We start from the raw sequence: 453341 nt of genomic DNA, 5'->3' as shown, positions 1-453341 counted from the left end.
CGCTCTTCCCCGCAAGGTGATCAAGCTTGGCCTCAAACCACTGCTTCAAGGCTGTAGCCAGAGGCCGGGCATGCGCTTGTCGGCCGGCGCAGCGCTCGGAAGCAGAGCGGCCGCGCAGTGCCTTCTCGACCGCGTAGAGCTGGGCAATGCGCGCGAGCGCCTCGCGGGCAACCGGAGCTGGCGCCGGCGCAGCCTCCCGCTCGATCTTCACAAACTGGCGCCGCAGATGCGACCAGCAGAAGGCGAGCGTCCCGGACAGGGCGTCCGCACGCGTCTCTCGGGTCATGGTCTTGTAAGCCTGATAGCCGTCGCAGTGGATGATGCCGCGATAGCCCTCAAGCAGCCGCAAGCCATGAACGGCGCCGCGGCCCCTTGCATAGGCATAGACCACCCCAGGCGGATCAGGTCCGGCCCAAGGCCTGTCATCGCGTGACAGCGCCCAGAAGTAGCCGGTTTTTGTCCTGCCGCGCCCCGGATCCAGCACCGGCGCCGGGGTCTCATCGACACAGAGCTTCGAGGAGGCCAGCAGAAGCTGGCGCAGACGATGCCACAAGGGCTTCAATTCCTGGGCGGCGTAGCCGACCCAGAAGGCGAGCGTGGAACGGTCCAGCGCTATTCCGTGGGTCTCCAGCATCTGCGCCTGGCGATAAAGCGGCAAATGCCAATGATACTTCGCGTCGATCACATGCGCGACCAGCCGCTCGGTGGGCAATCCTCCCCTGATCAGTCGCTCGGGAGCAGCATGCTGGAGGATGACACCGTGACAGGCGCGGCAGGCCAGTTTGGGCCGGCGGGTGACGATCACGCGATACTGCGCCGGTACGACGTCCAACCTCTGGCTCTCATCGTGACCGATCTCAAAGAGATCGCCTTTGCAGGACGGACAGCAGGTTGCAGCGGGCATCAGGGTCTCGATGATGCGCGGCAAATGCTCCGGCAGCTGACCACGGTTGGCTTTGCGCTCGGCCGTCCTCTTCTCGCAGGTTCTGGGATTGGCGCGATCCTCGGCTGCTTCGAGGGCCGCGACGGCCTCTTCGATGTCCTCCAGAACAAGCTGCAGCTGATCAGCGTCCAGCTTTTCCGAGGACCGACCGAACTGCGCATCTTTTGCAAGCTTGAGCAACCGCTCGAGCCTGGCGCAGCGATCCAGCAGAGCCGCGGCAAAGACACGCAACTCAGCTGGATCACTCGGCAGCTCATCAGGCAAATCACTCATTGGCCCGAGTCTGCCATGCTTCGCGCCCCGATGCAGCGAGATTTGTATCTTTACGCAAGCGCTTTCGGCTGCGGGATCCGAGGCGCGTGCATCCGCGTCCAATCCATGCCGGCCAGAAGCGCCGACAACTGCGCGGCATTCATCCGCATCACGCCGGCCACGATGGGAGGCCATTTGAAGCCGTTGCTATCGAGCCGCTTCCAATACATCACAAGGCCGCTGCCATCCCAGACGACAATCTTCACCCGATCGGCGCGCTTCGCGCGGAACACCACCGCCACGCCCTTCATCGGATCATGGCCCAGCGTCTCCTTCGCCAAAAGCGCCAAGCCCTCCGCACCTTTTCTGAAGTCCACAGGTTGCGTCGCCACGTAAATCGTAAGGTTCGCAGGCGGCGTCAGCATGAACGTGTCCGTCGAAGCGCCAAGAACACATCACTCAACACAGCAAGGCCAGGCGCCCCCGCACCTCCACTCGTGCCCCCTGGAGCTCAACCGTCACAACGGCTGCTTCCGGCGACCCGGTGGGCTCTGCGGCCGCCGGTAGCGCCGATTCCGACACCACCGGCACGAACGACAGCGTCTCCGCCGAAGCTGGCAGCACCAACTGGCCCAAACGCGCCCGGCGCCGCCAGTCATGCACCTGCTGGGGCCGGCAGCCATGGCGACTGGCGACGTCTGTGACAACCGCCCCCGGCTCGAGGCTTCCCGCGGCAATCTGTGCCTTCAAATCATCCGGCCAGCGCTTTCGACCTGCGCCAGCGAACACTTCAATACGCGGTGACAACGGTCGTCTTATGTCGTCAGAATGGTCGTCCATTGTGAGCACCCTTCCAGAAGATGACTCTTCTAACGGTGCTCTCAAGACTCCGCACAAACAATCCAAAGGGCCTCGGCGCTACGCTTACGATGATCCCCTCGAACCTCGACTTGCTGCATACGTAGATCGGATTTTGAAAGGGGCCAAACCGGAGCAGCTTCCGGTACAAGAGCCTGTCAAGTTCAAACTGGTGATCAATCTAAAAACGGCCAAGGCACTCGGTCTGGAGGTGCCACCCTCGTTGCTCGCTCGCGCTGATGAGGTGATTGAGTGAGGCCATAGCGACCAGTTTACGCAGTTGCTGCGGCGCACGAGTCAGCAATTGGCCCTTCGCGACCGTTTGCCCGGCGCAGGGACATGTCCGAAGTGTGGGGCAGACCGGAAGTCATTGGCCGAGGCTCAAATCGCCGCTTCTGCGACCACTGGTGATGTCTCCATTTCCCCCGCTGTCGAAGCTTGCGGGGTCCTAGACCTCGCATCGGCTCGGCGCTGCCCAGATCGCGCGCTCCTTTCAAAGCATTCCAATCGAAATAAAGAGCCCAACCTCGGCCAGGAAAGTGGCGCTCATGATGGCGACCGTAAAGAACACGTCGCTCGCCGATAGAGGGTTCATGAATGTCTCGCACCTTGTCCCGGCCGAAATCAATGAGCCGGTCATGCAGCTTGCGTCTGAAGACCGCCGGGACCGAGACAAGGTCGCCGTTGGGGTTCTTTCGGGAGCCGCCGCTATGACGGCGCGATCCGGATGCCCGGCTCGTCGACCCAGGCTTCCCGCGCAAACCACGCGTGATCGGTGCGGCAGATGGGACACCGGGTGCGCGAGAAAAACACCGCGCGGCGTCCAAAGCTCTCGCGATCAGTCTGGATACCGGTGGGAATTGCGTGTCCGGTTTGCGGACATTTGACCATAACCATTCCCATGTTGCCCTCCCTTGCGATTTGTCTTTGTTGTAGTTTGCAGAAAAGCACCGGCCGGTTGGAATGCGCCTGTTGTCGGTGCGGGCTTGGGGGGCATCGCGCACCTTGTTGATCGAGCATGGGGCCGTGGGGGGCGTGCTCGCTCAGCTCGGCGTGCTCCAACCGGCCGGGTCCCTCCTCAAACGAAGCTGGATGTGAAATTGAGCGCGCTTTTTTAGCCGCCGCCTTGGTGGAGAACCCTGGTGAAGTGCTTCCTGATCGGCTCACCCGTTTCCGTCGCGAGCTTCTGGGCAAGCGCCCACAATTCCTTGTTCTGGTCGGAGGCGGTGTCGAACGCCTTGCGCGCTTGCGCCGCCGATAAGGTATAGACATCGGTCGCTGACTTGCTGCCGAACAGATGGACGAAGAAATCGAGCGCAGAAGCGACATTGGCGTTTGAGATTTCGAACACCTTGAGCCCGTAGTCGGTCGTGCATCTCGCATTGCTCGAATAGGTCTCGCGCAGCGCCTCCGTCATCTCTTCCGATGCGGCCTTGATCTTCTCGCAACCTTCCCGTGCGCGGGCGAGGCCTCGCTCGGTAAGCTCGCGCCCCACGCCAGGGAAGGTGACCTTCGAGAAATCCAACCATGGCATCCCGAAAACATTCGTTCCGTTCGGCGTCAATTTCATTTCGCTTTCACTCACGCAACATTCCCTTTCTCAAGCGAAAGCATTCCTCGCAACGCTCGCTTGCGTCACGAGAACTCACGCTCTGTGTTCGATCAGATTTTGGATGAGCCTTGATTTAGCCCCGACCCGACTTTGGGTTAATAGAAACGGGAATGTCGGTTCGGTTTGCGACTCTCACCCAAACTTTTTTCGAGATTGTCAATACAAACCAAGGTATATGTGAGCAGTGCTGTGCATAACAGGGATATTCCAAGGGTGAAGTTCCTTCCTCAGCGCAAGCATTTGCGCAACGTGCCGTTGAGGGCAGTCCGGACTTCGCATCAGCGATCCTTGGACCGCTGCAGACGCGGTCGTCGATGTCAGCTTCTGGGCCCCGAGCCGAACAATGGCCTAAGCTGTTGTCACGTCGGCTGTCAGGGGTAGACCGGTCATCGGTCCACGCTCACCCTCAGTGTAGGGCGTTAAACGGACGTCCTTACGATTTGAGGGAAAGCAGTTTTGCGATCAGCGCGGCGGTCAGCAAGGTGGCGTGACCGTCGGGCGCGATGGCGTACACAAGCGCGCGACGGGTATGAGCCGCCGGGTTTTGCTCGATCTCGCGGGCGGCTTGCATCGCCGCGAGAACGGTGGCCGCCGCTCGACGCGGTATTGACCGCGCCCGAGGAACAGCGATGCGGTGAAGTGATCCGCGTGGCGGATCGTCGATCGCGCGGGTCTCGATCGCGTCGAATGTCATCGGCCGATCTCCAGCGAAAGCGTCAGTGCTCGCTTGGCAGCAGGATGACATCGCCCTCGACCCAAATGGTGATTTGATCGAGAGGGAAATCGGTAAAGTCGATGTCCTCGGAATAGAGGACCGCGCCATTGTCGTTGCCGTCATCGCAGACGAGGCGCGCGGTGCGGTCAGCCATCAGTGCAATCGCCAGACCTGAAATTCCTCGGCCCGAATTTTCGGTTCGAGTTGAAGGCAGGCGATCTTGTCGAGGAGCCAATACGCGCCGCCCGTTTCGGCGAGATACTGCACGCCGTCAGTGTAGAGTATGCGCCCGTAGAGCCCGTGGCGATACCATTCGCCGGTACCGGTGAAGTGAGCCAAATCGGTCGGGGTTAGCTTCGTCATTTTCCCAAACGCCCTTCTTTGTCCGCCCCCGGCGGCGCCGGCCCGGATTGGGCCAAAGCCCCGGGGAAAGGCCCAGAACTAGGCCACTGGTCGGTGGTTGGAAGATCCTTTTGGCTCAGTCCCAGAGGGAAATAATGTCATCAAAGGGGTACAGGGCAGGCCGCAGTGCCCGTAGGGGCGCCACTGGTGGGCGAGAATTCGGCTGGGGGATCGAGCAGGGCGAGTGCCCAAAACGCGCCCCCCGGGCCGGATACGGGCGCCGCCGGGCGCGGCCAACTGATCACATCGGCCCTTGCCGGGCGGCTCCTCATGGTCAGCCCGGAGCGCATCCGGCAGTTGTCAAAGGAGGGGTGGATTGAGAAGCAAGGCCGCGACCAGTTTTTCCTAGTCGATGTCGTGCAAGGCTATCCACTCACGCTCCTGTACGCCCTCGTCTGCTTTCGCCACGGGCCGCAAAGCAGCCCCGCCCCGGTTTAGCGCCTGCATGACGCCGATCCGCGCAAACATCACCGGCCCGTCGCGCTCGACGACCAGGAGCAACGCCTCAATCGCGGCATGCCATTCCGCCGCGTCGCGCTCGGTATGTGGTAGCGCCGCGATGCATTCGCCGGCATTGCGCAGGGTCGTCAGCTCGCGGCCCGGCAGGACGATCGGATCATCGAATGGGCGGGCGGCTGCCGGCCAGCCGGTCCCCAGCCTGTGCTTTCATGCTTTGCCCCTCCACCAACGAGTACGGCGGCGATCATCGCACGCCCAGCATAGCCGCCGCAGCTCTTTGGAATTTCCCGCTGCCGGCAACGCGCTACGATAAGCTCACCGGAACGAATACGGGCAACCCGAGTTTGATTGCCGCTATGGTCAAGCCCTCGCCCGGAATGCGCAGAGTGTTGAGGCAGGCGCACCTATACGGCCGCCTGGTCGCGCACAACGGCAATTTGTATTTCCCCGGCGGCACCCGCCGCTTATGTGGCGAGGAGACCGCAATCGCGATGGTCAAGGCAGGCTGGCTCAGGCATCACGGCGAGGACTATGAGGTCACGCCCGACGGCGTCAGAGCTGATGCGCGGCGCGAAGAACAATAGCTCCGGATCCCGCAGCGCCATTGCCATGAATCGCTCTCTGTCGGATTGCCAGAGCGCAGGCCGTGCTGCCGACGTGGACAATCGCCGTCATAGATCAGCCAGCTTTCCTGGCGGGCGTTGCGGTCCCGGCGGCGAGTTAGATGGGCATGGCGCGGATCAAAGCGCCGGTCGATGCCGTAGGCAAATTGTCAATGGATGGGGGATGAGATCGGCGCCGAGCTACTGCGCGTTGGGGTGTGGATAGGTCCGCTTTCGCGGGTAGACCGGGCCTGCCTCATGCGAGTTTGGACCGCCGCTTTTTTGACCCGAAAGAGACATTGGGTGCCAATTTTGATAGGCTAATCCGGTTCTTGCTAAAGACGAGGGGCGCCCGATGCGGACCCCGATGTCGTCAGTTGCAGAGTGGTTGGCAACGCTCGGGTTTTCCGAGTACGCGGACCGTTTTGCCGAAAACGACGTCGACATCTCCGTCCTGCACCTTTTGACCGATCAGGATCTAAAGGAGCTTGGCGTGTCGCTTGGCCACCGGCGCAAGATGCTGGCAGCGATTGCCGAGTCCTTCGGGGGCGCGCTACCGGCGGCAAGCACCAACTCTCTCCATGCGAACGATCAGCCGTTGCCGCGCGCTCCCCCGGAGCGGCCGCCGGAGCGACGCCTGCTGAGCGTCCTGTTCTGCGACCTGGTTGGTTCCACGGAGCTGTCTCGTCGGCTCGATCCCGAGGATCTGCGCGAGGTGCTTCGCAGCTATCAGGATCGGGTCGCCGGCGCGGTCACCCGTTATGGCGGCTACGTCGCCCGGTTCATGGGCGACGGCGTCATGGCGTATTTCGGATGGCCATGCGCCTATGAGGATCACGCCGAACGCGCGGTCCGAGCCGGGTTCGAGGCCCTGGGCGCCGTGCAACTGCTGAAGCCCAACGATGTCGAGCTCGAGGCCCGCGTCGGCGTAGCCACGGGGCTCGTCGTTGTCGGGGACCTCGTTGGAGGCTCGGTCCGCGAGGAAGGTGCGGTGGCGGGTGAGACGCCCAATCTCGCAGCCAGGCTCCAGGCGAGCGCGCGGCCGAGTCAACTCGTCATCGCGGAGGCGACCAGGCGATTGATCGCCGACGCCTTCGTCGTCGAGGACCTCGGTGAGAAGCACCTCAAGGGATTCGGGACAGGCACCCGCGTGTATCTCGTCAAGTCCGAGCGAGAGGTTGAAAGCCGATTCCACGCGGCACATGCCGGAGAGCTGTCGCCATTCGTAGGTCGCGTGCACGAGGTCGCGCTGCTCGTTGAAAGGTGGGAGCTTGCGCGCGCAGGAGAAGGACAGGCAATCCTGCTCTCGGGGGATGCCGGTATCGGCAAATCCCGGCTGGTGCAGGCCTTTACAGAAAAGCTGGGCGCGACGCCGCATGTCGTCCTGCGTTTTCAATGCTCACCCTATCATACCCACAGTACCCTGTTTCCGATTGTTCAGAATCTCGGCCGCGCCGCCGACTTTCGGCCAAGCGATAGCAACGACCAACGGCTCGACAAGCTCGAGCATATGCTCGCCGACGTGGGCGCCGACATTCGGACGGTGGCTCCGGTTTATGCAGAGCTTCTGTCCCTCGATTGCCATGATCGGTACGGCAAGATCGACCTGACGCCACAGCAAAGGAAGAGCCTCACACTGCAGACGCTGGTCGACCGGTTCCTGCAGCGCGCCGCGCGCTCTCCAGTGCTGATTATTGTCGAGGACGCTCACTGGATCGATCCCACTACCACCGAGCTGCTCGATGTGCTGATGGCGCCAATCAACCGAGCACCGATCATGTTGCTCGTGACACACCGGCCGAGCTGGACTTCTGAATGGCCCGGCCTTTACGACCATGTGCTGCAGCTTTCCCTCGGGCCGCTGGCAAAGCCTCAGATCGCCGACATGGTGCGGCACATCGCCGGCACCACTGCCAGCCCGCGCATGATCGACGAGATCGTCGGCCGGACCGATGGCATTCCCCTGTTCATCGAGGAGCTGGCCCGCTCTCTGGTCGAGCGCGAGGCCGGCGCGGGCGAATTTGAGGTGGGGCTTCCGGCGACGCTGCAGGGCTCCTTGATGGCACGCCTCGATCGCTGCCAGCCGACCGCGAAAGAGACCGCCCAAATCGCCTCTGTCATCGGGCGCGAGTTCAGCCGAGAGCTGCTTGCTCATGTGTGCGATTTTCCGATCGCCGATCTCGATGCGGCCGTCGCCGAACTGATGGCGGCGCATCTGGTTCTGAGAGGGGGTCCTTCCGAGGATGCCTTGGCGTTCAGGCATGCCCTCATTCAGGACACGGCATACCAGTCCCTGCTGACGAGCAGAAGACAGCGGTATCATGCGGCAATTGCCCGTGCCCTTGCCGAGTACCGCCGTGAGACAGCGGACACCCAGCCGGAGCTGGTTGCGCGGCACTTTTCCGAGGCCGGACTACCACAGTTGGCCCTGCCGTTCTGGCGGCGTGCCGGCGAGCGCGCGCTGGCGCGCTCGGCGAACTACGAGGCCATCGATCATTACGGGAAAGCCCTGGCCATCGCCGAGAGACTGCCCGATTCGGAAGGGCGCGAGGACGCCGTGCTCGAGACAAGAATCGCATTGGGTCGGGCGCAGTCGGCGGCCGGCCATCTGCAACAGGCTTCCGTCACATTCGAGCGCGCCGCCGGCGAGGCACGAGCCCGTGGAAACAGCGATGCGCTCGCCAACTGCGCCATCGGTTTTGGCCACGCCCGGTTCTACTATCACGACGCCCTTGAACCTTCCATCGCGCTGCTGCTCGAAGCCTTATCGGCGATCGAAGGAGGAAACAGTCGGCAGCGCTGCCAGATATTGAGTGCGCTCGGTAGAGCGTTCTTGATGAAGGGTGATTTCGAGCGTGCTGACGTGTTCAATTCCGAGGCGATCGAAATGGCGCGCCGCCTCGAGGACGACCGCTCTCTCTGTGAAGTTCTGTTTACTCCATTTCTGGTGCCGGCAGCCCTCTCGGGGACACAATCTGCGGACCTGCGCAACCGCCTCAGCGAGGCGCTCGCCATTGCCGATCGGCTGAATGACGCCGACCTCCGCACCCGAATCCTTTCTGTGCACATCTATTATTCGGCCGAATTTGGCGACTACCAGGGGATGATCGCGGCTTTGGACCAGTTTCAGTCATCAATTGAGGGCCGTCAGATGCTGCACCAGGAATGGGTTGCGCAGCTAGGGCGAGCCATGCAGGCTCTTTTGATCGGCGACTTTGCGGCCGCCGAGAACCTCGCCGAGAACGCGCATGCGATGGGTCGCAGGACGCATGGGGAGAGTGTCGAAGGCGTCTACGGCATGCAGATGTTCACGGTCCGGCGTGAGCAGGGACGCCTGGCGGAGATTGCCCCTGTCATCAAACAGTTGATCAATGACGAACCAGAAGGCAATACCTGGAAGCCCGGATTCGCGCTCGTCGCGACGGAGCTGGGCTTCAAGCCGCAGGCACAAAAGATGCTGGACGAGTTGCGGCAGACCGATTTCGCCTTCCCAATGGATGCGAAGCGGAGCACGACGCTTTCCTATCTTGCCGATGTTTGCGCGGCGCTCGAGGACGAGCGCTGCGCGCGTGCCTTGTACGATCTGCTCGAGCCCTACCGCCACATGACCGTCACGGCCGGTATCGTGACCGTCTGCTACGGATCGGCCGGCCGCTTCCTCGGAGCTCTCGCCGACGTGCTCGGCGACTGGAATCGCTCCGAAGAGCACTTCGAGGAGGCGCTACGGATGGACCGGCACATGCATGCATGGCCTTGGTTGGCGCACGCGCAGAACCGATACGCGCACATGCTGCGCCGCCGCGGCCGCCATGGCGACATCGCACATGCCGATGCGCTGTTGAACGAATCTCTGGCGATGGCAAGTCGCCTGAACATGACCGCTCTGCTTACGAGGCTGCGCGGTCAACTGCACTGACGTGCCGAGTGGTAAACGGGAGAGGTCCATGCCGCGCTTCATTATCGAGCGAAACTTCGCAGAAAAACTGGAGTTCACGAAGGAAGGAGTCGACAGAGTCGATCTCATCAACGATGAAGAAGGAGTGAAGTGGATCTTCTCCTTTCTGAGTGCCGACAAGCGCAAGACCTACTGTCTTTATGAGGCCGAAAACGCCGACGCCATTCGCAATGCGGCAAGGCGCGCCAATATTCCGGCCGACGTGATCATCGAGGTCGACCAGGTGACGCCGGAGATGTTTGCGTGAGAGGTCTCATGGCGCCGGGTGGCCTTCTGGCCCCGACCGACGAAACGCGGCGCCATTCCTGGAACTATTGGCGCGAACGGCGTGCGACCCTCAGCACCATTTCCAATGGGAAGCGGGGTGTCGTCCCACACGTTGAGCCATCGGAGCAAGAATCGATCTGAGCCTCAGCGCATTGAAGAATTCGGCGCGTTAAATTGCCTATGAATCGGTCCAGTCCATCCTCGGTAAGTTGAGCTATCTCGAGCAACCGATGTCCAATTAGGACTAGGGCAGTATCATCCCACCGCTCCCAAGCACGAAAGCCGGAATGGTTCTCTCGCGTTTGATAACTTGCACCGACGCGCGAGATAATAATCCAAAGAGGTTGATCACTAGACCTTAGTCGTGTGTAGGCGAACGAGTTCCGTCTTGCGGGCGTGGTGCTGTGCTCGACGGGTTTCGCCGAGGCTCGGGGCGGCGGTCATTCCAGCGGCGCCATCTCGTATGACATTGGCAATTATACCTCCAGCCAACGGCGGTAGCTATATCGGTGGATCGGCTTCGTCGCACAAGGCGGCCGGCTCCACTCAGCGAGCGGGGCGGAGAGCCGATGAACACAGGACAACGCTGGCAGGCGGATGCCGCGGTCGATATCAATCGGCAGCTCGGAGCCGATAATAGCATGAAGCCCGCGGGACGTTTAAACCCGTTGACCCCGCCTCGCATTCGGGCACCCGCCAGATCCGAAGGGCGGCGAAGTCTCCTACATCTCTGTCATAGACGTAGCCTCGCTAGACTGCTCGGTGGAACTTTTGCCGATTCAGGTGATTAACGAGTGCTTTGCACATCCTGGAACTTCGCCGGTCATCGCACGGTAGGGACAGCGGCCGTAAGGCTGAGATGTCCGGCCATCGCGTCGGAGCGAAATAATGAACATCCAAGGACGGCCCGCCCCGCGCCTCGAGCCGATCGATTCCCCTACCCCCACTACCGAATTGCACAGCTCCAGCGATGACCGCCTCGCCGCGACGTACGAGCATGTCGGGGCAGGCATCGTAGAAATCGACCGCAACGGCCGCATGTTGCGTGTTAATCAGCAGCTTTGCCGGCTGACGGGTTATACGTCGTCCGAACTTCTCGGCCGCACAATTTTCGATGAGACCTTCCCGGAAGACCTCGCGGAAGATCGCGACCTTTTTCGCCAACAGCTCGCCGGCGCGTTCGAGCATTACAACATCGAAAAGCGCATCTACCGCAAAGGTGGCGGCCATTTCTGGGCATCAGTGACGTCATCGAGCGTGCGCGATGCGCAAGGTCGATTTCTCTACGCGGTTCGCGTGCAGCACGACATCACGGACCGCAAGCGTGCCGAACAGGCGCTGGCGCATCGCATGCAGGAGCAGGCGGCGTTGTTTGCGTTTTCCGAGCGGCTTCAGCATTGCTCGTCAGATCAGCAGATTCATGCGGCGGCGCTCGATGCCATTACGCGCGCCCTCGCCTGTGACCGCGCGTCGATCTTGCAGCTCGACCAGGCCGGCGTAATGCGTTTCGTGGCCTGGCGCGGCTTATCAGACGACTATCGCAAGTCCGTTGAAGGGCATTCTCCTTGGGCACCGGATGAAGCCGATCCGCGGCCTGTTTGCGTGGAAGATGTGCGGGCTGCCGATCTTTCTGACGAGCTCAAGCGCACTGTGCTTGGCGAAGGTATTCAAGCCACGGCCTTTATCCCGATCGTGCAGGACGGGCGCCTGGCGGGCAAATTCATGGCTTACTATTGCGCCGTGCATGCATTCGATGAGGCTGAGATCGAGGTGGCGCTGACGCTTGCGCGGCTTCTCGGGTTCAGCCTCGCGCGCCTCAGTGGTGAAGACGCGCGCAAGGCCGCCGAGCGCGGCGCCCAGCAGCTCGCCGCGATCGTGGAATCCTCTGATGATGCCATTGTCAGCAAGGATCTCGATGGCGTCATTCAGACGTGGAACGGGGGCGCCGAGCGGCTCTTCGGCTATAGCCGCGAGGAAGCTGTTGGGCAGCCGATCACGATGTTGATCCCTGCCGATCGCCAAGACGAAGAGCCGCACATCTTGGCCCGGATCAAGGCTGGCGAACGCATTCACCATTATGAGACGATCCGTCAGCGCAAAGATGGGACCACCTTTGATATCTCGCTCACGATATCGCCGATCAGAGATCGCTGGGGACGCATCATAGGCGCGTCCAAGATCGCCCGGGATATCACCACGCGGAAACAGGCGGAGGCGCGGCTCAGGGAAAGCGAACGGCGGCTACAGGAACTCCTGGCGGCGATCCCCGCGGCGATCTACACGACGGATGCCCAGGGCAAGATCACTTACTTCAACCAGACCGCGGTCGAATTTGCCGGACGAACGCCGCTTCTGGGAAGCGACGAATGGTGCGTGACCTGGAAGCTCTTTTATCCTGACGGCACGCCTCTGCCGCACCACCAGTGTCCGATGGCGGTGGCGCTGCGCGAAGGACGGGCCGTACGGGGTGTGGAGGCGGTGGCCGAGCGCCCCGACGGAACGCGTGTGCCGTTCATTCCCTTTCCAACGCCGTTGCGCGATGCCTTCGGGAACATCACCGGCGCCATCAATATGCTGGTCGATCTCAGCGAGCGTAAGCAAGCTGAAACGCAGCAGCGTTTGCTGCTGAACGAGTTGAACCATCGTACCAAGAACAACATGCAGATGCTGCAGGCGCTTCTGCTGGGCGCGGCGAGGAGTGCACGAAGCGAGGAAGCGCGCCGCGTGCTCGAAGAAGCCAGCGGCCGGATCGCGGCCATGGCGGCCGCGCAGCGGGTGCTGTACGGGACTCCCGATGCGAGCCAATTTTCGGCGGATCAGTTTTTGGGCGCGGTCGTCGAGACCATTCAGCAGACCTTGCCGCCCGGCATTCGTATCGCCAGTGCACCGGCAACTGGCGTCCTCTCCAACGATAGTGCGATGCCGCTCGCCTTGATTGCCAACGAGCTTTTGACCAATGCGGCCAAGCACGGCGTGGACGCATCGGGGCGCGGGACCATTCGCGTCAGGTTGACGGAGCAGGACGGAGCATTCGAACTGTCGGTCGAGGACGAAGGACCGGGGTTTGATCTCGAGGCCGTCCGGCATAATTCCTCGGGCCTGCGGCTCGTGCTTGGTCTGGCGCGCCAGCTTCAGGGACGTTTCGAGGTAACCCGAAATCCGTCCTGCGCCCGCCTCCACTTCGCTCCAGGTCGAGGCGCTTAATGACGGAGTCCGGCTTCCCGCAAACGCCTTTTGAGGCATCCGGGTCAGACCGTCCGCGCGATCCGATCAATGACCGGAACGAGAGTCACGAAATCGAGCGGACCGGGCAGCCGCGCGGCGTGCTGGTGGTAGAGGACGACTTCTTGATCGCGATGCAGGCGGAGGCGGCGCTGCTTGATGCGGGTCTAGAGGTTGTCGGTCTTGCGGCGACCGCCGAGGAAGCCTTGGCGATGGCCACGCAGCAACGGCCCGCCCTTGTCGTCATGGACATAAGGCTTGCCGGCACGCGGGACGGTATCGAGGCCGCGGGCGATCTGTTTCGCGCGTTTGGTCTGCGCTGCGTCTTTGCGACGGCCCACGACGATCAGCAGACCCGCAACAGGGCCGCGCCCTATGCGCCGCTCGGCTGGCTTGCCAAGCCCTACACGATGGCGTCTTTGGTGGGGCTTGTGCGCGAGGTGCTTTCGACACAGGACTAGCAACGGCCAAGCGATCCCTGGAGGACCGGAGCCAGGAGTTTCCTGAGCGCGTGGCTCTCAAAAAGGCTTCTGAAAACGTGCGACAGCCGCCAAGCTCGATCTCAATGATGCCAGCCCTGCGATGCTCAGGCGTTGAAGATGCCTGTTGCGAGGGGTTCATCGCTACCGGAGTCGGCGCCGAGGCGATCTCGACCGGAACAAGCGCCCGCATGATCTCACCGCTCAGCTGACCCTGGCGTGCCTGCCGGCGCCAAACCGTGAACAAATTGGGATGAACATCATGTCGGCACGCAACCCAATAACACTTGCCGCAGGCGCCAATCTTCCCGATCCAATGTCACGGTTGCCAGACAAGCCCACGGCCGATGTCGTTACGTTCGAGTGCATGGAGCACGTGATCTTGAGGTCGCGCAGGTAAGTTTGGGAGAGACCATCATGACCGCAAAGGAGGTACGATTCTCGACAGAGGCCCGAGACAAAATGCTGCGTGGCGTCGACATTCTGGCCAATGCCGTCAAGGTGACGCTAGGCCCGAAGGGTCGCAACGTTGTGCTTGAAAAGAGCTTCGGTGCGCCTCGCATTACCAAGGACGGCGTAACAGTTGCGAAGAAATAGAGCTCGAGGACAAGTTCGAGAACATGGGAGCACAGATGGTCCGCGAGGTTGCCTCAAGGACCTCCGACCAGGCCGGCGATGGCACAACCACTGCTACCGTTCTGGCACATGCAATTGTCCGTGAAGGCGCCAAGGCGGTCGCAGCGGGCATGAATCCCATGGACCTTAAGTGTGGTATTGATCTCGCGGTCGACGCGGTCGTCGATGAACTAAAAAAGAATACGAAGAAGCTTACGTCAAACGACGAAATCGCGCAGGTCGCGACGATTTCCGCCAATGGTGACAAGCAAATTCGGACGCTTCCTGGCCGATGCAATGAAGAAAGTCGGCAACGAGGGGGTGATCACGGTGGAGGAAGCCAAGTCACTCGAGACCGAGCTGGAGGTCGTCGAAGGCATGCAATTCGACCGCGGCTACATCTCGCCCTATTTTGCCACCAACACGGAAAAGATGCGGGCCGAGCTGGACGATCCATACATCTTCATCCATGAAAAGAAGCTCTCAGCGTTGCAGCCGATGCTGCCCTTGCTGGAAGCCATCGTGCAGAGCAGCAAGCCCCTGCTTATCATCGCCGAAGAAGTAGAAGGTGAGGCGCTTGCGACGCTTGTCGTGAACAGGCTGCGGGCTGGATTGAAGGTCGCCGCTGTCAAGGCGCCCGGGTTCGGCGACCGGCGGAAAGCCATGTTGCAGGATATTGCGATCATTACTGGCGGCAACTTCATTTCCGAGGAACTCGGCACGAAACTCGAGAAGGTCACGCTCAATATGCTGGGACGCGCCAAGAAGGTCACGATCGACAAGGACAATACGACCATCGTCAGCGGTACCGGCAAGAAATCGGAGATCGAGGCGCGCATTAAGCAGATCAGAACCGAAATCGAAGAAACCACCTCCGACTATGATCGTGAAAAGCTGCAGGAACGGCTGGCAAAGCTTGCCTGCGGCGTCGCCGTGATCCGGGTGGGGGGCGCGACCGAAATCGAGGTCAAGGAGCGGAAAGACCGCGTCGACGACGCAATGCATGCAACGCGCGCCGCCGTTGAAGAAGGTATTCTTCCGGGCGGCGGAGTGGCGCTGCTGCGGGCCACGATGGCCTTGGCGAAGCTCAAGCCCGCAAACGACGATCAGCGCCACGGCCTGGAGACCGTGAAGCGAGCGCTCACCTGGCCCGCGCGGCAGATCGCGGAGAATGCGGGCGAAGGTGGTCGGAAAGGTGCTTGAGAGCAAGGACTACGCCTGGGGCTTCGATGCCCAGACAGCAGAATACGGTAATCTGTTCGCGAAAGGCATCATCGACCCGGCCAAGGTCGTAAGGTCCGCGCTACAGGACGCAGCTTCAATTGCCGGGCTTTTGATCACGACAGAGGCCATGGTCGCCGAAATGCCCAAGAAGAAGGATGGAGCCGGCCAACCCGTCCCCGCCGGTCCTGGCGCAATGGACTTCTAAGGGCACGGGCAACGTGCGGTTAGAGGGGCCTATTTCTGGGCCCTTTTCCGCCGCGCGCAAGAAGCCATTGCTACAGAAGCGGCCGCCGCCGCTTGGGTAGTACCTTGATCCGCCCGAGCATGGCCATCATCATGGCCATCATAATGACGCAAGCTTCACCTCCCCGGCGACTTCCGGTCCCAGCGCGCTATACCGGCTTTGCTAGCAGTGAACAATGCTGAGAGGTTGGTTAGGTCGGGCGCTCTACATGCTGATTGCGTCTGTGCCGCCTGCCTTGGCTCCGCCGATGTTTTCTGTGATTGGTGTCGATCGCGATCTTTTTTGGCAGTGACGGAGTTGTCAGCGCCTTCTCAAAGTGAGTAACGAATGCCTCGCGTTGACAGTTCGCTTGCCCACTTCACAAGTTTGTTGCGTCGACCACGACAGTAATGTCGGGCACTTGCTGATTTGTTAGTTGAAAGATCGTCGCCGTGTGCTAACAGGCGCCCGGCATATTGTCATTCAGGAGCTGAGTAAATTGAAAGCACCGAAGAAGAAGCGAGTGCGTCGCGAGTGGACCCCTGTTGAGTTGCGTGCTCTCAAGCAACACTCGAAGAACCGAACGCCAGTTGTGAAGATCTCGAAGGAGATGAAGCGCACGATCGGCGCACTACGTCAAAAAGCCCTCGCGTTGGGCATCGGTCTGGGACACCAACGCTGACGCGGTCGGAGCCCCGCAGCGACTTGCTGCGTGGCCCGATCATATATTGGACGGTGTCTACTTCGTGGGCTCGCTCGGCTCTCGCAATGATTGCGGCGAGCCGCTTACCTGGCTCAGCTGAGGCGACTCGGGTTAGAACAGGCGGCCGCCCTCAATGCGATCCATCGAGCTCAGATCGTCGTAGGGCTGCGGCACATTCGTTGGATAACACGAGTAGATAAACGATAGCCCGGCTCACGCCAGGGACTCCCAGCAGGCTGGCCTGCACTTCGAAGCTGCGCTGGATAGCACTTTCCGCCCTGTGTGCGTCAAGTTCAGCAAAATTGATCATGGGGTCCGGCCGAGCCATCCCTCGGAGCCGCCGTCGCTCGCTTGCCCAAAAGCGTAGCGCTGGCGAGCGACGGCGGCGGAGAGGGGTGGCGTGCATCCCCTTGGTGGGCCTGAGCATCGTCAGGCCGCCTGGCGTAACGCCTCCTTCTTGTGCTCCTTCAACAGATCCATGTTGAGATAGCGATGATCCTCGAGCCAGGCCTCATGGCGCTCAAGGGACTGCATTTAACCGCTAATGTTCTTGGCTGGATTTGCGAGTTCGTCATTTCCATCCCGCAGAGCGCCACTGTGGTTTTCCGGTGCACCATTTGCTGAGTTGTTCGCGCTAGTCAATTCTACCATAAAGACTTCGCTGCAAAGGGCGAATGCCACGCCTGACCACCCCAGCTGGAAACAATGAGGCTCGGGAAACTCGGGATATCTTCCGGGCCTCGCTGTCTGCGCACGAGATTTCAATGACAGAGCATCCAGCCAGGCGTGAGCGTCCTCAGATGTTTCGCCGGCACCTCGGTTGAAAAGATCGCCTCCGCTGAGGCTTGCATCGCGATGCGAGATGGATCGACTTGCCGATGCGTTCTTGGCTGCGACCGATCTTCCGGCGGCCTCCTGCATGCTTCCGACCTGCCAGTGGCCTTCGCCGTCTGTTCGGCCAACGCGTTGACCTTGCCCCACGGGCTTAATCCAGCTTGAAGTTCGCTCTGGCCCACAACAAGGACCAGAGCATGAAGCGCAGCCGCTTTTCGGAAGAGCAGATCATCGGGATTTTGAAGGAGCACGAAGCTGGCGTTTCGGTCGCCGATCTGTGCCGCAAGCATGGCGTCAGTGACGCCAGCATCTACAAATGGAAGGCAAAATTCGGCGGGATGGAGGTGTCGGAGGCCAAGCGGCTGAAGACCCTGGAGGACGAGAACACACGACTGAAGCGGCTCTTGGCCGACGCCATGCTGGACAATGCGGCCTTGAAAGATCTCCTGGGAAAGAAATGGTGATGCCCGCTGCCAAGCGGAAAGCTGTCGCCCATCTCGTGGACGTCTACGGAATGAGCGAACGGCGGGCGTGTAAAGCCATCGGCTGCTGCCGCATGACGATAAGATACAAGGCGACCCGCGCAGATGATGCCGGCCTTCGCCAGCGCATGAGGGCGATCGCCCAGGAACGTCGCCGTTTCGGTTACCGCCGCCTGCACGTGCTGCTCAAGCGGGAGGGTTATCTGGTCAACCATAAGAAGCTCTTCCGGCTCTACCGGGAAGAGAGGCTCGCGGTACGCCGCCGTGGTGGCCGCAAGCGGGCAATTGGGACCAGGGCACCGATGATGGCGCCGATAGCCCCCAACGATCGTTGGTCGCTCGACTTCGTGTCGGATCAGCTCACCGACGGCCGTCGCTTCCGCATTCTGACCGTGGTCGACGATTGCACCCGCGAGTGTCTGGCGCTGGTGGCCGATACCTCGCTCTCGGGCGCCCGGGTGGCGCGGGAACTGGACCGCCTGATCACCGAGCGCGGCAAGCCCAAGACGGTGGTTAGCGACAACGGCACCGAACTCACCAGCAACGCCATTCTGACGTGGGCCGATCAGAGCCGCGTCGCTTGGCACTACATCGCGCCAGGCAAGCCCATGCAGAACGCCTTCATCGAGAGCTTCAACGGCCGGCTGCGGGATGAATTGTTGAACGAGACGTTGTTCACCTCGCTGGCCCAGGCCCGCGTCGCGCTCGGATGCTGGCGCGCGGATTACAACGACACACGACCACACTCACGGCTCGGATGGAGGACGCCGTCCGAGTTCGCCATCACCTGCAACCCGCGACGGGATCTGGCGCTGCGCTATGCTGAGGGCTCCGCGCCAGCTCCCGTCGCTACCACCGCCCAAATGGACAAATCCAACGACCGGGGCGAACTCAGGAATGGATAAAACTTGGGGGCAAGGTCAGCGTTGACCTCGCTCGCCACGGCGTCGAGCCAGCTTGACGCTTCTGCAGGCGTGCTTAAGTCCACCGGCCGCAGCTCGGCCTGCTGCGCCACATTCTGGGTAGCTCGGCGATCGACCGACAACCGATCGTCTGCTACTTCTTCGGCTAAGCAGGCGATGAAGAGGGTTTTCGCAAAACCCTCCGTTCTGCGGTGTATAATGCTGTACTAACTGCGAAAGCCGCAAGAAATTGCACCCGTTCACGGCCGCGAGCGCTAGAATTGCGTGCTGTCCTTGCTTAGCTAGCGAAGATGAAGCGTGTACCCGTGTAGGAGCGCAGGAGCTTGTTCGGCATCTCGGCCTTTGCCATTTCGTAGAACGGCTCACCAGTGCAGTGCAGTGGAATGACGTAGTCGATGTCGATCCCCTTCAGTGCTGTGATCGTGTCGCGCACATAGTCCTCCTTGTAGGGCGCGAGGTGGAACCCGCCGATCACGGCGTGAACCTTGCTGATACCCGAAGCCGCCTGGGCTTGCTTGATCGCATTGATGACCCCGCGATGGCTACAAGACGTCAACACGATCAACCCGCGGCCCTTTAGATTGAAGGCCGTGGCGATCTCGTGCCGGAACTGGTCCGGGACGACAGCCTTCGTCCGTTCATCCTCCGGAAGCTTATCGGCATAGCATCCAATGCCGTGGTGCACGCCGATCTTCATGGCGCTGGGGGACAGCAGCTTCTCAAAGCTCGTTTGGCCGATGTGCCCCGTGGTGAAGCCGTGATCCGCCACCAGTGCCGGTTCTTCCACATAAGTGACCGCAACATTCGCGTCTTCCAGTGCCTTGCGATCCAAGGCTCCGAAGTCGCCGCGCACCGGCGGAGCCGTCCATTCGCGGGAGCAGAATGCGTCCTCGCCGCCGACGTAAATCGGCAGCTTAGCTTTGAGCTTGCCGCTGTTTTGTTTCAGGAAGCCGGCGAGACCGCCAAAATGATCGTAGTGACCGTGGCTCAACACAAGGGCATCAAGCGCGGCCGGGTCGATGCCTACGAGATTGGCGTTGTTGACCAGCGCGTCCGGTGTGAAGCCGAAATCGACTAGGACATGTCGTGTTTCGGCGCCGCGCCGCGATTCGACGTGCATCGACAGTCCAAATTCACTGATCAACGTTTTGCCCGGCGGCTTGCCATCGCCGATGCCCCAGCCGAAGTGCTCAATCTCAACATCGGAAACCTTGCGGCTCGGGGCGACAGCGAATTGGTAGCTGTCGACGACCACCCGCACTGCCACACGATCGATCTCCGGAACCCTACCGGCGACCGCTTCTGCGCGTACAGGCTTTCCGCTGCCGAGTAGCGTCGCCACCACGGCGCTGAACAAGGCAGCACCGCCGCCGCAGACTACATCTCGTCGATGCATTGCGTTGCACTCGCAAATAAACATGATCCAATCCTCCCTTTAGGTGGCCTCTGCTGCCGCAAAGCATCAGGCGAAAACGCCCTCCAGGGCGGAGGCGTTGGAGTGCCGAACACACCAGCGTCTGGCAGCCCGCACACCGAGGATCGGACACATCATATCCCGCGCGGGGATAAGGTGGCGACTCACAATGGTCCGGTTCGAGTCAGAATCACGGTCTGCGCCGCGTGCAAGCCGCTTCCGATTTACACTGAGCAGCCGACGCTGGGGCAGGGTTCGAGCTAGGCAGCATCGGGCCGCAAGCGGCCGTCCCATCAACTGCACCATCCGCCCGTGAACCATGGCCCGCGCGAGAGTGGCGGATGTCTCTCGTTGCGGGCCGCAGTTGCGTCGCTGGTAGCGGCGTCACATATCGCCCCGAGCTACTCTCCATGGTTGGCGCCAATTCCGACGGGGGCAGACGAACGGGCTACTTCAAATAACCTACATAGTAGATTCCAATCACGTTTTTCGAAGAATCCAGTATCGGTTTGTACCCTGTGATGTAGGGTTTGCCGAGAATGTCTACTTCCCCATAGAAAGCTTCGCCTCTCCTGATGGCCTCAATGGCTTTGCCTTTCGGATCCAGGACTGTTCCAATCGCTCGCGAGCCATCATTCTTCACATTAGTGGCGACGCGGATGTACTCGTCACCACTCTTCACGAAGATGGTGGCCGTCCCCCGAGCCTGCTTTACGACGTCATCAACGACCTCGAAATTGTTGTTCATCTTGGTTGAACCAAAATAGATGGCAGGCGCCGGCTTGCCGCCGACAGCCTCTGTCCCTTCGATCTTAGGCGGACCTAGTTTAGTCGCCGTCGATTCCAGGAGCTCCATCGCGGACTTGACCTTCGCATCCTGAGCCTGACCAACGTCCGGCAAAAACATAGTGGCCCCGATGAGGCACGCGATTGCCCAGATGCCGTTTGCAATTTGCTTGAGGTTCATGACCCTTCCTCCAAATAAAAAACGCCTGCAGGCGACCAACGGTCGTCTCCGAGCCTTCGGCGACGGCGCGGAAGATCATGCTGCGGCGGTTTTGGGTTTACCGACATTCGACCTCGCACTGATAGGCGTGCCGGGGTACCGCGTCTCGACCAAGTCCGGCATACTCGCAGACTAGGTCCTTGGATCAATCGAATGTACGCCTCTAGAATTTCGTCAAAGAGGCACGCGGGCCATATCCCGCGCGTAGGGCAGCTTACTGCTGAAACACAGCGCGGCCCACACCCCAATTTGGACAGCATTTCTGCCTGTAAGGAGATCGTTCAGCGAGCCGGCCTTGGGCCGTCGCATCTATGCCTATGTCGCAGTTGGGTCATTCGCGTCGATTTGGCCGCGTCGCCCACCACGTCCGGTCTGGCCTCGGCTGCTGACGTGCCGGGCGCCATCGCGGTCTTCGCCTTCGGGCCGACAACGGAAATCGCGCCTTATTCGATCACCTCGTCGGCACGGGCGAGCAGCGATGGGGGGATTTGGATGCGTAAGGAGCGCGCGGTTGCCGAGTTGAGAACCAAATTGAACTCCGTAGGCTGCTGAATGGGCAGATCATCCGGCCGAGCACCTTTTAAAATACGTGCGGCGTAAGTGCCGATTTTTTGAAAAGTTCCGACAAGGCTGGGCCCGTAGCTCATCAAGCCACCAGCCGCCGGAAATTCGCGGAATTCGTAGGAGGCCGGAAGCGAATGACGATTGGCCAATGCGACAATTTGCGCACGCAGGTTAAAAAACATCGCATCGTTGCTGACGAGCACCGCCCCGACTTGGGCACTGACTAGCTGCCTGAATGCTGGTTCGAGGGCATCCGGGTTGCGCGCCTTTGCGACTTTCAAGGGCCGCCCGGTCGAACGGGCAATATCGTCGATTTCCTGCAGCAGGTCTTGATTGTCGGGGTTTACCAAAAATCCGACGGTAGCGTTTTGCTGGAGCAGCTCCTGAATCAGTTCAAGACGCTTAAGGACAAGCGTCGCTGTCATCATAGATATGCCCGTGGCGTTGCCTCCGGGATGAGCGAAGCTCTTTGCCAGCCCGAGCTTCACCGGGTCTGACGCGATTACGAATACGATCGGAATGGTTGAAGTTGCCCTCCTCGCGGCGAGCGCAGCCACATTGCCCCCTCCGATGATCAAGGCCGGATTGAGGTGCAAGAGCTCTTGTGCGAGCTCCGGAAGCCTATCGTGGTTTCCTCGTGCCCACCTACGTTCTATCGTGACGTTTCTTCCGACCATGTAACCACTCTCCGCGAGACCTCTTTCGAACGCTGCGTCATAAGGGCTCGCCGTGTCAGGTGACCCCACGGACAGCACACCAATTATAGGTACCGCTGATTGTTGCGCGCTCGCCGCAAGCGGCCACAGAGGTGCCGCACCGACAAGAAGCGTGATGAACTCGCGCCGTCTCATGTCCGCTCCCAAGCTCTCAGGCGGCATCGTAGCGGTCCAGGCGGGCACAATGATAGAGGCTTGAAACCGCCATGACAGCCATTGCCGCACCGCACAACCAAATGTCGTAGTTCGGTCAAAATGCGAAGAACTCAACTTGAGCAAATCTAGTCCGCCATGCGCCGGCGATGGTCAGCGCGAGATGACGATGATGCGCTGGGGCATGCCGCCACCGCCACGCGTCGGTGGGCCTCCGGTCACTAACGTGCGCAATACCGCCTCGCCGCACTGGCGCGCCTGGCTCAAGCCGGAGAACCGCTGTCTGGTGCCGGCGAACAGTTTTTCGGAATACGCGCCAGAGCCGGACCCTGCGACCGGAAAGAAGGACGTTATCTGGTTCGCTCTGGCCGACGAGCGGCCCCTGTTCGCCTTCGCGGGCATCTGGACGACCTTCAACGGCGACCGTGGCACGAAGTCGAAGCCGATCCCCGGGCCGCATGTGGTCTACGGCTTCCTGACGACGGCACCAAACGCAGTGGTCGAGCCGATCCATCCCAAGGCCATGCCGGCCATCCTCACCACCGATGAAGAATGGGACGTCTGGATGCGCGCGCCGTGGGACGAGGCGAAGGCGCTGCAGCGGCCCTTGCCCGATGAAGCCCTGAAGATAGTGGCCCGTGGCGAGTCGAAGGAAGATCAGGCGGCGGCATGAAGCACGTTGAGGCCCGCCCCTATGCGGATCCTGAAGCCGCAGCGCGGAAGCTTGTCCAGCTCGCGTCCAACATCGAGCCGGTCCAGGACGGCCGCATTCATATCGAGAAGATCAACGCGCCATTCCTCTACACCCTGAAAGGCAGCGGATCTGAGTTCGGCGCTGGCATCAAATACGCTGTCCAGCAAGGCTGGCTCGAGCTGCACGAGAGCGGGACTTATGTGCGATTGCCGAGCCAAGGCCGACCGCGCTGAGTAGACCAGCGCGCCCCGTGCCGGCCCCGAGGTGCGCACCGACTTACATCCGCTCGCCAGGACATGGTTTTGCCGATGACGGCGAAGCTATGCCACGAGCCAGACGATCCCAGCCTCTCAGCTACGGGTGGTAAGCCGCGGCGGCTTCTGGGACATCATCCAGAGCTCGATGGCTGCCAGGATCGCGACCGCCGCGCCGATGATCACATGCACCGTCATTGCGGTGGTTCCCTGGAAGCCCAATACCCAGGGCGATACCAACGCCCACAAGCCGACGATTAGGTTCAGCCACTCCTCCCACGCTGCGAATGCCGCCAGCGCCGCGATCGCAAGGATCGCGATGGCGATACCGGTGATAACGGCGTTTTGAGAGACCGTCCCGGCATCGAAACTGAATATCCAGGGCGAAACGAACAGTACCGCGCCGAGGATCAGGTTCGCAACGTCACAAAAGTTGGCGTTTGTCCAATTCTCTTGCCAATTCTGCATGACACCCCCTCCATTGGAGGTTTTCTATGCCAAATCAACCGTATGATCGCCGAGCCGGTTTCCATCGCGGCCCGCGGCATAATGGCAACCGGAGCGGCGGACCTGCCGCGCCTGGACGCGGCCGTCCGCGATCGCCCATACCACGGCGGCCGGCAAAAGTACGGGATCAAGTTCAAGAACCGCAGCCACCCCGCGGTGGCGCGACACTTGACGCGCTGTCCTGCTCTGGAGCGGAAAACTCGAACCAGGAGGAACGAACGGGGCGCGCACGAGTCGTTAGGCTGGCGAGACCAAATCGATCAGCCGTAGTCCTCCCCGTGTGCAACGACCATGCGTTACGTGGCATATGCACTCGATCTGTGGGGTGTCGCTCATGCGACCTATGAGCTGGAGTGCGGCTGCGACGATGATGCTAACCGTCGAGCTGTGAAATTCCTCGAAGCGCACCCGGTGATCGAAGTATGGAGCGGCCCTCGTCGGGTCGCAAGGTTTACCGCCGATACCACAGGCGGGGCGCCGGCTAGGGCGGAAGCCACCCAGCGCCGAAGAACCGGGTAGAGCTTTGCTCCCTATCTGATGTCCTCCCAAGCAGCGGCCGGTCCGGCCTTCTCGCCCTAAAATTCCTATCCATCTTGAAAGTAGATCAAGCCTCTCTAAGTCTTGCGCCGGAGGGGGCTCCTCCGACCACTTTTGGAAAGGATTGCTTGTAACCGTCGAGGACGACGATGATGACACTCGAAGAAAAGCTCGCCCGCTTGCGCACCCACCGCAATAACATTCACCGCTACCACCGGCTGCTCAAGACCCGCCTTTCCGATCTGGAGCGCGAGTACATCGAAAGCCGTCTCTCCGAGGAACGAGCGGCGCTGGTAAGCCTCGCGCGCACGACGTTCCCCATTCCTTTCAAAATGCCGCCACCAGAGCAGCAGCCGCAGACCTTCAAGCCTGAGGTGGCTTGAGCTTGCCGCTGCGCATCAGGAGCTCGCGCCCGTGCGACAGCGGCCCATTAACGGCGTCGAGCCGGAAAGAACCGAGGATGACATTACGCGTGAGCTGCTCGGCCCGCGGGGCGTTCCGGGCGCTCCCGACCCCGCCCGCATGGTCCCGCAGCTCGAGAAGAACACGCCAACGCACCTAAGGTGGAGAACCCCGAGCTCCGACGGTGAGCCGGGCAACCGGAACCTTGTTGATCCGGTCAAGGGCGGAGAGGCGGAACGGGCAGTGACCAACCACCATTGTTCCGAATTGCGGGGCGCCGTCGATGGCGGTGCAAAGATGCAGAACGCTCAGAAGTACATCAACATTGCCGCTCTAGTCGCGCTCGCTGGTTGGCTTGGTCTCTGTTTCAAGATGGGCTGGTACTGATGGGACGGCTTACGCCCGGCGTAGACCACATCGGCCCCAGCCTGGAGGTTTTTCCGGATCGAAAAACGAGCTGGGACCGAGAGGTCTGCCACCGTCTGGATCGGCAAACGCTGTTTCATCCCGCAAAACCATCCCTTGTGCATTCAAACTTAAATCGGACGCAAAACGAAGGCCCCAGTCCGGGGACAAACCTGGGGCCTAGTCGGACTCCACGCCAGCAAAGACGGATCATAGAACCCGCTGCGGGAGCGCTAGTTCCTAAAAGCCGAACGCCACGCCCTTCATCGAACGCGGCTCGACCTTCTTCCGGCTGCTGCCCGGACGTCATCAAAATGAAGAGGCAGTTAGCCTTGGACTCTCCTCCCGTGCGTGCTGGCCGTGGCTCCTTAGAGAGCTGAGGCCTTTTCGTGGGCAGGTGAGGAACTCGCATACGGGCGCGGTCAGATTCTGCGCTTTCCCATTGAACCTTTACTCGGGCCGCCGGACGAACCCTCAATCGGGGGAAGCCAGAGCTAGAGGTTTCCCATGCGCACGATCTTAATCGCGGCTGTTACCTTCTTCGCTGCTGCAACGACTTTGCTGTGGTCCTACCCGCAGTCGACCAAGCTTCATGTCGCCACCAAAGCCATTGGTCACTGCAAGAACTATCACAGCTTGGCCGGGGTAAAAGCGTCCGATCTACTGCCCAACTAAGCAAGTCGGAGCGGGAACAAGGCTCCCGCTTAGCGGAATCGCTACGGCCGTCTCCGCGATTTGCCGGTTCGACCCTGCTAAACCGCGGCCGTTTAGATTCGTTTTTTCCGGAGTCTGCGCCTATTTCGTCTTCATGCGTATGGCGTACGAACTCTGCCTGGCCACCGCCGGCAAGTCCCGGCCCCGCAAGAAAAGTTGGGGCATCGCCGCTTTCTCCCGACGCGATTTACATACGTGAATGAACTTCAAAACTGAATGCGCTCCCTGCTAGCTGGAGGGCAATTCGGGAGCATGCTTTATTGACTGACGAAGTTCCATCGCAGAGCCGGTTTTTCGTTCGAATAGGAGGCAAAGGTTGGATGGTCTACGACCGAGAACGCAAGGGCCCAGCACTGCTCGGGACAGGCTGGGCGGCCAATTTGACCCAAGAACGAGCTGAACAAGTGCTACGTTTGCTTACTTCTTCTCCTGCGGAGAAGCCGCCCTCTGCGAAATGACAGTGGCCCGCCACTGTGACCCGGACGGCCTTAAAAAAGGGCGACCCCAGCTGGGCAGCAGCTGAGGCCGTGGGGGACTGCTCCGGCTTCAGGGGGCTCTTGGGGACACCGGAGCAGAGAGCCAATTCGCCAAATTGCCACTTGTTCCCGACTCGTAAAATCAGCGGGAAATCTTATCTTCGGCCCATGCGTATGGCGTACGAGCCTTGCTTGGCTACCGCCGCTAAGCAAGTCCCCTCGAGGCCCGATTGGATCCACGAAGTAAAGCACGACGGCTACCGGATGCTAGTCATCCGGGAGAACGAGCGCGTGCGTCTACTCTCGCGCAACGGCACCGACTGGACCAAGCGCTATCCCTGGATCGCCGAGGCGGCGCTCAAGAACCGGCAGAAGCGCTTTGTGATCGATGGCGAGGCCGTGATCCTTGGGGTGGACGGCATCAGCGACTTCAACGCGTTGCACAGCCGGCAATACGACCATGAGGTGCAGCTCTACGCCTTCGATATTCTGGCGATGGACGGCGACGACTTGCGCGATCTGCCTCTGCACCTCCGCAAGACAAACCTAGAGAGGCTATTGGCACGGCGGCCAGACGGCATCACCGTGGCGCCCTTCGAGCGGGGCGAGATCGGTCCCGACCTCTTCCGAGCGGCTTGCCGCATGGGTCTCGAAGGGCTTGTATCCAAACATCGCGATCGGCCTTACCGCGGCGGCCGGCAAAAATTCTGGATCAAGGTCAAGAATCGTAGCCATCCCGCGACGGAACGGGAGCTGTGATGGCTTACAAAAGAGGCGCACGGGAAGGTGCCATGAAACTCCCTCGCGGAAAATTCATGGGCAAGCGCGTCGGCAAGCCGCCCGCAGACGAAGCCGAGCACTTCCTGAAATGACCGTGACCTTGCCCCCAACTTTTATCCAATCCTGAGTTCGCTCCGGTCGTTGGATTTGCCCGGTTGGGCGGTGGGAGCGACGGGAGCTGGCGCGGAGCCTTCGGCATAGCGCAGCGCCAGATCCCGGCGCGGGTGACAGGTGAAGGCGAACTCGGAGGGCGTTTTCCATCCGAGCTGCGAGTGGGGTCGGGCATCGTTGTAATCGGCCCGCCAGCATCCGAGTGCGACGCGAGCCTGGGCCAGTGACGTGAACAGCGTCTCGTTCAGCAATTCATCCCGCAGCCGGCCGTTGAAGCTCTCGATGAAGGCATTCTGCATTGGCTTGCCCGGCGCAATGTAGTGCCAGGCGACGCGGCTCTGATCCGCCCATGTCAGGATGGCGTTGCTGGTCAGCTCGCTGCCGTTGTCGCTGACCACCATTTTCGGCTTGCCGCGCTCGATCATCAGCCGGTCCAGTTCCCGCGCCACGCGGATGCCGGAGAGCGAGGTATCGGCCACCAGCGCCAGGCACTCGCGGGTGCAGTCATCGACCACGGTGAGGACGCGGAAGCGGCGGCCGCAGGTCAGCTGATCCGACACGAAGTCGAGCGACCAGCGCTCGTTCGGCGCCATCGGCACCGTCATCGGCGCCCTGGTCCCGATGGCGCGCTTGCGGCCGCCACGGCGGCGCACTGCAAGCTTCTCTTCCCGGTACAGCCGGAACAGCTTCTTGTGGTTGACCCTATAGCCCTCCCGCTTGAGCAGGACATGCACGCGCCGATAGCCGAAGCGGCGGCGCTCGTGCGCGATCGCCTTCATGCGCTGGCGAAGGCCGCCATCGTCCGTCCGGATCGTCTTGTATCTCACAGTCATGCGGCAGCTGCCGATGGTTTTACACGCCCGCCGTTCGCTCATCCCGTGGGCATCCATGAGATGGGCGACAGCTTTCCGCCTCCTCGCGGGCGTCACCATTTCTTTCCCAGCAAGTCCTTCAGCGCGACATTGTCGAGCATGGCATCCGCCAGCAGCCGCTTCAGCCGCGTGTTCTCATCCTCCAGCGCCTTCAGCCGCTTAGCCTCCGACACCTCCATACCGCCGAACTTCGCCCTCCATTTGTAGATGCTGGCGTCGCTGACGCCATGCTTGCGGCACAGGTCGGCAACCGAAACGCCGGCCTCGTGCTCCTTCAAAATCCCGATGATCTGCTCTTCCGAAAAGCGGCTGCGCTTCATGCTCTGGTCCTTGTCGTGGGCCAGAACGAACTTCAAACTGGATTAAGCCCGTGGGGCAAGGTCAACCGACCTGCGGCGGCTGGATCGATCTGCGCGATCTTGCCGCTATCTTGGACCATGAGGGCCCACTGCGTCACTCCGTTGCAGATCGCCCGCAATAGGACAGAGAGGTCCACCAATGGATTAGAGCGGCCAGCGGCCCTGGGAGCCGGCGGGTTATCAATGCCTTTGCTCAGGTTTGCTTGCCGCGCATGCAGTTGATGACAAACTCTCGCTTTGCGCGACCTTGCCCCTTCATTATCCCGCCCGCGCTCGAGAACCCACGTTCGGCAGCAAGCTGCCTGCAGCTATCTAAACTTCGGACAAAGCCTTTACGCGACATGCCCTGCTGAGCCTGCACAGCGCCGGCGGCCAGAGCCAACGTAAGGGAAGCAAAAAAGATAAGCCTAATCATTCCCAATCTCCCACATCTAACAAGGAGAGGAATGGCATGAGCCCCCGAGCGGGATGTCTCGCGCCCTTGTCAATAACTTGCGAAGCGCTTAGCACCGCTGTCAACTAGCGTGATGCCCAGGATTACCGAGCACTGATAGACTGTAGCACGAAGGCCCGCCAGTCTGGACCAGCGGGCCCTCCTCCAAATTTCACTTTTTCAGGCAAAGACCAACCGTCGGTGAAGTGCCACACTTAGCGCCATCTGCGCTCCCACCACCGGGACAAAACACCGAGACAAGGGTTTCGCTGTTGTCGCAATTGACGGCGCCATCAGCTTGCACTGCGCGTATATTGACCGTCCCTGGATCGCCCTTGTCTCCCTTCTCACCTTGCCTGAGAGGGCTGCAATAGAGAAAGCCCGCCAGCGTGAGCCCGCGGGCCAAGTGCTCCTACATCGGAGCCTCGTCCCAGATGCTCCTGGTTGCGGTGTCCGCGATCGTGAGCGAGCCATCGGCATAGATTGGCGCGTCGATCGACCTTAATCCAAACTTGCCGACCCCTTGCTGGTTGGCCTCCCGGTAGCAGGCCCTGATAAACTCTCGGACCCTTCCTTGTACTTCGTCACGCTGAAGCGTGTTGAAGCCGGCGATAATCGGCAAGCTCGTCGATGCGATGAAGCGAGATCGGAATTTCGATGCGCATTCCGACGAAGTCGGCCGTAGATTCCAAGCGAAGCCGGCCGCCTGTACCGATTGAAGCCGGCCATGGATTCCGATGATCCCGGCCGCCTGCCGAGGCGGGCTCTCGCGACGACGTCGTCATCAGGTCAGTTGGCGGGCTCGTCGTCAAGCGTCTGACGCTTGGCGGCGGCCTTGCGTAGGCTCTCGCCCTTGAGGGTAAGCCTGTGGGCGTTGTGCACGAGGCGATCGACGATGGCGTCGGCAATGGTTGGGTTGCCGATGAGCTCGTGCCAATGCTCGACCGGGAGCTGGCTTGTCACCACGGTCGAGCCGCGGCCATGGCGATCCTCCATCATCTCCAAGAGGTCGCGTTGCTGCTCGGCAGTCATCGGGGCAAGTCCCCAGTCGTCGAGGACCAGAAGCTCGACGCGGGCCAGGGTCCTGAGGAGGCGAGCATGGCGGCCGTCGCCCCGCGCGAGGGTGAGCGCCTCGAACAGCCGCGGCAGCCGTTGATAGAGCACGGAGCGGTTGTCCCGACAGGCCTTGTGGCCCAAGGCGCAAGCGATCCAGCTCTTGCCGACGCCGGTTGGGCCGATGATGAGCAGGTTCTGATGCCGGTCGATCCATTCGCCGGCGACGAGCTTTTGGAACAGCGGCTTGTCGAGCCCGCGCGGCGCCTTCATGTCGATATCCTCGACGACGGCGTTCTGCCGGAGGCTGGCGAACCGCAACCGAGCGATCAGCCGCTTGTTCTCGCGCTCGGTCGCCTCACGGTCGACCAGCAGTGCGAGGCGCTCCTCGAAGGCCAGCGTGGCGGTGTCGGGCTGTCGCTGCTGTTCGTCGAGGGCCTTCGCCATGCCGTTAAGCCCGAGTGCGACGAGGCGGTTGTGGGTGGGATGTGTCAACATCGTCTCTCCTTTCTTCAGTGGTAGTAATCGGTGCCGCGGATATTGCCGTGGCGGATCGGTGGGTCGTCCGGCGGCCTCTCGTTTGCGTAAGCGCGATCGAGCCCGTGCTGCAGGATCGACTTGATCGAGCCGTAGGAGGTCGCGCCGATGTCGTTACCGCGCCGGCAGGCGGCCTCGATGCGGGCCGAGCCGTAGCTGCGCGCGAGCCGCAGAATGCCGAGACAAGCCCGGAAGCCCTGCTCGGGGTGTGGCTTGGCTTTCATGATCGCCTCGAGGAGAGCGATCGTGGCGGGGCCGATCTTGGCGGCTTCTCGTTTGATCCGTGCTGGCGTCCATTCGGCATAGCGCCGGTGCGCGCTCGGCATGTGCTCCGGGATCGTGGTGTGGCGATGGGGTACGCAAGAGCGGGCGTGACTGGCGACCCGGACGCCCTTGTGCAGGATCTCGATCGTCCGGTCGGTGATGCGCGCCTCAAGCTCCTCGCGGATCAGGCGTGAGGGCACCGAGTAGTAGTGACCGGCGATCTCGACGTGATAGTCGGGCGCGACGCGGCACTTCTTCCATTCGGCGTACTGATACGGCGGCGGTAAGGCTTTGAGCGCCGTCTTGTCGATCTGTGCGAACAACTCGTTGCGGCTCACGCCGAGCTTGCGCATGATCTTGGCGTTGAGGTCGGCAACCGCCTCGCGGATGGCCGCGTTGAGCTCGTCAAGCGAGAAGAAGCGCCGGTTGCGCAGCCGCGCCAGCACGAACCGCTGGACAATTTGCACCGCCACTTCCACCTTCGCTTTGTCGCGCGGCTTCCTCGGACGCGCGGGCAGGATCGCAGTGCCGTAATGCTCGGCCAGTTCCTGGTAGGTGCGATTGATGCCCGGTTCATAGCGGCAGGTGGCGGTGACGCCGGCCTTCAGATTGTCGCAGACGATCGCCTTCGGCACGCCGCCGATCATGCGCAGGGCATTGACATGTAACCCGATCCAGTCGGCCAGCCCTTCCGACCAGCGCGCCTCGGCAAAGGTGTAGTTGGATGCTCCCAGCACTGCGACGAAGACATGGGCCAGCCGCTGCACGCCGGTCGCGGCATCGAACACCTGCACGGTGTCGCCCGCGAAGTCGACGAACAGCTTCTCTCCGGGCCCGTGCACCTGCCGCATGCTCGGCGAGATCGTCTCGCTCCATTTCCGGTAGAGATCGCAGAACCGGCTGTAGCCATAGCCGTCGGCGTGCTCGGCGCGATATTCCTCCCACAGCAGGAGCAGCGTCACACCGCGCCGCTTCAGCTCCCGGTGCACCGCCGTCCAGTCAGGCAACGGCCGCGCCGGTTTCTCCTCGAACGTCGGCGGCGTGAACAGCCGGCGCTCGAGCTCGCCGTCGTCCATCCCTTCCGGCACCGGCCAGGTGATGCCGATCACGGCAGCCCGCCGCAGATACTCGCCAACCGTCGATCGGCTGATGCCGACGGTGACGGCGATCTGCCGTTCGCTCACGCCAAGGGCGTGCCGCAGTCTCAAGACTTCTCGAACCTTCCGCATCGGCGCTCTCTCGGCGGGCATCAGACCTCCCCTTGCTTGGCCGCAAAGGGGGGGGTCCGCGATTCGATCGCCGTCTTCGAGAGCGTCAGGCCGGTCTCAACAGGGTGGCCGGCTTCGATCGGAATGGGTGGCCGACTTCCGTCGGAATCGGTGGCCGGATTGCATCGGAATCAGTGGCCGGCTTGCATCGGATTACGCAATTTCGATGCGATCAGGCGAATCTGTCCCGACACGCTGGCCTTCTACCGCACAGTGAGGAAGGTGCCGGAATTTAGAGCTGTTCACCACGAATGGGCGTCAGGCGGACGCGCTCGCGCAGTGAAGGCGTACAAGAGAACGAGGACGCAGAAGCGCTACAATGAGGTGATGGCGGCACTGCCGAGCAGGATGCCGCTAGACGCCAAGATCGAAATCGTCAGCATGATCTACGAGGCTCACGCCCTGCGTCGCTATAGGGAAAGCCGTTCGGGATTACGAAAGCCGCGTCCCGCATCAAAGAGTTCATCGCGGATTACTATCGCGATAATCCGGTTATGGCGTATGGTGACATCAAGACACCCTGGTCGCTCGACGCTCCGATTGGTCACGACACGGGCACCCGTCTGGTTGAGACCGTCTCGGAAGGACTGTGGTGAACGCTGATCGGTTCGGTAGCAAGTAAGGCCCGCCGGACCACATCTGGCGGGCCGCCTCTTGTGTGCAGGTTAGCGCTGATGCCCTAAACCAACTCCAAGGCTTCGCGCCTTTTGCCTCAACGAGCCCTCGGATCGCTTCATCAGCTTCGAGAGCTTGGCTACCGGCGTGCGAGCCTTGGAATGTGCCTTCAATAGCTTGACGTCTTCCTTCGTATACTCTTTGCGCTTGCTGTTGGTCTTTTTTGCCACTTGATGTTCTCCAACGTGATCGCGCGCCGGGTTAAAGTGCTCATGCGAATCCGTCAAGGGAGGATGACGTTGATAGGACATTCAGGTTGCAATTGATGGTTTGTGCCATGGGCAGCACTGACGGGCTTGGTCATATTTCGTGATTGAACCGCTTAACTCTGCAATCGACCAACACTTTATTGCTTCCAAAATTATAGGAGGCGTACATGTCATCTCCAGAAGAAGACGATCGGCGCGAGTTTCTAGAGGCTTGCGGTAGGTTTGCCTCTGTAACACCTCCGGCCATTACAGCGTTGCTGTCGACCTCACTTAGTAGCAGCGCAATTGCCAGCTCCGACGGCCGGCGCCGTGTATCCCTCATCACTACCGCTCAGAACCGAAGGCCGCGAGAAGCTGCCTCGGAAGCGGCGCAAGAATCCCGAGTCACCGCGCCCGCTCAGGTCACTCCACAGACCTAGCGAAGCCCCTGGTGAGGCGCCTGCAAGCTGCTGGGCGCCGACGCTGCCGACTTGCTCCAAGAGGGCGTCGGCATCGCCGCGATGCTTTGCGACCAGTTCCTCAAGTCCCATTCGGCAGGCGGCTCGGAACAGACCCGGGCCAATCTCGCCACGCTCGAATGGCGCCACGGTGATCCGGTCCGGCTGGCGTGCCAATAGCTGCTCTAGGTCGGTCTTGCGCGTGTGGAGAGGCGGCGAGCGCAGGTCGTCGCGGTCCATCGCGACAATGTCGAAGGCGTAGAGCTGGACTTCGTGCTCGTGCTTGCGGGAGTGCAGCGCACTGAAATCGGATATGCCATCTACTCCGAGGATCACGGCCTCTCCGTCAATAACGAAATGAGTCTGGCGGTTCTTCAGTGCGGCCTCGACGATCCACGGATAGCGCTTCGTCCAGTCGGTGCCGTTGCGCGAGAGGAGGCGCACGCGTTCATTCTCCCTGATGACTAGCATCCGGTAGCCGTCGTGCTTCACTTCATGAATCCAATCCGGTCCTGATGGGACCTGCTTGCCGGCGGTCGCCAGGCAGAGCTCATAAGGCTATACGCATGGACGGAAGATAGGAGCCCGACACGGATTTTACGAATCTGCTGAAGTTCCTGCGGGGAACAGTGCTGAGACGTACAGACATCGCGATGAGCGACGAGTAGCCTCGTTGTCGCTTGGCCCTTCCCTAGACCGAGGACCAAGCTTCCTCCAGCGGCCCCGGCCTCACCCTCAACCGCCCCCCCCGGCCGGGGCCGTCTTTGGGGTTGCTGAAATTAGGATGAACGGCACCGGAATGTAAGACCGAGGATCGCAGATCTTCACCCTTGAGCAACGCATGCACGACGTGCAGACGATTTTTGAGAAAGTCGATTCAGAGCGCGCAGTTCTGTTTGGCGCATCCGAGGGCGGCCCGTGTCTGCAATCCGCGTCCGACCCTCATCTTACATCGTATTGGAGACCGCTGGCTCGAGATCGAGCACGCGCGCTCCTTGCTTTGGCAACAACTACGTTGCCTTACAGGAGGTGTATCATGAAGACCGCACTCCTTATTGCAGCTATATTAGCCGTTGGTGTCGTATCAGCTGATGCTGGTCATAAACAGCGTCATGGTTCATCATTCCATAAAATGCACCGTGTTGGATCAAGCATGGCGGCTGTTGGCGTTCCAGCAGGCGCTAGTCTCGGCGAACAGCCTGCTTCGGCACTTTATAGGCGGAATCTGCGCGACTCAGGCTACGATGCTAAGAAGAACTTTGATAAAGCTGGTCATATGTGCGTGTCCTGTGATTTTTACGGCAATTGACCAAGCTGGTGCTGTGGCGACTGAGAACGGGATAACAACAGGAGCAGCCGGGCAAGACGAACCGGGCCGGGTGCAAATAGAAGCCTCGCATTTTTTGAATACGAGCTTCGCCAAAAAATAGCCCCCGAAGAATGGCGAACGCGCAGCCGACATCGAGGAACGATCGTGTCCGCACTCCGTTCGACTATCGATCTTGCGTTGCTATCCGTTCGCAAGACCTGTTCTAAGACTTAGCCCCCGCTCGTCCCCCGCGAGCCGGGGCGTTCCTTTTTGCGTCGGATTCACAAATTTGAATCCCAGCAGGATGATTTTTTGGGATGAAGGTGCGTTTGCCGACCAACGGTAGACCTCTCGGTCCCAGCTCGTTTTTCGATCCGGAAAAACCTCCAGGCTGGGGCCGATGTGGTCTTGCAACAAGATTAGCGGCATTTGAGCACAGAGGCCGCCGGTTCACGCTGGCATGCTTGCGTGCTAGCGCTTAGAGCGCCGCGTCGATCGTGCGGAACGTCGCGGCATCGGCCGCAGGGGCTGTTCCAGAGCGGCTCCTGCGGCCGTCGCAATTGGTCACTGGCCACGGTGACGGGCCTTTGGCACCTGCTGCTCCCAATCTCAATTAACTCCCGCCTCCCCACAAGGTCGGCGGGATTTTTCTTGAGGTGGGAAATTTACGGGTGGTTTGGCAGCGCAACGGACAGGGGCGGCTTCCCCCTCGCGAAATCGGGTCGAAGATCGGAGCCCCGCCTTCCGCATGCCCCACAAACAAACCGCGGCTCAAGATCCGACAGCCGCACGTCGTCTGGCCAGCAATCAGCATTCAGTGCCAAGCTGTGGCTGCACCGATAATCCGCGCAATAGACCAGGACGCTACCTACGGGACCTGGATGCACCGCTACGGCGGGCTGGACACCTATGGGCTCACTCGCACCGTGAGCGTCATCCAGGGACCACGCACTGAGGGCTGATCTGGTCGGCTAAGAATATCTCGCGGAATGGTTTGTCGCGAGGTCACAATGTCCAAGGATAGTCGTAAGGATAGCGATAAGGATAGGCATACGTCTATCCTTGAAGACGGCGCCGACACGCTGCAGCGCATCGAGATCATCACGGGGACGGGCCGGCGTCGGCGCTGGTCGACCGACGCGAAGGCGGCGATTGTTGCGGAGAGTTTTGCGCCGGGGGCGAGCGTGTCCGCGGTGGCGCGGCGGCACGATATCAGTCCAAGCCTGTTGTTTCTCTGGCGTCGCCAGGCAACGCAGGCGCAAGTCGCGGGGCGCGGGGACAGAGGCATGCTACCTGGCTTTGTGCCGGCCGCGATCATCGGCTGCGGGAGCAAATTGCCGAGTGGGGAGCAGGCGGCGATCGAGATCGAGGTCGGCGCGGTTCGGATCCGTGTCAGGGGGACAATCGACCGGCGGGCACTGTGCGAGGTGCTGGCGGCAGTCGGGGCGATTGGTCGATGATCGGGCTTCGATCTGGGTTGTCGATCTGGATTGCGACGCAGCCGGTCGATTTCCGCCGCGGCATGGACTCGTTGGCGATGCTGGTGAGCGAGGCCTTTGGAGCCGATCCGTTCGACGGCGGACTTTATGTCTTCCGCTCCAAGCGCCGAGATCGCGTGAAGATCCTGACCTGGGATGGGAGCGGCCTTGTCCTTTACTACAAAAGAATCGAGGGACAGTTCACCTGGCCGCCGATCAAGGGAGGCGTCATGCCGCTATCTCATGCTCAGCTCTCGGTGCTGCTCGATGGCTCGGACTGGAAGCGTCTGCCGATGCGAGTTGTGGATCAGCCAGCACGAGCTGGTTGATCCTTATTAGAAGTCGTTCGTCACTCATGCGGAGTTGTTGTAGAAACACTCTGCATGAGTGATTTGCCTTTCGATCCAGCATTGCTCCGTCAAACCGTGATAGTGCTATCGTCACGGCTTGCGGCGTTGTCGGCGGAATGCAGCTCGCTTTCGGCCGAGCGTGATGCGGCAATCGCCCAACGCGACGCTGCGATCCAGGAGAACGACAAGCTCCTGATGATCCTGTCCCAGTACAAGCGCACGATCTTCGGTCCCCGCTCCGAGACACTGGATCTCGGACAGCTGTCTCTCTTCACCATCACGGCACAGGCGGTTCGTGCCGCCGCCAACGACGACGTGACCGGAGGCAGGCTGCCCGACGGAGCGGAGGACCGTGGAAAGCGACCGGCGCGACGCAACCGTGGGAAGCTTCCGGAGCATTTGCCGCGCATCGATGTCGTGATCGATATGGAGAGCCAGATCTGCCCCTGCTGCGGCGAGCAGCTGCACAAGATCGGGGAGACCGTCAAGGAAGCCTTCGACGTCATTCCGATGCAGTACCGGGTCAAGCGCATTGTGCGCCCGCGGTACGGCTGCCGGGGATGCCGCCAGGGTGTCCTGCAGGCACCCGCGCCGGCCCAGGCGATCGACGGTGGGATGGTGACGGAAGCGTTGCTGGCCCACATCGCGGTGATGAAATACGGGTACCAGCTGCCGCTGTATCGCCAGGAACAGATGTTTGCCGCCCAAGGCATCACGCTCGACCGGCAAACGCTGGCCTCGTGGATGGGCCGCGCCGCCTGGTGGCTGAAGCCGCTTCACACGTTGTTGCGCGACACAGTGATGTCCTACCCGCGGCTGTTTGCCGACGAGACGCCGCTGCCGGTTCTCGATCCCGGCCGTGGCCGGACTAAAGTCTGCCAGTTCTGGGCGATCGCCACCGATGACCGTCCGTGGGGTGGCCCGGCGCCGCCGGCGGTGGTCTACATGTTTGCCGAGGATCGCAAGGCGATCCGCGCCAAGCAGCTGTTCGGGGACTACCACGGCATCCTGCAGGTCGACGGCTATGCCGCCTACAAGGGCCTGATCAAGAACGGCGGCCATCTGGTGCAGCTCGCGTTCTGCTTTGCGCATGCGCGGCGGAAGTTCTGGGACGTTCACGTCGCGACGAAGTCGCCGATTGCCGCGGAAGCGCTGCAACGGATCGCGATGTTCTACGCCATTGAGGATCGCATCCGCGGTCTGCCAGCGGCGCATCGGGCTGCGGTGCGGCAAACCGACACCAAGCCGCTGATCGAGGACTTCAAACCCTGGCTCGAAGCGCGACTGCTGGAAGTCTCGAAGAAGTCCGGTCTGGGCAAAGCCATCCGCTACACCCTCAACCATTGGGACGGCCTGACGCGCTTCATCGATGACGGACGCATCGAAATAGACAGCAATACGGTCGAGCGCAGCATCAAGCCGATAGGCCTGGGAAAGAAGAACTACTTGTTCGCCGGCAATGAAGGCGGCGGCGAGACATGGGCCATTCTCGCCTCGCTCATCAACTCGGCAAAGCTGCAAGACATCGACCCGCGGCACTATCTGACCGATGTTCTCGAGCGCATCGTCTCTGGACGCACCAAGATCAATCAGCTGAACACGCTGCTGCCGTGGAATTGGAAGGCCGAACGCGACGGTTCGGAGGCAAAGCTCGCCGCTTGATCAGTTCGACGGCAAGGCGTCAGGAACTTCCTGCGCATCGCTGGCGTCGTCGTAGATCTCTTCGCGGATCACGCGCAGCGTCACCTCGTGCAGATACACTTGCAGCGCACCATCCAGCTCGGTGAACTCCGGCAGCAGGACTCGATCGACGAAGCCTCGTGATGCACGGACCATCACCGTGTTGCGTCGCTGCCGGTGATAACGAAACGGCCGCAGCCCATATCGGCGGCAAAGCGCCAGAAAAAGATGCCGAGACCATTGGTCGGGAAGTGAGAATTGCTGTTCGATCGCTGGATCGTGGCGAGCGAGTTCCTCGACCCTAGCTCGCACCCGCTGCAGCGCGGCTTCCGCCGCAAGGCGCTCACCAGCAGTTCCGGCACCTGCGAACAAGGCCTCGATCTTCCGAAGCTTCTCGCGCAGCTGCGACTCGCTGGTCATTCTGATCTCGTTACCCGCTCCGAACCAGGGTCACCCCATCACCGCGCGCCGGCGGCGTCAATCATCCCGACCGCGCTATCCAAAGCATTCCGCGCAAGTCAAGCCCGGGCACCGGTGATACTATCGTGACGCTCACCTCGCACCGGGCGATGGAAGGACCCGGACTCGGCAGACCGCTATAAGCACACTATGGCCAGCGCTGAGGCCCGGCGAGCGGACTTATTGCCGGTACCAACGCCTCGGTCCCGTGCACTGAAGCGGCTTTAGCTCAGTTCGGGTTTCTACGCGCCTGACCTGCTCAACTGATTTGGTTAAAAACGCAATTCCCCGTGCAGGGGAAAATTTGCCTGTGTGCGCCTTGATGTGCCTCGCCGGTTAGCGTGCCATGGAGGCGTATAGCGATGGGACAAACGACCCGAATATTGAAGCGGGCAAACGTCCTGCCCGATCTCCTGAAAATGCTTCAGGAGCTTGAGGAACTAAGAGAGAAGGTCCGGCTCGCCGAGGCCAGTCGGGTGATACATTAGGGCGTCCGCCGCTTCCGGAAACTGCGGCCCTTTGTCTGGGAGCAAGGCATCGCAAAATCGTTTCTGACGACTACTGAGGTGCTTTCACTGCTAAATGCCAACGAATTTTTTCGACTCACTCGGCAGCCGATCCCAACTTCCGACGAAGAAGTTGCCGCTCAACTAGCTCACGAGAAGCTCATTGCCAGAGACGTCGGCGGACGATGGAATATCCTCAATTTAGGGGCAATACTCTTCGCTGACGATGTGCAGTCGTTTCCTGGTATCGTTGGCAAGGTCGTGAGAGTGATCAAATATGCTGGCTTTTCGCGATCTGAGGCTGCCGTTGAGACGGTAGGAAACAGAGGATATGCGATCGGCTTCGACCGTCTTGTCGAGTTCGTGCATAGGAGGCTTCCCACGCAGGAAGTCATTCGTAGAGCGTTGCGCGGACAGCGCCCTCTTTATCCGGAAATTGCAATCCGTGAGTTGATAGCCAATGCGCTTCTTCATCAAAACATGACAATACCGGGCACTGGTCCGTTGATCGAAATCTTTACTGATCGGGTGGAAATCACAAATCCAGTTCAGCCGCTCCTTGCGACAGAAAGGTTCATCGACCTATCCCCGAGGTCCAGGAATGAAAGCTTGGCTTGGCTCATGCTGCTGATTCCGGGCGAAATCGACCACCATTCCGAAATGAAATCGCCCCCATTCCGATTTGAAATCGCCCGCCGTTCCGAGATGAAATCGCCCACTATTCCGGGATGAAATCGCCCGGGGCGAAGCGGCCTCTTCTGGCTCTGATAGGTCCCCTCCTTTCGGCTTTTGGAAGGAGTGGATCGGATGCCGATGGGGAGGCTTGCGATGCGCCATGTGCGCGAGGTGATGAGACTGAAGGCGGCGGGGCTTTCGATCCGGGAGATCGGGCGGCGGGTCGGGGCCGTGCCCTCGACGGTGCGGCTGACGATCCGGCGGTTCGAAGCGGCAGGGCTGAGCTGGCCGCTTGCAGACGAGGTCGCGGATACGGTTCTGGAGGAGCGGCTGTTTGCAGGCGCCGGAGCCAAACCAGGCCAGAGGCGACGCGCGGAGCCGGACTGGGCGGCCATTCACCGCGAGCTCAAGCGCAAGCATGTGACGCTGTCGATCCTCTGGGAGGAATACATCGCCAGCGAGCCGCATGGCTACCGCTATAGCCGCTTCTGTGAGCTCTTCAGGGCCTGGGAAAGCCGCCTGTCGGTGACGATGCGCCAATCCCATGCCGCCGGCGACAAGCTGTTCGTGGACTATGCGGGCGACGGCGTGCCGGTGGTCGACCGACTGACCGGCGAGATCCGCAACGCGCAGATCTTTGTCGCAGTGCTGGGCGCCTCGGGCTTCACCTACGCGCAGGCGACCTGGACGCAAGGACTGGCCGACTGGATCAGCGGTCATGTCGGCGCGTTCGAGGCGATCGGCGGCGTGCCGGCGCTGGTCGTACCCGACAATACCAAGACCGCCGTGATCAAGGCGTGCTTCTACGATCCGCAGATCAACCGCAGCTACGCCGAGATGGCGGCGCATTACGGCACGGCCATTCTGCCGGCGCGACCGCGTCGTCCGCGCGACAAGGCCAAGGTCGAGCAGGCGGTGCTGGTGATCGAACGCTGGCTGATCGGTGGCTTGCGCTACCGCATCTTCCACAGCCTTGCCGAGCTCAATGCAGCGATCCGCGCGATGTTGCACAGGCTCAATGACGAGCGCCCGATCCGCCGGCTCGGCGTGACGCGCCGGCAATTGTTCGACGAGATCGATCGGCCGGCGCTGAAGGCCTTGCCGGCGGCCTCTTACGTCTTCGCTGAGTGGCGCGTCCGCCGCGTCAGCCTCGACTATCACGTCGACGTCGCAGACCACTACTACAGCGTTCCGCATCGCTTCGTCCGCGCCGAGGTCGAGGTGCTGCTTACCGCACGCACGGTGGAGATCTTCCACAAGGGCGAGCGCATTGCCGCGCATCAGCGCATGAGCGGCAATCACAAGCACACCACCGTGCCCGAGCACATGGCCTCCAGTCATCGGCGTTACGCCGGCTGGACCATCGAGCGCATCCGTGGCGATGCCGCGGCAATCGGGCCTGCGACGTTGGCACTGTGCAATCTTATTCGGCCGCATCCCGAGCAGGGCTTCCGCGCCTGTCTTGGCATCATCAGGCTCGCCCGATCCTATGGTCGCGAACGGCTCGAAGCCGCCTCCGCGCGTGCGATCGACATCAGCGCGCGCACCTACGGCTCGGTCAAATCGATTCTCGCCAACAACCTCGATCGTCGTCCCGCACACAGGCCCGCAGACGGGACTGCGATCGTCCACGCCAACATCCGCGGGCCGCGCTACTACAATTAGGAGAACAGACGTGCTGACCCATCCGACACTCGATCAGCTCCACGCGCTTGGCCTGCATGGCATGGCCAAGGCCTTCATTGATATCCAAGCCTCGGGCGAAGCCAATGGCCTCGGTCATGCCGAATGGCTGGCGCTGCTGCTGGATCGTGAATCCTCTCTGCGCCGCGACAAGCGCCTCTCCGCTCGCTTGCGCTACGCCAAGCTGCGCCAGCAGGCCTGCATCGAGGATATCGATTATCGCACCCCGCGTGGCCTCGATCGCGCACTGTTCGCCCAGCTTGCCGAATGCAGCTGGATCGACGCCCACGCCAATCTCCTGATCTGCGGCCCCGCCGGCGTCGGCAAGAGCTGGCTTGCGTCCGCGCTCGGCAATAAGGCCTGTCGCGACAATCGCTCCGTGCTCTATCAGCGCGTGCCGCGACTGTTCTCCGAGCTTGCTCTGGCGCGCGGCGATGGCCGCCATCAACGCATGCTGCGCGCGCTCGGCCGCGTCGATCTGCTCATCCTCGATGATTGGGGCCTCGAGCCGCTCGATGCCGCCGCGCGCCACGATCTCTTGGAGATCCTCGAGATCGCTACGGCTGTCGATCCACCATCGTCACCAGCCAACTCCCCGTGGACCAGTGGCACGCCCTCATCGGTGACCCCACCTATGCCGATGCCGTGCTCGATCGCCTCGTCCACAACGCCCATAGGCTCGATCTCGCTGGCGAAAGCCTGCGCCGGACCAGGGCCCAGCACGTCCGCAAGGCCTGAGCATGGGGCCTGTGGACATGACGCTTTGCTTGGACAACGCCTCCGGCGTTGACCACATGCCCACAGCAGCAACAGCAGACGAAGCTCTTCTTCCGATCGGTTCGGGATTGACCAGGCCCCGCAACCGGTGTCAGGAAAACAGCGCCAGAACGCCTGCGCCTCGGGGCGAGATCAAATCGGAACGGTGGGCGAGATCAGATCGGAATCCTGGGCGATTTGAAATCGGAATGCCTGGGCGAAATCATCGGAATCCGCAGCTCATGCGAAAGATAGGTGTCTGCGAGGAGCGCGGCAGCGGCATCGACAAAGTGATTGAGTCCGTTGAAGAAGCTACTCTTCCGCCTCCGGAATTTCGGGCCGACGGTGAAAGTACCAAGGCCATCATCTTTGGTCCAAAAAGTTTTGGAGAGCTTACGCCCGAAGAGCGCGTGAGAGGATGCTACCAGCATGCCGTCCTGAAATACGTCAACACTCACGCTGGGATGACAAACGGCTCGCTTAGGGTCCGCTTCGGTGTGCCTGAGCGCAATGCCTCCCAGATATCGAGGGTCATCAAACAAGCTGCGCAGATGGGCTTGATCAAAGCGTCGGACAATTGGACCGCTAGGGCTGGTCACTATCTACCTTTCTGGGCGTAACTTTCTTGATCGGCAATTTACCCTTTGTTAACCATCAGAATTTTTCTAATCTTCTCGATGCCTTACTAGGAAGTTTCAAGATGGGTTTTCTTGACTGGGTTTTGATTCGCTGGCGCCCCGGGTTCCTGTGTCAAGATATAGTAGTCGAGCAGCGGACGTGATTGACAGAAATCTGTGATGAGCTCAGACCAGCCAGAAGCGCCGTCCTTCCGTAATTGACAGGAGGCGCGCGTTGCGGCTTCGCAGCAATCCCGAGCCGAGCCGAGTCGAGGCGGCGCATGAGAGTGGCAGTCGCTGGTCCCCGAGCTTTCTTTGCGCCCACGACGCCCCCTCCCGGATTTTCGAGCACCTGCTGGCTGCCGGAGAATGCTCGCAAACGGTCCGACACTATCTGTTGCGGTAGAGGCAGGCCAACCGAGGTGTCGGCGGGACCGCAGCCAGCTATGTGAACCGGGGAAAAGAAGGGTAGATCGAGCCCAACATAAAATTCGTGAAGGAGATCAATGATAGGTCTGGCCTTCACACGGGAGAGGTCCAAGGTTCGATCCCTTGTGCGCCCACCATCCATTGTCCTGCCCACTCCAGTATCGAACGATCCCGGGCAGCTGACGTCGCCGTCAGCGGTCTGCCGAGAGCGTTCCATCAAAAATCGCAAAACAACCCCATGCACAGTAGACGGCACCAGCCGGATCAATGAGTTACGCCTTTTCCGAATCGTAGTTTGACTCGTCGGGCAAAACAGGAGCAGGATGGCACGATCCAGGGAGAGGCATGCGGATCTAATGAGCCATCAGGACAGGCAGATCCGCATGCTCGATGATATGGCTGGTCGCCCCGCCGAATATCATTTGCCGTAGCCGGGTGCGGGTGAAGGCTCCCTTGATCAAGAGATCGCAACCGTGTGCTCTGGCGGCATCGAGGACCGCCTCACCAGTTTCTCGCCCCTCTAGTTCAACGCTGAGCAAGCTGACGGCAATGTCATTGTATTGGAGTTGTCGAGCAACCTGATCGGCAGATGGTCCTGGTACCGCTTGGCCGCCAATGACGGTTAGCACCGATACCCTTTCGGCCGTGCGAAGCAACGGCATGGCAAATGCGTTTGCCCGAGCTTGCTCGGTACTACCATTCCAGTGGATCATGATGTTTGTCGCGATGCTTCTTGGTGCATTCGATGGCGTCAGCAGGACGGGCCTGCCGCTCTCAAACAGCGCGGATTCAATCGCGCGACGGTGAGGGCCCGCAGCATCAACGTCGGACCGTGCCATCGCGATCAGATCGAAAGCGCGCCCATAACTTCCGACAAAGTCTTCGCCCTCAGGCGCGGTCTCCAGCCAGCCGAAGCATGGTCCACGCGATCCCGCAGTGGCTCGAGGAATATCGCGCTTCAACATGAATGCTTCGAAAAAGTTGCGCATGTCGTTCAATTCGGCTTCGGTCTTAACTTGATACGAATCCAAAAGGATGCCGGTGGCCAATTCCGCGGCTACATATTGAGGGATGCCGAACCGGAGCGGAAAGCCTTCGATATAGGCGCCGGAACGTTGCGCGAGGCCTACGACGACATCGAGCGTGGATGTCATCATCGGAATATTTCGAAGCGGGACCAAGAGCGTCTTCATTTTGAACCCCCGGTGTTTGCGGTGAACATTGACGCAGGATACCTAATTTCACTTGGGACAGCGCCTGGGAGATTTCACCTTGCGAGCCGTTCCGGTCCGTCATCGAGCACGAGAGTGGTTGCAGTCAGGCCGCTTGCTCAAGCCTTGTATCGATCTCCTGGCGCAGCGCCGCGAAATCAATGGGTTTGGTCAACAGGTCGGCTGCGCCGTTCTCCAGCGCTTTGCGCTTGGTCTCGGCGTCACCGTAGGCTGTGATCATGATGACCGGAACATCGGGGCGGGCCGAGCGCACGATAGGTAGCATCTCCAGCCCGCTCATTCCGGGCATGTTGATGTCAGACAGGATCAGAATCAGGGCGGCATCTTCTATCTCGACCGCGCGCTGCAATGCCGCGGGTGCCGACGATGCAAACTCCATGAGAAAACGACCGGCGCGCAGATCGCGCCGAAACTGCTGGCGGAATAGCGCCTCGACATCGGGCTCGTCGTCGACCACCATTATATAGACGCTCAACTTCTGCCTCCGGTCTGCAATGGTGCCGCCAGCGTACGCGGCAGAGTAATGATGAACTCCGTATAATCGCCAGGCCTGGTATCGACCTCGATGCTGCCGCCGTGCTGCTTCACAACGATGTCGTGGCAGATTGAAAGACCAAGCCCGGTTCCTTCACCCGCGGGCTTGGTTGTGAAGAACGGATTGAATATCTTCTCTCTCACGTCGGCCGGGATGCCGGCGCCATTGTCGCGAATGCGGATTTCGACGGCGCTGCCGAGGTTTGTGGTGGTCGCGCGCAGCCTTGGCTCGAAGCCGCCACCGGCGGCGTCCTTTTGTTTGCTAGCCGCGTAGAATCCATTTGAAATGAGGTTAAGGAACACCCGCGTGATTTCCTGCGGATACAGGTCGAGCGTCCCCGCACTGGGATCGAGATTCCTTTCAAGCTTGATGTTGAAACCTGCCTTTTCAGCGCGCGCGCCGTGATAGGCAAGGTTGAGACTTTCCTCAACGATGGCGTTGATATCGGCCGAACGGCGCTCGCCAGAACCCTCGCGCGAGTGCAGAAGCATATTCTTGACGATGGAATCAGCGCGCTTTCCGTGCTGCACAATCCTTTCCAGGTTGGCTTGTAGCATGCGTATCAGCGCGTCGATGTCCTGCCTTGCCGCCTCGCCGAGGGCGGCCGAGCGCAGCCCGTCGCCGAGTTCGTCAATCAGTTCGGAGGAAAGCGCAGCAAAATTATTGACGAAATTGAGCGGGTTCTTGATTTCATGTGCAATGCCGGCCGTGAGTTGCCCGAGCGAGGCAAGCTTCTCGGTCTGGATCAACCGATCCTGCGCGTTTCGCAATTCCTCGAGCGATTGCGACAACTCCATCGTGCGCTCGCGCAGTTCGTTCAGCAGGCGTGCATTCTCGATCGCGATCACACCCTGGTGCGCGAAATTGGACACGAGCTCGATCTGCTTGTCCGTGAAGGGCTTAACTTCCTGACGGAAGATCGTGATGGTGCCGATCAGCTCGTCTTCCCTGAGCATGGGCACGATGACGAGGGTCCTCGCGCCAGCAAGGTCGGCAAGCGCGCGAACGTTCGGGTTGCCTTCGACGTAGGGCGGCTGAGTTCTGATGTCGTCGATATGAACCGTCTGATGAGTTTTCTCGACGGTGCCGAGCCCGCTCGCGGGATGTGGGCGAATGCTCTGGTGCAGCCGAGTTTCAACGTAAGCTGGCGGCGCGTTGTGCAATGCGACCGTACGAAAGCCGCCTTCCTCGTAGAGATTCATGGTGCCGAAGCCGGCGCCGCAGATCCGTGTCGCATTCTCCAGCATCTTGTGGAAGACCGGAGTCAATGCGCCTGTTGAAGCGCTTATGATTTCCAGCACCTCCGACGTTGCGGTCTGCCGCTCCAGCGATTCGTTCAATTGCTCGAACAGGCGCGCGTTGCCGATGGCGATAACAGCCTGATCTGCAAAAGTCTGGAGCAGGTTGATCTGCTTCTCGCCGAATGGACGAACCTCCGTGCGACGTAGCACGATCGCACCCATGGCCTCGCCTTCGCGCAACAGCGGCACACTCAAAACGGTCCGAACGTTGGAGCGAAGCGCATATTCGCGTCCTGTCGGGAATTCCTCCCCTTCGGGCCCAAGCAGGTCATGCACATGAACGGTGCGGCGGTTGATAATGGCCCGGCCGCTGGGCGATTGCACACTGATCGATCGTCGGCTCCACACCACGGGAATTTGTCCATGGTGCGCCTGGACAACGATGTCGTCGCCGTCCCTCAGAACGACTAGCGCATCATATGCCTCGCAAAGCCCGCATGCGCTTTCCACAATCGCCTTGAGCGCCGGACCGACTTCAGTCGGCGAGGAAGCGATAACCCTCAGGATATTGGCGCTGCCGGTCTGGTACGTCAGCGCCTCGGACAGATCTCGCGTCCTGCTTTGCAATTGTTCGAAGAGCCGTACATTCTCGATGGCGATCACGGCCTGATCCGCGAAGGTCTGCACGATCTCAATCTGCCGCTGGGTGAACGGGCCCGGCTCTGGGCGCGCCAAACTGAGCACCCCGATCGCGACGCCCTCGCGGACGAGAGGTACATTAAGGGTCGCGCGATAGCCGCCGATCCTCGCGAGGTCATGCCGCGTGAAGTCGGGGTCGCTCATGAGATCGGCGACATGATCGATTTGACCAGTGAGCGCTGCCCGGCCGCTCGGCGTGTCGCGGCTCGGCGCAAGCGGCTGGCTCTTGCGTAGGGCGACCCACTCCGGCGGGTTGTTATGGGCAGCCTCGAGGTGCAGCAGCCCATCGCGCATGAGATAGATCGCGGCTCTTGGATCGCCGCAGAGCCGTGCTGCGGAGCTAACAAGCGTGTCGAGAACATTGGGCAAGTCGAATGCCGAACGGCTGATCACCTTGAGCACGTCGGCCGTTGCGGTCTGCTGGCGCAGAGACTCGCTGAGATCCTCGGTGCGTTGGCGCAACTCCTTGAGCAACCGCGCATTCTCGATGGCGATCACGGCCTGATCGGCAAATGTGGCTGCAAGCTCGATCTGCTTTTGCGTGAAAGGCTGCACGCGCTTGCGAGCAATCACGATCGCGCCGATCGGCTCATTCTCGCGCAGGAGGGGAACACCGAGTGCCGTGCGCTGGCCAGCCATGGTGATGGACTCGTGCAGGTCGTATTCGGGATCTGCAGCGACGTCGAGGATTTGCACGGGACGACGCTCAACTACGGCTCGACCTGTGACCGTACTCCTGCCGGGGACAACCGGGTGAGCCTGCAGAAACTCGATGTACTCCTCGGAAAACCCTACTGCTGCTCCGGCCTGATATTCATCACCTTCGCGGCGCATGATGAATGCCATCTCCGCTTCGCACAGCCGTGCCGCCGAATCGACCAGCGTGCTGAGTACGGTTTGCAGATCGAAGGTCGAGCGGCTGATCACCTTCAGCACATCGGCAGTCGCGGTTTGTTGCTGGAGCGATTCGGCGAGATCGCGCGTCTTCGCTTGGACCTCATCGAACAGCCGGACATTCTCAATCGCGATCACGGCCTGATCGGCGAAAGTGGAGACCAAGTCGATCTGCTTGTCCGTGAACGAGTTCACGGTCTTGCGGCCCAGGAACAGCACGCCGATCGTTTCTCCGGATCGAAGCAAAGGTACGCCCAGGAGGGTGCGGTAACCGCCGGCCCTCTGCTGCTCGGGATAGGCGTATTCGGGATCGACCAGCACATCCTGGATCTGCACAGCCTTGCCGCACAGCAAGACGCGCCCAACGACGCTGCCGCGTCCAGCATTGAGTCGAATGCCCGGCGAGACCTTGGCCCACTCGGGCGAGAAATTGTACCGAGTTGCATGATAGTAGGCGCCGTCGGTATCCTGCCGGACGATTGCCGCCATATCGGCACCACACAGCCACGCCGCCGATTCCGTCAGCGTGTCGAGAACCGTTTGCAGATCAAATGCGGAGCGGCTGATGACCTTCAACACGTCGGCGGTCGCCGTCTGCTGCTGCAGCGACTCCCGCAAGTCGTCAGTACGCGCCTGCACCTCATCGAACAGCCGAACATTCTCTATGGCAATGACTGCCTGGTCGGCGAAGGTCTGCAGAAGTTGCACATGATGCGGAGCAAAGGTACCCGGCTCGGCTCGCGTTACGCTGATCATGCCGATCACCTCGCCGCCGGTCGCGAGCGGAACGAACAACATGCTGCGAAAGCCACGGGCGCGGGCGATGAATTTGATGTCGCTTGTCAGCGCTTCGGTATCGGGGGTCGGCACCACCTTACCGGTCTGAGTCCTTGCAAAACTCTCGAAATCGGCAATCGGCCGCGGAAACATCTTCTTCAATGCTTCATCGGCGACGGAATTCGTCGGCGTGAACGCCGCCAAGTGGGCGGTGCCGTCGATGAAGCGGAATACGGTCGTCGAAAAGCCGCCGAGCAAGGCATTGGCGCGCCTCGCGATTGCATCGAATACCGGTTTCACCTCCGATGGCGAGCTGGCAATGATCTTGAGAATGTCCGCGGTGGCGGTCTCGCGATCTTGTGCGGCGCGCAATTCGGCCAGAAGCCGCGCGTTCTCCTGCTGCAAGTCCGCCACAACGTCCTGAGGAAGCGCGACCATGATGAAAATCCACGTCACCAGCCGGTTCGCGGCCGACGTCAAATCCAATCAAGAAAGCGTCGGGAATTATTCCACCATAACGTGCTTCCGACCAGACGTATCGTTAGTTGATTTTCAGTCGACTACGCGTCAATTCGCCTCCGCGATCTGATGAAGCGGCGAGTTCCGCGAATTGCCGCTGCGGGCCGACTTGTTTCGTGCCGCATAGCGGCAGGCCTTGAGGAGATTGCGGGACCGAAATGCTGCGCCAAGTGCAAGGGCGCTCGCAAAATGCCATCTGTGCTGGAGTCCTACCTGCCGCGGTAGCGGAGCGCCTCCACAAGCAGCGAGAAGGCCGGTGAAGGCTGCCGACGGCTGGGATAATAGAGATGGTAGCCCGAGAACGGCGGGCACCAATCCGCGAGCACGCGGACCAGACGGCCCTGGGACAGGTACGGCTGCACATGTCCCTCCGTCAGATAGGCGAGGCCCAAACCCTTCAGCGCACCATCCAGCAGAAGGCCCGCACTGTTGAACACGAGCTGGCCATCCACCCGCACATTGAGCTCCCGGCCGTTCTTCTCGAAGTCCCAGGCATAAAGGCTGCCGCCGTGCGTCGGCAGGCGAAGATTGAGGCAATTGTGGTGCGTCAGGTCCTGAGGCGTCTTCGGTCCGCCTGCGGTCGGCGAAGTATGAGGGTGAGCCGACCACGGCCATCCGGAGGTCGGGGCTGACGCGCACCGCGATCATGTCCTTGGCGACGAGCTCGCCCGGACGAATACCGGCATCAACCTGCTGCGCCACGATGTTGGTGAGCCCGTAGTCGATGATCACCTCGACATGGATGTCCGGGTATTTGGGCAGGATTTTCCGGAACGCCGGCAGCAGGATCTCGGCGGCGGCAAACTCCGTCGCCGTCAGGCGGATGGTTCCGGCAGGCTTCTCGCGCAATTCGCTGAGCGCGGCGAGATAAGCATCCATCTCGGTGAATTTGGGGCCCACGCTGAGGAACAGCCGTTCTCCGGCTTGAGTCGGTGTGACGCTCCGCGTCGTCCGGTTCAACAATCTCACGCCGAGCCGCTCCTCAAGATTCCGGATGATCTGACTGAGCGCGGATTGCGTCATGCCGAGCTTCGCCGCGGCGCGCGTGAAGCTGCGCTCTCTCGCCACTGCGAGGAAGGCGAGGAGATCGCTGGCATCCTCTCTATTCATTCATAAGCCTGACTAATGACCGCATTCGAAATCTATCACCTAATCATGGATCGGCGAAGATCCTAGGTTCGGAGCAATCACCAGGAGCTCTGAACAGCATGCCGGTTACAGCCATGCAGCCCGCCGCATCGCTTCGCGCCACGGCGACATTGCTGCCGATCATGGCGGTGGTGTTCGTTGCCTTCCTGGTCATCGGCGTCGCGATGCCAGTCCTTCCCCTTTACGTCCACGATGGATTGGGCCTGGGTACCTTCGTGGTCGGCCTGGTCGCCGGCAGCCAGTTCGCCGCTTCGCTGGTCTCGCGGCCGTGGGCCGGCCACTTCTCGGATCGACGCGGAGCGGAGCGCGGCGTGATCGTCGGCCTGCTCGCTGCCGCGGCGTCCGGACTGCTCTATCTGGCTTCTCTCGGCTTTGCCCACACCCCGCTGGCGTCAGTCGCCATACTGCTGCTCGGACGGGGCCTGCTCGGCGCGGCCGAGAGTTTCATCATCACCGCTGCCGTGAGCTGGGGACTGGCGCTCGCCGATGCCGGCAGCACCGGCAAGGTGATCGCCTGGGTCGGCTCGGCAATGTTTGCGGCCTTCGCGATCGGCGCGCCCGCGGGATCCGTGCTCTACGCCGCCTACGGCTTTGCGGCGATCGCAACCACCACTGCGGTCGCGCCGCTGCTGACGCTCCTGCTCGTCGTCCGGCTTCCCGCGGTCCCTCCCCTCCACCAGCAGACCCGCACCTCGTTCGCCGAGGTGTTCGGTGCCGTCTGGGTCCCGGGCTTGGGCTCGGCACTCGGCAGCGTCGGCTTCGGTGCGGTCACCACGTTCGTCGCGTTGTTGTTCGCGCACCGCGGCTGGGCCAATGGGTGGCTGGCCTATTCCGCTTACGCCGTCGCCTTCATCCTGGCTCGGGTGTTCTTCAGTCATGTGGCCGATCTGCTCGGCGGAGCAAAGGTGGCGCTAGTAGTCTGCGCGGGAATCAAGGCGGCCGGCCAGGCGCTGATCTGGCTTGCCGTCCGGCCCGAGATGGCGCTCGCCGGCGCCGCGCTCACCGGCTTCGGCTTCTCTCTTGTCTATCCCGCGTTCGGCATCGAGGCCGTGCGTAGCATTCCCATGCAGAGCCGCGGCCTCGCCATGGGCGCCTACACGGCGTTCCTGGATCGCGCAAGGGCTCGCGAGCCCGGCACTCGGATTGATCGCGACCAGCGCGCGACTGAACGTCGTCTTTCTCGTCAGCGCCGTGACCGTGCTCTCTGCCGCATTGGTCGCGCTGTGGCTGATGGCGCACCCGACAAGCTTGGAGGGAAATCCGTCATGAGGATGCTCGCAGCGACTTTGCTTTCATTCTCTCTGTTCGCCGGCGCGGCCGCCGCCGGTCATGCGCCGATCGCAGGAGGAAATCCAATGCCAAAGCCGGAAGCTGTCCGCGCCGTTGCTCCCGCCCTCGAAGCCTATGCGCAAAAATTCGTCCTCGGCGATCTCTGGAAGCGACCGGGGCTTTCGCGCCGGGATCGCAGCATCATCACCGTCGCCGCGCTGATCGCGCGCGATCAAACCGTCGAGCTGCCCTCCCATATGGCACTCGCGCTCGATAACGGCGTGAAGCCGTCGGAGATATCGGAGATCATCACGCATCTGGCCTTCTACACCGGCTGGGCGAATGCGATGGATGCGATCCCTGCGGCGAGGGAGGTGTTCAAGAGCCGCAACATCGGAGCGGATCAACTCCCGCCGGCCTCGGGGCCGCAGCTGCCGCTCGATGAGGCCGCGGAGAGACAGCGGGCGACTCGCGTCGGAGAGCAGTTCGGACAAATTACGCCGAGCCTGGTCCAGTACACGACTGACGTGCTGTTCCGGGATCTCTGGCTCAGGCCGGCTCTGGCGCCGCGCGACCGCAGCCTGGTCACCGTGAGCGCGCTCATCGCGACCGGCCAGGTCGCGCAGATCACCTATCACCTGAACCGCGCGATGGACAATGGGTTGACGCGGGAGGAAGCCGGCGAAGTGCTCGGTCATCTCGCCTTCTACGCGGGCTGGCCCAACGCATTCGCCGCGGCTCCAGTGGTAAAGGACGTCGTCGAAAAGCGGCCGCGCTGACCTGGAGAGATGCCGTGATCACACGACGGGGCGTCCTCATCGCCGGCAGCGCGGCCGCCACTCTCGGAATTCAGCGGGTGCAGGCGCTCGCGTCTGAAGCAAAGGAGACTCAAATGGAGATCGACATCAAGAGAAACGGATCTCGGCCCTCGCAGAAGGGCTCCCAAGATTGGTTCACCGGAAGCGTCCGCATCGACCCACTGTTTCAGGCGCAGGATCCGGCGCGCACCGGTGCCGGCCAAGTCACGTTCGAACCCGGTGCCCGGACCGCCTGGCACACGCATCCACTCGGGCAGACGCTGATCATCACGGCAGGACTCGCTGGGTTCAGCGCGAGGGTGGCCCAGTGGAGGAAGTCCGTCCCGGCGACGTCGTCTGGTTCCCGCCCGGACTGAAGCACTGGCATGGCGCTTCGCCGACGACGGCGATGACCCACATCGCGATCCAGGAGTCCTCCAGCGGCAAGAACGTGGATTGGCTGGAGAAGGTGAGCGATGAACACTACCGCAGGTGATACGCAGATTAGGTGAGAAGACCATGAACACGAAGCAGTTTTTCATCATTGGTGCATCGATGCTGGCGTCAGCTGTGGCGGGATCTGCTTTCGGTCAGGAAAAGCAGGACCAGTACATCCAAATCGCGGAGATCGAAATCGATCCCCTGCAAATCGACGCTTACAAGGCGGCGGTCAAGGAGCACATCGAAACCGCTGTGCGGGTCGAGCCTGGCGTTCTGGTGCTGTATGCCGTGTCCGACAAGAACGATCCCAGCCAGGTGAGAGTTTTCGAAATTTATCGCGACATCGATACTTATAAGCTGCACCTCGAATCCGAGCATTTCAAGCGATACAAGACGACGACCGAAACAATGGTGAAGTCACTGAAGCTGATCCGCACCGATTCCATCGCCCTTGGTGCGAAGGGGAAATGAGCATTCGATAGAGGAACCGGTCATGAAGAGGGCGCAGTACTCTGCGCATGAGACGTTAGGAGGAGCAGCGCATGGCGATCGTATTCATCACGGGCAGCACCGACGGTCTCGGCCGGGCGGCCGCGCAATCACTCCTCGATCAAGGTCACCGCGTGGTGTTGCACGCGCGTTCGGCAGATCGTGCCGTAGCGCTCGGCGAGCTCACGTCGCGTGCCGCGGGGTTGGCGGTCGGCGATCTCAGAAGTGCCTCCGAGACGAGGAGCATCGCGGATCAGGTCAACGCGATCGGCCGCATGGATGCGGTCATCCACAATGCCGGCGTCTACACGCGGCCGAGCCGTGGCGCGACGCCGGAAGGCCATGCCGAGACCCTGGCCATCAATACGTTGGCGCCGTACATGCTGACGGCCTTGATCGAGCGGCCGGGCCGATTGGTTTATCTCAGCAGCGGACTGCACCGGGACGGAGAGGGTTCGCTCGGCGATCTCGACTGGACGAAGCGGACTTGGGATGCGGCCAAGGCCTATGCCGAGAGCAAGCTGCACGTCGTCGCGCTCGCTTTCGCGCTGGCACGACGCTGGCCCAAGGTCCTGAGCAACGCCGTCGATCCCGGATGGGTCCGCACGAAGATGGGCGGCGCGGGCGCTCCGGTCGATACCGACACCGGACAACGGACGCAAACCTGGCTGGCGGTGAGCGAGGATTCCGCTGCCTTGGTCAGCGGACGCTACTGGCATCATCTCGAGCAGCAGCAGCCGGCCAGCGAGGCGGCCGATCCGAAATTTCAGGATCAGCTCATCGGCCAATTGAGCGAACTGACGGGCGTCGAGCTGCCGGAGGTGTAAAGCGCGATGATTCGTCGCAATGACGGAGCAAGCTTCAGGCGGCTGCCTTCGGCCGCCACGCCGCGTAGAGACCGACCAGGGTCCCGATGGCGGCCAGTGCGGCTGCCAGCAGCACCTGCAATTCGCCATCGTCGGTGGGGCCGACGGACGACACGAGCCTGGTCACGATGACGAACAGGATGCCGACGGCGGCCGCCGCACCCACGCAGAGATAAGCGAGCTCTCGCGTCAGATTGCGGCCGAGAAGTCCGAGCGCCGTGAAATACATCGCACAGGCATTGGGATGAACGAACAAGCCAATACGCGCATAAGGGCCGTAGGCGTCAAACAAGGACTCGCATCGGCTCAGTGCCGCTTTCGAGGCCACCCGCTGCAGGAACGGCCTGAAGAAACGCGCCTGTCCGTAGCTGAGAACAGCGCCCAGGATGATGGCGAGCCACGCCACGATGAAGACGGAGCCATCAGCGACCTTCGGGCTGAGCGCCACGGACATCAGGATCAGGGCCGTTCCGGGAAAATAGCCGAAATACGGGAAGACCGCCTCCAGCAGCACGCAGACGAACATGAACGCCGGAAACCATGCCGACCCAGTCGCGCCATGGACGATCGCGTTCAAATCGAACAGGCTCGTCCTATACAGAACCAGATACATGCACATGGCCAGTCCGGCCAGCGCGTAGAACGGCAACGCTCCCGACAGAAACCGTCTCATCCAACCATCGAGCTTTGTTTGGCGGAGACGACGGCCTCGCGCTTTTCCGGACTATGCTTTAGGCGAATGAGATTGCTCCTGTCGATAGCGCCCTTTGTCACGCAATCCCGGCCTGACCTTGCGCGCTCCTACGCAATCGACAGGATCTCGATCTCCTGCGCGCCTGAGCCCGCGACGTCTCCGACCGCCTTTCCCATCAGGGACCGCGCAACCGGCGAGACGAACGAGATCGAGCCAGCCTTGGGATCAGCCTCGTCCTCACCGACGATACGGTAGGTCTGCACGCGACCATCGGGGCGGCTGAAGGTCACGGTGCTGCCGAAGGCGACGACGTCGGTCGAGGTCGGATCGGGCATGACCTGCGCGGTGCGTAAGCGTTCGGTGAGATAGCGGGCGTCGCGCAGAGGCACCGCCGATTGGCGACGCTTCTCGTTGACGTCCTCGATGGCTTGCGCGGCTTCATAGGCCTCGCGCGCTTCGGCGAGCTGCGTCTGCAACGCCTTGAAGCCTGCCTCCGTGACGAGGTTTGGATGCGGTGAGATCGGGCGATCCGGCAACAGCGTCTCGGACGCGGTTTCGGCACTCTCTTCCTTGGTGAAGGCGACGCTCAATTGAATATCCTGTCGAGCTGGTTGGATCGCGACGCCGTGTGCCGCCGCTGCCCGAGACTATATCTCAAGTTCGACGAAACGGCGGAGCTTGAAGACGAGGTCCGGAATCGCCTGGCGGAACCTGGTTGCGTTCTGGAAACTGGTCGAAAACGGCGCGAAGGTGAGCATGGCGTTCCAATTCCGATAGCCGTAGACCGTGACCGAGACGCCAGAGCTCGGGAAATCTTCCAGCTTGCGCAATTCGCCGAGCACGAGATCGGCGATCGCCTCCGCCGGCAGCAGGCGCTTGCCATCCCGCGTCGTCGCGATTTGCGCAGGCGGCTCGACCGGTTTCGTGGCAGCCGGCGCAGCATCGGGCGCGTTCTCGGCTTTGGCCGCTGCCGGATCGGAGCTGGACGTCGGCTCCGCTGCATCCGCCGGCACGATCGGCGGAACCTCGGCGATCGGCGACAGTGCAACACTGTCTGTGCGCTTGTTGCCTCCCAGGATGCTGCTGATCATGGCCACAAGGCCAGCATCCTTCACCTCGTCACTCATCGCTTCCCCCGGCTTCGCCCTACTTTAGCACTGCTCTCGCAGACCGCCACCGCGGATGTGGGGCCGGAAGCCGCCCGACCAAGACCGTCGTACCGCAATGCGATCCGCTACTGCTTATCGAACGGAATGTATTGCTGATACCGCTTGGGCACTGAGCTGCGGTAGCGCGCAGGCACGGTGCCGGTGTCGATGGAATGATCGATCTCCTGCTGCCGGGTCATCTTCTTCTTCGCCGGCTTCTTCGACGCGCTCTTCTTAGCGTCGGTCGGCTGGCTGGATGAGTCGGTCGCGCTTGGCGCTGTCGTCGTCGCGGCCGGCGCAGTGGTTGTCGCCGCAGGCGCGGTGGTCGCGCCGGTGGCCGGAGCGCCCTGTGCCAGGGCAAGCGGCATTTGCGTCATGATCACCAGCGCTGCCGTCGCGGCCAGCAAATATGACTTCTGCATCAGAACCTCCAAGATTGTCTGATCCGAATGAGGCTAGCGTAGGCCTCCGGTATCGACGCGTGCAAGTCTGTCAACAATAGGTCCGATCCCACACCAGAACTGTGGTGGAGATCACATTGCGAACCATGGCCTGCGTCATGATGTGCCTCACCTCGAACGCACCGCGCCATGCCGACACCAACACTGCATGACCGTGCGTCGGACAGGCCACGGGGAACGGCAAGGCATGGCCGTTCCACCCCACGCTCGAAAGGAGACTGAAATGCGTCGCACCATCCTCACGCTTGCATCGTTCGCAACCTTGATCGCCGCGTCATTGTCGGCGGCGCCGGCCCAGGCCGCAAGCGACAGATACTGCCTGCAAGGCCGCAGCTGGGGCTATCCCGGCAACTGCCAGTTCGCCAGCTACCAGCAATGTGCCGCCACCGCCTCCGGCACCTCGGCCTATTGCGGCATCAACCCGCGCTACGCGTACTCGCAGCCGTATTATTACTAACGACGTCGCGGCGTGCGTGACCACGCACGCCGCGCTCCTCTAGGCGCGGCCGCCGAGTCCGGTCTCCTCCAACCGCGTGGTGAACCAGCGCGACAGCGCCTCATCGACGAGACCAGAGACATAAACTTCCGACATCGTCACATGGTGCTTGTCCAGCACCAGCAGCAGGCCGATCCAATAGGGAAACCAGACATGCACGTCGGTCAGCGCCCGCAGCTTGTGCTGATCGTGATCCAGCGGCGTGTGATTGCTCGCCTTGCGGATCTCCACCGCGAGCAGATTGTTCGGGATCTCGCGCTGATGCACGACGACATCGGGGTAGATCGACTTGCCGAGATGGTCGTCGGTCGAGATGATGGTGCCGTGCGGCAGATGCAGCGTGCGCTCGCCGAGCCGGTCGTAGTTGCAATCGACTGACCAGCCCGAAAACTGCTCTTCAAGATGTACGGCGAAACGATGCGTGAGCGCCCGCTCGCCGACATCCTTTTCGAACAGGAAGCCCTCGTGGGCGTAGAAGTCCCGGAGCGCCGCGATCACCTTGTTCAGCTCGGTCTGCATCGTGCCTCCGGGCTCACGGCGCTCTATCTGTTGACGTCCTACATCTGAACTTCGATCAGCCGCGGTCCGGGCTCGGCGACGGCTTCAGCCAGCGCCTTGTTGAACTCGTCGGCATTGGTGACGGCGCGGCCGGGCACGCCCATGCCCTTGGCCAACGCCACGAAATCGAGCGTCGGCCGGTCGAGCCGGAGCATGTCGTTGGCGCGCTGGCCGGGTTCGCCCGCGCCGACATTGTCGAACTCGCCGCGCAGGATCTGGTAGATGCGGTTGGCGAACACGATGGTGACGATGTCGAGGTTCTCGCGCGCCTGGGTCCACAGCGACTGGATGGTGTACATCGCACTGCCGTCGCCGACCATGGTGATGACCTTGCGGTCCGGGCAGGCGATCGCCGCGCCGATCGACAGCGGCGTCGAGAAGCCGATCGAGCCGCCCATGTTCTGGAGCCAGTCGTGCGGCGCGGCAGCGGCGGTCGGCGGGAAGAAGCCGCGGCCGGTGGTCAGGGATTCGTCGACCATGATCGCGTTCTCGGGGATCGCACAGGCAATGGCCTGCGCGATCGAGGCGAAGGTGAGCGCGCCGGTCGGCTTGACCAGCTCCTGCAAAGCCTGCGGCTTGACGTCCTTAGCGCTGGCCTTCACGGCGCCGGCAAGCGCTTCCAGCGCCGCGACCGAGTTCTCGCCCCAGGAGGTCATGCGATGCACTTCGCAGCCCTGCGGCTTGAGCATGCTCGGCTTGTTCGGATAGGCGAAGAATGCCACGGGATCGTCGGACTCGACCAGCACGATGTGACGGAACTTGGCCAGCATCGGCAGCGCCTGGTCGATGACATAGTGGATGCGGTCGATCGAGAAACGGCCGCGGCCGCGCGCCATCTTGGGACGGAAGGTCGGGCCCATCACCGTGCAGCCGGTCTTGCCGGCGATGCGCTCGGCCAGCGCCAGACCCTGCGCGCTCAGCGCGCTGCCGGTCATCAAGAGCAGCGTACCCTCGCCGTCGCCATGTAGGATTCTTGCAGCTTGCTCGACTGCCTGCGGCGAATAGCTCGCGCGCTGCTGCTCAGCCGGCACCTCGGCGATGCCGTCGGCCTCGTTCCAGGCAGTGTCCGCGGGCAAGATCAAAGTCGCGATCTGCGGCGGCGCGCTTTTGGCGGCGGCAATCGCTGCGGCGCCGTCGGCGGCGACCGATTTGGCATCCGGCGCGGTGCGGACCCAGGACGACATTGGCCGGGCCAGGCCCTCGATGTCGGAGGTCAGCGGCGCGTTGTAGCCGATGTGGTAGACCGCGTGCTGACCGACGATGTTGACGATGCCGGAATTCGCCTTCTTGGCGTTGTGCAGATTGGCAAGGCCATTGGCGAGGCCGGGGCCGAGATGCAGCAGGGTCGAAGCCGGCGTGCCCTTCATGCGGAAATAGCCGTCGGCGGCGCCCGTCACCACGCCTTCGAACAGGCCGAGCACGCAGCGCATGCCGGGCACACGGTCGAGCGCTCCGACAAAATGCATCTCGGAGGTGCCCGGGTTGGTGAAGCAGACGTCCACCCCGCCCTTGACCATCGTCCGCACCAGGCTTTCCGCACCGTTCATTCTTTTTGCTCCCGCAACCGGCGTTTTCGAGTGATCCTCCGACCAATCATTGTTCGCGCCATCCGTCAAAGCAATAGGGGACATCGCGGCCCTGCCCCGCGCGAGGATGAGCTGGTTTGGCTAACGCTTTCCAGCAAATTGGTGCGGTTGCCGATTTGGTAACGCCATTCGTTAAGCATGGCGCCCCTCACGGGGCCGTGGCTTGCGAAACCCTCGCGAATATGGCCTGTGGCCTTTGTTGAAGAGATTTTTTTCGGGGGAGACAATGATCCGGTTTTTTGCCGCGCCGATTGCCGCCATCGCACTCTTGACCGCCGCGACCGGCGGCGTGCTCGCCGAGGAGTTCGACTCCCGCGACATCATGGGCGGCGGCCCGAACTTCTTCCGCGGCGGCGCGAGCCCGATTCCCCGCTCCACCGTCATGTATAACGGCAACTATGCCCCCGGCACGATCGTGGTGAACACCGCCGAACGCCGGCTGTATCTGGTGCTCCAGAACGGTCAGGCGCTGCGCTACGGCATCGGCGTCGGCCGCGACGGCTTCCGCTGGGGCGGGGTGCACAAGATCACCGCCAAGAAGGAATGGCCGGACTGGACGCCGCCATCGCAGATGCTGGCCCGCCGGCCCGACCTGCCGCGCCACATGAAGGGCGGCATCGAGAATCCGCTCGGCGCCCGCGCCATGTATCTCGGCTCGACGCTCTATCGCATCCACGGCTCCAACGAGCCGGAGACGATCGGCCAGGCCGTGTCCTCGGGCTGCTTCCGCATGACCAATGACGACGTCACCGACCTCTATAGCCGCGTCTCGGTCGGTACCACGGTGGTGGTGCTGAATAACTAACCGGGCAGCCATAGCCGGAACCCGCAGGGCGCGTGAATTTGCGGTCTTGTGCGCGCGGCGCGAATGCGGCAGCGTCGCAGGACGATGAGCGCATTTGTCCCGCCCTCGCCTGCCTTTCGCATCACTCTGCTTGCGCTCGCAGTGCTCACATGTCTGCCTGACATCGCACCCATGGCTGCCGCGGGCGAACTGCCCGCGATCTCCTCGCGTCAGCGCGCCGAGAAGAAGAGTTTTACCGACGGCGAGATCATCGAAGGCTTCATGAAGACGGCATTCGGCGCCGAATATCACCTTGCCGGCCGCGTCGACCGCATCCGCAAGTTCGACGGGCCGGTGCGCGTCTACGCCGAGAGCGACCGCGCCGATCGCAAGATGCAGCTCGCAAAAGTCGTGGCCGACATCGGCAAGCGCGTGCAGCATCTCGATATCGCCATGATCGACACCAATGAAGCGGCGAATGTGCGAGTGAAGCTGGTGCGCGACCGCGATCTCTTCCGCACCATCTCGAGCTTCTACGGCGTGGAGAAGGCGCGCGAGATCCGCTCTTCGCTCGACCCGCAATGCCTGTCCGGATTCCGCAAGAACGACAATTTCGAGATCGAGCACTCCGACGTCATCCTCACCGTCGACAACGGCGATTTCGTCTTCCTCGACTGCGCCTATGAGGAGCTCCTTCAATCGCTCGGGCCCATCAACGACACCGCGAGCGTGCCGTGGACCATGTTCAACGACAACGTCTCGATGGGTTATTTCGACGTCTACGACCAGTACATCCTCAATCTGCTCTACGATCCCCGCATCAAGGCCGGCATGACCGTGGCCGAGGTCAAGGCAGTGCTGCCCGCCGTGCTCGCGGATGTGCGGGCATGGGTGAAGCGGGTGAATGATTTGAGGGAGTGAAGACGCTTCTTACCCTCCCTTGGAGGGTTAGGGTCGGCTCGCAGCGCGATAGCGGTGCGAGACGGGGTGGGGTGACAGTCTCTCCACAGAAGCAGTGCCCTTGTGGAGAGATCACCCCACCCCGCTCGCGCTGTGCGCGATCGACCCTCCCCCTCCAGGGCAGGGGGAGAGCAGCTCCGCCCTACTGCACGAGATCGGCAACCGTGCTCGCGGCCTTGAGACCGGTGCCGGTGAGAACCGCGACCGTGGTCTCGTTTGCCTTGATCGCACCAGCGGCTGCGAGTTTGTCCAGCGCTGCCGCCGCGCTGGCGCTGGTCGGCTCGGCAAACAAGCCCTGCCGTGCGAGGCGCCGCAGGGCGGCGACGATCTCATCCTCGGTGAGTGCGACGGTGCCGCCGCCGCTCTGGCGAAGTGCGCCGATGATCTCGCGCAGGCGCAGGGGATTCTTGATGGCGGTGCCTTCGGCGATGGTCTTGCTGACCTCGCGCGCGACGGGGGTATCGACACCGGCCTTGAAGCTTGCATCGATCGGCGAGCAATTGAGGGGCTGCGCCGCGAACAGGCGCGGCAGCTTCGATATCTGCCCGGCTTTCAGAAGCTCGCGGAAGCCGAAGGCGCAACCCAAGAGACTGCTGCCGGCGCCGACGGGGACGATGACGTTATCGGGGGCGCGGAAGCCGAGATCTTCCCAGATCTCGTAGGCGAGCGACTTGGTGCCTTCGAGGAAGAACGGCTGCCAGTTGTGGCTGGCATAAAACGTCTGGCTCGACTGGCGGATGGCCTCTGCTTCCGACTCATCGCGCGGCCCTTCGACGAGTTGCACCGTCGCGCCGTAGGCGCGGACCTGCGCGATCTTGGCCGGCGACGTGGACGCGGGGGCGAGGATCTTCACGCGCATGCCGCCGGCGGCACCCAATCCCGCCATCGACGAGCCGCCGTTGCCGGACGAATCTTCAAGGATGGCTGAGATGCCGATCTGGCGCAGGAAGGACAGCATCACCGCCGAGCCGCGATCCTTGAAGCTGCCGGTCGGGTTGAACCATTCGAGCTTGAACAATGGACGCAGATCGTCCCAGTCCTGCTGAACCAGCGGCGTGCAGCCTTCGCCAAGCGAGATCGGATTCTTGATCTCGACCGGCAGCGCTGCCCGGTAACGCCACAGCGAGCGCATGCGGTGATCGATGTCCTCGCGCGAGATGCCGGCACCCGGCGTCACCAGCAGCGGCGTGCGCTCGTCCGAGCACCAGCGCGGCTGGTCGAGCGGATAGAGCTGTCCGTTGCGGGGGTCGATATAGCTGGCGGCAGGCATTGGCGTCTCCAATACAAGGACGAACTGCGATTAGGCCAACGACACGTTTAGTCCGGGATTCGACGCTGGCCGAGCGAAACCATGCAGGCCCCTTGAAAAGACGAAATATAGAAATATTTCAAACCTTTAAGGCGATTGCGCCGGCAGATCGGCGAGGCCGGCCAGCGCAATCGCCCGGCGCCGATGGCGAACTCTTCAGGCCGTTGCTGACGGGAATTTGGTCGCAAACGGCCCTGCCCGCCCGGCACGATTAACTTGTCTGTCGTCGCCGGCCGCTACAATATGTTGGATTGAGCTTGCGTCGCCTGTGGTCCGCACCGGCAACGCCAGCGAGCCAGGCCCGTCCGAGCGGCGGGCCGTTGGCTTTTTGGGAGCCTGGACATGAGCCGTGCCAACCGTACCGACCACATCCGCCTGACCTCCCATCCGGAGCCGGGCAGGAAGGCCGCCTTTCCGATCCATTGGGGTGCCGCGGACGCGCGCGCCCGCGGGCCAATCATCGGCACAGTGTCCCGCGCCGGGGATCGCAACGTGATCGGCAGCCATGGCGGGTCCTACGCGATGTACCGCGCGCTCGCTGTCTCCGCCGGCGCGCTCGATCCCATCAGGCGCCCTGACCTCACCAACACTTTTCCGGCCGCGACCATCGGGCCGTTCGAGCAATGGCGCGATCCCACCAAGATCGTTGCGCTCGATCCCTGGGGGCATCTCGTTGCCGAAAACTTCCGCCAGGAGATCGCCGAAGGTGTCGACATTCGCCCCAGCATCGCGGTGACGCGGGCGCGGCTGGACCTGCCGGAGATCCGCGAGGCGCTGGCGGCGAAGAGGCTGCGCGCCGACGGCGAGGTGGTGCATGCCAATGGCAGCGTCTCCGTGGTGAAGATCGCAATCGATCCGGTCTGGTACCTGCCGGGCCTCGCGGCGCGCTTCGGCACCGGCGAGACCGAGCTGCGGCGCACGCTGTTCGAACAGACCGCCGGCATGTTCCCCGAGCTCGTCACGCGTCCGGACATGAAGGTGTTTTTGCCGCCGATCGGCGGCACCACCGTCTACATGTTCGGCGATGTGACAAAACTGCCGGACCATCGCACCAAGATCACCTGCCGCGTGCATGACGAGTGCAACGGCTCCGACGTGTTCGGCTCCGACATCTGCACCTGCCGGCCGTATTTGATCCACGGCATCGAGGAATCCGCGCGCGGCGCGCAGGAGGGCGGGCTCGGGCTCGTCGTCTATAACCGGAAAGAGGGCCGCGCGCTCGGCGAGGTCACCAAGTTCCTGGTCTACAATGCGCGCAAGCGCCAGGAGGATGGCGATGCCGCCGCGGCCTATTTCGAGCGGACCGAATGCGTCGCCGGCGTGCAGGATGCGCGCTTCCAGCAGCTGATGCCGGATACGATCCACTGGCTCGGCCTGAAGCGCATCGACCGCTTCCTGTCGATGAGCGATATGAAATATGACGCGCTGACCTCGCAGGGCATCGACATCGTCGAGCGTGTGCCGATCCCGCCGGAGCTGATTCCGGCCGACGCCTATGTCGAGATCGCCGCGAAGAAGGCCGCCGGCTACTATTCGACCGACATCGCGCCGGAGAAGGACGTCAACGACGTGGTCGGACGTTCGCTGGAAAAATACTGATCGCGTGATGGCGGACGCTTTGGAATTGCAGGCACGCTCGCTGCTCACCGCAAACGCGGTGCGCGCGCGTGCCGGGCAGATGCTCAAGATCGGCCTCGCCGGCGGGCTCCAGCATTTCACGATCGACCTCGACCGCATGGATGGCGTCGCGGACGCCGTGCTCGCGGTGACGCGAAAAGCCTATCCGACGCTGGACATTCCGTTCCATGCGCGCTGGCGGCACTTTGTGCTCGGCGGCGTCGACCGCTGGGCGCAGCTTGCCAGCGCAGCATCATGGCCGGATCGCGCGGTGCGGGCGCGCTCCGAGTTCGACCTTGCGATCGTCAGCGTGCTGCTCGATGCCGGCGCCGGCGCTGCGTGGCGATACCGCGATGGCGTGACCGGCGAAGCCATCGGCCGATCCGAGGGGCTGGCGATCGCGAGCCTCGATATGTTCGCGGACGGACTCTTTTCCCGCGATGCGCGGACGCCGTTCAGGGCCGACGCGGAGATGCTCGCGAAACTGCCCCTCACCTCACTCACATCCGCTTTCCAAGTGACCGATGCCAATCCGTTGCTCGGCCTGGAGGGACGCACCGATCTGCTGCGTCGTCTGGGCAAGCTGGTGGCAGAGCGCGCGGACATTTTCGGCTCGCACGACACGCCGCGACCGGGCGGCCTGTTCGATCACATCGCGGCGCAAGCGGTCGGCGGTGCCGTCGCTGCGCCCGCCATTCTGTCGGCTGTGCTGAACCAGCTCGGTCCGATCTGGCCGTCGCGGCTCGCGCTTGCGGGCATTCCGCTCGGCGATTGCTGGCGGCATCCCGTCATCAAAGCGGATGATGCGACCGCGGGCCTCGTGCCGCTGCACAAGCTGTCACAATGGCTGAGCTATTCGCTGATCGAGCCGCTCCAGCGCGCCGGATTTGCAGTCACCGACATCGACGGGCTGACCGGCCTTGCCGAATACCGCAATGGCGGCCTATTCGTCGATCATGAAGTGCTGCGCCTGCGCGATGCCGCGGATGCCGAGCGTGCGCATACGGTGGATTCATTGCTCGTCGTGGAATGGCGCGCGCTGACGGTTGCGCTGCTGGATCGTCTTGCCGAACTGGTTCGCGCCAAGCTCGGTCGCACGCCTGAGACGTTGCCGCTCGCCAGTATTTTAGAAGGCGGCACCTGGGCCGCGGGCCGCACGATCGCATTTGCCCGACGTCCAGACGGCTCGCCGCCACTCAAGGTGATCAGCGACGGCACGGTTTTCTGACCCTCTCCCTCTGTGGGGAGAGGGTGGCTTCGCGAAAGCGAAGCCGGGTGAGGGGTATGTCTCCGCGGGCACATCTCTCATTTGGAGTTCGCGGAAAGATACCCCTCATCCGGCGCATGCGCGCCACCTTCTCCTACAAGGGGAGAAGGAAGAAAGGCATCTCAATCATGGAAGGCGTCACGATCGTCGATCATCCGCTGGTGCAGCACAAGCTGACGCTGGTGCGCGACAAATCCATCTCGACCAAGTCGTTTCGAGAGCTGATCAAGGAGATTGGCATGCTCTTGTGCTACGAGGTGACGCGCGACCTGCCGCTCACGGACACCGTGATCGAGACGCCGCTGTCGACGATGCACTCGGCCAAGATCGCCGGCAAGAAGCTGGTGTTCGTGCCGATGCTGCGCGCCGGCACGACCTTCGTCGATGGTATGATGGACTTGGTGCCGACCGCGCGCGTCGCGCATATCGGACTCTACCGCGAGCCGCACAGTTTTGCCGCGGTCGAATATTTCTTCAAATCGCCGTCGGATCTTGGCGAGCGTCTCGCCATCGTGGTGACGCCGGTGGTGGCCACCGCCAACACGGCCGTCGCGGCCATCGACCGGCTGAAGGAGCGCGGCGCCAGGGACATCCGCCTGGCCTGCCTGATCGCAGCTCCCGAGGGACTTGAGCGGCTGCGTGGATTGCATCCGGACGTGCCGATCTGGACTGCGGCAGTGGATGAAGGGCTCGACGAGAACGGGTTCATCCTGCCGGGCCTCGGCGACGCCGGCGACCGCGCCTACGGGACGCGATAACTGCCCCGCTCAGGTCGGTGGCCTCGGCGGCTCACACCTTCCCGCTGCCGCAAATGGCCTTCAGCGCCTGCCACTCCTTGTCGGTCAGCAGCGGCGGGCCGCTGGCGGGACGATCCTCTTTGGTCATGCGCGCGAGGCGGTCCTCGGTGAGCGGATGGCTGGCGAGGATCGTCGTGAGAGTGGAGCCGCCTTCCTTGCCGGTGATACGGAACATCAATTCGGCCGCGGGCTTCGGCGAGCGGCCGAGCGCATGCATGATCTCGATCGCAAACGTATCCGCGGCGGTCTCGGCCTCACGCGAGTAGGAGGCCTCGACCAGGCTGCGCGACGCGAAGATCACGGTCGACGAACCGGTGACGTCGCCGAACAAAAGGCCGATCAGAAATGAGGTGCCGCCGTTGTAGATCAGGCCGCGCATATTGTCGTAATGCTTGAGATGGCCGAGCTCGTGCGCGAGGATGCCGGCGAGCTCGTCCGGGCTCTCGGCCTTGTCGAGCAGCCCCTTCAGCACGAACACCTTGCCTCCCGGCAACGCGAACGCGTTCGGCACCGCGGTCGGCAGCACGCCCGCCGTCATGGAATCGTCGAGGCCGGCCGCATCGCGCAGGCGGTTGACGAGCTTGGTGAAGGCGGCCTTGCCCGCAGGGTCTTCGCACACGCCGCGACCGAAGATGGTTTTCATCTGCACTTCGGCAGCATCGCCGATGCGCCGTTCGACCGGCTTCGGCACCAGCGGCGCGAGACGGTCGGCGGCGAGCGGCACGCCAAACAGCACGACGCAGACGATGGAGACGGCGGCGGCGACCGACCAGCCGACGATCTTTGCGATGCCGCGGCGCGTGGTCTGCTGCTCGTCGAGGCGCATGCAGCGGGCGGTCAGATCGGCTGCAAGCGCGGCATCGCGGATCTCGAGCCGCGCCAGTGGCGGCGCGGATGCCGAGGCCAGCCGCAAAACGCCAGGCGGGCTATCGGCGCGGCGAATGTCGGCATAGGCCCAGCGCACGGGCGCCGCGCTGTCCTCCACGATCTCGAGCGCATCACTGAACGTCAGTATCACCTGACGTCTGCGACTCGAGACGCCGTCGAAGAAGATCGTCGGCTTGGCGGGCTGTGCCGGGACCTCACTCACCAACTCACTCACGGCTCAAAATCCTGCGACATCCAATCCATCAGCAAAGCCTTCGCCGAGCGCGCCGGCAAGCTCGCCGCGACCACGCACATCCGCCGCAGCGGCGATATTATGCACCTCGACGGTTTCCAACACCTTGGCCCAGAGATCACGCTGGAGATAGACGCGCATGACGATGTTGATCGCGAGCGCCAGGGCGAAATAGCCGATCACCATCATCACCACCATCGGGATGCTCTTCGCGGCATTGTCGGAGCCGAACACCTGATCGGCCGGGACGCCGCTCAGCTGGACGACCAGCAAGGCGCCGCCGCCCACATAGGCCGAGAAGGCGATCGTAAGCAGCGTCCACCAGCCGATCACCTTCCAGTACAAACCATAGAAGGCGTCATGAGGCAGCTTCGAGGACAGGCTGACGCCGCCGATGCGGATGCCGTCGAGCCACCAGCGCCATTCGCGCGCCTTGAACTCGGCATAGAAGAACGGCGCGAGCGGGAAGATGATCAGCGCAATCGGGCTGAGCAGCCACAGCCACCAGCCGCGCTTGAAGAAGGTCCAGCCGTCGCCTTCGAAATCGCCGGTGAGATCGCCGTAATGGGTGTGCCGCATCTTGTAGCGTTCGAGCGCGGCTTCGCGCCACGGCAGTGCCAGGCCGAGCGTCAGGAACGCGAGCAAGCCCCACAGCAGGGCCCGGAACGCGTAAGCCCAACCTGAGCCGTCCATCCAGAAGCGGACGCCGCGCCAGACCGTGCGGGTCAGGCGATAGCGCCGCGCGCGAAAAATCGCGAACTGGCCGAAGGCGTAAAGCGCGATGAACAGCGGCGTCGAAGCGAAGCCCTGCCAGCGCTCGAACTCGATGCCAATAAGGAAATACGCAAGATAGATCGGCACCAGAATCGCGAGCGCGATCAGGAAGCCGACCAGGAGCTCCTTGGCCCGTCCGGTGTATTCGGCGGCATCGCCGTCGATCGCGGTGTGCGTCCAAAGATGACGGCGAATGTCGGTGACGAGCCAGAACCGGTAGAAGCCGAAGGTGACGAGCTCGAGCATGGCACCCTTGGTGACCAATTTGCGGAACTCGGAGCGGTTGCCGGAGAAATCGACCCGCGTGGTCGGCAGCGGCGGGGGTAAGGGTTCGGAGCCAACGGGGGCCCATTGCATGTCGTTCACAGCGGCAACCTCGGGATGCGGTCTTGATCCGGCCAAACTATAGATCAGAGGTTAGTCGATCCCCAAGATGGGCGGGTTCGATTTACCTCGATTCCAGTGGGCTTCTTGCACGATTCCGCCGCCACGGGCGTGAGAGGGATCACGTTGCAAATCTGTCGTCCCGTAGCCCCGAAGGAGCGCAGCGTAAGCCGGGACATCGGTAGTGGCGGCCCGAATTCTGGATTGCGGTTCGGGCTACGCGCCTCTCGCGAAGGTTGGATGTGGCAAAACACTCCCTTGCCCCGGCGCAGACAACCGGCTGTAATTGCAAATCAAATACCGCAGCGCAGAATTCAACGACGCGCGGTTCAGCCCAGGGAGAGCGGTCATGCATGGGACCATCGAGAGCGCAGCCAAGCTCGACGCCTTGCGCGCACGCGCCGCGTCACTGCCGCTGGAGCAGTTCGATCCGGGTGACCCTGAATTGTTCAGGACAGATACGTTCTGGCCCTATTTCGATCGCCTGCGCCGGGAAGACCCGGTGCATTACTGCAAGGACTCGATGTTCGGCCCGTACTGGTCGGTGACGCGCTACAACGACATTATGGAGATCGAGACCAACCATTCAGTGTTCTCCTCGGCTTCCGCGCTCGGCGGCATCACCATCCGCGACATCGATCCGGATCTGCGCCGCGAGAGTTTTATCTCGATGGACCCGCCGCGCCATGCCGCGCAGCGCAAGACCGTGGCGCCGATGTTCACGCCGACGCATCTGGACAACCTCGCCATCAACATCCGCAAGCGCTCGGCTGAGTGCCTGGACAATCTTCCGCGCGGCGAGGTGTTCGACTGGGTCGACCGCGTCTCGATCGAGCTCACCACGCAGATGCTCGCGGTGCTGTTCGACTTCCCCTGGGAAGACCGCCGCAAGCTGACGCGCTGGTCCGACGTTGCCACCACCATTCCTGGCCGTGACGGCCTCGTCGCGACCGAAGACGAGCGGATGGCGGAGCTTGCGGAATGCGCGGCCTATTTCTCCCGGCTCTGGAAGGAGCGCATCGAACAGCCGCCGAAGAGCGACCTGCTCTCGATGATGGCGCATGGCGCCGCGACGCGCGACATGGACGCGAAGAACTTCCTCGGCAATCTCATCCTCTTGATCGTCGGCGGCAACGACACCACGCGCAACACCATGTCGGGCTCGCTTCTCGCGCTGAGCCAGCATCCGGAACAATACCGCAAGCTGCGCGACAATCCTGATCTGCTCGACAGCTTCGTGCCCGAGGTGATCCGCTGGCAGACGCCGCTGGCGCATATGCGGCGCACCGCGCTCTCCGACTTCGAGTTCCGCGGCAAGCAGATCAAGAAGGGTGACAAGGTCGTGATGTGGTACGTCTCGGGCAACCGCGACGAAGCGGCGATCGAAAAGCCCTACGATTTCATCATCGACCGTGCCCGGCCGCGCACGCATCTCTCCTTCGGCTTCGGCATCCACCGCTGCGTGGGCCTCAGGCTTGCTGAACTGCAGCTCAAGATTATTTGGGAGGAGATCCTGAAGCGCTTCGACCATATTGATGTGGTCGGCGAGCCCAAGCGGGTCTATTCGAGTTTCGTGAAGGGGCTCGAGGCGTTGCCGGTGAAGATTGCGGCGTAAGTTAACTCCCTCTCCCCGTTCTTACGGGGAGAGGGTCGGGGTGAGGGGCTCTCTCCGCGAGCACGCTGAGAGACGGACTCGCGGAGAGTCCCCCTCACCCGGATTGCATCTTCGATGCAATCCGGCCTCTCCCCGCAAGCGGGGAGAGGCGAACAAAGATCAACTGGAGCCACGACGATGAACATCCAAGCGCCGGTTAAAGTGGACAAGGCCGAACGCCTGCGCAGGGCGCGCGAGGAGGCCTATGCAACGCCGCTGTCGCAATTCCACCCCGGTGCGCCCAGGCTGTTCCAGGACGACACGCTGTGGCCGTGGTTCGAGCGGCTACGCAAGGAAGAGCCGGTGCATTACTGCACCAACGCGCCGATCGAGCCGTACTGGTCGGTGGTGAAATACAACGACATCATGCATGTCGACACCAATCACGGCATCTTCTCCTCGGACTCGACGCTCGGCGGCATCTCGATCCGCGATGTGCCGGAAGGCTACGACTATCCGAGCTTCATCGCGATGGACCAGCCCCGGCATTCGGCGCAGCGCAAGACGGTGTCGCCGATGTTCACCCCTCAGCATCTGGACGAGCTGGCAAAGCTGATCCGCCAGCGCTCGCAGACCGTGCTGGACAATCTGCCGCGCAACGAGACCTTCAATTTCGTCGAGCGCGTCTCGATCGAGCTGACGACGCAGATGCTGGCGACGCTGTTCGACTTCCCCTGGGAGGAGCGGCGCAAGCTGACGCGCTGGTCCGACGTCTCCACTGCGCTGCCCAAAAGCGGCATCGTCGCTTCCGCCGAGGAGCGCCGCCGCGAGATGGACGAGTGCTATGCTTACATGTCGAAGCTCTGGAACGAGCGCGTCAACTCCGAGCCGCGCAACGATCTGCTGTCGCTGATGGCACACAACCCGGCGACGCGCCACATGGATCCCGACAATCTCATGGGCAACATCATCCTGCTCATCGTCGGTGGCAATGACACTACGCGCAACACCATGACCGGCTCGGTGCTGGCGCTGAACGAGAACCCCGAGCAGTATGACAAGCTTCGCGCCAATCCGGCGCTGATCGATTCCATGGTGCCGGAGGTGATCCGCTGGCAGACGCCGCTTGCGCATATGCGGCGCACCGCGCTTTCCGACACTGAGATCTGCGGCAAGCAGATCAGGAAGGGCGACCGCGTCGTGATGTGGTACGTCTCCGGCAACCGCGACGAGGAGATGTTCGAGAAGCCGAACGAGTTCATCATCGATCGCCCGCGCCCCCGCACCCACCTCTCCTTCGGCTTCGGCATCCACCGCTGCGTCGGCATGCGCCTCGCCGAGCTGCAGCTGCGCATCGTCTGGGAAGAGATGCTGAAGCGGTTCGAGCGCATCGAGGTGGTCGGCGAGCCCAAGCGGATCTATTCCAGCTTCATCAAGGGATATGAGTCGCTGCCGGTAAGGATTCCGAGCTGAGCTCCATCCTCCGTGATTGCGAGCAGCCCTTGCGACGAAGCAATCCAGACTGTCACCGCCGATGGATTTCTGGATTGCTTCGCTACGCTCGCAATGACGAGCCGACTTCCGGTTATCACATTGGCCGTAGCAAGCGCGGCGGTACCTCAGCTATAAAATTTCGGCATGACAGCTCGCGCCAGATGCGAAGGCAAGTCGACCCCTGACTGTTCTACGACATCAGCGCATTAACTCAATTTGATGTCCCACACGCCTTCCTTGCGGCAGGCGGCGACCTCCTCGCGCAACAACGCGGTAATCGCCAACGAGGCCGTCGAGGCCGGGCGGTCGATCGGAGAAGCGAAAATGAGCTCGCGCGTCATCGGCTTGGAGACGGGCGCGGTTTCCAGCCGCCCCTCCGCAACCTCGCCGTGGACAGACGACGGCGGCAGCAGCGCGAAGCCGAGGCCCTCCTCGACGAGGCTCGTCAGCACGCGGAAGGAATCCGCCTCGAGCTGGACGTTGAGCTTGATCTTGCGCTGGGCGGCGGCGTGCTCAATCAGGGCGCGGAGACCATGGGAATGACTGGGCAGCACCAGGCGCTGCCGCAAGAGCCAGCCGACGTCGACGCTCTTCCTGCGCACAAGGCCGCAGCCGCGCGGGCCGACCGCGACGATGTTGTCGCGGCCGAGACTCTGCACGTTGAGATGCAGATCGGCCGAGCGGCCGTAGAGGATGGCGAGATCCATCTCGCCGCGATGCAGCCATTCGACGAGATGGCCGCTGTAGCTCTCGACGATGCGCAGCGAGATGCCGGGAAACTTTTCAACGCAGCGCCGCGCAAAGCGCGCCGACAGCACGCAGCTCACGGTCGGAACCAGGCCGAGCACGACTTGGCCGGAGGGCGGTCCCTTGGACGACTGGATATCGTCGCGGATCTGGTCGATCTGCCGCACGATGCCGGAGGTGCGCGCCAGCAGCAGCCGTCCGGCCTCGGTCAGCACCATGCCGCGGCCGTTGCGGGTGAACAATTCGGTGCGCAGCTCGTGTTCCAGGAGCTTGATCTGCCTAGAGAGTGCCGGCTGCGCCACGCGCAAGGTGTCGGACGCCTTGGACAGGCTGCCGAGCTCCGCCACGCAACTGAAGGTCCTGAGCTGCCGGAAATCCATGCTTGCCAATCCTGGAAGGCTACTCCATACGCTATAACAAATGAGCATAGGGGGCGGGCGTTGTTTTCACAACGCCAGGGGGTTGGCCGGCGTTATCCTAACTGCCGCCAAGAATTGGAAACGCCATGAGTCAAGATCACCACACCGAAGATTACGCCGACATCCGCGAAGCCGTCGCAAAGCTGTGCGCGCAGTTTCCCGGCGAATATTGGCGCAAGCTCGATCGCGAGATGGCCTATCCCAAGGCGTTCGTCGATGCGCTGACCGAGGCCGGCTATCTCTCGGTGCTGATCCCCGAGGAGTACGGCGGCGCGGGCCTGAAGCTGTCGGCTGCGGCCGCGATCCTGGAAGAAATCCAGCGCGCCGGCTGCAACGGCGGCGGCTGCCATGCCCAGATGTACACGATGGGCACGGTGCTGCGGCACGGCAGTGCCGAGCAGAAGGCAAAGTACCTGCCGAAGATCGCGAGCGGCGAATTGCGGCTGCAGGCCTTCGGCGTCACCGAGCCGACCAGCGGCACCGACACCTCCTCGCTCAAGACCTTTGCGCGCAAGGAGGGCAATGACAGCTATATCGTCAACGGCCAGAAGATCTGGACCAGCCGTGCCGAGCATTCCGACCTGATGATCCTGCTGGCGCGCACCACGCCGAAGGAGCAGGTCAAGAAGCGAACGGACGGCCTGTCGGTGTTCATCGTCGACATGCGCGAGGCCAAGAACAATGGCCTGGAGATCCGCCCGATCCGCACCATGATGAACCACGCCACCACAGAGGTGTTCTTCACAGACATGAAGGTGCCGGCGGAGAACCTGATCGGCGAGGAAGGCAAGGGCTTTCGCTACATCCTCTCCGGCATGAACGCGGAGCGCATCCTGATCGCGGCCGAATGCGTCGGCGATGCCAAATGGTTCATCGCGAAGGCTACGAACTATGCGAAGGAGCGGGCGGTGTTCGGTCGGCCGATCGGCCAGAACCAGGGCATCCAGTTCCCGATCGCCAAGGCCTACGCCTCGATGCGCGCGGCCGAATTGATGGTGAAGGAAGCGACGCGCAAATACGAGGCCGGGCTCGACTGCGGCGCGGAGGCCAACATGGCCAAGATGCTGGCGGCGGATGCGTCCTGGGAAGCGGCGAACGGCTGCATCCAGACCCATGGCGGCTTCGGCTTCGCCGAGGAATATGACGTCGAGCGCAAGTTCCGCGAGACGCGGCTCTACCAGGTTGCGCCGATCTCGACCAATCTCGTGCTGTCCTACGTCGCCGAGCATGTGCTCGGCATGCCCCGCTCGTACTGAGGTTGGGCCATGGGAGCACTTGACGGGATCAGGGTGATTGCGGTCGAGCAGGCCGTGGCGGCGCCGTTCTGCTCCTCGCGCCTGGCCGATGCCGGCGCGGAGGTGATCAAGATCGAGCGGCCCGAAGGCGATTTCGCCCGCGGCTATGATACGGCGGCCAAGGGGCAGAGCAGCTACTTTGTGTGGCTCAACCGGGGTAAGCAATCCGCCGTGGTCGATCTCGCCACGAAAGAAGGCTGCGCCGAGCTGGAGCAGCTGATCGCGAGCGCCGACGTGCTGATCCAGAACCTCAAGCCGGGCTCGATGGACAAGCTCGGCTTCTCGCGCGAGCGGCTTTTGAAAGACTATCCGAAGCTGATCTCGTGCACGATCACCGGCTATGGCGACGAGGGCCCCTACGCGCATCGCAAGGCCTATGATTTGCTGATCCAGGCCGAGAGCGGCCTAGCTTCCATCACCGGCAATCCCGATGGCGCCTCGCGCGTCGGCATGTCGATCGTCGACGTTGCGACCGGCGCCACCGCGCATGCGGCGATCCTGGAAGCGCTGATCGCCCGCGGGCGCACCGGCAAGGGCGCCGACATCCGCATCTCCATGTTCGACGTGATGGCGGACTGGTGCACCGTGCCGCTGCTCAACTCCGAGGCCGGCAATCCGCCCAAGCGCATGGGGCTGCGCCATCCCTCGATCGCCCCTTACGGCGTGTTCACCTCCAAGGACGGCAAGGACATTTTGATCTCGATCCAGAGCGAGCGCGAGTGGAAGACGCTGTGCGCGAAGGTGCTGGACCAGCCAGATCTGCCCGCCGATCCCCGCGTCGCCAACATGGTCGAGCGCGTGCGCAACCGCGATTTCACCGACAAGACCGTTGCCGACAGCTTCGGCAAGATGACGCGCGACGAGCTGCTCAAGCGGCTGTCCGACGCCGACATCGCCTTTGCCGAGGTCAACACCATGGCCGACCTCACCAACCATCCGCATCTGCGCCGCATCGAGGTCGACACGCCGAACGGCCGCGTCAGCTATCCCGCGCCGGCGCCGATCATCGTCGGCGAGACACGCAGCTATGGCGCCGTGCCCGCCATCGGCGAGAACCCAAAGTCGAAGAAGTAAGAAGAGCGAGGCGTCATGACCGAAAAGCTCGACATCGATCATTTGCGGCAATGGATCGGCCGCAGCCAGGAGGCCACCGACATCGTCACCGCGCAGCTCGTGAAGGGTCTGCGCGCGACATTGTTCCAGGAGGTCGGCGAGCCCAGGACCGGAGACGCCGCGCCGTTCACGGTACATTGGTGCCTGGCGCAGCCGGTGTTTCCAATGTCGATGCTTGGTCCCGACGGTCACCCGACCCGCGGCGGCTTCCTGCCGCCGGTACCGCTGCCGCGCCGGATGTGGGCCGGCGGCGAGATCGAATTCCTGCAGCCGCTTTGCGTCGGCGATGAATTGACGCGGACCTCGCGCATTGCCGACGTGCAGGTGAAGACGGGGTCGACCGGCACGCTGTGCTTCGTCTCGGTCGAGCACAGCATCTCTAGTCCACGCGGCATCGCCATCCGCGAGCGGCAGGACATCGTCTATCGCGAGATGACGAGCAGTGCGCCCGCGACCGCCAAGGCCCCGCCTCCGCCGCCGGAGGCTCAGCATCGCGAGACCCATGTCTCCGATCCCGTGCTGCTGTTCCGCTACTCCGCGCTGACCTTCAACGGCCACCGCATCCATTACGACCGCGACTACGTCACCAAGGTGGAGGGTTATCCGGGCCTGATCTTCCACGGCCCGCTACAGGCCGCGCTCATCATCGAGATGGCGGCGAAGCTGCGCGGCGGCAAGGCGCCGAAGAAATTCACTTACCGCGGCGTGCAGCCACTGTTCGAGGGGACCGAGTTCTCGGTCAACGCCAATGTCAGCGGCGAGAGCATGGAGCTGTGGACCGCGAATGCGGAGGGACAGCCGACGATGAGGGGCACGGCGGTGTGGTAGCTCGGTCATTCCGGGGCGGCTCGAAGAGCCGAACCCAGAATCTCGAGATTCCGGGTTCGCTTCGCGCCCCGGAACGACGACCCAACAACAAGCATCAGGGGACGGAAACCATGGCCAAGAACGGGAAGACCGGCAGCAAGTCCGTCACTGTGAAGCAGGCGACGCTCGACCTGCTGCGATCCTTCGGCATCGACAGGGTGTTCGGCAATCCCGGTTCGACCGAGCTGCCCTTCCTCAGCGACTGGCCCGACGACATCGACTACGTGCTGGCGCTGCAGGAGGCCTCCGCGGTCGGCATGGCCGATGGCTATGCCCAGGCGACACGCAATGCTGGCTTCGTCAATCTGCATTCGGCGGCCGGCGTCGGCAACGCGCTCGGCAACATCTACACCGCGCACCGCAACCAGACGCCGCTGGTGATCACCGCGGGCCAGCAGGCCCGCTCGATTCTGCCGCTGCAGGCGTTCCTATACGCCGAGCGCGCGTCGGAGTTCCCGCGGCCTTACGTGAAGTACAGCGTCGAGCCGGCGCGGGCCGAGGACGTGCCAGCCGCGATCGCGCGCGCCTACCACACCGCGATGCAGCCGCCGTGCGGGCCGACCTTCGTCTCGATCCCGATCGACGACTGGGCGCATGCCACAGCGCCGGTCGAGGCGCGCAAGGTCAGCCGCGAGATCGGAGCCGAGCCTGACGCCATGAAGGCGCTGGTCGCGGCGCTCGGCTCGGCAAAACACCCCGCTCTCGTCGTCGGCCCCGGGGTCGATCGCGCTAGTGCGGTCGATCTGATGGTGCGCGTCGCCGAGAAGGCGAAGGCCAGTGTCTGGGTCAGCCCATTCTCCGCGCGCTGCTCGTTCCCGGAGCGGCATCCGCAATTTGCGGGCTTCCTGCACGCATCGCCAGCGCAGCTGTCCGATGCGCTGCGCGAGCACGACCTCGTCGTCGTGATCGGCGCTCCGGTGTTCACCTTCCATGTCGAGGGCCATGCCGCGATCTTCGATGGCGGCGCGACCATTTTCCAGATCACCGACGATCCGGATGCCGCGGCGGTGACGCCGGTCGGCACCAGCATCATCGCGACGATGAAGCCGGCACTTTCGATGCTGCTCGACCTGCTGCCGGAGAGCAAACGCGCGGCGCCAAAAGGCCGCACGCTGCCGCTGGCACCGCAGGCCGCCGATCCGCTGCCGGTGGAATTCCTGCTGCATTCGCTGTCGCAGGCGATGCCGGATGAGGCATCACTCGTCGAGGAAGTACCCTCGCACCGGCCGGCGATGCAAAAATTCCTGCCGATGCGCGGCCAGGACAGTTTCTACACCATGTCGAGCGGCGGTCTCGGCTATAGCCTGCCCGCCGCCGTCGGCATGGCGCTGGGCAAGCCGAAGCAACGCACCGTCTGCCTGATCGGCGACGGCTCGGCAATGTATTCCATCCAGGCGCTGTGGACCGCCGCGCAACGAAAACTGCCGCTCACCGTCGTCGTCATCAACAATTCCGGCTATGGCGCGATGCGCTCGTTCAGCCAGGTGATGCAGGTGCGCAACGTGCCAGGGCTTGAGCTGCCGGGAATCGATTTCGTGCGGCTTGCCGAAGGCATGGGCTGCGATGCGGTGCGGGTGACGAAAGCGGCGGAGCTCGGCGAGGCGCTCAGGCGCGGAATGGCGCATGCAGGCACCTGCCTCGTCGAGGTCGTCGTGGATTCAGCGGTGCCGGTGCTGTACGGGCAGAAGCATTGACACTGTCGTAGCCCGGATGGAGCGAAGCGAAATCCGGGACTCCTGCCGCAAGCGAGTCGGTCCCTGATTACGCTGCGCTCCATCCGGGCTACGAAAACTACGATGCTAGAAATCCCCCGTCCGCCGCGAGTACATGCCCGACGACATAGGACGACGCATCCGATGACAGCCACACCACGGCCTCGGCCACCTCCTCCGGACTCCCCATCCGCCGCAGCGGCAGGCCGGCACTCACCGTCGCGACATCGCCGACGCCGGCGCGCAGCATCATGTCGGTGACGACGCGACCGGGGGCGATGGCGTTGATGCGGATGCCGCGTGGGGCGTTCTCCATAGCCGCCGAGCGCGTCAGCGAGATCGCGGCGGCCTTGGAGGCCGAATAGAGCGAAAAGCCGGGATTGGGATTGCGCACGCCGCTGACGGAGGCATTGACGACGATACTGCCGCGCCCCTGCGCCAGCATCGCCGGCAATTGATGGCGCAGGCAGAGAAACAGCGCGCGGACATTGGTGTCGAACACGCTGTCGTAGATCTCCGTGCCCTGCTCCTCCAGCGGTGCGCGGCGCTCCTGGAAGCCGGCATTGTTGAAGGCAACGTCGAGCCGGCCGCAACGCTCGATGGCTGTGCCGACGAGACGCGCGACCTCATCGTCTTTCGTAATGTCGGTCTTGAGCGCGATTGCCTCCGTGCCGAGCTCGCGGCACGCGGCTGCAGTGGCCTCGATCTCGGCCTCGCGCCGGCCGGCGACGAAAATCGCTTCGGCTCCCTCAGCCGCCATCTTTAGCGCCGTGGCGCGGCCGATGCCGCTGCCGCCGCCCGTGACCAGGCAAACCTTGCCCCTCATCTGCGTCCCGGTTGGCAAGGTTCCGCTCATCGTCCACTCCAAAACGCTTGCGCGCGGCGTTGCGCCCATATAGTTGTATGATACAACTATATGGGCAGTCAAGCCATGGCCGAGCTTTCGCTGATCGACGACATCCGCGCCGCCTCGCGCCTGATGGTGCGCGAGCTCGGTTTCATGGACGCGACGGTGGCGGCATCGGACTATCCGCCCTCGACGGTCCACACCATCCTGGAGATCGGCATCCGCGGCCCGATGACTTCGGGCGAACTCGGCGACTTCCTGCGCCTGGAGAAATCCAGCGTCAGCCGCCTGGTGCGCAAGCTGATCGATTGCGGCGAGCTGCGCGAGACGCCGGACGAGCAGGATGCGCGCAGCAGGCTGCTATCGCTGACGGCGAAGGGCCGCCGCACGCTGGAGGCGCTGCACGCATTCGGCCGTCAGCAGGTGCGCGGCGCGCTGGCAGCGCTGACGGAAGCGGAGCAGCGCAAGGTGCGTGAGGGCATGATGCTCTATGCGCGGGCGCTGCGGGCGAGCCGGGTTGAGGATGGGGTGGAGCCGGCGGCGTAGCTACACTCTCGGTGTCATCGCTGGGATGCCGTCATTCCGGGGCGATGCGAAGCATCGAACTACGGTGCGCAATTGCGCACCTGAGAATCTCGGTCATCCCGGCTTCGGTCCTACGGACCGCCCCGGGATGACCCAAAGGTCACTTCCCGAACTCCTCCCGCATCTTCGCCTGGATCTTGGCCATGCCGCCGATCCAGCGGTCGTAGTTCTCGGTCTTCTTGCGCATGTAGCCGAGCACCTGCGGGTGCGGCAGGATCAGGAACGTTTCCTGTTCGAGGCCGGCGAGCACGTCTTTCGCCACTTGCTCGGGCGTGAGATCGCCGTCCCCGGATTGCGGGCCCTTGGGGATCGAACGCAGCATGTTGGTGTCGACGCCCTGCGGGCAGAGGATCGAGACCTTGATGTTGTGCGCCTTGTGCGAGATCGCGAGATTCTCGGCAAAGCCGACCGCGGCGTGCTTGGTCGTCGAGTAAGCCGGGCTGCCGACCTGCGACAGCAGGCCCGCGGCCGAGATGGTGTTGAGGAAATAGCCGCCGCCGCGGGCCCTCATGCGGGGGACGAGATGCCGCGCCGCATAGACATGCGCCATGACGTGGATTGCCCAGCTGCGCTGCCAGGGTTCATCCGAGGCGCCCCCGGCATTTTCCGACATCGGATCGAAGCCGCCGCCGATGCCGGCGTTGGAGCAGAACAGCTCGATCGGGCCGAACTGTCGCTCGGTCTCCTCGATGACGTGGGCGATGTCCTTTTCCTGCGCGACGTCGCATTTGAAGGCGGCGCCATCGACCATGGCCGCGACCGCCCTCGCATTGGCGGCGTCCATGTCTGCGACGACGACCTTGGCCGCGCCCGCATTGTGAAAGGCCTCGCACAGCGCCTTGCCGATGCCATTTGCGCCGCCCGTGACGACCACGACCTTGCCGGTCACCTGCATGCGACGTCTCCTCTTGTCTTGTACCGCTTTATACCGCGCCGCTTATTCCGCGTCGCGGGTCCTGCTCAGCTCAACACGAGGTCGAGCACCGCGGTATAATGGCATGCCGCGCCGGCCAAGACAAAGCCGTGCCAGATCGCATTCTGGAAGCGCAGCCGCCGCCAGGCGTGGAAGATCACGCCAAAGCTGTAGAGCAGGCCGCCCGCAAAGATGAAGCCGAGCGCCAGCGCAGGGAGAGCCCTGACCACGGCGTCGTAGAGCATGATGCCGCTCCAGCCCATCGCGAGGTAGATGCCGACCGAGACGCGGTCGAACCGGCCGGGATAGAGCAGCTTCAGCACGATGCCTGATATCGCCACGCACCAGACGCCGGCGAGCAGCACCAGCGCGAACACGCTGTCCTTGAGCTCCAGGATGAACGGCGTGTAGGTCGCGGCGATCAGCAGGTAGATCGCGGAATGGTCGAACCGCCGCAGCAGCCATTTGGCCGGCGACACCGGCCAGAGATTATAGGTCGCCGACAGCACCAGCATCGTGAGCAGGCCAGCGACATAGATCGAGACACCGACGATGTCGGTGACATCGGCATAGACCGCCGCCAGCACCACCAGCACGGTCGCGGCGATGATGCCGGAGAGCACGCCGATCGCATGGATGATGCCGTCGGCGATCAGCTCGGCGCGGTCGTAGTTCCAGCCGATCGCGTCGGCTGCGGCGTGGACAGAATTGGACGCGAACTGTTTCATTTGGAAGACGGTCATGGCAATCCGCAAAGCGTGGCAATGCCTTGTTGTATGGGTCTTTCGGGATCGGCGCGTCGTTCAAACGGCTGATTTGCCGACAAAGGCGGTGGAAGTATGAAAGCTTGATTTTCCTCAGGCAATTGCCACTTTTGTGACTAATCCATTTTGCGTATCCCTCGCCCGAGATCCCCTCACGTTCATATGGCATTCAGTTTCCAGGATATGGTCGAGGAGGCGCGGCTGTCGGCGCGGGCGCTGATCGACTATGGCGAGCACTTCTTCAATCCGACGGTGCGGCTTGGCGTCACCGGCCTGTCGCGCGCCGGTAAGACCGTATTCATTACCGCACTGATCCACGGGCTGACGCGCGGCGGTCGGTTTCCGGTGTTCGAGGCCTATGCCTCCGGCCGGATCGCGCGGGCGCATCTGGCGCCGCAGCCGGACGACGCCGTGCCGCGCTTTGCCTATGAGAACCATCTGCGCGCGCTGGTCGAGGAACGGCGCTGGCCGAATTCGACCGTCGACATCAGCGAGCTCAGGCTCGTCATCGACTACCAGCGTCCGAACGGCGCCGATCGCACGCTGACGCTCGACATCGTCGACTATCCCGGCGAATGGCTGCTCGACCTGCCGCTGCTGCAGAAGAGCTACGAGCAATGGTCGGCGGAAAGCCTGGCGCTGTCGCGCGAGGCGCCGCGCGCGCATCTCGCGACCGCGTGGCACACCCATCTCGCAACGCTCAAGCCCCAAGCGCGCGAGGACGAGCAGGCGACGCTGACGGCCGCAAGGCTCTTCACCGACTATCTGCGCGCCTGCCGCGACGAGCGGTTTGCGATGAGCCTGTTGCCGCCCGGCCGCTTCCTGATGCCCGGCAATCTCGCCGATACGCCGGCGCTGACCTTTGCGCCGCTCGATGTGCCCGCCGGCGAACAGGCGCCTGAGGGATCGCTGTGGGCGATGATGGTGCGGCGCTTCGAAGCCTACAAGGACGTCGTGGTGCGGCCGTTCTTCCGCGATCATTTCGCGCGGCTCGATCGTCAGATCGTGCTGGCCGATGCGCTCGCCGCGTTCAACTCCGGCCCCGAGGCGCTGCACGATCTCGAAGTCGCGCTCGCCGGTATTCTCGATTGCTTCAACATCGGCCGCAGCACGTTGCTCTCCAGCCTGTTCCGGCCGCGCATCGACCGCATCCTGTTCGCAGCGACCAAGGCTGATCATCTGCATCATTCGAGCCACGACCGTCTCGAGGCCGTGCTGCGCCGCGCCGTGACCCGCGCGGTCGCGCGCGCGGAAAACACCGGCGCGGCGATCGACGTGGTGGCGCTCGCCGCCGTGCGTGCCACGCGCGAGGCGCAGGTGGCGCGTGGACGCGACAAATTGCCGTCGGTCCTGGGAACGCCGACCGCGGGCGAAAGCGCCGGCGGCGAATTTTTCGATGGCAACACGGAGGTTGCGACCTTTCCGGGCGATCTGCCGCTGGATCCGGAGCCGCTGTTCAACGGCACCGATGCGTTCCGCGGGTTGTCCACGCAAGCCGCCGAGAAGAGTGACTTCCGTTTCCTGCGTTTCCGGCCGCCCAAGCTAGAGCGCGAAGGCACGGAGGAGCCGACGCTGCCACATATTCGCCTCGACCGTGCCTTGCAGTTCCTGATCGGAGACAAGCTCGCATGAACGACCGTTCCCAGCAGCGGCGGCCGGCGACGTTCCGGCTCGACGATCCCGGCGTCGTCGTCACCGAAGCGGATGAGACCAGCCGGCTCGGTCGCGCCACCATCCAGATCACGCCGGAACCAGATCCGATGGCGCTGCCGGTGCCGATTGAAGCTGCGCCGCCGGCGCGGCGCGGCTTTCCCTGGGGCACGCTGTTCTGGTCCGGCCTCGCAGGGCTGACGCTGCTCGGCACCGGGCTTGGCGTGGTCCGTCTGATCGAGGATCTGTTTGCGCGCAGCGAAAGCCTCGGCTTCATCGGCCTCGCCTTCGCCTTCGTCACTGCGCTGGCGCTCGCCGTCGTGATCGGGCGCGAGGCGTTCGGCCTGGCGCGCCTCACCACCATCGAGAAGCTGCATCAACGCGCCGCCGCGGTGCTTGCCAATGACGATCGCAAGGAGAGCCGGGTCATCGTGCAGGACCTGCTCAAGATCGCGCACCAGAACCCGCAGCTCGCGCGTGCCCGCGCCACGCTGGAAAGCCATGCCGGCGAGATCATCGACGGCGCCGACATGATCCGCCTCGCCGAGCGGGAGTTGATGTCATCGCTGGATGCCGAGGCGCGCCGGCTGGTGTCGTCAGCGGCGCAAAAGGTCTCGATCGTCACCGCGGTCTCGCCCCGCGCCGCGATCGACGTGCTGTTCGTGTTCGTCGCCGCACTGCGCCTGATCCGCCAGCTCGCCTATCTCTATGGCGGCCGTCCTGGCGCACTCGGCATGATCCGCCTGCTCCGCCAGGTTATCGCCCATCTCGCCATCACCGGCGGCATGGCCGCGAGCGACAGCCTGGTGCAGCAGATGCTCGGCCACGGCATCGCGGCAAAGCTGTCGCAGCGGCTCGGCGAAGGCGTGCTGAACGGGCTGCTGACGGCGCGGCTTGGTCTCGCAGCAATCGATGTGACGAGGCCGTTGCCGTTCGCCGCGCTGCCGCAGCCGAAGCTGTCGGATCTGGCGACGGATCTGTTGCGGAAGAAGGATGAGGAGGAGGAGTAGCGTGCTCTTTCTTACCCGCCCCTGGGAGGGGGAGGGTCAGCTCACATTGAGCGCAGCGAAATGTGAGACAGGGTGAGGTGACGGTCTCTCCACCTCACACAGTGCCCGCGTGGAGAGATCACCCCACCCCGCTCGCGCTTCGCACGATCGACCCTCCCCCTCCAGGGGAGGGTAGGAAAAATCGCGCGAATCTCGCGCTGAATTTCCCTGCCAGCACGCGCCACTGAAACAGTGGCGAGTCCTTTGGCGGTGACAGCTCCGGGGTCCAACCGGTGAGCTTTTCGAGCACATAGGTGTCCGTCACAACGCCGCGCCAGCGGCGTTCTATCTCGCCAAGCTGCTCGCGTTTCGCCGGGATATGCTCCCACAGCGACGAACGGTTGTCCGGCTCGCGCCCGACATAGATCCCCGCATGTCCCCTGATCTTGTCCATGCCGGGATCGCGGAAATCCTGGAAGCGGCCGCGCTCGTTGAGCTCGATCACGGGCACGCGGCCCCGGAACAACCAGCGCATCATGGCGTAGGTGCGATAGTCGGTGGTGGCGATCCAGGTCGCGCCGGTCTTGTCGAGGGCGGCCTGCGCGCGCGCGGCGACCTGCTCGTAGCCAGCCTCGGCGCCGATCGGATCGATCTTGCCGAGCAAATTCCAGGGCGCGGCGACGTAGTAGAGAAACACGACAACGACGAAAGCGATGCCCGAGACGATCGCCGTTTTGACCCAGAACAGTGACGATTTGAGCATTCGGGCCGACCATCCCTCTTTCGTCATCGTGGCGAGGTTCACCGCGGCGGCCGCAAAGCCCACCGGCCACATGAACATCGGCCAGGTGTCGCCGACGCGAAGCGTCGTCGACTTCGCGAGGAAATAGAGAAACGGCACCAGCACCGCGGTGGACAAGAGAATCGCGACCGGCTCGCGCGTGCGATAGCCGCGCCACGCCGTCAGCACTAGGCCCGTCAGCACCACCGGCAGCATGACGAAGCCGACCAGGCCGAATTGCAGGCCGATGTAATCGCCGATCGTGCGCAGCGAGATGCCGTAATTGGCGGTGGCGCGCACGCCCTGGAAACGGAACGAGGCCCAGTCGTGCTGCGCGTTCCAGATCAGCACCGGCGAGAACACCGCGATCGCGACCAGCACGGCGAGGTAAGGGTATGGGCTGCGCAACCAACGCCAGCGCCAATCCGGTACCAGCAGGAAGGGGGCCGCTGCGGGTGCAAACATGATCGCGGTGAATTTCGACAGCATCGAGAGGCCTGCGAACAGGCCGGCCGCGAGCCACCAGCGGCCATCGCCACTCTGCGCCAGCCGCACCAGCGACCACACCATCGCCACCGCGAACGGGATCATGGCGACATCAGGCGCGACCTTGGCCATCAGCAGGCCGTAATAGAGCGCAGCCTCCGGCATCAGCACGGCGATCACGACCAAACGTGCGTCATGCGTGAGGCGGCGGACGGTGTCGGCGAGCAGCAGCTGCGTTACCAGCATCGCGACGATGCCGCCGAAGCGCACCCCAAGCGTGGTGTCGCCGAAGATCGCGGTTCCGAAACGGATCAGCCAGGCGATGCCGGGAGGATGATCGAGAAAGCTGAGCGCGGCCTCCTTTGACCAGGTCCAGTAATAGGCTTCATCCGTGCGCAGCTCGATCGCGGAGGCATAGACGATGCGGAGCACGGTCATCGCGGCGATGATCACTGCGGCCATGACCAGAGGTCGGCGCGCGGCGCCGCGGAGGGGCATGGTGATGTCAGGGGCTGTCGTCACGGCCGCGCTTTTCGCCAACCTGGGAGGGGGAGTCAATGCGGGGAGCCCATTCTCGCTGTCGTCCCGGATCGGCGCGCGCCTGAGGGCGCGCTTGTCCGGGACGACGGCGAGGGCTTGCCGCGTATGTGACCAGGCAAGCTGTCCACATCCGGAATTAAACGCTACGCTGGCTGTTCTCTTTGATGAACTGATACAACCGAATCATGGCCACCGCTCCCGTACATATGCCCGAACTCGTGCGCGCGACCAGCGTGCGGCAGGTGCGGCTCATCTGCGGCATCATCCTGTTCTGTTATGTGATCAGCCATTTCCTCAACCACGCGCTCGGCAACATCTCGGTCGATGCCATGGAGGTCGGGGTCTACTACCACACCCTGTTCTGGCAGTTCCTGCCGGTCGCGATCGTGTTCTACACGGCGGCGCTGACCCATATGGGGCTCGGCATTTACGCGCTGTATCAGCGCCGGCAGTTCCGCTGGCGGACGATCGAACCGCTGCAGCTCGTGCTGGGACTGAGCATTCCGGCTCTCGTGATGGCCCATGTGATCGGCGTGCGGCTCGGCCAGACGCTGTACGGACACCAGAAGCTCTATCCGCAGGAGCTCTACTTGTTCTTCGTCGCGGCGCCGGGCCGGCTCTGGCAGATGACGATCCTGCTTCTCATCGCCTGGGTGCACGGCTGCATCGGCATCTATTTCTGGCTTCGCCTGAAGCCGTTCTTCACGCGCGCGGCGCCCTATCTGCTCGCAGCCGCCGTGCTGATCCCGACGTTGTCGTTGCTCGGCATCTACCAGGGCGGCCGCAGCGTCGAGCTCGAGGCCGACGACGGAGAATGGCGTACGCACAATCTCACCCGCCGCCAGGTCGGGACGGTCGCGGAGGCCGACACGCTCGACCGCATCGCCGGCAGCCTCACCGCCGGATATTTCGGTTTGCTGGGACTGGCGCTGGCGGCGCGCGGCGTGCGCGCCTGGCGTGAGCGGCGCGGCGGCATGATTGCCCTGTCCTACGGCAACGGCAAGACGGTGCGCGTGCCAAAGGGCCTGTCCGTGCTGGAAGCGAGCCTGCGTCACAACGTGCCGCATGCCAGCGTCTGCGGCGGCCGCGCCCGCTGCTCGACCTGCCGCATTCGCGTCATCGGCGACCATGGCGCCCTGCCCCAGCCATCGCAGCGCGAGGCCTTCGTACTGGCCCGTGTCGGCACCGCCGATCCGTCGATCCGACTTGCGTGCCAGCTGCGTCCGGACTCCGACCTCTCCTTCTTCCAGCTCTTCACGCCCCACACGCATGCGGCGGACGGACAGGCCTCGACGCCCGCGCGCATCGGCCAGGAGCGCTATCTCGTCAGCCTGTTCGTGGACATGCGCGGCTCGACGCAGCTTGCCGAGAAGCGGCTGCCGTTTGACACGGTCTTCATCGTCAACCGCTTCCTCGGCGCGGTCTCGCAGGCGGTGATCGAGAACGGCGGGCAACCGAACCAGTTCGTCGGCGACGGCATGCTGGCGCTGTTCGGGCTGTCGGCGGATCCGCAAACCGCGTGCCGGCAGGCGCTGAAGGCCGCCAGCAGCATCGCGATGCATATCGACGAGCTCAACGCGCTCCTGAGCCACGATCTGCGCCAGCCGATCCGCTTCGGCATCGGCATCCATGGCGGCGAGGTCATCATCGGCGACATCGGCTATCGCGATCACATCGTCTTCACCGCGCTCGGCGATGCCGTCAACGTCGCCGCCCGCCTGCAGGACATGACGAAGACGCTGGCCTGCGAGGCCATCGTCTCGGAGGAGGTCCGCCGCACCGCGGACCTTGCCGAGGACGCCCTGCCGCAGCAGGAGGTCGCAATCCGCGGCCGCGACGAGCCGATGGCCGTGCGCGTGGTGGCGGATGTGAGGGAACTAACGGCGTTGGTCGATCGAAGCGACCGCGTTGCAGCGTGAGGCGCGAGCCAAGCGAGAGGTGCGCTCCCTCCCCCGCTTGCGGGGCAGGGTTGGGGAGAGGGTGTCTCCGCAACGGGACAATCCCCAAGAGGAGAAAGCCCTCACCCGGCGCGCGGCACGATGCTTCGCATCGCCCGGACGCGCCGACCTCTCCCGCAAACGGGAGAGGTGGAGCACACCGTCGCTGCCGTTACGGCTCGCTCCCTCTCTCCTCGCACCGCGTAACACCGGCCTGCTGCAACGCAGCGGCATGGACTTGCTGCGAAAGCACGAATTGACATCATCCCAATCGTCGCGACAGATGAGCGGGGGTCTCGCGGTGGTGACCGCTGGTCCAACAAAAGCTCCGGGAGGAGACCAGAATGTTCGATCGACGCGACCTGCTCAAGGGAGCGGGGTTTGCCGCACTTGCGGCCACACTGAATTCCAACAAAGCGCTGGCACTCGACACCGTCACCCTGCCCTTCGCCAATGGCGAACGGCCGCTGGTGAAATATCCGCAGAAGCGGCCGATGATCGGCCTGACCAGCCGGCCGCCGCAGCTGGAAACGCCGTTTGCGGTGTTCAACGAGGGCCCGATCACGCCGAACAACGCGTTCTTCGTGCGCTATCACCTCTCCGACCTGCCCTACAATCTCGACCCCGACAAGTTCACGCTCGAGGTCAAGGGCAAGGTCGACAAGCCGCTGAAATTGTCGCTGAAAGACATCAGGAAGATGAAGGCGACCGAGATCGTCGCCGTCAACCAGTGCTCGGGCAACAGCCGCGGCTTCTTCGAGCCGCGCGTCGCCGGCGGCCAGCTCGCCAACGGCGCGATGGGCTGCGCGCGCTGGCGCGGCGTGCCGCTGAAGGCGGTGCTGGAGATGGCAGGCGTGCAGACCGGCGCCAAGCAGGTGACGTTCAACGGCATGGACGGGCCGGTCAACGACAAGACGCCGGATTTCATCAAGGCGCTCGACATCGATCACGCCAGCGACGGCGAGGTGATGCTGGCCTACGGCATGAACGGCGAGGACCTGCCGTTCCTCAACGGCTTCCCGCTGCGCCTGATCGTGCCGGGCTATTACGGCACGTATTGGGTCAAGCACCTCAACGAGATCACCGTCATCGACAATGTCTATGACGGCTTCTGGATGAAGTCGGCCTATCGCATCCCTGACACGCCCAACAACGCGGTCGAGCCGGGCACCGCGCCGAAGGCGACGATCCCGATCAACCGCTTCACCATTCGCTCCTTCATCACCAGCGTCCCCGATGGTGCCAAGCTGAAGGCCGGCGCGACCACCCTGCGCGGCATCGCCTTCGACGGCGGCAAGGGCATCAAGGAGGTCCAGGTCTCCACCGACGGCGGCAAGACCTGGGTAAGCGCCAAGCTCGGCAAGGATCTCGGCAAATACGCCTTCCGCGAATGGAAGCTGCCGGTGAAGCTCGCATCCAGCAGCCACGAGCTCAAGGTCCGCGCCACCGGCAACGGCGGCGAGACCCAGCCGGACACGCCGCGCTGGAACCCGGCGGGTTATTTGCGCAACGTCATCGAAACCGTCCGCGTGACGGTGGCCTGAAGGAGACTGACCATGCAGCGCAACGTTCTCCTCGCCATCACGCTCGCCCTCGCCGCCGCGGCGGGCTCGGCACTTGCCGCACCGGTCAATTACAAGACCCCCGACGAGGTCGCGGCCTACAAGCCCGGGCCCAATCTCGAGGTCGTGCAGAGCAATTGCAGCGCCTGCCACTCGTCAGACTACATCGCCACGCAGCCGCCAATGAAGGACAAGAAGGGCTTCTGGCAGGCCGAGGTGACCAAGATGATCAAGGTCTATGGCGCACCGATCGACGACGCCGATGTCGGCAAGATCGTCGATTATCTGGCTGCGACGTATTGACAGATGGTGGGACGCGTCTGGGCCATTTGACCGCGAAACGGGCAAAACCGGCAAAAACGCCGCGAAGTTGAGCGGAATTGGGCAGAATGCCGATGTGGTTTGAGCTACCAAGCCTGCCACATTCCGCGTATCCTGCTAGGACCGAACCGGCTGGTTGGCGGGGACTGGCGGTTCGAGATTTCGGAGGAAGACCCGCGGAGAAGTCGTGATGGCTAAAGGTACGGTCAAGTGGTTCAACCCGACGAAGGGTTATGGATTTATCCAGCCTGCGTCGGGTGGCAAGGATGTGTTCGTGCATATCTCGGCAGTGCAGAAGGCCGGTCTGTCCACCCTGAACGAGGGACAGACGGTGGAATACGAAGAGATCGCGAACCGAGGCAAGACCTCCGCGGAAAACCTCAAAGTATAAGCCCGCGGCAGCCTTTGCTGCCTCCCGGATCTGACCGGGAGCGGGCCAAGAACATTTAAGAAGACGGCCAGTGCATTCGACGACAGGCGTTGCGATTGCACAAGGATAGCTGTTTTTCCCGGGAAGACCGCTTATCAAACTACAGCAATGACAATCGCGACAGCACTTCGCTAACCCACCGGCAATGGTGCGTCGCGCTTGATCTCCTCCATCACCGCATAGGTCCGCGTCTCGCGCACGCCCGGCATCGACAGCAGGGTCTCGCCGAGAAAGCGTCGATAGGCGGTCATGTCTGCCAGCCGCGCCTTCACAAGATAATCGAAGCCACCGGCAACCATGTGACACTCCAGCACCTCGGGCGCGAGCTTCACCGCGCGCGCAAAGCGCTCGAAATTGTCGGGTGTGGTCTTGTCGAGCAGCACCTCGACGAACACGAGCAAGCCGAGGCCGAGCCGGTGCGGATTGAGCCGCGCGCCATAACCCTCGACGAAACCCTCGCGCTGCAAGCGCTTCAGCCGCTCGCCGATCGAGGTCGGCGACAGCCCGATGCGCTCGGCGAGCTCGACATTGGCGATGCGCCCATCCTCCTGCAAAATCGAGAGGATTTTCCGGTCGATGCGATCAAGTTCCATATCTTACGAGGCCAAACGGCTGATGATCTTCATTTTCTAAGGCAAATCTGTTAAATTGTCTATCGAGCTACGGTCATGCAGGCTTTATCCTGAATTTCAGCCACAGGACACGCCATGCCGAACATCCCGCCGCCCTTCACTGCGCCCTACGCCCCTGACGACGCCGACATTGCTGCGCGCTTGTTGCCGTTCTCGCCTCTCAGCCCGCCGCAGGAGGCGCGGATCGACCGCACCGCGACGCGGCTGATCGAGGCGATCCGCAAGCGCGACGACCGACTGGGCGGGGTGGAGGACATGCTGCGGGAGTACGCGCTCTCGACCAAGGAAGGGCTCGCGCTGATGGTGCTGGCGGAAGCGCTGCTGCGCGTGCCTGATGCCCGCACCGCCGACCAGTTCATCGAGGACAAGCTCGGCGAGGGTGACTTCATCCACCACGAGATCAAGTCCACCGCGTTCCTAGTCAACGCCTCGGCCTGGGCGCTCGGCCTGTCGGCGCGGGTGATCCAGCCCGGCGAGACGCCCGACGGCACCATCGGCCGGCTGGTGAAGCGGCTGGGCGCGCCGGCGGTGCGCACCGCGACGCGCCAGGCGATGCGGCTGATGGGCAATCACTTCGTGCTGGGCGAGACCATCGAGCAGGCGCTGGAGCGGGCCCGGCCGCGCTCGGGCCAGAAGCCGCGCTACTCCTTCGACATGCTCGGCGAAGGCGCGCGCACGGCCGCCGACGCCAAGCGTTATTTCGACGCCTATGCCAGCGCCATTGAGACGATTGGTAAGGCCGCGGGCCCCCACCCCCTACCCGATCGACCGGGCATCTCGGTCAAGCTTTCGGCGCTGCATCCGCGCTTCGAAGCGACCAGCCGCGCGCGCGTAATGGCCGAGCTGGTGCCGCAACTGCTGGATCTCGCGCAGCGCGCCAAGACCTACGACCTGAACTTCACCGTCGACGCCGAGGAAGCCGACCGGCTGGAGCTGTCGCTCGACGTGATCGCGGCAACGCTCGCTGATGCGTCACTAGCCGGCTGGAACGGATTTGGACTTGCGATCCAGGCCTATCAGAAGCGCGCGAGCGCAGTGATCGACTATGTCGATGCGCTCGCCCGCGCGCATGACCGCAAGCTGATGGTGCGGCTGGTCAAGGGCGCCTATTGGGACACCGAGATCAAGCGCGCGCAGGAGCGCGGCCTCGACGGCTACCCCGTGTTCACGCGCAAGGCGATGACGGATCTGAACTTCGTCGCCTGTGCCTCGAAACTCTTGAGCCTGCGGCCGCGCATCTTCCCGCAATTCGCTACCCACAACGCGCTGACGGTCGCGACCGTGCTGGAGCTTGCCGCTGATAGCGGCGGCTTTGAATTCCAGCGCCTGCACGGCATGGGCGAAGCGCTCTACGAGCAGCTCGCCAAGGATCATCCTGATATCGCCTACCGCACCTATGCACCGGTGGGCAGCCATCGCGACCTGCTCGCCTATCTGGTGCGACGGCTGCTCGAGAACGGCGCCAACTCGTCGTTCGTGGCGCAGGCGGCCGATTATCGCGTGCCGGTTTCGGCGCTGCTGCAGCGCCCGGCGGATGCCGTTGGCCGACCGCAACAGGCGGCTCATCCCAAGATTCCATTGCCTGCAGATCTATTCGCGCCGGAGCGGCGCAATTCGCGCGGCGTCGAATTCGGTGAGCGCGCCGCACTCGACCAGCTACTGGCCGACGTCAGCGCCGAGGCGGCCGATCTCGAGCCCATCACCGACGCGACGCCGGAGCAGGCCAACGCGGCGGTAAGGGCTGCGCGCGCCGGCTTTGTCGCCTGGAGCCGGACGCCGGCAGCCACACGCGCGGCGGCGCTGGAGCAGGCCGCGCATCTGCTGGAAAGCCGGAGCGCCCGTTTCATCGCGCTGCTGCAACGCGAAGGCGGCAAGACGCTCGACGACGCCCTGTCCGAGCTGCGCGAGGCCGCCGATTTCTGCCGCTATTACGCCGCGCAGGGCCGCAAGCTGTTCGGCGTTGATGCCGCCATGCCGGGCCCGACCGGCGAGAGCAATGCGCTCGCGCTGCGCGGCCGCGGCGTCTTCGTCGCGATCTCGCCGTGGAATTTTCCGCTCGCGATCTTCCTGGGGCAGGTGACCGCGGCGTTGATCGCCGGCAACAGCGTGGTCGCAAAACCCGCCGAGCAGACGCCGCGCATCGCGCGCGAGGCCGTCGCACTGCTGCACGAGGCCGGCATCCCCAACAGCGCGCTGCACCTCGTCACCGGCGACGGCCGCATCGGCGCCGTGCTGACCGCGCATCCTGATGTCGCGGGCATCGTCTTCACCGGCTCGACCGAGGTTGCCCGTCAGATCAACCGGACGCTCGCAGCCAAGGACGGGCCGATTGTGCCGCTGATCGCGGAGACCGGCGGCATCAACGCCATGATCGCGGATGCGACCGCGCTGCCCGAGCAGGTCGCCGACGATGTCGTGACCTCCGCGTTCCGTTCCGCCGGCCAGCGCTGCTCGGCGCTGCGGCTGCTGTTCGTGCAGGAGGATGTCGCCGACCGCATGATCGAGATGATCGCGGGCGCGGCGCGCGAGTTGAAAATCGGCGATCCCGCGGAGGTCGCGACCCATGTCGGGCCGGTGATCGATCTCGAAGCCAAGCAGCGCCTAGATGCCCATATCGCGCGGATGAAAAGCGATGCGCGGCTGCACTTTGCAGGCCACGCGCCTGAGGGCTGCTTTGTCGCCCCGCATATTTTTGAGCTCAAGGACGCCGGCCAGCTCACCGAGGAGGTGTTCGGCCCGATCCTCCACGTGGTGCGCTATCGCGCCGAGAACCTCGCGCGCGTCCTGCAAGCGATCGCGCGCACCGGCTACGGCCTCACCCTCGGCGTCCATTCCCGCATCGACGACACCATCGAGGCCATCATCGACCGCGTCCAGGTCGGCAACATCTACGTCAACCGCAACATGATCGGCGCCGTGGTCGGCGTGCAGCCATTCGGTGGCAACGGGCTGTCCGGAACCGGCCCCAAGGCCGGCGGCCCACACTATCTCGCGCGCTTTGCGACCGAGCAGACCGTGACAATCAACACGGCTGCAGCAGGTGGCAATGCGGCACTGCTTGCGGGGGAGGAGTAGGGCGAAACTGGTTCGAACTCGCCGTGGGCTGCGTCCCGCTTGCGAGGGGGAGAGCCGACCAACTGCGTCGCACATTACAGACAGGTGTCATCCTTGTCGGCGCGTCCGGAACTGCCGCAAGGCGTGCGCTTCGACAGCTGCTGGATCTTCAGCCTGGACTGGGCCTGGGCCGCGATATCGAACACGTTCGCCGGCGCCATCTGGACTGCGCTGCGATAATCCTCCGCGGCTTTGACCAGATCGCCCCTCATCTCGTAGACGCCGGCCCGCGCGACATAGCGCTCGATCATCGGCTTCTGGGCGATCGCCTTGCCGAGATCGTCCAGCGCCTTGTCGTATTGCTTCATCGAGGTGAAGGCGATGCCGCGCAGGCTGAGCGCATCCGGATCGTTCGGCCGCGCCTCCAGCACCAGATTGAGGTCGCTCATGGCGCTGGTGACGTCTTTCTTGCCGAGATAGGCGCGCGCACGCAGCGTTCGCACGAATCCGTCGGAGGCGGGCGTCTTGCCAACGAGCTGATCGAGCGCCACGATCGCGCGGTCATATTGTCCTGACAGCAGCATCGCCAGTCCCTGGCCAAGCTCGGCGACCTGATTGTTGGGATTGCGATCGAGCGCATTCTTGATGTCGACCAGGCCTTCCGCGCTGTTGCCCTTCAGCAGCAGCACGAGCCCGCGCGAGGCCCGCGTCGCGTCGTTGACGGGATTGAGCACCAGCGACCGGTCGAAATCGACGAGGGCCTTGTCGTTCTGGTTCAGCCCCATATAGGCCTGACCGCGCTCGGAATACGCCATGTAATCCTTGTCGTTGAGCGCGATGGCGCGGTCGTAGTCGGCAATGGCGTCCTGGAATTTTCCGGTCAGGCGGTTGGCCATGCCGCGGCAGACATAGGCCCCCGCATTGTTCGGGTTGGCGCGGATGGCCTGGTTGGCGTCGATCATGCCCTGGTCGAACTGCTTCATGCCGATCGAGGCGATGGAGCGGGAAGCCAGTAATTGCGAGTCGTTCGGCCGCATCCTGAGCAGCGCATCGAGGTCGCTCCGCGCCTCCGCGAACCGTGCTGTGGACAGCAGTGAAGCAGAGCGCAGCTTGAGTGCGGTCTCGTTCCGCGGATTGCCCGACAGAATCGTGTTCAGCCGCGGGATCGCTTCGGCATACTTCTTCTGTGCCACCAATTGCTGCGCCTCGGCCAGGCCCGCAGGCGGCGTCGGCAACGTTCCCTGCGGTATGATCGCCATGGGCACCATGGTCGGCGGGATCGCAGGTGCCGAAGCTGGTGGTGGCGGCGTTGCAACGGCCTGCTTGGGGACGGCAGGCGAAACGATGGGCACGGCAGGCGCGGTGGTCGCGGCGCTCTGCACTTTCGCAAGCTCGGCCTGCATCGCAACCGCAGCCTGCCGCTGCTGCTGGGCCATCTGGTCGTTCGGTGCGATCGACAGCACCTTGTCGAAATCCGCGATCGCCCGCGCATAATCGCCCTTGGAACTGAAGCTCTGCCCTCGCGCGAAATAGGCGCCGCGATCGGGTTGCGGCGACTGCGCGATCACGCGCGAAAAATCCTCGATGGCGTGGTCGAGGTCGCCTTTGCGGCGATAGATCTGACCGCGCCAGAAAAAGGCGCCGGGCAGGCTCGCATTCAGCGAGATCGCCGTGTTGACGTCGCTCATGGCCGGATCGAGCTGTGAGGTCTCGACGGAGGCGCGCGCGCGCCCGACATAGGCCATGGCATAATCCTGCTTCAGGCCGATCGCTTTGGTGAAATCTGCGGCCGCATCGTTCCATTGCTTCCGATCGAGCTTCAGCCCGCCCCGCGCCGCATAGGCGTTCGGACTGTTGGAATCGAGCTCGATCGCCTGGTTCATGTCGGCCAGCGCACCCTCGAAATTTCCCTTGCGCTGCCGCGCATAGCCGCGCGCCACCAAGGCCGGGACGGACTTGTCGTCGAGCTGCACGGCAGCTTCAGCATCCGCGAGGCCCGCGTCGAGATTGGACCGGCTCGTGAACAGGTGCGACCTGCTCACATAGGCGCGCAGCCGTTCAGCGGGGGGACGCGACGGATCGTTGATGATGGCTGTGCAAGCGGGCTCGACTCTCGCAGGTAGCGGCCCATTACAGTCTTCGAGGTCGCCTGCTTCGGCCAACCCGGACACCCCGCACAGGATGAGGGAGGCGGTTACCATCAGGCGGACGAACGGGACCGACATGGCTGATCCTTCGAGACGAAAACACGCCGACTCCGGGACGAGCGGGCAGGCCAAGAAGCTGTACAACCGGGACGAGCAGATTGCTATAACCGTCTGGCATGCCGCCCCGCGAAAGCGCTGGGTGGAAGCCGTTGCATCCCGCCAAAACATCGGTCAAATGGTTGTTCCGTCGGGGATTGTGAAATTCCAGTCGACGGAAACAACAAGAGCGAGGGAGCAGCGCCGCGATGGAAAAAGGCATCTTTGCAGGGCTCAAGGTTCTGGACTGCGCGAGCTTCATCGCAGCGCCCGCGGCCGCGACCGTGCTGTCGGATTTCGGCGCAGACGTGATCAAGATCGAGCCGCCCGGCACTGGGGATCCCTACCGCAATCTGCCCAACCTGCCGGGCTATCCCTCAGGCGAGCACAATTTCGCCTGGCTCTTGGAGGCGCGCAACAAGAAGAGCATCGCGCTTGACCTCGCAAAACCCGAGGCGCAGGCGGTGCTCTACAAGCTGGTGGCGGAGGCCGACGTCTTCATCACCAACATGCCGCCGCCGGTACGCGCCAAGCTCGGCATCACCTACGACCATCTCGCCCATCTCAACGATCGGCTGATCTACGCCTCCTTCACCGGCTACGGCGAGAAGGGCGAGGAAGCCAATAAGCCCGGCTTCGACAGCAACGCCTATTGGGCGCGCTCCGGCCTGATGGACCTCGTCCGCGCCGACACAGACACCACGCCGGCGCGCTCGGTCGCCGGCATGGGCGACCATCCCTGCGCCATGGCGTTCTATGGCGCCATCGTCACTGCGCTCTATCAGCGCGAGAAGACAGGCAAGGGCTCGCACGTCGCCTCCAACCTGATGGCGAACGGGGTGTGGGCGGCAAGCGTGCTGGCCCAGGCAAAGCTCTGCGGCTCCAAATTCGGCGAGCGACGACCGCGCGAGCGCGCGCTCAATGCGGTCGCCAATCACTATCAATGCAAGGACGGCCGCTGGCTGATCCTGTCGCTGCTGAACGAGGAGAAGCAGTTTCCGACGCTAGCCAAGTGCCTCGGGCGCGAAGACCTGATCGCCGATCCTCGCTTCGTCACCAAGGCCGACCGACACGCCCGCTCGGTCGAGCTGATCAAGATTCTGGACGAGACCTTCGCCACCAGGGATCTCGCCGAATGGCGAAAGATCCTCGACGGCAATGGCCTCGTGTTCGGCGTCGTCGCCATTTTGGACGACATCCCGAACGACAAGCAGATGCTCGATAACGAGGTGCTGGTGCCGTTCGAGAACGACACCATGCTGACGATCAATAGCCCGATCTGGATCGACGGCGCCAAGAAGGTGCAGCCGCGCAAGCCGCCCGCCGTCGGCGAGCACAGTGACGAGATTTTGCGTGGCGCGGGATACGACGAGGCGGCGATCAAGCAGCTGCGGAGTTCGGGGGCGGTGGGATAGGCGCGCTGCTGCAGCCGTCATTGCGAGCCAACGGGTCCGCGCAAAGCGCGGCCCGATGACAGGCTCCGCGAAGCAATCCAGAATCCCGCCGCGGATGCATTGCTGGATTGCTTCGCTGCGCTCGCAATGACGGCATGGGACCATTCGCGGTATAACAATCGGCAAAACATCAATGCCGCGAGGTTCCCATGCCCAGCTACCGGCTGCACTACTTCCCTGAATCCGGCAACAGCTACAAGCTGGCGCTGATGCTGACGCTTTGTGGCGAGGCGTTCGACCCGGTGTGGACTGATTTTGCCGGCGGCGTCACGCGCACGGCGGAGTGGCGCAAGCGCGTGAACGAGATGGGCGAGATTCCCGTGCTCGAAATCGACGGCGTGAAGATGACGCAGACCGCGCCCCTCCTGCTCAAGCTGGCCGATCAGTACGGGCGTTTCAACGCCGAGACGGAGGAAGAAAAATTCGAGTTGCTGCGCTGGCTGTTCTGGGACAACCACAAGCTCACCGGCTACATGGCGACCTACCGCTTCATGCGCGCCTTCACCGAGAAAAACGATCCGCAGGTGCTGAAGCATTTTCGCCGGCGGCTCGAGGATTTCCTCGGCATCCTCGACGGGCACCTCCAGCACAATGAATTCGCGATCGGTGCGAAGCCGACGGTCGCCGATATCTCGATGATGGCCTATCTGCACTATCCGAGCGACGAGCACGGCTTTGATTTCGCGCAGAGCCATCCGGCCATTCATGCCTGGCTCGGCCGCATGGCCGCGCTGCCGGGCTGGAAGTCGGCATATGAGCTATTGCCGGGCAAACGGATGACGAATTACGCGAAGTGAAGGCTTTTTCTTTCCCCTCTCCCCGCTTGCGGGGAGAGGGTCAGGGTGAGGGGGAGTCTCCACAAGGGCGGTGAGAGTTGGACTCGCGGAGAGCCCCCTCACCCGCCACGCTTCGCGTGTCGGCCTCTCCCGCACGCGGGGAGAGGCGAAGAAGCTACCGCAGCGACAGCCAGCCGAGCGTGAACAGAATGCCGCCGATGATGACGGCCACCGCGACTGCCCAGGTGCTGACGCGGATGCTGCCGGTGATCTGCTTGGCTTCTTCATTCCGCGCAATCTCGCGATTGCGTTCCTTGTTGGCTTCGCTGGTACTCGTCATGAGTCATCCAAATCGCTTACGGTTCTATCTTGCGCGTGATCTTTTCGGAAAACCGCTACACACTTTTCCGGATCACGCGCTAACGCGTCTTGATGAAGCACATGCCGATGCGGCGCGAGGCCGCGGCAGCCTGACAGGTGAGACCGTTAGCACAGCTCCATGACGTAAAACTCCCATCCCGCGTTCCCGATCCCGCATCCTGCAGGGAACAATGGGCGCCCCAGCCGTCCTGATATTCGGTGCCGGCGAGTTCGTGGCTCCCGCGGGTCTGCGGCCGGCTGGCAAATCCGCGTGAGAAATCAGGCTGTTTGCCCGCGGCGAACGCGGTCAGGATGTCGCGGCGGCGGAGCTGGTCGCCGAAGAAATGCGGCGAGGCCGGCACGATGGTGGAATTCGACGGCTTGTCCGCAAGCCAGTCGACGCCCGGAAAATGGAATCCGCCGATGCCACGGGTCTGATGGCAGCCGGCGCAGGTGACGTCGTTGAGGCGGCGCTGGAAGCCGGCGACCGAGCGGACGTTCTGCATGTCGATGCCCCGTGCCGCTGCCTGCTTCAGCGCACCGACCACGTCGTTATCTGTGAAAACTGGATCGCCGTTGCCCTCCCCTTGCATCATGCCGAACTCCGGCTGCAATACCGAGGCATCGAGGCCGGAGGGGGTCGGCACCACCGCGGCCTTGGCCAGGAATTTCTCCGGGATCAGCACGGTGCCGCGATCGAACTCGTGAAGATGGTCTGGCGCGAGCAGCCAGGCCTTTAGGTCGCGCCGCAGCGCGTCGTCAGCAAGAATCCGGTCGCGGTCGATCTGGTTCTCCAGTGTCGATTCCTCGAACGTCTTTGTGGCAACGGTGTACTTGAATACCTTGAGCAGATAGTCGGAACGGAAATCGTGCAGCGCCGATTTCGGCGCGACCGAGACCTGGATGTTGGTTTCGATGCGGTCGAGCATGGCGTCGTCTCGACTGCCGATCAGCTCTTGCCAGTCGCCGTTCTGGAGCCAGCGTCGCGCGACCTCGGCGCAGGTGACCGGCTTGCCGTGCACATCGGTCTGGCGCGCATCGCGTGCCTTCATTACCAGATTGAGCGTCATCGGCAGGCGCGTTGCGGTCTTGCCGCCGTCCGGCCTGCTGTCGAAACGCGTAAGACGATAGATCAGCCGGATCTCGCCGCAGGACTCTTCCGAGACATAGGCGCGATCCATGCGATTGACGATGCCGGCCAGCACGAAACGCGTGTCGCGCGATTTCAGATTGGCGAGGTCGAACAATTGCGCGTCAAAACCCTCGCCGACTCCGATGGTCTCGCCCGGATATGTCGCCTTGTACCGCGCGATGTAGCGCTCGAACTCCGCATCGATCGCCGGCAGAATCTCCTTCAGCTGCGGCAGCGACACAAACATCAACTCGGTCGTGAGCGGGACGTCCGCGTTCCGCTCCGGCGATAGCAGACGCGAGATCGTCAGCGTATTGTTCTGGTCGAGCTTGCGCAGGAGATCGGGATCAGTGATCGCGATGCCGCGCGTCAACGCAGTGTTCTCCGCTGCGAATAGCGAAACGACACCGCCCAGCAATGCGGCGGCAGCAACGAGAATTCGCAGCGCGCGGCTCATGCCTCAGGTAACACCGCGCAGGGACGCCTATTCAAGCAAAAAAGGCGCCTCACATGGTGGTGAAGCGCCTCTTCAAAAGTCGGATATCGAACGCTCAGCGTGCGACGATCAGGCCCCTGCTGGTGACGACCACCCAGCGGCCGTCCTGGCGGCGGATCGCGTCAACGCGGCCGACGCCGGGGATGGGATCGCCGGGATAGACCTCATAGAGGCCGTCGCGGCCCTCGATCAGCGCACCGCCATTGCCGGCGTTGCGCAGCCTCCAGCCTTCGATCGTCGGCAGACGTCCGACCTCGGTCTTGGGCGCGGCGGGCGCCGGGGCCGGGGCAGCCGCAGCGGTCGCGAGTTGGGTCGGCGCGATCGAGCCGGTGGTCTCCTTGGCGGGCGCGGCTGCCGCCTGCGCGGGCGCGGCGGGCGGTGTCGCGCGGAGCTTGTCGACGGTCTCGGACAGCTTAGCGATCCTGGCCAGCGGCTCGGCCTGTGCCTTCTCGAGCTTGTCGAGGCGGTCGTTGGCCCGGTTGAATTGGCTGACGCCGATCTTCGAGCTCTGCTCGACATTGGCCTTGAGTGCGACGAGGTCGGCATCGATCCGCGCGACGGACGCATTCAGCGCGCTGGTGTCGGCGACCTGTACCGGCGCCTGGGCCGGGGACGCGAAATGCATCATGCCGGCGGTCGCGAGCGCGCCACTGATCGCGCCGACGCCGGCGGCAATCGCCACCACGGCGGCCATGGCCGAGAGGCGACGCTTGCTGCCGGTTTCGCGCGGCTCGTCCGCCTTCACATGCGGGGCGAACTCATCGCGCTCCCAGGCGCGGTCGGCAGGGGGCATGACGATGAGCTTGCCGAGCTTCGGCTCGGGATTGACCTCGGTGTTGGTGTCAGTCTTGGCGTCGGTCTTGGCGTCGATCTTGGCTTCGAACTTCGGCACCTCGATCCGCGGCGGCGCCACCTTTGGGGCTTCCGCCTTGACCGGATCGGGCTTGGGCGGCGCCTCGTGGTCGGGGGCGATCGAGGGGGCATCGATACCGGCGGCAGCCTCGACGGCCTGCGGCGCTGCGGCGTCAACAGCACCGGAATCCTGGGCAGCCTGCTCGGGCATTGGTTCGCTCACGGCTCAAATACTCCAGTCTGGATTGACCTTTTGGTAACTTTCATTGCTTGCGAAATCCTTACCTGCGGACCCGCTTACCGAAATTTTAGGAAGTTATCCGGGGCCGAATTGGGCCGGGAAAGTGGAACCGGTGTGGCGGGCGTCAAACAGTTTGTAATCGGGGCAAGATGAACGGTGGCGGAATGCGTGAAACACGACGCAACCTTCGACTCGTCATGCTGAGGTGCGAGCGACGCGGTGCGTAGCACCGCGCCGGGAGCCTCGAAGCATGAACGGCCGCGCTGCTCCAGCCGGGCTGTCGCCCTTCGAGGCCCGAAGAGGCAAGCACCTCAGGATGACGGTGAGGGAGTTGGATGCACAGCACATCCACACGTCATTGCGAGCGAAGCGAAGCAATCCAGAATCCCTCCGCGGCATCTACCTCGTCCACATCACAGTCCGTCACATCACCACCGGTGCGTCCGGCAGCTCGTTCGGATGCGCGCCACCCGGCGGGAAATAGCGCGCCAGCTCGCGCGACACCGCCTCGATGCCGTCGATCACGCCGCGCTCGAACCGGCCCGATCTGAACTCGGCCTCCATCGCGCGGCAGATGCTCTCCCAGCCCGCCGCGCCAACCTTCGCATCGATACCGCGATCAGCGATGATCTCGACATCGCGGTCGGCGAGCAGGAGATAGATCAGGACACCGTTGTTGTGCGCGGTGTCCCAGATGCGCAAGTGCGAGAACACGTCGAGCGCGCGCTCGCGCGCCGGCTGGTCGCGGAACAGCGGCCGGCCGTCGAGTGCGCCTTCGACGACGAAGCGGACCTGGCCGGAATGGGTGGCTTCGCCGCGCTTGATCGCCTGCTCGATGCGATCGAGCACCGCTTGCGGAAAAATCTGCTTCGCCCGCCAATGATGCTGCACGAGATGTCGGGCAATGCGCTTGATGCTCATGACCGCTACCAGCTCCCTGAGGCTCCGCCGCCGCCAAAACTGCCGCCACCGCCGCTGAAGCTGCCGCTGTCACTTGATGATCCGCTGCTCCAGCCGCCGGACGAGGACCCGCTCGACCAGGAGCCGCCGCGCGAGCGGCCTGTGCCCGGCGTTATCGCCGAAAACAGATCGGCGACAAATCCGATGATGAAGCCGAGCACTCCGACGGCCGCGGCGAGCGCAGCGGAGCCGAGGATGAGCCAGGTCACCGCCGCGATGATGCCCCCGGTCACCAATGATCCGAGCAGCCGTCCCAGGATCGCGCGGAAGAACCCGCCGACGCCGATGGAGGCGAACAATGCCACGGCAAACACCGGTGCGAGGTCGTCCAAATTGTGGGCGAAGTTGACGCTGCGCGAGGGTGACGGCAGCGGTTCGCCATCGATCACCCGCATCATGCGGTCGACGCCTGCACCGATGCCCGCGGCGAAGTCGCCGCTCCTGAACTTGGGCGTGATATCCTCGTCGATGATGCGCCGCGACGTCACGTCGGTCAGCACGCCTTCGAGGCCATAGCCGACCTCAATGCGCAAGTGCCGGTCGTTCTTGGCGACGACGAGGATCGCGCCGTCGTCGACCTTCTTACGCCCGATCTTCCAGGCCTCCGCAACGCGGATCGAGAATTGCTCGATCGTCTCCGGCTGCGTGGTCGGCACGATCAGGACGGCGATCTGACTGCCCTTGCGGTTCTCGAAGTCGCGCAGCTTTTGCGACAGCGCGGCGATGTCGGCGCTGGAGAGCGTGCCTGTCTGATCGACCACGCGGCCGGTGAGCTGGGGAACCGCGACGTCGGCGGAGGCGGGGAAGGCAAACGTGAGGACCAGCGCGACAGCGAGGACGATCTGCGAGGAGACGGCCCAGCAAGCCCGCCACAACCTCGCTATCATCGCCCGGCTCGACCGGGCGATCCAGTATTCCAGGGACGCCAGCGGACTACGGAGGAGCCGCGGCGTACTGGATTCCCCGCTTTCGCGGGGAATGACAGTGGTGGGTGGGACGCGCATCGCGACTGAACGCGCTTACTTCGACGGCGCCGGATTGAAATCCACCTTCGGCGCGGTCGAGATTGCCTTCTCGTTCTCGACCGAGAAATTCGGCTTCTCCTTGTAGCCGAACGCCATCGCGGTGAGGTTGGTCGGGAAGGAGCGGATGGTGACGTTGTACTCCTGCACCGCCTTGATGTAGCGGTTGCGCGCCACCGTGATGCGGTTCTCGGTGCCCTCCAACTGGGACATCAGGTCTTTGAACAAGGCATCGGACTTCAGCTGCGGATAGTTCTCGGTGACGACCAGGAGCCGCGACAGCGCGCTGGAGAGTTCGCCCTGGGCGGCCTGGAATTTCTGGAACGCGGCCGGATCGTTCAGCACCTCCGGCGTTGCCTGGATGCTACCGACCTTGGCGCGGGCATTGGTGACGCCGAGCAGCACGTCCTTCTCCTGCTGCGCAAAACCCTTCACCGAGTTGACGAGATTGGGCACGAGATCGGCGCGGCGCTGATACTGGTTCACGACCTCGGACCAGTTGGCCTTGATCTGCTCATCCTCGCTCTGGATCGCGTTGTAGCCGCAATTGGTCAGGCTCAGCGAGGCCAGCGCCGCCAGCACGGTCAGGATCTTGCGCATCAAATTTCTCCCGATGGAATCTGGGGCAAACTATCAGATTGAGCGCCCGAGAAAAGCAGCCGGCTGACGCAAACCTCTTGCCTATCGCAGGCCGGCATAGTCAACTCCAGCAAAACAAAAGCGGAAACGCCAGGAGGAACGCGATGTCCTCGTTCGAGACCATTCTCGTGGAGCGGCCAGAGCCGGAGATCGTCCGTGTCGTGATGAACCGACCCGAGGCACGCAACGCACAGAACCTGCAGATGACCTACGAGCTCAACGCCGCCTTCGATGCAGCGGTGCAGGACGACACGGTCAAGGTCATCGTCCTCGCCGGCAATGGGCCGCACTTCTCGTCCGGCCATGACCTGCGCCCCGGAGACAAGAATACCGCAGGCGTCGATTTCCCGCCGATCGGACATTGGGGCGGTTTCGCCGAACCCAACGCCCATGGCCGCTTCGCGCGCGAGCAGGAAATCTATCTCCAGATCACGCGGCGCTGGCGCAATCTGGCAAAACCGACGATTGCCGAGGTGCACGGCAAGTGCATCGCCGGCGGCTTGATGCTGGCCTGGGCCTGCGACCTCATCGTCGCCAGCGACGATGCGCAGTTCTGCGATCCCGTCGTCACCATGGGCGTTTGCGGCGTCGAGTGGTTCGTGCATCCCTGGGAGCTTGGCCCGCGCAAGGCCAAGGAGTTCCTGTTCACCGCCGACAGCTGGAGCGCGCAAGAGGCGCATCAGCTCGGCATGGTCAACCAGGTCGTGCCGCGCGCGGAGCTGTCGTCGCGCGTGCTGGAGCTGGCGCGCCGGATCGCGACGAAGCCGCCCTTTGCGCTGAAACTGACCAAGGAGGCGGTCAACCGCTCGGTCGACGTCATGGGCCAGCCCGCCGCGATCGACCAGGCCTTTGCGCTGCATCAGCTTTGCCACGCCCATAATCTCCAGGAGTTCGGCATGATCATCGATCCCTCCGGCCTGCATCCCTCCGTGCGCAAGCCGCCGGCGGCCGCGGAGTAGACGCGATGGACCTCAATCTCAGTGACGAGCAGAAATTGCTGCGCGAGAGCGTGGAGCGGTTCGTGGCCGAAAGTTACGACGCCCATCATCGCCGCAGAATCGCGAATGATCCGCTCGGCTTCAGCCCTGCCGTTTGGAAGCAGTTCGCCGAGCTCGGCTGGCTGGCGTTGCCGCTGCCTGAGGAGTTCGGCGGGCTCGGCGGCGGCGCGGTCGAGATCGGTATTTTGATGGAAGCCTTTGGCCGCGGGCTGGTGTCCGAGCCCTATGTCGCAACCGTGGTGCTCGGGGCCGCGCTGATCGCCAAATGCGGTACCACCGAGCAAAAGCAGGCGAGCCTGCCCAAAGTGGCGGACGGATCACTGAAGCTCGCCTTTGCGCATTCCGAGCGCGCGGCCCGGTTCGATCTTGCCAAGGTCACGACCAGTGCCGACAAGACGGCGCAAGGCTGGCGCCTCGCCGGCAGCAAGATCGCCGTGCTCGACGGACATGCCGCCGACGAGATCATCGTCTCCGCGCATATCCACGATCATCGGGGGCCGTCGGGGCGGATCGGCCTGTTCCTCGTGCAGGCGACGACGCCGGGCCTCGTCATCAGCGACTATCCGCGTCTTGGCGGCGGGCGTGCCTGCAACATCGAGCTGTGCGACGCGCATCTGCCGGAAGACGCCCTGCTCGGCGACGGCAGCGATGCGCTGCCGGCGATCGAATGGGTGGTCGATCGCGCCATGGCCGCGCTGGGTGCGGAAGCCGTCGGCATCATGCAGACGCTGCTCGACACCACGCTGGAATACACCAAGATCCGAAAACAATTCGGCCGGCCGCTCTCCGCCAACCAGGTGATCCGCCACCGCCTCGCCGACATGGCCATGCAGGTCGACGAGGCCCGCTCGATGGCGCTGCGGGCCGCGTTGAAGGTGGATGCTGCGCCGATCGAGCGTGCCCGGGCTGCGTCGGGCGCGAAAGCCAAGATCGGCAAATGCGCGCGCTTCGTCGGCGAGCAGTCGATCCAGCTTCACGGCGGCATGGGCGTCACCGAGGAGCTCGAGGTCGGCGCCTATTTCAAGCGGCTGGTCGCCTTCGACACGCTGTTCGGCGGTAGTGCGCATCACTATAGCCGCCACGCCCAGCTGAGCCGCAGGACCGTCTCGGCCTGAGACACAAGGAGCGCATCATGGACCTCTCGTTCAATGCCGAGGAGCGTGCCTTCCAGGACGAGGTGCGCGGCTTCATTGCAGAGAATCTCACCGAGGAGATGAAGCGCGCGACCGCCCTGACGCCGTCGGTATTCTCCGATCCCGACATCGGCATGGCCTGGCAGCGCGCGCTGCACAGGCAGGGCTGGGGCGCGCCGGGCTGGCCGGTCGAATATGGCGGTCCCGACTGGACGCCGGCGCAGCGCTGGATCTTCGAGACCGAATGCGCGCGGGCCGGCGTGCCTAACGTCAACGTGATGGGCGTGAAGATGGTCGGGCCCGTCATCATCGGCTTCGGCTCGCCGGAGCAGAAAAATCTCTATCTGCCGCGGATTCTCTCCGGCGAGGACTATTGGTGCCAGGGCTATTCCGAGCCGGGCTCCGGCTCCGATCTCTCCTCGCTGAAGACGCGCGCGGTGCGCGACGGCGACGACTACATCATCAACGGCACCAAGATCTGGACTACGCATGCTCATCACGCCAACCGCATGTTCGCGCTGGTGCGCACCAGCGACGGGCCGCGGCAGCAGGACGGCATCAGCTTCATCCTGATCGACATGAAAACGCCGGGCATCACGACGCGCCCCATCCTCACCATCGGCGGCGACCACGAGGTCAACCAGGTGTTCTTCGACGACGTCCGCGTGCCCGTCGCCAATCGCGTCGGCGAGGAAGGCAAGGGCTGGACCTACGGCAAATATCTGCTCGAGTTCGAGCGCGGCTCCGGCATCGCCTCCGCCAAGCTGCGCGAGGGCCTGAAGGCGATCGCGGATCTCGCCGAGTCCGACCTCACGGGGCGCGCAATCGACAGTCCCGACATCGCGACGCGAATCTCCGAGGTGGAGGTGGACATCGACGCGCTGGAGATGACTGAGCTGCGCGTGCTCTCGGCGCTCCAGACCGGGCAAAATCCGGGCGCGGTGTCGTCGATCTTGAAGCTGCGCAACAGCGAGATCCGGCAGGCGGTGACCAGGCTGGGCGCCGACGTGATCGGCCACGATGCGCTCGCAGTCGAGCCGATGCGCCCGCTCTACAAGCTCAACCACGAGCCGGCGACACCCGAGGAAATGCTGACGGTAATGCCGGAATATCTCAACGGCCGCGCCTACACGATCTTCGGCGGCACCTCGGAGATCCAGCGCGACATCATCGCGAAGATGATGCTGGGAATTTGAAGGCTACGGCTGTCTCCTCCGTCATTGCGAGGAGCCCTTGCGACGAAGCAATCCAGAGTCCTTCCGCGGGGGTAGTCTGGATTGCTTCGCTGCGCTCGCAATGACGGTACCCTCGAGGGGTTAACCCGCCGCCTTCGCGTCCCGGATCGCCTGCCAGATCTTCTGCGGCGTCAGGGGCGTGTTCAGCTGGGTGATGCCGAGCTCTTCGAGCGCGTCCATCACGCCGTTGGTGACGCAAGGAGGGCCACCGATGGCGCCGGATTCGCCGCAGCCTTTTGCGCCGAGCGGATTGGTGCGGCAGGGCGCGGAATCATCCAGCGTCACCACGATCGGCGGCACGTCGTCGGCGCGTGGGATGCAGTAATCCTGGTAGCTCGCGGTGAGGAGCTGGCCGTCGGCGTCGTAGGACACGCCTTCATACAGCGCCTGGCCGATACCTTGCGCGACGCCGCCATGGATCTGGCCGGTGACCAGCATCGGGTTCACGGCGACGCCGACGTCGTCGACCGTGGTGTAGCGCACGACCTTGGAAACGCCGGTCTCTGGGTCGATCTCGACCTCGCAGATATGCGTGCCGTTCGGCCAGCTCGGACCATCCACCTCGCCTTCGGAATCGACGCTGAGCTTGGCGCCGCTCTCCTTCTCGGCGAGATCGAACAGGCTGATGCGGCGGTCGGTGCCGACTACGGTGAGCATGCCGCCCTGATATTCGATGTCCTCGACCGAAGTCTCCAGCACGTTCGCCGCCTTCTCGCGCGCCTTCTGGATCAAATCGTTTGAGGAGACCGCAACCGCAGTGCCGCCGACGAACAGCGAGCGCGAGCCGACGCTGCCAAAGCCCATCGCAAGATCGGTGTCGCCCTGCACGACGTCGATCTTGTCCATGGGGATACCGAGCGTATCGGAGATCATCTGGGTGTAGGTGGTCTGCAGCCCCTGCCCCATCGCCATGGTGCCGGAATGCAGCACGACGCGGCCTTGAGAGGTCGCCTGCAGCGTGACCTTCTCGGTATGGGCGCGGCCGCCGGTCCACTCGATGTAGGAGGTGAGTCCGCGGCCGTAGAGCAGGCCCTTCTTCTTCGCCGCCTTCTTGCGCGCGGCAAAGCCATCCCAGTCGGCCAGCTTGGCGGCGCGGTCGAGCATGTGAGCGAAGGCGCCGGAATCGTAAATCTGGCCCGCGGCGTTGGTGTAGGGCAGCTGTGCCGGCTTGATGTAATTGGCTTTGCGGATCGCGCGCGGATCGATGCCGATCTTTCGCGCGGCGGCATCGAACAGGCGCTCGACGATGAAGACTGCTTCGGGCCGCCCCGCGCCGCGATATGCACCGACCGGCGCGGTGTGGGTCATCACCGTCTTCACTTCGAAATGAACCAGCGGCAGATCGTAGACGCCGGTCTGCACGAAGGGCCCGAGCACCAGCGGGATGATGTTGGCCGCGCCTGAAGAATAGGCGCCGGTGCAACCGATCGACTTGACGCGATAGGCAAGCACCTTGCCCTTCTCGTCGAGCGCGAAAGAGGCCGTCGAGGTGAGATCACGGCCGTGGGTGCCGCCGACGAACTCGTCGGTGCGGTCGCCGCGCCAGCGGATCTTCCTGTTCAGCTTGGTCGCGGCATAGGCGACGATGCCGTCCTCGGGATAGAGGTTGGTCTTCTGGCCGAAGCCGCCGCCGATATCGCCGACCAGCACGCGCACGCTATCCTTCGGACGCTTGAGTACGGCTTCTGCAAGAACGTCGCGGGTCGAGGCCGGCGTCTGCGACTGCACATGGAGCAGGAGACGGCCGGACTTCTTGTCGATCTCGGCGATGGTCGAGCGCGGCTCCATCGCGGAAGGCACCAGGCGCTGGCTGACTATGTCGAGCTCGACGGTGTGCGCCGCCTTGGCGAAGGCCTCGTCGACCTTGGCGGCATCGCCATAGCTCATGGCGCCGACAATGTTGTCGGGCGCCTCCGGCCACACCACGGGCGCGCCGGGCTTCACCGCCTCGACCGGATCGACCACCGCAGGCTGCACATCGTATTCGACCATGATCGCCTCGGCGGCGCTCTGCGCCTCCACGCGCGATGAAGCCACCACTGCGGCCACGGCTTCGCCTGTATAGCGCACGACCTCGTGGGCGAGCAGCCGGCGCGGCGGCACCGTCATCGGCTTGCCGTCGGGACGCTTGAAGATATTCAGCGTTGGGATGCTGCCGATGTCGTCCTTGACGAGGTCCGCGCCGGTGTAGATCGCGGCAACGCCGGGCATCGCGGCCGCGGCGCTGGTGTCGATCGAGACGATCTTCGCGTGGGCGTGCGGCGAGCGCAGCACGTGCAACCACAGCGCGCCGTCTTGCGGCTTGTCGTCGATGAATTGCCCCTTCCCGGTCAGCAGCCTGAGGTCTTCCAAACGCTTGACGGGTTGCCCCGCTCCGAAACGCAAATTGCCGGGAAGAATGTTCATTCCGTTATGTCCTCGAAATCCGGAAAACGACGGCGGCGGTTTTAACGGATTTTACGGTCGAGACAACCGAGCCCCGGCACATCTGCAATGCGCGCCAGAGCCCTTGCTGGCGCGGATTGGCCGGCTAGGACCTGTCGATATCGATGATGCTTACATTCACATCACGGGTGTCCGAGCCGCGCTTGACCGAGAGCCGAACGGTCTTTCCAGCCCCGGCCTGCTCAAGCGCATCGGTCAGATCGGAGAGGCGCCGCACCGGCTTGCCTTCGGCCGCGGTGATGATGTCTCCGACCGCTCCAGTGGAAAAGTTGACACCGCGAATTCCTGCCCGCTCGGCAGGACTGCCGGGGGCGGTCCGGACCACGATCACCCCTTCGACGCCAAGCCGCGTCGACACATCCTCGCTGGCGGCCACGATGCCGATACCAGGTGTCGGCACCCGGCCGTTGCGGATGAGCTCGGGCACGATCCGGTTCACGACATCGACCGGCACCGCGAAGCCGATGCCGGCGTTCGAACCCGACGGTGATATGATCGCCGTCGTGACACCGATCAGCCGGCCGGCGGAGTCCAGCAGCGGCCCGCCCGAATTGCCTGGATTGATCGCGGCATCCGTCTGGATGACATTGGCAATCTCGCGGCCGCCATGGGTCGGAAGCCGGCGCTTGAGCGCGCTGATGATGCCGCTGGTCATCGATTGATCCAGCCCAAAGGGATTGCCGATCGCAAAGGCGGATTGCCCGACCTTCAGGTCACCCGAACTGCCGAGCGCCACCGGCGGAGGGAGTTCGCGTACACTGCGGATTCGCAGCACCGCAAGATCGTAATTGGGAGCCGTGCCGACGAGGTCCACCTGGGCCACCTCTCCCGACGCAAACCGCACGGCGATCTCCCCGCCATTGGCCACGACATGATTGTTGGTCACGAGGTGACCCTCGCGGTCCCAAACGAATCCCGTGCCGGAAGCGGCGCCCTGGCCTTCCTCACCCATGAGAGGATTGGCCGCCGATTTCGCCGCCACCTGGACGACCGAGGGAGACACGCGCTCGAAGATGTCGATGGTGGCCTTTTCGGCCTCGGACAGCGGCCCGCGCTGCTCGATGGCTCTCGCGGCGGGCGTGGTCCACGGCACATGCTGGATCTTCGCAGCAGTGACCACGACGAGCAGAGCGGCCAAAACTGCCGCGGCAATTCCGTAGCGACGGTTCATGGGTGATCACCACGGTGTGTGCTGAAGACGATGCTCGGAATGCACATAGATAAGCTGACGGACCTCGCTCACGCAGCAACGTCCCAGGCGGCTGGAAGTTTCCCGGTCAGGCAGATAGGGAACGGCTTGGCTTTTGGCAGGGTGTCCGATGACATATTGCCGCGTGACAATCGGCTATGCCAACTTCCTCAGTGCGGCTTCGACGATCCTGCGCTGCTCGACTGTCAGCGCGGCCTGCGGCGGGACGGGGTCGCCGATATCGTAGCCCTGGATCGAAAGGCCGGCCTTGATGCAGGCGGCGAGGTTGAAGCGGGCGAAGGCTTCGTTGATGCGCCACAGCCTGCGCTGGAGCACCATCGCCTCGTCCCAGCGGCCGGCCTTGCAGAGATCGTAGAGCGCGACGCTCTGGCGCGGGATGATGCAGGCCGGGCCCGCCATCCAGCCGCGGCCGCCGATCAGCATGACCGCCGCGGGGATATGGGCGGAGGCCGAGAACACGCGCAAGGAGTCCCCGCAGCGGTTCATGATCGAGAGCAGCCGACCGGTATTGGCCGAGGCGTCCTTGATGTAGCCGATGCGCGGATGTTCGGCGAGGCGCGCAATGACGTCGAGGGTGAGATCGGAGCGCTGGAATTGCGGATTGGTGTAGATGACGACGGGAATGTCCACGGCATCGGCGATGGCGCGGAAGTAGGACTCCACCTGGACATCCGAGAGTGGGAAATAAGCCTCCAGGATCGCCAGGATGCCGCCGGCGCCGAGTGCCTGATAGGCTCTCGCCTGCGCCACCGCATCCGCCGTCGAAGTGGAGGCGACGCCGGCCACGACCGGCACGCGGCCCCTCGCCGCCTCGATCGTGGTCCGTACGACGGAGGTGCGTTGCGCTGCATTGAGATAGGCGAATTCGCCGGTCGAGCCCAGCGGCGTCAGCCCGTGGACGCCCGCGCCGATCAGATCATCGCAGAGCCTTGCGAGCACGTTGGTCCGGACCGTGCCGTCGGCATCGACGGGTGAGACGAGATAGGGAAAGACACCGTGGAATTCGGGCATGTCGGGGCCTTCCGGAATGCTGCTGGCACTCCACGGGTATTAGCAATGCCCGCCCCGGCGATCAAACCTTGAGCAAGCGTACCCGCGTGCCCCAGGGATCGATCGCCTCCACGCCGTTGCTTAACGCCGTGACGTTCACACCGCCCTTGCGCAGACGCTCCTCCTGGGCTGCGAGAATGCCCTGCTTCTCCGTCACCAGCGAGAACCAGGCAAGGCCGGTCGTGGAATCGTCGCGCTGACCGGCACCCTGGCTCTGCCAGACATTCATGCCGAGGTGATGGTGGTAGCGGCCCGATGACAGGAACGCCGCGCCGTTGCGCTTGCGGGTCGGGTCAAGACCGACCGTGCCGTGATAGAAGCTCTCGGCCTGCGCGAGATCGCCGACGCGTAGATGCATGTGGCCGACACGTAGTCCGTCCGGCGCCTTGGCGTAATCAGGGACGCGCGTGTTGGTCAGCGACAACAGGTCAGGGATGTTGAGCTCGTCGGTCGCCATCTTCACGCTGCCCTCGCTCCATTGCCATTGCGAGGGATCGCGGTCGGCATAGACCTCGATGCCGTTGCCTTCGGGGTCGTCGAGATAAACGGATTCAGAGACGAGGTGATCGGCGAAGCCCGACAGCGGCACACGGTGCGCGGCGACTGCTACCAGCCAGCGCGCCAGATCCTTCCGGGTCGGCATCAGGAAGGCGGTGTGATAGAGGCCGGCGGCGGTGCGCGGCTCGATCGCTGCATCGGGGCGGGCTTCCAGCACAAGCAGCGTGATGCCGGCCGTGCCGAGCCTTGCTGCGCTCGCCGAGCGCTCCATCACCGTGAGCCCGATCACGTCGCGGTAGTAATCCGCAACCTTATCGAGATTCTTGACCCGGAGCGTCACCATGCCGACCCGCATCGGTGTGCGGCTGGCAAAGGTCGGGCCGCCGCCCTGCGGGGTGCCCTCGGCACGCGCCGCAGCTGCGGCCGCCATCGCAAGCGAGGTGGCGCCGGCCAGTTGAAGCAGGGTGCGGCGGGTGAGATCGATGGTCATCAGTCAGGGCTCGCTGAAATCCTTGAGGCCATAGGGCGCGATTTCGGGATTGCTACACGTTCCCGTGAAGCGTTCCCAATCACATGTTCGTCGGCCGTGGTCCTACGGAGGTCTGTCCTGTCCCCTGTTCTGGTCCTGGCCACCCGGCCAGTTTCGCAATCGCGCGCGGCATCCCAGATTGAGGGAAACTTATAGGAGCCTGCCATGACTGAGCCTAATCCCCTGTCCTCACTATCATCCGCGCTCGCGGACGTGGTGGCGCGCACCGCACCCTCGGTCGTCTCCGTGCATTCGCATCGCTCCCGCGCAACCGGCTTCGTCTGGAAGAGCGGCCTGATCATCACCGCCGACGAGGCGCTGGCCGACGAGGGCGAGGTCGAGATCGGCCTCGCTGACGGCAGCCGGGTCGCAGCCACCATTGCTGGCCGCGACCATACGACCGACATCGCGCTGCTGCGCACCGAGGCCGCGATCGCGCCGGTCAAACTCGCCACCACGGTCCCGCCGCTCGGTGCATTGTCGATCGTGGTCGCCACCAACCGCGAGACACCGAGTGCGGCGCTCGGGATGGTGTCGGCGTCCGGAAAGAGCTGGCGCTCCTTGCGCGGCGGCGACATCGATGCGCGGATCGAGCTCGACATCCGCCTGCGCGACAGCCAACAGGGCGGCCTCGCGCTCGATGCATCGGGCGAAGCCTTCGGCATGGCCGTGCTCGGCCCGCGGCGCGTGCTGGTGATTCCAGCGGCGACGATCGAGCGCGTCGCGCCGCAGCTCGAGGCGCGCGGCCGCATCGCGCGGGGATATCTCGGTCTCGGGCTGCAGCCGGTGCGACTCGAAGATGGCGTCGGGGCGATGGTGATGAATGTCGACAAGACCGGCCCCTCGGCCGCGGCTGGCATCCGCCAGGGCGACGTGATCGTGGCAGTCAACGACCAGAAGCTCTCCGGCGTGCGCGCGCTGTCGCGGATACTCGGACCTTCGAGCGTCGGCGCGGTGGTCGATGTCGCTGCCCGCCGCGGCGGCGAGCCGATCAGCTTCAAGGTCACGGTTGGCGAGAGGCCGGAGACGTGAGCGAGGATAACGCGCCCGAGATCGTGCTGTCGCTGGAGATCGACGATCCCGTTCTCGCCGATCGCCTAGCGAAGCTGCTGGGCAACGTCACAGGGCTACGCCTCGCCGCGCCCGGCGAAGCGGCCGCAGCGACGGTTGTCGCCCGCGATCCGCGCATCATGCCCGAAGACATTGCGCTGACGCAGCGCGAGCTTGACGTGCTGGCGCTGATGGCCGAGGGCGCCTCCAACAAGATGATCGCGCGGCAGCTCGGCATCTCCGTACACACCGTGAAATTCCATGTCGGCTCGTTGCTCGACAAGCTGGATGCCACCGGACGCACCGATGCGGTCGCGCATGCGGCACGGCGCGGCGTGATCGAGCTTTGACATCACCACCGGCCTCATGGCGCTGATGTCGCCGGGAAGCTGAGCTCGACCTTCAAGCCCGGCGCATTGTCTTGCAGCGCAATCTCTGCGCCATGAAGGCGCGCGACCGCGGCGACGAGGCTGAGGCCGAGACCATTGCCCGGCGTGTAGCGGCTCTGCTCGAGCCGGTAGAAGCGCTTGAAGACATGATCGCGCTGCTCGGCGGGAATGCCAGGACCGTCGTCGGCAATCGTGATCACCGCACCGCGATCGGCTCTGCGGCAGCTCACGGTCACCTGCCCACCCTTGCGACCGTGCTTGATCGCGTTGTCGACGAGATTGGCGATGGCGTCGAACAGCAGGTCGCGGTCGCCGGTGATCGCGACCTCGCGGTCGCCACCGAGGTTGAGGCGCGTGGCAACCTGCTCGGCGGCGGCATCATAGAGCTCGACGACCTCGCCGGCGATCTCGGCGAGATCAAGCGTGCGGAAGGCCCCGGTGCGGGCGCGGGTCTCGATCTCGGAAATCCGCGTGATCGAGGCGAACATTCCGAGTACGGCATCGAGATCGGCGATGGTGTCGCCGATCAGCGCGGCATCCGCCTCGCTGTTGCGCGGGGCGTGATAGGCCTTCTCGAGCCGGCCGCGCATGCGCGTCAAGGGCGTGCGCAGATCGTGCGCGACATTGTCGCTGACCTGCTTGACCTCGCCCATCAGCGTCTCGATGCGGTCGAGCATCTGGTTGAGGTTTTCGGCGACGCGATCCCACTCGTCATTGCTGCCGCGCAGGGGGATACGCTGGTCGAGACCGGAGAGCATGATGGCGCGGCTGGTGGCGTTGATCTGTTCGATCCGTCCGACCGTCCGTCGCGTCACCAGCACGGCTGCGAGCCCGGCGAGCACCAGCAGCAGCGCGGCGACGGCGGCCATCGCGAGCTCGATCATGCCGGTGAAACCGTCATGATCGCCGACCGTGCCGAGCCGGCGCTCCACATAGGCGAGCGTGCCGAAATAGACATAGGCCATGATCGCCGCCACGATCAGCCCGAACGCCGCGATCGCGATCAGCGCCAGGCGGAAGGTCGAGGAGCGGAGGGTCTTAGCCAGGAGCACGGAGGCAATACCCGATGCCGCGGATGGTATGGATCAGCGGATAAGCCTGGGCGTCGTCGACCTTGCGGCGGACCCGGCCGACATAGACGTCGATGATGTTGGTGGAGGGATCGAAATGCAGGTCCCAGACATGCTGCAGCAGCATCGCGCGGGAGACGACGCGGCCCTCGTTGCGGACGAGATATTCGAGCAGCTGGAACTCGCGTGGCAGCAGCGGAATCTTGCGGCCGCGGCGGCTCGCGCTACGCGCGATCAGGTCGATGGCGAGATCGCCGACGCGCAGCAGCGTTTCCTTGGCGATGGTCTCGCTGCGGCGGCCGAGCGCCTCCAGCCGCGCCAGCAATTCGGTGAAGGAAAACGGCTTGACGAGATAATCGTCGCCGCCGGCGCGCAGGCCGCGCACGCGGTCGTCGACTTCGCCGAGTGCGGAGATGATCAGAAAGGGTGAGGCGACGCCGTCATCGCGCAGCTGCCGCATCACGCTGATGCCGTCGATATCGGGCAGCATGCGGTCGATGGTGATCACGGCATAGTCGCGCGCTGAGCCATGGCTGAGCGCTTCGCGGCCCGTCGCGGCAAGATCGACGTCATAGCCCGAGGTCGTCAATTCCTCGACGAGCTGGCCTGCGGTTTCCGGATCGTCCTCGACGACCAGGATGCGGCGGTGACCTCCGGTCATGCAAGACTCCGCGCGACGATCGCCACCAGACTATCCCGTTCCGGGGCTGAGCGGAACTGCCGGTGGCGATCGCGACAATGGTGCGGTCCGGCGATGCTAGTACCAATCGTACCCGCACACATTGACCCATTGCCATCCGTAGGGCGTCCAGCTCCTGCGCCAGCAGCCGTCATAGTAACTGGCATAGATGACAGGCGCGCCGAAGAAGGCGAAGCGGTGGAAGCGATGATGCCGGGAGAAGAAGGCATGCCGGCCAATGAAGGGCCTGCCGTGGAATGCCGTGCCGGCAAACCGCGGGCCGAAGGCGGCGCGGGTCGCGAACGGCGCACCGGCAAAGCGCGGCCCGATCGCGGCGCGGGTCGCGAACGGCGCACCGGCAAAGCGCGGCCCGATCGCCGCGCGAGCGGCCATCGGGGAACCGGCGAAGCGGGCGCCACCGAAATGAGCGCCGCCCATGCCGCCCGCTCGCATGCCCCCACCCATGCCACCCACTCTCATGCCGCCGCCCATTCCGCCGACGTGCATGCCGCCACCACCGAAATGCCCGCCGCCGAAGCCGCCATGACCGCCACCGCCAAAACCACTGCGCGCGAGAGCGGGCGCCGCAGCCGCCAGCGTCGCAGCAACTATCGCTGCGGCGAGTCCTGTGAGAAGCCTGTTCTTCATCGGAAGATCCTCCTTGCAGTGCAGCGCTAGTGCCGCTGCACGAGGAGGATCAGGAGAAGCGAATGGGCTGTCCCCATCAACTTACAAATGCGCCAGTTTCTGACGCGGGTGTTAGGGAGGGCGGGCTGTTTCACTCCCTCTCCCCGTTCTTACGGCGAGAGGCTAAGACTCACACCCGCTTGCCACCGCTCTTCTCCGCGGCGCGGCGCAGCGCTTCGGCGAGAGCGCCGCCGCCGGAGGATTCCTGCTTGCGCGGCGCCGACGAGGTCATGCGGCTCGCGTTGCGCGAGCCGTTGTCGCGCTGCATGCCGGGGGCGTCCTTCTTGGCGCCGACCTCGTCGTCGAGGCGCAGCGTCAGCGAGATGCGCTTGCGGGCGACCTCGAAGTCCAGCACCTTCACCTTGACGATGTCGCCGGGCTTCACCACCTCGCGCGGATCCTTGATGTAGTTCTTGGACATCGCCGAGATGTGCACGAGGCCATCCTGGTGCACGCCGATATCGACGAAGGCACCGAAGGCGGCGACGTTGGTCACGGTGCCCTCGAGGATCATGCCCTTCTTGAGATCCTTGATCTCCTCGACGCCCTCCTTGAACACCGCGGCCTTGAACGCAGGGCGCGGGTCGCGGCCCGGCTTTTCAAGCTCGCGCAGAATGTCGGTGACGGTCGGCAGACCGAACGTCTCGTCGACGAAATCCTTCGGCTTCAAGGTGCGCACGATCTCGCTGCTGCCGATCAGCGCCTTGATGTCGCTCTTGGTGGCCGCGAGGATCCGGCGCACCACGGGATAGGCTTCCGGATGCACGCCCGAGGCATCGAGCGGGTCCTCGCCGCCGAGGATGCGCAAGAAGCCCGCGCACTGCTCGAACGCCTTCGGCCCGAGTCGCGGCACGTCCTTCAGCGCCTTGCGTGACTTGAACGGGCCGTTGGCGTCGCGGTGCGCCACGATGCTCTGCGCAAGGCCTGCCCCGACGCCCGACACGCGCGCGAGCAGCGGCGCCGAGGCGGTGTTGACGTCGACGCCGACCGCGTTCACGCAGTCTTCGACCACCGCATCGAGCGATTTTGCGAGCTTGGCCTGGCCGAGGTCGTGCTGATACTGGCCGACGCCGATCGCCTTGGGCTCGATCTTGACGAGCTCGGCAAGCGGATCCTGCAGCCGGCGCGCGATCGACACCGCGCCGCGCAGCGTGACATCGAGGCCGGGCAACTCCTCCGACGCAAAGGCCGAGGCCGAATAGACCGAAGCGCCCGCTTCGGACACCACGATCTTGGTCATCTTCAATTCGGGCAGGCCTTTGACGAGGTCGGCCGCGAGCTTGTCGGTCTCGCGCGAGGCGGTGCCGTTGCCGATCGCGATCAGCTCGACGCGATGCTTCAGCGCGAGCCGGCCCAGTGTCGCCAGCGACTCGTTCCACTGCCGCTGCGGCTCGTGCGGATAGATCGCGGTGGTATCGACCACCTTGCCGGTGGCGTCGACCACTGCGACCTTGACGCCGGTGCGGTAGCCGGGATCGAGACCCATGGTGACGCGGGTGCCGGCGGGCGCCGCCAGCAGCAGGTCGCGCAGGTTCGAGGCGAACACGCGGACGGCTTCGGTCTCCGCGGAATTCCACAGCCGCATGCGCAGGTCGATGTTGAGATGGACCTGGATCTTGGTGCGCCAGGCCCAGCGCACGGTGTCGATCAGCCAGCGGTCGCCGGGGCGCTTGAGATCGGCGATGCCGAAGCGCTTCATGATCTTGAGTTCATAGGCACTCGGCACGCCCGGCGGCGGCGCTTCGGCCTCGGCTTGAATTTGCAAGTCGAGAATCTCTTCCTTCTCGCCGCGGAACATGGCGAGGATGCGGTGCGACGGCAGCTTGGTCAGCGGCTCGGAGAAATCGAAATAGTCGGCGAACTTCTCGCCTTCGGTCTTCTTGCCGTCGCGCACCTTGGAAACCATGCGCGCATTGGTCCACATCTCCTCGCGGAGTGCGCCGATGAGGTCGGCGTCCTCATCGAAGCGCTCGACCAGAATGGCCCGGGCGCCGTCGAGCGCGGCGGCGGCATCGGCAACGCCCTTCTCCGCGTTGATGAAGCCTTCGGCCACGACCTTGGGATCGTTGCCGGGCTCGGCGATGAGCTGATTGGCGAGCGGCTCGAGGCCGGCCTCCTTGGCGATCTCCGCCTTGGTGCGGCGCTTCGGCTTGAACGGCAGATAAATGTCTTCGAGGCGTGCCTTGCTGTCTGCAGCCATGATCGTGGCTTCAAGGGCTGCGTCGAGGTTGCCCTGCTCGCGAACCGATTCGAGGATGGCCTTGCGGCGGTCTTCGAGCTCACGCAGATAAACCAGGCGCTCCTCCAGGGTGCGCAATTGCGCGTCATCGAGCGCACCGGTCGCTTCCTTGCGGTAGCGGGCGATGAAGGGAACCGTGGCGCCGCCGTCGAGCAGCGTCACCGCCGCCTCGACCTGCTCGGCGCGAACCCCAAGCTCCTGCGCAATTTTCTGGTTGATGTTGGCCACGCGAGATTCCCTCTGTCAAAGCACGCGACGCAGGGCGAACCACCGGCCGCGGGACGCCGCTTATGGACCAACCAAGGTTGATTCATCAAGGTGCGGCGGAGGGCCGTCGACAGAGGATTTTTTGCTGGATCGATGCGATCTCGCCACATTCGTTTGGGTGGGATCGCTCTGCTTGCGTGTCCCGCATGCACTGCAACGCCTCTAGCGTTGCAGTGCTGAGCCGGGACCCAGAAGGCGGCGCCGTATGCCGCGAGATGGGGCCGCCGGCTCCGCAGCGCATCGCCCGACGGGCGCCGCGCTGCGGCCGGGGCACGAGAGCGCCGTTTCCGGCTTGACAGCTGCCGCGGTTCAACGGCTGTTCTAGTTTGCCGGACTCCTGAACTCCACACGAGGACCATCATGCCTACAACATCGGTTGGCGTCACGAGGATCGCCACCAGCGGCCCCGGCGACGTCTCTGGCCTCATGAGCCTGATCAGCTCCGGCACGATCGATCCCAAGTCGATCCTCGCGATCCTCGGCAAGACCGAGGGCAATGGCGGCGTCAACGATTTTACCCGGGAGTATGCCGTCGCCGCGCTGTGCGCGGCGCTGGCGCCAAAGCTCGGCCTGTCCGCGCAGGAAGTCGAACAGCGCATCGCCTTCGTGATGTCCGGCGGCACCGAAGGCGTCCTCAGCCCACACATCACGGTGTTCACGCGCCGGACGGTCGAAGCCCGTCCGGTCGGTCGCCCCGGCAAGCGGCTGAGCATCGGCATGGCGCACACGCGGGACTTCCTCCCTGAGGAGCTCGGCCGCTCGGCGCAGATCACGGAAACGGCGACGGCCGTGAAGGCCGCGATGGCGGACGCCGGCATCAGCGATCCCGCCGACGTCCATTTCGTGCAGATCAAATGCCCGCTGCTCACCAGTGATCGCATCGCGGCGGCAGCGGCGCGCGGCAGCAAGACAGCGACGACCAGCGCCTACGCCTCGATGGCCTATTCGCGCGGTGCTTCCGCGCTCGGCGTCGCGGTCGCGCTCGGCGAGATCGCCTCCGACATCAGCGACGAGGACGTGCTGCGACGTTACGATCTGTTCTCGAACGTCGCGTCGACCTCGTCAGGCATCGAGCTGATGCAGAACGTCGTCATCGTGCTCGGCAACTCCGCATCGTCAGCGAGCGAGTTCGAGATTGGGCATGCGGTGATGAACGACGCGATCGACGCCGCTGCAGTGCTGGCGGCACTGAACAGCGTCGGGCTTGGCACTACGCCGCAGTCGGGCCGCGAGCTCGTCAACATCTTCGCCAAGGCGGAGGCCTCGCCAGATGGCAGCGTGCGTGGCTGTCGCCACACCATGCTCGAGGATACGGACATCAGCTCGACACGCCACGCCCGCGCAGCGGTCGGCGGCCTGATTGCTGGCCTTGCCGGCACCGGGGCGGTCTACGTGTCCGGCGGTGCCGAGCACCAGGGCCCGCCGGGCGGCGGCCCGGTTGCAGCGATCGCGCGACTGTCGGATTGATACGACCGGTATTTCCGGGTGCTGCGACCTGTCCGCCCCACGCAACCCTGCCCTTCGCGCCGGCTCGGTTGATTCGGACGGTTCCTTGCGAAAGGAAGGAGGCCGCTACCAAGAGGATTTTGACGTCATGACTTTGCCGATGAGCTGGAGTGAATGGGCGCAGCACGATGGCGTCGCGCTGGCGGGGCGCGTCCGCAAGGGCGAGCTGACGGCGAAGGAACTGGCACGGCAGGCCGCGGCCGGCGTCGCCAAGGTCAATCCGGCGCTGTCGGGCGTGGTCGAGCTGTTCGAGGACGTGATCGCCGATCCCGCCAAGGACGGCGCCAATCTCACAGGTCCCTTCGCCGGCCTGCCCTTCCTCATGAAGGACCTCGGGCCGACCATGAAGGGCCGGCTCCAGGAAATGGGCTCGCTGTTGATGCGCAGCAATCGCGCCGCGGCCGACACGTTCCTCACCGGCAAATTCCGTCAGGCGGGGCTCAATCTGATCGGGCGCACCACGACGCCGGAATTCGGCGTATGCAGCTCGGCCGACAATCCCGCCGTCTACGTTACGCGCAATCCCTGGAATACCGACTACACCACCTGCGGCTCGTCAGCCGGCAGCGCCGCGATGGTCGCGGCCGGCGTGGTGCCGATCGCCCATGCGACCGACGGCGGCGGCTCAATTCGCATTCCCGCCGGCGTCAACGGCAATATCGGGCTGAAGGTCTCGCGCGGCGTGTTCTCGCTCGCACCGCACATGTCCGACCTCACCGGTCTCGTCTCGATCCAGGGCTGCCAGTCGCGTTCCGTGCGCGACACCGCCGCCTTCGTCGATCACGCGAGGGGACCGGCGCCCGGCGAGTTCATGCCGTTCTGGACCACGGCGCAGCCTTATTGCGAGATGATCAAGCGCGATCCGGCAAAGCTTCGCATCGCGCTGTCGCATACATGGGGCGACTACACCGCGACGCCCGAGATCGCCGCCGAGTTGGAGAAGGCCGGCCGCTTCCTCGAAGGCCTCGGCCATCACGTCGACTACGCGCTGCCCGAGCTCGATTTCCGTGCCGCGTTCGCGGCGCAGACCACCTGCTACATCTCGAACTTCGCGGTGGTGATCTCCAACATGCTCGCCGCGCGCGGGCTGGAAAAACCGCCGGAAGATCTGATCGAACCCATGAACATCCGGATCTGGGAAGCCGGGCGCCATACGAGCTTCGCCGAGCGGGCGAAGATGCAGGGCGTGTTCAATACGACCTCGCGCGGCTTCGGCGCGTTCTTCGAGCAGTGGGACGTGATCCTGACGCCGATCACGGCGCTGCCGACGCCAAAGGTCGGCACCAGGGAATACCTCACCATCTCCGACAATCCCGACGTGCTCGACTGGTTCGGCAATCTCTGGCGCTTCTTCGCCTTCACACCGCTCGCCAATCTCTGCGGCATGCCGGCGATCTCGATGCCGATGGCGGCCCAGGATCACGGCCTGCCGCTCGGCATCCAGGCGATCGCCAAGCAGGCCAATGACGGCCTGCTGCTCCAGCTCGCCGCCCAGATCGAGCGCGCACTCGACGGCAAGTGGAACGGCGGCAACACCGCGAAGGTGCACGTGACGAAGGCGTAAGCTAGCCTTTGTCATTGGCCGCATGTCGCACAATGGCCTTGTCGACGCGAAAGCGCGACACGCCCTGCTCGGCGAGCATGCGCGCGGCGGGGCTTCGCGTCTCCGGAAAGAGAGCGACGAGCGCATTGATGCCTGTCACGGCGGGATTGCCGATCTCCTGGGCGTGAAGCGCGGCGCGCTGGTCGACGCGCTCGAACGCAGGCGTGGGCACGGCGCTTCCGGCCTCGGTCAAGATGTGCTTGAGCTCGTTGTCGAGATACTCCAGGACGCTTTGTTTCAGCTTGCCAAGATCGACGCCGCAGGTGCGCATCACGGCGGAGGCGTCCGCATCGTCGATCAGGGCGAGCAGCAGATGCTCCAGCGTCGCGTATTGATGGCGACGCCGATCAGCGTGATCGAGCGCCTGCCGTTTCGTGGCCGCGTAATTTACCGAAACCGGGCGCTGCGGCAGGTCGAGCAACGCTTCGATCCGCTCGAGGCGCTTCATGGGATCGAGCGCTGCCAGGAGCTCGTATTTGTCCCTGATGGGCAACTTCATCCGCGTCGCGACGGTATCGGCGATCTGTCCGGGATCTCGCGTTTGATCGAAGAACAGCCAGATGTCCGGTACCAGCATTCCGTGCGCCGCGGTGTAATCCTGGAAGCGCTGATAGATCCTTCGGATCAGATGCCGCGCATCACGGGCGACGGCCTCGCTGACGTCGGAGACCTCAGCCCGATAGCCACTCGCTTCAGCGACAAAGCCGCGCAACGCGACGCGCCGAAGCCCCCGCGTCAGCACCCTGAACGTGCCATCGCCGAGCAGTTCGAGTTCGAGCAGCTGGGCGAGGATGCCGATCTCGTAGACATCGGAAAATCGGGGATCATCGACGGCCGCCTCGCGCTGGATCGCCAGCACGACCTCGCGCCCGCCTTCAAATGCCTGATTCAGGGCCTTAACGGTGCCGTCGCGGCCTACGAACATCGGGTAAATCGCATTCGGAAATGGAACGAGATCGCGCAGCGGAACGGCCGGGTAAAGCGCCGTTGCTGCGTTGAGCCGTGTCGTCGGTCCAGCCGTGTCACGCCGGTCGGCGTGAAGCAGTGCCGACAACGTATTCCAGTCGGCAACCCCCAGCATCTTCGATACCAGTTCGAGGCTCTCGCTGTGACTGATGGTGACGGCCTTGGTGGTCAGGGATTCGCGCAGGGTCTGCGCCATAGCCTTGGCATCGCGAAAATCGCGCATCGGTTCGTCCTCTGCATGAGCGATCCAGGTGTGTCAGGTGGTTGCGTTGCTGACCTGGTCGCTCGGGCAAAGGGAGGCCGATCAGGGCTCGATACGTTCACCATTCCACGGAGGGCGCAACCGGCAGGTCGTATCAACCTGCACGAAAAGTGACGTAAAGCCGGATGGCTGTCAATCTCAGTTCTTCACTGCCGGAATGTCTTCCGTTGCCGGCTGCTGCTGGCCCTGCTTGTACATCGCCAGCGCCTTGTCGAGCGCTTCGCGCAGCGCCAGCGCTGCGGCCACGCTGCAACGTAAGTGCGCGGTCTGGACCACGTCGACCCTCACGGCGGCGCCGACCGGCATCAGCAGGTTTGCGGCGAGCTCGATCTGGATCGCGCCGTTGTGGTGGCCGAAGCAGGAGGCACCGTCGAAATAGATGATCGGCGCCCGTTCGGCGCTGGAGGTCGAAATGGTGACGGGCCCCTGGGCGGTCGAGGGCGTTTCGGGATCGGCCATGGGCACTCCTTACGGCTAGGCGAACGAACGAAGCCCCACCATCGTCGCTTCGGACCGCCCTGTCGAGGCCAAACCGCCCGGGGCCGACCAGCAACGCCCATTCGGGGTTTTGCGCGGCGCCCGGCGCTGGTCTAGAACATCGTCATGCCCACTCCGCCCGCCACTCTCCCCTTTGTGGAACTCGCCGAAGCCATCCAGGGCCGCCGCTCCGATTACGGCCATATCAGCGGGCTTCAGCTCGATCGCTTCGCGCCGGCCGAGGCCTGGTCCAGCCTGCCCTACCGTCCCGTCTTCGTCGGCGACACCGAGACCGGCGTGCTGCATGGCGGTGTCGTCACCGCGATGCTGGACGAGAGCTGCGGCATGGCGGTGCAACTCGCGCTCGACGGCACGCGGGCGATTGCAACCCTCGACTTGCGTATCGACTACCAGAAGCCGGCAACGCCCGGTCTCGACATCAGGGCGCATTCGGTGTGCTACCGCACCACGCGCTCGATTGCCTTCGTTCGCTCCACCGCCTATCAGGAATCCGAGGACGATCCGGTCGCCACCGCGACCGCCTGCTTCATGATCGGCGCCAACCGCACCAACATGCTTGCCGACCGCCGGATGGATGCGCGCACCATCCCGACGCTCGAGGCGCCGGAAGATCCGGACGGCCCCTTTGCGCGCAGCCCGTTCGCGCGCGCTCTCGGCATTCGCGTCAACGACGACGGCACGCTGACGATGCCGTTCTCGCCGAAGATCATCGGCAATCCGATCCTGCCCGCGATCCACGGTGGCATGACCGGGGCCTTCCTCGAGACCACCGCGATCGTCGGTGTGGCGCGCGAGCTTGGCGCTGCCGCCCCGCCCAAGCCGATCGGCCTCACCGTTAACTATTTGCGCTCCGGCCGCGCGCTCGACACGTTTGCCGACGTCTCGATCGTGAAGCAGGGCCGGCGCATCGTCGCCTTCGAGGCACGCGCCTGGCAGGACGATGCGAACAAGCCGATCGCCACCGCTTTCGGTCATTTCATGCTGCGCCCGACGCCGGGAAGGGACGAGGAATAAGCGTATTTTGACTTGACGACCGCGGTTCCGGCCACAACGATAGCGCGTCCCCGCGAGAGGTATTGGATTGCGGCATCCACTCGACATCGTCGCCATGTTCGCCGCGCTCTGGCTGCTGGCATCGATGGTGCTCGACGCGCTGACGCCGAAGGAGCTGACGGCGGTGATGATCGCGGTTGCGATCGGTCCCGCCATCATCATCACCGCCGTGTTCTACTATTTGCGCTGCCCGCGAACGGACTTTGCGGTCATGTTTGCAGCGCTGTGGCTGATCTCTGACATCGCCATCGCCTTCATCTCGCCGAAGGAGCTGCCGCACTTCCTGATCGCGCTCGGCTTTGTGCCGGCGCTGCTGATCGGCATCGTGCTGCATTGGCAACGGTTCCAGCGCCGCCACGCGCGGCTGCCCCTGCCGTCGGCGAAGCGGGGCTGAGGAAGACGCTGCCGTCTTCACCTCTCCCCGACGGGGAGAGGTCGGATTGCGCAGCAATCCGGGTGAGGGGCCGCGGAAATCAGTGAGACTATGACCCCTCACCCGGATCGCATTCTCAATGCGATCCGACCTCTCCCTTCGGGAGAGGTGTATCGAGTTCTCGGCTCTTGCCGTACCAACCTCGGCACGCCTTAGCGCGGCAGCAAGTTCGTCTTCGCAAGGTCGAGCACCTCGTCGCCACGTCCGTTCATCACCGCACGCAACACCCAGAGGCTAAAACCCTTGACCTGCTCGGCCGTGATGGTCGGCGGCATCGACAGCTCCTGCTTGGCGGTGACGACGTCGAGCAGCGCCGGCCCATCGTGCGCCAACATCTCCTTCATCGCGCCGGGGAGCTCGCCGGGATCCTCGATGCGTTTCGCGAAGACACCCATCGCGCGCGCCATCGCGGCGAAGTCAGGGTTCTCCAGATCGACATTGGTATCGACGAAGCCTGCCGCCTTCATCTCCAGCGCAACGAAGCCGAGCACGCCGTTGTTGAAGACGACCACCTTCACCGGCAGCTTCATCTGCGTCAGCGTGATGAGATCGCCCATCAGCATGGTGAAGCCGCCGTCGCCCGAGAGCGAGATGACCTGGCGGCCGGGCTGTGCGGCCTGCGCGCCGATCGCCTGCGGCATGGCGTTGGCCATCGAGCCGTGCACGAAGGAGCCGATCAGCCGGCGCCGGCCGTTCATGTCGAGATAGCGCGCGGCCCACACCGTCGGCGTCCCGACATCGGCGGTGAACACGGCATCCTCAGATGCGTGGTCGCTGATGACTTTTGCGAGATATTGCGGATGGATCGGCTTGCTTCCGGGCATGCCCCGGGCGAGCGAGTCCAGACCTTCGCGCGCCCTCCTGTAGTGCGCGATGGCATCGTCAAGATGCCTGCGCTGCGTTTTGGTCTTGAGCAGCGGCAGCAGCGCCTCGATGGTGAGCTTGACGTCGCCGGCGAGGCCAAGTTCGATCTTGCAGCGCCTGCCGAGATTTTCCGGGCGGATGTCGATCTGCGCGATCTGGCAGTCGGTCGGGAAGAACTGCTTGTAGGGAAAATCGGTGCCGAGCATCACCAGCGCGTCGCAAGCGTGCATGGCGGCATAGCCAGAGGAGAAGCCGATGAAGCCGGTCATGCCGACATCGTAAGGATTGTCGTACTCGACATGTTCCTTGCCGCCGAGCGCATGCACGATCGGGCTCTTGAGTGCTTCGGCGAGCTGCATCAACGGCGCATGCGCGCCGGCGCAGCCGCGGCCGCAGAACAGGGTGACGCGCTCGGCGCGGTTCAGGAGGTCCGCAAGCGCCTTCAGCTCATCGGGCTGCGGCTCGACCTTCGGCGCAGCCAGCGTAAGCCCGCGCGTCGTCGACAGCGCGCGCCTCGGCGGGCTGCGGAATGCGACATCGCCGGGCATGGCGACGACGGCGACACCGCGCAGGCCGACCGCTGCGCGGATGGCGTTCTCCAGCACGTAAGGCAGCTGGCTCGGGTCCGAGACCAGCTCGCAATAATGGCTGCATTCGCGGAACAGGTTTTGCGGATGCGTCTCCTGGAAATAGCCGCCGCCGATCTCCGCGGTGGGGATCTGCGCCGCAATCGCCAGCACCGGAACGCGGCTGCGATGCGCATCGAACAGCCCGTTGATCAGATGCAGATTGCCCGGGCCGCAGGAGCCCGCACACACTGCAAGGCTCCCCGTCATCTCTGCTTCGCCGGCCGCGGCGAAGGCCGCAACCTCTTCGTGGCGAACATGGATCCATTCGATCGTGCCGCGGCGGCGCAGCGCCTCAGTCAGCGCATTCAGACTGTCGCCGACGATGCCGTAGATGCGTTTGACGCCGGCCTGCTCGAGCGTTGCCACGAACAGATCGGCCACGTTGTTGATCGCCATGTCGGTCTCCTGCTTCAGCCATTCGCATGTGCACGATGCGCGAGCATCGCGGCACCGCGAAGGACAATAAGCTATGACACGATCAAGGCTTGTCTGTTCCGGCTCACTTTTTCGCAATCGCCCGATCGTAGGCCGCGACTGTCACCTTTGCGCGAGCTGCGACATCGGCTGCACTCATGCCGGGCTTGTAGAGGCTGGAGCCGAGGCCGAATGCGGTCACACCACCGTTGATGTACTCCGCAAAGTTCTGATCGGAGACGCCGCCGACAGCGGCGATCATCACGCCTGATGGCAGCACGGCGCGGATCGCGGCAATGCCGGAGGCGCCGAGCACGCTCGCCGGAAAAAACTTTAAGCTCGACGCGCCGCATCGCGCGGCGAGCAGCGCTTCGGACGGCGAGAACACGCCGGGCATCGTGATCATGCCGTGCTGATGCGCGCGCGCCAGCACCTCGGTGTCGACATTGGGCGAAACCATCAGTCTGCCGCCGACGTCGTTGAGACGATCGACATCTGCCGTGGTCAGCACCGTGCCGGCGCCGATCAAAACGCCTGATGGCGCCTGCTTCACCGCCATTGCGATCGAGCGGAATGGATCCGGCGAGTTCAGGGGAATTTCGATCGCAGTCATGCCGGCCTCGATCAGCACGCCAAGGATCGCCTCGGTCTCCTCGGGCTTGACGCCGCGCAAGATCGCGACCAGCGGCCGCTTCATCGGCGGAAAGAGAACGCTCATCTCAAGAATCCTTCTACTTCGTCCAGATCGCGGCAGCCGCCATCGACAGACCGCGGCGGACGGCTTCATCCGCATCGACCGACCTTTGGGTCACCGACAGCGCCTCGAAAGCCAGCCGATACAGCATCGCAAGCCGCCCCGAGGCAATCAGCTCGACACCCGCTGGCGGCACGGCGCCGGAGAGCCCTGCCGCCAGCTCGACGCCGATCAACGTACCCGACAGCGTCTCGCGCGCCGCGGCCGGCGTGCCGCCGAACAGAAGCTGGCGCGACCGCGCGGTGAACAGAAGGTTGGCAGCGAAGGCTGGGGCGTCGAACGCGGCCTTCACGGCCGCTTTGAAGCTTGCGACATCGTCGGCGTCATCGGCGCCGGCGACCGCGAGCGACAGGATGGTCTCGCGCGAGACGACACTGAAAAGCTCGCCGGTCATGAACGTCGAAAAGTGCTCGACAATGCCATCCTTCACGCGGACCCATTTCGAATGCGTGCCGGGCATGCAGACCAGCGCCTCGCCGGCGGCATCGAGGCCGAGCGCGCCGAGCAATTGCGTCTCCTCGCCGCGCATGACGTCCGGCGCCTTGGCATCGCGCTGTGCGATGCCCGGCAGGATGCGGATGTCGCGCGCCTCGCCCGGCACGCACACGGCCTGTTTCAGAACGGCAGAGAGCGGCGCCGGCGTGTCGACATAGCCGGCCTCGACCCAGCCGGTGCGGGCACCGGCCATGCCGCAGACGAGCACCGGCAGATGATCCGGCGCTTGGAGCGCCGCAAGATGCGCTTGCAGCACCGCGGGAAAACCAGCCTTGGACGCGGCCAACATGCCCTCGCCGCTGCGGCGCTCGGTCAGCACTTGACCGGCGCGATCGATCAGCCAGAGGCGGAAGCTGCTGGTGCCCCAGTCCACTGCAACATAGGCTGGTTCGGTCATCTCAACGCGTATCCTTGTCTCACCGCCAAGACGCCGTCTCGCGACAATGAGACAGCGCCTTGCAAATCCGTCCCGGGATATCGGCTATTGCCGCCGTAAACCAGCCTTTTCTCGCGGGTCCGCGGCGCCGCCCATGCTGGCACACCGCTTGCTGAAGCATCTCCACTCACGTCCGTGAACCGCGCAACAAGACGCGTCAACATCAGATGAGGAAACCCATGGAGATCGGCTATTTCACGATGCCCTCGCATCCGCCGGAGTGCGGCCTGAAGGAAGGTAACGACTGGGACCTGCAAGTCATGCGCTGGCTCGACGAGCTCGGCTATCAGGAGGCCTGGGTCGGTGAGCACCACACAGCGCCCTGGGAACCCAATCCCACGCCGGACCTCTTGATCGCGCAGGCGCTGATGCAGACCAAACGCTTGCGCATCGGGCCGGGTGGCTTCCTCTTGCCCTATCACCACCCGGCCGAGCTCGCCAACCGGGTCGCGATGCTCGACCATCTCTCCGAGGGCCGGCTCAATTTCGGCGTCGCGGCTTCGGGGCTGCCGAGCGACTGGGCGATGTTCAACGTCGACGGCATGAGCGGACAGAACCGCGACATGACGCGCGAGGCGCTGGAGATCATCCTGAAGCTCTGGACCGAACCTGCACCCTTCACGCACAAGGGCAAGTACTGGACGGTGACCAAGCCGGACACGATGTTCGACTTCCTCAAGCCCCACATCAAGCCGCTGCAGGCACCGCATCCGCCGATTGGCGTCGCCGGGCTGTCGAAGAACTCGGACACGCTGAAGCTTGCCGGGGAGCGCGGCTTCATCCCGATGAGCCTCAATCTCAACCCGGCCTATGTCGGCAGCCACTGGGACTCGGTCGAGATCGGCGCCGCCAAGACCGGGCGCAAACCGAACCGGCAAGACTGGCGGCTGGTGCGCGAGGTGTTCGTTGCCGACACCGATGAAGAAGCCTGGAAGCTCTCGACCGGCGACATGATGGGCCGGATGATGAGCGAGTACTTCCTGCCATTGCTCGGCCATTTCGGCTTCAAGGACTATCTGAAGCACGCACCCGACGTGCCCGACAGCGACGTCACCGTCGAATATTGCGCCAAGCGGAACTGGATCGTCGGCTCGCCCGCGACGGTCGCCGAGAAGATCGAGAAGATCTACGACGAGGTCGGCGGCTTCGGCGTGCTGCTGGTGTTCGGCTTCGACTACAAGCACAAGGCCGAAGCCTGGCATCACTCGCTGTCACTGCTGAAGAACGAGGTGATGCCGCGTCTTGCGCATCTCGGCTCCGCGAAGAAGGCGGCTTGACCCGATGCGGGTGCGGCGCGATCGTTCCGCACCCGCATTCATTTGGGAGATTTCCGCGTGTCCGTGGACGCAAAGGATTTCAAGCAGGCGATGCGCCAGTGTGCCGGCGCCGTGGCGCTGGTCACAGTCGGCGCGGAGCACGGCAAGCGCACGGGGCTCACAGTCACCTCGGCCTGCTCGCTGTCGGACAATCCGCCCTCGCTGATCGTCTGCGTCAACCGCAATGCCAGTGCGCACGCGCGCATCCGCGAGGAAGGCGCCTTCGCAATCAATTTCCTGCACGAGGATCACGCGATGCTGGCGCTGACTTTCAGCGGCCAGAAGGGCATCAACGGCGACGATCGCTTTGCCTTCGGACAATGGACACGCGGCGCCACCGGCGCGCCGGTGCTGACGGACGCGATCGCGGCATTCGACTGCGTGCTGGCGCAGGAGTTCGAGACCAAGACACATTCGATCTTCGTCGGCGAGGTCCGCGGCGTGTCGCATTCGGATGCGGCCAAGCCACTGGTCTATCTGCGGAGCAGTTTTCATACGCCCCACGAAATCCGCGAGACAGTTACAGTCGGCGACCTCGATTCGCGGCATCTGAGCTGGTCGGATTTTTCGTAAGGAAGCGCGCTGCGTCCGCAGACGAGATACGTCCCCTCGCTCCGCTTGCGGGGAGAGGCGAAACCCGCCTCGCCGCTCGATTTTCTCTGAAAGTCAGCCTATTGCTCCGTCTCGATCTTCAGCTGCTTGATCTTGCGATACAGCGTCGCACGGCTCAGCTTCAGTGCACGCGCCGCCTCCGTCACGCGGCCGCCATGCTGGCGCAGGGCTTCCACGATCGTCGCGCGCTCGGCTGCCGCGAGATCCGGCTCCGCCCTCCCGCCAAACGGCGGCAGATCGAGATCGGCATCGGTAATCACACCGTTCTCCGCCGTACAGCCGGCGAGCCGTAGCACGTGGCGGAGCTGGCGCATGTTTCCGGGGAACGGATAGGCCGCGAGCTGCGACCAGGCCTCGTCCGACAGGCGGCAATTCGGCGCCTCCTCGCGCGCGATCTGGCGGATGATGTCGCCGCGGTCGGCACGCTCGCGCAAGGCCGGCAGGTGCACCTCGAGGCCGCGCAGGCGGAAATAGAGGTCGGCGCGGAACGCGCCCTCTTCCGCCATGCGGCCGAGATCGCGATGGGTGGCGCTGATCAGGCGGATGTCAACGGCGACAGGCTTGAGCGCGCCTAGCGGCCAGACCTCACGGTTTTCCAACACGCGCAACAGGCGCGTCTGGAGCGCAATCGGCATGTCGCCGATCTCGTCGAGGAACAGCGTACCGCCATCGGCCTGCACGATCAGGCCCTTCGAGCCCTCGCGCCGCGCGCCGGTGAAGGCCCCGGCCTCGTAGCCGAACAGTTCTGCGTCGATCAGACTCTCGGGCATCGCCGCGCAATTCAGCGCGACATAATTGTTGCGCGCGCGATTGCTGGCCGCGTGGATGGCGCGCGCGAACACGTCCTTGCCGACGCCGGTCTCGCCATGCAGCAGCACCGGCAGATTGTGATCACCGATGCTCATGAGCCGCTTCACGCTTCGGATCAGACCGGGATCGCGCCCGGCGAGTCGATGCAGGGCATCGAACCGGCCACCAGGCGCATCGCGGCGCATCGCATGCGGTCTTGCACGCCGCGGCGGGGCAACATGCCCCTGCCCCAACGGACCGCCATCGGCCCGGCGCAGCTCGACCAACTCATCAGTACCACGCGCGGCATGATGATCGAATTTGATGTAGCGCGACAGATCGATGCCGGATGCGATCAGGCCATCGGTGAGGCCCAGCAGCGCGCGCGCCGAACGGCAGGCCCCGACGATGCGGCGGTCGTCGTCATAGGCGATGAGGCCACTGCCGCCGTCGCCGGGCACGGTGGCGATCCAGGCGTTGCGGAAATGGCCGCGGAAGATCGCGCCCTCTATCCGCCGCGTCGCCTCCATCGTCACCGCAAGCGCGAGCTGATGCGCGGCGCGTTCGAGATCCTCGCGGCAGGAGGTGATGTTGATCGCACCGGCGAGGCGTCCAGCCTGGTCGAACAGCGGCGCCACGGCACAGGAGAACATGTGCCACTGCGCGCGAAAATGCTCGTCGCGATGCACCAGGATCGGCTTCGCCTCCGCTAGCGCGGTGCCCAGTCCGTTTGTGCCCTCGAAGGTCTCGGCGAAATTGGAGCCGGTATAGATCTTCCAGTCCAGAAACATCTTTGCGTCGGCTTCGCCCGGCAGGCGGCTGAACAGCATGGTCGCGTTCGCATCCGCGAGATTGACGCAATAGCCGGCGTCACGCAGCACGCGGGCGAGATCCTCGAGCTCGGGCGTGGCGAGCCTGATCGTCTCCTCCATTGGTTCGGCGGCATGCCGGATTTCGGATTCGGTCAGCGTCTGCGGCGGGCCCTGGCGAGCGGGATCGAGCTTGTGATTGACGAGGCACCGCCGCCAGGAATTGGCGATCCGCGAAGAGGCGTCGACGTCGGCCACGTGGTTGGCAACGGACAAGACACGGGCGACATGGTTCGAGGCCGAAAGGCTGGCCATCGCGGACGTCTCCACCCTGTATTATTGTGCAAAGTCTGGCACCACAGGCGGGGATGTCAATCCGGAACCGGCTTCGTGGTCATTCCGGGGCGGCTCGAAGAGCCGAGCTCTGGTGCGCAATTGCGCACCTGAGAATCTCGAGATTCCGGGTTCGCGCTCACGCGCGCCCCGGACTGACGACGCATTGATTTTGCTGCACTGCCCTCACCACGTATCGATGCACGGCCGCTTCTTTGCCGTCCTCGCCGGCGGCTTCGGCACTGACCTAAGGCCCGCCATGATCCAGCGCCGCGTTTCGGCGGGATCGATGACGTTGTCGATCTCGAACACCGAGGCGATCGAGACCGCCTTGCCGTTGGCGTAAAGCTCGGCGACCTTATTGCGGTAATAAGTCTCGCGCTGCTCGGGATCGGCGATCGCCTCCATCTCCTTGCGGAAGCCGAGGCGGACATAGCCCTCCAGGCCCATGCCGCCGAACTCGCCGGTCGGCCAGGCCGCGGTGAAGAAGGAGGCGTGGAAGCCACCGCCGATCATCGACTGCGCGCCGAGACCGTAGCCCTTGCGCAGCACGATGCCGAACAGCGGCACGGTGAGGCTCGCGCCGGTGACGAACATGCGCGAGACGTGGCGCACGATCGCGGTCTTCTCCGCTTCGGGGCCAACCATGAAGCCGGGCGTGTCACAGAGCGAGACGATGGGAAGATCGAACGCGTCGCAGAGCTGGAGGAAGCGCGCAGCCTTGTCGCCGGCATCGGCATCGATAGCGCCGCCGAGATGGCGCGGATTGTTGGCGATTAGGCCGAACGGCTTGCCCTCGATGCGGATCAGCGCGGTGATCATGCCGACGCCGTAATCGCGGCGCAGCTCCAGCACGGAATTCTTGTCGGCGACGAGATCGATCACGCTGCGGATATCGTAGACGCGCAGGCGGTTCTCAGGGATCGCGCGGCGCAAGAGGCGCTGGTCGGCGGCTTCCCACTCTGTCACCGCGCCCTGGAAATAGGACAGATATTTCTGCGCGACGCGCGTCGCCTCTTCCTCGTCCTCGACCAATATGTCGATGACGCCGTTCGGCGACTGGAACGAGACCGGACCCACCTCGGCCGGGTGATAGACGCCGAGCCCGCCGCCCTCGATCATGGCGGGACCACCCATGCCGATCGAGGCGTTCTTGGTCGCGATGATGACGTCGCAGCAGCCGAGCATCGCAGCATTGCCCGCAAAGCAATAGCCGGAAACGACGCCGACGACAGGCACCAGGCCGGAGAGCCTTGCGAACTGCACGAAGGACGGGCCGTCGAGGCCGGTCATGCCGAGCCGGTCCGTATCGCCGGGCCTGCCGCCGCCGCCTTCCGCATAGAACACCAGCGGCACGCGCCAGTCTTCAGCGAGCGTCAGCATGCGGTCGATCTTCTTGTGATTCATGTGGCCCTGCGTGCCCGCGAGCACGGTGTAGTCATAGGCCACGACGATGCAGCGGCCGCCCTCGGGGCCGAACTTCTCGGCATTCACCGTGGCGACGCCCATGACCAGACCGTCGGCGGGCGTGTTCTTGATGAGGTCGTCGAGCTTGCGCCGGCGGCGCTGTGCCGCGATCGCAAGGCTGCCGTACTCCATGAACGAGCCTTCGTCGACGAGCTGCGCGACGTTCTCTCGCGCGGTGCGCTGGTTGGTGTTGCGGCGGCGCTCGACGGAGGCTGGGCGGTTCTCGTCGAGCGTATTGGCCTGGCGCGCGATCAGCTCGGCGAGGTCGGAGCGGATGTGATCGAGATCAATATCGGCTTCCGCCGCTGCGCTATCAGCTGCGACGTCGAGCGGCTCGAGATATAGGATCGGCTCGCCGTGCATCAGCGTGACGCCGTCGCCGACCATGAGCTTCATGACGCGCCCGCCCTGCTCGGCCATGACGAGATGCTCCATCTTCATGGACTCGATCACGGCAAGCTGCTGGCCAGGACGCACGATCTCACCCTCCTTCACCTGAATGGTGACGATGGTCCCTTGCAGCGGCGCCGCAACCATCACCGCGCCTTCGGGTACGACTTGCGCGACGTGCGCCTCAGCGGCGTGCATGCCGCTTCGATCGGTCGCAGCGAAGTAAAGCGGCTTGGCTGCGCCATCGGCAGCTTCGACGAGTTTTGCGATGTTGCGATCGATGAAATCGGTCGCGATGCGGTTGGTCCTGAAATCGGGATGCGCGAGCACCGCCTGGAGGAAGGCGATGTTGGTGATGACGCCGTCGATCCGGAACTCGCGCAAGGCGCGCGACGCCTTGGCGACCACGTCATGCCAGGCCTCGCCCGGCGTGTGCACGATCACCTTTGCTAGCAGCGAATCGAAGGCTGCGCTGGTCTTGTAGCCGGCATAGCCAAAACTATCGACGCGGACGCCTGGGCCCGACGGCGGCTCGAACACGGCAAGCACGCCGCCGGTCGGATGGGTCGCGCCGGTCTCGTCCAGCGTCTCCATGTTGACGCGAAGTTGCATGGCATAGCCGCGCGGCTTCGGGATCGAACCCTGCGCAAGACCCAGCGAGGCCAGCGTGATGCCTGCAGCGACCGCGAGCTGAGCGCGGACAAGGTCGAGCCCGAGCACCTCTTCCGTCACGGTATGCTCGACCTGGAGCCGCGGGTTAGCCTCGATGAAGGCAAAGCTGTCCTCAGCGGTGCCGTCGACCAGGAATTCGAATGTGCCGAGATTGTCGTAGGACGCGGCTGCCGCGAGCTGCTTCGCCGCCTCGATGATACGGCCGCGCAGGGGATCGCTCAGCGAGGGGCTCGGCGCCACTTCGATCAGCTTCTGGTGCCGCCGCTGGATGGTGCATTCGCGCTCCCAGAGATGGGAGATCGCGCCATGGCGGTCGCCAATGATCTGCACCTCGATATGGCGCGCCTGCCGGATCAGCCGCTCGGCATAGACGCCGTCGAAGCCGAAGGCCGCCTTCGCCTCCGACTGGCAGCGCGCGTAGGCTTCCGCGAGATCGGACGCGTTCTCCACCACGCGCATGCCGCGGCCGCCACCGCCGGCCATCGCCTTGATCACGATCGCCGCCTTGCCGCCGAGCGAGATGAAGAACGCGGTGATCTCCTCGAGGCTCGATGGGCCGTTGGTGCCGGCGATGATCGGCACGCCGCAACGTTTCGCCAGCTGACGTGCCGCAACCTTGTCGCCGAACAGCTCCAGCGCCGCGGCTTTCGGCCCGACGAAAACGATGCCCGTATCGCTGCAAGCCTTGGCGAACGCCGCGTTCTCGCTGAGGAAGCCGTAGCCGGGATGCACGGCATCGCAGCCGGCCGCCTTCGCCGCCCTCACCACCGCAGCGACATCGAGATAGGCCCGGGCGCCGCGGCCGGGGATTTCGATCGCTTCGTCGGCGACACGCACATGCAGCGACAGCGCATCGTCCGCGGGATGGATCGCGACCGTCGCGATGCCGGCGTCGGCCGCCGTACGCGCGATGCGAATGGCGATCTCGCCGCGATTGGCGATCAGGAGCTTCTTGAACAGCATACGGCGGTCTCCATGCCCGCGATGGCAGGCGCGGGTCGGCAGGTGCGATAATCCTGCTTCTTCACTTTAATCGCAGCCGTCAAGGGCGGGAAAGCCGGTCGCGATGACCGCTCCCGCAGGCCGGAATTTCGACCCGGCCGCACGCGCCGTGACGAGGCCGATTATCCGCGTCACGGCAGACAGGATCGACGACGATCAGGCCGCGCGCACACCCGCAACGAAGGCACTAACCTCGTTCTCGAGCGATTGCAGCTTCTGCGTCAGCCGGCCGCTCGATTGCAGCACGAGGCCGGCGGCCTGGCCGGTCTCCGCCGTGGCATCGGTGACCCCGGAGATGTTCTGCGAGATCTGGTCCGTGCCGGACGCTGCTTCCTGCACGCTGTGGGCGATCGCCTGGGTCGCCGCGCCCTGCTCCTCGACCGCGGCGGCGATCGACGAGGAGATCTCGTTGACCTCCATGATGGTGGCGCGGATGCTCTCGATGTTGCCGACGACCTGGTTGGTCTCGGCCTGGATCGCGGTGATCTGCGCGCCGATCTCGTCGGTCGCTTTCGCGGTCTGACTCGCCAGCGACTTCACCTCGCTCGCGACCACCGCAAAGCCCTTGCCGGCTTCGCCCGCGCGCGCCACCTCGATGGTGGCGTTGAGCGCGAGCAGGTTGGTCTGTGAGGCGATCTGGTTGATGAGGTCGATGACCTCGCCAATCTTGTGCGCGGCAGCGGCCAGCCCCTGCACCGTGTCGTTGGTGCGCTGGCCGTCGGCGGCGGCCTTGTCGGCGACGGTCGCGGCCTGTGCAACGCGCTGGCTGATTTCGGTGATCGAGGCCGACAGCTCGCCGGCGGCGGAGGCCACCGTCTGCACGTTGCTGGAGGCCTGCTGATAGGCGGTGGCGACGAAGCTCGCGCGGTCGCTCGCCTTGTTCGCGGTCTCCGACATGCCCTGCGCGGCCTGCTGCATCGCGCGCGCCTCGTTGAAGACGTCGCGCACCACGGCCTGGACGCTCGCCTCGAACTTGCCGGCGAGATCGGTCATTGCCTTGCGCTTCTCGCCGTCGGCCTTCTGCTTCAGCTCCTGCTGCTCGACATGCATCCGGCCGACTTCCGAGGCATTGTCCTTGAACACGGCGAGCGCCTTGGCGAGTCCGCCGACCTCGTCGCGGCGATCGGTGTAGGGCACGTCGAAGGCGCTGTCGCCGGCGGCAAGGCGCTCGGTCAGCGCGGTGATCCTGGCCAGCGGGCGGGTGACGCTGCGGCCGATCAGGAAGGAGGCTCCGAGCACCACGACCAGCACGGCGAGACAGATGTAGGCAAAGGTCATCGCGTTCTGGCGGAAGACGGCGTCGACGTCGTCGAGATAGATGCCGGTGCCGATGATCCAGCCCCAGGGCGCAAAGCCCTTCACATAGGAGATCTTCCCGACCGGCTGGTCAAAGCCGGGCTTCGGCCAGAGATAGCCGTAGAAGCCCGCGCCCTGCTTGTTGACGACGTCGACGAAGCCCATGAACAGCGCGTTGCCGGCGGGGTCCTTCATCCCGGAGAGATCCTTGCCGTCGAGCTCGGGCTTGATCGAATGCATGACCATCTTGGGGGTCATGTCGTTGATCCAGAAATACTCGACCTTGTCGTAGCGCAGGCTCTTGATTTCAGCCATCGCGCCGGCTTGGGCCTGCTCGCGCGAGAGTTTTCCTTCGCTCTCGAGCTTCTGGTAATGCGCCAGGATGCCATAGCCGACATCGACCATGTGCTGCGTCTTGGCCTGGCGATCGGCGACCATCTGCGCGCGCAGGGTCGAAAGCGCAACCGGCGCCAGCGCAATCATGCCGAGAAGGCTGATGCCGACAATCAGGACCAGCTTGAAACTGATGCGGGAGAAAATCATCGGTGCTCACAAGAATTGGAAGGGCTGTCATGCCAATTTATCCCAGGTCCCTTAGCAAAGCTTTAAGCATTCGGGTTCCCGTAATCCCAACAATTCCGCGAAGAGCGATGCCGGCATGCTGCGTACGGCGTCGAGGCAAGCGAGACTGACTGCATCAGAGATACGAACTCTTCCAATCTAGAACACCTCGACATCGCCTCTCCGAGCGTTGACTTGGAGCGGTCTCTGGCAGAACGATCGGCGCAGATCATCCGCGCCAACTCTGGCGTGAGCGCAGCCAAAGGCCAGAGGCTCAATGCATCAATCGGCACATAGGGGGCAACTCGACCTCCCTGCGCTGAGCGCAGCGGAGCGGCTCTTCATCTGGGGATTCAGGGCGAAGGCTCGCAGCGGAAGCGCCGTCCCGACCGCGGCCGATATCAAGCAGGTGTACGACCATTTTCGCGTCGGCGATGCCGTGCCGTCGCTGGAGTCGATCATCGAGATCTTTGCGTGCACCGCGCATACGGCGATCGAAGTGCACTGCCCCACCTGCCCGCGCATGTCCGACAGCGAGCACGGACTCTTGCGGGCGATTGCCGCTGCCCAGCAGGACCGCATCGATGTCGCGCGCGAGCAGTTCGAGCGCTGGCTGCCACCGGTCGGCGCCGATTGGGCGCTCGCGCCGGTCCAGGGGCTTGCAACGATCTTCCGCATGGCCGGTCTCATCCTGCCTGACCGGCACCTGCGGTCTTTCGACCATGACCGGATGATGGCGATGAAGAGCTGGCTGGTCGGAAGCCCCACGCTGCATTGACGAGAACATTCATGATGCAGGATGCATGCGGTTCTGTGGCCGTCGCGGACGCCGGTCAGTCGCAGCTCTGTCCGCTCCAGGCCGCGCTTGCGGCGCCACGAAGCGTCGAGAGCTACGATCATTTCTGCCGCGTCGCGCTGTCGCTGTTCCGGTTCATCGGAGCGGCCTACGCGACCGGCGCTTCCGATTGTTGGGAGGCGGCCTATCGCTTTGCCGAGGAGGCGCCCGGCATCGCCGACAGTCCGCTGCTGGTCGCCCGCGCCGCGGCGCTCGTCAGGATCCTGCGCGGCGGCCGGCCATGCGAGCTGTGCTTCATGCCGCCGTCCTGCCGGCGCCTCTCCAAGGACGAGGCGGACTTGATGCGCCTGCTGGCGGTCGCACGCCGCAAGCAGCCGGGTGAGCTCGAGTCCATCGTTTGCCAGTTCGTCGGCTCCGACAAGGAGGACGCGGCGGCGCGGGCCGTCAACGCGCTTGCGTTCTGCTGACGCTTTGACAGGCTCTGGTCGTAAATCCCCTCTTGAGAATTGATCGCCGGAAGGCTCTGATGGGGTGCGGAGGAGAAATCCGTACTGCTACCCTGGGACCTGAACGGCATGACGATGTCGGTCGAGCAATTGTGGAGCCTGCCGGAGACCGCGCTGGTCGGCGCCTATACGGAAGCGCGGCGCCGCTATACCGAGAAGAAGTTCGAGCGCGACACCCTGCGGGCGCGACTGGAATGGATGCGCGCAAAGCTGTTCGTCAACACGTCCGGCGGGGTAACCGAGCGCAGGATGCGGTTGACGTGTCGGAGGAACTGGCGCGCAAGGGCCAGGAGGTGCGCGAGATGACGCGCGACCTCGACATGCTGAAGATCGACGTCGACGTGATCAATACCATGATCCGACTGCGCGGCGCCCACGGTACTCCCCCGATCCATGCGGACGAGACGGCCGAAAGCCCGGCCGAGCCGGAGGTTGAATGAGATGGTGGCGTTCCGCGGCAGCTGCCTGTGTGGAGAGGTCGCCTTCGAGGTCGATGGTCCGTTCGAACGTTTCCTCAACTGTCATTGCTCGCGCTGCCGCAAGGCGACCGGGACGGCGCATTCCTGCGAGGTCATCGTGAAGGCGCAGGCGCTGCGATGGCTGCACGGTGAAGCATCGGTCGCGCGGTTCGATCTGCCCAACGCGCGAAGCTTTGCCACCGCGTTCTGCAAAATCTGCGGCAGCCCGATGCCGCATTTGACCAGCAGCGGGCGCGAGGCGATCATCCATGCCGGCGCGTTCGACCAGAAGCTGGATGCGACACCCGATCGGCACGTGCAGTGGTCATCGCGCGCGGAATGGTATGTCCATGGGGACGGATTATCCGTGGAGGATTGAGACGCGACGCGGGCTTCACACCGCAGCAACGCACGCCTCCATGATCCCATCGAGCTCCGCCTTCGAGAGAACGCCGAGTTCGGCGATGAAGACGATGCGCGATCGCGGCGCGCCCGGCGCCGGCGCATCGCCGGACGCCAGCGTCGCGCGGCCCGCTGCGAACTGAAACACCATCATGCGGCCGGGTTGCTCGATGGTCTCGAACAGGCCCTTGGCGCGCGCCAGCTTTGGCGCCAGCCGGTTGATGGCTTGCTGCAAGTGGGGCAGCGAGACCGGCTTGTCCGAGGTCCAGCTCAGCGTCTCGAAGCGCTCCTCTGCCGGCCGCCGCGGGCCCACCTCGCGCGCCACGGACGCACGATCGACGTCCGCGGGAAACAGCAGCGCGGCCGGAATGTCGCCGTGGTTCGCATCAATCACCACGGCGGGAACACGCAGCGCGCGGATGGCCGCGCGCATCCGTGCCCCCGCGCCCGCGTCCGCCAGATCCAGCTTGCTCAACGCGACGATATCGGCGACGCGCAACTGCGACCGCAGCAGCGCGTCATCCAGGGCCGTTTCCAGCGCCGTCGCATCCATCACGCAGAGCACCGTCTCCAGCGGCGCCTCGCGCAGGATCACCGGGTCCATCAGATTGCGCACGATGTCAGCGGGATCGGCGACGCCGCTGGTCTCGATGACGATATAGTCGGGCTTGGGATCTCGCCGCAGCAGCGTCGACAGCGTGCGGAGCAGATCGCCTTCGAGCGAGCAGCAGATGCAGCCATTGGCAAGGCTGACCACGCCATCGCCCGCGCCCGCGATCAGCTCCGCATCGATGTTGATCGCGCCGAAATCGTTGACCACGGCGGCGATGCGCCGCCCCTCCGCATGCGCCAGCAGATGGTTGACGACCGTGGTCTTGCCCGCCCCCAAAAAGCCCGTCACCAGGAGAATGGGGATCGGCACGGGTCAGCCCTCGACGACAGGGCGGCGCACGGGCTTACCCGGCCGCGCTGCCACATCAAGCACGCCGTCGCTGATCAGCACCTGACCGCTGACGACGAGATGGCGCACGCCTTCGGAGGGACGGTTCATCGCGGTGAAGGTCGCGCGATCGCTGAGCTTCTCGTAGTCGAACACAACGATGTCGGCATCCGCGTCTTTCGCAAGCCGGCCCTTCGCCCGCATCGCGGGCGTGCTCTGCGCGAGGATCTCCGCCGGGATCAGCGCGCATTTGCGCACGCCCTCCAGCAGCGACGCGGTCTTGCGCTCGCGCACCCATTCGCGGATGAATTTCGTGAAACAGCCGGCCGAGCGCGGATGCGAGGTGGCATCGTCCGGCAGCGGCCAGGCATCGCCGGTATAGGTGGTGCCGTCAGAGAGCGTCCACGGCATCGCGTCGGAGGCAATGGCGCCGCCGGGATAGAGCACCGACATGTCGAGCAGGTCGCGGTGATGCGCATTGTTCTCGGTGTCGAGGATGTGCCAGAGCACCAGCGAGGAAGGCTCTTCAGCCTGCGCCTTGAGCAGCTCCTCGCGGTCGTGGAATCGGTAGCCGTCGGTCACGCGCTGGACGGAATCGTAGCCGGTGCCGTTGCGCTCGACGAACTGGGGATCACTGAAGAAGGCGGCGGCCAGAACGGTCGAGCCGGTGCCGTACGGATAGGCTTCGACCGTGATCGGCAGACCCTGCGCCTGCGCCTTCTCGATCAGCACGCGGCAGCGCTCGACGTCGGTCTTGCTCGACGAATTGAAATGGCAGATGTGCATGTGCGCGCCGGTGGCGCCGGCATAGCCGATCAGGCGGATGTAGGCCTCCGCCGCGCTTTCGGGGTCGATGCGCGACATGAACGCGACGTGGGTGAAAGTCGGCACGTCCTTGGCCGCAGCCAGCTGGCACACGGCCGTCAGCTCCTGCACGCCGGCACCGGGCGCATAGGCGTTCAAAATGCCGATGCCGATGCCGCCCTCGTTCAGGCCGCGGGTGAGGCGATCGAGGATGCCTGATACCTCCGCATCGGTTGCGACATTGTCCATCCAGCGGCGGTCGCGCATGGCGTTGCCGAACGCCTCCAGCGAGCTCTCCGCATTGGAGCCCGTCATCGCGCCGATGCGGGCAAAGGCCCAATTGGTCGCAGCACCGTAGTTCAGCACACGGCCCTTCCGCGCCTGGCGCTCATACCAGGATGCGACGGGCAGCACGCCGGCCTCGAGATCGAGCGTCGTCGTGACGCCGTCGAAGGCCTGCATGCGGTCGGCCGGGATCGACTGGCCATGCGCATGCAGATCGATGAAGCCGGGCGCCACCACGAGGCCGGTCGCGTCGATCACCCGCTCGGCGCCGCCGAGCGAGGAGCCGACGGCGGCGATCTTGCCGTCCACGACGGCCACATCGCCGACGGCGTCCATCCCGCTCGCGGGATCCACCACCCGGCCGCCAGAGATCACCAAACCACTCATATCGTCACTCCTCCGCCTTGAAATCGCATCAAGGCAGATTCCGGGGGCAACGACCACCTCCACGAAGGCCGATGCATCATGCTTACATGGAAGATCGTTTAGCGGACCAAGCGCAGACACGCGCTCCCGTCCTCGCGGCATGATTTGCCCGAGCTGTGCTCCCTCTTCACGCCCTCCCGAAGAAAGGGCGCAGGGAAGACCGCATAGGCGTTAAGTTTATTCTTGAGTGTTGGAATCACACGTGATTCCAAGGCGGGATGGCAGACGAATCGCTTCTGAACGAGGACTGGACGAGAGTGGTTGCGCAGCTCGGCGGGGCTGCGCAGCTTGAAATAAGTGCGCGCCAGACGAAGGCTTTCGTGCGGCGGCGCCAAATTCCAGATGCGGTGTCGTTACTTCGGCTGATGCTGGCCTATTGTCTGGGTGAAAGAGGGTTGAGATCGACAGCCGCGTGGGCCGCTGCTGTTGGCCTTGCCGACCTCAGCAGCGTGGCGTTGTTCTATCGCCTGCGTCAATGTGGCGATTGGTTTGCAGTGCTGGTGGAGGGCTTGCTCGCTGCGGCAGCCCCGAAGGCGAGCCGAGGCCGCCTGATCCGCATTATCGATGCGACGACAGTGCCTCAGGCAGGACCGGCTGCGCGCAGGAACAGTGAGCTTTGGCGCGTTCATAGTGCATTCGATCTGCCATATGAGCGCTTTGGTCACTTCGAGCTGACAGATCAGCAAGAGGGCGAAACGTTTGACCGGATACCGGTGGTCAAGAACGAGATCCGCATTGCTGACCGCGCTTATCTGCAACCTGACCGCATCGCCGCTGTCCGCGACGCCGGGGCAGACGTTTTGATCCGAGCGGGCTGGAAGAACGCACGTTGGCTTGATGCCAAAGGCCTTCCGTTCGATCTGATGGCCCAATTGCGTGCGGCGAAGGCGCACGGACTGATCGATCGGAGGATTTGGATCAAACGCAAGGACGGTGCGCCTCTGGCTATGCGTCTGGTCGCAGTCAAGAAGCCCGCCGGTGCAGTCGCGGCTTCGCGTCGTAAAGCCCGGCGCGACGCACAAGACGAAAACCGCGTCATCTCCAAAGAAACTCTGGAAGCCGCGGATTGGGTCATTCTGGTCACGTCGCTCGCACGGGACGAGTTCTCCACCAAGGATGTACTCGCGCTCTATCGACTACGATGGCGCATCGAACTTGGCTTCAAGCGACTGAAGAGTCTGATTGGTCTCAAGACGCCACCTGGAACCGATCCGCGCTCCGCCAAGCCCTACTTGCTGGCACACCTCTTGATCATCCTGCTGCTCGAGCCGCTTGCCCGCGACTTCGAGGACTCTCCCCGCTGGATGCAGGCCGCCTGACGGCACCTGGCGCTTGGCGTGTTTTGCAACAACTCGTTGCATCCTTGCTACAAGCGATCATTCCACAACCAACCATCCGTTGCTTCCGCCGCAGAAAGCGAGCGCTTGGGCGGCACCTGCGCGAGCCTCCTCGAAAACGTCCGTATCAATCGATGCTCGCGCTACCTTAACGCCTATGGGGAAGGCCGGGTGCCGGCTGGCACCCACGGTCCGCTGCGCGAAAGCACACGCAGAAAACTGCACAGCGGCATACAGGTGAAGCCCAACACACGGCCTTCCCTGCGCAGTGGTTTGACGGCTTATGCCTGCTCTCCCCGGAGCCGAGTTCGTTCTGGCCTCCGTCACTTCAGCGAAATGCACGGCACCCGCGCCGGTTGACGCGAGTGACGCCTTCGCCAAGGCTTGACCGTAGCAACGACGGCCAGGACCACACGGTTTCGCCGTACGCAGGCTGCCCCCGCTTCGCCAAGAGGCTTGGCAGGGCTTCGGCGCCGTTCGTCTTCGCAGGGAGCGCCATGCTCACGAGGTTCGTCTCGCCCTGCACGCGCAAGCCTGCCTTTAACGCCGTCCGCGTCCACCGCAACTCCCAGCCCGCGTTCGTGACGACGTACGACCGCCCCTTAGGTGGGCTGGGATGGCCAACACATACGACAAATCCGAATTTCGGTAAAGCGGAATATTTTCGTTGGAAGGGGTTGACAGCGGATCGGGCGAGTGGTGCGGTCCATTCGAGCGAGATCATCGCCTGACCTGGCGCTCGCCAGGGGGCCATATCTAGGGAACCGCGAAGCTATCACGCCGTCTTCTTGCCTCCATTGTCATTCAGGGAGCTAGGCGGGGCGGCATTACGGTGGGCAAAGTTCCCAAAGGTTCCGTGTGATCGTCCGACGTCCTCTGCAACAAGCCTGCCGTCATCCTGTTTCGCGCCGCGCCCTCCTCGGCGGACTTCTATCGGCAGGAAGTGCCCTCGTCCTCGGCGGATGCGCCGGCTTGGGTGCGACCGGCGCGCGTTTCGACGCGTCGTCCCTCTCCGTTGACCCTACGTTGTTTGTCGTCACCACGCGCAAGCCCGTGAACGGCGGCCGCACCAAACCCTGGTTTGGGCCGGAGCGTGCGACGAGCATGACGGTCGCGCGGGCCAGGCTGGTGGCGCCGGACGAGAGCCGCCTTTCCCTCGCCTCGGTTGGACTTGGCGATTGGCGCCTTGATCGGATCGAGCCGATATCGGCCGACGCAGGCGATCTCGCGGCGCAGGCCGGCGCAGGCGACGTGCTGATCTATGTCCACGGCTTCAAGCAGACATTCGAGACGGCCGTTCTGGATGCTGCCCATCTCTCGGATGGGATCAGGTTCCGAGGCCAGACCATGGCGTTTTCCTGGCCTTCCAGGGCAGGACTGTTCGATTACGCCTATGACCGCGACAGCGCGATGTGGTCTCGCGACGCTTTCGAACGCGTGCTCTCGGCGCTGGTATCGAGTCCAGCCGGCGGCCGCGTGCACATCGTTGCGCATAGCATGGGAACCATGCTGACGCTCGAAAGCCTGCGTCAACTCTATGCCCGTTACGGCGACACGGTCACGAGCAAGATCGGCGCCGTGGTATTTGCCTCACCCGATATCGACATGGACGTGTTCTCGTCGTCGATCCAGCGCATCGGTCCGCTAACGGGCAAGATCACCGTGATCGCCTCGACCAACGATCGCGCACTCGCGCTCTCAGGGCAAATCGCAGGTGGAATGACAAGGGTCGGCGCCGCCGAAAAGGCCGTCATCGCGCGACTCGGTGTGCGCGTGGTCGACGCTTCCCAGGAAGGCTGGGGCATCATCAATCACGACCTATTTCTGTCGAATGCCGAAGTGCAGCGGGTGATCCGCCGCGCGATCGAAGGCACGACGGCGTGAGAGAACGATCGCGACGCCAGTCTAAGCGATCAAACGCTGCACCAACGCGGTCTCGCTGGAATACGTCAGCAGCGCCTCGTGAGTCGCCCGGGTCACCCCGACATAGGTCAGCCTTACACATTCCTCGACGGTCTCGCCGTGGCGGCCGAGCAAGCCCAAGCCGGCAATGGCGACGCAGGGAAACTCCAGGCCCTTCGCGGTGTGCATGCTCAGGAAGCGCACGGCGACGCGCTTGACCGAAACCCTGTTGCGATTGTCCTTGGCCATATCGATCGGCACGTCGTGCCTGGCGAGGATCTGCGCGACCCGCCCGCCGATCCAGTGCTCGGGGTAGAGACACGCCATCTGCGACCACTCGTACCCGGCTTTCTTCCGGTCGAGAAACCACTCGGCGACGCAGTGAGCTTCTGCGTCGATGCTCACGCAGCGCCGCACCGCGGGCTCCAGTCCCTGCCGACCCGCATCTTCCGGCAAGAGGATGGCGTGCTCATCGTCGGCCGTGACGCCGGGAGCACCAATGACGTCTGCAGCGAAGCGTCGCGCGAAGGCAACGATTTGCGCCGTGTTGCGATAGTTGACTTTCAACACGGTCGTTCTGCCCGACGCTTCGATTCCAAGCTGCTTCCACACCGGGCGCTCACGCCCCTTATAGATGGCCTGAATATCGTCGTAGACGACCATCAGCGCTTTCGTGCGCGGGTTCACCATCTTAGCCGCAAGCGCGAGCCATTGCGGCTCGAAGTCGTGTGCCTCGTCGATCAGGACAGCGTCGTACTGCTCCATTGGGATATGGCCTTGATCGACGGCCTTCACGACCTCTGATACGCTCGCAGCCAGTCGCTCTGCGTAGTTCGGATAGTCTCGCTCGGAGGGGGCGGGAATCCCATAAGTCCGCAGCATCCGGTAACACCAGGAATGAAAGGTGAGAACCTGAACGCGGTCCTCCACGCCCCTGCTCTGCATGGCATCCTCGAGTCGCCCGGCGATGCCATTGGCGTAACACAGGATGAGCACCGGCTTTGCCGCCGCACGTGCCAGATACTCGGCGCGAAAGGCCAGGATCAGCGTCTTGCCCGATCCGGCGACGCCGCGAATGATTCGATGCCCCTCGCCCAAACTGCGCGCGAACTGCTCCTGATGCAGGTCCATGACCGCAAGCGTCCGGTCCGAAGGATCGACCCGAGGTGCGTCCTCCAGAGGCAGGGCGATCTGTCGTATGCGGATTTCCGGAAAGAGAAGCGCCCGCAGGCGGTCGAACTGCGGCATGGACAGCGGCTCTCCGAGACGCGGATGAACCATGCGCCACAATCTGGACCGGAATTCCTCGGGATCAGCGCCCTCCGTCATTTCGTCCTTGAACAGACAGAGATGCTCGGCGAACACCTCCTTGAGATTGGTCTGGTCGAACTGCTTGCGCGTGATGTTGGTGAACACGGCCCCGAAGCCGAACGGAACAATGGCCCGGCCCGCGAAGCGATGACCGGGCGGAAACAACAATTGCCCATCGCGCTCCAGTGTGCGCACGACCTCGAACGTATACTTGCGAGCCTGCTCGAGCGGATTGCTCTCCCGCACGACACCACGACTCGTCAGCAGCTCGACCTTCGTCTTGTCCGCCGAAACGATCGTCTCCAGGCGCCAGTCTTTCACCTCGAGCACGAGCAAGCCGTTCGCGGGATGAACGACAATGAAATCCGGATGCCGGTTGAGAGGGCCGACAGGCAGGTTGTGCCAAACGACAGCGTTCTCTTCGAGGAAGTCCTTGAGCCGCTCCGCCAGCCGAAGCTCGCCACGGCTGTCGAAGCGCGCGAAGCCGAGGCTCGGGATCAGGATTGCCATGTTGCGACTGCGAGGGCCATTGCGACCACCTTGTGAGACTACGCGTGTAGCAGGGCGGTCTCTCCAGGCTCACATGGTTGCCTAGAGTGTGCAGGTTTTCAATGGCTTAGGATTTGCTGGCGCTCCCTAGGGGAATCGAACCCCTGTTTCAGCCTTGAGAGGGCCGCGTCCTAACCGCTAGACGAAGGGAGCGTGAGGGGTACGACATAGCCGCGAATTTTGTCGGCGGCAAGGTGAGATTCACCGGTTTCTCCGCCGTCGTCCTAGCGAAGTCAGGACCATTTCCCCGAACGCGATGGTTAAGCTCAACTGGGGCTCCCGGTCGAATTCACCAACTGAGCCCTGTGGTTATGGGTCCCGGATCTGCGCTTCGCTTGTCCGGGACGACAGCGGAGTAGGCCTCGCGACCGCGGCCTCCCTCACGGCTCATTGACGAATTTCAGCTTTCCGGCCGGCTTCAACGTGTGGGCATCGAAGGTGCGGATCTCGATGATTCCGCCGAAGTCCAGCGTGACCACGAGGCGGTCGCCGGCGACCCCGGTCGAGACGATCTTTGCGCCCTTGGGCAGGGTGGCGGTGACGTCGCCGACGGGCTCAGTCGCCCTTCCCTCGGACTTGAAAAGGCGGTAGCCCACCGCGATCAGCACGGCGCAGATCGCCAGCGCCGTGGTCAACCCCGCGATCAGCATCATCCGCCGCACCCGCGCGAACAACGCGGCCTGCTCGGGGGTCGGTTCGGGAACAGCGGTATCAGACGTCGTCATGGAAAGCTCTGGGTCAGCGCAAAGGTTGGAAGTGATCGTCGCCGGCGACGAGGGCTCGGCGCGGCTCGACCGCGTGCTGGCGGCGCGCCTGCCGGAGCTGTCGCGATCGAGGCTGAAAGCCCTGATCCTGGCGGGCGCAGTGCACCTGAAGGCCTCCGCGGTCCGCGACCCCGCTTATCACGTCGCATCCGGCGATACGATCATAATCGACGTGCCGGAGGCGGCGCCTGCGGAGCCCAAGGGGGAGGATATCGCCCTCGATATCGTGTTCGAGGACGACGACATCGTCGTCCTCAACAAGCCCAAGGGGCTGGTGGTGCACCCCGCGGCCGGCCATGAGACCGGCACCTTGGTGAACGCGCTGATCGCCCATTGCGGCACCTCGCTGTCGGGCATCGGCGGGGTGCGCCGGCCCGGCATCGTGCACCGGCTCGACAAGGACACGACGGGGCTGATGGTGGTCGCCAAGAACGACCTCGCCCATGCCTCACTGACCGCCCAATTCGCCGACCACGGCCGCACCGGCGCGATGCGGCGGGGTTACATGGCCTTCGCCTGGGGCGTGCCTAACCGGCACCGCGGCACCGTCGATGCGCCGATCGACCGCCATCCGCATGCGCGCGAGAAGATGGCGGTGCGCCAAAGCGGTCGCGAGGCGGTGACGCATTGGGAGATTCTGGAAAGCTTCAATGGACGCGACGGCAAGGGCGTCGCCGCCCTGCTCGCCTGCGAGCTCGAGACCGGCCGCACTCATCAGATCCGCGTCCACCTCGCCCATATCGGCCACCCGCTGATGGGCGATGCCGTCTATGGTCCGCATTTCAAGACCAAGGCCAACCAGCTCGGCCCTGAATCGCAAGCCGCGTTGGCGGCGCTTGGGCGACAGGCCTTACATGCGTACCTGCTGGTATTGGAGCACCCGAGGACAGGAGAACTTCTGCACTGGGAGGCGCCTCTGCCGGAGGATTTGCTTCTCCTCGAACGCGCCCTCAAAGCGGCGCTATGACGCAGGCCGCTTAAGAAAGTCGTTACATTACAAAAAGTTATAGCTGCCACACGGGGACGTGACGTCAGCAATCCTTCCCTTTTTGACACCCGATGGGGTATATTGCGCCTGCGTTGAAATGATCAACGCGGAACATCGCAGCTACGGCCGGCTTTAACACAGCGGTCGTCTGCCTGGCCCGCCGCTATCGGGGGCCTGAACCTTTGGAGGGCGCACTATGGCCCGTACCGCTGCTTTGCCGGTCCTCAATGGAGAATCCGGCCTTTCTCGCTACCTCGCCGAGATCCGCAAATTCCCGATGCTGGAACCCCAGCAGGAATACATGCTCGCCAAGCGTTGGCGCGAGCATGACGATCGCGACGCGGCACATCAACTCGTCACTAGCCACCTCCGCCTCGTGGCCAAGATCGCCATGGGCTATCGCGGCTACGGCCTGCCGATCTCCGAGGTCGTCTCGGAAGGCAATGTCGGCCTGATGCAGGCGGTGAAGCGTTTCGAACCCGAGAAGGGGTTCCGTCTCGCCACCTACGCCATGTGGTGGATCAAGGCGTCGATTCAAGAGTACATCCTGCGTTCCTGGTCGCTCGTGAAGATGGGCACCACCGCGAACCAGAAGAAGCTGTTCTTCAACCTGCGCAAGGCGAAGAGCAAGATCAACGCGCTGGACGAAGGCGATCTCCGCCCCGATCAGGTGCAGATGATCGCCAAGCGCCTCGGCGTCACCGATCAGGACGTGATCGACATGAACCGCCGCCTCGGTGGCGACGCGTCGCTCAACGCGCCGATCCGCGACGACGGCGAAGCCGGCGAATGGCAGGACTGGCTGGTCGACAACACGCCCAACCAGGAAGCCATGATGGCGGAGCACGAGGAGTATGATCACCGCCGTGACGCGCTGAACGGCGCCATGGGCGTGCTCAACCCGCGCGAACGCCGCATCTTCGAGGCCCGCCGCCTCGCCGATGAGCCGATGACGCTGGAAGACCTCGCCGCCGAGTTCGGCGTGTCGCGCGAACGCGTCCGCCAGATCGAGGTGCGTGCCTTCGAGAAGGTGCAGTCCGCGGTCAAGGGCACGATCGCAAGGCAGGAACAAGCTGCACTGGAAGCCGCGCATTAAGCGGGACGGTTCAGCGAAGAGATTGGCGGATCGAAAGAGACGAAAAGCCGGCGGCAACGCCGGCTTTTTTGTCATGGATGGGGCATTGCCCTGCGAGTTGCCCAGATGCATCCAACCAGGTCGAGGATGCTTGTCGCAGGCCGCCGGGTCGTGTATGTCCTCCGGCCCCCGGCGCGATCCAGCGCCGCGCGCTTTCAGAGGGAGGCGGCATGAAGTTGAAATCGAGACGTTCCGACCGCCGCCCACAGGTCGTCGGCGATCGGTCTTGGCCGTGTAAAAACGGCTTCAAAGGGCATCGGTCCGGAAGCTAGGAACCGCGCCTGGTCTCAGGCCGCGATCGCAGTGATCAGTGGCTTGGTCCCGACGATGTTCATGGCCCGTGTCAGATTATAGGCCAAGACCGAGAGTGCCATCTCGGCCGCGACTTTTGGGAGCGTTTTGGTGAGGAAGTGTGTCGCTCCCATGCGGGCCTTCATCGTGCCGAACGGATGCTCGACCGTCTCCCGACGCTGACGCATGGCTTCTGGGTTTGCGTCAAGGCGCTGCTGCACAGCCTCGAGCAGATGCTCGTGCTCCCATCGTGTAATTCGCCGCTCTGGCCCTGTCGTGCACTGCGATTTGAGCGCACAATTTTGACAGGCAGTGGTCCAGTAGCGCCGCAGCATCTTGCCGTCTTCTTCGTTTGTGTAGCGATACGGCAATCGCTCCCCAGCCGGACAGCGATAGACGTCCTCCTCTGGCAAATAGGCAAAGTCTTGCTTACCGAAGCGCCCCTCCGATTTGGCACCCGACGTCAGCGGCTTGGGCAGAGTTACCGTGATGCCGGCCTCGTGGCACGCGAGGATCTCCGGGCTGTTGAAGTAGCGGCGATCGGCCACGGCTTCGAGCGTCTCGGTCTCGAGAACAGCCTTCGCCTGCTTGGCCATATTGGCGAGTTGTGCCCGATCTGAGCCGCTGTTCGTCACCTCGTGCGCCACGATTAGATGGTGCTCGGTGTCGACGGCGACCTGCACGTTGTAGCCGACGGTGCCGGAGCCCCGGCCGCTTGTCGCCATCGAGCGGCTGTCGGGATCGGTCAACGAGATTTGCTGGTCGGGTGACGCAAGCATCTGCTTCTCGTAGACGGCAAGCTTGCCCATTTCTTCCTTCAGCTTCGTCAGCTTCTCGGTCAGCCTCGTCACCTTCGCCGCCAGCGCCTCGCTCGGCTCCTGCCGGTCGGCCGTGTCAAGTTGGCTCAGATAGCGCGCGACGCTCTCCTCCAGCTGGGCGCGCCGCCGTTCCACCTTCGCCCGTGTGAAGTTTTTGTCCCGGTTGTTCACCGCTTTGAACTTGCTGCCATCGATGGCGACGCTCGACGTCGCGAGGAGACCCATTTCACGGCAGAGTTCGACGAAGCGTGCGCATACCTTGCGGAGCGCCAGGCCATTGTCTTTGCGGAAGTCCGCGATCGTCTTGTGATCAGGTGCGAGCCGGCCCAGCAGCCACATGGCCTCGACATTGCGTCCGGCCTCTCGTTCGAGCCGCCGGCTCGACTGCACTCGGTTCAGATAGCCGTAGATGTAAAGCTTCAGGAGAACCGAGGGATGGTATGACGGCCGACCGGTCGCCGCCGGCTCCACCCCTCGAAGCTTAGCTCGGCCAAATCGAGCGCATCGACAAACACGTCGATCACGCGAACAGGGTTGCCCTCGTCAATGAAATCATCGAGGCACTCGGGCAATAGCGACGATTGCCCACGATCCGCCTCCGCAACGAAGCGCTTCATTCCAGCCCCCGCAAATCGTGCGGGAATCATATCGCGCGAATCACATCAAGCGCAGCGTTTTCACACAGCCAGGGTCATGAGCTGAACGCCGCTTCGCGGCTGTTCTTCCGTTCATTCAATTTGGTTACGAGGGGCGTGACCCAAAAGCGCGTCGCCGTGCATCATGTATTTGCGGTTCGTTACACCGCTCGTCCACCCGCACAGCCGCGTGGAGAGCGGCTTCTTTCGTGCGTCCTGGTATCTCGACCGAACCAACTGCCCCGACTGGATTCGAAACGAGCTAGCAGACCAGTTCGCCTGGTTTGCGCAGCATCTACCGATGCCGGGCCGCATCGCGCGGCATTTCAAGCGGCGCGATTCGATCTGGGGCATTTGTTGGTTCGATCCTCGGGCCCGTGAAGCGGTCAGTCGCGCGCGCTACTGCGCCTGGCTGCTCGAGGAAGGTGGCCTGCCGGTGCGTGCGATCACGGCTTCGCACCAGCGTGAAGTGATCTGGCGCGATGCGCATCAGATCGTCACGAAGCCTTCGGCTGACCTTCCCAAGGCATTCCCCTGAACGGGAAGGCCGGCTGAACTCCGCCATCCTCGACGGCCGTTCGGCAACGGCGGTTTCGGCCGCCGATTGCCGGACGCGCCCGGTGGCGGTACTCCGAAGCCCCTACTCCCCCCACTCCCTTGCCATCGTCGCGAGCGTGCAGCCTTCGCAATAGCGCGCGTCCTTGTAGTCGATCCAGTTGTGCGCATAGACGCGACCAGCCGGGATGTCGTAGCGCGCGCGCAGCACGCTGACGAGGATCTTCCACGCCGCGACCTGTGCCTCGGTCGGGCCCGTCGTCACGTCGGGATAGTTGCCGGCGAACTCGACGCCGATCGAGTTGTCGCGCACCACCTGGCGATAGGTCGGCCTGTTGTCGATGTATTTGTTGTCGTTGCGGTTGGCGCCGTCGCCGTGGGTTGGCACCAGGTTTTCGGCAACCGCCCAATAGACCGTGCCATCGGTCTCGACCCAGACTGTGACGCCGCGCCGCGTCGGGTTCTTCGCCTGCGCTTGTGCGCCGCCGCGCGCCGAGCCCGCAGGGCCCTCGGTCTGGTGCACGATGATGTTGCGCCAGGCTCTTGCGTTGCGGACGTCGCCCCACGGCGCCAGCCAGATGATCTTCAAGCCGGGGATGTCGGGCGTGCCGGAGGTGCGCGCGAGCCTGGCGAGCTCGGCGTCCGTGGCGGCGGCTGGGGCGATCAGAACGAGAGCGGCCAAAACGGCCCCGGTCAGGCGAGACAGCATCATGTAAGGTCCAATGCGACCCGAACCTAACAAGCTTTACGCAAATTTCCTCAACGTCTCGACCGTCTCGGGCGAAAGCGGCGGGGCGGGATCATAGACCGCAAAATCGTTCTTGCCGTTCTTCTTGGCGGCATAGAGGGCATGGTCGGCATTGGCCATCAGGCGGTCCGGGAATTCCCCGATGCCGCGATCCCACTGAGCAACCCCGATCGAGATCGCGATCGGAATGTCGCTGCCGGTGCAACTGACGGCATCCTGACGGCAGACCTCGAGCACGCGGCGGGCGATCGCGGCAGCCTCGCGCAGGGACGCGGACGGCAGCACGATGCAGAACTCGTCGCCGCCGGTGCGGGCGAGCATGTCGCCTGGCCGGAGGCGCGTCTGCGCCATCAGGGTGAAGTGCTTGAGGCAGGCATCGCCGGTGGCATGGCCATGGGTGTCATTGATGGTCTTGAAACCGTCGAGATCGATCAGCAGCAGCGAGAGCGGCTCGCCGCTCCGTGCCGAACGGGCGCATTCCTCGGTCAGGCGCTGCAGCAGATGCCGCCGGTTGGCAACTCCGGTGAGATCGTCGAGCAGCGCAAGGTCGGCAACCTCGTTGCGCAGCCGCTCGATCGCCATCAGCAGACAGGCGAAATTCCAGGCCATGGCCAGGAACACCAGCAGCAGGATCATCAACGCCTGCAAGCCGTTGAAGTTGATCGCGGTGATGGCGCCGCCATAGCCGAGCAGCGCCGCACCGGAGCGGACGACGTGAATGGACAGGAGCAGCAACCCCACGATCGCAGCGAGGCGCGCGCCGGGATTTTCCCGCCCGTTCTGCTTGCCGAGAAGCAGCGGCAGCGTCAGCAGGATCGGAGTCGATTGTGCCAGCGAGTAGATCACGACCCGCATCGGCACGTTGTCGGTGACGACCAGGAAGAACGCGAGGCCGGCGCTGGCGAGCAGCGAACTGGCGACCGCGACCGACCAGGACACCGGCCGGTGATAGAACCGGACCACGCCCATGCAGGCGAGCCACGATGAAAAGATCATCAAGCCGCCGCCGCCGACTAGCGGAAGGCGCGGATCCATAACGTCGCGCAGCATCGAGATCGCGGCGCCCGCTGCAGCCAGCACCGCCGCCGCCGTCCAGTACCGCGCCGCCTCGAATTTGGGATAAGCGCGCGCCACATAGGCCCAGATCAGGCCCAGCGCCAGGAAGTTGATGATGATGACGGTCCAGAGTGTCGGCACGCTCAGCATGGCGACTGCGGGACGCGCATGGTCCCGCCCTCTTCGTTTGGCAACTGTCCGTACATACCCGCCCCCGTGTTCTTGCGGGCAATCATGCGCGCGGCGCGCTTAATGGAGTCTCACCGCAATCGCGTAAACTTGGCCGTTGGTTTTGGATTGATGAAAGCCGCGAACGGATTCCGGCATCGTTAAGCAAGGCTTGATGCGAAAGAGCGCGCCGTGCCGCGGGCGCGCGAAGCGGATTCGCGCAGCAAAATCACCCGAAAATGCATCTGAGCTGTGGATAACGCAATGACGGAGAGATGACGGCGCGGGGCAGCCGGCTCCGAATCTGCTGAGTTTGTCGTCGAGGATGTTGCGAGGCTGGCCCTCCGCCGAGCATCCCTCGTGTCGCGTTCCACCATTAAACCCTTGAGAGGATACTATGGCTAAGAAAGCGAAGAAGGCGGCGAAGAAGAAGGCGAAAAAGGCCAAGAAGGCGAAGAAGAAGTAACGAGGCTTCTGTTTCTTTGCCCGGGTGGACTCGCTCCGCCCGGGCGTCGGGTAGCATCATCGGGTTTGACGATGGCGGGCAGCGGGCCCGCTTTTTTATTTGATGAGTGATCGAGACGTGGATGGTCCGAGAGCGTCATGGCCGGGCTTGTCCCGGCCATCCACGCCTTACGGCGCAGTACGAAGAACGTGGATGCCCGGGACAAGCCCGGGCATGACGACTTTCGAGAGTTGAACAAGAAGCTATCTTTCCGCGAACGCCAGCTTGGCGCCGAGCGCGGCGAAGCCGGCGGCAAAGCTGCGGCGCAGCCAGGCCATGACGCGGGGGCGGGAGATGACGCGCTCGCGCACCGCGGCGGCGGAGAAGCCGTAGAGGACGAACACCGCAAAGGTCATCGCCATGAAGGCGCCGCTCAATTCCAGCATGCGCGCCAGCACATGGGCCTCGTCGGCCGCGATGAACTGCGGCAGGAAGGCGAGGAAGAAGATCGACAGCTTTGGATTGAGGATGTTGATCAGGAAGCCGGTGATGATGACGCGTCCGCTCGATCGCTCGCGGATCTCACCCTCGACCGTCAGTGCGCCTCGCTCGCGCAGTGCCTGCCAGGACATGTAGAGCAGATAGGCGACCCCGCACCATTTCAGCGCGGCGAAGGCAAGTGCGCTGGTGTGGAGCACGGCGGCAAGGCCGAGCATCGCCGCCACCATATGCGGCACGATCCCGAGCGTGCAGCCGAAGGCGGCAGCTATGCTGGCCCGCGAGCCGCGGGTCAGCGCCGCGGCCAGCGTGTAAAGCACGCCGGTGCCGGGCGAAGCGACGACGATCAGCGAAGTGAGCAGGAAGGACAAGGTCATTGGCTGACCTTATCACCACGGCTCGCGGCGAGAAAGCGAGCTCTCTGGCCAGCCGTCAGGACAGCTGAGCGATCTCGGCCTCGCGCAGCACGTCGAGCGGCGCCCAGGGCTTGGCCCAGAACTTGGCGCCGTCAGGCAAGGGCTGCTTCAACGGGCGGCCGGAGGTGACGACGACGTCGAGCTTCGGATTGCGGTGCTTGGCGAGGTGCGCGAGCTCGACGCCGTTCATGCGGCCGGCAAGCTGGATGTCGGTCAGCATCAGACAGAGCGAGCCGGCGCTCGTATCGAGCACACGCTCCGCTGCCTCGGCGCTCTCGCACTGGATGACCTGGTAGCCGCTCTCTTCCAGGAGAACGCAAAGCATCTCCCGCTGCATGGCGTCGTCTTCAACAATCAGCGCTGTCGCGCGAAATGGCTTTGCTTGTCCCATCGGCAGCTCCCAGTGCATGCCTCCATAACGCATGTTAAAAACCCGAAGCCGGGCTGGGTTCGCTTTCATTTCAAAAAAAGTAACTCATAGTTCCAAAAAGGGTACTTCAGAGTTTCCGCGCGGGAACGTACTAGGCGCCGTTGCGACGGTGCATGGAGAAGATCGGCAAAAGAGTAAGCGAACGTCGCCTGCTCCCACCCTCCCCTGGAGAGGGAAGTCACTGCCCCATCAAGCGATCCGCGAAATACCCGATCGTCTTGCGATAGACCACCGCCCTGTTCCACTCGCGCATAGCTTCGAAATTCGGCGTGCCTTCGCCATAGGGCTGCCCCATCTTGAAGCCGCTCATGTGCAAGAGGTTCGCGGTCGAGGCGAGCACGTCGGGGACGCTGTGGCGAAGGTCGACATGGCCGTCGCCGTCGAAATCGACGCCGTATTTGATGTAGGACGACGGCAGGAACTGGGTCTGGCCGATCTCGCCGGCATAGGCGCCGATGAGGTCGCGCAGCGGCAGGTCGCCGCGCTGCACGATCTTGAGCGCCGCGAGCAGCTCGCCCTGGAACAGATCGGTGCGGCGGCAATCATGCGCGAGCGTCGCCAGCGTGCGGATCACCGGCAGCTTGCCGGTGTCGCCCTTGCCGAAATCGCTCTCCAGCCCCCAGATCGCGACCAGGATGTAGCGGGGCACGCCGAACTGCTGCTCGATGCGCGACAGCAGCGCGGCATGGCGCTGCAGCAGCGCCCGCCCGCCATTGATGCGGCCGGGACCGACGCGGGTCGAGACATACTGCTCGAAGCTCTTGTTGAAGGTGTGGCGCTGGCGCCGGTCGAAGGCGAGCACGGCGCCATCAGGCGCCACGCCGCCGAGCGCTGCGCTCGTCACGCTCGCGGAGACGCCGGCCGCCTGCGCCTCCGCGGCCATACCGGCAATGAAGCTGTTGAAGTCGCCGCCGCAGCGGGCGGCCTGCGCCGACCCGCCGGCCAGAGACACGACCAACGCGGCGGCGAGAAGCAGTCTCAGCATGTGGCGCAATCCCCCAAAATCCCAGCGCGAAGCAGTACGCGATCATGCCCGGGAACGCTGGGAGCGTCAAAACGCAAGGGCTTGAAGCGCAAGACTTGATCCGCATCAAACTGCCTCACGCCGCGCTTTCTAGATTGGGACAAAACAAACAGGAGAACCCGACAGGAAGTGGCCCAGCGCACGCGCGCATTGACCTGCTTTTGCGCTTGCGATCGCCACCGGCTGGAACACGTGCAGGCCAACGCACTTTCCTACAGAGCGCGTCGCTCTGGCTGCATCGCATGAGCAAAAGAAGATGAACAAAATGATTTGGTAACCAAAACAATCGTTTCCATGCGGGGCTGCATCACACGTCAGAACCAACGCATATCCGATGCGCTCGCTGCGACATCGATGGCACCACGATTTGCCTTGCCATCGCGGGGCGCAGTCTATAACCTTCTATTTTAGGTTGTCTCCCCACCAGCCCCGGGCGACGCTGAAGACCAAGATAAACGGCGGGCTTCGGCCCGCCGTTTATTGAGCGCCGTGCGAGCTGCGCACCTCGAAATCGGACTCACTTGGTCTGTTTCGCGATCCAGGATGGAAACGCGCGAGGCCCGTTCGGTCACTCCGGCGGCAATTTCTTCTCCAGCTCTTCGAAACCCGTTTTGAATCCCGGAAGCCCGCTCTCGACGGGTAGCAGCCCGCGCAAAGTGTCGATGAAGGTCTTGCGCTGCCAATTGACCGTGTCCAGATCCGCAAATCCATCCTTGGCAATCTTGAGAAAGGCAGCGGCATCGCCTTGATACAGCCTGATCTCCGCGAGATCGAAGTAGCACCAGGGTCGATCGAACGGCGGCTGCTGTTTCAGCTGCGCCTCCCGGACTCGGGCGGCACGCGCCAGCGCAAGCTCGTCCGACTCGGACAGGGCAAGGCGGCCGTTGACTTGCGCACGCAGCTTCAGCGCGTTGAGCAGCGGATAGGGATGTCCGCCCGAGACCTTCATCGCCTCCTCATAGGCCGCAAGTGCAGGCACACGGCGCCCTGCGCGTCTGAGGACGCCGCCGAGGGAGGCGAGAGCGTCAAATCCCTTCGGGTTGAGTCTGATCGCCTCGCGAATGGATGTTTCGCCGGGCGCGGGATCGGAATCGAGGGGCGGCTGTTTGGCGATTTGCGCGACCTTGTTCTCGGCGACTCCCTTCTCGCGCCAGGCTTCACTATAGGTCGGCGACGCGGCGGCCGCAGCGGTGAATTGTTCGAGCGCTTCGTCCCATATGTCGTTGTCTCGGCATAACAGGCCGAGCTTCATCCGCGGCAACGGATTATTGGGATCGGCCGCAACCACTTGGCGATAGATCTCCATCGCGCCGGTGACGTTGTAGGCGCGGATCTCGTTCTCGGCCTGTGTCAACAAGTCATTGACCGGCGGAGACTGCCGCTGCTCGTCGAGGGCCTGCCGTACCGGACTGTCGATCCGGTTGCGCTTGAGCGACTCTGTCAACACCTGCGTGATCAGCGCCCGCGATTTCTGCGCCTCCGTAGCAGGCGCATATTCGTAGGGAAAAGCCTTGATCGACGCGATATCAAAGGGCGGGGCGGAGTTGCCCTGGCGGAAGATCGCCGTGCCGGCCTCACGCGCGCGGTGCCGAACGCCGAGCTCGTAGGCCACGTTGAAGTTGAGGCCACTGATGTCGGCCAACGCGAAGCGCGAGTACTCCAAGTACTCGAACATGTCCTGCGTGATCAATGCCGTGAAGAAGTCCTGATCGGTGCGCCGCGGCTCGAGCTTGCCGCCCTCAGGCAGGTCGACCGCGGCGATGGCGGGGAGAAAGATGTCACTGTAGATCACATCGAAATCGACATCCTTGTCGCCGACTTTCTTCAAACCGAACGGCATGATGACGAAACAGATTTTGGAATAATCCATGGCCGTATTGGGCATATCACGCGCTCCCAAAATGCAGCGGAGCAATTGAAAGCTTCATGTTCTTCCAAGGTCAACCTCAGGTCAAGTGTGCGCTTCAAGGAAAACGCGGAGGAGCCCACCTATGCCAGGCTCAAAGTCATTTGACTGCGGCGTCCTGATCGACGACAAGCCGCCATGGCCAAAAAACCCGGAACCAATCCGAAAGGCGAATTCGCCTTCTTCAACGTCGTCTATGAAGACGGCTCCCAGCGCTCCAACCGCCGCGTGCCCGCCGAGCTCCTCGGCGGCCTCGACGGCGACGAACCCGCCCGCAGCTTCATCATGGAGCAGGACCGCGAGATCGCGGAAAAGAGCGGCAGGCCGGCGCTGGCGATCAAGCGGATCGAAAGGGTGGGGGCGAAGAAGAAATAGGCCTTCATCTCTTCAGGTCATTGCGAGCGCAGCGAAGATTCCATGGGGAGTGGATAGCGACCGGGTCTGAGGCCAGACTGAGGTTGCTGAAGCACTCAACCTGGAGACAACGATGTTGCTCGATCATCTTTCCGACGGACTGGCCGCTATCCGGACGCAGATTGGCGCAATTTTTGTGTCATTGGAACTGAGCCGTTCGACATGGCTGGTTACATCGCTGTCGCCCGGCAAGGGCGAGAAGATGTCCAAACACAGCGTGAAGGCCGGCGCTATTGCGGAGCTTTTGAAGCTCTTTGCAGCGCTGAAGAAGGCCCAGGCGCGAACGGGCGAGAGTTATCCGATCATCACCATCCAGGAGGCGGGGCTGGATGGGTTCTGGCTTCACCGCACTCTGCAGTCGGAGGGCGTCGAGAGCTACGTGGTCGATCCGGCCTCGATCGCGACGCCGCGCCGGCGCCGGCGGGCCAAGACGGACCGGTTGGACGGTGAGACGCTGTTGCGGTCGCTTCTGGCCTACAAGCGCGGCGAGCCACGGGTCTGCGCGATGGTCGTTGCCCCCTCTCCGGAAGAAGAGGACCGCCGCAGGCTTTGCCGGGAGCGGCGGACCTTGATCGCGGAGCGGATCGTGCATGTGAACCGGATCAAGGGTGTTCTGTTTGCGCAAGGGATATTCGACTACGTGCCGCTGCGGCGCGATCGACGGACGCGGCTCGAGGCCTTGCGCACGGGGGACGGGCGGCTGCTGCCGGCGCATTTGAAGGCGCAGATCAGCCGCGAGCTCGACCGGCTCGAACTTCTGCTTGACCAGATCGCGGCGGTAGAGCGCGAGCAGGATGCATTGCTGGCTGCAAGCCGACCAGCAGGCGAGAAGGCTGCATCGAACCCGGTCGCGATGCTGCTCGACTTGAAGGGCCTGGGCCCGAACTTTGCTGCCATTCTCTGGTCGGAGGCCTTCCACCGTCAGTTCACCAACCGCCGCCAGGTTGCGTCCTATGCCGGTCTTGCGGCCACGCCATGGCGCAGTGGCGGCATTGAGCGTGAGCAGGGCGTGTCGAAGGCCGGCAATCCGCGCCTGAGAACCACGATGATCCAGCTCGCCTGGCTGTGGATACGTCATCAGCCTCAATCGGCTCTGACCCAGTGGTTCAAGGCCAACAGCCAGCGCGGCCGCAAGCGCACAATCGTGGCGCTGGCGCGCAAGCTGCTCGTGGCCCTGTGGAAATACGTGACCGCCGGCGTCGTGATCGAGGGAGCCGTGGTGAAGCCCGGCGCCTGACACCACGCCTCTCAGCCTCAAAACCAATCCGCCGAGGTTGATCAGCCTCGGCCGATCCGGGTGGACGAACCGATGGATTGCATGGCTTCAAACGCCGTAACGAAGAAGGGTCTCGTCCTCTCGAGCCTGCCCGCCGCAAGCGGAATGTTGGTGCAGTTGCCACCGCGCAACGACCGAATGTGAGTTTGATCTGGCATGCAAACCAGATTGCCAAAACCGGCTCGACCCTTGGATCGCCAACCATAGGAGTAGTTCACGCCGCACTTCCCGACCTAACGAGCCTGAAGGCGTGCTCGCTCAGGTCAAGACCAAGCCGCTTCGCGGCGGCCCTCACGGGCCGGTCTTGACCTGATCTGCGCGCGCCATCCGAAAAGTTCCGCGGTCGGGACGAAGAGCTGGCCTGCAATCGAACAAAGAGCTGACCATAAATCTTGACACATCAAATCCCCATGTGAGCAATCCAGAAAATCCTCCGCAGAACGACTCTGGATTTGCTTCGCCGCGATCGCAATGACGACAAATGAAAAACGGCGGACCAAGGCCCGCCGTTTTGCTTGGAATCGCTGTCTACGTCTACGATCAATTATCCAAGAAGCTCCGCAGCTTCCGCGACCGCGACGGATGCTTCAACTTCCGCAGCGCCTTCGCTTCGATCTGGCGGATACGCTCGCGCGTCACGCTGAACTGCTGTCCCACTTCTTCCAGCGTGTGGTCGGTGTTCATGCCGATGCCGAAGCGCATGCGCAGGACGCGCTCTTCGCGCGGCGTCAGGGACGCCAGCACGCGCGTGGTGGTCTCGCGCAGGTTGGACTGGATCGCGGCGTCGATCGGCAGGATCGCGTTCTTGTCCTCGATGAAATCGCCGAGATGTGAATCCTCTTCGTCACCGACCGGCGTCTCCAGCGACAGCGGCTCCTTGGCGATCTTGAGGACTTTCCGCACTTTCTCCAGCGGCATGCCGAGCTTTTCGGCCAACTCCTCGGGCGTGGGCTCGCGGCCGATTTCGTTCAACATCTGGCGGCTCGTGCGCACGATCTTGTTGATCGTCTCGATCATGTGCACGGGGATGCGGATGGTGCGGGCCTGGTCCGCAATCGAGCGGGTGATCGCCTGCCGGATCCACCACGTGGCGTAGGTCGAGAACTTGTAGCCGCGGCGATACTCGAACTTGTCGACCGCCTTCATCAGGCCGATGTTGCCTTCCTGGATCAGGTCGAGGAACTGCAGGCCGCGGTTGGTGTACTTCTTGGCGATCGAGATCACGAGGCGGAGGTTGGCTTCCACCATCTCCTTCTTGGCCTGGCGTGCCTCGCGCTCGCCCTTCTGCACGGAGTGCACGATTTTGCGGAATTCGCCGATCTCGAGGCCGGTCAGCGCCGCGAGCTGATGCACCTCGTGGCGAAGGTCCTTGATGCGGTCCTTCTCGTGATGGACGAAGTTCTTCCAGCCCTTGGCCGACAGTTTCGAGACGCGGTTGAGCCAGCGCGGATCGAGCTCCGAGCCGGTGTAGTTGCGCAAAAAGTCCTCGCGCGCGACGCCATGGCTGTCGGCAAGGCGCATCAGGCGGCCCTCATGCGAGACGAGGCGCTTGTTGATGTCGTAGAGCTGCTCGACGAGTGAATCGATGCGCGCCTGGTTGAGGCGCAGCGACTTCACCTCGACGATGATCTCGTCCTTGAGCTTCTTGTACTTGCGCTCCTGATGCGGCGAGAGCGACTCGTTCTGGAGCTGGTTCTGGATGTCCTGCTCCTGAAGCTTGCGCAGCTTCTTGTAGCTATCGGCGATCTTGTCGAAGATCTCGACCACCTTCGGCTTGAGCTCGGCCTCGATCGCCGCGAGCGACATCTGGTTCTCGAACTCGTCGTCGTCCATGTCGGCTTCGGCCGCGGCCTCGCCCGGATCCTTGTCCTCGCCTTCGCCGCCGGCCGCAGGCGCGGCGCGGAACGGGGTCGGCGCCGGCGGCGCTGCGGGCGGAGCGACATGCGCAGGCGCGGCGGCTGCCGCCGCCGTGGCCTCGCCACCCTCGGCCGGCGCTTCGCCGTTCTCACCAGTGGGGCCTGCAATCATCGCAGTATTCATGCCGCCCTTGGCGTCCGGGCCGGCATAGGTCGCTTCGAGATCGATGATGTCGCGGAGGAAGATCTTGCCTTCGTTGAGCTCGTCGCGCCAGATGATGATGGCCTGGAAGGTCAGCGGGCTTTCGCAGAGGCCTGCGATCATCGCCTCGCGACCGGCCTCGATGCGCTTGGCGATGGCGATTTCGCCCTCGCGCGAGAGCAGCTCGACCGTGCCCATCTCGCGCAGATACATGCGCACGGGATCGTCGGTGCGCTCGCCCGGCTCGCTCTTCTTGACCTCGGTGACGGCCTTCTGGGTGACCTCGACGAGCTCGTTGTCGGTGTCGTCGTCGCTCTCGTCCTTCTCTTCCTCGCCTTCGGTGTCGTCGGCTTCGGTGACGTTGATGCCCATGTCCGAGAGCATCGACATGATGTCCTCGATCTGTTCGGGCGAGGTCTGGTCGGACGGCAGAACTTCGTTGAGCTGATCGAAGGTCACGAAGCCGCGCTTCTTGGCCTGCTTGATCATCTTCTTCACGGCGGCGTCGGACAGGTCGAGCAAGGGCGAGGGCGCGTCCTGGGAGTCCTTCTCCGGCGCATCCGCTGCCTTGTCGTCTTTTTCCTTGTCCTTCGCCTGCAGCGTCTTTGCCTTGGTGGCCATCCATTGCTCCTAAACGCGCTTCATGCCTGACGCCCGCCGCGCCTGCCTGAATTCACTTGATCCTGTTGCTCGACGCTCTCGCTTCGGCAGCTCTCGACACGGAAAGGGCGGCGCACAAATCTCTCGCCACCCCCAACTTTCTCTCGCCGGGATTGCCTAACGCTTCGTCAGCCTCTTTGACGCGGCGGATGCAGGTGTAGTGCCAACAGCGATTGCGCGGATTCATTCCTGACGCGTCTGTTATGCCTGCGGCCGCCTCTGGGCCAAAGTGCTACAAGACCGTTAAGCCTCGATTAACCCTGTTTTTGCCGCCAAACCCAGGATTTGGCGAGTCTTTTAGCGGTTCCGGCCGCGGCCGTCCGCATGATTCTTCATCACATGCTCTTCTGGAGCCGGCCCGACAGCTCGCCAAAGCCCTCGATCAGGGCCTCGGTACCGTCAACTTCGCCTATCCGAGCCTTGACGTCACGCAGCCACGCCAAATTGGCCTCGCTGGGATCCTCCCCCAAGGCCAGCTCGGCGTCTTTCAGCTCTCTAAGTAGTGAATGCCATTGCCGATGCAAGGCAACCAGCTGGTGCCAGGTGGCAAGAACGTCGTCCCTTGCTGCGCCCTCGCGCGCGGCCCACACCGCCTGGGTCGTGATGACGCTCTCAACCCTTTGAAGAGTTTGGGAAAATCCGCCCCGTTCGAGGTCGCTGCGCATCTTTTCGGCCTGCTCGCCAGGGTCCGGCGAGTGGTGATGGTCGTTGGCAAAGGCGGCGATGATGCCGGCCCTGAGCTTATGGGCCTCGGGATGGGCCAGCTCCAGAGCGGCTACCTCCTCGAGATGCTCATGCAGCAGCCAGGGGTGATTGATCAGGCATTGCAGGATCAGGGCCTCCCGGCGGGAGATGGCGCTGCGCTGGCCCCGCATGATCGGGCTTGCCGCCAGCTGGGGGCTCGCCGCCTGGTAGGGGCCGGACGGTAGCAGGGTGGGACCCGGGGCGCCGCGGCGGCCGCCGCCGAATCCCTGGGCGCCGAATCGATTCGGGCCCCCTGCCCTCGGCTGGAACGGCCGGCCGCCGCCGGGCCGGAAATTGCCCCGGCCGCCAAAGCCGCGACCGCCTTCAGGGGCAAAGGTGCGCTGCAGCCGTTCGACGAAGTCGTCGCGATAATAGCGCCGCACCACCTCGTCGCGGATGCCGTTCGTGAGTTCCTTGATGCGCGCCTCCAGCGCGGCGCGGCGTTCGGGCGTGGCGAAATTGCCGCCCTCGAGCTCGCGCGACCAGATCATGTCGGCGAGCGGCCGCGCCGCCGCGATCACCTCCTCGATCGCGCCGCGCCCGCCCGAGCGGACGAGATCGTCGGGGTCCTGCCCTTCCGGCAGCAGCGCGAAACGAAGACTCTTGCCGGGTGCGAGGAAAGGCAAGGCAAGATCGGCGGCGCGATACGCCGCCTTCTGCCCGGCGCGGTCGCCGTCGAAGCAAAGGATCGGCTCGTCCGCCATCTTCCAGAGCAGCGCGAGCTGGCTCTCGGTGAGCGCTGTGCCGAGCGGCGCGACGGCGCCGGCAAAGCCCGCGGTGACCATGGCGATGACGTCGACATAGCCTTCGACCACGATCAGCGCGCTGCCATCATGCGTGGCTTTGCGCGCGGTCTGGTGATTGTAGAGATTGTCGCCCTTGTGGAAGAGCGGCGTCTCCGGCGAGTTCAGATATTTGGCCGGAACGTCCTTCTCCAGCGCGCGCCCGCCGAAGGCGATGACGCGGCCGCGCAGGTCGGTGATCGGAAACATCACGCGATCGCGGAAGCGGTCGTAAGGAACAGGGATGTCATCGCCGGCAATGAGCAGCCCGGTCTCGATCATGTCCTCGACGGAGATGCCCTGCTTGCCGAGATGCTCCTTCAGCGCGAAGCGGTCGGGCGGGGCGTAGCCGAGACGGAACTGCAATTGCGTCGCCGGCGAGATGGCGCGGTCGGCGAGATAGCCGCGCGCTTTCGCGCCCACGCGCGAGGCCAGCGTCTCCGCGAAGAATTTTGCGGCGAGATCCATGACGTCATGCAGCGATTTGCGCCGCTGCTCATGCCGCGCCGCATCGGGCGTCACCGCCGGCAGCGGCAAGCCCGCCATATTGGCGAGCCGCTCGACGGCCTCCGCGAACGGCACGCCGTCGGTCTCCATCACGAAGGCGATGATGTCGCCGTGCTTGCCGGAGGAGAAGTCGTGGTAAAAACCCTTCTGGTCGTTGACGTAGAAGGACGGCGTCCTCTCCTGCTGGAATGGCGACAGCCCTCTCCACTCCCTTCCTGCCTTCTTCAGCTTGACGCGCTTGCCCACGACTTCGGAGACCGAAAGCCGGGCACGAAGCTCGTCGAGGAATTGGGGCGTGAAGCGCATGTGATGTGTGTAGCGCGAAACCGTGTGAGTCGGGCGAAGGGTTAGGGATATAGGTGCGGCCCGGCCAAAAGTCAGATTTAGGCGGGTTATCCGGGTTATTCGACCTATGCACAGGCCTGCCGGTCATTGCTCCGTCATTCCGGGGCGCGCGTAGCGCGAGCCCGGAATCCATGTCTCCCAACATTCGGGCGGCTCGATGGATTCCGGGCTCGCCCCTTCGGGGCGCCCCGGAATGACGGTGGAAAGAGGCCTTGAACCGCGCCCGGTTCCACGCTTCCATACCCCCCATGTTCAGGACCTTTCGAGGCGGCCAGAGCGGGGGCTGGCGCGTCACCTCGATTTCGCCAGTGACGGGCGAGCCCCTGCCCTTCATGCCGGCGCTGTCGGTGACCGACAGCGAGGCCGTCTCGTTGCCGCAGGTAGCATCGCGCAATGCCTGGCGGCTGGTCGGGGTCGCGAGCAACTTGCGCTACACCGAGCGGCCTGAGAAGCAGCAGCTCGTGGCCGTGCAGGCCGGCCTCGGCCGGTTAGAGGCAACCAGCGCGGCGCTGATCCCGATCCGCAAGTCGCAAGCCTGGTGGGAGCTGACGCAGGAGGAGCGCCGCAAGATCTTCGAGGACAGATCGCACCACATTGCGAGCAGCGTGCGCTTCCTGCCGGCGATCGCGCGCCAGCTCTATCACTGCCGCGACCTCGGCGGCCCGTTCGATTTCCTGACCTGGTTCGAGTTCGCTCCCGCAGACGCCTCGCTGTTCGAGGAGCTGGTGGCGATGCTCCGGCAGACCGAGGAGTGGAGCTATGTCGAGCGCGAGGTCGACGTGCGCGTGGTGAAGGAAGTGCTGTCGGCCTAGTCTAATGCTCCAGGAAGCGACCGGACTCGATGCGCGGCAGACCGGTGACGGGCCAGTTGTAGACGTACGTCCAGGCCTTCTCGGCGGTGCCGTCGGCGCGCGTCACATCGACCAACTGCCGCAAATATTCCGTCGGCTCCGGAAAGCCCTCGCCGCAGGCCTCGTACATGTCGAGCTCGCGCAGGAGCTCGTCCGGCACGCGCATGTGAAAGAGCTCGCCATGGACGATGTCCGTCGGCGCGTCGGAGAGCAGCAATCCCGGATAGTGCTTCACCAGAACGAGCCGGCCGCGACAGGTCGCTTCACCCAGAAATTCCGCATGGCCCGCGAGCAGCCGCGCCATCGGATGGTCGAAGCCGCGCATCAGGGTGCCGTAGACGAAAAGTCGATCGGAGCTCATGGTGTTCCAACGTTGCGGCGACGGAGCAATGCCGTTACTCCGTTTACACACGTTGCTATTCCATAGGCAAATCAGGATGGCTTTGGACACAGCCGAGGCAGCCGATCAACTGCTCGGCGAGGGCGACATTCCGCCCGTGCATGAGGTAAATGCGGCAGGGACATCGCCGTTCCTGCTCATCGCGGATCACTACGGACGGGTGCTGCCGCGCGCGCTCGGCAATCTCGGCGTCGCGGAAAGCGAGCTTGTCAGGCACATCGCCTGGGACATCGGCATCGCCGGCCTCGCCGAGCGGCTCGCCAAGATGCTCGACGCGCATCTGATCGCGCAGCGCTATTCGCGGCTTGTGATCGACTGCAACCGTCCGCCCGACGTCGCAAGCTCGATCCCTGTGATCTCCGAGGCGACCGCCATCCCCGGCAATGAGAATCTATCGGCCGCGGCCAAGGAGATGCGCCGGCGCGAGATCTTCGATCCCTATCACGGCCGGATCGGCGCAGCGATCAATGCGCGCATGCAGGCGGGCAAGCCGACGGTGCTGGTGGCGTTGCACAGCTTCACGCCCCTCTATTTAGGCGATCCGCGGCCCTGGCACATCGGCACGCTCTATCACCGCGACACGGTGCTGCCGCGGCTCTTGCTCGGACACCTGCGGGGCGAGAGCGAGCTCGTCATCGGCGACAACCAGCCTTATGCGGTGAGCGACATCACCGACTACACCATCCCCGTGCACGGCGAGGCGCGCGGGCTGATCAACACCGGCATTGAAATCCGCCAGGACCTGATCACCGACGAGACCGGCCAGCAGCAATGGGCCGAACGGCTGGCGCGGATCCTACGCGAGATCGAAGCAACGCTGCAAGAGGAGGCAGTGGCGTAATGGTCACTTCGCCCGTGTCAGCGCCAGCCAGATGCCGCCGCCGATCATAAAGCCGCCGGAGATGCGCGACATCATGCGCGTACGGCGCGCCGAGAAGAATTTTCGGGCACGCCCGGCGGCGATGGCGTAGAGCGCATCCGTCATCACCGCCGTCACCATGAATGTTACGCCGAGCAGCGCGACTTGCGGAAAGTGCGGCCGATTCATGTCCATAAATTGCGGGATGAAGGCGCCGAAGAACACCAGCACCTTCGGATTCGACAGCAGCACCAAGAATCCCTGCAGGAAGAAGCCGCCGCGCGGCGGCGGTGGCGGTGCCTTGACATCGACGCCCTCGACCGGCGCCCAGATCAGCCTGATGCCGAGCCAGACGAGATAAGCGGCGCCGGCAAAGCGCACCCAATCGAACCAGTAGCCCATGGTCGCCATTAGCGAGGTCAGGCCGACCGCGACGATGCCGATGACGATGGCAAGCCCAGCCTGCGCGCCGGCAACGTTGGTCAGCGCCGCACGCGTGCCGTGGCGCAGCCCGTTGGCGATGACCAGGGTGACGATCGGACCCGGCAGCAGCGCCAGCGCAATGCAGGCGGCGACGAAGGCGAGATAGGCTTGCATCGACATCATGGGGAGGGACTCGCTGAAGGCGTTTGCCGCATTAATGCATGGCGAGGGTTGGAACGGAAGACGTTCCCCTCCTCTCTGCTTTTGCCGCTTGACATGCAACCATTTGGTTGCCTATTATCGCTGCCATGGATGAGGTCTTCAAAGCGCTGGCAGACGCATCGAGACGGTCGCTGCTGGACAGACTTCACGCCAGGAACGGCCAAACCCTGAACGAACTTTGCGAGGGCCTCGCGATGACACGGCAGGCCGTCACGAAACACCTTGTCATTCTCGAGGACGCCAACCTGGTCACCACCATCAGGCAGGGGCGCGAGAAGCTGCACTACCTCAACCCGGTGCCGATCCATCAGATCGGCGAACGCTGGATCAGGAAATTCGAGCGCGACAAGCTCGCCGCGCTCAGCGAGTTGAAATGCCAGTTGGAGAAGCGCGATGAATAAGCCGGAGTTCCTCTACGCGACCTACATCGAGACCACGCCCGAGAAGCTGTGGGAGGCGCTGACGTCGAGCGAGTTCACCAGGCAATACTGGTTCGGCGCCGAGGTGCAATCGGACTGGAAGATCGGCTCGCCTTTCGCGCTCACGCTCGACGGCGAGGTCACCGATTCCGGCGAGATCCTCGAATCCGATCCGCCGCGGCGTCTGTCCTACAGCTTCAAGCACCACAAGTACGAGGAGCTTCGGGGCGAGCCGACCTCGCGCGTCGTCTTCACCATCGAACCGTTCGGCTCGCTCGTGCGTTTGACCGTGCTGCATGATGGCTTCGTCGAGGGCGGCAAATATCTCGGCGCCGTCTCCAACGGCTGGCCGGCGATCCTGTCCGGACTCAAGAGCCTTTTGGAGCGAGGCCAAGTGCTCGCCATCCCGCGCGCAGCCCTGAACAAGGGATTCGATGCAAAATGAACCGCGATCAATTCAAGCCGCTCACGGTCTACACCATCTACATCGCCGCAACGCCGGAGAAGGTGTGGGAAGCGCTGACATCGGCCGAGTTCAGCAAGCGGTATTTCTTCGGCAACGCCGTGGAGGTCGAGCCGCGGCTCGGCGGCGCCTTCGCCGTGCGCACGCCTGACGGCGCGCTGCACATCAGCGGCGAGGTTCTCGCCTACGATCCTCCGCGAAAGCTCTCGGTCACGTTCAACGTCAACTGGCCCGAGCTGATCGAAAAGCTCGGCCCCGCGCTCGTCACTTACGAGATCGAACAAGTCGGCGACGCGGTCCGGCTCACCATGAGCGAAGGCCATGACCGCCCGCTCAGCGACGATATCCTCGAAGGCGGACGGCAGGGCTGGCCGGCGATCCTGTCCAGCCTCAAGAGCCTGCTCGAGACAGGCCAGCCATTGGTGGTGAAAATGGGCCCGCCGCAGCGGATGCTCGACGCCCTGAAGGCGATGGGGATCAAGACGCCGTAGGCGCGGCAATTTCCGCCGTCGAGGAAATCGTTCCTGTTTGGCCTGACGCGCCGCGCTTATCAGGCGCGTGATAGCAGCTGAAGCGCCGCGCCGAGATTGGCCGCGAACAGAGCCGCGTCGATGACGAAGATCCGGAGCATCGGGCCTTTCAGAACTGGCCAGTAAGCCACCCCGACGCGGCCTCCGCGCAACAGCACGGGAACGTTATAGGCGAACTGGCTGAAATGGCAGGCGGCAAAGAACAGGAACAGCGCGAGCTGGGCCTCGACCGGCTGGAAGAAGGACGGACGAGCGGCCAGGAGATAGAGCGACAGCAATCCGATCGGCAGATTCATCGCGCCCAGGAACGCGACGCTCGCCGCCAACGTCGGTGCGATCGGATTGCTGCGCTCTTCCCGCGGCAGCAATATCTTCAGCGTATTGGTTTGCGCGATGCTGAACTGGATGAAGGCACCGACGAACCAGAGCGTGTTGAGAAGCAGGATGAAATCAGAAAGGTGCATCGTCATTTTCCGTAAAAGGCTTCACTGCGGACGACGCGGCCCGCATCGTCGAAGTCCATGAACTCGCTGGCGCGGGTGTCGCCCAGCTGCCACCACACCGTCAGTCGCGCGATCGCCTCGTCCCAGCTCCAGCTCAGGACCTTCAGGTCGGCACTTTCGATGTGGCCATAGGCTTTCCGCCAGTAGGCGCGGATATCCTCAGCGCCGGTGACGGTCGGAGAACCCGTCAGGGTGAGAGCGAGAGGGCTGCGCATCTGCGCATCATCGGCGAAATGCGCGACGACCGCATCGATATCGACCCGGCACCAATTCGCGCACCATGCCGCGACAAAGCGTTCGGCGGCCGCGCGATCCATTGCTTGTCCACTCATGATGCGGATCCTCCCCTGGCTCGTGGCCGGAAAGGTGGCAAAGCTCACGCCTCATGTCAACCATGTTGACTTTAAGCTTCGTCAGCTGTTGTCGGCGATCGCCTCCATCACGCCCATCCAACCAGCCGCACCGGACGCCCCGACGCGATCGAACGCCTCGAGCAGGACCTGGCGCTCGTGGTCCGAGGCCCGCTGCTCGATGCGCCGCCCCGCTTCCGTCAGGCGCAGCAGTTTCGAGCGGTGCTGCTCCGGCGAGCGCTTCGACGTCAGGAGCTTGCGCTCCAAGAGCAAATTGAGCGGCCGGTTCAGGGCCTGCTTGGAAATGCCGAGGATCTCGATCAGCGAACCGATCGCGATGTCGGGCCGGCGCGCCACCACATAGAGGATACGATGATGCGGGCGCGACAGACCCTGCTTGGCAAGATATGCATCGGCCTCCAGCGTCAGCCCGCGCCAGCCGTAATACATCAGCTCGAGCGCGGCATCGAGCTCGTGCAGCTTTGCAAGCGAGGCGCGGTGAAGCCCCGCGGCTTGAGACATCTTGGCCATTATCGGAAGCTAGCCCCTCGCCCGCAGCTCGCGCCGCAACACCTTGCCGGTCGCCGTCATCGGCAGCGTCTCGGCGAACTCCACGAAGCGCGGATATTCGTGGGCGGCGAGCTGCACCTTGACGAACTCCTGGATCTCGCGCGCGAGCGCGTCGCTGCCGGTAAAGCCGGGACGCAGCACGATCCACGCCTTGATTGATTCCGTGCGGATCGGATCGGGAATACCGACCACCGCGGCCATCGCCACCGACGGATGCTTCATCAGCGTGTGCTCGATCTCCGACGGGCCGACGCGATAACCGGCGGTGGTGATGACGTCGTCCTCGCGGCTGACATACCAGAAATAGCCGTCCTCATCCTGCACGCCGAGATCGCCGGTGAGCAGGAACTCGCCGGCATATTTCTTCGCCGTCGCCTCCGGATTGCACCAATATTCGAGCATGGTGACCGGGCATGGCTGGCGCACGCCGATGATGCCGCGCTGGCCGCGCGGCAGTTCCTCGCCCTTGTCGTTGACGATGCGGACGTCGAAGCCCGGCGTCGCCTTGCCCATCGCGCCGGGGCGGATCGGAAACAGATTGGAGTTGCTACCGATCACGAGGTTGCACTCGGTCTGGCCGAACACCTCGTGCGCATCGATTCCGAAGGTATCGCGCACCCATCCGAGCAACTCGCCACCCAGAGACTCGCCGCCGGTGAAGATGCTGCGCAGCTTGACGCCGGGATGCTTGACGCCGGCCTGCCGCATCAGCTTCAGCGCCGTCGGCGGCAGGAAGACGTTGCGGATGCCGAGATCAGCCATCATCTGCATTGCTGCCTGCGGCTCGAATTTGCGCGCACGATGACCGACCAGCGGAATGCCGTGATACCAGAAGGCGAGCAGGCCGTTGATGAGGCCGCCGATCCAGGCCCAATCCGCCGGCGTCCACATGAGATCGCCGGGGCGTGGCAGGAAGTTGTGGCACATCTCCACATTGGGAAGATGGCCGAGCACGACGCGGTGCGCATGCAGCGCGCCCTTCGGGTTGCCGGTCGTGCCCGAGGTGTAGATGATCAGCGCGGGATCGTCGGCCGAGGTGTCGACATTTGCAAAATCCTCGGACGCGGTTTCGATCGCTGACCAGAACGGCTTTGCACCGGCGTGGACGGCGCCGCTCGTGACATAGATGTCCTGCAAATAGGGCAGCCGGTCGCGGATCTTGGTGAGCTTCTCCCAGCCCGCCTCATCGGTTATGATGGCTCTTGCCTGCGAATTCGACAGGCGGAATTCCAGCGCGTCCTCGCCGAACAGGGCAAACAGCGGGATCGAGATCAGCCCGGAGCGGAACGCCGCCATGTGCGCGATCGGCAATTCCAGCGACTGCGACAGGAACACCGCGACGCGATCGCCTCGGACAAGCCCATCCGTCTTCAGCACATTGGCGAAGCGGCGCGACATCTCCGCGACCTCATCGAATGAGGTGCGCGTGGTGGTGCCGTTCTCGTCGACATAGATCAGAGCCAGGCGGCCGGTGCCGTCGGCATGGCGGTCGCAGCACGCCTCCGCCATGTTGAATCGCGCCGGGATGTCCCAGCGGAAGTTGCGATAGAGCTCGTCGTAAGTTGCGGCTTCGGTGAGCATTCCGTCCCTCGTGTTTCACTCCATTCTGCGGGGTGCGAGCACCGAAGCCTAGCGAAAAGCGCGGGGCAGCTAAAGCACCGCCTCGGACAGCGTGGGCCGGGAGCCCTTCAGCTGGGCGCAGGCGCGATCTCAGTTCCCTTGCATGTAGCGCGTGGGATTCGTCTTGTCCGCCTTGAAGATGTCGGCAGCCTCCGCAAACAGCGTCGACACGGCCGAAGCATTCAGATCGGCGAACGCCTTGAAGCTGAAATTGTTGCAGCCGGTCCGCAACGCGCCGAGCTTGTCGGCATAGAATGAAACCAACTGTTGGCCATTCCGCGTCACCGCGACATAAACACTGATATAATTCTTCTGCAGCGCGACGCCGATGACCGGCCACGACGTCGACTTGCCGGACTTGATAGCATAGCGAAACTGGCCGTAGCCGATCATGGCCATGCGCATGCCGGCCTCACCCGCCGGCGTCCCCGCATGGAAATGTCGCTTCAGCGACGGCGCAGCCCTGCGCATCAGCGCATGCAGCTTTCCGAGATCCGTCGTGCGATTGGCATCGAAAGCGAGATAGGCCTCCAGACTGTCCGCAGTAACACGAAACATCCAGGGCCCTTCCTGCTAGCCCGACAGGGCGGCCTTCACCAGGCCGCTGGCCTTGCCGAAATCCATCTGTCCGGCGTACTTCGCGCGCAGCACCGCGATCACCTTGCCCATGTCCTTCATACCGGCCGCACCGGTTTCAGTGATCGCATCCGCGATCGCATTCTTCACCTCGTCGTCCGACATCTGCTTCGGCAAATACGCCGAGATCACCGCGATCTCCTCGCGCTCTTGCGCGGCAAGCTCGGCACGGCCACCCTTGTCGTAGAGCTCGACCGCCTCCTGGCGCTGCTTGATCATCTTCTGCAGCACGGCGAGGATGTCGGCGTCTGACAACGGCGGCTTGCCGCTGCCGCGGGCGTCGATGTCGGCGTTCTTGATGGTCGAATTAACCATGCGCAGCGTGGACAGCTTGCGCTCGTCCTTGGCCTTCATGGCCTCCTTGACCGCATTGTTGATGTCGTCGCGCAGCATGATCGCCTCGTTTGGAAACAGTCCGGAAAGACTCGTGGTCTACAACAAGATCCAGGGTCAATATAGGTGCTTGCATGAACACCGGAAAGCATCTCGCCATGTTGGCGGTCTGCCTCGGGGTGCTCTGGGCGAGCCGTTTCGGCCCCTATACGTGCGGCACGCTTCCGGGCTTTACCAGCGCAACCAATTCGTCCTGGCTCGCCATCGCCACGAATGGCCTCTTTCTAATCCTTCTGCTGTACCTGCCGGTCTATGACTTCATATCCCTCCTGACGTACAAGCTTGGCTGGGAGACGAAGTTCAATCCGCTCGTGGTCTACGAAGGTGAGCACTCGACGAAACCGGTCTCGACGAAGGCCCGACGCGTCCTTTACCTGGTCGATGTTGCCGTTGTGAGCTTCTTTCTCCTGCCGCTATGGACCAAGGCCACCTATTGCGGGTGAGTGCTTAGCCCGCGAGCAGCCATTCGGTCAGCGCCTGCACCGTTGCCTCCGGCTGTTCCGGTTGCGGCAGGTGCCCACAGCGATCGAGGATCACGAGCCTCGCGCCGGCAATACCCTCCGCCATCTCTTTCGAGAACGCGTTGGGGATGGTGTTGTCGGCATCGCCCGTCAGCACCAATGTCGGACACTTGATGGCTGAAAGCGTCGGGCGTGAATCCACCCGCGCGATGATCGCGGCCTGCTGCCGCAGATAGCCTTCCACGCCGACGTCCTCGTCCTGCGCGTGCACGAGCTTCAGAATAGCGGCATCATCGCGCCGAGACGGATGCACGAGCTCCGGAAAGCTCTCCTCGCGGATGGCCCGAAGCTCGCCACGCCTGACGCGCTCCATCAGAGCGCGACGGCGCGCGGTCGCCTCCGGCGTATCGGGGCGGGCCTGGGTGTTGATCAACGCGAGTTTTGCCACCCGCTCGGGCGCCTGGCGCATGATCTCGAGCGCGATGTAGCCGCCCATGGAATGGCCGGCGAGTGCGAAGCGCGGCGGCGCCTCGCTCAGCACTCGGGCGGCGATCGCCGCCATGCTGTCGTCGCGGATATGGTTGGCAATCATCACCGGGCCGAGCCGCCACAAGGTGGGGAGAACCGGGGCATAGATCCGGGCCGACGAGGCCAGCCCCGGAACCAGCAAAATCGGGGTGGTCTGGTCCATTATTGCCTCGCAAGCCCAGGAAATTGGCGGAAATTGTGCGGCCAAGCTTAGGTGCCGGAGACGGGCTGTCAAATATGCAAAAACGCATGTGAATCGGCCTCTTCCCGCTTTGACGGGCACGCGCGGGGGGCTTATGAAGCGGGCTCATGACACAACATGACAACGATCCCGCTTGGCCGGACCACAAACCGACCGCGCTCCTCGTGCTTGCCGACGGCACGGTGCTTGAGGGCTTTGGTCTCGGCGCCGAAGGCCACGCCGTCGGTGAGGTCTGCTTCAACACCGCGATGACCGGCTACGAGGAGATCCTGACCGATCCCTCCTATGCCGGCCAGCTCATCACCTTCACCTTCCCGCATATCGGCAATGTCGGCACCAACGAGGACGACATCGAGACGGTGAACATGGCCGCGACGCCCGGCGCGCGCGGCGTGATCCTGCGCACCGCGATCACCGATCCCTCGAACTATCGCGCCACCAAGCATCTCGACCAATGGCTGAAGGCGCGCGGCATCATCGGCCTCTCCGGCATCGACACCCGCGCGCTGACCGCGCTGATCCGCTCGAAGGGCATGCCCAATGCCGTGATCGCGCATTCCCGGACCGGCGAGTTCGACCTGCATGGCCTGAAGGAAGAAGCGCGCGAATGGCCGGGCCTCGAGGGCATGGACCTCGTGCCGATGGTCACGAGCGGCCAGCGCTTCACCTGGGACGAGACGCCTTGGCTGTGGGACAACGGTTTTGGCCAGCAGGAGAAGCCGGAGTTCAACGTCGTCGCCATCGATTACGGGATCAAGCGCAACATCTTGCGCCTGCTTGCCGGCGTCGGCTGCAAGGTGACAGTGGTGCCGGCGACGACCTCGTCCGAAGACATCCTGGCGATGAAGCCGGACGGCGTGTTCCTGTCCAACGGTCCGGGCGATCCGGCCGCGACCGGCAAATACGCGGTGCCTGTCATCCAGGACGTCATCAAGTCGGGCACGCCGACCTTCGGTATTTGCCTTGGCCACCAGATGCTGGGCCTTGCCGTCGGCGCTAGAACCAAGAAGATGCATCAGGGCCATCACGGCGCCAATCACCCGGTGAAGGACGAGACCACCGGTAAGGTCGAGATCACCTCGATGAATCACGGCTTTGCCGTGGACGAGACGACGCTGCCGAAGGGCGCGACGCAGACCCACGTCTCGCTGTTCGACGGCTCCAATTGCGGCATCCAGCTCGATGGCAAGCCGGTGTTCTCGGTGCAGTACCATCCCGAAGCATCGCCCGGCCCGCGCGACTCGCATTATCTGTTCCAGCGCTTCGCCGATTTGATGCGGCAGAAAAAGAGCGCGTAAAGGCGCTCTTGCGTGCCCCGGTCGCAGCACTCTGGGTCCCGGCTCTGCGCAGCAGCTGCAGCACGTCCGGGACACAAGGCCTGCCAAGGAACGCCCTGACAAGGCGAAATGTTGTCTTGGCATCTTGCAGCAGGAGCCCTCATGTCCGTCGTCCGCGACAAGGCCGAGCCGCTCGCCATCGTGTTCGAGGATGACGGGCTCGTGCCGAACAACATCCTTCCGTTCCTGGTCTACCAGGGCGCGGTCAAGCTCGATCCCAAGCGTCCCGAAGAGACCATCGAAAACCTGTTCGAAGCGAACGGCTGGGGCGGGACGTGGCGCAACGGCGTCTACGACTATCTGCACTATCACGCGACAGTGCACGAAGTGCTCGGTGTTGCGCGCGGCAGCGCTCGCGTCCGCTTCGGCGGCGATCACGGCCAGGAGCTTCAGATCAAGGCCGGTGACGTCGCGATCTTGCCGGCCGGCACCGGACATCAGTGCATCAAGGCAAGCGACGATTTCTGCGTGATCGGCGCCTATCCGCCCGGCGCAAAGATGGAGATCACGAGGGCAACGCCGGATAACCACGCGAAAGCCCTGAAGACGATTCCGCAAGTAGCGCTGCCGCCGGCCGATCCGGTGACGGGTAAGAATGGGGCATTGATGCGGCTGTGGCGGTAGCCGCAAGCGCAGATGTAGTGCCGTAGGGTGGGCAAAGCGCAGCGTGCCCACCATTCGATCTATACGGTGAGGACAAATGGTGGGCATAGCGCGCGAAGAGCGCGCCTTTGCCCACCCTACGACACCGGCGCCGGGACGACGATGTTGATGCGACGCGGCCCTACGCCGCGTTCGCACCTTCCTGCCTTGTGGCCTCGAACAGGAACCAGGTGCGGCGCTCGGTCTCGTCGATGAAGACCTCGAGGATGCTGGCGCTGGCGACGTCGCCGGCCTCGTCGCAGACCTCGTGCGCCTTGCGCATGGCGGCTGCGACGTGCTTGTTGTCCTGCATCAGCTCGCGCAGCATCTCCCGCGGCGGGACATAGTCCTCGTTATTGTCCTTGATGGTCTGGAGCTTTGCGACCTGGCCGATCGACTTCAGCGTGGTACCGCCGACCTTGCGGACGCGCTCGGCGAGCTGGTCCGTGGTGGCGAAGATCTGGTCGGACTGCTCGTCGAGCAGCAAATGGTAATCGCGGAAATGCCGGCCGCTGATGTGCCAGTGGAAATTCTTGGTCTTGAGATAAAGCGCGAACGCATCGGCCAGAAGCACGTTGAGGGCTTCAGAGACCTTCTTGACTCCGTCGGACGGCAGATCGGTGGGGGTGTCGAGATCGGGCGAGACCTTGTTGGTTTTGCTCACGGGAGACCTTCCTGTTAGGACGCAGACATTGACGGCGCGCCGTCGCACCCCTAACGCAAGGCAGGCAGCGTCGGTTCCTGCACCGGAACCATTTGGCCGGGACGTTCGAATACCATGGACGATTGGATCGATTATTACGACTCCACGCATACGATCTATGTCAGCAAGCTGCATCGCGATTTGCACTTCCAGATCATTGCGCGGGACATCATCGGCTACATCCCCTCGCCCGAGGCGACGGTGCTGGACTATGCCTGCGGCGAGGCGCTGTCGGCGAACCAAGTGGCCGCCGCCTGCGCCAAGCTGATCCTCGCCGAGCCCGCGCCGGGCGTGCGCGGCCGGCTGATCGCGCGGTTCGCCCCAAACACCAAGATCCGCGTGCGCTCACTCGATGACGTCCGCAAGATGCAGGACCAGTCGATCGATCTCGTCGTGATGAACTCAGTCGCGCAATACATGACGCCGGAGGAGCTCGATGCCGCCCTCCTCAACATCCGCCGTATCCTGAAGCCCTCCGGGAAGCTGGTGCTTGGCGATATCCTCCAGCCCAATGTCGGCATGGCCAGGGACGTGATGGCGCTGCTCGGCTTCGGTCTGCGTCACGGCTTCCTCAAGGACGCGCTGCTCGGGCTGATCAGCACCGCGCTGTCTGATTACCGTCATCTGCGCACGCGCATCGGGCTGCAGCGCTACAGCGAGGACGAGATCACCGCCAAGCTGAAGGCGGCGGGCTTCGCGGTCCAGCGCGCCCACAGCAACATCGGCCATAATCGCTGGCGCATGACCTTCATCGTGCGGCCGCCCTTGGTTCGTTAAGCATAACAATCAGCCGAGGTGGCCTCTCGCATCCCGATCGGTCATTATCGCAGTGGCCCGGTGGCGGAAGCTCTACGCGGGAGCGGTGCATCGCTCTTCATCCTGGTTCAAATCCAGGCCGGGTCTCCACGCTTCGCCGCTGCGGGGCTACGCGTGGCGCAGCTACGCTAGACCAGCAGGGGCGAAGCGTGTCCGGCGTGGCTGGAGCGAAGCGAAAGCGAAGACGGACTGCCACCCAAAACGCTGGATATCGTGACACGCCGGGCTCGTCAGCACCCACGCGTAACCGTCTCATTTTCGGTCAAGGTCGACCAATTCGCAGCCGGACACAAGCTGAAGCCGCTCGGCATCCCTGGCCGCCGAGCTGAGCACGGCATCGAGCAGGCCCGGGAAGCGCGCCTCCAGATCCTCACGTCGCAGCCGCATGAATCGGTTGGTGCCCGCCACGCGCGTCTGCATCAACCCGCATTCGCGCAGCTTGGCGAAGTGGTAGGCGAGGTTTGACTTGCCGCCAAGCCCGCTGAAATCGCCGCAGCAGAGCTCGCTGCTGCTGGCACGTTCTTGCTGTGCAAGCTGGTAGACGATGGCGAGCCGGATCGGATCGCTCAGGCAATCCAGCACCATCGGCAGCTCGATCTGCTCGCGGGTCGGATGAAGTGGCGTGCGGCTCATGTCGAGATCATAACGAAGTGGCCACCATGTTCAATAGTTCTTGAACCAATTGACTCCCGGAAACATAGCATCCAATAGTTCAATAAACGTTGAACATAGGGACTTTTTCTAATGAGCGTGTTCTGGCTGGCCTTAGCGGCGTTTGCGATCGGCACTGAGGGATTTGTCATTGCGGGACTTTTGCCGGCAATCGCCACCGACCTTTCGATTTCGGTCTCGGCCGCGGGCCAATTGGTCACCGCCTACGCCCTCACCTACGCGGTGGGGTCGCCCATCCTCGCCGTGGCGCTAAACAACATCGACCGCCGCACTGTACTGGCCCTGGCACTGACGACCTTCATCGCTGGCAACCTCGCGGCGATGGTAGCATCCAACTACGCCCTGCTGCTGGCCTCGCGGATGCTGATGGCGCTTGGCTCGGGGCTGTGTATGCCCACGGCAATGGCTGTGTCCGTAGCAGTCGCGGCGCCCGAACGGCGCGGCCGCGCGGTGGCGCTCGTCACCGCCGGGCTCACGGTTGCGACCGTGATCGGCGTGCCCTTCGGCAATCTCGTCGGCAGCCTGCTCGGCTGGCGCGCGACCTTTGCCATGGTCGCCCTGATTGGCGCGGTCGCGCTCGCCGGCCTGTTGCTCGGCCTGCCACGCGGCCTGCCGCGCAATACGGCCTCGCTCAGCGAACGGCTGGCGGTGGCGCGCCACAGCCACGTGCTGGTCGCGCTTCTGATCACCATTCTGTGGGCGCTGGGCGGCTTCACTGTGTTCACCTATTTTGCGGTCCCGCTGCGCGGCCTCGGCTTCGACGCCTCGCAGATCAGCCTTGCGCTGCTGGTGTTTGGCGGCGCGGCGGCGATCGGGAACATGCTTGGCGGCGTCCTGGCCGACCGGCTCGGCACGCTCGCGACCGCAGGCCTCGGGCTCGCCGGCATGGCGGGCGCCCTGATCCTGCATTCGCTGGTCCTGAAGCTGATGCCCGCACAGGCGCACTACGCGGTGCTCGGGGCGATCTTCCTCTGGGGTCTCTCGGGCTGGGCGTTCTATCCGGCCCAGCTCGCCAGCATCATCCGGATCGAGCCGCAGGCTTCGATGATCGCGCTCTCGCTCAACGCCTCATCGATGTATCTCGGCTTCGCCATCGGCGGAGCGCTGGGCGGCGCTGTGCTGGCCACCCTGTCGCCGACCGACCTCGGCTGGATCGGCGGAACGAGTGTGGCGGCCTCGCTTGTGGTGCACCTCGCCCGTGGCTGGCAGGCCCGACCAAAACCGGTCAAAATTGCCGGTTGATGGGCGTTTTTCGGGGTTTCGCCGCCCCGAAAACTGGTCTAAGACCCACCCGCGCGCGAGGGAAGACCCCGCGCACGCGCATGATCCGCCAAAGTGTGGGCGGTTTGGCGCGAAGATCATGCGCCCTTTTATATTGGGAGCGCGATCGGACGCAAAACCGGGCGCCACTTTTGCTGATCGCGCTCCTGCTTAGGGGACGCGCGGCAAGCGCGCCCTTTTTTTGTGCCCAAATTCCACTTCGGCGAGAGTTGATGCCCAAACGTACAGACATCACCACCATCCTGATCATCGGCGCCGGCCCCATCGTGATCGGCCAGGCCTGCGAGTTCGACTATTCGGGCACTCAGGCGGTGAAGACGCTGAAGGAAGAGGGCTATCGCATCGTCCTCGTCAATTCCAACCCGGCCACCATCATGACCGATCCGGAACTGGCCGATGCGACCTATATCGAGCCGATCACGCCCGAGATCGTCGCCAAGATCATCGAGAAGGAACGTCACGTCATTCCCGGCGGCTTCGCGCTGCTGCCGACCATGGGTGGCCAGACCGCGCTGAACTGCGCGCTGTCGCTGCGCCGGCAGGGCACGCTGGAGAAGTTCGACGTCGAGATGATCGGCGCCACCGCTGACGCCATCGACAAGGCCGAAGACCGCCAGCTGTTCCGCAACGCCATGGAGAAGATCGGGCTGCAGACGCCGAAGTCGCGGCTTGCCAACGCCTCCGAGCTGAAGAAGTCGTTCCGCGACAAATATCTCGCCGAACGCGAGAAGGCCTCCGGCGCGGCGCTCGAAGAGCTCGATCGGCAATGGACTCTCGGCGAAGGCGACCGCCGCAAGCGGTATCAGGAGTATGCGCTTGGGCAGGCGATGATGGCGCTGTCCGAGATCGGCCTGCCCGCGATCATCCGCCCCTCCTTCACCATGGGCGGCACCGGCGGCGGCATCGCCTACAACAAGGAAGAATTCCTCGACATCATCGAGCGCGGTCTCGATGCGTCTCCGACCAACGAAGTGCTGATCGAGGAATCCGTGCTCGGCTGGAAAGAGTACGAGATGGAGGTGGTGCGCGACAAGAACGACAATTGCATCATCGTCTGCTCGATCGAGAACCTCGATCCGATGGGCGTGCACACCGGCGACTCCATTACGGTGGCGCCAGCGCTGACGCTGACCGACAAGGAATACCAGATCATGCGCGACGCCTCGATCGCGGTGCTGCGCGAGATCGGGGTCGAGACCGGCGGCTCCAACGTGCAGTTCGGTGTCAATCCCGAAGACGGCCGCATGGTCGTCATCGAGATGAATCCGCGCGTGTCGCGCTCCTCCGCGCTGGCCTCAAAAGCCACCGGCTTTCCGATCGCAAAGGTCGCCGCCAAGCTCGCGGTCGGCTACACGCTCGACGAGATCGCCAACGACATCACCGGCGGCGCCACGCCGGCCTCGTTCGAGCCGACGATCGATTACGTGGTCACCAAGGTGCCGCGTTTTGCCTTCGAGAAATTCCCGGGCGCCTCGACCACGCTGACCACGTCGATGAAGTCGGTCGGCGAAGTCATGGCGATCGGCCGCACCTTCCAGGAAAGCCTGCAGAAGGCGCTGCGCGGGCTCGAGACCGGATTGACCGGCCTCGATGAGATCGAGATCGAGGGCCTCGGCCGCGACGACGACAAGAATGCGATCCGCGCCGCGCTCGGCACGCCGACGCCGAACCGCATTCTTCAGGTCGCCCAGGCCATGCGGCTCGGCTGGTCGAACGAAGACATCTTCAACTCCTGCAAGATCGATCCCTGGTTCCTCGGCGAGATGCGCGGCATCGTCGACATGGAGGAGAGGGTCAGGAAGAACGGCCTGCCCGGCAACGCCTTCGGCATGCGCACCCTGAAGGCCATGGGCTTCTCCGACGCGCGGCTCGCCGTGCTCGCTGAGACGACAGAGGCCGAGGTCAAGGCGAAGCGCCACGCGCTCGGCGTTCGCCCGGTCTACAAGCGCATCGACACCTGCGCGGCCGAGTTCGCCTCGCCGACCGCCTACATGTATTCGACCTATGAGGCGCCATTTGCGGGAGCATTGGCGGATGAGAGCACGCCATCCGACAAGAAGAAGGTCATCATTCTCGGTGGCGGGCCGAACCGCATCGGCCAGGGCATCGAGTTCGACTATTGCTGCTGTCATGCCTGCTTCGCCCTGCACGATGCCGGCTACGAATCCATCATGGTCAACTGCAACCCGGAGACGGTGTCGACCGACTACGACACGGCCGATCGGCTTTATTTCGAGCCGCTTACCGCCGAGGACGTGCTGGAGATCATCGCCAAGGAACGCAGCAAGGGCACGCTGCACGGCGTGATCGTGCAGTTCGGCGGTCAGACCCCACTGAAGCTGGCGCACGCGCTGGAAGCCGCTGAAGTGCCGATCCTCGGCACCTCGCCGGACGCCATCGACCTCGCCGAGGACCGCGACCGCTTCAAGCGCGTGCTCGACAAGCTCAGGCTCAAGCAGCCGAAGAACGGCATCGCCTACTCGGTCGAGCAGGCTCGCCTCGTCTCCGCCGATCTCGGTCTGCCGCTCGTGGTGCGCCCGTCCTACGTGCTCGGCGGTCGCGCCATGCAGATCATCCGCGAGGAGAACCAGCTCAACGACTATCTGCTTGGCACGCTGCCGGAGCTGGTGCCGGCCGACGTCAAGGCGCGCTATCCGAACGACAAGACCGGGCAGATCAACACCGTGCTCGGCAAGAACCCGCTGCTGTTCGACCGTTATCTGTCAGATGCTACCGAAGTCGACGTTGACTGCCTCAGCGACGGCACGGACACCTTCATCGTCGGCATCATGGAGCACATCGAGGAAGCCGGCATCCATTCCGGCGATAGCGCCTGCTCTCTTCCGCCGCACTCGCTCGATGCGAAGATGATCGAGGAGCTGGAGCGGCAGACTCGCGAGCTCGCGCTCGGCCTCGACGTCATTGGCTTGATGAACGTGCAATACGCCATCAAGGACGGCGAGATCTACGTGCTCGAGGTCAATCCGCGCGCTTCGCGCACCGTGCCGTTCGTGGCCAAGGTGATCGGCACGCCGGTCGCCAAAATCGCCGCGCGCATCATGGCGGGCGAGAAGCTCGCCGACTTCAAGCTGAAGAAGGCTGCGCTCAAGCACGTCGGTGTGAAGGAATCGGTATTTCCGTTCGCGCGGTTCCCCGGCGTCGACACCGTGCTCGGCCCCGAGATGCGCTCGACCGGCGAGGTCATGGGCATCGACCGCTCGTTCGCGGTCGCCTTCGCCAAGAGCCAGCTCGGCGGCGGCACCCGGGTGCCGCGCAAGGGCACGGTGTTCGTCTCGGTGCGCGAAAGCGACAAGACGCGCATCGCCGACGCCGTTCGCGAATTGCACTCGCTCGGCTTCAAGGTGCTGGCAACCTCCGGCACCCAGCGCTTCCTGACCGACCAGGGCATTCCGACCGAGAAGGTGAACAAGGTGCTGGAAGGGCGGCCGCACATTGTCGATGCCATCACCAATGGCGACGTCCAGCTCGTCTTCAACACCACCGAAGGCCCGCAGGCGCTGGCGGACAGCCGTTCGCTGCGGCGCGCGGCCCTCTTGCATAAAGTGCCATATTACACCACTCTTTCCGGGGCCGTGGCGGCCGCGCAGGGCATCCGCGCCTATCTGGGCGGGGACCTTGAGGTTCGTACCCTGCAGAGCTACTTTTCGGAAACCTGATCGCGAGCGGCGGCGAACCCGCCGCTAAGTGATTGGCAATGAAGCCACAATGGCCGGAGGAACCGTCCGGCCATGTGGTTGTTCTGTTCCGGCGCGAGACCCACATGAGATCCCGGCGGGCGCGTGTTCAGCCGCGGAATACCGACGAATCAAGGTTGCCGCGCCCTGCATCTTTTTGGGGCGCGCAGCTGAAGGACGAGAGAAGAGATGGAAAAGGTTCCGATGACCCAGGCCGGCTTTGTCGCGCTCGGGGAAGAATTGAAGCACCGCCAGTCCGTGGATCGTCCGCGGATAATCGAGCACATCGCCGAGGCGCGCTCGCACGGAGACCTGTCGGAGAACGCGGAGTATCACGCCGCGAAGGAGGAACAGTCCCACAATGAGGGCCGCATCGCCGAGCTCGAGGACAAGCTCGCGCGCGCCGACATCATCGACATCTCGAAACTCTCCGGCGACACCATCAAGTTCGGCGCCACGGTGACGCTGGTCGACGAGGACACCGAGAAGAGGACGGTGTGGCAGATCGTCGGCGAGGTCGAGGCCGACGCCAAGAAGGGCCGCATCTCCATCACCTCGCCGCTCGCGCGCGCACTGATCGGCAAGAAGAAGGGCGCCTCGGTCGAGGTCAACACGCCCGGCGGCGCCAAGGCGTACGAGATCACCAAGGTGGAGTGGCGGTAAGGATTTGCCGCTGCGCTGACGTTTCGAAAAGGCCGCGCGATGCGCGGCTTTTTTGTTTCTGCGTCTCGTGTCCCGGACGCGCTGCAACGCCCTTGGCGCTGATGCGCAGAGCCGGGACCCAGAAAGCAGCACGGCACGCGGCGATGAGATGCTCCCCGGCTCTGCAGCGCATCGCACCGGACGATGCTTCGCATCGCCGGGGGCGTTGCGCTGCGTCCGGGGCACGAGAGCGCGCACTATCTTCTTCCCTTCACCTCCAGCGGCACCGCCGCCTCGTATTTCGAATTGTGCAGCACCAGCGAGGTGCGCACGTTGCGGACATGGGGCGCTGCGGTGAGGTGCGTGACGAAATCCTGGAAGGTCGCCATGTCGGGGGCGACGCATTTCAGGATGAAATCGACCTCGCCCGACAGCATCCAGCATTCCCGCACCAAGGGTTCGGCGCGGACGAACTCCTCGAACGTACGCAAATCCGCCTCGGCCTGGCTCGACAGGTGCACGGCCGCGAACACGGTGACGTCGAAGCCGAGCTTGCGGGCATCCAGCAGGCCCCGATAGCCGTGGATGTAACCCTCCTCCTCGAGCGCGCGGACGCGGCGTAGGCAGGGGGGCGGCGAGATGCCGACGCGCTTGGCCAGCTCGACATTTGTGATTCGACCGTCGCCCTGAATCTCAGCGAGAATTTTCAGGTCGATCTCGTCTAGGTTCCGCGACACGTGATTGGAACTCCTGCCCTTTACGGCGGTATTGGGTGATTTGTCGAAATCCTCATAGCCCAGTCCACACCCCCGGCGCAATTTTATTGCGCGCGCAGCGCAATCGACTTTTGTTCCTTGTTGGAAAAATCCGCCGAGAGGGAATGCAATTCTTGCATGGCTCAGCAGAAGGCTTAGATTAGCTCTGATACTTCAGCGCCTCCGCGAGGCCTCCCGGCACGTTCCGCGCCCGCGCTGCAAATCCCCCGTGAAAGGCGTCCATCGAAATGTCCGCTCCTGTTCATGCAAAGGTCGTCATTATTGGCTCTGGCCCCGCCGGCTACACCGCCGCGATCTACGCCGCGCGCGCGATGCTCGAGCCGATCCTGATCCAGGGCATCCAGCCCGGCGGCCAGCTCACCATTACCACGGACGTCGAGAACTATCCGGGCTTCGCCGACGTGATCCAGGGCCCCTGGCTGATGGAGCAGATGGAGAAGCAGGCGGTCCATGTCGGCACCAGGATCGTCACCGACCTGGTCATCAAGCTGGAGACCACGCAGCGGCCGTTCCGTCTCACCTGCGACAGCGGCGACGTCTATCTCGCCGACACCTTGATCCTCGCCACCGGGGCGCAAGCGCGCTGGCTCGGGCTGCCTTCCGAAGCGAAGTTCCAGGGCGGCGGCGTGTCGGCCTGCGCCACCTGCGACGGCTTCTTCTACCGTGGCAAGGAAGTCATCGTGGTTGGCGGCGGCAACACCGCGGTCGAGGAAGCCCTGTACCTCACCAACCATGCCTCCCAAGTCACCATCGTGCATCGTCGTGATCACTTCCGTGCCGAGCGCATCCTGCAGGAACGCCTGTTCAAGCATCCGAAGATCAAGGTGATCTGGGACTCCGCCGTCAACGAGATCTGCGGCACCGAGAACCCCAACAAGGTCACCCATGTCCGGCTCAAGAACGTCAGGACCGGCGCACTCAAGGAGGTGAAGGCTGACGGCATCTTCATCGCCATCGGCCATGCGCCGGCGACCGAACTCGTCAAGGACCAGGTCAAGCTCAAACCGTCGGGCTATGTCGAGGTCGCCCCGAACTCGACCGCCACGTCGGTGCCCGGCCTGTTTGCCGCCGGCGACGTCGCCGACGAGACCTATCGCCAGGCCGTGACGGCCGCCGGCCTCGGCTGCATGGCCGCACTCGAAGCCGAACGTTTCTTGGCCCTTCGCGCCAGCGAGCGCGCGGCAGCGGAATGAAGATCATGCCTCGAACACGCGACGGATTTACGGATATGGACTGGGACAAGCTGAAGGTGTTTCACGCGGCGGCGGAAGCTGGCAGCTTCACGCATGCCGGCGAGCAGCTCGGCCTGTCGCAATCGGCGGTCTCCCGCCAGGTCTCGGCGCTGGAGCAGGAGCTTTCGGTCTCGCTGTTTCACCGCCACGCCCGCGGCCTGATCCTCACCGAACAGGGCGACCTCCTGTTCCGCACTGCGCACGACGTGTTCATGCAGCTGCAGGCGGCGCGCGCCAAGCTGACCGACAGCCGCGAGCGGCCGAGCGGCGATCTCAAGATCACCACCACGCCCGGCGTCGGCATCAACTGGCTGATCCCGCGGCTCGGCGAGTTCACTGCGCTCTATCCGGAGATTCGCATCTCGTTGATCGTCACCGACGAGGAGCTCGATCTATCGATGCGCGAGGCTGACGTCGCGATCCGCACCCGCAAGCCGACGCAGCCCGATCTCATCCAGCGCAAGCTGTTCGCGATGGGCTTTCACGCCTATTGCTCGCCGGAATACATCAAGCGCTTCGGCACGCCACGCACGCTGGAGGAGCTCGACTCCCACCGCATCATCACGCTTGCCGACGGCAACTTCGCGCCGCATCTGCAGAACCGCAACTGGCTGATCGAAGCCGGTCGCAACGGATCGGGTCCGCGCGAAGCCTATTTCAAGGTCAACAACATCCTCGGTCTCGTGCGCGCCTGTCAGCAGGGCCTCGGCATTGCCGCCCTGCCCGACTACCTCGTCGAGGAGCAGAGCAAGCTCGTGCAGCTGTTCGGCGAGTCGGATTCGATCCAGCTCGACACTTACTTCGTCTATCCCGAGGAGTTGAAGACGGTCGCGCGCGTGCAGGTGTTCCGTGACTTCGTAGTGAGCAAGGCGCAGCGCTGGCCGTCCTGATTTCCGCATGACTGACATGCGGCCTCGGCTGTTGCTGCATGGCGCTCGGCAAGCCCATAATGTTTGCACGCTGAGCCTTCGCGTTGCGCATTTGTCCCCCTCCTCCAGTGGCGCGGGAGTTCAGTAATCCCTCTTGGAAGGTGATTGTGTCGGCCTCACGTGGCCAATACCTAAGCCGGGCCCTCGGGTCCGGCTTTTTTTCGTCAAAAGTGGGCCTCGCGTTCCGCGTGTATTGACAGTTCCAGGCATACCCCGCATCATTTGCAAATGATCACGAAGTCGTGCGCAGTCGTCTCGAAAAAAGGCCCGCATCCCGGGGCCTCGGATTTTTGCGCGCACTAGCTGACTTCGTCATCGCGAACAGATCCCGAAAACCCCGCCGCCTGGACGGGGTTTTTTCATGTGCCTCCGTCTCAGGCTTTTTCCCGAGAAGGAGATGGAACATGACCGGACTACGAGATCACTTGCACGGGCTGTGGCTGCCGCTGGTGACGCCGTTTCAGGGCGGCGCACTGGACGAGAGGTCGCTGCGGCGGCTGACGCGGCACTACAGCGCGCAGGCCGTCGACGGCTTCATCCTGGGGGCGACCTCCGGGGAAGGCATGACGCTGCGCGAGGCCGAGCTCGAACGTCTCGTCGCCGTGGTGCGCGAGGAGATGGCGGCCGGCGGCCGCAACCTGCCGGTCTGCCTCGGCCTCTCGGGCGCGGACACCTCGCGCCTGCAGGAACGCCTCGACGCGACCGCGGACTGGTCGATCGACGGTTACCTGATCGCCAGCCCCTATTACGTGCGGCCGTCGCAGCGTGGCCTCTTGGCGCATTTCGAGGCGCTCGCCGACCACGCTGCCTGGCCGATCGCGCTCTACAACATCCCCTATCGCTGCGCAGTCAGCATCACCAACCAGACCATGCTGCGGCTTGCCGAGCACAAGAACATCGTCGGCCTGAAGGATTGCGGCGCCAGCCGCGAGCAGTCGATCGCGCTGCTGCGCGACCGGCCGAAGGACTTTCGCGTGCTCACCGGCGAGGACGCCAACTATTTCGAGGCGCTCAGTGACGGCGCCGACGGCGGCATTCTGCTGTCGGCCCATGTCGAGACCGCAACCTTTGCAGCTGTGTATGCCGAGTTGAAGCGCGGCAACCACGATGCGGCGCAGGCGCGCTGGCAGGAGGTCGCCGGGCTGACGCGGCTCTTGTTCACCGAGCCGAGCCCCGCGCCGGCGAAGTACTGGCTGTGGCGCAGCGGCCTGATCGACAGCCCCGAAGTGCGCCTGCCGATGGTGGAGGTGAGCAGCGAGCTCGCGGCGGCGATCGATCGCGAGATCGAGCGACGGATGAAAGTCGCGGCGTAGCGCTTCTCTCACCCTCCCCTGGAGGGGGAGGGTCGATCGCGCGAAAGCGCGAGCGGGGTGGGGTGACGGTGTCCCCGCAACGAACAGTGCCCGCGTGGAGAGATCACCCCACCCCGCTCCACATTCCGCTTCGCTTCATGCGGAGCGACCCTCCCCCTCCAGGGGAGGGTAAAGAGCGCACCGTGGTTAACCACGCCCCTTCGCAGCCGCCGCATGGCGCGTCCACGGCTCGTTTACGCAATCGGGCCTATCGTTTCCGCAAAGGACCTTCGACAGAGGGGGAATGACCATGGGGCATCGCATCCGGCCGACGGCCACGCGGCAATTCGCACCGGCCGATCTCTTGCAGGGCATTCTGGTGGTGTCGTCGTTCGGGTTCTGGGCGGTGATGCTCGGCCTGATGCCGGTGCTGCTGTTTCGCGTCTGGCTGGTCGGCTGACGCGAGCGAGCGCGGGATGGTTAATCCGTAGGTCACGGCTACGTTCAAATTCGCAGGTAGCAGCGACCCGGATCTTAAAACATCCCGGCTAGCGTCGACGCCATAAGCGAAGAAATCGCGGAGGCGTTTGTGAATAGTCATAATGAACCGGCGTCGCATCGCGACGCTGGACAGCAGGGCTTTACCACCGAGGACATTCTCTGGGCGACCGGCATCTGGTCGGTGATCCTCACCTTGTCGCCGGTCATCGTGTTCTACATGCTGTTGGTGGCGTAACCTTCTCAACTCATTCCGGAGTGAAGGCAGAAACGCAAAACGCGCGGCTCGTCCGCGCGTTTTTCGTACCCAGGAAATGAATTATGAAAATTAAGCGGCCTGCTTGTGCATTGCGCCGGACGCCGACGCCGTGCCGCGAATAGCCTTGACCGAACGCTCGATCGCCGCCCACAGCCTTGCGATTTCCTGAGCCGCGCGGCTCTCGGCCTGATACTCGCGCGCGCCTTCGCCGTGGCTCAGCGCCATCAGCAGGTCCGAACGGTTGGTGATCTGGCCGCCCCAGACCGGCGCGCGGAATTTTGCCAGCGCTTCGCGGGCGATGGTGACGATCGGGCTTTCGGCCTCATCGCGGCGCGCCGGCGCACCGTTGAGCACGACTGCATAGGGCTTGCGCGCGGCGCGGCACATCTGGATGGTTTCCTGCACCGCGTTGACGTCGAACACGCCGGGACGCGCCGGAATGATCACCATCGTGGCATTGCGGATCGCGTCGTCGACGACGGCCGACAGGTTCGGCGGCGTGTCGATCAACACCCATTCATAACCGTCGCGCTTGGCAGCGGAGACGATGCCGCTGACGGAGTTCACGGCAGCCTTGATCGGCGGCTCGTTGGTGCCACGCAGCTTGTGCCACAGCGTGAGCGAGCCTTGCGGATCTGCGTCCACCAGCATGACCTGCTTGCTCGCCTTGATCTGCGCGGCGAGATGTGCAGCCAGGGTACTCTTGCCCGAGCCGCCTTTACGCGATGCAAAAACAATAACGTTCATACCTTCGGCCTCCAGATTGACCCCAGGCCGCGAAAATGAATCAGCGCGGTGATTCGGGAAAGAAAAATTTATCAAAGGTTGCGTTGGGGCCACGAAATAACAAGGCGTGTTGGCTTTTGAGTCACACTGCTGACTGTGACGTCACACACGAACTGCAAGAAAACGCTTCGCGCGCGGGCAATCGTGCGTTTTTTGAGCAACAGGCGGATCGACGCAACCTAGCCGCGCAAACCTATTGGCGACTCTTTTCCGTCGCGGGCGCCCGAAACGGCTGCAGGCCTGTGCGGCATTGCGCGAACAAAACGAGTCCAGTGGCTATCGCGAGACTGATGCTGCCGGCCTTACCGGGTTTCAAAACAGGAACGCGCTTCGCTCCAGGACTCAGCCTTCGCTGGATTTCTTCTTCTTCGAGGCCGGTTTGGTCTTCTTCGCGGTCTTCGGCGCGATGTGGGTCGGCTTGCCGGCGCGCAACTCGCCCGGCTCGGGGCCGGGGCGGAAGAACACCCGGCATTGCGGCGAGAGCTGCGCCTTCTTCTTGATCATGCAGGCTGTGATGGCATCGACGTTTGGAACGAACTCGCCGCACAGCCGCATTGCATCCGGCGTGCAGGCCTGCTGCTCCTCCTGGGTGTAGGCGAAACCTGAGCGCGGCAGCGCCAGGACGGCCAGGACGAGCGAGAGGCTTGCGACGGCCAATGACTTCTTCAAGCGAAATGCCGGCATCGATTTCCCCCACATGTCGAGTCAGAGGGAATAGTGGGTGAACGGCGGTTCGTTGGCAACCGAGGGAGGTGCGAAAGCCGCGACGTGTGCGGTCTCGGCAACAGGGTGGTGAGCTAGGTGATCCGGCGGCGCTCGAGGCACGCTCAACCTCTCCCGCTTGCGGGAGAGGTCGCGCTGAAGGCGCGGGGTGAGGGCTCTCTCCGCGTCGGGGCCTCGATTGGCGACACCCCCTCCCCAGCTCTCCCCCGCAAGCGGGAGAGGGAGCGCACCATTGCCTGCGGCAGCGACAAACCTCTTAAACTGCGAAAACAACCCCATGCACAGTAGCCAAGTCACGGTAACCCTTACCCATTTCATTCCTTAGGATTTCACGAAGTTAGATTTGACTTGTCGGGCAAAACAGGGGCATGATGGCAGCATCAAAAGAATGCGCGTGGGTGGTCGGCTTGTCTCCTGCGCTGTTGGCGGGAGTGGAGGCGGTCACATGGCGGGGAATGAGGCGGAGCTGCCGCTGTCGGGCGTGACGGTGGTCTCGCTGGAGCAGGCGATCGCGGCGCCGCTGGCCAGCCGGCACCTGGCGGATTGGGGCGCGCGGGTCATCAAGATCGAGCGGCCGGGCGGCGGCGATTTCTGCCGGGACTACGATCACGTGATGAACGGCATGTCGAGCCAGTTTGTCTGGACCAACCGCTCCAAGGAAAGTCTCGCCATCGACATCAAGAGCCCCGAAGGCCGCAAGGTGCTCGATGCCCTGCTGCCGCGGGCGGACGTGTTCATCCAAAATCTCGCGCCTGGTGCTGCGGAGCGGCTGGGCCTCGATGCCGCTTCGCTGCTGCGCAAGCATCCGCGCCTCATCGCCTGCGATGTGTCGGGCTATGGCACTGGCGGCCCCTACAGCAACAAGAAGGCCTATGATCTCCTGGTCCAGTGCGAGGCCGGCGTGCTCGCCGTCAACGGCACCGAGGCGGAGCCGGCCAAGGTCGGGCTGTCGGTGGTCGATATCGCCACCGGCATGTACATCCTCAATGGCGTGCTGATGGCGCTGTACGCCCGCGAGCGGACCGGCAAGGGCACGGCCTTCCAGGCCTCGCTGTTCGATTCCATCACGGACTGGATGAGCTATCCCGCCTTCTACACGATGAGTACCGGCCGGCCGCTGCCGCGCACCGGCGCCAGGCATGCGACGATCGCGCCTTACGGCCCGTTCCGCGTCGGCGACGGCAGCACCATCTTCTTCGGCATCCAGAACGACCGGGAGTGGCGGTCGCTGTGCCGCATCGTGCTCGGCGATGCCGGCTTCGCCGACCATCCGCGCTTCCGCACCAATCCGCTGCGCATGCAGAACCGCGACGATCTGCAGGCGCATATCGAGCAACGCTTTGCATCCATGACCAGCGAGGAGGTGCTGCGGCTGCTGGATAAAGCTTCGATCGCCAATGCGCATCTGAACTCGGTCGAGGCTTTCCTGCAGCATGAGCAGCTGCGCGCGCGCTCGCGGGTGCAGACGGTGGGATCACCATGCGGGCCGGTGATGAGCTTCCTGCCGGCGCTCACCATTCCCGGCGTAACGCCGCGGATGGACCCGGTGCCTGATGTCGGCGAGCACAACGAAACCATCCTCAGCGAGCTCGGTCTCGCAAGGGAAACGTGACGATGGTCTCGCTGCGACCAACGCGGGCGTACCTGGCCGTCCCCGCGCATCGCGCCCGTCTCGTCGCCAAGGCCGCTGCCTCCACGGCGGACGCGGTGTTCATGGATCTCGAGGACGCGGTACCGCCATCCGAGAAGGGAGTTGCGCTGGAAGAAGCCATCCGCTCGCTCTCCTCGCTCGACTGGGGCAACAAGCATGTCGCGGTCAGGATCAACGCCGTCGACAGCCCATTCATCGGAGAGGAGATCCGCGCGCTGGCGGCCCTGCCGAGGCTGGACGCGCTGATCGTGCCGAAGGCAGAGCGTGCCAGCGACATCGCGGCCATCGCCGATCAGCTTCGGACGGCCGCGCCGGATCGCGCTTCGCCGATCGCGCTCGAACTGCTGATCGAGACCGCGCTCGGCCTCGTCAATGTCGAGACGCTCGCCGCCGCGCATGACAGCGTGGCCGCGCTGCATCTCGGCGTCGGAGATCTCGCCGCCTCGCTCGGCGCCCGCACCTCCGACATCGGGATTTCACCGGATGGCTACCGCCATGTCGGCTCGGCGCAAAGCGGCTACCCCTCCGCGCCGCTCGATCTGTTCGCCTATCCCATGATGCGCCTCTTGGTGGCCGCACGCGCCTTCGGCCTGCGCGCGATCGACGGCCCCTGCGGCGCGTTCCGGGATGAGAGGCTGACTGAGGCCAGCGCGCAAAAGGCCGCCGCGATGGGCTTTGACGGCAAGCAGGTCATCCATCCCGACCAGATCGAGGTGACGCTGCGCGCGTTCACGCCGTCGGAGGAGGAACTGGCCCAGGCGCGGCGGGTGGTCGAGGCGATGGAGACGGCCGAAGCGCAGGGACAGGGGGCGGTGACGCTGGATGGCAAGATGATCGATTATGCGAATGTGCGGATGGCGCGCCGGATCATCGGGCTGGGATCGTAGGCTCTCATTGAGCTCCCGTCCCCTGCGCATCCTTCGAGACGCCCGCTTCAGGCGGGCTCCTCAGGATGAGGGCGGAGTGCGTGGCAGCAGTTTCGACAGCGCCAATGCAGCTTAGCCTCATCCTGAGGAGACCGCTGAAAGCGGTCGTCTCGAAGGACGAGGCGTGCGCTAAAGAAGTCCAGATCCTCACGCGAGAATGCCGTGATTGATCCAGAGCAACATTTCCTCGACCACACGCGCCCTGCTCAGTTGCGAGGTAAGCCAACGGCGTTTCACCACCTAGGACCTTCTTGGGCTTGCCCAGCCAGCGACGCGCCTTTGCAGCATCGCCGAACACGTTTGCCGCGAGACGGTCGACCCGCGCCAGCCGCGGGGCTTCATCAGTGTCCTCGACCATCAACGGTTCGCCTTCGGACAGCGCTTCATGCCGCGCTTGGCTATTCGCTTTCTTCAGGGGTTAGTCACGAAAACACATGCTGCCGCTGGAATGCATGCCTTTGAGGTTTGTCATGTGAAATCCTGGCCTGACCCATTTGCGTTTGTAGTCACCACCGGCTGGTATCCAGCCCGGCACAGCGTGGCCCCTCACTATTCCATGGTTACAAAAGCATCTGGTCCCGTGCGGGGTGTATCGGCTGCAGGGCGCATAGCTTTGGCGAAAGACGACCAGACAAGCAGAAAGAATGAAAGAACTAGACATCCGAGTTTCATGGGCCGGCCCCCCTCCACACGATAGTGCCACTGATCGACCAATGTCCACTCCCTTCGGAACGGCGTGTGATCCCGGTCGTGGAAGTCAACTAAAAGTCCAAACGCGACCTGCGCGACTGCCCGGATTGCGTCCGCTCCTCCCACGTCAGCCGACACGGTCCTCGCGAGCCCAAGAGGGCTTGCGCGGTCATCGGCTCACCTTGGTGCCGCGCGTGCGCATAAGCATCGAAGCCTCGGTCATTGGCCCCGTCGATAATAATTGGAGCTTGGTCTTCCGAGTACCCAAGCCATGACAGAGCCACTTCGCGGAACGCGGCGTAGTACGTCAGTCCTTTTTGGTCTTTCGCTTCATGCAAATCATCCATAAGGCCGCGCAGAAGGTTTTCTTTTTGCCGCGTCGGATAAAGCGCCCTATCTCGCATTCCCAGAGTCTCCAGTCCCACCCCGACGCGACCGACGAGCGTCAGCCCAATCGGAAGAGAATAGAGCATCCGTCCGCAACCGGAGAAGCCGGTTGAAGCACATTGCACGTTCAATCTCTGATCAAAGTAGCTTCGCTGCAACAGAGCTGCTTGAACTCGAATCTGTTCAAGAGGCTGCAAGCTGATCGGGTGCCGCTGGTACAGTTGGGTGGGCTCGAACCACCGACCTCCTGTTCCACAGACAGGCGCTCTAACCAACTGAGCTACAACTGCATCCTTGCGAGCCGCGCCTTGGGACGCCCTTAGATAAGGGCCGATGCCGAGGGGGCTGGACGGGGCGGAAACTAGGTGCAACGGGCGTTTTTGGCAAGGCCGCAAAACCCGATATTTGGCCCTCTCCAGCGCGAGAAATGAGGTCGATCGGCTGGGCGTTGTTCACCTTTCCCCGGTGGGGAGAGGTCGGATCGCTTTGGCGCGCAATTGCGCGCCTTAGCGATCCGGGTGAGGGGCCGCGTCCAGGAGTGAGACCTGATCCCCTCACCCGGATCGCATCTGCGATGCGATCCGACCTCTCCCTCCGGGAGAGGTGATCGGGTAGGAGGAAGCCTCGCGGCTTCCCCCTCCCACACCACCGTACGTACGGTTCCGTATACGGCGGTTCGTCAAGCACGATTGAGATGGCGGTGCAGTTCGATGAGAGACGGCAAGCCGAGTTGCGTGAAGAAGGCGGCGCGATAGGCATCGTTCATGTGGCTGGCCCCGGCGTTCCACCAGGGGCCTCGGCCGTTGGAGGCCGACCGCCATGCCCGCTCCGGATCGAGCCCGCGTTGCATCAAGCGCTTGCGGCGTGTCCGCGGTCGCTTCCACTGGCGCCAGAGGACGCAGCGCAATTTGCGCCGCATCCAGCCGTCGAGCTCCTCGAACACCCCTTTGGCCTCCGCCAGCCGGAAGTATTGCAGCCAGCCGCGCAGGATGGGGGTTAGGGCTCTGACAGTCGATGCCAGGGTTCGTCCGCGCCCTTGGCGCAACGTCGTCCTCAGCTTGCTCCGCAACCGCTGCACACTCTTGGCCGCGACCCGCAGGCGCGGTTGCTTGTGAGCGGTCATGGTGTAACCGAGGAAGGTACGCGCCCAGGGATGGTCAACAGCACTCTTTGCTGCGTTGACCTTGAGCCGCAGCTGCTCGGTCAGGAAGCGCGTGATCGACGCCATCACCCGCTCGCCGGCCCGCCGCGTCCGCACATAGATGTTGCAGTCTTCGGCGTAACGGCAGAAGGCGTGGCCTCGTCGCTCGAGCTCCTTGTCCAGGTCATCGAGCAGGATGTTCGACAGCAGCGGTGACAGAGGACCGCCTTGCGGCGTGCCTTCGCTCCGTGCCGTCGTGATCCCACCCGTCATCAATCCAGCCTGCAGGTAGCGGCGGATCACCCGCAGCACCCGCCTGTCCGCGACCCGGCGGGCCACTCGTGCCATCAGCACATCATGGTTCACCCGGTCGAAGAACTTCTCCAGATCAAGGTCGACGACGAAGCGTCGGCCCTCGGCCACGTGCGTTCGCGCGGCACGCACCGCATCGTGCGCGCTGCGCCCCGGACGGAAGCCGTACGAAGCCTTGGAGAAGCCTGGATCGAACAGCGGCATCAGCACCTGATGCATCGCCTGCTGGATCAACCGATCCACCACCGTCGGGATGCCCAATTGGCGCATCCCTCCACCGGGCTTGGGGATTTCCACCCCGCGCACCGGCTGCGGCCGATAGCGGCCTTCCAGCAGTTCTTCCTTGATGCGCAGCCAATGCTCCTTCAGATACGGCTGCAACTGCTCCACAGTCATCCGATCGATGCCCGCGGCGCCCTTGTTCGCCACCACCCGATGGTAAGCCGCCATCATGTTCGCTCGGCTGACGATCTTCTCTATCAGCCGCACTTCCACCTCCGGAGGGGAAGGTTGCGATCTTGCCGCGATGTTTGATGCACCCGCCTCCTGCTCTGGCGGCTTCCGGCCGCTGCCCTCGGAGCGGGCATGACGCATCTCAGCGCCATCGTCTGCATCTGCTTCCACCAAGACCGGCCTCCTCCGGTACTCGACGTTCGGCCCTTCACCGGCTTGGTCTGCCGGCTACTACGGCCTCTGCTGACTTCTGCCGCCCCATCCCGACGCCTTGCGGCGCCGGTAGCACACCCGTTGCCGGGGGCAGGACGACAGATCTCCCAGGGTTAGTCGCGTGACCTTCGTGCCATGTACCTGTCGCATCTACGGCCGCATCCTCCGGGTGATATTGGGCTTCGGGAATTCTTGCTCCCTCGCCCGGATGCGGACGCCTCCTATGCGCTTCCTGTTCGTCAGGCCGGCACTTTGCTTACAGCTTCCTTCAGACCCCGCCTCGCGACGACGCCCTTGCTGTTCGGCTAACGGTTCCCATCACCAGGGTCCGTAGAGGACTCTCACCTCCAAGTCATCGATCGGACACCACTCCAATCAAATCGCGCCAGTCACGGCGCTCCGCGCCATGCCTGGCGCACAAGAAAAACCCGGGCCTTTCGGCCCGGGTTTCTTAGCTCAAACCGGCCTCACCGCTCAGGCGGCGGGCTGGTAGAACTTCGAGGCGCTCGCCTTGATCGGCTCGGCGGTCTCATTGGCGACGCGCTGGCTGAGCTCGACCAGCTCCTTGGCCTGGGACTGGAAGGTCTCGAGCTGCTTGCGGGCGTGGCCGGTCCACAGCTCCAAGGCTTCCGACGGCGACTTGGCGCCGAACAGCTGCTGGGCGAAGTCGAGCTGGGCGTTGGAGTTGGCCTTCATGAACTCGACCAGCTTGGCGGTGTACTCGCTCGCGCCTTTGCTGGCGCAGGTAAACACGGCCTCGACGGTGCCGTTGTGGGTCTCGGCGGCGTCCTTGAACTTGGCGTAATTCTCGCGGGCCTGCGACACGCCCTTCTCGGCGAACGCACGCATCTGCTCAGGAACCTCGAACGGGATGATCGAGGCAGAAAACGGATCAGTCGCACCTGTCATGGATGTCCCTCACGCTAATGAAAAATGAGTGAGCCTTCTGGCGCGCCCGCCGGCCCCGATTGTGGACCCCAAGCATTGAGCGGGAACGTAAGACTGGAAACGCGAAACAAACGAGATGGCTCGCCCAGCGCCCAGCACTATGGCTGCCTATCATGTCAACATTGTGCATCGCAATCGTCCTGGGGATGCGTTGCGAAATTTAATCTCGGGGAGGATGAAGTTCCGGAGATGGGGAACCGGGAGTTGAGGGTGGTGCGGTGCCTGCTTGGCCGCCTTCTTGCCTTCCCCGGAGGGTGAGCGTCGGCTCGCAACGCGTCAGCCATGCAAGGCGCGGCGGACTGATCTGTCCACGCGGGCCGCGCCTTCGGAGAGAGACTGTCACCCCACCTCGGTTCGCCTGCCGCTTCGCTACATGCGAACCGATCCACGGGCGAGCTACGCTCGTCCCGGACCCCTCCAGCGGAGGATGGGCTCCGCTGATGCCGCGCGAGCCTATGATCCACCCTTCGAATCCCTTGGATGAAGCTGGCCGCCGGCTTGCGGGTTTGGGCGCATTAAGGTTATCGCCGCTTGGGGGACCCTTCCGGGCTTGCGGCCGTGGACCTGCCCGCGCCTTCCGGGCGATACTAACCCTTTCTTAAGGCTGCCATTCCCGGCAGCCGCCACACCTCATGCGTGAGCGACAGCCGGCCTGATGACGCGTTCGGATTTCCAGTTGCGAGGGGTGGGCGATCCGCGGCTGGCCGTGCATGCGAGCTCTCCCCTGCCCGCCTGGCTGTGGTCGACCGACGGCGCGCGCGTGCTGTGGGCCAATCCGGTCGGCGCAAAGCTGTTCGGCGCGGCAAATAGCGCTGACCTTGCGGACAAGGTGTTCGGCCCCGCGGACAGCCATCGCCGCCAGGTCGCACGGCTCGCCCGCCAGCTGCCGGCGAACGGCGCGGTGCGGCTGGAGCGGCTGCGCGGCTTCGGCGCCCGGCTCGGCATGCTGATGACCTGCGCCTGCGCGCGGCTCGACTTTGCCGACGGCAGCCATGCCGTGCTCGTCACCGCGATGGACCCAACGCTGCGCCCGATGCCGCTGGTCGAGCGGCTGCATCGCCTGGTTGCGGGTGCGAAGGTGCCGATGGCGGCGTTCGCGCCGGACGGACTGTTCGTCGGAGCGAGCGAGGCCGCCCGCTCCCTGCTTGGCTTCCGCGATCTCTTCGAGGCCGGCCTCGACCGGGCGCGCAGCGATGCGCTGGCAACCGGCCGCGCCGCGACGCCGATCGGCATCGGCCAGATGGTGCTGCAGCGGGTCGGCACCGGGGCCGATGTCGGCCTGGTCGCGCTGATCGAGCCCGGCAAGGCGCCCGCAGCGGCCGCGCCGGAGAACACGACGAATGCCATCGCCGAAGCGCCGGTTGAAGCCGCGCAGCGGGAGGCGGCGGTGACGGGCGAGCCGTCGTCGTCGGATGCGCAGGCCGGGATCGCATTGTTCGACGCCTTCGCCGGGCCGGTCGACGCAAACGAAACAGCCGAGCCGATGACGCCCGCGCTCGAGCCGGCCATGAGCGAAGCGGCCGTGGAGGCACCGGTGCGCGACCAGAGGAGTGAGGCCGCGGCCAAAACTCCGGTTGAAAACCACTGCTCGGCCCTTGTGTCGCCGCAGGCTGCGCAGATCACTGTCGGCATGGTCGAGCCGCCGTCGGGCCAAGAGGCCTCGGGCCAGCAAGAGCCGCCCGCACCGCGTCAGCATCCGCTGCGCTTCCTCTGGCAGTTGGATGCAGAGGGCCGCTTTGTGCTTCTCTCCGACGAATTCATCCGCCTGATGGGCGCGCGCACGGCCGCCGGCTTCGGCCGCCCCTGGCGCGAGATCGCCGAGGAATTCTCGCTCGATCCGGACGGGCGGGTGGCGCAGGCGCTGGACAGCCACGACACTTGGGCCGGCATCACCGTGAACTGGCCGGCCGATGGCGGCGAGCACATTCCGGTCGAGCTTGCGGGCCTGCCGGTCAATGATCGCGAGCACAACTTTGCCGGCTTCAAGGGATTTGGCGTCTGCCGCGATCTCGACGCTCTCAACCGGCTCGAGGCGCTCAGGCGCTTCGAGCTGCTCGGCGGACCGCCGGCGCAGCAGGGCCGCTCCGCTGACCTCATCGAACCTGAGCCCAAATCCGAAGCAGAGCCCGAAGCAGCGGCGCCGCCTCCGCCGGTCGAGCCACCCGAGCCCGCGCCAACAGCCGAGCCTGAACTGCCAGAGCCCACACGCGACGCGACTTCACACCCAACCGATCTGGACACGCCCGTGGAAACGCCTCCCAATGTCGTGCCGTTCCGCCCGCCCGGCGATACGCGCTCCCCGATGCTGACGCCGGTCGAGAACAGCGCGTTCAACGAGCTCGCCCGGCAATTGTCCGAGCGGCTCGAACGCGAGCGTGAGACCATCGCGGCCGATACGGCCGAGCCGGGGGCGGAGATCTCAGCCGAACCGCCGGAGCCCGAGGCACCGCAAGCCGCAGCCGAATGGCTGACCGATCCCGCACCGCCACCGCGCGGCGCCAGCGCGCGCGACCGCACGCTGCTCGACCTGTTGCCGACGGGCATCCTGATCTACCGGCTCGACCGCCTGCTCTACGCCAATCCCGCCTTCCTCGCCCGCATGGGCTATGCCAGCATCAATGCGCTGGAGGATGCGGGCGGGCTGGATGCGCTCTATGTCGAGCCGGGCGTGTCATCGGCCAGCAGCACCTCGCAAGGCGGCACGCCTGTCACGATCGGTGCGACGGTCGCTAGCGGCGAAGCGCCGCTGGCGACGACCGAAGCGCATCTGCACACGATCGACTGGGACGGCGAGAGCGCGCATGCGCTGATCTGCGCGCTGCCGCAGGCGGCCCCCATCGCCGCGGCGCCCGCTGCCGCAGAGACCGTGGCCGCCGAGTCCGTTGTCGCAGACACCTACGCGCCGGAAGTGGAGCCCACGGCCGGCGATGCCGACGCGGAAGATCTCGCCGCCATCCTCGACACCACCGCCGAGGGCATCGTCATGTTCGATGCCGAAGGCAACATTCACGCCTGCAACCGCAGCGCGGAAGCGCTGTTCGGCTATGACGGCGAGGCGCTGCTCGAGCAGAATTTGCTGACGCTGTTCGCGCCCGAGAGCCAGCAGATCGTCGCCGACTATCTCGGCAGCCTGAAGAGCCAGGACATCTCCAGCCTGCTCGACCACGGCCGCGAGGTGCTGGGACGCGAGAAGAGGGGCGGCGTCATTCCGCTCGCGATGATCATGGGCCGCACGCGGCCGGACGGGCCGAACTTCTTCGCCGTGTTCCGCGATCTCTCGCACGCGAAGAAGGGCGAGAGCGAATTGACCCAGGCGCGCCGCCTCGTCGATGGCGCCGCCAATGCCAAAGCCGACATGCTGGCGCGGATCAGCCATGAGATCCGCACGCCGCTCAACGCCATCATCGGCTTTGCCGAGGTGATGATCTCCGAACGCTTCGGCGCGCTCGGCAACGAGCGCTACGGCGAATACATGAAGGACATCCGTGCTTCCGGCGAGCGCGTCATCACCATCATCGACGATTTGCTGGAGCTGTCGCGGATCGAGACCGGCAAGCTCGATCTCAATTTCGCCAACCTCAACCTCAACGACCTCGTCGAGGCCTGCGTCACGGTGATGCAGCCGCAGGCCAATCGCGAGCGCATCATCATCCGCACCTCGCTCGGCCATGCGCTGCCGCAGGTGAGCGCGGACGCGCGCGCGATGCGGCAGATCACCATGAACCTGATCTCGAACTCAATCCGCCTTGCGACCGCCGGCGGCCAGGTCATCGTCTCCACCGCGCTGACCGATCGCGGCGAGATCGCGCTGCGCATCCGCGACACCGGCCACGGCCTCACCGAGCGCGAGGTCGCCGCCGCCATGGAGCCGTTCCGCACCCCGCCGCCCGGCGATGCCGCCGACAATTCCGCGCTCAGCCTGTCGCTGACGAAAGCTCTGGTCGAAGCCAATCGCGCCCGCTTCAACATCAAGAGCGCGGGCCATTCCGGCACGCTGATCGAGGTGGTGTTCGCGCCGGTGGTGGCGAGGGCCTGAGCGTGCCGCGGGGCCCGGCCTCTCGCTTCAGGAGAGGTGAAGCAAAGCTCCTGCGCAGGAGCTAGTTTAGAACCGGGCTCTGCTGCGATCACCTATCGCTTCGCGGGCGGACCACTCTTGCTGCCCGGCAGGCCCTTGATGTTCGAAGGGTCCTGCTCCTGGACGGAAAGATTTTGGGAAGCTGATCCGACTGTTCCCTTTTGGGCGGGCGGACCGCTCTTGCTGCCCGGTGCTCCCGCGATGCCTGTCGCCTGAACTCTGCGCGCTCGGGGACGTGGCAACACCACTGGTGTTGCTGGTGCGGTCGCCCGGCATGGTTGCGGCCGAGCCCGGCTTGTCCTGCTCTCCGACATATCCCGAGGCGCCGGAGTTCTCCGTTTTGATGCCCTTGTCCGCCGCACTCTGCATGTTCGGGTTCGGCGTTGTCTGCTGCGCGATCGCCGGCCCTGCCATCAGCGGGAGCGCCAGAAGGATTGCTGACATAGTTATCCGCGAGCGTTCTCCTCGATCTTCCTGTCGCGCATAACGCGCGGCCCGGCAAAGATTTCCTGCGCTCGACGAATAAGGCTTCGGTTGCAGCGAGCAGCCTTGCAGCACAATGGTTCAAACAAAAGGGCACGGCGCTTGCCGCGCCGTGCCCTTTCCCGTTCCTTGCGGCGATCTCAGCTATAAATCTCGAACAGGCCGGCGCCGCCCTGGCCGCCGCCGATGCACATCGTCACCACGCCCCACTTGGCCTTGCGCCGCGCGCCTTCCTGCAGCAGATGGCCGGTGAGACGGGCGCCGGTCATGCCGAAGGGATGGCCGATCGCGATCGAGCCGCCATTGACGTTGTACTTCGCGGGGTCGATGCCGAGCTTGTCGCGGCAATATAGGCACTGGCTGGCGAAGGCCTCGTTGAGCTCCCACAGATCGATGTCGTCGATCTTGAGGCCGGTGCGCTTCAAGAGCTTCGGGATCGCGAACACCGGGCCGATGCCCATCTCGTCGGGCTCGCAGCCGGCGGTCGCCCAGGCGACGAAGCGGCCGAGCGGCTTGAGGCCGCGCTTCTCGGCATCCTTGGCCTCCATCAGCACCACGGCGGCGGCGCCGTCCGAGAGCTGGCTGGCATTGCCGGCGGTGACGTACTTGCCGGGGCCCTTCACCGGCTCGAGTTTTGCCAATCCTTCCATCGTGGTGTCTGGACGGTTGCACTCGTCACGATCGACCGTGTAGTCGACGATGCTCTCCGCCTTGGTCTGCTTGTCGACGACCTTCATCTTGGTCTTCATCGGGACGATCTCGTCCTTGAACTTGCCGGCCTGCTGCGCCGAGGCCATGCGGCGCTGCGATTCCAGCGAGTACTCGTCCTGGTATTCGCGGCTGAGCTTGTAGCGCTCGGCGACGATGTCGGCGGTGTCGATCATCGCCATGAAGATGTCGGGAGCGACCTTGAGCAGCTCAGGATCGATCGATTCCTTGGGCGAGCCGCCGCCCGGGATCGAAATGCTCTCGACGCCGCCGGCGACGATGCAATCGGCGCCGTCGGAGCGGATCGAGTTCGCGGCCATCGCGATGGTCTGCAGGCCCGAGGAGCAGAAGCGGTTCACCGAAACGCCGGCGGTGGTCTTCGGCAGGCCCGCAAGCAGCGCGGCCTGGCGGCCGATGTTCGGCGCGCCATGGGCGCAATTGCCGAGGTAGCAGTCCTCGACATAATCCTTCTCGACGCCGGCGCGATCGACTGCATGGTGGATGGCGTGCGCCGCAAGCGACATCGGCGGCGTGATGTTGAACCCGCCGCGGGCAGATTTCGCGAGGCCCGTGCGCGCATAGGAAACGATGACGGCTTCACGCATTGTTTTCTCCCTTTTCGAACGATTTTGAACCGAGCGTCCTGACGCCATTGGTACACAAAGTTGGAAGGTCGCGGGAAAGAAAAACGCCGCCTCCGGGCAATGGAGGCGTTCCGCGGGTCGGAATATGTCTGTAGAAGGCTCTAGGAATCCGACTCTGTCGGGTTGCTGTGTCACCTCTCCCCAGCGGGGAGAGGTGAAGGATCAAAACGTCAGCGCCTTGGCCTGCTTGACCTGCGGCAGGGCCTGCACCTTGGCGAGCACGTCGGCAGGCACCACGCCGTCGACCTCGACGAGGGCAATGGCATCGCTGCCGGGCGCGACGCGGCCGAGATGGAAGGTGGCGATGTTGATCTTGGCATCGCCGAGGAGGCTTGCGAACTTGCCGATGAAGCCCGGCTTGTCCTCGTTGGTGACGTAAATCATCGACTTACCGAACTCGGCATCGACGCGGATGCCCTTGACGTCGACGAGACGCGGCTTGCCGTCGTGATAGACGGTGCCGGAGACCGAGCGCTCCTGGCGTTCTGTCGCGACGGTGACGGTGATCAGGCTCTCATAGTCGCTCTGGGCGGCGCGCACGATCTCGTCCACCACCATGCCACGCTCCTTGGCGACGACCGGCGCCGAGACGACGTTGACCTCGCCCAGCATCGGCCGCAGCAGGCCCGACAGCACCGCGGAGGTGATCGCCTTGATCTTCATCTCGGCGACATGGCCCTCATAGGTGATCTCGACCTTGAGAATGCCGGATTCAGTGAGCTGGCCGGCGAACGAGCCGAGCTTCTCGGCGAGCGCGATGAACGGTTTCAGCTTCGGTGCTTCTTCCGCTGTGATCGAAGGGAAGTTGACCGCATTCGAGATCGCGCCGGTGAGCAGGTAGTCCGACATCTGCTCGGCGACCTGGAGCGCGACGTTCTCCTGCGCTTCCGTGGTCGAGGCCCCGAGATGCGGCGTGCAGATCACGTTGGGGTGGCCGAACAGCACGTTGGATGTCGCGGGCTCCTCGACGAAGACGTCGAAGGCGGCACCCGCAATGTGCTTGGAATTGAGCGCATCGACCACGGCCTGCTCGTCGACCAGACCGCCGCGGGCGCAGTTGATCAGGCGCACGCCCTTCTTCATCTTGGCGATCGCGGCCGCATCGATGATGTTTTTCGTCTTCTCGGTCAGCGGCGTGTGCAGCGTGATGAAGTCGGCGCGCTTGAGCAGGTCGTCGAGCTCGACCTTCTCGACACCGATGTCCTTGGCACGCTCCGGCGACAGGAACGGATCGAACGCGATCACCTTCATGCGCAGGCCGAGCGCGCGGTCGGCGACGATCGAGCCGATGTTGCCGCAGCCGACGATGCCCAGCACCTTGCCGGTGATCTCGACGCCCATGAAGCGGTTCTTCTCCCACTTGCCGGCCTGGGTCGAGATGTCGGCCTGCGGGATCTCGCGGGCCAGCGCCAGCATCAGGGTGATGGCGTGCTCGGCGGTCGTGATCGAATTGCCGAACGGCGTGTTCATCACGATGATGCCCTTTGCCGTCGCGGCCGGGATCTCGATATTGTCGACGCCGATGCCGGCGCGGCCGATCACCTTCAGCCTGGTCGCCTTCTCGATGATCTTGGCGGTCGCTTTGGTCGCGGAGCGGATCGCAAGCCCGTCGTAATTGCCGATGATCTCGGCGAGCTTGTCCTTGTCCTTGCCGAGATTGGGCTGGAAGTCGACCTCGACGCCGCGGTCCTTGAAGATCTGCACGGCAGCGGGCGAGAGCGCGTCGGAAATGAGAACTTTGGGTTTGGTCATGGGGATGTGTCCTTCACACCCTCCCCTGGATGGGGAGGGTCGGCGCGCAGCGCCGGGGTGGGGTGAAGCTGCAACAAAGAAAGTTACCGGTGCGCCGTGTGGAGAGATCACCCCACCCCGCCGCACCTGTTTGTTTGAGCATGATCTTGTCGGAAAACCGCAGACCACTTTTCCGGATCATGCTCATCGGTGCGTCGATCCTCCCCCTCCAGGGGAGAGTCAGAACTCACGCCGCCTTTGCGAGCTGTGCCTTGGTCTCGGCAAAGGCCCAGTCGATCCACTGCGTCAGCAGCTCGACGTCCTTGGCCTCGACGGTGGCGCCGCACCAGATGCGCAAGCCGGCCGGCGCGTCGCGATAATAGGCGAAGTCGTAGCCGGCGCCTTCCTTCTCGACCAGCGCCACCAGCTTCTTGGAGAACTCGGCCTGCGCGTCGTCGGAGAGCGAGGTGATCGCGGGATCGGTGAACTTCAGGCACACCGAGGTGTTGGAGCGGATCGAAGCGTCCTTGGCCAGGAAGTCGATCCAGGGCGTCTTCGCCTTCCAGTCGGCGAGCACCTTGGTGTTGGCGTTGGCACGCGCGATCAGCGACTTGAGGCCGCCGATCGACTTGGCCCAGTTCAGCGCGTCGAGATAGTCCTCGACGCAGAGCATCGACGGCGTGTTGATGGTCTCGCCGACGAAGATGCCTTCGTTGAGCTTGCCGCCCTTGGTCATGCGGAAGATTTTCGGCAGCGGCCAGGCCGGCTTGTAGGTCTCGAGCCGCTCCACCGCTCGCGGCGACAAGATCAGCATGCCATGCGCAGCCTCGCCGCCGAGCGCCTTCTGCCAGGAGAAGGTGACGACGTCGAGCTTGGCCCAATCGAGAGCCTGCGCGAACGCGGCGGAGGTCGCGTCGCAGATGGTCAGGCCTTCGCGGCTCGCGCTGATCCAGTCGGCGTTCGGCACGCGCACGCCCGAGGTGGTGCCGTTCCAGGTGAAGACGACGTCGCTCGCAGGGTCGACCTTCGACAGATCGGGGATCTCACCGTAAGCCGCATTGAGCTTGGTGACGTCCTTGAGCTTCAATTCCTTGACGATGTCGCTGACCCAGCCCTCGCCGAAGGATTCCCAAGCGAGCGTGGTGACGGGCCGCGCACCGAGCAGCGACCACAGCGCCATCTCGACCGCGCCGGTATCAGAGGCCGGCACGATGCCGATGCGGTAATCGGCGGGAACCTCGAGCACCTCGCGCGTCAGATCGATGGCGAGCTTGAGCTTGGTCTTGCCGATCTTCGCGCGATGCGAGCGGCCGAGTGCTGCGTCCTTGAGATTTTGGGCGTTCCAGCCGGGGCGCTTGGCGCAGGGGCCGGAGGAGAAATGCGGCACGGTCGGCCGCGAAGCGGGCTTCGCTACAGTCATGATCTACCCTTCCAGATAGTAAGCCTCCCGTTGGGGGGAGGTGTCCCGCCGCGGCTGATACGGGAAACGGGAAGGGCCGTCAAGGAAGTTCCGGGGCCTCACGCGCCAGTGATGGCGTCTCGGGCACGGTATTTGGGGATTTGACGACGGCGAGCGCATTCAGCAAGTCCGTGGCATCGCTGATCAATTGCGCGGCCCTGCGGCGGCTGCCGACCTTCAAAATGCATTTGTCATTGGCCTGCACGACGTAGTCGTTGCCGACCTTGACCATCGAATAGCTTGTCATCGAAATCCCCGAACCGAGCGAGCCCGGTGTCAGACGTCGCGTAGCACCGTTCGTTCCTTCAGCAACGTGAACGAAGGATAGGTAGTTTATCAGCTATTAAGATGAACGAATGCGCGATCTGAATTCGCAGATGGCGCAAGGGCCACGCAGTGCTGCCTCAAAAGCGGACAGTCATGCCGACGTGACTCGCCGTGAATCCGAGCCGCTTGTAGAAGCGTTGCGCATCGATTCGCGTCTGATGCGTGAGCAGTTCGACCAGATTGCAGCCACGCGCTTTTGCTTCTGTCACCGCCCATTGCACCATCTGCTCGCCGATGCCGCGACTGCGACAATCGGAGGCAACGCGAACGTCCTCGAGCAGGCCGCGCACGCCGCCTTGCGAGCTGATGCCCGGCAGGACCGCGAGTTGCAGGCAGCCGACCACCCTGCCCGCGCTCTCGGCAACTACGAGCGTGAGATTCGGATCGCGCTCGACACGCGCGAATGCGTCGTAATAGGAGGCGGGCAACGGATCCTCCACGCGCTCTCGCGCGCGGCCGAGATGATCGTCGGCGAGCATCGCCACGATCGCGGCGACGTCCTCGCGGCGCGCGGGACGGATCGAGACGGCTTCGGCGTTCATGTCAGACAACTCCGGACTCAGCGCGCCGGCGAAAGGCCGAGAAACGCTTCGATTTCGCCGACCCAGCGGCGGACGGACGCATAGCGGCCGAGATCGAAGCCGCCTTCATGCGCGAGGCGGGTATAGGCGAGCAGCGATACGTCGGCGAGCGAAACTTCATTGCCGGCGAAGAAGCGGCTGGTCGATAGATGCTGCTCCATGCGGTCGAGCGCCGCATAGCCGCGCTTGACCTTTTCAGGATCGAGCTCGGAGGCGTCCTTGCCGAGATAGACCATGAGGAAACGGCACACCGCGATGTAGGGCTCGTGGCTGTACTGTTCCCAGAACAGCCATTCGTCCATCTTCGCCGCAGCGAAGGCATCACGCGGAACGAGAATGCTGTCGCGAGCGAGATAGCGGATGATGGCATTGGACTGTGCCAGCGTGCGGCCGTCGTCGAATGCGACGGTCGGCACCTGGCCGGCGCCGTTCATCTTCAGGAATTGTGGCGTGCGCGTCTCGCCCTTGCTTGTGTCGATCTCGATCCACTGGTAGGGCACCGCGAGCTTGTCGCAGACCCACTTCACCTTCAGACAATTTCCGGAATTGCTATCGCCATAGATCTTCATCGCTGCCGCCCCGCTTTCGCCGACAGAGCATCAGGAGGACGCGAAGCTGTCAACCTGCGCGGCGCGCGGCCGCGTCAGAACTTGTAGCCGAGGCCGAGTCGCGCGTTGTTCAGCGTCACTTGCGTGTTCATGACGGGAGAGAATCTCACATACTCATATTCGATACGGGCGAACAGACCGTCCCAGATGCAGTATTCGAGGCCGAGCCCCGCTGTCCAACCCACCGCGTAAGTGTTGGTCCTGTGCTGCCCCAGAGTCCCCGACTGCGCCGGAACGGGGCCCCACGTTCCGAGCGTGGTCGTCGAGTTACCGAAGATATCCGTTGTCGTCGTGTCCGTGCGGAGCCTCACATCGCTTGTCACCGTGCGCGACACGTCCATTCGTCCGACGGCAGCGCCGATGAAGGCATAAGGCATGAAGTCACCGCCGTCCCAACCCACGCGGCCACGGAGCGTCACCATGTCCTTGACCTGCGCCGCCGCGGCACCAGTCAGCGACACGGCATAGTTGTTGGTGATGCCAGGCGCCCGTACCTCGCCGGGCGGGTTGACGATCACGAGCGAGTTCGACCCTGACGTCGACGTCGCCATATTGTTGAAGTGGCTGTAGGTACCTTCGAGACTGAGAACGGCATCGTACCATTGCCAGTTGCGGCCGATGAAGCCGCCGAAATTGACGCTCTGGGTATTGGTCTTGTTCAGGAGCGACCATGTCGAGGTCGGCCCCTGGAGCACGCTGTCGCGGAAGATGTAGTTGGTCAGGCCGACCACGCTCTGGCTGAAATCTGTCGCATCGGCCGTGTAGCCGGCATGGCCGCCGACATAGAAGCCGTCCCAATTGTGCGTCGTCTTCGACAGACCATCGGTGAAGCCGCCGCGCAGCACGGGCAGGTCCGGCATGTCAGCTGCTTGCGCGGCAGACACCGTCCCCAACATCGCCGCTGCCAACACCAGCCTACGCATCACCACGCTCCATCGGACTCGAACTGTTGCGATGATCATCGCCTGTTAACCTTAACCAATGGTTGCGTCCGGTGCTTTCGCCGCCTGCTCGCCATGAAAAATACGCAAAGCAAAACGGCGCGGGATGATCCCGCGCCGTTAAGAGACGTTAAGCGATGAGGCTGCCGATCAGCCCTTCGTGACCAGCGGCGGCGGCGGCATGTAGGCCGGCGGGCTGTTGAGATCCCAGCGCACGCCGAGCTTGACGTCGTGCGAGGTGAGCTCCTTGATCTTGATCGAGGTCGGGCCGGAGGCGCTGTTGTCGAACAAGCGGAAATTGCCGGGTGCCGCGTCTCCGAGATTCATGTAGCTGTAGGCCAGTTCGACAGTGAAGCCGGGATTGACCTTGTAGGCGAGACCGGCGTGAGCGGCCCAGGCGAAGTTCCACTTTCCGTTATCGGCGAAATAGGCGACACTGTTGTTGAGCGCCGGGCTGTACGACACGCCGTCGTCGCGGAAGCCGCTGATCTTGTTGTAGGAGCCGCCGACACCAGCGCCGATGAACGGCGTAATGCACCACCAGGTGCCGAGGTCGACATAGGCGTTGGCCATCACGACCCACTCGGACTTGCTGCCGGTGTAATTGTTGACGCCGACGAAGCCGGGTCCAACGACGTTGTCGCTGCCGTGCAGATTGGCTTTACCGCGGTACTGGCCGATCACGTCGGCGCGGAACCAATTGTTGAAGCGATATCCGACACCGAGATCGAACAGCGGCGAAGAGTCGAAGCCGAGCCCCTCCGTCGTCTTGGTAAACCCAGGCGCCACGTTACCCTCGATGCTCTTGGCGCTCTGATTGGTCATGCCGATGTCACCGCGCAGATACCAGCCGCCGAAATCGGCGGGCGGAGCCGGCGGCGCGTACATGGGAGGGGGCGCGGCGATCGGCATATCGGCGGCGAACGCCATCGACGAGATCAGGGTTGCCGCACCCGCGGCAAGGAGAGACTTAACGCTACGCATTGGCTTCGTCCTTATGGCCGGTGAGGCAAAATGCAGACGCCTCACGTTCTGGAAACTCACGACCCGGACGATGGCAGCAAATGCTTAAGCGCCACTTAACCCTAATTTTTAAGGTTGATTTTTCTCTACCCACCGCGCGCGTCGCGCGAGCGTTGCAAGAATGCCGCGCCAAATGAGCCATCCTCGCCGCATTCCCTAACGATGTGTGAAGCCGCAAAGCGGCAAGAGAGGATGCGTTAACGTAACGGCCGCGGCAGTTTCGGCAGGAACACCGCGAGCAGTCCGATCGCCGGCAAATAGGCGCAGACGTGGTAGACGAACTCGATCGAGGTGTGGTCGGCGAGCTTGCCGAGCGCGGCCGCGCCCAGGCCGCCGATGCCGAAGGCGACACCGAAGAACACGCCGGAGATCATGCCGAAGCGGTGCGGCACCAGCTCCTGCGCGAACACGATGATCGAGGACGTCGTCGAGGAGATGATCAGGCCGATGGCGACGCTGAGCACGGCGCTGGTGTAGAGGCTGGCATAAGGCAGCGCCAGCGTGAACGGCAGCGCGCCGAGGATCGAGATCCAGATCACGATCTTGCGGCCGAAGCGGTCGCCCAAGGGACCACCGAGAAACGCACCCACGGCGTTCGCCGCAAGGAAAATGAAGAGATAGATTTGGCCTGCCTGCGTCGACACGCCGAAACGGTCGATCAGGTAGAAGATGTAATAGCTCGACAGGCTCGAGACGTAGAGCTGCTTCGAGAACAACAGCGCGACCAGCACCAGCAGCGCGACGGCGACACGGCGTGAGCTTGGCCCGCCGGGCTGGGTATAGACGGGCGCAGCCTTCTTCGTCGTGATCTGCGGCGCATACCAGCGGCCGATGCGCCAGAGGATGAGGATCGCGAGGAACGCGATCGAGGAGAACCAGGCGATGCTGTGCTGCCCGAACGGCACCACGATCAGCGCCGCCAGCACCGGTCCCATCGAGGTGCCGAGACTGCCGCCGAGCTGGAACACCGATTGCGCAAAGCCGTAGCGGCCGCCGGAAGCGAGCCGCGCAATGCGTGCGGATTCGGGGTGAAACACTGCCGAGCCGAGGCCGACCAGTGCAGCGGCGAAGAGAATGACGAGATATTGATGCGCGGTGCTGAGCAGCAAGAGGCCTAAGAACGTCGAGGCCATGCCGATCGCCAGCGAATAGGGCTGCGCCTTCTTGTCGGTGTAGTGCCCGACCACCGGCTGCAGCAGCGAGGCCGTGAACTGGAAGGCCAGCGTGATCATGCCGATTTGCGCGAAGTCGAGCGCATAGGTGTCCTTCAGGATCGGATACACCGAGGCGATCAGCGACTGCATGGTGTCGTTGAGGAAGTGCGAGACGCTGATGCCGGCGAGCACGATGTAAGCCGGACCCGCGGCCGCCTTGGGAGCGGGCGCCACGTCGCTGACGACGACGGGCTCGGTCAGCGTTTCCTCTGAGAAGACGACAGGCTTGTTCAAGGCAGCGATCCCGGCGCGGCGAACCGCCGCATTTGCTCATTACGATGCACGTGACGGCGGAACCACCGCCAATCGCAAATGGCTGGGATGCGACGGGGCTCCGGTGTTCACCTCTCCCGAAGGGAGAGGTCGGATCGCATCGCAAGATGCGATCCGGGTGAGGGGTTACGGTCTCACTGATCGCTGCGGCCCCTCACCCGGATTGCGTGCGCAATCCGACCTCTCCCCGCTGGGGAGAGGTGAAGAACCGCGTCCGCGGAAACTGTTGTGCCTCAAGCCGCGGCCTGGCCGAGCGCCAGGACGATGGTGTCCACGATGTCCTCGACCAGAATGCGGTCCTCGCCTTCGCCCATGACGCGGATCACGGGCTCGGTGCCGGAGGAGCGGATCAAGAGGCGGCCGTGGCCGTTGAGGCGCTTCTCGCCGTCGGAGATCGCCGACTTGACGTCGGAATCATCGAGCGGCTTGCCGCCCTTGTGGCGGACGTTCTTGAGGATCTGCGGCAGCGGATCGAAGCGGTGGCAGACTTCGGACACGGGTCGGCGCAGCTTCTGCACCACGGCCAGCACTTGCAAGGCCGCAACGAAACCGTCGCCGGTGGTGGCGTAGTCGGACAGGATGATGTGGCCGGACTGCTCGCCGCCGAGATTGTAGCCGCCGTTCAGCATCTGCTCGAGCACGTAGCGGTCGCCGACCGGCGTGCGCACAAGCTCGAGCCCCTGCCCGTTCAGGAAGCGCTCGAGGCCGAGATTGGACATCACGGTGGCGACGATGCCCGGCCGCGACAGCCGGCCGTCTTCCTTCCAGCTCTGCGCGATCACCGCGAGCAGCTGGTCACCGTCGACGATGTGACCGCGCTCGTCGACCAGGATGACGCGATCGGCGTCGCCGTCCAGCGCGATGCCGATGTCGGCGCGCATCTCGCGCACCTTCTTCGACAGCGCTTCCGGCGAGGTCGAGCCGCATTCCTTGTTGATGTTGAAGCCGTCGGGCTCGACGCCGATCGGCACCACGTCGGCACCCAGCTCCCACAGCGCTTCGGGCACCACCTTATAGGCGGCGCCATTGGCGCAATCGATCACGACGCGCAAGCCGTCCAGCGACAGATCGCGCGGCAGCGTGCGCTTGGCGAATTCGATGTAGCGGTCGTGCACGCCGTCGATACGGCGCGCGCGGCCGAGGCTCGCGCTCTGCGCCAGCCGCTTGTCGAGAGATTCGTCGAGCAACTGCTCGATCTGCCGCTCGACGTCGTCGGAGAGCTTGAAGCCCTGCGGCCCGAACAGCTTGATGCCGTTGTCCTCGAACAGATTGTGCGAGGCCGAGATCATCACGCCGAGATCGGCGCGCATCGACTTGGTCAGCATCGCGACCGCTGGCGTCGGCATCGGGCCGACCAGCAGCACGTCCATGCCGACCGAGGTGAAGCCTGCGACCATTGCGTATTCGATCATGTAGCCGGACAGGCGGGTGTCCTTGCCGATCACAACCCGGTGGCGGTGGTCACCGCGCTGAAACGCAAGGCCTGCGGCCTGGCCGACCTTGAGCGCGAGCTCCGGCGTGATCAGCCCGTTGGCGCGGCCCCGGATCCCGTCCGTCCCGAAATATTTGCGGCTCATATCGTCCCCCAAGGCAACAACAAGGGAATCCCCTTTACAACCACGGGCTGCCCGACCGGGCCCCGCATCCCCTGATGTGCTGGGGGTCCTTATAATGCCATGGAAACCGACTTGGCTTCAAAAAATATGATCAATCATTACGGAACCGGGCCCGGCAACGGCTCAATAACGCCTTGTTAACATTATATTTCGCGCCGGAAGGCCGCGCCAGGGGCGGGGGAACCCGCGCTACCCGGAGCGCTTCACATGGCCGTCCTCGCGGCTCGGCGCCGGCTGCGTGACATTGACCGGATCGGAGCCCGGAAACGTCTCTTGCAATCCCTCTTCCAGCGCCTCCTCGAGATCATGCTTCTCCTTGATCTCTTCCGGCGACGGTCCTGCCTGCGGCCGCTTCATGGCGCCCTCCTGCAAAACGTGCTGCAAACGATTTGGCTGTGCATCCAACCATGCTAGATGACCCCGAAATCTTCCGATGCAAGACTTCCACGTAAGACGGGCCGGGGAAACGACATGAAGCACATCACCTGTATCGACGATCTTCGCACGCTGCATCGGCGGCGCGTGCCGAAGGCGTTCTTCGACTATTGCGACCGCGGCTCCTATGCCGAGGAAACGCTGCGCGCCAACCGCGAGGACATGCAGGCGATCAAGTTCCGCCAGCGTATCCTGGTCGACGTCTCCAAGCGCGATACTTCGACCACGATCCTCGGCGAGCCCTCGACCATGCCGCTGATCCTCGCGCCGGTCGGTCTGCTCGGCATGCAGCACGGCGACGGCGAGATTTATGCCTGCCGTGCCGCCCAAGCTGCCGGTATCCCGTTCACGCAGTCGACGATGTCGATCTGCTCGATCGAGGACATCGCCGCCAATGTCGAGAAGCCGTTCTGGTTCCAGCTCTACGTGATGAAGGACCGCGGCTTCATCAAGGAACTGATCCAGCGCGCGATGGCCGCCAAGTGCAGTGCGCTGGTGCTCACCGTTGACTTGCAGGTGATCGGCCAGCGCCATGCCGACATCAAGAACGGCATGACGGTGCCGCCCGAATGGTCGTTGTCGAAGCTCATCGATTTCGCGACCAAGCCGGCCTGGGTCGCCGGCGTGCTGCAAGGCAAGCGGCGCACCTTCGGCAACATCGCAGGTCATGTGAAGAACACCGAGGATCTCAACCGCCTCGCCGAGTGGACCGCCTCGCAGTTCGACACGTCGCTGAACTGGAAGGACGTCGAGTGGGTCCGCAGCATCTGGCCGGGCAAGCTCATCATCAAGGGCATCCTCGATGTCGAGGACGCCGAGGAAGCCGCCAAGACCGGCGCGCAGGCCCTCGTCGTCTCCAACCATGGCGGCCGCCAGCTCGACGGCGCGCCGTCCTCGATCGAGGTGCTGCCCGAGATCGCCGACGCAGTCGGTGACAAGATGGAGATCATGTTCGACGGCGGCATCCGCTCCGGCCAGGACGTGATGCGCGCGCTGGCGCTCGGCGCAAAGTCCTGCATGATAGGCCGCGCCTATGCCTATGGCCTAGGGGCCGGCGGACAGGCCGGCGTCGCCAAGGCGATCGACATTATCCAGAAGGAGCTGCTCACGACCATGGGCCTGTGCGGCGTCAACCGGATCGACGAGATCGACGATCATGTCATTGCGGTGTGATTGCAGCGACGTGCTGTAGGGTGGGCAAAGCGAAGCGTGCCCACCACGTCTTGCACTACATGCGGATCTATGGTGGGCACGGCGCAAGGGCGCCTTTGCCCACCGTACGATTCTGTGGTTATGGATTGCGGATCTGCGCTGACGCTGCCTGGGACGACAGCGAGTTTGTGGCGCGACTATTCCACATCACATCGGCGGCGTCAGGCCGTCGCGGCCGACGCTGACGCGGTTGGTCTCGAACGAGCCGTCCGGCAATTGCTTCATGAAGGCGATGACCTTGGCGCCGGCCTTCAGGTCGGACTTGTCGCCGGGTACGAAGGTCACCACCGGCGTGTCGTCGGCGACGAACACCTTCTTCTCACCGTCCTTGTACTTGACCAGCAGCGTGTGACCGTCATTGCCGACGACGCTCTCGGCCACCGTCGCGTTGGTCATGCTGGAGTTGGGTTTGAGGTCCCAGGGCCGAGAGCCCTCGCCGGTGCCGCGCATGCTTTCCGGAAACACGTGCACCTCGACGGCGTTCTGGCTGCCATCCGGTCCCGGCACGGTGGTCGCCCCGATGAACGAACCCGGCTTGATGTCGGCGAGTGAAATCTTGGTGATCCCCGACACGTTCACGTCGGAGGCGAGGTGAAGCTTGACCTCCTCGCCGCTGCGCGACTTGACCTGCATGGTGTCGCCATTGACGCTTTCGATGGTGCCGCGCACGCGCGTCGGCACCGGCGCCTTCTGGGCGAAGGCACAGTAAGTCGAGACGGCCACCATCGCGACGGCGATCAGTGGACGAGTGAAAGTTGCACGTTGAACAGTCATGACGATCTCCGATTGTCCCCACGGACAGAGAACTCCGAAGGCCGCGCGCTATTCTCTCAAGTCTTCGTGAGATCGGCCTCGACCAATGCGCGCAGCTCGGCCGTGACCTCGGGCCGGCGGCCGAACCACAGTTCGAAGCCGCGCACCGCCTGATGCAGCAGCATGCCGAGCCCGTCGGCGGTTTTCAGACCGCGCGCCGTTGCTGCGGCCAGCAGCGGCGTCACCAGGGGAACATAGACAAGGTCGGCGACGACCGCCGCTTGTGGCAGGCGTGCGACATCGACATCGAGCGAAGGCTGGCCGTGCATGCCGAGCGAGGTCGTGTTCACGAGAAGTCTTGCGCGCGGCAGCACGTCGTTGATCGCGTCCCACGTCACGGGATGCACGTTCGGCCCGAACTGCTTTGCCAGCGTCTCGGCCCGCGCGACGGTACGATTGGCAACATGCACGCACCTGATGCCGCGTTCGAGCAGGCCGAACACGACCGCGCGCGCGGAGCCGCCGGCGCCCAGCACCAGCGCTTCCTCAGCCGTGTCCCAGCCAGGCGCGCTGGCGTCGAGATTGTTGACGAAGCCTTCAACGTCGGTGTTGGTCGCACGCAGCTCGCCATCCGCGAACCACAGCGTGTTGGCGGCGCCGACGGCCTTGACGCGCGCATCGGGCGTCGACAGCGCCAGCACGGCTTCCTTGTGCGGGATGGTGACGTTGGCACCGACGAAGCCGCGCAGCGACAGCCGCAACACGAAATCGCGCAGGTCCTCGGGCGGAACCGCCTCGATGACATAGCCGCCCTCGATTCCGAGCGTGCGCAGCCAGTAATGATGAATCAGCGGCGAGCGCGAATGCGCCGCCGGCCATCCGATCAGACAGGCTGCGGGAGTTTTTGGCGCGGTCATCTTTCCCTCGGGGTCGTTTCCGAGGCGATCCATTTCGCGTCGCGCCCGCGCTGTCAAGCGCGCGCCGTCAGCTCGCGGCGGCCTCGTCGGCCGCTCGGCCCTTGATGTCGGCGATGGCGCGCTCGAGGCTCTGGCGATAGCGTGCGCGCGGCGGGCTCACGCGATGGGTGAGCAGCGCGCGGCGGACCGCGGGCGAGGCCCCCGTGATGAACAGCCTGATGCCCTGGCGGTGCGCCTTGGCCGCGACCCGGCTGAGCACGTTGGCCGCGGCCATGCGGTGGATGAACAGCACCGCGCCGAGCGCGAAGCCGACCAGGATGCCTTCGGTGAGATCGCAGAAGATCGTGAGCAGGAAGTCGCGAGCAGCACCACGGCATCGCCCCACGACGAGCACAAGAGCGTGGCGAACTCCTGCTTTTCCGCCATGGTCCGAGCCGCCACAATACAGTTCTGGAAACCCTCACCCCACCCTCTCCCCGTGAAGAACGGGGAGAGGGAGTGAGAGAGCGGAGACTCCCAAACGGGTCACGCCGCGTGCTGATGCGCGGCGATGATCTGGTCGGCGGCGCGGCCGGTGACCTCGGCCATGTGGTCGAACTGCCGGGTGAAGCTGCCGGCCCCGGCGGTGGCCGAGCGCAGTTCCACGATCAGTTCGCCGATCTCGGCTTCCGGCATCATGGCGCGGACACAGTCCCAGCCACTCCAGCCGTCGCGGGTGTCGAAGCCGAGGATCTGGCCGCGCCGCGCCGACAGGATCGCGTTGATCTTGGCCGTGGCATCGGTCGGACAGACGATCTCGACCACGTGGATCGGCTCCAGCAGGACCGGCTGACATTGCGGCAGGCCCTCGTTGAGGCCGATCCGCGCCGCGGTGCGGAAGGCAAGGTCGGAAGAGTCGACGCTGTGATAGGAGCCGTCGGTCAGCGTCACCTGCACGTCGGTGACGGGGAAGCCGAGCGGGCCGCGCGCCAGCCCATCGACGACGCCTTCCTCGACCGCCGGGATGTAGTTGCGCGGCACCGCGCCACCCACCACCGTCTCGGCGAACTTGAAGCCGTCGCCGCGCGGCAACGGCCTGATGTCGAGCACGACGTCGCCGAACTGGCCATGGCCACCGGACTGCTTCTTGTGGCGTCCGCGCTGGGTGATCGGCTTGCGGATGGTCTCCTGATAGCCGATCGCGGGCGGGTGCGAGGTGACCTTGACGCCGAAGCGGTCGCGCAGCCGCTCGCCGGCGACGCGTAGATGCATCTCGCCCTGCCCCCACAGCACGGTGTCGTGGGTCTTGGCGTTCTGCACGACGACAAGTGACGGATCCTCCTCGTGCAGCCGCATCATCGCCTGGCCGAGCTTGACGTCGTCCTTGCGATCGGTCGCCGCGATCGAGATCGCGAGCACCGGCGGCGTCGGCTCGATTGCGATCAATGCCGCGGGCGGCGTCTTGCCATTTGAGATCGTGTCGCCGGTCTTCACGGGATCGAGCTTGGCGAGCGCCACGGTGTCGCCGACATCGGCGGAGGCACGCTTGGTGTCATAGGCGCCGTTGACGGCCAGGATGCCAGAGATGCGCCCTGCACCGCCGGAGGACGATTGCAGCGTGGCGCCGTCGTCGAGATGGCCGGCGAGCAGTCGCGTCAGCGACAGCTTTCCGCCATGCTGCGAATGCAGTGTCTTGAAGACGTAGCCGAGTGCGTCCTTGGTTTCGGGAACGCCGAGACGTTTTGCCGTCTCCGCGACACCGGGCGCCTCGTGGCGCAGCGCCTTCATCAGGCGCAACACGCCGTTCTCACGGGCGGCTGCGCCCAGCAGCACCGGGCAAATCAGTCCCTCGCGCAATTCGCGGGCGAGATCGTCGAACACGGCATCGCGCGGCGGCTGGATATCCTCGAGCAATTGCTCCATCAGCGCATCGTCGTGATCGGCGAGCTTCTCCAGCATCGAGAAGCGGGCTTCCTTCTCGCGATCGAGATCGCCGCCTTCGAGCGCGATCACCTCGGAGGCCTTGTGCTCGCGATAGATGAAGGCGCGCTCCAGCGCGAGATCGACGAAGCCCTCGATCAGCTCGCCTTTCCAGATCGGGATCTGGCGCAGCACCAGCGGCACGCGCGAGGCGGGCTGCAGCATCGCGAGGGTCTCGCGGATGCGCTGGCTGGCACGATCGATCTTGTTGAGGAACAGGAAACGCGGGATCTTCAGCTCCTCCAGCTCGCGCAGGATGATCTGAAGCTGCGGCAGCTTCTTCTCGTCGGCCTCACAGACCACGATTGCGGCGTCGACCGCAGGAAGCGCGGCGCGCATGTCGTGGGCAAACTCGACGGAACCGGGACAATCAAGGAAGGTGTAGCTGTCGCCCATGAAACTCGTGGTCGCGGCAGTCAGCCCGACGGTCATCTTGTGATCACGGGCCTCTGGCGTGGCGTCGCCGACGGAAGTTCCGGCATCGACGCTGCCGGCGCGCGGGATTGCGCCCGTTCGCGCCAGGATTGCTTCGAGAAGTGTAGTTTTACCGCTTTGGAAAGGGCCCACCAGCGCAATGCACCGTGGACCTCGGGGACTTCTGACGTCTTGTCCCATTCGCCGCCTCCTTGGTGTGGAGCTCGGCCCATGATTGGGTCGGCAAACATTGATGCTCTGCCCCTCCCTTAGATTTGGCAAGCATCAAACGTCGCTGCGGTGCGTCGTCAGCAAAATCCAGCCGCTTCGCGCGGCGCGATTACACGCAAAAGTGTTAACGGCCCGGACGGAGTTCCAGGCTTTCGAGACCGGCGGCGACGTTGAGACCGACCTGGCCCTGCAAGCTGAGCGGCTGGAGCGCGATTGAATTGTTGGAGCCTCCGACCAGCACGTTGCCGCCGAAGCCGACGCCGACCGAGGCGCTGCCCTGCGCGCCGGCGTAATTGCCGGAGAGATCGCCGGGGCCGAGCCGGTCGACCGGCGCGAACACGCCCCAGGCGAGCGTGGTCTCCTGGGTGATGCCGATGTCGAGGCCCACTTTACGGATGGTCGCGACGTAGCGGTCCTCAGGCAAGCCGTCGGCGCGCAGCACGCAGCCGAGATTGGTCACCGATCCCACGATGAAGCCGACGCTGGCGCCGCCGCGGCATTCGAGCACGCCGACCCGGACCATCCGCTGCTGCTGCGCGCCGCTGCTCGCGACCGAGGCAAGGAGACTGACGGCGGCAAGCCCGGCAAAGATGAACGAACGGCGCATGAATGTCTCCGGCGATGAATGGGATGCGAGCAGGACGGACGCGGCACACGCCGCGCGATCGTCTATGCCACAAGAGTTTTGGCGGTGCCAGATCGGACATATCTGGAATCGAATTCGCGGAGAGAGGCCCCTCACCTCACCCTCTCTCCGTAAGAAAGGGGCGAGGCACTGCGCGAGCCTGCGCCCCTCACGATGCGAGAAGAAATAGAGTGCGCAATCGGACGCGACTTAACCTCTCCCCGCCCTTCTGCGGGGAGAGTCGGATCGCCCCGGCGATGCGAAGCATCGTCCGGCGCGATCCGGGTGAAGGGCAGGGCAAGATGCCGACCAGAACAAAGGACCGTGCGACTCCGCTTATCGAAACACAACAAAAAGGCCCGCACGAAGCGGGCCTTTTCAATTTGCAATGTCGCGACAGGCTTAGCGCAGATTGCCGCAGAAGCGCTGGATGCGCTTGCAGGCGTCTTCGAGGTCCGAGGTCTTGGTCGCGTAAGAGATGCGGAAGGCCGGGCCGAGGCCAAAGGCCGAACCCTGCACCACGGCGACGCCTTCGGTCTCCAGCAGCTCGGTGACGAACTGCTCGTCATTGCTGATCACGTTGCCCGACGGCGCCTTCTTGCCGATCGTGCCGGCGCAGGACGGATAGACGTAGAACGCACCTTCAGGACGTGGGCACTCGATGCCGTTCGCCTGGTTGAGCATGGAGACGACGAGGTCGCGGCGCTCCTTGAACACCTTGTTGTTGGCGGGGATGAAATCCTGCGGACCGTTCAGCGCCTCGACCGAGGCCCACTGCGCGATCGAGCACGGGTTCGAGGTCGATTGCGACTGAATGGTGGCCATCGCCTTGATGAGATGCGCCGGACCGCCGGCATAGCCGATGCGCCAGCCGGTCATGCAATACGCCTTGGAGACGCCGTTCACGGTGAGCGTGCGGTCGTAGAGGCCGGGCTCGACCTGTGCGACGGTGGTGAACTGGAAATCGTCATAGACGAGATGCTCGTACATGTCGTCGGTCATCACCCAGACATGGGGATGCTTCATCAGCACATCGGTGAGCGCCTTCAGTTCCGACTTCGTGTAGGCGGCTCCCGTCGGGTTCGACGGCGAGCACAGGATGACCCATTTGGTCTTCGGCGTGATCGCGCGCTCGAGCGCCTCCGCCTGCAGCTTGAAACCGGTTCCAGCGGGGCAGACCACCGGCACCGGCTCGCCGCCGGCCAGCGCGACCATTTCAGGGTAGCTGACCCAGTACGGCGCGGGAATGATCACCTCGTCGCCCGGATTGATGGTCGCCATCAGCGCGTTGTAGAGCACCTGCTTGCCGCCAGTGCCGACGATGATCTGGTTCGGCTTGTAGGCGACGCCGTTCTCGCGCTGAAACTTGGCGATGATGGCTTCCTTCAGCTCGGGGATGCCGTCGACCGCGGTGTACTTGGTCTTGCCGGCCTCGATGGCGCGGATCGCTGCCAGCTTGATGTTGGCGGGCGTGTCGAAATCGGGCTCGCCGGCGCCTAAGCCGATGACGTTGCGCCCCGCCGCTTTCAGCGCGCGTGCTTTATCCGTGACCGCGATGGTCGCGGACGGCTTCACACGGTCGAGCGCAGCGGCAAGGAAGGTCATCATCATCTCCTGGCGAGCGTCGTGAAGCCTTTCGCCTCACGACTCTGATTGTGGGAATGAGCCACCCTAAAACGTGTGCCGCTGCGCCGCAAGAAACTTCGGCCCGATCTCGGAAAAGTTTACGATTTTCGAGCGTCGTGAGGTGCGATTTCCCGTAATATTGCGCAACTTTGGCGCCCAAATCCCTCATATCCGGCAAGGCCTGTCCTCAGAGCAATTTTGCGGATTGGCCGTCGTGAAAGAAACATTGCCGTCATGCCCCGGGATATCCACGTTCTACTTGCGGCATGGCATGTGGAAGGCCAGGACAAGTCTGGCCATCACGATGCGGAAGCATTGGTCCCTCCTCGATCGTATGTACGATGCCCTACCCGCTTCACGACCTCGCAGAGCAACGCTTCGGCGCGTTGACGCAAGCGTGAACTGAATTGCATCGTCGCGCGGAAATGATCTTCCGCGGCATTGCAGCGCAGTAGGGTTTTCGAGTTTTTCTATTGGCTGGCTCTTGCGGCGGATTCGCATCGGCATCATTGTTTAGCCGCCTCGCGGGGCAACGAGCGCCGCGTCTTCCCGTCCTTGGATTCGAACCCCAGAATGTACAAGCTCTATTCGATGCAACGCTCGGGCAACAGCTACAAGGTCCGCCTTGCGCTGGCGCTGCTCAACGTGCCTTACGAAGCGGTGGAGGTGGACATTCTGCGCGGCGAGAGCCGCACGCCGGATTTTCTGAGCAAGAACCCCTCGGGGCAGGTGCCGCTGCTCGAGGTCGGCGAGGACCGCTATCTCGCCGAGTCCAACGCCATCCTCTGGTACGTCGCCGTCGGTACGCCGCTCGCACCGGAGAACCGCATCGAGCGCGCCGAGGCGCTGCAATGGATGTTCTTCGAGCAGCACGCGCTCGAGCCGAACATCGGCGCGGCCTATTTCTGGCTGTCGCTGGTCAAGGGCGGCCGCGATCTCCAGACCCATTCGCTGGAGGACTGGATGGAGCGCGGCTATGGCGCGCTCCAGGTGATGGAGAACCATCTCAAGACCAACGCCTATTTCGCCGCGCGCCAGCTCACGGTGGCCGACATCGCGCTGTACGGCTACACCCACCTCGCCGACCGCTGCGACTTCGACCTTTCGACCTTCCCGGCGATCCGGGACTGGCTGAAACGCGTCGAAGCCACGCCGGGCTTCGTGACGATGGACTGGCGCCCGGCCGACATCGACGACCCCGCCAGCATCGCGGCGGGCGCCTGACGGCGCGACTGGGTCCGGCGAATAGCGGGCATAAGGGCCACCTTTGCCGCAATCTCGCCACTTTCAGCGCGATGGCCGCCGCAATATTGCCGGTTGAAACTGGGAATTTCTGGAAATCGCGAGTGATTCGCTCGCGTGTTGAAGGATTTAGACCATGATGCGGGCGTCCGGCACGGCAGGCTTTCGGAGCCCATCCGCTACCGTCGCGTCTTCCCGGCTCACCCATGCGGTCGCGGCCTCGCTCGCCGTCGCCGCGCTCTCGCTGTGCCTGATCGTCACCCTGACGGTGCTGTCGACCAAGGCGACCATGGCGATGGGCCTGCCGGTCTGATTCCCGTTTCATCCTGGACCAGCCTTCAGGGCGCCACGCGGCCCCGCGCCGACCGGCATTGCGACAGGACATCGATGAAATCACCTGTGGTAGTCGTTGCAATCACCCTGACTGCGGCCATCCTGGTCGCGGCATCGCTGCTGATCATCGTCGGCACGCGCAAGGGCGCGGGGACGTCGACGCTGAATGCGCCGACGCTGCAACAGCGCGTCAAGCACGCGCATATGGTCTAAAATCGTCCGAAAACCCTACGCTTGCACGCAAGCGCGCCTTAAGCACACCGCACGAATTCGCATCGCGCTCGCGCAACAATCATTCAGTGTTGCGGCCTTACCTCGTTCGGAAGGAGCGAGACTGGTCCATGCGGTTCAAATGGCGTGCGATCTCCGGTCCGGCGCTGACGGCAGCAGCCCTGCTGCTTGCTATCATTTTCGACCGCTTTATCCTCACTCCCTCGCCCGCGCCGCTGTTCGTCTGCATCGTGGCTCTCGCCGGCGCGCTCGCGGGTCTCGCCTCCGCCATGGCGACCGCGGTTGTCGCGGTGATCGGCGCGGCGCTGTTCTTCCTCAATCACCACGGCGTTTCCGGCTATGGGCCCGCCGATCTGGTCCAGCTCGGCCTCCTGGCCATCACGGCTGCCGGCACCGCCGGCATCACCAGCCTGATGCGCGAGCGGCTGCTCGGCACGTTCGCGGCTGAGCGCCGGAGCCACGCCACGGCCGCGCGGCTGTCCGCCGCGCTCGACCAGATCGATATCGGCATCGTGCTGCTCGATGCCGAGACCCGGGCCGAATTCATCAACCGCGCGTTCCGCGATTATTTTGCGGTCCCGGACGAGATCGCCGACAGCAAGCCGCCCTTCATCGCGCTGATGTATCACGGCCGCGACACCCGCGCGTTCGAGCTGCCCGAGGACGAGCTCGGCATCTTCATCGCGCAGCGCATGGAGATGGTGCGGGTCGGCGATGCCACGCCGATCAACATCAAACTGCGCAACGGCGAGGTGCTGCGCTTCGTCTGCACCGCGCTGCCCGATGGCGGGCGCATGCTGAGCTACACCCCGGTGACCGACCTCGTGCGCCACACCGACGCGCCGTCGCGCGCCGACTACTACCGCTCGCTGCGCGACCCGACCGGTCGGAGGCTGATCCGGTATCTGCGCGTCGCGGAGTGATGCTACTGCAAACTGCGTCCGCGGAAATAGCCCCTCACCCACCCTCTCCCCGCAAGAGTGTTCAGACCGGGGACATAGTGGACGGGTGTTCGGAGACATCGTGGACACTTTCGGTCGTTCCGTCGAGAGGCCGGATGTCGACGGTTGCGATGAGCTGGGTTCTGAAGACGACGTCGAAGACGCCGTCTTGTGTGGTTGGCCGGAACGCGACTGCTTTGCCGCGGAAGGCCTTGGGGACTTTGAGGTTGCGGCCGAGGAAGCTGACGTGCCCGCCCTGTTGGACGCGGCGCACGGCGTCGCCTGGTGCGTATTCGAAGGGTGCGACGGTCTCGACATAGTCGCGCGGGCTCGGCTGATAGCGGCTGGCCGGCACGGCGAGCTCGAGCGCTTCGTGCGGCCGTTGCGTGTTGTAGACCGTGCGCCATCGCTCGAAAGCACGCTGGGCGGCGGCAATATCGGTGAAGGAAGGAGCCGACAACACTTCGGCCTTGAGGCTACGGTGGAAGCGTTCGTCCTTGCCCATGGTCTGCGGATGATAGGGCCGCGAATGGCTGATCTTGATGCCATGCTCGATCAGCCAAACCCCGAGCGGGGTGAATGGGCTGCCCGGACCGTCGCCCCAGGGCGAGCCGTTGTCGGTGATCAGTCTCTCGGGCAGGCCGTAACGGCGGAAAGCCGCGATGAGATGCTGCCTGACCGTCTCGGTCTGCTCGTCGGCGCACGCCGCCAGTGCCACCGAAAAGCGCGAGTGATCGTCGAGCACGGTCAGCGGATGAAGCCGGCCGACATGCAAGGCCACGTGGCCCTTGAAGTCCATCTGCCACAACTCGTTCGGCCGCGACCGCTCGAAACGGGTGAAGGCGGGCGAACCGCCGCCGAACTTGCCCAGTTCCATCCCATGTCGCTTCAAGATCGCCGTGACCGTCGAAGGCGCCGGAACGGCGTCCCGCCCCAGATCCTTCAGTCGCCTGGCGATCTTGCGCCCACCCCAAGCCGGATGCTCGGCTCGCACCGAGAGCACGGCATCCTCGATCGCCGCAACACTGCGCGCCGGCGAACGCTGCGGTCGACGCGACTGCTCCTGAAGCCCATTGATCCCGGCCGATTGCCATCGCTCCAGCCACTTGTAGCCGGTCGTCGGGCTGATGCCGAACCGACGACACAATTGCCGAACATTGGCTCCTTCCTCCGAGGCCAACATCACAAACTCCAATCTCGCGTCCATCCGAGATACCTCGCGGAACGGCATCCGACAGCCTCCTTGATTCGCTGCCGAAAGTGTCCACGATGTCTCCGAACACCCGTCCACTATGTCCCCGGTCCGAACAAAGAGCGGGGCGAGGGAGTGAGAGAGCGGTGCGTCCCTCACTCAGGACATAGCGCGCTACGCGTCTTAACCTCTCCCCGCTCTTTTGCGGGGAGAGGTCGGATCGCTCCGGTGATGCGCAGCATCGTCCGGTGCGATCCGGGTGAGGGGCATGGCACACTGTTGCCACGACTGCATATCTATCCGACTGTTCAGACAATTGATCGCCGCGCCCTTCATCACGTATGAAGGACCCTTCATCGATCGTGGAATTCTCACATGTCCCTCACCATTCGCGCCGTCACCAGGCAGGATTACGATCAATGGCTGCCGCTGTGGGACGGCTACAACGCATTTTACGGCCGCTCCGGTCCGACGGCGCTCGCGCCCGAGATCACGCGCATGACGTGGCAGCGCTTCTTCGATGCCTATGAGCCAATGCACGCGCTGGTCGCCGAGGACGGCGGCCGCTTGCTCGGGCTGACGCATTATCTGTTTCATCGCAGCACCACCGCGATCGAGCCGTCCTGCTATCTTCAGGACCTGTTCACGCTCGAGGCCGCGCGCGGCAAGGGTGTCGGCTCGGCGCTGATCCATGGCGTCTATGAACGAGCAAAACTGGCGGGATCGCCGCGCGTCTACTGGCAGACGCATGAGACCAATCTCACGGCGCAGCGCCTGTACGACAAGGTCGCAGAGCGCTCCGGCTTCATCGTCTATCGCAAGATCTTCTGAGTCCTGTGCCGCGGAGTCCTGTGGATAACTCCGCCTGTCACCCGCGCGTAACACGGCAAGGTTACGCTGCCCCTGCGTCTGGTCAGGCCCCCGTCACCGATCAAGCGCCCCAAGCGGTCCCCGTCAGTCGCCGCGTCTGACAGGGGCCGCATTTTTTTGCGGCAGCGTTACTTCGCGCCGCGCCCCACCGTCTGCATCACCTCAAAACCCTCGAACTGGGGATGGCCGAGATAAAGCGGCTTGTTGTCGCCGGCCCGGTGATGCGCCGCGCGAAACGCCTCCGACTTGGTCCAGGCCTCGAAGGCTGCGTGGTTCGCCCACACGGTGTGCGAAGCGTACAGCGTGTGATCCTCGGCTTCCGGCCCGCGCAGCAGATGGAATTCGATGAAGCCAGGCACCTTGTCGAGATGAGTATCGCGCGTGAGCCAGACCTGCTCGAAGGCGGCCTCGGAGCCCTTGGCGACGCGAAAGCGGTTCATGGCGATGTACATGGGGTGGTTCTCCTGATGCTCCGCCGATATTTCGTCATTCCGGGACGCGCCGCAAGGCGCGGGCCCGGAATCCATTTTTCTGCAGAAAGTGTGGAGAGATGGATTCCGGGTTCGCGCTTCGCGCGCCCCGGAATGACAGCTAAGCCGCAAGCCCCTTCATCGGCCTTGCACTTGTTGCGCTGTCGGGAAACACTGTCTCCGCCAGCACACGATCCGACAGCCCGAACTGGTCCTGCAGCACGCCTTTGATCACGGAGCGCAGGTCTGTCGTTGGCTTGAGGTCGCGCCCCTCATACAAGTTCGCGAGCTTGAGGCCCGGCCAGTCCGAGATGACGCGGCCGCCTTTCACGGCGCCGCCGGCGAGCAGCGCGACCGTGCCGGTGCCGTGATCGGTGCCGTCGGTGCCGTTGATGCGCGCGGTGCGGCCGAACTCGGTGGCAACGACCACGACGGTGTCGCGCCAGCGATTGCCCAAGCCGCTTTCGAATTCGGCGAGCGCGCCGTCGAGCCCACCGAGCAGGAAGGCGAGACGCCCCACAGGACCGCCTTCATTGGCATGCGTGTCCCAACCGTCGAAGGCGAGTGCGGCGATGCGCGGGCCGTCATCGGCCGCCATCAGTTTGGCGGCGCCGCGCGCCACTTGGCGCATCTGTGCGACGGCGTTGCCGCGCGTCGCTTTCATGTCGTCGCCGCTCGCGACCTTGTCGAGCTGAAGGCCTTGCGACAGCGCCGAGGCCAGCGCAGGATCGCGGTGGCGGTAGAGATCGACGAGCCGCATCGCGGTGTCGTCGTCCGCCTGCGGCAGCGCCACCGGCGCCCAGCCGACGGTCGGCGCGCTGCCGCGCAGCACCAGCGGCGTGGTCGGCCCGACCGCGAGGCCGCTCGACACGCGCTCGCCGCGCGGCAGCGCTTCCAGCGCGCGGTTGAGCCAGCCGGACTGCACCCGGCCGGGGCCGGCATAGCCGCTTTCGAGCACGTCCTGACCGTCGAAATGCGAGCGGTCGCGATAGGGCGTCGCCACCGCATGGATCACAGCGGCATGCTTGTCGCGATACATACGCGCGAACTCCGGCATCGCCGGATGCAAGGCGAAGAACGAGTCGAGCATGATCGCGGGATGCGCACCATCGGCCGTGAGCGCGATCGATCCGTGCAAGCCGGCATAATCGGGATCGCCGATCGGCGCGACGGTCGAGAGCCCGTCCAGCGCGCCGCGCAGGATCACCACGATCAATCGCGGATCGCGCCCGTCGGCCGCGCGGGCGAATTTCGGCAGGTAAGCCCAGGCTGCAAAGGAGGCGCCGCCGAGCAGAAGACCACGCCGCGAGGTGAGGAGCCGGTTCTCGACGCAGTCGGTCATCATCATCTCCTCTGCATTTCCGGCGACATCAGCAGCAGCGCCAGCGCCTGCTGCCGCGACTCCGCGCGCTCGATGGTGCGGCGCGTTTCGGTCGAGGCCGCGTCAGCCGCTGCGAACTCCAGCAGATCGAGCGGATCGACGTTGTTGCCGAGCCGCGCGCCGATCTGCGCGGCGATGTCGAGCCTGAGCTTCATGCCTTCGGGCGCAGCCCAGGCGGCGCTGGTGTCGGGGAAACCGTTGGGTCCTGCCGGCGACCACAGCGGCTGGCCGAGCAGGTTGAGACTGTTGAGATACACCCCGGGATCTTCGGGCAAGCGCGCGAGCAGACGGCCGCTCGCGACCAGGAAATCGTAAGGGCTGCGCATCTTGGTCAGCGGCGCTTTCCAGGCCTCATCGGAATCCACCAGCGCCGTCGCAAGCGCCCTAAGATCGCCGTCGGTCTTGACGAAGACATCGCGCAGCCGCGCGACGAGCACCGGCGGCGGATCGTCTGCGACGAAGTGACGGACGAATTTGGTGGCGATGAAATTCGCGGTCGACGGATGCCGCGCGAGATCGGCGAGCGCGGCTTCGCCCTGTGCGAGCCCGGTGGCCTCGTAGGTCTTGCCGAGCAGGACTTGCGGCCCGGGCTGATGCGCATTGACGTTGAAGACGAAGGAGCCGGGTGCTCCCAACTGCCCCTGCCGTCCGGCAAAGGTCCAGCCGGTGATGATGCGCGCGAGCGAGGTGACGTCGCCTTGCGTGTAGCCGCCGCCGACGCCGAGCGTATGCAGCTCCATGATCTCGCGCGCCAGATTCTCGTTCAGCCCGCGCTTGCGGTTTTGGCCCGCGCGCGAGTCCGGCCCGAGCGATTGCTGGTTGTCCAGGAAGAATAGCATCGCCGGATGCTGCTCGACCGCCCTCAGCATCTCGGCGAATCGCCCGAGCACATGCGGCCTGATCGCCTCGCGCTCGAACGCGCCGGCCCAGATCCGCGCCAGCTCGCCCTTGCTGGCGGAGATGCAGAAATGGTTGGACCAGAACACGACGAGCCGCTCGGTGAAGCCGCAGTCGACAAGCGTCGCGCGCTGCAACCGCGCCAGCGCCTCGGCGCGAAAGGTCTTTTGAATCACGTTGAGCGGCTGCGGTGCCGGCTTGGCGGCAGGCGGCGTGGCCGCGTTGGGCTGCATGGTCTGGGGCTTGGCCGGCGCATCAGGCGGCTTTGCCTCCGCCATCTGGCCGGTGATCTCCGCCGCTGCGTTCAGCGAGAGATTGCGGCGCAGCCCTGGCTTCTGATCGGCAGGCGCTTGTGCCGGCGTTTCGGCTGCCGGCGTTTCGGCGGGCGCCGCGGCCTTGGCGGCCTCACGCGCCTGTTTGACCTGGTCCTGATAGGCAAACACGGCCTGACCGAGTTGCGGCGTCGATTGCAGTCCGGGCGCTTCCAGCAGCACGCCATTGGGACGCGCAAGCTCGGCCTTCACGAAGCCGCGCGGGTCGGTTGCTGCATTGATGAGACCGCCCGATGCGCCGCCGCGGGCGCCGAAGCCGAAGCGGTTGAGCGCGATGAGGGCGGCTTGCGAATCGCGGGCCATCGGTCTGTCCTTCGCGGATTGCCAACCGCTTTCCTGATGCGTGCTCGGCGCATAATATAGCGCAGCGACAGATGAACCCGACATGAAAATGACGGCGAAGCTTCGGCGTAAATCATGACAAATCCGAAAGAATTCGCGTTGCAGGAACCACGCCGCCTGGCCTGCTCCCGCTGCGGCGCCGAGTTCGGCTGCGATCTCTCGGGCAACTGCTGGTGCGCGGAGGAAACCGCGCGACTGCCGATGCCGGTCGAGGGCGAGGACTGCCTGTGCCGGGAGTGCTTGCGGAAAGCGGCTGCGGAGGCGCGTAGCCCGGTATCGTAGGGTGGGCAAAGCGAAGCGTGCCCACCCTTTTCATTGCACATTCGGAGAGGATGGTGGGCACGGCGCCTTGCGCCTTTGCCCACCCTACAAAGCGACGCAGGTTACGCCGCAAACCCCGGCGATTTGCGCGCCATGCCGTCGAACGCATCGAGCAGCCTTTCGCGCCAGGCATAGACCGGATCATCCGCTTCGAGCAGCTTGAACGGACTGACCACGCGCGCCCATTGGAAACCGCCGAACACGATGTAGTCGGCGTAGTTCGGCGCGCTGCCGCCGATGAAGGGCTGTGTCTTGAACGTCTGGCGCATCACCTCCAGCGACTTGCGGAAGGCGACGACGCCAGCGTCGCGGCTCTCCATCACATCTTCCAGGCTCTTGCCACCGAAGCGCGCCTCGCGCGACTTGCGGAAATAGGCAGCGTCGACCTCGGCGAGGCTCTTCGGAATGTCGGCGATGATGAGCGGAAAGATGCCGCCGACGATGGCGATGTCGCCCCATGCGTTGATCATGCGCGTCATCGCGCGGCCGCCCTCGCCGCCGAACAGCGACGGGCGATCCGGGAAATTGTCTTCGAGATAGGTCGCGATCGTCCAGGAATCGACCACGGGCTTGTCGTCGTGCAACAGCACCGGGACCTTCTCGGAGCCGTGCGGGGCAAGCACGCTCTTCTCGGTGAAACGCCAGGGCAGCGATTCCGCCGATAGACCCTTGTGCGCCAGCGCCATCCGCGTGCGCCAGCAATACGGGCTGAACGGGCGCGCGGGATCGGTGCCGACGAGTTCGAAGAGCTTCAGTGACATGGTGCTGTTCCGTCATTGCGAGCGCAGCGAGGCAATCCAGGCTGCCGCCGCAGAGACATTCTGGATCGCTTCGCTTGCGCTCGCAATGACGATGTGCAGACGAAGTGCGTATCACCGCCCGTTGGTGCGCAGCAGCCTCTCGCCGTCCTTGGTCACCGCGATGACCAGCCCGAGGCCGGCAACCGTCTCGCGCGCGACATAGCCGCAATCGGCGGCGTCCTCCCAGATGGTGAGGCGCGGGCACGAGGTCTTCCAGGTCGCGATCACCTCGGCATAGGCGCGCGGCTCGCGCGCCACCCATTCGACGAAGTCCAGCACCAGCGGATCGGCAGTCTCGCTCATTGCAAGCCTCCCTTGTCGAAGGCGGCCAGAACCGGCGCACGAAGCAACAGCCAGCCGCCATAGGCGATGTAGTAGCAGGCAATGGTGGTGATCAGCTTGTTGGACCAGGCGATGAACTGCTGGTCGGTCATGGCTTCGAGGATGCGCCGCGCCAGCGTGGTGCCGAGCATCGAGGCTGCAATCGCGACCCCGGCGAGCACGGGATCGAGGCTCGCGGCCTGATCGATGATGCCGCCGAAATAGACCAGCTTGGTGAAGTGGCTGACGAGCTGGCACATCGCCTTGGTCGCGACCTTCTCGCGCCGGCCGAAATCGCCGCCGAGGAAGAAGGTGTCGAGCAGCGGGCCGGAGACGCCGGTCATCAACATCAAGCCCATGCAGATCGTGCCATAGACCGTGCCCTGCCAGAGCCGGTCCGGATCCGGCTTGATGTTGGTGGGAAGCAACCGCGCCATGAAAGGTGTGATGCCGAGCATCAGCAGCGCCGTCGGCTTGTCCGGCACATAGCGGGTGAGCGACCAGGCCGTGAGCGCGACCGCAGCGCCGACCATGTAGTTCGCGACCGGCCGCCAGCGGATATGCGCCCGCCACAGGAACGCGCGCCAGCCGTTCGAGGCCATCTGCGTGATCGCATGCAGCACCATCGCGGTCGGCAGCGGCATCAAGGCCAAGAGCACGCCGATCAGGATCAGCCCGCCCGCCATGCCGAACAGCCCCGACAGGAACGCGGTGGCGACCATCAGCAATCCGAGGGCAGCGATCATGATGGGCGTCACGTGAGAATTCTCCTGCGGTGGCTCAAACGTAAGGGACGGAGGCTGCATCACTCCCTCGCCCCGCTTGCGGGGAGAGGCGAAGGTAGCGGCGCCTCCCGGTAGAACAACTTGGAGTTACTCTCATTCTTGTGCCTCGCTTGCTCCCCCTCCGCAAACTGAGTTACCTTGGCCTGGCATCAGCTTTCCTGAGGGTCGGACATTTGCGGCGGCTGCTGTTTCTCAACGGCATCAAGGCGTTCGAGGCGGCGGCGCGGACCGGCAGCTTTGCTGCGGCCGGGCTGGAACTCAGCGTGTCGGCGGCCGCCGTCAGCCGCATGGTGCATCTGCTCGAAGAGCGACTCGGCGTCGCGCTGTTCGAGCGCAAGGCCAACCGCCTGGTGCTGACGCAGGCCGGCCGCGCCTATCAGGGCGGGCTGACCCCGATCTTCGATGCGCTGGCGAGCCTCACCGCACAGGTGACGGCGCCTGCCAGCGTGCGCGTGCTCACCATCGGCGTCGGCCACACCTTTGCGATGCGCTGGCTGATCCCGCGCCTGTCGGAGTTTCGCAGCGAGGAGCCCGACATCGAGGTGCGCTTCACCACCGGCGGCGCCGCGGTGCCGTTCGGCGAGGACTGGAGCTGCGGCATCAAGCTCGGCACCGGCGACTGGCCCGGCCTCGTCGCGGAGCCGCTGTTCGCCGGCGATCTCACCCCCGTCTGCGTGCCCCGCCTCGCGGGCGGCCTGAAGCGTCCGGCCGACCTGAAGGGACCGAGCCTGATCCGCGTCGCGCACTCACCCGAGGACTGGCCGATCTGGCTGAAGGCCGCGGGCGCGGCGCGGATCAACGCGCGTGGGCCCGAGTTCCAGTTCTACGGTCAGGCGCTGCAGGCCGCCGCCGACGGGCTCGGCATCGCCATGGGCATCCGCCCCTATATCGACGACGACCTCGCTGCCGGCCGGCTGGTGGCGCCATTCGATCTCTCGGTTCCCAAGGGCATGCGCTGGTACCTGCTCTATCGCAGCTTTCAGACCGAGCAGCGCGACTTTGCCGCGTTCCGCCGCTGGATCATGCGGGCGGCGTCGGAACCCGCCGCCCGCCCGCGGCGGATCGGCCGCGCCACCGGGCGGAACTGAAGCGCTTCGAGAAGCCCTGAGGCAAAAAAGCCGCATCGCTTGTGAACGGCTTCACATTCTGAAATCCGCAAACGTGGTCCCCTGATCCTCCGAAAAGAAACGTGGGACCTACACTCATGACGACCCTTTACGACGGCTTTGACATCGAATCCTTCGAAGCTGGCAATGGGCTGTGGCACGCGCGGATCCGGCGTGCCGATTTCAGCCCGGTGGCCATCGACGGCGTGCTGTTTCCCGCCATGGAAGTCGGCTTCGCCTGGCCCGATCGCGATGCCGCGATTGCCGATGCCAAGAACCACATCGATCGCTTCCGCCGGCGGGCCGACAGCGACGACGAATAGACCAACGGGTCCGCGGGCGGACCAGAGACAGGGCGGCGCAAGGGGAAAAACCGGTCATGTCCATCATCGAAATCAACGCAGCGCGGCCACGGATCTACGCCCGCGCGGTGCTGTCCAACTGCCCGGAATGCGACGGCGATCTCGCGGTGCTCCGCGTGATCGGCGGCCGCGCCGGATGCGAGTACTGGACCATGCGCTGCACCGATTGCGGCGGCATCCATCTCGACATCCTCGAGCCGAATGTCACGCCCGGGGACGACGAGGGACCGCTGCCGGCGGCGTAACCTGCAAGGCTGCTGCCAACCTGCTGTCAGCAGCCTGCATGGCAGCGGGCATTCGCCCTTTATCGCGCGGCGGACTCGTCCCATATTCGCCTCATGGCGAAGAAACCTGCATCCTCCGAAAAATCCGGCAAATCCCCCAAATCTAGAGCACATCGGCCTGACGTGCAGCCGATCGGGCCGGCGCTGGCCGAGCTGCTCAATCCCGCGATCAATCGCGGCGATGCCGGGCTTGGCTCGGGCACCGGCCTGCAGCCGCCGCCGGACAATTCGCGCGACCGCCGCGCCGGAGGCGAGGCCGCCGCACACCGCGCGCGGGCATCGACCGCGAAGCAGTTTCCGCAGGATATGGCGCGACCAACATCCCTCCCCCACAAGGGGGGAGGGAGCGGAGAGACAGGTGGTTTCGAAGAGGCGCCGCAGGCCAATTACGGCACGGCGGCCACGATCCCGACGCTCGATCCGGAACTGGCGCGTCAGCTCGGTCTGCCGACGGAAGAGGACGATGCCGAGGCACTGGCGCGTCCACCGCGCAGCAAGATGGAAGCGCTCGGCGTCAAGGCGACCGCGGATGCGCTGGAGTCGCTGATCCGCGAGGGCCGGCCTGAGTTCCGCAAGGACGACGGCTCCATGAAGGTGTGGACGCCGCACCGGCCACCACGCCCGGAAAAGTCCGAAGGCGGCGTGCGCTTCGAGATCAAGTCGTCCTACGAGCCCAAAGGCGATCAGCCGACCGCGATCGCCGAGCTGGTCGAGGGCATCCAACGCAACGACCGCAGCCAGGTGCTGCTCGGCGTCACCGGCTCGGGCAAGACCTACACCATGGCCAAGGTGATCGAGGCGACGCAGCGCCCCGCCCTGATCCTGGCGCCCAACAAGACGCTGGCCGCCCAGCTCTATGGCGAGTTCAAGAACTTCTTCCCCGACAACGCCGTCGAATATTTCGTCAGCTATTACGACTACTACCAGCCCGAAGCCTACGTCCCGCGCACCGACACCTATATCGAGAAGGACTCCTCCATCAACGAGCAGATCGACCGCATGCGTCACTCGGCGACGCGCGCGCTGCTGGAGCGCGACGACGTCATCATCGTCGCGTCGGTGTCCTGCATCTACGGTATCGGCTCGGTCGAGACCTACACCGCGATGACCTTCGCGCTGAAGAAGGGCGAGCGCATCGACCAGCGCCAGCTCATCGCCGACCTCGTCGCCCTGCAATACAAGCGTACCCAGGCCGATTTCACCCGCGGCACCTTTCGCGTGCGCGGCGATGTGATCGATATTTTCCCTGCGCACTATGAAGACCGCGCCTGGCGCGTGAACCTGTTCGGCGACACCATCGAGGCCATCGAGGAGTTCGATCCGCTCACCGGCCACAAGCAGGACGAGCTCGAATTCATCAAGATGTACGCCAACTCGCACTATGTGACGCCGCGGCCGACGCTGGTGCAGGCGATCAAGTCGATCAAGTTCGAGCTCAAGCAGCGGCTCGATCAGCTCAATAATCAGGGCCGTCTGCTGGAAGCGCAGCGGCTGGAGCAGCGCACCACCTTCGACCTCGAGATGATGGAGGCGACCGGAAGCTGCGCCGGCATCGAGAACTATTCGCGCTATCTCACCGGCCGCCGGCCCGGCGAACCGCCGCCGACGCTGTTCGAATACGTCCCCGACAACGCGCTGATCTTCGCCGACGAGAGCCACGTCACCATCCCGCAGATCGGCGCCATGTTCCGCGGCGACTTCCGCCGCAAGGCGACGCTGGCCGAATACGGCTTCCGCCTGCCCTCCTGCATGGACAACCGCCCGCTCCGCTTCGAGGAGTGGGACATGATGCGGCCGCAGACCATCGCGGTGTCGGCAACGCCCGGCGGCTGGGAGCTGAACGAGAGCGGCGGTGTGTTCGTCGAGCAGGTCATCCGCCCGACCGGACTTATTGATCCTCCCGTTGATATTCGCCCGGCCCGCACGCAAGTGGACGATCTCGTCGGCGAGGTCCGCGCCACCGCGCAGGCCGGCTATCGCTCGCTGATAACGGTGCTGACCAAGCGCATGGCGGAGGACCTCACCGAATATTTGCACGAGCAGGGCATCCGCGTCCGCTACATGCACTCCGACATCGACACCATCGAGCGCATCGAGATCATCCGCGACCTGCGGCTCGGCGCGTTCGACGCGCTGGTCGGCATCAACCTGTTGCGCGAGGGCCTCGACATTCCCGAATGCGCGCTGGTCGCGATTTTGGATGCCGACAAGGAAGGCTTTTTGCGCAGCGAGACCTCGTTGATCCAGACCATCGGCCGCGCCGCGCGCAACGTCGACGGCAAAGTGATCCTCTATGCCGACAGCATGACCGGCTCGATGGAGCGCGCCATCGCCGAGACCAACCGCCGCCGCGAGAAGCAGGTCGAGTACAACAACGCCAACGGCATCACGCCGGAGAGCGTGAAGAAGCAGATCGGCGACATCCTCAACTCCGTCTACGAGCGCGACCACGTGCTGGTCGAAGTCGGCGGCCACGACATGACCGACGACGTCATCTCGATCGGCCACAATTTCGAGGCCGTGCTCGCCGATCTCGAAACGCGGATGCGCGAGGCCGCCGCCGATCTGAACTTCGAGGAAGCCGCTCGCCTGCGTGACGAAGTCAAGCGCCTGCGCGCGACGGAGCTTGCGGTGGTTGATGACCCCACTGCCAAACAGCGGGCCGTGCAGAGCAAGGCCGGCGCCTATGCCGGCGCGAAGAAGTACGGCGACGCTGCCAACCTTCCCGTCAGCGCGATGAAGAACAAGAGCGCCGCAACCGCGCTCAAAGCCGGCGGCGGCAAGGGCTCACGCGTGCACAAGCCGCATCTCGACGAAATGCACGGCCCGGAGTCGCTGCCGTATCGCGCCAACCCGAACCTGCCGTCAAAGCCGTTCGGCAGCACCAGCCGGATCATCCAGCCAACGGACTCGCGGCAGTCGGGGCCGGAGTTCGGACCGGCGCCGAAGTCGACGGGCGGCGCGCCGGGGCGGCGCGGGGGGTGGAAGAAGAGGTAGGCGGCGCATCTGCGCTAGTGGTGATGGATTCCGGGCTCGCCGCTCCGCGGCGCCCCCGGAATGACGAGGAGAGATTTGTCCCCTCAACCCACACTCGCCGTCACCACCGCCATCACCGACAGCAACAGCACGATCGTCACGAGCTGGAGCGAAGCGACGGGCTGGGTGCGCCATGCGGTGATCTTGTCGGATAGCGACAGATGGGCCTCGAAGAACTTCGGCTCGTAGACGGTCTTGAACAATGCCGGGAAGCTCGGACCGAGGGTCACAGCCAGCGTCGCGTGGGCGAGCGAGGCGATGGCGACGAAGATGGCGACGCCGGAGTCGCCGACGAGGTCGTGGTTGCCGCAGAGCTTGAGCAGGAAGGCCGCCGTAGCGAAGGTCGGGAAGCTCTGCAGGGCCGCGGTCAGCGCGAGGCCTTCGAGCGCGTTGTGCAGGCGGGACTTTCTGGCGGTGGCGAAGGCGGCCATGGCTCGTCTCCCTGATGACTTGGGTTGACGGTAGCTGCGCCTGGACGGGGGTGATGTGAGTTGGGTCACGCCGCGGGAGCGGCGGGACCGACCCTCCCCTGCGTGCGGGGCCGCTACAAAGCCCCCGGTTGAGCTCGCAACTGCTCACCACATCGTCATGTATGGACGGCCCCCTCTCGGCAAGGGCTTTTTGGTGCTTCAGCAAATGAATCGGGGAGCGGTCATGTATACGGCCTCGAGAAGCGGCCATTGACCGCGGGCCCTGATGGAGATCGCTGATCGAATTCCAATCATTGCGGCGCGCTGTGACGCGCGATGACGATGCGGAGTGTTTCGATCCCGTTTTCCAGACCATTTGCCATCACACCTTTAGTGCCCTTCCGATAGGCGTGGAGCGCGAGCGCGGCGGCTGTTGCCCCTCAACTAGGCCGCAGCCGGCGCGCTCGCGCGGTCTCGGTAGGTTTCTCCTTTGACCAGCATGGCCCAGATGATCCGGGCGGTTTTGGCCGCGAAGGCCACCATGGCGACCTTATAAGGCCGCCGCGCCAGCAGATCACGCAGCCACGGATCGGTGACGCCGCGCGCCTTCTGTTGCCGCAGATAGGCGCTGGCACCGCTGATCAACAGCGCTCGCAGCACACGGTCTCCCTGTTTGGAGATCCTCCCGGGGCGATGCTTGCCTCCGGTGCCGTGGTCCTTGCCGGTGATCGCGTCAAAAGGTCTGCAACATCCCTGTGATTTTGCGGATTGCGGATGCTCGACACCGCGCGTTAGCGTTGCGCAACGCACGTGACCAACAAGGACGGGCGCGATGACAGTGGAGAAGCTGAATCGCCAGCGCGTCGTGCATCTGCTCGACGCCTTCGCGCGCGGCGATATCGAGACGGCGCTGTCCTGCTGCACCGATGACGTCGACTTCCTCACGCACGCGCCGATCGACGTGCTGCCGCACATGGTGCCGCGCCACGGCAAGCAGGAGCTGCGCGAGTTCTGGCAGACGGTCTGGTCGCGCTATTCGGAAATCCGCTACAAGGCGCCGCACATCCTTGCCGAAGGCGAGGCGGTCGCGACCTATATGCACTCCTATTTCAGGAAGCGCAGCAACGATCGCATCGTGCAGTTCGACATTGCGGTGTTCTACACCTTCCGCGGCGGGCTGGTGGCGGAGATCCGCGAGATCATCGATTCCTACGACCTGGTGCAGCAGGTGCTGGAGCGGGAGATCGGGCCGTTGATCACGGGCGCGCGGGTGGATTGATGCGTCTCTCCCGCGGGAACCTGCGGAAACGGAGTTTTACGGGGTTCTATTGCAAATCTCACAAAACCCGTTCAATGGTGCATTGCGAAAACGTGAATTGCGTTTTGGCCGAAACCCCGTATTTGTTCGCATACAAACGAGTTGACCCCCCGCACCTGAGTGTGCATGGGGTTGTTTTCCGTTTTTTCGCAAGCCAGCTTCAGGACTGCCCCAAATGACAGAGCACAGTCTCTGGCGTTTCTCGCGTGCGTTGCACCGCGCGATCAACGACCGGCATTTCAGGGATATCGAAGCGCTGATCGACGAGGACGTCGAGTGGGCGCTCTACGGCCCGATCGACATGTTTCCGTTTTTCGGCGCGCGGCAGGGCAAGGATGCCGTGCTCGACGTCATCCGCCAGCTCGCCGACAATTTCCACGTCCGCCGCTTCGACCGCGAGAGCATCATGCTGGGCGCCGATTCCGCCGCCTCGATGCTGCGCTATTCGCTGACGGCTCTGGATTCCAACAAGCCGATCAGCTTGCGCGTGGCGCAGTTCGCCCAGTTCAAGGCGGGCAAGCTCGTCAGCATGCGCGTGCTGATCGACACCTTCGATCTGGTCGAGCAGGCACTCGGCCGCGCCATTCATCTGCCGAAGATGAGCAGCGTCGGCTGAGGGGGATGCCAACGGGCCCTGCTTGTCGGGACCGATGACCTTGCCTGGCGCGACGTCCTGGCCTCCAGCCCCGCCGGATGCCGTCGCATCAAGAGCTCGTCATCGGGCGCGCACCTTTCGCGCGGCCCGTTGGTTCGGGTCCCCAAGCGAACCGCCACAATTCCGCAACGATGAAGCGGCACTTTCAGCGCGGAATGGCGCATGGTCTTTGCGGCCTGCCGATATATATTATCGCAAAGCATGCGCCGGGGCTCGCGGGCAGGACGATGGAATTCTCGACAGGGTTTGGCTGGACCAGGCTGCCATTGCTGGCGGCCGCATTCATTTTGGGCTCGGTGCTGACGGTCTCGGCGCAGATCATTCCGCCCACAGCGGCCGCGCCTGGCGACGAAGCGACCGAGGCCGCAGAGGCGCCCGACGTCAACGACCCCGACGTGCTCAAGGGCATCGATGTCGACAAGCTCGACTGGAGCCAGCTCGCGGTCGATGCCGGGACCGGCATTGACCCCATGGCGGCCAAGAAGCGTGCCCGGGCCGCCGCCAAAGAGGGCCTGGACTGGTCGTCCAACCCCAATGCAAACGGCTCCTCGGCGGTGACCGTGAAGCAGTCCGTGTTCTCGTTCTGGGATACGCGGATCGGTGCCGACATGACGGTGACGAGCGAGCCCAAGACGATGTCCGAGCTGCTGGCGCAGAAGGCCGCCAATGGCGGCAGCCTGCCGCAATCCTCCGGCAGCGCCTGGGCGGCGGCGACCGCGCCCGGCGCGGGCTCGATCTGGGACAAGACCGCGGTGGAAGCCCGGGTCGATCCCGGCGCCGAGCACAGCAAGATCGGGGCGTCACTGAGCAAATCGGTGCCGCTGTCGGGCGACACCTCGCTGACGCTGCAGAACGGCTACAGCGTCAATCAGCAGGGCACCACCGCCGTCCCCGGCATCGGCGGCCACGTCACGCGCAATTACGAGACCGACCAGACCGCCAAGATCACTCTCACCGACACCGGCACCAGCATCACCGCCGGCCAGACGCTGTCGACTACCGACGACAAATGGCTGCGCAAAGTCGGCGCCGAGCAAAAACTGTTCGACAACGTCACCGTCTCCGGCTCGGTCGGCGAAACCTCGCAAGGCGCGATCAACAAGAGCCTGACGGCCGGTTTCAAGAAGAGCTGGTGACCGAGCGCTCCTCTATCTCTCCTCATCCTGAGCAGCCACGCAGCGGCGTCTCGAAGGATCGAGGCCCCCGCCGCTGCGGCGGGGCCTGCATGGTTCGAGACGCGCGCCGAGGAGCGCGCTCCTCACCATGAGGAGATAGAAGTTCGCCGCTGGAACAGCATTCACATTTCCCTAACCATGCGCCACGGCAAAACCCTCGAATCGTCCGGCCCTGCCGCATCTCGGCCCCTTTACGGTCAAAATCGGACGCCCTGATGCGGGCTGCCTCACAGACGTCGTCGTGCGGGGGACACTCGCGCTGCGCTCAACGCGAACAGGGGAACAACGATGAACGCCATTCGCCCGGAAAAGATCGAAGCCACCGAGACCGAGACGGTCGATACCAACCTCGCCGCCGTGACCGAAGTCGAAGCCGGCATCCGCGATTTCGTCCGCAACGACATCGCTTATCTGCGCCGTCCGGCCTCGACCACCGACGCGCCGCCGCTCGATCCGAGCGCGGAAGCCACCGTCAACAACGTCAATTCGCTGATCCAGCGCGTCGCCGGCACCTCGCTCGCCGAGATCGAGAATTTGATCTCCGAGCTCGAGAGCCTGCGCGACCTGCTGCATGCCGAAGGCCAGCGCGTCCAGCGCGAGATCTCCGGCTACGCCCAGCTCAGCCAGGCCGCGATGAAGTCGACCCGCATGATCGCCGACAACGTCGCGCAGTGGAAGCGCGCCGCCGACGGCCTGCGCAACAGCTGATCGATTAGCCTCTGGCATCACCAGCCGCCGCGTTCCCGAAAGGGAGCGCGGCGGTTTTGATTCATGAGGTGTGATGGCAGCACACTCTCGTCAACGACGGTGTCGTCGCCCGACTTGATCGGGCGATCCAGTACTCCGAGACGGTGAGGCAAGAATCGACAGGCGGCGGCGTACTGGATGCCCCGGTCCCGGCTCCGCTAGGCTACGCCGAGCCTGCAAGGGCGCTCAGCCGGCGAAGCTTCAGCGAAGACGGCAAGCCGGGGCATGACAGCGGTGGGTGTGGCCGCGAAGGAGATGACAGTGCGGAAGTGAACAGAGGGTCACACATTGACGCGGCCCAACACAGTCCGCCTTTGAACCCTCCGCCCCTGCCCGGCGACCAATGCCAAGCGCCATTGGCCGTTACGGCCGGGCTCAGGGGACATGTCATGGAAAGCATTCGGCCCGACAACACGGACCCGATATCGCTGCGGCCCGCGCCGAATCAACTCGGCACGATCATGCTGCGCTTCGTCGGATTGTTGGCGGTTGCGATCGCGGTGCTGGCGTTCGTCTACAGCCGCTGATACAGGGCCCGATACGGCCCCGAACAATTAACGAATTCTTACCGGTCGGCTTCCACGGTCGAGGCTTCGAGCGTGTAGGCGCCATCGGCATAGCCCTTCACCACCATGCCGGCGACCAGCATCACAGCCAGCGTCGCGGTCGCGAAGATGAATCCAACGAATTTAAGTGCGCCGCGGTCAGCCATGGTCCTCGTCCCCTGTCCTCTGCCAATTCGTTTCAAATAGGCAGCGACAGGTTCATAATTAGTTAGCATCTCACCGGTTCCGCCAAACTGCTTCGCGGTAACCATGTTGCGCAGGCTTATGGCAGCCGCCCGGAATAGCGTCCATAGCGCGAGGGCAACACTTGCGCACTCATTTGCCCCGTCCATCTTGGAACAGATCTAACCGCCCTTGCGCAGCGGCACGAAGGCGGAGGCGGTGATGGAATAGACCTCCTCGCCGCGCTGATTGGTGCCGGTGGTGCGGGCCGTCAGAATACCCCAGCCTGGGCGCGAGGCCGAGGAGCGCTTGTCGATGACTTCGTTGACGTAAGCGACGGTATCGCCGGCGAGCACCGGCCTGATCCAGCGCAGGTCGCGAAAGCCGGGAGACGGGCCCCACACCGCAACCTCCTCGCCACGTGAAGCGGCTTCGCGCGCCAGGCGCTGGCCGTCGGCGACAAGCAGGCTCATGCAGGCCGAGCCGACATGCCAGCCCGAGGCGGCGAGTCCGCCGAACAGCGAGTTCTTGCCTTCCTCCTCGTCGAGGTGAAAGCGCTGCGGATCGAACTTTGCGGCGAATGTCTTGATGGACTCCGCCGTGAACGTATAGGAGCCGATCTCGCGGCGCTGGCCGATCGCGATGTCTTCGAAGAACCGCATCAGACCACTCCCTCGCGTCGCTTGATCAGGATCGGCGAGGTCATCTCGGCGAGCGCCTGTCCCGCCGCATTGCGCGCGGTGCATTTGAACTTCACAATGCCGAGCTCCGGGCGGCTCTTCGAGGTGCGCGCCTCCACGACGTCGACATCGAGCACAAGATCGTCGCCAGGGCGCAGAGGTGACAACCAGCGCACCTCGTCAACGCCAGGAGATCCCAGTGACGCGGCGCGGGTGATAAAACCGTCGGCCATCATCCGCATCATCAGCGAACACAGGTGCCAGCCCGAGCCGGACAGGCCGCGCAGCATGCTCCTGGCCGCCGCCTCTTCGTCCAGGTGCATCGGTTGCGGATCGAACTCGGCGGCAAAGGCCAGAATCTCGTCGCGGGTGACATGGCGCGGGCCGAACGTGCCGAACCGGCCGGGCGGGAAATCTTCGAAGGTCAGGGTCATCTTGGGAAAGCTTTGCGGGAATGACAGATTGTGGCCGCACTTTGCAGCAATCTCAAGCCGCCGGCCCGCATGGCTCGTGCTACATAGGAGGTGGCAGCGGTGGTCTTGAGTCGGATCAGCCGAGGGCCACGATCCATCGACGCGGCCGAATTTGACGTCCCGATTTGCCTGGGGAGAGCAATGTTTTCATTCAGCGACCTATTCCAATGGGACCGCTTCATCACGCCGACGATCATCAAGACCTTCTACTGGCTGGTGATCGCGCTGATCTGCCTGTTCGGCCTCTCCGGCATCTTCTCAGGTCTCGCTGCGATGGCGATCAGCCCGTTCGGCGGCTTCCTGGTGCTGCTATCCTCGATCGCGAGCGTCGTGGTCGGCATCGTGTTCTCGCGCATCGTCGCGGAGCTGATCCTGATCGTCTTCCGCATCAACGAGCATCTCGGCGCGATCCGGGATCAGGGCGGCGGGATGCGGTGATCTCGTATCCCGGACGCGGCGCGGCATGCAATGACGCGGCGCAGAGCCGGGACCCATGCATCCACAATCAAGACTCCTGGGCCCCGGCTCTGCAGCGCACCGCTGAAGAAGCGCTGCGCTGCGTCCGGGGCACGCAGTCGGCCTCTTACGTATTGAACCGGAAATGCATCACGTCGCCGTCGGCGACGACGTATTCCTTGCCTTCGAGGCGGAGCTTGCCGGCATCGCGCGCGCCGGCTTCGCCGCCGAGCGTTACGTAATCCGCATACGCAATCGTCTCGGCGCGAATAAAGCCCTTCTCGAAATCGGTGTGGATCACGCCGGCCGCCGCTGGCGCCTTGGTGCCGCGGTGAATGGTCCAGGCGCGGGCTTCCTTCGGGCCCACGGTGAAGTAGGTGATGAGGTCGAGCAGCGTGTAGCCGGCGCGGATTAGGCGATCGAGGCCGGCTTCTTCGAGGCCCAGCGTCTCCAGGAAGTCGGCGCGCTCCTCACGTGAGATCGTCGCGATCTCGGATTCGATTTTGGCGGAGATGACGACGGCGACTGCGTCTTCCTTCGCAGCCTGCTCCTCGACCGCCTTGGAGAAGGTATTGCCGGTGGCCGCGGAGCCCTCTTCGACATTGCAGACGTAAAGCACCGGCTTCGACGACAAGAGGCCGAGCATGGAGAACGCGCGCTCCTCCTCCGCCTTGCGCTCGACGAGGCGCGCGGGCTTGCCCTCGCGCAGCAGCACCAAAGTGCGGTTGACGAGGTCGAGCTGCTCCTTGGCGTCCTTGTCGTTGCCCTTGGCCTTCTTGGTGAGGTTATCGACGCGCTTCTCGAGGCTGTCGAGGTCGGCGAGCATCAGTTCGGTCTCGATAGTCTCGATGTCGGCGAGCGGCGCGATCTTGCCCTCGACATGGGTGATGTCGGAGTCCTCGAAGCAGCGCACGACATGCGCGATGGCGTCGACTTCGCGGATGTTGGCGAGGAACTGGTTGCCGAGGCCTTCGCCCTTGGAGGCGCCGCGCACGAGGCCCGCGATGTCGACGAAGGTCAGCCGGGTCGGAATGATCTGGCCGGACTTGGCGATCGCGGCGAGCTTCTCCAGCCGCGGATCCGGCACGGCGACCTCGCCGACATTCGGCTCGATGGTGCAGAACGGATAGTTCGCGGCTTGCGCCGCGGCCGTTTCGGTCAGCGCATTGAACAAGGTCGACTTGCCGACATTGGGCAATCCGACGATCCCGCATTTGAATCCCACGAGCGTTATTCCTTGCCGTTCTCGTCCTTGGTCAAAAATCCCTTCGCCTGCATGGCGAGATGCACCCTGTTGGCGAAGGTCGCGTCCGTGCCTTTGGCAAGCAGCGCCGCATGCTCGGCGACCGCGTCGCAGAGCGTCGCCACCCATTCGTTGTCGGTCTTGGCGAAGTCCGACAGCACGTAGCCGTGCACCAGCTCCTTGACGCCGGGATGACCGATGCCGAGCCGCACTCGGCGATAGTCGTTGCCGATATGCGCCGAGATCGAGCGCAGGCCGTTGTGGCCGGCGATGCCGCCGCCGATCTTCACCCGCACCTTGCCCGGCGGCAGCTCGAGTTCGTCATGCAACACGGTGACATCGCCCTCGGCGATCTTGAAGAAGCCTGCCGCTTCCTGAACGCTGCGGCCGGACTCGTTCATGTAGGTCGTGGGCTTGAGCAGGATCACGCGCTCAGTGCCCAGCGAGCCCTCGGAGGTCTCGCCCTGAAAACGACGGCGCCATGGCGCGAAGCCATGACGCCGCGCGATCTCGTCGACGGCCATGAAGCCGATATTGTGCCGGTTACGTGCGTATTTCGCGCCGGGATTGCCGAGCCCAACAAAGAGTCGCATGACGCGGCGCGCCCCTCGCTCGGCGCGCGATCAAGGACCGCGCGCCAGCTTTGAGAGATTACTTCTTCTTGTCGCCGCCGGCGGGAGCCTTGGCAGCCGCCGCGGGAGCAGCAGCAGCCGGAGCAGCCGCACCAGCCGCCGGAGCAGCCGCAGCGCCCGGAGCAGCGCCAGCGGCAGCCGCCGCAGCCGCGGCCTTCTGCTCTTCGGCGTAGCCGGACGGCGGCACGATGGTGACGAGGGTCGCGTCCTCGCGCGTCAGCGCCTTCACGCCGGCCGGCAGCTTGATGTCCGACAGATGCAGCGAGTGACCGATCTCGAGCGAACCGACATCAGCCTCGATGTATTGCGGGATGCTCTCGACGCCGCATTCGAGCTCGATCGCGTGGGCGACGATGTTGACGGTGCCGCCGCGCTTCACGCCCGGCGAGCCTTCCGCCTTCACGACATGCAAGGGAACGCTGATGCGGATGGTGGCGCCTTCGCCGAGCCGCATGAAGTCGACATGGATCGGGAAGTCCTTGACCGGATCGAGGTGATAGTCGCGCGGAATCACGCGGTGCTTCTTGCCGTCGAGGTCGATGTCGACCAGCGTGGTCAGGAACCGGCCGGCGAGGATGCGCTGGCGCAGTTCACGATCTTCAATCGAGATCGTCAGCGGGGGCTGGTTGTTGCCGTAGATCACTCCGGGCACTCTCCCGGCGCGACGCTCTGCCCGGGCGGCCCCCTTGCCGCTCTTCGGACGTGCGGTCGCCTTCAATTCCTTGACGGTCGTCGCCATGTCGTTAAGTCCTTGTTTTTGCAAAAGTTAATGGGCCGCAAGGCGGCCCATGGCATCGTCCGCAGCAAGCCTCCAGGGGTGCGGGGGCCGCGAACGTGGCGGGCTTTTACCCGGAAGATGCGGAAATGACAAGGAGAATGGGCTGGCACGAAGTAGCTCGGATGAGCGAAGCGACATCCGGGACCGGCGGTAGTTGGGGCAAGATCCCGGATATCGCTTCGCTCATCCGGGCTACGGGACCGGAATTATCCGCCCAGTTTCGCCTCCAGCGCGGCAATCCGCGCCTTCAGGGCCTCATTCTCCTCACGCGCCAGGCGCGCCATGTCCTTGACGGCTTCGAATTCCTCGCGCTTGACGAGATCCATGTCGCGCAGGAATTTTTCGGCCTGGCTGCGCATTACCGTATCGAATTCGCGCTTGACGCCCTGGGCGGCACCGGCGGCGTCGTTCATCAGGCGGCCGATCTCGTCGAAAAACCGGTTGCTGGTCTGGGTCATGGCGGGCCTCCGATAAACTTTGCGCGAACTCTGGAAGAGACAATGGCAATCTGATTGGACCGGTTCAAGGGCGAAGCGGCGGTATCCTTGTCATGCGCCGGTTTCCTTGCAATCGTATTCAACGTCCCTGCATAAGAAGAATCACAGGGCGTCCGCTGGCGCTCGACCGCCGCGATCTGGCTTGGACATAGAAGGCGCGATGCCCTTTCTGCTGATCGACTTTCCCGCCTTCAAGCCGATCGCGATCGAGATCGGCCCGTTCGCGATCCGCTGGTACGCGCTCGCCTATATCTGCGGCATCGTATTCGGCTGGCTCTATGCGCGCTCGCTGCTGAAGAACGAGCGCCTATGGGGCGGGCCGGCGCCGATCTCACTGGTGCAGGTCGACGACTTCATCCTCTGGGTCACGCTGGGCATCATCCTCGGCGGCCGCACCGGCTATGTACTGTTCTACAACCTGCCCTTCTTTATCGATCATCCCGCCGCGATCTTCAGATTGTGGGAGGGCGGCATGTCGTTCCATGGCGGCTTCCTCGGCTGCGTCGTCGCGGTGATGTGGTTCGCCTACCGCAACCGGATCTCGATCCTGTCGCTCGGCGACATCACCACCGCAGTCGCCCCGGTCGGGCTGCTGCTCGGACGGATCGCCAATTTCATCAATGGCGAATTGTGGGGCCGCGCCACGGACCCGAGCCTGCCGTGGGCGATGATCTTCCCCAATGATCCGACGCAGCTGCCGCGCCATCCGAGCCAGCTTTATGAAGCCGGCATGGAGGGCATCCTGCTGTTCACCGTGCTCGCGATCATGATCCGCTTCGGTGCGCTGAAACGCGCCGGCATGATCCTCGGCAGCTTCATCCTGATCTACGGCCTGACCCGGATCGCCGGCGAGCATTTCCGCGAACCCGACGCCCAGCTCGGTTTCCTCTGGGGCGGATTAACCATGGGCATGCTGTTGTCGATCCCGATGCTTATTGTAGGCCTCATACTTATTGTATGGGCTGTGAGGCGCGGTGCGCCGAAGCCGATCGAGGCCGTTCGTTAATTCATTTCGAGAAAGCACGCCGTGACCGACCAGCCGCTCCTCAACGAGATCAAGGCGCTGATCAAATCCTCAGGCCCGATGCCGGTCTGGCGGTACATGGAACTGTGCCTGATGCACCCGCGCTACGGCTATTACGTCTCGCGCGATCCCTTGGGGCGTGAAGGCGACTTCACCACCGCGCCCGAAGTCAGCCAGATGTTCGGCGAGCTCTTGGGCCTGTGGACCGCCTCGGTGTGGAAGCAGATGGGCTCGCCGCAATTTTTGCGGCTGATCGAGCTCGGCCCCGGCCGCGGCACCATGATGGCCGATGCGCTGCGCGCATTGCGCGTGCTGCCGCCGCTCTACCAGGCGCTGCACATCCACTTGGTCGAGGTCAATCCCGTCTTGCGTGAACGGCAGAGCGCGACGCTCGCCAACGTGCGCAACATCGCCTGGCACGACAGCATCGACGAGGTGCCGGAAGGCCCGAGCATCATCCTCGCCAACGAATATTTCGACGTGCTGCCGATCCATCAGATGATCCGCCACGAGAACGGCTGGCACGAGCGCGTGATCGAGATCGATCCCAACGGAAAGCTTCAGTTCGGCGCGGCGCCGGAGCCGACGCCACGCTTCGACGTGCTGCTGCCGTCCCTGGTGCGCGCAGCTCCCGTCGGCGCCGTGTTCGAGTGGCGGCCGGACGGCGAAATCATGAAGCTCGCCACGCGCGTGCGCGACCAGGACGGCGCGGCGCTGATCATCGACTACGGTCATCTGCGCAGCGATGCCGGCGACACCTTCCAGGCCATCGCGCGCCACACTTTCGCCGATCCCTTGAAGGCGCCGGGCCAGGCCGACGTCACCGCCCATGTCGACTTCCAGGCGCTGGCGCGCGCGGCCGAGGATGTCGGCGCCCGCGTGCACGGCCCGGTGACGCAAGGCGACTTCCTCAAGCGGATCGGCATCGACACCCGCGCCGCCGCCCTGATGCAGAAGGCGGCGCTGGAGGTGGCTACCGACATTTCGGTGGCGCTCAAGCGCCTGACCGATACCGGGCGTGGCGGCATGGGCTCGATGTTCAAGGTGCTCGGCATCTCCGAGCCCCGGCTATCGGGCCTTGCCGGCCTCAGCGATCTCGAACAGGCTGGAGAGGCCTCATGACGCTTGCTTCGTCGCTGCTGTCCGGCGTGCCCGGCCTGCGCCATGCCTTCTTCACCCGCGAGGGCGGCGTCTCCGGCGGCATTTATTCCGCGCTGAACGGCGGGCTCGGCTCCAACGACGATCAGACCCTGGTCGCCGAGAACCGCCGCCGCATGGCTGAACATGTCGGCGTCGCGCCCGAACGCTTCCTCAGCCTGCACCAGATTCATTCGCCCGACGTGCTCGTGGCGGAGGCGCCGTGGCCGAACGGCCCGCGGCCGAGGGGCGATGCGCTGGTGACGAAGACGCCCGGCATCGCGCTCGGCGTCTCCACCGCCGATTGCGGGCCGGTGCTGTTCGTCGATCCCAATGCGCGCGTGATCGGCGGCGCGCATGCCGGCTGGAAGGGCGCGCTATCAGGCGTGCTGGAAGCAACGATCTCGGCGATGGAGAAACTCGGTGCCACGCGCGGCGGCATCATCGCCGCGATCGGCCCCCTGATCCGCCAGGACAGCTACGAGGTCGGCAACGAGTTCGTCGCGCGCTTCATCGAGGCGGATGCGGACAACGCCGTGTTCTTCATCCCGTCGGTGCGCGAGGGCCATGCGATGTTCGATCTCGCTGGATTCATCCGCAAGCGGCTCGAAGCCGCCGGCATCCTGATGATCGACGATCTCGGGCTCGACACCTACGCCGACGAACGCTTCTTCAGCTACCGCCGCTCGGTGCATCGCAAGGAGCCGGACTACGGCCGGCACATTCACGCGATCGCGCTGGAGGGGTGAGGGCTCGTGCCCTGGACGCGGCGCAGCACGCAAGTGATGCGCCGCTGAGCCGGGGCCCATATCTCCGCAATTTCGATCTCGTTGCCTTCTGGGTCCCGGTTCAGCGCAGCGGCACTATGCGCCCAGCGCGCCCGGGACGCGAACACGCCATTGCACACCCGGGCGACATACGAATTCCGGACACCCCTGTTTTGTGTCGCCTCTGCCCTAGACCTTAATCGATTTTAACGATATCGCTGCCCTCCAATGAGGGAAGCGTCATCTTTTCTGCGCCGCGCCGGCTCGCGCGTGCTGGCGGTCATGCTGCTTGCGGCGGCGACCATGCTTGGCGGCTGCGCCGGAGGCGGCGGTGGTGCCGCCAACTCCTATGCGATGGCGCCGAGCGGCGGCAGCGGGGCGACGGTGGCCTTCGAATCCATCGACGGGCCGCCGCCGCAAGTGTTCGACCGCATGGTCGGCGTGCTCGACAGCGAATCCAAGCTACGCAGCCTGTCCGTCGTCTCCCGCGAGGGCACGGCCGCCTACCGCGTGCGCAGCTATCTCTCCGCCCAGGTCGTCCGCGGCAAGACCGTGATCGCCTGGGTCTGGGACGTCTATGACGCCAACCAGCAACGGGCGCTGCGCCTGTCCGGCGAGGAACCGACGTCGGCCAAGGGTGGTCGCGACGCGACACGTGATGCTTGGGCGGCCGCCGACGACCTCGTGCTGCGGAAGATCGCCCAGGCTGGATTCAGCGGACTTTCCAACATGATCAACGGAACGCCGGATGCACCTAGCGCAGCGCCAGGCTTGCGGGGACCGGCCGTGGCGAGCGCTACTCCGGAGGTCCCGGGGGCGGAGATGCCGGCCACAGCGCTCGGCTATGCCGAGCGATAACCCCCGCTAAACCACGGGCTCAAGTCACGGCCAAGCCGTTGGCCCGACTCGGGATTTTCGCAGGGAAAACGTAGCATCCCGGGTTGCCATTTGAGCCCCCGGCCTGATATTTCCTCGCCCGTCGTAACCGTGCTGCCTGTGGGTATTTTCTGATGTTGAACGTCGTATCCAGCAAAGCGCGGGAGGAAGCGTCCATGTCGGCCAAAAACGGCTCCATCAAGCTTGTCGCCGGCAACTCCAATCCGGCTCTCGCCCAGGCTATCGCGCAGGGTCTCGACATGCCGCTGACCAAAGCGGTGGTGCGGCGGTTCGCCGACATGGAGATATTCGTCGAGGTTCAGGAGAACATCCGCGGCTCGGATGCCTTCATCATCCAGTCGACGTCGTTCCCGGCCAACGACAATCTGATGGAGCTTCTGATCATCACCGACGCGCTGCGCCGCTCCTCGGCGCGCCGCATCACCGCAGTGATCCCCTATTTCGGCTATGCCAGGCAGGACCGCCGCTCCGGCTCGCGCACGCCGATCTCGGCCAAGCTCGTCGCCAATCTGATCACCCATGCCGGTGTCGACCGCGTCATGACGCTCGACCTGCATGCCGGCCAGATCCAGGGCTTCTTCGATATCCCGACCGACAATTTGTTCGCTGCCCCCCTGATGGTGCGCGACATCCGCGAACGTTTCGACCTCGGCAAGGTGATGGTGGTGTCGCCCGACGTCGGCGGCGTGGCCCGCGCCCGCGGCCTTGCGAAGCGCATCAACACCCCGCTCGCGATCGTCGACAAGCGCCGCGAGCGTCCGGGCGAATCCGAAGTCATGAACGTGATCGGCGATGTCTCCGGCTACAGTTGCATCCTGGTCGACGACATCGTCGATTCCGGCGGCACGCTGGTGAACGCGGCCGACGCGCTGCTCGCCAAGGGCGCCAAGGACGTCTACGCCTACATCACCCATGGCGTGCTCTCCGGCGGCGCCGCCGCGCGTATCTCCGGCTCGAAGCTGAAGGAGCTGGTGATCACCGACTCGATCCTGCCGACCGAGGCGGTGACCAAGGCGCCGAACATCCGCACGCTGCCGATCGCCAGCCTGATCTCGGACGCGATCGCGCGCACCGCGGCGGAAGAGTCGGTGTCGAGCCTGTTTGACTGATTTTTCTTTATTGTCATTCCGGGGCGGCGCGTCAGCGCCGAACCCGGAATCTCGAGATTCCGGGTTCTCGCTACGCGAGCCCCGGAATGACTTCGATAGCGAATGCGGTGGGCACGCTTGCGCTTTGCCCACCCTACGGCAGTCTGCCTACCCCACGATGCCCGCCGCGACTTGGCCGCGCAGGCGCTCCAGGCCGAGCAACGTCTCGGCGCAGGCTGCCGCGACCTCCACGCCCTTGATGGCAAAATGCTTGCGGAAGAAGTCGTAGTGCACCTCGGTCTCGTGGAATTGCTGCGGCGTCAGCACGGCCGAGAACACCGGCACCTCGGTGCGGAGCTGCACATCCATCAGCGCCTTGATCACGGTGTCGGCGACAAATTCGTGGCGGTAGATGCCGCCGTCAACGACGAGGCCCGCGGCGACGATCGCGGTGTAGCGCCGCGTCTTGGCGAGGACCTGAGCGTGCAGCGGGATCTCGAACGAGCCCGGCACTTCGAACACGTCGACGTGGGTGAGGTGCCGCGCCTCCGCCTCCTTCAGGAAGGCGATGCGGGCCTCCGCGACCACGTCGCGGTGCCAGCAGGCCTGCACGAAGGCCACCCGCTGCGGCTTTGCGAAGCGCGGATGCTCCGTCACCGGGCCCTGTGGAACCGGCGGCTGGGTGGGCTGGGACGTTTCGGTTTGGGGATCTTGCAACATCTGATTCATGGCTTTCCTCGGTTTAAGGACCAGAATCAGGGCACACGGAACGACAAACAGCCGCATCCTCTCGATGCGTCTGCCAGCGACCGTTCTCTTTCATCCGGACTTTGACCGTCGGCTTCGGAGTTGCACCGAATCTGCTGACCCTTCCTTCGGGATAACCCTCACGGAAGGCGCTCGCGGGCTTGGGCCTTTCGGCCCTTACCGCCGGTGGGGACTTTCACCCCGCCCTGAGAACATCGGCCATCCGGAATGAACGGCCTGCGAGGAAATATGCCGCCGGTAAGCGGTGGCGGCAAGCGCGTTCCGCATGGGCAAAGCGCATGGTCCCATGCCGCCGCGGCGGTTCGGCCCTCGCATGGCGGAATTTGCCCCGAGCGCCTTTGGAGAATCCGATTCCGGTTTGTTCTCATCTGTTAAGAATTGTGGCGGAGATGAGCTGTGGACGAACGAGTCCTGGCTTGTGGACGGACTCGCGACCCCGTTGCGCAGATTCCGCAAATCACATCACTTGATCCGCGACAGGCCCGCGTTGATCCGAGGGGATCGCGAGAGCGACCCCAGAGATCGCCGTACCGACGTTTAGGGAGCGCGCGCCGGGCCCAACCGCGTGCGTATCAAAGACAACAAGAAGGCAAGAGGTCGAGACGGCATGTCCCTGCTCGAAGGCACTATCGATTCCAGAAGCCATCCGCTCGCGGTGGTCGAGGACATTGCTGCCAGCAACAACTGGCCGTTCGAACGCTCCGGCGAAGACGAACTCACGATTGTCTCGAAGGGACAATGGACCGACTACCAGCTCTCCTTCACCTGGATGGGCGAGATCGAGGCGCTGCATCTGGCCTGCGCATTCGACATGAAAATTCCGCTGCCGCGGCGAAGCGAGGTGCAGCGGCTCGTCGCCGCCGTGAACGAGCAGCTGTGGGTCGGCCATTTCGATCTGTGGACCAACACCGGCTTGATCATGCACCGCCAGGCCTTGGTGCTACCGGGCGGCCTCACCGCCTCGACCGCGCAATGCGAGGCCATGCTCGCCGGCGCCATTCACGCCTGCGAGCGCTACTTCCCCGCGTTTCAGTTCGTGGTGTGGGCCGGCAAGACCACCGCGCAGGCCATGGACGCGGCGATGTTCGACACAGTGGGCGAGGCGTAGGTCTCGCAGGACGTGAGGGAGCCGCAGCTCCCTCCCCGCCGTCGTCCCGGACAAGCGAAGCTGCTGGCAACGCGAAGCGTTGTCCAGGGCGGAGCGCCGATCCGGGACCCATACCGCGTGATGGACCTTTTGGCATGCGGCTTGTTGCCACCACCTTCATCCACTAGAACCGCCTGTGGTTATGGGTCCCTGCGTTCGCAGGGACGACAACTTTTGCTTGGGTGATCACAGTGGCAACCAACAACACCCTCCAAAACATCACCGGAACCATCCTGCTCGCCGGCGCCGGCAAGATGGGCGGCGCGATGCTGACCGGATGGCTTGCGGGCGGGCTCGATCCGCGCCGCGTCGCGGTGATCGATCCGCACATTGCGCCCGAGATCTCCGCGCTGGCCGCCAAGGGCGTCGCGCTCAATCCCGACGTGACGACCGCCGGCACGATCGACACGCTGGTCGTCGCGGTGAAGCCGCAGATGTTCCGCGAGGCCGGCGCCAAGCTGAAGCCGTTCGTCTCGGACAAGACCTCGGTGGTCTCGATCATGGCGGGCACCACGATCGCCTCGCTTGAAGAGGTCTGCGGCGGCGCCGTGGTGCGCGCAATGCCGAACACGCCGGCCGCGATCGGCCGCGGCATCACCGTTGCGGTCGCGGCGAAGAACGTCAGCCCCGCGCAGCGCGCGGTGGCCGATGCGCTGCTGCGCGCCACCGGCTCGGTGGAATGGGTCGAGGATGAAGGATTGATGGACGCGGTGACGGCCGTCTCCGGCTCGGGGCCGGCCTATGTCTTCCTGCTCGCCGAGGAGCTCGCCCGCGCCGGGGTGGAAGCGGGATTGCCCGAGGCGCTGGCGACGAAGCTCGCCCGCGAGACCGTCGCCGGCTCCGGCGAGCTGCTGCACCGGTCGGAGCTGCCCGCCAGCACGCTGCGCCAGAACGTCACCTCGCCCGGCGGCACCACGGCCGCGGCGCTCGGCGTGCTGATGGGCGAGCCCGGCCTGCGCGAATTGATGATCCGCGCCATCGCGGCGGCGACGAAGCGGTCGAAGGAACTGGCGAAGTAAACAGGTCCCGTAGGATGGGCAAAGCGACAGCGTGCCCACCAACTTCATCGCGGTCGCGGAAAGATGGTGGGCACGACGCCACGCGCCTTTGCCCACCCTACGGCGTCGTGCCCACGGCTAGCCGCTTGTTGAACATCTCGACATTGACGAGCCCGCGGGCGTGGCGGCCCTGGCCGAGCTTGCGCGTGCCCTCGAATGCCTCGACCTCGAAGCGGATGACGCGGCGCTCGACTGCGACCACCTTTGCGGTGGTCCGCACCGTCGCCCCGACGGGCGCGGCGGCAAGATGGCGGATGTCGACCTCGGTGCCGACGGTGACCCAGCCCGGCTGAAGCGCGGCGCGGATCGCATCGCCCGATGTCATCTCCATCTCCAGGATCATCATCGGCGTCGCATAAACGAAAGGCATGCCGGGCACGAAATGCCCGACCGTGCGCTCCGCCGGGACCACCAGCGTACGCTCGGCGCTCATGCCGATCGTGATGAAGTCGCGTGCGTCCATCTTGATCGCTCGTCATTCCGGGGCGCGCGAAGCGCGAACCCGGAATCCAGAAGTTTATGGCTCGAGATTCCGGGTTCAGCCCTGACGGGCTGCCCCGGAATGACGCTAACGCGTCACTTCTTCGCAGCCGCCGCGCGCTCCACGAAGGTCTTGCCGCCCTTCATCTTGTGGCGGAGCGGGGCTTCGTTGATCTGGATGACGACGGCATCGGCATCGACGCCGAGATTCTTCACCAGCGCCTGGGTGATGTCGCGCATCATGCCGGCCTTCTGTTCGTCGGTACGGCCTTCGGCCATGCTGATGGTGATCTCAGGCATTCTTCTCTCCCTTGCGGCCGCACACCGGCCATTGACGGTCGCCATCAAACAAGACGTGGATGCCCGGGACAAGCCCGGGCATGACGCTGCCTGCGAATAGCTAGCCCCAGCTCACGTCATGGCGCGCCAAGACCTCGCGCACCTTGGCGACGAGATCGGCCTCGCTGCACGAGAACTGTGCGGGCCGGCTCTCGCGCCATTCCTGGTTGGAGGCGATCGCGGCGGCCGCCTTGGCGCCCTCGATCAGGTCCTTGACCTGCACCTCGCCGCGCGCCTTCTCGTCCGAGCCCTGGATGATGACGCAAGGTGAGTTGCGGCGATCGGCATATTTGAGCTGGTTGCCCATGTTCTTGGGATTGCCGAGATAGAGCTCGGCACGGATGCCGGCAGTGCGAAGGCTTGCCACCATCTTCTGGTAGTCGGCGACGCGGTCGCGGTCGAACACGGTGACGACGACGGGCCCGAACTCGGGGCGCGTGTCGAGCTTGCCGAGCAGGGTCAGCGCCGCCTGCAGCCGCGACACGCCGATCGAGAAACCGGTCGCCGGCACCGGCTCGCCGCGGAAGCGCGAGACGAGGCCATCGTAACGTCCGCCGCCACCGACCGAGCCGAAGCGTACCGGGCGGCCCTTCTCGTCCTTGGTATCGAGCAGCAGTTCGACCTCGTAGACGGGGCCGGTGTAATATTCGAGGCCGCGCACGACGGAGGGATCGATCTTGATGCGATCTGCACCGTAACCCGACGCCGTCACCAGCTTGGCGATCTCTTCCAGCTCGCTGACACCAGCCTGACCGACTTCGCTCTTGGCGAGATAAGTCTCTGCCGCCGAGATAGCCTCTTTCCAATCTTCGCGCGGCTTGGTGATGGCGAGAACAACGTCAGCTTCCGCCGCGCTCAAATTGGCGCCTTTCGTGAAGTCGCCCTTGCCTTCTTCGCCGCCATCCCATCGTCCAGGACCAAGCAGCTTGCGCACTTCGTCGGCGGAAAACTTGTCCAGCTTATCGATCGCTCGCAGCACGGTCAGTCGGCGTGCCGCATTGTCGTCACCGCCAAGCCCGATCGCTTCCAAAACGCCGTCGAGCACCTTGCGATTGTTCACCTTCACCACATACTGGCCGCGCTGAATGCCAAGCGCTTCCATCGTGTCGGCTGCCATCATGCAGATCTCGGCATCCGCCCCCGGCGTGGCCGAGCCCACGGTATCGGCGTCGAACTGCATGAACTGGCGGAAGCGGCCGGGGCCGGGCTTCTCGTTGCGAAACACATAGCCGGCGCGATAGCTGCGATAGGGCTTTGGCAGCGTGTCGAAATTTTCAGCGACGTAGCGCGCGAGCGGTGCGGTCAGATCATAGCGCAGGCTGATCCACTGCTCGTCGTCGTCCTGGAACGAGAACACACCCTCGTTCGGACGATCCTGATCGGGCAGGAATTTTCCGAGCGCGTCGGTGTACTCCATCGCCGGCGTCTCCACCGGCTCGAAACCGTAGAGCTCGTAGACGGCGCGGATCTTCTCGACCATCTCGCGCGTCGCCCGGATCGCGGCGGGATCGCGATCCTCGAGCCCGCGCGGCAGGCGCGCCTTCAGTTTCTGGGGTTTTTTGGGTTTCTCGGCCATGCGCGGCGTTTACCAGCCGACGCGGGAGGCGGCAACCGTCCTACGGCTGCTCGTGCCAGATGATGACAGCCGGCGTTCCCCGGATGCTGCGCAGCGCGCCGTCTCTTGGCGGCGTGGTGCGCTGCTGATCAGGGGTCCATTGACGCTGGGATGGGTCCCGGCTCTGCGGCGCACCGCTAAAGAAGCGCTGCGCCGCGTCCGGGACACAAGAGTCCTAGAAGACCTTGCGGATCCAGTCGTGGGGATCGTTGGTGCGGCCGTACTGGATGTCGATGAGCTGCTTGCGCAGGCCCATGGCGACGGGGCCGGCGGCGCCGCCCGAGATCTCGAAATCGCCGCTCACCGAGCGCACCTTGCCGATCGGCGAGATGACGGCGGCAGTGCCGCAGGCAAACGCTTCCTTCAGCTTGCCTGACGCCGCATCCTTGCGCCACTGCTCGAGCGAATACGGCTCCTCGCGCACGGTCTTGCCGGCATCGCGGGCCAGCGTGATGATGGAGTCGCGGGTGATGCCCGGCAGGATCGTGCCGAGCGGCGGCGTCGAGAGCGAGCCGTCGTCGAACACGAAGAAGATGTTCATGCCGCCGAGCTCCTCGATATAGCGGCGCTCGACCGCATCGAGGAACACGACCTGATCGCAGCCGTGCTGGATCGCTTCGGCCTGGGCGCGCAGGCTCGCGGCATAATTGCCACCGCATTTGACCGCGCCGGTGCCGCCGATCGCGGCGCGGGTATAATTCTCGGACACCCAGATCGAGACCGGCGCAGGCCCGCCCTTGAAGTAGGAGCCGACGGGCGAAGCGATCACCGCAAAGATATATTCGGACGACGGCTTGACGCCGAGGAAGGTCTCGCTCGCGATCATGAAGGGCCGCAAGTAAAGGCTGCCCTCGCCGCCCGGCATCCAGGCACGGTCGATGCGAACGACCTGCTCGACCGCCTCGATGAAGACGTCCTCAGGCAACTGGGCCATTGCCATCCGGTCCGCCGAGTCCCTGAAGCGCCGCGCATTGGCGTCGGGGCGGAACAGGTTCACGCCGCCATCGTCGCGCTTGTAGGCCTTCAGGCCCTCGAAGATTTCCTGGGCGTAGTGCAGGACCGCGCCGGCCGGATCCAGCTGGAAGTTGGCGCGCGCCTCGATCCGCGCCTCATACCAGCCGCCCTTGGCCTGATTGTAGCGGACGATCGCCATGTGATCGGTGAAGACCCGCCCGAAGCCGGGGTCCACCAGCTTGGCGGTACGGTCCTTTTCGGACGTCGGATTGGATGCGGGCTGGATGTCGAATTTCATGCTCATGTTCTTGCCTCCCGCTGCCGGTTATGGCGCTGTTCTGGCGCCCGCCTGCCCCGCGTTGGGGGGCCCGGCCGGCTTGATTGGTTTCTGCCGGACCACCGCCAGCCTTGTTACGGCCGGTTTCCGTGGCCAGCATGTCGCCGAGGACATGCTTTTGCGGAAGGCGGAAGTCCAGTATGTTTTGCCGAAATGCCGCTCGACAATCGCACGATAGATCTGATCGGCCGTCGTCGCCTGTCCGGCTCTCTCCGGCCGCCTTGCTCCGATTGGTCCACCCGACGCGAAGCGATCTAAAATTTCGTGCGGGTCGATCGTTTTGTAACATTGAACCCAAGATACGTCAATATGCCTGACATAAATTTCATAACCGCTCCTCCTGACGTCGCCGAATCTCGGCCCGCCGCGTCGGATGGAGGCAATTTGCGCTGGGATATCATCGAGCTCTTGTTCTTCGCCTATCGCGACTTCGTCGGCGACCCCGACCAGGAGCTGGAGGCGTTTGGGTTCGGCCGCGCCCACCACCGGGTCATGCATTTCGTCTATCGCTATCCCGGCCTCAAGGTCGCCGACCTGCTCGACGTCCTGCGCATCACAAAACAGTCGCTCGGCCGGGTGCTCAAGCAGCTCCTGGACGAGGGCTACATCGTGCAGAAGACCGGCGACAATGACCGTCGCCAGCGCCTGCTCTACGCGACACCGAAGGGCGAGGCGCTGGTGCAGAAGCTCGCCGGGCTCCAGACCACGCGGATCACCAGGGCGCTCGCGGAGATGGCTCCGCAAGACGCCGAGACCGTGAAGCGCTTCCTGCGCGCGATGATCGACCGCGACGATCCGGACAAGGTGCTCGAGACGATCTTCGCTTCCGTCAACCACGACGCCAAGGAGTGACCGTGCTCGCTGCCACGCTCGCCCGCCCGCCGGTGCAACCGGCCGACGATGCCCCGCATCTGCTGCTGGTCGATGACGACCGCCGCATCCGCGATCTGCTCTCGCGCTTTCTCGCCAGTGAAGGCTACCGCGTCACCACCGCGGCGAGCGCCAGCGATGCGCGCTCGAAACTGCTGGGCCTGCATTTCGATCTCTTGATCCTCGACGTGATGATGCCCGGCGAGACCGGCTTCGACCTTGCCCGTTTCATCCGGGCCTCGTCCTCGGTGCCGATCGTGATGCTGACGGCGCGGCATGAGGCGGAGGCCCGCATCGAAGGTCTTCAGATCGGCGCTGACGATTACGTCGCAAAGCCGTTCGAGCCGCGCGAGCTTGCGCTGCGCATCAACAACATCCTCAAGCGCGCCGCGCCGCCGCCGCAGGCCACGACCGTCGAGAAGATCGCGTTCGGTCCCTACGTCTACCATCTCGATCGCGGCGAATTGCGCCAGGGCGAGGAGGTCATCCACCTCACCGATCGCGAGCGCGAGATGCTGCGGATTCTCGCGGAGACGCCGGGCGAGACCGTGCCGCGCAGCGCACTGACCGGCAATGGCAGCGTCAACGAGCGCGCCGTCGACGTGCAGATCAACCGCCTCAGGCGCAAGATCGAGACCGATCCCGCCAATCCGCTGTTCCTCCAGGCGGTGCGCGGCATCGGCTACCGCTTGGTGGCCTCGCCATAAATTAGTGAAGCGCGCTAGATGAGCACGATCGATACCGGCCTGACGCTTCTGAAGAGCGCCGCCGGCCGCGTTTCGGCGGCGAATGGCTGGATGGGCAATGCCTTCAAGGGCTGGATGCCGACCGGCCTCTATGCCCGCGCGCTCCTCATCATGATCGTGCCGATGGTGGTGCTGCAATCGGTCGTCGCCTTCGTGTTCATGGAGCGGCACTGGAACACGGTGACGCGCAGATTGTCCGCTGCCGTGGTGCAGGACATCGCCGCGCTGATCGATGTCTATAAGGGCTATCCGCAAGACAAGGACCGCGACCAGATCCGCCGCATCGCGCAGCAGCGTCTCGGCCTCGTCGTCGATTTCCTGCCCGCCGGCGACATGCCGCCGCCAGGGCCAAAGCCGTTCTTCTCACTGCTCGACCAGACGCTGTCGGTGCAGCTCGGCCGCCAGATCGGGCGCTCGTTCTGGATCGACACGGTCGGCCGCTCCAACCTCGTCGAGATCCGCATCCAGCTCGACGATGCCGTGATGCGCGTGTTCGCGCAGCGCAGCGCCGCTTATGCGTCGAACTCGGAGATCTTCCTGTTCTGGATGGTCGGCACGTCCTCGATCCTCTTGATCGTCGCGGTGCTGTTCCTGCGCAACCAGATCAAGCCGATCCTCCGCCTTGCCGATGCCGCCGAAAGTTTTGGCAAGGGCCGCGAGGCGCCGAATTTCCGTCCGCGCGGCGCGCGCGAGGTGCGGCGCGCAGCGGTCGCCTTCCTCGAAATGAAGTCGCGCATCGAGCGCACGATGGAGCAGCGCACCGCGATGCTCGCCGGTGTCAGCCACGATCTGCGCACCATCCTGACCCGCTTCAAGCTCGAGCTGGCGCTGATCGGCGACAGCCCGGAGCTCGAGGGCATGCGCAAGGATGTCGACGAGATGTCGATGATGCTGGAGGATTATCTCGCCTTCGCCCGCGGCGATTCCGGCGAGCAGTCGCAGCCGACCGACATGGCGCAGGCGCTCGAGGAGCTGCGCAGCGACGCCGAACGCCACGGCCACACCGCGACGGTATCCTTCCACGGCCTGCCGGTGGTGACCGTGAAGCCGGCCTCGTTCAAGCGCTGCCTCGCCAACCTCGTCACCAACGCGGCGCGCTACGGCAAGGCCATCGCCATCACCGGCCAGCGCGATCACCGTTATCTCACCGTCACGATCGACGACGACGGCCCGGGCATTCCCGCGCACTTGCGCGAAGAGGTGTTCAAGCCGTTCCTGCGGCTGGACAACGCCCGCAACCAGGACGAGGGCGGCACGGGCCTCGGCCTTGCCATCGCCCGCGACATCGCTCGCTCGCATGGCGGCGACATCACGCTGGGTGACAGCCCGATGGGGGGCTTGAGGGCGAGCGTAAGGATACCGGTGTAGCTGAATGCGGCGCAGCCACAGGCGCACCAATCCTGCGGAGTTAGAGAAAGCATGAATGGCATGGACGGATTCGTCGCCAAATTCGTCTCACCGTTCGATGGGAGCGCAGTCATCATCGAGGATGATGGCAAGGTGGCCTACGCCTACATGCTCGATCGAAACGGGAAGATCTGTAGCGACGTGTGGCTCTACAATCGCTGCCCAACCCCGATTGAGCCCGAGTGGCACGACGCGGCGAACCTGCCGTTCGCCAATCCGGCGTCGTTCGTCAACGAAAGCTCTCGCTTCGTCCCTCCCGGCTCGACCCACGATTTCACCGTCGCGTGGGATGAAGCCGGCGGCCCTGTCGCCGCCAAAATCCTTCTACGCGATGACTATTTCGCGAGATTGGAGGCCGGAAGGAAGCCGGGCTGGTCAGCCTTGGCGGCCAAGGACGGCCCGTTGGCGCACGTGTTGCAATAACACCCGCCTATTTCGGCAGCAGCGCCTTCAGCTTGTCCATGTCGCGCACGTTCATCTTGAAGCCGCCGGGCATCACGATGTCGCCGGGCTTCTGCTCCGGCTTGCAGGCTCCTAGCCACTTGGCTTGCAGCTTCGTGGTGTTATCGCGGCCCGCCGCGCCGGCGACGCCGCCTTGCGCATGCGAGGTCGTCTTCACCGTGTAGGCCGAGTTGAAATCGCCAGTGATCTCGGCATGCGAGGTCGTGCTGACGCCGGCGACGCTGCACTCGGAATCGCTGACATAGCCGGTCGCGGTCTTCTTGATCTCCTGCTTGGCGCAGATCTGCTTGGCCATCGGGGAGACGTTATTGCTCATCTCCTTGTCGACGGTCTCGTCGGTGCAGTGCTGCATGGTCATCTCCGGCACGGGCGAGCCTGATGTGACCAGCTTCATTTCCCAAAGACCGGCCTTGCGCACCGGCAGGTCGTCGGCGCCGGCGCTGCCTGCCGACAACGCGAGGCAAAGCGTCGAGCCGAGCAAAGCGAGTTTGCGCGTCATGTGGAAGGCTCCCGGCTAACAGATTGCAGCGTACGACAACGCCTCAGTAGAGCGTGCGGATCGGCCGATCGGCGGCGCCATAGGGCACCCAGCGGCAGGAGAACGAGATGTAACCGCCCTCATAGGCCTGCACGCCGAGGAATTTCACCACCTTGCCGTAGCGTGCGCAGTGATCGACCGCGACCTGCCGCGCGTCGACCTGGCTCGCCATGGAATAGGCGATGATGCCGCCGGTGTCGTTGCCCTTGAACGGAGGCACCGGAAGGATATCGGCGCGCGCCAGCTGGCTCGCCATCGTACCCGAGACAACCAGGCCGGCAAAAAGGCCCGCGGCCGCAATGATTCGCATTCCCGTCACTCCAATTGGCTGGCGGCAGTTTACGGTGCCGGGATGGAAGTGAAAAGAAGCGAAGGCCAGTTGGCCGCGACGTCTCGGTCAACTCCTGGCGAAGTGTTGCCGCGCTGCACTTGACCTCCCCCCGCCTTCGCGGCACCGTCCCACCTTCGCAAGACTTGAACGTCCGGATTGATCATGCGCGCCCCCTCCCCGACGAAATCGCTCCGCTTTGCCGCCGTGCTCGGCCTCATGTTCGGGGCACTGTCGCTCGGCGAGGCCAAGGCCGCCAATGGACTTGAAATGAATTTCTGGCTGAGCGGGCCGCGCTACGACGGCGCTGTTGCCGATTGCGACAAGGCGCTGCCGACGATCGCCACCCAGTTCTGGGAGAAGGAAAGCTCGTTCTGGAATTCCTCGTTGAAGATCACGGGCTTCTCGGCCGTTCGAGAAGTCGCGTTCCGGCCCTGGCAGTCCGACAACATTCCGCGCCGCTATTGCACCGCTGACGCCATGCTCAACGACGGCAAGGTGCGCAAGGTGCATTTCTCGCTCATCGAGGACGGCGGCTTTGCCGGCTACGGCAACGGCGTCGAGTGGTGCGTGGTCGGGGTCGATCGCAACTGGGCCTACAACCCGGCCTGCCGCGCCGCCAAGCCCTGATCCGAAGAGCGCCTGATTCGGGCTGATCGGCCGGAAGACGACATCGTCTCCAAATTTTGTTCTTGAAATGTTCACATCGCCTGCTAGGCTGCCCGCACAGTCTAGTTGAGGGGCGTCGCCATGTTTCATTCCAGATTGCGTTCGTTGTCCCGTCTGATGATCTCGTTGACCCTCGCTGCCGGGTTGGCAACTCTCGCCGGCGGTGCGAAGGCCCAGGATAAGCGGCAGAACGCGCCCGGCGAGTTCGATTTCTATGTGCTGTCGCTGTCGTGGTCGCCCTCGTTCTGCGAGGAGGCTGCCGAACGCGGCGGCCGGTCACAGATGCAATGCGGCGGACGGCCCTACGCCTTCGTGGTGCATGGGCTGTGGCCGCAATATGAGAATGGCTTTCCGGAATACTGCCAGCGGCCGGCGCCGCGGCTGAATCGCAACATCGTCTCCTCGATGCTCGACCTGATGCCGGCGCCGGGCCTGATCTTCAACGAATGGGACAAGCACGGCACCTGCTCCGGGCTCGAAGGCCGCAGCTATTTCGAGACGATCCGCAAGGCGCGCGCCGCGATCAAGATCCCGGCCGAATATCTCGATCTGTCGCAAGCCAAGACCGTGGCGCCGGCGGAGGTCGAGGAGGCCTTCATCAAGGCCAATCCCGGTCTCAGCAATGCCGCCGTCTCGGTCACCTGCAACCGGACACGGCTATCCGAGGTCCGCATCTGCCTCAGCAAGGACCTGCAATTCCGCGCCTGCGACGAGATCGAGCGCCGCGCCTGCCGCCGCGACCAGGTGACGATGCCGCCGATCAGGGGCGGGTAGCCACGCTCTCGTGCCCCGGATGCAGCGCAATGCGCCGCGAACCGCGGCGTAGTGCGCTGCTGCTCCGGGGCCTATCGCGAAGAGCTGGGTCCCGGCTCAGTGGCCCAGCGCTGCATGCTGCACCGCGTCCGGGACACGTGATCGTGCCTCTTTGCTCAAGCCATCACGTGGCGTAGTGCTGTTTTCATGAACTACCGCCACGCCTTCCACGCCGGCAGCTTCACCGATGTCATCAAGCACATCGTGCTGGCGCGCATCCTCACTTACTTGCAGGACAAGCCGGCGGCGTTCCGCGTCATCGACACCCACGCCGGCGCCGGGCTCTACGATCTCGACAGCGACGAGGCGCGCCGCGGCGGCGAATGGCTGACCGGCATTGCGCGGCTGCTGCAGGCGCGCCTGTCGAACGAGACCGCGGCGCTGACCAAGCCCTATCTCGACATCGTCCGCGCCTTCAATCCGAAGGGGGAGCTCAGGGCTTATCCGGGCTCGCCGCTGATTGCGCGCGGCCTGCTCAGACCACAGGACCGCCTCGTCGCCTGCGAGCTCGAGCCGAAGGCGCGGAAAGCGCTGATCGACGTGCTGCGCCGCGACGAGCAGGCCCGCGTGGTCGATCTCGACGGCTGGGTGGCACTGCCGGCCTTCGTGCCGCCGAAGGAGCGGCGCGGCCTCGTGCTGATCGACCCGCCGTTCGAAGCCAAGGACGAGTTCGAGCGGCTCGGCGACGCCTTCGCGGCGGCCTTCGCAAAATGGCCGACCGGTATCTATGTCATTTGGTATCCGGCCAAGAACCGGCGGGCCACCGACACGCTGGCCCAAACGGTCGCGCGGCTCGCAGCTGCAGCAAAGCCGCCGGGGAAATGCCTGCGCCTCGAATTCAGCGTCGCGCCGCAAGCCGACAGCGCCGCCCTCACCTCCACCGGGCTCCTGATCGTCAATCCGCCCTATACGCTGCACGGCGAGCTCAAGACCATCCTGCCCGAGCTGGAAATGCCGCTCGGCCAGGGCGGGGCTGCCAGATTCCGATTGGAGGTGCCCAAGCCTTAACGCCAGGCCGTAACACTCCGGCATTCTTGGGAAAAATATGCAGGACCGGTAGTCAATATGCAAAGAACCGTATTATGCTGTTTCCGTGACTGGCTTTACGTTCCGCTTCCGCGAATGGTTGCGGCGGAGTGAAGGCCCCAAGAAAGATCCCGCCGGACCGATGAGGTCCGTCCAAGGATGGCCAGCTCCCGGGCTCCGTAAGGCCCGGTCATGTCGTGACGTGAGTCTGCGTCGCGGCGGAGGAGCAATGAGGGGGAGTTTCCCGATGGCCATGACGGGAACGGTCAAGTTCTTCAACGGCGAGCGCGGCTACGGCTTCATCAAGCCTGATGACGGCGGTCGCGATGTCTTCGTTCACATCACCGCTGTGGAGCGGGCGGGACTGAAAGACCTTGCCGAAGGACAACGTATTACTTTCGAAGTCGAACCGGACAAGAAGGGGAAGGGACCGAAGGCGGTCAATTTGGTGATCCTCTCCTAGCGAGCCCTGAGCAAAAAAATCCCGGCCGCGAGCGGCCGGGAGGCTGGTCCGGTATTTTCTTCTTTGGATGTCAGAAGTGATAGTTCACGCCTGCGCGGACCACGCTGGCGCTATAGCCGTTTGACACGCCCGTAATTGCGAACTGGCTCGTCGACAGATCGATGTAGAGATATTCGAGCTTGGCGCTCCAGTTCGGCGCGAGGCCCACTTCCGCGCCGGCACCGATGGTCCAGCCCGCGGTGGTGTGCGACTCCGTCCAGCCGAAGGTCTGCCCACGCAGTTCGCCGAAGGCGAGGCCGGCGGTGCCGTAGAACAGCACATTGCTGAACGCATAGCCCGCGCGGCCGCGCAGGGTGCCGAACCACGGATTGGAGAATTTCCACGGCGCAAAAGTGTCGTCGGCGCCGGCTGCCTGGATGTCGCCCTCGACACCGAACACCCACGGGCCGTTCTGGAAATTGTAGCCGGCTTGCACACCGCCAACGAAGCCCGACGGCTTCGTGGGGTTGTTGTCGACCGAGCCCCATTCATAGCCGATGTTGCCGCCGAGATAGGGACCTGCCCAGCTATAGGCATTGAGCGGCTGATTGACGGTATAGGGTGCACGCTGCCCGTAATTGAGATCGGCGGCCTCTGCCGAAGCTGTCCAGCCGGCTGCAACCAACGCGGCTGCGCCCACAACGAACCTCTTCATCACTCACTCCAACGCAACTGTCGCAACCCTCGCGATGCCCGCGCCGCCGCGCAGGCCCCCGTCGCATGGTTACGGAACCAAGAACTTTTCGCGTAGGATTTATCGAGAGTTTTAAGTTAAAGGGCTGTTAAGTCGGGTTACCGCCCGCTTAACAGACTTAAGGAAGCGTTACCGGGAACTGGCCGCCATCCTGTGCGTGCAGCAAGGCCGGAACTTCAAATCGGCCCTAGCAGCACCTAAATTCGCCCCATGGTTCACGATTCCTCCGACAATCCGGACGACCGCGCGCGTAAGGCGCCACGGGCCGCTGCGAGCGACGCGCCGGCCGAGCGCCTGGCAGCGCCGGACGTCGATCCCGCGGCAGCGGGCGGCGACGACGAGGACGATGCGCTGCTGCCGGATATCCTGGAAGAGAGCGGCGCGGTCGGCGAAGGCCCGCTGGCGATTGGTCACGAGGCGATCGAGCGCGCGGTTCGGCTCGCACCCACCTCGCCCGGCGTCTATCGCATGCTCAATGCGAACGCCGACGTGCTCTATGTCGGCAAGGCCAAGAACGTCAAAAAGCGCCTGTCCAGCTATGCGCGCCAAACTGCGCCGCTGCCGCCCCGCATCCTGCGCATGATCGCGGCAACCGTGACCGTGGAGATCGTCTCGACCAACACCGAGACCGAGGCGCTGCTGCTGGAGGCCAACCTCATCAAGCAGCTGCGGCCGCGCTTCAACGTGCAGCTGCGCGACGACAAATCGTTTCCCTATATCCTGATCACCGGCGACCACTGGGCGCCGCAGATCCTGAAACATCGCGGCGCGCAGACCCGGCCCGGCCGCTATTTCGGCCCGTTCGCCTCCGCCGGCGCGGTCAACCGCACCATCACGGCGCTGCAGCGCGCGTTCCTGATCCGCTCCTGCACCGATTCCTTCTTCGAGAGCCGCAGCCGGCCCTGCCTGCTCTACCAGATTCGCCGCTGCGCCGGCCCCTGCACCCGCGAGATCGACTTCGGTGGCTATTCGACGCTGGTGCGCGAGGCGAGCGACTTCCTGTCCGGCAAGAGCCATGCGGTGAAGCAGGAGCTCGCCGGTGAGATGGAGAAAGCGGCGGGTGAGCTCGAATTCGAGCGCGCCGCACTCTACCGCGACCGCCTCGCCGCCCTGTCGGCGATCCAGTCGCAGCAGGGCATCAATCCGCGCACGGTGGAAGAAGCCGACGTGTTCGCCATCCACCAGGAGGGCGGCTTCTCCTGCGTCGAGGTGTTCTTCTTCCGCACCGGCCAGAACTGGGGCAACCGCGCCTATTTTCCGCGCGCGGAAAAGAGCTTTACGCCAGAGGAAGTACTCGGCTCATTCCTCGCCCAGTTCTACGATGACAAGCCGCCGCCGAAGAACATCCTGCTCTCGCACGAGATCGAGGAATGCGAGCTGCTCGCCAATGCGTTGTCGATCAAGGCCGGCCACAAGGTCGAGGTCACTGCGCCCAAGCGCGGCGAGAAGAAGGAGCTCGTCGCCCACGCGCTGACCAATGCGCGCGAGGCCCTCGGCCGCAAGCTCGCGGACACCGCAACGCAAAGCCGCCTGCTCGAGGCCATGGCCACGACGCTGAACCTGCCGCATGCGCCCAAGCGTATCGAGGTCTATGACAACAGCCATATCCAGGGCACCAATGCGGTCGGCGCCATGATCGTCGCCGGCCCCGACGGCTTCGTGAAGAACCAGTACCGCAAGTTCAACATCAAGTCGGAAGGGCTGACGCCCGGCGACGATTACGCCATGATGCGCGAGGTGCTCGAGCGCCGCTTCAAGCGCCTGATCAATCCGCCCGAGGACGGGGCAGCCAAGGCCAAGGACGACGATTTCCCGCAATGGCCGGACCTCGTCATCATCGACGGCGGCCGCGGCCAGCTCAACGCCGTTCGCGAGATCTTTGCAAATCTCGGGCTGGCCCAGGTATCGCTGATGTCGGTCGCCAAGGGGCCGGACCGGGATGCCGGCCGCGAGACCCTGTTCATGCCGGAACGCGAGGCTATCAAACTCGAGCCGCGCGATCCCGTGCTCTATTTCATCCAGCGCCTGCGCGACGAGGCCCACCGCTTCGTCATCGGCTCGCACCGCAAGCTGCGCAAGAAGGACATCCGCGAGGCCGGCTTGCAGGAGATTCCGGGCATCGGCCCGTCACGCAAACGTGCCTTGCTGCACCATTTCGGAACCCTGAAGGAGATCGAACGGGCCTCGATCGCCGATCTCGGCAAGGTTCCGGGGGTGAGCGCCGAGAGCGCCCGCAGGATTTTCGAATATTTCCATCCTCAGCCGGGATGAACTAAAGGGGGACCGCGGTCATATGGTCGTTGCATCCTGCGCCCATCTGGGGAGCGGAACGGTTGACCTTGGGGCTCGAGCGGTATTGGTAGGACGGATGAACATCGCCACGACACGAGGGACCACCAGCCGCGCGATGTCCCTCCCCAACATCCTGACCTATGGCCGGATCGCCGCGATCCCGGTCGTGGTCGGATGCATCTATGCGCAGTCGATTCTGGATCAGCCGCTCTGGCTGCGCTGGCTCGCCGTCGCCCTTTTCATCGCGGCCGGGGTGACCGATTACCTCGACGGCTATTATGCGCGGATCTGGAATCAGCAATCGGCGTTCGGCCGGATGCTCGACCCGATCGCCGACAAGCTGCTGGTTGCCTCCTGCCTGCTGATGCTGGCCGCGGACGGCATCATCCACGGCTGGTCGCTGTGGGCCGCCATCGTGATCCTGTGCCGCGAGATCCTGGTCTCGGGCCTGCGCGAATACCTCGCCGCGCTGCGCGTCAGCGTGCCCGTGACCAAGCTCGCCAAATGGAAGACCACGGTCCAGCTCGTCGCCATCGGCTTCCTGCTCGCCGGCCCAGCCGGGGACGAGGTCGTGCCGGTCGTCTCGATGATTGGCCTCGCGCTGCTGTGGGCTTCGGCGATCCTCACCATGTACACCGGCTACGACTATTTCCGCGCCGGCATCCATCACCTCATCAAGGAGGACGAGGGATGAAGGTGAAGTATTTCGCCTGGGTGCGCGAACGCGTCGGCAAGGCCGAAGAGACGATTGAGCCGCCCGCGAGCGTGCGCACCGTCGAGGAGCTGATCGCCTGGCTCTCCGGCCAAAGCGAGGCCTATGCGTATGCGTTCGAGAAGCCGAAGGTGATCCGCGCCGCGATCGACCGCGCCCACGTCAAATCAGACGCCGCGATCGCGGGCGCCCGCGAGATCGCGTTCTTCCCGCCGATGACCGGCGGCTAGACTCATGACCTGCCCCGTCACCATCCGCATCCAGGAAGACGATTTCGACATCGCGCGCGAGATCGTGGTCCTGACCAAGAGCCGCACCGACATCGGCGCGGTCGTGAGCTTCTCCGGCATTTGCCGGGCCGACGAGGATAGCGCGAAGATCGCCGCGCTCACGCTCGAACATTATCCGGGCATGGCGGAAGAGGAGATCAAGCGCCATGTCGACGAGGCGACCTCGCGTTGGCCGCTGAATGGCGTCACGGTGATTCACCGCGTCGGCCGCCTTATGCCGGGCCAGAACATCGTGCTGGTGCTGACCGCCTCGCAGCACCGCCAGGCCGCATTCCAGGCGGCCGAGTTCCTGATGGACTATCTCAAGACCAGCGCGCCGTTCTGGAAGAAGGAAGAGAGCGCCACCGGCACCGGCTGGGTCGAGACCCACGCCCGTGACGACGAGGCCGCCGCGCGCTGGACCAAATCCTGATGGCAAAAGCTGCTAAAAAGACCGCGCGCGGCCGCGCCGCGCCGAAGCTTGCAAAGGTGGGGCCCGGCGAGCTTGTCACGCTGCTCGACTTCGTTCGCTATGCCGTGAGCCGATTCGTCGAAGCCAGGCTCGCCTTTGCCCACGGCACCACCGACCCAGTCGCGGAAGCCGCCTTCCTGATCTGCGAGGCGCTGCATCTCAATCCCGAACAATTCGATATCTTTGCCAACGCGCGCGTCACCGCAGTGGAAGGCAAGGCCATCCTCGATTTGATTCATCAGCGCGTCACGACGCGCAAACCGGCCGCCTATCTCGTCAACAAGATCTATATGCGCGGCCTGCCCTTCTATGTCGACGAGCGCGTCATCGTTCCGCGCTCCTTCATCGGCGAGCTCCTGGATTCGCATTTCGGCGGTGAAGGCGATGCGGGCTCGCTGATCGATGATCCCACGGCCGTCGCGCGCGTGCTCGATCTCTGCACGGGATCGGGATGCCTCGCGATCCTCGCCGCGCATCATTTCCCGAACGCCACCGTCGATGCCGTCGATATCTCCAAGGGTGCACTGGAAGTCGCCGCCCGCAATGTCGACGAATACGGGCTCGCGGACCGGATCAGCCTGTATCGCGGCGACCTGTTCGGCCCGCTCGGCGACAACAGATACGACCTGATCATCACCAACCCGCCTTACGTCGATGCCGAGGGCATGGCGGCGTTGCCGCCGGAGTGCCGGGCCGAACCGAAGCTCGCCTTCGACGGCGGCGCCGACGGTCTCGACGTGGTGCGCCGCATCCTGCGCGATGCGCCCGATCACCTGACGCCGGACGGCGGGCTGATCTGCGAGATCGGCCGCGGCCGCGAGCTGGCCGACGAGGCCTTTCCGGACTTGCCGCTGCTCTGGCTCGACACCGAAGATTCCGAGGGCGAGGTGTTCTGGATCGCAGCCGCTGATCTCGGCTGAGCCTCTGCGACGCGCGCGCGTCCTCGGAACAAGTCAAATAGCGCCACGTTCATCCTCCAATGCATTTTTTCGCTCTCGGAGGATGTCCGCATGCTCGCGCCATCGGGCGAATTGCTGCGCGCCGGCGTGGCGCTCAAGCTCAATCACCTCAAACGCGCCGCTCAATCCTATCTGCGTGACCAGACCAGCCAGGCAACGGGCAAGGTGACATCTTACGCGGTGGCCGGCGGACTGTTCGCGGTCGCGGCCCTGTTCGTTGTCGCGGCACTTTTCGTCGGGCTGATCGCCCTGTACCGCTGGATCGCGATCGCTTACGGGCAATTCTGGGGTTTTGGCGCGGTCGGCGCAGTGCTGCTGGTGTTGGCTGCGGTCTGTGCCGGGGTGGCGATGGCGCAGATGAGGCGCAAGCCCAAGCCGATCGTGCCGCTTGCGAGCCGTCTGCGCGTGGCGGTCGCGACGCCGCGAATCCCACGTGGAACGGTCAAGCAGGCGGTGAAGGAGGTCGCAACGACGATTCCCCTCGCGCCGCTCGCGCCGGGCGAACGCGGTCACGGCAGTAAACCTTATGGCAACAGCAGCTGGCCGGTCCGCGCCAACCGGCCCGTGCAACTTGGCTTGATGCTCGCAGCCGTCGGCCTGGTCGGGCTGACGGCCGCTCGCCGGCGGCGCCACAGGCGCAAGCTGAGGGCATGATGCTGGCGCGGCGCTCCGAACCGATCGACTCCTGGCTGCTGGTCGCGGCGACGGCCATCTTCGTGCTGACGGCGGAGCGCTACTTTCAGGATTCCGGCCGGATCCGGTTGGGGCCTCCGCAGGACCACCGCAGAGCCGAAGCGAATTCACCGGAAACGCACCCGGCGAACGCCGCCGTGCAACCCGGCCGTGGCCGCCGGGCGAAAAGTCCATTCGAAATCCCCTGGTCGGGCTGGAAGGATATTTTCTGGCGGACCTATCAGCGTATCGACGAGGATCGCCTGCTCGCGACGGCGGGCGGCGTCGTCTTCTTCGGGCTGCTCGCGATCTTCCCCGCAGTCACCGCGGTGGTCTCTTCCTATGGCCTGTTCGCCGATCCCGCGACGATCAGCGCCAACCTCCAGAAGCTGGCGATGATGCTGCCGCAAGGCACGTTCCAGATCGTCGAGGAGCAGGTCGGGCGCGTGGTCTCGAAGGGCAACACGGCGCTGGGGGCGACCTTCCTGTTCGGCTTTCTGCTTGCGATCTGGAGCGCCAATGCCGGGGTCAAGGCGATCTTCGATGCCCTCAATGTCGCCTATGAGGAACGCGAGAAACGCAGCTTCATCCGGCTGAACATGGTCTCGCTGGCCTTCACTGTCGGCGCCGTCGCGGCGCTGCTGTTGATGGTGGGGGCTGTCGTCGCCTTCCCGCTCGCGCTCAACCATCTCGGCATGGCGCCCGAAAGCAAATTGATCGTGGCGTTGGCCCGATGGCCGCTGCTGTTCCTGATCCTGCTCGTGGCGCTCGCCATCCTCTACCGCTTCGCCCCGAGCCGCGACGCCCCGCGATGGCAATGGCTGAGCCTTGGTGCGGTGACGGCGGCCATCCTCTGGATCGCCGGCTCGGCCCTGCTCTCCTGGTACCTCTCGGAATTCGCCAATTACAACGCGACCTACGGCTCTCTGGGCGCTGCGATCGGCCTGATGATGTGGATGTGGATGTCAGCGATCGTCATCATGTTCGGCGCCGAGCTGAACTCGGAGATCGAGCGCCAGACCCTGCGCGACACCACCACCGGACGGCCGAAGCCGCTCGGCAGCCGCGAAGCCGTTTCGGCCGACACGGTCGGCGCCACCGCGCCATTTTGAATCAATGGCGGTCAGGCCGGAGGCCGGCCTGACCGCATCTCAGGCGCTGTCAGCGCTTGGTGATCACGGCTTCCAGATATTCGCTGTGCACGACGATCGTGCCGTCGTCGGCGTGGTTGAACTCCCCGAGCAGCGCCAGGAGATCGCGCGTCAGCGCGGCCTGGCCGCTCTCGTCGAGCGCGGCAAACGCCTTCAGCGTAGGCCCATAGAAGGTCTTGAAGATTTCGAGCCAATGGTCCGGCGAGCGGTAGCGGAACACGAACATGCGTGGCTCGGCGGCGATCTCGGAAGCCTGGCTTGCGAACATCCCTTCCAGTCGCGCCGCCGTGCCCCACAACGCTGGTGACTTCACCCCCGCCGGCGGCGGCAGATGCCTGCCGATGGTCTTGAACAGCTGGCCGATGAAACCTTGCGGCGTCCAGTTGGCGAGGCCGATCTTGCCGCCGGACTTGCAGACCCGCGCGAGCTCGGAGGCGGCCTTGTCCTGATCCGGCGTGAACATCACACCGAAGTCGAGAGCACGACGTCGTAGCTGGCTTCGGCAAACGGCAGCGCTTCGGCATCCGCCTCGCGGAACTCGATCATGAGATGTTCGGCCGCCGCGCGCTCGCGCCCGCGCTTGAGCAGCGCCGGCACGTAATCGGTGGATGTGACGTCGCACCAGCGCCGCGCCGCCGCCAGTGTCGCATTGCCGTTGCCGGCGGCAACGTCGAGCACCTTGCTGCCAGCGCGTAAGTCGATCGCCTCACAGAGCTGTTCGCCGACGATCTGCAAGGTGGTGCCGACCACGGCATAGTCGCCCGACGACCAGGCGCCGTGCTGGCGCTGCTTGACGGCGGCAAGATCAGGTTGGGTTGGAGCTGGCTTGAGCGCGGCGGATGTCGACATGGCAGTCTCCTGCGGTTGAAAACGCCGGGACGATAGGGCGCATGCGGCTCGCTGGCCTTGAGGGCAGCGTGATTTTACGCTGAGAGCGCCTTGATTTCCGCGCGGGAGCCGGGGAGGAGGTGTAACGTTTCAGTTCGAGGATTTCCTGCTCGATCCCGAGCCGCGAACTGCATGACCATCAAGCTCGCCCCTGACCAGCTGCCTCGACTGCTTTCGCCGCGCGGGCCTGACAGAGGCTGCGAGACAGTCACTATCCCCTCGAATCAACAATGATGTTAGGGTCATGCATGCTTCGGGGAGCATGAGGCGTGACGGGTTCGGACGCGGCCCGTGTTTTCCCGGGTGAGGCAGCCAGCTCTTGAGGCGAACGCGCGGCATGATTCGCATTTCGACGATCTTCATCGCCATCTGCATGGTCCTGGTCGCGGCCTCGCTCGGGCTCGTGCTCTATTCGGTCGCCGGCATCAGCGGAACGGAATCGGCGATCGTGGCGCTGACCGCGCTGACCTTCCTGATCCTCTACAACGCGGTGTCGATGCGGCTGCGCGACCGCAGCGACGTCGGTGGCCAGATTGCCGACCTCTCGCGGGGCACTGCCGACCTCGCCCGCCAGGTGGCCGAGTTCGGCCGCCGGCTTGCAGCGCTCGAGGGCCGCATCGCCTCGTCCAATTCGACCAATTCCGACCGCGTCCAGTCGGTCATCGGCGAGATCAACGAACTGGGCGGATTGGTCAGGCAGCTCGCCACCACCGTGTCTGCCCATGAGGATCTGCTGGCCGGCAACGCGCCGGCTCCCGCCCCGGTCACGAGGCCCGAGCCGGAGACGCCGGTCGATTTGGCCGCTCCCTTCGAGGAGGAGAAGCCGGTCGCCCCTCCTCCGCTTTCCGTGCCGCCGCGGCCGGCACCGGCGGTTCAGGTCCAAACCGCCAACCCGGTTCAGACCGGCACTGGACGCAACCAGACCCAGTTGCTGGCGACGCTGCGCAATGCGATCGACGAGAACCGCATCGACATCTTCCTGCAGCCGATGGTGACGCTGCCGCAGCGCAAGGTGCGGTTCTACGAGGCGGTGACACGCTTGCGCGACGAGCGCGACCAGCTGATCGCCGCCGAGGAGTTCATCAGCGTCGCGGAAGCCTCCGGGCTGATCGGGCGCATCGACAACATGGTGATGTTGCGCTGCGTGCAGGTGCTGCGGCGCCTGATGGTACGCAACAAGGACGTCGGCGTGTTCTGCAACGTCGCGGCCTCCACGCTCGGCAATTCCACCACCTTCACGCAATGCCTCGACTTCCTCGAAGCCAACCGCGCGCTGGCGCCATCCCTGGTGCTGGAGTTCAAGCAGTCGACGTTCCGCAATCTCGGCCCGGCCGAGACCGAGAACCTCGCCGCGCTCGCCCAGCGCGGCTTCCGCTTCTCGATCGACCATGTCACGGATCTCAGGATCGAGCCGCGCGAGCTGGCCGATCGCGGGGTACGCTTCATCAAGGTGCCGGCCACGCTGCTGCTCGACCCCAGGCAGGCCTCGACCTCCGACATCCATCCGTCCGACCTCTCGGACCTGCTCGGCCGCTTCGGCATCGACCTGATCGCCGAGCGGATCGAGGGCGAGCGCGCCGTGGTCGATCTGCTCGACTACGACGTACGCTTCGGCCAGGGATTCCTGTTCGCGCCGCCCCGGCCATTGCGGCCGGAGGGGGCATCTGCTACCGCCGGGGCCTCGCCGAACCAGGCGAAAGACATTCAGGGACCTCATGGCTCCGGCACACAAAGCTCAGGCGCGACTTCTTCTGCGCCTCCGCCACAACGCATCACCGGCAACGCGGCGCTCGCGCGCCGTATCTGATCGGCCGCGCGCATCATGACCGCGCTGCATTTTGCCGAAGGCCTGCGCGAGCTCGTGGGCGGTGTCGACGTCGTGCTCAGCGACATCTGGGGCGTCGTCCATAACGGCCTGGAATCCTTCCCCGAAGCCTGCGAGGCGCTGCACACCTATCGCAGCCGCGGCGGTACGGTGATCCTGATCACCAACGCGCCGCGCCCGGCCGACTCCGTGCAGCGGCAATTGCGCAAGCTCGGCGTTCCGGATGAGACCTATGACGCGATCGTATCGTCAGGCGACCTGACTCGGCTCTATGTCGCCGAGCATCCCGGCCGCAAGATGTTCTGGCTCGGCCCCGAGCGCGACAACTCGATCTACCGCGGCCTCGATGCGAAGACTGCGCCGCTGGAGGAAGCCGATTACATCGTCTGCACCGGCCTCTATGACGACGAGACCGAGACGGCGGAAGACTATCGCGGCATGATGCTGAAGGCGCGCGAGCGCAAGCTGACGCTGGTCTGCGCCAACCCCGACATCGTGGTGGAACGCGGCGACCGGCTGATCTATTGCGCCGGCGCCATCGCGGAGCTCTACCGCGAGTTCGGCGGCGAGGTGATCTTCTACGGCAAGCCGCACCGCCCGATCTACGAGCGCGCCATGGCGCTCGCCGGCGAACGCCAGGGCCATCAGATCGATCGCAAGAAGGTGCTGGCGATCGGCGATTCCGTCCGCACCGACCTCACCGGCGCGCGCGAATTCGGCATCGACTGCCTGTTCGTGACGCGCGGCATCCATGCCGAGGAGTTCGAGGGTCTCGACCAGCTCGACCCGACATCGGTGATGGAATTGTTCGGCCACCCGCCGAAGGCGCTGATGCGCGAATTGAAGTGGTAGAAAATATCGTGCCCCGGACGCAGCTCGAAGAGCTGCATAGCCCGGGGCCCAGAAGCCGCAAGTGTTGCCGTGGATAGACCGGGTCCCGGCTCAGCGTCGCGTCACTAACGTGCCGCGCTGCGTCCGGGACACGAAAGCGCCTTACGCGCTGGCCATGTCCGGGAAGACCGCCTCGATCTTCGTCTTCAGCGTCGCCGCATTGAACGGCTTGACAATGTAGTTGTTCACGCCAGCCTTCTTGGCCGCGATCACGTTCTCGGTCTTGGATTCCGCCGTGATCATGATGAATGGCGTGGTGGCGAGGTTCGGATCCGCGCGGACCTCGCGCAGGAGGTCATAACCCGTCATCGGCTCCATGTTCCAATCGGAGATCACGAGCCCGTACTTCTTGCCACGCATCTTGTTCAGCGCTGCCGAACCGTCGCTGGCATCATCGATATTCTCGAAGCCAAGCTGCTTCAGCAGATTCCGGATGATACGGATCATGGTGCTGTAATCATCCACCACCAGAACCGGCATCGACAAATCAACCGCCATCTCGACTCCCCCAACGCATACCCAGGAACATTACGATCGGACCCGCCAGGCGGGAGCCCGGCAGTTCCACGTCTCAAGGACTAGCATCAAGGCGTTAAACAGCGCGTTAACTGCGGACACCTCCGAAGGATTGAAATCGTGTTCAATGTCGGCGCTGCCCCCGCTTGACTTCGTCAGGCCGGTCGCGCCACGGTCCGGGCCGGTCCTGCCCGGTTCGAGAATTCCCCTGATGGCTCCGCCTTTTACCGTTATCCGCGACACAACGCCGGATTCCGCCATTCCGAGGGGCGCCGTGGTCGCCATGGGCAATTTCGATGGCGTTCATCTCGGCCATCGCGCCGTGATTGCGGCTGCCTTGGAGATGGGCCGGGCGCATGGCCGACCTGCGCTGGCATTGACCTTCGAGCCGCATCCGCGGCGGTTTTTCAGCCCCAACACCCCGCAATTCCGCCTAACGGACGAGCGGGCCAAGCTGCGGCTTTTGGCCGGCACCGGCCTTGCCGGCGCCGTGGTCATGACCTTCGACAAGGCACGTGCCGGAACCAGCGCGCAAGATTTCATTCACCATGACCTGATCGGGCGTCTCGGGGTCAGCGGCATCGCGGTCGGCTACGACTTCCATTTCGGCAAGGGACGGGTCGGCTCGCCGAGCCTTCTCGTCAACGAAGCGCCCCGGCTCGGCATCGAGGTCGACGTGCAACCGCATGTCGATATCGACGAACGGCCGGTCTCCTCCAGCGCCATCCGGATCGCCCTCGCTGAGGGCCAGCTCGACCAAGCCATCACCATGCTGGGCGCGCCCTGGTTCATCACCGGCGAAGTCATCCATGGCGAGAAGCGCGGCCGCGACCTCGGCTATCCCACCGCCAACATCCGCCTGGACGCCAATTGCGGCCTCAAGCACGGCATCTACGCGGTGCGGGTCGGCCGGGGGACCGAGCGCCTGGATGGGGTGGCCAGCTTCGGCCGCCGCCCGACCTTCGATAATGGCGCCCCGCTGCTGGAAATCTTCCTGTTCGACTTCAAGGGCGACCTTTACGGGCAGGCGCTCGACTGCGCTTTCATCGGCTTCATCCGCGAGGAGCTGAAATTCGACAGCCTGGAGGGCCTGATCCGCCAGATGGACGACGATTCCGCCCGCGCCCGCGCCATCCTGGCCGCCGCCCCGGACGCGTTTCCGAGGCTTGGGGCGATCGATTGAGCCCGAAACCGGGGGCTGCCCGGACCTTTGCGCTTCCTCCGCCCCCCTGCTATGGAGAGCCCATGTTTGCGCGGCGCATCATAGGGATTAGCGGCCCGGCTTCCGCCTGAGCCTAAAGGCTCGGCGCAAGACCGGGATTTTGTCGTTTCACCCGCGATTCCGCATCGCCAGCCGTTCCCCGCGCCCCTCCGAGCCAGTCAGCCTCATGTCCGAAAAGCCGCAAAAGTCCCAAAAGTCTGAAATCAAAGACTATTCGAAAACCCTGTTCCTGCCGCAGACCGAATTCCCGATGCGCGCCGGCCTGCCGCAGCGCGAGCCGGAGATCCTCAAGCGCTGGTACGAGATCGGCCTCTACGAGAAGCTGCGCGAGAGTGCGAAGGGCCGCGCCAAGTTCGTGCTGCACGACGGCCCGCCCTACGCCAACGGCAACATCCATATCGGCACGGCGCTGAACAAGATCCTGAAGGATCTCGTCACCAAGAGCCAGCAGATGCTCGGCTTCGATTCCAACTACGTGCCGGGCTGGGACTGCCACGGCCTGCCGATCGAGTGGAAGGTCGAGGAGGAGCACTATCGCAAGAAGGGCAAGCAGAAGCCGGACTTCCGCGACTCTGCCGCAATGATCGATTTCCGGAAAGAGTGCCGCGGCTATGCCACGCACTGGCTCGGCGTGCAGCGCGAGGAGTTCAAGCGCCTGGGGGTGATCGGTGACTGGGACCATCCCTACGCCACCATGAGCTATCCCGCCGAAGCCCAGATCGCGCGCGAGCTGATGAAGTTCGCCGCCAACGGCACGCTCTATCGCGGCTCCAAGCCGGTGATGTGGAGCGTGGTCGAGAAGACCGCGCTGGCCGAAGCCGAAGTGGAGTACGAGGACTACACCTCCGACATGGTCTGGGTGAAATTCCCGGTGGCCTCGCCAGCGCACGGGGCGCTTGCCTCCGCGAGCGTCGTGATTTGGACCACTACGCCTTGGACCCTCCCCGGCAACCGCGCCATCTCGTTCTCGCCGAAGATCGCTTATGGCCTCTACAAGGTCACGGACGCGCCCGCGGACAATTGGGCCAAGACCGGCGACCTTCTGATCCTCGCTGACGCACTCGCTGAAGAGGTGTTCAAGCAAGCGCGTGTGACCGCCTATGAGAAGGTCCGTGACGTCCCCGGCGACACCATGGACGCGATCGAATGCGCTCATCCGCTCAGGGGCCTTGCCGGCGGCTACGAATTCGCCGTGCCGCTGCTGCCCGGCGATCACGTCACCGACGACACCGGCACCGGCTTCGTGCATACGGCGCCGGGCCATGGCCGCGAGGATTTTGACGCCTGGATGGCGCAGGCGCGCGATCTCGATGCGCGCGGCATCAACACCGCGATCCCCTACACCGTCGATGAGAACGGCGCCTACACCGATCATGCGCCGGGCTTTGCCGGCAAGCGCGTCATCACCGACAAGGGCGAGAAGGGCGACGCCAACGAGGCCGTGATCAAGGCGCTCGTCGACAGAGGCATGCTGCTCGCGCGCGGCCGACTGAAGCATCAATATCCGCACTCCTGGCGCTCCAAGAAGCCGGTGATCTTCCGCAACACGCCGCAATGGTTCATCGCGATGGACAAGGACGTGGCGCAGGGCGGCAAGGCGAAGAGCGGCGACACGCTGCGCGCCCGCGCGCTGCACGCGATATCGGTGACGCAATGGGTGCCGCCATCGGGCGAGAACCGCATCAACGGCATGATCGAGGCGCGCCCGGACTGGGTGATCTCGCGCCAGCGCGCCTGGGGCGTGCCGATCGCCGTGTTCGTGCGCGAGAAGGGCGACGGCTCCGCCGAGATCCTCCGGGATGAGGCCGTCAATGCGCGCATCGGCGAAGCCTTCGAGAAGGAAGGCGCGGACGCCTGGTACGCGAAGGGCGCGCGCGAGCGCTTCCTCGGCCCGCGTGCGAATGAGGACTGGCAGAAGGTCGACGACATTCTCGACGTCTGGTTCGATTCCGGCTCGACCCACGCCTTCGTGCTGGAAGACCCCGTGCATTTCCCGGGGCTGTCAGGCATCAAGCGCAAGGTCGACGGCGGCACCGACACTGTGATGTATCTGGAAGGCTCGGACCAACACCGCGGCTGGTTCCACTCCTCACTGCTGGAGAGCTGCGGCACGCGCGGCCGCGCTCCTTACGACATCGTGCTGACCCACGGCTTCACCCAGGCCGAGGACGGCCGCAAGATGTCGAAGTCGCTCGGCAACACCATCGAGCCGCAGGCCGTCATCAAGGAATCCGGCGCCGACATCTTGAGACTCTGGGTCGCATCCTGCGACTACACCGACGATCAGCGCATCGGGCCCGAGATCCTGAAGAACACGGTCGAGACCTATCGCAAGCTGCGCAACACCGTGCGCTGGATGCTGGGCACGCTGCATCATTACAAGCTGGCCGACGCAGTCGCGCCCGCCGAGATGCCCGAGCTCGAGCGGTTCATGCTGCACGAGCTCGCGGTGCGCGCCGCCGTGATCGGCAAGGCCTATCAGGAGTTCGACTACAAGACCGTGGTCGCGATCCTGTCCGCATTCCTCAACAGCGAGCTCTCCGCGTTCTACTTCGACATCCGCAAGGACACGCTTTATTGCGATCCGCCGTCGTCACTGACGCGCAAAGCGGCGCTGACGACCATCGACCTGTTGTGCGCCTCGATCCTGAAATGGCTGGCCCCGATCCTCAGCTTCACCGCGGAGGAAGCCTGGCGCATGTACCGGCCCGACGCCGAGCCGTCCGTGCATCTGACTCTGTTCCCGACCGACCTCGAAAACCTGCGCGACGACAAGCTCGCCGCGAAGTGGGAGGCGATCCGCAACGTGCGGCGCGTCGTCACCGGCGCGCTCGAGCTAGAACGGGCCGCCAAGAACATCGGCTCCTCGCTGGAGGCTTCGCCGGTAATCCATGTCGCCGATCGCGCCATGCTGGCGACCTTGTTCGACGTCGATCTGGCTGAAGTCTGCATCACCTCGAACTACGAGGTGCGAGAGGGCGAGGCGCCGGCAGGTGCATTCCGTCTCGATGCCGTTCCCGGCGTCGCGGTCGTGGTGGAAAAGGCGGTCGGCACCAAATGCGCCCGCTCCTGGAAGATTTCGCCGACGGTCGGCGAGGACCCTGAATATCCCGACGTCACCCCGCGCGACGCGAAGGCGCTGCGCGAATGGAAGGCGCTGGGGGTGAGCGTCTGATCGGTCGGCCATGCCCCCGCTCCGCGCCGGCATCCTCTCGGCCGTGGTCACGCTCGTGGCCGACCAGGCCTCGAAGCTCTGGCTCTTGAACGTATTCGACCTCGCCCATCGCGGCGCGGTGCGGGTGACGCCGTTCTTCGACCTAGTGCTGGCCTGGAATATCGGCATCAGCTTCGGCTGGCTCCAGAACGACAGCCAGGCAGCGCAGCTCGCGCTGATGGCCGTCAAAGGTATCGCGGTGGTCGCGCTGGCGATCTGGATGGCCCGCTCGCACACTGTGCTCGCGACCGTCGCGCTCGGCCTGATCATCGGCGGCGCCATCGGCAATGGCATCGACCGCCTGGCCTATGGCGCGGTGGTGGATTTCGCCTTGTTCCACATCGAGATCGCCGGAAATACCTATAATTGGTATGTGTTTAACCTTGCGGACGTGGCCATCGTTGCTGGGGTGGCAGCGCTATTGTATGATTCCTTCCTGGGGGTACCCGCCGCAAAAGCGCCCTGATCCCGGCCGATACGGACCGGCAGGTGGAACCCTGCTTTTGCGTGGGTTAGAGCCGCTTGCGAGCGGCAATCTGCCACGAATGGAACAGGTAAAGTGATGCGCAGCGCGATGACAAGCGGTTCGATGATGCGAGATCCCCGGTGGGGCTTCTGGCGGGCATTGAAATTGTCCGCTGTCGCACTCGGCATCGGTCTCGTCATGTCGACCGGCGCGGCCCGCGCCGGTGACGACGACGAGGAAGACGATATGACCTTCGAAGAGAGGCTTATCGACAATCTGATGTCCGGCCTCGGCGCCAAGAGCATGGAGAAGAAGGGCATCGAATACCGCGAGCGCTCGCCGCTGGTCGTGCCGCCCAACCTCGACCTGCCGCCGCCTGCGACCGAAGCCAAGGCTGCGCCGAATTGGCCGAAGGATCCCGACGAGAAGCGCCGCAAGGAGGCCATCGCCGCGCGCAAGAAGGCCACCAAAGCAACGGAGAACTGGCAGGCCGCCCAGCCCCTCACGCCCGCCGAGATGAAGGCCGGCCAGGTCGCCGCAGCGCCCCGGACAAGCAATGACCCGATCCAGCCGGGTACCAATGGCAATCCGTCACTCAGCCCCGCCGAACTCGGTTACTCCGGTGGTCTGTGGAATATGATGAAGGGTGGCAACGCCACCGAAGAGAAGAAATTCGTCAGCGAGCCGCCGCGCCAGTCGCTGGTCGAGCCGCCGCCGGGCTACCAGACGCCGTCGCCGAACTATGCCTATGGTGCTGGACCGGACAAGTCGCGGCGGATGTATTACGATATCATGTCCGGCAAGGAGAAGGAACAATAGCGTTCCTTCCTGCGCGACATTCTGACCGACGCGAATCGAGGGTCGGCGGCTTATGTCCGCCCGACGCCATTCAAGATTGCCTATCAGTAACTTGCCTACGCGTTGAGTTCTCTGCTTCGTGACGCGAAGCCTCAGCCGCACGGTGTACCATGCCGTGCCTTCCGAGCCGGAGATCCGGGCTCGACCTTTCACCAGGGATCATGATGTCCTCTTATCGATCGGCTGCCTGCCTTCTTGCCGCGCTGCTTTCGACGAGTGTCCTCTCGGCCGGCGCCGCCCTTGCTCAGACCACGGTCACATCGGCCCCACCCGCCAGCTTCACGCTCGGTAACGGCATGCAGGTCGTGGTGATCCCGGATCACCGCACCCCCGTGGTCACCGAGATGATCTGGTACAAGGTCGGCTCGGCCGACGAGACCCCAGGCAAGTCCGGCCTCGCCCATTTCCTCGAGCACCTGATGTTCAAGGGAACCTCGAAGCATCCCGTCGGCGAATTCTCCCAGACTGTGCTTCGCGTCGGCGGCAACGAGAACGCCTCGACCTCGGTCGATTATACCAACTACTACCAGCGCGTGCCGAAAGAGCAGCTGCCGACCATGATGGAGTTCGAGGCCGATCGCATGACCGGTCTCGTCCTCAAGGACGAGAACGTGCTCCCCGAACGCGACGTGGTGCTCGAAGAGTACAATATGCGCGTCGCCAACAATCCGGACGCGCGGCTCAACGAGCAGATCATGGCGGCGCTCTACCTCAATCATCCCTATGGCCGGCCGGTGATCGGCTGGCACCAGGAGATCGAGAAGCTCGATCGCGAGGATGCGCTCGCCTTCTATCGTCGCTTCTATGCGCCGAACAACGCGATCCTGGTGATCGCCGGCGACGTCGACGCCGCCGAAATCCGCCCGCTGGTCGAGCGCAATTTCGGCTCCATTCCCGCCCAGCCCGCGATCCCGGCGCGACGTGTCCGTCCGCAGGAGCCGGAGCCCGCCGCCCCGCGCACCGTCACGCTGGCCGACCCGCGCGTCGAGCAGCCGAGCATGCGGCGCTACTATCTGGTGCCCTCGGCGACCACGGCCGCGGCCGGCGAGAGCGCGGCCCTCGACGTGCTGGCGCAGCTGATGGGCAGCGGCAGCAATTCCTATCTCTACCGCGCCCTCGTCGTTGACAAGCCGCTCGCGGTCTCCGCCAGCGCCAGCTATTCGAGCATCTCGCTCGACCCGACCCAATTCGCGATCTCGGCTGCGCCGAAACCCGGCGTCAGCTTCGCAGAAGTGGAGCAGGCGGTCGACGGCGTCATCGCCAACGTCGCGCAGAACCCGATCCGCGCCGAGGATCTGGAACGGGTCAAGACCCAGCTCATTGCCGAGGCGATCTATGCCCAGGACAACCAGGCCGTGCTGGCGCGCTGGTATGGCGGCGCGCTGACCACGGGCCTGTCGATCGAGGACATCAGGAGCTGGCCCGATCGCATCCGCGCCGTCACCGCCGAGCAGGTCCGCGCCGCTGCGCAGAAATGGCTCGAGAAGAAGCGTTCCGTGACGGGCTATCTGATCAAGGACACCGCCACCGCCAAGCGCGAGGAGAAGCGTTCGTGACCTATTCCTTCCTTCGACGCGTTGCATTGTCCGTTGCCACCGGCGCGGCACTCGCGCTCTCTGCCGTCTCGCCGTCGCAGGCGGCGGCAAAAATCCAGCACCTGATCTCGCCGGGCGGCATCGAGGCGTGGTTCGTGCAGGACGCGACCGTGCCGCTGATCGCGATGGAATATTCCTTCGTCGGCGGCTCGTCGCAGGATCCCAAGGACAAATCCGGCGTCGCCAATCTGGTCGGCGACCTCCTCGACGAAGGCTCCGGTGATCTCGATTCCAAGACGTTCCACGAACGGCTCGACCGCCGCGCCATCGAGCTCTCCTTCAGCGCCACGCGCGATACGTTTCGCGGCAGCCTGCGCATGCTGCGCGACAACAAGGACGAGGCCTTCGACCTGCTCAGGATGGCGCTGACCTCGCCGCATTTCGACAGTGCCGACGTCGAGCGTATCCGTTCGCAAGTCATCTCGGGCCTGCGCCGCGAGACCACCAATCCGACCTCGCTGGCGAGCCGTAAGTTCCTCGAGGTCGCCTTCGGCGATCATCCCTACAGCCGGCAGAGCAACGGCAATCTCGACAGCGTGCCGACCATCACGGTCGCCGACATGAAGGATTATGTCGGCCGCGTTCTCGCCAAGGATGGGCTCAAGATCGCGGTGGTCGGCGACGTCGATCCGGCGACCCTGGGCAAGCTGCTCGACCACACTTTCGGTAGCCTGCCCGCAAAGGGCAATCTGACGCCAGTCCCCGACGTCGAGGCTGCAAAGCCGCCGCAACGCGCCTTCGTGCCGCTCGACGTGCCGCAGACCGTGATCACCTTCGGCGGCCCCGGCGTGAAGCGCAGCGACCCGAACTTCATGGCGGCCTATGTCGTGAACCACATCCTCGGCGGCGGCGGCTTGTCTTCCCGGCTCTATCGCGAGGTGCGCGAGAAGCGCGGCCTCGCCTATTCCGTGTTCGAATCCCTGCTCTGGATGGAGCATTCGGCGGTCTTCATCGGCAATACCGGCACCCGCGCCGACCGCGCCGGCGACACCATCGACGCCATCGAGAAGGAGGTGCGCCGCATTGCCGAGGACGGCCCGACGCAGAAGGAGCTGGACGAGGCCAAATCCTACCTCAAGGGCTCGCAGATGTTGGCGCTCGACACCTCGTCCAAGCTGGCGCAGGCGTTGCTGCAATATCAGCAGGACAAGCTGCCGATCGACTATATCGAGAAGCGCAATGCCATCGTTGACGCGGTGACGCTGGACGATGCCAAGGCGGCCGCCAAGCGGCTCTGGGGCCAGGGCCTGCTGACCGTCGTCGTCGGCCGCGCCCCGCAGGCCGCCGCACAGCCGGCGGCGACGGCGCCGAAGTCGAACTGACCTCCTCTCCATACGCTTCCTGAAATGGCCGGGCTCGCCCGGCCATTTGCGTTTCACGGCAGCGCCATTGCTGAGGACCGACGTCCGCGGTATGTCCGGACATCACGAATGGTGCCATCATGCTGCGGATATCCCGCGATCTCGTTATTGACGAGGACGACATCGAGATCGGCTTTGTCCGCGCCTCCGGCCCGGGCGGGCAGAACGTCAACAAGGTCGCGACTTCCGCGCAGCTGCGCTTCGACACGCGCAAGCTGACCTTACCCGAGGATGCCGCGCTACGCCTCGCCCGCATCGCCGGCCAGCGCATGACCAAGGACGGCGTCATCGTGATCCACGCCCAGCGCTTCCGTACCCAGGAGCGCAACCGCCAGGACGCCATCGACCGCCTCGTCGAGATCCTCAAGGAGGCCATGGTGCGGCCGACGCCGCGGCGCGCGACGCGTCCGACCTTCGCCTCCAAGCAGCGCCGGCTCGAAGGCAAGAAGCGCCGCAGCGACATCAAGGCCGGACGCGGCGGCCGCTTCGACGACTGACTGGCGCGGCAAGAAACTCCGGCCGCAACGCGACCGGAGTTCTGCCGGTTGACCCGGCGAGACTAGTAACGCTTCGACGGAGCTGCGCCGCCTGTCGCGGCATCGTCGGCCGTTCCCTTGTGCGCAGCGCTACCCGTGGTACCGGCCGTGCCCCTGGTGCTCTTGGTTGACTTCATACCGGTCTTCTCGCCCGCGGCGCCCGGCTGAGCATTCATCTCCTCATCGCCGCTGCCCATCGTGCTGCCTTGCATGGGTTTGCTTTGCACAGTACCGCCTGTCTTGGCAGGTGGCGCGCCTTGCGCGAGAACAGGCGTCGCAACGAGAGCCGACAGAGCGCATGCGATCATCGAGGTCTTCACCAACTTCATCCATTTCTCCTGGATTTTTTCGCAATGAATGGCTCGGCGGCTCCTAGCGCCGCTCGTCTGCACCGGACCATTGCATCGCGTAGAGAGTTCAAGCGGCGCGACCGTCATGCAATGCGCATCGTGTGGTGAACGTTTAGGGATTTGACGGCGCTTTCGCGGAATTGTGCTCCGCATATAAGGCAGCGCGGAACGCCACACGCCGCAAGCATCGACGCGCGCAACGACACAGCCCGCTACTACCACCGCATGTTCGGCCGCGCTTAGTGTTTGCGCACGTTGACGAAAAGGGGCGGATTCTTGGCGATGCGCGTGGTCGTGCTGGGATTGTGCACCGCGATGGTGCTGTTGGTCAGGGTTGCCGATGCGCAGATGCCGTTGCCGGCCGCAAAGCCACCGGACGGTGCCACACTGTTCAAGCAACAATGCGCGGTGTGTCACACCTTGAGCCTGTCGGAGCCGATGCGGCAAGGCCCGCCCCTGGTCAAGGTCGTCGGCCGGCCCGCCGGCAAGATCGAGGGCTTCCACTATTCGGACGGACTCGCCAAGGCTGATTTCAGCTGGGACGAGACCCGGCTCGATGCGTGGCTGGCCAATCCGCAAGCCGTCATTCCCGGCGTGGTCATGGCCTACCGGCAGGCCAAGCCGGAGACGCGCGCCGCCATCATCGCCTACCTCAAGGAGCAGAACTGAATGGCCAAGCCCGTCCACTCCATGATCCGCGTGCGCGATGAGGCGCGCTCACTCGACTTCTACAGGCGCGCTTTCGGCCTGGAGGTCGCCGACCACCTGAAATTCGCGGATTTCGCCCTGATCTATCTGCGTCACCCCTCCTCACCTTTCGAGGTGGAGCTGACGGTGAATTTCGATCGCAAGGAGCCGTACGCACTCGGCGACGGCTACGGCCATCTCGCCGTGGTGGTCGAGGATCTCGATGCCGAGCATGCCCGCTTCGAGCGCGAGAAGCTCGCACCGGGCCCCCTGCGCGATTTCAAGCACGATGGCGAGACGCTGGCGCGCTTCTTCTTCGTCAGCGATCCCGACGGCTACAAGATCGAGGTGATCCAGCGAGGCGGACGCTTCGGCTGATCAAATCACAAAAAACCAAATCGCAAAAATCCACGGAGGAATGCCATGAGAGAAGTCGATCGTCGAAGCAAACACAGCCGCCGCGTCTTTCTCAAGGGCGCGGCGACCGCCGTGCCGGTCGTCGCTGTCGCGACCAGCGTCACCGTGAGCATCGAGGATGCCTGGGCGGATGATGCCACCACGCTCTCGCCCGCGACGATGAAGACGCTGCTGAAGGTCGCGCGCGACATCTATCCGCACGATGTGCTCGGCGACAGCTATTACGTCACCGCGATCAAGCCCTGGGACGGCAAGGCGGCGAAGGATCCCGCCATCAAATCGCTGATCAGCGACGGCATTGCGCGGCTCGATCAGAACGCGCGCGACCGCCACAAGGTGCCTTATGTCGAAGTGCCCTGGGAAACTGACCGCGTCGTGCTGCTGAAGGAGATCGAGCAAAGCGACTTCTTCCAGAAGGTGCGTGGCGACCTCGTCGTCTCGCTCTACAACCAGAAAGAGGTCTGGCCGCGGTTCGGCTACGAGGGCTCCTCCGCCGAGCATGGCGGCTACATCAACCGTGGCTTCGCCGACATCGACTGGCTGCCGAAGGCTTAACGCACCCAACGGTTCAGGAGAACGCATATGGCCAAATTCGATCTGAACGACTCCAGCGTTGTGGTGATCGTCGGTTCCGGCGCCGGCGGCGGCACGCTGGGCAACGAGCTCGCGCAAAAGGGTGTCAAGGTGGTCATTCTCGAAGCAGGTCCCCGCATCGAGAACCACGACTTCATCAACGACGAGTGGGAGAGCTTTTCCCAGCTCGCCTGGTCGGACGCGCGCACCACGTCGGGGACGTGGCGCGTCGCCAAGGACTTTCCCAATCTTCCCGCCTGGATTGTCAAGGCAGTCGGCGGCTCCACGGTGCATTGGGCCGGTGCCTCGCTGCGCTTCGACGAGCACGAGTTCAGGGTGAAGAGCACCTACGGCAGCATTCCCGGCGCCAACCTTTTGGACTGGCCGATCACGCTTGCCGAGATGGAGCCATGGTACGCCAAGGCCGAGAACAAGATGGGCGTGACCCGCACCAACGGCATTCCCGGGCTTCCCGGCAACAACAACTTCAAGGTGCTGGAGGCCGGCGCAAAGAAGCTCGGCTACAAGACCGTACACACCGGCAACATGGCGATCAACAGCCAGCCGCGCGACGGACGCGGCTCCTGCCAGCAGATCGGCTTCTGCTTCCAGGGCTGCAAGTCGGGCGCGAAATGGTCGACGCTCTACACCGAGATCCCCAAGGGCGAAGCGACCGGCAATCTCGAAGTGCGGCCGAGCAGCATGGCGATCAAGATCGAGCATGACGCCAGCGGCAAGGTGACCGGCGTCGTCTATGCCGACGAGAGCGGCGCCATGCAGCGTCAGAAGGCGCGCATCGTTGCGGTCGCCGGCAATTCGATCGAGAGCCCTCGGCTCCTGCTCAACAGCGCCTCGACCATGTTCCCGGACGGTCTCGCCAATTCATCGGGACAGGTCGGCCGCAACTACATGCGCCACATGACCGGCAGCGTGTATGCCGTGTTCGAGAAGTCGGTGCACATGTATCGCGGCACCACCATGGCCGGCATCATCCGCGATGAAGCCGCCAACAATCCGAAGCGCGGCTTCGTCGGCGGCTACGAGATGGAGACGCTGTCGATCGGCCTGCCGTTCATGGCGGCATTCCTCAATCCCGGTGCCTGGGGACGCTCGTTCACGTCGGCGCTCGACGGTTATCCGAGGATGGCCGGCATGTGGCTGGTCGGCGAGGACATGCCACAGGAGACCAATCGCATCACGCTCGACCCCGTCGTGAAGGACAAGTTCGGCCAGCCGGTCGCGAGCGTGCATTTCGATGATCATCCCAATGACGTCGCGATGCGCGCGCATGCCTACAAACAGGGCGCTGCGGTCTACGACGCCGTCGGCGCCACCGTGACCTATCCGACCCCGCCCTATCCGAGCACGCACAATCTCGGCACCAACAGGATGAGCGAGAAGCCGCGCGACGGCGTCGTCAACAAGTTCGGGCAGAGCCACGACATCAAGAACCTGTTCGTCTCCGACGGCAGCCAGTTCACCAGCGGCGCGGCCTGCAATCCGACGCTGACCATCGTGGCGCTGGCGATCCGGCAGGCGGATTACATTGCGGGGGCAATGCAGAAGAAGGAGATTTGAGGATAGATAGGTAGCTCTCTATCCCGTCATTGCGGGCGAAGCGAAGCAATCCAGAAATGCCTGTGCGGAAAGACTCTGGATTGCTTCGTCGCAAGGGCTCCCCGCAATGACGCCGAGGGAGTCTTGTAGCCCGGATGGAGCGGCAGCGTAATCCAGGGCCGCTGTCAGTGTGGCCCGAATCCCGGATTGCGCATCCGGGCTAGGCGTTTTTTTCGGAGCGGTTACTCGGCCGCGTCGAGAATGGGCGCAACGGTTGCTTTGAACTCCTGCACCGGCGCCATGCTCTTGGATCGATAGATCAAACACGAGCAGCGCAACAGCGAAGCAAAATTGTTGACCTCGCCGTGATGGTCGAGCACCTCATTGTAGAGCGTGGTCAGGAACTTGCCGAGGCTCATGCCCTCCTTGGCCGCAATCTCCTCCAGCGTGTCCCAGAACGCCATTTCCAGCCGAATCGACGTGCAGTGCCCGCCGATCCTTAAAGAGCGGGTCTGGGATTCGTAGTCGCGTTGGGGCTGGTGCGCGAAGAGATGGCACATGGCGTCCTCCCGTCCTGTTGCCATTTTTTCACGATGCTACACCGCGGCTCGGCACCCCACAATCACGACGGTGGCTGGAAGTCGCTTCATCCGGACTGCGCGATTTTCTCGAACGCCCAATGTCTTCAATGTGATAGGCATCCCTCTTCCCCAGGGCGCCACGCGGCTGTTGCCCAACGCATGCTTTTGACGCAACACGGCCTAGAATAGCGCCGTCAGCGAATCCAAGTCAGAGCCTCATGCCCGTCCGCCAATTGCCAGAACAGGTCATCAACCGCATCGCCGCCGGCGAGGTGGTGGAGCGTCCGGCGAGCGTGGTGAAGGAACTCGTCGAGAATGCCATCGATGCCGGCGCGAGCCGGATCGACGTCTTCACCGATGGCGGCGGGCGGCGGCGGATCGGTATCACCGACGATGGCAGCGGCATGACCGCGAAGGACCTCGCGCTCGCCGTGGAGCGCCACGCGACGTCCAAGCTCGACGACGAGGACCTGCTGCAGATCCGGACCCTCGGCTTCCGTGGCGAGGCCCTGCCCTCGATCGGCTCGGTGGCGCGCCTCACCATCACCACGCGGCATGCGAGCGAGCCGCATGCGTGGGCGCTGTCGGTCGAGGGCGGCGAGAAGTCCGAGATCATGCCGGCTGCGCTCGCGCACGGCACCCGCGTCGAGGTTGGTGACCTCTTCTATGCGACACCGGCGCGGCTGAAATTTTTGAAGACCGATCGCACCGAGGCAGAAGCCATTCGCGAGGTCGTGCGGCGCTTGGCGATGGCGCGACCCGACATCGCCTTCACGCTCGCGGGCGAAGAGCGCGCGCCGGTGACCTGGGCTGCCGCCCTGCCCGGCGCCGCCGGGCGGCTGACGCGGCTCGGCGATATACTCGGCGCGGAATTCCGCAGCCACGCCATCGAGGTCCATGCCGAGCGCGAGGGCGTGGTCGTCGCCGGCTATGCCGCGGCTCCCGCGCTGACCAAGGCCAACGCTCTCGGCCAGTATCTCTTCGTCAACGGCCGACCAGTGCGCGACAAGCTGATCCTGGGGGCCGTGCGCGCGGCCTATTCCGACTATCTGCCGCGCGACCGCCATCCGGTGCTGGCGCTGTTCGTCACGCTCGATCCGCGCGAGGTCGACGCCAACGTGCATCCGGCCAAGACCGAGGTGCGCTTCCGCAACGCCGGCCTCGTCCGCGCCCTGATCGTGCACGGATTGAAGGAAGCACTCGCACGCGAGGGTCGGCGCACGGCGGCCAACAGCGGCGAGAGCGCGCTGTCCTCGTTCCGGCCCGCGTTCACGCCACCACGCCCGGCCAGCTGGGACTGGCGCGCCTCGCCATCCGCTCCCGTCGCGCCGATGCCTTTCGAAGGTTCGGCCGCGCCCGCGTTCACCGAGCGCGCGCAGGCTGTGTTCGACGTCGGCGCGCCCAGCGCGGACGTGCGGATCGAGACGCAGCCGGTGGCCGACCTCGTCGACCGACCGCTCGGCGCGGCGCGCACCCAGATCCACGAGACCTATATCGTCTCGCAGACCCGGGACGGCCTGATCATCGTCGACCAGCACGCCGCGCATGAGCGCATCGTCTACGAGCGCCTCAAGGCCTCGCTCGCTGCAAACGGCGTGCAGCGGCAGATCCTGTTGATCCCCGAGATCGTCGAGATGGACGAGGCGACTGTCGAGCGCCTGCTCGAACGCAGCGAGGAGCTTGCCTCGTTCGGCCTTGCCATCGAATCCTTCGGCCCCGGCGCGGTTGCGGTGCGCGAGACGCCATCGCTGCTCGGCAAGACCAATGCGGGCGGCCTTTTGCGCGATCTCTCCGAGCACATGGCCGAGTGGGACGAGGCGCTGCCGCTGGAGCGCCGCCTGATGCACGTCGCCGCCACCATGGCCTGCCACGGCTCGGTGCGCGCCGGCCGCAGGCTGCGGCCGGAAGAGATGAATGCCCTGCTTCGCGAGATGGAAGAGACGCCGAATTCCGGCCAGTGCAATCACGGCCGCCCGACCTATGTCGAGCTGAAGTTGAGCGATGTGGAGAAGCTGTTCGGGCGGAGGTGATCCGACGTTCTCGTAGGGGTGGGCAAAGACGCAACGCGCCGTGCCCACCATCTTTCCACGATTGCGTTAGAAGTGGTGGGCACGGCGCGCGAAGAGCGCGCCTTTGCTCGCCCTACGCAGCGATGCTACGGCCTCCTCAAGAACACGAACTCCGTATCATCGTAACCCCGCCGCTCCAATTCTTCAAAACCCTCCGGCGTCACGAACTGCGCGGCCTTGGCCTCCTCCACCACAAGCAGCGCACCCGGCGTCAGCCAGCCGCCATCGCGCAGACTAGCGAGCGCCTTCTCCGCAAAGCCCTTGCCATAGGGCGGATCGAGGAACACCAGCGAGAACGGCTCGACCGGATGCGCGGGGCCGAGATCGGTGGCATCGCGGCGGTAGACCTTGGTGACGCCGCCGAGGCCGAGTGCCTCGACATTGTTACGCAGCAGCGCGCGCGCCTCCGCGCCGTTGTCGACGAACAGCGTGAACCTGGCGCCGCGCGAGGCCGCCTCGATGCCGAGCGCCCCGGTGCCGGCGAAGAGATCGAGCACGCGCGCGTCCTCGATCGGATCGTCATAGGCGTGCACGAGGATGTTGAACACGGACTCGCGCAGGCGGTCCGCCGTGGGGCGGATATCGCGCGAGGACGGTGAGGCGAGATTGCGCCCCTTCAGACGACCGCCGACGACGCGCAAGCTAGTCCTCCCGCGGCGTCAGATCGCGCTTGCCGTGATAGCCGCGCTTGGGACGGCGTGGCGGGCCGTAGCCGTTCGCTTCCATCTCGTTGCGCTCGCGCGCCTCCTCGCTGCCGGTGCGCTGCACCAGCACGCGGCGGCCTTTGCGGTCGCTGATGACGGCGCGCTTGCTGGCGGGCTTGTTCTCGCGCGGCGCATCAACGCCGCCCGCAGAGGATTTCTGCGGCACGTCGAACTGCGCGCCCGATTTCTCGATCACCTTCTCGCCGAGCTGCTCGCGCAGCACGCGCGAGCGGATCTCCTCGACCTGACCCTCGGGAATCTCGCCGAGCTGGAACGGGCCGTAGGAGACGCGAATCAGCCGGTTCACCTCCAGGCCGAGATGGGCGCAGACATTGCGCACCTCGCGGTTCTTGCCTTCGCGGATCGCGAACACCAGCCAGACATTGGCGCCCTGGTCGCGCTCCAGCGTCGCCTCGATCGGACCGTATTTGACGCCCTCGACCTCGATGCCGTTCTTGAGCGCGTCGAGCTGCGCCTGGGTGACGTCGCCATGGGCGCGGACGCGGTAGCGGCGCAGCCAGCCGGTGTCGGGCAACTCGAGCGTGCGCGCGAGGCCGCCGTCATTGGTGAGCAAGAGCAGGCCTTCGGTGTTGAAGTCGAGCCGGCCGACGCTGATCAGCCGCGGCAGGCCTTCGGGCAGGTTGTCGAACACGGTCGGACGCCCCTCGGGGTCGTCATGCGTCGTCATCAGCCCGCGCGGCTTGTGATAGAGGAACAACCGCGTGCGCTCGCGCTCCGGCAACGGCTTGCCGTCGACCATGACGACGTCGTTCCGGGTGACGTCGAGCGCCGGCGAGTTGATCACCCTTCCGTTGACAGTGACACGGCCCTGCGTGACCATTTCCTCGGCGTCGCGGCGCGAGGCAAGGCCCGCGCGCGCCAATACCTTGGCGATGCGCTCGCCGGCCTTCTTCGGCTTCGGCGTGTCATCGCGGCGCGGCCGGCCCTCGAAATCACGATCGCGCTCGCGATAGGCGCCGCGGCCGCCGAAGGCCGGGCGCTTCTCGAAAATCCTGCTGTCGTCTTCATTGTCGCGGCGCGGACGATCGCGGAAACGGCCTTCGCTGCGCGGATGCTCCTGCCAGTCCATGCGGCCTTCCGGCCGCTTCTCGCGCGAGCGGTTGAAGCGCGGACGATCGTCACCGGAACGCTCCTCGCGCGGGCGCGAGAAACGCGGGCGATCATCACCCTCGTCCCGGCGCCGGGAGAAACGCGGACGGTCGTCGCCACGGCCACCTTCGCGCCGATCGTCGCGCTGACGCCAAGGCTTCTCGTCGCTGCGATCGCGGCCGCCGAAATCCTTGTCGAAGGACTTGCCAAAATTCTTGCGAGGCCGGTCACCACGCGGTCCCGCCTCGCGCTTCTGCCACGGCTTGGAATCGCCGCGCTCGCCGCGATCGCGCGGACGATCGCCAAAGCTGCGCTTGCGGTCGCCGCCCTCGAAGTCGCGCTTGCGATCTTTCCCCTCGAAGTCGCGGCCGCGGCCAAAATCCTGGCGCGGCCGATCCGAACCGCCACGCGAGAACTTGCGGTCCTCGAAGCGCCGCTCACCTCGCTCGCCACGTGGCGCGCGCTCGTCACGGTCGAAATTCGGGCGATCGCCGCGCGGCTTGAACGGACGGTCGCCATGCGGCTTGAAGCTGCGCTCCTCGCCGCCGCGGTCGTCGCGCTTGAAGCGCGGACGGTCACTGAAGTCGCGACGCGGGGCATCGCCCTCATCGCGACGACGGAACGGGCGGCTGTCGCGGTCGCCGCGGGGCGGGCGGCTGTCGCGAGCGCCCTTGCCTTCGAATCCGCGCTTGGCGAATTTCTTCTCGGGGCCGCGCGGCTTGCCGCTGCGGCCTTTGGCCGGGCCTCGCCGGCCGCGGGAATCGTTGTCTTTGTCGCTGTCGCGAGGCATGAATGATCTCACTTAGGGGTAGCGCGATGAGCATTGTGCGCGCTCGTTCCGAGCCGCATGCTCAGGCAAAATCGGTATCCACTCTTGCTGAAGGCGGAGCTAGTAGCAGGTTTCTGGCGATGATACGAGGCATGAAAGCCCCTTCTTTCATGGATTTGGCGCTTCTGGCGGCCGAAAATGCCGGAAAGTCGGGCGAAGTTCCGATCGGATGCGTGGTGGTCCGCAATTCCGAGGTCGTCGCCACCGGCGCCAACCGAACGCTGACCGACCATGATCCGACCGCCCATGCCGAGATCATCGCGCTGCGCGAGGCGGCGAGAAAGATCGGCAGCGAGCGCCTCGTCGATTGCGACCTCTACGTGACGCTGGAGCCCTGCACCATGTGTGCGGGCGCGATCTCGTTTGCAAGGGTCCGCCGGCTCTATTACGGCGCCGCCGACCCCAAGGGCGGCGCGGTCGAGTCCGGCGTGCGGTTCTTTGCCTCGCCGACCTGCCACCATGCGCCGGATGTCTATTCCGGCGTCGGCGAGAGCGAGGCGGCGCGGCTGCTCAAGGAGTTCTTCCGGGAGCGGCGGTAGATGAGAGTCGCGTAGCCCGGATGGAGCGAAGCGCAATCCGGGACAGTATCACTGCGAGAGAGAATCCCGGATGTCGCTTCGGTCCATCCGGGCTACAAGATCGTCAAGCCAAGAAGAACTCGCGCAACGCGCTCGCGGTCACCTCCGGATTCTCCTCCGTCAGGAAGTGTCCCGAATCCACCGGCATGCCATCGACGTTCGTCGCCCATTGCTTCCATGTGTCCAGCGGCGTGGCGGCGGCTTGCGCGACGCCGGCATTGCCCCACAGCGCCAGCATCGGGATCGTGATCTTCTTGCCGGCCTCGAAATCGGCCTTGTCGAGGTCATAGTCGAAATAGGCGCCGGCGCGGTAGTCTTCGCACATCGCGTGCACCCGGGCGGGATCGCGGAACGGGGCGATGTAATGTTCGAGCGCGCGCGGATCGATGGCCTCCAACGTCCTCGACTTGGTCTGGCTCGCCATCTTGAAGCGCAGGAAGAATTCCCCATTGCTCGAAATCAGCGTCTCCGGCAGCGGATAGGGCTGCGCCAGGAAGGTCCAGTGGTAGATCTTCAGCGCATAGGCGCGGTTCATCCGCTCCCAGTAATTATAGGTCGGCAGGATATCGAGCACGGCGAGCTTCGACAGCCGGCCGGGATGGTCGAGCGCGAGGCGATAGGAGACGCGGCCGCCGCGGTCGTGACCGGCGAGCGCGAAGTGCACATGGCCGAGGCGCTCCATCGCCTCGACCATGGCTTTCGCCATCGCGCGCTTGCTGTAGGGGATGTGCAGCGCATCGCTCGCGGGCATGTCGGACCAGCCGTAGCCCGGCAGATCGGCGATGATCAGCGTGAAGTGCTCGGCAAGCTCAGGCGCCACCTGGTGCCACATCACATGCGTCTCGGAGAAGCCGTGCAGCAGCAGCAGCGGCGGGCCCTTGCCGCCGACGCGGGCGAAGATGCGGCCGAAGGAGGTATCGATCCATTCGGCGGCAAAGCCCGGATAGAGGTCGGCGAGATCGGACATCTTCTTGCATCCTTATGGTCAGTCCCGGAGCCAGTCCGACAGACAAAAATGTCGAAAACAACCCCATGCACAGTAGCGGTATTATATGCGGGGCCACTAACCCCAACAGCTGATTGTATATTTCTGGCGTGTCGATGTGGCGGCGCGGTGGCGCAAATGTCGAGATTCCGGATCGGCGCGCTTGGCGCGCCGTCCGGAATAACTCATCAAGTCTTGGCCTTTTCCGCATCGACCGCCTGCCAGCCGATGTCGCGGCGGCAGAAGCCTTCCGGCCAGTCGATGCGGTCGACGGCCTGGTAGGCGCGGGCCTGCGCTTCCGTCACGGTCGCCCCTAACGCGCAGACATTGAGCACGCGGCCGCCATTGGCGAGGATGGCGCCGTCCTTCGCGACCGTGCCGGCGTGGAAGATCTCGACGCTCTCGACCCTGGCGGCCTCCTCCAAGCCCTGGATGCGCGTGCCCTTCTGGTAATCGCCGGGATAGCCCTTCGCGGCCATCACCACGGTGAGCGCGGATTCGGGGTACCAGCGCAGATCGAAATGCTTCAGCTGCCCATCACAGGCCGCCAGCAAAGCCGGAACGATGTCCGACATCATGCGCAACATCAGCACCTGGCACTCGGGATCGCCGAAGCGGACGTTGAACTCGAACAGCTTCGGCCCCTGTGTCGTCAGCATGATGCCGGCATAGAGCACGCCGCGGAACGGCGTGCCGCGCTGCTTCATGCCTGATACCGTCGGCAGGATGATCTTGGCCATGATCGCGTCATGGATCGCGGGCGTGACCAGCGGCGTCGGCGAATAGGCGCCCATGCCGCCGGTGTTCGGACCGACGTCGTGGTCGAACACGCGCTTGTGGTCCTGGGCGGAGGCCAGCGGAATGGCGGTCTCGCCGTCGCAGAGCGCGAAGAAGCTGATTTCGCGGCCGGGCAGAAACTCCTCGATCACGACCTCGGCACCGGCCTCGCCAAAGGCGCCCTCGAACATCATGGCGATGGCGTCCTCGGCCTCGCGCAAGGTCTTGGCGACGACGACGCCCTTGCCGGCGGCAAGGCCGTCGGCCTTGATCACGATCGGCGCACCCTGGCTCTGCACATAGGCGCGCGCCTCATCGGCGTTGGTGAATCGCTCATAGGCGCCGGTCGGAATCCCGAATTCGGTGCAGAGCGCTTTGGTAAAGCCCTTGGAGCTTTCGAGCTGGGCGGCGAGCTTGCTCGGGCCGAACGCCTTGATGCCCGCGGCGGCGAGATCGTCGACGATGCCGGCCGCCAGCGGCGTCTCCGGCCCGACCACCACGAGCTCGACCGCATTCGTCTTGCAGAACTCGATCACGGCGGCATGGTCGGCAACATCGAGCGCCACGCATTCCGCCTCCTTCGCGATGCCGGCATTGCCGGGCGCGCACCAGAATTTGGTCACCAGGGGAGAGGCTGCGATCTTCCACGCCAGGGCATGTTCGCGGCCGCCGGAACCGAGCAGGAGAATGTGCATCGAAGGCTCGAAATGAGGGGTTTTGCTGGCCGCGGAGGTCGCACGAATCGGGGTGGGGCTCAAGGGGGCTAAAATGTGCGCGCGAACTCATCAGCGGCGAGATTTGCATACGCTTCGAAGCGCCTAAAAAGCTGCCTTCAGATGCTGCTTCTATCCCCCAAAGTTTGCGCTGAGGAACTCCTCAGTACGCAAATGCCTACACATCACATTGGTACAATAGGCTTATCTATTTGACTCATATTGCATTTTTGAGAAACAGATACACATCAGCGCAACCGCACGCGCGTTACGGAATCCCTGCGATTCCGTTTTGCATGACTCGGCACATGCGCGAATCATCGGATATCCTTTCGAGGCCAGCCCCAAGGGCGATGGATTCTGTTTGCACGGGTCTGAATGGCAACGATTGTTGAAGGGCTTCAGCAAGCGGCATTGGACCGCAACGCTCCAGTGAGCGACTTGCTGCGCAGAGTGAAGTTTGTTGCCGCGAAGCTCGGTTTGGGGCGCGTAGAGGATTGGGTGGAGCAAGAGTTAAACGGCTATCAGACAACTCCCCCTGATTACCGTCGAGTGCGTGGGAGACCCATCGGAAGAAATCCTGTCCGGGGTTGGATACCGATAGCCGGAAATACCGAGCCTCTTTCATCCGCCCCGGCCTTTGAACCCGTGTCGGCCCTAGAAGCTCTGGTCGTCGCCTCCGCCAAAGGAAACGGCTCTCTCCACATGCCTTATCCCCGCGACATTCAGGCGCTGCTCGACCGCGAAAATCGAGTGCGCGGCTGGAGCTATGCTCTTGAGGTTTCGCCAAGCGAATTCACTCGGATTTTGGATCGCGTGCGGACGCTGGTCCTAGACTGGGCTCTAAATCTTGAGAGGGCAGGGATCATGGGGACCGAGGACAATTTTGACCGTGACGAAAAGGAGAAAGCGCAAGCGGCGGCCACAACGATCAACATCGGACACATTGGCTCACTTGTTGGCAACTTGGGTCACGGGAATGTGTCAGGTGACATCACCGTAAGCGGGCTCAACACTCAGCAGATAAGTTCAATTCTCCCCCAATTGCGGGCGCACCGAGAAGAGCTAGTTGCGGCCGGTGCTCATGGTCCTACTTTGGATGACCGGCTCAACGCGCTGGAGCAGGCACTCGCCAATCCCCAGTCTGATCATAGCTTCTTAAGAGGCCTACTCACGGACCTGCGCAACTGCCTGAGTGGGGCAGCGGGCTCGTTGGTCGCTAGCGGAGCACTCAACATTTTGAATGCGATGCTTGGGACCGGTGTGCCTGCACCTTAGCAAAGGCTTCCTTTGACTTAAGTACCTTCAGCAAGAGTAACATCATGGCTTCTAATGATAATCGAGAACAGGTTCCGGGGCCACTGGAGGTGCAAATCCCTGGGCCGTTAGAGGTGCAGATTCCCGGCCTCGAAGTACCTTTCGCCGTTAATGTGCTGATTCCGATGATCTCGCCCGGGTGTACCGATTTGATCTCGCCCAGGATTCCGAGATGATCTCGCCCACCATTCCGATTTGATGTCGCCCGGGGCGCGAGGCGTTCTGGCTGTCTGGTTTCTGGCATCGGCGAAGCCGCGTGGTCAATCTTGAATCGCGGCTCGACGGGTTGGTTTTTCTGTTGCTCCTGCTGTGGGCATGTGGGCGACGCTCTTGCGTTGTCCAAGCGTAGCGGCATGTCCACAGCGCCACAGGCTCAAGCCTTTCGGTCGGGTTTGCGGGTTCGCCGCATGCTTTCGCCGTTGAGATCGATCCGGTGGGCGTTATGGACCAGGCGGTCGAGGACGGCGTCGGCGTAGGTGGGATCGCCGATCAGCGCGTGCCATTGATCGACCGGGAGCTGGCTGGTGACGATGGTGGAGCGGCGGCCGTAGCGGTCCTCGAGGATCTCCAGGAGGTCGTGGCGGGCGGCGGCGTCGAGCGGCTCGAGGCCCCAGTCGTCGAAGATGAGGAGATCGACGCGGCCAAGCGCGCGCAGCAGGCGGGAGTGGCGGCCGTCGCCGCGCGCCAAAGCGAGATCGGTGAACAGCCGCGGGACGCGCTGGTAGAGCACGGAGCGATTGTCACGGCAGGCCTTGTTGCCGAGCGCTGAGGCGAGCCAGCTCTTACCGACGCCGGAGGGCCCGCAGATCAGCAGGTTAGCGTGGTCATCGATCCAGCGGCCTTCGACCAGCTTCGTCAGCAGGCTGCGGTCGAGGCCGCGTGGAGTGCGGTAGTCGATGTCTTCGACGCAGGCCTCCTGGCGCAGCTTGGCGTATTGCAGCCGCTTCGACAGCCGCTTGTCGCGTCGTAATGACGCTTCGCGTTCGAGCAGCAGCGCAAGCCATTCGGCGTGGCCGAGGCTTGCGGCCTCGCCGCCGGCTTCGATGTCGGCGAAGGCCTTGGCCATGCCATGCAGGCCGAGCGCGTAGAGTTGATCGAGGGTCGGATGCGTGAGCAAGATGTGATCTCCTAATTGTAGTAGCGCGGCCCGCGGATGTTGGGATGAAGGATCGGCGCGTCGTCCGCGGAGCGCTTGGGTGAAGGACGCCGATCGAGATTGTTGGCAAGGATCGATTTGACCGAGCCGTACGTGCGCGCGCCAATATCGATCGCCCGCATGGCGGCGGCATCGAGCCGCTCGTGCCCGTAGGATCGGGCGAGCCGGATGATGCCGAGACAGGCGCGGAAGCCCTGTTCCGGATGCGCCCGCTCGTCGAGGATCAGGTCGCACAGCGCCGCGGTGGCCGGCCCGATCGAGGCGGCGTCCTTACGGATGCGCTCGATGGTCCAGCCAGCGTAGCGCCGATGACTGGAGGCCATATGCTCCGGCACGGTCGTGTGCTTGTGGTTGCCGCTCATGCGCTGATGCGCGGCGATCCGCTCACCCTTGTGGAAGATCTCGACGGTGCGAGCCGTGAAGCGCACCTCCACCTCGGCGCGGACGAAGCGATGCGGAACGCTGTAATAATGCGCCTCGACCTCGACGTGATAATCGATGCTGACCCGGCAGATCCGCCACTCGGCGAACTCGTAAGGGTTCTCCGGCAGGGCCTTCAGCGCTGGCCGGTCGATCTCCTCCAGCAGCTTGCGGCGGGTGACACCGAGCCGCCTAATCGGTCGCTCCTCGTTGAGCCGGATCATCAACTCGGCGATCGCCGCGTTGACGTCGGCGAGGCTGTGGAAGGTGCGGTGGCGCAGCCGCCCGAGCAGCCAGCGTTCGACCATCAGGACCGCCTGCTCGACCTTGGCCTTGTCCCGCGGCCGTCGCGGCCTGGCCGGCAGAATGGCGGTGCCGTAATGCGCCGCCATGTCGGCATAGCTGCGATTGATCCTGGGATCGTAGAGACAGGCTTTGATCACAGCGACTTTGGTGTTGTCCGGCACCAGCAGCGCCGGTACGCCGCCGATCGCCTCGAAGGCGCCGACGTGGCCGCTGATCCAATCGGCGAGCCCCTGCGTCCAGGTCGCCTGCGCGTAGGTGAAGCTCGATGCGCCGAGCACCGCGACGAAAATCTGCGCACTGCGCCGCTCGCCGGTGCGCCGGTCGATCACCACCGGGACGCCGTCGCCGGCATAGTCAACGAACAGCTTGTCGCCGGCCGCATGCGACTGGCGCATCGTCACCGACAGCCGGCCTTCCCAGGCGCGGTAGAGCTCGCAGAAACGCGAATAGCGATACCCGCCGGGCTCGCCCGCGATGTACTCCTCCCACAGGATCGACAGCGTCACGTGCTTGCGCCGGAGCTCGCGGTGCACCGCCGCCCAGTCCGGCTCGGCCTGCCGGCGATGGCCCCGCCGGGTGCCGGGACCGGCTCCCGCGCTGGCGAACAGCCGGGCTTCCAGCACAGCGTCGGTGATGGCGTCGGGCAATGGCCAGGTCAGCCCCGCCGCCTCGAACCGGTGGATCGTCAACCGCACCGTCGAAGGGGCTGTCCCCACCCGCCGCGCAATCTCGCGGGTCGGCATCCCGGCCGACTTCAATCTGATCACATCGCGCACATGGCGCATCGCAAACCTCTCCGTCGGCATCCAGGTCCCCCTTCGCAAAGCCGAAAGGCGGACCGTATCGGAGCCAGAAGAGGCCTCGTCACCCCGGGCGACATCATCCCGGAATGGTGGGCGAGATCATCTCGGAATGGCGGGCGAGATCAAATCGGAACGGTGGGCGAGATCATTCCGGAATGGTGGGCGACATCGAGCGGAATCAGCATTAATGCTTCCGGTCCAGATTCCGCCCTCGACACCGCCGAGAAACGGCAGGAGTGGCTACGAACGCGGCCCGCCGACGCGGCTATTGTGTTGATTGGTCGCGCGGCGTTGAGGGCCGTGCCTACATTCACCCTCGCGTCCGGTCCGACTGGAAGTCGAGTGACGAGGCGCAGAATGCTTTTGCGCGTCTTTCGAGCCGTCGCCACCGCGTGGAGCGTGTCGGCATTCCCTGGAAGCAATGACGTGCTGAGGTACTCGGCCCGCAGAGCCCTTGGGGGGCTCGGAAATGTTCAGTTGCCTCCGGCGGAGCGCGCTGCTGCATATGCCTTGGCAGCTATCGTGGCGCCAAGCAATGAGACGCCGGCTCGGGCGACAACCGCGCTTGAGTACGCACTGGATGCCGCTGGCGCGCAAGGACGAGCAGCCTTTGAGCAGACCCTTGAGGTCATCCGGACCGACGCAGCGTTGCTGGATGAGAGATTCAGCCCGGTGACACTCGCCAATTCAAAATTGTGGCCGGGTGAGCCGCCGGACTGGCAACAGGAGCTTTGGGAGGAATTGAAGCACCGGCTCCTCGCCGAGAATGAAGGCTGGGAAGTCTGGACCCTTTGGTACGAGGCTCGGCTTTCCGGAGAGCACTCCTCGGATCAGATTGAACTCCGTTGGGCGGCCCTCCCTGACGATGCGTGGGAGCACGAACTCGGAACGGTCAACAGAGCGCTTGAGGCGCTAACGGTAACCCACGAAGACACATCCGAACTGGACTCTCTTGAGCGCACCGACACGCAGCCGAACCAACCAGGACGACTGCAAGGTGTTGAGGCAGTTGGGCAGGTGGGAACCATCGTCGGTCAGGTCAGCATAACAGCTACTGCTGAGGTTATTCCCGACCCTGCAATTGAAGCGGTGGTTTCACGTATCAAGAGCGACCCCCAAACGTTCGAGGATATCGCACGTTTTGCGGCTCGTTCCATCGAGACGGAATTGAAGGAGCTAGCGACAAAGATCCCCAACGAGCCTGCTGCGCTCGCGGGCTATGAAGAGGTGCGGGCCGTTCTCCAGAGGCTTCAAACCGGATTTGAGGAACTCGCTGTAGCGGTTCACGACTCCACTGAGCTGGCGGACCCGGTCGAGCAGACCAGCCTGTTGAGAAGGGCGGTCCGAGTTGCGCGTTCGATGAGCGAAGGTTTTGTTGGCTGGCTAGATGACAACGGAAGCAAGGCGGGGAGGGTGATAGCCGAACTCGGGCTCGCCGGCGTTATCGCGGGCACCCTCAGCTATTTCGTCGGTATCCCCCCGTTGGTCTCGTTTTCGGTCACGGCAGCCGCACTGAAGGGGAAGAGCATCTGGGACGCCATCGTTCTCTTTGCGCCTCAGAAGAAGGGTGGCGATAAGGGGGATTGAGGCGAATACAAAAGCGCAATACAAAGAGATCGCAAAATCGATAGGTTTTTCAACGCTGAAGCGGGACATTGACTGTACCCATTCAACTGCAACCTCGGCTTCACTTAGGCGCGGCGAACGGCGCCACTACCTGCAACAGCGGCTTCCGAAGCATCTGAGCGCACTGGCGCTCTCCAACACGTGCAATGCCGGCCGTGTGACACGCTTTCCACAGCAGTCATTTTGGACGAGGTTGTAGCGAGCGAATAAGCTATCAAGTGACGATTAAGGAACGAGCGTGCTATCGGCTCGTCGCAGATGGAAAGCCCGAAACGGAAAGCGCGGCCTATGGCTCGTTCTGATCTCTTAATATCGCTTGTTCGAGCGGCCACAAGCGGTGACCGGACAATGCTGCGCACCACAGTGGAGACTCTAGCTGCCGAAGAGCGTGCGCAGCAGCACGATGCTTTGGCGGACCGGCTCACTAGAGCCCTCAATTCGCAGGTCTTGCACTCAAGTTACGGAAGCCAAAAAGCCCAGCCGGGACGAGAGCTGATTAGCGAAGTGAAGCCACGCAAGAAGCTCTCTGATTTGGTGCTGTCACCGGAAGTCGAGCAACAGTGCGCGGAGCTTATCGAAGAGCAGTTTCGCGCCGATCTGTTGAGAAGTCATGGTCTAGAACCCCGCCACCGCGTTCTCCTCTCTGGACCGCCAGGGAACGGAAAGACCGCTCTTGCCGAAGCTCTCGCCGAAGCTCTCGCACTGCCTTTCTACTCTGTTCGCTACGACGCCCTAATTGCGAGCTATTTGGGAGAAACTGCCCAGCGGCTGGCACGCCTCTTCGATTACATACGGACCATCCCCTGTGTGGTGTTGTTTGACGAGTTTGATGCGATAGGAAAGGAGCGCGGTGATGAGCATGAGACAGGCGAGATAAAGAGAGTAGTGTCGAACTTTCTATTGCAGGTTGACGCGCTTCCAAGCTACGTAGTTATCGTAGCGGCTACCAACCATCCTGAACTCCTTGATAGGGCAGCTTGGAGACGATTTCAGCTGCGGCTTACGATGCCTGCCCCGACGGCAGAAGAACTGGCCAAGTACTTTGACAAGACCTTCCATGCAGCGGACATGGAGGTGGATGTAAAGAAGCTGGTGCGGAGTATTGGCCTTGTAAGCTACGCGGAAGCAACGGATTTTGTTTTAGATGTACAACGCAAAAATATTCTCGGCCTCGGGCAGCTCACTCCAAAGAGCCTGATCGAAGAGAAAGTAAGACTTTGGTCAAAGCGCGTAGGGGGTGCGCCGGATGCCAAGAGACCAAGACAAACCACTGCTAAAGTTCGATCCGCCGGAAAACGTCCAAAGAACACGCGGCGCAGCACCTAGAATTCCTCAGCCCGTCCCTTATCAGAAAGGGCGGCAAACTCAGCGTATCGGGCCGATGTTTGAGCGATTGCAGCAAGCGCTGCAGCGCGGTGAAGATATCTTGACTCTTCGAAATGAGCCCGATGCGTTAGCGCCCGAAACACTCATGGTTTTCGAAACGAGAGGCGCGCCCTCTGCCTTTGCTAAAGCGTGTGAGGAAATCGGGCTGAGAATATTGGCCGATGATGACCTCGAATTTGTCGATGACAACGACGAACCTGCGAAAGGCCATTACTACCTGACCATGCCCGATCAACGGGCGATAAATGAACTGCTGCGACTCTGGACGTTGTGGACAAGCGGTGGAAGTCTCGGACAGAACGCAAAATGGGAAAGCGTCTTCTCGTGCCTTTACAGTTTGAGGCGGTGGGGGCCGAGAGACCGTGTCACGGATGAAGATGCTGCGACAATCGCTGAGGACGCTCAACTATCGCCGAAAGCCAACGTACGGCTTGAAATTGAACTAGCCTTCGATCCGGACGAAACGAAAGCTACTGCAAATCGAGCACTTGCCATTCGCGAAATAGAAAATTCTGGCGGAAGCGTGCGGAATAGCAGTCGATTTGCAGAAATAGCTTACGATGCCCTTCTAGTGGACGTCGAGGCTGCGGCAGCTGCTGATATTGCGGCAAGGACTGACGGCAGTTTGGCCCGCCTCGTCGAGATTTTTGCAATTAGGCCGCAAAGCTCGCTCAAGATTTCGACGCCAGTTGAGACGGAGACGTCTGAGCTCCCTGTCGAGGGACGAGAACAGGGCTCTCCTATCGCTGCAATCTTGGATGCCGTACCTCAGCAAAACCACGCACTTCTAGGGGGGCGGCTGTTAGTGGAAGATTTCTTAGACCTTGAACCGCTGGCAGTCGGCCCAAGGGTACATGGCACCGCGATGGCATCATTGGTGTTGCATGGCGACTTGGCCAAACGAGAACCTCCGCTCGGGCGTCGCGTCGCTTTCATCCCGATCATGTATTCTGCGGTCAACGATCCAAACTTTGTTGACGAGGCGCCTCCCACGGACGCGCTTATTGTCGACTTGCTTGTGCGCACCATTGGGCGCCTCAAGGTGGGTGATGCGAACTCTCCGCCGATTGGTCCTGATGTTTTCATCGTGAACCTTTCGATTGGTGACACAAAGCGGCCTTTTGGGAATAGGGTCTCGGCCTTCGCGCGGGCTTTAGACTGGCTTGCCGCTCTGCATGGCATCCTCTTTCTGGTGAGCGCCGGCAACCATGACAGCTTGCATATCGCTAACATCGACGTAGCCAGCTACGCTACTAGCAATGGTGAACAACGAACTAGGGCCACGCTGTTCGGGTTGAGCGGGACGATGCATAGTCGTCGGTTGCTGCCACCTTCAGAAGCGATGAACTGTTTGACCATTGGTGCGCTTCATGATGATGAAATCGCCGCTGCGCCAGACGTGGGCCATTCTCGCGACCCGCTCCCCTTCGGGGTTTTTGCGAACCCTGTATCGCGGATGGGGCTTGGGTATCGTAGCTCCGTTAAGCCGGACCTGTTGTTCCCCGGAGGGCGCCTTCGAGCCATCCTGCGACAGCGGCGTCCAAACGTTGCAGACCTCGATCTGCAGGAGCCCAACAGGCTTGGTGGCCTTCTCGCTGCGGGGCCGGGGCCTAGCGTGGGTGCAAGATATCCAATTCAACACTCCGGCTCCACGAGTGGGGCGACCGCTCTAGCAACACGGGCGTGCCATCTCATACACGAAGGTCTAGAGGCAGCGTACGAGGCGAATTTTGTCGGTTTACCAAGTGCAGCCCGTGCCGTGGTGATTAAAGCTCTACTGGTTCACCGAGCCTCTGTTCCCGACGAAAGTCGTTCACTGATCCACGACGTGTTTGGGCCGCAAGGAAAACACAGGGGAAGGGAACGAACTGCCAATGTCCTTCGTCATTTCGGATTTGGCATTCCGGACGTCGAAGAGGTTCTTGGATGTACCGGGTCTCGGGCAACTCTTTGGGCGGAGGGTCAGGTTGGGGAAAACGATGGTCAGTTGTTCAGCCTTCCCCTGCCAGCGTGCCTTTCGGGCGTTCGGGGAGTACGCAGGCTCAGTGTGACACTGGCTTGGTTTACGCCGGTGCAGCCAGGACGACGGGCCTATAAGGGGGTAAGGCTCAAAGTGGAGGAGCCTGAGTTCAAGAGCATCTGCAGTCGAGCCGCACAAGGCCAATCGGAGCGCAAGCCGCGCGGAACCATCTATCATCGGACTTGGGAAGGGACGGCCGCTCGTAACTTTGTAGATGGTGAGAGGCTGGAATTGCGCGTTGCTCGTGATCCCGACCAAGGCGACGAGCTTCCAGACCTCGTAAGGTTTGGATTGGCCGTGACGTTGGAAGTCGAAGACGACGCCTTGCCGATTTACGAAGAGGTGCGGGCAATGCTGAAAGTCCAACCCCGCGTTGCGGTGCGTGTTGGAGCTTAACTGGCTGCAGCTAGCTTAAGGCTTCTCTTCAATACAAAACGCTAGTACAAAAGCACCTACTCTTGGCGCAAATTGTCTAGGTTTGTCAGTAGCTAAGCAGGTCCGGAACGGCACCCACCCCACTGTACCGACTTGCCGATGGCCTACCCCTGCTTCCCCGCAATAATCTCCTGCAACGTCGCAACATGCCGCGCAAATGCGCCGCGGCCCGCTGCCGTGGCTGTCACCGTGGTCTGCGGCTTCTTGCCGACGAAAGCCTTGTCCACCTGGACATAACCGGCCTTCGCCAGCGTCTCGATATGCGCGCCGAGATTGCCGTCGGTGGCGCCGGTGAGCTTCTTGAGCCGCACGAATTCCAGCCCGACCTCCTGCGGCAACGCGTTCAGTGCGGCCATGATCTTGAGCCGCAACGGCTGATGGATGATATCGTCGAGCTCGGCCACCGCTAGCTCCGCCGCATCCAGAGGCCGCCGGCGATCAGCCCGCCACCATTGACGGCCGCCATCCACAACAACAGTGTTATCCCCGGGATGAAAAAATAACCAATCAGCGTCAACGCAATGATGGTCGCGCCGATCACGAGGAAGGCATAGCCGAACCACACCCCGGCCATCATGTAGAACAACATGATGTAGATCGGCCAGAACGCAGTCTGCTGGCGCGGCGTGAAATGGCCGAAATAGCAGACGAAGATGCCGAAGGCGACGATCAGCAGAAATGTCAGGAGATAGCGGACGTCGAAGACGCGAATGCGGTTTCGGGACCGGTGATAGGCGCCGATGGCAAGGAAGCCGACGATCGACACCGCGTAGACGCTGATCCAGAAATAGAGTCCATAGCGCGGCCAGAACCAGCCTGCGATGTTGCCGACGAACGCCAGCACGCCCCACATCAACAATGCCAGGCTGGACACTTGATAGATCAGCGACTGGCGCACGCGGCGAACGGTGTCGTCGATATCCGCCATCGCGTCCGCAGCCTGCTTGCTGTCGATCATGACGGCGCTCCAGCCTGCCCGGCCAACCCCGTGGATGGCGCGGTCGGGTCCGCTGGAGGCCGGTACTTGCGGATCACGAAATAGGCGATCGTCATCGTCGCGATCGACACGATCAGTGCCGTTAACCCGGCCTGGTTCCGCATCGTCAGCGGCAACAGCCGCAACGCTGTGTTGATTGCCGCGGCCGACATCAACGACACATAGGACCAGGCGATGAAGTGGTAGTGGATGGATCTCCAGTTCGACGGCCTCGGCATCCGCAACAGCGGAACGATTGCCAGCACGATGCAGGCGAAGTTTACGATCGCGGCGACATGGAAGACGTTGAAATGCCCCGTGAACCGGTGGATCAGCAAGGTCGTGCCGTCAGAGACCAGCATGGCGTAGACGTAGAAATAGCCGCGCGCACGGTGGCCGGCGCCGCGCTTGGGACGCAAGAACTGGATGAGCCCGACGGTGCTGCAGAGCAGCGCCAGCACCACATGGATCGTACCTGCGAGGGTCAAATGCGCCATCATGGTCAGCTCCCTGCCGCACCGCGCGTCGCCACGTCCTCGGCGATCGCGGAGACGGCCTTTGGATTGGTGACGATGCCCATGTGGTTGACGCCGTCGATGATCTTGACGTCGATCGACGGCTTCACCGCTTGCACGACCTCCGCATATTTGTCCGAGATCATCATCTCGTCCTCGGCGGCGCCGAAGATCGTGATCGGACGTGTCGTCGCCGGAAGATCGATGCGATAGCCACGCGTCGCGAAATTGCGCATCAGGCGGTCGGAATAGGTGGAGACCAGGTACTTCGCCGAGGCCGGCGGCACGGCCAAAGCGAGCACCGGCAGCTGCGCGCAGCAATCGATACCGAGCTTGCGCAGCGCGGCAAGCCCGAATAAGCGCGGCATATCGGCATTGGCCCAGCCCCCGGAATGCGGCTTGTTGGTCGGCGCGTCATAGCCGAGATAGGGCGCGAGCAGCACGGTGCGGACGAAGATGTCCTGCATGATCGGTGTCGCGGCAACGCGCAGTGAGAAACCGGCGCCGGCGGAATGGCCGATCAGGGTCAGCGGCACATCGGGCGCGCTCTTGCGGATATGAGCGACGAAATCGATGAGGTCATCCTCGAGCTGGCCGACATAGCCGATATCGCCGCGCGTGCCGGAGCCGCCATGGCCGCGGACGTCCAGCGCCCAGGTCTCCACCCCGCGCGCGGCGATCGCATGGGTCAGCGCGTGATTGACGGTGCCGCTGGAGCCGGAAGAGCCATGGATGAAGATCGCGCCGCGGCCTGTCTCCGGGCCGTTCGGCGCATAGTGGCGATAGCCTATCCAGGTGCCGTCGCGGGCCTGAAAGCGCTCGAGCGGCGGCAGTGTGGACCAGTCGATACCCTTGGCGGAATCCGAGACCGATCGCATCTCGGGCGGCCGCTCCAGCGGCATTGCGATCATGGCGGCCAGAATCAACGCCACAGCGCCGATTGCACACAGGACCCATTGCAGCCCGTTCAAAACGCCGCGCAGTAGCCGGATCGCCATGTCATCCCCCTCAAACTCATCAATCAATAGAGAACTCTATAGAGCAGAGTACTCTTCCGATCAATCCCGGGATTGGCGCCGCGCCGCGAAAATCCTTAACGTCGGGTCTGACCCCAAAATGCCGAATCGTTTTTGAGATGCCGCCTGCGGAACAACTGCTCAACGCGCCCGAATTCACCGTCTCCGAACTGTCCCAGTCCCTGAAGCGGACGGTCGAGGACGCCTTCGGCCATGTCCGGGTCCGCGGCGAGATCTCCGGCTTCCGCGGCGCCCATTCCTCCGGCCATTGCTATTTCGCGCTCAAGGACGAGAGCGCCAAGATCGAGGCGGTGATCTGGAAGGGCGTCCACAGCCGGATGCGCTTCAAGCCCCAGGAGGGGCTCGAGGTCATCGCGACAGGCAAGCTGACGACCTATCCGGGCTCCTCGAAATACCAGATCGTGATCGAGGCGCTGGAGCCGGCCGGCATCGGCGCGCTGATGGCGCTGATGGAGGAGCGCAAGAAGAAGCTTGCCGCCGAAGGCCTGTTCGACGAGGCGCGCAAGCAGCTCTTGCCGTGGCTGCCGGAGGTGATCGGCGTCGTGACCTCGCCGACCGGCGCCGTCATCCGCGACATCCTGCATCGGCTGGAGGACCGCTTTCCCCGCCGCGTGCTGGTGTGGCCGGTGAAGGTGCAGGGCGACGGCTCGGCCGAGCAGGTCGCGGCCGCGATCCGCGGCTTCAACGCGCTGCCGGAGGGCGGCAAGATTCCGCGCCCCGACGTCCTGATCGTCGCGCGCGGTGGCGGCTCGCTGGAGGATCTCTGGTCCTTCAACGAGGAGATCGTGGTGCGGGCGGCGGCCGACAGCATGATCCCGCTGATCTCGGCCGTCGGGCACGAGACCGACATCACGCTGATCGATTTCGTCGCCGACAAGCGCGCGCCGACGCCGACGGCGGCTGCGGAGATGGCCGTGCCGGTGCGCAGCGACCTGTTCGTCGAGGTCGCCGATCTCGCGCGGCGCACCCGTGCCTGCTGGCAGCGCGGCCACGAGAATCGCCGCAACGAGCTGCGCGCCGCCGCGCGTGCGCTGCCGGCAGCCGGCGATCTCCTGGCCATCCCGCGGCAACGGCTGGACTCGGCGGGCGCATCCCTGCCCCGCTGCCTCAAGGCCAATACGCACGCGCATTTCCGCAGGTTCACCGCCGCAAGCTCAAAGCTGACGCTGCGGGTGCTGCACGGCCAGATATCGCAGGCCGATCACCGCCTCACCGTGTGCGGCGAACGGCTCGGCCTGTCCGCGCGATCGCTGCTGCGGCAGCGGCGCGACCGCTTTGCCGGGCTTGAAGTGCGCCTGCGCGCCTCAAAGCTCTCCAACGCGCAGGCGCAGCGCAACGCGATTGCGCGCCAGCGCGAACGCACGCATCGTCTGGCCGAGCGCGCGGGCCGCGCGCTCGTCACGCTGCTGCACCGGCTCGATGCCCGTGTCGAGAACAGCGGCAAGCTGCTCTCCGCACTGTCCTATCGCAGCGTGCTCGCGCGTGGCTTTGCGCTGGTGCGCGATGAGGCCGGCCATCCCCTGCATGCGGCGGAGTCGATCGTTCCCGGCGCACGCGTCGAGATCGAGTTCGCCGATGGCCGCGTCGGCGCAACGGCGGATGCGGATCGCCCGCCCCCCGCGGTAAAGCGTGCGCAGTCGCAAGCAAAACCGGCCACGCAGGAAGCAAAGCCGGCACCGAAGCGGGTGGTCAAACCAGTGGATCAGGGCAGCTTGTTCTGAGACGCGATAGCCCGCGCTTCACGTCCGGTGTCATTCCCCGCCTTGTGCGCAATTGCGCACTAGGCGGGGCGATGACAGCGAGCGCGTGGGACGTGCAGCCGCGTCCTAGCGGCAGGACAATCCCGCGTCGATCGTGGTCCAGAAACCGCAATGTTCCGGCGCAAGCTGTGGCGCGCCGGCATGGGCCTCGAACAGGAGGATCACGACGGTGAAGACGATCAGGGCGGAAGCGAAGAGCGTGATGCGGTTGCGCATGTGAGATGCGTTTAATCGACATCATGGTCGAATGATGGCGCCGCCACAGGCTGAAACCGCATCACGGCGCGGTCCGTAGATTCCCGGTCGGCCATGATCCGTGCAGGGCGGTGGTCGATGCGGGGCTGTCCGCCTCTAATTGTTCCTCGGACGGCCCCGCTTGTGGATTTGTAGTTGTAGCCCGCATGAGCGAAGCGATATGCGGGAACAGCCCTCCCGGATATCGCTTCGCTCATCCGGGCTACTGGATCTTCCTCACCGCGCCAGCCACTGCGCGACGTCCTTCTGCGAGGCCGCGCGCGCCTCGGCATCCGTGCCGAAATCGCCATGCTCGGGCGCGGCGGCGTCGCTGCTGCCGGTAGCTGCGTGCAGCGGAATATTGGCGCGGTCGAAATCGTGATCGGCGCCGGGATAGACCACGATGCGCGCGAGCGCGCTGCGGCCGCGCGCGCCGTCCACCATCTGACGGCAGGCCGGCGGCGACGACACGTCGTCATCGGCGCCGATCAGCACCAGCGTCGGCACCCGCGTGCTCCAGCCCAGACCCGCCGAGATCCGGCAGTCCGGATAGAACGCGATCGCGGCGCGGAAATCCGGGCTGAGATCGCGTGCCGCGCTCTGCGGGCGCACGGCCCAGAGCAGCGCGCTCGCCCCATTTGCCCAGCCGATCAGGCTGACGCGGTCGCGCGCCACCCAGACCTGCTTCATCAGCCAGGCGCGTGAGGCCGCGATATCGGCGACGCGCTCGCGCCGCGCCTTGACATGCGTCTCCTTGACGCGACATTGCGGCCCGATCTCGCGCGAGCCGTAGCTGTCGGGCAGCAGCACGGCATTGCCAGCCTTGAGCAGGCGCTCGGCCCAATCGCGATAGCGCGGCAGCACGGGATCGGAATGGCCACCGAGCCCACCGCAGCCATGCAGCGCGATCACGGTCGGAAACGGGCCCGCGCCTTCGGGCTTGTAGAGCTGCGCATGGAGGACCCCGGACGCGAGCGGGATCTCGACCGGCTGCGGCGCCGGCGCGGCGGGCACGGCCGACGTCAGCAGCGTCAGGAACAGGACGGTCAGTCGAAGGCGCATCGGACTCTGCCGTAGGAGGTGCCGGAACCAGCGATCCTTCAACTGAAGCATTATCACGCGGAAACGGCGGCAAAACATCACAAACCGGTGGGTTTAACGGGCGGACAAGCCACCCCATCTGTGCTACATCTCGTCCAACACATCGTGCCCTCCAAGTTTTTCCATGGAGAGGCCTTCCGTGGAGACTTTCGACCGTGCTGAACAAGTTCGGCCCCTCGGGCCATGGCGAAGCGCAGGTGCAGTATCTCGACGGCGATTTCCGCGTGATCTCGCCGGGGACCTTCGTGCGCTGCGCGATCACCGACGCGCGAATCCCGCTCGACGAGCTGAAGTACTGGAGCGTGGATTTGCAGGAGGCCTACGCCACCCCCGCCGCGGTGCTGCAGCGGCACTTTCCCGGCGCGCTGAAGCAACCGTAATCTCGCAGACCTCGTAGCGTGGGCAATGGCGCAAAGCGCCGTGCCCACCATATCTCCTCGATCACGACGAAGAACGTGGGCACGCCTCGCTTTGCCCACCCTACAGCCCTGAAGCCGCAGCCGTGAGGCCGCGCCCGCGCGCCTATTGTTGTTCACCGCCATCTGCGCCATCCGTGCCCACGCAGGTCCTGACGAAGGCCTTCCTGGGCTCGCCGACGACCTTCTGATCGATCGCCTGCTTCAGGCAATCCAGCCGCGCCTGCGCCATGCAGAGCTGTAGCTGGTCGCGCTTGTCCTGCCCTTTCAGGCTTGCCGTCGTGGCGAGACACGTCACGCGCTTGGTCGCGGGAACCGGCGCGGTGCTTGTCGGATTTGCGGGCGCGGCCGGAGTCGGCGTTTGGGCGAACACCGGCGCAACAAGCAGACATACAAGGCTTGCGGCGATAGCTGCGAACGGCGGTTTCATCGAACTCTCCTGATCGTCTGAAACTGGTAGGAGGGTTGCGATGAATGAGGCGTGAATGGCAAGCTGCTGTCGGAGAGTAAATGGCAGCTGCCCTGTCGCCGTCGTTGCACGAGCTGTGCCGCCTATCGCGAGGTATGGAGCGTCGGCGTCTCGATGATGGCATGGACCTGAAGTGCGAGTCTCACAGCTGAAATGATCTAGTCGTGCCGACCAGCGTGCATTGAATGTTCCTTGCACTCCGAGATAAATCATTTCGCGCTGTGGTTGGATTTTTTTTGCGGTTCCGCGTCCTTAAGTTGTTTGAAGAAGTCTTGCTGAAACAGAGAGCTGCTATATTGCACGTCAGGTAACCGGCCCCCGTTCTTTTTTATCGCACAGGCACTCGACCAACCAATCGGCCATTGAGCTCTGGAATTGGAACGGTCTGTGAACGGGCTCATATCGAAGAGCCATTTTAGCGGGCTACGATCACCTCGAAAATCAGCAGTGGAATATCTGTAAATCAAAATCAAACGGTGGGGGTGATCATGCCCGCCATTTTCGACCTGCTCTATCGTGAATATTGCCGCGCCCGTCTCGCTGAAATGCGCAAACAGCTTCTGATCGCAGCTGAACGCTCTGAGACTCTCGAAGCGGATCATCATCCTGCGAAGCGGGATGACGATGAGAGAACGGACGCACATAAGGCCGGTCACGGCATGGCGAATTGAAAACGCCCCAAGACCGAACGATCACTCCCGGGTAGCAACGGCCAAGCGATTGGCAACAGTTTGCGAGGCAGCAATGAATACGCCCGAGTCCTACACTGTCATCGTGGCCTGCGTCTCGTGCCTCACCATTATCGGATTGATGGCCGTGGGGGCGTGGTGAGCATGACCGGGTGCTGAACCGCGCTCGCAAGCCGCATCGCATCATCGGTCAATGGACGCCGGAAGCGCCTTCGTCTCGCCTTGTTGCAGACGTGGTGACGGCTCTGGTGCGAGGCTACATCAACTCCCCAACGCGCGGAAGAGGTTTCGCCAGCCGCGACACTTCGCGCTTCAGACGAGGGCAGACACGTTGCCTGACGCACGAGATCAACGCGCGCTGAATCGCCGCTCGCGCGCCCTGTACAGATGATAGCTGATCAGCTCCCGCAGCTTTGCCGGTTCATCGAATTCGAGCTGAACGGCAAACGGCACGATGCCATCTGGCACGCCTTCGCGGCCGCGCAGGCGTGCAAGGTCCTTCTCCGTCGTCACCAGCGTGAGCTGCTCGCGCTGTGCTTCCGCTGCAAGCGCTGCGATCTCGTCTTGCGAAAACATGTGGTGGTCGGCGAAAGCGCGCGCGCGCGCGACGTCGATGCCGCTCGCACGAAGAGTGCGGAAGAAGCGCTGGGGATCGCCGATGCCGGCGAAGGCGAAGACCCGCTTGCCGAGCAGCTGCGTGAGCGATGCAGCAACCGGCTTCAGCCGCGCGCGCAGCTCGGGCTTGTCGCGCTTGGCAAGCTCGGCCGCGACATCGTTGGCAGCACGGCCATCGCCGATCAGCACCAGCGCGTCGGTGCGCGCGAGCTGCGCCTGCAGCGGCGCGCGCAGGGGGCCTGCGGGAAATACCAAGCCGTTGCCGAGGCCGCGCTCGCTGTCGATCACGATCAGGGACGCGTCTTTCAGAAGGCTCGGATTTTGAAAACCGTCATCCATCAGGACCACGGTGGCGCCCTGCGATTTCGCGAGCGCGACGCCGTCAAGGCGGTCGCGCGCGACTGCGACCGGAACGTCGCGCGCCATCATCAGGGGCTCGTCGCCGACGTCGGCTGCGATGTGACGTGCGCGGTCGACCATCACCGGGCCCTTCAGGCGTCCGCCATAGCCGCGGCTGAGCACGACCGGCGTCTCGCCGAGCTCGCGCAACAGCTTGGTCACCGCCAGCACGGTCGGCGTCTTGCCGGCGCCGCCAACATGGTAATTGCCGACGCAGATCACGGGGATGCCGGCGTCCACGCCCGTGCGCTGCATGCGCCGTGCGGTGATGGCACCGTAGAGCACACCCAGGGGATAAAGGACATGCGAAAGCGGGGAACGTGGCCGGTACCAGAAGGCCGGCTCACGCATTGGCGGCCCCCATCTCGATCCGCAGCTGCAACAGATACGGCTCGAGCGCGACCATGGTGCGATCGAGCGCACCGCCAAGCTGCTCGACCACGCCCGAGCCTGCGCGTTGCATCTTGTCGCGCACCGTCGGCTCGGCCAGAAGCTGCCCGAGCTGCTTGACCAACGCCTCCTGCGTGTCGGCCTGCCGTGCCCCGCCGCTCGCATCGAGCGCCTCATAGACATCGGCGAAGTTGAACACGTGCGGACCATGGACGATCGCGGCGCCAAGCTTGATCGCTTCGATCGGATTCTGGCCGCCATGGTGGATCAGCGATCCGCCCATGAACACGATTCCCGAGAGCCGATAGAACAGCCCGAGCTCGCCCATGGTGTCGGCGACATAGACATCGGTCGTCGCCGTCGGCAGGTCCTCGCGCGAGCGCAATGCCGGCTTCAGGCCCGAGGCCGTGATCAGGCCCGCGATCGAGGAGCCGCGATCCGGATGCCGCGGCACGATCACGGTGAGAAGCTGCGGGAAGAAACCGACGAGGCTGCGATGCGCCGCCACCAGCATTTCGTCCTCGCCCGGATGGGTCGAGGCCGCGACGATGATCGGACGCCCGCGCGTCATCGCCATCAGCCGTTCGAGCTTGGCGGGATCGGCCGGCGGCGCCGGCACGTCGAGCTTGAGATTGCCCGTGGTGACGACGTCACGGCCGCCGAGCGCGGAGAAGCGCTCCGCATCGATCTTCGACTGCGCAAGGCAAATGTCGAACCGCGACAGCAGCGCCGAGATGGTGCCGTGCATGCGCCGCCAGCGCGGGAAGGAACGCGGTGACATCCGCCCGTTGATCAGCACCATCGGCACCCGGCGCGCCGCGCCGGCGAGGATCAGGTTCGGCCACAGATCGGATTCGATGAACAGCGCCAGCGACGGCTTCCAGTGATCGAGGAAGCGCGCGACATAGCGCGGCGAGTCATACGGCACGTATTGATGAATGACATCGGGCGGAAAGCGCTTTGCCACCACCGCCGCCGAGGTGACCGTGCCCGAGGTGAGCAGGATGCGCAGGTTGAGATCGCGCAGGCGCTCGATCAGCGCCGCCGCGGCCAATACCTCGCCGACGCTGGCGCCGTGAATCCAGACCAGCGGGCCATGCGGCCGCACGTCCCGCGACAGCCCGCGCCGCTCGCCGACGCGCGCGGGATCCTCCTTGCCCTGCTTCAGCCGCCGCTTGATCAGCGCAGGCGCGAGCGGCACCAGGCCGGAGGCCAGGCGCCGATACATCCGCAGCGTCATCGGCAGCGAGCTAGGCATCTTCAGGCCCCGGGCGGCCGAGCTGCGCATAGGCGCGGCGGGTCGCCTCGTTCAACGTGTCCTCCAGCTCCTGCCGCAGCGCTTCCATCGTGGCGGCGTCGGCATCTGCGGGAACGTGGATTTCCTTGATGCCGACCAATGCGCCCCGCCCGAATGGCAAATTGATGGTGGTGCGGTCCCAGTTCTTGAGCCGGATGAAGCGGCTGGTCGCCATCGCGAAAGGCATGATCGGCCGTCCCGATTCCCGTGCCAGCATGATGATGCCGAGCCCGGCCACGCGCGAACGCTTGGGGACATCGGCGGTCAGCGCGACATTACAACCGTCCTGGAGCGTCCGCACCATTTCCTTGAAAGCGCCGACCCCGCCCTTGCGGTGGAAAGCCCCGCCATGATCGCCGGACCCCCTGATCGTGCCGATGCCTAGCCGCTCGGCGGCGATGGCATTGAACTCGCCGTCGCGATGCCGGGAGATCAGGACCCTGGCCTTGTACCAGTCCTTGTTCTTGATGAACGGGGTGAGGAAGTGCTGGCCGTGCCAGAAGGCGAAGATCGCCGGGATCTGCGGCTCGACGCGTTCATAGACGTCAGGCGGATCGAACGTGAAGGTGTTGGTCCGCCAGACAAAGCGCAGATATTCGGCCGCCAGGATCCCGACGGCACGCTGAACGAAGCTGCTTCGCAGCGTATTGCGAAGCAGTTTTTTCAACGCGCCGGTTCTTGATTCGGATCGAGCAGCCGATGCAGGTGGACGATGAAATAGCGCATCTGCGCATTGTCGACCGTGCTCTGCGCCTTGGCGCGCCAGGCCGCGTGGGCGGTGGCATAGTTCGGATAGAGCCCGACGATGTCGACCTCGTCCAGATTCTTGAAGGTGTTGTGCTCGAGATCGACGAGCTCGCCACCGATGACGAGGTGAAGCAGTTGTTGCGGGGCACTATCTGGCATGAGTTCTGTTCCTAACGGGCTGCCCGGCAAAGCAGTGTTCGAGAAGCACGACGAAAGCGCTTTAGGCTAAGGACGGCTTCGAAAATGCGCGACAATGCCCGCATGACGATCGCGTCCCGCTGCCACCAGCACCCCGTGCGCCACTTCCCGGCGGTTATAGAGGATGGGTTCTCCGGAGAGGTCGCTCATCCTACCATCCGCTTCCTGCACGATCAAATCGGCCGCGGCAAGATCCCAATCATGGCTGTTGCCCCCCGCAAAAGCCGCATCCAGCGCGCCGTGGGAGACCCGGCACAGCCGCAGCGCCAGCGAGCCGATTCGCCGGTGCAGCTTGATCTCGCCGAGTGACGGCTTCAGCCGCTCGATCAGCGGCTTCGGGCCGGCGACGCGGGCGAAGTCGAGCTCCGATCCGGGCGTCGCCCGCACCGGCTTGTCGTTCAGCGTCGTGCCCTGGCCGCGCGCCGCGAAGAAGAACTCGTCGCTCGCCGGCGCGAACACCGCAGCCAGCACCGGCGAGGCGTCCTCCACCAGCGCGACGCTAACGCACCATTCGTCGTGGCCGCCGAGATAATTGCGGGTGCCGTCGATGGGATCGACGATCCAAGTCAGCCGCCGCGACAGCCGCGCCTCGTCGTCAGCGCTCTCCTCGGACAGCCAGCCATAGTCGGGAGTGGCAGCGCGCAGGCGCGTTTCGAGCAGATCGTTGACCGCGATGTCCGCTTCCGACACCGGCGAGGACGCGCCCTTGATCCACTTCTTCAGCTCGGTCCGGAACATCGACTGCGCCAGCGCGCCGGCGTCCCGCACCGTATCCTTCAGCAGCGCCGCGTCGCGGTTCAGGATGGTTTCGTCCAGTGCGTGCGCGTCAACGTCCGCCAAGCGTCAAACCCTCGATGCGCACCGTCGGCGCATTGATGCCGTAGCGGAACTCGAGATTGTTCGCAGGCTGCATCGATTTGAAGATCTCGAACAGGTGGCCGGCGATCGTCACTTCGCTGACGGGATAGGTGATCCCCCCGTTCTCGATCCAGAAGCCGGAGGCGCCGCGGCTGTAATCGCCGGTGACGCCGTTGACGCCGGACCCGATCAAATCGGTGACATAAAAGCCTTGCTTGATATCGGAGATCAGCTCGGCGGGCGTCGGCGTGCCGGGCTCGAGGTGCAGATTGTACGGTCCGGGCGAGGGCGAGGAGGAGACGCCGCGATGGGCGTGGCCGGTGGTGGTGAGGCCGAGCTCGCGTGCGGTGGCGCAGTCGAGCAGCCAGGTCGTCAGTACGCCCTCGTCGACCAGCGCGTGTCTCTTCACCGCGACGCCTTCGGCGTCGAAGGTCTGCGAGCGCAGGCCGCGCTTGCGCAGGGGATCGTCGACGATGCGGATGTTCTTGGCGAACAGCTGCTGGCCGAGCTTGTCCTTGAGGAAGCTGGTCTTGCGCGCGATCGGGGCGCCGTTGATGGCGCCGACGAGATGGCCGACCAGGGAGCCGGCGACGCGCGGATCGAACACGACCGGCACCTTGCAGGTCTCGACCTTGCGCGGATTGTAGCGCGCCACGGTGCGCTCGCCGGCGGAACGGCCGACGGTTTCCGGCGACAACAGATCGGCGCCGTGTGGCGCCGAGGTGAAGTCGTAGTCGCGCTCCATGCTGGTGCCTTCGCCCGATATGGCGGTCGCGGAAATACCCTGGCTGGAACGGAGGTAAGAGCCGTGGAAACCAGTCGAGGTGACGAGCACCATGCCTCCGATGCCGGCCGACGCCGACGCGCCACCGGACTTGGTCACGCCCTTCACGCCGAGCGCCGCAGCTTCGGCCGCGAGCGCGCGGCGCTCGAGCTCGGCGGTCGTGGGCACATCGGGATCGAGCAGGTCGAGATCGGGGAAGTCGCGCGCGAGCAGCGCAGGATCGGCCAAGCCGACATATTTGTCGTCGGGCGCAACACGCGCCATCGCCACCGCGCGTTCGGCGAGCTTGGTGACGGCATCGCCGCTGACATCGTTGGTCGAGACCACCGCCTGGCGCTGGCCGACCAGCACGCGCAGGCCGACATCATCGCCCTCGGATCGCTCGGATTCCTCGACACGACCGTCGCGGACCTCGACGCCCTGCGAGACGCCGCGCACCGCGACCGCGTCAGCCGCATCCGCGCCGGCGCGCCTGGCCGCCTCGACCAGCCGCTGCGCAAGATCGGAGAGCGCGGACTGATCGAACAAATCGCGATTGGCTGAAGTCGAAAGCGTCGAGCTTGGTGAAGAGTTCACGAACGAAATCCTGTTGGGGCGGGGTTCGGGACCGGAACCCACAGATGTGCCCTGATAGCGCGGACTTCAAGCATTTTCAGCCCGCAAAAGCTCAAATTCGCAGCTCTCGCGCAACGTCTCGTCAATCATGCGCGCCAAGGTCTTGTCAATCATGAGGAGCAAGTGACGGTGGGTTAACCAGCCTTTTTAAGTGGTTTCGGACAGGCGCGCGCTAAGGTCTTCGCATCGACCGGGAACATAATCCCGGCGGGGAGAACTAAGCCGTGAGGCGTCAAACAGCAACATGCGGGGCCAACCCCGCCGGGTCGAGCCGCTCCTTGCGGCTCGACCCCCTTTCCCTTCCGGTCCGCTTCGACGCGCATGATCCGCGCGCCGATGGACATGTCAGGCAGATCGAGCTTCATCGCGAGCGTGTCGTGCTGCGCCGTGCCGTCCGCGGCATGCAAATGGCGATCAACGTGCGGGTTGCCGACTTCACCGGTGTCGCGCTGCGCGGCAACGACGAGGCGCAGACGCTCGTCCTCGTACATCGCGATCCCTCGCTGTCCATTCCGCTGCTGGTCGGCACCGATGCTGACGAGATCGCGCAAGCCTGGACAATCTGGAGCGATATCTTCGCGCTGCCGCAGCTCGACGAGGGCGGCCGCAAGCCCGCGCCACGTCGTCGCCGCGCCAATGCGATCCGCGCCCGCCGCCCGAAATTCTTGATGCGCCGTCGCACTGGCATGGCGCGCGAACTGCCCGTTCATCGGGACGAGCGCGAGATCATCGCACGGAACTGAAGGTGCCGTAGGGTGGGCAAAGCGAAGCGTGCCCACCTCTTCCGTCGAAATTGAGAAAGATCGTGGGCACGGCGCAAGGGCGCCTTTGCCCACCCTACGAGATCTACGTAGCCCGCATCGCCGCGTCGACCAGCAATCCCGCAAACAGCAGCAAGCCGGCATCGCGGTTCGACTTGAATAGGCGCAGGCAGAGTTCAGGATCGTCAATCCTGAGCTGCACGATCTGTGACGCCAGATGCGCGGCGAACGCGATCAGCCCGAGCCAGGCCGGCCAGCGCGCATCGCCGGATGCCAGCGCAATGCAGATCAGCATCACCGCGAGCCCGTAGAACAGGATCAGCGCCTGGCGCGTATGCGCGCCAAACAGGCGCGCGGTCGACTTGATGCCGATCAGCGCGTCATCCTCGGCGTCCTGATGCGCGTAGATGGTGTCGTAGCCGATCACCCACGAAATCGCGCCGGCATAGAGCACGAGCGCGGTGACGTCGATGCGTCCGAAGGTGACGGCAAATCCCATCAAGGCGCCCCAGGAGAAGGCAAGCCCGAGCACGATCTGCGGCCACCAGGTGATGCGCTTCATGAAGGGATAGATCGCGACGATCGCGAGCGAGGCGATGCCGGTTAAGACCGCGAAGCGGTTGAATTGCAGGAGCACCACGAGACCGATCAGCGCCTGTGCGACCATGAAGACCAGCGCCTGCATGGTCGTCACCTGCCCCGACGGCAGCGGCCGCGAGCGGGTGCGCTCAACCTTGGCATCGAGGTCGCGGTCGGTGATGTCGTTCCAGGTGCAGCCCGCCCCGCGCATCACGAAGGCGCCGATGAAGAACAGCACGATGGTGAGCGGCAGGCCGCGGATATCGTGCGCCATGCCGGCAGCGAGCGCCGCCGACCACCAACATGGCATCAAGAGAAGCCACGAGCCGATCGGACGGTCGAAGCGGGACAGGCGCAAATAAGGTCGCGCCCAAAGCGGCGCGAGCGTATCGACCCAGTTGCCAGTGGAATCGGCAACGCGGGCGGATGAGTCGCTCATCGGGTCAGGACGTTGCCGTTGAGCGTGTCGAAGGTGCTGCCACCCTTCTTGCCGGCATTGGCCTCAGGCGCCGAGCCCGACCCCAGCACCTCGCTCAGCGAGGGACCGGCCGGACGCGCCTGTTGCTGCTGCATCTGCAGCGCAACGTTGCAGACCTTTGCCGCCATGGCCTCGGTGTTCTTGTGGCCGTCCTTCATCTGCGCGCCCACCTGCGGCGGAATTCCGCATTTGGCGGCGTGGGTCTCGATGTACTTGAGCATCTTCGACTCTGCCTGGCTGAAATTGCGGATCAGCTTACAGGCTTCGTCCGGCGGTGCATGACGGTCGCTCGCCGCCTTGATCAGCTTGCCGCGCTTCTCGGCCTCTTCGCGCAGCGGAATGAATGCCTTCATGCAGTCCTCGCCGGGACCGGCTTGCGTCGGCGGAGCGGCGCTGAAAGCGCCACCGCCGCCGATCGGCGCGGCGCCGTTCACGGGAAAGGACGATTGCGGCGCCGTGCCGACGGAGGCGACGGGCGCCGAGCCGTTGACGGGCGGAAACGCCGAGCTGCTCGCGGCCTGGTTCGGCAGCGGCGCCGGGAAGGCGCTCTGCGCATAGGCGCCCGCAGCACCCATGGTGACCATGGCGGCAGTGATCGGAACCATCAGATGACGGATCATCAAGGCAGTCTCTCCGGCAGGAGCTTACGGGATTCGGCGTCTTCCCAATCGAAGCGCAACCAGCGTGTTCGCGTTTTTACGATTCCCGCCGGCCCTTAACAACCCGTCGAATAGGGCAAGAGCGCGGCGCGGAGACGCACCAATTCGGCGATATTTACCCCCAAAAGTACTGGTTTCGGTTAAGACGGCGGCAAATCGGACCCTTGAACGATGCCCTCCCACGATTTTCGCGCCCCCCGCCTGTTCGTTGACGCCCCGCTCGCCCAGGACGCGAGGGTGCCGCTCGACCGCGACCAGAGCAACTATCTCGGCAACGTGCTGCGGCTGGCCGCTGGGGCCGAGGTCCTGGCCTTCAACGGCCGCGATGGCGAATGGCAGGCCGCCATCGATGGCCGCAAGCGGCCGGATGGCCTCGTCATCCTCCAGCAGACCCGGCCCCAGGACCGGCTGGCCGATCTGACTTACGTCTTCGCCCCGCTCAAGCATGCCCGGCTGGATTACATGGTGCAGAAGGCCATCGAGATGGGCGCCGCCGCCCTGCAACCGGTCCTGACCCGGTTCACCCAGGCCTCGCGGGTCAACACCGAGCGGATGCGCGCCAATGTCGTCGAGGCGGCCGAGCAATGCGGAATCCTCAGCATCGCCACCGTTGCCGAGCCGGTGCCGCTGGAGCGCTTTTTAAGCCAGCGCGCCGCAGGCCGATTGCTGATCTTCTGCGACGAGGCGGCGGAGGTCCAAGACCCCGTTCGGAGCCTGCAAAGCACCCGCGGCGAGGCCGGTCACGGTATCGACGTGCTGATCGGCCCCGAAGGCGGCTTCGCCGAGGAAGAGCGTGCGCTACTGCTGCGGCAGCCCAGGACCCTACGGCTGGCGCTCGGCCCGCGGATCATGCGGGCCGATACGGCCGCTGTCGCGGCGCTGGCGCTGGTCCAGGCGGTGCTGGGCGATTGGGGCAAGCCCATCTGATCCCGGCATTGCCCACCCGTTAAGCGATTGATCCTTTGGAGGTCGAAACCGCTGTCGGGCCATGCTAAGGGCTGCGCCAATTCGCCTCCCCTTGCCCTGCCCGGTTCCGCCGGGACGATGGACCCCTGTGATGACCGCGACTGCCACCTCAAATGCTGCCGGCTCCGCCGCCTGGGCGGATACGCTGCTCTTGTCGTTCGCGCAGGCCGGCTATGTCAGGGCCGAGCCCGCGATCCTGCAACCGGCCGAGCCGTTCCTGGACCTCTCCGGCGAGGACATCCGCAAGAGCCTGTACCTCACCACCGACCTGTCCGGCGAGGAGCTCTGCCTGCGCCCCGACCTGACCATTCCGGTGGCGCGCGACTATCTGGCCTCGGGGCGCGCCGGCCAGCCGGCCGGGTTCAGCTATCTCGGTCCGGTGTTCCGCTACCGCAGCGGCCAAGCCAGCGAATTCCTGCAAGCCGGCATCGAATCGTTCGCCCGCCAGGACCGCGCCGCGGCCGATGCCGAGATGCTGTCACTGGCGCTGGAGGCGACCGCCGCCTTCGGCGTCCGCGATGTCGAGATCCGCACCGGCGACGTCGCGCTGTTCAATGCCCTGCTGGACGCACTCAACCTCTATCCGGTCTGGCGCCGCCGCCTGGTCAAGGATTTCAACCGCAAGATCAGCCTGGAGCAGGATCTGGAGCGATTGGCAGCCGCAGCCACCGCGACACGCAGCGAATATGAGGGCGTGCTGGCCGCTCTCGCCGGCTCCGACCGCAAGGCGGCGCTCGCCTTCGTCACCGATCTGATGTCGATCGCCGGCACCACCAATGTCGGCGGCCGCACCACGGCCGAGATCGCCGACCGCTTCCTCGAGCAATCGACGCTGAAGGGCGGCGCGCTGCCGCGCGAGGCGATCGCCGTGCTCAAGCGCTTCCTATCGATATCAGGCAGTCCCGACGATGCCATCGCCGAGCTGCGCGCGCTCACGACTGACGCGAAGCTCGATCTCACAGCCGCGATCGATCAGTTCGAGAGCCGGGTCGGCTTCATGGCCGCGCGCGGCATCGACGTGAAGCAGACGCGCTTCTCGACCGCATTCGGGCGCGGACTCGATTATTACACCGGCTTCGAATTCGAGCTGCATCACAAGGGCAACGGCACCGAGCCGCTGGTCGCCGGCGGCCGCTATGACGGGCTGATGACCCAGCTTGGCTCGGCAACGCCGATCCCCGCGGTCGGCTTCTCGGTCTGGGTGGATGCGCTGAGCCGGATCGGCCGCAAGGTGGGAGCTTAAGCCATGAGCGCGCCATTCGTTCTGGCCGTTCCTTCCAAGGGCCGCCTGCAGGAAAATACCGAGGCCTTCTTCGCCCGTGCCGGCCTCAAGCTGTCGAAGGCCGGCGGCGCCCGCGACTATCGCGGCACCATCGCAGGCCTCGACAATGTCGAGGTCGCTTATCTCTCGGCAAGCGAGATCGCCGCGCAACTGTCGCGCGGCTTCGCCCATCTCGGCGTCACCGGTGAGGACCTGGTGCGCGAGAACATTGCCGATGCCGACAAGCGCGTGTCGCTGATCGAGGGGCTCGGCTTCGGCTATGCCGATGTCGTCGTCGCGGTGCCGCAGGCCTGGATCGACGTCCGCACCATGGCCGACCTCGACGACGTCACCACCGGCTTCCGCGAGCAGCATCACATGCGGATGCGGGTCGCGACCAAGTTCGTCAACCTCACCCGCGCCTACTTCCAGAGCCACGGCATCACCGATTACCGCATCGTCGAAAGCGCGGGCGCGACCGAGGGCGCGCCGGCGGCCGGCAGCGCCGAGCTGATCGTCGACATCACCACGACCGGCGCAACGCTCGCCGCCAATGGCCTGCGGGTGCTCGACGACGGCGTGATCCTGCGCAGCCAGGCCAATCTGGTGGCATCCAAAGAAGCCGACTGGTCGCCGCAAGCGCGAGAGACGGCGCGTGTCATCCTCGATCACATCGCGGCGCGCGCGCGGGCCAACAAGTACCGCGAGGTCCGCACCCGCTTCCGGCAATGCGACGCCGCCCTACTCGGCGAGGCCCACAGCCGATACGGAGTCGAGGCCCCGTTCGGCGGTCCGACTTCGTCAGGCATGCTGACGCTGCACTGCCCGCCCGGGCAGCTCTATGCGCTGGCGAGCTTCCTGCGCGAGCATGGCGCCGAGACCGTCTCGGTGGTCTCCCTCGACTACGTGTTCGACCGGGAGAACCCGCTATTCGCCAAGCTCGAGGCGTTCCTGGGGCGGTGAGCCTCGGGTTCGTTCAGCTTACCGACAGCAAACGGCAGCTATCATATGCGGTTGAGAAGACCAAAACGCCTCTGGAACCTTGATCGATGACGCTGGGCTCTGACGTATCAGGCATGACGACCACAGCAGCTAACGCCGCAGCGAAGGGGCTGTCGATCGTCATTCCCGTCTACAACGAGGCGGCCGGCCTCGCCGCACTGCATCAGCGCATCTGCGATCTCGCCAAGACCTTACGGCAGCGCTACCGTCTTGGTTGCGAAGTCGTTTATGTCGACGACGGCAGCGCGGACGCGACGCTGTCGATCGCCCGCTCGCTTCCGGCCGACGCAATCGACGTCCAGGTGGTGTCCCTGTCGCGCAATTTCGGCAAGGAGGCCGCGCTGATGGCGGGCCTCGACCATGCCCGGCTCGGCGCCGTGATGTTCATGGACGGCGATGGCCAGCATCCGCCGGCGCTCGTCGAACAGCTGGTGCGGCACTGGATCGATGACGGCTATGACGTCGTCTACACCGCCAAGGCGCATCGCGATAACGAGCCCTTCTTGCGCCGGGTCGCAGTGCACGGTTTCTACGCGCTGATCAATTGGGGCGCACGCCAGAAGATCCCGGAGGACGCCGGCGACTTCCGTCTGCTGTCGCCGCGCGCGGTCGCCGCACTCAGGCAGTTGCCGGAGCGCAACCGCTTCTTCAAAGGCCTCGCCAGCTGGATCGGCTTCCGCCAGATCCGTGTCGACTACGAGCCTGCGGCGCGCGCCCATGGCGTCACCTCCTTCAATGCCGTAAGCCTGCTCGGCCTCTCGATCGAGGGCCTGACCTCGTTCTCGGTGGCGCCGCTACGCTTCGCCAGCCTGCTCGGCGTTATTCTCGCCGGAGGTGCCTTCCTGTTCGGCCTGTCGATCCTATGGGAGGTGTTCACAACCGGTAAGCAGGTCCCGGGCTATCCCTCACTCGTGGTCGGCCTGATGACGATCGGCGGCGTGCAGCTCATCATGATCGGCATTGTCGGCGAATATATCGGAAAGATCCTGTCCGAGCTGAAGGCGCGCCCGATCTACTTCGTCGCCGAGCACAGCGAGAAGCATTTCGAGGCCGACAAGGCCCAGAACGCTTCAAGCCAGGACGCCGCGAGCAGGACGGCAGCCGAATGAGCACCGCCGCGAGCCCGCGGCGAATCTGGCTCTGCGCCGACGATTACGGCATCAGCCCGGGCGTCAACCGCGCCATCCGCGACCTGATCGAACGCGGCCGCCTCAACGCCACCTCGGTGATGATGGTGGGTCCCGCGATTGCGCGCAGCGACGTCGAGGCGCTTCAGGATTCGGCAAAGCAAGGCCCGCGCTGCGCGATCGGATTGCACGCGACGCTGTCGGCGCCGTTCCGGCCGCTGACCATGCACTTCCGTCCGCTCGACGGCGACATGTTCATGCCGTTTCCAAAACTGCTGCGCGCGGGACTTTTGCGGCGGCTCGATCGTGAATTCATCCGCAACGAGGTGAAGGCGCAGCTGGCAGCCTTCATCGAAGCGTTCGGACGCGCCCCTGATTTTGTCGACGGCCACCAGCATGTGCAGCTCTACCCACAGGTACGCGACGGCTTTGTCGATGCGGTCGTTGAGGCTGCGCCAAACGCTTGGGTGCGCCAGGGCGGCCGCGAGCTGCCACTAGCGCAGCGGCTCGCCTCACCGAAAGCCATGGTGCTCGATATCCTCAGCGCGCAATTCCGTCGCCGCGCCGCCAGTGCCGGCCTCAGCTTCAATCCCGCCTTCGCCGGCGCCTATGATTTCACGCGCGCTGCCGATTTTGGCGCGCTGATGCGGCAATTCCTGGAAGGCCTCCCCGATGGCGGCCTCGTGATGTGCCATCCCGGCTTCGTCGATGACGTCCTCGCCGGCCTCGACCCGATGACCGACGTGCGTGAACGCGAACACGCATATCTGAAGAGCGACGCCTTCGCGCGCCTGCTGGCGGACAGCAACGTGACATTGGGATGAAACAGGCGAAAAGCAGGCCAGGCGACAGCTTGTCGCCTACGGAAATTTAATCCAGCCGGCACTGTTGGGGCCATAATGGAACCCTACATCTCCTGCGCGCTTGGTTTTGCGCAGAGGAGACAGATCATGACGCCGCAGGAACGCCAGCTCGTCGACGACCTTTTTGACCGGCTTTCTAAGCTGGAGAACGCACCGCGCGATCCCGACGCGACCGCCGCGATTTCCGAGGGCTTGCGCAAGGCGCCCGGCGCGGTCTACGCGCTGGTGCAGACCGTGTTGGTGCAGGACGAAGCGCTCAAGCGCGCCAATGCCCGCATTCAGGAGTTGGAAGCAGGACACGGGCCCGAGCAGGCGCAGTCTGGCGGCTTCCTGGATACTATGCGCGAGACGCTGTTCGGATCGAGCCCGTCGCGCGGATCGGTTCCGAACGTGCCACCGCGCGATTCGCGGCCGGTCTGGAACAGCGGACAGGCGATGCAGCAGACACAGCCAGGCTACGGCGCGCCGCCCTACGGGCAGGCCTATGGCCAGGGCCCGGGTCAGGGCTACGGCGCTCCGCCGGTCGGTGGTGGCGGCGGTTCGTTCCTCGGCACGGCCGCAGCGGCCGCGGCTGGCGTCGTCGGCGGCTCTCTCCTGCTCTCGAGCATCCGCGGCATGATGGGTGGTTCGCACCAACAGGCTTTTGGCGACACCACGATCATCGAGGAGCGCGGTGGCGGCGGCGCAGGTGGAAGCCCTTGGGGCGGTAGCGATCAGTCTGGCGGCTCGCTGGCACGCGATGCGGGCTTGAACGACATCGGCTCCAACAGGGACAGCAGCCAGGGCTTCTTCGACCAGGCGTCGAACGACCGCGACAACAACGATCAGAATTACGACGACGATCGCGACGACAACTTCGATACGGCTGACGACAGTGATTTCGACAGCGGAGATGATGGCGGCAGCGATTACGCGTGAGCAATTCGCCCTGCAGATGCAAACCGGCCGCCTCCAGGCGGCCGGTTTCTTTTGAGGCTGAGTTCAAGTGCCTTCTGTGCCAGAGCGCGCAGAGAAGCACTTCGATATAATATGACTAATGCACACCGTTGCTGGATAACACTGAGCTGAACGTCATCAGTGCGCGTGACTTCACCATAGAAGTTGAAAATCGCGCTTCTGACGCGTGCAGCCGTAGACTCCCGGATTTCCAAATACGGACATGGGTGTTCAACTGGAAGAACACGTTGCTTACGCCACACGTCGTGGCTGCCTCTCTTGGCTATAGTCGGGGGTCTTGAAAATGAGTCCACTTCAACAACGCATCGCAACCTTGAGCGACGTGACAACACATCTCATCACCGAATTGTACGAGTTGGAGGGACTGCACGAGCGCGTCAGGAAGGCAGAGCTGTCGGTGCGGCGGCTGAGCCGCTTCGCTCGCGCACCGCATTCGGCTTCATCAGCTTGTCGTCGCCGTCTCGGGTCGAGGGGACACCGTCAGCAGACATAGACGTCCAGGCAGGCGTTCGGCGGCGGCACGCACCCTTCGATGCCGCGCATCCCGAGCCGGCGCGGCATGCGGAGTTGATCGCTCCATCGAAAGCATGACGCTTCACATCACTACGACCCTGGTGCCGACGTTGACGCGGCCGTAGAGATCGATGACATCCTCGTTGCGCATGCGAATGCAACCGGAGGAGACGTTGGTACCGATGGTCCAGGGCTCGTTGGAGCCGTGAATACGGTAGAGGGTCGAGCCGAGATACATCGCGCGAGCGCCGAGCGGATTTTCTGGACCGCCTTCCATGTGCCGCGGCAAATCGGGGCGGCGCGCGAGCATCTCGGCCGGCGGCGTCCAGTCCGGCCATTCGCGTTTGGCCGTGATCGACTTCACGCCGGACCAGGTGAAGCCGGGGCGGCCCACACCGATGCCGTAGCGCAACGCGCGTCCGTTGTCCTCGACGAGATAGAGGAACTTGTTCGGCGTATCGACCACAATGGTGCCCGGACTTTCCTTGCCGCTATAGTCAACGAGTTGCTTCTCGAATTTCGGATCGAATGGACGCTGCCGCGGATCGACCGCGTCCTGCTGGAGCGCGCTTTGCTGAATTGCGCCTTGCATCTGCGGCTCGCCCATCGGCGGCAGGCGGCGCTGGTCATAGTAAGCCGGCTGCTGCTGATACATCGGCTGCTGCGGCGCATAAGCCGGACCGCGGCCGGGACCGTCGCCGAACAGGAACTCGATGAAGCCGCCACCCAGGTTCGAATTCGACGCGACACGCACCGGCGTCGGCGGCACCTGCGGCGCGTAGAGCACCGCGGGCGGATCGCTCGGCACGGTATTGTCGAAAGCGCTGGCGTCGTTCGTACCGGCAATGAAGGTGCAAGCGCCGCCGAGCAGCGCGACAGACATTTTCTTGAACATCGACGTACTCTGTACTGTTTCGTCTAGATCACATGCGTCGTGGCGAGCCGGTGGCTGATCCGCGCTCCTCGACGTGGTCAATAAAAAGCAAAAGCCGTTTTGTTTGGTAAACGTATCGGGCGTTTGGATTCACCACGTCACGAGTGGCGGCGCAATTTCGCGATCAGCGTTTATTTTGGATGAACGCAGCGCGGCCATGGTTAATCGCTTCTTTGCGCAGCGTCGCGCGCGGCCGATCGGCAGTTCCGGCTGTGAACCTCGTGTTAAATCGGTTCTGCCTACAAAGACGCGTGAGTGAGGTGGGGGGAGTAACTTGATGGCTGTTCACCGCAAACGTTTTCGCGTCGAGGATATCATCAGCGGCGAGGTGCCGATTCTGGACGAAACCGAAGAGGCAATCCCGATGCATGGCGAGATCATGGCCGAGCTGCGCGCGATCCGCGCCCAGATGGCGAAGGGCGTCGTCGCGGCCCCGCTGTCCGGCAGCGCTGCCATGGCGGCGATCGATGCTTCCACGGCGCACGAGCTTGCCGAAGCCCGCACCATGCTCGAGACCTACCGGGCGCAGATCGAGCAGTGCGAGAAGCTGAAGGTCGAGCTCGACCTCATCCACGATGCCATCGATCGTACCAAGCGCGAGATCGCGACGCTGCACGGCAAGAGCTTCGACGGTGGCGAAATGGCCAAGGTCAATGGTGAGCTCGGCGCGGTGGTCGGCGGCACCGAGCAGGCGACCCAGCAGATCCTCGAAGCCGCGGAATCGATCGACCAGGCCGCCAGCGCAATGTCCAAGGTGGACTCGGCCGATCAGCAGAAGCGCCTCGCCGACGATATCCAGGAACGCGTTATCTCGATCTTCGAAGCCTGCAACTTCCAGGACCTGACCGGCCAGCGCATCAGCAAGGTCATGACCACGATGAAGTTCATCGAGCAGCACATCAATGCGATGATGGACATCTGGGGTGGCGTCGACGCAATCAAGTCCCATGTGCCGGCGCAGGTCGACCACCGCAGCGACGACGAGAAGCTCCTCAACGGCCCGAAGCTCGCCGGCGACGTCGGCCACGCCTCGCAAGACGACATCGACGCGCTGTTCGACTGAGCGGAGAGCGTACGGACAAAACAAAACGCCGGCCCTTGAGCCGGCGTTTTTTGCTTTGCCTCTCTCGGTCATTCCGGGGTGGTCCGCAGGACCGAACCCGGAATCTCGAGGTTTCGGGTTCACGCTTCGCGTGCCCCGGAACGACGATCAGAACGTCACGCCCGCGGCGCGCAGCGGACGTAGACCATGTTGCCGTAGCGGGTGGCGGCGTCCTTGTCGATGAAGCGGGTGATCAGGACGCGGCCGTCGAAGGAGACGATCTCGCGATCCTGCTCGCCGGGGGTCGGACCGGCCGGTCCGATGTAGTTCTTGCCGCTCGGCGAGCCCTTCAGCCGCAGTTCCTGCGGCGTCGCCTGGTCGGCCAGATGCATGATCACGCCGCCGGAGGAGCCGGCGCCGATCACGTAAGGATTCTTGCACTGGGCCCTCGCCGCAGCCTCGGTGCGGGCGCGGTCGGCGGGGTTCTGGAACGAGGCGAGGCCCCAGCGGCCCACGATCTCGTCGGCGCGGATGGTGGCCGGCATTTCCGGCGCTGTGCCGGGCTCGGCTTCGGGCGGCGGCGAGGACGACGAGAAGGACGGCAGGCTCATGCCGCCGCCGCAGGCGCCCAGCAACAGCGCCAGACAAGAGGCGGCCGCCAGATTGGCAACCGTGCGCGCGTGAGCCGAACAGATCATGGCATTCCCCCAAACAAGACCATGGCCGCACCCCTCCCGCAGCCAAGCGCAAAACCGCTGCCGGAGCAATGACGTCGTTCTATACGCCGGCGCTCCGAACGAGTTTCCAATGCCACCATCCTATATCCGCCTCAACAACCGCTTAACCACCTTTGCTTGACAGGATCGCGGCCAAGCCATATTTCCGGGCCCACTATTAGCACTCGGAAAGCCCGATTGCTAAGCGCGCCGTTCGATCCTCGAGGAGAGGGTGGACGGAAGCGCCGCCCCACCGACTTCCACTACCTCCGAAGCGAGCCTCCAAAGGGAAACGTCATGGCTAAATCCAAATTTCGTCCGCTGCATGACCGTGTCGTGGTCAAACGTATCGACGCCGAGGAAAAGACCAAGGGCGGCATCATCATTCCCGACACTGCCAAGGAAAAGCCCTCGCAGGGCGAGGTCGTCGCCGTCGGCCCGGGCGGCCGCGACGAGACCGGCAAGCTGATTCCGATCGACCTCAAGGTCGGCGACCGTGTGCTGTTCGGCAAGTGGTCGGGCACTGAGGTCAAGATCGAAAACGAAGAGCTCCTGATCATGAAGGAGTCGGACATCATGGGCGTGCTGGCCTAAGGCCATCCGCCTGAACGGCCGCTGAATGTCATGCCCGGATCCAAGCGATCCGGGCATCCATCGTTCCGCCGCGCGGCACAAGACACATCACGAAACACGAGGGATTGCAGACCATGGCTGCCAAAGACGTCAAGTTTTCCGGAGACGCGCGCGAACGCATGCTGCGCGGCGTCGACGTTCTCGCCAACGCCGTCAAGGTGACGCTCGGCCCGAAGGGCCGCAACGTCGTCATTGAGAAGAGCTTCGGCGCGCCCCGCATCACCAAGGACGGCGTCACCGTCGCCAAGGAGATCGAGCTCGAGGACAAGTTCGAGAACATGGGCGCCCAGATGGTGCGTGAGGTCGCCTCCAAGACCAACGATCTCGCCGGCGACGGCACCACCACCGCGACCGTGCTGGCCCAGGCCATCGTGCGCGAAGGCGCCAAGGCGGTTGCCGCCGGCATGAACCCGATGGACCTCAAGCGCGGCATCGACTCCGCGGTGGCCGCGGTCGTCAAGGACATCGAGAAGCGCGCCAAGCCGGTCGCCGCTTCCTCCGAGGTCGCCCAGGTCGGCACCATCTCGGCCAACGGCGATGCCGCCATCGGCAAGATGATCGCCCAGGCTATGCAGAAGGTCGGCAACGAGGGCGTCATCACCGTCGAGGAGAACAAGTCGCTCGACACCGAGGTCGACATCGTCGAGGGCATGAAGTTCGACCGCGGCTACCTGTCGCCGTACTTCGTCACCAATGCCGAGAAGATGACCGCCGAGCTCGAGGACGCCTACATCCTCCTGCACGAGAAGAAGCTCTCGGGCCTGCAGGCCATGCTGCCGGTGCTGGAAGCCGTGGTGCAGTCGGGCAAGCCGCTCGTCATCATCGCCGAGGACGTAGAGGGCGAGGCGCTGGCCACCCTGGTCGTCAACCGCCTGCGCGGCGGCCTCAAGGTCGCCGCCGTCAAGGCGCCGGGCTTCGGTGACCGCCGCAAGGCCATGCTCGAGGACATCGCGATCCTCACCGGCGGCCAGCTGATCTCCGAGGAGCTCGGCATCAAGCTCGAGAACGTCACGGTGAAGATGCTCGGGCGCGCCAAGAAGGTTGTGATCGACAAGGAGAACACCACGATCGTGAACGGTGCCGGCAAGAAGCCCGACATCGAGGCCCGCGTCGGCCAGATCAAGGCCCAGATCGAGGAGACCACCTCCGACTACGACCGTGAGAAGCTCCAGGAGCGCCTCGCCAAGCTTGCCGGCGGCGTTGCGGTGATCCGCGTCGGCGGCGCCACCGAGATCGAGGTCAAGGAGAAGAAGGACCGCGTCGAGGACGCGCTCAACGCCACCCGCGCCGCGGTGCAGGAAGGCATCGTGCCCGGCGGCGGCGTCGCGCTGCTCCGCGCCAAGAAGGCGGTCGGCCGTCTCACCAACGCCAATGACGACGTCCAGGCCGGCATCAACATCGTGCTGAAGGCGCTGGAAGCCCCGATCCGCCAGATCTCCGAGAACGCGGGCGTGGAAGGCTCGATCGTCGTCGGCAAGATCCTGGAGAACAAGTCCGAGACCTTCGGCTTCGACGCCCAGAACGAGGACTATGTCGACATGGTCGAGAAGGGCATCATCGATCCCGCCAAGGTGGTGCGCACCGCGCTCCAGGACGCCTCCTCGGTGGCCGGCCTCCTGGTCACCACCGAAGCCATGGTCGCCGAGCTGCCGAAGAAGGAAGCTCCGCCCGCCATGCCCGCCGGCGGTGGTATGGGCGGCTTCTAAGCCTCCATCCCAATGAAAGTGTTGCGAAGGCCGCCTCCAGGCGGCCTTCTTTTTTGCCGACCCTGCCTCTTCGCTTTCCGATTCAACCAGCGGCCAAAACCCACTACGGTGGCGCGCCGATTCGATTGCGCGAGGATCTCATCAATGCGTGCGCTTCTGGTTTGTTCGACAGCCGTTTTGGCGGCCCTGCTCACCGTTTCGCCGCATCCGGCCTCCGCCCAGATGAAGCTGTCGCCGAAGACGACAGTGCAGGGCGGAACCGAGACGCGCTATTTCACCTCGATCGACGGGCTGATGGACGGCAATGCCGACGTGATCTTGAAGGAGACCCGCCAGGGCAAGACGCTCACCGCGGCGGTGCTCGACGTCTGTTACCCGGTCGCGAAGAACTCCGACCGCAAGGACCGCTTCGTCGTCAATCTCCAGGTCGCCGGCCAGACGCTGACGGGAACGACGCAAAGCCTTGGCGAGAAGTCGCCGGTCAGCGTCAAGCTCACGCGCAAACAGTCCGGCGAGACGTTCGAATTCCGCGGCCAGATCGCAATCGGTCAGGCGGTGACCGAGGTCACCTCCCCCGACAATTCCGATCTCAGCGAAAGGGAATTCCTGGACAACCAGACCTCCGACGACGGCATCACGCCGCAGCCGAAGGATTTCACCGACGTCTCGCCGGAAGCGATCGCAGTCAAGGTCAAGCTCGACGCTGCGACCGACTTCCTGAAGAGCCTGAAGGGCCAGGAGGTCGAGGTGACGCTGGCGAGCCTCAATGTCGGGTGCGATGCGCTGCGCGCGGGCGAGCAGACCATCAACATGTCGGTCGATCCCGAGCGCGCGGGCGCGCTGCTGTCGAAATTCAAGGCGATGCCCGGCGTCACGGCCGCAGGCTGGACCGCGGGCATGACCGAGATGGACCGCACCATCCGCTTCCCTGCGGCGGACTGGCGCGAGGGCGACAAGATCAACAAGGGCAAGCTTGCGACCGCGGTGGCGAACGTGCTGAGCAGGACGCTCGCGGCAAAGCCGGTCTCGCAAGACTTCAATCCAGCCACCGGCAAGCTCAAGCTGGTGTTCAAGCGGCCGAACCAGGATTTTCCGGCGCTCGAGCTCACCGACACGATCGAGGTCGCAGGGCTCGTGTCGCCCGACAAGCCGGGCACCACCGACAAGCTCATGCTCTGGATCGGCAGCCCGGCGACGACGACAGCCGACGAGAGCAGCGGTGCCAAGCTCAATCTGTCCGACGACGCGAGCCCGGACGAAGAAGGCGATCTGCCCGACGACAACGGCTCGATCGAGGCGCTTGCCAAGGAGCTGAAGGGCCAGCGCTGGGACGCCGACAAGTCGGTGTGGAAATAGGCCCTCGTGCCCCGGATGCAGCGCGAAGCGCTGCGAGCCGGGGCCCAGAGGCCGCAAGCGAGATCATGGAGGAAACTGGGTCCCGGCTCTGCGTCGCATCGCTTAGGCGACGCGCCTTGTCCGGGACACGGGCGAAGCTAGTTCCCATTCACGCGAAAGCGCAGCGGCTTGGGACCTACGAGCATCAGGACGTCGCCCTGGCGCTTCCAGGTCTCGACGCTGCCGAGCGCGGCGACGAGCTCGTCGTCGGCCTGCGCCTTTGCAGGCGGACAGGAACGGTCCTGGATCTGGCCGGGGACGAAGATCACGGTGTTGCCGGCAACAGAGAACTGGCCCTTGCCGCCCTTGCACCAGAGCTCCAGCACGACCTCGCCATTGTCGCCGATCTCGATATTCGGAATCCGCTTCGAGCCTGCTTGCGGCAACGCCTCCAGCGTCATCTCGGTGCCGAAGGGAAACCCCTCCTCGGCACGCGCGAGCGTAAACATCGCGAGCATTGCAACCGCCGCACACACCAATCGCTTGAGCGAAACCATGAGACCTCTCGACCGACCTGATTTGCGGCACCTTCTATAAGACGGCTGCGCCATTGAGAAGGTTCGCACAGATGCAAAAATCCCCGCGGGGATGAACCTCGCGGGGATTTGTCGAAGCGCGGCGCTACTTCAGGACCAGCGCCGTGAACGGCCAGACATAAGCCTGCAGCGTCACGAGCACACCGACCAAGCACGCCAGCACGATCGAGTGCCAGAACACGAAGCGCAGAATCGAGCCCTCGTGGCCGTACCACCGCGTCGCAGTGGAGGCGACCACGATCGACTGTGCGTCGATCATCTTGCCCATCACGCCGCCGGAGGAGTTCGCCGCCGCCATCAGCACCGGCGACAGGCCGATCTGCTCGGAGGTGATCTTCTGCAGGTTGCCGAACAGGATGTTCGAGGCGGTGTCCGATCCCGTCAGCGCCACGCCCAACCAGCCGAGCAGCGTTCCGAAGAAGGGATAGAGCACACCGGTCGCCGCGAAGGCGAGACCAAGCGTCGCGTCGACACCCGAGAGGCGGGTGAGGGTGCCGATCGCGAGCATCGCCGAGATCGTGATCAGCGAGATCGCGCACAGCCGGATGGTGCGGCCGTACTCAACCAGCAGGCGTCCCGGCCCAACCCCCATCAGCAAGCCGGAGATGATCGCCGCGATCAGCATGCCGGTGCCGGTGAACGACAGGTAGGTGAACGCGAACACCGCGCCCTCCGGCGTCGGCTTGGCGGCCACGGGCGGCATCTTGTTGATCATCTGGTGTAGCTCGGGAACGGGGTAGTTCCAGGTGAAGATCGAGTTCGCCCAGGTCTTGAATGCACCGTTGCCCCAGATCAGCATCACGATACAGACGATGATCCACGGCAAAAGCGCGCTCCACAGCTCGGACTGGGTCAGCGGCGTCTTGTCCAGCGGCGTTGCCTTTTCCATTTGCGCGGCCGATTCGTCGTGGCCGCGCAGCTCCGGCGACAACCAGAGCTGCCGCGGCTGCCACACTTTCAGGAACAGGATGAGCGCGCCCATCGAGATCAGCGACGCCCCGATGTCGACGATCCAGGGATTGATGTAGTTGGAGATCACGTATTGGGGGATCGCGAACGACACGCCGGTGACGAGAATCGCCGGCCAGACATCCTTCATGCCCCGCCAGCCCGCGAACGCCCAGACCACCCAGAACGGCACGATCAGCGAGAAGAACGGCAGTTGCCGGCCGACCATCGCGCCCAGGATGTAGGGATCGAGCCCGGTGACGGAAGCAAGTCCCTGGATTGGCGTGCCGAGCGCGCCATAGGCGACCGGCGCCGTATTGGCGATCAGCGACAGGCCGGAGGCTGCGAGCGGCGAGAAGCCGAGCCCGATCAGCACCGCGCCGGTGATCGCGACCGGCGTGCCGAAGCCCGAAGCGCCTTCGAAGAAGGCGCCGAACGAGAACGCGACCAGCAGGAGCTGCAGGCGCCGGTCCTCGGTGACGCCGCCGATGGCGCGCTTGAGCAATTCAAAGCGCCCGGTGCTCACCGTGACCTGGTAGAGGAAGATGACGTTGAGGACGATCCAGCCGATGGGAAAGAAGCCGGTGACGATGCCGAGCGCCGAGGCGCGGATCGACATGCCCGCCGGCATGGTGAAGATGAAGATCGTGATCAGGTTGGTGATGATCACGGCGATGACGGCCGCGATGTGCGCTTTCACGCGCCCGCTCGCGATCATGACCAAGAGCGAGACGACCGGAACGGCCGCCGCGACGGTCGACAGTGCCGCGTTGTTCAGCGGATTGTAGATTTGATCCCACATGGCTTCCTCCCCACGCATGTTGCGGCAGGCGGCCCGCGTGGAGAGCCGGTCCTGCTTGACGCTGGAAGCGATAACCCCCGAGCTGGACGCGGATTCCTCGCGAATGCAGCGGTTCCCGTCCGCTCACAAGCTCGCGAAATCCCTGAGCACCCCGCCCCGCGCCGTCGAGCCCCATGCTAGGGTTGCAAGCTGCGACAATCCAACGCAATTTGCAGGTCTTGCGACTTTAGTCTAAGCGCGCCCGTTTTCGCCATTGCCTCAAGTCTTTGGCTCAGGGCATTTGTGCACATCCCCTCGAGGAGACAGAGCTCTGTGAAGAACATCAGCGCCACGCTCGCGATCGTCTGGCGAATCGCCGCCCCCTATTTCCGATCCGAGGACAAATGGGCCGGCCGCGGCCTGCTCGCCGCCGTGGTCGCGATGGAGCTGGCGCTGGTCGCGATCGACGTGCTGGTGAACCAGTGGCAGAACCGGTTCTACAGCGCACTCCAGACCAGCGACTGGGACAGCTTCGTGAGGGAGATCTGGATCTTCGTCGCGCTCGCGTTCACCTATATCGCGCTGGCCGTCTACAAGCTTTACCTGAACCAGTGGCTCCAGATTCGCTGGCGGCAATGGCTCACTCGGCATTATCTCGGTGAATGGCTCGGCGGCGCCACGCATTATCGCATGCAGCTCAAGGGCGATGCGGCCGACAACCCGGACCAGCGCATCACCGAGGACGTCAAGAACTTTGTCGAGCAGACCCTGACCATCGGGCTCGGCCTGCTCTCGTCGATCGTGACGCTGTTCTCCTTCGTGATCATCCTTTGGGGCCTTTCCAACGCGGCGCCGCTGCGCCTGTTCGGCACCGATCTCATGATCCCCGGCTATCTGTGCTGGGGCGCGCTGATCTACGCGATCTTCGGCACCGCGCTGACGCACTGGATCGGCGCACCGCTGGTCAACCTCAATTTCGAGCAGCAACGTTACGAAGCCGACTTCCGCTTCAACCTCGTCCGCGTCCGCGAGAATTCCGAGCAGATCGCGCTGCTCAGAGGTGAAGGCGCCGAACGCGCCCGCCTGCTCGATCGCTTCGGTTTCGTGATCGCCAACTGGTACGGCATCATGAGCCGGACCAAACGCCTCACCGCGTTCACGGCCAGCTACCAGCAGGCCGCAGTGATCTTTCCCTACGTGCTGGTGGCGCCGGCCTTCTTCGCCAAGAAGATCCAGCTCGGCGACATGATGCAGACCGCATCCGCCTTCTCCAGCGTCCAGGGCGCGCTGTCGTTCTTCGTCACGGCCTACCGGTCGCTCGCGGAGTGGCGCTCGATCGTTGCGCGCCTCGATGGCTTCGAGATGTCGGTCGAATCGGCGGCGAACCTGCCGGCACATGAGCCTGCCATCGCCCTGGAGGTCGCCGGCGGCCGTCATATCGACCTCGAGCAGCTCTGCGTGAACCTGCCCAACGGCACGCCGCTGGTGGCCGCCAAGGCCTTCACGATTCGGTCCTCGGAGCGCGTGTTGGTGACCGGACCGTCGGGCTCCGGCAAGTCCACGCTGTTCCGGGCCATCGCCGGCATTTGGCCGTTCGGTACCGGCACGGTTGTCATCCCGGCGAAGGCAAGGCTGATGATGCTGCCGCAGCGGCCCTATTTTCCGGTCGGCGTGCTGCGCGATGCCGTTGTCTATCCCGCAGCGCCCGGCGCGTTCGACGCCGCGCAAGTGCGCGACGCACTGATTGCGGTTGGGCTGCCTGACCTCGCCGGACGGCTGGACGAGGACGGTCACTGGAACCGGATGCTGTCGCTCGGCGAGCAGCAGCGCCTGGGGCTTGCGCGCGCGCTGCTGCATGCGCCGGACTATCTGTTCCTGGACGAGGCGACTGCCTCGCTGGACGAGCCGTCGGAGGCCCGGCTTTACCGGCTCCTGGCGGAGAAGCTGCCGCAGGCCACCATTGTCTCGATCGGCCACCGCTCGACGCTCGACGCCTTCCACACGAGGAAGGTCGCCTTGGTCAAGGATGGTGCGATCCACGTTGTCGGCAAGGGCCGTGAACCGGTCGAGGCGGAGCCGACCGCCGCGCCCTGAGGCGCAAAGGGGCGCGGCGCCCGCCTCCTCTCGTATCCCGGACAAGCCGCAACGCCCTTCAGCGTTGAGGCGCAGAGCCGGGACCCAGGTGTCGGACTCCAGAAGAATGGGCCCCGGCTCTGCAGCGCACCGCTGAAGGAGCGCTGCGCTGCGTCCGGGTCACAACGACGCTGCAAACGCAATCACGGAGCGTGAGGCGTCAGCGCCGGTCTCCAGCCCCGCACTTCGCACTCTCGCCCCGCGGTCGAGCATCCTTCTCACCAGCCCCAATCGGGTAGGAGGAAGCCTCGCGGCTTCCCCCTCCCACACCACCGTACGTACGGTTCCGTATACGGCGGTTCGTCAAGCACGATTGAGATGGCGGTGCAGTTCGATGAGAGACGGCAAGCCGAGTTGCGTGAAGAAGGCGGCGCGATAGGCATCGTTCATGTGGCTGGCCCCGGCGTTCCACCAGGGGCCTCGGCCGTTGGAGGCCGACCGCCATGCCCGCTCCGGATCGAGCCCGCGTTGCATCAAGCGCTTGCGGCGTGTCCGCGGTCGCTTCCACTGGCGCCAGAGGACGCAGCGCAATTTGCGCCGCATCCAGCCGTCGAGCTCCTCGAACACCCCTTTGGCCTCCGCCAGCCGGAAGTATTGCAGCCAGCCGCGCAGGATGGGGGTTAGGGCTCTGACAGTCGATGCCAGGGTTCGTCCGCGCCCTTGGCGCAACGTCGTCCTCAGCTTGCTCCGCAACCGCTGCACACTCTTGGCCGCGACCCGCAGGCGCGGTTGCTTGTGAGCGGTCATGGTGTAACCGAGGAAGGTACGCGCCCAGGGATGGTCAACAGCACTCTTTGCTGCGTTGACCTTGAGCCGCAGCTGCTCGGTCAGGAAGCGCGTGATCGACGCCATCACCCGCTCGCCGGCCCGCCGCGTCCGCACATAGATGTTGCAGTCGTCGGCGTAACGGCAGAAGGCGTGGCCTCGTCGCTCGAGCTCCTTGTCCAGGTCATCGAGCAGGATGTTCGACAGCAGCGGTGACAGAGGACCGCCTTGCGGCGTGCCTTCGCTCCGTGCCGTCGTGATCCCACCCGTCATCAATCCAGCCTGCAGGTAGCGGCGGATCACCCGCAGCACCCGCCTGTCCGCGACCCGGCGGGCCACTCGTGCCATCAGCACATCATGGTTCACCCGGTCGAAGAACTTCTCCAGATCAAGGTCGACGACGAAGCGTCGGCCCTCGGCCACGTGCGTTCGCGCGGCACGCACCGCATCGTGCGCGCTGCGCCCCGGACGGAAGCCGTACGAAGCCTTGGAGAAGCCTGGATCGAACAGCGGCATCAGCACCTGATGCATCGCCTGCTGGATCAACCGATCCACCACCGTCGGGATGCCCAATTGGCGCATCCCTCCACCGGGCTTGGGGATTTCCACCCCGCGCACCGGCTGCGGCCGATAGCGGCCTTCCAGCAGTTCTTCCTTGATGCGCAGCCAATGCTCCTTCAGATACGGCTGCAACTGCTCCACAGTCATCCGATCGATGCCCGCGGCGCCCTTGTTCGCCACCACCCGATGGTAAGCCGCCATCATGTTCGCTCGGCTGACGATCTTCTCTATCAGCCGCACTTCCACCTCCGGAGGGGAAGGTTGCGATCTTGCCGCGATGTTTGATGCACCCGCCTCCTGCTCTGGCGGCTTCCGGCCGCTGCCCTCGGAGCGGGCATGACGCATCTCAGCGCCATCGTCTGCATCTGCTTCCACCAAGACCGGCCTCCTCCGGTACTCGACGTTCGGCCCTTCACCGGCTTGGTCTGCCGGCTACTACGGCCTCTGCTGACTTCTGCCGCCCCATCCCGACGCCTTGCGGCGCCGGTAGCACACCCGTTGCCGGGGGCAGGACGACAGATCTCCCAGGGTTAGTCGCGTGACCTTCGTGCCATGTACCTGTCGCATCTACGGCCGCATCCTCCGGGTGATATTGGGCTTCGGGAATTCTTGCTCCCTCGCCCGGATGCGGACGCCTCCTATGCGCTTCCTGTTCGTCAGGCCGGCACTTTGCTTACAGCTTCCTTCAGACCCCGCCTCGCGACGACGCCCTTGCTGTTCGGCTAACGGTTCCCATCACCAGGGTCCGTAGAGGACTCTCACCTCCAAGTCATCGATCGGACACCACTCCAATCAAATCGCGCCAGTCACGGCGCTCCGCGCCATGCCTGGCGCACAAGCAAAAGGGCGGCAGATCACTCTGCCGCCCTCGTCAAGTCGTCTCGGTTAGAAGACTTACTTCAGGTTGCTCATCGCCGTCAGGTCGAACGAGAGCTTGGCGACGCCGGCCGCGCTGCACCAGTTGGAGCCGAAGCCGCCCGGATTGATGGGGGTGAAGCTGCCGTCGAACTTCGCGGTGTAGTCGCTGGTGAAGGCGTTGCAGTCGCCCTTCTTCAGGTCGGTGTCGTAGTAGCGAAGATCGAGCGTGAACACCTTGTAGGTAAAGCCGACGCCGACGTTCCAGGTGTTGTAGCTCGGCTCCTTGATGCCGTTCGCATACACCGGATCGCCCGCGATGCCGTAGAAGATGTCGGAGGTGCCGAGCCACTGCCGGCCGAACTCACCGGACACGTACATGCCAACGCCACTGGCACCGAAGATCGTGCTCGGCGCGGTCCACTTGGCGGTGATCGAAGCGTAGTTGCCCCAGGCGCCGAGGTTGAGGAAGTTCGGCGAGTAGTACTCGTTGAAGCCGACCGTCCATTGGTCGTTGATGGCGATGTTCAGCTTGGCATAGGCCTCGAAGAAGCTCGCGTCCTTCTTGGCGAAGTTGCCGTTGATGGGAAGGCCGATGGCGCCCTGGGAGTAATCGATGTCGGTGCCGCAATTGCCCTGGGCGAGGGTGCCCTGCGAGCCGAAGCAGCTTCCGCCCGGATAGAGGTAACCCCAGACACCGAAGTCGAAGGCGAACATGCCGAAGGTCGGGCGGATACCGCCGTAGATGTCGACCTCGGCCGCGGCGCGGTTCGGGAACGAGATGCTCGAGGCGGAGGTACCGATGTAAAGCTGCAGGTCTTTGTTGACGTTGTAACGCGGCTCGAAATAGGCCGTGACCGACGGCTTATGGTTGGACTGGGTGACGCCGCGGAAGATGTAATCGCTCATGATGCCGGCGCCGAAGGCGACATCCCAGGGATCGAAGGCCGGCGGCGGCGGGGCTTTCAGCGCCTTCACGCGCAAGTCCGCCGCGAAAGCCGAACCCGTCACCATTGCCAGCGCCGTTGCCAACAAAACCACTTTCTTCATTTCGATCCCCATCGCCAGTTCTTAGACCCCAGTCGGATCCCGGAAGCCCCCCGGGGCGCTCGACCTGATTGCAAATGTCATCGCTGCGGCAATTTGGATTGGGGGATATGAACCGTGAAGCAAAAAGCGCGGGCATCTGCCGACTTTTTAGGCGTTTTGACAATTCCACGAAAGGTTGTCAGCCTGTGTGGCTTCCCGATCACATTATTTGCATTCCAAAATGCACAGAAGGCCCGTGTAAGCCCGGGGATCATCGGGCAGCGTGATACCCAGGCAACGAATCAGACTGCCGCCGGGAACAGCGCGACCAAACCCGCTTTGTGACGATGCAAAAAGGCCGCAGCACCTGGCGCCGCGGCCCTTCTGTTTGCAGATCCTTCCAAGGGCGACGAGAGGCCGAGGCCCTACCCCTGTCCCTCGGCCGACGCCGATTCCGCAGAAGACGAAGGCATCGCCCAGCTTGTCTCGGCGGCAGGCTCGGGAGCCGGAGCCTCTGCCGGTGCTGAGGGCTTCGGAGCAGGCGCTGCCTTCGCCTTCTTCGGTGCCGCTTTCTTCGCGGCCTTCTTGGGAGCGGCCTTCTTGGCCGACTTTGCCGCAGCCTTCTTCGGGGCTGCCCTCTTGGCAGATCTCTTTGCAGCTTTCTTCGCAGTCTTTTTGGCAGACTTTTTCGCGGACTTCTTGGCTGTCTTCCTCGCGGTCTTCTTCGCCGCTACAGCCTTTTTGGCCTTTTTGGCCTTCTTGCTTTTCTTCTTCTTCGCTTTCGCCATCGTGGTCCTCCTGTTGCCGCCGAACAATGGTCGATCGGACGTCGTTGCGCCGTCACCTCCGGACGAAAGCTCAGCTTTGAAACTCAAGCTTGCGCGTTCAATGCCGGCCGCGATCCGCCCGTAGCCCAATCGAGAAGCTCAATCGTGTGTACGACCGGAACTGACGTGCCACTGGCAATCTGCACCATGCAGCCGATATTGCCCGCGGCAATCATGTCCGGCTTGACGCTCGCGATGTTGGCGACCTTGCGATCGCGCAACCGACCCGCAAGCTCGGGCTGGAGAATGTTGTAGGTCCCCGCCGAGCCGCAACACAAATGGCTCTCGGGTACATCTTTCACCACGAATCCATTCTTGGAAAGCAATTCTTTCGGAAGGCCTGTGATTTTCTGCCCGTGCTGCAACGAACACGCGGAGTGATAGGCGACCACGATGTTGTCCTGTCTCGCAGTCGTCGCGAGTCCGAGGCCGGCGACGTATTCGGTGATGTCCTTGGCGAGCGCCGACACCTTCGCCGCATCGGCCGCGAACGCGGCGTCCTCGCGCAGGAGATAGCCATAGTCCTTGATAACCGTACCGCAGCCGGAGGTCGTCACCAGGATGGCGTCGAGCCCCTCGCCGGCTGCTTCCGCGCTCCACGCCGCGACGTTGGCGCGAGCTCGCGCCAGCGCATCCTCATCGTTGCCGAGGTGATGGGTCAGCGCCCCGCAGCACTGCTCGTCCCGGACCAAGACGACCTCGATGCCATGGCGGGTGAGGAGACTGATTGCGGCCTGGTTGATCCGCGGCGCCAGCACCTGCTGGGCGCAGCCCTGCAGCAGCGCCACACGCCCGCGCTTCTTCCCGAGCGCCGCGAATACGCTGCCCGGGGCAGGCCCTGCGGGCGGCAGGCGGTTCGGAGCCAGCGCCAGCATTGCCTTGATGCGCTGGATCAATCCGGGCGTCGCCGAAGGCCGGGGCGTCGGCAGCAAGACGCTCAGCGGACGGGCCAGCCGCGCCAGCCACATGCTGATGCGGAAGCGCTGCGGGTCCGGCAGGACGAAGGCCAGCACCTTGCGCAACAGCCGCTCGGCCAGCGGCCGCTGATAGCGCTGCTCGATCCGGACCCGGGCCTGGTCGACGAGATGCATGTAGTTCACGCCGGAGGGGCAGGTCGTCATGCAGGCAAGGCAGGACAGGCAGCGGTCGATATGCTTGACCACCTCGGCGGTCGGCACCTGATCCTTCTCCAGCATCTCCTTGATCAGGTAGATGCGGCCGCGCGGGCTGTCGAGTTCGTCCCCGAGCAGCACATAGGTCGGACAGGTTGCGGTGCAGAAGCCGCAATGGACGCAGGCGCGCAGGATCTTGTCGGCTTCCGCGATGTCGGGGTCGGCGAGCTGCGCGAGTGAGAATTCGGTCTTCATTCAGCAGCGCTCCGCGTGAGCCGCCCCCGGTTGAGAATGGTCTTCGGATCGAAGCTGGCGCGCACCCGCTCGCTCAGCGCGGCAATGCCCGGCGCCAGTGGATGGAACACATCGACATCGCGCCTGACCTCCTCGGCCGCCCGGATCAACGTGGCATGTCCCCCAACTGCATTCGCGCGCGCACGGACGACCGGTGCATGCGCGTCCGGCTTCGGTGGCAATGCCGCCCAGATCAGCCCGCCGCCCCAATCATAGATCAGGTCGCCGCCGGTCTCGCGCGCCAATTGGGTGCCGAGTGCCGCGCCCGAGGCCGGCGGACAGACGATCCGCCACACTGGCCAGGCGCCGAGCGCGCCGCCGGTCGCGAAGGGCAGCACATCGCGGATCGCGGCCCATAGCGCGGCAGATGCGACATCCTCGATCAACGTCGCGGTTCCAAACGGCGCCAGCAATTCGCGCAGCGAGCCGGCGCGGTGCGCGGCAGATGCGGTGATGCCTTCGAGCCGCAGCACGGTCAGCGCCTCGCCCTGGCCCACGATGTCGACCAGCCCCTCGGTCTCGGCCCGGAATGCCGATTTCGGCACATGCGCGGCACCGGAGACGTCGAAGGGTGAGCCAAGGGCCGCAGTCATGGCTTTGTTGGCGGCGGCATCCTCTAACCCGCGCAGCAACAGCGTCCGCTCGGCCTCCGGCTTCGGCATCACCTTGAGCGTGACCTCGGTCATCACCGACAGCGTGCCCCACGACCCCGCCAGGAGCTTGCAGAGATCGTAGCCGGTGACGTTCTTCACCACCTTGCCGCCGGTCTTGAAGCTGTCGCCAAAGCCGGAGACGGCATGCGCCCCGAGCAGATGATCACGCGCCCCGCCCGCCCTGATCCGCCTTGGACCGGCGAGCCCGGCCGCGATCATGCCGCCGATGGTGCCTGATACCGGGGTGCCGAGCAGCGGGGCGGTGTTCATCGGCTCGAAGGCGAATTGCTGGTTCTTGGCATCGATCAGCGACAGCACGTCGGCAAGCGGCGCCCCGGCCTGGAGCGTGACGATCAACTCGTTCGGCTCGTAGGAGGTGACGGCATTGAGCGCGGAGACGTCGAGCACGGCGTTGGTTGCCGTGGCGTGGCCGATGCTGCGCTTGCTGCCATGGCCGATGATCTCGAGCGGCTGCTCGTTGGCAATCGCCGCGCGCACCACCTCTTCGACGTCTTTGGCGTCTCTGACCTTGAGCGTATCCACGGGAAAAGGCGGTAGCGAAATTCGCGCGGGAAATCAATTCGACGCATGGCTCGCGCCCCACCTCCCAAAGGAGGCGCCTTGTCTCTTCCTCACCGTGCCAGCCGGCCAGAGCGGTTGCGGTCTTCTGGTCGTGGCGCAAACGGAAGCGAAGCTAAAGCGGAATGGCATTAGGCTGAATCGATTGCCGCAGGCTCGCTCACTTCTCCCGCTTGCGGGAGAGGCGTAGGCCGCCTCTGGCGGCCGTCATCTCAAGACACGCCGAGGCAAAGCCTCGGCTATGGCGACGCGCCGGGTGAGGGCTTTTTCCTCTTGGGGATTGTCCCATTGCGGAAGCACCCTCTCCCCAACCCTCTCCCGCAAGCGGGAGAGGGAGCACACCGTCGCCTTCGCGGCTATCGACCTCATCTCATCACGCTTTAGAGGAGGCAGACCGCGTTGCCGAGATCCTGCGCCGCTTCGTCCCGCAGGCGCAACGCCAGTCGGGCATCGAACCGGTTAGGAACGGACGCAAGCTCTCGCGTTTGTCATGCATTCGGCGCGCCAGCGCGAAGCAGGCGGAAATGGGCTGGGCGAGCTGCAGCTGCTGTAAGGCGCGTCCACAATCACCACGAGGAGGAGGTTTGCCATGAACGTGGAGCGATTTCGTGTCTCCCGCCGGCAATCCGTTGCCGGTTTATCTGTCCTGGGCCTGAGCGGGCTGCTGATCCCCACCGCCCATGCGCAGCACAAAACACAGAAGCACCAGGAAACCACGGGCGTGGGAATACATGCCGCTGAAGTGAAGGATGAGGACATCTTTCAGTTCGCGCTGAACCTGGAATACATGGAGGCTGAGTTTTATCTGCGCGCCACGACCGGCAAGGGGATCGACGATTCTGACGCTGGACCCGACGCCGCGAGGGTCGCTGGCGGACACGAAGCCAAATTCGACAGGAAGGAAATCCGCGAATTTGTCGAGGAGCTGGCCGAAAACGAGCTTGCCCACGTGCGCTTCTATCGCAAGACGCTGGGCAGGATGGCGGTATCGCGCCCAGCCATCGATTTCGATGCGGGCTTCAAGGCAGCCGCCCAGGCAGCCGGTCTCCCCGCCGATTTCGATCCGTTTGCCGATGACATGAGTGTCCTGCTGGGCGGCATGCTGTTTGAGGACGTCGGCGTGACGGCGTATGCCGGGGCAGCGCCGCTGATCAAGAGCAAGGAGTTCGTCGAGGCTGCGGCGGGCATTCTGGCCGTCGAGGCGTACCACATGGGGATGGCGCGGTCGCAGCTCTATTTGATGGGTGAAAAGGCCTGGAATGCGGCCAACGCCATCTCCGACGCCCGGGACCGGCTCGACGGTCGTCAGGACAAGGATCAGGGCATCCAGATGAACGGCAAAGCCAATGTCGTTCCCTCAACGCCCGATGCCATTGCGTTCCGCCGCACGCCGCAGGAGGTGCTGCATATCGTCTATTTGACCGAAAAGCAGGGTGTCAGCCAAGGCGGGTTCTACCCGAACGGAATGAACGGCGTGCTCAAGTCCACCTGAGTTCTCGACTGGCCGTTCATGGAACTGCGCCCTTTTCCAACGCGTGCTTCCTTCAGAGGAGGAATGAACATGAAGAAGATGATTGTTGCACTTTCTGCCATCGCCCTCATCGGCGCTGCGCCGGCCGCATTTGCACAAGGCGCATCGACCAAGTCGCCGGGCCATGAGATGCAAGTCAAGGGATCCAAGAAAGGCCATCCGGGAGCATCCGGTTACGCTCCGGGACATAAGAAGCAAGCCACTGGCTCTAAGAAAGGTTATCCCGGCGCTTCTGGCTACGCTCCTGGTCAAACCACTGGAACAAGCAAGAGCGGCTACTGACGATCGTCTCGCAACTGCGAATAGCAGACGCCGCCGCGGTCTCAACCCGGCGGCTTTTTCTGTGCGTGATCCAAATGCGACCATGAGGGTTGCGAACGTTGGCGGCCTCCCGAGTGTGGCGCTTCCCTCATCCTGCAGCTCGCGCAGCGAGCGTCTCGAAGGATGAAAGCCGAGCTGCAACCGCTGAGCCTTCATGGGTTCGAGACGACAGCGTCGCGGTCGCTCACGGGATCTGGAGTGTACGTCGGCCTCCGCCCCTGCAACATCCGCACTTCGATCATCATCGAACCATCTTCACCCGAGACTTCGCTACCGATCGCATGGTTCTCGTCCCAAAGGAGCTCCATCATGAACGAACAGGCAATGAACCAACAAGCCGTCCATCAGGCAGTCGGCGGCGGACTTCTCGTCGTGGCCCAATGGGAAGCCAAGGCCGAAGAGGCCGACCGGGTTGCCGAGATCCTGCGCGGCTTCCTCCCGCAGGCGCAGGGCGAGCCAGGCGTCAAGCTGTTCCTGATCAGCCGCGCCAAGGATAATCCGGCGCAGTTCCTGTTCTACGAGCTGTTCCGCGACGAAGCCGCCTTCAAGGCGCACCAGGAAAGCGCACATTTCAAGACCTACATCGCGGGACAGGCACTGCCGTTACTGGCGAGGCGTGAGCGGGCGCAATACGAGCTGGTGTGAGGGCCCGTTTCCCTCTCCCCTTGTGAGAAGTTGGTGAGACCTTCGGCCGCCGTTCTCAGAACGCCGAAGCGGAGCTTCGGCTACGGCGCCGGATGAGGGGTATCTATCCGCGAGCACAGATATCGTAGGCTGAGGCAAAGCGAAGCGTGTCCACCACTTCGACTGGAGAGCTGGATCGATGATGGGCACGGCGCAAGTGCGCCTTTGCCCATCCTACGATTCGGGACACGCAGAGAGATACCCCTCTCCCGTCTCGTCGCTCTGCGGGGAGCCACCCTGTCCCACAAGGGAGAGGGTGCACCGTCACCGCGGCCTTCAGAACCGGGGAATATCCGGAAACGCCAGCTTGCCCGCATGAACATGCATGCGGCCGAGCTCGGCGCAGCGGTGCAGGGTCGGAAATACTTTTCCGGGATTGAGCAGGCCCTGCGCGTCGAAGGCGCATTTCAACCGCTGCTGCTGACTGAGGTCGATCTCGCTGAACATGTCGGGCATCAGGTCGCGCTTCTCGATGCCGACGCCGTGCTCGCCGGTGAGCACGCCGCCGAACTCGACGCAGGCGCGCAGAATGTCGGCGCCGAAGGCTTCGGCGCGCTCGATCTCACCGGGCTTGTTGGCATCATAGAGGATCAGCGGATGCAGATTGCCGTCGCCGGCGTGGAACACGTTGGCGCAGCCGAGCTGGTATTTTTCCGAGAGCTCGCGGATGCGGGCGAGCGCCTTCGGCAGCGCGCCGCGGGGAATCGTCCCGTCCATGCAGAGATAGTCGGGCGAGATGCGGCCCACGGCCGGAAACGCGGCCTTGCGGCCGGCCCAGAACAGATTGCGCTCGGCCTCCGAAGTCGAGATCTGGCAGGTGGTCGAGCCGCAGGCATTGGCGATGGCCTCGACGCGCGTGATCAGCTCGTCGACCTCGATCTTGGGACCGTCGAGTTCGATGATGAGGAGCGCTTCGACGTCGAGCGGGTAGCCGGCATGGACAAAGGCCTCCGCGGCGTGGATCGCGGGCTTGTCCATCATCTCCATGCCACCGGGAATGATGCCGGCGCCGATAATGCGCGCCACGCACTCACCCGCCGCCTCGACTTGCGCAAAGCCGACCATCAGCGCGCGCGCCGTCTCCGGCTTTTGCAGGATCCGCACCGTGATCTCGGTGATGACGCCGAGCAGGCCTTCGGAACCGGTGATGACGCCCATGAGGTCATAGCCGGCGCTCTCCGCCGACTTGCCGCCGATCCGCAGGATCTCGCCGTTCATCAGCACGATCTCGCAACCGAGCACGTTGTTGGTGGTCATGCCGTATTTGAGGCAATGCACGCCGCCGGAATTCTCGGCGACATTGCCGCCGATCGAGCAGGCGATCTGGGATGACGGATCGGGCGCGTAGTAGAAGCCGGCATGCGCGACCGCCTGGCTGATCGCCAAATTGGTGACACCGGGCTCGGTGACGACGACACGGTTGTCGAAATCGATCTCGCGGATGCGCTTGAACTTGCCGAGCCCGAGCAGCACGCCGTCTTCGAGCGGCAGCGCGCCGCCGGACAGCGAGGTGCCGGAGCCGCGCGGCACCACTTTGATACCCTGCGCGGCACAATATTTCAGGATGAGCGAGACCTGCTCGGTCGTATCCGGCAGCACCACAACCATCGGCGGCTGCCGGTAGGCGGTCAGCCCGTCGGATTCGTAGGCCCGCATCTCGGCCGCGCTGTCGATCACGCCCTCGCCGGGCACGATTGTGCGCAGCGCAGCAATGATCTCCGCGCGGCGCGCGAGCACCGCCTGGTCGCTCGCAGGCATCATGATGGCCATGACATATCCTTCCGGCTCGCGCCGCATGATCCAATTTGTCGCGGCAAATCAACCACGTCCGCGCCTATTTGGGTAGGCCATCCGAAAGTCTGATCGACGATCTGAGGCAAGTTCGCTCTGGGACAAGTAGGAAACCGTGAAACCTGTCATGGTTTGGTGGCTTGTCCAAGCCGAGCAGGCCTGCCAAAAGCGGCGGGTCGGCGATTGTTGACCAGGCAAGAGACTGACCAGACCCACCAGGGAAGAGACGAAGAGCACCCGATGACAAAACTGACTTTTGGCGCACTGACGATCCTCACCGTGATTGCCACCGCACCCGCCGCGATGGCGCAGGATGTCGCGGCCGGCAAAACATCGTTCAACAAGTGCCTGGCCTGCCACGCGATCGGCGAAGGCGCCAAGAACAAGGTCGGCCCCGAGCTCAATGGCCTCAACGGCCGCAAGTCGGGCACTGCTCCGGACTACAATTATTCGGATGCGAACAAGAATTCCGGCATCACCTGGGACGAGGCCACTTTCAAGGAATACATCAAGGACCCCAAGGCCAAGATCCCCGGCACCAAGATGGCGTTCGCGGGCATCAAAAACGAGACCGAGATCAACAATCTCTGGGCCTTCATTGCCCAATACGACAAGGACGGGAAGATCAAGCAGTAAGCATGCAAAAGGCGGCCGCTAATCGGCGGCCGCCTGCGCTGGGGCGATGTTGCCGATCATCGTCTCGATCTCCGCCTTCACGAGATCCGGCACGGCGTTCTGCACCATGTGGCCGAGGTCCGGCAGCACGATCAGTTTTGCATTCCGCACGGTCGCGGCAAAACGGCGCGCGTGGATGTCGGTCCTCACGGTCTTGTCCGGCTCGCCCGCGATGACCGTCACCGGCACGGAAATCTCGCCATAGCGCGCAACTTGCGCGGCGACCGACTCTTTCAGCGTCACCAGATCATAAGCATTGGCGATGAACTCGCGGGGGCGAAGCAAGAGCGGCGTCGCGGAGTCCTTGACGAAACCGTCGGGCATAGTTTGCGGCAGGAAGACGTTGCGCGCCCCGGATTCAGCGAGGACATAGCCGAGCGGCAGCGTGATCGTGTAGGCGAGCAGTGGACCGATCACGGGCGTTGCGATGATCTCGTTGTAGCGGCCGACACCGCCACGCCAGGGATGCGTGACGGGCGCGAGCATCACGAGACCGGCTACGCGGTGCGGGTGATCGAGCGCGATCCGCGCCCCGAGCGCGCCGCTCCAGGAATGCGCCACGAAGACCGCGCGATCGATCCCGAGCTTGTGAAGCGCCTCATCGACCATCCGCGCCTGGATCTGCGGCGTCGAATCCTGCCGCCGCCCGCGCGTGCTCCAGCCATGGCCGGGGCGGTCGATCAGAATGACGCGATGATCGTCGGCGAGGATGTCACCGAGTGGCCGGCGCATCGCTTCGAGATTGGAGCTCGCGCCGTGCAGCATCACGATCGGAAGCCCCGAATCGCGTGGGCCGATATCGACGACATGAAGCGTCGCGCCGTCGACCTCGATCATCCGCCCCTGCGGTGGATAGGCGCGTTGCACGAAGACGATCCCCGCCTGCGTGACCAGCGCCAGCAGAACCAGCGCCGTCATGACTGACATCACGATCATGGGGAGAATCCGGGTGATCCTGGGCACGGGGCAGTTACGGGTCTGACGGGTGGCAGTTTCGCCGCCGGCTTTCCACGCTTCCACCGAAAAGGCCGGGCTGTGGATATGTGCACAATCGCCAAACGAAATAATTCAATAAAGTCAACAACGATCCGAGAGAGTACGCAAGCCCCGCAACAGCTTCATGCAGGCGTCATCGCGGCTTCCATATAATCGCCATGGTCGGTTCGGCCATCTAGGCGCGGGTGGGCGCCGATCCTCCTCGCAACGTCGGGCGATGCGGGAAAGACCGGCAGGATTTGTCCTGATTTGAACCGGAGAATTTCAATGAACTTCAGATCGAACGACACTGCGATCGACGAAATCGTCGCGAGCTGCAACGGCGACCTGCGCGGTGCCGTGCGGGCGCTGCTCCTGATCAACGAGCACCTCGAGACCGAGCTTGCAAAGGCTTACGCCGCAGCCGCCGACCGCAGCCTCGTCGAGCGCGGCAGCAACGTCCTGCATTGAGCGCAGGTTAGTTCGTCCCGTCCTCTTCCTTTTCTTCCTCGGGCGTGACTGCAGGGCAAGCGCGGATCGTCGAACGGGCAAGCTTGGCATCGGCCTTGGACTTGTAGGGACCGTCGCCGAACCAGATGTCGCCGATGATGACTGGATTGCTGGTCACGATGGTGCATTTGCCGGTGGCGCGGTTGCCGACCACCCAGAACAGTCCGTCGGCGAAGCTCACCGTCCCCGACGCGAGCAGCAATACCGCTGCGACCACCAAACGCTTCATGGCTTTCGCTCCTGCCATGCAGGTAGGCCTGTATCAGGCCTCGCAATAGCCCTCGCGGTGCAACGCCTGCGATCGTGGTTAATCCACGCCGGCGGCGATCGCTCAAGAAATGATCGAGTTATAGCTAGATGTCGCGGCCTTCGACCTTCTCGGTCAGAGCCTTGACCTGATCGGGAATCTTCTCGAGGTGCGGATTGACGGCGAGCGCCTTGCGGTAGGCGTCAAGCGCGCGCTTATCGTCGCCGACCTCCTGCATGATCATGCCGAGGCCGGCGAGCGCCCCGAAATGGCGCGGCTCCCGGATCAGCACTTGCTGGATATCCGCGAGAGAGCGGCCATAGTCGTTCTGCATGTAATAGAGCGTCGCACGCCGGTTCCAGGCCTCGATGTAATCGGGCCTGAGCTTGATGATCGAATCCAAGAGCTTGATGGCCACGTCGATCTTCTTCGCGTCGACCGCGGTCTTGGCGCGTGACATCAGAAGCGCCGCCGTGTCGCTCGGGGTCTGGAGCCAGATCGCCCAGATCCGCGCCTCGACATGCTTGGCGCTGGCTTCATCGGGGGCCGCCTTCAGCGCGCCGAACAGGAAATCGAGATTTTTGCTGCGATCGACCTTGGGCAGCTTGGCCGGCGCTTCAGGCAGCTTCTTCTGCTTGCCGGGTGGCTCAACCTGCTGCGCCAGGGCCGGGGCCAGGCCGCCGGTTCCCAGCACGAGGGCTAGGCACAGGGTGCGCGCGAGGTGGAATCTGACTGCCATGGTGAAAGTCTAAACGCGCAAAGCCGCCCTTGCAAAGCAAAGGCGGCGTCAAACTCTCGTGTGAGACCGTGGTCTTGCGGAGCGCGCGAAAGGTGTCCGCTAGGGCAGTATCAGCCCTGGCGCGCCTTGAAGCGGCGCTGCACCTTGTTGATCACATAGACCCGGCCCTTGCGGCGGACCAGGCGGTTGGCGCGATGGCGACCGCGCAGCGATTTCAGCGAGTTACGGACCTTCATGGCAGAATCCTGAACGTTCGAAAGGCCGTGTTCGGCACTACCGTTTCGGCACGCGCGAATGTGGCAAAATGAGATCTTTCCCGCCGGCGGACCGACCGCCCGGGACGGGGCGGTTCTTAAGGCATGGGAGGACCGGATGTCAATGTTAACTGCCCCGCCCCGGCACAGCAAATTCGTGAAAACAACCCCATGCACAGTAGAAGCGGCCGAATCGGCCCGATTTTGTCGCCATGATCTCAAGGCCTTTCGACGACGCCTTGCCAAATTCGTTATATGATATAATCAATTCGGCAACCCGCCGGGAGGACACCCATGCCGAAGCTGAAGCTGCCCAACATTGATGATGTCGTCGCCATCGACATCCATACCCATGCCGAGGAGCCCTGCGGCTGCCATGCCGACGACGGCTACGACGACTTCCAGGCGCAGATGGCGGAATATTTCAAGTCGCCGAACAAGCATCCGCCGACGGTGCCGGAAACCGCGGCCTATTACCGCTCCAAGAACATCGCCGCGGTGATCTTCCCTGTCGATGCCGAGCGCGAGACCGGCTTCCGCCGCTACAACAATTACGAGATGCTGGAGGTCGCCTCCGACCATCTCGATGTCCTCATCCCCTTCGTCTCGATCGACCCGCACAAGGGCAAGCTCGGCGCGCGCGAGGCGCGCAAGCTGATCGAGGAATACGGCGTGCGCGGCTTCAAATTCCACCCGACCATGCAGGGCTTCTACGCCAACGACCGCATGGCCTATCCACTCTATGAAGAGATCAACAATGGCGGCGCGATCGCGCTGTTCCACACCGGCCAGACCGGCGTCGGCTCGGGCATGCCCGGCGGCATGGGCATGCGGCTGAAATACTCCAACCCGATGTACATGGACGACGTCGCGGCCGATTTCCCCGATCTCAAGATCATCCTCGCGCACCCCTCCTTCCCCTGGCAGGAAGAGGCGCTGTCGGTCGCGACCCACAAGCCGAACGTTTACATCGATCTCTCGGGCTGGTCGCCAAAATATTTCCCGCCGATCCTGGTGCGCTACATCAACTCGATCCTGCAGGACAAAATGCTGTTCGGCTCGGACTGGCCGGTGATCACGCCGGACCGCTGGCTGTCGGATTTTGCCAAGATCGACATCCGCGACGAGATCCGGCCGAAGGTGCTCAAGGCCAACGCGCGCAAGCTGCTGGGGATCTAGGCGCGTTCTCGTCGCTGCGCATTGAGGGCTTCGATCCCGTTGATCGAAGCCCTCACGCTCAGGCGAAGGCTTCAGACCTGCGCCCGGGCGAAGCCGCTCTGCACGTGGGGCACCGAGCACATGGCGGAGGTCAGCCGCGTCTTCGCCGAGCGGGAGGGCTGGAGCCGGCGAGGACATCAGCCAACTGTCTAGCTTGCGATGCTCTTCATCCAGGTCTGCTGCGCGCCTGATTGGAGCGCGTCGGGGCAACTCGCCCTGAGTCCGGCTTGGGCCACATCCCGACATACGGAAAACAGAAGCTGCGGCGCACGGCCCGAGGCTTTTCGTTCGTGAACTTCGTGATCACGCTGCCCTTACTTCTTCTTTTGCGGCAATGTCCGGAGCTTCACCGACTTTTTAGCAGCGTCTGCCTTCTCGGATTCTCTTGCCTGCGCAATCGCAAGATCACGCTTTTCTCTCTCTTCCGGGGTCATCTCTCTCAATTCCAGCGGCTTGAGCGGCATTCAATCCTCCTGTTCGCACAAAGGATAACATGGATAGCTGTCCCGCGTGTCGATTTTGGTTGATAGGTACTAGATCGGCCCGTGCTGTACTACGCTGCAGGCGATATTTGTGACCGCTTGGGCAGGTCCGGGTCACAAGCCGCCGATCACACTTGCAGTGGCAGACTTCCGCTTTGCTCTGGTAAGATGACGATGATGCTTACTCCCCAAGCGGAGTTCTTGCGAACCACAACGGCCCGGAAGGACAGCCAATGAGCATCAACACCGTCGTCTTCGACGCCTACGGAACGCTCTACGATATCCAGTCGGTCGCTGAGATCACCGAGGATGCATTTCCGGGCTATGGCGAGATCATCACGCAGATCTGGCGCATCAAGCAGCTCGAATACACCTGGTTGCGCTCGCTGATGCAGCGCTACCAGGATTTTGCCGCCGTCACCCGCGACTCGCTCGCCTATACGCTGCGCGTGCTCGGGCTGGCTTATGAGAGCGAGACGTTCGAGCGCGTGATCGAGAAGTATCTGCATCTCGATCTCTATCCGGATGCGACCGCAACGCTTGCGGCCTTGAGGCCGCGCAAGCTCGCCATCCTCTCCAACGGCAGCCCGGACATGCTCAACGCGCTCGTGCGCAATTCCGGCCTCGATGCCCTGCTCGATGCCACCATCAGCGTCGATGCGAAGAAGATCTTCAAGCCGAGCCCGCAAGCGTATGAGCTGATCGGCGAGGTGCTCGGCACCGCGCCGAACGAGGTTCTGTTCGTCTCCTCGAACCCCTGGGACGCCGCCGGGGCGAAATCGTTCGGACTGAAGGTTGCCTGGATCGAGCGGGTGACGCCCGAAGCGATGGCGCTGGCTTGCGTCGAGAACGAACTCGTGGCACCGCTCACCATGTTCAAGGCGATCCGTACCCAGATGGACGAGCTCGGCTTCGCGCCGGATCATCGTATCCGCGCCCTCTCCGAGCTGCCAAGAATCGCTTAGGAGTCGCCGCCCACCTGTGAGATTGGAATGAGCTGCCCGGAATGAGCCTGGAATCCGTTCGCGCCTTCTTCGCCGAGAAAGCCCCCGACATCTCCGTCATCGAATCTCCGATCAGCTCTGCGACCGTGGCGCTGGCGGCCGAAGCCTATGGTGTCGAGCCGGGACGGATCGCCAAGACGCTGTCGTTGCGGATCGGCGAGCGCGTGATCCTGATCGTCGCCGCCGGCACCTCACGCATGGACAACAAGAAAGTGAAGGCGCAGTTCGGCGGCAAGCCGAAGATGTTGGGACTGGAGGAAGTCGCCGGCATCACCGGGCACGAGGTTGGCGGCGTCTGCCCGTTCGGTCTGAAATCGCCGCTGCCGGTCTATTGCGACGTTTCGCTGAAGGCGTTCGACATCGTGGTGCCAGCCGCGGGCTCGACCCACAGCGCGGTGCGCATTACTCCTGAGCGGATGGCCGAGCTGACCGGGGCTGAATGGATTGACGTCTGTGAGCACCGAACCTGAGAAAAACCAAAGCGCTTCCCCAATGGGACAATTGCCAACACGAGAGAGCCCTCACCCGGCGCTTCGCGCCGACCTCTCCCGCGAGAACGAGCCGCAGCCGATCGATTCACCGAAAGCCGTTCCGCTTAGTCGTCCTCGTCGTAACGCGGCGGCGCGGGCGGCGCGGTGTTGTAGCGCGGCGGAGGCGTGACGCGATAGCGCGGGACTGGCTGCTGCGGTTGAGCCTGATTGTTCGACTGGAACACCGCGCGACACCCGCTCGAGAGCTGCGGCGTGTTCTGTTGCAAGCAGGCCACGATACGGTTCACGTCCGGAATCTGATCGCTGCACAGCCGCCACACATCGGGCGTGCAGGCCATCTGCTGCTCCATGGTACCGCGATATTCCTGGGCGGACGCAGCGCTCTGCGCCAAGACGCCGCCGACCGCAAGCGCCACACCTAGCGCGATCCGCTCTGTTCGCATGTCCAGATCCTTCTCACGTCTCTCGAATTGTCTTCAATCAATGAGACGCGAGCTTGTTCTGGACCAACAACAAAATGTGAAAAGCGCAGTTGGAACCTACTCTACCTTGCCGATCTTCCTCACCGCCGCGATCAGGCGTGCGCTGTCGGCGGCGATGAACTGCGCGAAGGCCGGCGCGTCCTGATAGGCGACGAGACTGCCCGAGGTCTCGAACGCCTTGAGCACATCAGGACTCGTCATCACCTGCGCCATCGCCTCGCGCAGGCGGGTCGCGATCGGCGCAGGAAGAGAACTCTGTGCAAAGAGCCCGGCCCAGATGTACATCTCGACGTCCTTGTAGCCGAGCTCCTGGAAGGTGGGCACGTCCGGGAAACTGGCGATGCGCTGCGCGCCGCAATTGCCGAGCACGCGCAGCTTGCCGTCGTCGACCTGCGGCTTCAGCGTGCCGGGTGCGGCGGCGATCGCCTGCACGGTGCCGCCGAGGATCGCGGTCAGCGCGGGACCAGCGCCGCGGAACGGCACGTGCAGCAGCTTGATGCCGGCGCTGCTCGCGAACATCTCCATCGCGACGTGGAGCGTGCCGTAGGGCCCGGACGAGCCATAGGTGATCTGGCCCGGTCGCTTCTTCGCGTCCTCGACGAAATCCTGCGCCGTCTTCCAGGGCGCCGAGGCCGGCACCGCGAGTAGCGTCGGATCGGCGAGCACGCGCGCGATCGGCATGAACTGAGAGACCTCGTAGGCGACGGGCCGGTCGAACAGCCGGTCGGCCTCGGGGAGCACCGCGAGCGAGGACAGCGTCATCAGCAGCGTGTAGCCGTCGGGCTCGGCGCGCGCCGCCGCGGCATTGCCGACCGATCCGCCGCCGCCGCCGGCGCGGTTGTCGACGATCACGGGCTTGCCGAGAACCCGCTCCAGCGCCATCGCGACCGGACGCGCCGCGAGATCGGCCTGTCCGCCGGCCGGGAACGGCACGATCATGGTGACGTTGCGCACCGGATAGGCTTGCGCCAGCGCCGTGTCCGGTACAGCAGCCCGCAACAATGGCGATGCCGCAGCGGCTCGCAAAAGATCGCGTCGATCCATGGTGGTGCCTCCCCCTGATTTTCTTTGTTTCGCCGGCCAGCCTAACGGGGCGACCGGCAAGAACAAGTCGTTTACCAAGCATTAGCCATGTCCGAGCCAGCCAGGAACGCATGCCCGCAGCCGCTGTTGCCCTCCCAGGGAGTGAGTGATGCGCAATCTTGGGACCATCGACGTCGCCTTGGACGAGATGCTGGTGAATCTCGCAGCGATCGTATTGCGGCTTTCAACGCCCGAATTGACGCGAACGCCGGAAGCGCAGCGTGCCCTCGCACAATCCGTCCATCAATATGCGGCCTGCGCGGCCCGCTCGACCGACCCGCGTGTCCACGAATTGAAGACGCAGCTGGAGGAGACGCTGAAGCCGAGCCTGCGCATTGTCGCAATCAACGGGGTGAAGGTGTCGTAACCACACGCCGTCATTGCGAGCGCAGCGAAGCAATCCAGAATCCCTCCGAGGAGACACTCTGGATTTGCTTCGCTGCGCTCGCAATGACGGGGCGTTGAGGCCGCTCGCTCTCCTATGACGCCCTAGCCTTCCCGCGCAGCCGCCGCTTGCACGTGCCCGGCAGTTTAGCTGCGAGAAAATCGCCGAGCGCTTCCACGCGCGCGGGGCGCGGGCCGCCGGGCGGGGTCACCAGGTGCACGGCGCCTTCGGCCTGCTTCCAGTCTTTCAGGATGACTTCGACCTGACCGGACGAGATCGCCTCGCCGACGATGAACTCGGGAAGCTCGGCGATGCCGAGGCCGGCGATCAGCGCCGGCATCACGGCTTCGCCGTTGTTGACGCGAAGCTGTCCGCCCGGGCGCACGCTGGCCTGCTCACCGGCCGAATTGGTGTAGTGCCAGACGTTGGGCGTGGAGAGATACGCGTAGCTGAAGCATTTGTGCTCGGCGAGATGCATTGGATGCGTCGGCCGGCCGTGACGCTTGAGATATGACGGCGCAGCCACCGTGTAGCGCGGCATGGTGAAGAGCCGGCGCGCGATCAGCGATGAGTCCGGCAGCCGCGCGATCCGCACCGCCATGTCAAAGCCTTCGCCGATCAGATCCACGGTCGCATCGCTCAGATGCAGATCGACCGAGACTTCCGGATAGGCCTCGAAGAACTCCGGCAGCAGCGGCGCCACGGCCTTGATACCGAACGTCATGGGGACGGCGAGCCGCACCAGGCCGCGCGGCGCCACCGACTGCGCCAGCGCTTCGTTCTCGGCGGCCTCGCCGTCGGCCAGAAGGCGCGTCGCCCGCTCGGCCAGCTTGTGGCCGGCATCGGTCAGCGCGAGCCGGCGCGAGGTGCGGTTGAACAGCCGGGCGCCGAGCCGCTCTTCCAGCCGCGTGACCGCCTTGGACACCGTGGCCTTGGACATGACGAGCTCGCTCGCGGCCCCCGCAAACGACCGTAATTCCACGACTTTTGCGAAGATCGCGAGCGCTTCGAAGTCTGGGAGCTTTGCCATGGGTGCCGGTCCAAGTAGGGCAATCAGGGAAACAATGAGTTTCAACAGTTTCTATTTCTATACCACAGACGGAGGCTTATCCAAGGCCCATCAGAAATTCAGGACATGGAGAAATCCAATGACCAAGAAGCTCTCCGGCAAGGTCGCCCTCGTCACCGGCGGCTCGCGCGGCATCGGCGCAGCGTCCGCCCGCGCGCTCGCCGATGCAGGCGCGGATGTCGCCATCAGCTATGTCGCCTCGCCCGACAAGGCGGAGGCCGTTGTTGCTGAATTGAAGGCGAAGGGCGTCAAGGCGCGTGCCTTCAAGGCCGACCAGGCTTCCGCGAAGGACGTGACACAGCTCGTCAACGATGTCGCCAGGGAATTCGGCCATCTCGACATCCTCGTCAACAATGCCGGCGTCGCCGCCGGCGGGGCGATCGACGATCCCAAGGCCGACGCAGACGCGCTTGCCCGCCAGGATGCCATCAACGTGCACGGTGTGATCGCGGCGATCCGCGCCGCCTCGCAATTGATGGGTGAAGGCGGCCGCATCGTCACCGTCGGCTCGATGCTCGCCGACCGCGCCTCGTTCCCGGGTCTTGCTGACTACGTCGCCACCAAGGCAGCCGTCGTCGGCTACACCAAGGGCGCGGCGCGCGACCTCGGCCCGCGCGGGATCACCGTGAACGTGCTGCAGCCCGGCTCGATCGACACCGACATGAATCCGAAGGACGGCGGCGAGTTCGCCGAGACCCAGCGCAAGCAGCACGCGCTGCAGCGCTTCGGCCGCCCCGAGGAAGTCGCCGCCGGAATCGTCTTCCTCGCAAGCCCGGAAGCCTCCTTCGTCACCGGCACGGTGCTCAATGTCGACGGCGGGTTCGGCGCCTGATCCGAACCGCCACCCTTCCAAGTCAAGGAATTGCACAGATGATCGAACTCAGACCTTTCGCAAAGCTCGGCGGCGCCGATCACGGCTGGCTCAAGGCCAAGCATCACTTCTCCTTCGCCAGCCACTATGATCCGAACAACATGGGTCACGGCGCCTTGCGGGTGTGGAACGACGACGAGATCGCGCCGAACACCGGCTTTCCCGCCCATCCCCACGCCAACATGGAGATCATCACCTATGTGCGTGAAGGCGCGATCACCCATCAGGACAGCCTCGGCAACGAGGGCCGCACTGAAGCGGGCGACGTGCAGGTGATGAGCGCCGGCAGCGGCATCCGCCACTCCGAGTACAATCTGGAGCCGACCAGGACGCGGATCTTCCAGATCTGGATCGAGCCGACCGAGCGCGGCGGCCAGCCGACCTGGGGCTCAAAGCCTTTCCCGAAGGCGGACCGCTCCGGCAAGCTCGTCACCATCGCGAGCGGCTTCGAGGATGATACGGACGCATTGCCGATCCGCGCCGACGCGCGGGTGCTCGCCACCACGCTGAAGGCGGGCGAGAGCGCGGAGTACGAGCCGCAGACGTCGCGGCATCTCTACCTCGTACCGGCGGCGGGGTCCGTCGATGTGAATGGCGTGCTCGTCAATGCGCGCGACGGCGCTGCCATCCGCGATGAGGCCAGCTTGAAGATCACGGCGCTCGAGGACTCCGAGCTCGTGCTGGTCGACGCCGCGTAACGACGGCCGGACTTACAACGACTCATGTCCGGGGTTTTACCCGGATGCCCATCTTCCCCGCAACGGCTTTGCTGCTCGACCAATCCCAACGGAGACCACCATGACCAAAGTTCTCGTCCTCTATTATTCCGCCTATGGCCACATCGAGGCGATGGCCAATGCCGTTGCCGAAGGCGCGCGCGAGGCGGGCGCGACCGTCGACATCAAGCGCGTGCCCGAGCTGGTGCCGGCCGAGGTCGCGAAGGCCTCGCATTACAAGCTCGACCAGGCCGCGCCGGTCGCCAGGATCGAGGACCTCGCCAATTACGACGCGATCATCGTCGGCACCGGCACCCGCTTCGGCCGCATGGCCTCGCAGATGGCGAACTTCCTCGACCAGGCCGGCGGCCTCTGGGCCAAGGGCGCGCTGCACGGCAAGGTCGGCGGCGCCTTCACCTCCAGCGCGACCCAGCACGGCGGGCAGGAGACGACGCTGTTCTCTATCATCACCAACCTTCTGCATTTCGGCATGGTCGTGGTCGGCCTGAATTATGGCTTCGCCGGCCAGATGAAGCTCGACGAGGTCACGGGCGGAGCGCCCTACGGCGCCACCACGATCACCGGCGGCGACGGCAGCCGCCAGCCCAGCGCCAACGAGCTCGCCGGCGCACGCTATCAGGGCCGCCAGATCGCGGAGACCGCCAGGAAGCTGCATGGCTGATGCGACGTGGGCGGCATTCTCATCCGGGAATGCCGCCCCATCTGTGGTTCGATATTTGACAAAGAACGATACGAATGGCGTTCGAACTCTTCTTGATCGCGCAGATGATCCGCAGGCCTGCACAGGCACTGGCGCGACGCTGGTATTGCCGCAGCCTGTTTCGCGCCTCGCGCGGGCGGTTTCACTGCGCCGGATGCACGGGATCGTGAGGCCTGTTCGAACGACAAGAACGCCCCACCCTGCGTCACTCTCTATCGTACTCCCTTGCCCATCGCCCGCGCCGCGAGGGAGGCGAGCTTCGGATAGCGGCGCAGGCTCTGCGCGGCATGATCGCGCCAAGCGTAGGGCAGACCGCGCCAGGACAGCGCGACACTGACGTCGGTCAGCGGCACCCGCTCGGCGCCGAAACGGCGCTTGTAGGCTTGATTGCCGATGCTGAGATCGAACCGGCGCACGCCTTGCGCATGCAGTGCCGCCATGGTGCGCTCGGTGACGAGAAGACCCGGCGAGCAGCTCGACCATGAATCGCCGGCGTGGCTGATACGCAGCAGGAAATAGGTCGCGCCATGCTTGACGCCGAGCGCGGTGGCGACGACGCCCGCGTCGCACACCAGCGCCGAGACCATGGCATAACCTTCCGCGACGCCCTGACGGACGACCTCGCGATAGAATCGCGCATGAGTCTCGTCGTTGAGAACGAACGGCGAGCCGAGCTTTCGCATGCGTGTCTGCTGCTGGACATCCATCACATCCAGCAGCTCATACGCGCGCGCGACATCCGCGGCGATCTCGAATCGAGCGCCTTCGTGCCGGCTGAAGACCCGCCAGCATCGCGGCATCTGCAGGCGCTTGATCGAGGCCTGGTAGTCGGCATAGTCATCGCCCATCAACACAAGATTGCCGTTCAGCGAGCAGGACCCGATCCGGCCGAGCGACACCAGCGGATTCGGCTTCCCGCCGACCTGGGCCGGCATCTTCTTCAGGCGGAGCAGATCGAAACGATCAGGCAGCGCGCGCAACGCACCGATCAGCGCCTTGGTGATCGCATTAGCCGCCCCCGCGTCCAACGCGGCATCAAGCGCCAGGATCGGCGCGTTGTTGTCGGAGACGCCGAGGTCCGCGAATTCGACAATCCGGATGCCGCGCCTGACATGGCTGATCATCGGCACAACCGCGATATCCCTGCCCGTGGCGAGATCGGAGATCACGGCAATCAGCGGAGCGACATCACGAAACGCATCGTACCAGGCGCCGAGCCAATCAACATGCTGGAACGCGGTGCGGTGCCCGGCGTTCAGGCGCGAGGCGGCCTGCCGCCAGTCACGGAGGAAATCGACTGCGATTCCCGACGTGCTGGACACCTGGCCGTCATATTGCTCGACGCTGAGAAACGTCATCCGTAGGGCATACGATTACTGAATGTTTCCAGATAGATTATGTTTCGTTGCAGACCACAAGCAGTGTCGTTACTCATCGATCTGCTCGACGCATTGGAACCTCGCCAGGAAGTGCAGGCCGGCCACGGCAAGAGCGAACATGAACCAGATTGGATTCTGCCGTTCGAGCAGGAAGGTCTCGGTGGCGCCGTAGTACAGGCCGAACAACCACACAGTCAGAAACAGCTTGGCCAGTGCACCACTGCGGCTGTGAGCCTGCGCCGTCTGGAAATTGCCGAGTGGTGCGAGCACGAAGACGAGGATCACGAGCATCAATCCCGGCAGGCCGATTGTGACCGCGAGGTCGAGATAACTGTTGTGGCTGTGCGCCGCGGACGTCGCCCATTCGGCGCCCTGGGCGGTCTGCCGCGCACTCACGTCGTCCCAAAACGCTGCATAGCCATGACCGATGATCGGCTTCTCGGCAACGGCAGTAAGCGCGAATTCCCAGATCGCAGAGCGGCCGGTGAAAGTGGGGTCGAGCGGAAGCAGCCGCGTCATCGCCCCGAGCGCCGGGCTGAGGACACTCCCGACGGTCAACAGGTTCATCGCAACCAGCGGCACGAAGCAGATGATTCGCTTCAGCCACAGGCCTGGCGTGACATAGACCAGCGAGGCGAGAGCGTAAATCGCAAGGCACAGCACCGAGGATGTCTTGCCGCCGGTGAAGATCAGGAAGGTGCCGGCCAGTACAGCGATCGCGGGCCCCATCACGAACGAGCCCACGGCCGACAGGTAGATGCCGATATAGACCAGGATGGTCATCACGGCCGAGGCGATGTTCTTGTGGCCAAAGCTGCCGCGCCAGTCGCCGGCAAGCTGCGGCTCGGTGACGTCGAGGGCCGTGTGGATCGAATATTGCGGTGCGAGCAAGACGCCGAGATAGCAGAGCGCGAGCAGCACGAGCGCGGCGGCACCCAGGCAAAGGTTGAAGCTGCGCTGCGTCGGCGGCAGCAACGGCAACAAGACGGCGAGTGACGTCACGCTGGCCGCGAGCACGAATCGCTGGATCGAAACGCCACGACTCTCGGAGAAGACGATGTTGATCGCCAGCCAGCCCAGGAGGCTGAGATGAAGCGGCGTCAACAGGCTCTTCAGCGCAGGTGCATCCGAGGCGGCGACACATAGCACCGCAACCGCAGCCAGAAGGCCCCAGGAGATATAGGTCAGCGCCATTCGTCCGCCGACGATAGTGGTAACGTCGGGATTGCGCAGGTCCGGGAACGGATCGAGCGTCACTAGGACCAGCAGCAGCGATCCGACCGCGACGAGGCAGCGCGCCGCCTGCACGGCATTGAGCCCCGCAAGGCGGTCGCGCAGGACATGGCCCAACGATTGGGCCTCGACGTCGGTCATGTCAGCGGCGCTGCGGTCCATGGCTCACGACATTTGGTGACGCCGGTGAAGCTTCAGGTCCTGGCTCACCCCTCTTAAGCCGCTGTCAACGGCCCTGCCGGAGGTCTCCGACGCCGCTGGCTGCACGATGCTCCGCGCGATCTCGTAGTATTGCAGCGCCCGTTGCTCCAGCGTGAGATTGTCCAGGATGTAACCGCGCGGATCGAAGCCGCCGGCGGCGCACCCGGCCCAGAAACTTTCCCAACCCGCTTCGAACCCCGCGATGTCGGTGAACTTGGCACCGCAGCGTTCGTCCCAATACGGCACCGACGATACTGGCGCGAACCTCACCCGGTGGGGATAATAATCGGGATCGCGCCAAGGCCCGCCCGGATCCCAGGCAAACACCGGCACGCCGCTGGACAAGGCCTGCTGATAGGCGATGCCCTGGCTCTCGCTCTGGCACAGAAAGATCATCGCCCGCGAACGCACCAGTGCAGCCTGATAGTCTTCTTCCTTGTAGCTGCCGTAACGCAACTCGGTGAAGGAGCGGCCCTCGCTGCGCAGCCGGGCGCGAACGGGCTCGATCATCTCCGGCGCATAGCGCTCGCGGTCCCAGTGAACCTTATCGTAGATCAAGACATCGACGGTCTTTTGTGATGGCGCGGACGGTGCCCAGAGATCCGTATCGATGCCGACCGGCCAAGCCTCCGTATCGGGCCAATATGGCCGGTACATATCGACGTACCAGGGACCGGGCACCACGACCTTCTTCACCGGCAAGCGCTTGAACAGATCGGGGTCGTCGAGCGGATGATTGTGGGCGGCAACGCCGAGCAGGATTGGATTCTTCCACGCGAACTTGTCGAGCAGGAAGGTGCGGCCGATGATGCAGGCGAGCTCGTCGGGATGCTCGGCGATATGACCGTAGTCGTTGACACGGTAGCGGATGCCGAGCCGGTCGAGCCCCGCACAGAGATTGAGGAACACGCGAAGCTGGCCGCTCATGCGCGGCTCGCCGAGCAGCAACCGGCGCGCCATGCGCCGCAGATGCCGGTCGCCGGGAAACCAGCGGTCGTCCTTGTCCTCATAGAAGAGGTTCAGGATCATCGCATCGGGGTCGTGTTCGAACGTCTTTGCGGGCACTGGATCCATCCGCGGCAGCCAAGCGCATTCTCGCATGGGACCGGCTGTCGCTCCTTTCCAAATTTGCCACAGGCTTAATGCCAGTGGCTTAACGCTATTCTACGAAACCAGACGGCGCACAGGCCTTCCCGGCAACGGTTCGACCGCAATGCGGGTATCATCCGCGGACGGCCGGGCTTGCGATCGCCAGCGCGGCAGACAGGTCCTGGTTAACAGATCATTAAAGGCGAGCCGTAGCTTGATCACCGCCGAAGACGTTCTCGAACTGCCGGCCGCCTCCCGCGCGGCAGCGCCAGCGCGCCTCCCGCTTCAGGTCGGCGCGGCCAATTCGGTGTCCGTCGTCATTCCCGCCAAGAACGCTGCAGCCTATGTCGGCGAAACCCTCGCCAGCGCTCTGGCGCAACGCGAGGTGACCGAGGTGATCGTCGTGGACGACGGCTCGACCGACGAAACCGTTGCGATCGTCCGCGACGTGCGTGACCCGCGGTTGCGCTTCATCCACAACGATTCCGCAGGCGTATCGGCGGCGCGCAATCTCGGCGCCCGGCATGCGAACGGTGAGTGGCTGCTCTTCCTCGATGCTGACGACCGCCTGCGCCCCGGCGCCGCGGCGGCGCTGCTGGCGGCAGCGCGCGGTGCTCCGCGCGCGGTTCTCGTCTACGGCGACTACAACACGATCGACAGCGAGGGACGGCAGATCGGCCGGCGCGACCTGCTGAAGGGACGCCGCAAGCCATCAGGCGACGTGCTGGTGCGGCTCACGGCCGGGAACTTCATCGTCAACGGTGGGGTCGTGCTCACCCGTGCGGAGGCTTTCCGCGCCATCGGCGGTTTCGACGTCTCTCTCAGATATTGCGAGGACTGGCATTGCTGGTGCCGGCTTGCCGCGATCGGCGAGTTCCAATTCGCGCCAAGACTTCTGCTTGACTATCGCCTGCACACGACCAACACGATGAACGCGGCGCTGCGAACCCCGCAGGATTTCTTGCCGGCGGTCGCACGTATCTTCGATGACGGGCTGATCCTGGCGAGACTTCCCGAGGGCGCCGCGCGTGGGCTGCGCCAGGCAGCCGAGATCCATCTCGTCACCTATTCGGCGATGCAAGCGGTTCGCTTCGGCAGATATCGCGAAGCCTTCGCCTATCTCGCGATGATCGGCCGGCGCTCGCTCAAATCGCTGCCACGCTCCGCAATGAGGGTCGCCCTCGCCCGTTTCGGCATCTAGTCCGTCGCTGCCGCATCAAGACGCGATCTTCGAGGCCTCATAGGGCTTCGGCTCGAGACCGAGGGCCGCCAAGGCGGCGCCAAACGCGACCATCACGGGATGCATCGCGACGACGGCTTTCGACGACGTCAACAAGGCTGCGGCACGAACCAACGACAGCGGCAGCCGTCCAAGCATCTGCGCAAACACCCGCGCCCGCGCCGCTGCGCTTCGCGCGGCCTTGTACTGCACACGATAATTGATCGCACCGATGCGCAGGCCGCGCTTTGCGATCCAGCCGAGGCTGGTGCGGTTGTGCGGCACGGTCTCGCTGATGACAGCTTCCGCCGTCCAATGGAACAGCATGCCGGCGTCACGGCACCGCACGAAGAAATCACAATCGCCGCCGCCGAGAAAATTGAAGCGCAGGTCGAACGCGGGACGGTCGAACCGTTCGAAAGCGGCGCGCGTGATCAGACAATTGCCGCAGCCGTAAATCAGCGGCACCGCTCCGCTGTAGTCGTAGGCCGGACAGAAAGCGGGATGACGCGAAAGCCAGGGCTTGCTGTCGTCGTCGAAGACGGGCAGCACCGGCCCGCCGACCACGTCGGCGCCAGTCGCCTCCGCAGTGCGGACCATTAGCTCGAGCCAGTCGCTTGATGCGATCTCGTCGTCGTCGATCATCAGAAAGCGGGTCGCGGCGGGAAACAGCTCCTGCGCCGTCTCAAATGCAGCATTGATCGCCTGGCAGTTCCCCTGCCGTTTCTCGATGAGGCAAACGCCTTGGAGCCTGCCAGCGGCCAGAAACTCTGCAGCAACCGGCGCGCTTTCGCGCCGTGCGGCATCGTTCTCGACCATGACGACGGCAAAGGACCGCGGGGTGCGTTGGTTCGCCAGCGATTCCAGCGTCAGCCGCAGGTGCTGCGGACGGCGGAAGCAGGGAACGCAGACGACGATGCCGACCGACAGGTCGATGACCGCAGAGCTGGCCGCGATCTCCCGGTTGGGATCGCACACGGCATCCGAGATGCGCGTGGCGGACAGGTCTGTCGGGATCAATGTCATGAGATTCTAGATGTCCGAGATATATTGAAAAAGCCCTGCTTCGATCACGCGCCCCACCACGATACATCGCCGCGGGACAGATGCGTCCCAAAATAGACGGCTGCTGAGCGGCACATCGCCGCCAAATCTACCGGGCGTGAATACTGCAATTGGCGGTCCATGCGCCGACGAGGCCCCAACATGAGCAATGCTGTAGTTAATGCGCATGCGCATTAACCCGACCGTAAGCACTGCGACCGGTGAGACCGTGCGGCATTAGATTTGCTCTTCGGGCAAGCGCGTTTTTTCCTGTAAATTTGAATAGAACAAGCGCGGTCAAAAAATATGAACAAGCCAGCCACGATCGATTTCGCGACAGCCACGACGATCCAAATCCCTGAAGCCGCGACATATACCCAGGCGCTTCATGATCTTGTCCCCGGCGAGGCCCGCGACAGCCTGCTCGCCGTTCAAGAGGTGCTGTGCCGCGAGCTGCCGCAGGGCCGGCTCGCCATCTATGAAGCCGGTGGCGGCTCGTGCAGCGTCCTGCCGCCGGAATTGCTGAGCCGCAGCAAAGTCACGGTCGTCGACATCGACGAGGACCAGGTCCGCAACAACACCTACGCCGACGAGGCGATCCTCGGCGATGTCCAGACCTACCGCTTCGGCCGCGAGACCTTCGATCTCGTGATCTGCTACAACGTGATAGAGCATCTGCCGAATGTCGACGCCGCGCTCCTGAATTTCCGTGACGCGCTCAAGCGCGGCGGGATGATCCTGATCGGCGCGCCCAATCCGCGCTCGCTCTCCGGGGTCGTGACCAAATATTCGCCGCACTGGTTTCACGTCTGGTTCTACCGGCACATCCGCGGCATCAAGGACGCCGGCCTGCCTGGCGAGCCGCCGTTTCCGACCTTCTTCCATCCGCTGGTGACGCTGCCCCGGCTCGAAGCATTCGCGGCCGCCAACGGCCTCGAGACGATCTATCGTCGTGAAGTCGAAAGTCCGCGCTATCCCGAGATGCGACGGCGCAGGCCGCTGCTTGCAGCCCTGGTCGACGCCGGCGCCGCGGTGCTGAATGCCGTGCTCCCGCGCGGCACCGACGTCCGCCGCGGCGACTATCACGTCATCCTGCGGAAGAGCTGACAGCCATGCAGCTGGTCGCAGAACGGACGACGCTTCGCTGGCCCGCTGCGCGCGGTAACGAACCATTAATCTCTAGGGGATCCAGGCGTCACGGCGACGCAGCGACGAGCGGCATGCGCTTAAACGCTTTGTTTGCCATTTCGGTGAATAGTCCCTCAATGAGTATGGTTAATTTTGCCTGTTGCGTTGATTGGGCACCTATATCCCGGGTGCGTGGCGTGAAGCGAAGAGTAACCCCTCAGCCCGCGGCAGTTGGAATGAAAGCTGGGGATCATGCTTGACTATAACCAGCCGGTCGATCGGGCCGGACCGGAGGCGCAACGGAAGCCTCAGGCCGGCTTCAACGTGCTGGAGCTTGCCAATTTGCTCTGGCGGCGAAAGGTAGCGATCACCGCGGCCGCCCTCCTCGGCGCAACGCTTGCCGTCACCTTCGGCAAGAGCGTGACGCCCCGCTACACCGCCACCGCCCAGCTTTATGTCGACCCGCGCGAGCTTCAGCTCGTGGACCGCGAACTCACGCCGCGCGCGCAGGACGTCTCCGGCATGTCCATGGTGGTGGAGAGCCAAGCGCGCCTGATCACGTCCAACAGCGTATTGCTGCAGGTGATCCAGCAGGCTGGCCTCGACAAGGATCCGGAATTCGGCGGCGGCGATGGCACGAGCCTGATGTCGTCGCTGCTCGGCCTGATCGGCCTGCACCCCCGCGCGCCTTCGGCCGCGGAGACGAAGGAAGTGCAGCTCGCGGCACTCGAGGCGCTGAACAGGCACATCACGATCCGCAAGACCGAGAAGAGCTTCATCGTCGACGTCGAGGTCTGGTCGACAGCCCCCGCGAAAGCGGCGATGCTGGCCAACACGCTGACCAATGCTTACCTCGCCGAATCCCGCAACTCGCAGGCTTCGGCGGCACGGCGCGCCACCAACGATCTCTCCAGCCGCCTGAAGGAACTGCGCGAGCGGCTGCGCAACGCCGAGACCGCGCTCGCCACCTACAAGGCCCAGAATAATTTCGTCGGTACCCAGGATGCGCTGATCAGCGACCAGCAGCTTTCCGCCAGCAATCAGCGGCTTTCAGCGGCCCGTGCGGCGACGATGGATGCGCAGGCGCGGCTCGACCAGATCGAGGCGAGCCGCCGTACCGCTGCCGATGCCGGCGCTATTCCAGAGGCGCTGCAATCGCCAACCATCGCGAATCTGCGCGCGCAATATGCCGATGCGCGCAAGAAATATGCGGAGCAGGCCGGCGAGCTCGGGCCGCGCCATCCGGCGCTGCGCCAGACCGAAAAGCAGGTCGAGGACCTCAAGCGCACCATCAACGAGGAGATCGACCGCTTCGCTCAGTCCGCCAAGAACGATCTGACGCGCGCCCGCGATTTTGAAGCCTCGCTCAACCGGGCGCTGGAAGCGCAGAAGCGGCAGAGCGTCCAGCTCAGCCAGGCCGCCGTGCGCCTGCGCGAGCTCGAACGCGAGGCCGATGCCAGCCGCGACGTCTATCAATCCTTTCTCAAGCGCTCCCGCGAGACCGAGGAGCAGGAGAGCCTGAACACTTCGGCGGCCCGCGTCATCGGTGAAGCGACAGTGCCGCAGCGGCGCTCGTTCCCGCCGGCAATGAGCCTGTTCGCCATGATCGGCTTCGTGTTCGGCGCCATCGCTGCATCGGGCTGGTTCGTCGCGGCTGAGTTGCTGTTCGCCGGCGCGACCGCACCGGCGCCCACGCCTGCCCGCCCACAGCGCACACCGGCGCCGGATGCAACGCGAGCTCCGCAGCGCGCGCGCCCTTCAGAGGCTTCGCCGCCTCAGCCGGCCTCGCGAGCTCCGGATGTTGAACGGATTCCGCTGGAGCTTGCCGCTCCCCCGCTCCAGCCTGCGATGGTCGAAAAGCCCCTGATCGAAAAGCCGCTGATCGCACGCTTCCAGGAGGCCGACGTCATCCACACGCTCGGCGCCATCCTCGCCACCGGCGGCGGCATCGACCTCACACGGCTGGGTTGGCCGACGCTCCGCCCTGGTTTTCCCCTGACGACGCTGCTCAACGCCTGGCGCGACATGCGCGCCGCAGTGGCGCGGCGCGCCGGCGGCAGGGCGATGCCGGTCATCGCGCTCGTGGGGGCCGGCAAGACCACCGGCCGCAGCGTGACCGCGCTGAATTTCGCGCTGGCGGCCGCGCGCGACGGCGCCCGCGTGCTGATGATCGATGCCGACCATCAGGTCCGCGCGCTCTCGAACAAGGTCATCCGTCCCGGCAAGAGCGAGCCGAGCCGGCTCGGCTGGCTCTCGATCGGCAGCAAGGACGCACGCGAGATCAAGACGATCAACGGCATCTCGGTGCTGCCGGCCGCGGAAGGCGACGCCGGCAAGGCGGCCGACGCCATCCGCAAGGCGATCGCGCAGGCCCGTTCCTCCGGCGGCTATGATCTCGTGATCCTCGACGGCCCGGCGATGCCGCTCTCGGCCGGCGGCCGCAAGCTGCTCGACGACATCGATTCGCTGGTGGCCGTGCTGCCGACCAGCCTCGACGTCAACGACAGCCTGGAAGAGATCTTGACCGCGCTCGGCCCCGCCGAGCGCAAGCTCGTCGGCGTCGTGCTCGACGAGCTCACCCCTGCAATCCAAACGCGCCAGCGAGGCAAACAATATGCTTGAGCGTCGCGTCAACCTCGACGGACGGGCAGCAACTGCCGACGTGCCGCGGATCACCGTCGGCGGGCTTCGTATGGCCGCGCTCGACCTGGAAGCCACCGCCGATTTCATGATCGAGGCGACCGATCCTGACAATCGCATCGGCCGCCCGCTGTTCCTGACCTCAGCCAATGGCGAGGTGCTGGCGCGCTGCTCGACCGAGCCGCAGACCGAGCACCTGTTCCGCGCCGCCGACCTGATCAACGCCGACGGCCAGCCGCTGGTCGCTGCTTCGAAGCTGCAATCCTGGTTCCCGCTGCCGGAGCGCGTTGCGACCACGGACCTGTTCCACGTCGTCGCGCGCAAGGCCGAAGCCGCGGGCCGCACGTTCTACATGTTCGGCGCAAGCGAGGCCGAGAACGCCGCTGCGGTCGAGAACGTCCAGAAGATGTATCCACGCCTCAAGATCGTCGGACGCAGCCACGGCTATCTGCGCGGCGAGGCGCTGCGTGCCAAGATCGAGGAGATCAATGCCCTGGCGCCGGACTATCTGTGGGTCGCGCTCGGCGTGCCCAACGAGCAGGCATTCGTGAAGGAATTTACGCCGCATCTGAGCAATGTTGGCGTTATCAAGACATCCGGCGGCTTGTTCAACTTTTTGTCGGGGAGCCGTTCCCGCGCGCCGCAATGGATGCAGAAGATCGGGCTCGAATGGGCCTGGCGTACTTTGCTCGAGCCACGCCGTCTGTTCTGGCGCTATTTGACCACCAACCCCCGCGCGCTCTATCTTCTCTTCAGCCGCAACCGCCCCCTCCGCTAAGAGAAGAGCAGAAGACGACATGACCGACCGACCGACCGTCCTCGTCACCGGGGGCGCGGGCTATATTGGCTCGCATGCCTGCCGCGCACTGACCGCCGCCGGCTATCAGCCCGTCGTTTACGACAATCTCTCGACAGGTCATCGCAGCTTCGTCGCCGGCCCCCTGGTGACAGGCGATCTGCTCGACGGCATGGCGCTGGCGCGCGCCTTCGCCGACCACAAGATCACGGCGGTCATGCACTTCGCGGCGGCGAGCCTCGTCGGGGAGTCCATGACCGACCCGCAGAAATACTACATCAACAACGTGCAAGGCACGCTGTCGCTGTTCCAGGCGATGCGCAACGCGGGCTGCCATCGCATCGTGTTCTCCTCGACCGGCGCCGTCTATGGCAACGCCGATTCCAAGGCGCTGCCGGAAGACTTTCCTTGCGCACCGATCAATCCCTACGGCGCATCGAAGTTGATGATCGAGCGCATGCTCGCCGATTACCGCACGGCCTATGGCTTCGGTGCGTTCTGCCTGCGCTATTTCAACGCCAGCGGCGCCGACCCAGCCGGGGGCATCGGCGAGCTGCGCGACAACGAAACCCACCTCATTCCGCGCGCGATGATGGCGCTTCAGGGCCATGTCGACTTCGCGGTGTTCGGCGACGACTACGACACGCCCGACGGCACCGCGATCCGCGACTATATCCACGTCACCGACCTCGCGGCCGCGCATGTCGCGGCCTTGAGGCTTCTGGAACAAGGGCATGCCGGCGGCAGCTTCAACCTCGGCACGGGCTCCGGCTTTTCCGTGCGCGAGATCCTCGACGCCATCAGGCAGGAGACCGGACGCGAGGTGCCGCATACCGTCAAGCCGCGCCGCGCCGGCGATCCCACCTATCTGGTCGCGGATCCCTCTGCTGCGAGGAAGGTGCTGAACTTCGTGCCGCGTCACTCCGACCTGCCGACGGTCATCCGCACGGCCTGGGCCTGGCACCAGAAGGCGCATCCGTTCAGGTCGCGTTAGGCAACCGTAGCTCCCATAGCTTGCTTGCCGTGCCCTTGAGCGGCTAGAATGGGTATACGCGACTGCGCAGGCGCATCGCCGACAGCCGCGTATTTCCGCATTGCCGACGACGATGTCGGCTTGCATGGTTCGGCCCATTTGCGCGAGCCGATTTTCCGAGCGAAGTGACGATCACGTGAACGTGTCGACGTGTCGTCGGGCACGGATTCTGGGAGCATCACCACATGCATCAGGCTGCGCGCCTGGAATTCGAGCGTGTGATGGAAGAGTTCGTCCGCTGGCATGTCGTGCCGGAGGGCGAGCGCTCGCCCGCGCCTGCCTGGTGGTGGGGGCCCGCCATGGCTGTGGTCGACGATCAGGAGCCGATGGGCGAAACATGCTGCCGTGCGTTAAATGTGAGCGAAGGGACGAGTTTCGCCGAGGGCGCGCGCAGCATTCTCGCGCTGTTCATCGAGCAGACGTCACTGACGGGGCCTCAGGATTTTCCGAGCAAGGCCGAAGGAGACCACGAGGTCCGCGAGCTGCACCCGCAGCCGTCAGACGATAGCGCGTTTCAACCGTGACGCTGCGCCTTCGTCGGCCGGTTCCGGCTGGAGCGGCGGCGCGACCGGCAGCGCCATCGGCCGCAGCAGCTCGGCCATCTGCCGCGCCGGCAGCGGCTTGGAGATGAGGAAGCCCTGCATCTCGTCGCAGCCATGGGTCCGCAGGAACGCCTCCTGCTCGGCATTCTCGACGCCTTCGGCGACGATGGTCATGCCGAGTGCCTTGCCCATGCTGATGATCGCCTGCGCGATCGCCTGATCCTCCGAATCCTGGGGCAGGTCGCGCACGAAGGAGCGGTCGATCTTGATCGTGTCGATCGGGAAGTGCTTCATCAGCGACATCGACGAGTAGCCGGTGCCGAAATCGTCAATGGCGAGACGGATGCCGCGGTTCTGGATGGAGTCGAGCACCTTGAGCGCGCGGCCGACATTGCGCATCATCATGCTCTCGGTGACCTCGAGCTGGAGCAGCACCGGAGACATGCCGGAGGCCGCGAGCGCCTCGTCGACGTCCCGCAACAGGTGCTCGTCGGCAAACTGCCGCGGTGACAGGTTGACCGCCATCGACAGGGGCAGCAGACCGCGGCGCTGCCAGGTCATGGCCTGCGCGCAGGCCTCATTCAGCACCCAGCGGCCGATCGGCACGATCAGCCCGGTTTCCTCCGCAAGCGGAATGAATTGTGCCGGCGAGACGCTGCCGAGATCGGGATGCGTCCAGCGCAGCAGCGCTTCGACGCCAGTGATCTGACCCGTCTCCATGTCCACCTTGGGCTGGTAATTCAGCGAGAATTGCTCGCGCTCAAGCGCGCGGCGCAGCGCGCTCTCGAGCGACAGCCGTTCGATCGACTGCGTCTTCACCTCCTTGGAGAAGAAACGATAGCCGTTCTTGCCGTCCTCCTTGGCGAGGTACATCGCCATGTCGGCGTTCTTGGTCAGCGTCTGCGCGTCGGAGCCGTTGGCCGGATACATCGCGATGCCGATCGAAGCCGTGGTATGGCACTCGTGGCCGGCCAGCTCCATGGGCTCGGCAAGCGCGGCGAGCAGTTCGGTCGCGATACGCTGGATGTCCTCGATCTCGCCGCACTGGTCGAGGATCACCACGAACTCGTCGCCGCCCAGGCGCGCCACCACGTCGCTCGTTCGCAATGCACCGCGCAAACGATGGGCCACTCCGAGCAGGAGCAGGTCGCCGGCCTCGTGCCCCAGCGAATCGTTGATGACCTTGAAGCGGTCGAGATCGATGAACAGCACCGCAAAACGGTGCTCGTGGCGCTGCGCCGTGTCGATCGCCTCGCGCAGCAGCCCGTTGAAGGTCTCGCGGTTCGGCAGGTCGGTCAGGCTGTCATGCGAGGCGAGGTATTCGATCCGCTCGTCGGCCTTGTTCTTCTCGTCGGCGCGATCGAAATTCTCGATGGCGAAGGAGACGTTGTCGGCAAGACGTTGCAACAGCTCGACGAATTCGGGCGTGAAGGTGTCCTTTTCGGTCGACATGTAGATCATGACGCCGACAGGTTGATCGTGCACGATCAGCGGGAACGCCGCCCCGGACCGTGCGCCGTCGCCGCGAACGATGGCGTGGAAGGCGCTCACGCGCTGGTCGTTGAGATAGTCATTGCTGATGCAAGGCTGCCGGGTACGGAACGCCGTGCCGGCCATCCCCCGGCCCTCGGGGCGCTCGGGGTCGACCGAGAGGCGGACATTACGCGTGGTGTCGGACGACGGTCCGGCGCTGGCGACGATCTCGATCTGATCGCTGGCGGCCTTCGCGAGCGCGATGGTGGTCGAGGTGAACTTGGCGCCGTTCGATGCGGCAAGACAGACGAGGTCGAACAGCTCGGCGCGCGACTTCGCCCGCATGATCGCCTCATTGGTGGCGCTCAGTGCCGCGAACATGCGCGTCAGGCGCTCCTTTTGCGCCTCGGTGCGCGCCTTCTCCTCGGCGCGATGGAAATTGTCGAGCGCGAAGGAGACGTTCTCTGCGAGGCGTCCGAGCAGCTCGACCAGATCGGGCGTGAACGTGTTCTCTTCGGGCGCGAGGAAGAGCAGAATGCCGACCGGTTCCTGGCCCGCTTTCAGGAGCGGAAAGCTGGCCGCTGCCCGCGTTCCGTCCTCGATCGCCTTCGCACGCCAGTAGGCCGAACGCGGCTCGTGCAGATAGTCGTTCATGACGCTGGGCCGGCGGGTCAGGAGCGAGGTGCCGATGATGCCCTGGCCCTCGGGATGGCCGGCGGAAATGTTGCAGGTCCGTCCGACCATCTGCTCCTGCAGGCGTCCCTTCACCGCGACGACGCGAACGAGCTCCTTTTCCCTGTCGATGAGGCCGATCGTCGCCGAGGCGAACACATCGCCGAGGACCGCCGCCTGGCATGCGGCCTCGAACAATTCCTCGCGGGTCTTGGCGCGCATGATGGCTTCATTGGTTGCGCTTAGCGCCTCGAACATTCCGCTGAGGCGATTGCGCTGCTTGTCCAGCTGCGCCTTCTCCTCCGCGCGATCCAGGCTTTCCAGCGCGAAGGCGACATTGGCCTGGAGCCTGCGCAGCAGCTCGACAAGCTCGTCGGTGAAGGTGCCGCACTCCGGAGAGGTGAACAGGAGCACGCCTTCCACCCGGTCACCGTTGAACAGCGGCAGCGCGGCCGAGGACGCGATGCCGTTGCGACGGGCGCTGGCGTGCCAGGGCGCGATGCGGTCGTCGGCGAGCACGTCGTTGCTGATCGCGGGCTGACGTGTGCGAAACGCGGTGCCGGTCAGCCCGCGCCCCTCGGGCACCTGGACCGAGGCGGAAAACTTGAAGTCACGAACCTGGTCGGCGTTCGGTCCGTAGCTGGCGACCACGCGCAGCAGCTCGCCGCGCTGGTCGACCAGCGCGATGCTAGCCGAGGTGAACTTGGCTCCTTTCGCCGTCGCCTCGCAGACAAAGTCGAACAGCTCGGAGCGCGACCGCGCGCGCAGGATCGCCTCGTTGGTGGCGCTGAGCGCGGCATACATGCGCGCCAGGCGTTCTTCTTCCGCCGCGATCCTGGCCTTGTCGGCCTCGCGGCCGAAATTCTCGATCGCGAACGAGACGTTCTCCGCCATACGTAGCAGCAGCGCGACGATCTCCTCGTCCTTGGCCCAGGAACGGCTGATGAAGAACAGGAGCACGCCGACGCTTTCGCCGCGCTTGATCAGCGGCGCGACCACGCAGGCGGCGACGCCGGTATTGACGTTGGCCTGCTCCCAGGGAGTGCCCTTGGTCCGGCTGGCGAGATCGTCTTCGACGATGGCTTTCTGCGTCCGGAACACCTCGCCGGAGATGCCCCTGCCGTAGGGATTCCCCGGGTCGATCGAATAGCGCGCCTGGGTGACGAGCTCGAGATTCTGCCCGGTGGCGGCGACAGGCTTCATCCAGTGCGAATCCGGCTCGCGGAGCAGCACGATGGTCGCCAGCGACTTGCCGCTGTGGACGGAGGCGTCGCAGACGAGCTGGTACAGCTCCTGCTCGGTCTTGGCGCGCAGGATCGCCTCGTTGGTGGCGCTGATGGCGCCGAACATGCGGTTGAGCCGCCGTGTCGCCCGTTCGCTGGTCTGTCGCGCGGTTTCGCGCGCGAAATTGTCCAGCGCATAGGAAATGTTCGCCGACATGCGCTCGAACAGCGACACCATCTGCTCGTTCAGCGAGTTGGCCTCGCTCCGCGTCACGTACAATACGCCGACGCTCTTGCCGTTGCAGAGCAGCGGCAGAGCCGCGGCCGCACCGATGTTAGCCTTGGCGACGCCCTCGCGCCACGCCAGCGAGCGCGGATCGTTCAGATAGTCGTTGCTGACGCACAGCGTCTGATCGCGAAACGCCTCGCCGCCGACGCCGGACCCTTCGGGCGTGCCGGCTTCCGTCGTGATCACAATCGAGCGGAGCCGCGGAATGTCATCGCCGCAGCCGGCCGCGAAGCACAGCCGCCGGCCGTGCGGCTCGACCAGGAACACGGCGACGGCCAGAAAGTCCCCGCTCGAAAACCCGGCCTCGCAGACCTTCTGGTACAGCTCGTCCGGTGATCTCGCATAAAGAATCGCTTCGTTGATGGCGCTCAACGCCGCAAAGGTGCGCGCGAGTGTCGTCGGCACGATCTCAGCTCCCGGGCATTTCTGCCTATTTTTCCCGGTGCCTTTATGAACGGCGATCGCCTAAGTGGTCGTTATTGCGCACTGCAAACCGTCGATCAAAGTGAACGAGCAGCGAACGAGCAGCACGAAACTTCAGGAATTACCGGCGCGCGGGAGGAGCCTTCGACCAAGGGCGCGTTCTCTTTACGAATTTGCAGCCCTGTGTTGGTTTACGGGAGATTGATATCGCTCCTGCGCTTTGAGACGATGGCACCCAACAAGCAGCCTGTTAACGGCACCAAGCCGCTGCGCGCGCTGGCGCGTGAGTACAGGCTCGACACGGTGTTCGATCTGGCCTGACAGCATCAGGAGAACAGCAGCATGAATCGGCAGATGGTACTGGTCGGCTTCCTTCAGGCACAGAACTGCACGAACTTGCCGAGCTCCTGGCGGCATCCGGATTCGCGCACCGATTCGATGTCGGCGGACTATTATCAGGAGATCGCCAGGATTCTCGAAGCCGGCAAGTTCCACATGGCCTTCTTCGACGATCGCCTGGCGATGCCGGACCGCTATGGCAACGACCACGCCCACACGGTCGAATACGGCATCCGCTGCGTGAAGATGGATCCGCTGATCGTGCTGACCACGATGGGCGTGGTCACCGAGAAGCTCGGCCTTGGCGCGACCTGCTCGACCACCTATTACGAACCGTTCGATGTCGCGCGCCGATTTGCAACGCTCGACCTGATGTCCGGCGGCCGCGCCGGCTGGAACGTCGTCACCTCGCTAAACGACGGCGAGGCGCTTAACATGGGCCGCGACTCCCACCCCGAACACGATTCCCGCTACGACCGCGCCGATGAGTTCATGGAGGTCGTGCTCGGCCACTGGGACACCTGGGAAGACGGCGCGCTCATCATGGACAAGACCAGCGGCCGCTTTGCCGACCCGACCAAGGTGAAGCGGCTCGACCACAATGGGCCGGCCTTTAAGTCTCGCGGTCCGTTCACCGTGCCGCGCTCGCGACAAGGCCATCCCGTCATCATCCAGGCCGGTGCATCCGGCCGCGGTCAGCGCTTTGCCGGCCGCTGGGGCGAAGTGATCTTCACCGCCGCGCGCAACCTCGCCGCCGCCAAGGAAGGTTATGCGGCCGTGCGCAACGAAGCCGCCAAGGACGGCCGCGATCCCGACCAGATGTTCCTCTGCAACCTGACGACGCCGGTCTGCGCCGCGACCAAGGCGGAGGCCGAGGACAAGATGGCGTTGATCAATAAGTTGCCGCTCGAGATCGACGCACTGTCGCTGCTCGCCGAAGCGCTCAATTATGACTTCGCCTCCAAGGACATCGACGAGCCGCTGACCACGGAAGAGCTGAAGAGCATGCAGGGCATCTTAGGTCTCCGCGACGGCGTGCTGAAGATGTCAGGCAAGAGCAACCCGAGCGCACGCGACTTCGTCACCTTCTCCGGCCGCGGCCAGGTGCAGGACGCGATGGTCGGCGGTCCCAAGGAGATCGCCGACAGACTTGAAGAGATGTTCGTGGAGCGCGGCTGCGACGGTTTTGTCATTGCGGCGACTTATGTGCCCGGCTCCTACGCCGATTTCGTGCAACACATGGTACCGGAACTGCAACGGCGCGGCCTGTTCCAGAAAGACTATCGCGGCAAGACGTTGCGCGAAAATCTCGGACTGAAGCGGCCGGCCGCCGGTGCCTGGAAGATGCAGCCGCGCGATGCCGCGGAATAACAATGAGGACGCACCATGCGCTGGTTGAAATTCACCGCCTCAGGCGCGACCTCCTGGGGTCTCGTCGAGAACGATCAGGTCGTCGCGATCGACGGCGATCCGCTCGGTGAATGGCAGCGCAGCTCGCGCACGCATCCGCTTGGCGAGGTCAAGATCGAGCTGCCGCTGATCCCGCGCACCTTCTATTGCGTCGGCCTGAACTATCTGAAGCACCTGAAGGAGGCCGCCGACAAGCGCGGCGAGATCCCGGCGGTCCCCGACCGGCCCGAGATCGGCTATCGCGCCCAGAACGCGCTGATCGCTCATGACGAAGACGTCGTGATCCCGTCCTTTGCGACCGACAAGATCCATTGTGAAGGCGAGATCGTCGTGGTCATCGGCAAGAAGGTGAAGCATCTCACCGAAGCGAACGCGATGGATTGCGTGTTCGGCTACACCATCGGCAACGACGTCAGCGAACGTAGCTGGCAGAAGGCGGACCGCAGCCTGTGGCGCTCCAAGAACGCCGACACGTTCAAGCCGATGGGCCCCTGGATTGAGACCGAAGCCGATCTCGACAAGATGGAGACGATCGTCCGCGTCAACGGCATGGAGACCAATCGCTTCGCTACCCGCGACATGATCTTCGGCGTGGTGCCGTTCCTGGTCGAGCTGACTAGATGTTTCACGCTATGGCCCGGTGATGTGATCTGGATGGGCACCGACGGTGCCTCGCCTGACATCAAGCACGGCGACGTCGTCGAGATCGAGATCACCGGCATCGGCACGTTGCGGAACAGGTTCGTGCGGGAGGGGCAATAGCTCAGCGCGCGGCCCGGGATCGGCCCTTCACATGATCGATGAAGGCTCGAAGCTTCGGCATGATTTGTCGATGGCTGGGATAGTAGAGAAACACCCCCGGCGTCATCGGCGCGAATTTCTCCAGCACGGCGACGAGTTTTCCCGTTCTGACGGCGTCGGTCGCGAGCGGCCCTGGCACTTGCGCAAGCCCGACGCCTTCGACGGCGGCACCTAACATCGTCGGGAAGTCGTTGGCGATGAAGGGGCCTGCAACGGCAATCTCGATCGAACGACCGCCGTCGTTGAGCGACCACGGTGCGAGCGCACCGTTTGATCGCCGCAATCTCAGGCATGCATGCTCGCGCAGATCGTCCGGCCGCCGGGGCCGACCGCGACGTTCAAGGTAGGCCGGGCTGCCCACGATCAGGAAAGGCAACGGTTTCGTCAGGCGAACCGCGACCATGTCCGGGGAGATGAACTGCCCCATCCTGATGCCGGCATCGAAACCTCCAGCGGCGAGGTCGACCAGCTCTTCGCTTGCAGCGAGCTCCACCTCGATCTCTGGAAATGCCTGACAGAACGAGGCGACCAGGGGCTCCAGCAAAATCGGCACGACCGAGCGCGGAACAGTGAGACGCAAGAGCCCGGCCGGCCGCTGTCCGAGGTCGCGCGCGGCCCCGCTTGCCGCGACGAGCTCCTCGAAGGCAGGCCTTGCGCGCGCAAAGAACCGTTCGCCGGCCTCGGTCAGACTGACGCTGCGAGTCGTGCGCAGGAACAGCACGGCCCCGACGCGTGCTTCGAGTGCGCGCACCGCCTGGCTGATCGCCGACGGCGTTACCCCGAGCTCAGCAGCCGCCCGGCGGAAGCTGCGGTGCTGGGCGACGCTCAGGAACGCCTCCACACCGTCGAGCGCACCTTGCCGGACTGTGAAGTTCTGCTTCATGGCCTATCAATATTATCGCGAATAGTCGCTCTGGCAAAGACGGCCTTAGATCAGGATCGCAAATGCGCCGCGCCGCTGGGTGCGCCTGACACTTGCGACATCGCGGCAATGGCCGTGATCAGAGAGATGAAACCGATGAAGGCAATCCGCAACATCGTCCTGGCACTCACCCTCCCACTGACAGGTGTTATCTCCATGGCAGAGCCATCGCTTGCCCAAGCGCAAACCACATCACCGACAACCGGCGTGATGGTCATTCCGACTGTCAGGCCCGGCATCACACGCGAACAGGTCATGGCGGTGATGCCCGATGAGATCAGCCAAACCCCCCAGCTCTATCTCAACGGGATAGTTCGCGAATGGTATTCGCGGTCCGATGGGACCGGAGCGGTCTTCCTGCTGAACGTCAAGGACGTCGCCGAAGGGCACGCCATCATGGAAGGCCTGCCGCTGGCGAAGCAGAATCTCATCGACCACGAGTACATCGCGGTCGGTCCGCTCATGCCGCTCCGCCTGCTCATGGCCAAACCCTGAGGGTCGCCACGTCGAGCCGGATCGATAGGCATCGTCCCGGCTCGACAGCATGGTCAACCATAGGGAATCCGAACGTGCCGAACTTCAATCTTCCATTCGTTCTCAGCGTCGCCGGCGCTTTCCTGACCAGCTCGGTGGTCGCTGCGATCTATGTTTGGCCGGCGATCCGCGTGATGCCGCGCTATGACGCCCTGAGGCTCATCGCAGCTTTCCATGCGTTCAGGTTTTTGGGAATGAACTTCATGGTGACCGGGTTCGTCTCTGCCGAGTTGAGTTCGCGCTTTGCCGCCGAGGTGGGATGGGGCGATCTTATCGCCGCCGTCCTTGCGCTTCTGTCGATGGCGGCTCTCTCGTGGCGATGGTCGATCGCCATCCCGGTGGTCTGGATCTTCAACATCTGGGGGACACTTGACCTACTGAACGCGTACTACATGGGCGCGACAAAGATCCCGGATCCGGGCCTGTTCGGCGCTGGCATTTATATACCCACCCTCTACGTACCACTGCTGCTCGTCGGCCACGCCCTTGCCTTCATGATTTTGCTCAGGGCCGGAACAGAGAAAAAAGTCCGTGACCTCGGACAGAGCACATGAGCACCGATGCTGTTTCCGCCACCATGATTGCCCCGCGCGCCCTCTGGCTCAGCGGTGATCGCAACGTGCGGCGCCGTAAGGGTGGGCAAAGGCGCTCTTGCGCCGCGCCCACCATCTCTCCGCGATGTCGCGACAGATGGTGGGCACGCTACGCTTTGCCCACCCTACCGCAGTCGGGCCACCCGCTCAAAACGGCAGGGCCACACTAGTCTTGATCTCCTTCAGCACGACATTGCTGCGGACGTAGCGGATGCCAGGGATGCGAAACATGAACTCGTCGAGAAACCTGTTGTAGGCAGCCATGTCCTGCACCACGACGCGCAGGTGATAATCGGCGTCGCCCGTGGTCGCAAAGCATTCCAGCACCTCGCGTCGCTTCGTGACCCGCGCCACGAACTCGTCGACGAACTTCGCATCGTGTCGCTCCAGCGAGACGTGGAGAATGGCGGACATCGTAAATCCCGCCTGCTCGCGTGCGACCAGCGCCGCGTAGCCCTGAATGACGCCGCTCTCCTCCAGCGCCCGCACCCTGCGCCAGCAGGCCGAGGTGGACATGCCGACCGCGTCGGCCAGCTGCTGGTTGGTGGCACGGCCATCCCTCTGGAGATGGGCGAGTATTCGCGTGTCCTGTTCTTCGATCATGGACGCCTCTCAATTCGAGAAACTTGTACCAAATTTGATCGCTTCACGCAAAATTCTACCTAATTTCCGGCCTACGCGGGATAAATAGGTAAGACCTACCGGCCTCGCGGGCATAACCTTCCGTTATCAAGCAGGGATGCCGCGCGAGGTCCGCCATGGACACCATTCCGTCACTCGACGCTTACGAGCTCTCCGACCGCTACGAACGCGAGGAGGGCCGCGTCTTCCTCACGGGCACACAGGCCATTGTCCGCATCGCGCTCGATCAAGCGCGTCGCGACCGTGCGAATGGCCTCAATACCGCGGGCTTCATCTCCGGCTATCGCGGCTCGCCACTCGGCGGCATCGATCTCGAACTGTGGCGCATTGAGGAACGGCTGAAGCGGGATCGCATCGAATTCTTGCCGGCCGTCAACGAAGACCTCGCGGCGACCGCGGTGCTCGGCTCGCAGCAGGTCGAGACGCAAGGGGATCGCGAGGTCGATGGCGTGTTCGGGCTCTGGTACGGCAAGGGCCCCGGCGTCGATCGCTCCGGCGATGCGCTCAAGCACGGCAACGCCTATGGCTCCTCGCCACATGGCGGCGTGCTGGTGGTTGCCGGCGACGACCATGGCTGCGTCTCCTCCTCGATGCCGCACCAGTCCGACGTCGCCTTCATGAGCTGGTTCATGCCAACGCTGCACCCCGCAAGCGTCGGCGAATATCTCGCGTTCGGCGAATATGGCTATGCACTGAGCCGCTTCTCCGGCATGTGGGTCGGCTTCAAAGCGATTTCGGAGATCGTGGAATCAGGCGCATCCTTCGTGCTGCGCCCGCCGCGCGTCTTCCGCACGCCCGACTTCACGCCGCCGCCGGGCGGCCTGCATTATCGCTGGCCCGACCTGCCGGGTCCGCAGATCGAGGAACGGCTGGAGGCGAAGAAGCACGCGGTCTATGCCTTCGCCAAGGCCAACCCGATCGATCGCCACATCTACGACATTCCGGACGCGACGTACGGCATCGTCACCACAGGCAAGGCGCATCTCGACTTGATGGAGGCGCTGCGGTTGATGGGCCTCGATGAAGCGGCCTGCCGCAGCATCGGCATCGACGTCTACAAGGTCGGCATGGTCTGGCCGCTGGCGCTGCATGACGCCATGGACTTCGTGAAAGGCAAGCGCGAGATCCTCGTGGTCGAGGAGAAGCGCGGCATCATCGAGAGCCAGTTCAAGGAATACTTTTACGACTATCCCGGCAGCAAGCCGGAGCGCATGGTGGGCAAGCATGACGAAACCGGCGCAAGGCTGATTTCCTGGATTGGCGAATTGTCGCCGCGGGCGCTCGCTTCCGTGCTGGCGCGCCGGCTCGACCTGATGTTTCCGGGCCTGAATCTCGCCGCCCGCGCCGCCGCCTTGATGCCGGAAGCGGCGCGCACGATCAACATCAGCGGCGCAACACGCACGCCGTATTTCTGCTCGGGATGTCCGCACAACACTTCGACAAAAGTACCCGAAGGATCAAAGGCGTTGGCCGGCATCGGCTGCCACTTCATGGCGAGCTGGATGGACCGCGAGACCTCTTCACTGATCCAGATGGGCGGCGAGGGCGTGAACTGGGCAGCATCGTCGCGGTTCACCGGCCACAAGCACATCTTCCAGAACCTTGGCGAAGGCACCTACTACCATTCCGGTTCGATGGCGATTCGGCAGGCGATCGCGGCCGGCGCCAACATCACTTACAAGATCCTGTTCAACGACGCCGTGGCGATGACCGGCGGCCAGCCGGTCGACGGCCCCGTCAGCGTCCATGCCATTGCCCACAGCGTCCGCGCCGAAGGTGTGGAGCGCATTGCGCTGGTGTCGGACGATCCGGCGCAGTTCGGCCCGGCCGATCTGCCGTCCGGCGTCACCATCCATCCCCGCGAGGAGATGGATGCCGTGCAGCGCGAGCTGCGCCAAGTCCCCGGCGTCTCTGTCCTGATCTACCAGCAGACCTGCGCCACCGAGAAGCGGCGCCGCCGCAAGCGCGGACAAATGGCCGACCCCAAGCGCTTTGCCTACATCAACGATCTCGTCTGCGAAGGCTGCGGCGACTGCTCGGTCGAATCCAACTGTCTCAGCGTCGAGCCGAGGGAGACGCCGTTCGGCCGCAAGCGGCAGATCAATCTGTCGGCCTGCAACAAGGATTTTTCCTGCCTGAACGGCTTCTGTCCCAGCTTTGTTACCATCGAAGGCGCGACGCGTCGGAAGAAGAGCGCGAGCCAGATCGACGCAGTCGGCCGCGCAGCCACGCTACCCCTGCCCGCGCCCGCAACACTCGACCGCCCCTATGACTTGCTTGTCACCGGCGTCGGTGGCACTGGCGTGATCACGGTCGGCGCGCTGATCGGCATGGCCGCGCATCTCGAGCGTCGCGGCGTCTCGGTGCTGGATTTTACCGGCTTCGCGCAAAAATTCGGGCCCGTGCTGAGCTACATCCGCGTTGCGTCAAGTCCCGACGCGCTGCACCAGGTGCGCATCGACCAGGGTGCGGCCGATGCGCTGATCGGCTGCGACCTCGTCGTTAGCTCTTCGCCGAAGGCGTCCGGCACCTATCGCCGCGGCACGCGCGCAACTATCAACACCGCGGAGATGCCGACCGGCGACGTGGTCCGCTTCCGCGATGCCGATCTCGCTTCGCCAGCTCGCCTGCGCGCAATCCGTCAGGTCATCGGCAATGACAATCTCGACACGATCAATACCAATGCGCTGGCCGAACGGCTGCTCGGCGATGCCGTCTATGCCAACATCATCATGCTCGGCTTTGCCTGGCAGCGCGGTCTGGTTCCGGTCTCGTTTCAGGCGCTGTTGCGCGCGATCGAGCTCAACGGCGTCGCCATCGAACGCAATAAGCAGGCCTTCGCTTGGGGCCGCATCGCCGCGGCTGATCCGGACTTCCTGCCGAACGCGGACGATGCGCCCAAAACCGAGACGCTCGACCAGCTCATCGCCCGGCGTGCTGAGTTCCTCACGGCCTATCAGAACGCGGCCTATGCGACGCGCTACCGGACGATCGTCGCAAAAGTCCGCAATGCCGAAGCGAATTTGAACAGCGAGGCGCTGACCGAGGCAGTCGCACGCGCGCTGTTCAAGCTGATGGCCTACAAGGACGAGTACGAGGTGGCGCGGCTGCACATGCGCAGCGGCTTCCTCGACGAGTTGAAGGGCGAATTCGAGGACGGCTTCACAATCCAGTATCACCTCGCCCCGCCGTTCCTGCCGTCGCGGCGCGATGCACGTGGACGTCCGCGCAAACGCGTCTTCGGCCAGTGGATCCAGATGCCTCTGGCCATGCTCGCGCGCTTGAAAGGGCTGCGCGGAACGCCGTTCGATCCGTTCGGCTACACCGCCGAACGGCGCGCTGAGCGCGAACTGATCGCCTGGTATGAGGGCCTGATCGAGCGGATGCTGAGCGAGCTCGACACGGCGCGCCTTCCAGATCTCATTGCCGTAGCCAAGGCTGCCATGGACATCCGCGGCTATGGGCCCGTGAAAGAAGCTGCGATCGCGTCGGTCAAGACCGAGGTCGAATCCCTGCTGGCGCGGCCGAGCGCGGCGCGAGCGGCCTGAGCGCAGCGCCGCTCATGAATACGGGTTGATCAGCTTCTGCTGCTCGGCGCTGTGGTGCACGAGCAGGTCGATGAAGGTCCTGACTTTCGCCGACAGATGATGACGGTGCGGATAGACCGCATTCATGGACAGCTCAACCGTTCGATATTCCGGCAAGAGGCGGACGAGACGGCCGGCTTCGAGGTCGTCCTGAATGAGGAACCCGGCCATCAGGCAGACGGCAGCGCCCTCCAGCGCGACCTTGCGCAGCGCTTCGCCGCTATTGGTGACGAAGCTGCCCGAGATACGCACCGAGGCCGGTGTGCCTTTGCGATCAAGGAAGCGCCATTCGTCGCCAAACGGATAGTTCAAATGCCGACCGCAATCATGCCCGGTGAGTTCGTCGAGCTTCTGCACCCGGCCGTGCTTCTCGATGTAATCGTGGGAGCAGCACAGCACGTGACGCCAGGTGGCAAGGCTCCGCACGATCAGGCTCGAATCCGGCGGCGGGATCATGCGCAGCGCAACGTCGTAGCCTTCCTCGATGAGATCGACGTCGGCCTCGCCCATGCGCAGATCGATCTTGAGCTCCGGATAGGTCGACAGCAGTTTCGCCACGACCGGCGCGACGAACGGCACCATATGGGTGGCGACGTGAATGCGCAGCGTGCCGCGAGGCACCGACTGCAATTCGCTCGCGATGTCGTCGGCCTGTTCGATGTCGGCGAGGATCTGGACGCAGCGGTCGTAATAGGCCTTGCCGATCTCGGTAAGATTGACCTTGCGCGTGGTGCGGTGAAGCAGCCTTACCCCAAGCCGGTCTTCCAATGCCTGAATGTGATTGCTCACCATGGTGGTCGACATGTTGAGCTTGCGGGCTGCTGCGGAGAAGCCGCCGGTCTCCACCACCCGGCTGAACACTTCGAGGCTGGTCAATCGATCCATGCTTCCCTGCACCAGGATGTACGCATTAGCAGCAATCGCGCGACAGAGGCAGCAATCACCCTGGCGCAGTCGCGAGCCTGACCCGGTAGACATGCGAACCAAGGCGACGGCCCCGATTATCCACCTCTAATGGATAATCCTTCCAGAATTTTGCCAATTATCACCCGGGCCGGCAAGACCGATAGTCTCAGCGAGCCGACAGGAGACCGCAATGTCCGAGATGCCCCGCACCGAGACCTTCCAGCAAGCGACTCAAATCACTCGCGATTACGCCAAGGCGCCGCCAGCTATCCCGGCCCGGAACATGGTCCGGCGCGCGGCCTTGGTGCTCGCGCTCCTCGCAGGGACGGCAGCCGTGGCCTATTACGGACACGATTACTGGACCAACGGCCGCTACCTCGAGACCACAGACGACGCCTATGTGAAGGCGGACTCCACGATCGTCGCGCCGAAAGTCTCCGGCTACATCGCAAAGGTGCTGGTCGGCGACAACGAGAAGGTCAAGGCAGGCCAGCTGCTGGCCAAGATCGACGACCGCGATTTCAAGGCGGCACTCGACCAGGCCCGTGCCGATGTCGCGGCTGCCGAAGCGTCCGTGCGCAACATCGATGCCCAGCTCGAACTGCAACAGCCGATCATCGAGCAAAGCACGGCTGATGTCGCTGCTGCGGACGCCAATCTGAAATTCGCGCAGGAGGAACGCGCCAGGTACGACGACCTGATGAAGTCGGGCTCCGGCACGATCCAGCGCGCGCAGCAGACCGACGCGGCACTGCGCGCCAGCAATGCGCAATTGCAGCACGCCAAATCCGGCCTTCTGGCTGCACAGCGCAAGATCGACGTGCTCACCACCCAGCGCGCCCAGGCGGCAGCCCAGCTCGAACGTGCCCGTGCGGTCGCGCAGCAGGCGGCGCTGAACCTGTCCTATACCGAGATCACCGCGCCGGTGGACGGCACGGTCGGCGCCCGCAGCTTGCGCGTCGGCCAATACGTGCAAGCCGGCACGCAATTGATGGCGGTGGTGCCGCTCGATGCGGTCTATGTCGTTGCCAACTTCAAGGAGACGCAGCTCACGCATGTGCGGCCCGGCCAGCCGGTCGAGCTGCACGTCGACAGTTTTCGCAATCGGACCCTGCACGGCCGTGTCGACAGCCTGTCGCCGGCGAGCGGGCTCGAATTCGCGCTGTTGCCGCCCGATAACGCCACCGGCAACTTCACCAAGATCGTGCAGCGCGTTCCGGTGAAGATCGTGCTCGACGACCACAGTCTCACCGGCCTGCTGCGCCCAGGCATGTCCGCGGTGCCGACCATCGACACCAAGGCGACGGTGCTGGCCGAGCGCGAGACGGCCAAACGTCTCGCCGACAACACGTCCCGCCCGAACGGGAGCTGACGCCGGAAGGCTCCGGCAGGAATTGTCAAATCCTGCCGGATGATCCTTCCAGAACTTCCTCGATTATCGAGTTCGTCCGCCTATCGCATCCTGTCTCCGCACCCGAGACGAGGCTTCCATGAGCACGCTCCAACCAGCCCTCAACGCCGCATCCGCCACCAACATTCCCACGCCCGCCGCTCGGGCGGTGCCCGCGAAAACCTGGATCGCGGTGATCGGCGCAACGCTCGGCGCCTTCATGGCGGTGCTGAACATCCAGATCGTCAACGCCTCGCTCGCCGACATCCAGGGCGCGATCGGCGCCGGCATCGACGACGGCGGCTGGATCTCGACCTCCTATCTGATCGCCGAGATCGTGGTGATCCCGCTGTCGGGCTGGCTCGCGCAGGTGTTCTCGATCCGCATTTATCTGCTCACCAATGCGATCCTGTTCCTGGCTCTGTCCGCAGCCTGCGCGCTGGCGCAGGATCTGTCGCAGATGATCGTGCTGCGCGCCATCCAGGGCTTCACCGGCGGCGTGCTGATCCCGATGGCTTTCACGCTGATCATCATGCTGCTGCCGCGCGGCAAGCAGCCGGTCGGCCTCGCGCTGTTCGCACTGTCGGCGACGTTCGCACCGGCGATTGGGCCAACCATCGGCGGCTATCTGACCGAGAATTTCGGCTGGCAGTACATCTTCTACGTCAATTTGGTGCCGGGCGCGATCATGGTCGGCATGCTCTGGTACGCGCTCGAGGCCAAGCCGATGAAGCTGTCCCTCCTGCGCGAGGGCGACTGGGCCGGCATCATCACCATGGCGATCGGCCTCTCGGCACTCCAGACCGTGCTGGAGGAAGGCAACAAGGACGACTGGTTCGGCTCGCCCTTCATCGTCAGGCTGTCGATCATGGCCGCCGTGGCGTTGACCGCCTTCCTGATCATCGAGCTCACAGTGAAGAAGCCGCTGTTGAACCTGCGTCTGCTCGTCCGTCGCAATTTCGGCTTCGGCATGCTCGCGAACTTCCTGCTCGGCATCGCGCTCTACGGCTCGGTGTTCATCCTGCCGCAATATCTGTCGCGCATTCAGGGCTACAATGCCGAGCAGATCGGCATGGTGCTGGCCTGGACCGGACTGCCGCAGCTGGTGCTGATCCCGCTGGTGCCGCGCCTGATGCAGCGCTTCGACGCGCGGATCATTATCGGCATCGGCTTCGTGCTGTTTGCGGCGTCCAATTTCATGAACATCTATATGAGCAACGACTACGCCGCCGACCAGCTGCTGTGGCCCAATGTCGTTCGCGCGATAGGACAGGCACTGGTGATGGCGCCGCTGTCGGCGGTGGCGACATCAGGCATCGAAGCCGAGAATGCGGGCTCGGCTTCCGGCCTGTTCAACATGATGCGCAATCTAGGCGGCGCGGTCGGCATCGCGCTGCTCCAGACCGTTCTGACCAAGCGCGAGCAATATCACTCCAACGTGCTGATGCAGTCGGTCTCGGTATTCGAGCAGGCGACGCGCACGCGGCTGGAGCAACTCACCCAGTATTTCATCAATCACGGTGTCCTCGACCATGCGGACGCTGCGCATCGCGCCTACGTCGCGATCGGCCGTATCGTGCAGAAGCAGGCCTATGTCCTCGCCTTCAGCGACACCTTCTATCTGCTCGGCATGGCGCTGATCGTGGCGCTGCTCGCCGTCCTCTTCCTGAAGAAGCCCGGCCAGACCTCGGCCGGTGGTGCCCACTGATTCAACCCGGCAAGCAAGGAGAACGACCATGAAACCCCGTATGAACTTCTACCAGGCCGCACCCGACACGATGAAGGCGCTGATGGCGCTGGAAGACCAGATCCAGTCGACAGGCCTGGAGAAATCGCTGATCGAGCTGGTCAAGATCCGGGCGTCGCAGATCAACGGCTGCGCCTTCTGCATCAACATGCATACTGAGGACGCCCGCAAGCGCGGCGAGACCGAGCAGCGCATCTACCTGCTGAATGCCTGGCGCGAATCCCCGCTCTATTCCGACCGCGAGCGCGCCGCGCTGGCCTGGACCGAGGCGGTGACGCTGATCTCAGAGACGCACGCGCCGGACGACGTTTACGAACAGGTTCGCGCGCAATTCTCCGATGCGGAGACGGTGAACCTGACCATGCTGATCGGTGCCATCAACGCCTGGAACAGGATTGCGATCGCGTTCCGCGCCGTGCATCCGGTGAAGGTGAAGGCGTCGGTGGCGTGAGGCGGCGGCGTCATGGACGCAACACCGCCTCCACACTCTCAATTGTCATGCCCCGGCTTGACCGGGGCATCCAGTACGCCGCGGCCTCACGATTCAAGAACTACTGCCTCTGGAATACTGGATCGCCAAGCCGGGCGATGACAGCAGTGGGTGTGGCTTAAACCGCCGTCGCCTTGGCGAACTCCACGTAGATCTCGCGCAGCCGCGTTGCCATCGGACCGGGCTTGCCGCCGCCGATCGTCTTGCCGTCGATGGCGACCACCGGCTGCACGAAGGAGGATGCGCTGGTGATGAAGGCCTCCTTGGCAGCGAGCGCCTCGGCGACGGTGAAGGACCGCTCCTCGACACGGAGCTGGCGCTCCTCGGCAAGCGCGATCACGGCCTTGCGGGTGCAGCCCGGCAGGATCGCATTGGAGTTCTTGCGGGTGACGATGACATTGTCCTTGGTCAGGATGAACGCCGAGGACGAGCCGCCCTCGGTGACATATCCATCTTGCAGCATCCAGGCTTCGCCGGCGCCGGCTTCGGCCGCGGCCTGCTTTGCCAGCACCTGCGCCAGCAGCGCGACGCTCTTGATGTCGCGGCGCTCCCAGCGAATGTCGGGCACCGTGATCACGTTGATGCCGGTCTTGGCCACGGGGGCGTTGATGATGTCCTTCTCCGAGGTGAACATCACCAGGCTCGACTTGACGTCGCCCTTGGGGAACGGGAAGTCGCGGCCTTTGTCGGCGCCGCGCGTGACCTGGAGGTAGACCAGGCCATTCTCGACCTTGTTGCGCGCGATCAGCTCCTTCTGCAGCTCGGTGATGCGATCGAGCGTCTCGGGCAACTTCAGCTTGATCTCGCCGACCGACCGCTCCAGCCGTGCCAGATGCGAGGCATTGTCGACCAGCTTGCCATCCAGCACCGCCGAGACCTCGTAGATGCCGTCGGCGAACAGGAAGCCGCGATCGAGGACCGAGATTTTGGCTTCCGAGAGCGGGACGAATGAGCCGTTGACATAGGCGAGCGGGTCCAAGGCAGGTCTCCTGGGAGGGGAAAGGGGAATTCCTGTCGGTATAGGAGATTTGCCGGGCCCGATAAACCCTCGATCGGTCATTCCGGGGCATTCGCAAAGCGAATGAGCCCCGAATCCATCTCACATCGCGTACCGCCGCCAAATGGATTCCGGGCTCGCGACTGCGTCGCGTCTCGGAATGACAGCAACGGCTAATGCGACAGAATCTTCGACAAGAACTTCTGCGCGCGGTCACTGCGGGGCTTGCCGAAGAAATCGTCCTTCGGAGCGTCCTCGACGATCTCGCCGCGGTCCATGAAGATCACCCGGTTGGCGACCTTGCGGGCAAAGCCCATTTCGTGGGTCACGACCATCATGGTCATGCCTTCGCGGGCAAGATCGACCATGACGTCGAGCACTTCGCTGACCATTTCGGGATCGAGCGCCGAGGTCGGCTCGTCGAACAGCATCACGATCGGATCCATCGCGAGCGCTCGTGCAATCGCGACACGCTGCTGCTGGCCGCCGGAGAGCTGCGCGGGAAACTTCTGCGCCTGCTCCTTCAAGCCGACGCGCTCCAGCAACTGCATGCCCTTGGTGACCGACTTGTCGTGGCCGCGTCCAAGCACCTTCTCCTGGGCGAGACAGAGATTGTCGATGATCTTGAGGTGCGGAAACAGCTCGAAATGCTGGAATACCATGCCGACGCGTGAGCGCAGCTTCGGCAGATCAGTCTTGGGATCGTTGACCTTGGTGCCGTCGACCAGGATGTCGCCGCTCTGGAAAGGCTCCAGCGCGTTGACGCATTTGATCAGCGTCGACTTGCCCGAGCCGGAAGGACCGCAGACCACGACCACCTCGCCTTTGGTGACGCTGGTGGTGCAGTCGGTCAGCACCTGGAAACTCGGGCTGTACCATTTGTTGACGTGGCTGATTTCGATCATGACGAGGCTCAAGAGCTAGCGGCAAATGCGGATCACCTCTCCCAAGGGGAGAGGTCGGCGCGAAGCGCCGGGTGAGGGATTCAGGTCCTTCGTTGGTGCGAAACCCCTCACCCGGATCGCTGACGCGATCCGACCTCTCCCTACGGGAGAGGTGAAGAGGAGCTCGCCTTCATAGCTCAAAGCCAAATTCCACCTATCGAATGATGGCAATGCGCGCCTGGAGGCGGCGGACGCCGTAGGACGCGATACAGGAAATGGTGAAGTAGACGACGGCGGCGAACAGATACATTTCGACGAGACGCCCGTCGCGCTGCGCCACCTTGCTGGCCGCTCCCAGAAAGTCCGTGATCGACAGCACGTAGACCAGCGAGGTGTCCTGGAACAGCACGATGGTCTGCGTGATCAGGACCGGCAGCATGTTGCGGAACGCCTGCGGCAGCACGACGTACCGCATGGTCTGGGCGTAGGTCAGCCCGAGCGCGCTGGCCGCGGCCGGCTGGCCGCGCGAGATCGACTGGATGCCCGCACGCATGATCTCGGAGAAGTACGCCGCCTCGAACATGATGAAGGTGACGAGCGAGGAGGCGAACGCGCCGACGCTGATCGGGCGCGAGGCGCCGGTCAGCCATTGCCCGATATAGGGCACCAGGAAGTAGAACCAGAAGATGACCAGCACCAGCGGAAGCGAGCGCATGAAGTCGACATAGATGCCGGCGATCCGGCCGAGCAGCTTGAGGCCGGAGAGGCGCATCAGGGCGAGCGCCGTGCCGAAGATCAAGCCGCCGAGCGCCGCGAGCCCCGTCAGCGTCAGCGTGAAGGTCATGCCCTCGTAGAACAGATAGGGCAGCGCGCGGCGGATGACGTCGAAATCGAAGTTGCCGAGCATGGCGCTATTTCCCCGTGATGTAGCCGGGGATCGCGACCCAGCGCTCAAGGAAGCGCATCGCGGTCACGACGACGGCGTTGACGAGGAGGTAGAGGATGGTCGCGGCCGTGAAGGCCTCGAACACCTGGAACGAGAATTCCTGCATCGAGCGCGCCTGTCCGGTCAGTTCGAGCAGGCCGATGGTGATGGCGACAGCCGTGTTCTTGATGGTGTTGAGGAACTCGGAGGTCAGCGGCGGCAGGATGATGCGGAAGGCCATCGGCAGCAGCACGTAGCGGTAGCCCTGCACGGTGGTCAGGCCCAGCGCGGTCGCCGCCATCTTCTGCCCGCGCGGCAGCGACGAGATGCCAGCCTGCAACTGCACGGCCACGCGCGCCGACATGAAGAAGCCGACGCCGATCGCAGCCGTCCAGAACGGCGCGTTCGGCAGTTGCTTCAGCCACAGGCCGGCGGCCTTGGGCAGGATTTCCGGCAGCACGAAGAACCACAGGAACAGCTGCACCAGAAGCGGCATGTTGCGGAAGAATTCGACGTAAGCGAAGCCGAACCAGGTGGCGCCCTTCGACGGCAGCGTGCGCATGACGCCGACGATCGAGCCGGTGATCAGCGCGATCACCCAGGCCAGCGCCGCGGTCTTGAGGGTCAGCGCCAGGCCCGACAACAGCATGTCGAGATAGGTGCCGGTCCCCATCGGGTTCGGCTGGAAAAAGATTCCCCAGTTCCAGTTGTAGTTCACGTGTCCCCCGCACGAACGCGCCAGTCATGGATGTCCTGAGCGCCTATGCAAATGTCCGGCCACCCTGGTGTCAAGAGTGGCCGGACATGATCCCGATCGAAAGATCGAGGTTTTATCTTACTTGTAGTCGTCCGGGTTCGGCGAGTCCGTCGGCTTGGCGAACTCGTTCTTCAGCTCGGCCGAGATCGGCGTATTGAGGTTCAGGCCCTTCGGCGGGATCTTCTGGGTGAACCACTTGTCGTAGATCTTCTGGGCCTCGCCCGAGGTGTAGAGCGCCGCGGTCGCAGCATCGACCACCTTCTTGAAGGCAGGGTCGTCCTTGCGCAGCATGATGCCGTAGGGCTCGGGCTTGGAGAACGCGTCCTTGGAGATGGCGTAATCGCCGGGCGACTTCGAGCCGGCAACGAGGCTCGCCAGCAGAATGTCGTCCATCACGAAAGCGACCGCGCGGTCAGTCTCGACCATCAGAAAGGCTTCGGCGTGGTCCTTGGCCGGAATGATGTTGGCGCCGAGGCTTTTCGCGACGTTGGCCTCGGTAAGCTGCTTGATGTTCGTGGTGCCGGCGGTCGAGACCACGGTCTTGCCCTTGAGGTCGTCGATCGACTTCAGGCCGCTCGACTTTTTGAACACGTAGCGGCTGGCGGTCAGGAAGTGGGTATTGGTGAAGGCGACCTGCTTCTGGCGCTCGGCATTGTTGGTGGTCGAGCCGCATTCGAGGTCGATGGTGCCGTTGGCCATCAGCGGGATCCGGGTCGCCGAGGTCACCGGGTTGAGCTTGACCTCGAGCTTGTCGAGCTTGAGTTCCTTCTTCACGGCGTCGACGATCTTGTAGCAGATGTCCATGGCGAACCCGACGGGCTTCTGGTTATCGTCGAGATAGGAGAACGGGATCGAGGAGTCGCGGAAGCCCAGCGTGATCGCGCCGGTGTCCTTGATGTTCTTCAGCGTGCCGGTCAGCTCCTGGGCCCCGGCCTGGCTGACGGCGAAGGTCGCGGCGAGCGCGAGCCCGATGTGGCGGAAATGTTTCACTTTTCTCTTCCCCTTTTCGGATGATGCGGCCCGAATGCAAGCACAAATCGAGCCGGATTAGAATGTAACTTTCGGCGGGATCAGCGGCTCAGGTTAACGGCGCCGGCAACTCGCCGAGATCCCAGAACAGCCCGGCCATCACCGTCAAGGCCTCTTCGGTCAATGGCAGCAGGATGTGCTCATTGGGCGCATGCTGGGAGCAGCCGGGATAGGAATGCGGGACCCAGATCGTCGGCAGGCCCAGGATCTCGGAGAACACGTCATTGGGCAGCGAGCCGCCGAAGTTCGGCAGCACGGCCGGCGCCTTGCCGGTGGTCTCCTGCACCGAATCCGCCGCCCATTTGATCCAGGGGCTGTCGAAATCGGTGCGCGATGCAGCAAAGCTCTGCGCCGCCCGGACCTCGACCATGGGAAAACCCTTCTGGACCAGATGCGCGCGGATCGCCTCGATCAGCCCATCAATTTTGGTGCCGACCACGAAACGCAGTTGCAGCACGGCACTGGCGTGGCCGGGAATGGCGTTCGCCGGCTTCTCGATATTGCCCGACGACATCGCCAGCACTTCGAGCGTATTCCAGGCATAGAGCCGTTCGGCCGCCGACAACCCCTCCTCGCCCCAGTTCTCGGCCAGCGCCGGCTCGTCCGCGGTCGGCACCACCTGCACGTCGGCGAGATAGCTGCGGATTTGGTTGGTGAGCCGCGGCGGCTTCAGGGCCTCGAGCTGGAGGCGACCGTGACCGTCGACCAGGGTCGAGATCGCGTTGACCAGGATGGTCGCGGGGTTGGCAAGCACGCCACCCCAATTGCCGGAATGATGCCCGCCATCGCGCAGGTTGACGTCGAGATGAATGCGGATGCCGCCGCGGCAACCGAGAAACAGCGTCGGGCGGTCGGCAGACAGGCGCGGCCCGTCGGAGGCCATGAACAGGTCGGCCTTGAGCGCATCGCGATTGAGATCGCAGACCTTACCGAGATCGGGCGAGCCGATCTCCTCGCCCATCTCGACGATGAACTTGGCGTTGAAGCCGAGCTTGCCGCCGCGCGCGTCGCGCACCGCGCGGAGTGCCGCCATGTTGATGCTGTGCTGGCCCTTGTTGTCGGCGGTGCCGCGGCCATAGAGGCGCGTCCCCGCAACTGTCGTGCGCCAGGGATCGCGGCCATCGCGCCATTCGCCTTCCATGCCGTCGACGACATCGCCATGGCCGTAGACCAGCACGGTCGGTGCGGACGCACTCTCGTGATGCTCGGCGAACAGGAACGGCGCCTTGCCGCTGGGGGATTCGACGATGCGACTGGTGAAATCGAGCGCGGCGAAGGCCGGCTGCATCTCCTGCTCCAGATAGGCTCGCAGCTCGGCGCCGCGCGACGGATTCTGGCTTTCGGTCCGATACGCGACGCGGCGGTCGAGTTCAGCGAGGAACGCACCGGATTTGAAGTCGTCCCGGGCGCGGGCGATGGCGTCGGCTCTGGTCATTGCTTTCGTTTCTTAGGGGTTCGACGCGGGCGAACGTAGCGGGCTACATAGGCCATCGAAAGTGGCGGGGACTTGGGCAGCTGTTGGAGTTTCTTTGGGATTTCGTTCTTGCTCGCTTGAGATCGGCTTGCCAAGTGCGGCGGCCACCGCTGATTTTGACCTTGCCATTACCCAAGCCCTTCTATCTTTGGCCCTTGCCAAGGGCCAAAGATATGCAAGAACTTCGCCAAGTTGGGGCGCACATCTATCATTCGAAGAGCGCTCAGTATAGGGCGCCGAGGGGACCAGCATGGCCAAAGAGATCAGGCTCAACGCCTTTGCGATGAATTGCGTCGCACACCAGTCACCGGGCCTTTGGACCCATCCGCGCGACCGCACCGCCGAGTATAATCGCCTGCCCTACTGGATCGATCTCGCCAAGACGCTGGATCGCGGCCGTTTCGACGGGCTGTTCCTGGCGGACGTGCTCGGGGTCTACGATGTCTATGGCAACAGCCCTGACGCAGCCTTGCGCAATGCAGCACAGACGCCGTCAAACGAGCCGCTGCTGCTGCTCTCGGCGATGGCGGCCGTGACGAAAGACCTCGGCTTCGGCGTCACCAGCAATCTCTCCTTCGAGCCGCCCTACCCGTTCGCGCGGCGGATGTCGACGCTCGATCACCTCACCGAGGGGCGGATCGGCTGGAACGTCGTCACCGGCTATCTCGACAGCGCCGCGCGCGGCGCCGGCAAGGACAAGCAGACCGGGCATGACGACCGCTACGACATCGCCGACGAATATATGGAGGTCGTCTACAAGCTCTGGGAAGGAAGCTGGGAGGACGATGCCGTGCTGCGCGACCGGGCACGAGGCATCTTCACCGATCCGACAAAGGTCCATCGCGTCAATCATGAGGGCGCGAACTACCGCATCAACAACACCATTCACCTCAGCGAGCCATCGCCGCAGCGCACGCCCGTGCTGTACCAGGCCGGCACCTCGCCGCGCGGCCGGCAGTTCGCCGCACGCCATGCCGAGTGCGTCTTCATGTCGGGACCGTCGGCCAAGGTGATCGCGCCGCGCGTCTCAGCGATCCGGCAAGAGGCCGCTGCGCTCGGCCGCAACCCGGCGGAGATCCTGATGTTCTCGATGATGACGATCATCCTCGGACGGACGGAAGCCGAGGCAAAGGAGAAATACGCCGACTACCGCCGCCACATCAGCCCCGAAGGCGCGCTGGCGCTGATGTCAGGATGGACCGGCGTCGACTTCTCCGGCTACGACCTCGACCAGCAGGTGCGCCACGTCCAGAACGATGCCGGCCGCAGCGCGATGGATAACGTCACCCGCGCTGATCCTGATCGCATCTGGACCGTGCGCGACGTCATCGAGCATGTCGGCATCGGCGGCGCCGGTCCGGTCGTGGTCGGCACGCCCGAGATGGTCGCGGACAAGATCGAACAATGGTTTGAGGCGACTGACGTCGACGGCCTCAACGTCGCATTCGCGATCTCGCCCGGCGATTTCGAGGATATCGCCGACATGCTGGTGCCGGAGCTGACGCGGCGCGGGCGGTACAAGAGCGAGTATGCCAATGGTACGCTGCGGGAGAAGCTGTTCGGCGCCGGCCGCGCGCGGCTAGGTGCGCCGCATCCGGCAGCGGGGTATCGGGTGGGGAAGAAAAGATAGCCACCACACATTCGGTGTCATGCCCCGGCTTGACCGCGGCATCCAGTACGCCGCGGCCTCGGCTCAATCACTGCCGTCTCTGGAATACTGGATCGCCCGGCCTGAACATCGAAGCCGGGCGATGACACTGAGCGTGTGGGAACTCGATCGCGCCTCAGACCTTCCCGTCCACCGTCACCTCGATCAGCTTGGTGCCCGGCCGGCCAAACGCCGATACCAGCGTCGCCCTCAGCTCACGGGGATCGCTGATCTTGATCGCCTCGCAGCCGAGCGCCTTGGCAACGCCGGCGAAATCCACGGGCGGATCGGCGAAGTCCATGCCGACGTAATTGTCATCGCCGTGGAAGGCGAGCAGCCGCTGCTTGATGATGCGATAACCGCCATTGTTGGCGATGACCACGTTGAGCGGCAGCTTGTGATGCGCGGCCGTCCACAGCGACTGGATCGAATACATCGCGCTGCCATCGCCCGAAAAGCACACTACCGGGCGATCGGGATTGGCGAGGCTGGCGCCGACCGAGGCCGGCAGGCCCCATCCGATGCCGCCGGATGCAAGGCCGTGATAGCCATAGCGGTCGCGGTGCGGCCGCAAAGCCGTGACCTGGCGGCTGGAGGTGAGCCCTTCATCGACGAGAATGGCATTGTCAGGCATCGCCTCGACCATCTGCAGCACCAGGAAATCTGGATCGATCGGCGTGCGAGCGGCGCTCTTGCCGATCTGCTCGACGAGCGCGGCGCGGCGCGCGGTCCAGTTCTTCGGCGCGAGTTCGGCGAGACGCTGTTTCGCACGGCTCGCGAGTGTCGCGCCGCCCATCTCCTTCAGCATGGGGATCAGCGCGCGCAGCGTTTCCTTCAGATCCGCCTTCAGCGCGATCTCGGCGCCGTAGTTCTTGGCGATCTCCCAATCGACGAGACCGATCTGCACCATGCCAAGGCCATCCGGCAGCGCGTCCACTTCGCTATAGACAGACATCCGCAGGGGATCGCCGCCCAGCGCGATCAGGAGGTCGTAAGGCGCAAGCGTGTCGCGCGCGGCCTTCTGCACGCGCGCGAGCGCGCCGATGAAGCTCGGACTCTCCGAGAGAAAGTGCGAGCCATAGGGCGTCGAGGATTGGTAGGCGGCCGCGCCGAGCAGCTCGGCCAATTCAGCCGCCTCGTTCAGAGCATCGCTCTTGACCACCTCATCCATGGTGACGATCACAGGGCGCTCGGCTTTCAGCAGACGCGCGGCAAAGGTCCTCAACGCCTCATCCGACGGCCTTGTGCGCGCGTCGATGCGGGTGGAGCGACCGAGATCGATTCCGGCTTCGCTGTTAAGGATGTCGCCGGGCAGCGAAATGAACACCGGCCCGGTCGGCGGCGTCATCGCCACCTTGGCGGCGCGGCGCACGATGCGCGGCAGATCCTCCAGCCGCGTCACCTCCACCGCCCATTTCACCAGCGGCTCGGCCATACGCACCAGAGGACCATAGAGCACCGGCTCCATCAGGCCGTGCCCCTGCTCCTGCTGGCCTGCAGTCAAGATCATCGGCGTGCCCGTGAACTGGGCGTTGTAGAGCGAGCCCATGGCGTTGCCGAGACCGGGCGCGACGTGAACGTTACAGGCGACGAGCTTGCCGGAAGCGCGGCTGTAGCCATCGGCAATCGCCACCACCAGGCTCTCCTGCATCGCCATCACATAGGTGAGATCGGGATGGTCCTTCAGCGCATGCATGATCGGCAGCTCGGTGGTGCCGGGATTGCCGAACAGATGCGTGATGCCCTCGTCCTTGAGCAGCGCAAGAAAAGCGGAACGGCCGGTGATGTTGTTCTTCATGTTTCCTCCAGGAGCGGACGTTGCCGCAAGGACGGAAAGCATGATGGCCGAAGTTTTGGGATGCGCGCAAGGAAGGGCGCTCATGGCTGCGTTGCGGGGGATGGGTCTCGTGTCACGGACGGCGACGCGGCGCGTAGCGCTGCAGCGCAGAGCCGGGACCCAGAATTAGTGCGGAGTTCGCGCACGCATGGGTCCCGGCTCAGCAGCGCATCACCGCACCGGACGATACTTCGCATCGCTGGGGAGGTGTTGCACTGCATCCGGTGCACGAGGGCGCAGCTACATCTCCTCACGTCCGAGCTCGAACGGATCCTCGCCGCCCGCGCGCTTCTTCTTTTTCGAGCGCTGCCAGACCACGCCCGGAAAGCCCTTCAGCGGCACCAGCGGCTCGCCGGTATAGGCCCATTCCTGCAGCTCCTCGATCGCGATGTGATAGAGCGGCTGGCGACCGGTGCGTTCCCTAAACAGCGCGCGCGGGATGTTGACCATGTGCGGCCCACGAGGGCGCTCATAGACGATCGGCGTGCCGCAATGCGAGCAGAAGCTGCGCGCGGTCTTGGTCGCCTTGTCCTCGTAGCGGGTAAGCGCGGCCTTGCCGGAGGTGATGCGAAAGCGCTTCTTCCAGCTTCCGATATAGGTCGCGTAAGCCGCGCCGTGGGCGCGGCGGCTGGCGGCGGAGTGATCATGCCACGCCCAGCGCGCGGGAACGTCGATCTCGAACGTGACCTTGCCGCAGAGGCACTGCCCCGTGGCGATCCCTGCGGCGGCTGCGGCTTTGGCCATGGACGTCTCTCCGTTGTCATTGCGAGCGCAGCGAAGCAATCAGGCTGTCTCCGCGGAAAGATTCTGGATTGCTTCTCTGCGCTCGCAATGACGAAAGTTGTGGTTGCGGTCGGGGGCGACACAAAGTCCCGTAGCCCGGATGGAGCGCAGCGCAATCCGGGGAAGTCTGTCGTCGAGGCGAGAATCCCGGATTTCGCTGCGCTCCATCCGGGCTACGAAGAGCGCCTACGCCGGCGTCAGCTCGTCATACACCGGATAATCCGTATATCCCTTCGCCTCGCCGCCATAGAATGTCGCCCGGTTGTACGGCGTGATCGGATAGCCGTGCTCCAGGCGCCGCGGCAGATCCGGATTGGAGATGAAGATGCGGCCGAAGGCGATGATGTCGGCCTGTCCCTCGGCGATTGCCGCGTTTGCGGTCTCGCCGGTAAAGCCGCCGGCGGTCATCAGCACGCCGCTGTAGAGTGGGCGGAACAGCACCATCGCTGACGGTACGTTCTCCCAGTGGACATCCGCGCGGCCCGCGCCGCTCGAGCGCGGCTCGATGAAATGCAGATAGGCAAGACCGAGCTTGTCCAGCGCCTTCACCACATGCGTGTAGAGCGGCATCGGATCGAGCTCGCCGGAATCATTGGCGATGCCGTGTGGCGACAGCCGGACGGCGACGCGGCTGGCGCCCCAGACATCGATCGCGGCCTGTGTGACTTCGAGCAGAAGGCGCGCGCGGTTCTCGATCGAGCCGCCATATTTATCGGTACGCTGGTTGCTGCGCGACTGCAGGAACTGCTCGAGCAGATAGCCGTTGGCGCCGTGAATCTCGACACCGTCGAAGCCCGCGGCAAGCGCGTTCTTGGCACCCTGCCGGAACGCCGCGATGATGTCCTTGACCTCCTCGGTCTCCAGCGCGCGCGGCGTCTCGTAATCGGCGATCTTGCCGTCGGCCGTCATCGCCTTCATGCCTTCGGCCTTGATCGGGATGGCGGAAGCCGAGACCGGCAGCGCGCCGCCATGGAAAGAAGAGTGAGAGACGCGGCCGACATGCCAGAGCTGGAGGAAGATGATGCCGCCCTTGGCGTGCACGGCATCGACCACCTTGCGCCAGCCTGCGATCTGCGCCTCCGAATAGATGCCGGGTGTCGCCGGGTTGCCGCGGCCATGCGAGAGCACCGGCGAGGCTTCGGCAATGATCAGGCCGCCTTTCGTCGCGCGCTGGCCGTAATATTCAGCATTGAGCGGACGCGGGGAAAAGCTGTCGCGCTCGGCGCGCATCCGGGTGAGCGGAGCCATCGCCACGCGGTGTGCAAGCTTGTACGGACCAATCTGCAACGGTTGAAACAACGCCGGAAATTTCATGCTGGCCCCAATGGCTATGGAAGGATGCGGATCATATAGCGAGGGGCGGCCCCTCGAAAAGGCGGCCGCCCCCCGCAAAAGCAGATATTCCCTCCCGCGGAACGTCGGAGGAGAATAGGCCTTACGCCGTCTTGATCCAGACAGCCTTCACGTTGAGATATTCCTCGACATGCTGCTTGCCGGACTCGCGGCCGTAGCCGCTCATCTTGTAGCCTCCGAACGGCACAGCTGGGTCCATCGCCTGATAGCAGTTCACCCACACCGAGCCAGCACGCAGGCGCTTCGCCACCGCATGGGCCTTGCTGACGTCGCGAGTCCACAGGCCGGAGCCTAGGCCGAAGGTGGTGTTGTTGGCGCGCTTGACGAGCTCGTCCATGTCCTTGAACGCGATCGCGGAGATGACCGGACCAAAAATCTCCTCCTGCGCGATCCGCATGTTGTCCTCAACGCCCGCGAACACCGTCGGCGAGACGAAGAAGCCCTTCGACAGCGCGCCCTCGGTGATGCGGCCACCGCCGGCGAGCGCCTTCGCGCCTTCCTTCTGGCCGATGTCGAGATAGCCGGTGACGCGCTCGAGCTGCTGTTCGGAGACCAGCGGACCGATCTGCACGTTAGGATCGAGGCCGTTGCCGACTTGCAGCTTCTTGCCGAACTCGGCGACGCGCCCGACGAACTCATCATAGATTGCCTGCTCGACGAACAGGCGCGTGCCGGCGCTGCAGATCTGCCCCGAATTGGCGAACACCGCCATCGCCGCACCCGGCACCGCCGCGTCGAGATCGGCATCCGCGAACACGATGTCCGGCGACTTGCCGCCGAGCTCGAGCGAGACGCGCTTCAAGTTGCCGGCCGAGGCGCGGATGATCGACTGGCCCGTCACGTGCGAGCCCGTGAAGGCGACCTTGTCGACATCATGATGTGATGCGAGCGCCGCGCCCGCGGACTCGCCATAGCCGGGAACGACGTTGATGACGCCGGGCGGCACGCCCGCTTCCATCGCGAGCTCGGCGATGCGTAGCGAGGTCAGCGGCGCTTCTTCCGCCGGTTTGAGCACCACGGTGCAGCCGGTCGCGATCGCCGGACCGATCTTCCAGATCGTCGCGGTGAGCGGGCCGTTCCAGGGAATGATGGCGCCGACGACGCCAACCGGCTCCTTCAGCGTATAGGAGAAGATCTCACCGGGCAGCGAGTTCTCGATGGTCTCGCCGTGGACCGCGGTGGTCTGGCCGGCGTAATAGCGCAGCATGCCGATGGCGCGCAGGCGATAGGCGCGCGTGCGGCTGAGCGGCGCGCCCATGTCGAGCGTGTCGAGCTGCGACAATTCGTCAAAGTTCTTCTCGATGAGATCGGCGAGCCTGAGCAGCAGGTTCTGCCGCTCGAACGGTTTGACCTTGCTCCAGGGCCCCTCGAAGGTGCGGCGGGCGGCGGCAACCGCACGGTCGATGTCTTCCTTGTCGCCCTCGGCGACCGTTGCGAGCAGCTCGCCGGTTGCGGGATTGCGGGTCTCGAAGCGCTTGCCTGAGGCGGCGTCGACCCACTTGCCGTCGATCAGCATCTGCTTGTAGGACCCGTTTGCGAACGGATGGCGCGTGATCGGAATAGCCTGCGACACAGCCATGGCTGCTCTCCCTGTCAGGTTATTGATTGGTTCGATCTGGGCGGGATCGTTCGATCGAGGATACAGCCGTGGCAGATAGGCGTAAAGGCAGCGCGGAACGAAGACCTCCCATGCCGACTTGTGCAGGGTCGCACTGCTGCCATGTTATAGCTCGATCGAGAGTCCTCCACGGAGACGATCCATGTCACATCCCGCCATCGTCAAAGACAATGTTGCTGTGATCACGGGTGGCGCGTCCGGCATCGGATTTGCCGCCGCCACCGCCTTTGCGCGCGCTGGAATGAAGGTGTGTATCGCGGATGTCGACGAGACACGGCTGGCAGAAGCTGCAACAAAACTGTCATCGGTCACGGTTGCCACGAACGTGATGACCCTCGCCGTCGATGTCAGCAAGATCGAGAGCGTGACGGAACTGGAACGCGCAGTGCGCGAGCGGTTTGGCGGGACCGACATTCTCATGAACAATGCCGGCATCCAGCCGGGCAGCACGCTGTTCGGCGAGCCCGACAATTGGCAGCGCATCATCGGCGTTAACATGTGGGGCATCATCAACGGCTCGCGCATCTTCGCGCCCGCCATGATCGCGCGCGGCAAACCCGGCCTCATCATCAACACCGGCTCCAAGCAGGGCATCACCACGCCGCCGGGCGATCCCGCCTACAACGTCTCGAAGGCCGGCGTGAAAGCGTTCACCGAGGCGCTTCAACACGAGCTGCGCAACACCAAGGACTGCCACATCACGGCACATCTGTTGATCCCGGGCTTCGTCTTCACTGGCCTGACCGCAAAAGGACGCACCGAGAAGCCGGCCGGTGCCTGGACGCCGGAGCAGACGGTCGATTTCATGCTGGCGCGGCTGGAGGCCGGCGATTTCTACATTCTTTGTCCGGACAATGACGTGCCGCGCGCCCTCGATGAGAAGCGTATGCTCTGGGCCGCCGGCGACATCGTCGAGAACCGCCCGCCATTGTCGCGCTGGCACCCGGATTACGCGGATGCGTTCGCGAGGTTTGTGAAAGGGGAGTGAGCCTGCCCCGCCCTATCGCTCCCTCGCCCCGTTCTTACGGGGAGAGGGTGGGGTGAGGGGCTGTCTCCACAAACTCCGGCCTGAACTGTAAGCGGGCTCGCCAAAGGCGTGAGTCGGATAGACTTTGATCGCAGTTGCATAGTGCCCTGCCCCTCACCCGGATCGCTGCGCGATCCGACCTCTCCCCGCAAAGTGCGGGGAGAGGTAAGAAGAAGCCTACAACGTCTCTTGCTTATGCCCGCAGTTCTTGCACGCAAACTTGACCCGGGTCTGCCCCTTCTCCGCCTGCACCCGGTTCGGCGCGCCGCATTTGCCGCAGATGGCCTCGATGCGGGTGGTGCCCTGCTTGACGACGATGGTCTTCTTTTCCATCGATTCGCGGATCAGGCGTTCGGCCTCCTCGCGCAGGGATTGTTTCGACAAAGCTCGTCTCCGCCTCTGGAAAGCGCGAGAGCCATATCGCACCCGCAGTCGAAGCACAATGCGTGATGGAGATCGCGGCCGATCAAGACGTCATCCGGATAATTGCCGGACGTGAGAGCGGCGGAGCGTGTTGCTCCGCAGCTCGTGGTCGTTGCCGGCCGCGCTCAAGCCGCCTTGGAGACCTCCATCAGCAGCCGCTCGGCCTTGGCATCCTCGATGCGGTTCACCAGCCGGCTGCTCTCGTGATTGTCGCGCACGGTCTTGGTCAAGGTGATGCAGGTCTGGATCAGCATCACGATACCCATGGTGAGATAGCCCTTCATCCAGAGGTCGATCGGCAGGAAGAAGATGCCGACGGCGAGGAGGAAGGCGGAAGCTGCGAAGGACACGTAAGTGAAGCTCACCCAAGCACTGCTGTGGGGCTGGCCGTTCTGATTCATGATGGTCTCCTGTTGGTTCGAATGATGATTGGGTTCGAGATCAGGCCGTCGGCGTATGCTTGGACTTCAATCGCGCCAGCACATCGTCCGCAGTCGTCTTGAGCCGCGGGCCAAAGCCCTGCTCGGCGAGTCTCTCGGCGGTGGCGAGCGGACCGGTGGCTGCATCGAGCTCGACCAGCGCATCATCGGCGGCCTGGGCCTCCACCTGCCGCTCGCGCAGACGCCTCAGCGTGCCCTCCGCCTCCGGCAGCGTGGATTCGTAAGGGCGTGCCGCCTCGATGCCGCTGCGGCGAAGCGAGCGCACCGCTTCCGAAGCACGGGCGATACGGCGGCCGCGATCAAGCTCGGTGATGCGGGCCTGTGCGCTGGCGACATGGCGCTTCAGCCGGGCGATCTCGGTCGCGAACAATGCGCGCGCCGTCATGGCCGCATCGCGATCGGCCTCGAGGGCCGCAATGGCTTCGGCGGCCTCCTTGGCGAGATCCTCGCGACCGCCGTTCAGCGCCGCAACGGCACGGGTCTCGAGATCGGCAATGCGCGCATGCGTCGCCTCGAGCTTGCGGCCTTCCTGCTGGTCCTGCGCGATCGCCAGCGCCAACGTGCGCTTGCTGCGCTCGACGGCCGCGGCCGCATCGCGCATCTGCTGGTCGAGGATCAGAAGGGCGGTCCGATCTTCCAGTTCCTCGCCCGCAGCGGCCACGCTGCCGCGGAAAAGGGTCACTACGGTCTTGAACATTGGTTGCTCCCTGTTTATGAGCGTTGCTCACAGATGCTTTGTAGCAGGAATCTTGAACATCGTTCAACAATTATTTGAGCGGCGCTCAAAAATTGGTTAGGAATGACTAAAACCCTGGAACGTCGAGAGAAATTGCGGGGCCACCTGATCCAGGCGGCCGAGCAGATGATTACTGAGCGGGGGTTGGCGGGTCTGAAAACCCGCGATTTGGCCCGCGAGATCGGCTGCGCCAATGGTGCGGTCTACAATCTCATTACCGACGTGGACGAACTCGTCCTGCGCGTCGGCTCGCGCACGCTGCTTCGCCTCGATGGAGCGCTCAGCGCGGCGGTAAGCGCCGGCGAGCCATCGCCGCAAGAAGCACTCATCCGCATCGCGATCGCCTATTGCGATTTCGCCGCCGAAAATCTCCAGCTCTGGCGCGCGCTGTTCGAGCACCGAATGGAGGCCGACAAGGTCGTCCCCGATTGGTCCGTCCACGACCAGCTGCAACTATTCCGCCACATCTACCGGCCGCTGGCCGCGCTGTTTCCAGAGCGCACCCCCGAGGAGCTCGGCATCACGGCGCGCAGCCTGTTCTCGGCCGTGCATGGGATGGTGGCGCTGGGACTGGAGCAAAAGCTGGTTGCCGTGCCGCTGCCGGCGCTGCGCAAGGAGATCGCGACCCTCGTGCGCGCAATGATCGACGGACTGATCGCGCAGGCAGCGCAGCAGCAAGCCCGCTAACTACAGATCGCGCGGGGCAGCAGGCACGACTATCCCAAGTCTGTTTCGATTAAAGGAAGCGGCTTCCGCCTGCGCGATCGGAAAGCCCCCTTCCAGCCGCGCCTCGCTCGCGCGCAACATCGCCGCGTCGAGCTTGCCCTGCCGCAATCCGTCGAGAGCGCAGGCGAAGACGCGGTAGAACTGCGCGCCGTCGTAGGCGACCAGCAGCAGATCGACACCGGCGTTGATCGCTTCCACCACGGCCTTGCAGACATCGTTCTGGTAGATCGCGCCCATCACGAGGTCGTCTGTCATCACCACGCCCTGGTAGCCCCACTTCTGGCGAATGATTCCCTCGACGACGCGCTTCGAATGCGAGGCGGCGCGATCGGGATCGACGGCCGTGAGCGTGACATGGCCGACCATGAGCGCGCTGCGCGAATGCGACAGCACCTCGCGGAACGGCAGCCAGTCGGTTGCTTCCAGCTCCTTCACCGGCGTGTCGAGATTGGCGCTGAAATGATGCGTGTCGGTGCGCACGCGGCCGATGCCCGGAAAATGCTTGAGCGTGGCACCGACGCCGGACTCTTCCAGCCCATGCACATAGGCGCTCGCGATCGTGCTGACGACCGCGGGATCGCTCGCGATCGCGCGTTGGCCGATCAGCGTGTGGAAATCGAGACGGTTGCGCCGCGCCGGTGGCTTGAGGTCCAGTACCGGCGCGAGATTGAGGTTGACGCCGAGCCCGGCGAGCTCGCGTCCGTGAATGCGGCCAAACTCTTCCGCGTTGGCCTGCTGGTCGGCGGGAGGCAGTCTCGCAAGCGTTGCCAGCGCCGGCACTTTTCGTCAGTGGCGGCGCGAGATGCCCGACGATACCGCCCTCCTGATCGGCGGCGACGACCAGCGGCTTCAAGCCGGCGGCGCGCCTGATATCCTGGAGCGCCGCGATCTCGGCGCGCAGCGCCTCGACGGTCCCGCCGCGGATGTTGTGGCGGGTGACGTAGACGCCGCCGATCAGGCCCTGCCCGGCAAGGCGCGCAACTTCTGGAAACGACGAATAACCGACCATGAAGTGGGGCCCGAGCTGGCGCGCCTCGGCGGCGCTGGCACCGAGAACCTCGTGCTTGCGCAACTCGAACTTGAGATGCGCGGCGGACAGCAGCACTGCCGGCAGGCACCAGAGCATGACGAGTGCCTTGCCGGCGATGGTGCGCCAGCGCCTCGTCCGCAACAGCACGATGACGATCACAATGCTTGCGACGACAAGCGCAACGTTTCCGGCGCCGCGCAACATGAGTAGATAGGGATCGTTCTTGTTTGCGGCTGCGAATGCAGCAACAGGTGCGGCCAGCCAGAGCAAGATGAAACCGATACGGCGGAGGAATTGCATGATGCGTCACGCGCGAGAAGTGGCGAATGCGTCGCACGTATCAAACCGATTTGCGTTGTACGAGAGGCAAACGCGCGCCTGCACGAAATCTGCAAAAGACTCCTGAAACCGTGCAGACGATGATCCCGCCGTCTGCACAAGTGCCGTTCAGAGTTCGTGATGCCACCCATCACGAAAGGTCTTCAAGGACATGACGAGCCTGGCTTCGACGTCAACCACGGACATCCAACCCATCAGGCCTTCCACCCTGTCGGCCAAGCTCGTAATGGCGCTGCTGCTCGCCGCGCTCGCCGACTGGCTCTTCTACGGCCAGCGGATCGGGTTGTCGCTGGCGATCTTCGCAGCCGCAATCGCCTGCGCCTCGCTGCTCGCCAATCATGCGACGCTCAATGTTCGGCGCGCTGCGATCGGAGGCGCGATCGTTGCGCTCGGCCTGGCGCCGGCCGTGGAAGAGCTCAACACGCTCTCGTTTCTGATCCTCATCACGGCGCTCCTCGTTGCCCTGCTGCTCGCGACCAATCCGGAAACGACCGGGCTCGCAGATCGCGCCCGCGCGCTTCGAAATTTCGTTCTGTTCGGCTTCTTGCGCTTCTTCCCCGATGCGCTCCAGCTCTTCAACCTGTCGGCCTTCACCCGGAGCATCGCGCTGTGGCTGATGCCGATGGTCCTGAGCACCGTATTCGTCGCACTGTTCGCGGCGGCCAACCCGGTGATCGAGCAATGGGTGTCCCTGCTCAATCCGAAGGTCATCTTGGAATATGTCAGTGTCCCGCGCGTGCTGTTCTGGGCTTTGATGCTGACGCTGGTCTGGCCGTTCATCCATGTGCGCTGGCGGCGCCGAAAGATCGCTGTTGCCGCCGCAACCGATGTCGTAGAATCGGAGCCCCTGGCGCTGTTCGTCACAGCAGAGTTTTTGGGTTCCTCCACCATTCTGCGATCGCTGATCCTGTTCAATCTGCTGTTCGCGGCGCAATCGATTCTCGATGGCATCTATCTCTGGGGCCATGTGGCGCTACCCGCGAACATGACCTATGCTGCTTACGCCCATCGCGGCGCTTATCCGCTGATCGCCACCGCCCTGCTCGCCGCCGCCTTCGTACTGGTCGCGATGCGCCCCGGCGGGCCGGCCGAGAAATCGAACGTAGTCCGGCCGCTGGTCTATCTCTGGGTCGGCCAAAACGTGCTGCTGGTCGCCTCGTCCATCCTTCGGCTCGGTCTCTACGTCGACATCTACATGTTGACCTACTGGCGCATCGCCGCCTTCATCTGGATGGGGCTGGTGGCGCTCGGCCTGATCCTGATCGTGGCCCGCATCGCGCTCGACCGCTCCAACCGGTGGCTCGTCTGCGCCAATTGGATCGCATTGACGATCGTGCTGTATGTCGTCTCACTCGTGAACTTCGATGGGTTCATTGCCGACTACAATCTGACGCACAGCAGTGAGATGTCGGGCAAGGGCGTGGCGATCGATGCGAACTATCTTCTCACACTCGGTCCGCAGGCGCTGCCCGCGCTCGACAAGGTCATCGCCCATCGTCCGGGCGACGACTGCCTTGCGCGGCGCCGCGATCGGCTTGTAGAAACCCAGCGGTTGGACTTGGCTTGGCGAGCCTGGAGCTTTCGGAGCTGGCGGCTGCAACGCCGGCTCGATGCTGAGGCCAAAAGCCAGCCCGGCAGTCGGCCGGAGGGTTGAGCGGAGAGATTCTTGGCGCATCGCATTCTCATCGTCGATGACGAGGGCCACATCCGCGAGGTCATCCGCGTCGCCCTGAAGAAAGCCGGCATGGACGTGATCGAGGCGCGCGACGGCAAGGAGGCGCTCGCCCGCTTTGCCGCCGACAAGCCCGATCTGATCGTGCTGGACATCGGCATGCCCGAGTTTGACGGTCTCGATGTCTGCCGCGAGATCCGCAAGACATCGGACGTGCCGATCCTGTTCCTGTCGGCGCGCGACGAGGAGATCGACCGCATCCTCGGCCTCGAGATCGGCGGCGACGACTACGTGACAAAACCGTTCAGCCCGCGCGAGCTGGTGGCGCGGGTCAACGTCATCCTGCGCCGCCTCAGCCCGCGCAATGGCGAGGCCAAGGCCGGTCCCACCGCGCTTACGCAAGGCAGTCTCCTGATCGATCCCGAGCAGCACGTGGCGTCCTTCGCCGGTGCACCGCTCAAACTGACGGCGATCGAGTTCGGCATTTTGCGCGCCTTCCTGGCCCGGCCGACCTCGGTGTTCAACCGCGAGCAGCTGATGCGGGCGGCCTATCAGCTCAACATCCAGGTCTCCGACCGCACCATCGACAGCCATATCCGCAACATCCGCGCCAAGCTCGCGGCGCTCGCCTGCGACAACGTTATCGAGACCATCCACGGCGTCGGCTTCAAGCTAGGCCGCTGCGAGAAAGAGGCATGAGCACGGCGCCCGACAAATGGCGGCCGTCGCTTGGGCTCGTCATCTTCACGGTGCTGGCCACCGTCGCCATCCTGCCGCTGGTTGGCCTGTTCTTCTTCCGTCTCTACGACAACCAGCTGATCCGCCAGACCCAGGCCGAGCTGATCGCACAGAGCCGCGTGCTGGCGACGATCTATGCACAGGAAGTCGCGGCAAGGCTCGACAGCGGCCTCATGCTCGGCGCCGAGGTGCCGCCCGGCGTGCTGCCCGATCCCGGCGACCAGGTGACACCGATCCGTCCCGCGCTCGATCTCACCGCGAACGACCTGCTCCGGCGGCGGCCCGATGCACTACCCGCGCCCCAGCCGGCGCAGCCGGCCTATGTCGAGATCGGCGCCAGGCTGACGCCGATCATCCGCGAAACCCAGAAGGTGACGCTGGCGGGCTTTCGCATTCTCGATCCGCAGGGCGTGGTGATTGCCGGGCGGCAGGAGGTCGGGCAGTCGCTCGCTCATATCGAGGAGGTCGCGGATGCGCTGCACGGGCAGTACCGCGCCACCTTGCGCAACCGCGTACCGGACAAGCCGCCGCCGCCGATCTATTCGTTCAGCCGCGGCCTCGGCGTGCATGTGTTCTCCGCGATGCCCGTCATCGTCAACAACCGCGTCGCCGGGGTGATCTACACCACGCGGACGCCGAGCAACATCTTCGATCATCTTTACCAGGAGCGGGCCAAGTTCGTGCTGGCGGGGCTCGCCGTGATCCTCGGCACGATCGCGATCGGCCTCGTGTTCTCGCGCACCATCACGCTGCCGATGCGCGAGCTGATCGATCGCGCCGCCAGAATCGGCCGCGGCGACCGCGAGGCGTTCCAACCGCTGAAGCACTACGGCACGCGCGAGTTCGCCCAGCTCTCGCACAGCTTCCTCGGCATGGCCGAGCAGCTCGCAAGGCGTTCCGACTACATCGCGACGTTCTCGGCCCATCTCACCCACGAGCTGAAATCGCCGCTGACCTCGATCAAGGGCGCGGCCGAGCTATTGCAGGATTCACTTCAAGGCAAGGCCGAGGGCCTGACGCCGGCCGAGCAGAAGACGTTTATCGCCAACATCCTGTCCGACGCCCAGCGGCTGGAGGCGATGGCGCTGCGGCTGCGCGAGCTCGCCCGCGCCGAGAGCCTGCCGCAGAACGAACGCACCGAGCTTGCGCCGGTGATCGCCGATCTCAGGACCAGATTTCCGGCAAGCTCGATCGACGCCAGCGGCAGCCTCGACCGCCCCGTCGGCATGTCCTCGGAGAAGGCGCTGATCGTGCTGTCGCATCTCGCCGACAATGCGATGCGGCACAAGGCGCAGACGATCAGGCTCGAGGCGGCGGACGAGCGTACGACCCTGCGGCTGACCGTGAGCAACGACGGCGAACCGATCTCGGCTCCGAACCGCGACCGGATCTTTGACGCGTTCTTCACCACCCGCCGGGACCAGGGCGGCACCGGGATGGGGCTGGCGATCGTGCGTGCGGTGATGGCGAGCCATGGCGGCTCGATCAGGCTGAAGCCGACCGACGAGGGTGCGGCCTTCGAGCTCCAATTCCCTCTAGCCTAGATCGCGAACACCCAGGCGGCAACGATGGCGCCGATGGTGACGAGACCAGCGATGGTCCAGCCGGCGGCGTATTCCAGCTCAGGATGACCGGTCGCCCGCATGATCTCAACCGGATCGGCGGTATGCTTCTCTGCCATGACGGCCTCGCACGTTTCTTCCCGCGTCTTATGTAAGTCGCCTCAGCCGCCATTAGGTTCCATCACGGAAATGCGAGGCATGACGCAGCTAGGTTTGTTCGCCGATCCGCAGGCAGGCCCGAGCGGTCTTCGCTACACGGACAATTTTATCGATGCCGCCGCCGAGCAGGATCTGATCGGCCGCATCGCAGCATTGCCGCTCCGGCGCTTTCAGTTCGGTGCCTTCGAGGGCAACCGCCGCGTAGCATCGCTCGGCTACCGCTATGACTATTCGCTGCAGCGGCTCACCGAGGCCGAGCCGATCCCGGATTGGGTGCGGCCGATCGCGCGCCAGGTCGAGGCATGGGCGGGGCTCACAGAGGGCAGCGTCCGGCAGGTGCTGTGCACCGAATATGACGTTGGCGTCGGCATCGGCTGGCATCGCGACAAGCCGCATTTCGACAAAGTCCTCGGCCTGTCGCTGGGCTCGCCGTGCAAATTCCGCTTCCGCCGCCGGAGCGGCGACAAGTGGGAGCGCCACACGCTCGAAGCCCTGCCGCGCTCGCTCTACATGATGGACGGTGAGGCGCGGTCGCAATGGGAGCACAGCATCCCGCCGGTCGCGGCGCGGCGCTACTCCATCACCTTCCGGACGATGAAGCGGGCCTGACGGGTCGTCCAAAGCAAAAACTGCGAAAACAACCCCATGCACAGTAGAAAGCCGTTTCCGGCTCGAGACTGGGCGGCGCCGGACAACGGCCCGACGGATCGAGACAAAACGGCCGCTCCGCGCAATCCTTCCGGGCCCCGCGAACTTGCGTTCCAAATGCGGCTACATGCCAGGGGAGCACCTGTTCCACACCGGCCGCGACCGGCCGAAGGTGCCGCGAATTCGCCTCAAGGCCAGCTGACTAATGAGGCGAATTGAAAATACAGGCCATATCAGCGAGCCAATATGAGCCCCGCAAGGCCCGGCATCACCATGAAGAATTGTCTGACATTTTTCCTGCTTCTGACCATGACCACGGCCTCTGCGCACGGACCTATGCCGGGCCGGCTATCGCCGCCGTCCGATCTCCTGCAAGTGGGCCTCACCGATTCCGACACCACCGCCGGCGGCACCGCGCGGCTGTGCGAGCAGGTGACCTTCTCGCGCGGTCTGCGCTATGGCGAGAGCGAGGCCAATGTGCTCGATATCGCGACCAGCGCCACCAAGGCGGACACACCGCGGCCAGTGCTGCTGTTCGTGGCGGGTGACACTTTCACCGGCGATCGTGCGGCGCCGGAGCTGTCGCGCCAGATCCAGGACCAGGCCATGTGCTTTGCCGCGCGCAACGAGATGATCGGGGTCCGCGTCAACTATCGCCTGGCGCCCTCGGCGTCCTGGCCGGCCGGCGCGTCCGATGTGGCGGCGGCGCTGTCCTGGGTCCACGGCAATATCGACCTCTTCAACGGCGATGCCCGCGAGATCGTCGCGGTCGGCTACGGCGCCGGCGCCTTCCATGTCGCCACCCTGCTGGCGCATCCCGAGTTGCAGACCGACGGCGCCGACGTCGCCGGCGTCGTGCTGGTGTCCGGGATCTACCGCGTCGGTAAGGATGCGAGCGACAGCGAGAAGGCCTATCTCGGCACTGACGCCACCCAATACGACAAGCGATCGGTCTTCCCCGGCATCCTCAATGTCGACGTGCCGATCGTGCTGGCCTGGGCCGCGGACGATTCCGCCGGCCTCGTCGCGCAAGGCGAAACCTTGAAGAAGACGCTGTGCGGAGCCGGCCATTGCCCGCGCAGCGCATTGCTGCGCAGCCGCGACGGCATCGCGGCCGCGTTTGGCTTGGACGGCTCCGGCGACAGCCTCGCGGAGCCGACGCTGCTGCTGGTGCATCAGCTCGAGGCGCGCGGCCTGCCGTAGCAGACGGGACGGTGATCGGGGCTGACAGATCGAGCCGGGCACTCGACCTCTCCCGCTTGCGGGAGAGGTCGGCGCGAAGCGCCGGGTGAGGGCTCTCTCCGCTTGGAGATTGTCCCATTGAGGTGAAACCCTCTCCCCAGCCCTCTCCCGCAGGCGGGAGAGGGGGCGGACCTTCCTCGCGGCCACGACGGGGCAACAACGAAGCGACTCGCGGCACGTCAACACACCTGCCGTTTTGGCTTAGTGCGCCACCACACCGAACCGGCCGCCCAGCCACACGATCGCCAAACGCTCGACCTACACTAACCCGCCTTGCTGCGGACTGAGCCGACCTCGTTGGGGCCAACGACAAGGTGTCGAGCATGCGCGTCACCGGCAGACTGCTGTTCATTCTGATCGTTGCTTGGGCCTCGCTTGGGGCGATGTCACTGCAACACGCCGAGCAACCCGCAACTGACAACGAGATTCGCATCGGCAATGTCATGCCGTATTCGGGACCGCTGTCGGAGTTCGGCGCGATCGGCCAGGCTGAGGCTGCCTATTTCGACATGGTCAACGCGCGTGGCGGCATCAACGGCCGCAAGATCCGCTTCATCACCCGCGACGACAATTCCGATCCAGGAAGCGCGCTGGAGCTGACGCGCAATCTGGTCGAGAGCGAGGACGTCCACCTGATGTTCGGCTCGTTCGGCACGCCCGGCAACCTCGCGACGCGCCGGTATCTGAACGAAAAGAAGATCCCGCAGCTGTTCGTCGCCTCCGGCGATGAGGAGCTCAGCCAGCCAAGCGCGTTTCCCTGGACCATGGGCTGGCAGCCGTCGTTCAGGTCGGAGGGCCGCATCTACGCCAACTACATCCAGGCCTACTATCCCAGAAAGAAGATCGTGGTGCTCTGGCAGAACGACCAGTTCGGGCGCATGCTCTACAAGGGCATCCAGGAAGGCCTTGGCGATCTCAACCGTCACGTCCTCGTCGACATCGCCTTCGACATTGGCGACGAGCATCTCGAGGGGCACGTCTCGATCCTCAAGCGCGCCGGCGCCGATATCTTCGTCTTTCTCGGCGTGCCGTCGACGGCGTCCAAGGTGATCAAGCTGGCGGCGTCCCTCAATTGGCACCCGGTCTTCATCGTCAACGATGCCTCCGCCTCGATCGCCAACGCGATGGCGCCCGCGGGCCTCGAGAACTCCGCCGGCGTGATCTCGGCGGCCTTTCTGAAGGATCCGAGCGACCCCGCCTGGAAGGACGATTCCGCCATGAAGGACTGGTTCACGTTCATGGACAAATACCATCAGGTCGAAAGCACCAACAACAGCGCCGCACTCTATGGCTACGCCGCGGCCGAGGCCCTGACGCAGGTGCTGAAGCAATGCGGCGATGATTTCTCGCGCGACAACATCATGCGCCAGGCGGCATCGCTTAAGGGTTATCATCCGTCCGTGGCGCTGCCCGACATCAGGATGAACACCTCGCCCGAGCGCTATCTGCCGATCAGGCAGATGCGGCTGGTGCAGTTCGACGGCCGTTCGTGGCAGCCGTTTGGTGAGGTGATCGAGACGGCGTTCACGGAAGGCGCGGCGCGGTGAGCTTACTTGGTGTGCCGCGGTGAGAGTTGGGCGCTTTTCCTTCCCCGGGGAAGGTAAGAGAGCGCCACGGCGGCCAGGCGTCTTTTCGTTTCATCAAGGATGTTTAAGATCGACCCCAACCTGCACCTGCTCCGCCGGGAGACTCCATGTCCGAGACCATCCGCATCAAACGCTTCCACGCGCGCCCCGTGATCGTGCCGATGAGCCTGCCGCTCCAGACCTCGACCGGCGCAGTCGCCAAAGCGCCGCTGGTGCTGATCGACTGCGAGACCGATCAGGGCGCGATGGGCCATACCTATCTGTTCTCGATCACCCCCTCGGCCCTGAAGCCGCTGACGGCGATGGTGACGGAAATGTCAGACTTGCTCTCCGGCGACGAGCTGCTGCCGTTCGAGATCGAACGCAAGCTGACCCAGCGTTTTACACTCCTAGGCCTCGCCGGTCTGCAACGGCTGGCCCAATCCGGCATCGACATGGCGGCGTGGGACGCGCTGGCGCGCAGCAAGGGCCTGCCGCTGGCGCGCCTGCTTGGCGGCGCGCCGAAGCCGGTGAGGGCTTACAATTCGAAAGGGCTCGGCATCATGCCGGCCGGCGCCGCCGTCGAGGAAGCCCACAAGCTGCTGGCTGAAGGATTTCAGGCCGCCAAAATCCGCGTCGGCCGGCCCGATGCGCGGGAGGATCTCGCCGTGGTGCGCGCGGTGCGCGAGGCCGTCGGCGACGACGTAACGCTGATGTGCGACTACAACCAGGCGCTGACGGTGACCGAGGCCATTCGCCGCGGCGAGATGCTCGAAGACGAGGGCCTCACCTGGATCGAGGAGCCGATCCGCCATGACGATTATGCCGGCTGCGCCCGCGTCGCGGACGCGCTGCATACGCCCGTGCAGATCGGTGAGAATTTTGACAGCGCGTTTTCGATGCAGTCCGCGCTCGCGGCGGAAGCCTGCGATTACGTGATGCCGGACGTGCAGCGCATCGGCGGCGTCACCGGCTGGCTTCGCGCCGCCGCGCTGGCGCATGCCGCCGGCATCGAGATGTCGACGCATCTGTTCTCGGAAGTGAGCGCACATCTGCTCTGCGTGACGCCGACCGCGCATTGGCTGGAATATGTCGACTGGGCCGACGCGGTGCTGGCAACTCGGCTGCAGATCAAGGCCGGCTTTGCACTGCCGAGCGAGGAGCCCGGCAACGGGATCGCGTGGGACGAGGCGGCGGTCGCCAAATATCTCGTTACATAAGGCCGCCTGTCGCCGCGTCGATCCCCGATCGTCGGGTCTACGACCGAACGGCGGCAATCATACTCAGCTCGACGGGCGCTCCCCGCGGCAACTCGGCGACGCCGACGGACGTACGCGTGTGACGACCGCGATCGCCGAGGCGTTCGATCAGCCGGTCGGAGGCACCGTTCATGACTTGCGACTGTTGAGTAAATCCAGGCACCGAGGCGACGTATCCCACGAGTTGCAGGACCTGGACGATCTTGTCCTCTCCGCCCGTTGCGTGGTTGATGGCCGCAACACAGAGATCGGCGCAGAGGGCCGCAGCCTCTTGTGCGGCCGCGATATCAATACCCGCGCCGACCTTGCCCGCATACAGCAGGTCTTCGCCGCGACGTGGCAGCTGACCACTGACATACGCAATTCCATCATGGATGATCACCGGCAGGTAATTGCCGCCGGGCTTATTCACACTGCTCATCTCGCCAGCCTGCCTTCTTTTCACATCCGGCGAAGCGACACATTCGCCGAAAGCCATGACTCGATCGCACCAAGATCGTTGCCGTGGTGGATGACCGGACAATGGCAGGCCGTGAGTCATGGATCAAGGCTGCGAAGCTTTTGCATGCCAAAGGCGACTCAGATCCAGCCCGATGAGGCCTCGCCTGCGCGTATTGCGCAGCGGCGGTGCGCGCGATAACGATTCGCCATGACCACATGGCGCCCACATCCTCGCATCCGCGTCGTCGCAATCGGCCTGCACTGGCGCAACGGGCGGCTGCTGGCAGCCGAGGTTCGCGACGATGCGGGCCGGATCAAGGGCGTGCGCCCGCTCGGCGGCGAGGTCGAGTTCGGCGAGAGCTGGCACGCGGCGCTCGTGCGTGAATTCAACGAAGAACTCGGCATCGACGTCACCATCGCCAGCGAGCCCTTGATGCTGGAGAACATTTTTGTGCATGAGGGATCGACCGGCCACGAAGTGATGTTCGTCGCGGAGGTCGCGTTTCCAGAGGGCGCCTTCGCCGGCCAGGACCGCATCGACTTCCGGGAGGACAACGGAGAAGAGATCGTCGCCCGCTGGTTCGACCTTGCCGATCTCGACGTGGATGGCGGTCCGAGCCTCTATCCGACCGGCCTGAAAGACGTGCTGCGCGGGAACAAGTACAAGACGAATTGAACACGATGCTGCCGCGCATAGCGCGCTGGCGAGGATTGGCTAATTCTCAGCCGGGTAGGCCAGGCGGCCGTCAGCCACGACCCGCGCCGCCGGATTCATTTCAGCCTGTTTGACCTGCCCGGGTCCCAGAATGTGAAACACGGTCTCGCCGGCGGCGAGCAAGTAGTCCGTGATGATCCGCCGGTGGCATCGCCACCACAATATTTCCGCGCACATGATGGCGCAGCGCTGCGTCTGCCCGAGCTCGCGCAAATGCGCGAGGCCATCGCGAAAGGCCGCGCTCATGGCGTGGTCGGCGTAGTTGTGAAAGCTGCCGTTCTGCCAGAACGCATTGGTCTCGCGCGGCACCTCGCGCTTGCGGCTGCGCAGGCCGCCGAGCGAGGCGATGTGCTCGTAGCCGATCGAAACAGCCGACAAGGATTGCGGCAGCGTCTCGCGATTATACTGCGGGTTGGTGCGGGAGCGGGGCACGGTGCGAACGTCGGCGACGAAGGTGACCGAAGTGCCCTGCAGCAATTCGACGAATTCCTCGATCGAACGTGTGCCATGGCCGATGGTGAAGAAGGGATGGGCCATGGGCAGCTCGTCAACTCCTCCCAGGCCGCTCAGCTTCGCAGCAACCGCAACGCCCGGCCCTTGTGCAGAGCGATGTGATCGGTCTTGTCGCTCTGGATCTCGTATTGCGGATCGTCCGGGCTCGCATGGTGAGTGTGGCCCTTGTAGTCGACGTCCCTGGTGTGGACGCGCAGGATATGGCCGCGCACCCGGCCGGCCTCGGAATTCCAGCTGACGTGATCGCCGCGCTTGAAGGATTTTGTGGAGGGCTTCGGCATGGCGGAACAATGCCGGGGAGCGTCGGGGCGTTCCCGGACCGAGCAAGAGGCCCCAGTCCGTCTACGCTCTTCGAGCTACGCCGGACACGCTTCGCCCGATAGACTCTGGCTGTGCCACGCGAAGCCGAAGGCGAAGCGTGGTGGGCACGACAGGAATCGAACCTGTGACCCCCACCATGTCAAGGAAGGGCTCGCCGGCGCATCTCATTGATTTCAAAACGTTTCCGTCCCGGTCTGTGCGGTCCCGTTCAGGGCTATTTTCCGGCGTTTTAGGCCCAACGTGGAAGGCTCGTGGAAAGCGTCCAAGCCCCTTGGAGGTGCTCGGATTGAGCAAAGTGCCCCCCGCCCGACCGGACGCCTGCTCGATCGCCTTCCTCCCGAACCTCGCCAGGGGTACCCCCCTTTGATGGCCCGGCCGTTCTCCAGATGCCGCGCGCGGCTTCAGCCGTTTCGCCCGGCCCTCCACGGTGCATCGACCGTGGATTTGAACCGTGGATGGGTCAAGCGTCGGGGAATGCGTGTCGGTTCAAGGAACTGCGGAGGATCGATGGTCCGCCCGATTGATTTTCATTCAAGCAGAGGGCTCGACCGGCCTCGATGCTGCGTCGGTCAATGGAGCGCCTGGCTGTCATCGATGGTGCTGGGTTGGACATTTCGAAAGCCAATGCATGCATAGGCCGAACGAGTGTGCGCCCAGCGGCAATCCGGTGGCCATGGCGACCGACCCGACCGCCCTCATCACCCAGCTGTTCAACGGCTAAGCCAGATCGCAAGGCCCGACGTCGTGTGACGCAGATGCGTCACATAGACTGATCGATTTTCGTCCCACGCTCCGGCCGAGCTTGCAGATGTAGTGCATCTGCTCTCACCGCAGCTGAAAGGCGCAAATCGAAGAGCCGATGATGCCACACATCCTCCATTGCGATGATTCGCTGCGAAGGCGTGACGCTTCAAAGTTCCTTTCTGGTCTCGACGTTAGAGCGACGGAGTAGGTCAGGTCAGCCATCTGCCTCATCCTTGCGTTCGCGCGTCCGGGGGACGCCCCCTTGCATACCCTGTCACCGTTTTCCGCTAATCAACTTTGAGGAGGTGAAGGATCAGTCCAGTGTGCTTTGAGCGGCGCGCGCCCGTCTGAGATCAGCCGTTTCGGCTCCTTCATCGAACCAACGGCAGATTGGTTCTAGCAATGCGCGCGCCTCATGAGGTCTTCCTTGCGCCCTCCAGACCTCTGCGAGGCTTGTCGCGGCGCGTAATTCCAGGGACTTGGCGTTTTGACCGCGCGCCACTTCAATAGACTCCCTAAGGTAAGACTCAGCTTCGCTTACCTTCGATGGGTCGAGAGCCAAAAGAAACTGCGCTCTTTGCCGATACAATTCCGCTTCCCATGATCTGCCTGTCACGTCACCAATATTGGCCAAGACACCCTCGACAATCGATAGCGCGCGGTCATTTCCGCCAGCTTTGGCGTACAGGTCCGCGAGCCAGCTATCCATCATTGGAAGCATGAAGCCGACACCATTGCGTCGCGCTTCGTCGATTCCCAGTGCCATTTCGTCCCGGGCCTCTCCGAGCTGGCCTAGTTCGCCGGCAGCTCGAGCTCGTGAAATTCTTGACAAAATTGCGTACAGCGAAAACCGCTGCTCCTGCGACATTTGAAAGCTTTTTTCGGCGCTTTCGAAGGCGCGGGCGGCCTCCCCGCGCAGGATGTGCACAACGGAAGTCATGTAATGAGCGAACGCCACGGTGTAGGGGTGGCCAAGGTCTTGACCCAAGGCAAGCGCTTCCGAAACGCGGGAAAGGGACTGATCCGGATAGCCTAGAAACCACAAGTCCCAGGATAGGAGCAGAAGTGAAGCCGCTTGGGGTTCCACCATGTAAAGATTGGATAGTGGCTGTTTTCCCTTGCCAATGGAGAGCTTGATCGACTCTGTGAAATGGTTCGCTGACGATTGGAAGTCGCCGATCGTCAACAACGTACTGCCCATCACTCTATGAGCCACCATCAGCGGCACGGGTTGCGACAATGCTCGTGACCGTAATAGGAACTCATCACCCAGACGGAGCGCATCGTCATTCTTTCCACCCATCCAGGAGTGCCCCCACAGACCAAACAGGGCCTGGAAATACTCAGGAATGTCGCCCAGTTGCAGGCATAAGGCACGGGCCCGCGAAAACGCTTCGCGTGTTTCCGTGGAGGCGTACCCCTGAACGGCGATAAGCGGTATTCCCAATGCCAATTGAATATCGATCTCTTGTTTGATCCGTTCAGGCGTTTCTGGCAAAGCGTCCAGAAGCTGAAGGGCCTTTCGAAAGCTAGCAATCGCTTCGACATTGGCCGAATGCGCAAGCGCGCGCTGCCCAGACTCGAACCAGCAACGGATGGCCGATTGGTGATTGCCTGCTCCTTGATAGTGGTGGGCCAGGACTTGGGGTTGGTTTTCGACTAGCTCCGGAAAATCACGCTGTAAGACTGCCGCGATGTCCGAGTGTATCTGCTGCCTCTTACTTCGAAGCAAAGAGTCATAGATTGCGTCACACAACAGCGCATGTTTGAAGGCGAAACGAAGGGAAGGCGAAATTCCGACTCGATAAATGATGTCGGCCTGTTCGAGCAACGAGAGAGCAGACAGCATATTGTCATCGCCAATTCTGGATGCAGCCGCCAAGAGGTCATACGAGAACTCGCGGCCAATCACAGCCGCAATCTGCACAAGTCTGCGACTCGGCGCAACGCGGTCTAGCCGCTCCATCAATGCATCACTCAGCGTGTCCGGAACCCTGAGTGATGCTGGCTGTGGTGCACGCTCGAAAGTGCCTTGAGTTGGCGCACTCAACATACTGTTTGTTAATTCCTCTATGAATAGCGGGACCCCATCGGCCTTTTCGATAATCCGCTCGAGCACCGGCTGGGGCATGCTCCCTCCCCTCAAAATATCTCGGATCATCGCCTTCACTTCAGCGAGGGACAATCGGGTGAGCGAGTGCACGGTGGTGTTCGCATGGGTCATCCACGTGGGGCGGAATTCGGGCCGGCACGACACAATAAGTAGCACGCGGGCGTGATCGATCTGGCTGATAATCGATTCAAGCAGCTCAAGAGTCGATGGATCGAGCCAGTGCGCATCCTCGAAGATGCAGAGCGTGGGCTGTTGAACAGAAAACGCCAAGATAATGTCGACAAGCGTGCTTATCGTTCTGTTCTTTATTTGCTGCGGCGTAAGACCAGATAATTCGAGGCAATTTTCCAAAGGGATTGATAACAGTTTGGCAATGAGCAGGACCGGCTCTTTGGAATTTCTAGTTGAGCGCGGAAGGTAAGTCGTAAGCTTGGTAATCTTATCTACCTCGGTCTCGCGGGCTGTTAATTGGGCTGCTTGTTCGATCTGACCGATCACCGGATAGAATGCGCTTTGACTGTGATAGGGCGAGGACTGATGGTGCAGCAAAACGTGTGGCTCCTGCTGAACATGCGATTTCAATTCGTGGAGGAGCCTTGATTTTCCGACCCCGGGAATACCCGAGAGCAATATGACCTGGCCCTCACTTTCTTTGACTTTCCGCCACCTATCAAGCAGCAAGCTCAGTTCGGTTGCACGTCCAATGAGCGGGGTAAGAGAGCCGCCATGCGCAGCCTCGAAGCGGCTAGCGGTATGTTTTGCCGAGAGCACGCGATACACGTGAAGAGGTTCACTTATTCCTTTGAGTTCATGAAGCCCGATGTCCTGAAAATCAAAAGCTGCCCATACGAGACGCCTCGTCGATTCCGAGATGAGTACCGTGTTGGCAGCGGCAAGGGTCTGTAAACGTGCGGCGATATTCGGCGTCTCTCCCACCGCGTCCATCGACCACGTACCACTATCTCCAATGTCACCGACAATAACGGGACCTGAGCAAACACCCACTCGACAATTCAGGGTAACTGGCCCGGAAATCTTCGTGACTCCGGAAACAATCTCCAGGCTGGCGTGAATAGCGCGAACGGCGTCATCCTCGTGTGCGCGGGGCCAACCGAAGAATGCCATCACTCCATCACCAAAATAGCGGGCGACCTCGCCTCCATAGCGCCCAATCGCCGTGCTGCATTCTACCCGATACGCGTCAATAAGTTTTTGGAGATCCTCAGGATCTAACTTCTCCGATAGCTGCGTAGATCCCACCAGGTCACAGAACATCACTGTGATCTGACGGAATTCCGCTTCGCGATGTTGCACCAGAGAGGGCGACACCGCAGTGGCGCCCGAAACCGCTTTTATTGTGCCAGTGGGTTGGCGCGCGGCTGTTAATGTTTCAATGGCCCTTAGCAGCTTCTTGCGGTGACCTAAAGAAGATACTCCGAGTTTTTCGAGATCATTCTCCGTCAAATCCGGAAGGACGGAGTAGTCGATATTGTTTTCTGCGAAGGTTTTGGCGTACTGGCCTAGACCGTGTCTACCCAGCCAATCGGCTAAATCGGTGTTTGTCGTCCTCGTCATTGCAGAGGCCCTTGCCCACTGCCGTAGTTCATTACGAAGGAGTTGGGCACCAGACCCACCATGTGGCGCCTTTATTGCCTAAACCAGGAACCTTCTCCTCGCACGATATCATGTCTCGCACACGAAATCATATGAACGTTATCATATGAGCGTTCTTTTACGGCCAATATTCGGCTTTACTCGACAGCGAAGCACAACCGCAGCTTCGCGCGGCGATGCCAGCGCTGGACAACCCTATGGAGAGCCGGCTTAGTCTCTCTTGCCTCACGCTTTCCAAACTGCGATGACAAATTGCGCTATTCGATCACGCTTCGGGCCGAGGCCGCCCGTTTCCACCGTAAGAAGGACGTGAGTTGTGACGATACGGGAGCGCCTCTCCGAGCGCCTGCTCAAGCTCCTCAAGCATCTCCGCTTCGGATTTGAGAAGCTCGTGATTATATCCCTGCGCCAGAATCAACGCCGATTCATACGTCTCCTGAACGACTCTGATACGATCATTCGCGGGAAGGGAGGCGACAAATTTGATCGTTTCTTCGACGTGAGTCGCCTCGCTTCCGAGGGAGCTGTGACTCCTCAGGAATCGGGTCGCATCGACGTCAGGCGGGCAAATGGCTCGCACCTTCTCGATATCGGTCTCCTGCTTGAGCGCGGCGATGCGCTCTAGGCAGTACGAATAGCCGATGCAACCGATTGGATAGTCCTGGATGCAGAGATCATCGAAGCGCTTGCAGAGCGGCTTGATGCCCACCGGGATAAAGCTAGCGACGAGTCGCTCACCCGGCACACCCAGTGCACGCAGATCCTTAAGCGCGAGCCGGTCGTGACCGGTCTCCTCGCGCGCACGCTCTTCCAAGTAGGCCGCGACCTCGAGCCTTCCCAGCTCGTTGAAGCGAGCGGCGGCGCGCCGGAGATTTCGAGGCGTATCGACAGACGTGTGATAGGCGCCCACCAAAGCTACGATATAGCCGGGGATCGTCGGGTCAGGGCGTGCGAGGCGCTCTTCGATTCCGGAAAATCCGAGGTTTATCGCGCCGTCGAGCAGCCCGACCGTGCTGCCCGCCGAGCCCACACCTGTCATTGGTGTCGCGAAGGGATCTACTTTTTCTTCCGTGCCTCCCGGGACATGAAACCAAACCTCTCCCGACTCGCGAGCGACGATCGAAGTATCGCTCGTGACGTTGACCCACTCCGTAACCAGCCGTGCCATGCGAAACCTCCGCTTCCGAGTGAACGCCCGTGTCGTTTCGCGCTGGATGCGACCAAAACTCGCGCCCAGTTAGAGACACCTGCCGCATCCGAAACGGATTGCAATACCGCTAGATTCCGTTCGGCGTGATGGCCATCAGCATCTTGGCCGTCTCAAGCAGAGGCGGCCCACCAAAAGTCGTCGGACGTGTGGGTCTCGGCAACACAAAAACGATTCCGATAGTTGCCGTCAGGCCTGCGTCTTCCAAATTGAAGCCTTCATCGTATTCGTCTTCCGTGATCACGATAGGTTTTTCCAAATAGATGCCCCGAGCCGCGAGAACTGTTTTTGCCGCAGCCGAGCGCGCTTGGTACTGCGGCTCGGTCGTTCCGGGACCTGTAGGCGTGATCAGATTGGCATGGGCACCTGCCCACATGTCGACGACCAATTGTGCGAGGACATCACTTTGGTACGAGAAATCAGCCACCTTATCTTCTAAATCTTTTTTCGGAGTATTTTTCGCGTCTGCGTAAATCCCGCGTTTTTTCTTTGTCGGCTCGGCTGCGGCTGCCACCGGAAGCATTGCGCCGCCGGCGGCTCCTGCAAGGAACAAACGCCGATTAAAGCCGGAAGTCGGTTGCGTTTTGGTGTGCGAGGCCATGATCAATCCCTTCCTAGTTGAAAAACCAGATTGGCATGTCTTAGGGCCGCACGTCGTACTTTAGTTGTGGGATCTCGTCCTGACAAGTCTGCCGCGACGCTACTGTGCGCGATCCAGTGGTGTTACGTGGCGTCATCCATATAGCGCTGGTAACCGCCTCACAGTGAAGACTAGGATGAGCGCAGCTTTACGATCTAATCGCGAATCTAAGTGGTTACCCTAGCGGACCACACGGACCGGGCCACCCCCAAGCAACTAGCGAACAGCGATGTCGTGGCCATCACCCACGAAGCCTACACCAGAGCCAAAGAGACGTTGTCCGGTGTCAATGCCGATAGGTGGCACAGACTGACCAATTGGCGTGGCGGGCGCCGTCTCCTCACCATCGTTGATGAGGCCCTGGCGAACGTGGTGAAGCACAGCCAGGTGAAGCTCGATGAGCTCAGCCGGGTAATCGGTCACATAACGCACGAGCTCACCTATTTGGACCGCAATCGCCGCTCGACCTTTTTGCGGCTGCTGCCGACCTTCTTGACCGCCTTCTTCACCGCCGAGGCCGATCTGCGGGTCTTCTTCGCTTCGTACCGCACCTCGTAGTCCTGTCCGCCGGCCACGCGAGCGCGGTCCTGTTTGCGGCCGATCCCGAAGGCGTCGCTTGTGAGTACGAGGTGATCGGCCCGCAAGCATGATCCAGAGGGACCGCGTCATTGATGCGCTCATCGAGTGAGTTCGCCAGATCGGCATTCAAGCGCGATGAAAGTATCTTCCGACCTGCCGCAGGCACGGAGTTTTGCGACTGCCTTTTGCAAGCGATTCGGCAGCCGGATGCCGCACTTAACGCGCAGCGGCCGTGAGACGATCATCCATGCGGGCGCGTTTGACGAACCACTTGGGACGGCACCAGACCGACACGTACATTGGGCGCCACGCGCCGACTGGTATGTTCATGGAGAAGAGTACGCAAGGCAGCCCTTGACCGAAGCAGACTTTCCCGGTCTTAACAGTTCATGTTTCGGCTCAGTCACAGCGGCGCGAAGCTGTAAAAGATTAATGGCAAGCAGATGTAGGTCCAGCAGAACAGGATGGCTAAGCCGCCCAGGACTATGATGTCTTCAGTCATGTGGGATGCCCCCATTTTCCGGGTATCGTTCGACGGAATTTGCGAAGGCAAAGATCAGGACCTGAGGACGGCACAACAGCAACGCGCTAGTCCTGGTGGGGAGCGAGGGTGAACTGGAAGACGGCGCCACGAGGCTTGTTCCTCGTGACCCACAACCGTCCGCCATGAGCTGCGATGATCGATCGACAGATGGCTAGGCCAATACCTAGGCCGTGCGATTTAGTCGTGTAGAACGCTTCGAAAACGCGTTCCTCACTCGTCGGGTCGAGCCCCGGGCCCGAGTCTCGCACGGCGACACGTACATCGCCCGCAACGTCCCTTTCGGTACTGATCTGCAGCTCCCGCGTGCCGTCCTCAACGCTGTTCACGGCGTCGATGGCATTGAGGATCAGATTCAGGAGCACCTGCTGGAGCTGAATGCGCTCACCTTGGATCGGCGGCAGGTCCTCCTCCAGTTGCGTCTGTACCGAAATCTTATGCCTCACCGCCTCGCTTCGGACCATGGCGACGACGTCCAGCACGGCTTCGTTGAGGTCAATGCGGCTTCTGGGTACCGGCGCTTTCCTGACCATAGCCCGGATACGGTGGACGATCTCGCCAGCTCGTCGGCTATCTGCGACAATGTGCTCGAGGGACTCGCGGGCCTTATTCATGTTGGGCGGGTTATTGCCCAGCCAGTTCAAGGCGGCGTCCGCATTGGTGAGTACAGCCGAGATCGGCTGATTGACTTCATGGGCAATCGAGGCCGTCAGCTGCCCAATGGTCGCGACACGACTGACATGAGCGAGTTCGACCTGGGTCTTTTGGCGTTCAATGACAGCCTTCTTGAAAATTTCGACCGCATCCGCCATCGCGCCGATTTCGTCACGCCGATCAATCCCGGGCACGTCGATGCTAGTGTCGCCCTTGGCCAATGCGGTCATGGCGCCGGTCATTCGGGTGATCGGCGTCGCGATAGCGCGCGTGAGTAGCATGCCCATCAAAACCGCGATCATGAGCGAGGCTGCGGCGCCAAGGGCGGTCGCCGTGTATGCAGTGGCGTACGCCTGCTTCTGCACGGCGTCGCGCCTTGCCAACAGATCGCGCTCAACCTTCTCGATTTCGCTCGCCTTGGCGCGGATTGCGTCCATGGCAGCTTTGCCGGTCGCCCCCTCCAACGTGCGCGCCTGCTCCCGAGTGGTGGGATCCGCCATCAGCGCGATCTCCCGCTCGGCGGTCTTGATGCGCCACGTCATCGCCAGCTTGTTCAATTCATCGAGGCGGGTTTGCTGGTCTGGGTTATCCGAAGTCTGTTCTCTTAATCTTCGGATTGCCGCGCTGAAGTTGTCGCTGCCTCTGCGGTACGGGTCCAAGAATTTCTCGTCGCCGCTGATCAAATAGCCGCGCAGACTAGTTTGTTGATCGAGCGTTGCGGCCACTGCCGCCTCAAGCGTGTCCAACACGTCAGTGGTATGGACCCGCCAGTTTTTGGCCTCTTCGATGACGCCAAGTCTGTCGTATACGATTGCGCCACTCACAAATATAACTGCTATCACGGCTGCAAACGCGGCCATCAATTTGTGCAAAATCAGTAAATTCGAGAAAGGGGGCACTTGACCCTCCAGGTCGATATACGCGGCCGACCAGACAGCTAGCGCGACATTGCTCCCAAGCGATGGCATTCGCAATAAGTGGCATGGGACTGTGATGGGGCAAAGCGGCGCATCCTCTGCGGAGCGGAGCTCAGACAGTATCTCGTCGGACAACGGGCGTAGGCATTGCCGTGCCGTCGGACACAACAGGGCCGTCATATGGACGCGACCTTCATGACATCCAATGTTCCGCGAAAGATCATCTCAACTGCGACATACAGAATGACGGCCAGTCCGACGTAAGCGAGCGATCGGTGAGTTTGCAGAAGGCCGGCAATGAAAGAAGCGGCCATGCCCATCATCGCGATGGAAAGCCCCAGGCCGAAAATCAGAACCACTGGGTGCTCGCGCGCCGCCCCTGCGACGGCCAGGACATTGTCGAGAGACATGGAAGCGTCGGCCACGATGATCTGCCAACTCGCTTGGAAGAGTGTTTTGCGGGGTTTGCTTTCTGCAAGGGCTCCTATGGTCCCTTTCCAAACTGTGGGGCCTGCCGGGGACGTGCGCAACTCTCTCCACATCTTCCAACATACCCACAACAACAGGATCCCCCCAGCGAGCAGAAGGCCGACGATTTGCAGGATTTGCGTCGCTATCCCCGCTAAGAGAAGGCGCAGTATCGTCGCGGCGACGATCCCGATCAAAATAGCCCTGGCTCGTTGCGCTTGAGGAAGTCCCGCTGCAGCAAGGCCGATGACGATGGCGTTATCGCCAGCGAGCACAAGGTCGATCAGAACGACCTGCAAGAGTACGCTAAGAACATCCGTCTGGAGATAGTCTATCAAGGGTCATGGTCCCAGGTTCCGCTCCGAGCGAGGGCGTATTTATCTGCAGGTCGACCATACGAGTTACCTCCAAAGCAGGGCAGCCAATACAGCTCCAGTTCTAGTCCTCCGCTGCTCGGCCGCTACGGTAACTATCCCCCGGCAGCGGCGTCCGAATGTTGTCCTGCGGGCTCCCCGAAAAGCAGTGCTACTTGATCTGGCTCGCCAAAAATCGCCGCGGCGCAACCGATCATTGTGAACGCACCTGCGATATCCCATAGAGAGATTTTTCCGACCGTCGCAGTCCCTGACTTAGCCAGGGCCAAGAGCGAGGTGATCATCGCGTCCGAGAAAAACAGAAGGCTGAGCACTGGCAAGACGAGTTGCGAATCCAGAAGGAGTATTATCGAGAGGGCGGGAGCCGCGACCAGGATGCTCAACAGCGCGAATATGCAGAATGTCTCCCGCCAACGAGCATTCCTGTTCCAACTTGCATGAGAAGCGATCATTTGACCCTCCTGCATACGAGCATCTTATAAGGGCCACTTACTTGCGGAACCACCCTGGGCCAGTTGGCAGTTTTTGCGTCTTTGCACCTAGTGTTTTTTGGTCCTATGCCGCAGACCCTCAATCAGCGTAAGTACGCCAGCGGTCATGACGGCAACAACGACGATGGCTGCCAGCCCCTCGACCGAGGCCAAGGTTTCAAACCACTTGCTCCAAAGCTCAATCATGTGCTGGCCTCTCTTAAGAGCGCACCCTCTAAAAGACGGCCCGTGCAATCAGAAAGACAATGCAGCGCATCGACGCGCGCGTTTTAACCGCGCGGCAACATGACACGAGCCGTTTGGCACGCGCGCCATCCATCCTTCTATTGGAACGAGCCCTGACCGCGCGAGTGCAACTGGTTCGAGCGGCGCGTGTGGTTCGACGCCCTCGAACGGAACCACACTTGGCCATTCGCTCGGCCTCAACACGCCGAAGCGCAAAGCTGGGAACCAAGGGATCATATCCCGTGTGTCTGCGATGCCACACGTCCGAATTGGGCCCAGCAGCAGACATCCCCGGTCCAGGTCAAAATGCAAAGACCTCAGAGTGAGCAAATCTAGTCCGCTATGTGCCCCGAAAGGAAGTTCTTCACGTTCCGCGGCGATAACAACGAGGCGTGGCAGCGGGCGGAGCGCTTCATATCGGAGGAGGTCCGCGACCGGCTGCTTGAAAGCAGATCGCAGCAATAGACGCGGGCGTCTGCAAAATGATATTGCGCAGGTGTAGCGGCAAATCTTGCAGTTACAAATCGCTGCTCAGGCCCATTCCACCAGTCGGTTGTTCTCATTGTGGCAGGATAGCTGGCTTGAAGCACGGAGGTATGAGCGCATAATTCAAGGATGTTGCAAGAGCGCCCAAGCTTCGGAGTGCGGAAGAATCCTGGACTTGGCTGGCGGGTTGATATTCTGTGGCCCGATGGCGAAACGGAAGTAGTCAAGGGTTTTACTAGGGAGTGCGACGCGGTTAAGTGGATTGCTGAGCACGAGTACGTAAACTCCGGGCACGAAAATACGATTAGCAAGCTACTCCCAAGGCGCTAGGGGCGAGCATAAGCGGCTCGGCGAATCCATTTTCGACATTACGACCGGGCAGAAGCCCACCGCGATCCGAGGCTAGACGAACAAGGTCGCCCACCAGCAAGATCATCAAGGCTGACCTCTTTAGGACCTTCCTCCCTTGTGACTTGAGCCGCTCGTGGCGATCACGGGCGGCTCATTTCGTGTGCGCGTCTCAGGTCGAGCGGACCTGCGGCAGCGCGCCTCGGCTCTCTTTAGGTGGGGCCATTTCGTCGGCAGGCGAGGAACTCGCTTAGCCGGCGCGGACAGATTTTTTTGCGCTGTTCCATTGAACCTTTACTCAAGCCGCCAGACGAACCCTCAATCGGGTGGAAGCCAGAGCTAGAGGTTTCCCATGCGCACGATCCTAATTGCAATCGCGGGCGTTTCCTTCCTCAGTGCTGCCACGGCTTTGCTGTGGTCCTACGCGCCGTCGACTAAGCTTCATGTCGCCAGCATAGCCATTGGCCACTGCAAGAATTTCCACAGCCTGGTCGGGGTAAAAGCGTCCGAGCTACTGCCCGAGTAGCAAGTCGGAAAGCGGAACTAGGTATCCGCCTGCCGGAATCCTTGGCCCTTTCCGCCGGTTTTCCAGCAATGGAATGGCGGCCCCGGTCGCCCTGACCTCCCTGCTAAGCCCGGGGCCGTCTGGATTCGCTTTTTCCGGCGCCCGCGCTTATTTCGTCATGATGTGTATCGCTTACGAGCTTTGGTTGGCGACAGCCAGCAAGCAGGTCCCGGCTTCGGGTGCCGCGTCACACAGCTGAAGAAGCTGTTGAGATCACTCGCGCTTGACGCGCCGATCGGCGGCCCGTTTGGAGTTGGCATCATGACCGCCTCGAGCACAGGCGACAAGCGAGCCATGAACGTCTTGCGCGAATTGCATGAAGCCGAGAAAGAGTTAGTCGGCAAGGGCGTCATCTTGACAGATGGCAAGGCTGGCACCGTCGATGGCGTCTTCCTCGACGATGAGCATGGGCTCCGCATCTCGATCGCGGGGCATGAGGGCCGATGGCCGATCTCGACGGTGAAGCAAATCGAGAACTGATCCCCCAGAGCCGCAGCCCTCTATTGAGGGTCGTCAACCGGGGAGTCGGCGTGGTGCTGACCGGCCTGCGGCAATTCGTACTGACCGCCCGCGTTTAGGAGCCGGTTCGACCAGCACTGTTCCGCAACATGGCCGGTACAACCTGTTCGACTGATTGCGGCGGGATTCCAAGCTCGGAAAATCCTGGCATTCCCATCGACGCTATGTTGTCGATCTGCATCAACTCCACCTGATTCCGCGTGATGGGTGGCTTTGGAAGCAGCTCCGATATCCATCCCGCTACATGCCAAGCCGCAAACGGCACTGGAATCAGCATGGGGCTGCGGCCGGCTGCATGCGCGACGGTTCTGAGAAGCTCTTCGTATGTGTAGATGCGAGGACCAGCGCATTCATACGTGATTGCGTTCGTTTCGGTTCTCAGAAGCGCTCTTGTGATCGCGTCGGCCACATCGTCAACATAGGCCGGCTGCAATCGCGTCAATCCGCGGCCGAACATCGGATAGATCGGATATCGGCGGAGCAGCTTGAGGATAACGGTGAGAAACGCGTCATCGGGGCCGAACATGACCGCCGGGCGAACCAGCGTAGCCTCAGAAAATACCGCGCGGACCGCGAGTTCGCCTTCGCCACGCTTGCGAATATAGAGGGACGGCGAAGTGGCGTCGGAGCCGATACCGGAAACGTGGATGAGCCGCTTGACGCCAGCCCGATGTGCCTGGGCCGCCAATTGCCGGGCTGATTCCACATGCACGGAATGAAAAGTCTTCTGTCCGTGTTCAACATAGAGGCTGACAGTGTTGATGGCGCCGTATGCGCCATCAATAGCAGCGGCTATCGAACCCTCGTCGCGCAGATCGGCGTTCACAGATTGGAGGCGTGGGTCGTCGTCACCAAAAAGCTGTCTGCCTCGTTCGGGATGTCTTGATGCAATCCGAACGAAAAACTCAGGCGCCCGGAGCAGGTGTTGAACAACGCGGCGGCCGAGAAACCCCGTTCCACCGAACACCGTGACAACGCGATTATTTGCGGGCGCCATGGCTCAACTCGTACTGAGATCGTCTCAAGCAAGGCATGGCCAGCGGAGACCGCAGGCGCGTCGGTCGTCCATTCCAGCGAGCGGCGCCTGGCAACGGCAGTCCGTTTCATCTCACCTGGAGTGGGCGCCAAAATTCCTGAGGAAAGTGCGTGCAACGCCGCCGAGTCTATTCCTGGTCTTACACACGATCGCGGAGGTCGGTCACGCCTTCCTTCTGGGCGCAGTGGTCGCAGCAATAGTAGGTGCCGCTCTTTTCCAGGCCGTGACCCACGATGCGGGTTCCGCAATGCTTGCACGTTGGCGCCAAGGCATGAATTGCGCATTCGAAGCTGTCGAACGTGTGCGCCTGGCCGTTCATCACCACCTGAAAAGCCTTGTCATAGTCATTGCCGCAGGTTTCGCATGTCGACATTTTGCCTCCTTCACGCCGCGCGGCGTTTGCGAGTTTGAGCAGCCTTCTTGGCTGACCTGGAACGTTCATCGGCCGGTCGGCTGGCTGACGCTTTTCCGCCAAGCCTGCCGCCCTTGCGTGACGAAGTGTTTTCTTCGGTGCCTCTGCCGGACGCGCTCGATTTGGACTGAGATAGTCGCCCGTACGTCAGTCTGCTTCTGGCCCTTCAACGTGCCGCTGCTCCGTGTAATTCACATCATAAGCAGAGCCAGCTAAATTACGGCATCTGGACGATGATGGCATCTCCTTCCTTTTCGACGATCTTGCACAAGCCACCTCCGATCCGACGGATGTCGATCTTCATCAGCGTTACGGCTCGCGCTCGATCTTCACGGCCGGCTCGAACGTTATCCTCTTGATCGGCTTGGGCTTCGTCACCCGCGTCCCACAACTCTTACACGTGCTACGATCCGGGTTGGCCCAGAAGTCTTCCATCGCCCGCCTGAAATGGACAACGATGTCCTTGCAATCGAACTCGATATCCTCGACGAGCGCATGGCAGCTGTCGCAGTAGAACTGAAGATGCTCGGTTTCGCCCGGCGGACGCCTTCGTTCCACCACGAGGCCCAGCGTGTTCGGCGGGCGCGTCGGGCTGTGCGGGACGTTGCCGGGTATGAAGAACGTCTCGCCCTCGCGCACGGGAAAGTCCTTGATCCGCCCGTCCTCGACGATGCGTACGACGATGTCGCCTTGGAGCTGGTGGAAGAACTCCTCACTATTGGTCTGGTGAAAGTCATTGCGCGCGTTGGGACCGTTGATCAGCATCACGAAGAAGTCCTTGCCGTCGTAGAGGTACTTGTTGCTGACGGGCGGGACCATCTCGTGGCGGTGCTGCTCGACCCAGTTCTTCAGATTGATCGACGGCAGCGTGCGCGCCGGGGCGGATGCGAGGGCCTTGTCGTCTTTCGGAGAAGGGGCGGTCGCCATGTTCAGTTCTCCTCAGCTCCGACCGATGCTACCACGGGAGCGAATGGGAATCGAACCTACCGCCGCCCACCGAGGACGGTTCTCAACTAAGTCAAAAGTGCTGTCGCATTGGCCTGATGAGCTACGGGATCAGCTTGGCCGACGCGTACCGGCAGGTTGGACTTTATACCGGCAAAATTCTTCAGGGCGCCAAGGCCGCCGATTTGCCGGTTATGCAGCCGACCAAATTCGAGTTGGTCATCAATCTCAAGGCCGCGAAGGCGCTGGGCATCACTGTCCCGCCGATGCTGCTCGCCCGCGCCGACGAGGTGATCGAATAGGAAAGTTGTTTCTGCAGTGCACGAGTCAGTTGTTGGCCCGAAGGCGAAGATTAGCGACGGCGCCCGGCACGTCAGCAGCCGGCGCCAGACCGGACGTGGTGGCGACGCGGCCAAATCGACGCGAATGAACCAACTGCGACATTTGCTGAATGGCGGGGAATGAGCGAGTCAGCTCTTCCTCCAAACCCCAGATCGTCGTCGCTTCAATCCAATATGACTTCCGCGCTTCAGAAAGAGCTTGAGCGTGGGGAACGAGGCGCATCACACAAGGTACGTGCCGGCCATGACAGGGAAGGTCGGGCAAATACCTCGAAAGAGGTATTATTCGGCTGATGAGCCCACGTTAAAGTGTCAATCGGACCACGTATCGGCGTCCAAGTTTTGACCTTGCCTGATCGAGGGTGGATCACACAGGCGCGAGCGCAGATCGAGGCAACGATAAGCGCCATGAAATATCGGGAAGGCGCGACGTGCAGGCCCGATTGGTCTAAGGCAGCTTGGCCGACCCAAAGCCATATGCGATGCGACAGGGCTAGGCGGAGACCCTACGATGAAAATAGGATTAAGAGGTATCTTCATTGCCATCGTCGACGACCGCCAGACGGCTTGTAGATCGCATCGCCAGCTTGTGCCTATGCGATTGGCGATCGTTGTTTTCTTACTATTGGCCTGCATGTTTCATCAGGCTATGCCATCGAGCGCGCGAACGAGTGAGCCTGAAGCTGAACCACAGATACAGCCCTATCCAATGCAGGCCATGCCTCGCCTGGCACAAGCCAAGCGCTCCCCTAACTCAAATACGATTGGGATCGTGACGGGTCGCCCAAACGCGACTGATTTTGCAATCGCTCATGAGATCTCGACGGTTCTCGCGACCAGACAGGAGACTGGTCCGAGAGGGGAGGTCGCATTGCGGATTCTGCCGATGGTCGGCAAGGGCGGCATTCAGAACGTTCGTGACGTGCTAACCCTACCGGGCGCCGACATGGGCATTACGCCCACAATTTTGCTCGAGCGCCTGCGCGCCAGCAAGGAGTTGGGTGATATCTCGAAGAGCTTGGTCTACATCGCCCCCCTCTTCCACGAAGAACTCCACATCCTTGCGCGCCCAGAGATCCGCACTGTTGCTGACCTCGCTGGAACACGCGTCAACCTTGGGGAGGAGGATGGCGGTACGGAAATCTTGGCGCGGGACATCCTCAATCGATTGGGCGTGAAAGTGACAGAAATTAATGTTGATCAGAATGCAGCTGCGGAAGGCATGCGGAGCGGCGACATTGCGGCCACCTTGTTCATCACGGGCAAACCCGCCCGTTGGCTCGAACGATACGCGCGCGAGGACGGCTTCCATCTCGTTCCGGTGCCGTACACTTCATCCTTGGAAGAAGATTATCTGCCGGCGACTTTCACCCACCAGGATTATCCGAACCTGATCGCCTCTGACGGGCGCATCGAGACGCTTGCGGTTGGTTCGGTCCTCATTGCTTCCAACTCGCCTCGGACAAGCGAGCGCTACCAACGCTTGGAGACGTTCGTTTACGCGTTCTTCTCGCGCATTTCGGAGTTTGAGGGTCCAGCGCGGCACCCGAAATGGAAACAGATCAATCTTGCGGCGGTGTGGCCCGGGTGGAGCCGCTTCGCTCCTGCGGAACGCTGGCTGAAGCAGCACCACTTGGCAACACCCGATGCCGACTCGCGGGCGGAGTTTGAGCGGTATTTGGATCAGTCGGGCATTGTTCCTTCCGCCACCGAGCGCGAACGCTTGTTTCAGGGCTTCCTGCGCTGGTCGCGGGAGCGGAGAGGCCGCTGACCGATCTCATATCCGTTACAGCGTGGCCTTCGAGCAGCAATGGAAGGGGCATAATAGTGATGAAGTGTGTATGTGCCATAGGCTTTCTGACCCTGGTCATCCTCGCCGTGCCTCTGGCGGCGAACGCGCAGACAGCACGCAAAACCGAGACGCTCACCCGCAGTCCGCCGAAAGGACTGGCGGTGCACATAAGCGACCGTGCTTTCGACCTTAGGAGCAGATTGAGCAGCACGATCTACATGCATAGGCGCAAGCATAAACGAGTGGCGGTGCACATCAGCGACAGACGGAAGAGCGAGCGCATAGGATATAAGCAGGTGAGCTCGCTCGTAGATTTTCCGCCCTTCTTCCCCGGTATCGGCGCGCTTTACGTTCAGCCCGACACGCTCCCGAACGGACCATACCGTGCTTTCGATCGCAAAGGCAGATTGAGCAGCACGATCTACATGCTCCCCATCGATGACCTTGAGAACCGAAAACGATTCGATCTTGAAGGCCTCGCCGGAAAGGGGGACCACGTAACCGTCTACTTCAATTCCGGTCATCCTGGACTCGATAAGCCCCACTATCACATCCACATTTGGCATGTGAGCAAGACGGGGGAAGAGCAGGTCGCGAAATAGCGACTAGCAGAATCTTAGGGATTGCCAGGATCGTGTGTGCCGGCAGACATTTTGGCGAAGCAACTTCGGACTCCGCAGACGCCGAGATGGTGCAGGCGAAGTGTTGGACAAAAACATCCTGCCGCGGATTCCCGTCAAAGCGCCGCGCGAGCCGGAGGAGATCGCGCGCAGGGGTTTCCTCTCCACCGACAGGCTGGTTTCATCAGCATGGTGTGATGAGTTGAGGATTCTCGCGGACCAATGCTGATGTCGGGCGTCGCCTGTTGGCGCAAGGACCGAGCTGGTCACTGCAGCGCCAAGGCACGCGATGCCCGGCGACGCAGCTCGGTCGCGCGGAAGAGGTGATCGAATAGGGCATCTACTTGCTGCGATGCATGCGTCCGGAGATGCCCACCTAGGCCGGTGTCGCATATTGGCCAGTGGCTGATGCTAGGCCAGAGCGCGAGGGTGTCCGCTGGTGACCCGACCAAGTTCATGCTGGCTAACGAGAGCACCCTTTGACACTGGCTGTGTGAAAACGAAGGATCGAAACGCGACTAGAATTTCATTCTTCAGTTTGTCGTCTAAGTTGAGAGCGCTTGCGATCTTGCGCGCTAGAGCGGTCTTGGATGAATAACTTCTTCCATCGTGTTCAAGCGTCTTGGCGTTTTCACACAACCAAGACCCAAAAGAGACATTCGACGAAGAAAAGACCGTGGGCATTCGCCGACATCCTGAAGTGTCACGCCTTCAATGACGATCGGCTTTAAGGCGATCGTGTCCGAAGCTCACGCAACCAACGCAGTTAACAACTGCAGCCGTTTCAGCACGAAGAGGCCACAGTGCTTCCGCCTCTGCACGAAGTGCTGTCGGCAAAGGCGCCCTATCCTCCCAGCTCAGCGTTCTGCCCGCGTCAGCTGCCGAGGCGAACGCCCACTGACAGCCGCACACGACTCTTGCCACATAGAGCGCGGCGCTTACCTAAAGGACCTCCACTCGAACTTGTGCCACACCTCGATCAGTAATTCCTAAGCCGCGTGCTGCGCCAAGGGAGAGGTCCAGCACGCGGTCGCGAATCCACGGTCCGCGGTCTGCAATACGAACTATGACCGACCTGCTACTCGCAATGTCGGTGACGCGAACCCGAGTTCCGAAGGGAAGACTTCGATGGGCCGCCGTCATTTCATCGCGATTGTAGAGCGACCCGCTAGCTGTTTTACCTTTTGTATAAGAATAGAAGGACGCTTTTCCGGTGAAGACTTTGTTGAGCGATTTGGAAGGCCGGGGATTGTCGGGCGTCCGCGTCCATAGTGGCCCTGCCGGAATATGCTCAGGAGGACTTTGTTTTTGCTCCTTCTCTTCAGGAGCAGGTTCAGCATGTGCCTTCGGAATAATGGACCATCTATCGTCGAACGTTTGTGCTGAAGCATACGGAGACTGCAAGCAAGCAGATAAGAACGCGATCGCGATTCCTGCAAACAGAAGACGCATGATCAACTCCACTCACCGACAAAATACAAAGAATCAAATGATTTTTAACAAGCGGCGTTCCCGAGCGTGCAGAGCAGCATATAAGGGAACAGCGTCATCAATTTGGGGTGATTTTTTGGGTAGGTCGGAACTATTCTGTGGCGCAGATTATGCGCCGAGCGTCAGCTTCTGGCCCCGCAGCCGAACCATGCTGATGCTATTGTGACGTCGGCTATCGGCCTGTAGGCCAGACGCCGGGCGACGCTTGCCTCATCCGCCGCTTTTGACCCTGGCTGTGTGAAAACGCTGCGCTTGATGTGATTCGCGCGATATGATTCCCGCACGATTTGCGGGGGCTGGAATGAAGCGCTTCGTTGCGGAGGCGGATCGTGGGCAATCGTCGCTATTGCCCGAGTGCCTCGATGATTTCATTGACGAGGGCAACCCTGTTCGCGTGATCGACGTGTTTGTCGATGCGCTCGATTTGGCCGAGCTAAGCTTCGAGGGGGTGGAGCCGGCGGCGACCGGTCGGCCGTCATACCATCCCTCGGTTCTCCTGAAGCTTTACATCTACGGCTATCTGAACCGAGTGCAGTCGAGCCGGCGGCTCGAACGAGAGGCCGGACGCAATGTCGAGGCCATGTGGCTGCTGGGCCGGCTCGCACCTGATCACAAGACGATCGCGGACTTCCGCAAAGACAATGGCCTGGCGCTCCGCAAGGTATGCGCACGCTTCGTCGAACTCTGCCGTGAAATGGGTCTCCTCGCGACGTCGAGCGTCGCCATCGATGGCAGCAAGTTCAAAGCGGTGAACAACCGGGACAAAAACTTCACACGGGCGAAGGTGGAGCGGCGGCGCGCCCAGCTGGAGGAGAGCGTCGCGCGCTATCTGAGCCAACTTGACACGGCCGACCGGCAGGAGCCGAGCGAGACGCTGGCCGCCAAGGTGACGAGGCTGACCGAGAAGCTGACGAAGCTGAAGGAAGAAATGGGCAAGCTTGCCGTCTACGAGAAGCAGATGCTTGCGTCACCCGACCAGCAAATCTCGTTGACCGATCCCGACAGCCGTTCGATGGCGACAAGCGGCCGCGGCTCCGGCACCGTCGGCTACAACGTGCAGGTCGCCGTCGACACCGAGCACCATCTAATCGTGGCGCACGAGGTGACGAACAGCGGCTCAGATCGGGCACAACTCGCCAACATGGCCAAGCAGGCGAAGGCTGTTCTAAAGACCGAGACGCTCGAAGCTGTAGCCGATCGCGGCTACTTCAACAGCCCGGAGATCCTCGCGTGCCACGAGGCCGGCATCACCGTAACTCTGCCCAAGCCGCTGACGTCGGGTGCCAAATCGGAGGGGCGCTTCGGTAAGCAGGACTTTGCCTATTTGCCAGAGGAGGACGCCTATCGCTGTCCGGCTGGGGAGCGATTGCCGTATCGCTACACAAACGAAGAAGACGGCAAGATGCTGCGGCGCTACTGGACCACTGCCTGTCAAAATTGTGCGCTCAAATCGCAGTGCACGACAGGGCCAGAGCGGCGGATTACGCGGTGGGAGCATGAGCATCTGCTCGAGGCTGTGCAGCAGCGCCTTGACGCGAACCCAGAAGCCATGCGTCAGCGTCGAGAGACGGTCGAGCATCCGTTCGGCACCATGAAGGCCCGCATGGGGGCGACACACTTCCTTACCAAAACGCTCCCAAAAGTCGCGGCCGAGATGGCGCTCTCGGTCTTGGCCTATAATCTGACACGGGCCATGAACATAGTCGGGACCAAGCCGCTGATGGCTGCGATCGCGGCCTGAGACAGGCGCGGTTCCTAGCTTCCGAACCGACGCCCTTTGAAGTCGTTTTTACACGGCCAAGACCCGGACCTGTGGTAGACCAGATCAAGTCGTGCACTGACTGCTGCGAGCCGACGACCTTTGAGGTACCCGCTACCGGGGCGAGATATCCACTCGCGATTTCCTTGCGCGTACTGCCCCTTAAAAAGGAATGTGCAGAGTGATACAGCGGCTGCAGCCATGAACCAGGTCAGCATTTTTGTAGACAATGGCTGCAGCAGCGCAACGTCCCCCCGTTAGGGCCGATGCTGCTGAAATTGGATGGCTTCCTCACGGAACAGGCTCGACCGTACGGCGCAAGCCGGGCGCAGAGCAGCCGCTTCGGCGCAAGCCCTGGGCGCAATCGGCTCACGGATGGACACGGCGGCAAGGTCGTCAGCGAGGCGGCCTGTCAACTCCGCCGTCAGCGCCTCCCCTCTGCTGCCTGAAACCGCAGGCGAGCCGCTTGCCAACATATCATCATAGGAGAACGGGATCCGTCGTTCCGCTGGCGCGTCCACGTCAGCACCGCCGCCGCCAATTGCGGGCGGGTTTGCACTGCAAGGAGCAGCCTCGCTATCAACGGCTCGGTTCTGGCGCAGTTCGGCTGCCGAAACGCGATTCTACCGTCACGGTGCACCTATGTTGTGGACGCCGGCGGCCGTGCCTCCTCGCAGGAGCACGGCTACCCTCGCGATCAAAACTACGGTGTTTCCTTGGCGTTCGCGCCGGGGCGGTCGTGCGGATTCCCTGCGAAGACGTCTACCTTGTGGCCGGCTTCATTCTTGCCGCTTCCCTGGGCCGGCGGTGCGCCACCGTGAACAAATTCCAACTCGGCTTCGGTGATCTCTCTCAAACCGTCCATCTTTTTCAACAGAGTATCCATGACATTCTCCTTGGATCTGTATTGGACGAATTCTTGATCGGCGTTCGATCCCGCCGACTACTGGAGTCCCGGGGGCAGGTCTTTATTTTGGCCCGGAGGGGCATTACCATTCCCTGACGTAGTGGTCATCTGCGATGCACCGTGGGGCTGCCCGCCCGGGTTTTCAGTTATTAATTTTCCACCACAGACCTGCTCTAGTTCTTTCTCACTGAGTTCTCTCAGCGTGCGTCTATCTTGCATGATGTTCTCCTTGCTTTGCTTGGAAGCGGACTGCTCTCGCGCGTTCAGCCCCGCAATACTCTCGCAAGAAACAGCCGCCTGCAATTCAGCGTTGGCTTTATGTCTTTCGATTTACGTCGTTCGGTAATCGGGATTCTAGCCCCATCAACGTGCGTTATAGTCTGCACTCGGGAATGGGAACGACGCAATCCGAACGCGCGCGCTCGCGACGTGAAACAAGAGGAGAAGTCGGGCAATCAGGCCACAGATTTATCAGCCGTAGTAGCCAACTCGCATTCATAGTCTTTGATCATGACGTCCGCTTTTGGCCGTTTCGGCAGTCGGCGCCGTGCAGCGGTACGTCCGGAGACCGGAGTCGACCGGAAGTCGCTCGCCGTGAGGCCTAGCCGCGCTTTTGACCCAAGCCCGCACATTGGGAACGGTTGCACAAGACGTCACCTTTGCTCGGGAGAAGCGGTGGTCTGCCAGTGACACATTGAACAGAAGGCGCCATGACGCCACGCCTTCGCGGGCTCATTCGAACTAGATAATTGAACAGTCCAATTCACTTTCAAGAGGGCAGGAATTGCAGCGTTCGCCGGGCAGCATCGCATTCGGCATTTGCTGCGTACCTGCAAGCTCTTGAAGGCGCGCACTACCATCCTCAGGTTGATCGCCGGCGCTGGCCGGATACCCGACGCACCGCCATGAGAAGAGTTCCAGGAGCTGGCAGAGTCGAATTGCCACACGTACAAACGTTCCTCGCGCCTGCACTTACTTTGGCGCTGCCTTAGACGAACATTCGACTACGATGGTGGCCCCCCTTGGATGGCACTGCCATCATGCGGTACAGAGTGTTCGTGATGGACAGCAACCGACGAGTGATCTGCGCCGCGAAGCTCGACTGCATCGATGAGCAGGCTCCGAGATGTCGAGCCGAGAAAATGCATGGCGAGCACGACGTTGAGCTTTGGGAAGGGGATCGGCTCGTCGCGGTCTTTCGAGGTGCAACGTCCAAGGAAAATCGAAGCGATCGCTTGTCCTGAATAGAGGGCCTGTCTCGTCGCCGAGTTAGTCCCCCTTTTGCTCTGCTGCCCGTTTGACACGCCGTCTTCTGCCGATTGTTCTCGCTTCTACATGTCGGAGCTTAGTTCGAAGCTTCTCCACTTCTCTAAGCTCCGCCACAAGCGATTGGACTCGCTCCCTCAAAACAGTACCTGTAATCTGACGCGTAACCAAATTTTGTCGTTCCGCGACAGCGAATTTGGTCTTCGATGCAGCTGACCGGAACTAGTTTCGGTGTGAGCTTCACATCAGTTTCGAATACTGCTTGCGCGGACCTTGTTGCCCGTCAAAGCGCACTTCCCAGCAATCGCGACGCCTGTCGGGGAGCGCGGAGCAGCAACACGACATGCGAAGTTCGTGGGCCAGCACTGCAGTGTCAGAAACCGAACCGACTAAGCGCGAGGACTTTTCTCTAGTTGGTCCGTTGCTGAGAACCTGAACCTTATTGGCGATTAGCCCGGCGCAAATGCCGGGCTTATTCGTTGCGCTCGTCTCCGGGGCTCAGCTCGCCGGAACGATCACGTGCGCCGGCGCCCCGGTCATGCTGGTGGCTGGCATTCGGAGCTCAGTTTTCGAGCACGATATCATTTCCCTTGACCGCTAGGGTGGTCTCACTCTGTGGGAGCTGGTGCGAGCGATAGCGCGACTCGTGCTCACGAGGTGCCGGCCGCTCAGACGGGTTGCGACCAATCTGAGTTTGGAGCTCCGTAAGATCGGTGAACACGTCGACATAGCAGCGGCAGGGGGCAGATGAGGCTTGTCGAGAACCTACTCGCGCGTGATCGCGCCGCTGCTCACGCACAAAGCTTCCGCAAGCCGAGCTCGCGGCAGCGCTGCTCGTTTAGATCAGCCGAACGCAATTTGCGTCCAGTCGCTCTAGCTCGCAGATATCGCCTTCCATTCGCCGTAAGCGTCTAGCCTGTGAATTAGCGGATAACGTTACCGAGCACGCCGTGTCGCTTGATGCGAAAGCCGGGCTGCTTAGCCTCTATTCGGCGTCAGCCGCGCTTCCTCTGAGAGGACGGTTTAAATTCCACGACCTCGTGGTGGTCGCTAGGATCGGACCGCCATTTCTGCTTCACGATTTGCTCAAGCTCAAGAGCTTCGATGGCGAGTTCATCCGCCATTCGCCTAAACAGCTCGCGCTTTTCGATGTCGGTCGCCTGCTGACTCATAAGAGTAAAGTCTCTGACGTCAGAGCGGAGCTTTTCCAATCGTAGCCTGAGGTCCTTCATGTTGTTCTGGCTCAGGTTTTAAGTGGTCCTCGGCGTGAACAGAACCTTTGCTTGCACGAATGCCATATGAATCAACTACCGAAGCAGGAGATTGGTTCTCGCTTAATTGCGCACTGGTCGCTTGTTCACCGTGCGATGCGTAGCCAAGGTCGCCGGCTGGTGGCGGCCTTCCGGACGTTGCTCCCTGAGGACCTCGAGCGTGGTTTCGGGACGGGCCTGGCCGCTGCCCTGATCCAGCCATTGCGAGCGGCGGCCATGGGCCGCCCAGTCTGAGCCCCCCACCTTCTCCAGGCCGGATGAGTCGCTGCAACACGATCGTGGTCAAGATGCATGAATGTTCGAAAGCGCACAGACCCAAGTTAAGGGCCGCGCTAGCCTGCGACCGGTCCTGGGCGCTCGCCAAAGCGCTCGGGCCTGACGGCCTCGGCATCTTGGTAGGGGGATGTCGAGGCCGTTTTTACCCGGGGCAGCGCTAAGATGGCTCCCCTGCAACGCGCTATGGTGGCGCCTGGATCCTGGGTATGAGGTGGAAGTAGGTAAGTTCGGCAGATCTAAATCAGGCTACGGTCGGTCCTCGTGCGTACTATCCTTCTTATTTTGGCGATCTGGCTACTGTTCAACGTTCTGTTTGTTATGGTGGTCCTGCCCTCGCGCAGGAGGATTCCCCCTCCCAGACCGTCGGAACCGCTAGCGATCAATAAGATCACCAGTCGATTGGAAGAGGATATGCCACCATCACTGGGGCGCGTTGTTGTTTCGGCTGCGACCAGAGTTCTTTTCGTTCTCGTCCTTCCGTTCGTTCAAGCGTGGGAAGCAATCAGCGGACGCTTTAGAGGGCACCATGACTAGAATGCATGGGGCGCTGAAAACCCGAGAAACGCGAAGTCCGGCGCCGCCGGTTCAAGTCCTCTGTCGCATCCAAAACCGAGGATCACGACAATCTCCCGCCACCGTGGCACGGGCCGTGTACCCATAACACCAGCGGAGGCGAGGAAATGTTCGCTTTGCGATACAGCGACTAAGTTGGTGCGGGATCGAAATATATCGCGATGCGTCAACTGGCGTCGATATTGCCGATGCATGCGCTCTCAGGTCCCGGCTTACTCAACCGACGGGCGGACGAGCGCCGGTTCCTGGTTTCGGCCGTTCGGAGCGGAGACGCCGCTCAAGCCATGGCCCGAACGGATTTGCCGCGTGCCCGCAATTCCTTTATCGACCAGGTTGTGTCCGGCTACCTCGATATGCGGCCGGTGCGCCCGTTAGAGCGAAGGGCGATAAACGCGCTAGGAGCAGCGATTGCAGATGGTCTTGCCATGAAGCTCATGACTGCGGAAAACCTGTCGGTACTTCTGAGGAGCGGTACTGTTGGCGATGCCGCGGGACAACATCACGTTCGGAACGGCGTCGCCATGGGCCGAGCTCGACATCCCGAACATCTTCGCTTTCGCCGGACGGATCACCCCGGTGGCGAATGGTTGACCGGCTGCCGACGCGGTGAACCCGCCGGCAGTCCCGCATCGATCGCGCGTGTGATCGGCATCCGAACTCCGGCCTCGACTCGATTTCGATCGCGCCCTCGCGGATCGGCACGACTGGACCCAGCGCCGCCCCTAATCCGCGAGTCCGCGACAATCATCGCCGGTAGGAAGCCTTTTTGACGGCCGGCTTCCAGCGGCTCTGGGCGAAGCGACCGTCGGGAGCTAAAGCTGATGCGGCGCCCACCAACCGACTCCGGCTCGGCTCGAAGCCCATCGCTTCCAGACCGAGCACGAGAACTGGATTACTCTCCTGGAAGTCATCGAGTCATTCGGGCAGGAACGCAATTGCCCAGGATCTGCTGCCTACTCATAAATCCACCGCGCAGAACAACGAGAGAAATCGTAAGCGGATCTGGGCTTAAGCTAGAGCGCTGCGCCCCTGTTTTTCCAGCTCTAGGAAGGAAGGGATGACGGCTTCATCCGGTTGGCAGTGCTCGCCACGCTTTAGATCGCTCGTCAACGTCCTCGCAATTCGCAAAATTCGATCTGCTCCGCTGCTTGTCTCAGGCCGGTGTGCCACATTTATCCGAGTCATTTGCAAGCCTTTAAGGCTCTCGTTGATACGCTTTTCGTTATCGACGTCCAAATGAGCCGTGCCCTCGTCCAGAAACAGAATGCTAGGTTGTCGATAAAGCGCCCGAGCCAGCATTAGTCGTTGCTTCTGTCCACCTGATAATGAGCTACCCATATCTCCGATTAGGCTGTTGTAGGTCATCGCCATCGCCATGATCTCCTCGTGTATACCCGCCAGGTGCGCGCATTGAATCATCCGTTCCTCGTCGAAAGATGCATCAAAAAAGCAAATGTTATCGGCAATAGAGCCTGAGAGTAGCTGATCCTCCTGCATCACAGCGGCCACGTGCTCTCGATAGGCTCTTCCACCGATCGACGAGAGAGGAATATCGTCAATCAACACTTCCCCGCTTGTCGGTTCCAGCAACCCGAGCATGACCTTAACGAGGGTTGTCTTGCCTCCACCTGAAGGACCCATAATCGTGATGAATTCCCCAGGCTTGATGATAAAGCTGATGTCTTCAAGTACATAAGGATCCGTTTCAGCATATCGGAAAGAGACCTTCCGCAATTCGATCCGGCCCTGAACGCGCGGCGTATAGGCCAACGGCCGATCATGGCCCCGCTCAAGGGGGCTTAGGGCAATATCAGCCAAGCGCTCGAGATGTAATTCGATAATTCGGAAATCAAGAACCTTTTCGACGAACTGAACAGCCTTCTCGATAAACTGCTGTTTATAGCTAATGAAGGCGAAGATCATGCCGATCGTGAAGTGATTGCCTAGAACCAGTTGGACGGCGAGGTAAATGGTGAGAATGTTCTCGAGACCAAACAGCGCGTCGTTGATACCTGTGAAAGTTATTTTGACGTGACCCAGCCGAACATTGGCGCTTACTACATCCGCATAACGGTTAAGCCATTGGGTCTCGCGGTCAGTCTCACGATTGAAAATCTTCAAGCTTTGGATCGCGCGCAGGGTCTCGATAAACGTCGAGTTTTCATGAGCCTTAGCTTCTATCACGGCCAAGTTGCGCTCTCGCAGCAAGCGATAGAGACTTAGACGCACTGCCGCATAACCTGCAAATGTAACAAGAACGACCACCCCGAGCTGAGTGCTATAGACAAAAATCATTGCCAAGGTTGCAACCGCCATGACCCCATCAATCGCAGCGGTTATCACGCCTTCTGCGAGTGCCGTGCGAATTGGTTCAATGGACGTGAAACGCGAGAGGACATCGCCGATGTGTCGCTTTTCGAAATAGGCGATCGGTAATCTGATCAGGTGGTGAAACAGACGAGCGCCTATTTGGAAGTGCAACGCGTTCTGGACAACCAGAATAATCGAGGAGCGGATAATAGTGGAAACAACTTTGATGGCAGTTAGGAGAGCAAATCCAAGAGCCAGCACCGTCATCAGATCGGCATCGCCCCTGGCGCTGACCTCATCGACACTGAGCTGGAGGTAGAAAGGGCTTGCAATCACAAATGCTTCAAGAACTAACGAAAGCACGAAAACCTGAGCCAGTGCATGTGTGCTACCGCGCAGCTGTCTCCAGAAGGTTGAAAATGGGAGGCGCGCTCTCTCGTCTTTGGGACGAAATGCCTCGGTTGGGGATAGCTCAAGAGCGACGCCAGTCAGATGCTTGGAGGCTTCGACAGTCGGAAAGAACCTCTCTCCCAAAGCCGGGTCATGCACCACAATACCCCGCCTCGTGGCCGACTTCAGGACTACGAAATGGTTCATGTCCCAGTGCACGATCGCGGGCAGGTGCAGGTCCCTGATCTTATCAAGCTCATAGCGCAGAGGACGACTAGCCAGTTGCATCTGACTGGCCACCTGAATTACGGCTCTTAGCGTCACACCCTTTAGCGACACGGGATAGCGTCGCCGCAGCGTGTTCAGATCGATTTGGTGGCCATGATAGGAACTTATCATAGCAATGCACGCGAGACCGCATTCCGCTGCTTCTGTTTGTCGGATTACCGGTAGGTGATGCCTACGGTTTAGTACATGCACCATGGTTGCATCCTGAGATTGACATTCTGACGCTGAGCAATGGATCGAGCAACCATCTGATCAGAGATCGTCTTTCAAGAATGATGTCTGCTTTCAAAAGCATGTCGGCTTGAAGCCGTATGCGCTTGCCATACGCGTCAATGTCTGGGCGATCGAGTCTCGCCGTGACCCGGTACGCAGGCTCCTTGAGCTCAATGGGTGCGGAGGTCTCAGCGCGCGTCAACATCGTCTGTGAGACTTCACTTACGCGGCCGCGATATGTACCGAACTGCTGATAGGGGAACGACTCATATAGTATTCTGACGTCCTGCCCTGGCTGAACAAAGCCTATGGCCTTGGCCGGAACAAACAGGTTTGCTTGCAGCTCGCTGTGGTCAGGGACGATCTGCATTTGCGGTCTTTGCGGATCTGCGAATTGACCAACAGTCGCTTGCAGGATCGAGATGCGTCCTGCCGTTGGCGCTCGCACCTCGTACGCGCGGCGTCCACTAATTTCGGCTATCCGCTGTTCTGTCGTGGCAAGTGCGCTGCGCAGGTTCTGGATCTTTCCTGCCGTGATGGTCGGCAGCTGTTCGAGAGAAGAACGGGCTTCGGTAAGCTCATTCTGCCGAGCGGCTGCCTGCTGCTTCAAGGAGTCGAGCTTCTGCTTCTGTTCGAGCGCGGCGATTTCCCGCTTTTTATATTCCACGTCTGAGACTATGCCTCTGGCCGCCAGGTTCGTTACAGACGAAACGAGTTCGCTGGACAACCGAATTTGTTCGCGCTGGTTCTCTATCTGAGCGTCGAACCGGGATAGTTCAGTTTCGAGGCTTGCAATTTTGGCTGATAGGCGCGCTTCCTCGGAGTTAATGCGGTCCTGCTCCGCGCAGATTTGATTTCTTAGTGAAACTTGCTCTGCCCCCAGTGTGCCGAGCATCACATCGTTCACGTCCTGCCCATTTGCCGCAATCTGAGTAGTTTCGATGGTTAAAAGCCTCTGCCCTCTTTTGACCTCCTGCCCCTCTTTGACATGAACCTCCTTGATCGTGCCCGACTTTGAGGCGAAAATCTTCGCCGTGCCTGCGATCGGCGTCAGGTACCCCGCCACAGTCTCCTTTCGAGCATACTGGCCGAGAAATAGGAAGGCGGCCGTGAGTGCGACTACCGTCGCAATCAACCAGCTTATAACCTTCGTCGATCTCGTCTGGAGCAGCGCGACCTGGCCCCACTGCCGATGGTCCTGTTGGAACTCGACTGCCTCCTGGCGAAACAACAGAAGCTGCGATGACACGGCTCCAGAACCCAATTCCTATGTACCTCGGGACACGTCTCTGTCCATCAGAGGTATGTTGGTGAACTGAAACCCACTACCTACTGGGCTTGCCGATCGACATACCGTCAATGACAGTCCTGTTATTCGTTATGACATCGAGTTGGCTCCCGCCAGTTTGTGTGATGGTTTGACCTGACGATCTCACAACGATCGCGATGTGCATGCCGTGACCCGCAGAGACCATGTCGATGTCCCGCTCGTTCAAGTCAGAGAGCGCGCGCTTATCAGCCATTGGGATTCTCCTGTTGAAGAGCCCGCTCCTCCGCAAGTCCGATCGGGAGGAGCGGGCAATCACTCAATGCGAGACTTGAATACCAGTATTGTTGTTGTTGGACTGGTAGATCCAGACGTCCTTGCTCCTGTTCACCACAGCAACGTTTTTCTGGAAGGCCCAAATGTCTCCCGTTCTGAAGCCTCCCCCTCC

The 453341-nt window shown here is 63.7% G+C and carries 420 protein-coding genes, 2 tRNA genes, 11 pseudogenes and 1 riboswitch (2 of these 434 cut by a window edge); of the genes and pseudogenes, 210 read left to right on the top strand and 223 right to left on the bottom strand.

Features of this window, described 5'->3' with window-relative positions:
* The 3 genes in view from tnpC (P6U29_RS07765) to tnpA (P6U29_RS07755) are tightly spaced (at most 50 nt apart) and all read right to left on the bottom strand, a layout consistent with a single transcriptional unit that may run on beyond the window.
* Positions 1-1216, bottom strand: partial view of an IS66 family transposase gene (gene tnpC / locus P6U29_RS07765; protein ID WP_407117048.1) — the 5' portion only. Its footprint begins 350 nt before the window's first position; 1216 of the gene's 1566 nt are visible here — the first part of the coding sequence; the start codon lies at positions 1214-1216; its stop codon lies off the left edge, out of view.
* A gap of 50 nt (positions 1217-1266) precedes the next feature.
* Positions 1267-1620, bottom strand: coding sequence for an IS66 family insertion sequence element accessory protein TnpB (gene tnpB, locus P6U29_RS07760; protein ID WP_091880705.1), 354 nt, complete (start codon positions 1618-1620; stop codon positions 1267-1269).
* A 34-nt stretch (positions 1621-1654) separates the two neighbouring features.
* Entirely contained in the window at positions 1655-2035 is a 381-nt protein-coding gene (gene tnpA, locus P6U29_RS07755; RefSeq protein WP_407117047.1) for an IS66-like element accessory protein TnpA, read from the bottom strand.
* Between the two features lie 106 nt (positions 2036-2141).
* Between tnpA (P6U29_RS07755) and P6U29_RS07750 the strand changes: the two are divergent.
* Positions 2142-2309 (top strand): annotated as a pseudogene (locus tag P6U29_RS07750) (ABC transporter substrate binding protein); the annotation flags it as partial.
* A gap of 858 nt (positions 2310-3167) precedes the next feature.
* Here P6U29_RS07750 and P6U29_RS07745 read toward each other — a convergent pair.
* The 5 genes from P6U29_RS07745 to P6U29_RS07725 all read right to left on the bottom strand — a co-directional run bounded on the left by P6U29_RS07745 (position 3168) and on the right by P6U29_RS07725 (position 5283).
* Positions 3168-3578, bottom strand: a complete 411-nt coding sequence (locus tag P6U29_RS07745) for a phasin family protein (protein ID WP_407117046.1) — start codon at positions 3576-3578, stop codon at positions 3168-3170.
* 520 nt (positions 3579-4098) lie between these two features.
* The gene (locus P6U29_RS07740; protein WP_407117045.1) at positions 4099-4359 is read right to left on the bottom strand and encodes a hypothetical protein; all 261 of its coding nucleotides are present in this window, start codon (positions 4357-4359) and stop codon (positions 4099-4101) included.
* A gap of 22 nt (positions 4360-4381) precedes the next feature.
* Positions 4382-4534 carry a DUF6876 family protein gene (locus P6U29_RS07735; protein WP_407117044.1) on the bottom strand — a complete coding sequence of 51 codons (153 nt, stop codon included), beginning with the start codon at positions 4532-4534 and terminating at the stop codon, positions 4382-4384.
* The gene (locus P6U29_RS07730) at positions 4534-4743 is read right to left on the bottom strand and encodes a DUF6876 family protein (RefSeq protein ID WP_407117043.1); all 210 of its coding nucleotides are present in this window, start codon (positions 4741-4743) and stop codon (positions 4534-4536) included. The genes P6U29_RS07735 and P6U29_RS07730 overlap by 1 nt, the downstream gene beginning before the upstream one ends.
* Positions 4744-5127: 384 nt before the next feature.
* Positions 5128-5283 (bottom strand): hypothetical protein, encoded by a 156-nt coding sequence (locus P6U29_RS07725; protein WP_407117042.1) that lies wholly within the window; start codon positions 5281-5283, stop codon positions 5128-5130.
* A 122-nt stretch (positions 5284-5405) separates the two neighbouring features.
* On the opposite strand from P6U29_RS07725, the gene P6U29_RS07720 reads away from it, so the two are divergent.
* The 8 genes and pseudogenes from P6U29_RS07720 (at position 5406) to P6U29_RS07685 (ending at position 18752) form a co-directional block, all read left to right on the top strand.
* Entirely contained in the window at positions 5406-5825 is a 420-nt protein-coding gene (locus tag P6U29_RS07720) for a hypothetical protein (protein ID WP_407117041.1), read from the top strand.
* A 373-nt stretch (positions 5826-6198) separates the two neighbouring features.
* Complete coding sequence (locus tag P6U29_RS07715) at positions 6199-9759, top strand: AAA family ATPase (protein WP_407117040.1); 3561 nt, start codon at positions 6199-6201, stop codon at positions 9757-9759.
* 28 nt (positions 9760-9787) lie between these two features.
* Positions 9788-10045, top strand: coding sequence for a DUF4242 domain-containing protein (locus P6U29_RS07710; RefSeq protein ID WP_341511289.1), 258 nt, complete (start codon positions 9788-9790; stop codon positions 10043-10045).
* 908 nt (positions 10046-10953) lie between these two features.
* Entirely contained in the window at positions 10954-13269 is a 2316-nt protein-coding gene (locus P6U29_RS07705) for a PAS domain S-box protein (protein WP_407117039.1), read from the top strand.
* A complete protein-coding gene (locus tag P6U29_RS07700; protein ID WP_407117038.1) occupies positions 13269-13748 on the top strand; it encodes a response regulator in 480 nt (159 codons plus the stop codon). The genes P6U29_RS07705 and P6U29_RS07700 overlap by 1 nt, the downstream gene beginning before the upstream one ends.
* A gap of 435 nt (positions 13749-14183) precedes the next feature.
* Positions 14184-15810, top strand: a pseudogene (gene groL, locus P6U29_RS07695) (chaperonin GroEL).
* Positions 15811-16318: 508 nt separating this feature from the next.
* Positions 16319-16510: a hypothetical protein gene (locus P6U29_RS07690; RefSeq protein WP_407119268.1), complete on the top strand. Its 192-nt coding sequence runs from the start codon at positions 16319-16321 to the stop codon at positions 16508-16510.
* A 1052-nt stretch (positions 16511-17562) separates the two neighbouring features.
* Positions 17563-18752, top strand: a protein-coding gene (locus tag P6U29_RS07685; protein ID WP_407117037.1) for an IS3 family transposase whose coding sequence is annotated in 2 segments (ribosomal slippage) — positions 17563-17812 and positions 17812-18752 — 1191 coding nt in all. Because the reading frame shifts where the segments join, the coding sequence is not laid out codon by codon here.
* Between the two features lie 295 nt (positions 18753-19047).
* On the opposite strand, the gene P6U29_RS07680 is transcribed toward P6U29_RS07685, so the two are convergent.
* The 3 genes from P6U29_RS07680 to P6U29_RS07670 all read right to left on the bottom strand — a co-directional run bounded on the left by P6U29_RS07680 (position 19048) and on the right by P6U29_RS07670 (position 22431).
* Positions 19048-20190, bottom strand: a complete 1143-nt coding sequence (locus P6U29_RS07680) for an MBL fold metallo-hydrolase (RefSeq protein WP_407117036.1) — start codon at positions 20188-20190, stop codon at positions 19048-19050.
* Positions 20191-20632: 442 nt separating this feature from the next.
* Entirely contained in the window at positions 20633-21151 is a 519-nt protein-coding gene (locus P6U29_RS07675; protein ID WP_407117035.1) for a Cache 3/Cache 2 fusion domain-containing protein, read from the bottom strand.
* A gap of 482 nt (positions 21152-21633) precedes the next feature.
* On the bottom strand, positions 21634-22431 hold the full coding sequence (locus P6U29_RS07670; protein ID WP_407119267.1) for an ABC transporter substrate-binding protein: 798 nt from the start codon (positions 22429-22431) through the stop codon (positions 21634-21636).
* A 310-nt stretch (positions 22432-22741) separates the two neighbouring features.
* Here P6U29_RS07670 and P6U29_RS07665 point away from each other — a divergent pair, with 310 nt between their 5' ends.
* Positions 22742-23296, top strand: coding sequence for an SOS response-associated peptidase family protein (locus P6U29_RS07665; protein WP_407117034.1), 555 nt, complete (start codon positions 22742-22744; stop codon positions 23294-23296).
* Positions 23293-23550 carry a hypothetical protein gene (locus tag P6U29_RS07660; protein ID WP_407117033.1) on the top strand — a complete coding sequence of 86 codons (258 nt, stop codon included), beginning with the start codon at positions 23293-23295 and terminating at the stop codon, positions 23548-23550. Before P6U29_RS07665 ends, P6U29_RS07660 begins: the two co-directional genes overlap by 4 nt.
* Before the next feature lie 117 nt (positions 23551-23667).
* Here P6U29_RS07660 and P6U29_RS07655 read toward each other — a convergent pair whose 3' ends face one another.
* On the bottom strand, positions 23668-24039 hold the full coding sequence (locus P6U29_RS07655; protein WP_407117032.1) for an SPW repeat protein: 372 nt from the start codon (positions 24037-24039) through the stop codon (positions 23668-23670).
* Between the two features lie 725 nt (positions 24040-24764).
* Between P6U29_RS07655 and P6U29_RS07650 the strand changes: the two genes are divergently transcribed.
* The 4 genes from P6U29_RS07650 to P6U29_RS07635 all read left to right on the top strand — a co-directional run bounded on the left by P6U29_RS07650 (position 24765) and on the right by P6U29_RS07635 (position 27371).
* Positions 24765-24998 carry a hypothetical protein gene (locus P6U29_RS07650; RefSeq protein ID WP_407117031.1) on the top strand — a complete coding sequence of 78 codons (234 nt, stop codon included), beginning with the start codon at positions 24765-24767 and terminating at the stop codon, positions 24996-24998.
* A 31-nt stretch (positions 24999-25029) separates the two neighbouring features.
* Entirely contained in the window at positions 25030-25404 is a 375-nt protein-coding gene (locus tag P6U29_RS07645) for a hypothetical protein (protein ID WP_407119625.1), read from the top strand.
* Positions 25405-25929: 525 nt separating this feature from the next.
* On the top strand, positions 25930-26097 hold the full coding sequence (locus P6U29_RS07640; RefSeq protein ID WP_407117030.1) for a hypothetical protein: 168 nt from the start codon (positions 25930-25932) through the stop codon (positions 26095-26097).
* Positions 26098-26780: 683 nt separating this feature from the next.
* Positions 26781-27371, top strand: coding sequence for an RNA ligase family protein (locus tag P6U29_RS07635; protein ID WP_407119266.1), 591 nt, complete (start codon positions 26781-26783; stop codon positions 27369-27371).
* A 134-nt stretch (positions 27372-27505) separates the two neighbouring features.
* Here P6U29_RS07635 and P6U29_RS07630 read toward each other — a convergent pair.
* The 6 genes from P6U29_RS07630 to P6U29_RS07605 all read right to left on the bottom strand — a co-directional run bounded on the left by P6U29_RS07630 (position 27506) and on the right by P6U29_RS07605 (position 34102).
* A protein-coding gene (locus P6U29_RS07630; protein ID WP_407119265.1) for an IS3 family transposase occupies positions 27506-28695 on the bottom strand; the annotation gives its coding sequence in 2 pieces (ribosomal slippage) (positions 27506-28446 and positions 28446-28695; 1191 coding nt in all).
* A gap of 232 nt (positions 28696-28927) precedes the next feature.
* Positions 28928-29149, bottom strand: coding sequence for a hypothetical protein (locus P6U29_RS07625; RefSeq protein ID WP_407117029.1), 222 nt, complete (start codon positions 29147-29149; stop codon positions 28928-28930).
* 807 nt (positions 29150-29956) lie between these two features.
* Positions 29957-30718: an IS21-like element helper ATPase IstB gene (gene istB, locus P6U29_RS07620; RefSeq protein ID WP_407117028.1), complete on the bottom strand. Its 762-nt coding sequence runs from the start codon at positions 30716-30718 to the stop codon at positions 29957-29959.
* Between the two features lie 14 nt (positions 30719-30732).
* Positions 30733-32271 carry an IS21 family transposase gene (gene istA, locus P6U29_RS07615; RefSeq protein WP_407117027.1) on the bottom strand — a complete coding sequence of 513 codons (1539 nt, stop codon included), beginning with the start codon at positions 32269-32271 and terminating at the stop codon, positions 30733-30735.
* A 683-nt stretch (positions 32272-32954) separates the two neighbouring features.
* Complete coding sequence (locus tag P6U29_RS07610) at positions 32955-33134, bottom strand: hypothetical protein (protein ID WP_407117026.1); 180 nt, start codon at positions 33132-33134, stop codon at positions 32955-32957.
* A 305-nt stretch (positions 33135-33439) separates the two neighbouring features.
* Complete coding sequence (locus tag P6U29_RS07605) at positions 33440-34102, bottom strand: DNA ligase (RefSeq protein ID WP_407117025.1); 663 nt, start codon at positions 34100-34102, stop codon at positions 33440-33442.
* 544 nt (positions 34103-34646) lie between these two features.
* Between P6U29_RS07605 and P6U29_RS07600 the strand changes: the two genes are divergently transcribed.
* The 4 genes from P6U29_RS07600 to tnpC (P6U29_RS07585) all read left to right on the top strand — a co-directional run bounded on the left by P6U29_RS07600 (position 34647) and on the right by tnpC (P6U29_RS07585) (position 38409).
* Positions 34647-34919, top strand: coding sequence for a hypothetical protein (locus P6U29_RS07600; protein ID WP_407117024.1), 273 nt, complete (start codon positions 34647-34649; stop codon positions 34917-34919).
* Positions 34920-35929: 1010 nt separating this feature from the next.
* The gene (gene tnpA, locus P6U29_RS07595; protein WP_407114555.1) at positions 35930-36379 is read left to right on the top strand and encodes an IS66-like element accessory protein TnpA; all 450 of its coding nucleotides are present in this window, start codon (positions 35930-35932) and stop codon (positions 36377-36379) included.
* Positions 36376-36726: an IS66 family insertion sequence element accessory protein TnpB gene (tnpB, locus tag P6U29_RS07590; RefSeq protein WP_407112426.1), complete on the top strand. Its 351-nt coding sequence runs from the start codon at positions 36376-36378 to the stop codon at positions 36724-36726. The genes tnpA (P6U29_RS07595) and tnpB (P6U29_RS07590) overlap by 4 nt, the downstream gene beginning before the upstream one ends.
* A gap of 54 nt (positions 36727-36780) precedes the next feature.
* Positions 36781-38409, top strand: coding sequence for an IS66 family transposase (gene tnpC / locus P6U29_RS07585; protein WP_407112425.1), 1629 nt, complete (start codon positions 36781-36783; stop codon positions 38407-38409).
* Here tnpC (P6U29_RS07585) and P6U29_RS07580 read toward each other — a convergent pair whose 3' ends face one another.
* Positions 38410-38847 carry a hypothetical protein gene (locus tag P6U29_RS07580; RefSeq protein WP_407112424.1) on the bottom strand — a complete coding sequence of 146 codons (438 nt, stop codon included), beginning with the start codon at positions 38845-38847 and terminating at the stop codon, positions 38410-38412.
* A gap of 605 nt (positions 38848-39452) precedes the next feature.
* On the opposite strand from P6U29_RS07580, the gene P6U29_RS07575 reads away from it, so the two are divergent.
* From P6U29_RS07575 to P6U29_RS07560, 4 genes and pseudogenes are all read left to right on the top strand, one after another.
* Positions 39453-40124: a hypothetical protein gene (locus P6U29_RS07575; RefSeq protein WP_407117023.1), complete on the top strand. Its 672-nt coding sequence runs from the start codon at positions 39453-39455 to the stop codon at positions 40122-40124.
* A 96-nt stretch (positions 40125-40220) separates the two neighbouring features.
* Positions 40221-41732, top strand: coding sequence for an IS21 family transposase (gene istA, locus P6U29_RS07570; protein WP_407119264.1), 1512 nt, complete (start codon positions 40221-40223; stop codon positions 41730-41732).
* 10 nt (positions 41733-41742) lie between these two features.
* Positions 41743-42488: pseudogene (gene istB / locus P6U29_RS07565) on the top strand (IS21-like element helper ATPase IstB).
* Between the two features lie 2 nt (positions 42489-42490).
* The gene (locus P6U29_RS07560; protein ID WP_407117022.1) at positions 42491-43126 is read left to right on the top strand and encodes an ATP-binding protein; all 636 of its coding nucleotides are present in this window, start codon (positions 42491-42493) and stop codon (positions 43124-43126) included.
* Between the two features lie 779 nt (positions 43127-43905).
* Here the strand turns inward: P6U29_RS07560 and P6U29_RS07555 are convergent.
* The 4 genes and pseudogenes from P6U29_RS07555 to P6U29_RS07540 all read right to left on the bottom strand — a co-directional run bounded on the left by P6U29_RS07555 (position 43906) and on the right by P6U29_RS07540 (position 50559).
* The gene (locus P6U29_RS07555; RefSeq protein ID WP_407117021.1) at positions 43906-44745 is read right to left on the bottom strand and encodes a universal stress protein; all 840 of its coding nucleotides are present in this window, start codon (positions 44743-44745) and stop codon (positions 43906-43908) included.
* Between the two features lie 124 nt (positions 44746-44869).
* Positions 44870-45259, bottom strand: coding sequence for a response regulator (locus P6U29_RS07550; RefSeq protein WP_407117020.1), 390 nt, complete (start codon positions 45257-45259; stop codon positions 44870-44872).
* Positions 45256-49368: a GAF domain-containing protein gene (locus tag P6U29_RS07545; RefSeq protein ID WP_407117019.1), complete on the bottom strand. Its 4113-nt coding sequence runs from the start codon at positions 49366-49368 to the stop codon at positions 45256-45258. The genes P6U29_RS07550 and P6U29_RS07545 overlap by 4 nt, the downstream gene beginning before the upstream one ends.
* Before the next feature lie 290 nt (positions 49369-49658).
* Positions 49659-50559: pseudogene (locus P6U29_RS07540) on the bottom strand (LysR family transcriptional regulator).
* A 98-nt stretch (positions 50560-50657) separates the two neighbouring features.
* On the opposite strand from P6U29_RS07540, the pseudogene P6U29_RS07535 reads away from it, so the two are divergent.
* The 5 genes and pseudogenes from P6U29_RS07535 to P6U29_RS07515 form a co-directional block, all read left to right on the top strand.
* Positions 50658-51659, top strand: a pseudogene (locus P6U29_RS07535) (arabinose transporter); the annotation flags it as partial.
* Positions 51660-51863: 204 nt separating this feature from the next.
* The gene (locus tag P6U29_RS07530; RefSeq protein WP_407119263.1) at positions 51864-52646 is read left to right on the top strand and encodes a carboxymuconolactone decarboxylase family protein; all 783 of its coding nucleotides are present in this window, start codon (positions 51864-51866) and stop codon (positions 52644-52646) included.
* 119 nt (positions 52647-52765) lie between these two features.
* A pseudogene (locus tag P6U29_RS07525) lies at positions 52766-53160 on the top strand (cupin domain-containing protein).
* Positions 53161-53183: 23 nt separating this feature from the next.
* A complete protein-coding gene (locus P6U29_RS07520) occupies positions 53184-53576 on the top strand; it encodes a putative quinol monooxygenase (RefSeq protein WP_407117018.1) in 393 nt (130 codons plus the stop codon).
* Positions 53577-53647: 71 nt separating this feature from the next.
* Positions 53648-54421: an SDR family NAD(P)-dependent oxidoreductase gene (locus P6U29_RS07515; protein WP_407117017.1), complete on the top strand. Its 774-nt coding sequence runs from the start codon at positions 53648-53650 to the stop codon at positions 54419-54421.
* A gap of 34 nt (positions 54422-54455) precedes the next feature.
* Here P6U29_RS07515 and P6U29_RS07510 read toward each other — a convergent pair whose 3' ends face one another.
* The 4 genes from P6U29_RS07510 to P6U29_RS07495 all read right to left on the bottom strand — a co-directional run bounded on the left by P6U29_RS07510 (position 54456) and on the right by P6U29_RS07495 (position 56724).
* Positions 54456-55133, bottom strand: a complete 678-nt coding sequence (locus P6U29_RS07510) for a hypothetical protein (protein WP_407117016.1) — start codon at positions 55131-55133, stop codon at positions 54456-54458.
* 128 nt (positions 55134-55261) lie between these two features.
* The gene (greA, locus tag P6U29_RS07505; RefSeq protein WP_407117015.1) at positions 55262-55744 is read right to left on the bottom strand and encodes a transcription elongation factor GreA; all 483 of its coding nucleotides are present in this window, start codon (positions 55742-55744) and stop codon (positions 55262-55264) included.
* 57 nt (positions 55745-55801) lie between these two features.
* Positions 55802-56281 carry a hypothetical protein gene (locus tag P6U29_RS07500; protein WP_407117014.1) on the bottom strand — a complete coding sequence of 160 codons (480 nt, stop codon included), beginning with the start codon at positions 56279-56281 and terminating at the stop codon, positions 55802-55804.
* Between the two features lie 107 nt (positions 56282-56388).
* Positions 56389-56724: a hypothetical protein gene (locus P6U29_RS07495; RefSeq protein ID WP_407117013.1), complete on the bottom strand. Its 336-nt coding sequence runs from the start codon at positions 56722-56724 to the stop codon at positions 56389-56391.
* Positions 56725-56986: 262 nt separating this feature from the next.
* Between P6U29_RS07495 and P6U29_RS07490 the strand changes: the two genes are divergently transcribed.
* Positions 56987-57220, top strand: coding sequence for a DUF3551 domain-containing protein (locus tag P6U29_RS07490; RefSeq protein WP_407117012.1), 234 nt, complete (start codon positions 56987-56989; stop codon positions 57218-57220).
* A gap of 39 nt (positions 57221-57259) precedes the next feature.
* Here the strand turns inward: P6U29_RS07490 and P6U29_RS07485 are convergent, their stop codons facing one another.
* Together P6U29_RS07485 and P6U29_RS07480 are read right to left on the bottom strand one after the other, a co-directional pair.
* A complete protein-coding gene (locus tag P6U29_RS07485) occupies positions 57260-57778 on the bottom strand; it encodes a hypothetical protein (RefSeq protein WP_407117011.1) in 519 nt (172 codons plus the stop codon).
* A 38-nt stretch (positions 57779-57816) separates the two neighbouring features.
* Complete coding sequence (locus P6U29_RS07480; RefSeq protein WP_407117010.1) at positions 57817-59364, bottom strand: acetolactate synthase large subunit; 1548 nt, start codon at positions 59362-59364, stop codon at positions 57817-57819.
* Between the two features lie 265 nt (positions 59365-59629).
* Here P6U29_RS07480 and P6U29_RS07475 point away from each other — a divergent pair, with 265 nt between their 5' ends.
* Both P6U29_RS07475 and P6U29_RS07470 read left to right on the top strand, forming a co-directional pair.
* Positions 59630-60208, top strand: a complete 579-nt coding sequence (locus P6U29_RS07475) for a L,D-transpeptidase (protein WP_407117009.1) — start codon at positions 59630-59632, stop codon at positions 60206-60208.
* Between the two features lie 84 nt (positions 60209-60292).
* Entirely contained in the window at positions 60293-61108 is an 816-nt protein-coding gene (locus P6U29_RS07470) for a DUF2927 domain-containing protein (RefSeq protein ID WP_407117008.1), read from the top strand.
* Between the two features lie 181 nt (positions 61109-61289).
* On the opposite strand, the gene P6U29_RS07465 is transcribed toward P6U29_RS07470, so the two are convergent.
* Positions 61290-62417 (bottom strand): pyridoxal-phosphate dependent enzyme, encoded by a 1128-nt coding sequence (locus P6U29_RS07465; RefSeq protein ID WP_407117007.1) that lies wholly within the window; start codon positions 62415-62417, stop codon positions 61290-61292.
* Positions 62418-62798: 381 nt separating this feature from the next.
* Here P6U29_RS07465 and P6U29_RS07460 point away from each other — a divergent pair, with 381 nt between their 5' ends.
* The 3 genes from P6U29_RS07460 to upp all read left to right on the top strand — a co-directional run bounded on the left by P6U29_RS07460 (position 62799) and on the right by upp (position 66098).
* Positions 62799-64055 (top strand): GTP cyclohydrolase II, encoded by a 1257-nt coding sequence (locus P6U29_RS07460; protein ID WP_407117006.1) that lies wholly within the window; start codon positions 62799-62801, stop codon positions 64053-64055.
* Positions 64056-64062: 7 nt separating this feature from the next.
* Positions 64063-65301 carry a URC4/urg3 family protein gene (locus P6U29_RS07455; RefSeq protein WP_407117005.1) on the top strand — a complete coding sequence of 413 codons (1239 nt, stop codon included), beginning with the start codon at positions 64063-64065 and terminating at the stop codon, positions 65299-65301.
* 167 nt (positions 65302-65468) lie between these two features.
* Entirely contained in the window at positions 65469-66098 is a 630-nt protein-coding gene (gene upp, locus P6U29_RS07450; RefSeq protein ID WP_407117004.1) for a uracil phosphoribosyltransferase, read from the top strand.
* A 31-nt stretch (positions 66099-66129) separates the two neighbouring features.
* On the opposite strand, the gene P6U29_RS07445 is transcribed toward upp, so the two are convergent.
* On the bottom strand, positions 66130-67239 hold the full coding sequence (locus tag P6U29_RS07445; protein WP_407117003.1) for a M48 family metallopeptidase: 1110 nt from the start codon (positions 67237-67239) through the stop codon (positions 66130-66132).
* Between the two features lie 3 nt (positions 67240-67242).
* The gene (locus P6U29_RS07440; RefSeq protein WP_407119262.1) at positions 67243-68388 is read right to left on the bottom strand and encodes a YjgN family protein; all 1146 of its coding nucleotides are present in this window, start codon (positions 68386-68388) and stop codon (positions 67243-67245) included.
* 376 nt (positions 68389-68764) lie between these two features.
* Here P6U29_RS07440 and P6U29_RS07435 point away from each other — a divergent pair, with 376 nt between their 5' ends.
* Both P6U29_RS07435 and P6U29_RS07430 read left to right on the top strand, forming a co-directional pair.
* On the top strand, positions 68765-70030 hold the full coding sequence (locus P6U29_RS07435) for a cytochrome P450 (protein ID WP_407117002.1): 1266 nt from the start codon (positions 68765-68767) through the stop codon (positions 70028-70030).
* A 177-nt stretch (positions 70031-70207) separates the two neighbouring features.
* Positions 70208-71482 (top strand): cytochrome P450, encoded by a 1275-nt coding sequence (locus tag P6U29_RS07430; RefSeq protein ID WP_407117001.1) that lies wholly within the window; start codon positions 70208-70210, stop codon positions 71480-71482.
* Positions 71483-71709: 227 nt separating this feature from the next.
* On the opposite strand, the gene P6U29_RS07425 is transcribed toward P6U29_RS07430, so the two are convergent.
* Positions 71710-72630: a LysR substrate-binding domain-containing protein gene (locus tag P6U29_RS07425; protein ID WP_407117000.1), complete on the bottom strand. Its 921-nt coding sequence runs from the start codon at positions 72628-72630 to the stop codon at positions 71710-71712.
* Positions 72631-72755: 125 nt separating this feature from the next.
* Here P6U29_RS07425 and P6U29_RS07420 point away from each other — a divergent pair, with 125 nt between their 5' ends.
* The 4 genes from P6U29_RS07420 (at position 72756) to mdlC (ending at position 77638) form a co-directional block, all read left to right on the top strand.
* Entirely contained in the window at positions 72756-73925 is a 1170-nt protein-coding gene (locus tag P6U29_RS07420) for an acyl-CoA dehydrogenase family protein (RefSeq protein WP_407116999.1), read from the top strand.
* 9 nt (positions 73926-73934) lie between these two features.
* Positions 73935-75038, top strand: a complete 1104-nt coding sequence (locus P6U29_RS07415; protein WP_407116998.1) for a CaiB/BaiF CoA transferase family protein — start codon at positions 73935-73937, stop codon at positions 75036-75038.
* Positions 75039-75053: 15 nt separating this feature from the next.
* A complete protein-coding gene (locus P6U29_RS07410; protein ID WP_407116997.1) occupies positions 75054-75905 on the top strand; it encodes a MaoC family dehydratase N-terminal domain-containing protein in 852 nt (283 codons plus the stop codon).
* Positions 75906-76015: 110 nt separating this feature from the next.
* The gene (gene mdlC / locus P6U29_RS07405) at positions 76016-77638 is read left to right on the top strand and encodes a benzoylformate decarboxylase (RefSeq protein ID WP_407116996.1); all 1623 of its coding nucleotides are present in this window, start codon (positions 76016-76018) and stop codon (positions 77636-77638) included.
* Between the two features lie 97 nt (positions 77639-77735).
* On the opposite strand, the gene P6U29_RS07400 is transcribed toward mdlC, so the two are convergent.
* The gene (locus P6U29_RS07400; protein WP_407116995.1) at positions 77736-78512 is read right to left on the bottom strand and encodes an SDR family NAD(P)-dependent oxidoreductase; all 777 of its coding nucleotides are present in this window, start codon (positions 78510-78512) and stop codon (positions 77736-77738) included.
* 75 nt (positions 78513-78587) lie between these two features.
* Between P6U29_RS07400 and P6U29_RS07395 the strand changes: the two genes are divergently transcribed.
* Positions 78588-79049: a MarR family winged helix-turn-helix transcriptional regulator gene (locus tag P6U29_RS07395; RefSeq protein WP_407116994.1), complete on the top strand. Its 462-nt coding sequence runs from the start codon at positions 78588-78590 to the stop codon at positions 79047-79049.
* Between the two features lie 139 nt (positions 79050-79188).
* Here the strand turns inward: P6U29_RS07395 and P6U29_RS07390 are convergent, their stop codons facing one another.
* Positions 79189-79983 (bottom strand): SDR family oxidoreductase, encoded by a 795-nt coding sequence (locus P6U29_RS07390; protein WP_122401144.1) that lies wholly within the window; start codon positions 79981-79983, stop codon positions 79189-79191.
* 65 nt (positions 79984-80048) lie between these two features.
* Entirely contained in the window at positions 80049-80744 is a 696-nt protein-coding gene (locus P6U29_RS07385) for a hemolysin III family protein (RefSeq protein ID WP_407116993.1), read from the bottom strand.
* Positions 80745-80927: 183 nt separating this feature from the next.
* Between P6U29_RS07385 and P6U29_RS07380 the strand changes: the two genes are divergently transcribed.
* Both P6U29_RS07380 and P6U29_RS07375 read left to right on the top strand, forming a co-directional pair.
* Entirely contained in the window at positions 80928-82397 is a 1470-nt protein-coding gene (locus tag P6U29_RS07380; protein ID WP_407116992.1) for a YcjX family protein, read from the top strand.
* Positions 82394-83425 (top strand): YcjF family protein, encoded by a 1032-nt coding sequence (locus tag P6U29_RS07375; RefSeq protein WP_407116991.1) that lies wholly within the window; start codon positions 82394-82396, stop codon positions 83423-83425. The genes P6U29_RS07380 and P6U29_RS07375 overlap by 4 nt, the downstream gene beginning before the upstream one ends.
* A gap of 118 nt (positions 83426-83543) precedes the next feature.
* Here P6U29_RS07375 and P6U29_RS07370 read toward each other — a convergent pair whose 3' ends face one another.
* Positions 83544-85169, bottom strand: a complete 1626-nt coding sequence (locus P6U29_RS07370) for a glycosyltransferase family 39 protein (RefSeq protein ID WP_407119261.1) — start codon at positions 85167-85169, stop codon at positions 83544-83546.
* Positions 85170-85396: 227 nt separating this feature from the next.
* Between P6U29_RS07370 and P6U29_RS07365 the strand changes: the two genes are divergently transcribed.
* The 4 genes from P6U29_RS07365 to P6U29_RS07350 all read left to right on the top strand — a co-directional run bounded on the left by P6U29_RS07365 (position 85397) and on the right by P6U29_RS07350 (position 89422).
* A complete protein-coding gene (locus tag P6U29_RS07365; RefSeq protein WP_407116990.1) occupies positions 85397-87130 on the top strand; it encodes an adenylate/guanylate cyclase domain-containing protein in 1734 nt (577 codons plus the stop codon).
* A gap of 362 nt (positions 87131-87492) precedes the next feature.
* Positions 87493-88692: a molybdopterin-dependent oxidoreductase gene (locus tag P6U29_RS07360; RefSeq protein ID WP_407116989.1), complete on the top strand. Its 1200-nt coding sequence runs from the start codon at positions 87493-87495 to the stop codon at positions 88690-88692.
* A 12-nt stretch (positions 88693-88704) separates the two neighbouring features.
* On the top strand, positions 88705-89013 hold the full coding sequence (locus tag P6U29_RS07355) for a cytochrome c (protein ID WP_407116988.1): 309 nt from the start codon (positions 88705-88707) through the stop codon (positions 89011-89013).
* Between the two features lie 208 nt (positions 89014-89221).
* On the top strand, positions 89222-89422 hold the full coding sequence (locus tag P6U29_RS07350) for a cold-shock protein (protein ID WP_008563500.1): 201 nt from the start codon (positions 89222-89224) through the stop codon (positions 89420-89422).
* A 170-nt stretch (positions 89423-89592) separates the two neighbouring features.
* Here P6U29_RS07350 and P6U29_RS07345 read toward each other — a convergent pair whose 3' ends face one another.
* Complete coding sequence (locus P6U29_RS07345; RefSeq protein ID WP_018643717.1) at positions 89593-90054, bottom strand: Lrp/AsnC ligand binding domain-containing protein; 462 nt, start codon at positions 90052-90054, stop codon at positions 89593-89595.
* A gap of 114 nt (positions 90055-90168) precedes the next feature.
* Between P6U29_RS07345 and putA the strand changes: the two genes are divergently transcribed.
* The gene (putA, locus tag P6U29_RS07340) at positions 90169-93168 is read left to right on the top strand and encodes a bifunctional proline dehydrogenase/L-glutamate gamma-semialdehyde dehydrogenase PutA (protein WP_407116987.1); all 3000 of its coding nucleotides are present in this window, start codon (positions 90169-90171) and stop codon (positions 93166-93168) included.
* Between the two features lie 74 nt (positions 93169-93242).
* Here putA and P6U29_RS07335 read toward each other — a convergent pair whose 3' ends face one another.
* Complete coding sequence (locus tag P6U29_RS07335) at positions 93243-95372, bottom strand: tetratricopeptide repeat protein (RefSeq protein ID WP_407116986.1); 2130 nt, start codon at positions 95370-95372, stop codon at positions 93243-93245.
* Between the two features lie 227 nt (positions 95373-95599).
* Here P6U29_RS07335 and P6U29_RS07330 point away from each other — a divergent pair, with 227 nt between their 5' ends.
* Positions 95600-96805 (top strand): CaiB/BaiF CoA transferase family protein, encoded by a 1206-nt coding sequence (locus tag P6U29_RS07330; protein WP_407116985.1) that lies wholly within the window; start codon positions 95600-95602, stop codon positions 96803-96805.
* A 188-nt stretch (positions 96806-96993) separates the two neighbouring features.
* On the top strand, positions 96994-97641 hold the full coding sequence (locus tag P6U29_RS07325) for a glutathione S-transferase family protein (RefSeq protein ID WP_407116984.1): 648 nt from the start codon (positions 96994-96996) through the stop codon (positions 97639-97641).
* Positions 97642-97795: 154 nt separating this feature from the next.
* Here the strand turns inward: P6U29_RS07325 and P6U29_RS07320 are convergent, their stop codons facing one another.
* The 6 genes from P6U29_RS07320 to P6U29_RS07295 all read right to left on the bottom strand — a co-directional run bounded on the left by P6U29_RS07320 (position 97796) and on the right by P6U29_RS07295 (position 103283).
* The gene (locus P6U29_RS07320; RefSeq protein ID WP_407116983.1) at positions 97796-97960 is read right to left on the bottom strand and encodes a hypothetical protein; all 165 of its coding nucleotides are present in this window, start codon (positions 97958-97960) and stop codon (positions 97796-97798) included.
* Positions 97961-98039: 79 nt separating this feature from the next.
* Positions 98040-99569 carry a hypothetical protein gene (locus tag P6U29_RS07315; RefSeq protein WP_407116982.1) on the bottom strand — a complete coding sequence of 510 codons (1530 nt, stop codon included), beginning with the start codon at positions 99567-99569 and terminating at the stop codon, positions 98040-98042.
* Positions 99570-99663: 94 nt separating this feature from the next.
* Positions 99664-100671 carry a hypothetical protein gene (locus P6U29_RS07310; protein WP_407119260.1) on the bottom strand — a complete coding sequence of 336 codons (1008 nt, stop codon included), beginning with the start codon at positions 100669-100671 and terminating at the stop codon, positions 99664-99666.
* A gap of 453 nt (positions 100672-101124) precedes the next feature.
* Positions 101125-101622 carry a TPM domain-containing protein gene (locus P6U29_RS07305; RefSeq protein WP_407116981.1) on the bottom strand — a complete coding sequence of 166 codons (498 nt, stop codon included), beginning with the start codon at positions 101620-101622 and terminating at the stop codon, positions 101125-101127.
* 5 nt (positions 101623-101627) lie between these two features.
* On the bottom strand, positions 101628-102548 hold the full coding sequence (locus P6U29_RS07300; protein ID WP_407116980.1) for a TPM domain-containing protein: 921 nt from the start codon (positions 102546-102548) through the stop codon (positions 101628-101630).
* A 132-nt stretch (positions 102549-102680) separates the two neighbouring features.
* Entirely contained in the window at positions 102681-103283 is a 603-nt protein-coding gene (locus P6U29_RS07295; protein ID WP_407116979.1) for a LemA family protein, read from the bottom strand.
* Between the two features lie 143 nt (positions 103284-103426).
* Between P6U29_RS07295 and P6U29_RS07290 the strand changes: the two genes are divergently transcribed.
* Genes P6U29_RS07290 through P6U29_RS07280 form a run of 3 tightly spaced genes read left to right on the top strand, consistent with a single transcriptional unit; the run spans position 103427 to position 106649 of the window.
* Entirely contained in the window at positions 103427-104281 is an 855-nt protein-coding gene (locus P6U29_RS07290) for an enoyl-CoA hydratase (protein WP_407116978.1), read from the top strand.
* Between the two features lie 5 nt (positions 104282-104286).
* Positions 104287-105435, top strand: coding sequence for an acyl-CoA dehydrogenase family protein (locus tag P6U29_RS07285; protein WP_407116977.1), 1149 nt, complete (start codon positions 104287-104289; stop codon positions 105433-105435).
* Between the two features lie 17 nt (positions 105436-105452).
* Positions 105453-106649, top strand: a complete 1197-nt coding sequence (locus P6U29_RS07280; RefSeq protein ID WP_407116976.1) for an acyl-CoA dehydrogenase family protein — start codon at positions 105453-105455, stop codon at positions 106647-106649.
* Positions 106650-106769: 120 nt separating this feature from the next.
* Here P6U29_RS07280 and P6U29_RS07275 read toward each other — a convergent pair whose 3' ends face one another.
* The 4 genes from P6U29_RS07275 to P6U29_RS07260 form a co-directional block, all read right to left on the bottom strand.
* Positions 106770-109094: a xanthine dehydrogenase family protein molybdopterin-binding subunit gene (locus P6U29_RS07275; protein WP_407116975.1), complete on the bottom strand. Its 2325-nt coding sequence runs from the start codon at positions 109092-109094 to the stop codon at positions 106770-106772.
* Positions 109095-109218: 124 nt separating this feature from the next.
* Positions 109219-110304: a S1C family serine protease gene (locus tag P6U29_RS07270; RefSeq protein ID WP_407116974.1), complete on the bottom strand. Its 1086-nt coding sequence runs from the start codon at positions 110302-110304 to the stop codon at positions 109219-109221.
* 174 nt (positions 110305-110478) lie between these two features.
* Positions 110479-111354, bottom strand: a complete 876-nt coding sequence (locus P6U29_RS07265; RefSeq protein ID WP_407116973.1) for a dihydrodipicolinate synthase family protein — start codon at positions 111352-111354, stop codon at positions 110479-110481.
* A 61-nt stretch (positions 111355-111415) separates the two neighbouring features.
* Entirely contained in the window at positions 111416-112381 is a 966-nt protein-coding gene (locus P6U29_RS07260; RefSeq protein WP_407116972.1) for a VOC family protein, read from the bottom strand.
* 204 nt (positions 112382-112585) lie between these two features.
* Between P6U29_RS07260 and P6U29_RS07255 the strand changes: the two genes are divergently transcribed.
* Together P6U29_RS07255 and P6U29_RS07250 are read left to right on the top strand one after the other, a co-directional pair.
* Positions 112586-113452, top strand: coding sequence for a S1C family serine protease (locus P6U29_RS07255; RefSeq protein WP_407116971.1), 867 nt, complete (start codon positions 112586-112588; stop codon positions 113450-113452).
* The gene (locus P6U29_RS07250) at positions 113449-113820 is read left to right on the top strand and encodes a response regulator transcription factor (protein WP_407116970.1); all 372 of its coding nucleotides are present in this window, start codon (positions 113449-113451) and stop codon (positions 113818-113820) included. Before P6U29_RS07255 ends, P6U29_RS07250 begins: the two co-directional genes overlap by 4 nt.
* Before the next feature lie 14 nt (positions 113821-113834).
* On the opposite strand, the gene P6U29_RS07245 is transcribed toward P6U29_RS07250, so the two are convergent.
* The 4 genes from P6U29_RS07245 to P6U29_RS07230 all read right to left on the bottom strand — a co-directional run bounded on the left by P6U29_RS07245 (position 113835) and on the right by P6U29_RS07230 (position 118762).
* Positions 113835-114911: a sensor histidine kinase gene (locus P6U29_RS07245; protein ID WP_407116969.1), complete on the bottom strand. Its 1077-nt coding sequence runs from the start codon at positions 114909-114911 to the stop codon at positions 113835-113837.
* Positions 114898-115590 (bottom strand): response regulator transcription factor, encoded by a 693-nt coding sequence (locus tag P6U29_RS07240; protein WP_122401117.1) that lies wholly within the window; start codon positions 115588-115590, stop codon positions 114898-114900. The genes P6U29_RS07245 and P6U29_RS07240 overlap by 14 nt, the downstream gene beginning before the upstream one ends.
* Positions 115591-115686: 96 nt before the next feature.
* Complete coding sequence (locus P6U29_RS07235) at positions 115687-116256, bottom strand: hypothetical protein (RefSeq protein WP_407116968.1); 570 nt, start codon at positions 116254-116256, stop codon at positions 115687-115689.
* A 169-nt stretch (positions 116257-116425) separates the two neighbouring features.
* Positions 116426-118762 (bottom strand): Tex family protein, encoded by a 2337-nt coding sequence (locus P6U29_RS07230; RefSeq protein WP_407116967.1) that lies wholly within the window; start codon positions 118760-118762, stop codon positions 116426-116428.
* 399 nt (positions 118763-119161) lie between these two features.
* Here P6U29_RS07230 and P6U29_RS07225 point away from each other — a divergent pair, with 399 nt between their 5' ends.
* Both P6U29_RS07225 and P6U29_RS07220 read left to right on the top strand, forming a co-directional pair.
* The gene (locus P6U29_RS07225; protein ID WP_407116966.1) at positions 119162-120268 is read left to right on the top strand and encodes a ring-opening amidohydrolase; all 1107 of its coding nucleotides are present in this window, start codon (positions 119162-119164) and stop codon (positions 120266-120268) included.
* Between the two features lie 127 nt (positions 120269-120395).
* Positions 120396-121871, top strand: coding sequence for an amidase (locus P6U29_RS07220; RefSeq protein WP_407116965.1), 1476 nt, complete (start codon positions 120396-120398; stop codon positions 121869-121871).
* Between the two features lies 1 nt (position 121872).
* On the opposite strand, the gene P6U29_RS07215 is transcribed toward P6U29_RS07220, so the two are convergent.
* Both P6U29_RS07215 and P6U29_RS07210 read right to left on the bottom strand, forming a co-directional pair.
* Positions 121873-123099, bottom strand: coding sequence for an LON peptidase substrate-binding domain-containing protein (locus tag P6U29_RS07215; protein WP_407116964.1), 1227 nt, complete (start codon positions 123097-123099; stop codon positions 121873-121875).
* A 177-nt stretch (positions 123100-123276) separates the two neighbouring features.
* A complete protein-coding gene (locus tag P6U29_RS07210) occupies positions 123277-123597 on the bottom strand; it encodes a hypothetical protein (RefSeq protein WP_407116963.1) in 321 nt (106 codons plus the stop codon).
* Between the two features lie 144 nt (positions 123598-123741).
* On the opposite strand from P6U29_RS07210, the gene P6U29_RS07205 reads away from it, so the two are divergent.
* Positions 123742-124650, top strand: coding sequence for a PaaI family thioesterase (locus P6U29_RS07205; protein WP_407116962.1), 909 nt, complete (start codon positions 123742-123744; stop codon positions 124648-124650).
* Positions 124651-124717: 67 nt separating this feature from the next.
* Entirely contained in the window at positions 124718-125083 is a 366-nt protein-coding gene (locus tag P6U29_RS07200; protein ID WP_407116961.1) for a hypothetical protein, read from the top strand.
* A gap of 191 nt (positions 125084-125274) precedes the next feature.
* On the opposite strand, the gene poxB is transcribed toward P6U29_RS07200, so the two are convergent.
* The 3 genes from poxB to P6U29_RS07185 form a co-directional block, all read right to left on the bottom strand.
* Positions 125275-127011 (bottom strand): ubiquinone-dependent pyruvate dehydrogenase, encoded by a 1737-nt coding sequence (gene poxB, locus P6U29_RS07195; protein WP_407116960.1) that lies wholly within the window; start codon positions 127009-127011, stop codon positions 125275-125277.
* Positions 127012-127114: 103 nt separating this feature from the next.
* Positions 127115-127747 carry a 2-dehydro-3-deoxy-6-phosphogalactonate aldolase gene (locus P6U29_RS07190; RefSeq protein ID WP_407116959.1) on the bottom strand — a complete coding sequence of 211 codons (633 nt, stop codon included), beginning with the start codon at positions 127745-127747 and terminating at the stop codon, positions 127115-127117.
* A gap of 13 nt (positions 127748-127760) precedes the next feature.
* A complete protein-coding gene (locus tag P6U29_RS07185) occupies positions 127761-128675 on the bottom strand; it encodes a 2-dehydro-3-deoxygalactonokinase (RefSeq protein ID WP_407116958.1) in 915 nt (304 codons plus the stop codon).
* Between the two features lie 218 nt (positions 128676-128893).
* Here P6U29_RS07185 and P6U29_RS07180 point away from each other — a divergent pair, with 218 nt between their 5' ends.
* On the top strand, positions 128894-129991 hold the full coding sequence (locus P6U29_RS07180) for an LLM class flavin-dependent oxidoreductase (RefSeq protein WP_172788468.1): 1098 nt from the start codon (positions 128894-128896) through the stop codon (positions 129989-129991).
* Between the two features lie 57 nt (positions 129992-130048).
* Positions 130049-130603 carry a flavin reductase family protein gene (locus P6U29_RS07175; protein WP_407116957.1) on the top strand — a complete coding sequence of 185 codons (555 nt, stop codon included), beginning with the start codon at positions 130049-130051 and terminating at the stop codon, positions 130601-130603.
* A 98-nt stretch (positions 130604-130701) separates the two neighbouring features.
* On the opposite strand, the gene P6U29_RS07170 is transcribed toward P6U29_RS07175, so the two are convergent.
* The 3 genes from P6U29_RS07170 to P6U29_RS07160 form a co-directional block, all read right to left on the bottom strand.
* On the bottom strand, positions 130702-132555 hold the full coding sequence (locus P6U29_RS07170) for a sigma-54-dependent Fis family transcriptional regulator (RefSeq protein WP_407116956.1): 1854 nt from the start codon (positions 132553-132555) through the stop codon (positions 130702-130704).
* Positions 132556-132759: 204 nt separating this feature from the next.
* The gene (locus P6U29_RS07165; protein WP_407116955.1) at positions 132760-136065 is read right to left on the bottom strand and encodes a carboxyl transferase domain-containing protein; all 3306 of its coding nucleotides are present in this window, start codon (positions 136063-136065) and stop codon (positions 132760-132762) included.
* A 195-nt stretch (positions 136066-136260) separates the two neighbouring features.
* On the bottom strand, positions 136261-137943 hold the full coding sequence (locus P6U29_RS07160; RefSeq protein ID WP_407116954.1) for a methyl-accepting chemotaxis protein: 1683 nt from the start codon (positions 137941-137943) through the stop codon (positions 136261-136263).
* Positions 137944-138238: 295 nt separating this feature from the next.
* On the opposite strand from P6U29_RS07160, the gene P6U29_RS07155 reads away from it, so the two are divergent.
* From P6U29_RS07155 to P6U29_RS07135, 5 genes are all read left to right on the top strand, one after another.
* Positions 138239-138739 (top strand): hypothetical protein, encoded by a 501-nt coding sequence (locus tag P6U29_RS07155; protein ID WP_407116953.1) that lies wholly within the window; start codon positions 138239-138241, stop codon positions 138737-138739.
* An 11-nt stretch (positions 138740-138750) separates the two neighbouring features.
* Positions 138751-139224: a hypothetical protein gene (locus P6U29_RS07150; protein WP_407116952.1), complete on the top strand. Its 474-nt coding sequence runs from the start codon at positions 138751-138753 to the stop codon at positions 139222-139224.
* Positions 139225-139332: 108 nt separating this feature from the next.
* On the top strand, positions 139333-139569 hold the full coding sequence (locus tag P6U29_RS07145) for a hypothetical protein (RefSeq protein WP_407116951.1): 237 nt from the start codon (positions 139333-139335) through the stop codon (positions 139567-139569).
* Complete coding sequence (locus tag P6U29_RS07140) at positions 139566-139703, top strand: hypothetical protein (protein ID WP_407116950.1); 138 nt, start codon at positions 139566-139568, stop codon at positions 139701-139703. The genes P6U29_RS07145 and P6U29_RS07140 overlap by 4 nt, the downstream gene beginning before the upstream one ends.
* 1 nt (position 139704) lies before the next feature.
* Positions 139705-140100, top strand: a complete 396-nt coding sequence (locus P6U29_RS07135) for a GFA family protein (RefSeq protein ID WP_407116949.1) — start codon at positions 139705-139707, stop codon at positions 140098-140100.
* 15 nt (positions 140101-140115) lie between these two features.
* Here the strand turns inward: P6U29_RS07135 and P6U29_RS07130 are convergent, their stop codons facing one another.
* Positions 140116-141045, bottom strand: coding sequence for a CobW family GTP-binding protein (locus P6U29_RS07130; RefSeq protein WP_407116948.1), 930 nt, complete (start codon positions 141043-141045; stop codon positions 140116-140118).
* Between the two features lie 3 nt (positions 141046-141048).
* A complete protein-coding gene (locus P6U29_RS07125; RefSeq protein WP_407116947.1) occupies positions 141049-142539 on the bottom strand; it encodes an amidohydrolase family protein in 1491 nt (496 codons plus the stop codon).
* Between the two features lie 257 nt (positions 142540-142796).
* Between P6U29_RS07125 and P6U29_RS07120 the strand changes: the two genes are divergently transcribed.
* Positions 142797-143897 carry an IS4 family transposase gene (locus P6U29_RS07120; RefSeq protein ID WP_407116946.1) on the top strand — a complete coding sequence of 367 codons (1101 nt, stop codon included), beginning with the start codon at positions 142797-142799 and terminating at the stop codon, positions 143895-143897.
* Positions 143898-144773: 876 nt separating this feature from the next.
* Positions 144774-145799 carry an alpha/beta hydrolase gene (locus P6U29_RS07115; RefSeq protein ID WP_407116945.1) on the top strand — a complete coding sequence of 342 codons (1026 nt, stop codon included), beginning with the start codon at positions 144774-144776 and terminating at the stop codon, positions 145797-145799.
* Positions 145800-145820: 21 nt separating this feature from the next.
* On the opposite strand, the gene P6U29_RS07110 is transcribed toward P6U29_RS07115, so the two are convergent.
* The 3 genes from P6U29_RS07110 to P6U29_RS07100 form a co-directional block, all read right to left on the bottom strand.
* Positions 145821-147638, bottom strand: coding sequence for a DEAD/DEAH box helicase (locus tag P6U29_RS07110; RefSeq protein ID WP_407116944.1), 1818 nt, complete (start codon positions 147636-147638; stop codon positions 145821-145823).
* Positions 147639-147755: 117 nt separating this feature from the next.
* Positions 147756-147830: transfer RNA gene (locus P6U29_RS07105), tRNA-Glu, on the bottom strand.
* A 227-nt stretch (positions 147831-148057) separates the two neighbouring features.
* Positions 148058-148402: a hypothetical protein gene (locus P6U29_RS07100; RefSeq protein WP_407116943.1), complete on the bottom strand. Its 345-nt coding sequence runs from the start codon at positions 148400-148402 to the stop codon at positions 148058-148060.
* Between P6U29_RS07100 and P6U29_RS07095 the strand changes: the two genes are divergently transcribed.
* Together P6U29_RS07095 and rpoH are read left to right on the top strand one after the other, a co-directional pair.
* Complete coding sequence (locus P6U29_RS07095) at positions 148401-149408, top strand: RluA family pseudouridine synthase (RefSeq protein WP_407116942.1); 1008 nt, start codon at positions 148401-148403, stop codon at positions 149406-149408. The genes P6U29_RS07100 and P6U29_RS07095 overlap by 2 nt on opposite strands.
* Before the next feature lie 217 nt (positions 149409-149625).
* On the top strand, positions 149626-150525 hold the full coding sequence (gene rpoH, locus P6U29_RS07090) for an RNA polymerase sigma factor RpoH (RefSeq protein WP_027575252.1): 900 nt from the start codon (positions 149626-149628) through the stop codon (positions 150523-150525).
* A gap of 326 nt (positions 150526-150851) precedes the next feature.
* Here rpoH and P6U29_RS07085 read toward each other — a convergent pair.
* Positions 150852-152290 (bottom strand): annotated as a pseudogene (locus P6U29_RS07085) (IS1182 family transposase).
* 208 nt (positions 152291-152498) lie between these two features.
* Here P6U29_RS07085 and P6U29_RS07080 point away from each other — a divergent pair.
* A complete protein-coding gene (locus P6U29_RS07080) occupies positions 152499-152846 on the top strand; it encodes a hypothetical protein (protein ID WP_407116941.1) in 348 nt (115 codons plus the stop codon).
* Between the two features lie 102 nt (positions 152847-152948).
* Here P6U29_RS07080 and P6U29_RS07075 read toward each other — a convergent pair whose 3' ends face one another.
* The 6 genes from P6U29_RS07075 to P6U29_RS07050 form a co-directional block, all read right to left on the bottom strand.
* Entirely contained in the window at positions 152949-153575 is a 627-nt protein-coding gene (locus P6U29_RS07075) for an N-acetylmuramoyl-L-alanine amidase (RefSeq protein WP_407116940.1), read from the bottom strand.
* A 33-nt stretch (positions 153576-153608) separates the two neighbouring features.
* A complete protein-coding gene (locus tag P6U29_RS07070; RefSeq protein WP_407116939.1) occupies positions 153609-154817 on the bottom strand; it encodes a GGDEF domain-containing protein in 1209 nt (402 codons plus the stop codon).
* A 726-nt stretch (positions 154818-155543) separates the two neighbouring features.
* Entirely contained in the window at positions 155544-156155 is a 612-nt protein-coding gene (locus P6U29_RS07065) for a LysE family translocator (RefSeq protein ID WP_407116938.1), read from the bottom strand.
* A 55-nt stretch (positions 156156-156210) separates the two neighbouring features.
* On the bottom strand, positions 156211-156585 hold the full coding sequence (locus tag P6U29_RS07060; protein ID WP_407116937.1) for a response regulator: 375 nt from the start codon (positions 156583-156585) through the stop codon (positions 156211-156213).
* A gap of 217 nt (positions 156586-156802) precedes the next feature.
* A complete protein-coding gene (locus P6U29_RS07055; protein WP_407116936.1) occupies positions 156803-157609 on the bottom strand; it encodes a lytic murein transglycosylase in 807 nt (268 codons plus the stop codon).
* Between the two features lie 607 nt (positions 157610-158216).
* Positions 158217-159533 carry a hypothetical protein gene (locus P6U29_RS07050; RefSeq protein WP_407116935.1) on the bottom strand — a complete coding sequence of 439 codons (1317 nt, stop codon included), beginning with the start codon at positions 159531-159533 and terminating at the stop codon, positions 158217-158219.
* Positions 159534-159692: 159 nt separating this feature from the next.
* On the opposite strand from P6U29_RS07050, the gene P6U29_RS07045 reads away from it, so the two are divergent.
* The gene (locus P6U29_RS07045) at positions 159693-159929 is read left to right on the top strand and encodes a hypothetical protein (protein WP_407116934.1); all 237 of its coding nucleotides are present in this window, start codon (positions 159693-159695) and stop codon (positions 159927-159929) included.
* 112 nt (positions 159930-160041) lie between these two features.
* Positions 160042-161205, top strand: a complete 1164-nt coding sequence (locus tag P6U29_RS07040; RefSeq protein ID WP_407116933.1) for an IS110 family transposase — start codon at positions 160042-160044, stop codon at positions 161203-161205.
* A gap of 579 nt (positions 161206-161784) precedes the next feature.
* On the opposite strand, the gene rpoD is transcribed toward P6U29_RS07040, so the two are convergent.
* On the bottom strand, positions 161785-163923 hold the full coding sequence (gene rpoD, locus P6U29_RS07035; protein ID WP_407116932.1) for an RNA polymerase sigma factor RpoD: 2139 nt from the start codon (positions 163921-163923) through the stop codon (positions 161785-161787).
* A gap of 374 nt (positions 163924-164297) precedes the next feature.
* Positions 164298-166301, bottom strand: a complete 2004-nt coding sequence (gene dnaG / locus P6U29_RS07030; protein WP_407116931.1) for a DNA primase — start codon at positions 166299-166301, stop codon at positions 164298-164300.
* A gap of 287 nt (positions 166302-166588) precedes the next feature.
* On the opposite strand from dnaG, the gene P6U29_RS07025 reads away from it, so the two are divergent.
* The gene (locus P6U29_RS07025; protein ID WP_407116930.1) at positions 166589-167152 is read left to right on the top strand and encodes a chlorite dismutase family protein; all 564 of its coding nucleotides are present in this window, start codon (positions 166589-166591) and stop codon (positions 167150-167152) included.
* 1 nt (position 167153) lies between these two features.
* On the opposite strand, the gene P6U29_RS07020 is transcribed toward P6U29_RS07025, so the two are convergent.
* The gene (locus tag P6U29_RS07020) at positions 167154-167552 is read right to left on the bottom strand and encodes a gamma-glutamylcyclotransferase (protein WP_407116929.1); all 399 of its coding nucleotides are present in this window, start codon (positions 167550-167552) and stop codon (positions 167154-167156) included.
* Positions 167553-167628: 76 nt separating this feature from the next.
* Between P6U29_RS07020 and P6U29_RS07015 the strand changes: the two genes are divergently transcribed.
* On the top strand, positions 167629-168432 hold the full coding sequence (locus P6U29_RS07015) for an N-formylglutamate amidohydrolase (protein ID WP_407116928.1): 804 nt from the start codon (positions 167629-167631) through the stop codon (positions 168430-168432).
* Between the two features lie 3 nt (positions 168433-168435).
* Here the strand turns inward: P6U29_RS07015 and P6U29_RS07010 are convergent, their stop codons facing one another.
* Positions 168436-169056, bottom strand: a complete 621-nt coding sequence (locus P6U29_RS07010; RefSeq protein ID WP_407116927.1) for a LysE family translocator — start codon at positions 169054-169056, stop codon at positions 168436-168438.
* Between the two features lie 125 nt (positions 169057-169181).
* Between P6U29_RS07010 and P6U29_RS07005 the strand changes: the two genes are divergently transcribed.
* Genes P6U29_RS07005 through P6U29_RS06995 form a run of 3 tightly spaced genes read left to right on the top strand, consistent with a single transcriptional unit; the run spans position 169182 to position 170468 of the window.
* Complete coding sequence (locus P6U29_RS07005) at positions 169182-169496, top strand: ArsR/SmtB family transcription factor (protein ID WP_407116926.1); 315 nt, start codon at positions 169182-169184, stop codon at positions 169494-169496.
* Entirely contained in the window at positions 169489-169959 is a 471-nt protein-coding gene (locus tag P6U29_RS07000) for an SRPBCC family protein (RefSeq protein WP_407116925.1), read from the top strand. Before P6U29_RS07005 ends, P6U29_RS07000 begins: the two co-directional genes overlap by 8 nt.
* Positions 169956-170468, top strand: a complete 513-nt coding sequence (locus tag P6U29_RS06995) for an SRPBCC family protein (protein WP_407116924.1) — start codon at positions 169956-169958, stop codon at positions 170466-170468. The genes P6U29_RS07000 and P6U29_RS06995 overlap by 4 nt, the downstream gene beginning before the upstream one ends.
* 59 nt (positions 170469-170527) lie before the next feature.
* On the opposite strand, the gene P6U29_RS06990 is transcribed toward P6U29_RS06995, so the two are convergent.
* The 6 genes from P6U29_RS06990 to P6U29_RS06965 form a co-directional block, all read right to left on the bottom strand.
* Positions 170528-170971: a hypothetical protein gene (locus tag P6U29_RS06990; protein ID WP_407116923.1), complete on the bottom strand. Its 444-nt coding sequence runs from the start codon at positions 170969-170971 to the stop codon at positions 170528-170530.
* A 2-nt stretch (positions 170972-170973) separates the two neighbouring features.
* Positions 170974-171342 (bottom strand): YybH family protein, encoded by a 369-nt coding sequence (locus P6U29_RS06985; RefSeq protein ID WP_407119259.1) that lies wholly within the window; start codon positions 171340-171342, stop codon positions 170974-170976.
* Positions 171343-171423: 81 nt separating this feature from the next.
* Entirely contained in the window at positions 171424-171891 is a 468-nt protein-coding gene (locus P6U29_RS06980; protein ID WP_407116922.1) for a MarR family transcriptional regulator, read from the bottom strand.
* Between the two features lie 9 nt (positions 171892-171900).
* Positions 171901-173511 carry an acyl-CoA synthetase gene (locus P6U29_RS06975; protein ID WP_407116921.1) on the bottom strand — a complete coding sequence of 537 codons (1611 nt, stop codon included), beginning with the start codon at positions 173509-173511 and terminating at the stop codon, positions 171901-171903.
* A 129-nt stretch (positions 173512-173640) separates the two neighbouring features.
* On the bottom strand, positions 173641-174108 hold the full coding sequence (locus P6U29_RS06970; protein WP_407116920.1) for a hypothetical protein: 468 nt from the start codon (positions 174106-174108) through the stop codon (positions 173641-173643).
* Positions 174109-174123: 15 nt separating this feature from the next.
* Positions 174124-174579: a GatB/YqeY domain-containing protein gene (locus P6U29_RS06965; protein WP_407116919.1), complete on the bottom strand. Its 456-nt coding sequence runs from the start codon at positions 174577-174579 to the stop codon at positions 174124-174126.
* Positions 174580-174653: 74 nt separating this feature from the next.
* Here P6U29_RS06965 and P6U29_RS06960 point away from each other — a divergent pair, with 74 nt between their 5' ends.
* Positions 174654-175022: a hypothetical protein gene (locus P6U29_RS06960; protein WP_407116918.1), complete on the top strand. Its 369-nt coding sequence runs from the start codon at positions 174654-174656 to the stop codon at positions 175020-175022.
* Positions 175023-175026: 4 nt separating this feature from the next.
* Here the strand turns inward: P6U29_RS06960 and P6U29_RS06955 are convergent, their stop codons facing one another.
* Positions 175027-175731, bottom strand: a complete 705-nt coding sequence (locus P6U29_RS06955; protein WP_407116917.1) for an alpha/beta fold hydrolase — start codon at positions 175729-175731, stop codon at positions 175027-175029.
* 146 nt (positions 175732-175877) lie between these two features.
* Between P6U29_RS06955 and carA the strand changes: the two genes are divergently transcribed.
* Together carA and P6U29_RS06945 are read left to right on the top strand one after the other, a co-directional pair.
* The gene (gene carA, locus P6U29_RS06950; RefSeq protein WP_407116916.1) at positions 175878-177068 is read left to right on the top strand and encodes a glutamine-hydrolyzing carbamoyl-phosphate synthase small subunit; all 1191 of its coding nucleotides are present in this window, start codon (positions 175878-175880) and stop codon (positions 177066-177068) included.
* Between the two features lie 141 nt (positions 177069-177209).
* Positions 177210-177731: a cupin domain-containing protein gene (locus P6U29_RS06945; protein ID WP_407116915.1), complete on the top strand. Its 522-nt coding sequence runs from the start codon at positions 177210-177212 to the stop codon at positions 177729-177731.
* A 160-nt stretch (positions 177732-177891) separates the two neighbouring features.
* On the opposite strand, the gene P6U29_RS06940 is transcribed toward P6U29_RS06945, so the two are convergent.
* Positions 177892-178413, bottom strand: coding sequence for a Dps family protein (locus P6U29_RS06940; RefSeq protein WP_407116914.1), 522 nt, complete (start codon positions 178411-178413; stop codon positions 177892-177894).
* Between the two features lie 114 nt (positions 178414-178527).
* Here P6U29_RS06940 and P6U29_RS06935 point away from each other — a divergent pair, with 114 nt between their 5' ends.
* Positions 178528-179229, top strand: a complete 702-nt coding sequence (locus P6U29_RS06935) for a class I SAM-dependent methyltransferase (protein ID WP_407116913.1) — start codon at positions 178528-178530, stop codon at positions 179227-179229.
* 291 nt (positions 179230-179520) lie between these two features.
* On the opposite strand, the gene P6U29_RS06930 is transcribed toward P6U29_RS06935, so the two are convergent.
* On the bottom strand, positions 179521-179901 hold the full coding sequence (locus P6U29_RS06930) for an ArsR/SmtB family transcription factor (protein ID WP_407116912.1): 381 nt from the start codon (positions 179899-179901) through the stop codon (positions 179521-179523).
* Positions 179902-180012: 111 nt separating this feature from the next.
* Between P6U29_RS06930 and P6U29_RS06925 the strand changes: the two genes are divergently transcribed.
* The 3 genes from P6U29_RS06925 to greA (P6U29_RS06915) all read left to right on the top strand — a co-directional run bounded on the left by P6U29_RS06925 (position 180013) and on the right by greA (P6U29_RS06915) (position 185579).
* The gene (locus P6U29_RS06925) at positions 180013-181182 is read left to right on the top strand and encodes an MFS transporter (RefSeq protein ID WP_407116911.1); all 1170 of its coding nucleotides are present in this window, start codon (positions 180013-180015) and stop codon (positions 181180-181182) included.
* Positions 181183-181433: 251 nt separating this feature from the next.
* The gene (carB, locus tag P6U29_RS06920) at positions 181434-184898 is read left to right on the top strand and encodes a carbamoyl-phosphate synthase large subunit (protein WP_407116910.1); all 3465 of its coding nucleotides are present in this window, start codon (positions 181434-181436) and stop codon (positions 184896-184898) included.
* Positions 184899-185105: 207 nt separating this feature from the next.
* The gene (gene greA, locus P6U29_RS06915) at positions 185106-185579 is read left to right on the top strand and encodes a transcription elongation factor GreA (RefSeq protein WP_407116909.1); all 474 of its coding nucleotides are present in this window, start codon (positions 185106-185108) and stop codon (positions 185577-185579) included.
* A gap of 236 nt (positions 185580-185815) precedes the next feature.
* Here greA (P6U29_RS06915) and P6U29_RS06910 read toward each other — a convergent pair whose 3' ends face one another.
* Positions 185816-186295 (bottom strand): Lrp/AsnC family transcriptional regulator, encoded by a 480-nt coding sequence (locus P6U29_RS06910; protein WP_407116908.1) that lies wholly within the window; start codon positions 186293-186295, stop codon positions 185816-185818.
* A 266-nt stretch (positions 186296-186561) separates the two neighbouring features.
* Between P6U29_RS06910 and trxB the strand changes: the two genes are divergently transcribed.
* The 5 genes from trxB to P6U29_RS06885 all read left to right on the top strand — a co-directional run bounded on the left by trxB (position 186562) and on the right by P6U29_RS06885 (position 190523).
* Positions 186562-187527 carry a thioredoxin-disulfide reductase gene (gene trxB, locus P6U29_RS06905; RefSeq protein ID WP_407116907.1) on the top strand — a complete coding sequence of 322 codons (966 nt, stop codon included), beginning with the start codon at positions 186562-186564 and terminating at the stop codon, positions 187525-187527.
* A gap of 5 nt (positions 187528-187532) precedes the next feature.
* Positions 187533-188456: a LysR family transcriptional regulator gene (locus P6U29_RS06900; protein WP_162500129.1), complete on the top strand. Its 924-nt coding sequence runs from the start codon at positions 187533-187535 to the stop codon at positions 188454-188456.
* Between the two features lie 443 nt (positions 188457-188899).
* Complete coding sequence (locus P6U29_RS06895) at positions 188900-189808, top strand: 4-hydroxy-tetrahydrodipicolinate synthase family protein (protein WP_407116906.1); 909 nt, start codon at positions 188900-188902, stop codon at positions 189806-189808.
* Between the two features lie 289 nt (positions 189809-190097).
* Positions 190098-190247 carry a hypothetical protein gene (locus P6U29_RS06890; RefSeq protein ID WP_407116905.1) on the top strand — a complete coding sequence of 50 codons (150 nt, stop codon included), beginning with the start codon at positions 190098-190100 and terminating at the stop codon, positions 190245-190247.
* 129 nt (positions 190248-190376) lie between these two features.
* On the top strand, positions 190377-190523 hold the full coding sequence (locus tag P6U29_RS06885; RefSeq protein WP_407116904.1) for a hypothetical protein: 147 nt from the start codon (positions 190377-190379) through the stop codon (positions 190521-190523).
* Positions 190524-190613: 90 nt separating this feature from the next.
* Here P6U29_RS06885 and P6U29_RS06880 read toward each other — a convergent pair whose 3' ends face one another.
* Together P6U29_RS06880 and P6U29_RS06875 are read right to left on the bottom strand one after the other, a co-directional pair.
* Entirely contained in the window at positions 190614-191291 is a 678-nt protein-coding gene (locus tag P6U29_RS06880; protein WP_027575286.1) for a ParA family protein, read from the bottom strand.
* A gap of 381 nt (positions 191292-191672) precedes the next feature.
* A complete protein-coding gene (locus tag P6U29_RS06875; RefSeq protein ID WP_407116903.1) occupies positions 191673-192014 on the bottom strand; it encodes a hypothetical protein in 342 nt (113 codons plus the stop codon).
* Between the two features lie 484 nt (positions 192015-192498).
* Between P6U29_RS06875 and P6U29_RS06870 the strand changes: the two genes are divergently transcribed.
* Both P6U29_RS06870 and P6U29_RS06865 read left to right on the top strand, forming a co-directional pair.
* A complete protein-coding gene (locus P6U29_RS06870; protein ID WP_407116902.1) occupies positions 192499-193665 on the top strand; it encodes a CaiB/BaiF CoA transferase family protein in 1167 nt (388 codons plus the stop codon).
* A gap of 2 nt (positions 193666-193667) precedes the next feature.
* On the top strand, positions 193668-194591 hold the full coding sequence (locus tag P6U29_RS06865) for an HpcH/HpaI aldolase/citrate lyase family protein (protein WP_407116901.1): 924 nt from the start codon (positions 193668-193670) through the stop codon (positions 194589-194591).
* A 4-nt stretch (positions 194592-194595) separates the two neighbouring features.
* Here P6U29_RS06865 and P6U29_RS06860 read toward each other — a convergent pair whose 3' ends face one another.
* The 4 genes from P6U29_RS06860 to P6U29_RS06845 form a co-directional block, all read right to left on the bottom strand.
* Positions 194596-194988, bottom strand: coding sequence for an antitoxin Xre/MbcA/ParS toxin-binding domain-containing protein (locus P6U29_RS06860; RefSeq protein ID WP_407116900.1), 393 nt, complete (start codon positions 194986-194988; stop codon positions 194596-194598).
* 932 nt (positions 194989-195920) lie between these two features.
* Positions 195921-195997, bottom strand: a tRNA-His gene (locus P6U29_RS06855).
* A 389-nt stretch (positions 195998-196386) separates the two neighbouring features.
* Positions 196387-197784, bottom strand: coding sequence for a group II intron reverse transcriptase/maturase (gene ltrA, locus P6U29_RS06850; RefSeq protein WP_407119258.1), 1398 nt, complete (start codon positions 197782-197784; stop codon positions 196387-196389).
* A 516-nt stretch (positions 197785-198300) separates the two neighbouring features.
* Entirely contained in the window at positions 198301-198735 is a 435-nt protein-coding gene (locus tag P6U29_RS06845) for a phasin (protein ID WP_407116899.1), read from the bottom strand.
* A 694-nt stretch (positions 198736-199429) separates the two neighbouring features.
* Here P6U29_RS06845 and P6U29_RS06840 point away from each other — a divergent pair.
* On the top strand, positions 199430-202810 hold the full coding sequence (locus P6U29_RS06840; RefSeq protein ID WP_407116898.1) for a PAS domain S-box protein: 3381 nt from the start codon (positions 199430-199432) through the stop codon (positions 202808-202810).
* Between the two features lie 662 nt (positions 202811-203472).
* Here P6U29_RS06840 and P6U29_RS06835 read toward each other — a convergent pair.
* From P6U29_RS06835 to P6U29_RS06785, 11 genes are all read right to left on the bottom strand, one after another.
* Positions 203473-204645: a thiolase family protein gene (locus P6U29_RS06835; RefSeq protein WP_407116897.1), complete on the bottom strand. Its 1173-nt coding sequence runs from the start codon at positions 204643-204645 to the stop codon at positions 203473-203475.
* 201 nt (positions 204646-204846) lie between these two features.
* Positions 204847-206436: a phosphoglycerate dehydrogenase gene (gene serA / locus P6U29_RS06830; RefSeq protein ID WP_407116896.1), complete on the bottom strand. Its 1590-nt coding sequence runs from the start codon at positions 206434-206436 to the stop codon at positions 204847-204849.
* A gap of 226 nt (positions 206437-206662) precedes the next feature.
* Complete coding sequence (locus P6U29_RS06825) at positions 206663-207835, bottom strand: phosphoserine transaminase (protein WP_407116895.1); 1173 nt, start codon at positions 207833-207835, stop codon at positions 206663-206665.
* Positions 207836-207914: 79 nt separating this feature from the next.
* Positions 207915-208121, bottom strand: a complete 207-nt coding sequence (locus P6U29_RS06820; RefSeq protein WP_407116894.1) for a hypothetical protein — start codon at positions 208119-208121, stop codon at positions 207915-207917.
* Between the two features lie 157 nt (positions 208122-208278).
* The gene (locus tag P6U29_RS06815) at positions 208279-208743 is read right to left on the bottom strand and encodes a GNAT family N-acetyltransferase (RefSeq protein ID WP_407116893.1); all 465 of its coding nucleotides are present in this window, start codon (positions 208741-208743) and stop codon (positions 208279-208281) included.
* A gap of 17 nt (positions 208744-208760) precedes the next feature.
* Positions 208761-209351 carry a glutathione S-transferase family protein gene (locus P6U29_RS06810; RefSeq protein ID WP_407116892.1) on the bottom strand — a complete coding sequence of 197 codons (591 nt, stop codon included), beginning with the start codon at positions 209349-209351 and terminating at the stop codon, positions 208761-208763.
* 74 nt (positions 209352-209425) lie between these two features.
* The gene (locus P6U29_RS06805) at positions 209426-210313 is read right to left on the bottom strand and encodes an outer membrane protein (RefSeq protein WP_407116891.1); all 888 of its coding nucleotides are present in this window, start codon (positions 210311-210313) and stop codon (positions 209426-209428) included.
* A gap of 168 nt (positions 210314-210481) precedes the next feature.
* On the bottom strand, positions 210482-211315 hold the full coding sequence (locus tag P6U29_RS06800) for an outer membrane protein (protein WP_407116890.1): 834 nt from the start codon (positions 211313-211315) through the stop codon (positions 210482-210484).
* A gap of 236 nt (positions 211316-211551) precedes the next feature.
* Entirely contained in the window at positions 211552-212802 is a 1251-nt protein-coding gene (locus tag P6U29_RS06795) for an MFS transporter (RefSeq protein ID WP_407116889.1), read from the bottom strand.
* Between the two features lie 272 nt (positions 212803-213074).
* Positions 213075-214418: a phosphoglucosamine mutase gene (glmM, locus tag P6U29_RS06790; RefSeq protein WP_407116888.1), complete on the bottom strand. Its 1344-nt coding sequence runs from the start codon at positions 214416-214418 to the stop codon at positions 213075-213077.
* A gap of 228 nt (positions 214419-214646) precedes the next feature.
* The gene (locus P6U29_RS06785) at positions 214647-214814 is read right to left on the bottom strand and encodes a hypothetical protein (protein WP_407116887.1); all 168 of its coding nucleotides are present in this window, start codon (positions 214812-214814) and stop codon (positions 214647-214649) included.
* 114 nt (positions 214815-214928) lie between these two features.
* Here P6U29_RS06785 and P6U29_RS06780 point away from each other — a divergent pair, with 114 nt between their 5' ends.
* Positions 214929-216065, top strand: coding sequence for an L-lactate dehydrogenase (locus tag P6U29_RS06780; protein WP_407116886.1), 1137 nt, complete (start codon positions 214929-214931; stop codon positions 216063-216065).
* Between the two features lie 186 nt (positions 216066-216251).
* Here P6U29_RS06780 and P6U29_RS06775 read toward each other — a convergent pair whose 3' ends face one another.
* From P6U29_RS06775 to P6U29_RS06750, 6 genes and pseudogenes are all read right to left on the bottom strand, one after another.
* Positions 216252-216878: a hypothetical protein gene (locus P6U29_RS06775; RefSeq protein ID WP_407116885.1), complete on the bottom strand. Its 627-nt coding sequence runs from the start codon at positions 216876-216878 to the stop codon at positions 216252-216254.
* 56 nt (positions 216879-216934) lie between these two features.
* The gene (locus P6U29_RS06770; protein WP_407116884.1) at positions 216935-217774 is read right to left on the bottom strand and encodes a shikimate dehydrogenase; all 840 of its coding nucleotides are present in this window, start codon (positions 217772-217774) and stop codon (positions 216935-216937) included.
* Positions 217775-217841: 67 nt separating this feature from the next.
* Positions 217842-218218: pseudogene (locus P6U29_RS06765) on the bottom strand (sodium-independent anion transporter); the annotation flags it as partial.
* An 81-nt stretch (positions 218219-218299) separates the two neighbouring features.
* The gene (locus P6U29_RS06760; protein WP_407116883.1) at positions 218300-220348 is read right to left on the bottom strand and encodes an elongation factor G; all 2049 of its coding nucleotides are present in this window, start codon (positions 220346-220348) and stop codon (positions 218300-218302) included.
* Positions 220349-220502: 154 nt separating this feature from the next.
* Entirely contained in the window at positions 220503-220985 is a 483-nt protein-coding gene (locus P6U29_RS06755) for a DUF992 domain-containing protein (protein ID WP_407116882.1), read from the bottom strand.
* Between the two features lie 420 nt (positions 220986-221405).
* On the bottom strand, positions 221406-222608 hold the full coding sequence (locus tag P6U29_RS06750; RefSeq protein WP_407116881.1) for a pyridoxal phosphate-dependent aminotransferase: 1203 nt from the start codon (positions 222606-222608) through the stop codon (positions 221406-221408).
* A gap of 594 nt (positions 222609-223202) precedes the next feature.
* Between P6U29_RS06750 and P6U29_RS06745 the strand changes: the two genes are divergently transcribed.
* From P6U29_RS06745 to P6U29_RS06730, 4 genes are all read left to right on the top strand, one after another.
* On the top strand, positions 223203-223853 hold the full coding sequence (locus P6U29_RS06745) for a glutathione S-transferase family protein (protein ID WP_407116880.1): 651 nt from the start codon (positions 223203-223205) through the stop codon (positions 223851-223853).
* Positions 223854-224007: 154 nt separating this feature from the next.
* Positions 224008-224184, top strand: a complete 177-nt coding sequence (locus P6U29_RS06740) for a hypothetical protein (RefSeq protein ID WP_407116879.1) — start codon at positions 224008-224010, stop codon at positions 224182-224184.
* Positions 224185-224258: 74 nt separating this feature from the next.
* A complete protein-coding gene (locus P6U29_RS06735; protein WP_122401031.1) occupies positions 224259-224417 on the top strand; it encodes a hypothetical protein in 159 nt (52 codons plus the stop codon).
* Between the two features lie 128 nt (positions 224418-224545).
* The gene (locus P6U29_RS06730; protein ID WP_407116878.1) at positions 224546-225358 is read left to right on the top strand and encodes a PAS-domain containing protein; all 813 of its coding nucleotides are present in this window, start codon (positions 224546-224548) and stop codon (positions 225356-225358) included.
* 61 nt (positions 225359-225419) lie between these two features.
* Here the strand turns inward: P6U29_RS06730 and P6U29_RS06725 are convergent, their stop codons facing one another.
* Positions 225420-226607 carry an IS481 family transposase gene (locus P6U29_RS06725; RefSeq protein ID WP_407112701.1) on the bottom strand — a complete coding sequence of 396 codons (1188 nt, stop codon included), beginning with the start codon at positions 226605-226607 and terminating at the stop codon, positions 225420-225422.
* Positions 226608-226943: 336 nt separating this feature from the next.
* Between P6U29_RS06725 and P6U29_RS06720 the strand changes: the two genes are divergently transcribed.
* Complete coding sequence (locus P6U29_RS06720) at positions 226944-227399, top strand: GNAT family N-acetyltransferase (RefSeq protein ID WP_407116877.1); 456 nt, start codon at positions 226944-226946, stop codon at positions 227397-227399.
* Positions 227400-227566: 167 nt separating this feature from the next.
* On the opposite strand, the gene P6U29_RS06715 is transcribed toward P6U29_RS06720, so the two are convergent.
* The 3 genes from P6U29_RS06715 to P6U29_RS06705 form a co-directional block, all read right to left on the bottom strand.
* A complete protein-coding gene (locus P6U29_RS06715) occupies positions 227567-227890 on the bottom strand; it encodes an antibiotic biosynthesis monooxygenase (protein WP_122401029.1) in 324 nt (107 codons plus the stop codon).
* A gap of 139 nt (positions 227891-228029) precedes the next feature.
* On the bottom strand, positions 228030-229250 hold the full coding sequence (locus tag P6U29_RS06710; protein WP_407116876.1) for a DUF1501 domain-containing protein: 1221 nt from the start codon (positions 229248-229250) through the stop codon (positions 228030-228032).
* Positions 229251-229252: 2 nt separating this feature from the next.
* Complete coding sequence (locus tag P6U29_RS06705) at positions 229253-230821, bottom strand: DUF1800 domain-containing protein (RefSeq protein ID WP_407116875.1); 1569 nt, start codon at positions 230819-230821, stop codon at positions 229253-229255.
* A 114-nt stretch (positions 230822-230935) separates the two neighbouring features.
* Here P6U29_RS06705 and P6U29_RS06700 point away from each other — a divergent pair, with 114 nt between their 5' ends.
* A complete protein-coding gene (locus tag P6U29_RS06700) occupies positions 230936-231142 on the top strand; it encodes a hypothetical protein (RefSeq protein ID WP_407116874.1) in 207 nt (68 codons plus the stop codon).
* Between the two features lie 101 nt (positions 231143-231243).
* Here P6U29_RS06700 and P6U29_RS06695 read toward each other — a convergent pair whose 3' ends face one another.
* The 3 genes from P6U29_RS06695 to P6U29_RS06685 all read right to left on the bottom strand — a co-directional run bounded on the left by P6U29_RS06695 (position 231244) and on the right by P6U29_RS06685 (position 233060).
* Positions 231244-231942, bottom strand: a complete 699-nt coding sequence (locus tag P6U29_RS06695; protein ID WP_407116873.1) for a glutathione S-transferase family protein — start codon at positions 231940-231942, stop codon at positions 231244-231246.
* Between the two features lie 111 nt (positions 231943-232053).
* Positions 232054-232284 carry a hypothetical protein gene (locus tag P6U29_RS06690; protein ID WP_407116872.1) on the bottom strand — a complete coding sequence of 77 codons (231 nt, stop codon included), beginning with the start codon at positions 232282-232284 and terminating at the stop codon, positions 232054-232056.
* Positions 232281-233060: a TSUP family transporter gene (locus P6U29_RS06685; protein WP_407116871.1), complete on the bottom strand. Its 780-nt coding sequence runs from the start codon at positions 233058-233060 to the stop codon at positions 232281-232283. The genes P6U29_RS06690 and P6U29_RS06685 overlap by 4 nt, the downstream gene beginning before the upstream one ends.
* Before the next feature lie 200 nt (positions 233061-233260).
* Between P6U29_RS06685 and P6U29_RS06680 the strand changes: the two genes are divergently transcribed.
* The 4 genes from P6U29_RS06680 (at position 233261) to uvrB (ending at position 237836) form a co-directional block, all read left to right on the top strand.
* Positions 233261-234175 (top strand): LysR substrate-binding domain-containing protein, encoded by a 915-nt coding sequence (locus tag P6U29_RS06680; protein WP_407116870.1) that lies wholly within the window; start codon positions 233261-233263, stop codon positions 234173-234175.
* Between the two features lie 116 nt (positions 234176-234291).
* The gene (locus tag P6U29_RS06675) at positions 234292-234516 is read left to right on the top strand and encodes a hypothetical protein (RefSeq protein WP_407116869.1); all 225 of its coding nucleotides are present in this window, start codon (positions 234292-234294) and stop codon (positions 234514-234516) included.
* 56 nt (positions 234517-234572) lie between these two features.
* Positions 234573-234800 (top strand): hypothetical protein, encoded by a 228-nt coding sequence (locus P6U29_RS06670; protein ID WP_407116868.1) that lies wholly within the window; start codon positions 234573-234575, stop codon positions 234798-234800.
* Between the two features lie 93 nt (positions 234801-234893).
* Complete coding sequence (gene uvrB / locus P6U29_RS06665; protein WP_407116867.1) at positions 234894-237836, top strand: excinuclease ABC subunit UvrB; 2943 nt, start codon at positions 234894-234896, stop codon at positions 237834-237836.
* 83 nt (positions 237837-237919) lie between these two features.
* On the opposite strand, the gene P6U29_RS06660 is transcribed toward uvrB, so the two are convergent.
* The 3 genes and pseudogenes from P6U29_RS06660 to P6U29_RS06650 all read right to left on the bottom strand — a co-directional run.
* Complete coding sequence (locus P6U29_RS06660) at positions 237920-238306, bottom strand: hypothetical protein (RefSeq protein WP_407116866.1); 387 nt, start codon at positions 238304-238306, stop codon at positions 237920-237922.
* A 423-nt stretch (positions 238307-238729) separates the two neighbouring features.
* The gene (locus P6U29_RS06655; protein ID WP_407119624.1) at positions 238730-238945 is read right to left on the bottom strand and encodes a hypothetical protein; all 216 of its coding nucleotides are present in this window, start codon (positions 238943-238945) and stop codon (positions 238730-238732) included.
* Positions 238946-238954: 9 nt separating this feature from the next.
* Positions 238955-239095 (bottom strand): annotated as a pseudogene (locus tag P6U29_RS06650) (hypothetical protein); the annotation flags it as partial.
* A gap of 22 nt (positions 239096-239117) precedes the next feature.
* Here P6U29_RS06650 and P6U29_RS06645 point away from each other — a divergent pair.
* The 5 genes from P6U29_RS06645 (at position 239118) to P6U29_RS06625 (ending at position 242707) form a co-directional block, all read left to right on the top strand.
* Positions 239118-239564, top strand: coding sequence for a nuclear transport factor 2 family protein (locus P6U29_RS06645; protein ID WP_407116865.1), 447 nt, complete (start codon positions 239118-239120; stop codon positions 239562-239564).
* Positions 239565-239778: 214 nt separating this feature from the next.
* Complete coding sequence (locus P6U29_RS06640) at positions 239779-240219, top strand: nuclear transport factor 2 family protein (protein WP_407116864.1); 441 nt, start codon at positions 239779-239781, stop codon at positions 240217-240219.
* Between the two features lie 266 nt (positions 240220-240485).
* Positions 240486-241394 carry a hypothetical protein gene (locus P6U29_RS06635; protein WP_407116863.1) on the top strand — a complete coding sequence of 303 codons (909 nt, stop codon included), beginning with the start codon at positions 240486-240488 and terminating at the stop codon, positions 241392-241394.
* 327 nt (positions 241395-241721) lie between these two features.
* Positions 241722-242141: a hypothetical protein gene (locus P6U29_RS06630; RefSeq protein WP_407116862.1), complete on the top strand. Its 420-nt coding sequence runs from the start codon at positions 241722-241724 to the stop codon at positions 242139-242141.
* A gap of 428 nt (positions 242142-242569) precedes the next feature.
* Positions 242570-242707 (top strand): hypothetical protein, encoded by a 138-nt coding sequence (locus tag P6U29_RS06625; RefSeq protein ID WP_164934668.1) that lies wholly within the window; start codon positions 242570-242572, stop codon positions 242705-242707.
* 38 nt (positions 242708-242745) lie between these two features.
* Here the strand turns inward: P6U29_RS06625 and P6U29_RS06620 are convergent, their stop codons facing one another.
* The 3 genes from P6U29_RS06620 to P6U29_RS06610 form a co-directional block, all read right to left on the bottom strand.
* Entirely contained in the window at positions 242746-242892 is a 147-nt protein-coding gene (locus P6U29_RS06620) for a hypothetical protein (protein ID WP_407116861.1), read from the bottom strand.
* A 198-nt stretch (positions 242893-243090) separates the two neighbouring features.
* A complete protein-coding gene (locus P6U29_RS06615; protein ID WP_407116860.1) occupies positions 243091-243570 on the bottom strand; it encodes a MaoC family dehydratase in 480 nt (159 codons plus the stop codon).
* Positions 243570-244022: a MaoC family dehydratase gene (locus tag P6U29_RS06610; protein WP_407116859.1), complete on the bottom strand. Its 453-nt coding sequence runs from the start codon at positions 244020-244022 to the stop codon at positions 243570-243572. Before P6U29_RS06610 ends, P6U29_RS06615 begins: the two co-directional genes overlap by 1 nt.
* 180 nt (positions 244023-244202) lie before the next feature.
* On the opposite strand from P6U29_RS06610, the gene P6U29_RS06605 reads away from it, so the two are divergent.
* Positions 244203-244499, top strand: a complete 297-nt coding sequence (locus tag P6U29_RS06605) for a DUF4282 domain-containing protein (RefSeq protein ID WP_018648333.1) — start codon at positions 244203-244205, stop codon at positions 244497-244499.
* A 145-nt stretch (positions 244500-244644) separates the two neighbouring features.
* Here the strand turns inward: P6U29_RS06605 and ychF are convergent, their stop codons facing one another.
* The 4 genes from ychF to P6U29_RS06585 all read right to left on the bottom strand — a co-directional run bounded on the left by ychF (position 244645) and on the right by P6U29_RS06585 (position 247628).
* Positions 244645-245742: a redox-regulated ATPase YchF gene (ychF, locus tag P6U29_RS06600; RefSeq protein ID WP_407116858.1), complete on the bottom strand. Its 1098-nt coding sequence runs from the start codon at positions 245740-245742 to the stop codon at positions 244645-244647.
* 5 nt (positions 245743-245747) lie between these two features.
* Entirely contained in the window at positions 245748-246353 is a 606-nt protein-coding gene (gene pth, locus P6U29_RS06595) for an aminoacyl-tRNA hydrolase (protein WP_407116857.1), read from the bottom strand.
* A 58-nt stretch (positions 246354-246411) separates the two neighbouring features.
* Positions 246412-247131, bottom strand: coding sequence for a 50S ribosomal protein L25/general stress protein Ctc (locus P6U29_RS06590; RefSeq protein ID WP_407116856.1), 720 nt, complete (start codon positions 247129-247131; stop codon positions 246412-246414).
* A gap of 245 nt (positions 247132-247376) precedes the next feature.
* Positions 247377-247628: an accessory factor UbiK family protein gene (locus P6U29_RS06585; protein ID WP_027575783.1), complete on the bottom strand. Its 252-nt coding sequence runs from the start codon at positions 247626-247628 to the stop codon at positions 247377-247379.
* A gap of 199 nt (positions 247629-247827) precedes the next feature.
* Between P6U29_RS06585 and lgt the strand changes: the two genes are divergently transcribed.
* The 5 genes from lgt (at position 247828) to P6U29_RS06560 (ending at position 252601) form a co-directional block, all read left to right on the top strand.
* Positions 247828-248673, top strand: coding sequence for a prolipoprotein diacylglyceryl transferase (lgt, locus tag P6U29_RS06580; protein WP_407116855.1), 846 nt, complete (start codon positions 247828-247830; stop codon positions 248671-248673).
* A 21-nt stretch (positions 248674-248694) separates the two neighbouring features.
* Positions 248695-249813: a class I SAM-dependent methyltransferase gene (locus tag P6U29_RS06575; RefSeq protein WP_407116854.1), complete on the top strand. Its 1119-nt coding sequence runs from the start codon at positions 248695-248697 to the stop codon at positions 249811-249813.
* Positions 249810-250577, top strand: a complete 768-nt coding sequence (gene pgeF / locus P6U29_RS06570; protein ID WP_407116853.1) for a peptidoglycan editing factor PgeF — start codon at positions 249810-249812, stop codon at positions 250575-250577. Before P6U29_RS06575 ends, pgeF begins: the two co-directional genes overlap by 4 nt.
* Before the next feature lie 246 nt (positions 250578-250823).
* Complete coding sequence (locus P6U29_RS06565) at positions 250824-251453, top strand: hypothetical protein (protein WP_407116852.1); 630 nt, start codon at positions 250824-250826, stop codon at positions 251451-251453.
* A gap of 194 nt (positions 251454-251647) precedes the next feature.
* Positions 251648-252601, top strand: coding sequence for a ribose-phosphate pyrophosphokinase (locus P6U29_RS06560; protein ID WP_407116851.1), 954 nt, complete (start codon positions 251648-251650; stop codon positions 252599-252601).
* A gap of 147 nt (positions 252602-252748) precedes the next feature.
* On the opposite strand, the gene P6U29_RS06555 is transcribed toward P6U29_RS06560, so the two are convergent.
* Complete coding sequence (locus tag P6U29_RS06555) at positions 252749-253309, bottom strand: 6,7-dimethyl-8-ribityllumazine synthase (protein WP_407116850.1); 561 nt, start codon at positions 253307-253309, stop codon at positions 252749-252751.
* Between the two features lie 78 nt (positions 253310-253387).
* A riboswitch (FMN riboswitch) is annotated at positions 253388-253545 on the bottom strand.
* Between the two features lie 410 nt (positions 253546-253955).
* On the opposite strand from P6U29_RS06555, the gene P6U29_RS06550 reads away from it, so the two are divergent.
* Together P6U29_RS06550 and proC are read left to right on the top strand one after the other, a co-directional pair.
* A complete protein-coding gene (locus P6U29_RS06550) occupies positions 253956-254456 on the top strand; it encodes a YbjN domain-containing protein (protein ID WP_407116849.1) in 501 nt (166 codons plus the stop codon).
* Positions 254457-254686: 230 nt separating this feature from the next.
* Positions 254687-255514, top strand: coding sequence for a pyrroline-5-carboxylate reductase (gene proC / locus P6U29_RS06545; protein WP_407116848.1), 828 nt, complete (start codon positions 254687-254689; stop codon positions 255512-255514).
* Between the two features lie 97 nt (positions 255515-255611).
* Here proC and P6U29_RS06540 read toward each other — a convergent pair whose 3' ends face one another.
* The 4 genes from P6U29_RS06540 to P6U29_RS06525 all read right to left on the bottom strand — a co-directional run bounded on the left by P6U29_RS06540 (position 255612) and on the right by P6U29_RS06525 (position 259245).
* Positions 255612-256016 (bottom strand): thioesterase family protein, encoded by a 405-nt coding sequence (locus P6U29_RS06540; RefSeq protein ID WP_407116847.1) that lies wholly within the window; start codon positions 256014-256016, stop codon positions 255612-255614.
* Between the two features lie 113 nt (positions 256017-256129).
* Positions 256130-256378, bottom strand: a complete 249-nt coding sequence (locus P6U29_RS06535) for a 4-oxalocrotonate tautomerase family protein (RefSeq protein ID WP_407116846.1) — start codon at positions 256376-256378, stop codon at positions 256130-256132.
* Positions 256379-256433: 55 nt separating this feature from the next.
* Positions 256434-257948 carry a histidine--tRNA ligase gene (gene hisS, locus P6U29_RS06530; protein WP_407116845.1) on the bottom strand — a complete coding sequence of 505 codons (1515 nt, stop codon included), beginning with the start codon at positions 257946-257948 and terminating at the stop codon, positions 256434-256436.
* A gap of 214 nt (positions 257949-258162) precedes the next feature.
* Entirely contained in the window at positions 258163-259245 is a 1083-nt protein-coding gene (locus tag P6U29_RS06525) for a branched-chain amino acid aminotransferase (protein WP_407116844.1), read from the bottom strand.
* A 342-nt stretch (positions 259246-259587) separates the two neighbouring features.
* On the opposite strand from P6U29_RS06525, the gene P6U29_RS06520 reads away from it, so the two are divergent.
* From P6U29_RS06520 to P6U29_RS06505, 4 genes are read left to right on the top strand one after another with little or no spacing between them, the layout of a single operon-like run.
* Complete coding sequence (locus P6U29_RS06520) at positions 259588-260130, top strand: MarR family winged helix-turn-helix transcriptional regulator (protein ID WP_407116843.1); 543 nt, start codon at positions 259588-259590, stop codon at positions 260128-260130.
* Positions 260127-260855, top strand: a complete 729-nt coding sequence (locus tag P6U29_RS06515; protein ID WP_407116842.1) for a response regulator — start codon at positions 260127-260129, stop codon at positions 260853-260855. Before P6U29_RS06520 ends, P6U29_RS06515 begins: the two co-directional genes overlap by 4 nt.
* Before the next feature lie 18 nt (positions 260856-260873).
* Positions 260874-262262 carry an ATP-binding protein gene (locus P6U29_RS06510; RefSeq protein ID WP_407116841.1) on the top strand — a complete coding sequence of 463 codons (1389 nt, stop codon included), beginning with the start codon at positions 260874-260876 and terminating at the stop codon, positions 262260-262262.
* Positions 262263-262313: 51 nt separating this feature from the next.
* Positions 262314-262724 (top strand): hypothetical protein, encoded by a 411-nt coding sequence (locus tag P6U29_RS06505; RefSeq protein WP_407116840.1) that lies wholly within the window; start codon positions 262314-262316, stop codon positions 262722-262724.
* A gap of 7 nt (positions 262725-262731) precedes the next feature.
* Here P6U29_RS06505 and P6U29_RS06500 read toward each other — a convergent pair whose 3' ends face one another.
* Together P6U29_RS06500 and P6U29_RS06495 are read right to left on the bottom strand one after the other, a co-directional pair.
* On the bottom strand, positions 262732-263262 hold the full coding sequence (locus tag P6U29_RS06500; RefSeq protein WP_407116839.1) for a DUF3617 domain-containing protein: 531 nt from the start codon (positions 263260-263262) through the stop codon (positions 262732-262734).
* Between the two features lie 43 nt (positions 263263-263305).
* Positions 263306-263611, bottom strand: coding sequence for a hypothetical protein (locus P6U29_RS06495; RefSeq protein ID WP_407116838.1), 306 nt, complete (start codon positions 263609-263611; stop codon positions 263306-263308).
* A gap of 183 nt (positions 263612-263794) precedes the next feature.
* Between P6U29_RS06495 and P6U29_RS06490 the strand changes: the two genes are divergently transcribed.
* The 4 genes from P6U29_RS06490 to P6U29_RS06475 all read left to right on the top strand — a co-directional run bounded on the left by P6U29_RS06490 (position 263795) and on the right by P6U29_RS06475 (position 266600).
* A complete protein-coding gene (locus P6U29_RS06490; RefSeq protein WP_407116837.1) occupies positions 263795-264259 on the top strand; it encodes a hypothetical protein in 465 nt (154 codons plus the stop codon).
* Between the two features lie 120 nt (positions 264260-264379).
* The gene (locus P6U29_RS06485) at positions 264380-265072 is read left to right on the top strand and encodes a ribonuclease T2 family protein (RefSeq protein WP_407116836.1); all 693 of its coding nucleotides are present in this window, start codon (positions 264380-264382) and stop codon (positions 265070-265072) included.
* A 186-nt stretch (positions 265073-265258) separates the two neighbouring features.
* Complete coding sequence (locus P6U29_RS06480) at positions 265259-266119, top strand: 23S rRNA (adenine(2030)-N(6))-methyltransferase RlmJ (protein ID WP_407116835.1); 861 nt, start codon at positions 265259-265261, stop codon at positions 266117-266119.
* Positions 266120-266384: 265 nt separating this feature from the next.
* The gene (locus P6U29_RS06475; RefSeq protein ID WP_008544396.1) at positions 266385-266600 is read left to right on the top strand and encodes a cold-shock protein; all 216 of its coding nucleotides are present in this window, start codon (positions 266385-266387) and stop codon (positions 266598-266600) included.
* Between the two features lie 70 nt (positions 266601-266670).
* Here P6U29_RS06475 and P6U29_RS06470 read toward each other — a convergent pair whose 3' ends face one another.
* A complete protein-coding gene (locus P6U29_RS06470; protein WP_407116834.1) occupies positions 266671-267294 on the bottom strand; it encodes an outer membrane protein in 624 nt (207 codons plus the stop codon).
* Positions 267295-267543: 249 nt separating this feature from the next.
* Here P6U29_RS06470 and uvrC point away from each other — a divergent pair, with 249 nt between their 5' ends.
* From uvrC to P6U29_RS06435, 7 genes are all read left to right on the top strand, one after another.
* On the top strand, positions 267544-269604 hold the full coding sequence (gene uvrC, locus P6U29_RS06465; RefSeq protein WP_407116833.1) for an excinuclease ABC subunit UvrC: 2061 nt from the start codon (positions 267544-267546) through the stop codon (positions 269602-269604).
* Positions 269605-269701: 97 nt separating this feature from the next.
* Positions 269702-270319, top strand: a complete 618-nt coding sequence (gene pgsA, locus P6U29_RS06460) for a CDP-diacylglycerol--glycerol-3-phosphate 3-phosphatidyltransferase (RefSeq protein ID WP_122400988.1) — start codon at positions 269702-269704, stop codon at positions 270317-270319.
* Complete coding sequence (moaD, locus tag P6U29_RS06455) at positions 270316-270567, top strand: molybdopterin converting factor subunit 1 (protein WP_407116832.1); 252 nt, start codon at positions 270316-270318, stop codon at positions 270565-270567. Before pgsA ends, moaD begins: the two co-directional genes overlap by 4 nt.
* 4 nt (positions 270568-270571) lie before the next feature.
* Positions 270572-271039, top strand: a complete 468-nt coding sequence (locus tag P6U29_RS06450; protein WP_407116831.1) for a molybdenum cofactor biosynthesis protein MoaE — start codon at positions 270572-270574, stop codon at positions 271037-271039.
* A complete protein-coding gene (gene prmB / locus P6U29_RS06445; protein WP_407116830.1) occupies positions 271039-271998 on the top strand; it encodes a 50S ribosomal protein L3 N(5)-glutamine methyltransferase in 960 nt (319 codons plus the stop codon). Before P6U29_RS06450 ends, prmB begins: the two co-directional genes overlap by 1 nt.
* A gap of 90 nt (positions 271999-272088) precedes the next feature.
* Positions 272089-272691 carry a phage holin family protein gene (locus P6U29_RS06440; RefSeq protein ID WP_407116829.1) on the top strand — a complete coding sequence of 201 codons (603 nt, stop codon included), beginning with the start codon at positions 272089-272091 and terminating at the stop codon, positions 272689-272691.
* Positions 272691-273821 carry a YihY/virulence factor BrkB family protein gene (locus P6U29_RS06435; RefSeq protein WP_407116828.1) on the top strand — a complete coding sequence of 377 codons (1131 nt, stop codon included), beginning with the start codon at positions 272691-272693 and terminating at the stop codon, positions 273819-273821. The genes P6U29_RS06440 and P6U29_RS06435 overlap by 1 nt, the downstream gene beginning before the upstream one ends.
* 49 nt (positions 273822-273870) lie before the next feature.
* Here the strand turns inward: P6U29_RS06435 and P6U29_RS06430 are convergent.
* Positions 273871-274709 (bottom strand): annotated as a pseudogene (locus P6U29_RS06430) (class I SAM-dependent methyltransferase).
* 376 nt (positions 274710-275085) lie between these two features.
* Between P6U29_RS06430 and P6U29_RS06425 the strand changes: the two are divergent.
* Positions 275086-276555 (top strand): EAL domain-containing protein, encoded by a 1470-nt coding sequence (locus P6U29_RS06425; protein ID WP_407116827.1) that lies wholly within the window; start codon positions 275086-275088, stop codon positions 276553-276555.
* 15 nt (positions 276556-276570) lie between these two features.
* Complete coding sequence (locus tag P6U29_RS06420) at positions 276571-277425, top strand: TIGR01459 family HAD-type hydrolase (protein WP_407116825.1); 855 nt, start codon at positions 276571-276573, stop codon at positions 277423-277425.
* Between the two features lie 141 nt (positions 277426-277566).
* Here the strand turns inward: P6U29_RS06420 and P6U29_RS06415 are convergent, their stop codons facing one another.
* Positions 277567-277962, bottom strand: a complete 396-nt coding sequence (locus P6U29_RS06415) for a response regulator (protein ID WP_008567674.1) — start codon at positions 277960-277962, stop codon at positions 277567-277569.
* Between the two features lie 229 nt (positions 277963-278191).
* Here P6U29_RS06415 and P6U29_RS06410 point away from each other — a divergent pair, with 229 nt between their 5' ends.
* The 7 genes from P6U29_RS06410 to arfB all read left to right on the top strand — a co-directional run bounded on the left by P6U29_RS06410 (position 278192) and on the right by arfB (position 287193).
* Entirely contained in the window at positions 278192-279163 is a 972-nt protein-coding gene (locus P6U29_RS06410; protein ID WP_407116824.1) for a bifunctional riboflavin kinase/FAD synthetase, read from the top strand.
* Positions 279164-279368: 205 nt separating this feature from the next.
* The gene (ileS, locus tag P6U29_RS06405) at positions 279369-282377 is read left to right on the top strand and encodes an isoleucine--tRNA ligase (RefSeq protein WP_407116823.1); all 3009 of its coding nucleotides are present in this window, start codon (positions 279369-279371) and stop codon (positions 282375-282377) included.
* A 10-nt stretch (positions 282378-282387) separates the two neighbouring features.
* Positions 282388-282882 (top strand): signal peptidase II, encoded by a 495-nt coding sequence (gene lspA / locus P6U29_RS06400; protein ID WP_407116822.1) that lies wholly within the window; start codon positions 282388-282390, stop codon positions 282880-282882.
* A gap of 96 nt (positions 282883-282978) precedes the next feature.
* On the top strand, positions 282979-283701 hold the full coding sequence (locus P6U29_RS06395) for a hypothetical protein (RefSeq protein ID WP_407119257.1): 723 nt from the start codon (positions 282979-282981) through the stop codon (positions 283699-283701).
* A gap of 200 nt (positions 283702-283901) precedes the next feature.
* Positions 283902-285296: a M16 family metallopeptidase gene (locus tag P6U29_RS06390; protein ID WP_407116821.1), complete on the top strand. Its 1395-nt coding sequence runs from the start codon at positions 283902-283904 to the stop codon at positions 285294-285296.
* Positions 285293-286657, top strand: a complete 1365-nt coding sequence (locus tag P6U29_RS06385) for a M16 family metallopeptidase (RefSeq protein ID WP_407116820.1) — start codon at positions 285293-285295, stop codon at positions 286655-286657. The genes P6U29_RS06390 and P6U29_RS06385 overlap by 4 nt, the downstream gene beginning before the upstream one ends.
* Before the next feature lie 119 nt (positions 286658-286776).
* Positions 286777-287193: an alternative ribosome rescue aminoacyl-tRNA hydrolase ArfB gene (arfB, locus tag P6U29_RS06380; protein ID WP_407116819.1), complete on the top strand. Its 417-nt coding sequence runs from the start codon at positions 286777-286779 to the stop codon at positions 287191-287193.
* Positions 287194-287255: 62 nt separating this feature from the next.
* Here the strand turns inward: arfB and P6U29_RS06375 are convergent, their stop codons facing one another.
* On the bottom strand, positions 287256-287561 hold the full coding sequence (locus P6U29_RS06375) for a hypothetical protein (protein ID WP_407116818.1): 306 nt from the start codon (positions 287559-287561) through the stop codon (positions 287256-287258).
* A gap of 303 nt (positions 287562-287864) precedes the next feature.
* Between P6U29_RS06375 and P6U29_RS06370 the strand changes: the two genes are divergently transcribed.
* The 4 genes from P6U29_RS06370 to P6U29_RS06355 are packed head-to-tail and all read left to right on the top strand — an operon-like array spanning position 287865 to position 290837.
* Positions 287865-288251 (top strand): c-type cytochrome, encoded by a 387-nt coding sequence (locus tag P6U29_RS06370; protein WP_407119256.1) that lies wholly within the window; start codon positions 287865-287867, stop codon positions 288249-288251.
* Positions 288252-288647 carry a VOC family protein gene (locus tag P6U29_RS06365; RefSeq protein WP_407116817.1) on the top strand — a complete coding sequence of 132 codons (396 nt, stop codon included), beginning with the start codon at positions 288252-288254 and terminating at the stop codon, positions 288645-288647.
* A 45-nt stretch (positions 288648-288692) separates the two neighbouring features.
* Positions 288693-289241: a gluconate 2-dehydrogenase subunit 3 family protein gene (locus P6U29_RS06360; protein WP_407116816.1), complete on the top strand. Its 549-nt coding sequence runs from the start codon at positions 288693-288695 to the stop codon at positions 289239-289241.
* Between the two features lie 27 nt (positions 289242-289268).
* A complete protein-coding gene (locus tag P6U29_RS06355; RefSeq protein WP_407116815.1) occupies positions 289269-290837 on the top strand; it encodes a GMC family oxidoreductase in 1569 nt (522 codons plus the stop codon).
* A gap of 221 nt (positions 290838-291058) precedes the next feature.
* Here the strand turns inward: P6U29_RS06355 and P6U29_RS06350 are convergent, their stop codons facing one another.
* The gene (locus P6U29_RS06350) at positions 291059-291376 is read right to left on the bottom strand and encodes a ribbon-helix-helix domain-containing protein (protein WP_407116814.1); all 318 of its coding nucleotides are present in this window, start codon (positions 291374-291376) and stop codon (positions 291059-291061) included.
* A 239-nt stretch (positions 291377-291615) separates the two neighbouring features.
* On the opposite strand from P6U29_RS06350, the gene mutL reads away from it, so the two are divergent.
* A complete protein-coding gene (gene mutL / locus P6U29_RS06345; RefSeq protein ID WP_407116813.1) occupies positions 291616-293427 on the top strand; it encodes a DNA mismatch repair endonuclease MutL in 1812 nt (603 codons plus the stop codon).
* Between the two features lie 125 nt (positions 293428-293552).
* Here mutL and rsmD read toward each other — a convergent pair whose 3' ends face one another.
* Together rsmD and P6U29_RS06335 are read right to left on the bottom strand one after the other, a co-directional pair.
* A complete protein-coding gene (gene rsmD, locus P6U29_RS06340) occupies positions 293553-294107 on the bottom strand; it encodes a 16S rRNA (guanine(966)-N(2))-methyltransferase RsmD (protein WP_407116812.1) in 555 nt (184 codons plus the stop codon).
* A gap of 1 nt (position 294108) precedes the next feature.
* Positions 294109-296070 (bottom strand): pseudouridine synthase, encoded by a 1962-nt coding sequence (locus tag P6U29_RS06335; RefSeq protein ID WP_407116811.1) that lies wholly within the window; start codon positions 296068-296070, stop codon positions 294109-294111.
* 119 nt (positions 296071-296189) lie between these two features.
* On the opposite strand from P6U29_RS06335, the gene tadA reads away from it, so the two are divergent.
* Entirely contained in the window at positions 296190-296648 is a 459-nt protein-coding gene (tadA, locus tag P6U29_RS06330) for a tRNA adenosine(34) deaminase TadA (protein WP_407116810.1), read from the top strand.
* Positions 296649-296751: 103 nt separating this feature from the next.
* On the opposite strand, the gene P6U29_RS06325 is transcribed toward tadA, so the two are convergent.
* Positions 296752-297654 (bottom strand): alpha/beta fold hydrolase, encoded by a 903-nt coding sequence (locus P6U29_RS06325; protein WP_407116809.1) that lies wholly within the window; start codon positions 297652-297654, stop codon positions 296752-296754.
* Between the two features lie 206 nt (positions 297655-297860).
* Positions 297861-299144 (bottom strand): phosphoribosylamine--glycine ligase, encoded by a 1284-nt coding sequence (gene purD, locus P6U29_RS06320; RefSeq protein WP_407116808.1) that lies wholly within the window; start codon positions 299142-299144, stop codon positions 297861-297863.
* 396 nt (positions 299145-299540) lie between these two features.
* Here purD and P6U29_RS06315 point away from each other — a divergent pair, with 396 nt between their 5' ends.
* Positions 299541-300440, top strand: a complete 900-nt coding sequence (locus tag P6U29_RS06315; RefSeq protein WP_407116807.1) for a hypothetical protein — start codon at positions 299541-299543, stop codon at positions 300438-300440.
* A 412-nt stretch (positions 300441-300852) separates the two neighbouring features.
* Here P6U29_RS06315 and istB (P6U29_RS06310) read toward each other — a convergent pair whose 3' ends face one another.
* Both istB (P6U29_RS06310) and istA (P6U29_RS06305) read right to left on the bottom strand, forming a co-directional pair.
* Positions 300853-301596: an IS21-like element helper ATPase IstB gene (istB, locus tag P6U29_RS06310; protein ID WP_407112755.1), complete on the bottom strand. Its 744-nt coding sequence runs from the start codon at positions 301594-301596 to the stop codon at positions 300853-300855.
* 11 nt (positions 301597-301607) lie between these two features.
* The gene (istA, locus tag P6U29_RS06305) at positions 301608-303146 is read right to left on the bottom strand and encodes an IS21 family transposase (protein ID WP_407119246.1); all 1539 of its coding nucleotides are present in this window, start codon (positions 303144-303146) and stop codon (positions 301608-301610) included.
* 375 nt (positions 303147-303521) lie between these two features.
* Here istA (P6U29_RS06305) and P6U29_RS06300 point away from each other — a divergent pair, with 375 nt between their 5' ends.
* The 3 genes from P6U29_RS06300 (at position 303522) to P6U29_RS06290 (ending at position 308592) form a co-directional block, all read left to right on the top strand.
* Positions 303522-304751 (top strand): hypothetical protein, encoded by a 1230-nt coding sequence (locus tag P6U29_RS06300; RefSeq protein ID WP_407116806.1) that lies wholly within the window; start codon positions 303522-303524, stop codon positions 304749-304751.
* A gap of 387 nt (positions 304752-305138) precedes the next feature.
* Positions 305139-306116 carry an AAA family ATPase gene (locus P6U29_RS06295; RefSeq protein ID WP_407116805.1) on the top strand — a complete coding sequence of 326 codons (978 nt, stop codon included), beginning with the start codon at positions 305139-305141 and terminating at the stop codon, positions 306114-306116.
* Positions 306117-306171: 55 nt separating this feature from the next.
* Positions 306172-308592: a S8 family peptidase gene (locus P6U29_RS06290; protein ID WP_407116804.1), complete on the top strand. Its 2421-nt coding sequence runs from the start codon at positions 306172-306174 to the stop codon at positions 308590-308592.
* 143 nt (positions 308593-308735) lie between these two features.
* Here P6U29_RS06290 and P6U29_RS06285 read toward each other — a convergent pair whose 3' ends face one another.
* From P6U29_RS06285 to P6U29_RS06270, 4 genes are read right to left on the bottom strand one after another with little or no spacing between them, the layout of a single operon-like run.
* Positions 308736-309035, bottom strand: a complete 300-nt coding sequence (locus P6U29_RS06285) for a winged helix-turn-helix domain-containing protein (protein WP_407116803.1) — start codon at positions 309033-309035, stop codon at positions 308736-308738.
* Positions 309036-309037: 2 nt separating this feature from the next.
* Complete coding sequence (locus P6U29_RS06280) at positions 309038-309589, bottom strand: hypothetical protein (RefSeq protein WP_407116802.1); 552 nt, start codon at positions 309587-309589, stop codon at positions 309038-309040.
* Positions 309586-310107, bottom strand: coding sequence for a DUF2306 domain-containing protein (locus P6U29_RS06275; protein WP_407116801.1), 522 nt, complete (start codon positions 310105-310107; stop codon positions 309586-309588). The genes P6U29_RS06280 and P6U29_RS06275 overlap by 4 nt, the downstream gene beginning before the upstream one ends.
* 2 nt (positions 310108-310109) lie before the next feature.
* Complete coding sequence (locus tag P6U29_RS06270) at positions 310110-311120, bottom strand: alpha/beta hydrolase (RefSeq protein ID WP_407116800.1); 1011 nt, start codon at positions 311118-311120, stop codon at positions 310110-310112.
* 137 nt (positions 311121-311257) lie between these two features.
* Between P6U29_RS06270 and xseA the strand changes: the two genes are divergently transcribed.
* Positions 311258-312880: an exodeoxyribonuclease VII large subunit gene (gene xseA, locus P6U29_RS06265; RefSeq protein ID WP_407116799.1), complete on the top strand. Its 1623-nt coding sequence runs from the start codon at positions 311258-311260 to the stop codon at positions 312878-312880.
* Positions 312881-312985: 105 nt separating this feature from the next.
* On the opposite strand, the gene P6U29_RS06260 is transcribed toward xseA, so the two are convergent.
* Positions 312986-313135 carry a hypothetical protein gene (locus P6U29_RS06260; protein WP_122400957.1) on the bottom strand — a complete coding sequence of 50 codons (150 nt, stop codon included), beginning with the start codon at positions 313133-313135 and terminating at the stop codon, positions 312986-312988.
* 255 nt (positions 313136-313390) lie between these two features.
* A complete protein-coding gene (locus P6U29_RS06255) occupies positions 313391-314215 on the bottom strand; it encodes a dienelactone hydrolase family protein (protein WP_407116798.1) in 825 nt (274 codons plus the stop codon).
* Between the two features lie 194 nt (positions 314216-314409).
* Here P6U29_RS06255 and P6U29_RS06250 point away from each other — a divergent pair, with 194 nt between their 5' ends.
* On the top strand, positions 314410-314634 hold the full coding sequence (locus P6U29_RS06250; protein ID WP_407116797.1) for a DUF2093 domain-containing protein: 225 nt from the start codon (positions 314410-314412) through the stop codon (positions 314632-314634).
* Positions 314635-314776: 142 nt separating this feature from the next.
* Here the strand turns inward: P6U29_RS06250 and P6U29_RS06245 are convergent, their stop codons facing one another.
* The gene (locus P6U29_RS06245; RefSeq protein ID WP_407116796.1) at positions 314777-315100 is read right to left on the bottom strand and encodes a hypothetical protein; all 324 of its coding nucleotides are present in this window, start codon (positions 315098-315100) and stop codon (positions 314777-314779) included.
* Between the two features lie 527 nt (positions 315101-315627).
* Here P6U29_RS06245 and P6U29_RS06240 point away from each other — a divergent pair.
* Positions 315628-315810 carry a hypothetical protein gene (locus P6U29_RS06240; protein WP_407116795.1) on the top strand — a complete coding sequence of 61 codons (183 nt, stop codon included), beginning with the start codon at positions 315628-315630 and terminating at the stop codon, positions 315808-315810.
* Between the two features lie 366 nt (positions 315811-316176).
* Here the strand turns inward: P6U29_RS06240 and lpxK are convergent, their stop codons facing one another.
* The 6 genes from lpxK to P6U29_RS06210 form a co-directional block, all read right to left on the bottom strand.
* Positions 316177-317193: a tetraacyldisaccharide 4'-kinase gene (gene lpxK, locus P6U29_RS06235; protein WP_407116794.1), complete on the bottom strand. Its 1017-nt coding sequence runs from the start codon at positions 317191-317193 to the stop codon at positions 316177-316179.
* A complete protein-coding gene (locus tag P6U29_RS06230; RefSeq protein WP_407116793.1) occupies positions 317186-318520 on the bottom strand; it encodes a 3-deoxy-D-manno-octulosonic acid transferase in 1335 nt (444 codons plus the stop codon). The genes lpxK and P6U29_RS06230 overlap by 8 nt, the downstream gene beginning before the upstream one ends.
* Positions 318483-319196, bottom strand: coding sequence for a lysophospholipid acyltransferase family protein (locus P6U29_RS06225; RefSeq protein ID WP_407116792.1), 714 nt, complete (start codon positions 319194-319196; stop codon positions 318483-318485). Before P6U29_RS06225 ends, P6U29_RS06230 begins: the two co-directional genes overlap by 38 nt.
* Positions 319193-319435: a DUF4170 domain-containing protein gene (locus tag P6U29_RS06220; RefSeq protein WP_036009212.1), complete on the bottom strand. Its 243-nt coding sequence runs from the start codon at positions 319433-319435 to the stop codon at positions 319193-319195. Before P6U29_RS06220 ends, P6U29_RS06225 begins: the two co-directional genes overlap by 4 nt.
* 66 nt (positions 319436-319501) lie before the next feature.
* Positions 319502-320314, bottom strand: a complete 813-nt coding sequence (locus P6U29_RS06215; protein ID WP_407116791.1) for a 3'(2'),5'-bisphosphate nucleotidase CysQ — start codon at positions 320312-320314, stop codon at positions 319502-319504.
* Positions 320301-321692, bottom strand: a complete 1392-nt coding sequence (locus P6U29_RS06210) for a TldD/PmbA family protein (RefSeq protein WP_407116790.1) — start codon at positions 321690-321692, stop codon at positions 320301-320303. The genes P6U29_RS06215 and P6U29_RS06210 overlap by 14 nt, the downstream gene beginning before the upstream one ends.
* A 263-nt stretch (positions 321693-321955) precedes the next feature.
* Here P6U29_RS06210 and P6U29_RS06205 point away from each other — a divergent pair, with 263 nt between their 5' ends.
* A complete protein-coding gene (locus P6U29_RS06205) occupies positions 321956-322474 on the top strand; it encodes a DUF6101 family protein (protein WP_407116789.1) in 519 nt (172 codons plus the stop codon).
* Positions 322475-322577: 103 nt separating this feature from the next.
* Here the strand turns inward: P6U29_RS06205 and ubiA are convergent, their stop codons facing one another.
* Both ubiA and P6U29_RS06195 read right to left on the bottom strand, forming a co-directional pair.
* Positions 322578-323510 carry a 4-hydroxybenzoate octaprenyltransferase gene (ubiA, locus tag P6U29_RS06200; protein ID WP_407116788.1) on the bottom strand — a complete coding sequence of 311 codons (933 nt, stop codon included), beginning with the start codon at positions 323508-323510 and terminating at the stop codon, positions 322578-322580.
* Positions 323507-324169: a hypothetical protein gene (locus P6U29_RS06195; protein ID WP_407119255.1), complete on the bottom strand. Its 663-nt coding sequence runs from the start codon at positions 324167-324169 to the stop codon at positions 323507-323509. The genes ubiA and P6U29_RS06195 overlap by 4 nt, the downstream gene beginning before the upstream one ends.
* 210 nt (positions 324170-324379) lie before the next feature.
* Between P6U29_RS06195 and P6U29_RS06190 the strand changes: the two genes are divergently transcribed.
* The 6 genes from P6U29_RS06190 to P6U29_RS06165 all read left to right on the top strand — a co-directional run bounded on the left by P6U29_RS06190 (position 324380) and on the right by P6U29_RS06165 (position 330345).
* Positions 324380-325135: a 16S rRNA (uracil(1498)-N(3))-methyltransferase gene (locus tag P6U29_RS06190; protein WP_407116787.1), complete on the top strand. Its 756-nt coding sequence runs from the start codon at positions 324380-324382 to the stop codon at positions 325133-325135.
* A gap of 130 nt (positions 325136-325265) precedes the next feature.
* Positions 325266-326417, top strand: coding sequence for an ATP phosphoribosyltransferase regulatory subunit (locus tag P6U29_RS06185; RefSeq protein ID WP_407116786.1), 1152 nt, complete (start codon positions 325266-325268; stop codon positions 326415-326417).
* A 3-nt stretch (positions 326418-326420) separates the two neighbouring features.
* Positions 326421-327398 carry an ATP phosphoribosyltransferase gene (gene hisG / locus P6U29_RS06180; RefSeq protein ID WP_407116785.1) on the top strand — a complete coding sequence of 326 codons (978 nt, stop codon included), beginning with the start codon at positions 326421-326423 and terminating at the stop codon, positions 327396-327398.
* A gap of 86 nt (positions 327399-327484) precedes the next feature.
* Positions 327485-328546, top strand: a complete 1062-nt coding sequence (locus tag P6U29_RS06175) for a glycosyltransferase family 2 protein (RefSeq protein WP_407116784.1) — start codon at positions 327485-327487, stop codon at positions 328544-328546.
* The gene (locus P6U29_RS06170; protein WP_407116783.1) at positions 328543-329388 is read left to right on the top strand and encodes a ChbG/HpnK family deacetylase; all 846 of its coding nucleotides are present in this window, start codon (positions 328543-328545) and stop codon (positions 329386-329388) included. The genes P6U29_RS06175 and P6U29_RS06170 overlap by 4 nt, the downstream gene beginning before the upstream one ends.
* Before the next feature lie 126 nt (positions 329389-329514).
* Positions 329515-330345 (top strand): DUF2076 domain-containing protein, encoded by an 831-nt coding sequence (locus tag P6U29_RS06165; protein WP_407116782.1) that lies wholly within the window; start codon positions 329515-329517, stop codon positions 330343-330345.
* 634 nt (positions 330346-330979) lie between these two features.
* Here the strand turns inward: P6U29_RS06165 and P6U29_RS06160 are convergent.
* Positions 330980-331792, bottom strand: coding sequence for a L,D-transpeptidase (locus tag P6U29_RS06160; RefSeq protein ID WP_407116781.1), 813 nt, complete (start codon positions 331790-331792; stop codon positions 330980-330982).
* Between the two features lie 316 nt (positions 331793-332108).
* Here P6U29_RS06160 and P6U29_RS06155 point away from each other — a divergent pair, with 316 nt between their 5' ends.
* Positions 332109-332894 carry a protein phosphatase CheZ gene (locus tag P6U29_RS06155; RefSeq protein ID WP_407116780.1) on the top strand — a complete coding sequence of 262 codons (786 nt, stop codon included), beginning with the start codon at positions 332109-332111 and terminating at the stop codon, positions 332892-332894.
* 155 nt (positions 332895-333049) lie between these two features.
* Here the strand turns inward: P6U29_RS06155 and P6U29_RS06150 are convergent, their stop codons facing one another.
* Positions 333050-333571 (bottom strand): hypothetical protein, encoded by a 522-nt coding sequence (locus tag P6U29_RS06150; RefSeq protein ID WP_407116779.1) that lies wholly within the window; start codon positions 333569-333571, stop codon positions 333050-333052.
* A gap of 315 nt (positions 333572-333886) precedes the next feature.
* Here P6U29_RS06150 and groES point away from each other — a divergent pair, with 315 nt between their 5' ends.
* The 3 genes from groES (at position 333887) to P6U29_RS06135 (ending at position 337284) form a co-directional block, all read left to right on the top strand.
* Positions 333887-334183, top strand: coding sequence for a co-chaperone GroES (groES, locus tag P6U29_RS06145; RefSeq protein WP_407116778.1), 297 nt, complete (start codon positions 333887-333889; stop codon positions 334181-334183).
* 113 nt (positions 334184-334296) lie between these two features.
* Positions 334297-335928 carry a chaperonin GroEL gene (gene groL, locus P6U29_RS06140; protein ID WP_407116777.1) on the top strand — a complete coding sequence of 544 codons (1632 nt, stop codon included), beginning with the start codon at positions 334297-334299 and terminating at the stop codon, positions 335926-335928.
* Positions 335929-336072: 144 nt separating this feature from the next.
* Positions 336073-337284, top strand: coding sequence for a hypothetical protein (locus P6U29_RS06135; RefSeq protein WP_407116776.1), 1212 nt, complete (start codon positions 336073-336075; stop codon positions 337282-337284).
* A gap of 137 nt (positions 337285-337421) precedes the next feature.
* Here P6U29_RS06135 and P6U29_RS06130 read toward each other — a convergent pair whose 3' ends face one another.
* Positions 337422-337820, bottom strand: a complete 399-nt coding sequence (locus P6U29_RS06130) for an META domain-containing protein (RefSeq protein ID WP_407116775.1) — start codon at positions 337818-337820, stop codon at positions 337422-337424.
* A 124-nt stretch (positions 337821-337944) separates the two neighbouring features.
* Positions 337945-339609: an L-lactate permease gene (locus tag P6U29_RS06125; protein WP_407116774.1), complete on the bottom strand. Its 1665-nt coding sequence runs from the start codon at positions 339607-339609 to the stop codon at positions 337945-337947.
* 312 nt (positions 339610-339921) lie between these two features.
* On the opposite strand from P6U29_RS06125, the gene P6U29_RS06120 reads away from it, so the two are divergent.
* The gene (locus P6U29_RS06120) at positions 339922-341682 is read left to right on the top strand and encodes an ABC transporter ATP-binding protein/permease (protein ID WP_407116773.1); all 1761 of its coding nucleotides are present in this window, start codon (positions 339922-339924) and stop codon (positions 341680-341682) included.
* A gap of 342 nt (positions 341683-342024) precedes the next feature.
* Here P6U29_RS06120 and ltrA (P6U29_RS06115) read toward each other — a convergent pair whose 3' ends face one another.
* Together ltrA (P6U29_RS06115) and P6U29_RS06110 are read right to left on the bottom strand one after the other, a co-directional pair.
* Positions 342025-343422, bottom strand: a complete 1398-nt coding sequence (gene ltrA / locus P6U29_RS06115; RefSeq protein ID WP_407119254.1) for a group II intron reverse transcriptase/maturase — start codon at positions 343420-343422, stop codon at positions 342025-342027.
* 519 nt (positions 343423-343941) lie between these two features.
* Positions 343942-344952, bottom strand: coding sequence for a TorF family putative porin (locus P6U29_RS06110; RefSeq protein ID WP_407116772.1), 1011 nt, complete (start codon positions 344950-344952; stop codon positions 343942-343944).
* Positions 344953-345066: 114 nt separating this feature from the next.
* Here P6U29_RS06110 and P6U29_RS06105 point away from each other — a divergent pair, with 114 nt between their 5' ends.
* Positions 345067-345276 carry a hypothetical protein gene (locus P6U29_RS06105; RefSeq protein ID WP_407116771.1) on the top strand — a complete coding sequence of 70 codons (210 nt, stop codon included), beginning with the start codon at positions 345067-345069 and terminating at the stop codon, positions 345274-345276.
* 80 nt (positions 345277-345356) lie between these two features.
* Here P6U29_RS06105 and P6U29_RS06100 read toward each other — a convergent pair whose 3' ends face one another.
* The 3 genes from P6U29_RS06100 to P6U29_RS06090 all read right to left on the bottom strand — a co-directional run bounded on the left by P6U29_RS06100 (position 345357) and on the right by P6U29_RS06090 (position 348360).
* Positions 345357-345719: a histone gene (locus tag P6U29_RS06100; protein WP_407116770.1), complete on the bottom strand. Its 363-nt coding sequence runs from the start codon at positions 345717-345719 to the stop codon at positions 345357-345359.
* Positions 345720-345802: 83 nt separating this feature from the next.
* Complete coding sequence (glcF, locus tag P6U29_RS06095; RefSeq protein ID WP_407116769.1) at positions 345803-347125, bottom strand: glycolate oxidase subunit GlcF; 1323 nt, start codon at positions 347123-347125, stop codon at positions 345803-345805.
* Entirely contained in the window at positions 347122-348360 is a 1239-nt protein-coding gene (locus P6U29_RS06090; RefSeq protein WP_407116768.1) for an FAD-binding protein, read from the bottom strand. The genes glcF and P6U29_RS06090 overlap by 4 nt, the downstream gene beginning before the upstream one ends.
* A gap of 823 nt (positions 348361-349183) precedes the next feature.
* Here P6U29_RS06090 and P6U29_RS06085 point away from each other — a divergent pair.
* The 3 genes from P6U29_RS06085 to P6U29_RS06075 all read left to right on the top strand — a co-directional run bounded on the left by P6U29_RS06085 (position 349184) and on the right by P6U29_RS06075 (position 350893).
* Positions 349184-349888, top strand: coding sequence for a ferritin-like domain-containing protein (locus tag P6U29_RS06085; protein WP_407119253.1), 705 nt, complete (start codon positions 349184-349186; stop codon positions 349886-349888).
* A gap of 69 nt (positions 349889-349957) precedes the next feature.
* On the top strand, positions 349958-350209 hold the full coding sequence (locus tag P6U29_RS06080; RefSeq protein ID WP_407116767.1) for a hypothetical protein: 252 nt from the start codon (positions 349958-349960) through the stop codon (positions 350207-350209).
* Between the two features lie 348 nt (positions 350210-350557).
* On the top strand, positions 350558-350893 hold the full coding sequence (locus P6U29_RS06075) for a putative quinol monooxygenase (protein ID WP_407116766.1): 336 nt from the start codon (positions 350558-350560) through the stop codon (positions 350891-350893).
* Positions 350894-351208: 315 nt separating this feature from the next.
* Here the strand turns inward: P6U29_RS06075 and P6U29_RS06070 are convergent, their stop codons facing one another.
* Positions 351209-352702: an FAD-linked oxidase C-terminal domain-containing protein gene (locus tag P6U29_RS06070; RefSeq protein WP_407116765.1), complete on the bottom strand. Its 1494-nt coding sequence runs from the start codon at positions 352700-352702 to the stop codon at positions 351209-351211.
* Positions 352703-352963: 261 nt separating this feature from the next.
* Here P6U29_RS06070 and cycA point away from each other — a divergent pair, with 261 nt between their 5' ends.
* On the top strand, positions 352964-353359 hold the full coding sequence (gene cycA / locus P6U29_RS06065; RefSeq protein ID WP_407116764.1) for a cytochrome c-550 CycA: 396 nt from the start codon (positions 352964-352966) through the stop codon (positions 353357-353359).
* Between the two features lie 18 nt (positions 353360-353377).
* Here the strand turns inward: cycA and P6U29_RS06060 are convergent, their stop codons facing one another.
* On the bottom strand, positions 353378-354334 hold the full coding sequence (locus tag P6U29_RS06060) for an alpha/beta fold hydrolase (RefSeq protein WP_407116763.1): 957 nt from the start codon (positions 354332-354334) through the stop codon (positions 353378-353380).
* 327 nt (positions 354335-354661) lie between these two features.
* Here P6U29_RS06060 and P6U29_RS06055 point away from each other — a divergent pair, with 327 nt between their 5' ends.
* Positions 354662-354844 carry a hypothetical protein gene (locus P6U29_RS06055; RefSeq protein WP_122400925.1) on the top strand — a complete coding sequence of 61 codons (183 nt, stop codon included), beginning with the start codon at positions 354662-354664 and terminating at the stop codon, positions 354842-354844.
* Positions 354845-354851: 7 nt separating this feature from the next.
* Here P6U29_RS06055 and P6U29_RS06050 read toward each other — a convergent pair whose 3' ends face one another.
* The 3 genes from P6U29_RS06050 to ykgO all read right to left on the bottom strand — a co-directional run bounded on the left by P6U29_RS06050 (position 354852) and on the right by ykgO (position 356105).
* Positions 354852-355112 (bottom strand): hypothetical protein, encoded by a 261-nt coding sequence (locus tag P6U29_RS06050; protein WP_407116762.1) that lies wholly within the window; start codon positions 355110-355112, stop codon positions 354852-354854.
* A gap of 124 nt (positions 355113-355236) precedes the next feature.
* Positions 355237-355869, bottom strand: a complete 633-nt coding sequence (locus tag P6U29_RS06045; protein WP_407116761.1) for a tetratricopeptide repeat protein — start codon at positions 355867-355869, stop codon at positions 355237-355239.
* A 110-nt stretch (positions 355870-355979) separates the two neighbouring features.
* Positions 355980-356105 (bottom strand): type B 50S ribosomal protein L36, encoded by a 126-nt coding sequence (gene ykgO / locus P6U29_RS06040; protein WP_006611362.1) that lies wholly within the window; start codon positions 356103-356105, stop codon positions 355980-355982.
* Between the two features lie 312 nt (positions 356106-356417).
* On the opposite strand from ykgO, the gene P6U29_RS06035 reads away from it, so the two are divergent.
* On the top strand, positions 356418-357302 hold the full coding sequence (locus tag P6U29_RS06035) for a 4-hydroxyphenyl-beta-ketoacyl-CoA hydrolase (RefSeq protein WP_011090280.1): 885 nt from the start codon (positions 356418-356420) through the stop codon (positions 357300-357302).
* 353 nt (positions 357303-357655) lie between these two features.
* Here P6U29_RS06035 and P6U29_RS06030 read toward each other — a convergent pair whose 3' ends face one another.
* Positions 357656-357805: a hypothetical protein gene (locus P6U29_RS06030; protein WP_407116760.1), complete on the bottom strand. Its 150-nt coding sequence runs from the start codon at positions 357803-357805 to the stop codon at positions 357656-357658.
* A gap of 251 nt (positions 357806-358056) precedes the next feature.
* Here P6U29_RS06030 and P6U29_RS06025 point away from each other — a divergent pair, with 251 nt between their 5' ends.
* Together P6U29_RS06025 and P6U29_RS06020 are read left to right on the top strand one after the other, a co-directional pair.
* Entirely contained in the window at positions 358057-358788 is a 732-nt protein-coding gene (locus tag P6U29_RS06025; protein ID WP_407116759.1) for a haloacid dehalogenase type II, read from the top strand.
* Positions 358789-358829: 41 nt separating this feature from the next.
* Positions 358830-359297, top strand: coding sequence for a YbaK/EbsC family protein (locus P6U29_RS06020; protein WP_407116758.1), 468 nt, complete (start codon positions 358830-358832; stop codon positions 359295-359297).
* A gap of 125 nt (positions 359298-359422) precedes the next feature.
* Here the strand turns inward: P6U29_RS06020 and P6U29_RS06015 are convergent, their stop codons facing one another.
* Together P6U29_RS06015 and P6U29_RS06010 are read right to left on the bottom strand one after the other, a co-directional pair.
* Complete coding sequence (locus P6U29_RS06015) at positions 359423-359761, bottom strand: hypothetical protein (RefSeq protein WP_407116757.1); 339 nt, start codon at positions 359759-359761, stop codon at positions 359423-359425.
* Positions 359762-359857: 96 nt separating this feature from the next.
* A complete protein-coding gene (locus tag P6U29_RS06010; protein WP_407116756.1) occupies positions 359858-360844 on the bottom strand; it encodes a tripartite tricarboxylate transporter substrate binding protein in 987 nt (328 codons plus the stop codon).
* A 148-nt stretch (positions 360845-360992) separates the two neighbouring features.
* Between P6U29_RS06010 and P6U29_RS06005 the strand changes: the two genes are divergently transcribed.
* A complete protein-coding gene (locus tag P6U29_RS06005) occupies positions 360993-361250 on the top strand; it encodes a hypothetical protein (RefSeq protein WP_407116755.1) in 258 nt (85 codons plus the stop codon).
* 112 nt (positions 361251-361362) lie between these two features.
* Here P6U29_RS06005 and P6U29_RS06000 read toward each other — a convergent pair whose 3' ends face one another.
* Positions 361363-362298 carry a LysR family transcriptional regulator gene (locus P6U29_RS06000; RefSeq protein WP_407116754.1) on the bottom strand — a complete coding sequence of 312 codons (936 nt, stop codon included), beginning with the start codon at positions 362296-362298 and terminating at the stop codon, positions 361363-361365.
* A 118-nt stretch (positions 362299-362416) separates the two neighbouring features.
* Between P6U29_RS06000 and P6U29_RS05995 the strand changes: the two genes are divergently transcribed.
* The 3 genes from P6U29_RS05995 (at position 362417) to wrbA (ending at position 364606) form a co-directional block, all read left to right on the top strand.
* On the top strand, positions 362417-363169 hold the full coding sequence (locus tag P6U29_RS05995; protein WP_407116753.1) for an SDR family NAD(P)-dependent oxidoreductase: 753 nt from the start codon (positions 362417-362419) through the stop codon (positions 363167-363169).
* Positions 363170-363207: 38 nt separating this feature from the next.
* A complete protein-coding gene (locus P6U29_RS05990) occupies positions 363208-363906 on the top strand; it encodes a pirin family protein (RefSeq protein ID WP_407116752.1) in 699 nt (232 codons plus the stop codon).
* A 100-nt stretch (positions 363907-364006) separates the two neighbouring features.
* Positions 364007-364606 (top strand): NAD(P)H:quinone oxidoreductase, encoded by a 600-nt coding sequence (wrbA, locus tag P6U29_RS05985; RefSeq protein WP_407116751.1) that lies wholly within the window; start codon positions 364007-364009, stop codon positions 364604-364606.
* A gap of 251 nt (positions 364607-364857) precedes the next feature.
* Here wrbA and P6U29_RS05980 read toward each other — a convergent pair whose 3' ends face one another.
* From P6U29_RS05980 to P6U29_RS05970, 3 genes are all read right to left on the bottom strand, one after another.
* On the bottom strand, positions 364858-366003 hold the full coding sequence (locus P6U29_RS05980; protein ID WP_407116750.1) for a GNAT family N-acetyltransferase: 1146 nt from the start codon (positions 366001-366003) through the stop codon (positions 364858-364860).
* 69 nt (positions 366004-366072) lie between these two features.
* Positions 366073-367419, bottom strand: coding sequence for an O-antigen ligase family protein (locus P6U29_RS05975; RefSeq protein ID WP_407116749.1), 1347 nt, complete (start codon positions 367417-367419; stop codon positions 366073-366075).
* A 3-nt stretch (positions 367420-367422) separates the two neighbouring features.
* On the bottom strand, positions 367423-368523 hold the full coding sequence (locus P6U29_RS05970; protein WP_407116748.1) for a glycosyltransferase family 1 protein: 1101 nt from the start codon (positions 368521-368523) through the stop codon (positions 367423-367425).
* A gap of 238 nt (positions 368524-368761) precedes the next feature.
* Here P6U29_RS05970 and P6U29_RS05965 point away from each other — a divergent pair, with 238 nt between their 5' ends.
* Positions 368762-369748: a glycosyltransferase gene (locus tag P6U29_RS05965; protein WP_407116747.1), complete on the top strand. Its 987-nt coding sequence runs from the start codon at positions 368762-368764 to the stop codon at positions 369746-369748.
* Positions 369749-369763: 15 nt separating this feature from the next.
* Here P6U29_RS05965 and P6U29_RS05960 read toward each other — a convergent pair whose 3' ends face one another.
* Positions 369764-370792, bottom strand: coding sequence for a glycosyltransferase family 2 protein (locus P6U29_RS05960; protein WP_407116746.1), 1029 nt, complete (start codon positions 370790-370792; stop codon positions 369764-369766).
* Positions 370793-371116: 324 nt separating this feature from the next.
* Here P6U29_RS05960 and P6U29_RS05955 point away from each other — a divergent pair, with 324 nt between their 5' ends.
* The 5 genes from P6U29_RS05955 to P6U29_RS05935 all read left to right on the top strand — a co-directional run bounded on the left by P6U29_RS05955 (position 371117) and on the right by P6U29_RS05935 (position 376931).
* Positions 371117-371917 carry a class I SAM-dependent methyltransferase gene (locus tag P6U29_RS05955; RefSeq protein ID WP_407116745.1) on the top strand — a complete coding sequence of 267 codons (801 nt, stop codon included), beginning with the start codon at positions 371117-371119 and terminating at the stop codon, positions 371915-371917.
* Between the two features lie 273 nt (positions 371918-372190).
* The gene (locus P6U29_RS05950) at positions 372191-374560 is read left to right on the top strand and encodes an exopolysaccharide transport family protein (RefSeq protein ID WP_407116744.1); all 2370 of its coding nucleotides are present in this window, start codon (positions 372191-372193) and stop codon (positions 374558-374560) included.
* Entirely contained in the window at positions 374553-375356 is an 804-nt protein-coding gene (locus tag P6U29_RS05945) for a WecB/TagA/CpsF family glycosyltransferase (RefSeq protein WP_407116743.1), read from the top strand. The genes P6U29_RS05950 and P6U29_RS05945 overlap by 8 nt, the downstream gene beginning before the upstream one ends.
* Before the next feature lie 19 nt (positions 375357-375375).
* Entirely contained in the window at positions 375376-376368 is a 993-nt protein-coding gene (gene galE / locus P6U29_RS05940) for a UDP-glucose 4-epimerase GalE (protein WP_407116742.1), read from the top strand.
* 224 nt (positions 376369-376592) lie between these two features.
* A complete protein-coding gene (locus P6U29_RS05935) occupies positions 376593-376931 on the top strand; it encodes a hypothetical protein (RefSeq protein WP_407116741.1) in 339 nt (112 codons plus the stop codon).
* Here P6U29_RS05935 and P6U29_RS05930 read toward each other — a convergent pair.
* Positions 376905-381011, bottom strand: a complete 4107-nt coding sequence (locus P6U29_RS05930; RefSeq protein WP_407116740.1) for a GAF domain-containing protein — start codon at positions 381009-381011, stop codon at positions 376905-376907. The genes P6U29_RS05935 and P6U29_RS05930 overlap by 27 nt on opposite strands.
* A 45-nt stretch (positions 381012-381056) precedes the next feature.
* Between P6U29_RS05930 and P6U29_RS05925 the strand changes: the two genes are divergently transcribed.
* From P6U29_RS05925 to P6U29_RS05915, 3 genes are read left to right on the top strand one after another with little or no spacing between them, the layout of a single operon-like run.
* Complete coding sequence (locus tag P6U29_RS05925; protein ID WP_407116739.1) at positions 381057-381350, top strand: hypothetical protein; 294 nt, start codon at positions 381057-381059, stop codon at positions 381348-381350.
* A gap of 21 nt (positions 381351-381371) precedes the next feature.
* Positions 381372-382739, top strand: coding sequence for an LLM class flavin-dependent oxidoreductase (locus tag P6U29_RS05920; RefSeq protein ID WP_407116738.1), 1368 nt, complete (start codon positions 381372-381374; stop codon positions 382737-382739).
* Positions 382740-382754: 15 nt separating this feature from the next.
* Positions 382755-383540 (top strand): fumarylacetoacetate hydrolase family protein, encoded by a 786-nt coding sequence (locus tag P6U29_RS05915; RefSeq protein WP_407116737.1) that lies wholly within the window; start codon positions 382755-382757, stop codon positions 383538-383540.
* Position 383541: 1 nt separating this feature from the next.
* Here the strand turns inward: P6U29_RS05915 and P6U29_RS05910 are convergent, their stop codons facing one another.
* Complete coding sequence (locus P6U29_RS05910; protein ID WP_027573549.1) at positions 383542-384462, bottom strand: LysR substrate-binding domain-containing protein; 921 nt, start codon at positions 384460-384462, stop codon at positions 383542-383544.
* A 108-nt stretch (positions 384463-384570) separates the two neighbouring features.
* Between P6U29_RS05910 and P6U29_RS05905 the strand changes: the two genes are divergently transcribed.
* Together P6U29_RS05905 and P6U29_RS05900 are read left to right on the top strand one after the other, a co-directional pair.
* Positions 384571-384996 (top strand): hypothetical protein, encoded by a 426-nt coding sequence (locus P6U29_RS05905; protein ID WP_407116736.1) that lies wholly within the window; start codon positions 384571-384573, stop codon positions 384994-384996.
* A gap of 74 nt (positions 384997-385070) precedes the next feature.
* Positions 385071-385589, top strand: coding sequence for a hypothetical protein (locus P6U29_RS05900; RefSeq protein WP_407116735.1), 519 nt, complete (start codon positions 385071-385073; stop codon positions 385587-385589).
* 186 nt (positions 385590-385775) lie between these two features.
* Here P6U29_RS05900 and P6U29_RS05895 read toward each other — a convergent pair whose 3' ends face one another.
* Complete coding sequence (locus P6U29_RS05895; protein ID WP_407116734.1) at positions 385776-386231, bottom strand: Lrp/AsnC family transcriptional regulator; 456 nt, start codon at positions 386229-386231, stop codon at positions 385776-385778.
* A 155-nt stretch (positions 386232-386386) separates the two neighbouring features.
* Between P6U29_RS05895 and P6U29_RS05890 the strand changes: the two genes are divergently transcribed.
* Positions 386387-389818 carry an indolepyruvate ferredoxin oxidoreductase family protein gene (locus P6U29_RS05890; protein WP_407116733.1) on the top strand — a complete coding sequence of 1144 codons (3432 nt, stop codon included), beginning with the start codon at positions 386387-386389 and terminating at the stop codon, positions 389816-389818.
* Between the two features lie 12 nt (positions 389819-389830).
* Here P6U29_RS05890 and P6U29_RS05885 read toward each other — a convergent pair whose 3' ends face one another.
* Positions 389831-390742, bottom strand: a complete 912-nt coding sequence (locus tag P6U29_RS05885) for a LysR family transcriptional regulator (RefSeq protein ID WP_407116732.1) — start codon at positions 390740-390742, stop codon at positions 389831-389833.
* A gap of 211 nt (positions 390743-390953) precedes the next feature.
* On the opposite strand from P6U29_RS05885, the gene P6U29_RS05880 reads away from it, so the two are divergent.
* The 3 genes from P6U29_RS05880 to P6U29_RS05870 all read left to right on the top strand — a co-directional run bounded on the left by P6U29_RS05880 (position 390954) and on the right by P6U29_RS05870 (position 394351).
* On the top strand, positions 390954-392135 hold the full coding sequence (locus P6U29_RS05880; RefSeq protein ID WP_407116731.1) for an HlyD family secretion protein: 1182 nt from the start codon (positions 390954-390956) through the stop codon (positions 392133-392135).
* Between the two features lie 118 nt (positions 392136-392253).
* Positions 392254-393861: an MDR family MFS transporter gene (locus P6U29_RS05875; RefSeq protein ID WP_407116730.1), complete on the top strand. Its 1608-nt coding sequence runs from the start codon at positions 392254-392256 to the stop codon at positions 393859-393861.
* Between the two features lie 28 nt (positions 393862-393889).
* Positions 393890-394351 (top strand): carboxymuconolactone decarboxylase family protein, encoded by a 462-nt coding sequence (locus P6U29_RS05870; protein WP_407116729.1) that lies wholly within the window; start codon positions 393890-393892, stop codon positions 394349-394351.
* Positions 394352-394508: 157 nt separating this feature from the next.
* Here P6U29_RS05870 and P6U29_RS05865 read toward each other — a convergent pair whose 3' ends face one another.
* From P6U29_RS05865 to P6U29_RS05840, 6 genes are all read right to left on the bottom strand, one after another.
* Positions 394509-395369: a D-amino-acid transaminase gene (locus tag P6U29_RS05865; RefSeq protein ID WP_407116728.1), complete on the bottom strand. Its 861-nt coding sequence runs from the start codon at positions 395367-395369 to the stop codon at positions 394509-394511.
* Positions 395370-395560: 191 nt separating this feature from the next.
* Positions 395561-396292 carry an amino acid ABC transporter ATP-binding protein gene (locus P6U29_RS05860; protein ID WP_407116727.1) on the bottom strand — a complete coding sequence of 244 codons (732 nt, stop codon included), beginning with the start codon at positions 396290-396292 and terminating at the stop codon, positions 395561-395563.
* A 193-nt stretch (positions 396293-396485) separates the two neighbouring features.
* Positions 396486-397178: an amino acid ABC transporter permease gene (locus P6U29_RS05855; protein WP_407116726.1), complete on the bottom strand. Its 693-nt coding sequence runs from the start codon at positions 397176-397178 to the stop codon at positions 396486-396488.
* Positions 397179-397182: 4 nt separating this feature from the next.
* The gene (locus P6U29_RS05850; protein ID WP_407116725.1) at positions 397183-397914 is read right to left on the bottom strand and encodes an amino acid ABC transporter permease; all 732 of its coding nucleotides are present in this window, start codon (positions 397912-397914) and stop codon (positions 397183-397185) included.
* A 117-nt stretch (positions 397915-398031) separates the two neighbouring features.
* Positions 398032-398943 carry an amino acid ABC transporter substrate-binding protein gene (locus P6U29_RS05845; RefSeq protein WP_407116724.1) on the bottom strand — a complete coding sequence of 304 codons (912 nt, stop codon included), beginning with the start codon at positions 398941-398943 and terminating at the stop codon, positions 398032-398034.
* An 88-nt stretch (positions 398944-399031) separates the two neighbouring features.
* The gene (locus P6U29_RS05840; RefSeq protein ID WP_407116723.1) at positions 399032-400417 is read right to left on the bottom strand and encodes a M20 family metallopeptidase; all 1386 of its coding nucleotides are present in this window, start codon (positions 400415-400417) and stop codon (positions 399032-399034) included.
* A gap of 289 nt (positions 400418-400706) precedes the next feature.
* Here P6U29_RS05840 and P6U29_RS05835 point away from each other — a divergent pair, with 289 nt between their 5' ends.
* Positions 400707-402086 (top strand): LLM class flavin-dependent oxidoreductase, encoded by a 1380-nt coding sequence (locus P6U29_RS05835; RefSeq protein ID WP_407116722.1) that lies wholly within the window; start codon positions 400707-400709, stop codon positions 402084-402086.
* Positions 402087-402240: 154 nt separating this feature from the next.
* Here the strand turns inward: P6U29_RS05835 and P6U29_RS05830 are convergent, their stop codons facing one another.
* From P6U29_RS05830 to P6U29_RS05815, 4 genes are all read right to left on the bottom strand, one after another.
* Positions 402241-403902: a thiamine pyrophosphate-binding protein gene (locus tag P6U29_RS05830; protein WP_407116721.1), complete on the bottom strand. Its 1662-nt coding sequence runs from the start codon at positions 403900-403902 to the stop codon at positions 402241-402243.
* Between the two features lie 279 nt (positions 403903-404181).
* Positions 404182-404685 (bottom strand): GFA family protein, encoded by a 504-nt coding sequence (locus tag P6U29_RS05825; protein WP_407116720.1) that lies wholly within the window; start codon positions 404683-404685, stop codon positions 404182-404184.
* 225 nt (positions 404686-404910) lie between these two features.
* Positions 404911-406038 carry an alkene reductase gene (locus P6U29_RS05820; protein WP_407116719.1) on the bottom strand — a complete coding sequence of 376 codons (1128 nt, stop codon included), beginning with the start codon at positions 406036-406038 and terminating at the stop codon, positions 404911-404913.
* A 121-nt stretch (positions 406039-406159) separates the two neighbouring features.
* Positions 406160-407656 (bottom strand): aldehyde dehydrogenase family protein, encoded by a 1497-nt coding sequence (locus P6U29_RS05815; protein ID WP_407116718.1) that lies wholly within the window; start codon positions 407654-407656, stop codon positions 406160-406162.
* Between the two features lie 181 nt (positions 407657-407837).
* On the opposite strand from P6U29_RS05815, the gene P6U29_RS05810 reads away from it, so the two are divergent.
* Positions 407838-408683, top strand: coding sequence for an SDR family NAD(P)-dependent oxidoreductase (locus P6U29_RS05810; protein WP_407116717.1), 846 nt, complete (start codon positions 407838-407840; stop codon positions 408681-408683).
* Between the two features lie 216 nt (positions 408684-408899).
* Here the strand turns inward: P6U29_RS05810 and P6U29_RS05805 are convergent, their stop codons facing one another.
* The 3 genes from P6U29_RS05805 to P6U29_RS05795 form a co-directional block, all read right to left on the bottom strand.
* Positions 408900-409106: a hypothetical protein gene (locus P6U29_RS05805; protein ID WP_407116716.1), complete on the bottom strand. Its 207-nt coding sequence runs from the start codon at positions 409104-409106 to the stop codon at positions 408900-408902.
* A 164-nt stretch (positions 409107-409270) separates the two neighbouring features.
* On the bottom strand, positions 409271-409546 hold the full coding sequence (locus P6U29_RS05800) for a YiaA/YiaB family inner membrane protein (protein ID WP_407116715.1): 276 nt from the start codon (positions 409544-409546) through the stop codon (positions 409271-409273).
* Between the two features lie 40 nt (positions 409547-409586).
* A complete protein-coding gene (locus tag P6U29_RS05795) occupies positions 409587-410282 on the bottom strand; it encodes a PspA/IM30 family protein (protein WP_407116714.1) in 696 nt (231 codons plus the stop codon).
* A gap of 102 nt (positions 410283-410384) precedes the next feature.
* Here P6U29_RS05795 and P6U29_RS05790 point away from each other — a divergent pair, with 102 nt between their 5' ends.
* Complete coding sequence (locus tag P6U29_RS05790) at positions 410385-411008, top strand: TetR/AcrR family transcriptional regulator (protein ID WP_407116713.1); 624 nt, start codon at positions 410385-410387, stop codon at positions 411006-411008.
* On the opposite strand, the pseudogene P6U29_RS05785 reads toward P6U29_RS05790, so the two are convergent.
* A pseudogene (locus P6U29_RS05785) lies at positions 411009-412377 on the bottom strand (glycoside hydrolase family 3 N-terminal domain-containing protein).
* Between the two features lie 190 nt (positions 412378-412567).
* Here P6U29_RS05785 and P6U29_RS05780 point away from each other — a divergent pair.
* From P6U29_RS05780 to P6U29_RS05770, 3 genes are read left to right on the top strand one after another with little or no spacing between them, the layout of a single operon-like run.
* Positions 412568-414070 (top strand): DUF4173 domain-containing protein, encoded by a 1503-nt coding sequence (locus tag P6U29_RS05780; RefSeq protein WP_407116712.1) that lies wholly within the window; start codon positions 412568-412570, stop codon positions 414068-414070.
* Between the two features lie 12 nt (positions 414071-414082).
* A complete protein-coding gene (locus tag P6U29_RS05775; protein WP_407116711.1) occupies positions 414083-414787 on the top strand; it encodes a response regulator in 705 nt (234 codons plus the stop codon).
* The gene (locus P6U29_RS05770) at positions 414784-416370 is read left to right on the top strand and encodes an ATP-binding protein (protein WP_407116710.1); all 1587 of its coding nucleotides are present in this window, start codon (positions 414784-414786) and stop codon (positions 416368-416370) included. The genes P6U29_RS05775 and P6U29_RS05770 overlap by 4 nt, the downstream gene beginning before the upstream one ends.
* On the opposite strand, the gene P6U29_RS05765 is transcribed toward P6U29_RS05770, so the two are convergent.
* On the bottom strand, positions 416367-416507 hold the full coding sequence (locus P6U29_RS05765) for a hypothetical protein (protein ID WP_164936762.1): 141 nt from the start codon (positions 416505-416507) through the stop codon (positions 416367-416369). The genes P6U29_RS05770 and P6U29_RS05765 overlap by 4 nt on opposite strands.
* Before the next feature lie 79 nt (positions 416508-416586).
* Between P6U29_RS05765 and P6U29_RS05760 the strand changes: the two genes are divergently transcribed.
* The 4 genes from P6U29_RS05760 to P6U29_RS05745 all read left to right on the top strand — a co-directional run bounded on the left by P6U29_RS05760 (position 416587) and on the right by P6U29_RS05745 (position 421222).
* Entirely contained in the window at positions 416587-417156 is a 570-nt protein-coding gene (locus P6U29_RS05760; protein WP_407116709.1) for an alpha-ketoglutarate-dependent dioxygenase AlkB, read from the top strand.
* Positions 417157-417468: 312 nt separating this feature from the next.
* Entirely contained in the window at positions 417469-418398 is a 930-nt protein-coding gene (locus P6U29_RS05755; RefSeq protein WP_407119252.1) for an alpha/beta hydrolase, read from the top strand.
* A 362-nt stretch (positions 418399-418760) separates the two neighbouring features.
* Complete coding sequence (locus P6U29_RS05750; RefSeq protein ID WP_407116708.1) at positions 418761-419984, top strand: ABC transporter substrate-binding protein; 1224 nt, start codon at positions 418761-418763, stop codon at positions 419982-419984.
* Between the two features lie 146 nt (positions 419985-420130).
* Positions 420131-421222: an enolase C-terminal domain-like protein gene (locus P6U29_RS05745; RefSeq protein WP_407116707.1), complete on the top strand. Its 1092-nt coding sequence runs from the start codon at positions 420131-420133 to the stop codon at positions 421220-421222.
* Between the two features lie 37 nt (positions 421223-421259).
* Here the strand turns inward: P6U29_RS05745 and P6U29_RS05740 are convergent, their stop codons facing one another.
* Positions 421260-421682, bottom strand: coding sequence for a RidA family protein (locus P6U29_RS05740; RefSeq protein ID WP_407119251.1), 423 nt, complete (start codon positions 421680-421682; stop codon positions 421260-421262).
* A 228-nt stretch (positions 421683-421910) separates the two neighbouring features.
* On the opposite strand from P6U29_RS05740, the gene P6U29_RS05735 reads away from it, so the two are divergent.
* The gene (locus P6U29_RS05735) at positions 421911-422378 is read left to right on the top strand and encodes an NUDIX hydrolase (RefSeq protein ID WP_407116706.1); all 468 of its coding nucleotides are present in this window, start codon (positions 421911-421913) and stop codon (positions 422376-422378) included.
* A 39-nt stretch (positions 422379-422417) separates the two neighbouring features.
* On the opposite strand, the gene P6U29_RS05730 is transcribed toward P6U29_RS05735, so the two are convergent.
* The 11 genes from P6U29_RS05730 to P6U29_RS05680 all read right to left on the bottom strand — a co-directional run bounded on the left by P6U29_RS05730 (position 422418) and on the right by P6U29_RS05680 (position 433779).
* Positions 422418-422954, bottom strand: a complete 537-nt coding sequence (locus P6U29_RS05730) for a DUF488 family protein (RefSeq protein WP_407116705.1) — start codon at positions 422952-422954, stop codon at positions 422418-422420.
* Positions 422955-422983: 29 nt separating this feature from the next.
* On the bottom strand, positions 422984-423211 hold the full coding sequence (locus tag P6U29_RS05725; RefSeq protein ID WP_407116704.1) for a DUF2945 domain-containing protein: 228 nt from the start codon (positions 423209-423211) through the stop codon (positions 422984-422986).
* Positions 423212-424308: 1097 nt separating this feature from the next.
* Positions 424309-427683, bottom strand: coding sequence for an adenylate/guanylate cyclase domain-containing protein (locus P6U29_RS05720; protein ID WP_407116703.1), 3375 nt, complete (start codon positions 427681-427683; stop codon positions 424309-424311).
* Positions 427684-427987: 304 nt separating this feature from the next.
* The gene (locus P6U29_RS05715; RefSeq protein ID WP_407116702.1) at positions 427988-428890 is read right to left on the bottom strand and encodes a hypothetical protein; all 903 of its coding nucleotides are present in this window, start codon (positions 428888-428890) and stop codon (positions 427988-427990) included.
* A 109-nt stretch (positions 428891-428999) separates the two neighbouring features.
* Entirely contained in the window at positions 429000-429530 is a 531-nt protein-coding gene (locus P6U29_RS05710) for a hypothetical protein (protein WP_407116701.1), read from the bottom strand.
* 255 nt (positions 429531-429785) lie between these two features.
* On the bottom strand, positions 429786-430001 hold the full coding sequence (locus P6U29_RS05705) for a hypothetical protein (protein WP_407116700.1): 216 nt from the start codon (positions 429999-430001) through the stop codon (positions 429786-429788).
* An 8-nt stretch (positions 430002-430009) separates the two neighbouring features.
* Positions 430010-430171 carry a DUF3606 domain-containing protein gene (locus tag P6U29_RS05700; RefSeq protein ID WP_407119250.1) on the bottom strand — a complete coding sequence of 54 codons (162 nt, stop codon included), beginning with the start codon at positions 430169-430171 and terminating at the stop codon, positions 430010-430012.
* Between the two features lie 565 nt (positions 430172-430736).
* Positions 430737-432242 carry a CHASE3 domain-containing protein gene (locus P6U29_RS05695; protein WP_407116699.1) on the bottom strand — a complete coding sequence of 502 codons (1506 nt, stop codon included), beginning with the start codon at positions 432240-432242 and terminating at the stop codon, positions 430737-430739.
* 194 nt (positions 432243-432436) lie between these two features.
* Positions 432437-433066, bottom strand: a complete 630-nt coding sequence (locus tag P6U29_RS05690; RefSeq protein ID WP_407116698.1) for a YjbE family putative metal transport protein — start codon at positions 433064-433066, stop codon at positions 432437-432439.
* A 131-nt stretch (positions 433067-433197) separates the two neighbouring features.
* On the bottom strand, positions 433198-433554 hold the full coding sequence (locus tag P6U29_RS05685) for a hypothetical protein (protein ID WP_407116697.1): 357 nt from the start codon (positions 433552-433554) through the stop codon (positions 433198-433200).
* An 87-nt stretch (positions 433555-433641) separates the two neighbouring features.
* The gene (locus P6U29_RS05680) at positions 433642-433779 is read right to left on the bottom strand and encodes a hypothetical protein (RefSeq protein ID WP_407116696.1); all 138 of its coding nucleotides are present in this window, start codon (positions 433777-433779) and stop codon (positions 433642-433644) included.
* A 1699-nt stretch (positions 433780-435478) separates the two neighbouring features.
* On the opposite strand from P6U29_RS05680, the gene P6U29_RS05675 reads away from it, so the two are divergent.
* Complete coding sequence (locus tag P6U29_RS05675; protein WP_407116695.1) at positions 435479-435697, top strand: PRC-barrel domain containing protein; 219 nt, start codon at positions 435479-435481, stop codon at positions 435695-435697.
* Positions 435698-435791: 94 nt separating this feature from the next.
* Here the strand turns inward: P6U29_RS05675 and P6U29_RS05670 are convergent, their stop codons facing one another.
* The 3 genes from P6U29_RS05670 to nbaC form a co-directional block, all read right to left on the bottom strand.
* Positions 435792-436733, bottom strand: a complete 942-nt coding sequence (locus P6U29_RS05670) for a complex I NDUFA9 subunit family protein (RefSeq protein WP_407116694.1) — start codon at positions 436731-436733, stop codon at positions 435792-435794.
* Positions 436734-436911: 178 nt separating this feature from the next.
* The gene (locus P6U29_RS05665) at positions 436912-437247 is read right to left on the bottom strand and encodes a hypothetical protein (RefSeq protein WP_407116693.1); all 336 of its coding nucleotides are present in this window, start codon (positions 437245-437247) and stop codon (positions 436912-436914) included.
* A gap of 246 nt (positions 437248-437493) precedes the next feature.
* Complete coding sequence (gene nbaC / locus P6U29_RS05660; protein ID WP_407116692.1) at positions 437494-438111, bottom strand: 3-hydroxyanthranilate 3,4-dioxygenase; 618 nt, start codon at positions 438109-438111, stop codon at positions 437494-437496.
* A gap of 116 nt (positions 438112-438227) precedes the next feature.
* Between nbaC and P6U29_RS05655 the strand changes: the two genes are divergently transcribed.
* The 3 genes from P6U29_RS05655 (at position 438228) to P6U29_RS05645 (ending at position 440864) form a co-directional block, all read left to right on the top strand.
* Entirely contained in the window at positions 438228-438431 is a 204-nt protein-coding gene (locus P6U29_RS05655) for an ABC transporter substrate binding protein (protein WP_407116691.1), read from the top strand.
* A 550-nt stretch (positions 438432-438981) separates the two neighbouring features.
* Positions 438982-440241 carry a TAXI family TRAP transporter solute-binding subunit gene (locus tag P6U29_RS05650; RefSeq protein WP_407116690.1) on the top strand — a complete coding sequence of 420 codons (1260 nt, stop codon included), beginning with the start codon at positions 438982-438984 and terminating at the stop codon, positions 440239-440241.
* Between the two features lie 59 nt (positions 440242-440300).
* The gene (locus tag P6U29_RS05645; RefSeq protein WP_407119249.1) at positions 440301-440864 is read left to right on the top strand and encodes a hypothetical protein; all 564 of its coding nucleotides are present in this window, start codon (positions 440301-440303) and stop codon (positions 440862-440864) included.
* A 960-nt stretch (positions 440865-441824) separates the two neighbouring features.
* On the opposite strand, the gene P6U29_RS05640 is transcribed toward P6U29_RS05645, so the two are convergent.
* Positions 441825-442334, bottom strand: coding sequence for a septal ring lytic transglycosylase RlpA family protein (locus P6U29_RS05640; protein ID WP_407116689.1), 510 nt, complete (start codon positions 442332-442334; stop codon positions 441825-441827).
* Between the two features lie 340 nt (positions 442335-442674).
* Between P6U29_RS05640 and P6U29_RS05635 the strand changes: the two genes are divergently transcribed.
* Positions 442675-444114: an IS1182 family transposase gene (locus P6U29_RS05635; protein WP_407116688.1), complete on the top strand. Its 1440-nt coding sequence runs from the start codon at positions 442675-442677 to the stop codon at positions 444112-444114.
* A 721-nt stretch (positions 444115-444835) separates the two neighbouring features.
* Here the strand turns inward: P6U29_RS05635 and P6U29_RS05630 are convergent.
* The 6 genes from P6U29_RS05630 to P6U29_RS05605 all read right to left on the bottom strand — a co-directional run.
* Positions 444836-445018, bottom strand: a complete 183-nt coding sequence (locus tag P6U29_RS05630; protein ID WP_407116687.1) for a hypothetical protein — start codon at positions 445016-445018, stop codon at positions 444836-444838.
* Between the two features lie 2282 nt (positions 445019-447300).
* On the bottom strand, positions 447301-447537 hold the full coding sequence (locus P6U29_RS05625; RefSeq protein ID WP_407116686.1) for a hypothetical protein: 237 nt from the start codon (positions 447535-447537) through the stop codon (positions 447301-447303).
* A gap of 1896 nt (positions 447538-449433) precedes the next feature.
* Complete coding sequence (locus tag P6U29_RS05620; RefSeq protein WP_407116685.1) at positions 449434-451608, bottom strand: peptidase domain-containing ABC transporter; 2175 nt, start codon at positions 451606-451608, stop codon at positions 449434-449436.
* Positions 451586-452875, bottom strand: coding sequence for an HlyD family efflux transporter periplasmic adaptor subunit (locus tag P6U29_RS05615; protein WP_407116684.1), 1290 nt, complete (start codon positions 452873-452875; stop codon positions 451586-451588). The genes P6U29_RS05620 and P6U29_RS05615 overlap by 23 nt, the downstream gene beginning before the upstream one ends.
* 76 nt (positions 452876-452951) lie before the next feature.
* A complete protein-coding gene (locus tag P6U29_RS05610; RefSeq protein ID WP_407116683.1) occupies positions 452952-453149 on the bottom strand; it encodes a hypothetical protein in 198 nt (65 codons plus the stop codon).
* Positions 453150-453212: 63 nt separating this feature from the next.
* A protein-coding gene (locus P6U29_RS05605; protein ID WP_407116682.1) for a hypothetical protein crosses the window boundary here: on the bottom strand, positions 453213-453341 show its 3' portion. 63 nt of this gene lie beyond the right edge of the window; only the last 129 of its 192 coding nucleotides appear in the window; its start codon lies off the right edge, out of view — the gene reads right to left on this strand; the stop codon is at positions 453213-453215.

Origin of the sequence: Bradyrhizobium sp. LMG 9283, assembly GCF_045571415.1 — a bacterium.
In the GTDB taxonomy this organism is placed as follows: domain Bacteria; phylum Pseudomonadota; class Alphaproteobacteria; order Rhizobiales; family Xanthobacteraceae; genus Bradyrhizobium.
This window is presented reverse-complemented; position numbering and strand designations above follow the sequence as displayed.

Bases quoted from the DNA above. Each gene is read 5' to 3' on its own strand.
- tnpB (WP_091880705.1), bottom strand. From the start codon at position 1,620: ATGCTGACGCCGCCTGCGAACCTTACGATTTACGTGGCGACGCAACCT.
- tnpA (WP_407117047.1), bottom strand. From the start codon at position 2,035: ATGGACGACCATTCTGACGACATAAGACGACCGTTGTCACCGCGTATT.
- P6U29_RS07740 (WP_407117045.1), bottom strand. From the start codon at position 4,359: ATGACATTCGACGCGATCGAGACCCGCGCGATCGACGATCCGCCACGC.
- P6U29_RS07735 (WP_407117044.1), bottom strand. From the start codon at position 4,534: ATGGCTGACCGCACCGCGCGCCTCGTCTGCGATGACGGCAACGACAAT.
- P6U29_RS07730 (WP_407117043.1), bottom strand. From the start codon at position 4,743: ATGACGAAGCTAACCCCGACCGATTTGGCTCACTTCACCGGTACCGGC.
- P6U29_RS07720 (WP_407117041.1), top strand. From the start codon at position 5,406: ATGGGCGGGCGGCTGCCGGCCAGCCGGTCCCCAGCCTGTGCTTTCATG.
- P6U29_RS07715 (WP_407117040.1), top strand. From the start codon at position 6,199: ATGCGGACCCCGATGTCGTCAGTTGCAGAGTGGTTGGCAACGCTCGGG.
- P6U29_RS07710 (WP_341511289.1), top strand. From the start codon at position 9,788: ATGCCGCGCTTCATTATCGAGCGAAACTTCGCAGAAAAACTGGAGTTC.
- P6U29_RS07705 (WP_407117039.1), top strand. From the start codon at position 10,954: ATGAACATCCAAGGACGGCCCGCCCCGCGCCTCGAGCCGATCGATTCC.
- P6U29_RS07700 (WP_407117038.1), top strand. From the start codon at position 13,269: ATGACGGAGTCCGGCTTCCCGCAAACGCCTTTTGAGGCATCCGGGTCA.
- P6U29_RS07680 (WP_407117036.1), bottom strand. From the start codon at position 20,190: ATGTTTATTTGCGAGTGCAACGCAATGCATCGACGAGATGTAGTCTGC.
- P6U29_RS07675 (WP_407117035.1), bottom strand. From the start codon at position 21,151: ATGAACCTCAAGCAAATTGCAAACGGCATCTGGGCAATCGCGTGCCTC.
- P6U29_RS07670 (WP_407119267.1), bottom strand. From the start codon at position 22,431: ATGGTCGGAAGAAACGTCACGATAGAACGTAGGTGGGCACGAGGAAAC.
- P6U29_RS07660 (WP_407117033.1), top strand. From the start codon at position 23,293: ATGAAGCACGTTGAGGCCCGCCCCTATGCGGATCCTGAAGCCGCAGCG.
- P6U29_RS07655 (WP_407117032.1), bottom strand. From the start codon at position 24,039: ATGCAGAATTGGCAAGAGAATTGGACAAACGCCAACTTTTGTGACGTT.
- P6U29_RS07650 (WP_407117031.1), top strand. From the start codon at position 24,765: ATGATGACACTCGAAGAAAAGCTCGCCCGCTTGCGCACCCACCGCAAT.
- P6U29_RS07640 (WP_407117030.1), top strand. From the start codon at position 25,930: ATGCGCACGATCTTAATCGCGGCTGTTACCTTCTTCGCTGCTGCAACG.
- P6U29_RS07635 (WP_407119266.1), top strand. From the start codon at position 26,781: ATGCGTATGGCGTACGAGCCTTGCTTGGCTACCGCCGCTAAGCAAGTC.
- P6U29_RS07625 (WP_407117029.1), bottom strand. From the start codon at position 29,149: ATGATTAGGCTTATCTTTTTTGCTTCCCTTACGTTGGCTCTGGCCGCC.
- istB (WP_407117028.1), bottom strand. From the start codon at position 30,718: ATGTTGACACATCCCACCCACAACCGCCTCGTCGCACTCGGGCTTAAC.
- istA (WP_407117027.1), bottom strand. From the start codon at position 32,271: ATGCCCGCCGAGAGAGCGCCGATGCGGAAGGTTCGAGAAGTCTTGAGA.
- P6U29_RS07600 (WP_407117024.1), top strand. From the start codon at position 34,647: ATGAAGACCGCACTCCTTATTGCAGCTATATTAGCCGTTGGTGTCGTA.
- tnpA (WP_407114555.1), top strand. From the start codon at position 35,930: ATGTCCAAGGATAGTCGTAAGGATAGCGATAAGGATAGGCATACGTCT.
- tnpB (WP_407112426.1), top strand. From the start codon at position 36,376: ATGATCGGGCTTCGATCTGGGTTGTCGATCTGGATTGCGACGCAGCCG.
- tnpC (WP_407112425.1), top strand. From the start codon at position 36,781: ATGAGTGATTTGCCTTTCGATCCAGCATTGCTCCGTCAAACCGTGATA.
- P6U29_RS07580 (WP_407112424.1), bottom strand. From the start codon at position 38,847: ATGACCAGCGAGTCGCAGCTGCGCGAGAAGCTTCGGAAGATCGAGGCC.
- istA (WP_407119264.1), top strand. From the start codon at position 40,221: ATGCGCCATGTGCGCGAGGTGATGAGACTGAAGGCGGCGGGGCTTTCG.
- P6U29_RS07560 (WP_407117022.1), top strand. From the start codon at position 42,491: ATGGGGCCTGTGGACATGACGCTTTGCTTGGACAACGCCTCCGGCGTT.
- P6U29_RS07555 (WP_407117021.1), bottom strand. From the start codon at position 44,745: ATGAAGACGCTCTTGGTCCCGCTTCGAAATATTCCGATGATGACATCC.
- P6U29_RS07545 (WP_407117019.1), bottom strand. From the start codon at position 49,368: ATGGTCGCGCTTCCTCAGGACGTTGTGGCGGACTTGCAGCAGGAGAAC.
- P6U29_RS07530 (WP_407119263.1), top strand. From the start codon at position 51,864: ATGAGGATGCTCGCAGCGACTTTGCTTTCATTCTCTCTGTTCGCCGGC.
- P6U29_RS07520 (WP_407117018.1), top strand. From the start codon at position 53,184: ATGAACACGAAGCAGTTTTTCATCATTGGTGCATCGATGCTGGCGTCA.
- P6U29_RS07515 (WP_407117017.1), top strand. From the start codon at position 53,648: ATGGCGATCGTATTCATCACGGGCAGCACCGACGGTCTCGGCCGGGCG.
- P6U29_RS07510 (WP_407117016.1), bottom strand. From the start codon at position 55,133: ATGAGACGGTTTCTGTCGGGAGCGTTGCCGTTCTACGCGCTGGCCGGA.
- P6U29_RS07500 (WP_407117014.1), bottom strand. From the start codon at position 56,281: ATGAGTGACGAGGTGAAGGATGCTGGCCTTGTGGCCATGATCAGCAGC.
- P6U29_RS07495 (WP_407117013.1), bottom strand. From the start codon at position 56,724: ATGCAGAAGTCATATTTGCTGGCCGCGACGGCAGCGCTGGTGATCATG.
- P6U29_RS07490 (WP_407117012.1), top strand. From the start codon at position 56,987: ATGCGTCGCACCATCCTCACGCTTGCATCGTTCGCAACCTTGATCGCC.
- P6U29_RS07485 (WP_407117011.1), bottom strand. From the start codon at position 57,778: ATGCAGACCGAGCTGAACAAGGTGATCGCGGCGCTCCGGGACTTCTAC.
- P6U29_RS07480 (WP_407117010.1), bottom strand. From the start codon at position 59,364: ATGAACGGTGCGGAAAGCCTGGTGCGGACGATGGTCAAGGGCGGGGTG.
- P6U29_RS07475 (WP_407117009.1), top strand. From the start codon at position 59,630: ATGATCCGGTTTTTTGCCGCGCCGATTGCCGCCATCGCACTCTTGACC.
- P6U29_RS07470 (WP_407117008.1), top strand. From the start codon at position 60,293: ATGAGCGCATTTGTCCCGCCCTCGCCTGCCTTTCGCATCACTCTGCTT.
- P6U29_RS07465 (WP_407117007.1), bottom strand. From the start codon at position 62,417: ATGCCTGCCGCCAGCTATATCGACCCCCGCAACGGACAGCTCTATCCG.
- P6U29_RS07460 (WP_407117006.1), top strand. From the start codon at position 62,799: ATGAGCCGTGCCAACCGTACCGACCACATCCGCCTGACCTCCCATCCG.
- P6U29_RS07455 (WP_407117005.1), top strand. From the start codon at position 64,063: ATGGCGGACGCTTTGGAATTGCAGGCACGCTCGCTGCTCACCGCAAAC.
- upp (WP_407117004.1), top strand. From the start codon at position 65,469: ATGGAAGGCGTCACGATCGTCGATCATCCGCTGGTGCAGCACAAGCTG.
- P6U29_RS07440 (WP_407119262.1), bottom strand. From the start codon at position 68,388: ATGCAATGGGCCCCCGTTGGCTCCGAACCCTTACCCCCGCCGCTGCCG.
- P6U29_RS07435 (WP_407117002.1), top strand. From the start codon at position 68,765: ATGCATGGGACCATCGAGAGCGCAGCCAAGCTCGACGCCTTGCGCGCA.
- P6U29_RS07430 (WP_407117001.1), top strand. From the start codon at position 70,208: ATGAACATCCAAGCGCCGGTTAAAGTGGACAAGGCCGAACGCCTGCGC.
- P6U29_RS07425 (WP_407117000.1), bottom strand. From the start codon at position 72,630: ATGGATTTCCGGCAGCTCAGGACCTTCAGTTGCGTGGCGGAGCTCGGC.
- P6U29_RS07420 (WP_407116999.1), top strand. From the start codon at position 72,756: ATGAGTCAAGATCACCACACCGAAGATTACGCCGACATCCGCGAAGCC.
- P6U29_RS07415 (WP_407116998.1), top strand. From the start codon at position 73,935: ATGGGAGCACTTGACGGGATCAGGGTGATTGCGGTCGAGCAGGCCGTG.
- P6U29_RS07410 (WP_407116997.1), top strand. From the start codon at position 75,054: ATGACCGAAAAGCTCGACATCGATCATTTGCGGCAATGGATCGGCCGC.
- mdlC (WP_407116996.1), top strand. From the start codon at position 76,016: ATGGCCAAGAACGGGAAGACCGGCAGCAAGTCCGTCACTGTGAAGCAG.
- P6U29_RS07400 (WP_407116995.1), bottom strand. From the start codon at position 78,512: ATGAGCGGAACCTTGCCAACCGGGACGCAGATGAGGGGCAAGGTTTGC.
- P6U29_RS07395 (WP_407116994.1), top strand. From the start codon at position 78,588: ATGGCCGAGCTTTCGCTGATCGACGACATCCGCGCCGCCTCGCGCCTG.
- P6U29_RS07390 (WP_122401144.1), bottom strand. From the start codon at position 79,983: ATGCAGGTGACCGGCAAGGTCGTGGTCGTCACGGGCGGCGCAAATGGC.
- P6U29_RS07385 (WP_407116993.1), bottom strand. From the start codon at position 80,744: ATGACCGTCTTCCAAATGAAACAGTTCGCGTCCAATTCTGTCCACGCC.
- P6U29_RS07380 (WP_407116992.1), top strand. From the start codon at position 80,928: ATGGCATTCAGTTTCCAGGATATGGTCGAGGAGGCGCGGCTGTCGGCG.
- P6U29_RS07375 (WP_407116991.1), top strand. From the start codon at position 82,394: ATGAACGACCGTTCCCAGCAGCGGCGGCCGGCGACGTTCCGGCTCGAC.
- P6U29_RS07370 (WP_407119261.1), bottom strand. From the start codon at position 85,169: ATGCCCCTCCGCGGCGCCGCGCGCCGACCTCTGGTCATGGCCGCAGTG.
- P6U29_RS07365 (WP_407116990.1), top strand. From the start codon at position 85,397: ATGGCCACCGCTCCCGTACATATGCCCGAACTCGTGCGCGCGACCAGC.
- P6U29_RS07360 (WP_407116989.1), top strand. From the start codon at position 87,493: ATGTTCGATCGACGCGACCTGCTCAAGGGAGCGGGGTTTGCCGCACTT.
- P6U29_RS07355 (WP_407116988.1), top strand. From the start codon at position 88,705: ATGCAGCGCAACGTTCTCCTCGCCATCACGCTCGCCCTCGCCGCCGCG.
- P6U29_RS07350 (WP_008563500.1), top strand. From the start codon at position 89,222: ATGGCTAAAGGTACGGTCAAGTGGTTCAACCCGACGAAGGGTTATGGA.
- P6U29_RS07345 (WP_018643717.1), bottom strand. From the start codon at position 90,054: ATGGAACTTGATCGCATCGACCGGAAAATCCTCTCGATTTTGCAGGAG.
- putA (WP_407116987.1), top strand. From the start codon at position 90,169: ATGCCGAACATCCCGCCGCCCTTCACTGCGCCCTACGCCCCTGACGAC.
- P6U29_RS07335 (WP_407116986.1), bottom strand. From the start codon at position 95,372: ATGTCGGTCCCGTTCGTCCGCCTGATGGTAACCGCCTCCCTCATCCTG.
- P6U29_RS07330 (WP_407116985.1), top strand. From the start codon at position 95,600: ATGGAAAAAGGCATCTTTGCAGGGCTCAAGGTTCTGGACTGCGCGAGC.
- P6U29_RS07325 (WP_407116984.1), top strand. From the start codon at position 96,994: ATGCCCAGCTACCGGCTGCACTACTTCCCTGAATCCGGCAACAGCTAC.
- P6U29_RS07320 (WP_407116983.1), bottom strand. From the start codon at position 97,960: ATGACGAGTACCAGCGAAGCCAACAAGGAACGCAATCGCGAGATTGCG.
- P6U29_RS07315 (WP_407116982.1), bottom strand. From the start codon at position 99,569: ATGAGCCGCGCGCTGCGAATTCTCGTTGCTGCCGCCGCATTGCTGGGC.
- P6U29_RS07310 (WP_407119260.1), bottom strand. From the start codon at position 100,671: ATGCCCGAGCAGGCTGCCCAGGATTCCGGTGCTGTTGACGCCGCAGCG.
- P6U29_RS07305 (WP_407116981.1), bottom strand. From the start codon at position 101,622: ATGAGCATCAAGCGCATTGCCCGACATCTCGTGCAGCATCATTGGCGG.
- P6U29_RS07300 (WP_407116980.1), bottom strand. From the start codon at position 102,548: ATGATAGCGAGGTTGTGGCGGGCTTGCTGGGCCGTCTCCTCGCAGATC.
- P6U29_RS07295 (WP_407116979.1), bottom strand. From the start codon at position 103,283: ATGCGCAAGATCCTGACCGTGCTGGCGGCGCTGGCCTCGCTGAGCCTG.
- P6U29_RS07290 (WP_407116978.1), top strand. From the start codon at position 103,427: ATGTCCTCGTTCGAGACCATTCTCGTGGAGCGGCCAGAGCCGGAGATC.
- P6U29_RS07285 (WP_407116977.1), top strand. From the start codon at position 104,287: ATGGACCTCAATCTCAGTGACGAGCAGAAATTGCTGCGCGAGAGCGTG.
- P6U29_RS07280 (WP_407116976.1), top strand. From the start codon at position 105,453: ATGGACCTCTCGTTCAATGCCGAGGAGCGTGCCTTCCAGGACGAGGTG.
- P6U29_RS07275 (WP_407116975.1), bottom strand. From the start codon at position 109,094: ATGAACATTCTTCCCGGCAATTTGCGTTTCGGAGCGGGGCAACCCGTC.
- P6U29_RS07270 (WP_407116974.1), bottom strand. From the start codon at position 110,304: ATGAACCGTCGCTACGGAATTGCCGCGGCAGTTTTGGCCGCTCTGCTC.
- P6U29_RS07265 (WP_407116973.1), bottom strand. From the start codon at position 111,354: ATGCCCGAATTCCACGGTGTCTTTCCCTATCTCGTCTCACCCGTCGAT.
- P6U29_RS07260 (WP_407116972.1), bottom strand. From the start codon at position 112,381: ATGACCATCGATCTCACCCGCCGCACCCTGCTTCAACTGGCCGGCGCC.
- P6U29_RS07255 (WP_407116971.1), top strand. From the start codon at position 112,586: ATGACTGAGCCTAATCCCCTGTCCTCACTATCATCCGCGCTCGCGGAC.
- P6U29_RS07240 (WP_122401117.1), bottom strand. From the start codon at position 115,590: ATGACCGGAGGTCACCGCCGCATCCTGGTCGTCGAGGACGATCCGGAA.
- P6U29_RS07235 (WP_407116968.1), bottom strand. From the start codon at position 116,256: ATGAAGAACAGGCTTCTCACAGGACTCGCCGCAGCGATAGTTGCTGCG.
- P6U29_RS07225 (WP_407116966.1), top strand. From the start codon at position 119,162: ATGCCTACAACATCGGTTGGCGTCACGAGGATCGCCACCAGCGGCCCC.
- P6U29_RS07220 (WP_407116965.1), top strand. From the start codon at position 120,396: ATGACTTTGCCGATGAGCTGGAGTGAATGGGCGCAGCACGATGGCGTC.
- P6U29_RS07215 (WP_407116964.1), bottom strand. From the start codon at position 123,099: ATGCGCGATTTTCGCGATGCCAAGGCTATGGCGCAGACCCTGCGCGAA.
- P6U29_RS07210 (WP_407116963.1), bottom strand. From the start codon at position 123,597: ATGGCCGATCCCGAAACGCCCTCGACCGCCCAGGGGCCCGTCACCATT.
- P6U29_RS07205 (WP_407116962.1), top strand. From the start codon at position 123,742: ATGCCCACTCCGCCCGCCACTCTCCCCTTTGTGGAACTCGCCGAAGCC.
- poxB (WP_407116960.1), bottom strand. From the start codon at position 127,011: ATGGCGATCAACAACGTGGCCGATCTGTTCGTGGCAACGCTCGAGCAG.
- P6U29_RS07190 (WP_407116959.1), bottom strand. From the start codon at position 127,747: ATGAGCGTTCTCTTTCCGCCGATGAAGCGGCCGCTGGTCGCGATCTTG.
- P6U29_RS07185 (WP_407116958.1), bottom strand. From the start codon at position 128,675: ATGACCGAACCAGCCTATGTTGCAGTGGACTGGGGCACCAGCAGCTTC.
- P6U29_RS07180 (WP_172788468.1), top strand. From the start codon at position 128,894: ATGGAGATCGGCTATTTCACGATGCCCTCGCATCCGCCGGAGTGCGGC.
- P6U29_RS07170 (WP_407116956.1), bottom strand. From the start codon at position 132,555: ATGGCCAGCCTTTCGGCCTCGAACCATGTCGCCCGTGTCTTGTCCGTT.
- P6U29_RS07165 (WP_407116955.1), bottom strand. From the start codon at position 136,065: ATGCTGTTCAAGAAGCTCCTGATCGCCAATCGCGGCGAGATCGCCATT.
- P6U29_RS07160 (WP_407116954.1), bottom strand. From the start codon at position 137,943: ATGATTTTCTCCCGCATCAGTTTCAAGCTGGTCCTGATTGTCGGCATC.
- P6U29_RS07155 (WP_407116953.1), top strand. From the start codon at position 138,239: ATGCATCAATCGGCACATAGGGGGCAACTCGACCTCCCTGCGCTGAGC.
- P6U29_RS07150 (WP_407116952.1), top strand. From the start codon at position 138,751: ATGATGCAGGATGCATGCGGTTCTGTGGCCGTCGCGGACGCCGGTCAG.
- P6U29_RS07145 (WP_407116951.1), top strand. From the start codon at position 139,333: ATGACGATGTCGGTCGAGCAATTGTGGAGCCTGCCGGAGACCGCGCTG.
- P6U29_RS07140 (WP_407116950.1), top strand. From the start codon at position 139,566: ATGACGCGCGACCTCGACATGCTGAAGATCGACGTCGACGTGATCAAT.
- P6U29_RS07135 (WP_407116949.1), top strand. From the start codon at position 139,705: ATGGTGGCGTTCCGCGGCAGCTGCCTGTGTGGAGAGGTCGCCTTCGAG.
- P6U29_RS07125 (WP_407116947.1), bottom strand. From the start codon at position 142,539: ATGAGTGGTTTGGTGATCTCTGGCGGCCGGGTGGTGGATCCCGCGAGC.
- P6U29_RS07120 (WP_407116946.1), top strand. From the start codon at position 142,797: ATGGCAGACGAATCGCTTCTGAACGAGGACTGGACGAGAGTGGTTGCG.
- P6U29_RS07110 (WP_407116944.1), bottom strand. From the start codon at position 147,638: ATGGCAATCCTGATCCCGAGCCTCGGCTTCGCGCGCTTCGACAGCCGT.
- P6U29_RS07095 (WP_407116942.1), top strand. From the start codon at position 148,401: ATGGAAAGCTCTGGGTCAGCGCAAAGGTTGGAAGTGATCGTCGCCGGC.
- P6U29_RS07100 (WP_407116943.1), bottom strand. From the start codon at position 148,402: ATGACGACGTCTGATACCGCTGTTCCCGAACCGACCCCCGAGCAGGCC.
- rpoH (WP_027575252.1), top strand. From the start codon at position 149,626: ATGGCCCGTACCGCTGCTTTGCCGGTCCTCAATGGAGAATCCGGCCTT.
- P6U29_RS07075 (WP_407116940.1), bottom strand. From the start codon at position 153,575: ATGATGCTGTCTCGCCTGACCGGGGCCGTTTTGGCCGCTCTCGTTCTG.
- P6U29_RS07070 (WP_407116939.1), bottom strand. From the start codon at position 154,817: ATGCTGAGCGTGCCGACACTCTGGACCGTCATCATCATCAACTTCCTG.
- P6U29_RS07065 (WP_407116938.1), bottom strand. From the start codon at position 156,155: ATGACCTTGTCCTTCCTGCTCACTTCGCTGATCGTCGTCGCTTCGCCC.
- P6U29_RS07060 (WP_407116937.1), bottom strand. From the start codon at position 156,585: ATGGGACAAGCAAAGCCATTTCGCGCGACAGCGCTGATTGTTGAAGAC.
- P6U29_RS07055 (WP_407116936.1), bottom strand. From the start codon at position 157,609: ATGCTGAGACTGCTTCTCGCCGCCGCGTTGGTCGTGTCTCTGGCCGGC.
- P6U29_RS07050 (WP_407116935.1), bottom strand. From the start codon at position 159,533: ATGCCCAATACGGCCATGGATTATTCCAAAATCTGTTTCGTCATCATG.
- P6U29_RS07045 (WP_407116934.1), top strand. From the start codon at position 159,693: ATGGCCAAAAAACCCGGAACCAATCCGAAAGGCGAATTCGCCTTCTTC.
- P6U29_RS07040 (WP_407116933.1), top strand. From the start codon at position 160,042: ATGTTGCTCGATCATCTTTCCGACGGACTGGCCGCTATCCGGACGCAG.
- rpoD (WP_407116932.1), bottom strand. From the start codon at position 163,923: ATGGCCACCAAGGCAAAGACGCTGCAGGCGAAGGACAAGGAAAAAGAC.
- dnaG (WP_407116931.1), bottom strand. From the start codon at position 166,301: ATGCGCTTCACGCCCCAATTCCTCGACGAGCTTCGTGCCCGGCTTTCG.
- P6U29_RS07025 (WP_407116930.1), top strand. From the start codon at position 166,589: ATGTTCAGGACCTTTCGAGGCGGCCAGAGCGGGGGCTGGCGCGTCACC.
- P6U29_RS07020 (WP_407116929.1), bottom strand. From the start codon at position 167,552: ATGAGCTCCGATCGACTTTTCGTCTACGGCACCCTGATGCGCGGCTTC.
- P6U29_RS07015 (WP_407116928.1), top strand. From the start codon at position 167,629: ATGGCTTTGGACACAGCCGAGGCAGCCGATCAACTGCTCGGCGAGGGC.
- P6U29_RS07010 (WP_407116927.1), bottom strand. From the start codon at position 169,056: ATGATGTCGATGCAAGCCTATCTCGCCTTCGTCGCCGCCTGCATTGCG.
- P6U29_RS07005 (WP_407116926.1), top strand. From the start codon at position 169,182: ATGGATGAGGTCTTCAAAGCGCTGGCAGACGCATCGAGACGGTCGCTG.
- P6U29_RS07000 (WP_407116925.1), top strand. From the start codon at position 169,489: ATGAATAAGCCGGAGTTCCTCTACGCGACCTACATCGAGACCACGCCC.
- P6U29_RS06995 (WP_407116924.1), top strand. From the start codon at position 169,956: ATGAACCGCGATCAATTCAAGCCGCTCACGGTCTACACCATCTACATC.
- P6U29_RS06990 (WP_407116923.1), bottom strand. From the start codon at position 170,971: ATGCACCTTTCTGATTTCATCCTGCTTCTCAACACGCTCTGGTTCGTC.
- P6U29_RS06985 (WP_407119259.1), bottom strand. From the start codon at position 171,342: ATGAGTGGACAAGCAATGGATCGCGCGGCCGCCGAACGCTTTGTCGCG.
- P6U29_RS06980 (WP_407116922.1), bottom strand. From the start codon at position 171,891: ATGGCCAAGATGTCTCAAGCCGCGGGGCTTCACCGCGCCTCGCTTGCA.
- P6U29_RS06975 (WP_407116921.1), bottom strand. From the start codon at position 173,511: ATGCTCACCGAAGCCGCAACTTACGACGAGCTCTATCGCAACTTCCGC.
- P6U29_RS06970 (WP_407116920.1), bottom strand. From the start codon at position 174,108: ATGTTTCGTGTTACTGCGGACAGTCTGGAGGCCTATCTCGCTTTCGAT.
- P6U29_RS06965 (WP_407116919.1), bottom strand. From the start codon at position 174,579: ATGCTGCGCGACGACATCAACAATGCGGTCAAGGAGGCCATGAAGGCC.
- P6U29_RS06960 (WP_407116918.1), top strand. From the start codon at position 174,654: ATGAACACCGGAAAGCATCTCGCCATGTTGGCGGTCTGCCTCGGGGTG.
- P6U29_RS06955 (WP_407116917.1), bottom strand. From the start codon at position 175,731: ATGGACCAGACCACCCCGATTTTGCTGGTTCCGGGGCTGGCCTCGTCG.
- carA (WP_407116916.1), top strand. From the start codon at position 175,878: ATGACACAACATGACAACGATCCCGCTTGGCCGGACCACAAACCGACC.
- P6U29_RS06945 (WP_407116915.1), top strand. From the start codon at position 177,210: ATGTCCGTCGTCCGCGACAAGGCCGAGCCGCTCGCCATCGTGTTCGAG.
- P6U29_RS06935 (WP_407116913.1), top strand. From the start codon at position 178,528: ATGGACGATTGGATCGATTATTACGACTCCACGCATACGATCTATGTC.
- P6U29_RS06930 (WP_407116912.1), bottom strand. From the start codon at position 179,901: ATGAGCCGCACGCCACTTCATCCGACCCGCGAGCAGATCGAGCTGCCG.
- P6U29_RS06925 (WP_407116911.1), top strand. From the start codon at position 180,013: ATGAGCGTGTTCTGGCTGGCCTTAGCGGCGTTTGCGATCGGCACTGAG.
- carB (WP_407116910.1), top strand. From the start codon at position 181,434: ATGCCCAAACGTACAGACATCACCACCATCCTGATCATCGGCGCCGGC.
- greA (WP_407116909.1), top strand. From the start codon at position 185,106: ATGGAAAAGGTTCCGATGACCCAGGCCGGCTTTGTCGCGCTCGGGGAA.
- trxB (WP_407116907.1), top strand. From the start codon at position 186,562: ATGTCCGCTCCTGTTCATGCAAAGGTCGTCATTATTGGCTCTGGCCCC.
- P6U29_RS06900 (WP_162500129.1), top strand. From the start codon at position 187,533: ATGCCTCGAACACGCGACGGATTTACGGATATGGACTGGGACAAGCTG.
- P6U29_RS06895 (WP_407116906.1), top strand. From the start codon at position 188,900: ATGACCGGACTACGAGATCACTTGCACGGGCTGTGGCTGCCGCTGGTG.
- P6U29_RS06890 (WP_407116905.1), top strand. From the start codon at position 190,098: ATGGGGCATCGCATCCGGCCGACGGCCACGCGGCAATTCGCACCGGCC.
- P6U29_RS06880 (WP_027575286.1), bottom strand. From the start codon at position 191,291: ATGAACGTTATTGTTTTTGCATCGCGTAAAGGCGGCTCGGGCAAGAGT.
- P6U29_RS06875 (WP_407116903.1), bottom strand. From the start codon at position 192,014: ATGCCGGCATTTCGCTTGAAGAAGTCATTGGCCGTCGCAAGCCTCTCG.
- P6U29_RS06870 (WP_407116902.1), top strand. From the start codon at position 192,499: ATGGCGGGGAATGAGGCGGAGCTGCCGCTGTCGGGCGTGACGGTGGTC.
- P6U29_RS06865 (WP_407116901.1), top strand. From the start codon at position 193,668: ATGGTCTCGCTGCGACCAACGCGGGCGTACCTGGCCGTCCCCGCGCAT.
- P6U29_RS06860 (WP_407116900.1), bottom strand. From the start codon at position 194,988: ATGGTCGAGGACACTGATGAAGCCCCGCGGCTGGCGCGGGTCGACCGT.
- P6U29_RS06845 (WP_407116899.1), bottom strand. From the start codon at position 198,735: ATGACAGGTGCGACTGATCCGTTTTCTGCCTCGATCATCCCGTTCGAG.
- P6U29_RS06840 (WP_407116898.1), top strand. From the start codon at position 199,430: ATGACGCGTTCGGATTTCCAGTTGCGAGGGGTGGGCGATCCGCGGCTG.
- P6U29_RS06835 (WP_407116897.1), bottom strand. From the start codon at position 204,645: ATGCGTGAAGCCGTCATCGTTTCCTATGCGCGCACGGGCCTCGCGAAA.
- serA (WP_407116896.1), bottom strand. From the start codon at position 206,436: ATGACCAAACCCAAAGTTCTCATTTCCGACGCGCTCTCGCCCGCTGCC.
- P6U29_RS06825 (WP_407116895.1), bottom strand. From the start codon at position 207,835: ATGACTGTAGCGAAGCCCGCTTCGCGGCCGACCGTGCCGCATTTCTCC.
- P6U29_RS06820 (WP_407116894.1), bottom strand. From the start codon at position 208,121: ATGACAAGCTATTCGATGGTCAAGGTCGGCAACGACTACGTCGTGCAG.
- P6U29_RS06815 (WP_407116893.1), bottom strand. From the start codon at position 208,743: ATGAACGCCGAAGCCGTCTCGATCCGTCCCGCGCGCCGCGAGGACGTC.
- P6U29_RS06810 (WP_407116892.1), bottom strand. From the start codon at position 209,351: ATGAAGATCTATGGCGATAGCAATTCCGGAAATTGTCTGAAGGTGAAG.
- P6U29_RS06805 (WP_407116891.1), bottom strand. From the start codon at position 210,313: ATGCGTAGGCTGGTGTTGGCAGCGGCGATGTTGGGGACGGTGTCTGCC.
- P6U29_RS06800 (WP_407116890.1), bottom strand. From the start codon at position 211,315: ATGCGTAGCGTTAAGTCTCTCCTTGCCGCGGGTGCGGCAACCCTGATC.
- glmM (WP_407116888.1), bottom strand. From the start codon at position 214,418: ATGAGCCGCAAATATTTCGGGACGGACGGGATCCGGGGCCGCGCCAAC.
- P6U29_RS06785 (WP_407116887.1), bottom strand. From the start codon at position 214,814: ATGAAGCGGCCGCAGGCAGGACCGTCGCCGGAAGAGATCAAGGAGAAG.
- P6U29_RS06780 (WP_407116886.1), top strand. From the start codon at position 214,929: ATGAAGCACATCACCTGTATCGACGATCTTCGCACGCTGCATCGGCGG.
- P6U29_RS06775 (WP_407116885.1), bottom strand. From the start codon at position 216,878: ATGACTGTTCAACGTGCAACTTTCACTCGTCCACTGATCGCCGTCGCG.
- P6U29_RS06770 (WP_407116884.1), bottom strand. From the start codon at position 217,774: ATGACCGCGCCAAAAACTCCCGCAGCCTGTCTGATCGGATGGCCGGCG.
- P6U29_RS06760 (WP_407116883.1), bottom strand. From the start codon at position 220,348: ATGGGACAAGACGTCAGAAGTCCCCGAGGTCCACGGTGCATTGCGCTG.
- P6U29_RS06755 (WP_407116882.1), bottom strand. From the start codon at position 220,985: ATGCGCCGTTCGTTCATCTTTGCCGGGCTTGCCGCCGTCAGTCTCCTT.
- P6U29_RS06750 (WP_407116881.1), bottom strand. From the start codon at position 222,608: ATGACCTTCCTTGCCGCTGCGCTCGACCGTGTGAAGCCGTCCGCGACC.
- P6U29_RS06745 (WP_407116880.1), top strand. From the start codon at position 223,203: ATGTACAAGCTCTATTCGATGCAACGCTCGGGCAACAGCTACAAGGTC.
- P6U29_RS06740 (WP_407116879.1), top strand. From the start codon at position 224,008: ATGATGCGGGCGTCCGGCACGGCAGGCTTTCGGAGCCCATCCGCTACC.
- P6U29_RS06735 (WP_122401031.1), top strand. From the start codon at position 224,259: ATGAAATCACCTGTGGTAGTCGTTGCAATCACCCTGACTGCGGCCATC.
- P6U29_RS06730 (WP_407116878.1), top strand. From the start codon at position 224,546: ATGCGGTTCAAATGGCGTGCGATCTCCGGTCCGGCGCTGACGGCAGCA.
- P6U29_RS06725 (WP_407112701.1), bottom strand. From the start codon at position 226,607: ATGCCGTTCCGCGAGGTATCTCGGATGGACGCGAGATTGGAGTTTGTG.
- P6U29_RS06720 (WP_407116877.1), top strand. From the start codon at position 226,944: ATGTCCCTCACCATTCGCGCCGTCACCAGGCAGGATTACGATCAATGG.
- P6U29_RS06715 (WP_122401029.1), bottom strand. From the start codon at position 227,890: ATGTACATCGCCATGAACCGCTTTCGCGTCGCCAAGGGCTCCGAGGCC.
- P6U29_RS06710 (WP_407116876.1), bottom strand. From the start codon at position 229,250: ATGACCGACTGCGTCGAGAACCGGCTCCTCACCTCGCGGCGTGGTCTT.
- P6U29_RS06705 (WP_407116875.1), bottom strand. From the start codon at position 230,821: ATGGCCCGCGATTCGCAAGCCGCCCTCATCGCGCTCAACCGCTTCGGC.
- P6U29_RS06700 (WP_407116874.1), top strand. From the start codon at position 230,936: ATGACAAATCCGAAAGAATTCGCGTTGCAGGAACCACGCCGCCTGGCC.
- P6U29_RS06695 (WP_407116873.1), bottom strand. From the start codon at position 231,942: ATGTCACTGAAGCTCTTCGAACTCGTCGGCACCGATCCCGCGCGCCCG.
- P6U29_RS06690 (WP_407116872.1), bottom strand. From the start codon at position 232,284: ATGAGCGAGACTGCCGATCCGCTGGTGCTGGACTTCGTCGAATGGGTG.
- P6U29_RS06675 (WP_407116869.1), top strand. From the start codon at position 234,292: ATGACGACCCTTTACGACGGCTTTGACATCGAATCCTTCGAAGCTGGC.
- P6U29_RS06670 (WP_407116868.1), top strand. From the start codon at position 234,573: ATGTCCATCATCGAAATCAACGCAGCGCGGCCACGGATCTACGCCCGC.
- uvrB (WP_407116867.1), top strand. From the start codon at position 234,894: ATGGCGAAGAAACCTGCATCCTCCGAAAAATCCGGCAAATCCCCCAAA.
- P6U29_RS06660 (WP_407116866.1), bottom strand. From the start codon at position 238,306: ATGGCCGCCTTCGCCACCGCCAGAAAGTCCCGCCTGCACAACGCGCTC.
- P6U29_RS06645 (WP_407116865.1), top strand. From the start codon at position 239,118: ATGACAGTGGAGAAGCTGAATCGCCAGCGCGTCGTGCATCTGCTCGAC.
- P6U29_RS06640 (WP_407116864.1), top strand. From the start codon at position 239,779: ATGACAGAGCACAGTCTCTGGCGTTTCTCGCGTGCGTTGCACCGCGCG.
- P6U29_RS06635 (WP_407116863.1), top strand. From the start codon at position 240,486: ATGGAATTCTCGACAGGGTTTGGCTGGACCAGGCTGCCATTGCTGGCG.
- P6U29_RS06630 (WP_407116862.1), top strand. From the start codon at position 241,722: ATGAACGCCATTCGCCCGGAAAAGATCGAAGCCACCGAGACCGAGACG.
- P6U29_RS06625 (WP_164934668.1), top strand. From the start codon at position 242,570: ATGGAAAGCATTCGGCCCGACAACACGGACCCGATATCGCTGCGGCCC.
- P6U29_RS06620 (WP_407116861.1), bottom strand. From the start codon at position 242,892: ATGGCTGACCGCGGCGCACTTAAATTCGTTGGATTCATCTTCGCGACC.
- P6U29_RS06615 (WP_407116860.1), bottom strand. From the start codon at position 243,570: ATGCGGTTCTTCGAAGACATCGCGATCGGCCAGCGCCGCGAGATCGGC.
- P6U29_RS06610 (WP_407116859.1), bottom strand. From the start codon at position 244,022: ATGACCCTGACCTTCGAAGATTTCCCGCCCGGCCGGTTCGGCACGTTC.
- P6U29_RS06605 (WP_018648333.1), top strand. From the start codon at position 244,203: ATGTTTTCATTCAGCGACCTATTCCAATGGGACCGCTTCATCACGCCG.
- pth (WP_407116857.1), bottom strand. From the start codon at position 246,353: ATGCGACTCTTTGTTGGGCTCGGCAATCCCGGCGCGAAATACGCACGT.
- P6U29_RS06590 (WP_407116856.1), bottom strand. From the start codon at position 247,131: ATGGCGACGACCGTCAAGGAATTGAAGGCGACCGCACGTCCGAAGAGC.
- P6U29_RS06585 (WP_027575783.1), bottom strand. From the start codon at position 247,628: ATGACCCAGACCAGCAACCGGTTTTTCGACGAGATCGGCCGCCTGATG.
- lgt (WP_407116855.1), top strand. From the start codon at position 247,828: ATGCCCTTTCTGCTGATCGACTTTCCCGCCTTCAAGCCGATCGCGATC.
- pgeF (WP_407116853.1), top strand. From the start codon at position 249,810: ATGACGCTTGCTTCGTCGCTGCTGTCCGGCGTGCCCGGCCTGCGCCAT.
- P6U29_RS06565 (WP_407116852.1), top strand. From the start codon at position 250,824: ATGAGGGAAGCGTCATCTTTTCTGCGCCGCGCCGGCTCGCGCGTGCTG.
- P6U29_RS06560 (WP_407116851.1), top strand. From the start codon at position 251,648: ATGTCGGCCAAAAACGGCTCCATCAAGCTTGTCGCCGGCAACTCCAAT.
- P6U29_RS06555 (WP_407116850.1), bottom strand. From the start codon at position 253,309: ATGAATCAGATGTTGCAAGATCCCCAAACCGAAACGTCCCAGCCCACC.
- P6U29_RS06550 (WP_407116849.1), top strand. From the start codon at position 253,956: ATGTCCCTGCTCGAAGGCACTATCGATTCCAGAAGCCATCCGCTCGCG.
- P6U29_RS06540 (WP_407116847.1), bottom strand. From the start codon at position 256,016: ATGGACGCACGCGACTTCATCACGATCGGCATGAGCGCCGAGCGTACG.
- P6U29_RS06535 (WP_407116846.1), bottom strand. From the start codon at position 256,378: ATGGCGACCGTCAATGGCCGGTGTGCGGCCGCAAGGGAGAGAAGAATG.
- hisS (WP_407116845.1), bottom strand. From the start codon at position 257,948: ATGGCCGAGAAACCCAAAAAACCCCAGAAACTGAAGGCGCGCCTGCCG.
- P6U29_RS06525 (WP_407116844.1), bottom strand. From the start codon at position 259,245: ATGAGCATGAAATTCGACATCCAGCCCGCATCCAATCCGACGTCCGAA.
- P6U29_RS06520 (WP_407116843.1), top strand. From the start codon at position 259,588: ATGCCTGACATAAATTTCATAACCGCTCCTCCTGACGTCGCCGAATCT.
- P6U29_RS06510 (WP_407116841.1), top strand. From the start codon at position 260,874: ATGAGCACGATCGATACCGGCCTGACGCTTCTGAAGAGCGCCGCCGGC.
- P6U29_RS06505 (WP_407116840.1), top strand. From the start codon at position 262,314: ATGAATGGCATGGACGGATTCGTCGCCAAATTCGTCTCACCGTTCGAT.
- P6U29_RS06500 (WP_407116839.1), bottom strand. From the start codon at position 263,262: ATGACGCGCAAACTCGCTTTGCTCGGCTCGACGCTTTGCCTCGCGTTG.
- P6U29_RS06495 (WP_407116838.1), bottom strand. From the start codon at position 263,611: ATGCGAATCATTGCGGCCGCGGGCCTTTTTGCCGGCCTGGTTGTCTCG.
- P6U29_RS06490 (WP_407116837.1), top strand. From the start codon at position 263,795: ATGCGCGCCCCCTCCCCGACGAAATCGCTCCGCTTTGCCGCCGTGCTC.
- P6U29_RS06485 (WP_407116836.1), top strand. From the start codon at position 264,380: ATGTTTCATTCCAGATTGCGTTCGTTGTCCCGTCTGATGATCTCGTTG.
- P6U29_RS06480 (WP_407116835.1), top strand. From the start codon at position 265,259: ATGAACTACCGCCACGCCTTCCACGCCGGCAGCTTCACCGATGTCATC.
- P6U29_RS06475 (WP_008544396.1), top strand. From the start codon at position 266,385: ATGGCCATGACGGGAACGGTCAAGTTCTTCAACGGCGAGCGCGGCTAC.
- P6U29_RS06470 (WP_407116834.1), bottom strand. From the start codon at position 267,294: ATGAAGAGGTTCGTTGTGGGCGCAGCCGCGTTGGTTGCAGCCGGCTGG.
- uvrC (WP_407116833.1), top strand. From the start codon at position 267,544: ATGGTTCACGATTCCTCCGACAATCCGGACGACCGCGCGCGTAAGGCG.
- pgsA (WP_122400988.1), top strand. From the start codon at position 269,702: ATGAACATCGCCACGACACGAGGGACCACCAGCCGCGCGATGTCCCTC.
- moaD (WP_407116832.1), top strand. From the start codon at position 270,316: ATGAAGGTGAAGTATTTCGCCTGGGTGCGCGAACGCGTCGGCAAGGCC.
- P6U29_RS06450 (WP_407116831.1), top strand. From the start codon at position 270,572: ATGACCTGCCCCGTCACCATCCGCATCCAGGAAGACGATTTCGACATC.
- prmB (WP_407116830.1), top strand. From the start codon at position 271,039: ATGGCAAAAGCTGCTAAAAAGACCGCGCGCGGCCGCGCCGCGCCGAAG.
- P6U29_RS06440 (WP_407116829.1), top strand. From the start codon at position 272,089: ATGCTCGCGCCATCGGGCGAATTGCTGCGCGCCGGCGTGGCGCTCAAG.
- P6U29_RS06435 (WP_407116828.1), top strand. From the start codon at position 272,691: ATGCTGGCGCGGCGCTCCGAACCGATCGACTCCTGGCTGCTGGTCGCG.
- P6U29_RS06425 (WP_407116827.1), top strand. From the start codon at position 275,086: ATGATTCGCATTTCGACGATCTTCATCGCCATCTGCATGGTCCTGGTC.
- P6U29_RS06420 (WP_407116825.1), top strand. From the start codon at position 276,571: ATGACCGCGCTGCATTTTGCCGAAGGCCTGCGCGAGCTCGTGGGCGGT.
- P6U29_RS06415 (WP_008567674.1), bottom strand. From the start codon at position 277,962: ATGGCGGTTGATTTGTCGATGCCGGTTCTGGTGGTGGATGATTACAGC.
- P6U29_RS06410 (WP_407116824.1), top strand. From the start codon at position 278,192: ATGGCTCCGCCTTTTACCGTTATCCGCGACACAACGCCGGATTCCGCC.
- ileS (WP_407116823.1), top strand. From the start codon at position 279,369: ATGTCCGAAAAGCCGCAAAAGTCCCAAAAGTCTGAAATCAAAGACTAT.
- lspA (WP_407116822.1), top strand. From the start codon at position 282,388: ATGCCCCCGCTCCGCGCCGGCATCCTCTCGGCCGTGGTCACGCTCGTG.
- P6U29_RS06395 (WP_407119257.1), top strand. From the start codon at position 282,979: ATGCGCAGCGCGATGACAAGCGGTTCGATGATGCGAGATCCCCGGTGG.
- P6U29_RS06390 (WP_407116821.1), top strand. From the start codon at position 283,902: ATGATGTCCTCTTATCGATCGGCTGCCTGCCTTCTTGCCGCGCTGCTT.
- arfB (WP_407116819.1), top strand. From the start codon at position 286,777: ATGCTGCGGATATCCCGCGATCTCGTTATTGACGAGGACGACATCGAG.
- P6U29_RS06375 (WP_407116818.1), bottom strand. From the start codon at position 287,561: ATGAAGTTGGTGAAGACCTCGATGATCGCATGCGCTCTGTCGGCTCTC.
- P6U29_RS06370 (WP_407119256.1), top strand. From the start codon at position 287,865: ATGCGCGTGGTCGTGCTGGGATTGTGCACCGCGATGGTGCTGTTGGTC.
- P6U29_RS06365 (WP_407116817.1), top strand. From the start codon at position 288,252: ATGGCCAAGCCCGTCCACTCCATGATCCGCGTGCGCGATGAGGCGCGC.
- P6U29_RS06360 (WP_407116816.1), top strand. From the start codon at position 288,693: ATGAGAGAAGTCGATCGTCGAAGCAAACACAGCCGCCGCGTCTTTCTC.
- P6U29_RS06355 (WP_407116815.1), top strand. From the start codon at position 289,269: ATGGCCAAATTCGATCTGAACGACTCCAGCGTTGTGGTGATCGTCGGT.
- P6U29_RS06350 (WP_407116814.1), bottom strand. From the start codon at position 291,376: ATGTGCCATCTCTTCGCGCACCAGCCCCAACGCGACTACGAATCCCAG.
- mutL (WP_407116813.1), top strand. From the start codon at position 291,616: ATGCCCGTCCGCCAATTGCCAGAACAGGTCATCAACCGCATCGCCGCC.
- P6U29_RS06335 (WP_407116811.1), bottom strand. From the start codon at position 296,070: ATGCCTCGCGACAGCGACAAAGACAACGATTCCCGCGGCCGGCGAGGC.
- tadA (WP_407116810.1), top strand. From the start codon at position 296,190: ATGATACGAGGCATGAAAGCCCCTTCTTTCATGGATTTGGCGCTTCTG.
- P6U29_RS06325 (WP_407116809.1), bottom strand. From the start codon at position 297,654: ATGTCCGATCTCGCCGACCTCTATCCGGGCTTTGCCGCCGAATGGATC.
- purD (WP_407116808.1), bottom strand. From the start codon at position 299,144: ATGCACATTCTCCTGCTCGGTTCCGGCGGCCGCGAACATGCCCTGGCG.
- P6U29_RS06315 (WP_407116807.1), top strand. From the start codon at position 299,541: ATGGCAACGATTGTTGAAGGGCTTCAGCAAGCGGCATTGGACCGCAAC.
- istA (WP_407119246.1), bottom strand. From the start codon at position 303,146: ATGCGCCATGTGCGCGATGTGATCAGATTGAAGTCGGCCGGGATGCCG.
- P6U29_RS06300 (WP_407116806.1), top strand. From the start codon at position 303,522: ATGCTTTTGCGCGTCTTTCGAGCCGTCGCCACCGCGTGGAGCGTGTCG.
- P6U29_RS06295 (WP_407116805.1), top strand. From the start codon at position 305,139: ATGCTGCGCACCACAGTGGAGACTCTAGCTGCCGAAGAGCGTGCGCAG.
- P6U29_RS06290 (WP_407116804.1), top strand. From the start codon at position 306,172: ATGTTTGAGCGATTGCAGCAAGCGCTGCAGCGCGGTGAAGATATCTTG.
- P6U29_RS06280 (WP_407116802.1), bottom strand. From the start codon at position 309,589: ATGATCGACAGCAAGCAGGCTGCGGACGCGATGGCGGATATCGACGAC.
- P6U29_RS06275 (WP_407116801.1), bottom strand. From the start codon at position 310,107: ATGATGGCGCATTTGACCCTCGCAGGTACGATCCATGTGGTGCTGGCG.
- P6U29_RS06270 (WP_407116800.1), bottom strand. From the start codon at position 311,120: ATGGCGATCCGGCTACTGCGCGGCGTTTTGAACGGGCTGCAATGGGTC.
- xseA (WP_407116799.1), top strand. From the start codon at position 311,258: ATGCCGCCTGCGGAACAACTGCTCAACGCGCCCGAATTCACCGTCTCC.
- P6U29_RS06260 (WP_122400957.1), bottom strand. From the start codon at position 313,135: ATGCGCAACCGCATCACGCTCTTCGCTTCCGCCCTGATCGTCTTCACC.
- P6U29_RS06255 (WP_407116798.1), bottom strand. From the start codon at position 314,215: ATGCGCCTTCGACTGACCGTCCTGTTCCTGACGCTGCTGACGTCGGCC.
- P6U29_RS06245 (WP_407116796.1), bottom strand. From the start codon at position 315,100: ATGAAACCGCCGTTCGCAGCTATCGCCGCAAGCCTTGTATGTCTGCTT.
- P6U29_RS06240 (WP_407116795.1), top strand. From the start codon at position 315,628: ATGCCCGCCATTTTCGACCTGCTCTATCGTGAATATTGCCGCGCCCGT.
- lpxK (WP_407116794.1), bottom strand. From the start codon at position 317,193: ATGCGTGAGCCGGCCTTCTGGTACCGGCCACGTTCCCCGCTTTCGCAT.
- P6U29_RS06230 (WP_407116793.1), bottom strand. From the start codon at position 318,520: ATGCGCAGCTCGGCCGCCCGGGGCCTGAAGATGCCTAGCTCGCTGCCG.
- P6U29_RS06220 (WP_036009212.1), bottom strand. From the start codon at position 319,435: ATGCCAGATAGTGCCCCGCAACAACTGCTTCACCTCGTCATCGGTGGC.
- ubiA (WP_407116788.1), bottom strand. From the start codon at position 323,510: ATGAGCGACTCATCCGCCCGCGTTGCCGATTCCACTGGCAACTGGGTC.
- P6U29_RS06195 (WP_407119255.1), bottom strand. From the start codon at position 324,169: ATGATCCGTCATCTGATGGTTCCGATCACTGCCGCCATGGTCACCATG.
- P6U29_RS06190 (WP_407116787.1), top strand. From the start codon at position 324,380: ATGCCCTCCCACGATTTTCGCGCCCCCCGCCTGTTCGTTGACGCCCCG.
- P6U29_RS06185 (WP_407116786.1), top strand. From the start codon at position 325,266: ATGACCGCGACTGCCACCTCAAATGCTGCCGGCTCCGCCGCCTGGGCG.
- hisG (WP_407116785.1), top strand. From the start codon at position 326,421: ATGAGCGCGCCATTCGTTCTGGCCGTTCCTTCCAAGGGCCGCCTGCAG.
- P6U29_RS06175 (WP_407116784.1), top strand. From the start codon at position 327,485: ATGACGCTGGGCTCTGACGTATCAGGCATGACGACCACAGCAGCTAAC.
- P6U29_RS06170 (WP_407116783.1), top strand. From the start codon at position 328,543: ATGAGCACCGCCGCGAGCCCGCGGCGAATCTGGCTCTGCGCCGACGAT.
- P6U29_RS06165 (WP_407116782.1), top strand. From the start codon at position 329,515: ATGACGCCGCAGGAACGCCAGCTCGTCGACGACCTTTTTGACCGGCTT.
- P6U29_RS06160 (WP_407116781.1), bottom strand. From the start codon at position 331,792: ATGTTCAAGAAAATGTCTGTCGCGCTGCTCGGCGGCGCTTGCACCTTC.
- P6U29_RS06155 (WP_407116780.1), top strand. From the start codon at position 332,109: ATGGCTGTTCACCGCAAACGTTTTCGCGTCGAGGATATCATCAGCGGC.
- P6U29_RS06150 (WP_407116779.1), bottom strand. From the start codon at position 333,571: ATGATCTGTTCGGCTCACGCGCGCACGGTTGCCAATCTGGCGGCCGCC.
- groES (WP_407116778.1), top strand. From the start codon at position 333,887: ATGGCTAAATCCAAATTTCGTCCGCTGCATGACCGTGTCGTGGTCAAA.
- groL (WP_407116777.1), top strand. From the start codon at position 334,297: ATGGCTGCCAAAGACGTCAAGTTTTCCGGAGACGCGCGCGAACGCATG.
- P6U29_RS06135 (WP_407116776.1), top strand. From the start codon at position 336,073: ATGCGTGCGCTTCTGGTTTGTTCGACAGCCGTTTTGGCGGCCCTGCTC.
- P6U29_RS06130 (WP_407116775.1), bottom strand. From the start codon at position 337,820: ATGGTTTCGCTCAAGCGATTGGTGTGTGCGGCGGTTGCAATGCTCGCG.
- P6U29_RS06125 (WP_407116774.1), bottom strand. From the start codon at position 339,609: ATGTGGGATCAAATCTACAATCCGCTGAACAACGCGGCACTGTCGACC.
- P6U29_RS06110 (WP_407116772.1), bottom strand. From the start codon at position 344,952: ATGAAGAAAGTGGTTTTGTTGGCAACGGCGCTGGCAATGGTGACGGGT.
- P6U29_RS06100 (WP_407116770.1), bottom strand. From the start codon at position 345,719: ATGGCGAAAGCGAAGAAGAAGAAAAGCAAGAAGGCCAAAAAGGCCAAA.
- glcF (WP_407116769.1), bottom strand. From the start codon at position 347,125: ATGAAGACCGAATTCTCACTCGCGCAGCTCGCCGACCCCGACATCGCG.
- P6U29_RS06085 (WP_407119253.1), top strand. From the start codon at position 349,184: ATGGAGGCTGAGTTTTATCTGCGCGCCACGACCGGCAAGGGGATCGAC.
- P6U29_RS06080 (WP_407116767.1), top strand. From the start codon at position 349,958: ATGAAGAAGATGATTGTTGCACTTTCTGCCATCGCCCTCATCGGCGCT.
- P6U29_RS06075 (WP_407116766.1), top strand. From the start codon at position 350,558: ATGAACGAACAGGCAATGAACCAACAAGCCGTCCATCAGGCAGTCGGC.
- P6U29_RS06070 (WP_407116765.1), bottom strand. From the start codon at position 352,702: ATGGCCATCATGATGCCTGCGAGCGACCAGGCGGTGCTCGCGCGCCGC.
- cycA (WP_407116764.1), top strand. From the start codon at position 352,964: ATGACAAAACTGACTTTTGGCGCACTGACGATCCTCACCGTGATTGCC.
- P6U29_RS06060 (WP_407116763.1), bottom strand. From the start codon at position 354,334: ATGATCGTGATGTCAGTCATGACGGCGCTGGTTCTGCTGGCGCTGGTC.
- P6U29_RS06055 (WP_122400925.1), top strand. From the start codon at position 354,662: ATGAACTTCAGATCGAACGACACTGCGATCGACGAAATCGTCGCGAGC.
- P6U29_RS06050 (WP_407116762.1), bottom strand. From the start codon at position 355,112: ATGAAGCGTTTGGTGGTCGCAGCGGTATTGCTGCTCGCGTCGGGGACG.
- P6U29_RS06045 (WP_407116761.1), bottom strand. From the start codon at position 355,869: ATGGCAGTCAGATTCCACCTCGCGCGCACCCTGTGCCTAGCCCTCGTG.
- ykgO (WP_006611362.1), bottom strand. From the start codon at position 356,105: ATGAAGGTCCGTAACTCGCTGAAATCGCTGCGCGGTCGCCATCGCGCC.
- P6U29_RS06035 (WP_011090280.1), top strand. From the start codon at position 356,418: ATGCCGAAGCTGAAGCTGCCCAACATTGATGATGTCGTCGCCATCGAC.
- P6U29_RS06030 (WP_407116760.1), bottom strand. From the start codon at position 357,805: ATGCCGCTCAAGCCGCTGGAATTGAGAGAGATGACCCCGGAAGAGAGA.
- P6U29_RS06025 (WP_407116759.1), top strand. From the start codon at position 358,057: ATGAGCATCAACACCGTCGTCTTCGACGCCTACGGAACGCTCTACGAT.
- P6U29_RS06020 (WP_407116758.1), top strand. From the start codon at position 358,830: ATGAGCCTGGAATCCGTTCGCGCCTTCTTCGCCGAGAAAGCCCCCGAC.
- P6U29_RS06015 (WP_407116757.1), bottom strand. From the start codon at position 359,761: ATGCGAACAGAGCGGATCGCGCTAGGTGTGGCGCTTGCGGTCGGCGGC.
- P6U29_RS06010 (WP_407116756.1), bottom strand. From the start codon at position 360,844: ATGGATCGACGCGATCTTTTGCGAGCCGCTGCGGCATCGCCATTGTTG.
- P6U29_RS06005 (WP_407116755.1), top strand. From the start codon at position 360,993: ATGCGCAATCTTGGGACCATCGACGTCGCCTTGGACGAGATGCTGGTG.
- P6U29_RS06000 (WP_407116754.1), bottom strand. From the start codon at position 362,298: ATGGCAAAGCTCCCAGACTTCGAAGCGCTCGCGATCTTCGCAAAAGTC.
- P6U29_RS05995 (WP_407116753.1), top strand. From the start codon at position 362,417: ATGACCAAGAAGCTCTCCGGCAAGGTCGCCCTCGTCACCGGCGGCTCG.
- P6U29_RS05990 (WP_407116752.1), top strand. From the start codon at position 363,208: ATGATCGAACTCAGACCTTTCGCAAAGCTCGGCGGCGCCGATCACGGC.
- wrbA (WP_407116751.1), top strand. From the start codon at position 364,007: ATGACCAAAGTTCTCGTCCTCTATTATTCCGCCTATGGCCACATCGAG.
- P6U29_RS05980 (WP_407116750.1), bottom strand. From the start codon at position 366,003: ATGACGTTTCTCAGCGTCGAGCAATATGACGGCCAGGTGTCCAGCACG.
- P6U29_RS05975 (WP_407116749.1), bottom strand. From the start codon at position 367,419: ATGGACCGCAGCGCCGCTGACATGACCGACGTCGAGGCCCAATCGTTG.
- P6U29_RS05960 (WP_407116746.1), bottom strand. From the start codon at position 370,792: ATGACATTGATCCCGACAGACCTGTCCGCCACGCGCATCTCGGATGCC.
- P6U29_RS05955 (WP_407116745.1), top strand. From the start codon at position 371,117: ATGAACAAGCCAGCCACGATCGATTTCGCGACAGCCACGACGATCCAA.
- P6U29_RS05950 (WP_407116744.1), top strand. From the start codon at position 372,191: ATGCTTGACTATAACCAGCCGGTCGATCGGGCCGGACCGGAGGCGCAA.
- P6U29_RS05945 (WP_407116743.1), top strand. From the start codon at position 374,553: ATGCTTGAGCGTCGCGTCAACCTCGACGGACGGGCAGCAACTGCCGAC.
- galE (WP_407116742.1), top strand. From the start codon at position 375,376: ATGACCGACCGACCGACCGTCCTCGTCACCGGGGGCGCGGGCTATATT.
- P6U29_RS05935 (WP_407116741.1), top strand. From the start codon at position 376,593: ATGCATCAGGCTGCGCGCCTGGAATTCGAGCGTGTGATGGAAGAGTTC.
- P6U29_RS05925 (WP_407116739.1), top strand. From the start codon at position 381,057: ATGAACGGCGATCGCCTAAGTGGTCGTTATTGCGCACTGCAAACCGTC.
- P6U29_RS05920 (WP_407116738.1), top strand. From the start codon at position 381,372: ATGAATCGGCAGATGGTACTGGTCGGCTTCCTTCAGGCACAGAACTGC.
- P6U29_RS05915 (WP_407116737.1), top strand. From the start codon at position 382,755: ATGCGCTGGTTGAAATTCACCGCCTCAGGCGCGACCTCCTGGGGTCTC.
- P6U29_RS05910 (WP_027573549.1), bottom strand. From the start codon at position 384,462: ATGAAGCAGAACTTCACAGTCCGGCAAGGTGCGCTCGACGGTGTGGAG.
- P6U29_RS05905 (WP_407116736.1), top strand. From the start codon at position 384,571: ATGGCCGTGATCAGAGAGATGAAACCGATGAAGGCAATCCGCAACATC.
- P6U29_RS05895 (WP_407116734.1), bottom strand. From the start codon at position 386,231: ATGATCGAAGAACAGGACACGCGAATACTCGCCCATCTCCAGAGGGAT.
- P6U29_RS05890 (WP_407116733.1), top strand. From the start codon at position 386,387: ATGGACACCATTCCGTCACTCGACGCTTACGAGCTCTCCGACCGCTAC.
- P6U29_RS05885 (WP_407116732.1), bottom strand. From the start codon at position 390,742: ATGGATCGATTGACCAGCCTCGAAGTGTTCAGCCGGGTGGTGGAGACC.
- P6U29_RS05880 (WP_407116731.1), top strand. From the start codon at position 390,954: ATGTCCGAGATGCCCCGCACCGAGACCTTCCAGCAAGCGACTCAAATC.
- P6U29_RS05875 (WP_407116730.1), top strand. From the start codon at position 392,254: ATGAGCACGCTCCAACCAGCCCTCAACGCCGCATCCGCCACCAACATT.
- P6U29_RS05870 (WP_407116729.1), top strand. From the start codon at position 393,890: ATGAAACCCCGTATGAACTTCTACCAGGCCGCACCCGACACGATGAAG.
- P6U29_RS05860 (WP_407116727.1), bottom strand. From the start codon at position 396,292: ATGATCGAAATCAGCCACGTCAACAAATGGTACAGCCCGAGTTTCCAG.
- P6U29_RS05855 (WP_407116726.1), bottom strand. From the start codon at position 397,178: ATGCTCGGCAACTTCGATTTCGACGTCATCCGCCGCGCGCTGCCCTAT.
- P6U29_RS05840 (WP_407116723.1), bottom strand. From the start codon at position 400,417: ATGACCAGAGCCGACGCCATCGCCCGCGCCCGGGACGACTTCAAATCC.
- P6U29_RS05835 (WP_407116722.1), top strand. From the start codon at position 400,707: ATGGCCAAAGAGATCAGGCTCAACGCCTTTGCGATGAATTGCGTCGCA.
- P6U29_RS05830 (WP_407116721.1), bottom strand. From the start codon at position 403,902: ATGAAGAACAACATCACCGGCCGTTCCGCTTTTCTTGCGCTGCTCAAG.
- P6U29_RS05825 (WP_407116720.1), bottom strand. From the start codon at position 404,685: ATGGCCAAAGCCGCAGCCGCCGCAGGGATCGCCACGGGGCAGTGCCTC.
- P6U29_RS05820 (WP_407116719.1), bottom strand. From the start codon at position 406,038: ATGAAATTTCCGGCGTTGTTTCAACCGTTGCAGATTGGTCCGTACAAG.
- P6U29_RS05815 (WP_407116718.1), bottom strand. From the start codon at position 407,656: ATGGCTGTGTCGCAGGCTATTCCGATCACGCGCCATCCGTTCGCAAAC.
- P6U29_RS05810 (WP_407116717.1), top strand. From the start codon at position 407,838: ATGTCACATCCCGCCATCGTCAAAGACAATGTTGCTGTGATCACGGGT.
- P6U29_RS05800 (WP_407116715.1), bottom strand. From the start codon at position 409,546: ATGAATCAGAACGGCCAGCCCCACAGCAGTGCTTGGGTGAGCTTCACT.
- P6U29_RS05795 (WP_407116714.1), bottom strand. From the start codon at position 410,282: ATGTTCAAGACCGTAGTGACCCTTTTCCGCGGCAGCGTGGCCGCTGCG.
- P6U29_RS05790 (WP_407116713.1), top strand. From the start codon at position 410,385: ATGACTAAAACCCTGGAACGTCGAGAGAAATTGCGGGGCCACCTGATC.
- P6U29_RS05780 (WP_407116712.1), top strand. From the start codon at position 412,568: ATGACGAGCCTGGCTTCGACGTCAACCACGGACATCCAACCCATCAGG.
- P6U29_RS05770 (WP_407116710.1), top strand. From the start codon at position 414,784: ATGAGCACGGCGCCCGACAAATGGCGGCCGTCGCTTGGGCTCGTCATC.
- P6U29_RS05765 (WP_164936762.1), bottom strand. From the start codon at position 416,507: ATGGCAGAGAAGCATACCGCCGATCCGGTTGAGATCATGCGGGCGACC.
- P6U29_RS05760 (WP_407116709.1), top strand. From the start codon at position 416,587: ATGACGCAGCTAGGTTTGTTCGCCGATCCGCAGGCAGGCCCGAGCGGT.
- P6U29_RS05755 (WP_407119252.1), top strand. From the start codon at position 417,469: ATGAAGAATTGTCTGACATTTTTCCTGCTTCTGACCATGACCACGGCC.
- P6U29_RS05750 (WP_407116708.1), top strand. From the start codon at position 418,761: ATGCGCGTCACCGGCAGACTGCTGTTCATTCTGATCGTTGCTTGGGCC.
- P6U29_RS05745 (WP_407116707.1), top strand. From the start codon at position 420,131: ATGTCCGAGACCATCCGCATCAAACGCTTCCACGCGCGCCCCGTGATC.
- P6U29_RS05740 (WP_407119251.1), bottom strand. From the start codon at position 421,682: ATGAGCAGTGTGAATAAGCCCGGCGGCAATTACCTGCCGGTGATCATC.
- P6U29_RS05735 (WP_407116706.1), top strand. From the start codon at position 421,911: ATGACCACATGGCGCCCACATCCTCGCATCCGCGTCGTCGCAATCGGC.
- P6U29_RS05730 (WP_407116705.1), bottom strand. From the start codon at position 422,954: ATGGCCCATCCCTTCTTCACCATCGGCCATGGCACACGTTCGATCGAG.
- P6U29_RS05725 (WP_407116704.1), bottom strand. From the start codon at position 423,211: ATGCCGAAGCCCTCCACAAAATCCTTCAAGCGCGGCGATCACGTCAGC.
- P6U29_RS05720 (WP_407116703.1), bottom strand. From the start codon at position 427,683: ATGACGAGGACGACAAACACCGATTTAGCCGATTGGCTGGGTAGACAC.
- P6U29_RS05715 (WP_407116702.1), bottom strand. From the start codon at position 428,890: ATGGCACGGCTGGTTACGGAGTGGGTCAACGTCACGAGCGATACTTCG.
- P6U29_RS05710 (WP_407116701.1), bottom strand. From the start codon at position 429,530: ATGGCCTCGCACACCAAAACGCAACCGACTTCCGGCTTTAATCGGCGT.
- P6U29_RS05685 (WP_407116697.1), bottom strand. From the start codon at position 433,554: ATGATCGCTTCTCATGCAAGTTGGAACAGGAATGCTCGTTGGCGGGAG.
- P6U29_RS05680 (WP_407116696.1), bottom strand. From the start codon at position 433,779: ATGATTGAGCTTTGGAGCAAGTGGTTTGAAACCTTGGCCTCGGTCGAG.
- P6U29_RS05675 (WP_407116695.1), top strand. From the start codon at position 435,479: ATGACCGCCTCGAGCACAGGCGACAAGCGAGCCATGAACGTCTTGCGC.
- P6U29_RS05670 (WP_407116694.1), bottom strand. From the start codon at position 436,733: ATGGCGCCCGCAAATAATCGCGTTGTCACGGTGTTCGGTGGAACGGGG.
- nbaC (WP_407116692.1), bottom strand. From the start codon at position 438,111: ATGGCGACCGCCCCTTCTCCGAAAGACGACAAGGCCCTCGCATCCGCC.
- P6U29_RS05655 (WP_407116691.1), top strand. From the start codon at position 438,228: ATGAGCTACGGGATCAGCTTGGCCGACGCGTACCGGCAGGTTGGACTT.
- P6U29_RS05650 (WP_407116690.1), top strand. From the start codon at position 438,982: ATGAAAATAGGATTAAGAGGTATCTTCATTGCCATCGTCGACGACCGC.
- P6U29_RS05645 (WP_407119249.1), top strand. From the start codon at position 440,301: ATGAAGTGTGTATGTGCCATAGGCTTTCTGACCCTGGTCATCCTCGCC.
- P6U29_RS05640 (WP_407116689.1), bottom strand. From the start codon at position 442,334: ATGCGTCTTCTGTTTGCAGGAATCGCGATCGCGTTCTTATCTGCTTGC.
- P6U29_RS05635 (WP_407116688.1), top strand. From the start codon at position 442,675: ATGAAGCGCTTCGTTGCGGAGGCGGATCGTGGGCAATCGTCGCTATTG.
- P6U29_RS05630 (WP_407116687.1), bottom strand. From the start codon at position 445,018: ATGGATACTCTGTTGAAAAAGATGGACGGTTTGAGAGAGATCACCGAA.
- P6U29_RS05625 (WP_407116686.1), bottom strand. From the start codon at position 447,537: ATGAAGGACCTCAGGCTACGATTGGAAAAGCTCCGCTCTGACGTCAGA.
- P6U29_RS05620 (WP_407116685.1), bottom strand. From the start codon at position 451,608: ATGGTGCATGTACTAAACCGTAGGCATCACCTACCGGTAATCCGACAA.
- P6U29_RS05610 (WP_407116683.1), bottom strand. From the start codon at position 453,149: ATGGCTGATAAGCGCGCGCTCTCTGACTTGAACGAGCGGGACATCGAC.